We start from the raw sequence: 455089 nt of genomic DNA, 5'->3' as shown, positions 1-455089 counted from the left end.
CGAAACGGATGGAATGCGGCTCGGTCTGGATCAACAGCCATGGCATGATCCAACCCAACGCGCCCTTCGGGGGCGTCAAGAAGTCAGGCTTCGGCGTCGAGTTCGGCGAAGAAGGGCTGAAAGAATACACCGACATTCAGGTAATTTTCGCCTGACGCTGGGAGGCGAGGGCGATCATTCGGTGTCCGCTATGGCGGGCACCTTCAAGAAAAACATGAAGGGAGACAGCATGTTACGTAAAACTCTACTCGGCGGGGCCGCGGCCTTTGCCCTGACCAGTGGGGCGTCATTCGCGCACCCGCTTGATGGTTTTTCCGGTGAGGAATACCAAAAGATCAATGAAATCCTGCGCGCAGGCGATCTGGCCGGGGATGACACGCTCTATCCGCTGATCGAGTTGATCGAGCCGCCCAAGGCTGATGTGCTGGCATGGAGCGAGGGCGACACGCTCGACCGCCGCGCGATGGTGCATATGTCCAACGCCGACAACAGCGGTTTTGTTGAAACCATCGTAAACCTGACCACTGGAGAGATCGAAAGCAGCGCCCCCACCGAAGGCCAGCCGATGATCCTTTTCAACGAGTTCGCCAATGCTATGACCGCCGCACTAGAGCATCCCGACATGATCGCGGGGCTGGAGAAACGCGGGCTGACGCCGGATCAGGTGTTCTGCCTGCCGCTCACTGCGGGCAACTTCTTCTCTGACGAAGACGACGGCACGCGCTTGATGAAAGTGCCTTGCTATGTTTCGCCCGAAGGGTCGAATTTCTATGCCAAGCCGATTGAGAACATCTATGCTGTGGTCGATCTGCAAAGCGGCAAGGCGCTGCGTGTGATCGACGAAGGCAACGTAGCGATCCCCGAGGACGGCTGGGGCTACACCGGCGAGGAGATTGAGGCCCGGACCCCACAACGCGCCGCGACCAATCCCGCCGTGCTGACCCAAGAGGGCGGGCCGAACTTCACCTATGCCAATGGCGCGCTGGAATGGGATATGTGGCGCATGCGCCTGCGGGTCGACAAACGCCCCGGTCCGGTGCTGTCGAACATCGACGTGAAGGATGGCGAGGAGTGGCGCACGCTGCTCTATCAAGCGCATCTGTCCGAAGTTTTTGTGCCCTATATGGACCCAAGCGCTGGGCTCTATTGGCGGACCTATATGGACAGTGGGGAGTACGGCTTTGGCCTGTTCCTGACCCCGCTGGTGGCCGGGATCGACTGCCCCTCTTACGCGACCTTCCTGCCAGCAATGATCGCGGGCGACGATGGCCAGCCGCTGGAGATCCCCGACGCGGTCTGCATATTTGAGCGCAACATCGGTGATCCGGCTTGGCGACACTTTGAGGTCTTTGCCCAAGGCCCCGACCAATACACCCCCGCCGAAGGTCGGCCCGAGACGGAACTGGTCGTGCGTACGGCGTCAGAGGTTGGCAATTACGACTATCTGATCGACTACCGTTTCAAGCAGAACGGCCAGATGGAGATCAAGATCGGTGCCACGGGTCTCGATGGTGTGAAAGGTGCCGATGCGACGTCGATGGATGATCCTTCGGCAGCGCGAGAAACGGAGTATGGCACGCTGATCGCGCCCAATCTGGTGGCGGCGAACCATGACCACTACTTTAACTTCCGGCTCGACTTCGACATCGACCAACCCAGCAACCGCTTCATGACGATGGACATCGTCCCCGCCGAAGTGGCCGAGGACAGCCCGCGCAGGTCCTTGTGGAAGGTTGAGCACAACATGCCCAGATCCGAGGCCGAGGCGACCTATCAGGTGTCTTCGTTCAAACCGCGCTACTTCATGCTGCAAAACCCCGACCGCAAAGGCCCGTTGGGGCACAAGCCGGGCTACATGATCCACCACGGCAGCGTCGCCTATGGGCCTTTCGACTTTGAGAACGACCCCCCGATGATCCGCAACGCCTATATCGAGAATTCGGTTTGGAACACGGTGCATGATCCTGAGGAACGATATGCGGGCGGTAAGTTTGCTTTGCAAAGCGACGGCTCAGACACGCTGGCGCAATGGGTCAAAGAAGACGCGCCATTACAGGATCAGGACATCGTGACGTGGTTCACGGCAGGCTTCCACCATGTGCCCCGCACCGAGGATTGGCCTGTGATGTCGACCGAATGGAAGACCGTGCATATCATGCCGCATAACTTCTTCCCGATGAACCCGGCGATCACGATCCGCGATCCTGAATAAGGACGCTTGAGAAAAGAGGGAGGCGAGAGGCACAAGGTCGCTCGCCTTTCTCAGCCGCAAGGTGAAGTTATTCCCTGCGCAGAAACAGCTCTACTAGAGCGCTGGCATCCAAGTCATGGCCAATACGGCGGGCAGCGCCGAAGAGCCGCCACTAGACCCTACCGCGCAAAACCCAACGTGGTATATCAACCTACCCTCGCATCGGGCACGGGGGTCAGCAGGGTCAGTCGATCTGGGTTCATTTCGGCGATCACGATGGTGCCATCGTCCTGCACAGCCAATCCGTGACCATAGGTTGAAAAAGTACGGCAGCGGCCAATCAGCTCACCATTCGGGGCATATGCCGACAGGCGCGGGGTTTGGTCAGTGACCAGCAAGACGCCTTGGGATGTCAACGCCAGCGCCATTGGTTTGTGCAGGCCTTTGATCTGACCCAGCCAGATGCCTTCGGGGTCAAATAACTGAACGCGGTTGTTTTCGCGGTCCACCACGCAGAGCCTGCCTTGGCTGTCGAACAACAGGCAGTGCGGGGTCGAAAACGCGCCCGCTTCGGTCCCGGGATGTCCAAAGGTTTTGAGGTGGCGCAGCGCCGGGTCAAAGATATGAACGGCGCTGTTGCCATATCCGTCAGCGACATAATAGCGTCCGTCCGGACCTTGGGTGCAATCGCAGGGATGATTGAAGGGCCGCCCCAAGCCGGGATGCTCTGCGCAGTCCATACGGGCGGTTTCTTGTAAGGTGTCATCAAGCAGCACGACCTTGTGGCCATCCATGTCCGTGGCGGCGACTTGGCTGGCGGAGGTCGCGCGCAGGCCATGGCCGCAAACGAACTGCGGCAGATCAGCGGTTTCGCCCAACATTGTGCCGTCCAGCCCGAGCATGACCAATTCAGGCGCTTGCCGTCTGAGGACCACGATCCTGTCGCCTATGACCGCGACATCGGAAATACCCGATAGCATGGGATCGCTGACATGGGTCACACGGTAGCGCTGGGCGCCCAAGGCCACATAGGCAGAGGGGCGCTTGGCCGTTTCGCTCAAAGCGCGCCCTGCAATGTTTCGGCCATATTGATCAACATCGCATCCCGTCCCGCAGACGCGGTCAGCATCAGCCCCGCGCCGGGGTGGCTGGTGATCGGCATGCTGACCGAACAGCCGTCTATTACATTCGCAAAGCTGGTGTTGCGCAGCGCCAGCAGATTGATGCGGTCATAGGTGGCATCCTCGCGCAGATCATCCAGCTTTGGCGGCATGATGGCCACGCTCGGCAGGGCGACCGGCGTGTCGCCAAACAGATGCGCCGCCCGTGCGATCAATGCTTCCCGCGCGGCTATCGTGCGGGCAAACTCGATCCCGGTGACACCATCCGCCCGCGCCATACGTGATGCCACACGCGGATCAAGCTCTGCGCGGGCGTCGTCGAAATGCGCCCCGTGATGGGCGCGGGATTCCACTGCCGAGAACTGCCAGACGGGCAGGGCGCGGTAGTCATCGAAGAAGTCGAGCGTTTGTCGACGTAGGCTCACGCCAGATGCCTGAAGCGCTTCGAGGGCGGCTTCGAAGGCTTGGGCAACCTCGGGGTCCAATTCGTCCATGCCGAAATTTTCCGGCACGATGACGGCACGCGGCGCGGCAGACGCGGCGAGCGGTTGGTCGCGTAGCACGTTCAAAACCGGGCGCAGCAGGCCGACTTCTCGGGTCAGCGCGCCGACACTATCAAGCGAATGGGAAAGCGGCACCGCCCCCGCGCGGGAGATCGTCTGTGCCGTGGCCTTGAACCCGAAGAGCCCGCAAAAGGCCGCCGGGATACGCGCAGAGCCGCCAGTGTCTGTCCCAAGCGCGATGTCTGCCACGCCGCGCGCCACGGCAGAGGCACCGCCCGAGGTCGAGCCGCCGGCGATACAGCCTTCTCTCAAGGGGGTGAGGGGGGTGCCGTAATGTGGGTTCAGGCCGAGGCCGGAATAGGCAAACTCGGTCATATTGGCGTGGCCGATCAGCCCGGCGCCTGCGCTGCGCAGCCGCGCGACCGCCGCGGCATCCTTGGTGGCGGGCGACGTGCCTTTGCGGACCAGCGACCCCGCGTGGGTGACTTGGCCCCGCACGTCGAACAGGTCTTTGACCGCCACGTTCAGCCCCGACAGTGGCCCTTCGCCTTCGACCGGATCATCGAAGGTCCGGGTGAAATCGGGCGCGGCAGCGCGGGCGCGGGCCGCGTCGAGGAGGGATTGAGAGGTGTGTGTCATCAAATCAGCCTTTAAATCGTTTGTTCCACAAGCCACGTCGCGATGCCGGGGAATGCCGTCAGCAGGATCACGGCCAGCACCAAGATCATGAAATAGGGGATGATCATGCGGGTAATCTCAAAGATCGATTTACCAGTCAGGCTCTGGATCACAAACAGATTGAACCCCAGCGGCGGCGTGATCTGCGCCATTTCGACGACGATGATCAGATAGATCCCAAACCACACCGGATCGATCCCCACGGCAGCCACGGCGGGCATCACAACCGAAGTCGTCAGCACAACGATGGAGATCCCGTCGAGGAAACAACCAAGGAGCACGAAGAACACGGTCAGCACGGCGATCAAACCCGCAGCGCTCAGCCCGCTGGCGGAAATGAGTTCGGCCAGTTGCCCGGGCAAGCCAGAGAAGCTCATCGCGGAGGTGAGAAAGGCCGCGCCAAGCAGGATCAGCCCGATCATCGCAGAGGTGCGGGTGGCCCCCAGAAGCGAGGCGACGAAGGTCTCGGCGTTCAGCGACCGGCCAAAAGCCGCGATGATCAGCGCCCCGGCCACACCGATGGCGGCGGCCTCGGTTGCGGTGGCCACACCGGCATAGATCGAGCCGATGACCCCGATGATCAAGCCCACCACCGGCAGCAACATGCGCAGGCGGCGCAGGCGCTCACCCAAGGGCATGCGGGGTTCGGGGTCTGGCACGCCATCGGGGTTCATCTTTGCCCAGATCGCGATATAGCCCGAAAACAGCGCCATGAGCATCAGCCCCGGCACCACGCCCGCTATGAACAAGCGGTTCACGGACACTTGGGCCGCGACGCCATAGACGATCATCACGATCGACGGCGGGATCAACAGGCCAAGCGTGCCCGATCCAGCCAAGGAACCGATGGCAAGCCGGTCGGCATAGCCGCGCGATTTCAGCTCTGGCAGGGAAATGCGGCCAACGGTTGCGGTGGTGGCAGCCGAAGACCCCGAGACCGCCGCAAAGATACCGCAGCCCACGACGTTGACATGCGCCAAGCCGCCGGGCAGCCGCCCGACCCATGGGGCCAGACCAGAAAACAGGTCTTCGGCCAGACGTGTGCGGTAAAGAATTTCGCCCATCCAGATGAACAGTGGCAGCGCCGTCAAAGTCCAGCTGGCGGAATGGGCCCACATGGTGGTGCCGAGGATCGCATCGACCGGCGTAGAGGTGAACATCAAGAAAATCACGACGCCCGAGGCCATCAGCGCCACGCCAACCCAGATGCCCAAGCCCAAAAGCACAAGCAAGGTCACGACCAGAACGGCCGATTGCAGAAAAATATCCATGATTATTCGCCCCGACCTTGTTCGTTTGTATCGTCGCTCTCGACTGGCAGCCCGAGGATCAGGCGCAGGGTGCGCTCGGCAAAGGCCAGTGCAAACAGCACCGACCCCAGCACCATCGCGGATTGCGGCCACCACAGCGGAACGGCCACCACGCCTTGGCTGACTTCATTGTAGGTCCAGCTTTCGTGGACATAGCCAAAGATCGCCCAAGCGACCCAACCCATCATCACGGCGGCAAAGGCCGCCGCCAGAATATCAGCGATATGACCCAGACGTTCCGGCATCAACTGCCGCAACGATGTGACGCGAATATGATCGCCCCGTATCAGCGTGGCCGGCAGGGCGAGGAAGATCGACGCACTCAGCCCCCATGCCGCGAAATCATCGGCTGACGGGATTTGGCTTCCCATCAGGCGCAGGCCAATCTGCGACAGGATCAAGACCGCGATCCCCAGCAAGGACAGCGCGGCCAAGGCTCCGCAAAAGTTGAAGAGATGGCGGGTCAGCATCATGGCGGAGGGCTCCGAATAAGGGGGCGGGGAGGGGGCGAATTCCCCGGTCTAGTAGAAAATGCCCGGGCAAACGACTGCCCGGGCCTGCTGAGATCAGTTCATCGCGTCGACGATTTTCTGACCTTCTTCGCCAGCCTGTTCCAGCCATTCCGCGCGCATCGTCGCGGCGATGGTTTCAAAGTCGCTGGCCAGCCCTTCGGGGGTCGGCAGGACGTTCATGCCATTGTCGGCCATTGTGTTGGTTGCTTCGCCAGTGGCTTCCTCGGCCATCTCAAAGCCACGGGTTTCCGCCAGTTCAGCCGCTTCTTGCAGCGCGGTTTTCACCTCGTCAGACAGGCCGTCGTAGGCGCCTTTGTTCACGATTACCATGTTCTTGGGCAGGAAGGCCTGAACGTCATAGTAATGCGACACGAAGTCCCATGCTTGGCTGTCGACACCTGTCGAGGGCGAGGTGATCATGCCGTTGATGACCCCGGTCGAGAAGGCTTGGCTGATCTCGGAAGTGGCGATGGTGGCGGGAACGGCGCCCAAAAGCTCGGCCAGACGCGCGGTCGAGGGGTTGTAGGCGCGGAACTTGACACCCTCGAAGGAGGCGGCGTCGGTGACTTCCTGGTTCATGTAAACGCCCTGCGGCGGCCAGGGGGCGGCAAACAACAGCACCAGACCATCTTCGGCCAGCTTTTCCTCGTAGATCGGGCGGGAAGCTTCCCAAAGAGCGCGGGCCTCGTCAAATGTCGTCGCCAAAAGCGGCACGGCATCGGCAGAGTAAACCGCGTCTTCGTTGCCAAGCGCCGAGATAAGGACTTCGCCGATGGGAACGATGCCGCGCTGCACGCCGCGCTTCAGTTCGGGGCGCTTGAGCAGAACCGAGTTCGACACAACGTCGATTTCCAGCGCGCCATCCGATAGGCGGGCCACGTCATCGGCGAAGGCGCGGATGTTCTGGGTCAGATAGTTGCCGTCGGGCGCGTCGGCCGACATTTTCCACGTTTCGGCATGGGCAAGACCGGCTGTCAGGGCTGCGATCGCGGTTCCGATAAGAAGGTGTTTCATGTGTGGTATCTCCTGTTGGGGTGGTTTGTTGTTCTTGCCCTGCCGTTTTGGCAGGACAGGGTGGTTCACTCAGTCTTCCAATGCGGGCAGGTCTTGCGCGTCCAATGACCACATCAGGCGGAAGGTTTCGGCCTCGCGCACCGCGCCGCCCAGCTTTTCGGTCAGTTGGCGCAGGGTCGCTTCGGCGATCGGCTCTGACGTCACATCCACCGCGATGCAAGGCGCCAGAACGCGCCCTTCGGTGTTTTCAGACGGCAGCGGGGTCGAAAGGGTTGCGTCGGGGATCATGTGATGCACGCGCAGCACACCCTCTTCGGCCATCAATTTACCAAGCACGTCGGCGACGGCGTCGCGATCCATGGCATCTGGCACCAGTTCGATCAGCACCAGCGCGCCGCCCCAGCCAAAGCCGCCCTCTTGCGCGACCTGCATCACCCGACGGCGGGTGTTGGACATGCGCCCGAAGTTGGTGATCGACCATTGGGTCTGTTTGGTAAAGGCTTTGCGGTAGGCTTCAGAGGTGAAATCGGCAAGGTTGCTGGCGCGGTAGAGCGCGAGGTAGCGCCGTGCCGAGCCCGATACCGCCCGATAGCGCCGCGCGCCGGTGAAGCCCGGAATGCGAACGCGCTCTTCCATATGTTCCCGGTCATACCACTGGTTAAAGTCAGCCTCATGATCGGGGTCGATATCGCTCCAGACGAAAAGCTGTGCCTGATCGGTTGTACGGATATTGCTCATTCTGCATCCTGATCCTTGGACAAAGCTTTCCCGTCACGTGGCGGGGCACGGCCCGTCTCCGTCGAGGTGCGGTCAAGCTCTGTCGATTGTTGTTGGGGCACACTTGCCGAGATGGGGTCCAACGACAAACGGGATTATTCAGGGGGGGGTGATAGGGTTTTCCGATCAGGCCAATTCAGGCCGTGTCAGGTCTGCCGCTGATGACGCTCCGCACAGGCCCGCGCAAGATCGGCAATTGCCTTGTAGGTGGCTACGTCGGAACTGCGCCGCCAGATGCAATAGAGGGGGAGCGGCGGCAGTTGCGCATCGACATCAAGCTCATAGATTCCCGGCCCGGCCAAATCGCAGGCCAGCGGCAGGGTCGCGATGCCCAGCCCGCGCTGCGTCAACCGAGCAATCGCAGCCATCGAGGTGATGCAATGCACGATCGAAGGCCGCAGGCCGCGATCGCTGAAAAGCGCAAGAACATTGGCGTGCGGGCGTGAATTGCGGGTGAAGGTGATCAGCGGGCTGGTAACGACATCGGCGAGGGACAGTTTCTCGTCGCGCATCCCCTCGGGGCCGAACCATCCCATGGCCAGCGGCGGCAAGTCCGCGCAAACGCAGGTTTGGTCGTGGCGGTCATCTGTCGTCAGCAACATATCCAGCGCGCCGCGTTCAAAGGCCGCGGCGATGTTCGGCGTGGGCTCGACCGTCAGTTCAAGCTCCAGCCGGGGGTAGCAGCGCGCCACTTCTTCGATCAGGTCACAAAGCCAAGTATGAACGACCGAAGACACCAACCCCAAACGCACCCGCCCCGCGGCAGTGGTGGGATCGGAGAGCGTGTTGCGCAAATTGCGCTCCGTCGTGAGCATCTCTTGCGCCTTGTCGAGGATCATCGCCCCGGCCACCGTGATCCGGGTGGCGTGGAATTCACGGTCAAACAGGTCCACCTGAAGGTCCGTCTCAAGTGAGGAAATCCGACTGGACACCGTCGCTTGGCTGACATTCAACTGCTCGGCTGCCGCCCGGAAGCTTCCCAAGTTGGCGACCGTGACGAAGGTTTCTAAAAAGCGCGTGTTCACCAAGAACCTCTCTTTCTCTGTTTCGGTCGCGAAGAACGAGAGTAGGTTAAGCTGGCGGTAAAGTCACCTGTTCTCAATGGGCTTTTGGCCCGGGAAAGCGGCAGCGGAGCGCCTGTAGCGAGCGCTGCGTTCGAACGGTCCGGCATGGTTGGCAGCGCAGCTACATTGTGTTTCGTCTGGATGGCCCCACTGAAGCCCATTAAGTTCGTCCGGGGAAAGGGGCACTTCGGACACTATCTGATTTGCCCAACGGAGCCGGGGTTGGCCCGCGCTGGTTGGCCCTCTCTAACCGCAGGTGGATGACACGACTATGGGGAAAGAAGTCCAGACCGTCGCGGTCAAGCCGGACAAGGCGGTTGCAAGATTTACCTTGCGGTAGAAATCCGTGGTCGGACCAAAAGACCATTTCCCCACTGTCAGCAATAGAAGCAGTTGCAACACAATCGCGGCAAGCCAGGCTATCAGCAGCGCCCAGCGAAAAAGTGACAAGCCGAGCCAGGCGACCTCCGGCCAGCCAAGGGCGCAGCCGAGGCCGTGCAGCCCGTAGATCGCGCTGAAACTGGCCAGCCAGACCAGCAACGGCAGGAGAATGCGCAGCAACTCTCTCACGCGATCATCCCCGGCAGATGCGCCGCAAGCAGGATCAGCACCGTGATCGCTGCCAGATAGTCGGACCAGAGCGCCACAATGGCGAAACCCGCCCGACGCTGAGGCGACGTGAAACCACGCCGGACCTGCAGGATCAGAAAGCCCTGCATCAGCCCGACGAGCAGTGCATGGGCCAGCCCATAGGCGCCGAGGATCAGGAGCGTTGCGGCATAGGCATGGCCGTCCGGGGGCGGCAGGCGCAGCAGCAGGGCCCCGAACACCACCGCCGTGGCAACCGTCGCCAGCAACGCCGGAGCAAGGGCGACCATAGGGGCGGTGCCCGCGCGGTTGCGGCGGGCGCTCAGGTGCTGGGCCAAGGCGGCGGCGAGCGCTGCACCGATGCCGAAGGCAAGCTCGACCCAAGAGGGGGCGAGCCATTGGGCTGGGGGCCAGCCGGGCGCGACGGTCCAGAGGAAAGCATAGCCGAAAAGGAGGGAGCCGAAGAAGGTCGCATTGGCCACCAGCAGGAAGGTCGAGCCCCACCAGCCCGGCGATCTGTCACCCTCACTTGCCAACGGCAATGTCGTGCCGCGTCCAACCTTTTGCGGACCTTGATCGCCGCGCGCGCTCAATTGCCAGACCCAGACCAGCGCCAAGGCCGCCACGCCGGCCAGTGCCAGCGGGGTGAGCCAAAAGAGCTTGAGCAGGATCGACAGGAAGAACCCGCCCGTCACCGCCGCCATTAGGATCGGCAGCCGTGTGTTGCCGGGATAGATGACCAGCGCTTCGGGGCGACCGCTGGCGGCATCGACCATCAAGGTCTCGCGTCGGGCCACCTCGGGCGCGCCGAGGTAACCTTCGCCCTTGGCCAACCGGTTGGCCAGATCTGGCGTGTCGTAAAGCGGGGCACGCGCGCCCACCATCGGCAGGCTGGCGAAGTTATAGGAGGCGGGTGGCGACATGCCGGCCCATTCCAAGGTACCGGCCCGCCACGGGTTGCGCGGGCCACGCACCGCGACGAAGCTGTGGATGATGATGTCGACCAGCACCATCGCAAGGCCGATCGCCATGACGAAACTGCTGACCGAAGAGATGAAGTTAATGACCCCCCAGCCAGTCTCGGCGTCATAGGTCTCGATCCGGCGGCGCTGGCCCAGCAGGCCGACCCAATGCATCGCCAGAAAGGTGCCGTGAAAGCCTAGGAAGATCAGCGCGAACGCCAGTTCGCCAAGCCGGAACAGCCGCTTGCGTCCGCTCACCAGCGGCAGCCAGTAGTAGATCCCCGCCAGCATCGGAAAGACGAAACCGCCGAACAGCACATAGTGCAGATGCGCAGTGATGAAGGCCGTGTCGTGGGCCTGCCAGTCAAAAGGCACCACGGCCACCATCACGCCGGTCAGCCCGCCGATGATGAAGGTGACAAAGAACCCGAGGATGTGCAGCATCGGCATGTGCAACTCGGGCCGCCCCTTCCACATGGTGCCGATCCAGGCAAAGACCTGCACCCCCGTCGGCACCGCCACCAGCGTCGAGGCGGCCGAGAAGAACGCCAGTCCCATATGCGGAATGCCGGTGGTGAACATATGGTGCACCCAAAGCCCGAAGCTGAGGAAAGCCAGCGCCAAAGCGCTCGCGACGATCCAGCCGTAGCCCAGCAGCGTCGTGCGCGCCATCACGGGGATCACGGTCGAGATCACCCCGGCGGCGGGCAGGAAAATGATATAGACCTCCGGGTGGCCGAACAGCCAGAACAGGTGCTGCCAAAGCAGGCTGTCGCCGCCCAGATCGGCTTGGAAGAACGGCAGGCCGAAGGCGCGCTCAACCTCAAGCAGCACCGAGCCGAGGATCAGCGGCGGAAATCCGGTAAGGATCATCAGCGAAGTGACCAGCGCGTACCAGGCAAATATCGGCATCTTGTCGAGCGACATGCCGGGCGCGCGGTATTTCAGGATCGAGACTGTGAATTCGACGGCGGCGCAGATCGCGGAGATCTCGACGAAAGTGATGCCGATCAGCCAGAAATCTGTGTTGATGCCGGGCGAATGCAACGGCCCCGTCAGCGGCGGATACATGAACCAGCCGCCATCGGGCGCGATGCCGAAGAACAGCGCCACCAGCAGCATCGCGCCGCCGAAGGCATAGCACCAGTAACCGTAAGCGGTGAGCCGCGGGAAGGCGAGGTCGCGGGTGCCCAGCATCTTGGGCAGCAGATAGATCGCCAGCCCCTCGAAGGCGGGAATGGCGAATAGGAACATCATGATCGTGCCATGCATGGTAAAGAACTGCGCAAAGGCACCGGCATCCACGAAAGCGGAATCGGGTGTCGCCAGTTGCGCGCGGATCAACATCGCCAACACACCACCGACGAGGAAGAAGAAGAAGGCAGTGACAAGAAACATCCGCCCGAGGTCGGAATGGTTCACGCTGCTGGTCCAGCCTTTCCAGCCCGGCTCCGAGGCCCAGATCGCCTCCAGCTTGCGGTGACGGCGCAGCGCGTTCATGGCGTCTCCTTCGCGGTAAAGGCGGCCCAGCCCGCCGGGTCATGGGCCTCAACCGAGAAGGTATGGCGGCTGTAGCCCTCGCCGTTGTACTCGGCGGTCAGGCCCTTGTAGGTGCCGGGGGCATCGGCCTCGATCCGCAGCACGTTGACATGACCGGGAATGGCGTCCAGCTTTCCAGCCAGACGCGGCACCCAAAAGCTGTGCACCACATCCCGGCTGGTGATCGCCACATCGACGGGCCGCCCGGCGGGGATGTGCAGCAGGTTCTCGGTGACATGGCCGGGGCGGTCGTCATAGGAAAAGCGCCAGGCCCATTGCCGGGCCTCGGCCTCGACCCGCACCACATCCGCCGCGGCGCGGGGCATCAGCCGCTCGCCGGTGACCAGACCATAGGCCAGCAGGGCCGCGAGGACCGCGATGGAGAAACATAGGCCCAAACCGATGATCCAGACCTTTTCATCCCGCGTGGCATTCTCCGCCTGCCGGGGTGTCCTGAAAGCGCCGATCACCAGTGCCGCCACCAGCGCGAGGATCAGCCCCGCGCCGATGAACATCACCCACCAGAGCGTCGCGATGGCGCGCGCCGCCGGGCCCGCCGGATCGACCACCGACAGATCGCCGCTGCAACCAATCAGCACACCGCACGTTGTCCCTGCAATCACCCCCCGAAGGAGCCTGCCCCGATGAGCGAGCAAAGCAATGAGACGGGCGAGGACCGGTTGATCGACCCGATCGCCTCTCAGCCCGGCTATGAAGAGACCGAGACCCGCATCGCGCTTGAGGGCCACCCGATCCACGCCATGAGCGTGGCCTTTCCCATCGCGCTGTCCTTCTGCTTGCTGGGGGCCGATCTGCTCTATTGGTGGACCGGCGATGCCTTTTGGGCGCGGGCGGCCCTCTGGGCGGCGGGGACGGCGTTCTTCTTTGGCGTGCTGGCGGGATTTTCCGGCGCTGCTGAACTCTTGCTGGTGAGCGGCATCCGCTCCCGCGCTGCCGCTTGGACCCATGCGATCATCGCCGTGACCTTGCTGTCGGTCTTGGGCGCAAATTGGGGCCACCGGCTCTATGGCTATGAGGCGGCGGTGCTGCCTTACGGCATCCTCCTGTCGGGGCTGGGCGCGGTGATGGTGGGGTTCACGGGTTGGCATGGGGGCAAATTGGTCTTTGATTATCGTTTGGGCACGTCGAAGGGCAATTGACCGCCCCGCGGTTCAAGCAGCCAGCCGGGCAGGGGGAAGTCCCAGAGGTCGGGCTTGCCTAAAACCAGCATGAGGATCGCGATGACGGGGAGGCCGACGGCAGTGATCGGCAGATAGGATCGGGGCAGGCGGTGTTTCTCTGGCTTCTCGGCCACCTGCACCACCAGATGCCCAATCCAAGCATGGGCGGCGGCAAGCGCCGCGACAAACAGCAGCTTGGCATAGAGCCAAGGGACGAAAGCCTCGCGAAAGAAGATCAGCCATGTGCCTGCCACCACCGCCACGACGGCAGCGGGGGTGACGAGGATGGCATAGGTCGTATGAGTGGCGCGGCGGATGCGACTGTATTCTGCCGCCGTGCCAGCGGGATCATGGCGCGACAGCATCAAGGGCAGGGCGAGCAGCCCGGCGCACCACAGGATGAGCGCGGCGATATGCACGCCTTTGAAGAGCGTGATGAGAACCGGGAACCAGCCGCTCACGCGCTGCCCGCCCGCAGGGTCGCCCATCCGCGCCGTGCCACGGCCCCGGCGACGACCGCATAGGGCAGTCCCGCGGGCACCCACATCAGGATGCCGCCAAGCTGCTGGTCGGCCAGCGGCGAGAAGCCCCAGTCCATGGGGGCAACGGCATGGGCGGCATAAAGAGCCTCGGGCGCGAAGGTCAGGATCGCCCCCAAAAGACCCATCTGGGCAAAACCGGCGATGAGCAGGGTCAGCGCCTCGACAGGTGTGCAGCCGGGGGAAAAGACAGCGCGCCAGAACCATAAGGCAGCGCCGAGCAGGCTAATCTGCATCAGCCAGTACACCCCGACATGCGAGAGCGCGAGGTCATAGGCCACCGGCAGATGCCAGCCCCAAAGCACCACGGTCGAGACCGCAAAGGCCGCCATCGCACCACCCGCCCGCCGCGAGGGCCATGCGCGGGCCAGCAGCGGCGCAGCCACGGCGACGAGCAGCACGTGATGCACCACCCGCGCCGAAAACAGAGCCGAGGAAAGCGCACAGAGGGGCGAGACGAAGGCCAGCACCAGAACGCCCACGGCAGCCAATCCGTGGCAGCTGCGCGCGCGCAGGACAACGAAGAAGAGCAGGGACAGAGCGGCGAGAAGGAGCGGATCGAAGTTCCAGCGAAACCAAAAATCCTCCGGCCCCGGTGCCGGTCCACAATAGGTTCGGATCCAAGCATCGCTGAGCAAGGTCTATTTTCCCTTCGGTCGTTCCTTAAGAGGAACGCTGCGCGCGGGCACATCGTTCCAAACGAATTGAGGCGCGGTTGGGTTTCCCCTCAGCCCGATCAATTTTCCTTGACCCGCGGTAAAAGCGATCCAGCTTCTACCACAGGGCGCATTACGCCCCGAGGCTACATGCATCACTTGGAGGGGTCACTTGTCTTTTCCGACGCGCCGCAAAATTCTGAAATCCCTGCTGTTCGGCGGCACCGCCATCGCCGCCCCTTCGGCTGTCTTCGGCGCGATCTATGGCCGGGGCGAGGGGATGCCTTGGGAGCCCCTGAAGGGCCAGCCGCCGTATTACGGCACCCAAGAGGATCGGTTCTTTACCCCCGATGAACGCGAGGCCGTCGCCGCGATCTGCGCGCGGCTGATCCCCTCGGATGGGGACGGGCCGGGGGCGGTTGAGGCTGATGTGATCACCTTCCTCGACCGGCAGATGGCGGGGTTCTATGGCCGTGGGCAGCATTGGTACATGAAGGGCCCCTTCCTCGAAGGCACGGCGACCCAAGGCTATCAAAGCGAGCACCCCCCGGCAGAGCTCTACCGCCACGCGCTTGCCGAACTTGACGCCTATTGCCGCGCACAGCAGGAAGCGGGTTTTGCCGCGCTGAGCGCGGCGCAACAGGACGAGATCCTCAAAGGTATGGACGACGAGGAAATCACCTTCGACCCGGTCTCGGCCAAGGCGTTCTTTGACCTGATCCTGAAAAACACCATCGAAGGCTATTTCGCCGATCCGATCTACGGCGGCAACCGGGACATGGTGGCGTGGCACTACGTCGGCTTCCCCGGCACCCGCTATGATTACCGCGATTTCGTGGGCCACAACGGCGCGCGCATTGATCTGCCGCCGGTCAGCCTAATGGGCCGTCCCGGCTGGAACAGCTCTGAATAAGACACGAGGTGACACGATGACGAAGCAGCTTCCAAAGGTCGACGTGGTTCTGGTCGGTTTCGGCTGGACCGGGGCGATCTACGCCGAGAAGCTGACCGCCGCCGGGATGGAGGTGCTGGCGCTGGAACGCGGCCCGTGGCGCGACACGCCCACGGATTTCGCCACCACCTTCGCGCAGGACGAACTGCGCTATTACTGGCGCCACGGCATGTTCCAGGAAGCCTCGCAATCCACCGTCACTTTCCGCAACAACGGCGCACAGACGGCGCTGCCGATGCGGCACTGGGGGTCCTTCCTGCCGGGCAACGGAGTGGGCGGCTCGGGCGTGCATTGGAACGGCCAGACTTACCGTTTCCTGCCATCGGATTTCGTCGCGAAAAGCCATAACGAGGAACGCTATGGCCCGCTGCCCGAGGGGATGACGGTGCAGGACTACGGCGTCACCTATGACGAGTTGGAGCCGCATTTCGACTATTTCGAGAAGATCTGCGGCATCTCCGGCACGGCGGGCAACCTGCGGGGTGACATCCGTGAGGGCGGCAACCCTTTCGAGGGGCCGCGCAGCGATGACTACCCCAATCCGCCGATGCAGATGACCTTTTCGCAGGACCGGTTCGAGGCTTCGGCGCGGGATATGGGGTTGAACCCTTTCCCCGTGCCCTCGGCCAATATGTCGCGCGCCTATGTCAATCCGCTGGGGATGCAGCTGGCCCCCTGCACCTATTGTGGCTTTTGCGAGAAACACGGCTGCGGCAACTATTCCAAATCCTCGCCGCAGACCACGATTATCCCGGTTTTGATGAAGCGGGAGAATTTCACCCTACGCACGGATTCCGAAGTGCTCTCGGTCGAGAAATCCCCCGATGACACCCGCACCACTGGCGTCACATACGTCGACACCAGCGGCGAGGAATTCTTCCAGCCCGCCGAGGTCGTGGTGCTCTGTGCTTACCCGCTTGAGAACGCCCGGCTGATGCTCTTGTCCGATATCGGCACGCCCTATGATCCGCAGACCGGTGAAGGCGTGGTGGGCAAGAACTACTGCTATCAGGTGATGTCCGGCGCGACGGTCTTTTACGATGAGGAATATACCAACGGCTTTGTCGGCGCGGGCGCGCTCGGCATGGCGGTGGATGAATACAATGGCGACAATTTCGACCATTCCGGGCTGGGCTTTATCGGGGGCGGCTATATCGCCTGCTATACCACCAACGCGCGGCCCATCGAAAGCCATCCGGTGCCTGAGGGCGTGCCGGGCTGGGGCAGTGAATGGAAACAGTCGGTCCGGGCCAATTTCCTCAAGACCACCAACGTGGGCGTGCACGGCGCCTCGATGGCGCATCGCAGCAATTACCTCGATCTTGATCCCACCTATACCGACCGACATGGCAGGCCGCTCTTGCGCATGACCTATGATTTCACGCTGAACGACCGCCGGCTGACTGCCCATCTCACCCCGGTGGCCGAAGAGATTGCCCGAGGCATGGGCGGCCGTGAAGTCAACGTGGCCGAGCGCAAGGGATCCTACGACTCGATGCCCTATCAAACCACGCATAACACCGGCGGCACGATCATGGGGACCGACCCGCAGATGAGCGTCTGCAACCGCTATTGTCAGAGTTGGGACCTGCACAACCTCTTCGTCGCCGGGGCAGGGCTGTTTCCCCAAAACGCGGGCTACAACCCGACCGGCACCGTGGCGGCGCTGGCCTATTGGTCGGTCGCGGCGATCATCGATCAATATATGGCCGATCCCGGCCCGCTGGTGCAGGCATGAAGCGGCTGGCCCTGATCACCGCCCTCTGCGGCGCGAGCCTTGTCCCGGCTGAGGCGCAGGAGCTTGCCTCCTCCGAAGTGGAGCGGGGCCGCTACCTGACGCAGGCGGGCGACTGCAAAGCCTGCCACACGGATATCGACAACGACGGCATTCCCTTTGCCGGGGGCAGGGCGCTGAAGACGCCCTTCGGCACGATCTATTCCGCCAACCTCACCCCGGATGACGAGACCGGGCTGGGCCGCTGGTCGCGCGAGGATTTCTACAATGCGTTGAACGAGGGGATCGACGACGAGGGGCGGCACCTCTACCCCGCGATGCCCTATCCCTATTTCACCCTGATGACCCGGCAGCAGACCGATGCGATCTTTGCCTATCTGCAATCGCTCGAACCGGTGCATGTGGAGGAAGAGGAAAACGATCTGCCGTTTCCGCTTAACATCCGCATGTCGGTGAGCGGCTGGAAGCTGTTGTTCTTCGAGGACGAGGAATTTGTGACCGACCCGGATCGCTCCGAGGCATGGAACCGTGGCCGTTTCCTCGTTGACGGGCCGCTGCACTGTGGCGGCTGTCACACCGGCAAGAACATCCTCGGTGCCAGCAAAGATGATGAATACCTGCGCGGCGGTACGCTGGAGAATTGGTTCGCCCCGAACATCCGCGGCGGTGAGAATGGCGGCATTGCGCATTGGAGCGAGGACGACATCTTCGAGTTCCTGAAATACGGACGCGCCAAACACACCGCCCCGATGCAGCGCATGGGGGAGGTTGTTTCGATCTCGACCCAGTTTCTGGAAGGGAAAGACCTGCGGTCCGTCGCCACCTATCTCAAAACCCTCGACGACACGGCGCGCGCGTCGGAAGAGGCCCCCGAGACGGCGCGAATGGAGGCCGGGGAAGGGCTTTACTTCGACAATTGCGCCGCCTGCCACGTGGCCGATGCCTCGGGCGTGCCCTATTTCTTCGCCCCGCTCAGCACGTCGAACAAACTACACGCCAAGGATCCTTCGACAGCGATCCGTGTCATCCTCGGCGGCGCCCGCGCCCAGCCGACCGAAACGATCCCCAGCATGCTGGCCATGCCACCCTTCGCGTGGAAACTCACCGACGCGCAGATCGCCGACTTGCTGACCTACCTGCGCAATACCGGGGACCGTCAGAGCGGCGCGGTCTCTGCTGAGGCCGTGGCCGAGATGCGCGAATATCTAGCTGAGGAATATTGAGGGTGACCCGATGAGAAATGCCGAGCCGTCGCTTGTCGCGACATTGAGCCTTGCGCTGTGCTTCTCGCGCGCGGCGATGGCGGAACCGCTCTATCTTGGCGAAGTGGAATACAATACCGATGACCGCGCTGTCATGGTTGCGATCGTAGAGCATTGTGCTGGCCTGCAGGCAGAGGTTGAGGCAGCAAAAATCGCCGGGCTTTCAAGAGATGATGAGGAGGGCAATAAGGAAGCTGGTGCAGGACAGCCAAAGCCTTTCGCCAGCTCCCCCGGCATTGCAGTAGACCGCCTTGCTTCAGGTAACGGGACGGGCGAACTGCCGGACCTCTCTCACGTAGCTGCGAGGGACTGTGTCGCGGCCGGCATCACATATTAGGGGAAAGACGCCATTTTTTTGGGGGGCTCGCCTGCAGACGTTAAGGGCCGCTTTCGGCTAACTCAGCGTCCCCAAAGGGGCAAAAACAACCGGGTATACATAAAAATAAAATGGAGGCGAGTACCGGAATCGAACCGGTGTACACGGATTTGCAATCCGCTGCGTAACCACTCCGCCAACTCGCCGACCGGTGGTTGGCGCACTGCTAACGGATCACGAGGAAGGCCGCAAGACCCATATGCGTGTGAAAATGCGGTCAGGGCGTTGCCGCTGGCCCGGCAATGTGGCACATCACTCTTCAGACACCCTGAACGAATGAGTTTAGCTGATGAGTGATTTCGCCGCCCGCCGCGTAACCATGGTAGATACGCAGGTCCGCCCTTCGGATGTGACCAAGTTTCCAATCATCGACGCGATGTTGACCGTGCAGCGCGAAGACTTCGTGCCTGCCGCGCAGCGCGAGGCCGCCTATCTGGGTGAGAATCTCGATCTCGGTCAGGACCGGGTGCTGCTTGATCCGCGGACATTGGCCAAGATGCTTGATCACCTCGACATCACGAACGACGAACTGGTGCTCGATATCGGCTGCGCCATGGGCTACTCCAGCGCCGTCATCGCCCATATGGCCGAGGCCGTCGTCGCCGTCGAAGAAGATGAGGCGATGGCCGCCGAGGCGCAGGAGGCGCTTGCGCAGGCCGGAGCGGACAATGTGATCGTGCATGTCGCCCCGCTGACCGAAGGCGCGCCGCAGCATGGTCCCTATGACGTTGTGATCATTCAAGGGGCGGTGGGCGACGTGCCCGAAGCCTTGTTGGAGCAGGTGAAAGAGGGCGGGCGTATTGCTTGTCTCTTTATGGATCGGGGTCTGGGCGAAGTACGCGTGGGCTATAAACGCGGGGGTCAGGTGTCCTGGCGGCCCGAATTTAACGCCGGTGCGCCGGTGCTGCGTGGCTTTGAACGTCAGGTAGAATTCCAGCTGTAAGCGGGATGATGGCGCGCTGATCCGGATCGCGCGCCGCATCGCTTTCAGGGTAGGGGCACCCGTCCCGATCGGCCCATGGGCCGGTCTAAAAGGTCTAAAAAAGCCATTCAGGGGCATTGAGCCATGAGCGCGAATAGTTTCACGAAAACCCTTAAACGTTTTGCCATCGCAGTGCCGGTGAGCCTTGTTTTGGCGAGCGGCGCTGCCCTGCCGCGGCTGGCCTCGGCGGAAACATTGGCCGACGCGCTGGTGGGGGCCTATGAGCATTCAGGTCTGCTTAACCAGAACCGCGCGCTGCTGCGCGCCGCCGATGAGGATGTGGCCACGGCGAAGTCGGCGCTGAAACCTGTGCTACAGTGGGCGGCGGGGCTTACACAAAGCTTCGGCACCGCGCGCAGCTCTTCGCTGCTGCCGGCCCAGTCGACGGAAAGCCTCCAGGCGTCGATCAGCCTGATTGGTGAGCTGTTGCTCTATGATTTCGGCGCAAGTGCCTATCGGATCGAAGGCGCGAAAGAGACCGTGCTGGCCACCCGTCAGGCCTTGGTGAACCTAGAGCAGCAGGTGCTTTTGCGCGCGGTAGCGGCCTATATGGGCGTGATCGAAGCCTCGGAAACGGTTGAGCTGCGCAACAACAACTTGCGGCTGCTGACCCAAGAACTGCGCGCCGCGCGGGATCGTTTCGACGTGGGCGAGGTTACCCGCACCGATGTGGCCTTGGCCGAAGCGCAGCTTGCCGATGCCCGCAGCGGGCTGGCCGGGGCCGAAGGCACCCTGCTGCGCGCGGTCGAGGAATATCGCAACGCGGTGGGCCATGCGCCCGGCAACCTCAGCCAACCGCCGAGCCTGCCGAATATCGGGGGTGATCTCGCTTCGGCCAAGGCCTTGGCTGTGCGCACCCATCCGTCGATCATCGCCGCACAGCATCAGGTGGCGGCTGCCGATCTTGGCGTCGAAGCCAATGAGGCGGCCATGGCCCCTCGGATCACGTTGAACGGTCAATATGGCCTGAACGAGACCTTCGACAGTGAGGCCTATACCCGCAGCGGCAGCGTCGGGGTGCAGGTTGGGCAGACCATCTATCAGGGCGGGGCGTTGTCCTCGGCCGTGCGCAGTTCGATGGCGCAGCGTGACGCGCAGCGCGCGAACCTGCATGTGGTGCGCCAAGACGTCGAGCAGGAAGTGGGCAATGCCTATGCCACGCTGGCCTCGGCGCGCGCGCAGTTGGAGGCCTCTGACAGGCAGATTCGTGCGGCGCGTATCGCTTTCCGCGGCATCCGCGAAGAAGCCACCCTCGGCGCGCGCACCACATTGGATGTGCTGGATGCCGAACAATCGCTGCTGGATGCGGAATCGACCCGCGTGTCGGCCCGCGCCAACCTTTATGTGGCGGCCTATTCCGTGTTGGCGGCCACGGGGCGGCTGACCGCGCAGGACCTGAAGCTGCCGGTGCAGATCTATGACGCGGGGGCCTATTACAACCTTGTTAAGGACGCCCCTGCTAAATACTCCAAAGAGGGCCAAGCGCTGGATCGCGTGCTGCGCGCGTTGCAAAAAGACTGACATTCCGCACGGTCGTTTGGCATTTTGCACCGCCCCATTGTGAGAATCCTCCCGCGCGGTTAAGCTATCCGCGAGGCAAGAGTGGTAGAGAAATATGTCCGAACCCGTCACAAACGCGGAGGTGGAAGACGTGCTGTCGTCGATTCGCCGATTGGTGTCTGAAGACAAACGTCCCCTGCAAACGTCCAACCCTACGCCGGTGCCCAGCCCCGTTGAGGCGCCCGGTCCTGTAACTGACGCCGAGGCTCAGGCTGCTGCCCCCCAGCAGCAGGACGAGGGGGCAGAGTTCAAAAGCATGCGCTCGACGGCGGCGGATAAGATTACGTCGGAGGACTTCACCCCGCATCTGTCGCTGCGCGCCACCACTGCCAGCCCAGCACGCCCTGATTCCGATGATGAGACCAGCGAGCTGCCCAAGACCACGCCGCAGCCGCTGAGCCTTACCCAAGCCATGCAGACCGAAGAGGATGACAGTGCCGAGGAGGCAGAGCGTCCCTTCGTCTCTGCCCGCCATCCCGCCACCCCGCCAGCCGACAAACCGCTAAGCGCGTCTAGCGACCGTTTGGTGCTGACCCCGGCGCTCAGGGTGGCCACCTCGGACGGCAAAGGCCGCCCGCAGCCCGCCGCCGTTGACCCCGCCAAGGTCTCGCCTTTGGACTATGACATGCTGCATGACGATCCCAGTGATCTGCATGCCGAAGACTACGGCACCCCCGCTTCTGAACCCGTGTCAGACGCCGCGGCGGAGGTTGAGGCCAAGGCCCGGACCGTCTCCGAGGCGGTGGCCAAGGCCACGGGCGCCAGCCGCAGCGACAAGCTGGCCGCGTTGGAGACAGCCATCGGCAAGATCTCTGACGATTGGGACCCCGACGCCCCCGGCGACAACGACTATTCCGGTACAGAGCCCCCGGCGATGGAGTGGAAAGACGATGCGGAGCTAGAGGCGCCAGAGGCACCGATCGCCGACACGGCAACGGTAGAGGCCGAAAAACCGGCCCCGCGCCGCCCGCAGCCCTCGACACCGCAGGTCGAAGAACAGGTGCGCCGTTTTGCCGACAGCGGCCCGCGTGTCGCCGATCCGGCGGCGACCGCACCGGAATTCGGCTATACCGTCTCTGCGCAAGACGAAGGCGTGGCGGGCGATGACCAGTTCCTTGACGAAGAGGCGCTGCGCGATCTGGTGACAGAGATCGTCCGCGCCGAGTTGCAAGGCGCTTTGGGCGAACGGATCACCCGCAATGTGCGCAAACTGGTGCGCCGCGAGATCCACCGCGCCCTCACGGCACAAGACCTCGAATAGGCCAAGGGGCGGCACCTGCTGGCCATCCCCTGACAAGATGACGCTGCGCGACCCGCCGCGCGCGGCCTTGCGCGATATGCGCCGCCGTTTACATTAAGGCCAACAGGGCGGAAGGATCACCGATGGAATTGACGGTTAACGGCACGGTCCACGAAGTGGACGTGGAAGACGACATGCCGCTCCTGTGGGTCTTGCGCGACGAGTTGGGAATCACCGGGCCGAAATACGGCTGCGGCATCGCGCAATGCGGTGCTTGCACCGTGCACGTCGATGGGCTGGCCGTGCGGTCTTGCCAATTGCGGGCGGCGGATGTGAATGGCAATGTCACCACCATCGAAGGCTTGGGCACGCCCGAAGCGCTGCATGTGGTGCAGGCGGCATGGGTGGAGCATCAGGTCGCGCAATGTGGCTACTGCCAATCCGGACAGATCATGCAAGCAGCCTCGTTTCTTGAGTTGAACCCCGAGCCGACAGACGATCAGATCGACGCCGCGATGAGCGGCAACCTCTGCCGCTGCGGCACCTATCCGCGCATCCGCGCTGCGGTCCACAGCGCCGCCGCGCGTTTGCGGGGGGCCTGAATATGTCGCGCCTGCGCACCATCACCCGCCGTAGTTTTATCGTCGGCTCTGCGGCCATTGCCGGGGGTGTCGCCTTTGGCACCTATCTTTATAAACGTGACCTGAAGAACCCGCTGCTTGAGGGGCTGGCCCCCGGCGCGGCGGCGATCACACCCTACGTCAAAATCGACGCAAGCGGTGTCACCTTGATCACCCCGCGCGCCGATGTGGGGCAGGGGGCATATTCTATCCAAGCTCATATGATTGCTGAGGAATTGGACGTCGATCTTAATGCGGTTCAGATCACGCCCGGCCCTCCTTCGCCGGTCTATTACAATGGCGTGGTCGGGGTTGAAGCGATGCCGATCGCCGCGACCTCAGAGACGCTGCTCGCGCGGACCGGGCGCGGGGCGTCGGATGTGGCGGGGAAACTGCTGGGCCTGCAACTGACCGGCGGCAGTTCTACCGTGCCGGATATGTATGACCGCTTGCGCATGGCCGGGGCTGTGGCACGTGAAACGCTCTTGGCCGCCGCCGTGGCGCAGACAGGTCTAGAGCGGAGCCAGCTTAAGACCGAAGCGGGCGCCGTGGTGCTGCCCGATGGGATGCGCTTGGCCTATCAGGACCTAGCCGCCGCAGCAGCAGAGATTGATCCGGTGACCGACGTCGCGCTGCGCGATCCCAGCGACTGGCGGCATTTGGGCAAGGCGCAAATGCGCACCGATATCGTGCCGAAATCCACCGGCACCCAGACCTATGGCATCGACATGGCGATGGAAGGGATGCTCCATGCTACGACCCGCACCAACCCGGCGCAGGGCGGAAAGATCATGGGATTTGATGCGGGCCACGCCGAAAAGATGCGCGGTGTGAAGGCGGTGTTGCCGATCACCGGCGGCGTCGCGGTGGTTGCCGACAATACTTGGCGGGCCTTTCAAGCCGCGCAGGCGGTGGAATGCGATTGGGGGCCGTCGCCCTATACCGGCGATACGGCAGAGCAGTTCAAAGCGGTCGCGGCCTCCTTTACCGAAGACCGCCAAGACAGCCGGTTCCGCGATGACGGCGACGTGCCCGCCGCCCTTGCCGACGGCGATGTGCTGGAGGCCGAGTACCGCATTCCCTACCTCGCCCACGCCCCGCTAGAGCCGATGAGCGTCGTGGTGAAGCTTGAGAAAAGCCGCGTCGACATTTGGACCGGCACGCAGATTCCGCGTTTCATGCAGGCCAATGTCGCCGCGCTAACCGGGATCGACGCCGAGAACGTGCATATCCATGTGCTGATGTCAGGCGGCAGTTTCGGACGGCGGTTGGAGGATGACTATACCCTGCGCGCCGCCGAAGTGGCGATGCAAATGCCCGGCACGCCGATCAAGATGGTCTGGTCGCGCGAAGAGGATTTCACCCATGACTTCCCCCGCCCGCTGGCTATGGCTCGGGCGCGTGGCAAGGTCTCGGATGGGCAGATCGCGGCCTATGATCTGGCCATCGCGGCACCTTCGACGGCGGAATCGCAAATGGCGCGGTTGAACCAGCCGGTTTTTGGCCCCGACATCGCCATCGTGGCGGGCGCGTGGGATCAGCCCTTCGCGATCCCCGATTACCGCGTCACCGGCCACCGGGTGCCGGCGATGGTGCCGGTCAGTTCGTGGCGGTCGGTCGGGGCGTCGGGCAATGGGTTTCTGCACGAAAGCTTCATGGATGAGATGTGCCATGCCGCAGGCGTCGATCCGTTGGAGGAACGGTTGCGGCTTTGCACCCATGCGCCCTCCCGCGGGGTGTTGGAGGCCGTGGGCGAGATGTCGGATTGGGGCGCGGACCTTGGGCCGGGGCGGGGCCGGGGGCTGGCGTTTTGCCTGTCCTTCGGCGTGCCGGTGGCCGAGGTGGTTGAGGTCAGCCAGACCGAAGCGGGCCTCAAGATCGACCGCGTTTTCGTGGCCGCCGAAGTGGGCCGCGTGTTGGACCCGGTGAACTTTGAGGCGCAGCTTTCCGGGGCGGTGATTTGGGGCTTGGGCCATGCGATGAACTGCGAGCTTACCTATCGCGACGGGGTGCCGCAGCAGGATAACTATCACCTCTACGAAGGGCTGCGGCTGTATCAGACGCCCAAGATCGAGGTGCGCGGGCTAGAGAATGGCGGCAAACTGCGCGGCATCGGTGAGCCGGGTGTGCCACCTGCCGCGCCTGCGCTGGCCAATGCGATCTTTGCCGCCACGGGTCAGCGTATTCGTGAACTCCCCCTCTCCAAATCCGTGGATTTCGCATGAAGTACCTCCTGACCTGTGCCGCGCTGATGCTGGCCGCCCCCGCAGTAGCGCAGGATGCGCCAGACCGGGCGGAGGGGCTGGCCGCGTGGGACCGGATTTTTACCGTTACCGCGCATCCGCGCTGCACCAACTGCCATGTGGGCGAAGAGGGGCAGCCGATGTGGCAGGCATTGGGCTATGGGCCAGAGGCGGTGCATGGCATGAACGTGCGCGCGGGCGAGAGCCGGATCGGGGCCGAGAGCATTCCTTGCAACGCCTGCCACGTCACCTCTGCCGCCGCCAATACCGTGCCCCACGCCCCGCCGCATATCGACGATGCATGGCGGCTGCCTCCGGTGGAATTGGCGTGGCTCGGCAAGACCTCGGCAGAGGTCTGCACCCAGTTGCGCGACCCTGAAACCAACGACGGGCATGACATCGCCTCATTGGTCGATCACCTGCAAAACTCGGCTTTCGTGAACTGGGGTTTCGCCCCCGGTGCGGGACGGTCGGTGCCCAAAGGGTCGCTTGATGCGCTGGTGCATGATGTGACGGTCTGGGGCGCTGCGGGCACGCCCTGCGAAGGGGATTGAGGGTTAATCGCTCATCGCGCGGGCCAGTCTGCGAATGCGCAGCGCGCGGTTCAACTCGCCGCCAAAGATCAGCACCAGTGCGGCGAGATACATGAAATAAAGCGCCGCGATGATCCCCGCCATGCCCGCGTAATAGCTGGCATAGGTGCCAAAGCTGCGCAGGTAGGACGAAAAGAGCATCGCCAGCAGGGTCCATGCAACGGCGGTGGCCACCACCCCGGGCCAGATGTTGTTAAACTTGGTGCGCCGGGCGGGCAGGATCACATGGGCGGCAAAAAGCGCGACCAACAGGATCGTGGCCGAGGCCGGAAAGCGGACAAGGCCGACAGTCACCGACCCCGGATCAAACCCCGGCATCAGCATATGCAGCCAAGACCCGGCACGCGGGGCCAGCACCAAAAGGTATCCCACGATCACAAGGATCAGGCTTGCCAGCAGCACCATGGCCACCTGCACCGCATAGATCGTGAAGACCGAGCGCGTCTCGCGCAGCCCATAGGCGCGGTTCAGGCCGATGCGGACCCCATCGACCCCGCCCACAGCAAACCAGACGGTCAGCAAGATACCCACGCTCAGCAGATCGCCGCGCGGCACGGTCATGACCTTTTCCACCTCTGACACGATGGGTTCGATCAGGGCAGGGGGGACAATGGCGATCAGGAAGTGGATCAAGTCATCGGCCATCGACCGATCGCCGACAAAGGCGGTGAGCGAACTGGTGAAAATCAGGAACGGAAAAATCGCCAGCAACGCGCGAAAGGCCACGTTTCCGGCCATACCAAAGGCGTCATCGCTCCACAGGCGCAGCACCGCTTCGTGCAGAACTGCGCGCGCGACCCGCAGCCCGGTGCCGTGAAACAGGTCCTCGGGGTTCTCGCTAAGAACACCGTGGGTCAACACGACTTCGCGCTTTTGGTCCTGAGCCGATCTGGCGTCCATGCCAATGCCTCGTTTTCATCCCATGAGGCTAAGCTAGTGCCCGATGGCCCGGGCTGCCACCTTGATGACGGGCCACTGGCAAGAGCAGGCTCATGCGATTGATCTTGCCAAAGGGTGATGGCTCCACTTGACGCTCGCAGAGCGATAAAATAGGAGGGAGGCCGTAGCGCGGGCGTTGTGTAATGGTAAGACCTCAGCCTTCCAAGCTGATGATGCGGGTTCGATTCCCGCCGCCCGCTCCACTCTTTCCCCAGACCTGTTTTGACCGCCGCCACCGCGCGGGATAGTTGCGCCTGCTGCGCTCATCAGGGGCGGCAGATTGTCCTTATGACGGCGGTCCTGCTTGACCCTGCCCAGCCCCCGCGCCATGACCGATGTGGAAAGACAAAGGAAAGCCCATGGCCCGCACCCCAGCCCCCGCACAGTCCGCCAAAGATGAACGCGAAAAGTCGCGGCGGATCGGCGCTCTGGCGGCGTTGATGCCTTTCATGGCCCCTTACCGCGTGCTCATGGCCGCCGCCGGGGCAGCGCTGGTGCTGACCGCGATGATCTCACTGACGCTGCCCTTGGCCGTGCGCCGGGTGATCGACAATTTCGGCACCGGGGAGAGCGAATTGCTCGACCTTTATTTCGTTGCCGCCCTGCTGATCGCGGCGCTGCTCGCCGTGGGCACCGGGCTGCGCTATGCGCTGGTGACCCGGTTGGGCGAACGGGTGGTGGCCGATATCCGGCGCGCGGTTTTTGACCGCGTGGTGGGCATGAGCCCATCGTTTTATGAGCGCATCATGACCGGCGAAGTGCTGAGCCGGATCACCACCGACACGACGCTGATCCTGTCGGTGATCGGGTCTTCGGTCTCGATCGCGCTGCGCAACCTGTTGATTTTCGTGGGCGGCTTGGGGCTGATGCTGCTGACTTCGGCCAAGCTCACTGGGCTTGTGCTGCTGATCGTGCCTGCGGTGGTGATCCCGATCCTGACGCTGGGCCGCCGCCTGCGGGTGCTGAGCCGAGAGAACCAAGACTGGATCGCGGCGAGTTCGGGCAATGCCTCAGAAACGCTGGGCGCGGTGCAAACGGTGCAGGCTTTCACCCATGAGGCCGCAAGCCGGGGCCAATTCGCGCAGATGACCGAAGCCTCTTTCGATGCCGCGCAGCGCCGGATCAAGACCCGCGCCGCGATGACGATGATCGTGATTTTTCTGGTCTTCGCGGGCGTGGTGGGCGTGCTGTGGATCGGCGCGCGGGATGTGCGCGCCGATGTGATGAGCGCGGGCGCGCTGGTGCAATTCGTGATCTATGCGGTCATGGTCGCGGGCGCGGTCGCCGCCCTGTCCGAGATCTGGGGCGAGTTGCAGCGCGCAGCGGGTGCCACGGAGCGGCTGGTTGATCTGCTCCAGACCGAGGACACGGTGCAAGACCCGTCGCCCGAGGGGCAGACCACCCTGCCGCAGCCCGTGGCGGGCAAAATCGCCTTTGAGAACGTGCAATTCACCTATCCCGCCCGGCCCGATGTGGCGGCGTTGGATGGCATCGATCTCGAGATCAATCCGGGTGAGACGGTGGCCTTTGTCGGCCCCTCGGGCGCGGGGAAGACGACAATCATTCAGATGATCTTGCGCTTTTATGACCCGCAGTCGGGGCGGATCACGCTGGATGGTGTGGACCTGCGCGATGTGGCGCGGGATCACTTCCGCCGTGCTATTGCGCTGGTGCCGCAAGACCCGGTGATCTTTGCCGCCACGGCGGCCGAGAATATCCGCTTTGGACGGCCCGATGCCAGTGACGCAGAGGTTGAGGAGGCCGCCCGCGCCGCGGCGGCGCATGATTTCATCACCGCATTGCCCGAGGGCTATGACAGCTATCTGGGCGAGCGTGGCGTGATGCTGTCTGGCGGGCAGAAACAGCGCATCGCCATCGCCCGCGCCATCCTGCGCGACGCGCCGGTTCTGTTGCTGGATGAGGCGACCTCTGCGCTGGATTCGGAAAGCGAAGGGCTTGTGCAGGCTGCTGTGGACCGTCTGAGTGCCGACCGCACCACGTTGATCGTGGCGCACCGTCTGGCCACTGTGAAAAAGGCAGACCGCATCGTGGTGATGGAGGCGGGGCGCATCGCCGCCATCGGCACCCATGACGAACTGGTGGCCAGCGACGGGCTATATGCGCGTCTGGCGCGGCTGCAATTCACCGATGGGGCCGTCGCCGCAGCCTAAGGCAAGCTTGAACCACGCAACCCCGGCGTTACGTCACCCTAGTGTGACGTTGCGTTTGTTGCCGCCGATTGCTTGCGAAACGGCGCGTTTCACCGCAATCTGGCGCGAGGAGAATAAGCCGGAACACCGGCATAGGGGAGGAGACACCATGACATTCGCCGGGATCGAAGACCGCAATGCCATCGCGGCGGAAATGCCGTGGGAAGACCGCGACGTGGCCAAGACGCTCTACGGAATGCTGAGCAATACGACCGCGAAATTCCCCAACCACAACGCCGTCAGCTATCAGATATTCTCAGGCCCCAAAGACAAGGCCGAAACGCTGAGCTGGAAAGAGTTGCATGGCCGTGTGACGCAGGCCGCGAACCTGTTCCGCAGCCTCGGCGTGGGCGAGAAAGACGTGGTGGCCTATGTGCTGCCGAACTGTAACGAGACGACGATCACCCTGCTGGGCGGCGCCGTGGCCGGGATCGTCAGCCCGATCAACCCGCTGCTGGATGCCGAACAAATCGGCGCGATCCTGCGCGAGGTCGGCGCATCGGTCGTCGTTACCCTGCGGCCTTTCCCCAAAACGGATGTGGCCCAAAAGACCGCCGAGGCGGTGCGCCTTGCGCCCAAGGTGCATACGGTGCTCGAAGTTGATCTGGTCCGCTATTTGACCCCACCGAAAAGCTGGATTGTCCCGCTGGTGCGGCCCAAGGGGATGGTGAACAATCAGGCGAAATACCTCAACTTCAACGCCGAAATCGCCAAACAGAACACTTCGCTCAACTTTGAGGATGTGCAAGAAGACCGCGTTGCCTGCTATTTCCACACCGGCGGCACCACCGGCATGCCCAAAGTCGCGCAGCACAAGTATTCCGGGCTGATCTACAACGGTTGGCTGGGCCATCGCCTGCTGTTCAGCGAGCAGGACAATATCATGTGTCCGCTGCCGCTGTTCCACGTCTTTGCCTGCCACGTCATCCTGATGGCCGCCGTGTCTTCGGGCGCGCATGTGGTCTTTCCGACGCCGCAGGGTTATCGCGGGGACGGGGTCTTTGACAACTTCTGGAAGCTGGTCGAGCGGTGGAAGATCACCTTTATCATCACCGTGCCCACGGCGATTTCGGCCAAGATGCAGCGCCCGATCGATGCGGATGTCAGCACCGTAAAGACCGCCTTCTCCGGCTCGGCCCCGCTGCCGCTTGAACTCTTCCGCCGCTTTGAAAAGGCCACAGGCGTCACGCTGGTCGAAGGCTACGGCCTGACCGAGGCCACCTGCCTTGTGTCCTGTAACCCGACGGATGGCCCCAAAAAGGTCGGCTCCATCGGCATCGCATTCCCCTATTCGGATGTGCGCATCATCAAGGGCACGGCAGACGGGCCGATTGACGCAGAAACGGATGAGATCGGCGAGATCTGCGTGTCGAACCCCGGTGTCTTTGCGGGCCATACCTATGTCGAGGAAGACAAGAACAAAGACCTCTTCTACCACGGCAAATACCTGCGCACTGGCGATCTGGGCCGGATTGACGCGGATGGCTATATTTGGATCACGGGCCGCGCCAAAGACCTGATCATCCGCGGCGGTCACAACATCGACCCCGCCGAGATCGAAGAGGCGCTGCTGGGCCATGAGGCCGTCGCTTTTGCCGGTGCCATCGGCCAGCCCGACCCCCATGCAGGCGAGGTGCCCTGTGCCTTCGTCGAACTGGTGGAGGGCGCCAAGGTCACCGAAGAGGAACTGCTCGCCTTTGCGCGCGAGCATGTCGCCGAACGTGCTGCCCAGCCAAAGCACCTCAAGATCATGGATGAGTTGCCCAAGACCGCCGTGGGCAAGATCTTTAAGCCCGACCTGCGCAAGGATGCGATCACGCGGGTCTATAATGGCAGCCTTGAGAAGGCGGGCTGTGCTGCGCGGGTGACCGACGTGATAGACGACAAAAAGCGCGGGTTGGTGGCTCAGGTCACCATGCATGACGCCACGCATGACGACGTGTCGAAAGTGCTCAGCGTCTATACGCGTCCTTGGGAACCTGTGAGCTAAACGACTCAGACGGGTAGGGCGGCCTAGATCGCCACCATTCCCCAAATTCCCCGATTGCAGCCCCGCTGCGTTGCGCCGATGCACATTTCCTGTGTATCGGCGCAAAAATTTTAGGCTGTTTACTTGTAGTTAGCCCCCGGCCTTTCGCGACAGGCATAGCGCCTATGCAAATTCTGCGGGTTCAAAATAGGGTCAGAGCGTACTACTTCTGCATTGCAGCATTGATAATGCACTTGCAGCATTCTGAAAGGAGTTGCGCTTATGACGATGGCAATCTCACGTGGCACCACCCTGAGCTCCGCGCTCGATGGGCTTCATCACACCTTTGACGGCATGCGCCGTCGTGTGGCCCAGATCAAGGCCCGGCGCGCAGCTTACAACCGAACTTTCACAGAACTTAACGTACTGAGTGATCGCGAACTGTCGGACATCGGCATCGCGCGGTACGACATCCGGCGTGTTGCGTCGGAAGAACTTTCGAAGGAACAGACCTATGAAGTATGACAACACCCTATCCGCCCCTCACGGTTTCTCCCTGCGTGACGCGACCGCTCCGGTATTCGGTGCGCTTGGCACCGCTGCTGGCAAAGTCGGCACCCTGCTGGCGCGTGGCGTCACCCAAATGCAGATTTCGCGTATGCAATCCGTCCTCAACAGCATGAGCGACGCACAGCTTGAGCGCGCGGGCATCGACCGCAACCAGATCCCGCAGCACGCCCAAGCGCTGGTGACAGAAGAATACGACGGTCTGTAAGCCGCAGCGCTTATGACCTTCAGCAATCAATGTCGCGCCCTGCGCGCTGCATTGTCAGGTGCCGGACCCCGCTCCTCCTTCCCGGGTTGATCTGACACCGCATATTAACGGTCCTCCTCCTCCCGGACCCGTTATACCGACCGGCAAGCTTACCTCCTCCCAAGCTTGCCGGTCCATGCTTTCTACCCCAATATCAAGGCGCTGCGCTGTCGAGCCAGAGGGTCACCGGCCCGTCATTGACCAGCGCCACCGACATGTCGGCGCCGAACCGTCCCATCTGAACTGGAATGTCCAGAGCGGCGAGGCTGCGGGCGAAATGCGCGTAAAGCGCCTCGGCCATGTCCGGCTTTGCCGCGCCGGAAAAGCCGGGGCGATTACCGCGCGAGGTATCGGCGGCGAGGGTGAATTGGCTCACCACCAAGTCCGCGCCGCCGGTTTGCGCAAGGCTCAGGTTCATCTTGCCGCCTTCATCCTTGAAAAGCCGGAGTTTAGAGATTTTCAGGGCGAGTTTCTCGGCGGTTTCTTCGGTGTCTTCGGGCATGGCACAAACAAGGATCAGCAGGCCGGGGCCGATCTCTCCGATGATGTCACCCTCGACCGTGACCGACGCCTCGGTCACCCGTTGCAGCAATGCGCGCATGTCAGTCTTTCCAATCGATAATCTCTGAGGGGGCCGCCCGTTCGGTGCGAAAGCCATTGGCCGGATGCTTGGCATCGGCATAGCCGAATGAGATCGCGCAGAGCACCAGCCGATCCTCGGGCAGATCAAGCACCTCACGCACCAAAGGCGCATAGGCGGCGATGGCGGCCTGCGGGATGCTGGCCACGCCAAGCGCCGTCGCGGCGAGGGTGAAGGCCGTGACGAAGCCGCCGCAGTCCATCGCACCATAGGGGCCAAGCTCGCTCGGGGCGGTCACGATGGCCACATGCGGCGCGTCAAAAAGCGCGTAGTTGCGCAGCATCTGTGCCTTGCGCGCGTCGCGGTCGGATTTCGCGATGCCCACCGCGTCGTAGAGTTGGAAGCCACAAGTGCGGCGACGCTCGGCATAGGCGCCCGAATAGCCTGTAGGCCACGGCAGGTCCGGCTCCACCGGGGTATTTGCGCTTGCGGCCTCAAGCAGTGCGGCGCGAAAGGCGTCGGTGCCCGCGCCGCGCGTTACGGTCACCTGCCATGGCTGCGCATTGCACCATGAGGGCACGTGACGCGCGGCGCTGACGATCTGGGTGATGGTCTCCTCAGGCAGTGGGTCAGAGAGAAAGGCGCGACAGGAGTAGCGGGCCTGCAAGAGGTCGGTGAATTGGTCATAGGTCTGGGTCATTGCTGGGCCATGAAATAGCCGACGATGGCGGCGGCGATCAGCCCCAGCACCACGGCGAAAGTGATCTTGATCGCGGAATAGGGCCGTTCGCCCTGCACCTTGCCGGAGTGGCCATTCACCACAAAGCGATAGGTCTTGCCGCGGTATTTATACGCGGCCAGCCAGACCGGCAGCAGGATATGTTTGAAGGTCACATCGCTGATCTGCGTGTTGATGTCATGCACCCGCTGGCGGTCCCCGCCGATGTCGAATTTCACGTCCCGTTCAATCACCCGGTCCATATGGGCGCGGGCCTGAACAAAGCCTTCCTCCAGCGTGATGCCGTAAGCCTCGGCCCGGAAACCGGCGAGGTATTCCGGCGCATAGGGCTCCAGCGCCGAGAGGTCCCAAGGGTGCAGCGCATCGGTGTGTTTCTTGGGCAAAGAGCGCGAGGCAAGCACCAGCACATCGTCAAAGAACCGCGCAACCCGGCCCGACGCCGCCCGCCAGCGGATTTTCGGCACCTGTTGCTGCACCCGTTTTCCATCGCGCATAACGGTGCGCGTGACGTAATAGACCGTGCCCCGCTCCCCGCGATAGCTGGAGGCGGTCTGCGCGTCATAGGTCCAGAACGGCACGTAAATGCCCTGCATCCGGCGGCCCTTGCGGGCATATTGCTGCAGGCCATTGGGCGCGAACCAAAGACCGCCGAGCCAGTCTTTCATGGCATCGCGGGCGCTTTCTTCGGGCAGGGCAAAGGGCAGCACGGCGCGGGGTTTGATATGTCGGTTGGTGCCGGTGTCGATCACCACGGGCGTGGCGCAAAAGGGGCATTCGGCGGCGTGTTTGCCGGGCTCGAATTCCACCTGCGCCGCACAATTGGGGCAGGTGGTGACGCGGGTCTCTTCCATCTCGGCGTCGGGCAAGGCGGCCTCTAGCCCCGCGCGGAAATCTTGCTCGGCGATGGCATGGGCGTGGCGGCCCGTGCCGTCGATAGGCTCCACATTGCCGCAGTGATCGCAGATCAGCAGCGACTGCGCCGGATCAAAGCGCATGTCAGAGCCGCAGGTGTCACAGGGGAAACGGTGCTCTTCTAGCGGGGCGGCGGGGGGCAGATCGGTGGCGGACATAAGGGGTGCTTTGCAAGGTCAATCGCGGCGGTGCGGATGGGGGGGCCGCAGCCCTAGAGGGGGCCACGGGGGGCAGGCCGTCTGCGCGCAAAGGTGTTATCCCTCGCGCCAGCGGATCAGGCCGGGGGTGGCGGCGGTGGCATCACGGTAAAGAGCTGCGCCAGCTCGGCCACATCCTCGGCCCGCTGCCAACCATCTTGGCCCGGCGTCCAGACCAGAGCATCGCGCCCGAGGCTGCCTTCGGTCACTTTGCGGCCCATCGCGGCCTTGGAAAAGGGCCCGGAGGTCGCGCCATCTTTGGCGATATGCCAGACCTTTTCGACCGGCGGCGGGGGCGGCGGCACGGGGGCCGCAGCGGTGGGGGCAGGGCGCGCGCCCCAAGGGCCGGCCTGTGCGCTGGCCGCCTGCGCCATGCTCATGCCCAGACCCGCGCCGAGGCCGGTTTGCATCGCCGCCCCGCCCGCGCCATCGCGGCCAAGCGCCTCAGCCGCTTGGAACTGCATGTATTCGTTTAGATTTCCGACCACGCCCATGGAGGTGCGTTTGTCCATCACCGCCTCTACCGCGGGCGGGAGGGAAATGTTCTCGATGTAGAGCTCGGGCATCGCCAGCCCGTATTCGGCGATCTGCGCGGCAATATCCTTGCCGACCAATTGGCCCAGCTCGCGCGTGTTGGCGGCCATGTCGAGCACCGGGATACCAGAGGAGGCTAGCGTGCGGGAAAAGGCCTGCACGATGATGTTGCGGATTTGGTAAGAGATTTCATCCATGGTGAATTCACCATCGGTGCCGACAATCTCGGTCAGGAACTTCGCTGGGTCGCTCACGCGGACGGAGTAGGTGCCATAGGCGCGCAGGCGCACGGGGCCGAACTCAGGATCGCGGGCGATGATCGGGTTCTTGGTGCCCCATTTCAGATCATTGAACCGGGTGGTGTTGACGAAATAGATCTCGGACTTGAACGGGCTTTTGAAGCCATGGTCCCAATGCTGAAGCGAGGTCATGATCGGCATGTTGTTGGTCTCAAGCATATAGAGACCGGGGGTGAAGACATCCGCCAACTGCCCCTCATGCACAAAGACCGCCGCTTGCCCCTCGCGCACCGTCAGCTTGGCGCCGTATTTGATCTCATGGCCCTCACGCTCGAACCGCCAAACCATGGTGTCGCGGGTGTCGTCGGTCCAGTGAATGACGTCGATGAACTGGCCGGAGAGGAAATCGAAAATGCCCATGGGGATGGTCCTTATTCTTTCGTCGTAAAGCTGCGTTACACCGGCCCGTCCGTCAACTCGCGTGCGATGATCCGGGTGATCGGGTTGACCTGCTCTGCCGTCATGCCGGGGCGCAGACGCTTGTCATAGAGCATCTTGAGCAGGAGTTCGTCGTGTTTGGTCAGCAAGGCGAATTCGTCGTCATCGTTAAAGATCGACGGGCGCGCGGCGGGGCTGTCATTGGCCAGACCCAAGCCTTGGGCCAGTTCTTCGTGGATGCACGACAGCCGCAGCAACCCGGGGTTTTCCGAGCGGATCACCGCCACGGCGGCGGTATAGACATTCGGGTTGTCGCCTGCGGCATAGGCGGCCACGGCGCAATAGGTGTCGCGGCGCATGTTGCGCATCGCACGGAGCGACGATGGGCTAACGCCCGCGACCTTTTCCGCAGCATGGGTCAAAGCATCGACCCGGTCATCTTCAGAAGCCACAACCACTATGAAATTAGGCGTACCTGTCGTTGAGATCGGATGCCCCGTAACCCGGGCAAGGCGTCGCGCGAAAGCCTTGATGTTGGTGGTGTCAGAGCGGCGTTGCGACGGGGGGATGCTATCACCAAAGATGATCTGCATGTGCACAGGCCCTTCCCAGCGGCGCAGGGGGCTGGCCCCACCGTGGCCGGAAAAATTGCCGTCATATTCGTTATAAAGGGCGATCTGCTCAAAGTTGCGGACCAGCATTTCGCTGGTAAAGGGCGTGTCATCACCGCCGCCGTCTTGGCGCAGCAAATCCTGGCTCAACTGAGCCTTCTCGACCTGATGCAAATAGCTGCGCAGCATGGCGCTTTTTTGCGAAGTGGGTTTGGCCACCACAGCCGGAGAGGGGGGCTTGGCCGCAGGGCGGGCCTGCGGCTTGGCGACCTGTTGCAAGACGGGCGCGGGTTCGGCGCAGGCCAGCAATAGCATGCTGAGCGCCAGCGCCCCCCCGGCGCGCAGTTTTCTGCGCAGACGTTCTTGCATTACCTGTTCCCTCACGTCGGTCTTAGCTTGGCACCGCGTTGCCTGTGGTGTCGCCCAAGCCCGTTTCGCGGGCCTTGGCGGCGGCCAGTGTGTCGCGCAGACGGCCTTCCATTTCCTGCAACTCCTTCTCGGCATTGGCGCGTTTTGCCTTGCCTTCATCGGCGATCTGCAGGGATTCTTCGATGGTGCCGATCAGGTCTTCGTTGGCCTGTTTCACCGCTTCGATGTCGAAGACGCCGCGCTCCATTTCCTGACGGATCACCTTGTTGCTGTCACGCAGGTTCTTGGCGTTGGAGGTGAGCAATTCGTTGGTCAGGTCATTCGCCTCGCGCACCGCATTGGCCGCGTCACCGCTGCGCTGGATGGTGACGGCTTGGGCCAGTTGCGTTTCCCACAGCGGTACGGTGTTCACCAAGGTCGAGTTGATCTTGGTCACGAGGCTTTTGTCGTTCTCCTGCACCAGACGGATCGAAGGCAGGGATTGCATGGTGACCTGACGTGTCAGTTTCAGATCATGCACCCGACGCTCCAGATCATCGCGGGCGGCACGCAGATCACGGAGTTCCTGCGCCCGCATCACCTGATCGTCTTCGTTCGCCTTATCCAGCGCGGTCTGTTTGGCGGGGATGGTCTTGTGATCCAACTCTTCGATCTTGGCCTCACCGGCCGAGATATAAAGCGCCAGTTCGTCGTAGAATTGCAGCGTCTTTTCATAAAGCAGGTCGAGCGATTTGATGTCTTTCAACAGCGTATGCTCATGCGCCAGCAGGTTGTCGGTGATCCGGTCGATCTGGCCTTGTACCTCTTCGAAACGCGCGGTGAATTTGGCGAATGGGGTGGCGCGGCCCAGCAGTTTTTCCCACCAGCTTTGTTTGCGCCGCACGTCCAACTCAGAGACCGAGAAGCCGCGGATCGCGCTGACCATGGTGCGCAGGCTATCGCCCGCGGGGCCGACATCCTTGTTGCGCACATCGGCCAGCATGGATTGGCTGATTTCTTGCAACTCGGCCTGCGCGGCAGAGCCGAAACTGACGATGGACTGCGTATCGGTCACGTCGATCTCGGCCATACGCTTTTGGATTTCCGCGCTCTGTGCTGCATCGGCTTTGGCCAATGGCACGATGGCATTGGCATCCGCCGGTTCGGGCAAAACGGTTGCGTTCACTTCTTCCACCAACCCTTGCGATTGGGCAGCTTTTTCACGGAGGGCATCGGTCATCACTGATCTTCCTTGGTATTTGCAGGGGCGGGCTGTTCCAGTCGGACCCCCTCGCGGGAGAGGCGTTCACGCAGCACGTCGATTTCCACGTTCAGATCGCTGCGGTCGTCCAGCAGGGACTTCGCTGTGCGGGCGGCAAAGTTCTGATCCAGATCGTCGAGCAAAGCGAGGTAGTCGTCGCGGGCTTGCGCGTCTTGGTTGCGGGCATAGAGGTCGGCGAATTTCACCGTCGCATCATGCGCGCCGCGCAGATAGACGACAAGGTATTTGCGGGCGGCGGTCAGGTCGCGGGGGTCTTCTTCGACGGTGCGGATCAAATGGCGGGCGGTTTCTTGGAACTCGGCCAGCCGTGCTTCGGCGCGCCGGTCGCCTGCACGCAAGATCGCTTGGCTCATGCCCGAGAGCAGCTTTTCGGCCTCATCTACCACGCGGGCGACGCGGTCTTGCTGGAAGGTGTCGATCCCCTCCATGCCTTTGTTCTGCAAGGGATCAATGCCAAATGCCGCAAGGTGCAGGGCCGTGGCCGCGAGGCCGTAGAGCAGGGCTGCGATAAGGCTCGGGTCATTGCTGTATGCAGCAAGGGCCGCGCCAGCACCCGCCAATACTGCGGCCAGAATTTTGCGCGGCAGGACCGGGCGGCGGGCAACTTTGCGTTCGTGGTATTCCGCCTCGGCCAGCAGTCCGTCGCGCAGTAGCCAGACGCCCGAGGCCAACAAAAACGCCCCGCAAAGGCCAAGGACCAGCGTGCCCGCGCCACCGATAAGCGAGGTTCCAGCCAGCAGGACCGGGGGCAAGAACATCAGGTTCACCCGCCCGCCCACAGGATCGACCCGCAGGCGGCGGGTCTTGCGCGGTGTGCTGCCGGGGGTGGCGTCCGTGTCGGGGCTATATTTGCCGCCAAAGCGCTGCGCCATGGATCAAAGCCCCCCGAGAAAACCGCTGGTCAGCCCAAGCAGCAAAACCAGCAACGCCCCAAAGGCGATTTTCTGAAAGGTCGTTGGCGCCATCATGTTCCCCCTCTCGCCGCCCCAGATCGGGCGCAGCGCCGTGCCGGCACTGTCAGCCGCGCGCCCCAAGAGCGAGGCCGCGCCGAGGATGATAACCACGAGCGCGGCCAAGGCCACCAAAAACATCACTATTCGCAACATATTGCCCTTTTCTGCCAGCGGTTTCGCGCTGATCTTGCCCTGCCGTTCTCTATTCAACGCACGCAGGTCGGCAGCGTTCCGGAAACGCGCAGGGCAACTTGGGGCAGCGCCGGTCAGCGGCGGGGTTTTGGCCCCCGGCCACCGGGCTTTGGCCCCGGTTTGCCGTCCGGCTTCGCACTGGGGCGCCCTGCGGGACGCGCCCCCGGTTTGCCGCTGGGTTTACCACTGGATTTACCACTGGGCCTGCCTTGGGCTGCCTTGCCACGCGGTGCATTCTTCGCCTTGCCGCCACCACGGCGGGGCGGCGGTTCGTCATCTTCGCCGGGTTGTACGGGCAGACCGGGCTGGCCCGCGCCCCCGAAGCCGCCGGGTTTGCGGCGTGGCGGGCGGCGTAGACCCGTGGGCTTTTTCACAGCGGTGCCGCTGGGGTCTTCCAACTCAAGGCCCAGTTGATCGCGCACGACCTTGCGACGCAGTTCTTCCACCTCGCCGATCTTCAGCTCGCCCAATTGGAACGGGCCGTAAGAGATGCGGATCAGTCGGTTCACAGTCAGTCCCACGGCCTCCATCGCGCGGCGAATCTCGCGGTTGCGGCCTTCGCGCAGGCCGATGGTCAGCCAGGCGTTCGCGCCTTGCTGGCGGTCCAATGTCACGTCCATCGGCTGGAAATTTTCGCCCTCCACGGTGATGCCGCGGCGCAGAGGCTCCAGCATTTCATCCGTGGGGCGGCCATTCACCCGCGCGCGGTAGCGGCGCAGCCAGCCGGTGCTGGGCAGTTCCAGTTTGCGTTTCACGCCGCCATCGTTGGTCAGCAGCAAAAGCCCTTCGGAATTGAGGTCAAGCCGGCCTACGGTCATCACGCGGGGCATGTCCTCGGGCAGGGCATCAAAGATCGTTTCGCGGCCCTTCTCGTCAGAGTTTGTCGTCACCAGCCCGGTGGGCTTGTGATAAAGCCAGATGCGCGGCGGCTCGGGCGCGCCGACGGGGGTGTTGTCGACGGTGATCTTATCCTCAGGTGTGACGTTCAGCGCGGGCGAGGTGATCTGCTCTCCGTTCACGCGCACGCGGCCCGCTTCGATCATGCGCTCGGCCTCGCGGCGCGAGGCAATACCGGCGCGCGACAGCACCTTGGCGATGCGGTCGCCCTTGGATGTGCTGGCGTCAGCATCGGTGTCGGTGTTTTGCGGGCCGGAGCCGGAGGGGGGCGTTTTTGCGTTCATACACTGCGCTTACCCTGTTTCACGGGCTTGCGAAAGGGTGGCGTTTGCGGCCATGTGACGGAATGGAGTTTCGCTCATATATGGGTCAGGCGCTGGCCGAGGCCCGCGCCGCTGCCGCGCGTGGCGAGGTGCCGGTGGGGGCGGTTGTCGTCTCACCCGAAGGGCAGATCGTCGCGACGGCAGGCAACGAAACCCGCGCGCGCAACGATCCCACCGCCCATGCCGAGATGCTGGCCCTGCGTGCGGCCTGTGCGGCTGTTGGCTCAGAACGGCTGATCGGTCACGCGCTCTACGTCACGTTGGAGCCCTGCGCGATGTGCGCCGGGGCCATTGCTGCCGCGCGGCTGGAGCGCTTGTTTTATGGTGCGGCAGACCCCAAATCAGGCGGCGTAGCGCAGGGCGCGCGGGTGTTCTCGCATCCCCAGTGCCATCACGCACCGCAGGTCTTTGACGGCATCGCCGCGCGGGACTCAGAGCAGCTTTTAACTGCATTTTTCCAAGCCAAAAGAGGGGGGTAACCCATGGCAGGCAATAGGGATTTGGCGCAATTCGTGCGGGATGCGCTCAGCGCAGGCAAAAGCCGCGTTGAGATCGCCGCAGTGTTGGGCCAAGCGGGCTGGTCAGCGCAAGAGGTCAGCGACGCATTGGAAGGCTGGGCGGATGTGCCCTTTGCCCCGCCGGTGCCACGTCCGCGACCCGTGGTCACGGCGCGGGATTTTTTTGTCTATGCGCTGATGTTCGGGGCGCTGCTTTTTGGCGCGGGGTATCTGGTGGGCCTGCTGCATGCTTTGATCGATCACTTCCTCTCGTCGGAGGGCAGCGGGGCGACCTATCGCATCCGCTGGGCCATGGCGGTGCTGATCGTGACGTTGCCGCTGTACCTGTGGCTGGCCACGCGCGAAAACAGGCGGTTGGCCGCTGATCCGGCGCTGGCGCGCTCGGCCATTCGCAGTTGGATGACCTACGTGACCCTGCTTTTCGCCGCTGCAGTCCTGTTGGGCGATCTGGTGGCGGTGATCTATGCCTTCCTCAGTGGTGATCTGACAGTGCAATTCGCGCTGAAGGCGCTGGTGGTGGCAGGAATCGCCGGGGGCATCTTTGGCTATTACCGCCGCGATGGGCGGCAGGGGGTGCCCGGGTGAACCGGCTGTTCTTTGGCGGTGCCGTGGCTGTGGTCTTGGCCGCGCTGCTGGCCGGTTTCGCCGTGGTCGGCGGGCCGGGTCATGCGCGCGCCGAAAGCCGTGACCTGACCCGTCTGGCAGACCTGCGGCACCTCGCCGATGCGCTTATTTGCGAGACTGCAGAGCAGGCGGCGTTCTCTCGCGCCTGTCGCAGCACAGAGCAGAGCCTCCACGATCCGCTGACCGGCGCCGCCTATGAGGTGGCGCGAGGGGCTGAGAGCCTCGCTGTCTGCGCGACTTTTGAGGTGCCTCAAGAGAAAACGGTCGCCTCTGGGCGGGAGCGGCTGCATTTCGACGGGGCGGTGGGGTGCCTGCGCTATCGGCGCGTCCCATCTTCGCGACAATGGGTGGTGCAGGCGCCCTGAGCGGGAAAGGGGTGCGATTGACGGCCTGCCGCTGCCCGGCGGCTTAGGTCGGTTAAAGCTGCGCTAAGCTCGCCTTACCCGGCTCCACAACGCAAAAGGCCACGCGCAAACCGCGTGGCCTTTTGAAACCGTTCAAAGCAGGCGATCTTACTTGATCTTGCCTTCTTTGTATTCGACGTGCTTGCGCGCAACGGGGTCGTACTTTTTGATGACCATCTTCTCGGTCATGGTGCGTGCGTTCTTCTTGGTCACGTAGAAATGGCCTGTGCCCGCGGACGAGTTCAGGCGGATCTTGATCGTGGTTGGCTTCGCCATGTGTCTTCTCCTGCTGCACGGCCGCGCAGGCGTGCGTGAATTCTGAATTTCGGGTTCTAGTCAGACCCGCGCCCGAGTCAACCGCTATTTGCCCGTCCGATGCCGAAAGACGCCGGTTTCGTCGAAAAACCTGCCTTTCGGACCTGAAAGGGCAGGAATATGCGCGGAAGGCCTATAAGCCGGATTTTGTACCTGTCCGAAAACAGGCGATGACCATTCCTCTGACTGCACCGTTGCCGATGCAGCTATAGCTGCCAACCCGGACCTGCTGGGGCAGAAGAGCCCCGCCTTTGACCCGAAGATCAACGGCGCGCGGTCCCTATTTGGCATTGCTCCCGGTGGGGCTTGCCGTGCCAGAGCTGTTGCCAGCCCCGCGGTGGGCTCTTACCCCACCGTTTCACCCTTACCCCTTGGGGTTCCGGCAAGCCGGACCAAGGGGCGGTTTCATTTCTGTGGCGCTTTCCGTCGGGTTGCCCCGCCCGGGCGTTACCCGGCACCGTTTCTTCTTGGAGTCCGGACTTTCCTCTACGTCGCTTTTGCCCCGCAAAAGCGACGCCACGGATGTCACACATGCGTGTGACGGGAGTGGTCGTCGGTCATGCGACGCGAGTCGACGCAGCGGCCATCCAGCCTTCCGCGCATCCCCGCCCTAGACGCCGCCGCGTGGCGCGTCAATGGGGGCGGGCAGGGCGGCAAGGTCTGCGGGGGTGAGAGGGCCGCGCCCGTGGGGACGGAAACGCATCCGCACGGTCTCTAGCAGCGTGGCATCATCGCAGGGCGCGGTGAAGCCTGCAGCTTGCGCGGCGTCGCGGAAGGTGTCGGCTGTGGCGGTCTTTGGCGCAACGCCGTCGCCCGCAGACAAGGCCAGCCCCCGCCGCGCCAGCCGTGCCCAATCGAATCGGGGGCCGGGGTCGACCTTTCGGCCCGGTGCCATGCAGGAGTGGCCGATTATCCCGTCGGGCGGGATGCCGTGACGCTCCATGATGCCGGGCAGGAGGGCTTCGAGCGCGCGCATCTGTGGTTCTGAGAAGGGGTGATCGCCGCGGTTGTCCAACTCGATCCCGATGGAGCGGGAGTTGATGTCGTCCTGACCCGCCCATTCGCCGACGCCCGCGTGCCAAGCGCGCTGGTCTTCTTTAACCAATTGCAGGATGCGCCCGTTGCCACAGATCAGATAATGCGCAGAGACAGCCGCAGAGGGGTCGCAGAGGCGATCCAGCGCGGCTTGGGCGCTGGTCATGGCCGTGTGGTGGAGGACGATAAGCCGGGGCCGCAGCCCGCCGCGTCGCGGGCCGCAATTAGGCGAGGGATGCGCCGTCACGTCAGGCGCGACAGGCATCTATCAGCCCTGCGCAGCCCGGCGGAAGGGAGTGGGATCCCAGTTGCAGGCGAAGCCATCGCCATCGGGGTCCATGCCCTCGCGGTCCTTTTCGGGGCCACCGGCCTCAAGGAAAGCAATCTGCGCTTGGTCGGCGTGGCTGTACTGCGCGCAGGCACGTTCAAACTTGCGGGCCTTGTTAAAGCCGATACGGCTATAGACCTGCTGACCGACCGATTGGTTGGATTGCAGCGCATAGGCGACGATGTTCGGGCCGACGTTCCGACGCTCGGGCAGTGCTTCGGGCTGAACCACCTGATATTGGGCGCGGTTGGCGGCCACGCGGGCCGCGTCGTCTTGAATGCTGCGCTGGCCCGACACCGCGTCAAAGTTGTTCTCGTTCGAGATGCCAACGGCGTTGACCGCGGCGGGGGGCGGGTTCGACGGGCTGGCGTTCACCGGGGAAACGCCCGAGTTGGTCGCGGCGTCATTGCCCAGACCGTTGCTTGCCCCGCCCGGACGGGTCGCCGCCAGAACGCGGGCGGTTTCCGCCGCCGTCGCTTCGGGGGAGCCGTCATCTAACGGCTGGGCGGTAACGTCAGAGGTGAAGCTGCCGTCGCCCGCCAGCGCCGCATCGCGTGCGCGCTGCTCGGCTTCGAAATTGCTGTCGCCAAAGCCGACGCCGCGCCCGCTGTTGATGTTCCCGGAATCGGGGATCGCCGGTTGGCAGGCTGCCAAAAGACCGCCTGCTGTCATCGCTAGAAGTGTCCGTGTGATCATCTGACCCGCTCTCGCCTCTTATTCACCGCGCTGCGGCTTACCACCATTTCTCGGGCTTGGCCACAAAACCGGCCGCCTTCTCCAGCGCATAGGCGGAGGACAGCAACTCGGCCTCTTCCCACGGGCGCCCGATCAGTTGCAGACCCAACGGCAAGCCTGTGGCGCTTTGCCCCGTCGGCAGCGCGACACCGGGCAGACCGGCAAGGTTCACCGTTACGGTGAACACGTCGTTGAGATACATCGCCACCGGATCGGCATCCTTCATCTCGCCCAGACCAAAGGCGGCCGAAGGCGTGGCTGGGGTCAGGATGCTGTCGATGCCTTGGGCAAAGACGTCTTCGAAGTCTTTCTTGATCAGGGTGCGGACCTTGCGGGCGCGGTTGTAATAGGCGTCGTAGAAGCCTGCGGAGAGCACATAGGTGCCAACCATGACGCGGCGCTGCACCTCGTGGCCGAAGCCCTCGGCGCGGGTTTTCTCGTACATCTCGGTGATGCCGTCGCCGTGGTCGAGCTTGGCGCGGTGGCCAAAGCGCACCCCGTCATAGCGCGCGAGGTTCGAGGAGGCTTCGGCAGGCGCGATGACATAATAAGCGGGCAGGGCGTATTTCGTGTGCGGCAGCGAAATGTCGACGATCTCGGCGCCTGCGTCCTTCATCATGGCGATGCCGTCTTGCCAGAGCTTGTCGATCTCTTCGGGCATGCCATCCATGCGGTATTCGCGCGGGATGCCGATTTTCTTGCCACGGATGTCGCCAGTCAGGGCCGCCTCAAAGTCCGGCACGGCCAGATCGGCGCTGGTGCTGTCCTTGGCGTCATGGCCGCACATGGCTTCCAGCATGATCGCGGCGTCGCGCACGGTTTTGGTCATCGGCCCGGCTTGGTCGAGGCTTGAGGCGAATGCGACGATGCCCCAACGCGAGCAGCGGCCATAGGTCGGCTTGATGCCCACGGTGCCGGTAAAGGCCGCAGGCTGGCGGATCGAGCCGCCGGTGTCGGTGCCGGTCGCGGCGAGGCACAGATCAGCCGCCACGGCGGCGGCAGAGCCACCCGAGGAGCCGCCCGGTGTCAGGTCCGCCGTGTCACCCGCGCGGCGCCACGGATTCACCGCGTTGCCATAGACGGAAGTCTCGTTCGACGAGCCCATGGCGAATTCGTCCATGTTGAGCTTGCCTAGCATGACCGCGCCGCTGTCTTTCAGCTTTTGGCTGACGGTGCTTTCATATTCGGGCAGGAACCCTTCGAGGATGCGGCTGCCCGCTTGGCTTGGCACGCCTTTGGTGCAGAAGAGGTCTTTGATGCCGATGGGCAGGCCGCACATGGCAGGCGCGTCGCCCTGTTTGATGCGCGCGTCAGCCTCGGCGGCTTGTTCCATCGCGATCTCGGGGGTGCGGTGCACAAAGGCGTTCAGCGCGCCTGCGCCGTCGATGGCTTTGAGGCAGGCTTCGGTCAGGTCTTTCGAGGTGGTCTCACCCTTGCGCAGCGCGTCGCGGGCTTCGGCAAGGCTCAGTTTGTTCAGATCGGTCATTATTCCACCACCTTCGGCACGGCGAAGAACCCTTCACGGGCATCGGGGGCATTGGCCAGCACGCGGTCCTGCTGGTCGCCATCGGTGACCACATCCTCGCGCCGCTTCAGGCGTTGCGGGGTCACGGAGGTCATCGGCTCGACGCCGTCGACATCCACCTCGGACAGCTGCTCGATAAAGCCGAGGATGTTGTTGAACTCTTCCGCCAGCGCCGGAAGCGCCTCGGGTTCAACCTTGATCCGGGCCAGTTTCGCCACGCGTGCGGCGGTGTTTTCGTCGATCGACATGAACATCTCCATCTCTTTGAGGCTCCTCTACCGTTTGGGGGCGGGCCTCGCAAGGGTTTGAGAGGGGCGAAGCGGAGCCGGGCAGCGCCAGACCGGGGGATGGCGCCTGCTTCGAAGCAGTTGGGCAATTTATGTTTGCTGCGGTATTGCGCGATGGCGGGATGGCGTCCGGCTTGCAGAAGCGCCAGCCCGTTGGGCCGGTCTGGCGCTGCCCGGCGGGCATGCGCCCTTGATTCCGGGTTGGTGGCATGCGGAGGCGTTTACTTGATTCCGCGCTTCGGAGGGTCAAATCTGACGTAAAACCCACATCACTCAGGAGACCCCCATGAACATCATCTGGCTCGGCCACGGCTCATTCCGCATCGAGATCGAAGATCAAGTGCTGCTGATCGACCCTTGGCTCAAAGACAACCCGATGCTGGACGAACAGCATTATGCCGAAGCGATCAATGGCGCGACTCAAATCCTCGTCACCCACGGCCATTTCGACCACACGGCTGACATCGCCGACATCGCCAGCCGGACCAATGCACCGGTGGCGGGGATGGTCGAACTGATGGGCTGGCTGGAAAGCAAAGGCGTCGCACAAACCACCGGCTTTAACAAAGGCGGGACGATCCGCGCGGGCGAGGTGGCGATCACCATGGTTCCGGCCTCGCATTCCTCATCCGTGGAAGGCGACAACGGGCCGATCTACACCGGGATGGAGACGGGGTTCATGATCTCGGGCGAGGGGCATACGATCTATCATTCCGGCGACACGGCGATCATGGCGGATATGGATTGGATGGGCGACTACCACAAACCCGACATCGGCATTCTATCCGCGGGCGGGCATTTCACGATGGACATGGCGCAGGCCGCCTATGCCGCGAAACGCTATTTTAATTTCAAGACGGTTATCCCCTGCCACTACCGCACCTTCGACGCGCTGGAGCAATCGGCGCAGGTGTTGACCGATGGTCTGCCCGGCGTCGATGTGGTGGAGCCGCAGGTGATGCAGCCGATCACCGTCTGACCAACTGCCCCGACCGCCTTGCGCGCCAAGGCGGAACGGGGGATACCTGAATGAACTACCGGGGAAATGCCATGTTTGCCAAAACGACTGCCGTGATCTTGTTGCTGACGCTGGGGGCCTGCGCCCCGCTGGACCGGGCCGAGCCTACCGGCAGTGTCGGCTTTACCGGCGTGGGTGGTGACCGGCCAGTCATCTTCCCGGCGCATCTTTTGGTGTACCAGCCGCAATAGACGTAAGGCGGCTGAGATGCCCAAAGAAGGTCACTTCATCAACCGCAGCAATTGGCTGCGCGCTGCCGTTTTGGGGGCCAACGACGGTATCGTCTCTTCTGCCAGCCTGCTGGTGGGGGTGAGCGCGGCAGGTATGGCGCAGGGCAATGTCCTGCTGACCGGGCTTGCGGGGCTCACCGCCGGGGCGCTGTCAATGGCGGCAGGGGAGTATGTCTCGGTCTCGGCACAGGCGGATGTTGAGAAGGCCGATTTGGAGCGCGAGCGCGTGGCCCTGATCGAAGACCCGGATTACGAGCTGAGCGAACTTGCCGAAGGGCTGGAGAACCGGGGCGTGGAAAGTGACCTCGCCTTGGAAGTCGCAGCACAGATGACCGACCATGACGCCTTGGGCGCCCACGCGCGCGAAGAGTTGGGCATGTTCGGCCTTGCCGGTCAGGCCGATCCGCTGCAGGCGGCGGGCGCCTCGGCGCTGGCCTTTGCCTTGGGCGGCGGGCTGCCCTTGTTGGCGGCTGTTCTGGCCCCTGCGGGGGCGCGTGGCCTGACGATCGCTTTGGTTGCGTTGCTGGCGCTGGTGCTGCTTGGCGCGGGCGGGGCACAATTGGGCGGTGCGCCGAAACGGCCCGCCATCAGGCGTGTCGTTTTCTGGGGTGGTTTGGCCATGGCCGTGACCGCGGGGGTCGGCCATCTTTTCGGAGCGATTGGCTGACCGCTTTGACTTTAAATGCCGCCAAAGAAAAAGGCCGACCCCTTTCAGGGCCGGCCTTTCGCATCAGATGGTCCAGCGATTACTCGCGGTTGCCGAAGAGCGACAGCAACATCATGAACATGTTGATGAAGTCCAGATAGAGGCTCAGCGCGCCCATGATCGCGGCCTTGCCCAACCACTCAGTGTCGCCGTGATGCGCGTGGGCCAGATACTCGGTCTTGATCTTCTGGGTGTCATAGGCGGTCAGACCCGCAAAGATCAGAACACCGATGGCCGAAATCGCGAACATCAGCGCCGAAGAGGCGAGGAAGATATTAACGATCGACGCGACGACCAGACCGATCACGCCCATGATCAAGAAGCTGCCCCAGCCGGAGATGTCCTTCTTGGTGGTGTAGCCCCAGAGCGACAGACCGGCGAAGGCGATCGATGTGATCAAAAAGACCTGCGCGATGGAATAGCCGGTGAAGACCAGAAAGATCGAGCTGATCGAGATGCCCATGACGGCAGCGAAGGCGTAGAACACGACCTGCGCCGTGGCCGCCGACATTTTGTTGATCATCGCGCTAAAGCCAAAGACAAAAGCGAGCGGCGCGAACATTACGACCCATTTCAGCGGCGAGGCATAGAGCGCATAGCCCAACTGCGTCAGGTACTTATCTTGGCTAAGCTGCGCCACGGCGGCGGAAGGGTCGGAGGTAACCGACAGCCCAGAGATGGCCCAAGCCGCGGCGAAGGTGATGAGCATGCCGATCGACATGGTGCCATACACCTTGTTCATATGAGCGCGCAGACCCTCGTCGATCGCGGCGACGCGCGACCCGGCAGCAGAGCGAATTGAATTGACGTCAGCCATTTAGTGACTCCCATTGGCAAAGTTGCGTGTCGAAACCCGGCCGACACGTTCTTGGCTTTGAATATCGGGCCTGAAGGGGCGAATTTCAAGTGTCTTGCAGCCTGATATCACGGCAATAATCGCGGGTTTCGCCCCGGATTTGTCAGGGGCGCGCGCTGAGGGTCGGTAAGACCTCTGTTTCGGGCGGGCGGGTCGCCCAAGGTGCGGTGATCGGCGGAAAAGCACCGATGCTTCGGCGGCGCGGCGGGGCGCGGGTAACGGTGACGTGAACCACCCGAGAGCCAGAAAAACGGCATTTGAACTATTCCGGGGGGAACCGATTGATATTCTTCGCGTTCATCCAATGGTTGCCGAGCGGAAAACCACTACAGCCAAGGAAACTTGGAGATTCAACGCCCGCCGGTCAAAGAGAGAGAGGGGCAGTGCACCGCCTGAGGTTGCGGTCGAAACGGAACGGATTTTTACCATCACGTGAAATTTCTTTGCCGAATTCAACGCAACCGCTATGATAGGAGGTAGGACTTTCGCGCAACCCCTGCGGTATTGCGTGAAGCAACGGCACACTTCGTCCTTGTTTGGAACAGAGATTGGCACGGTCGCATGTGCCCTATAAGGATTAAAGAATATGGTGCATGTGGTAGATGTACATGTGGGTAAACGTATCAGGCAGCGGCGCTGGCTGACGGGGATGACCCAACAGAAACTGGCGGAACTCGTCGGAATCAAATTCCAACAGATACAAAAATACGAAACCGGCGCCAACCGCGTCAGCGCTTCGCGGCTTTGGGATATCGCGGATGCGCTTGGCGTGCCTGTGTCTTTCTTCTTTGAAGGATTGAAAGACGAAGAGGTCGCAGATGGCCCAGCGGTGGACGGGCTGCCAGCCGATCTGATGGCCGACAAAGAGGCGATGGAGCTGGTCCGTTCTTACTATGCCATCCCCGAGAACCAGCGCCGCCGGTTGTTCGAACTGGCCCGCGTGTTGAGCGATGTGGCCTGATCCCATCCGGGTCGTCTTTCTTGGCCTAGCTTTTGAAGGGCCAGCTTTCTAGGGTCCGACTTTCTAAAGCATTGGCAGGCTTGCGCAAACCCGCGCAAACTGTCAGGTCTTCGTCATGATGAACGCCACTGATTTTGATCCTGATATTCGCCGCGTCGCCCATCTGATGGCGGATGCGGCGCGTCAGGTGATCCTGCCCTATTTCCGCAGCCTTGATTTGCAGGCCGACAACAAGCTCGGTACCGGTTTTGACCCCGTGACCGAGGCGGATCGCGCCGCCGAACGGGCGATGCGCGATATCTTGGCGGCGGAACGGCCCGCCGATGGCATCTTGGGCGAGGAATATGGCGCGCAGCCCGGCACGTCGGGGCTGACATGGGTGCTTGACCCGATTGACGGCACACGCGGGTTTCTCAGCGGCACGCCGACTTGGGGCGTGCTGATCGCGGTTAGCGATGCGTCGGGGCCATTCTACGGCATCATTGACCAGCCCTATATCGGCGAGCGGTTCGAGGGCGCACCGGATGGCGCGCTGATGACCGGGCCGCATGGAAGCCGCCCCCTGCAGGCCCGCGCGGCGCGGGACCTGCGACAGGCCATCGTTTTCACCACATTCCCCGAGGTCGGCAGCCCCGATGAGGCCAGTGCCTTTCGGGCCGTGGCCTCGCAGGCGCTGCTGACCCGCTATGGCATGGATTGCTACGCCTATGCTTTGGTCGCGGCCGGGCAGGTCGATCTGGTGATCGAGGCAGGATTGAACGCCTATGACATTCAAGCGCCCATCGCGGTGATCCAAGCGGCGGGGGGTATCGTCACCGATTGGCAGGGCAACCCGGTGCATGAGGGGGGCAGGGCGCTTGCGGCGGCCAACCGCGAAATCCACGCGCAGGCGCTTGCGGTCCTTTCCGCATATTGATCCAATGTCGAAACCCGCGGATTGACCGGCCCCGGCGGGATGCGATAAATGCCGTAAAGGCCGGTTCTCTCGCCCGTTTTCCATCGGCCACACACACTTTGCATGAGACGGGCATAGCGAAAAGTGTGACCTATGGCAGAGACCCTCATCCGCGGCGCGGATTACCTCATCACGATGGACGATACCGGGCGCGAGCTTGCCGGTGCAGACCTGTTGCTGCGCGACGGGGTGATTGCCGAGATCGGGCAGGGCCTTCGGACGGAGGGCGAGATTGTCGAGGCGAAGGGTTGCGTCGTCACGCCGGGTCTCGTGAACACGCATCACCACCTTTACCAAAGCATGACCCGCGCCGTGCCGGGCGCACAGGATGCGCTGCTCTTTGGCTGGTTGCAGCGGCTCTATCCGATCTGGGCGCGTATGGGGCCGGAGCATATGTTCGTCTCGGCTCAGATTGGGTTGGCGGAACTGGCGCTGTCGGGCTGTAGCCTGAGTTCGGACCACCTTTATCTCTACCCAAACGGCGTGCGGCTGGAGGATACGATCCACGCCGCCGCCGAACTGGGCCTGCGGTTTCACCCCACGCGCGGGTCGATGAGCATCGGTGAAAGCGATGGTGGCCTGCCGCCCGATGCGCTGGTGGAGCGGGAAGCGGCGATCTTGGAAGATTGCATCCGCGTGGTCGACGCCTTCCATGATCCTGCCGAAGGGTCGATGTGTCGTGTCGGATTGGCACCTTGTTCACCTTTCTCGGTCAGTCGCGAGTTGATGCGCGACACGGCGCTTCTGGCACGCGACAAGGGCGTGATGCTGCACACCCATCTGGCCGAGAATGCCGAGGATGTGGCCTATTCGCTTGAGAAATTCGGTTGCCGCCCCGGAGAATATGCCGAAAGCCTTGGTTGGCTGGGCGATGACGTCTGGCATGCCCATTGTGTGCAGTTGGACGCGTCTGAGATTGACCTCTTTGCCCGGACCCGCACCGGGGTCGCGCATTGCCCCTGTTCCAATTGCCGCCTTGGGTCAGGCATCGCGCCGGTACGGGCGATGCTGGATGCAGGCGTGCCGCTGGGGCTGGGGGTCGATGGATCGGCCAGCAACGACAGCGGCAATCTGGCAGCCGAGGCGCGGCAGGCGATGTTGTTGCAGCGCGTGGCGCGCGGCGCTGATGCGATGAGCCCCCGCGCCGCCTTGGAACTGGCCACACGCGGCGGGGCGGATGTGCTGGGGCGCCCTGATTGCGGGCGGCTGATGGTCGGCAAACGCGCCGATGTGGCAATTTGGGACGTTTCCGGCGTGCATAGTGCGGGCAGTTGGGATCCGGCTGCGCTGCTTCTTGCCGGTCCGACGGCGGTGCGCGACCTTTTCGTTGAAGGCCGACAAGTGGTGCGCGATGGTCGCGTCACCACGATTGACTTGGCCGCGCAGGTGGCGCGGCAAAACGAATTGGCGAAAGGCTTGGCTGAATGAGGCCATTTTTTCTATCGATCCTGATGCTGGCAGGCATGCCGGCATTGGCCGACCCCATGGGGTTGGAGCGCGTAAATGCGTTGCGGGATGTGCAGGGGCTCAAACCCCTCGTCTATGATGGCCGTTTGGCGCAGGCGGCGCAAACCCATGCCAGCGATATGGCCGAGCACGACTATTTCAGCCACAAGGGCCGCGATGGCACGGATGTGGGCCGTCGTGCCGCGATGGCGGGCTATCAATGGTGTTTTGTGGCCGAGAATATCGCCAAGGGGCAGCAGTCATTGGATGAGGTCATGACCGGCTGGACCAACTCGCCGGGGCATTACCGCAATATGGTCGACAGCCGTGCCGAAGAGATGGGGCTGGTGCAGGCCGATAGTGAAGTTTGGGTGATGGTGCTGGGTGCGCCCTGCTGAGGCGACCCACTCACGGTTGGCGCGTTACGCCGTGCCACCCCGACGCGCACCCGCAACCCAAACATCTGCAATCGCCCGATCATCGCCCATCATGATGGTGGCGAAGAGGCTTTCCCAGATATCCTTGGCTGCCGCGTGACGCTGCGCGATGGCGGGGGTGGAGTTGAGCGATAGCACGGTAATATCCGCTTCCATCCCTTCGGCCAGACTGCCGACGTGATCCTGCAGATGCAGACTGCGGGCCGAGCCTGCGGTGGCGAGCCAGATCAGCTGCGCCGCGTGTAGCGGGGTGCCGCGCAGCTGGCCGACTTCATATGCCGCCGCCATGGTGCGGAGCATCGAAAAGGACGAGCCGCCCCCGGTATCCGTCGCCAGCGCCAGCGGAATGCTCCGCGCGGCAAGCCCGGTCATGTCAAACAGCCCCGAACCGATAAACGTATTGGAGGTGGGGCAATGCACCAGCGCCCCGCCTGTCTCTGCCAGCCGGTCAATCTCACGCGGCTCTAGGTGGATCGCATGGCCGTAGAGCCCGCGTTCGCCTAGCAGCCCATGGGCCTCATAGGTATCAAGGTAATCGCGCGCCTCTGGGAACAGGCCGCGCACCCATTCGATCTCATCCGTTTGTTCGCTGAGGTGGGTCTGCATCAGGCAGGTCGGATGCTCTGCCCAAAGCGCGCCTAGGGCCGAGAGTTGTTCGGGCGTTGAGGTCGGAGAGAAACGCGGCGTGATCGCATAGCTCGCGCGGCCCTTGCCGTGCCAACGCTCGATCAGCGCTTTGCTGTCGTCATAGGCCGATTGCACCGTGTCGCGCAGCCCCTCGGGGGCGTTGCGGTCCATGCAGGTCTTGCCCGCTACGATCCGTTGGCCGCGATCCTCTGCCGCCTGAAACAGCGCGTCGGCGCTGTGGGGGTGGATCGTGCAGTAAGACGCAACAGTGGTGGTCCCTTGGGCCAGCGTCAGGTCCAAATAGCGCGCGGCGATGTCGCCCGCATAGGCCGGATCCGAAAGGCGCATCTCTTCGGGGAAGGTGTAGGTGTTCAGCCAGTCGATCAGCCGCTTGCCCCATGACGCGATGATCGCGGTCTGCGGATAATGCACGTGAGCATCGACAAAGCCCGGACAAATCAACGCATCGCCATAGCGCGTCACCTCGGCCTGCGGATGGTCGGCACGCAGGCGTTCGCCATTGCCCACGGCGACAATGCGACTGTCTTCGATCAAGACACCGCCTTCGGTGTCGATCTTCACGGCATCCTCCCACGCGCTTTGCATCGGGTTGCCGGAATAGCTGAGCGTCGCGCCCAAAAGGAGTCGTTGATTTGTCATGCCAGTGGTTTAGGTGAGGGCGAGACGGGGAACAATACCGAAGCGTCGCGGGCGGCATTGTGCCCGTGCGGGCGCTTGCATATTGTCGGCCCAAAGCGCAGCACAGGCACGGAGAACGCGGATGGCAGAGCAGATCGAAGAGCTGGATCCGGCGGTAGCCTCTGAGGAGAATGCCGAAGCCTATATGCTGGACCGCAAGGCCGTTGCCGCGATCCTTGAGACCGTAGAGGCCAACGATCAAGCCCATCTGACCCAGCTGATGGAACCGCTGCACGCGGCGGATATCGCTGACCTTTTGGAACAGATCGACGAGGATGACCGCGCAGCGCTGATCCGGCTTTACGGGCAAGAATTCGACGGCGAGATTCTGTCGGAACTCGACGAGTCGATCCGCGAAGAAGTCATCTCCATCCTGACGCCGCAGGTTCTGACCCAAGCGGTGCGTGAGTTGGACAGCGATGATGTCGTCGACCTGATCGAAGATCTGGAAGACGCGCAGCAGGAAACCATCCTCGACGCGCTGGAGGAAACCGACCGGGTCGCCGTTGAACAGGCGCTGAACTGGCCAGAATACTCCGCCGGTCGTCTGATGCAGCGCGAGGTTGTGATGGCGCCCGAGCATTGGACGGTGGGCCAGACCATCGACCATCTGCGCGCCACCAAGGAAGAAGACCTGCCAGATCAGTTCTATCACATCGTCATGGTCGACCCGCGCCTGCACCCGGTGGGCAACGTGACACTGGGCAAGCTGATGCGCTCGCGCCGCGAGACGCGGCTGGCGGATATCCTGGAGGAAACCTTCCAGATCATCCCCGCCATGCGCGATGAGGGCGATGTGGCCTATGCGTTTAACCAGTACCACCTGATCTCGGCCCCGGTGGTTGATGAAGAGGGGCGGTTGATCGGCGTCATCACCATCGACGACGCCATGGCGGTGCTCGACGAAGAACACGAAGAAGACATCCTGCGACTGGCGGGTGTGGGCGAGGGCTCACTTTCCGACCGTGTGGCGGAAACGACCAAACAGCGTCTGCCATGGCTTGCGGTGAACCTTGTAACGGCGATTGCCGCGTCGATGGTGATTTCGCAGTTCGAGGCCGCGATTGCGCAGATCGTGGCGCTGGCGGTGCTGATGCCGATCGTCGCCTCCATGGGCGGCAACGCGGGCACGCAGAGCCTGACCGTCGCGGTGCGTGCGATTGCGACGAAAGACCTTACCGGCTCGAACGTCTGGCGGGTGATCCGGCGGGAGGTTCTGGTGGGGCTGGTGAACGGTCTGATCTTTGCGGTGATCATGGGGATTGTCGGGGTGATCTGGTTCGGCTCTCCGGCGCTTGGTTATGTGATCGCGACCGCGATGGTGATCAACCTTGTGGTGGCAGGGCTGGCTGGCACCGGTATTCCGATCTTGCTGGAGCGGTTCGGGATTGACCCGGCGCTCGCCTCGGGGGCCTTTGTGACCACGGTGACGGATGTTGTCGGCTTCTTTGCCTTCCTCGGTCTCGCGGCGCTGGTGCTTTTGTGAGCGAGGCTGCAGCGCGTAAGGCCGCGGCGCGCAAGGCCGCCTTTGCCCGCCGCAAGCCGTTGTTTGAACAGGCGAATGCCGCGCAGGCTGGGTATCTGTCTGAAGTTTTGGCAGGCTATCGCGGCGTGCCGCTTTCGGGCTTCATGCCCATTCGCACCGAAATCGACCCCCGCCCGGCCATGGCCGAGGCCTGCGCCCACGGCCCGGTCGGCGTGCCGGTGATCATGTGGCCCGACCACCCGTTGTCGTTCTCGCGCTGGACACCCGAGACGCCGATGGTGGCGGGCACTTTCGGCGCGATGATCCCCGAACATAACGATTTTTTCGAACCCGAGATCGTGATCGTTCCGCTGCTGGCCTTTAACCGCGCAGGCGCGCGGCTGGGCTATGGCGGCGGATTTTATGATCGGACACTGGCGATGCTGCGCGCGCGCCGGGCCACCATGGCAATCGGTTTCGCCTTTGCCGGGCAGGAGAGCGACGACGTTCCGTTGGAAGACACCGATGAGCCGCTGGATCTGATCGTGACAGAGGCCGGGGTGATTGAGGTGGCGTGACGTTAACCCGCCCACGTGGAATAAGGCCCCGCGCGGAGTAAGGCCCCAAATGGAACGAGGCCCCACGCGGAATAAGGGTTGCCGCCAAGCCGCGCGCGTCCTAGTCCATAAGTTATGAAGATTTTGTTTCTTGGCGATGTGATGGGCCGGGCCGGACGGCGGGCGATCACCGAAAATCTGGCGCGGCTGCGGCGCGACTGGAAGCTCGATTTCATTGTGGTCAATGGCGAGAATGCGACCGGCGGCATGGGGCTTTCGGGCGCACATGCCAAGACGTTGCTAGAGGCCGGGGCCGATTGCCTGACCCTTGGCGATCATGCTTTTGACCAGAAAGACATGCTCAGCTTTATAGAGCAGGAGCCGCGCGTGATCCGCCCGCTGAACTTTTCTAAGAATGCACCGGGCAAGGGGGCCAAGCTGTTCACAGCGCAGAATGGCAAGAAGGTCTTGGTGACCCAAGCGCTCGGCCAAGTCTTTATGAAACGCCCTTTTGATGATCCCTTTTCGGCGCTGGAGCCGGTGCTGAAAACGCACCCTCTGGGCGGAATGGCGCAGGCGATCATCGTCGATATGCACTGCGAAGCTACGAGCGAAAAGATGGCCATGGGCCACTGGTGCGACGGGCGGGCGAGCCTTGTTGTCGGCACCCATACCCATGTGCCCACCGCCGATGCGATGATCCTGCCGGGCGGGACGGCCTACCTCAGCGATGCGGGGATGTGCGGTGATTATCATTCGGTGATCGGCATGGATAAAGCCGAGCCGCTGCGCCGTTTCATCACCGGCATGCCGCGCGAACGTTTCACCCCTGCCAATGGCGAGGCGACACTCTCAGGCGTTTATATCGAAACGGATGACCGCACGGGCCGGGCCACGCGGATCGTGCCGGTGCGCGAGGGCGGTGCCTTGCAGGCCAGCGCACCTTAAGTTCAGCACGGCGCGGCGACGCGTCGCGCTTGCACCGAAGGCCGCAATCGGCGTAACTGGACAACGGCCTTTTGCCCGAATGACAGGTTCTTGATGGAATTTTTCAGCTTCTCTCCGATGGAGACGGCGGTGCTCACCCTCGTGGTCGTCGGCATGATGTTCGTGCTTTTCCTGCGCGAAGCTTTCCCCACCGAAGTGGTCGCCATCGCCGGTGCCGCGCTTTTGCTGGCCATCGGCGTCTTGCCCTATGACGATGCGCTGGCGGTGCTGTCGAACCCCGCGCCTTGGACCATTGCAGCCATGTTCATCATCATGGGGGCCTTGGTGCGGACCGGGGCGTTGGATGTGCTAACCCGGCTGGCCGAACGCTCGGCCAAGACCCACCCCAAGACGGCGGTGGCGGGGGTGATCCTGTCGGTCATGGCGGCGAGTGCGATCATGAACAACACGCCCGTCGTCGTGGTGATGATCCCGGTGGTCGTGCAACTCACCCGTACGCTCAATACCAAAGCCTCTAAGCTGCTGATCCCGCTCAGCTATGCCGCGATCATGGGCGGCTCTCTCACGCTGATCGGCACCTCGACCAACCTGTTGGTGGATGGTGTGGCGCGGTCGCAGGGGATGGCGCCTTTCGGGATCTTCGAGATCCTTCCCGTGGGTCTTGTCGTCTGCACATGGGGTTTGATTTACATGCTGTTTTTCGCCGACAAACTGCTGCCCGCGCGCGACAGCATGGCGAATATGCTCTCGGATCGCTCCAAGATGAAGTTCTTTACCGAGGCGGTGATCCCCCCTGAAAGCAACTTGATTGGCCGCGAAGTGCTGGACGTGCAGCTGTTCAAACGCGAGGGCGTGCGGTTGATCGACGTGGTGCGAGGCGACGATTCATTGCGCCGCAACCTCAAAGGCGTTGAGCTTCAGGTCGGGGACCGCGTGGTGCTGCGGACCCAGATGACCGAGCTGTTGAGCCTGCAAAACAACAAGGAACTGCGCCGGGTCGACCAGCTTTCGGCAGTGGAAACCACGACCGTCGAAGTGCTGATCACCCCCGGTTGCCGGATGGTGGGGCGCAGTTTGGGCTCCATGCGGCTGCGGCGGCGCTATGGCGTCTATCCGCTGGCGGTGCATCGGCGGAACCAGAATATCGGCCAACAGCTTGACCAACTGATCGTCAAAGTGGGGGACACGCTGCTGCTGGAAGGCGCTGCAGAGGATATTCAGCGTCTGGCCAGCGAGATGAACCTCGTTGACGTGACCCAACCCTCGGCCCGTGCGTTTCGGCGGGGCCATGCGCCGATCGCCATCGCGGCGCTGGTGGGCATCGTCACACTGGCGGCCTTCAACGTCGCGCCGATCTTGGCTTTGGCCGTGATCGCCGTGGCCGTGGTGCTGGTGACCGGCTGTATCGACGCAGAGGAGGCATTCTCTTTCGTCGAAGGGCGCTTGTTGGCGCTGATCTTTGCCATGCTGGCCGTTGGCGCTGCCCTGCAGAACTCAGGGGCGATTGCGCTGATCGTCGACAATATCGCGCCGGGATTGGCACAGTTGCCGCCGTTTTTCATCATCTGGGCGGTGTTCCTGCTGACCACGACCCTTACCGAGATCGTCAGCAACAATGCTGTGGCAGTCATCATGACGCCGATCGCCATCAGCCTCAGCGCCGCCCTTGGCATGGACCCGCGCCCGCTGGTTGTGGCGGTGATGATCGCGGCCTCCTGCGCCTTTGCCACGCCCATCGGCTATCAGACCAATACGTTGGTTTACGGGCCGGGGGGGTATAAATTCACCGATTTCATGCGCATCGGGATCCCGCTGAACCTGAGCATGTCGCTGTTGGTAAGCGCGGTGATCCCGCTGTTTTGGTAACTCAGGCGCTGCGCTGCTTTTCGGTCTGGGCGACGATCGCTTCAAATCCCGCCTGCGCCTCAAGGAAGTTGCGTGTCAGCGGCGCGGTGAGTTCGGATTGGTCCGAGAAATAGGCCCCAACCCGGCAGATATGCGCCGCGAATTCGGGGTGCACGCCTGCATCATCATAGCGCCGGATGCGGTCTTTGCTCAGCCAGCCACGTTTCTTGGCTTCCTTGCTGATCAGTTTAAGCCGCTGCACGGCATGGAAGGTCAGGTAAACCGAAAGGTAGTCAAGGTAGTCGGGCAGGGGGATGCCGCAGGTGGGATCGAAGGCGTCGATTACCACGTCGACCATGTCCTGCGGGGCGACGGGCCACGCCTCATCCCCGATCAGCCAAGCGATGTCTTCGGCGCCATGGCGCAGCCCGGCATATTCAAAGTCGAACCAGCGCAATTTGTCATCCCGGCCAATCGCGGCATTGCCCGACCGGCAGTCCCACTTCACGAATTGCCGCGCCGGGGCGTTGATACGTTCATAGGCGGCGGTGCGGTCGAACTGGTCTGAAATGCCGCCCCCGAGGTCTTTTAGAAAGTCCACCGCATCAACGAAGTTCAGCACCCAATCGCGGTTATTGCCCAGATGCGGCATGATGGCGTTCAACTCGGTCTGGCGCGCGGCGCCATGGATGCGAAAAATGGCCGATACGGCCTCTCCCGCAAGATCAAGCTGTACCGCTGGCGCGACCTGCGCGACCTCAACATTGAGGCGGCGTTTGCCGACATCGGATTGGAACATGATCTCACCCACCACACCCAGACATTCGGGCAGGTCGCTGCAATGGCGGCCAAGTTCGGTCAGCACATGGGCTTCCAAATGGGTGCGGCGAAAGTTCGGGCGCAGGGTTGCGATGACGGTACTATCGGTCAGGTGCAGCCGGAAACTTGACCGGTTCTCACCACCGGGGGCCGATACCCGTGCCACGTCTTGGCCAAAATGCTTGCGCGCCGCTGCGACGATCTGCGCCTGAGCGCTTTGTTCCTTGGGTCGTGCCATGGGGCCTCCGCTGGTGTTTCCGTCTGTCTAGGCGTTTTGACGGTCGAGGGTACGGCGGGTTTTGGGCAAAACAAAGGCAATTTCAGCCTATCCGGCCGGAGTGATTCGCCGCCATTCGGTATGTTTGGCCTATACCAAAGGACAATGCGTCTGCGCGGCGCGTTACTGTTTCGCGATTATGTCGACATCTGGCCTCATTCATCGAAAAAATGGAAAGAATTTGCCGAAAGAGAATTGCGCCTGTTAGTTTCGCAAGTCTGTGGGGGACGTGGCGCTGCAAAGCGGTCGCGACTGCAAAAGTATATGAGGGATTGGTGTCATGGGTTACAGATTCTCTAAAGGTTGGAACAGTAAAGACGATAGCTGGTCCACCGATGGTGCGGCGGGCAGCGGTTGCGACGCCAGCGGAACGAAGTCCTATCACAACGGCGGGGTAGAGGGATCCTCCTTCGCGAAATGGTATGACGAAAACCTGGCCGGGAAGTTCGACGGGAGCGATGACGGCAAGGGTTCTGGTTCTGGCGGCACCAAGGGTTCTGGTTCGGGTGGCACCAAGGGTTCCGGCTCTGGTGGTACCAAAGGCACCGGCTCTGGCGGCACGAAGGGCTCCGGTTCTGGCGGCACGAAGGGTTCCGGTTCTGGCGGCACGAAGGGTTCCGGCTCTGGCGGCACGAAGGGCTCCGGCTCTGGCGGCACGAAGGGCTCCGGCTCTGGTGGCACGAAGGGCTCCGGTTCTGGCGGTACGAAGGGTTCCGGTTCTGGTGGCACGAAGGGCTCCGGTTCTGGCGGTACGAAGGGCTCCGGCTCTGGCGGCACGAAGGGCTCCGGTTCTGGCGGTACGAAGGGTTCCGGCTCTGGCGGCACGAAGGGTTCCGGTTCTGGTGGCACGAAAGGTTCTGGTTCGGGCGGTACGAAGGGCTCCGGCTCTGGCGGTACGAAGGGTTCCGGTTCTGGCGGTACGAAGGGTCCCGGCTCGGGCGGCACGAAGGGCTCCGGTTCTGGTGGTACGAAGGGTTCCGGCTCTGGCGGCACCAAGGGCTCCGGCACTTGCGGAACGAAGGGCTCCGGCTCTGGCGGTACGCAAGGTAGTGATACCGGTGGCGACGATAAAACCGTTCTGAAATTCCTGATGGGGGAGAATGGAGAGACCACAGTCGCCGTCACTGAGATGCCTAATGGCGAGTTGCACTTCAACCTATCACCCACAAACCCTGAAGCTGAGTCCCACGCAGATATCAACGGACTTTTCTTCAATGTGACTGACGGGAGTGCGATCGAAGAACTGAACTTCTTCCCTGATGTGAACGCCGAGGGGTATCACCTAACGGACGTGAAGGCTGTTGATGACGGAGTTGACGGTTTCACCGACGGTCCCCAAGCGGGGGGCAATTTTGATGTCGGTCTGCAGTTCGGCACGACCGCTGATAGTTCGGAAGGGGAGGTCAGCAGTACCAACTTTACCCTGTGGACCTTTCCCGGCTCACTGTCGTTCGAGGATATCGATCTGAGCGGGATGCGCCTCGTCGTCGACTCGGACGAGACTGGCGGGGAAGTTCTTGAGGTGACGGGTATGGTCGATCCCGACATGGCCGACCCCGACGCCGCCGACACATCCGACGGCGCGACCGCTCTTATGGACGCGCTCAGCCTTGCCTCCATGCCTTCGGAGGAAGACGAAGAGCCCGACCTCTGTGAGGACGACGCTTTCGACATGGCCTGATGGCCCGTCCCTTAAACAAGAAAGGCGCGTCCCTCGGGGCGCGCCTTTTGTTTGTGCGGCCCCCCACTCTCAGCGCTTGCGAAACCAAAGCACAAAGGGCAGGGCCACCAGATACATGGTAATCCCATAGACCGCCGAGGGCAGGGCGTAGGCGCTGAACCCCGAGGCTTGGCCCGATATCAAAGCGGCGAGGGTGATGCCCAGCGTGGCGTTCTGAATGCCGACCTCAATCGAAATCGTCTTGCGCGTCCGCCACGCCAGCCCCGCGGCCCCGGCGATGCCCAGCCCCAGCAGCATTAAAACGACGTTAAAGCTGATGAGCGCAGGCCCGAGGCTGGCGAGGTTCTCAGCAAAAAGGCTCCAGTTCCCGGCCAAAGCGGCCAGCACGATCAGCACAAAAAGCAGCGCGGCGAGGGCCGAGAGACCCGGCTCGATCCGCAGGGCCAAGGCAGGCGCGCCGTGGCGCAGCAGCAGCCCAAGCGCGACGGGCAGGGTGGTGATCAGAAACATCGCCATGGCAAGTGTTGCGACCGACACATCCGGGGCCGCATCGCCCATGAAATGCCGCACGGCGATGGCGGTGAAGATCGGCACGGTCAGAATGCTCAGGAGCGAGACGACCGCCGTCAAAGTCACCGACAGCGCCACATCGCCCCGCGCGAATTTGCTGACCATGTTCGAGGTCACCCCGCCGGGGCAGAAGGACAGGATCATCAGCCCCACCGCCAGCTCTCCGCTGAGGCCAAAGGCCGTGGCGACGGCCCAAGCGGCGGCGGGCACCAGCACCACTTGGCACAGCGCGCCCAACCCGAAAGCGCGCGGGTATTTTGCAACGCGGGTGAAGTCTTGGACCGTAAGGCCGACCCCCAGCGACAGCATGATGATCGCCAAAGACAGCGGCAGTACGACGTTGATTAGAATATCCATTTGTCCCCCCTAAAGCTGAAATCAGCCTAGGGGCGACAAATGCGATCTGGCAAGCCTGACGCGCGCCGGGGGCGCGACGTCAAAGTGGCCAAAAGACGAGGATCGCGGGGATCGACACCGCGACGACGATGATCTCTAGCGGCAGCCCCATGCGCCAATAGTCGCCAAAGGAATAGCCGCCGGGGCCAAGGATCAGGGTGTTGTTCTTATGTCCAATCGGCGTGAGGAACGCCGAAGAGGCCGCCACCGCCACCGCCATCAGGAAGGGGTCGGGCGACACCCCGAGCGTCTGCGCCATCTGGATGCCCACCGGGGCGGCGACGATTGTCGTCGCCGTGTTGTTCAGCACATCCGACAGCGACATGGTCACCACCATGAGCACCGTCAGCACGACCCATGCGGGCAGCCCCTCGGTCAGCCCCACCAGCGCGCCCGCGATCAACTCGGTCCCGCCCGAGGTTTCCAGCGCCGCGCCCAGCGGGATCATGGAGCCCAAAAGCACGATCACCGGCCATTCGATATGAGTATAGAGCTCCGACAGCGGCACGATCTTGGCCAGCACATAGCCCACGACCACCAGCCCAAGCGCAATGGGCAGATAGATCAACCCAAAGGAGGCCGCCGCCACCGCACCTGCGAACATGCCGATGGCAAGCCACGTCTTGCTGTCTTGGGTCACGGCAAGGCCACGGTCGGCCAAGGGCAGTACGCCCAGCCAGTCGGTGACATGGGCCACCGTGTCACGCGGCACCAGCAGCAAGAGGATGTCACCGGGTTTCAGCTCGGTTGTGCGCAGCTGCGAGGTGATCTTGCGGCCTTGCCGAGACAGACCCAGAAGCACCGTGCGCTGGCGCCACGAAAGGCCCACCGCCTGCGCCGTGCGACCATTGAGGCGGGACCCTTCGGTCACCACGACCTCGACAATCTCGACCCCGTCGCCATCGGCCAGCAGCAGGTCTTCGCGGTCACTGTCCGCCAGCGCGAGGTTCAGGGTGCTGCGAAATTCGTCCAGCGCGTCGGGCGTGGCTTCCAGCACGATCGCGTCTCCGGCCTGCAGCACCACGTTGCGCGCGGTGCCATAGCGCCGTTTGCCGTCCCGCATCAGCCCAAGGATCGCCACATCGGCCTTATGTGCTTCTTCCTGTAGCTCTGCCAGACGCTTGCCGATCTGCTTATTGCCCTCGGGCACGGTCAACTCGGCGATATATTCCGCGATATCATCAGCTTCGATCATCGCGTCTTCGCGGGCGGGGATCAAACGCCAGCCGATCAAGGCCACGAAGATCAGCCCGGCAATGGCGGCCAAACCGCCCACCGGGGCAAAGTCGAACATCTTGAAAGGCGCCCCCAGCGATTCCTGCCGGATCGACGCGATGATAATATTGGGCGGCGTGCCAATCAGCGTGGCCATGCCGCCAAGGATGGTGGCAAAACTCAGCGGCATCAGGCTTAGCCCCGGCGCGCGGCCCGCTTTGCGCGCGGTCTGAATGTCGACCGGCATCAAAAGCGCCAAGGCCGCCACGTTGTTCATAAAGGCCGAGAGCACCCCGCCGACGGCCCCCATGATCGAGATATGCGCGCCCAAGCTGCGCGAACTGTCCACCAGCGTGCGGGTGATCAACATCACCGCGCCCGAACGCACCAGCCCGGCGGAAACCACCAGCACCAGCGCCACGATCAGCGTCGCCGGATGGCCAAAGCCGTCAAAGGCGTTTTCCGTGGGCACCACCCCCAGCACCACCCCGGCCATCAGTGCGCCAAATGCCACGATGTCATAGCGAAAGCGGCCCCACAGCAGCAGGCCAAAGACCGCGCCAAAGAGGGTAAAGAGAATGATCTGATCTGTGGTCATATATCCGGTCTAACGTGGTTGCCCCAAAGGAGGAAAGCTAAGCACAGGCCGGGTGGCTTGTTCCAGCGGTGATGCTGGCATATAGAGTGGCGCAAACGCATTGCCAGAACGAGGTATTCATGGCCGGTCACTCCAAATGGGCAAACATCCAGCATCGCAAGGGCCGTCAGGACAAGCTGCGCGCCAAGGTGTTTTCCAAACTTTCCAAGGAAATCACCATCGCGGCCAAGATGGGCGACCCCGACCCGGAAAAGAACCCGCGTCTGCGCATGGCCGTGAAAGAGGCCAAAGGCCAGTCCATGCCCAAGGACAACATCGAACGCGCCATCAAGAAGGCCGTGGGCGGTGAGGGCGAGGATTACGAAGAAATCCGCTATGAGGGCTATGGCCCGAACGGCGTGGCGGTGATCGTGGAAGCGATGACCGACAACCGGAACCGCACCGCTTCGACCGTGCGCTCGACCTTCACCAAGAACGGTGGCAATCTGGGCGAGACAGGCTCGGTCGGTTTTATGTTCGAGCGCAAGGGCGAGGTGATCTATCCCGCGTCCGTGGGCGACGCGGACACCGTGATGTTGGCGGCGATTGAGGCCGGAGCCGAAGATGTCGAAAGCTCCGAAGACGGTCACGTCATCTATTGCGCCGACACCGATCTCAATGATGTGTCGACAGCGCTCGAGGCGGAACTGGGCGAGTCGGAATCGACTAAACTGATCTGGCGTCCGACCACCACCACCGAGATGGACCTTGAGGCCATGGAAAAGCTAATGAAGCTGGTCGATGCGCTTGAGGAAGACGACGACGTGCAGCGCGTCACCACCAATTTCGAAGCCTCTGATGAGGTTATGGCGCAGCTTTAACGCGCCCCTTGCACCAGCGCCTCGCGCGCCGCAGCCCTTATGGCGGCGGTGAGCGGGGCAAGCGCGGGGGCCATGATCCGCGCGACCTGCCAGTAAAGCGGCACATCCAATGGCAATGCGTCGTCGAGCGAGACGAGGCGGCCTTTCTCCATATCCTCAGCCACCAGAGGGGCAGGGTTCATGCCCCAGCCCAAGCCTTCGCGCGCCGCCGCCACGAAGCCGTGACTTGAGGGCAGGTGGTGGCTGGGCGGGGTCAATCGCTGCCTGGTTTTTTGCATCAGCCAGCGCCCCTGCAGTTGATCCTTGCGGTTAAAGGTCAGCATCGGCGCTTGGCCCAGTGTCTCGGTGGTGACGCCGTGGGCAAACCATTTCTTCATATAGGCGGGGCTTGCCGTCGCGTGATAGCGCAGCGCACCCAAAGCCAGCATATCGCAGCCCGGTGCGGCGCGGGCTTGTCCGGTCACAGCCGCGCTGACCTCTCCACGCCGCAGCCAATCGGCGGAGGTGTCTTGATCGTCGATCACCAGATCAAACAGCATCTCCGGTATCTGCGCCAAGGCCGGGATGAGCCATGTCGCCAGTACATCCGCAGGCACCGCCAGCCGCAGCCGGGGCGGGGACGTGTTGCCGCTGACGCCCAATGCCTGCGCTTCGAGCAGGGCCACGTCTTCGGCATGTTTCGCCAGCCGCTGGCCCGTCGGCGTGCCGGTACAGGGTTGGCCGCGCAAGACCAGCGTGGTGCCGACTCGATCCTCAAGCGCCTTCACCCGCTGCGAGATGGCGGAGGGGGTGACCCCGAGCGCCGCCGCCGCCGCGTCAAAGCTGCCAAGTCGCAGGATGCTCGCCAAAGCGGTCAGTTGGGCGCTGTCTAGCTGCATAAGTTTTTCTAATCCAAGCGAAGACTATTGAATTTGAGTAATCTGTACTGCCGCGGTAGGCAAAAGCAACCCAAGACAGGACGCCCCAATGCTGACCTCATTCCTCCCCGGCTTCGCTCTCAGCCTCACTCTCATCATGGCCATCGGCGCGCAGAACGCCTTTGTCCTGCGCCAAGGGCTGCGGCGTGAGCATGTGCTGGTGGTGGTGTTGGTCTGCGCCACTTCGGATGCGATCTTGATCACTGCCGGTGTGGCCGGTTTTGGCGCGCTGGCCGAAGCGGCACCGTGGTTCGGGCCACTGATGCGCTACGGCGGCGCGGCCTTCCTGCTGTGGTACGGTTGGCGCAACGCCGTGTCGGCATGGCGCGGCGGTGAGGGGTTGGAGGCCGAAGGGCAGGCCACCCGCAGCTTGGGCAAGGCGGTCCTAACCCTGCTGGCCCTGACCTGGCTGAACCCGCATGTTTATCTCGACACATTGGTGCTGCTTGGTTCAATCTCGGCGCAGTATCCCGACCGCCTGAGCTTTGGGATCGGCGCAGCGTTGGCGAGTTTCGTGTTCTTCTTTGCCCTCGGCTATGGCGCGCGGCTGCTTGCGCCGCTTTTCGCCAAGCCGCGCAGTTGGCAGATTTTGGACGCCGTCATCGCCGTGACCATGTGGGGGATTGCGATCAAATTGCTTGCGATGTGAATAAAAGTGCCGCGCCCATCTTGCCCTTGGCAGCACTTTGGGAAAGGGTCGCGACATGACACAAAACCCCGCGACCACCCCCGACATCCCCGTTCCCGCCAATCGCCCGCTTGTCGGGGTCTTTTGGATGCTGGTGACCGGGGCATGTTTCATCGGCGTGACCGCGCTGGTCAAATACATGGGGCCGCGCCTGCCCTCGGCAGAGGCCGCATTCCTGCGCTACGCCATGGGGCTGGTCTTTGTTCTGCCGATCCTGCGGTCGCTTTTGTCGACCCCCGTTAGCAAGCGCCAGTGGGGGCTTTTCGGTCTGCGCGGGTTCTTTCATGCGGGCGGGGTGATCTTGTGGTTCTACGCCATGACCCGCCTGCCGATTGCCGAAGTCACGGCGATGAACTACCTCGCGCCGATCTATGTCACTGTCGGCGCTGCGATTTTTCTGGGCGAAAAGCTCGCGGCACGGCGCATCGTGGCGGTCTGTCTGGGGCTGGCGGGCGCGGCGATCATCCTGCGACCGGGTTTCCGCGAAGTTTCGACCGGGCATCTGGCGATGCTGCTGGCGGCGGTGGTGTTTGCGGGGTCTTACCTCTTGGCCAAGGTGCTGGCGGATGAAGCGCGGCCTGTGATGATCGTCACCATGCTGTCGATCTTCGTGACCATCGGCCTTGCGCCCTTCGCCTTCACCGTTTGGATCACGCCCACCGCGCAGGAGTTGCTGATCCTCGCCGGCGTCGCCTTTTTCGCCACGGCGGGGCATTTCACCATGACGCTGGCATTCGCCGCCGCCCCCGTGACGGTGACGCAGCCGGTGACATTCCTGCAACTGGTCTGGGCCACGATCCTTGGTGTGGTGGTCTTTGCCGAACCGGTGGACATCTGGGTGGTGCTGGGCGGAGCCGTGATTTTGGGCTCGGTCACCTTTATCACATGGCGCGAAGCAATGCTGAAACGGCAGGTCACGCCGCCCTCCCACGCCACGAAATTCTGACGTACCACCCCGCCGGGCGGTACTTGATTGACGAGTCAATAAAGATTCCCCTATCCTGAGGCGGTCAACACTGCCCCAAGGACCCGAATCCAATGCCCAAAGTCGGAATGGAACCCATTCGCCGCTCTGCGCTGGTCAAAGCCACCATCGCCGAGATTGGCGAAGCTCAGTCGCTGGATGTGACGGTGAGTCAGATCGCCAAGCGGGCAGGCATGTCGAGCGCGTTGGCGCATCACTATTTCGGCGGCAAGAATCAGATCTTCCTCGCCGCGATGCGCCATATTCTGTCGGAATACGCCGCCGGGGTGCGCGAACGGCTCGCCACGGCACGCACGCCCCACGACCGGGCGGCGGCGATCATTGTCGCCAGTTTCGACGACACCGGCTTTCATCCTGGCACGATCAGCGCGTGGATGACGCTTTATGCCCATGCCCGCACCAATCCCGAAACGCGGCGGCTGCTGACGGCTTATCAAAGCCGTCTGCGCTCGAACCTCACCCATGCGCTGCGCCCGATCAGCCCCCAACCCGAAGGCGACGCCGACACATTAGCGGCGCTGATTGATGGGCTCTATCTGCGCGCCGCGCTGTCGGACGATGTCAGCGCTGCCGAAGCCATGACCCGCGCGCTCTATACCCTCGACCTGCTGCTGAAAGCGGGCCGCTGAACACTGCGGAGAAGGGCGGCATTGCCGCGCTCCGCCTCCTCGAACACTCCGCCCCTCAGGCAAGAAAGTATCTTTGATGTCCTATGATCCCCAGCCCACAGCCAGCCATTTCATCGACGGCGCCTATGTCGAAGACACGGAGGGCACGCCGATCCCGGTAATCTATCCCGCCACGGGCGAGACGATCGCCACGCTCTATGCCGCCACGCCTGCGATCGTTGAACAAGCCATCACCTCGGCCCGCAAGGCGCAGGCCGCATGGGCCGCGATGACAGGCACCGAGCGGGGCCGCATCCTGCGCCGCGCCGCCGACATGATCCGCGAGCGCAACCACGACCTGTCGGTGCTGGAGACCTATGACACCGGCAAACCCTATCAGGAGACCTCTGTCGCCGATGCCACCAGCGGGGCCGACGCATTGGAGTATTTCGGCGGGCTGGCGGGCAGCCTGACGGGCGAGCATATCCAACTGGGCGAAGACTGGGTCTATACCCGTCGTGAGGCGCTTGGCCTGTGCGTGGGCATCGGCGCGTGGAACTACCCCACGCAGATCGCCTGCTGGAAAGCCGCGCCGGCGCTGGCCTGCGGTAATGCGATGATCTTCAAACCGTCCGAGACAACGCCGCTCTGTGCGCTGAAAGTGGCTGAGATACTCGTTGAGGCCGGGCTGCCTGCGGGCCTGTTCAACGTGGTGCAGGGCATGGGCGAAGTGGGGCAATCGCTGGTCACCGACAGCCGCGTCGACAAGGTGTCGCTGACCGGATCCGTCCCAACGGGCCGCAAGGTCTATGCCGCCGCCGCCGAGGGCATCAAACATGTCACGATGGAGTTGGGCGGCAAATCCCCCATGATCGTCTTTGAAGATGCCGATATCGACAATGCCGTGAGCGGCGCGATCTTGGGCAACTTCTATAGCTCCGGCCAGATTTGTTCGAACGGCACGCGGGTCTTTGTGCACCGCGACATCAAGGAGGCGTTTCTTGCGCGGCTGTCTGAGCGGTTGGAAAACGCCGTGATCGGTGACCCGATGGACCCCGACACCAGCTTTGGCCCCATGGTAAGCGACCGCCAGATGCAGATCGCGCTGGACTATGTGGCGAAGGGTGAGGCCGAGGGCGCGCGGCTGGTCTATGGCGGCAAACGGATTGAGCGCGACGGTTTCTACATGCAGCCGACCGTCTTTGCCGATGTTAAAGACGACATGGTCATCGCCCGCGAAGAGATTTTCGGCCCGGTCATGGCCGTGCTCGATTTTGAGGATGAGGCCGAGGTCATGGCCCGTGCCAATGCCACGGAATTCGGCCTCGCCGCTGGTGTCTTTACCCAAAACCTGACCCGCGCACATCGCGTGGCCGCAGGGTTCGAGGCGGGGACCTGCTACATCAATACCTATAATGACGCGCCGGTCGAAGCGCCCTTTGGGGGCATGAAGAACTCCGGCGTGGGCCGCGAAAACTCTAAGGCCGCGATCAACCATTATAGCCAGTTGAAGTCAGTCTACGTCCGCATGGGCGATGTCGAAGCGCCGTTCTAAGCAACGGAAAATTAGGCCGCAGCGCATAAAGCCGACACCGTCGGGCGCTGCCCCGCACCCGTGCGGATTTGCGGAAGGTAAGTGGAATGGAAGCTGAATTTGTAATCGTCGGGGCGGGGTCTGCGGGCTGCGCCATGGCCTACCGTCTGGCCGAGGCGGGGCGGAAGGTGATCGTCATTGAACATGGCGGCAGCGACGCGGGGCCGTTTATTCAGATGCCCGCGGCACTCAGCTATCCGATGAACATGCCGCGCTATGACTGGGGCTATAAATCCGAACCCGAGCCGCATCTGAACGGGCGCGAGTTGGTCTGCCCGCGCGGCAAGGTGATCGGCGGGTCATCCTCGATCAATGGAATGGTCTATGTGCGCGGCCATGCCAAGGATTTCGACCATTGGGAAGAAAGCGGCGCGCAGGGCTGGGGCTATGCCGACGTGCTGCCCTATTACAAACGCATGGAGACCTGGCACGAAAACGGCCATGGCGGCGATGCGGCGTGGCGCGGCACAGACGGCCCGCTGCACGTCAGCCGCGGCCCGCGCGAGAACCCGCTGTTTGACGCTTTCGTACAGGCGGGCTCGCAGGCCGGTTATCAGATGACCGAAGATTACAACGGCGAGAAGCAAGAGGGCTTTGGCCCGATGGAGCAGACGGTCTGGAACGGGCGGCGCTGGTCGGCGGCCAATGCCTACCTGCGGCCTGCACAGAAAACCGGGAATGTGACGCTGATCCGCGCGCTGGCGCAGCGCGTGGTGATCGAAGAGGGCCGCGCCGTGGGGGTCGAGGTCAAGCGCGGCCACCGCACAGAGGTCATCCGTGCGCAGCGCGAGGTGGTGCTGGCCGCGTCATCGATCAACTCGCCGAAACTGCTGATGCTGTCGGGGATCGGTCCGGCGGGTCATCTGGCGCAGCACGGCATCAATGTTGTCGCAGACCGTCCCGGCGTGGGGCAGAACCTACAAGACCATTTGGAGCTCTACATCCAGATGGCCTCCAGCCAGCCGATCACCCTTTATAAGCATTGGAACTTGCTGTCGAAGGCTGTCATCGGCGCGCAGTGGCTCTTTACCAAGACCGGTATGGGCGCCTCTAATCAGTTCGAATCCGCGGCCTTCATCCGCTCGAAGCCCGGCGTGGAATACCCTGATATTCAATACCATTTCCTGCCCATCGCCGTGCGTTACGACGGGCAGGCGGCAGCGGAGGGGCACGGGTTTCAAGCCCATACAGGGCCAATGCGCTCTAAGTCGCGGGGCGACATCACCCTGCGGTCAGCCGACCCGGCAGATGCACCGAAAATCCGCTTTAACTACATGTCGCATCCCGACGATTGGGAGGAGTTCCGCACCTGCATCCGCCTCACACGTGAGATTTTCGCGCAGGAGGCTTTCAAGCCTTTCGTCAAACATGAGATCCAACCCGGCGACGCGCTGCAATCGGATGCGGAGCTTGACAGTTTCATCGCCGAACATGCGGAAAGCGCCTATCATCCCTGTGGCACCTGCCGCATGGGCGCGGCCGACGATCCGAACGCCGTGGTCGACCCGCAGGCGCGGGTGATTGGGGTTGAAGGGCTGCGGGTGGCCGACAGTTCGATCTTTCCGCGCATCACCAATGGCAACCTTAACGCGCCCTCGATCATGGTGGGGGAAAAGGTCTCGGACCTGCTTTTGGGCCGCGATCCACTGCCTCGGGCGAATGACGAACCTTGGCTGCATCCCAATTGGCAGGTTGCGCAGCGCTGATCATTAACCTGTCTTAATCTCCTCCCTTGAAGCTGGCGGGGCAGGGCGTCATACCTGCCCCATGTTAAAGATTTGTTCACTTTTCGCCCTCAGTCTCACGCTGAGTTTCGCAGCAGTATCGGCTGGGGCGCAGACCGTGTCGGGTGTGGTGCGCGTGATCGATGGGGATACCTTCGATCTTGGCGGCACGCGCATCCGCTTGCACGGAATCGACGCGCTTGAGGCAAGCCAGACCTGCGAAACCGATGGCGGGCAGGCTTGGGCCTGCGGTGATTGGACAACGAGAGAGGTGCGCGACAGATACCAAGGGGCCGAAGCGCGCTGTGAAGCGCTGGACCGTGACCGATATGATCGCATCGTCGCCCGCTGCCATGTCGGCGGTGTCGACGTAGGGCAGGCGCTTGTGCAAGAGGGGCTGGCCTTTGCCTATCGCAAATATTCGATGGACTATGATCTGGAGGAAAAGGCAGCCTTTGTCGCAGGGCGTGGCATTCATGGGTTCAAGACCATCTCTCCGGCCCGCTACCGCGTGACGCGCCGCAGCAGTTCAGAACCGGCCCGGCCTGAGGGGAGCTGCCAGATCAAGGGCAATATCAGCGCCAAAGGGACCAAGATTTACCATATGCCGGGGCAGGATTTCTATAGCCGCACCCGCATCAGTACCCGCAAGGGAGAGCGTTGGTTCTGTTCCGAAGCAGAAGCCCGCGGTGCTGGCTGGCGGCGGGCGCGGCGCTGATCACTCCACCCGGTAGGGCAGGGTATCGCGCAGATGCGGGTCGACGACCAACTGCCGTTCCAGCGGCGGGACGGAGCGCTGGTGGCAATCCCGGCGCTCACAAATGCGGCAGGAAATGCCAATCGGTTCAAAGGCATCGCTGCGGGTGACATCCATCCCATCGGCATAGACGAGTGCCGCCGCATGGCGCACCTCGCACCCCAGTGAGATCGCATAACGCCGCACCGGCGCGCCAAACCGCCCCGCCGGCTTCGAGATGTCCCGCGCCAGACTGATATAGCGCACCCCGTCCGGCGTTTCGGCCAATTGGCGCAAGAACCTTCCCGGCGTTTCAAACGCGCGGTGGACATTCCAAAGCGGACAGGCCCCGCCAAAACGCGCGAATTGCAACCGGGTGGCAGAATGGCGCTTCGTGATCGTGCCCGCCTGATCGACCCGCACAAAGAAAAAGGGCACCCCCTTTGCGCCGGGCCGCTGGAGCGTCGAAAGCCTGTGCGCCACCTGCTCAATCGAGGCGCCGAAATGCCCAGCCAGCACCTCCAGATCATGGCGGCAGTCCTGCGCCTTTTGCAGGAATCGCCCATAAGGCAGTAGCGCCGCCCCAGCAAAGTAATTGGCCAACCCGATCTTGGCGATATCCCGGGCGGCGGCGCTGTGGAACCGGGCAAGATCAAGCGTTGCCTCCAGCAGCGCGTCCTGCTGGGTCAGCGCCACTTGGAGCAACATTTGAAAGGTCTGCGTCTCAGGGGCTGCACGGGCCGACAGATGCAGCGTTTTGCGCGCGGGATCATAGGCGCGCAGGCGGTCGTCATCCTCAAAGATCACGGTCACGCCAGCGCGTTCAAGCGCGGTTGCCGCGGTCGCCCGCGTATCGTTACCGCTGCCCGCGCGGGTGGCGAAATGCTCTGCCGCGCGGTCGACGGCATCAATGTAATTGTCGCAATAGTGAAAGAAATCCCGCACCTCCTCCCAAGGGGAGGGCATCGCCCGAGCGTCCTCGCGGCCCAAGGCTTCGTCCAGTGAGGCCAGTCGTTCATGCACCTGCCGGTAGCTTTGGTGCAGGGCGAGAAACGCATGGGCCAGACCCGGCGCGTTGGAGGCGGTGAGGCGCAGATCGGCCACCGGGGGTGTCTTTCCGGCGAAGATCGGATCGGCCAGCGCCTCGCGCAGATCGCTCACCAATCGCTCTCCATCTCCGCTGGAAAGCTCGGTCACGTCGAGCCTGAACTCCGACGCCAGTGCCAGTACCACATTGGTACTGACGGGCCGGTTGTTGTTTTCCATTTGGTTGAGATAGGGCAAGGAGACGCCAAGCCGGGCGGCGAAGTCTTTCTGCGTCAGCCCCGCACGGGTGCGGGTCTCTCGCAGTTTTACACCGGCATAGAGTTTCTGGATCGCCATCCGCGCACCTTTGCAAATTTGCATTTCGCGGCAGCGTAGCTTTGCAAACCCCCGCTCGCAAGCCCGAGGCGGGGGTACTGCTAGGTTAAAGCCCCAAGGCTTTCTCGCGCCGGATCACCACCCAGATGGAGGCGACCGAGGCGATGGCGGTCAGCAGCATCAACCACAATAGCGGATAGGCCCCGGTCTCTGGTGTGAGCAGGGCCCCGGCCAGCGCGCTCAGCGCCGCGCCACCGACGATCATAATCGCCCCGCCAAGCCCAGAGGCCGTCCCCGCCAGATGCGGGCGCACCGACAGCATCCCGGCCGTGGCGTTGGGAATGCACAGGCCATTGCCCAGCCCCACCAGCGTCATCAGCCCGAAAAAGCTGAGCGGGGAGCCGTATCCCGCAAGGAATATCAGCAGCGACACCGTGCCGCCCACAGCATTTGAGATGCAGCCCCAGAGCACCAGCGTATTGACGCCGAAACGGGTCGCGGTGCGCGCGGTGATGAAGTTGCCGATGAAATAACCGATCGCGGGCGCGCCGAAATAAAGGCCCAGCACCGCAGGCTCCATCCCGAAAACCACGGTGCCGACGAAAGGCGCACCGCCGAGATAGGCAAAGAAAGCGCCCGAACAGAAACCTGTCGCAAGCGCATAGCCCCAGAAGCGTGGGGAGCGCAGCAGCTCGGGGTATTCTCCGAATTGCTGGCTCAATGATTTGCCGCTGGCGCGGGCGGTTTCGCCCAAATCCGCCCAAGCCACCCAGAACACCAGCCCGCCGAGGATCAGCATCGCCCAAAAGGAGGCCTGCCAGCCAAACCCCTGCTCCAACAAGCCGCCCAAGGCCGGGCTGATCATCGGCACCAGCGCCATGCCCATGGTGACATAGCCGATCATGGAGGCCGATTCGTCTTGGGTATAAAGGTCGCGGATCACCGCACGGCTCAGCACCATGCCCGTGGCGATGACGGCCTGCGCCATACGAAAGACGAGGAACACGGCGATGTTCGGAGCGAGCAAGCAACCAACCGTGGCCAGGGAAAAGATGCCCAGCCCCCAAAGCATCACGCGCCGCCGCCCGAGGTTGTCGGATATCGGCCCAATGAAGATTTGCAGTATGCCACTGAAGAACAGGTAAAGCGGCACCGAAAGCTGAATCACCGCGTAATCCGTGCCAAAATGCTCTGCCATCTTCGGCAGGCTGGGCAGAAAGATGTTCATCACCATGGCCGAAAGCCCGGCCAGCAGGATCAGCGTTGAAATATGGGGCGGGGTCGTCCGGTCTAGATACCGGACTTTGGGGATATCGCTCATGCAAATGCAAGTAGTCGCGGGCATGGGAAATGTCCATGTTAACTAGATTGTTTTGCAACTTTTCATTTTGCTTGGGTGCGCCTGCATTGATTTTGCAAATTTGCAAAATTGCTCTTTGGTCGGTTGCGCTCCTCCGATAGACTGGCCGAAATCACAATAGGGGTGCGTCATGAAAGACATTCTCGAACAACTGGAGCGGCGCCGCGAAGATGCGCGTTTGGGCGGCGGACAGGCGCGGATCGATGCGCAGCACGGTCGCGGCAAGCTCACCGCACGGGAGCGTGTCGATCTGCTGCTCGACGAAGGCTCGTTCGAAGAATTCGACATGTTCGTCACCCACCGCTGCACCGATTTTGGCATGCAGGATCAAAAGCCCGCAGGCGATGGCGTGGTCACCGGTTGGGGCACGATCAACGGCCGCCTCGTCTATGTCTTCAGTCAGGATTTCACCGTCTTCGGCGGCTCCCTTTCGGAAACCCACGCTCAGAAAATCTGCAAGATCATGGACATGGCGGTGCAGAACGGCGCGCCCGTGATCGGCATTAACGATTCCGGCGGCGCACGTATCCAAGAAGGCGTGGCAAGCCTCGCGGGCTATGCCGAGGTTTTCCAGCGCAACATCGAAGCCTCCGGCGTGATCCCGCAGATCAGCGTCATCATGGGCCCCTGCGCGGGCGGCGCGGTCTATTCGCCCGCGATGACCGACTTCATCTTCATGGTCAAAGACAGTTCTTACATGTTCGTCACCGGCCCCGACGTGGTGAAAACCGTCACCAACGAAGTCGTCACCGCCGAGGAATTGGGCGGCGCCTCGACCCACACGCGCAAATCCTCTGTCGCCGATGCGGCGTTCGAAAATGACGTAGAGGCGCTGGCCGAAGTACGCCGCCTCGTCGATCTGCTGCCCGCCAACAACCGCGAGAAACCCCCGGTCCGCCCCTTCTTCGACGATCCCAACCGGATCGAACCCTCGCTCGACACGCTGGTGCCGTCGAATGCCAACACCCCCTATGACATGAAGGAACTGATCCTCAAACTGGCGGATGAGGGCGACTTTTACGAAATCCAAGAGGAATTCGCCAAGAACATCATCACCGGTTTCATCCGTCTCGAAGGCCGTACCGTCGGCGTGGTCGCCAACCAGCCGATGGTGCTGGCGGGCTGCCTCGACATTGATAGCTCGCGCAAAGCGGCCCGTTTCGTGCGGTTCTGCGATGCTTTCGAAATCCCGATTCTGACCCTCGTGGACGTGCCCGGCTTCCTGCCCGGCACCGGTCAGGAATTCGGCGGCGTCATCAAACACGGCGCGAAACTGCTCTTCGCCTATGGCGAGGCGACCGTGCCGATGGTCACCGTCATCACGCGCAAAGCCTATGGCGGCGCCTATGACGTGATGGCTTCCAAACACCTGCGTTCGGATTTCAACTACGCATGGCCCACCGCCGAAGTCGCCGTAATGGGGGCCAAAGGCGCTACAGAGATCATCCACCGCAAGGATCTGAAGGATCCCGAAAAGATCGCCAAACACACGAAGGATTACGAAGACCGTTTCGCCAACCCCTTCGTCGCCGCCGAACGCGGTTTCATCGACGAGGTGATCCAGCCCCGCAGCACCCGCAAACGGGTCGCCCGCGCCTTCGCGTCATTGCGCAACAAAAAAGTGCAGACCCCGTGGAAGAAACACGACAACATCCCGCTCTGAGCACCATCATGCAGCTTCATCCTTTCTTAAATACCGATCCCACCGAGGCCGCGCGCGGAACCCTCGGCGGGCTGGGTGGTTTTCCTTGCAAAGGAGGGCCGGATCATGCCGAATTCATCAATCAAGGACGAAGAGACCTACAAGTCCCTGCGCGAGGATGGGGCGAGCAAGGAGAAAGCCGCCCGCATCGCCAATGCGCAGGCCAACGACAGCCAGCATCCCGGCAAGAAGGGGGGCAAACAGCCGCCCTACGAGGATTGGACCAAGGACGACCTCTACGACCGGGCGCAGGAACTCGGGATCGAGGGGCGTTCGGATATGGACAAGGACGCGCTGATCGACGCTTTGCGCAATCACTAGGCGCTCTGCTGCGCCGAGCTTGCCTGCCAGCTTTGCTGGCGGGGGGGCTCGCGTCTCCGGCACGGGCGATTGACGTTCCCTCGGGGCAAGTTATTGACTTGCAAGAGGTTCTTGTCGAGGAATTGGGCGGTGAGACTTGGCTTCGCTTTCGGTTCATTGCGCCGCAGATCGCCAAAGGGCCGGAGGCCATCGCCTATGACCTCGCCGCTCCAGACATGGAGCATCTCTGCGCGGTGGTCGCCCTCCCTTACATGACCGAACATGCGCTTGCGGGGCAGGTGATCGTCGTCTCCCTTGCTGACCGCCCGGTGGAATTCGGCGCGGCCGACCCCGAAGCGACCCAATATTTCGAAGCTTTCCGTGCCCAAGATGACGCTTGCATCTGGGAGGGTTTGTGATGCGCAGGCAAGATCTTGCAAGAATCCGCCGATCCTCCAATTGGAATGATGCTTTGGAGTCACAACGCGACCGATTGCGCTTGCAACCATATCCATTGCTATGTGAATCGCATATGATGCGGTCAAGGAATACCCACGTATCCCTTACCTCAGAACCCGGGCTTGGCCGGCATGTTGTCGCGTCAGGTTCATTTAACATTAATAGGAGATATACATGTCCAAGAGCATCAAGTTGCTGGCAGCTATCGGTTTCGTCGCAGCTGTTTCGGCCTGCGCACAGCAAGAAGAAGAGTTCGTCGTGGTTGAGCCCGAGCCCATCTCGGTCGAGCCCGTCTACACCGGCAAGTACAAATAATGCCGTTGCAGGGCAGGCGTTTGCGCCTGCCCTGATCCCAGCCACCCCTGCAACCGGGAGGGGTGTCTGATGCCCGCCTATATGCTAAAACACCGCGGGTTCCCCGGGCGACTGCCCGGCACCGATTTCCAATTCACAATTCGCCGTCCGAACCCCAAGGGGGTCACGCCCATCACCCGGCGTGAGCGTCGCCCTGACCGCCGCGCGCCTGACCGCCGCGCCGATGCCGCCTTTGTCAAAGCCCTGTGGGAAGCCTTTGGCGAGCATCCTTTCGAGCGTGGCAATCTGGATGCGGGCCGTCTGTCGTGGCTCTTTGGCCGCGAGGTGCTGCCGGCTACCGATCCCTTTGATCCCGCCGATTACGAAGCTTTGCTCGTGCTCGACGTGGCCGCAGCCCGTGCCGCCTTCCCCGAAGCTTTCGAGGGTTGATCGGCATGATGTCGCCCCGCCTCTACGCAGATCAGCACAGCCTTGCCGAAGTCCGGCCGCCTCAAAGGGCGTGCTTGGCGCTGGCGCAGGCTTGGGGCAGGTTTTGCGTGGCTGGCGGCGCGTCTTTTGCTCTTCGTGCCGTCGGACATGAAGACCATACCCCTTCCCCTAACGGGCAGCCGCTGCGCAACCGCGCCGCGCTGCCCGACTTTTCGGCGGGGTGGTTTTCGCGCCACAGGGCAACGGGCCGGAAAATTGACCGGGAACTTGTCAAACGGCAGGGCGTTGGTCGGACAGTAGATAGCAGTGAAGGAACAGGCACATGTCAATTCGTAACATCATTCTCGCGCTTGGCGCGACAGCCGGTCTTGCCGCATGTGGCAACACCATCGGCGAACAGGGTTTGGGCGGCGCAGCCGTGGGCGCAGGTGCGGCAGCCGTCACAGGTGGGTCGCTGGCGCAGGGCGCAGCCATCGGCGCCGCAGCCAACGTCGGTTATTGCCAGCTTAACCCCGGCAAATGTAACTGATCTCGCCCCATTAACCGCTCTGCCTGCCATCGGCGCGGGCAGGGCGGTTTCCCCCTCCATCTTTATCTCTACAGGCACCCGCGCAGCTATGGCTGACGCGGCATTTTGCGTGGCCTGTTACCGTCAAAGGAACTGCTGATGTTTGACAAGATCCTCATTGCCAACCGGGGCGAAATCGCCTGCCGCGTGATCAAGACCGCTAAGAAGATGGGTCTGACCACCGTGGCGATCTATTCCGATGCGGATGCGCAGGCGCTGCATGTGGAAATGGCGGATGAGGCCATTCACATCGGCCCGCCCCCCGCGAACCAGTCCTATATCGTCATCGACAAGGTGATGGAGGCCGTGAAACAATCCGGCGCGCAGGCGGTCCATCCGGGCTATGGTTTTCTCAGCGAAAACAGCAAGTTTGCCGAGGCGCTTGACGCTGTTGGCGTGGCTTTCGTCGGCCCGCCCGTTGGCGCCATTGAAAAGATGGGCGATAAGATCACCTCCAAAAAGATTGCTCAGGAGGCGGGTGTCTCGACCGTGCCGGGCTATATGGGTCTGATCGAAGACGCCGACGAGGCCGTGAAAATTTCGAACGAGATCGGCTACCCGGTGATGCTCAAAGCCTCGGCTGGCGGCGGCGGCAAGGGCATGCGGATCGCTTGGAATGATGAAGAGGCCCGCGAAGGTTTCCAATCGTCCAAGAACGAAGCGGCAAACTCCTTTGGGGATGATCGGATTTTCATCGAGAAATTCGTCACCCAGCCCCGCCACATTGAAATTCAGGTGCTCTGCGACGCGCATGGCAATGGTATCTATCTGGGCGAGCGGGAGTGTTCGATCCAGCGCCGCAACCAAAAGGTCGTCGAAGAGGCACCGAGCCCCTTCCTTGATGAAGAGACCCGCAAAGCCATGGGCGAGCAGGCCGTCGCACTGGCGCAGGCCGTGGGCTACACCAGCGCGGGCACGGTGGAATTCATCGTCGATGGCGACAAGAATTTCTACTTCCTTGAGATGAACACCCGCCTTCAGGTGGAGCACCCGGTCACCGAACTGATCACCGGTGTTGATCTGGTCGAGCAGATGATCCGCGTCGCCAATGGCGAGAAACTGTCGATCACCCAAGATGACGTGACCCTGACCGGTTGGGCCATCGAAAACCGGCTCTACGCCGAAGACCCTTACCGTGGTTTCCTGCCGTCCATTGGCCGTCTGACCCGCTACCGCCCGCCGCAGGAAGTAGCCGCAGGGCCGCTGCTGGAGCAAGGCACATGGCAGGGCGATGCACCCAGCGGCGAGATGGCCGTACGCAACGATACCGGCGTCTTTGAGGGCGGCGAAATCTCGATGTATTACGACCCGATGATCGCCAAGCTTTGCACATGGGCCCCGACCCGCGAAGAGGCGATTGAGAAGATGCGCGTGGCGCTCGACAGTTTCGAGGTTGAGGGCATCGGGCATAACCTGCCGTTTCTCTCTGCCGTGATGGATCACCCGAAATTCGTCTCGGGCGAGATGACCACCGCCTTCATCGCCGAGGAATATCCCGAAGGTTTCGAGGGTGTGACCCTGCCTGAGGGCGAGCTGCGCCGCATCGCTGCGGCCTGCGCTGCGATGCACCGCGTAGGCGAAATTCGCCGCGCGCGTGTCTCGGGCCGGATGGACAACCACGAGCGCAAGGTCGGCAGCGATTGGAACGTAAAGCTGCAGGGCGAGAGTTTCGACGTGGTCACCAAGGCCGATCCCGAAGGGGCGACGGTGGCCTTTGGCGATGGCAGCGAAATGCGCGTCAGCGGCGATTGGACACCGGGTGACCAACTGGCCGAAATGACCGTCGATGGCGCGCCTCTGGTGCTGAAGGTTGGCAAAATCTCTGGCGGCTTCCGTATCCGCACCCGCGGAGCGGATCTGAAAGTCCATGTCCGCACCCCGCGTCAGGCGGAACTGGCGGCCCTCATGCCCGAGAAACTGCCGCCCGACACCTCCAAGATGCTGCTCTGCCCGATGCCGGGTCTGGTGGTGAAACTCGACGTGGAAGTGGGCGATGAGGTCCAAGAGGGCCAAGCGCTCTGCACCATCGAGGCGATGAAAATGGAGAACATCCTGCGCGCCGAGAAGAAGGGCGTGGTGAGCAAGGTCAACGCTGGCGCGGGCGACAGCCTTGCGGTGGACGATGTCATCATGGAGTTCGAATAGGGTGCGATGCGCTGGCGATCAGGGCGGGCAGGGCGCGGGGCATCAACGGATGACGTCGCGCTCCTTTGCCTCTCTGATTTCACGCTGGCGCAGCGGCATCTTGTCGATGCTGCGGGTGATCTCGCGCACGTCCCATGGAAAGGGTTTGCGCAGCTCGATTTGGCCTTCCTTGTCGACCAGCACCAGCATGAAGCCCCGCGGGCGCATCCGCAGCCTCAGAGCACTGCGCGCGGCAGGGTCGGTATCGGTCAGCACGATGACATCACGCAACCGCAACTCTTCCTCGCGGTCGCGGAGGTATTCCATCTGCGCGACATATGCCGGATCGTTCTCGGAATTGGCAAAGACCAGAACGGGCCGCTTTTTCCATTGGAAGGCGCTGAGATCGGCCATATCGGCGGGCAGGAACAGCGGATCCTCCATCGGGGTATCGGCCCCTTGGGCAATCGCTGTGCTGGCGATCAATCCTGCAAAAACTAGTGAGATCAAACGTTTCATCAAGGCTCCTGTCCCTTCAGATATAGGGGGCCTGTACCATTTTGCGAAGGGCAAAGCGCCGCAGGGGGCATTTATCCCCGTGAGGGCGCGCCCCGTGACAATTCAGCCGCCGGTGATGCGCAGGCCCATGCCTGCCGCCCGGCGTTAAGGGAGAAGGACAAGCATATGACATCCGACCAAAAGGACGCCAAGACACGCTGGCAGGAACTGGCCACGGGCGAATTGCGCGGACGCAGCCTTGATGATCTGACATGGAAGACGTTGGAGGGGATCGACGTACAACCGCTCTATACCGCCGACGACGTGAACGGGCTGGAGCATCTCGGCAGCATTCCCGGCGAAGCGCCATTTACGCGCGGCGTAAAGGCAACGATGTATGCGGGCCGTCCTTGGACGATCCGGCAATATGCGGGTTTTTCGACGGCTGAGGAATCCAACGCCTTTTACCGCCGCGCGCTGGCCGCCGGGCAGCAGGGTGTTTCGGTGGCCTTTGATCTGGCAACGCACCGGGGCTATGACAGCGATCACCCGCGCGTTGAGGGCGATGTCGGCAAGGCCGGTGTGGCCATCGATTCGGTTGAGGATATGAAAATCCTCTTCGACGGCATTCCGCTGGATCAGGTCTCGGTCTCCATGACGATGAACGGCGCAGTGATCCCGATCCTCGCCAATTTCATCGTCGCGGGCGAAGAGCAGGGCCATGACCGTGCCAAGCTCTCGGGGACGATCCAGAATGACATCCTCAAGGAATTCATGGTGCGCAACACCTATGTCTATCCGCCGGAACCGTCGATGCGGATCATCGGGGACATCATCGAATATACCTCGGATCATATGCCGAAGTTCAACTCGATCTCGATCTCGGGCTACCACATGCAAGAGGCGGGCGCGAACCTCGTGCAGGAACTGGCCTTCACCATCGCGGACGGGCGCGAATATGTGCGCACGGCGATTGCGGCGGGCATGGATGTGGACCGTTTTGCACCGCGCCTGAGCTTCTTCTTCGCCATCGGCATGAACTTCTTCATGGAGGCCGCCAAACTGCGCGCCGCGCGTCTACTTTGGTCGCGGGTGATGGAGGAATTCGAGCCGAAAAACCCCAAGTCGTCGATGTTGCGAACTCATTGCCAAACCTCCGGCGTGAGCCTTGCCGAGCAGGACCCCTACAACAACGTCGTGCGCACGGCTTACGAGGCGCTTTCGGCGGTGCTGGGCGGCACCCAGTCGCTGCACACCAACTCACTGGACGAGGCCATTGGCCTGCCCACGGAACACTCCGCCCGTATCGCCCGCAACACCCAGCTGATCTTGCAGGAAGAGACTGGCATCACCAATGTCGTCGACCCGCTGGCAGGCAGCTACTACGTCGAGAAACTGACCGCCGATCTGGCCGAGGCCGCGTGGAAGCTGATCGAAGAAGTCGAGGAGATGGGCGGCATGACCAAGGCCGTGGCCTCTGGCATGCCGAAGCTCAGGATCGAGGAAGCCGCGGCGCAGCGTCAGGCGGGCATCGACCGCGGCACCGAGGTGATCGTCGGCGTGAACAAATACCGCCGCGACAAGGAAGAGCCGATCGACATTTTGGATGTCGACAACGTCAAGGTCCGCGCTGGTCAGGTGGCGCGGCTGGAGCGTATCCGGGCCGAGCGGGACGAGGACGCCTGCACCGCCGCATTGGCAGAACTGACACGGCGGTCCGCCGAGGGCGGCAACCTGCTCGACGCGGCGGTCGAAGCCGCCCGCGCGCGCGCCACAGTGGGAGAGATCAGCATGGCGATGGAGAAAGAATTCGGGCGGCACCGGGCCGAGGTCAAAACCCTCTCAGGCGTCTATGGCGCGGCCTATGAGGGCGACGCGGGCTTTGCCGATATCCAGAAATCGGTCGATGAGTTCGCCGAGGCCGAGGGCCGCCGCCCGCGCATGCTGGTGGTCAAAATGGGCCAAGACGGGCACGATCGCGGGGCCAAGGTGATCGCCACCGCCTTCGCCGATATCGGCTTTGACGTGGATGTCGGCCCGCTTTTCCAGACCCCAGCCGAAGCGGCGCAGGATGCGGTGGACAACGACGTTCATGTTGTCGGCATCTCTAGCCAAGCGGCGGGGCACAAGACATTGGCACCGCAGCTTATTCAGGCGCTTAAAGATGCGGGGGCCGAGGATATTCTGGTGATCTGTGGCGGGGTCATTCCGCAGCAGGATTACAAGTTTTTGGAGGACGCGGGCGTCAAGGCGATCTTTGGCCCGGGGACGAATATCCCGACGGCTGCGCAGGATATCCTCAAGCTGATCCGCGAGACCCGGAAGTGATGCAGGCTGAAACGGGCGCGGTCCAAACGGGCCGCGCGATCCGCCTCGCAGAGCGGCGCGATGCCGCTGCCGTGGCGGGCCTATGGAACGGCATGATCCGCGACAGCCTCTCGACCTTTACCACCGACGAAAAGATGCCAGAGGATATCACCGCCCTGATCGCCACCCGCGCCGACGCCTTTTGGGTGGCCGAAGACTCAGGGCAAGTCATGGGTTTTGTCACCTACGGCAGCTTTCGCGGCGGTCCGGGCTACGGCGCGACGGTCGAACATAGCATCGTGCTGGCGGACGCGGCACAGGGGCAGGGGCTGGGCCGCGGCCTGATGACGCGGGCGGTCGAGGCGGCAGCGGCGCAGGGCCATCACGTCATGGTTGCCGCGATCAGCAGCGCCAATCCGGGTGCTGTGACTTTCCATGAAAAACTGGGCTTTGCGCAGGTGGGCCGGATGCCCGAAGTCGGGCGCAAACACGGGCAATGGCTTGATCTGATCTTGATGCAAAAAACCCTGTCAGCATCCTGACTTCCCCGGTGCCAGCGGTTAAGCTGGGGGCCGAATACCAAAGGGTCAGCCCATGTCGATCTGGACGCGCATCTCCGAAGCTTTGTCAGCCCTCACCGCGGGCGAGGGGCTGTCGGCTGTCTTTGACCGTCTGCGCAGCCCGCCTGAACGCTCGGTCGCCTTTACCATCGCAGTCATCGCCTTGGGCGCGAAGATGGCCAAGGCCGATGGGCTGGTGACCCGCGACGAGGTGACGGCCTTTCGCGAGGTCTTCCAAATTGCCGAAGGGGATCAGGACGGAGCGGCGCGGGTCTTTAACCTTGCGCGGCAGGATGTCACCGGGTTTGAGGAATACGCCAAACGCATCGCCAGCATGTTCAACGACCAGCCCGAGATGCTGCATGATCTGATGGAGGGGTTGTTTCACATAGCCATGGCCGATGGCGTCTATCACCCGAATGAAAACGCCTTTCTCGAAGATGTGGCTGCGATCTTTGGCATGGGAGAGGAGGCTTTTGCCTCGCTCAAAGCGCGGTTCGTGCCCGACAGCTCGCCCCTGCCGCGCACGGTTCTGGGCATCGGCCCCCATGCCACGCTCGAAGAAGCCCGCAAGGCGTGGCGGCGGCTGGTACGCGAAAACCATCCTGATGCCTTGGTGGCGCGCGGCTTGCCACAGGAGGCCATCAAGATGGCCGAGAAACGCATGATCGACATCAACCGCGCGTGGGAAACGATCTCGGGCAAACACGCTTGATGCGCATCGCGACCTACAATGTTGAGTGGTTCGCGAGCCTTTTTGACGATGACAATCAGCTCTACGACGACGGTGAATGGTCTTCGCGCTATCAGGTGACCCGTGCGCAGCAGACGGCTGCTTTGGGGCTGGTTTTCGGCGCGCTGGATGCCGATGCGGTGATGGTGATTGAGGCGCCGAACCACGGGCGGCGGCAGTCCACCGTGGCAGCGTTAAAGCATTTCGCCGCGCAGTTTTCCCTCCGCGCGCGGGAGGCCGTCATGGGGTTTTCCAACGATACAGAGCAAGAGATTGCACTGCTTTATGACCCCGATAAGCTCACCGCCCGCCACACGCCGCAGTCGGCAGCAGGTGCTCCGCGCTTTGACCAGACGTTGCGGATTGATCTTGACGTAGACGCGACTGAGGATGCCGTGGTCTTCTCCAAACCGCCGCTTGAGTTGGAGGTGACCACGAAGACCGGCTTTGCCTTTCAGGTGATCGGCGCGCATCTCAAATCCAAAGCGCCCCATGGGGCCAAGTCGGAGGCCGATGTGCTGCGCATCGCCATCGCCAATAGGCGCAAGCAATTGGCTCAGGCGATCTGGCTCAGGCGGCGGATCGATGCGCATCTGGCGGCAGATCGGCCCGTGATGGTGATGGGTGATTTGAACGACGGGCCGGGGCTGGATGAGTTCGAGAGCCTGTTTGGGCGGTCTTCGGTCGAGATTGTGCTGGGGGAGGGGGCGGCAGCGCTCTTTGACCCGCATGCCAAACAGGCGCTTAGCCGACGGTTGGGGGCCGCGCCTACCAGCGCGCGGTTTTGGATCGCACCAGAGGAACGTTACCTTCAGGCGCTGTTGGATTACATCATGGTCAGCCCGCAACTCTGTGCTCGCGATGCCCGCTGGCGGATTTGGCACCCGATGGATGACCCCGCTTGCTGGCAAAATGTGGCCCTGCGCGATGCGCTTCTTGCGGCGTCGGATCACTTTCCGGTCACGCTGGATGTCGACCTTTAGGCGGGCTTGTGCCCGTGCATCGGCAGAAGACTAGAAATCCCGAACGCGCCGCCTACATCAATTGCATGACACGTTTCATGCCCCTTATCGCCCTTTGCACGATGCTACCGCTTGCGGCCCACGCACAAGAGGACACCGAAGAACGCGGCCTCGGCTTGATGGAGCGCGGCGCGCAGATGTTCATGGACGGGATCATGGATGAAATGGGCCCGGTCATGGAGGGTTTCGAAGGCTTTAGCGAAGCCATGCGCCCCGCCCTGCGCGATTTTGCGCGCGAGATGGGGCCGAAGCTGACGGAACTGCTGGATGAGGTCGAGGACTGGAGCGCATACCAAGCGCCCGAGATGCAGCCCAACGGCGATATCATCATTCGCCGCAAGCCGGATCATCCGATGGTGCCACCAGACACGCCGACAGAGCCTGCCCCCCAGATCGACCTGTAACCCGGGCTATTTCGGAGGGCGTTTGCCGGTGCGCACATGGACTTCGGCGTCAAGCGATTTGGCGAGCGAGTTCAGTCGGGCCTCTGCGACCTCACCGAAGAGCGGCACCATGTCGGGGGTGAGCCACAGTTCCAACTGCTTTTTCTTGGGGAACCAGCGCAATTCGCCGCGCTGTTCGCCCTTGTCCATCCAGAGCATCGCACCAAAGCGCATGGCCTTGCCAAGGATCTCGGCCTCCAGACGGGTCTTTTCGTCGACCATCTCATAAAGGTCTTCGAACCGGGTATTTTCGCGTTTGTTGGAATAACGGTGCAGCAGCGCCAGCCCCAGATAAATCCGCTCCGCGTGTTTGAGCCCGCCAAGGTTGGCGCGGGTGGCGTTGTCAAAACAGGTCTCGGCCCGGTAGTCGGGATGCGCGCGCCAGCTGACGTCATGCAGGAGGCAGGCCGCTTTGACCAACCGCCTGCGCGCATGCGGGGCAGAGCGGTAGAGCGGCAGGATGAAGTTATAGAGCACCTTACCAAAGCCGGGCATCCGCGCGTCTTTGGCTTCGGCGAAATAGCAGGCCTCGATCAGCGGATCACGGTCGCGCAGGCGTTGCGGCATTTGCTCATAGAGCATGCCTTCGCGGATGCCGTAGCTGGAAATGGCGATGTCTTTGGGGCGGAAGGTTTTGACCAGACGGCTCAGCACCTCAGCGGCGTAGGGCACCAATGACATCCGGCTCGACGACACGCCGCAGGCGCTGCGCAACTCTTCCAAATCAGAGGCTTGGATGAACTTCACTGTCTCCCGGACCGAGGTCACGGTCATGCGGTATTCATGCAGAACATGCAGCGGATAGCCGCGGCGGTACATGTCGATCCGCGCGATGGCGCGCCACGAGCCGCCCACAAGGAACAGCCGGTCGCGCTGGTTGCCCATCTTTTCCTGAAGGCCGGTGATGACCTCTTTGATATGGGCGTGCCGCCCCTTGGCACCGCCCTTGAGATCGCGCAATTTCAGCGGCCCGAGTTGCGAGGTCACCCGCCGCCCGACACGCCCACCAGAGATTTCTGCCAGTTCCATCGACGAGCCGCCGATGTCGCAGACAAGGCCGTATGCGCCAGGCCAGCCCAGCAGCACCCCTTGGGCCGAAAGCCGGGCCTCTTCCTCGCCGTCGATCACCCAGATGCGCAGGCCGGTTTCGCGCAGCACATCGGCGCAGAACTCGCGCCCATCGCTGGCATCGCGCACCGCTGCGGTGGCAACGACCGTGAGTTCCGACAGGCCCATGCCATCGGCCAGCTTGCTGAACCGGCGCAGCGCCGAGAGGGCACGGGCGCGGCCTTCGGGCGACAAGTGGCCCGTCTCAGACATGCCAGCACCCAAGGCGCACATGATCTTTTCGTTATAGAAATAGGCCGGAGAGCGCGCCGCGCCGTCGAACACCACAAGGCGGACAGAGTTCGAGCCCACATCCACCACGCCCACCCGCGCCAGCGCGCGCGCACCCGGATCCTGAAACAACGGTTTCGCGAAAAGGCCCAGTTCCGCCACGCCGGTCTCAGGGACGGGGGCGGCTCGGGAAGGGTCGGTCTGGTCTGCCATCAATGCTCCTGCGGGCCATCCGTTTGAAGGGATAATTGGCGCAGGGGCGCGGTGAGGTCAATTGCTAACGGACCTCTCCATAGGTCAATCCTCGGTATGGGTCAGCTTGGGCACATCCGACGCCCCCGCGCTGCCGCGCCCCGAGAGCGAGGGGTTTTCCATAAAGAAGCGGTGGCAGTTAAACGCGAACGTCCCCTCCGGCACGGCGGGCCGGGTGAATTTGCCATCCGGCCCCATGACCCAGCTTTGCGCCACGTCAGCCAGATTGGCCGCCATGATCTGGCTGGTGATCTGTGCCTTGACGGTCGGGTTCTCGATCTCAACCAAAGTCTCGACCCGGCGGTTGAGGTTGCGGCCCATCCAGTCAGCGGAAGACATGAAAACCCGCGCTTTTTTATGCGGCAGCCCGTGGCCGTTGCCGACACAGACAATGCGGCTGTGTTCCAGAAAACGGCCAATGATGGATTTGACGCGAATGTTGTCCGACAGCCCCTTAACGCCGGGGCGCAGCCCGCAGATGCCGCGAATGACAAGGCTGATCTCCACCCCCGCTTGGCTGGCATCATAAAGCGCGTCGATCACCTCGGCGTCGATCAGGGCGTTCATCTTGGCCCAGATCACGGCAGGCCGCCCGGCGCGGGCATGGTCAGCCTCGGTGGCGATCATCTCAAGCAAGCGAGGCTTGAGCGTGGTGGGGGAAATGGCGAGGTTTTCCAACTGCTCAGGCGGGGCATAGCCCGACAGGAAGTTGAAGACTTTCGTGGCATCGCGCCCAAGGCTCGAGTCGCAGGTGAAAAGCGACAGATCCGTATAGATCCGCGCGGTGATCGGGTGGTAGTTGCCGGTGCCGTAGTGGGTATAGGTCACCAGTTGATCGCCTTCGCGGCGTACCACGGTCGAGATCTTGGCGTGGGTCTTGAGGTCGAGAAAGCCATAGACCACATGCGCGCCCGCGCGTTCCAAGCGGCGTGACTGGCGGATATTGGCGGCCTCATCAAAGCGGGCTTTCAGTTCAACCAAGGCGGTGACGGATTTACCATCCTCGGCAGCCTCGCAGAGCGCGCTGACAATCGGGCTGTCGCGCGAGGTGCGGTAGAGCGTCTGTTTGATCGCCACCACGTCGGGATCCCGCGCCGCTTGGGCAAGGAAGCGCACCACCATATCAAAGGTCTCATAGGGGTGGTGCAGCAGCATGTCCTTTTGCCGGATCGCGGCGAACATATCGCCATCGTGGTCGCTGACGCGCTCGGGCACGCGCGGGGTGAACTGCGGCCACAGAAGGTCGGGCCGGGCGTCGGTCACCAGTTTCGACAGATCGGCGATGCCGAGCATGCCTTCGATTTCGATCACGTCTTGGGGCCGCACGCAAAGTTCGCGCATGACGACGGATTTCAGCTTTTCCGGGGCGCCCGCGGAATGGGTCAGCCGCACGACTTCACCGCGGCGGCGGCGTTTCAGGGCGACTTCGAACTCGCGCACGAGGTCTTCGGCCTCGTCTTCGACCTCAAGATCGCTATCGCGCAGCACGCGGAATTCGAAATGCGCCTTGAGTTTGTAGCCCGGAAAGAGGTTGGGGATGTTGATGATCAGCAGGTCTTCGAGCGGCAGGTAGCGCAGGCAGCCGTCGGGCGCGGGCAGGGGTACGAAGCGGTCGATCTGGCCGGGGATCGGCAGCAGTGCTTGCAGGGGGCGTTTGTCGCGGCTGCGTTCCAGTTGCAGCGCCAGCGCATAGCCGGTGTTGGGGATGAAGGGGAAGGGATGTGCCGGATCAATCGCCAGCGGCGACAGCACGGCGAAGACTTGGTTAAGAAAGACCCCTTCGAGATGTTTGTGGTCCGCCTCGGTCAGGTCGGCGGCACGTTCCAGCATGATGTTCTGCGCGTCCATCTCGGTCATGAGGTCAACCAGCACACGCTGTTGGGACATCATCAGGTTGCGGGCGTCTTCGTTGATCAGCACCAGTTGCTCACCGGGGCTCAGCCCATCGGCGGCGGCGGTGGTATTGCCCGCTTGGGCCAGTTCGCGCAGCCCCGCGACCCGCACGGTATAGAACTCATCCAGATTGGTGGCTGAAATCGACAGAAAACGCAGCCGTTCCAGCAGCGGCACGCGCGGGTTCTCGGCCTCTTCCAGCACCCGCCAGTTGAAGTCGAGCCAGCTTAGCTCACGGTTAAAGAAACGGCCCGGCCCGGCGGTATCAAGCTCGGGCAGATCGGTGGCGGGCGGAAAGGGCGCTTGCAGGAAATCAGCTTGGGTCATGCGGACCTCATGACATTGGAATGTAACGGGTTTGCGAAGGCTTGCGTTAATTATTCCAGTATCACGCGCGGGGCGGGGCGATGTCCAGCACCTGCGCGGCCAGTGCGCGGGTCAACGGGCGCTTCTGCGCAAGGCTGGCGGCATCCAGCCGGTCGACCAGCGCGATGGCAGCGGCAAAGGAACGATCCATCCGGGTCATCAGGTAGTTGATCAGTTCCGGTTTCGGCGTCAACTGCCGGTCGGCCAGCAGCTTGACCAGCAGGGCCGAGAGCAGCGCGTCATCGGGTGCTTCCATTTCGACCATCGTGGCGCCGCGCATCCGGCTGACCAGATCGGGCAGCGTCAGCCCCCAATGGGCCACCGGCCCCGTGCCGGTGAGCAAGAGCGCCTGACCCTCGGCCAGTACGAGGTTGTGCAGGTGAAACAGGGCCGTTTGCGCTTCTGCGTTCCCGGCGATCAGATGGACATCTTCGACGGCGAGGGGGCCGCGGGCGAGGGCGGGAATGTCGGCCTCCAGCAGGTCGGCGGCACTGATGATCCGCGCGCCCGACAGGTCCGCCCAAACATGCGTCAGATGCGTCTTGCCCGAGCCTTGTGGCCCGGTCAGCGCCAGCTTGCCGCCCGCCCAACCGCGCCAGCCGTCGATCATCGCCATCGCCATGGCGTTGGAGGGGGCGACAAAGAATGCGTCGCGGCCCAGAGCCGTCCGGCTGGGCAGGTTCAACCCGAGTTGGTGGGCCATGTCAGCGAATGCCCTCGTCGACGGTCGTTTCAGGCTCGCGGCCTTTGTAGAGCACGCTTTCACGGTAGCGCGCCGTGGCGAAACGCGCGATCACCCCGATGGCGGCGGCCACGGGCACCGCGACCAGCAGGCCGACGAAGCCGAAAAGCGTGCCGAAGACCGACAGCGCCAGCAGCAGCCAGACAGGGTGCAGCCCGACTGAGTTGCCGACGAGTTTTGGTGTCAGCAGATTGCCCTCGACGATCTGGCCCAGCACAAAGATGCCCGCCACCAGCCCGATCGACACCCAATCGCCCCAGAATTGGAACAGCGCCAGCCCGATCGCCAGCGCCCCACCGATCAATGCGCCAAGGTAAGGGATGAAAGTGACCAAACCGGCCACGAAACCGACGACGAGGCCGAACTGTAGCCCCACCAGCATCAGCGCCACGGCGTAATAGGTGCCAAGGATCAGGCAGACCGTGCCCATGCCACGCACGAAAGAGGCGAGCGTCGCGTCGATCTCCCGCGCCAATTGCCGGATCGTCGGCGCATGGTCGCGCGGCAGCAGCCGGTCAATGGCGGCAACCATGCGGTCCCAATCGAGCAGCAGGTAGACGGCGACCACGGGGACGATGACGAACAAGAGCAGGATGTTGATCAGCGAGGCAAAGGAGGCCAGTGCGGTTTGAAACAGCTCACCACCGCGTTCTTGAATCGTCGTGCCCAAGGTGGTCAGCGAGGTGCGCAGCGTCGAATCGTCGTCCAACAGCGAGGGGAAACGGTCGGTGATGAAATCGGTGAAATTGCGAGTGACCTTGGGCGCGGTCTCGATCAAGTTGACGGTTTGGTTCACTAGCGTCGGGATGACCAAAAGCGCCATCAGCACGAAGATCAAAAGAGCCGCCACGGTGATCAGCGCGGTGGCCATTACACGGCTCAGCCCCAGACGCTCCAGCCGGTCGGCCACCGGATCAAGGAAATAGGCAATCGCCCCGCCGAGCAGGAAGGGCAGCAGCACGTCGCCCATGAACCACAATGCCACCATGAACACCGCCGCAGCGATGCCCCAGTATTTCAATTGGTCTCGGATTGGCAGGGCCATGATGCTCTCCGGCAGGGAATGTTCTCACATCGCCCATGTGGCGTTTCGTTTCAAGTCTTGGCTGCTTAACTTGGGGGAGATCGGGCGACCATCGCAGCAGCACGCTGTCCGTTGTGCACAGGCCGCTTGAGAGATGGGCGCGGTGCGCCGCGGGCGGCCAAGCTCTCGCGCTGCCGTGCGATGTGATTGTCTCGCCTCCTGACATGCACTAGTCAGGGGGCAATTCGCTCAATGAGGAAACACCATGCGTCTGTCCCAATATTTTCTGCCCGTGCTGAAGGAAAACCCTGCCGAGGCGCAGATCGTCAGCCACCGGTTGATGCTGCGGGCGGGGATGATCAAGCAATCCAGCGCGGGGATCTATTCTTGGCTGCCGTTGGGCTACAAGGTGCTGCGCAAGGTCGAAGAGATCGTGCACCAAGAGCAGCAGCGCGTGGGCCATATCCCGATGCTGATGCCGACGCTGCAATCGGCGGATCTGTGGAAGGAATCGGGCCGCTATGACGCCTACGGCCCCGAGATGCTGCGCATCCGCGACCGCCAAGACCGCGACATGCTCTATGGTCCCACCAATGAGGAGATGATCACCGACATCTTCCGCAGTCATGTTGGGTCGTACAAAGACCTGCCGCTGACCCTTTACCACATCCAGTGGAAATTCCGCGACGAGATCCGTCCGCGTTTCGGCGTGATGCGGGGCCGTGAATTCCTGATGAAGGATGGCTACAACTTCGACCTCACGAAAGAGGACGCGCTGCACGCTTACAACCGCCATCTGGTCAGCTACCTGCGCACTTATGAGCGGATGGGCCTTCAGGCGATCCCGATGCGGGCGGATTCCGGCCCGATTGGCGGCGATGACACCCATGAATTCCTTGTGCTGGCCGAAACGGGTGAATCCGAGGTCTTCTATGACAGCGAAATCACCGATCTGACATTCGGCAACCGCGAGATTGATCCCAGCGATCATGACGCATGCCGCGCTGTGCTGGACGAGTTCACCTCGCGCTACGCCCGCACGGACGAAACCCACGACCCCGAACTTTTTGCCAAAGTGCCAGAAGAGCGCCAGCGCACGGCGCGCGGCATTGAAGTGGGGCAAATCTTCTACTTCGGCACCAAATATTCCGACGCGATGAACGCCAAGGTCCAAGGCCCGGACGGCAAGCAAGTGCCGGTGCATATGGGCAGCCACGGCATCGGCGTCAGCCGCCTGCTGGGCGCGATCATTGAGGCCAGCCACGACGACAAGGGCATCATCTGGCCTGAGGGCGTGACGCCCTTCCACGCCGGGATCGTGAACCTCAAGCAAGGCGATGATGAGGCCGATGCAGCCTGCGACGCGCTTTATAAGAGCCTCAAAGCGCTGGGTCTCGATCCGCTTTACGACGACCGCAAGGGCGGGGCGGGTATGAAATTTGCGACGATGGATCTGATCGGTCTGCCGTGGCGCATCACCGTTGGGCCACGCGGGCTGAAGAATGGTGTGGTTGAGTTGACCAGCCGCCGTACGGGTGAAAGCGAAGAGCTGCCGCCAGAGCAGGCGGTCGAAAAGCTGGCGAAAATCTACGCCGGTATTGCCTGAGGTCGCCGATGATCCTGCGGGCGCTGACATTGGCCGGTGGGATCATAGGGGCAGGAATTGCGGCGCAAGGCCCGGGGTTTTCCCGGGCCTATGTGTTTGAGCTAGAAGCCGCAGAACGCAGGCTTTCGCAAGTGGTGGCGGATTTCGACCGTGCGGCCGAAATTGTCGGGCTAGACAGAAAGGCCGCTCTGGCGCGGCTGCGTGGCTCGGCCCTTTTGGAGCGTCGCCGCATTGACCTGATCCGCAATATTGAGCGTCACGCGACACTGGAGGCGGAATTGCCGCCCCTTAGCGCAGCAGGCCCGTTCTTGCGCAGCTATTATCTGCTGCATGCGCCGGATGCTGACGCCCTGCGCGAAACCGTGCGTGCCTTTTCGCCCTCCGCCCCGCGCAGCCGTGCGGAATTTATCTTTGCCGTTTTGGGGTTCATCGGAGGGGCCGTTTTTAGCCGGTTCCTTTTGTGGCTGCCCACATGGCCCGCGCGCTTCCGCCGCCGCCGGGCATTGCGTTCTTGACCCTTCTGAGGCAAAGGCTCACGTTGCGCGCACCTCAGACCGGAGCCCTCCCCGATGGCCAGTAAGCCCACCCGAACCGCCCCATTCGCGGCCTTTGAATGGATGATCGCTTGGCGCTACCTCCGCGCCCGCCGCGCCGAGGGCGGGGTGAGCGTGATGACGTGGATCAGCCTGATCGGCATCACGCTCGCGGTCTTCGCGCTGATTGCCACGCTGTCGGTCCGCTCGGGTTTTCGGGCAGAATTCGTCGACACGATCCTTGGCGCCAACGCGCATGTCACGGTCTACACGATGGGCGAGGTGCAAGAGACCGGCCAGATCGACCGCACCATCGCCAACTACACCGAGATGGCTGCCGAGGTCGCAAAAGTGCCCGGCGTGACCCGCGTGGCCCCCTTGGTGCGCCAGCAGGTCATGGCGAACCGGCGGCAATCCAACGCAGGCGTTGAGGTCTTTGGCATCGCGTCTGATGATCTGATGACCATCCCCGGCATCCAGCCTTCCGAGCGCTCTTTCGGTGACATCGGCCGGTTTGAAGAGGGCATCGCCATCGGCAGCGGCGTGGCGCAGTCTTTGGGCGTGCAGGTGGGCGATACGATCAAGCTAATCTCGCCCAATGGGGTGAAAACCGCCTTTGGCACCAGCCCGCGGGTGAACGGCTATGAAGTCGTCTATATCTTCTCTGCCGGGCGCTATGATATTGATAAGACACGTGTCTATCTGCCGATCGCCGAGGCGCAGAGCTTTTTCAACCGCGAGGGCGTCGCGGATGAGTTGGAGGTTATGGTTGAAGACCCCGAGAGCGTTGACGCCATGGCGCCGGCGCTGATGCAGGCGGCGGGCGACCGGGCGCAGGTCTGGACATGGCGCGATGCGTCCGGCTCGTTCCTTTCGGCGCTGGATATCGAGGACCGGGTGATGTTCGTAATCCTCTCGGTGCTGGTGTTGATCGCCGCGATGAACATCGTCTCGGGGCTGATCATGCTGGTCAAGAATAAGGGCCGCGACATTGGCATTCTGCGCACCATGGGGCTGTCTGAGGGGTCGGTGCTGCGGGTGTTCTTTATCTGCGGCGCGTTCACGGGGATCATCGGCACCGCCGCGGGCGTGGTGCTGGGCGTGCTCTTTGCGATCTACGTCGACCAGATTTTCGCCTTCGTGAACTACCTCAGCGGCGGCAATGCTTGGGATGCGTCGATCCGCGGCATCTATTTCCTGCCCGCGAAACTGCAACTGGGCGATGTGCTCTCCGCCGTGGGGCTGTCGCTTGGCCTTAGCTTTGTCGTGACGATTTTCCCCGCCCGCCGTGCGGCGCGGATGAACCCTGTGGAGGCCCTGCGCTATGAATGATCCCGTCCTGCGCCTGAGCGGCATTTCAAAGGCCTACAACCCCGGCAAGCCCAACGAGGTGCAGGTGCTACGCGGCATAGACCTGACGGTCGCCCCCGGTGAAGTCGTGGCACTGGTCGCCCCTTCGGGTGCGGGCAAGTCGACGCTGCTGCACATCGCGGGGCTGCTGGACGCGGCTGACAGCGGCACGGTTGAGATCGCGGGCGATGACCTCACGGGGCAGAGCGACCGCAAGCGCACCGGGGTGCGCCGGGCGGATGTGGGATTTATCTATCAATTCCACCACCTACTGCCCGAATTCACCGCGCTGGAAAACATCGTGCTGCCGCAGCTTGCCAATGGCGTGGCCCGCAAGGTGGCCGAGGCGCGGGCGCGTGATCTTTTGGCGCAGGTCGGCATCGCCGAGCGGGCCGACCACCGCCCTGCTGCCATGTCGGGCGGTGAGCAGCAGCGGGTGGCCTTTTGCCGGGCGCTGGCCAATGCGCCGCGTCTGCTGCTGGCGGACGAGCCCACGGGCAACCTCGACCCGTCGACCTCGGATCAGGTGTTTGCGGCGCTGATGGCGCTGGTGCGCGGCACCGGGCTTTCGGCGGTGATTGCTACGCATAACCTCGAACTGGCCGCGCGGATGGACCGACAGATCCGCCTTGAGGCTGGGCAATTGGTGCCGGTCTGAGCCGGACCTGAACTAGCCGCAGATATTGTCCAGCTCGACCCCGTCCCACGGCAGGCGCACATCATAGGCGCGGCTTTGGGGCAGGGGGGCGACGGGCATGACCTCGGACAGCATGTCGTGCAACCGCTTGGTGCGCGGCGCCTGCGGGTCGAGCGCGCGACAGCAGACGAATTCCTCAACGATTGATCCCTGCTGCTCATAGCCGAAATCAAGGAAGCGCGGCTGCGTGTCGACCTCGAAAAGATAGGGATCGGGGCTGGTGAACTGCTCTGAGGCCGCGCGCAGTGGTGAGTAACCGGTGAGCTTACGGTTCTGCCATTGCCAGACATGGGTGATCTCATGCGCGAGCAGCATCGCGGCGATCAGCCCGATGCGGTCAGGGTGATCGGGGAGGTAGTCTTCGAGGTACCAATCCTTGTCGAAAAGCAGGTTGTTCCACAGGGCCACGGCGGCGGGTTTGGAGGTCACGGTGTCACCTTCCTGCGGCGGCAGGATGCGCTCGCGGCAGGTGGTGCGCGGGCGCGGCTTGCGGGTGAAGGTGACGGCGCGGGTCGGGGCCCCGTCGTGCAGACGCACGCGGTCGTAGTCGACGGATGTGCCGTGAATGGTGGAGAGATAGGCGCGTTCGTTCTCCGTCAGCGGACGACCGCAGGCGGTGAGGAGGAGGAGAAGGAGGAGGGCGCGGATCATGGGGGGAGTTAGGACCGGTGGGGGCGGCGGATCAAGGGGAAAGATTTGGGGTGGGCGCTGATGTTGCGGGTAACTGCTGGTGCGGTCCCGACCTGTTTTTGTGTGGAAGCCCCTCCCCCCTTTTGGGGGGAAGGGGGCTATGCGCCAAAGGCACATGAGATACGGAACGGCTGTGGCTAGACGTCGTCGCTCCCCACACCGACGGTCAAATATCAAAATCGAAGACCGATAAGATAACATCACTCAAAATACAAAGGTAGAAGACGACGAGGAAGACAACTAAGCCATTCAAAATAGCTAAATGAACATCCACCTGAGGTAGAATTGGTTTGATAAAAACAAGCGCCATAGTAATAGCGAAAATTATCAACAGTGTCCGGGCGGTGCTTCGAAGCTCTGACCTAATGGAGGAAATCGCATCCCTTCCAAGCCTATCAGTCAACTTTTCTACAGATAAGAACAATTGTGCTAGTAAGCCTATAGAAAGCGTCAAGACTACGCCAAGGAATGATAGAAGATCAGAATCCACGAATTCTCGTAAGAATTTATTGTCATCAGATAGAAAAGAGGGGCGGCCCATCACGCAAGCCAAAATCAATACACCCGTTAAACATAGAACGAATATATAGCCCTCATTCTTCATTTGAAAAATTTCTGAATCAGTTGCTGTCTTCCGCCTGAGGTTTCGAAGGTGAGGCTATCATCAGTCTCAACATCTTTCGCTTTCTCATTGTCTTGAGAGTCGAAGACAGTTTCCCGCCCAACTTTCAATTTTGCTGATCCCCCCCCTTCAGAAGTGTATTCGACAGCATCGACTACTTCTTGTGAATCCAAGTGTAGGTTTCCTTTTGGTTCGTAAAGAGTCACACCAACTTGTTGCGCATTTTCTTTCTCGCGGTACTCTTTTAGTCGCTTGTTCAGTTCAGAGCGAATGCCGAGTACATTTGGGGTGACATACGTAAACTCAGCCCGGGTTATTTGTCCCTTGTACTTCTCAGCAGCTTCCCAAAAGGATTGTTTTTCGACGATTGGATTGACTGTAACGAGCCAACCCGAATCGGGATTGGCAGTGTTAATGTGTTGTAGAAGGGAGTTAATCACTGAAAGGGGTTTGCCGACGTCACCCCTCTCCTGCATTGCGAGTTTCTGTCCGTCGGGATCAGATGACGTGTTAAGCAATAGGTTCGACGCACGCCAGCCGACATGTTCTGTTTTCTCAAACTTTTCATCAGGGCCGGAATTTTCCTGTGAGACGACCTGTTTACCGATGCGACCAAATGTGAAGACCTGATCGTCGCCTTCATCACGCCTGATCGGAACATAAATCATGTCAGTGCCACGGTGGACAAATGTCCAGCTACGATTAAAAACGTCGGTCAGGTAATCTTGTCTTTCCATTCTTAACGAAACGTCACCAGTTCGCACCAAAATTTGTGGTTGCTCAACTTTGCTTAAAAATAGTCTCAAATATACGTAGCGCATTCAATATTCCTTCTCATTCAAACATCCAACTCCTCCACAAACTGCGCATTCTGCTGAATATAAGCAAACCGCATCTCCGGCTTCTTCCCCATCAGCCGCTCCACCAGATCCCCGGTCTCACCGGGCACGTCCTCATCCACGGTCACGCGGATCAGCTTGCGGGTTGCAGGGGCCATCGTGGTCTCTTTGAGGTCTTTCGCGTCCATCTCGCCCAGACCCTTAAAGCGGCTGACGTCAATCTTGCCTTTGCCGCCCAAGCCCTTCTCCAGCCACATGTTTTTCTCGTCTTCATCCAAACAATAAACACGCTTGGCCCCTTGGGTCAGACGGAACAGGGGCGGGCAGGCCAGGTACAAATGCCCTGAATCAATCAGCGGGCGCATCTGGGTAAAGAAGAACGTCATCAGCAGCGCCGCGATATGTGCGCCATCCACGTCCGCGTCGGTCATGATGATGATCTTGTCATAGCGCAGATCGTCGAGGTTGAATTTCGTGCCCATGCCAACGCCAAGCGCCTCGCAAAGGTCGTTGATCTCGGCGTTGGTCGTGAGCTTGCTTGAGGCCGCGCCCAGCACGTTCAGGATCTTACCCTTGAGCGGCAGCAGCGCCTGCGTATTGCGGTTGCGCGCGCCCTTGCCAGAGCCACCCGCCGAGTCGCCCTCGACGATGAACAACTCGGTGCCTTCGCGGGTCTTGCTGGTGCAATCGGTGAGCTTGCCGGGCAGGCGCAACTTTTTGGTGGCGGATTTACGGGCGGTTTCCTTCTCTTGCTTGCGGCGCATCCGTTCCTCGGCGCGCAGGACGAGGAAATCGAGGATGGCACCGGCGGATTTCGTGTCCGCCGCCAGCCAGTTATCAAAGTGGTCGCGCACGGCGTTCTCAACCAGACGCGCGGCTTCGGTTGTGGCCAGACGGTCCTTGGTCTGGCCGACGAATTCTGGCTCGCGGATAAAGCAAGACACCAGCGCGCAGCCCCCGGTGATCAGGTCGTCGCGGGTGATGTCCTTGGCCTTGCGGTTGTTCGCCAATTCGCCATAAGCGCGGATGCCTTTGAGGATCGCAGCCCAGAAGCCGCCTTCGTGAGTGCCGCCCTCGGGCGTGGGCACGGTGTTACAGTAGGACTGGATGAAGCCGTCACGCGCGGGCGTCCAGTTGATCGCCCATTCGACCTTGCCCGGCACGCCAAAGCGTTCTTGGAACTCGACCGTTCCGGCAAAGGGGTTTTCGGCATAGGTGGTTGATTTGCCAAGTGTTTCGCGCAGGTAATCAGCGAGACCGCCGGGGAAGTGAAAAGTCGCCTCCATCGGCGTGTCGCCGTCTTCAATCTCAGATTTCCAGCGGATTTCGACGCCGGAGAACAGATAGGCTTTGGACCGGACCATCTTGAGCAGGCGGGCGGGTTTGAAACGGTGGGCGCCGAAAATCTGCTCATCCGCGTGGAAATTCACTGTGGTGCCGCGCCGGTTGGGCGCCGCGCCGATCTTCTCCACCGGGCCTTGCGGGATCCCGCGGGAGAAGCGTTGTTCGAACAGTTCGCGGTTCCGCGCGACCTGCACCACCATCGAATCCGACAGCGCGTTGACTACGGATGCACCAACCCCGTGCAGACCGCCCGAGGTCTGATAGGCTTTGCCCGAGAACTTGCCGCCCGCGTGCAGCGTGCAGAGGATTACTTCAAGCGCGGATTTGTCGGGAAACTTCGGGTGCGGGTCGATCGGGATGCCGCGGCCGTTGTCGCGAATGGTGACCGAATAATCGGCGTTCAGCTCCACCTCGATCCGGTTGGCATGGCCCGCCACCGCTTCGTCCATCGAGTTGTCGAGCACCTCGGCCACGAGGTGGTGCAGAGCGCGTTCATCTGTGCCGCCGATATACATGCCGGGGCGCTTGCGGACAGGCTCCAGCCCCTCCAGCACTTCGATGGAGGAGGCATCGTATTCGGTGGGTTCCTGGCCGGAAAGAAGATCGGTCATGCGGGCCTGCTCTTTGTTTGTGGGTAGGGGCCATTTTGACAGCCCCGCGCGCCGGGGGCAATCGCGGGTTTGTCTTGTCGGGCGGATTTAACCCGGTCAGCTGGCTTTGGCGCGCAGCCAATCAGCAAGGGTCTCTTCGTCGATGCGGCCTTGGGCCACTTCGCGGATCAGGTCGCCTGCCTCGATGGTGTCGTGGTCAAGTTGCACCCCATTGAGATCAAGACAGATATCGAGAACGAGATGCGCGGTTCGCTTGTTCGCGTCGTTGAAGACATGCCCCGTGGCAACCGCCACGCAATAAGCCGCAGCGAGGTCAAAGACATCTTCGAACATGCCGTAGACCAGTCGGTTGTCGACCCGTGCCAGCGCTCCTTCGAGTGATTTGTCCAAGGTCATGCCGGCTAGCTCGCCGGGGTTTAACGCAGAATCGTGGATCCTGACGACGAGGTCAGGTGAAAGCAGCACATAGGTCATTTATCTTTGAGATAGTCCAGAACCGGCTGGTTGATGTGCTTTCTGCGGGCAATGCTCTCCATCACCTCATCCAGCGTGGCCACGCGCGGCTCCTCCTGCAGGGTCGCCTCGGCCGGTACGAAATACCCCACACAGCGTGAGTTCTTCATCACCGCTACGGGTTTGCCACCGGAGCGTTCCAATACCTTATGCGGTTCGCGCATTTCGGTCATGGTGGCGATGTGGTTGGTATGGATGCGGGTCATGGCGTGGCTCCTGAATGCATATCTCAATATACATTTGGTTGCGCATTTTACAAGGGCCGCGCCCCGCACCAATCAAGGATCGCGTTTGCCACAACTGGTGGCTTTTGGTGGTGCAACCAGTGGTCCGCGCCTTCTATCTCAATACGGGTAAGGTCTGGCGCGAAGGTTTCCAGCCCCGCGGTGGCTTCGGGCAAAAGGGCGGTATCCTCGGCCCCCCAGATCAGCAGATGCGGGCAGTTCACGCGCAAACGTTCAACCGGGAATTCTGGCAGGTCGCGCAGGGGCTTGCCGGGCGCCGCAACCTGCAGGGGGGAGGCGCGATACCAGTTGATCATCGCCCTCAGCCGCCCCGGACGCCCCCATTCCGCGCGGTAATCCTCAAGCCGCTCTGCCGTCAGCCAACTCAGGTCCATATGCGCCGAAAAGAGCTTTAGCAGCCCGGCGAAGTCATCTTTGGCTAGCCTCACCGCGCTGCCTTCGGCGCGCAGCGCGTTGATATATTGCGAGGCGCTCGACTGCGCACCGCCTGCGGCCATGGCACGCTGAAAAGGCACGGGATGCACGCCGTTGAGAATGATCAGCCGGGCCACCAACTCGGGTCGAAACATCGCCAATGCGTATCCCACCGAAGCGCCCCAATCATGCGCCAAAACCGTCACCGGCCTGTCCCCGATCAACGCGGCCATATCGGCCATAAGATGCGCCATCGCGTAGGGCTCGATCCCTTCGGGCGCGCTGCTTTGGCCATAGCCGCGCTGGTCGGGGGCGATGCAATGGAAGTGCTGGCAAAGCAGCGGGGCCAGATCGCGCCATGCGCCGCCATATTCGGGAAAGCCATGGAGCATGAGAAGCGGCGGCAGGTTCTCATCGCCCCAATGGCGTATGAAAATCTCCTGACCGTTCACGCGGCGGGTTTCGGTCCGTGTTGCTTCCATCGCGAGCCCTCCTGCCATCAGCTTTGCCGCTCAGGGCCGCAGACGCAAGGAATTCATGGCAAAATCAGGGCAACAAAGCCCCGCAACCCTATGACAGAGCGCAAAAACCGGACTTTCCCTTTGCAGCGGCCCGGCGTAAGGCTGGCCCATGACCAAAGTAATGACCAACCGCAATCACGTCCGGGCGATCCTGACGCTTGGCCTGCCGCTGATCGGCGGACATCTGGCACAGATGGCCATCGGGGTGACCGATACGGTCATGCTGGGCTGGTATTCGGTCGAGGCGCTGGCGGCGGTTGTTCTGGGCAGTACCTATTTCTTCGTGCTGTTCATCTTTGGCTCGGGCTTTGCCATGGCGGTGATGCCGCTGGTGGCCGCCTATGACGCCGAGGGTGACGAGATTGGCCTGCGCCGCGCCACGCGCATGGGGCTGTGGCTGTCGGTGGGTTTTGCGATGATCGCGCTGCCCGCGATGATATGGTCGCCTGCGGTGCTGGACCTGCTGGGACAGGGGCCCAACCTTGCCGATACGGCGGGTGATTACCTCAAAGTCGCAGGCTGGGGCATCGTGCCTGCGCTGCTGGTGATGGTGCTGAAATCCTACCTTGCTGCCTTGGAGCGGACTCAGGTCGTGCTATGGATCACCCTGCTGGCTGCCGTGATCAATGCGATGGCGAACTACGCGCTGATCTTTGGTAACTGGGGCGCGCCGGAGCTTGGTGTGATGGGCGCTGCCGTGGCCTCGGTCACGACGCAATGCGTTTCGCTTATCGGGGTGGTGATCTATGTGCTGATCGCCCTGCCGCAACACAGTCTGTTCGTGCGGCTCTGGCGGGTCGATACCCAGATGCTGGTGCGGGTCTTTACGTTGGGGCTACCGATTGGCCTGACCACGCTGAGCGAAGTTGGCCTGTTTGCGGCCTCTTCGTTGATGATGGGCTGGCTGGGGACGATCCCGCTGGCGGCGCATGGGATTGCGATCCAGCTCGCCTCTCTGACCTTCATGGTGCATCTGGGGCTGAGCAACGTCGCCACGATCCGTGCGGGCAATGCCTATGGCCGCCGCGACGTGCCGCATATGAAGCGCGGCGCGGTGATTGTCACGGTCCTGTCGCTGGTCTTTGCCCTGATCACCATGGTCGGTTTTGTGGGCTGGCCCGAGCCGTTGATCTCGGTTTTCATGCAAGAGGACGAGCCTGCGCGGGTCGAAATCCTTGCCATTGGCACCGGCCTTTTGGTCATGGCCGCGCTGTTTCAACTGGTCGACGGGGCGCAGGTGGTGGCGCTTGGCCTGCTGCGCGGGGTGCAGGATACCAAGATCCCGATGGTGATGGCCGCGATCAGCTATTGGGTGGTCGGCATGCCCTGCTCCTATTTCCTTGGCTTTACGCTGGGGTTTGGGGCCATGGGGATTTGGGCCGGTCTGGTGGCCGGGCTGGGCGTCGCGGGGCTGCTGCTCAACGCGCGGTTCTGGGGCGTCACGGTTAAGTCACTGGTCGGGTAACCCTCAGCCCCGATCCATCCGATCCGCCTTTTTGCGCACCAGCGTGCTGCGCAGGTCGTGCATTGCCAACAACAAGTCATCCGTCACCGCATCAAGCTCGGCGTCCGTGGCGCGCGATTGCACCCATTGCGTGGTGAGGTTCAGATGATCCACCGCGCGGCGGATGTCGTCAATCTCCCGCGCGGCAAGGGTTTCGCGGCGCGCCTTTGTCCAGCGGGCGATCTCGGACTTATCGGCTTCGGTCAGATGGTGCTGCCCATGGGGCTTTACCTCACCGTTGCGGATGTTGACGACGGCGATCTGCTCCATCTCGATCCGGCGCTGGCGGTTTGCGGCATCCAGCCGAAACACCGCCGCGCCATTCTCGCGGACCCTGAAGTAATAGTCGGGAAGATCGCCTGCCATGGTTCGCCTTTACGTCAGCCCGGCACAGAAGGTTTGGATGCGGGTGCATGCCTCTTTCAACGCCTCGTCAGAAGTAGCGTAGCTGACGCGGAAATTCGGCGAAAGACCGAAGGCCGCGCCAAAGACGACCGCCACGCCGGTTTCCTCAAGCAGCGCGGTGGCAAAGGTCTCATCATCCGAGATCTTGGTGCCCGCCGCCGAGGTCTTACCGATCAGCCCCGCGATGGAAGGGTAGACGTAGAACGCCCCCTCGGGCGTCGGGCAGGTGATGCCCTCAATGGCCGAGAGCATCTCGACCACCAGATTGCGGCGGCGCACGAACATCTCGTTGTTCTCAGCGATGTAATCCTGTGTGCCGTTCAGTGCCTCAACCGCAGCCCACTGGCTGACCGAGCAGGGGTTCGACGTGCTTTGGGACTGGATTTTGCGCATTGCGCCGATCAGCTTTTCCGGGCCTGCGGCATAGCCGATGCGCCAGCCGGTCATGGCATAGGCTTTGGACACGCCGTTGACCGTCAGCGTGCGGTCGTAAAGCGCGGGTTCCACCTCAGCCGGGGTGCAGAACGCGAAACCGTCATAGGCGAGGTGCTCGTACATATCGTCGGTCATCACCCAGACATGCGGGTGGCGCATCAGCACATCGGTCAGCGCCTTCAACTCGTCGCGGCTATAGCCCGCCCCGGTAGGGTTCGAGGGCGAGTTGAAGATGAACCATTTGGTTTTGGGCGTGATCGCCTCTTCCAGCGCTTCCGGCGTCAGCTTGAAGTTATTCTCAAGCGTGGCGGGCGCGATCACCGGGGTGCCGCCTGCGAGCAGCACCATATCGGGATAGCTGACCCAATAGGGCGCGGGGATCACGACTTCTTCGCCGGGGTTCATCGTTGCCATCAGCGCGTTATAAAGGATCTGTTTGCCGCCCGTCCCGACGCTGACCTGCGCGGGGGTATAGTCCAGCCCGTTGTCGCGCTTGAACTTGGCGCAGATCGCCTGTTTCAACTCAGGGATGCCATCCACGGGGGTGTATTTCGTCTTGCCTGCGTTGATCGCGGCGACGGCGGCGTCCTTGATATTCTGCGGCGTGTCAAAGTCCGGCTCGCCCGCGCCAAGTGCGATAATATCGCGCCCCGCGGCCTTGAGTTCTGCCGCCTTGGTGGTGACGGCGATTGTGGGCGACGGTTTGACCCGATCAAGGGTCGCGGACAGCAGTTCCATTTCAGCCTCGGGTTGCTTATGAATATCCCCACGTTCATAGGGGGCGGCCCCGCACCCGGCAAGGGTGTCTGGCAGGAGATAAAGCATGACCGACGAGATTGACTGGTACGGCCCCGAGGCCGCCACCTTTGGCGACCGGGTCGCGGCGGCCCGCGAACAGACCGGCATGACACAGGCGATGCTGGCCAAACGGCTGGGCGTGCGTCTGTCCACCCTGCGCGGCTGGGAAGACGATCTGTCTGAGCCGCGCGCCAACCGGCTTTCGATGCTGGCGGGGCTTTTGAATGTCTCGATGATGTGGTTGATCAATGGCGAAGGCGAGGGGGTCGATGCCCCCGAAGCGGGCGAAACCGCGCGCCGCGTCGATCTGGAAGAAGTGTTGGCCGACATGCGCGCCCTGCGCACCGACCTGCTGAAAAAGGCCGAGACTGTCGGCAAAATGGAAAAGCGCATTCGGCGCCTTATGACGGAGCCCGCAGATGCCTGAGGTCCATGAACACCGGTTGAAACGCCTGCAAATGCGCTCCATGCGCCGGGGCATCAAAGAGATGGACCTGATCCTATCGGCCTATGCCGAGGCGCGGCTGCCGCAGATGGATGACGCGGGGCTCACGCTCTATGACCAGATGCTCAATGAGAATGACCACGACCTTTATCTTTGGGTCAGCGGACAGGCCGACGCCCCCGCCGAATATGCGGCATTGGTCACAGATATCCGCGGGCAATTGGCCGAGGCGCGCGGCTGATTCAAAAAACCCGAAAGGGTTTAACGAATTATTCTGATTTTTCAGCGAGTTTCCGGTTCGAACAAGGTGAACCGGAGATTTCGCATGAGCATTCAAGACCCCGCTGCGCAGCCGATGGCCATAAAGGGTTTTATGGCAGGCTATCTTGAGTCCCTGTCCTTGGTCGAGCGGTTGCACCGCTTGCTGCTGGACGTGATCAAGGACGAATTCGAACGTGTCGGCGTGTTAGAGATCAACGCCGTGCAGGCGCTGCTTTTGTTCAATATCGGCGATAACGAGGTGACCGCGGGCGAGCTGAAAAGCCGCGGCTACTATCAGGGCAGCAACGTCAGCTACAACCTCAAGAAGCTGGTCGAAATGGGCTATATGCACCACCAGCGCTGCGAGATTGACCGCCGGTCCGTCCGCGTTCGGCTGACCGAAAAGGGGCGTTATATCCGCGATGTGGTGGCCGAGCTTTTCTCGCGCCATGCCGATGGGATGGAAAACAAGGGCGTGCTGGGCGATGCAGGGATCGAAGATATCACCCGCTCTCTCAAACGGATGGAGCGGTATTGGACGGATCAGATCCGCTATATCTACTGATCACGGGCAGGGGGGGTGAGGTGGGAGTAGACCCTCCCCTCCACTTCCCGCAAGAGCTTCTGGGTCATGGCGCGGGCGTAGTCCTCAAACCCCTCAGCGGTCTCAACGAATGCGCCGGGGCCGAGCATGACTTCGGCCCGGTAGTATGACGCCAGCGCGCCGATCTCGGCCTGCCGACTGTCGCCAAGCGCCGGGTCTTCCGCGCCGATCACCAAACCGTTGATGGTCAGCTCCTGTGGCTCGAGGGGCTGGGCTTGCAACCTGTCGCGTATATCCCGGGGCCGCGGCCCGAAGTTCGAGATGCCGTCGCCCGAGATATCCAGCGTGTGTTTCTGGCAGGCGGCGCGCGTCGCCAACTGGCCCGCGCCAAACTGCATCGCATCCCCCAATGCCGTGCCGGGAGAAGCCTCACGCCGCTCGGTGCTGCGCAAAAGTGCGATGGCCCCATCAAGCGCCGCCGCGTCGCTCAACGGGGTCCAAGGCAAGATCACCGTCTGATCACTGGATCCGCTCCATTCATAGATCATCAGGTCGACGCCATGCTCCGGCAGCGCCAGCAGGGCGTCCCGCACACGCGGATCGTTCAGCGCGTCGGCCAAACCACCGATCTGTAACCGAAACTCTCGCGCATCGACCGAGCCAGAGACATCCAGCCCCAAGGCAAGCGCCTGCCGACAAGCGGCCTCGGCCGATTGGATGGCATTGATCGTGAGAAAAAGGGCGAGGGCCGCGCGGATCATCCCAGCGATCCGCTCAGCCGCGGCGGCCCCTCCTTGGGGGCGACCGAAGAGGGCACATCACGCACCGGACGCCGCGCGAGACGACAAAGGGCCGCCCGCGCTGCGCCTATGGGCGCGAGCATCAGCGCCAGCAGGACATTGATGCAGAGCCTTACCAATGACCGGTGTTTTCCATGCTGGCCCAAGGTTCCTGCGCGGGCAGGGCGTCACCCTCTTGTAGCAATTCGACCGAGATATTGTCCGGCGAGCGGACAAAGGCCATCCGCCCGTCCCGCGGCGGGCGGTTGATGGTCACGCCGTTGTCTTGCAGGTGCTGGCAGGTCTCATAGATATTCTCGACCGTATAGGCGAGGTGACCAAAATGGCGGCTGTCACTGGGCAGCGCGTCATCGCCGTCCCAGTTATAGGTCAGCTCCACATCCGCATGGCCATCGTCCATGCCCGGCGGGCAGAGGAAAACCAGCGTGAACCGGCCCCCATCGTTGTCGATCCGGCGCCGTTCCACAAGGCCCAGAAGTTTGTAAAATGCGATAGAGGCGTCCAGATCCTTCACGCGCACCATTGTATGCAAGTATTTGATGGGCATCGGTTTTCCTTCAGTTGGGCCGCTTGGGGAGGGATGAAACACCCTGTTCGGGCCGAAAATTCGTCGTCAAAAGTCGTCACAAAACGGGAAGCGGCAAAATATGCCCGCCGCGCTTTGATAGAGAGTTTAGGCGCGAAACCACCGGTGTCAAAGGCGGCAACGGCATTGTCAGGCGATTGCCCCCGCAAAGCCCGCCTTGAGGCGCGCGGCGCGGAAGGGTATGCAAAGACAAATGCCACGGATAACGGGAGGGGGCTGCGTGAAACAGTACCATGATGCGCTGCGCGAAGTGCTGGAGCAGGGGGTGACCTCGACCGACCGCACGGGAACGGGGACGATCTCTCATTTCGGGATGCAACAGCGCTACCGGATGGCCGATGGCTTCCCGCTGGTGACGACGAAGAAGCTGCATCTGAAATCCATCCTGCATGAGCTTTTGTGGTTCCTCTCGGGCGACACGAACATCGGCTACCTCAAGGAAAATGGCGTCCGCATCTGGGACGAATGGGCCGATGAGAACGGTGACCTCGGCCCGGTTTATGGCCATCAATGGCGGCGTTTTCCGATGGTGGGTGAGCCGATGCCGCAGCCCGATGGGACGGTGCTGCATCAGGCCGGTCAAGTCGATCAAATCGCCAAGCTGGTCGAGGCGATCCGCAAGACCCCCGACAGCCGCCGGCTGATCGTTTCGGCGTGGAACCCCGGCGAGGTAGATCAGATGGCGCTGCCGCCCTGCCATACGCTATGGCAGGTACGCATCGCGGGCGGCAAGCTGCATTTGCAGCTTTATCAGCGCTCGGCGGATATGTTCCTTGGCGTGCCGTTCAACATCGCCTCCTACGCGCTGCTGCTGGAAATGTTGGCCCATGTCACTGGCTACGCACCGGGCGATTTCGTGCATTCGATGGGCGACGCGCATATCTATTCCAACCATCTGGAACAGGTGCAGACCCAACTTGCGCGCACCCCCAAGCCGCTGCCAAAGCTGCGGATCAACCGCGAGGTGAGCTCGATCTTTGATTTCCGCTATGAGGATTTCACCTTCGAAGGCTATGACCCCGACCCAGCTATCAAAGCGCCGGTGGCCGTCTGATGCTGAGCCTGATCGTCGCCCGCGCCCGCAATGGTGCCATTGGCAAAGACGGGGATATCCCTTGGTCGCTGCCCGAAGACCTGAAATTCTTTCGGCGCGAAACCACCGGCGGTGCCATCATCATGGGGCGCCGCACATGGGAAAGCCTGCCGTTCAAGCCTTTGAAGAACCGTCTGAATTGCGTGGTCTCCAGTACTGATATTGAGGGCGTCCATGCGGCGCGCGACCCGCAGACGGCCTTGGGCCATTGCGCGGCTGAGGGGTATCGCCGGGTCTACGGCATCGGTGGCGAAGGCATCTACCGCGCGCTTTTGCCCTTGGCGGATCGGCTCTTGGTGACCGAAGTCGACGTGGAAATCGACGCGGCAGACGCATTTTTCCCCGAGTTTGACCCCGAAGAATGGATTGAGCTTGGCAATCTTTGCCTGCGCGCGACGGGCCCCCGCGCCATCGCACGTGAATGGCTGCGCCGCCGCTGACAGCCATTGACATAGGCCGCGCGCCGCGCATCACTGCGGCCTATGTTTGATCTGTCCGCACCGCCTGAGGGGTTTGTCGAAAACCCATTCCCCCATTACGACCGCCTGCTGCGCGAGACCCCGGTGCTGCGCCAGCCCGATGGCTCTGTGCTGATCTGCCGCCACGCGGACCTGAACGCGATTTACCGCGACACCACGCTTTATATCTCGGACAAAAAGCTGGCCTTCGCGCCGAAATTCGGCCCTGGCAGCCCTCTGTTTGAGCATCACACCACAAGCCTCGTGTTCAATGACCCACCGTTGCACACCCGCGTGCGGCGGATCATGACATCGGCCCTGACGCCCAAGGCGCTGGCACGGATGGAGCCGGGGCTGATCGACACGGTTGACCGTCTGCTGGAAGGGCTGGGCCCCACGCCGGACCTGATTGAGGACTATGCCAGTTGCATTCCGGTGCAGATCATCGGCAACCTGCTGGACGTGCCGATGGAAGAACGCGGCCCCCTTCGGGACTGGTCGCTGGCAATTCTCGGCGCGCTGGAGCCTACCTTGAGCGAAGCGGAGTTGGAGGCGGGCCATACTGCGGTGCGCGCGTTCAAAGCCTATCTGCAAGACCTCATCGCCCGGCGCCGGGCTGATCCGGGGGATCCTGAAACCGACGTGCTGACGCGGCTCATTGCCGGAGATGACGGCGGCCAGTTGACCGAGATCGAGTTGATTCAAAACTGCATTTTTATTCTCAACGCTGGCCATGAGACGACCACCAACCTGATCGGCAGTGCCCTCGCGCTGCTCCATGACCACCCGGATCAAAAGGCGCGATTGCTGGCGGAACCCGCGTTGATCGGCCCCTGTATCGAAGAGGTGCTGCGCTTCCGCTCGCCCAACCAGTTCGGCAACCGCGAGACCACGGCCCCCGTCACGATCGGCGGGGTGGAGATTGCCGCAGGGACCAACCTGCATCTTTGCATCGGAGCGGCCAACCGCGACCCGGAAGTCTTTGAGGATCCGACGAAATTCGATATCGGGCGCAAACCCAATCGGCATCTGGCCTTTGCCGGCGGTCCGCATGTCTGCGTAGGGCTGACCTTGGCACGGATGGAGGGGAAAATCGCCCTCCAACGCTTTCTGAACCGTTACCCGGACTATGAAATCAGCGCGGCGCGTCAGGGCGGCGGGCGCATCCGTTTTCACGGCTATGCGACGCTTCCGGCGCGGTTGAGTTAAAGGCGCACTGCCATAAAAGACTGGACTTGATGAAAGCGCCCCGGCAATCTTCGTTCATATTGTATATAATTGCGAGGATTATCATGCGTCTAACGACAGCTATTGCAGCGGCGATAGGGCTGCTTTCTGCGGGCTTGGCCGGTCAGGTCTCGGCCGAGCCAAAGCTCTATGCCTATCCTAGCAGCGCGAATTATTGCCCGGCTGGATTGCAGCCGGTGACGCTTGGCGGCGCGATTGGCTGCGGGACACCGAACCAGCCCATGACCTATGCAGAGGTCAAAGCGCATCCGGTTGTCCACCGCCATCGCCACCCGCACCGCGCAGTGACACTGCGCCGTTCAGCCCGCGTGCCTTGCCCCGCCGGGGCAAAGGGCTGTTCGTATCAGTGAGCTCTCAAGCAACGCCCGGCGCGGGACGCCGGGTGTTCTTTTGCGATGTCGTGGCTAGAGCAGGGCGAGATCGGTGGCCATCTGCCGACCGTCGCGGCCTTCGGTCAGCTCGTAGCTGACCTTTTGATCATCCGCCAAGCCGGTCAGGCCAGAGCGTTCGACCGCTGAAATATGAACAAATACATCGTTACCGCCGCTCTCGGGGGCGATGAACCCGTAGCCTTTGGTGGTGTTAAACCATTTCACGGTGCCAGTTGGCATAATCTCCGCGCCTCCTTTGTCTTTGCGTCTCTGCGTCGAGCAGAATGGCGAAAGCGATTGAATTGCGACCCGCCATAATAGAAAGATCGCGCGGACTTGGAAAAAATCAAGCGATCAGGTGCGAAACCTGCAATTGGGGGCGCGATCGCGTGGCTGAGGGAGACGGATGTGCTAATTTATGGGCTGAAAAACTGTGACAGCTGTCGCAAGGCGAAAAAGGCGCTGCCAGAGGCGCAGTTGGTCGATGTTCGGGAGGCGGGCGTGCCAAGGGCGGTTTTGACGCAGGCCCATGAGCAATTTGGTGCGGCCTTGCTCAACACCCGCTCCACCACCTGGCGGGGGCTGGATGAAGAGACGCGCAAGCAGGCCCCGCTCGCCCTGATAGAAGCTCATCCAGCGCTAATGAAACGCCCTCTGATCGCGGTGGGTGACAAGCTATTTCTCGGCTGGAACAAAGAGATAGAAGCCGACGTTCATGCGATGCTTTAACTTCGGCCTGCAATTAGCCGGTCCAGTGACAATGGGCCGGCACCTTTGATGACGAGTACCAAAAGCAAGAACACCCAGAGCGCCCGCTGGTCAAGGATATGGGCATCGGGAAAGCGGTCGAACCACGCGCCAAGCGCGCTGCCATGGCCGTAAAGATCGGTGAGGGATTGCACCACGACAAAGCCCACCATCGCCAGTGCCGCCAGTCGGGTCAGCAGGCCAATAACGATGAGCAGCGGCAAGATAAATTCCGCCACCGTTCCGGCGACGACGACGAGCCAATGGAACACCCCAAGCGCGTCACTGTCATAGCCCACGGCCTCAAACACGCGGGGGAAGATTTGCGCATAGGCTCCGGTGGATGGGGTAAAGATGCCCAAGGGGCCGGGCCCGAGTTTGGTCAGCCCGGCATTCAGGAAATAGACCAGCAACACTGCGGCAAAGAGGAACCGGGCGAGGGTCGGAAGCAGCCAGTCGGCCCGCTCCAGACGGTCGGCGGCGTTGCGGTATAGGGTGAGAAGCTGGGTCATTTACTGCCCTCCAAGGAAATTGCGCTGAAGACACCGTGGCTCAGGGCGAGGGTCAAGGCGGCGGCGAGGTCAAACGCGGGCTGGGCGCCCGCCGTGGCGTCATGGGCCGCCCCGAAGGGCAAGCCGTCGGCAAGGTGGGATAGCCATAGCGCCGCACCGGGCGGCAGCAGATCCGGCGCGGGATCAAAGGCGGGGCGGGTGACTATCACATCCTGCGCTGCGCTGCGGGGCTTGGGCGCATCCTCGGTGAAACTATAGCGCCAGATGTCGAAAAGCGGCCAGTCTGACCGCAAGAGGCGGGTTGCGGGCGCGATGGTGAACCTTGCCCCCATCAATGCATCGGGGCCAAGCGTTTCGAAGACCTTCGGATCAAGCGGAGCCGCGTCAGCTGCGTGGTAAGAGGCACGCAGCGCGATGTCGAGCCGTGCCGCATCGGCGAGGTAGCCAATCTTGGCCAAAGGGGCGAAAGCCGCGATAAAGGCGGGGAAATCCGTGCCGTAATGCATCATCATCGGAGATGTCGGCGGATGCGCCCGGACGTAGAGGGGGGCCAGTTCGGCAAAGTTGCGGGCGCCGATCAGCTTGCGCACAAGGGGAAAGGCCACTTCGAGCGCGGCGATCAGGGAATGCGTGACGTTGTTGCGATAGACGCCATAGCGCGCGCCCGCCGGTTGCCCCCGGCCATCGCGCAGCCCATCGGGTGCAGACCGTGACGGATCAAGCAGGGCCGCGCGAAAGCTGTGTTGGTCGGTCACACCAGCACCTCAGCGGCGCGGGTGGCTTCGGCCCGTAGGACGGACCAGTCGGGCACGTCATTGTCCCACTCGACCAGCACCGGCTTTGGCCCGGTTTGGGCCAGCGTGTAGCTTAACAGGTCCCAAACAGGATCGACGACCGGTTTGCCATGGCTGTCGATCAAAAGCGGCGCGCCGTGATCGTCGGTGTCGTCATCATGGCCGCCCACATGAACCTCGCCCACATGGTCTGTCGGGAAGGCGTCGATGTAACCCTGTGGCGACAGCCCGAGATTGGTGGCCGAAATGAAGACATTGTTGACATCCAGCAAGAGACCGCAAGAGGTGCGCGCTATAATCTCTGCCAAAAAGTCCGTTTCAGACAAGTCGGATTCCGCGAATGCAAGGTAGCTGGAGGGGTTTTCCAGCAGCATTTGCCGACCCAAGACATCTTGGACTTGGTTGATATGTGACGCCACACGGGTCAGCGTTTCCTCGGTGTAGGGCAGCGGAAGGAGATCGTTGAGATACTCCATCCCATGGGTCGACCACGCCAAATGTTCGGAGAAGGACGCGGGCTGCGTTCGGTCACAGAGGGTTTTGAGCCGTGCCAGATGGGCCGCGTCCAGCGGCCCTTCGCCACCGATCGACAGGCCGACACCATGGACCGACAGGGCGAAACGGTCTTGCAAGGCGCGTAGTTGCGCATGGGGGCGGCCACCGTCGCCCATGTAGTTTTCGGCATGCACCTCGATCCAGCGGACCGGGCCAGGATCGGCCATCAAGCCATCGAAATGTCGAGATTTAAATCCGACGCCGGGGGCATTGGGCAGTGTTGTGACAGGGGGGGTATCGTCGCGCATAACGGCCTCCGGCATGTTGCGGGGCGGGGTTCCGGGCGGGGATGCCGCCCGGAACGCTATAGATTAAGCGGGCAGGTCGCGGTCGAGCGCTTCCAAAGAGCCGGTCCGCTCGGTCCCGTCTGCCATCTCGGGCAGGTCGATCTCGGCGCAGGTGCCTTCGTCAACGAGGGTCCATGCGTTGCCTTGGTAATCGGTCACAGAGGTGCCCGCGCAGGTGGTGCCGGGGCCCGCTGCGCAGTCGTTCTCACCGGCCAGCGAAACGCCAAAGCATTTCTCTTGCGAAGCGGCGGTAGCGGTGGTGGCGTGGCTGCTCAGCGCGGCGGCGACGGCCCCTGCGATGGCGGCGGTTTTGAGTGTGGTGGACATTGTCGTTTCCTTCCTGATGGTTTGAACAGGTTTACTAGAGCAGCCTGCTTCCTCACAAGCCAGTCACGAGGGAGTGCGTCACGGTCCCGTCAGAAATCACGCGGAAAACTAGCGAAAATTGTAACCTTCCCGCGCAGGAAGGGAATGATTGTTACAAAAACGCTCCGGCGGGCAGGGGGCAAGCTGCCCGCAAGACCGCCGGAGCGCAGATTTGTTACAAGCCGTTAGCGCAGGTCAGGCGGGGTCGCGTCCTGCGCCAGTTCGGCGGTGAGTGCATCCAGCGGCTGCACCGAAGTCTGCTTTTGCCCCAGACGGCGCACGGAAACGGTACGCTCTTCAACCTCACGCGCCCCGACGGCGAGGATCACCGGCACTTTGCCGACCGAATGCTCACGGACTTTGTAGTTGATCTTCTCATTACGCATGTCGGCTTCCGCACGCACACCAGCGGCTTTCAGGGTCTCGACGACCTCGGCCACATAGTCATCCGCTTCAGATGTGATGGAGGCCACGACCACCTGACGCGGGGCCAGCCAGAAGGGCAGCTTGCCAGCGTGCTCTTCGATCAGAATGCCGATGAAACGCTCGAAGCTGCCCAAGGTGGCGCGGTGCAGCATCACAGGGCGGTGCTTGTTGCCGTCCTGCCCGATGTAGCTGGCCTCCAGCCGCTCGGGCAGGTTGGCATCGACCTGTAGGGTGCCGCATTGCCAGTTGCGCCCGATGGCGTCGGTCAGAGTGAACTCCAGCTTCGGCCCGTAGAATGCGCCTTCGCCCTCCAGCACCTCAAAGTCATAGCCGGCAGCCTTGCAGGCATCGCCAAGCGCCTGCTCCATGTTGTCCCATGTCTCATCGGAACCAATCCGCTTTTCGGGGCGGGTGGAGAGCTTGATGGTCCAGTTCTCAAACCCGAGGTCGGCATAGACCTTCGACAGAAAGGCGATGAACTTGGCGGTTTCCGAGGTGATCTGATCCTCGGCGCAGAAGATATGCCCATCGTCTTGGGTAAAGCCGCGCACCCGCATGATGCCATGCAGCGCCCCCGAAGGCTCATAGCGCGCGCAAGATCCGAACTCGGCCATCCTGAGCGGCAGGTCGCGATAGGATTTCAAGCCTTGGTTGAAGACCTGCACGTGGCAGGGGCAGTTCATCGGCTTGAGCGCGTTCACCGCCTTTTCGCGGGCATGTTCCTCGTCGACCTCAACGATGAACATGTTCTCTTGGTATTTGTCCCAGTGGCCGGATTTCTCCCACAGTTTGCGGTCGACGACCTGCGGGGTGTTCACCTCAACATAGCCGTCGCGGTCCTGCATGCGGCGCATGTAGTCCTGCAAGGTGGTGTAGATGCGCCAGCCGTTGGGGTGCCAGAAGACTTGGCCCGGTGCCTCTTCCTGCATGTGGAACAGGCCCATCTCTTTGCCAAGCTTGCGGTGGTCGCGCTTGGCGGCTTCTTCGAGCATGTTGAGATGCGCGCGCAGCTTTTCCTTGCCGGTGAAGGCCACGCCGTAGATGCGTTGCAGCATCGCGCGGTCACTGTCGCCGCGCCAATAGGCACCGGCGATGGACATCAGCTTGAAGGCATCGCCCGGCACTTGGCCGGTGTGTTGCAGGTGCGGGCCACGGCAGAGGTCTTGCCAATCGCCGTGCCAATACATCCGCAAAGGCTCATCGCCGGGGATCGCGTTGATCAGCTCGACTTTATAGGGCTCGTTCAAGTCCTCGTAATGTTTGATCGCGCGGGCGCGGTCCCAAACCTCGGTCCGGACGGGATCGCGTTTGTTAATGATCTCTTTCATCTTCTTTTCGATTGCGCCGAGGTCTTCTGGAGTGAAGGGCTCTTTGCGGTCAAAGTCGTAGTACCAGCCGTCTTTGATCACCGGGCCGATGGTGACCTTGGTGTCGGGCCAGATTTCCTGCACGGCGCGGGCCATGATGTGCGCGAGGTCGTGGCGGACCAGTTCATTTGCCTGCGCTTCGTCGGCCATGGTGTGGATCGCGATGTCGGCATCTGCTTCAATCGGCCAAGCCAGATCGAAATGCGCGCCATTGACGGTGGCGCTGATGGCCTTTTTGCCCAAGGATTTTGAGATGTCGGCAGCCACTTCGCCAGCGGTGATACCGGCGTCATATTGGCGGCTATTGCCATCGGGAAGGGTGAGGGAGATTTGGGCCATCTTGGGCGCTCCTCGTCGGTTTGGCGCCTACGAGACGCCCGGTTGCGGGTTATGTGTTGCGCCTATGTGGCGGGACGGGGGCGTTTTGTCAATGCGAGCGGGACCTTGGGCAGGCAAGTTGCGGCCCTGCGGCGGCGCGCTATGTCAGGCGGGCAACAACGAGGATGGGTCACATGCAAGACGACACGGCGCAGCGCGCTTTCGAGACGATTTCGGGGGCGGATGACCCGGCACCGGGGTTGGACGACAAGGCGCAGCGGGCCGAGGCACGCAATGGGCTGCGCCATATCCTGTCGTTGTCGATGACCAAAGTGGCCGATGGGCTGATTGATCCCAAGCTGGTGTTGGCGTGGCTGCTGAGTGCCCTCGGCGCGCCTGCGGTCTTTGCGGGGGCCTTAGTGCCGATCCGCGAGGCCGGATCGCTTTTGCCGCAGATCGCGCTGGCGGGCGTGGTGCAGCGCATGGCGCGGCGCAAATGGGCTTGGGTGTGGGGCTCGGTCGGGCAGGGCATGGCGGCGGCGCTGATCGCCCTCGCCGCGCTGAGCCTTGAGGGGGCCACGGCGGGCTATGCCATCTGCGCGGCCCTCGCGCTGTTGGCCGTTTGCCGCGCCGCCTGTTCGGTGTCGTTCAAGGAAATTCTGGGCAAGACCGTGGGCAAAACCCGGCGTGGATCGGTGACCGGTTTGGCGGGGTCCGTGTCCTCGGTCGGGGTGGTGATCTTTGCCGGGCTCTTGATGTCGGGCCTGTTTCAAAGCCGCGGTGTCGTCGTGGTGGCGATTGCGCTGGCGGCGGGGCTTTGGGTCGCGGCGGCGCTGCTCTTCTCAACGATCAAAGAAACGCCGAGCGAGACCGAAAAGGCCGATGGCGTGGATTTCAAACTGCTGCGCGGCAATCGCGACCTGTGGCTGTTCATTCTGGTGCGCGGCCTGTTGGTATCGACCGCCCTTGCGCCGCCCTATCTGGTGGTGCTGGCCGGATCGTCGGAGGGCGGGCAGTTGGGGCAGTTGGGCGCCTTGGTGCTGGCCTCGGCATTGGCGTCCTTGGTCAGTTCCTATGTCTGGGGGCGGCTGTCAGATATGTCGAGCCGCCGGGTGCTGATGCTGACAGGCATCGTCGGCGCACTGGCGATGGCGTTGGCGGTGGGGCTGTGGTTCCTTGGCATGGCGCAGGCGGTCTGGGCGATGCCCGGCGTGCTGTTTATCCTGATGATCGCCTATCACGGCGTACGGCAGGGGCGCTCGACCTATCTGGTCGACATGGCCCCGAAAGACCACCGCGCCGCCTATGCCGCCGTGAGCAATACGGTGATCGGGTTGCTTTTGCTGCTGGCCGGGGTGCTGGGCGGTAGTGCTGCGCTGATCGGGGCGCAGGCGACGCTGATGCTCTTTGCCGTGATGGCGGTCGCCGCCGCGGTTCTGGCCCATTGGTTGCCCGAGGTTGAGCATCTTTCCGAGGACTGACTTGCCCTCATCCGCGGCGATGCCCATGATTGGGCCAAAGACGGAGGCAGCATGTCAGACAGCAAATTCATCGACTCCCCAGAGGGGCGGCGCATCGCCTATCACAAGACCGAAGGGGCGGGGCCCTGCGTGGTTTTCCTCGGCGGGCTGAAGTCCGACATGATGGGGACCAAGGCGGTCTATCTCGAAGACTGGGCGCGGGCCGAGGGGCGGGCGTTTCTGCGGTTCGACTACTCCGGTCACGGGGAATCCTCGGGCAGCTTCACCGAAGGCTGCATCGGCGATTGGCACGAAGATACGCTGGCCGCAGTCGCAGCACTGACCGAGGGACCGCTGATCGTCGTAGGGTCGTCTATGGGCGGCTGGCAGGCGCTGCTTTTGGCCCGGCACCTGCCAGAGCGCATTGCCGGGCTGGTCGGCATCGCCGCCGCACCTGATTTTACCGAAGACGGTTATTGGGCGAATTTCACCGAGGCGCAGAAACAGACGCTGGCAGAGGTCGGGCAGGTCGAACTGCCGTCGGACTATATGGAGCCCTATGTCATCACCCGCCGCATGATCGAGGATGGGCGCAAGCGGCTGGTGCTGCGGGAGGCGCTCGACTTGCCGTTCTCCGTGCGCTTGCTGCAGGGCACAGCCGATACGGCCGTCAGCACGGCCACGGCGGAGCGGCTACTGGAGCACGCGCAGAGCCCTGATATGCAACTGACGCTGGTCAAAGACGCCGATCACCGCTTCTCAGATGCGCGCTGTCTGGCGATGATCGTCGCGGCGATCAACGAGGTTTCCGGCAAAGAGGGCTGACCCAAGGCGCGGGCATGGAACCGCCGATAAGGTCGCGCCCCCGATGCCACCCCAAACCACCCATGCTAAGAGACCGCCAAACCCAAGGGGGACGGCATGAAACCACGTCATTTCAACCGCATACCGCAGCGGATCCTGCGCAATGGCTGAGCCGCTTGTTCTGCTGCCCGGCATGATGTGCGATGCCCGTGTCTTTACGCCACAGGTCCGAGCACTTTCCCCGCGCAGCACGGTGGTGCTGGCTCCGATCACCCAAGGGGAACGGATCGAAGAGATCGCCTCGGGCCTTTTGGATCAACTGCCACCGCGTTTCGCGTTGGTGGGGCAGGGCATGGGCGGTGTGGTGGCGCTGGAGCTTTTGCGTCGCGCCCCCGACCGGATCAGCCGCATTGCCTTGCTGGCGACGCAGGTGCTGGCCGAACTGCCCGCCATCGCCGCGGACCGGGAGCCGCAGATCATCATGGCGCAATCCGGCAAGCTGGGGGAGGCGATGCAGGCGCGGATGGCCTCGGGCTTTCTCGCCCCCGGCAAGGGACGGGGCGAGGTGCTGACCCGCGCGATGGAAATGGCCGAGACACTGGGCGGCGATACCTTTGTGCGCCAGTCCCGTGCCCTGCAACGGCGGCGGGACCAGCAAGCGGTGCTGCGCAAATGCAAGGTGCCGGCACTGGTGCTTTGTGGGGAGCATGACATGCTCTGCCCCGTCAAACGCCACGCCTTCATGGCCGAGATGATCCCCTACGCCAAGCTGACGGTGCTGGAGGATGCAGGCCATTGGCCCAGCCTAGAGGCACCAGAGGCCACAACCGCCGCGCTGCGCGACTGGCTGCATCAACCTCTGGTGCTGCAATAGGGCGGCGGCTCAGGCCGCTGCCGGTTTGTCGGTCTTCTTGGGCGCAGATTTCTGAGACACGGGTTTCTGAGACTCGGATTTCTGAGGCTCGGGCGTTTTCGGCTCGGGCTGGCCATTGTTGGCATCGATAAAGTCCAGCACCAAGGGCCGAATATTGTTGCGCCAGCTTTTGCCTGCAAAAATCCCGTAGTGGCCCGCCCCATCTTCAAGATGGCTGGCCTTTTTGGAATCAGGCAGACCGGTCAGCAGATCAAGCGCCGCGATGCATTGGCCGGGAGCAGAGATGTCATCCTTGCTGCCCTCAACCGTTTTAACCGCCACCGTGGTAATCTTGCCGATATCGACCTGACGGCCCGCCACGGTAAAGACGTTCCGCGCGATCTCACGTTCCTTAAACACGCGCTGCACGGTCGAGAGATAGAACTCTGCCGGCATGTCCATCACGGCGAGGTATTCGTCGTAGAACTTGTTGTGCTTGTCGTGCTCATGCGCCGCTTTTTGCGCTACGCGGGTGATCTGATTGGTAAAGGCATCGCGGTGGGTGTCGTTGTTCATCGAAATGAACGACGCCAGTTGCAACAGACCGGGATAGACCTTGCGGCCCACGCCCGCGTATTTAAAGCCGACCCGCTGGATCATCATCTGCTCAAGCTGGCCCATGGTCACGCTATGGCCAAAGTCAGTCACATCCGTCGGCGTGGCATCAGGATCGATCGGCCCGCCGATCAGCGTCAGTGTGCGCGGCTGCGCTTCGGGCGCTTCTTCGGCCAGATAGGCGGTGGCCGCCAAGGTCAGCGGGGCGGGCTGACAGACCGCGATCACATGGGTGTCGGGGCCAAGGTGGTGCATGAAATCAACGAGGTAGAGCGTATAATCCTCGATGTCGAATTTGCCTGCGCTAACTGGAATATCACGCGCATTGTGCCAGTCTGTCACATAGACGTCGCAATCAGGCAGCAGGGAGATCACGGTGGACCGAAGGAGCGTGGCATAATGACCGGACATTGGCGCAACCAGCAGAACCTTGCGGCCCGTCTCTTTGCGGCCTTGGACCGAGAATTTCAGCAGATCGCCAAAGGGGCGTTCCATCACCGGCTCGATGCTGACCAGACAATCTTGGCCCGTGGGGCCGACCACTGGGGGAATGTCCCAGTCGGGTTTCACGACCATGCGGGCGAAACTACGCTCCGTCACTTCGCCCCATGCCGCCAACCATTCCATCGCAGGGTTTGGAAACAGAGAAAAAGCCGGGTAGGATGCCATAGCAAGCGCCGAAGCGCCGAGCCATTGATTGGTATTCCGGATGGACTCCATCATGTCGTAGGTGGCCATATAGCGCATGTGGGGGCTCCTTTATGCTGCACCTGCAAAGATAGGAGGTAAGGGTTAAGATGACAACAGAATCCGAAAATCCCGAGATCACTGAGCCTCAAGCCCTGTCTCGAATGGCGCAAAACCTGAAAAAGGTTGAAGAATTAAGTAAGCGCCTGACCCGCGTGATGTCGCAGCGCGAGGGCCATCAGCCCGCGTTGGACGGGCCGAACCAACAACTTTTCGCGAAAGCAGCACAGTCTTACTGGGCCGAGGCGATGACAAATCCGGCCCGTTTGATGGAGCATCAGATGGGCTATTGGACCAAATCGGTCGCCCATTTCGTCGAGGCGCAGCAGGCGCTGGCCAAGGGCGGGCTGGCCCCGGTCGAGGGGGAGGCGCCCACCGACAAACGTTTTGCCAATCCGCTGTGGCAAACCCATCCCTATTTCAACTTCATCAAACAGCAGTATCTGATCAACGCCGAAGCGCTGCGCCAAGCGGTCGAAGACGCCCAAGACATGGACCCGGCCGAGAAGAAGCGGCTGGTCTATTTCAGCCAGCAGATCATCGCGATGATGTCGCCGACCAATTTCCTTGCCACCAACCCCGATGTTTTGGAGCGCGCGGTAGAGACAGAAGGCGAGAGTCTTGTGAAGGGGCTGGAAAACCTGATCGCTGATTTGGAGGCCAACAACGGCGAGTTGGTCGTCAAACTGGCGGATGACAGCGCCTTTGAGTTGGGCCGTAACATCGCCACCACGCCCGGCAAGGTGGTGTTTCGCAACCGCATGTTCGAGCTGATCCAATACACGCCCAGCACCGAAGAGGTGCACAAGACCCCGTTGCTGATCTTCCCCCCATGGATCAACAAGTTCTACATCCTCGACCTCAAGGCGCAGAACAGCCTTGTCAAATGGCTTGTCGATCAGGGGCACACGCTGTTCGTCGTCTCATGGGTGAACCCCGATGTCAGCTATGCCCAGATCGGCATGGAGGATTACGTCGAAGAAGGCTACCTCGCAGCGATTGAAGAGGTGAAGGCGATCACGGATGAAAAGCGCGTGAATGTCGTCGGCTATTGTATTGCAGGCACCACGCTGGCGCTGACGCTCTCGCTGTTGAAAAAACGCAGCGACACGTCGATCAAATCCGCGACCTTCTTCACCGCGCTCACCGATTTCTCGGATCAGGGCGAATTCCAGCCCTTCCTCACCAATGACTTCATCGACGGGATCGAGGCCGAGACGGCGGACAAGGGCATCCTGCCCTCCGTGGTCATGGCGCGGACATTCTCTTTTCTGCGCTCCAACGATCTGGTCTATGGCCCCGCCGTGCGCAGCTATATGATGGGAGAGACCCCACCGGCCTTTGATCTGCTCTATTGGAACGGGGACGGGGCCAATCTGCCGGGGCAAATGGCGATGCAATATCTGCGCGGCCTGTGCCAGCGGAATGAATTGGCCGAGGGCGGGTATAAACTGCTGGGCGAGCGGCTGACCCTCGACGATATCGAGGTGCCGCTCTGCGCTGTGGCCTGCGAGACCGACCATATCGCGCCGTGGAAAGACTGCTACCGTGGCGTGCAGCAGATGGGTTCAAAGGACAAGACCTTCATCATGGCGCAATCAGGCCATATCGCGGGCATCGTGAACCCGCCCAGCCGCAATAAATACGGCCACTATGTGAACGGTGATCTTAGTCAAGATTACGCAGCCTGGCGCGAGGCCGCAACTTATCACGAGGGGTCATGGTGGCCGCGGTGGGGCAAGTGGCTGGTCAAACGTGCAGGCGCTATGATTCCCGCGCGCTTTCCCGGCGATGATGGCCGCGAGGTTCTCGGCGACGCGCCGGGCGCCTATGTGGCCCGCAAGGCAAATGACTGATTACCTTACGTAATCTTAGCGCGCTAAGCAGCTTATGCTGCAATGCAGAAAAAACCTTGAAATGCTGCACTGCGGCATCTATATTGTGGTCAGACGCGAAACGGACGGGTCTTCCCGCTCCCTTGCCACAGTAGCAGTAAAAGGATTGAGACATGACCAAGACACCTGACATGACCGCGATGTTCAAAGACATTATGGGCGCTTTCCCCGTGGATAACGCCGCCATGCAAGACGCATTCAAAAACACCGCCTCCCTGAACGAGAAACTCTCGGGCGTTGCTTTTGACGCGGCTGAAAAATCGGCTGATATCTCCACCGCCTGGACCAAAGAAACTCTGTCCCGCCTGACCGAGATGACCAAAGTCAAAGCCGAGCCTACAGACTACGCCAAAGCGATGACCGATTTCGCTTCCGCCTCCGCTGAATCCGCGGCCGAGCATATGGCCGCCTTCGCCGAGATCGCGAAAAAGGTGCAGATGGACACTGTTGAGCTGATGATGTCGGCTGGCAAAGAGTTCCAGAGCGACGCGACTGCCGCAGCGACCAAGACAGCCGAGAACGCTCAGGCTGCTGCTAAGAAATCCACCGTGAAGTAAACCGCCCGTCGGTTTTATCTTCTCGGCATGATGCCTAGAAAAAGGGCAGGTCCAATCGGACCTGCCCTTTTGTCATGCGCTCTTTCTATTTGCCGATCCCTGTCCTAAGCTGCGATGCAGCACCACTGGTCGGGAGTAACATCATGGCGGACAAACCGAAGCCCTTGCTGATAAAACGCTATGCCAGCCGCAGGCTCTACAATACCGAGACAAGCGATTACGTCACCTTGGAGGATATCGCCGGTTTCATCCGCGATGGCCGTGAGGTTCAGATCGTCGACCTGAAGTCTGGCGATGACCTGACACGGCAATATCTGTTGCAAATCATCGCCGAACACGAAAGTCGGGGCGAAGCCGTCTTGCCGGTCGATGTGCTGACCGATCTGGTCCGCAGCTATATGTCGGGCAATGTTTCGGTGGTGCCGCAGTTCTTGCAGGCCTCTTTCGACATGCTCCGCGATGGGCAGAGCAAAGTGGTCGAAAACATGAGCGCGATGAACCCGATGGCCAAAATGCCCGGCATGGAAGCGATGCAGGCGCAGCAAGAAGCCTTCATGAAAGCGATGACAGGGGGCTGGGCCAAATCGACCGCGCCGGAACCACCCAAGCAGCAGGCCGAGCAGGGCGACGATCTGGATGCGATCAAAAAGCAGTTGGCCGAATTGCAAGACAAACTGTCAAAGCTGAACTGACCCACCACCGGTGAGGGAGCCCTGCGCTCCCTCCTTTCGGTGCACCCTATGCAGCCTGCGCATCAACCACATCGGCCAGCGCCGCCAAGATCACATCCGCCACAGCGTCGATCTCATCCAGCGTCAACTGAACCGGCAGGCGCACGTCACAGGCCCGCATCAACATGGCGCGGGTACGCGGCAGGTCAGGCAGGTCTTCGATGAATTGCCAGTTCCAAAAAGCCCGGGCGTTATCGCTGCTCTGGCCAAAGACCTGCACCTTCACACCCGTCGCTTCAGCCGCCGCGGCGAAGGCGCGGATCGTGGCATCGGGCAGGCCCACCAGATTGAACTGGATCGAATCCGGCGCGCGGGTCTCTCCGGGCAGGGGGCTTGGCACATCGATCAACGGTGAGGCCGCCAGCCGCGCGGCCATGTGATCATGATTGCGCAGCCCATCCGCCACCCGGCGCGGCAGATGCGACAGTTGCGGGCGGATGATCGCCGCCGACAGGTTCGACATGCGCAGATTGTAAAGCGGCAGTCGGTTCTGCCACGTGGCAAAGCTGTCTTGCAGGGCTGCGTGTTTCTTCCAATTATGCTCATAGGCGCCCGACATGATGATGGCACGGGCCACCAAATCGGCATCATCGGTGATCAGGATGCCCCCTTCGCCGGCGTTGATCATCTTGTAGGACTGAAAAGAGAAACAGCCGATTTTGCCAATCGTGCCAATCTTTCGCCCCTGCCAAAGCGTACCCAGCGAATGGGCGGCGTCTTCGATCACCGGCACATCGGCGGCTTCGCAAAGCGCCATGATCGCATCCATATCCGAAGTGTGCCCGCGCATATGGCTGATGATCACAGCCTGAACACCGGGCAATTTGGCGGCGAAATCCTCAAGATCGACGCGGTAATTCTCGCCCACCTCGCAAAGCACCGGCTTGCAGCCTGCGTGGATCACCGCAGAGGGCACGGCGGCGAAAGTAAACCCGGGGATCAGCACCGACGCCTCTTTCGACAGGTCCAAGGCGAGCAAGGACAGAAACAGCGCGGCAGAGCATGAAGAAACGGCCAGCGCATATTCGCTGCCCATCATCTGTGCAAATTCGACCTCCAGCAAGGAAACGGGCGCGTCCTTTGCCGCAGTGTAGCGAAAAAGATCGCCGCTTTGCAAAAGCGCCGCAATGGCAGCCTCGGCTTCAGCGGGGATATGTTCGGCGCGGTGCATGTCGGGCAAAGCCATATTTCAAAATCCTGAATAATGATTTCCAGAATTGTAAAACAACGCGCCGCTCAGGCCAAGAGAAGACCAGCTCAACCCGCACCCCAGTTCTTCCTTCATTCTTTCTCAAATACCCGCGGGGGAATCGCGCCCCCGGCGCGATGGGGGCAGCGCCCCCGCTTTTCAAAGGCCCGCCCAAAACGAGCCCCCCGCCATTGCCGCTCACGCTGGAGAAGTCAAAGACCCAGCCGATCCCGCGTCGCATACCAAAGCATGGCCAGCACCAGCAGCGGGCTGCGCAGAGAGGCGCCACCCGGAAATGCCTGCGTCGGGATCGCGGCCATCGTGTCGAACCCAGCAGCATCGCCCTCGATCGCCTTGGCCATCAGATAGCCCGCATGGGTCGCGGTGCCGACCCCGTGGCCAGAATAGCCGGAAGCCGATAAGATGTTCGGCGCCAGCCGCGCGACATAGGGCAGGCGCTTCATCGTGATGCCCAAGGTGCCGCCCCAAGCATAGTCGATCTTCACATCCTTCAACTGCGGAAAGACCTGCGACATCGGTTTGCGCACCTTAGCGGCGATGTCCTGCGGGAACCGGTAGCCATAGCTTTCGCCCCCCCCGAAAAGCAGGCGCCCGTCGTGCGACAGCCGGAAGTAATTCACCACGAACCGGCTGTCAGCCACCGCCACGTCGCGGGGCAGCACATCGTTTACGCGGTCGCCCAAGGGTTCGGTCGCGGCAATGAAGTTGTTGATCGGCATGACCCGCGCGGCCACGTCGCCGTTCAACTTGCCCAGATAGCCGTTGCAGGCCAGCACCACATGGTCGGCAGAAACGCTGCCGGTGGCGGTCTGCACCAGTGCCTTGCTGCCTTCGACGATATTCTCGGCGGGGCTTGTCTCATGAATGCGCACCCCCGCGGCGGCGGCGGCGCGGGCAAGGCCGAGCGCATAGTTCAGCGGATGCAGATGCGCCGCACCCATATCCAGCACACCGCCTTTGTAGTCGGGCGAGGGGCAAACCGATTGCAGCGCGGCGTGATCCAGCACCTCGATCTCATCATAGCCGTAGTGCTTTTGCAGATGCTCTGCATACTCGTGCAAGTGCCGCACGTCCGAGGCGGTCGATCCTGTCCATGCCACGCCGGGTTTCAGATGGCAGTCAATCTCATGCTTTTCGATCAACGATTTGACCAGCGCCTTGGCCTCTTGCCCCATCTCCCAAAGCTTGCTGGCGTGCTCTTGACCCAGCATCTTCTCCAGACCGTCCTGTTCAACCCGCTGGCCCGACCCCAACTGCCCGCCGTTGCGGCCCGACGCACCGAAGCCCACGCGCTGCGCGTCCAAAAGCACCACGTCATAGCCCGCCTCGGCCAGATGCAGTGCTGCCGAAAGGCCGGTATAGCCCCCGCCAACCACACATACGTCGGCTTTTGCGTCCCCCTGAAGCGGCGGGTAGGCCGTGTGCTTCGTGGCGGTGGCGGCATACCAGCTGGTGGGGTACTGGCCGGGCGTGTCGTTGGCGTAAAGCAGGTTCATCGGGCCTCCGGGCGTTAGACGTTCATCAGCAGATGTTCACGTTCCCAGGGCGAGATGACCTGAAGGAACTCTTCGTATTCGGCCCGCTTGACGATGGAGTAAACGCGGGCGAAATCGGGCCCCAAAGCCTCATGCAGCTCCGTGGCTTCTTCAAACAGATCAAGCGCTTGGCCCAGAACTTGGGGGATGTCCCCTTCGCCGACATAGGCGTCGCCCTTGAATTCGGGCAGCGGGTCTTTTTGCTGGATCAATCCCAGATAGCCGCAGGCGAGGCTGGCGGCGATGCCGAGGTAGGGGTTGCAATCCATCCCCGCAAGGCGGTTCTCAACCCGGCGCGATTTTGGCCCCGAGAGCGGCACGCGGATGCCTGTGGTCCGGTTGTCGCGGCCCCACTCAAGGTTGATCGGCGCGGCGTGATCCTTGACGTAGCGGCGGTAGGAGTTGACGTAGGGCGCGATCACGGCCAGCGCCGAGGGCATGTGGTTTTGCAGCCCGGCGATGAAGTGCTTGAAGGGCGCAGTCTCTTCCCCATCCGCATCGACAAAGATGTTTTCGCCGGTTTTCACGTCCAGCACCGAGTGGTGGATGTGCATCGCGCTGCCCGGCTCATCGGCGATGGGTTTGGCCATGAAGGTGGCATAGCACTCGTGCCGCATCGCCGCTTCTCGGATCAGCCGTTTGAAGTAGAAGACCTCATCGGCCAGACGCACCGGATCGCCGTGCTGCAGGTTGATCTCAAGCTGGCCAGCACCGCCTTCTTGGGTGATGCCGTCAATCTCAAAACCCTGTGCCTCGGCAAAGTCATAGATGTCGTCGATGACGGGGCCGAACTCATCCACGGCGGTCATCGAATAGGCCTGCCGCGCCGCTGCGGGGCGGCCCGAGCGGCCCATCATCGGCTGAATTTCCTTGGCCGGGTCGATGTTGCGGGCCACAAGGAAAAATTCCATCTCAGGGGCCACCACAGGCTCCCATCCCTTGTCGCGGTACAGTTGCACCACCCGTTTAAGCACATTGCGCGGCGAATAGGGCACTGGCTCATTGTTGCGGTCGAAAGCGTCGTGGATCACCTGAAGTGTCCAGTCGCCGGTCCATGGGGCGGCGGTGGCCGTGTCCATATCCGGGCGCAGGATCATGTCTTTTTCAATGAACCCATCGTCGCCTGCCGCTTCGCCCCATTCACCGGTGATGGTCTGGTAAAAGATGCTGTCGGGCAGGTGAAAGTAATCCTGCCGCGCGAATTTCGACGCCGGGACAGCCTTGCCGCGGGCGATGCCGGGCAGGTCGGGGATGATACATTCCACTTCGTCCAGACGCCGGCCCTCAAGATAGGCGCGCGCCGCTTCGGGTAGTGCTTCTGTCCAATCCTCGGCCATCAGGCCCTCTCTTTCCTGTTGTCTTTGAAGAATGCGGCCATTTGGTCCGCGATTTTTTGGTTATCAATGGGGCCACCAAGCGCGGCGGTCGCCTGTTCAAGCTGGTGGTCCGGCACCACGCCTTTGCCACGGGTTTTGATCAAGCCGTCGATGAAATCATGACCGAACTCGGGGTGAGGCTGAACCGTCCAGATGCGGTTGTCATAGGCCAGCGCCGCATAGGGGCAGAAATCAGATGAGGCGACGACCTTGGCACCTTCGGGCAGTTCGACAACCTGATCCTGATGCCATGCGTTGAGGGCCAGCTTGTCTCCGTCCATGTCGTATTCAGTGCGGCCGATCGACCAGCCGCCGGTGAACTTTTCGACCTTGCCGCCAAGCGCTTGGGCGATGACCTGATGGCCAAAACAGACGCCAATCATCGGGCGGCCATCGGCATAGGTTTCGCGGATGAAGTCTTCCAGCGGCGGGATCCAGTCGTGATCCTCGTAAGCGCCGTGTTTGGACCCGGTGATGAGCCAGCCATCGGCTTCATCCACCCCTTCGGGCAAGATCCCATCGACGACCGACCAGATTTGAAAGTCAAAGTCATGACCGTCCAGCAGCTTGGTGAACATTTCGCCATAGTCGCCCAGCTGTTCGCGGAAGTCGTCGGGAGAATGGCCGGTTTGAAGAATGCCGATTTTCATGTGTCACCTGTTACACAGTGTCGAGATAGATCTCGACCTGTTCCTCTGGGGTCAATTCCTGCATGTAATGCAATTCTTGGCGTTTCGTCAGCACGAAGTTGCGGACCATCTCGGGGGCAAAGATCCGTGCGACATGGGGGCAGCTTTCAAACAAGTCGATAGCGGTTTTCCAATCGCTGGGCATGCGCGGCAGATCGGCGGCATAGGCGTTGCCGGTGATCGGGGCAGGCGGCTCTGCTCCATCTTCGATCCCGTTAAGCGCCGCGCCCAGAACGGCGGCCAGCATCAGATAGGGGTTCACGTCGCCGCCAGAGACCCGATGTTCGATCCGCCGCGCCTTGTGGCTGCCCGAAGGGATGCGGATCGCGGCGGTGCGGTTTTCATAGGCCCAGCATACCCCGGTGGGCGCATGGGATTCCGGCACCATCCGGTCAAAGCTGTTGGCGTGCGGACAGAACACCAGCGCCGAGCCCCGCATCGCGTTCATGCAGCCCGCCACGGCGTGGCGCAGCGTGGCGGTCCCCTTGGGCCCGCCATCGTCAAAGATGTTGTCGCCATTTTCATCCAGCACCGAAAAATGCGTGTGCAGGCCAGAGCCGGAGTAATCCTCATAGGGTTTCGCCATAAAGCTTGCGGCAAAGCCGTGCCGCCGCGCCAGCCCTTTGACCAGCATCTTGAACAGCCATGCGTCGTCGGCGGCGCGCAGCGCATCGTCGCAATGCATCAAGTTGATTTCGAACTGGCCCAGACCCGCCTCGGAAATGGCGGTATCGGCGGGGATGTCCATCTCTTCGCAGGCGTCATAGAGATCGGTGAAGAACAGATCGAACTGGTCGAGCGCGCGGATCGACATGGTCTCGGCCGCCTTGCGTCGTTTGCCCGAGCGGGGCGAGATCGGCACCTGAAGGTTGCGGCCCGAATCGTCGATCAGGAAGAATTCCAGTTCCACCGCGCAGACGGGCGTGAGGCCGCGCGCTTTGTAGCGGTCAAGCACGGCACGCAGCGCGTGGCGCGGATCGCCGGGGTAGGGGCGGCCATCTTCGCGGAACATCCAAATCGGCAGCAGGGCCGAGGGCGCGTCGAGCCATGGCATCGGCATGAAGCCCCGCTCGGTCGGTTTCAGCACGCCGTCCGCATCGCCGCTCTCAAACACCAGCGGGCTGTCGTCGATATCCTCGCCCCAGATGTCGAGGTTCAGCACCGAGACCGGAAAGCGGGTGCCTTCGGTGGTTACCTTATCGGCAAAACGCGACGGAATGCGCTTGCCGCGGGCTTGGCCATTGAGGTCGGCGGCGGCCACACGAATGGTGCGGACCTGAGGGTTTTTGCGAAGCCAGTTGTTCATACGTCACCTGCAAAGGCGGTGGGCATGTCACAGAGCGGTTCACCCGGGGGGCAAAAGCAGTTGGCGCCCACGCGCCGCGTAATTTGATCAAATAATGGATACTACCGGATCAAATTAGGACGCAAGCGAATTTTACGGCGTTGGGCCTGTGGCAGGTGCCGGTTTAGGCGGGAATTGATCAAACCGAAGACGCCAATGATGCAGAGCGTCAGAAGGATGAAATAACCGGCAAGAATGGGATAGGGCACGAAGGGATTGAAGGTTTTGTCGGCAAAATAGCTGGCGTAATAGAGCGCATCTCCGCGCTGTTGCCAGGCCGGGAAACCGCTGAAAAACACCAGTGTCGTGGCGTGAAACAGAAAAATCGCCTCGTTCGTATAGGCGGGCCAGGCAAGGCGCAGCGAGGTGGGCCAGATCACCCGGCGAAAGCGCGACCAGCCCGACAGACCATAGGCATCTGCGGCCTCGACATCGCCCTTGGGGATGGACTGCAGCGCGCCGTAAAAAATTTCGCCCGAATATGCGGCAGTGTTGAGAAAGAGCACGATCAGCGCCCCCAACCATGCCGCGGTGAAGGGAGCGAAAAAGGCGTATTCGGACTTTAGCGACAGAAACAGGAAGTAGCCAAAGAAGAATTGGATGAAGAGCGGCGAGCCACGGAAGATGAAGATGAACCATTCCGCCGGTTTGCGGAACCAAGGGTTCGGACTGGCCTTTCCAACGCCAAGCGCCGTGGCAAAGAAGAACCCTGTCAGCAGGGCGATGACGCCGAAGTAGATGTTCCACAGCATCCCTGAGCCGATCAGCGTGAACTGTTCGCAGAGCGTGAAACCCTCGCGCGGCAGCAGGCGTTCACCATAGCCAAGAGAGCGCAGACCGTAGTCCTGAATCGTTTGCAGACAGCTCATGCGCCGGCCCTCCGCTGGGCTTCGCCGCCGGTGGTGGCTTGGCCGCGTGTCAGTCGTTTCATCAGGCGGTCCAACGAAATCTCGGAAATCCGGGTAAAGAGCAGGTAGAATACCAGCAGCCCGAGGAAGTACCACATGCGCCAATCGGGGTGCGGATAGTCGGTGAAGCGTGGCGTCTTGGTGCCGCCCAGTTCGCGCGCCCAATAGACGATATCCTCGACGCCCAGGAGAAACAGCAGCGGCGTGGCCTTGATCAGCACCATCCACAGGTTGCTGAGACCGGGCAGGGCATAGACCCACATCTGCGGCACCAGTACCCGCCAGAAGGTCTGGCGGTGGTTCATGCCGTAAGCCTCGGCGGTTTCAAGCTGCGCCCGGGGCACGGCGCGCATGGCACCGAACAGGACGTTGGCCGCAAAAGCGCCGAAGACGATGGCAAAGGTAAAGACCGCAAGGCCGAAACCATAGGTCTCATGCACCCATTGCGCGGCATTGCCCAAAGGCATTTTGGCGGCCTGACAGACCACGAAATCACTGCCTTGGCGGACCGGCATGTCCCAATCGGAACAGAGCGCCTTGTGACGCAGGTATTCGATGCCCTGATCCAAGGCGATGACGAAAAACAGAAAGAAGGCGATATCCGGCACACCGCGCACCAGTGCGATATAGCCTTTGCCGACCCAACTCAGCGGCGCGAAACGCGCACGCGCCATCATGGCCCCGCCAAAGCCGAAGGCCAGCGCCACAGGCGCGGTCACGGCAAGCAGCATCAAGACCTTGAGGAAGGACATGTAGAACGACATATGAACGCCGGTTGTCAGGTAACAGGCGGTCCAGAACCAGTCGTTCAGGATCGATGGGTCAGAGCAGAAAGAAAACATGGGCCCCCATGGGCTAATCCGCGCGAGGGTGCCGCGCAGGGAAGGTCAGGCGCGCCGCGAGGGGCGCGCCTGAGGTTGGATCACTCGTAGGTATTGGTGTCTTCGCCGAACCACTTTTTAAGCATCTCGTTCAGCGAGCCGTCTTCTTTCATCTCGGTGATGACAGCGTCGAATGTGTCACGCAGTTCGGTGTCGGACTGGCGCAGACCCATGCCGATGCCATCGCCAAGCGGGACATCGTCGCCCACGAACATCAGCTCACCGCCGGATTCCTCGACGATCGGAACGAGGTAATCTTTGTCAGCGAATACCGCGTCGGCTTCGCCGTTGCGCACGGCCGCGACGGTTTCTTCGGGGGTCGCGAATTCGATCAGCGTGGCACCGCTTTCGGCAACGTGACCAGCTTGGATGGTCGCTGTCTGACCTGCAACAACACCGCCTTCGATGTCCGCATCCTCAGAGGCCGCAACATAAGCGGAAGCGGTCGGCGGATAGTAGTTCTGCGTGAAGGAGATGACTTCCTTCCGCTCGTCGGTGATGCTCATCCCGGCCATGATGTTGTCGTAGTTGCCCGACACGAGGTTGGGGATGATGCTGTCCCAGTCGTTTTTGACCCATTCGCAGGTCAGCTCGGCGCGTTTGCACAGCTCGTCGCCCAGCTCACGCTCGAAACCGTCGACTTCGCCGGCGTCGTTGATGAAGTTGTAGGGGGGGTAGGCGCCCTCGGTGCCCATGCGGATGGTTTTGCCATGAGCTTCGGCCATCGCGAAACCAGCAGTCATGCTGAGCGCGGCGCTTGCCAGTAGAATCTTTTTCATTTGGTAACTCCCTTTGGTTTTTGTTTACGCAGGCTGGGTTGCCGAAAGGAACCCACGCAGACGTTCCGATTTGGGCGCGCCGAAGACTTCTTCCGGCGTCCCTTGTTCTTCGATCAGACCTTTGTGCAAAAAGACGACATGATCGCTGACGTCAGCCGCCAGTTTCATATCGTGGGTCACGATCACCATCGTGCGCCCCTCTGCGGCCAGATCCTTGATAACTTTGACGACTTCCTGCTCCAGCTCGGGGTCGAGCGCGCTGGTCGGCTCATCAAACAGCAGCGCCTCGGGCTCCATGCAGAGTGCACGGGCAATGGCGGCGCGCTGTTGCTGGCCGCCGGACAGTTGGGCGGGGTAGACATCGCATTTGTCACCGATCCCGACCTTTTCAAGATAGCCGCGCGCGGCGCGCTCTACCTCTGCCCGGTCGCGGCCCAGCACGGTCAGCGGCGCTTCCATGACGTTTTGCAGGATCGACATATGCGCCCAGAGGTTGAACTGCTGGAAGACCATCGACAGGTTGGTGCGGATGCGCAGCACCTGTTTGGCATCCGCCGGGCAGCGGTGGTGGCCGTTGCCTTTCCACCGCACCGGTTCGCCTTTGAAAATCACCTCGCCCTGTTGGCTGTCTTCCAACAGGTTGCAGCAGCGCAGCAAGGTCGATTTACCAGAGCCTGAAGAGCCGATCAGCGAGATCACATGGCCACGCGGGGCGGTCAGATCGACCCCTTTGAGAACCTCCAGCGAGCCATAGGCTTTGTGAAGGTTCTTGATCTGGAGAACCGGGGTATCTGTCGTCACGGAAACTGTCGCCAATCTGTCATTTCAGTGCGCTATAAAGCGACGAATCGACGGAAATTGCAACGCAGAGTTTGGCCCGCGTTGCATCGCAGTACCGGTGCTGACGCTAGGTCAGCTTTCCTTGGCGACACGCTGGCGCGCCATGGCGCTGTCGGTATCGGTGACGCCCAATAGGTTCGACACCAACCGCAGCAGCGCGTCTTCTTCGTCAGAGCGGCTGCCATCGGCCAAAACCACCTGCCAAAGCGCTTCGATCACCTCCAGCCGACGCTCATAGGGCACCGCGTCTTTGATCGCGCGGGTAAAGCGCACGGTGTCGGGGGCTTGCGCCTCAAGCGCCTCGGCTTCTTCGCGCAGGGCGGTGGCGTCAGCCTCATTCAGCCCGTAGCGTTCAGCCGCGATCCGGTCGATCAAGCGCCGTTCGCTCATCGCGTAGTCATTGTCGGACCTGGCGATGCGGACCAAGAGCGCGGTCAGCGCGAGGCGGGCATCGTTGTCGGCCAATGGGTCGGGTTCGGGCTGGGTCAGCCGTTTGAGAAAGTCACCAAACATAAGTGCGTTATCATCCTGCTGCGGGGAAAGGGAATGTCAGAGCGTATTTAGAGCGTTGGCGCGGGCTGCGGCCATATCCTCATCCGATAGGCCAAGCGCGGTTTCGATGGCGACAAGCTGGATTTCCTCGTCATCATTGCGCGCCCCGTCCGAGAGGGCCACCTGCCACATCGCCTCGCCCAGTGCTTTGCGGTCGGCATAGTCGACCTCTTCGCGCAGGATGCGGGTGAACTCAGGCGTGCCGGGGGCGTCACGTTCCAGCGCCTCGCACGTGGCGCGCAGCTTGGCGGCCTCGATCGGTTTCAATCCAAAGGTCCGCGCCAGAATCTGGTCGATCTGGCCGATCTCGGAGGCGCGGTAGGTACGATCCGCAAAGGCCACACGGACCAAAAGCGCGCCCAGTGCCAGTTGGGCATTGGGCTGCGGCAAAGGTTTCGGCTGTGCCTTACGGCGGGGGAACAGTCGGTTCAGCATGGGGCTCACTTATCGCAGGAAACAGGGTCGCCATAGAGGAAACTGCGCGTGGGGCGCGCTGGTTCCTGCAATGGTCCGCATGGATTTAGCTGTCATAGCCTTCTACGATCACCAAAGACCCATCGGCCACGTTCAGGCGGATGTCTTTGGCACGCTGGTAGCCGGGGCTTTCGTAGCAGGCGACCGCGTCGGCATAACTGTCGAATTCCAAGACAACAGTGCGGGCGCGCATCTGGCCTTCGCGGACTTGTTGGGTGCCGCCGCGCACGAGGAAACGCGCGCCGTAATCCGCGAATGGTTTGGCATTGGCGGCGCGGTATTTATCATAAATCGCGGTGTCGTGGATATCCATGGTGGCGATCCAATAGCCCTTTGGCATCTGTTATCTCTCCTGTTGGGTCAAAGTGGCGAAACGGGCGGTGAGGTTCTGCGCCTCAGTTGCCAGCCCGTAGGGGGGATTGATCACGAACATGCCCGAGCCGACCATGCCATGACCGGGGCGCGCTGGCGGGAAGCGCACTTCGTGGCGCAGCGCATCGGGGTGGTTGGCGGTGAGCGTGTCGAGCATGGGTACATGTGCGCGGTTGGTCAGGATCGGATACCACAGGGCTATGATCCCGACGTTCCACGCGCGGCTAAGCTTGGCGATCTGGCGCGGGATGGTCTCGTAATCTGTCTTGATCTCATAGGAGGGATCAATCAGCAGCATCCCCCGGCGCGGCGTAGGCGGAGTGAGGGCAAAGGCCATCTTGAACCCATCGCTGAGGTGGCATTTCGCCGGGTAGGGCGACATTGCCAGATCAAGGGCGCTGTGCTCTTGGGGGTGCAACTCGGCCAGATGGATGCGGTCATCGGGGCGCAGCAGTTTCGCAGCCAGCAGAGGAGAGCCGGGATAGGCGCGGGGGCCGTGGGTCTCGCGCAACGCTTGCAAGACTTGGGAATAGGGGTGATCGGGGGCGAACCAATGGGCCACCTTGTCGATGCCCTGCCGCGCCTCGCCGGTCTTTTCGGCCGCCGCGTCCGACAGGTCATAGAGCGCCCGGCCTGCGTGGGTTTCCAGATAGGTGAGCGGTTTGTCCTTGCGGGTGAGATACGACAGCATCCACGCCAAAAGTGCGTGTTTCTGCACGTCTGCAAGGTTTCCGGCGTGGTAGATGTGTTGATAGCTCAGCATGGCCTAGCTGTAGCGGAGTGGTTGGCGGGTGCAACGCGAAAGAGCGGAGAGGGCCATAGCCTACCCGTCGCACCGCAGGTGCGGCGAATGAATGATGGCACGCCTGCGGCGTGGCGGGCGGGCAGGCGATGGCCCGGCGCCTGCGGCTTGATTCCGGGCCTGTTGATGGCTGCCAGACAGAAAAAAGGCCCGGCGTTTAACGCTCGGGCCTTCGATCTTATACCAACCGCGACACATCCTTCGCGGCGCGCACGAAATCCTTGAAAAGGGGATGCGGATCAAACGGCTTTGACTTCAGCTCAGGGTGGAACTGCACGCCGATGAACCACGGGTGATCCGACCATTCCACGATCTCTGGCAGCTTGCCATCCGGCGACATGCCCGAGAATTTCAGCCCAGCCTTCTCAAGCTGTTCCTTATAGGCGATGTCGACCTCATAACGGTGACGGTGACGTTCATCGATCGTAGTGGTGCCATAGGCTTCGGCCACGCGCGAGCCTTCGGCCAGCGTCGCGTCATAGGCGCCCAAACGCATGGTGCCGCCTTTGTCGTCATCGACCTTCCGCGCCACCTTGTGGTTGCCCTGCACCCATTCTTTCAGGTGGTAAACCACCGGCTCGAAACGCTTTTTGCCTGCCTCATGGTCAAACTCTTCTGACCCCGCAGATTTCAGTCCGGCCACGTTTCGCGCGGCTTCGATCACCGCCATCTGCATGCCAAGGCAGATACCGAGGTAGGGGACCTTGTGCTCGCGGGCATATTGCGCGGCCTTGATCTTGCCTTCGGTGCCACGCTCGCCAAAGCCGCCGGGGACGAGGATCGCGTGGAAACCTTCAAGATGCGGCGCGGGGTCTTCACTGTCGAAAATCTCGGCGTCGACCCATTCCACGTTAACCTTGACCCGGTTGGCCATGCCGCCATGGGTCAGCGCCTCGGCGATGGATTTATAGGCGTCTTCAAGCTGGGTGTATTTGCCGACAATGGCGACTTTGACTTCGCCTTCGGGGTTGTAGATGCGGTCGGCCACGTCTTCCCAACGGCGCAGGTTCGGCTTGGGGGCAGGGGTGATCTGGAAGGCATCCAGAACCGCCTGATCCAGCCCCTCGCGGTGGTAGGCCAAGGGCGCTTCGTAGATCGATTTAAGGTCTTGCGCAGCGATCACCGAATCCGGGCGCACGTTGCAAAAGAGCGCCAGCTTCTCGCGTTCTTTCGCGGGGATCGGCCCCTCGGAACGGCAGACCAGAATGTCGGGCGCGATGCCGATGGAGCGCAGCTCTTTGACCGAGTGCTGCGTCGGCTTGGTCTTCAATTCGCCGCTGGCTTTGACGTAGGGCAGCAGCGTGAGGTGCATGAAAATACACTGCCCGCGCGGCTTGTCTTGGCTGAACTGGCGGATCGCTTCAAAGAAGGGCAGACCTTCGATATCGCCCACGGTGCCGCCGATTTCGCAGAGCATGAAATCGACCTCATCATCGCCGATATCGATGAAGTCTTTGATTTCATTGGTGACGTGGGGGATAACCTGAATGGTCTTTCCCAGATAGTCGCCGCGGCGTTCTTTCTCCAGCACGGTGGAATAGACCCGGCCCGAACTGATGCTGTCGGTCTTGCGCGCGGCCACGCCGGTGAAGCGCTCATAGTGCCCAAGATCAAGATCGGTTTCCGCGCCATCATCGGTGACGAAGACTTCGCCATGCTCAAATGGCGACATCGTGCCGGGGTCGACGTTCAGGTAGGGGTCCAGCTTGCGCAGACGAACCGAAAAACCGCGTGCCTGAAGCAAGGCGCCCAAGGCCGCCGAGGCCAGACCCTTGCCCAGCGACGAGACCACACCGCCTGTGATGAAGATATAGCGTGCCATGTGATCGGAGACCCCCGTGAAATCAAAGTTTGTTGCAGGCAAAAACCAGCCAAACGCGCTGCGGAAAACCGCAGCACCACGGGATTTAAGCCTTACAGGATTCGTGCGTGTGAGGCAAGGCCTGCCGCAACATGCAGTTGCGGAACAAGGCCGTGCCTCAAGGTTTTGTGTTCGTTAGCTTAATCGGCCGCAGGGACCAGCGGTGAGTTGCCATCCGCGGAAGGCGGCAGCAGATCGTCGCCCGCAGGCAGGGCAGGGCTGCCATCTTGGTTCTGGGCGGGCGGTGTCGCGCTCAGCCGGTCGATGACCGACGAGCCTGCGGATTTTTCCGCCGCGATGATGGTCAGCGTGATCGAGGTGGCGATGAAACCAGCGGCAAGGATCCATGTCACCTTACCCAGTGCCGTCGCGGCAGAGCGGCCCGAAACGGCACCGCCGCCGCCACCACCCATGCCAAGGCCACCGCCCTCAGACCGTTGCAGCAGTACCACGGCGATCAGGCCGAGGGCCAGAATCAGGTGAATGATCAGAACGACATTTTCCATGGGTACGACAGCTTTCGGTTTTGGTTGGCGGGTATCTATTCGTCTTTGCCCATGGGGGCAAGGGTGGATTGCCGCCGAGCAGCGATCGGACTGGGGTGAAAAGCGGGGAGGGGGCACCAGACGGATGAAAGGCACGAGCAAAGACCGCCGCATGGGGGCGACGGTCTTTTGAAGCAGTACTCAACCACAATATGTAAGAGGGTTATCCTGGAATTAAGGTGGTGCAGACTCGCTTCGTAGGAATACTATAGCATGAAATGCGGGCAAATTCGCCCATTTTCTTTGCAGAGAAATGAAGGAATTGGCCTTGATCGGCGATGGACAGCCGATCCCCTCTGGGGCAGTCTGCCGCCATGCCTCATGATCATCCAGACCACGACCACCCCCATGCCCTGCTGCCGCCCGAGCCTGCGCTCAGGGTCAAGGCGCTGGAAACGCTGTTGACGGCCAAGGGGCTGATTGACCCCGCCGCATTGGATGAGATCATCGACACCTATGAGAACCGCATCGGCCCGCGCAACGGGGCCGAGGTCGTCGCCCGCGCGTGGAGCGATCCTGATTTTCGCGCGGCGCTGCTCAAGGATGCGACCGCCGTGGTGGCCGAGATGGGTTTCTTCGGGCGGCAAGGCGAGCATATGGTCGCGGTCGAGAATACGGATGAGGTGCATAACATCGTCGTCTGCACGCTGTGCTCCTGCTACCCTTGGCCGCTTCTGGGCATTCCGCCGGGTTGGTATAAATCCGACGCCTACCGCGCCCGCGTGGTGCGCGAACCGCGCAAGGTGCTGGCGGAATTCGGGGTGGACCTGCCCGCAGACACCGCCGTACGGGTCTGGGATTCAACAGCCGAGGTGCGCTATCTGGTGATCCCGCAGCGCCCGGCGGGAAGCGAGGGCTTGGATGTCGCGGCGCTGGCCGACCTTGTCACCCGCGACAGTATGATCGGCACCGGATTGGCCAAAGCGCCATGACCCGCGTGCATGATATGGGCGGGCGTTTCGGCGATGGCCCGGTCACGCCCGAGGCCGAAGACGTGATCTTTCACGCCGAGTGGCACCGCCGCGCGCTGGCGCTGACCTTGGCCACCGGCACCTTAGGCAAATGGAACATCGACGTGTCGCGCCATGCCCGCGAATGTCTCGCCCCCACTGATTACATGCGGTTCAGCTATTACGAAAAGTGGCTCGCCGGGGTGGCTGATATGTTGGTCGCCCGCGGGGTGGTCAGCCGTGAGGAACTGGCAGGCAAGGCCGATCCTGCGCCCAGCCCGCTGGCGGAAAAGGCGATGAAAGCGCCGCAGGTGGCTGGGGTGCTGGCCCGTGGCGGCCCGGCGGATCGCCCTTCGGACATCGCAGCGATCTTTGCGCCCGGCGATGCGGTCGTCACCCGCAAGCAGCCTGAAAACACAATTGTTCCGGGCGGCCACACCCGGCTGCCCGCCTATGCCGCGGGCGCGAAGGGCCGGGTGCTGCGGCTGCATGGCACGCATGTCTTGCCCGACAGCAACGCCCATGATCTGGGCGAAGCCCCTGAGCCGCTTTATGCCGTAGCCTTTCCGGCCTCTGAGCTTTGGGCGCATCCCGAACACCCCCGCGATGAGGTCGTGCTCGACCTGTGGCAAAGCTATCTGGAGGCCCCATGAGCGCCCCGGAACCCGTCTTTGAGGCGCCATGGCACGCGCATCTCTTCGCGCTGACGGTGCATCTGAACGAGAGTGGTCTTTTCGATTGGCCCTTTTGGGCCGACCGCTTTGGCGCGACTTTGGCACGGCATGGGCTGAGGCGAGAGTTGAACGGCGGAGAGGACTACTTCAACGCTTGGCTGGAAACCCTCGAAACCCTGCTGATCGACGCAGGCCATGCCCGCCCCGGTGATCTGCGCAGCCTGCGCGACGGGTGGGAGGCCGCCTATCTCAGCACGCCACATGGCGATCCGGTGCGTTTGAGCGCGGCAGGAAACGTCTAAACCCCCTCGCTGGCGCTCAGCGCGTTTTTCGAGTTTCACACGCCTGCCACTGTCGCTATACGGGCGCGGGACATCGCAAAGGAATATATCATGGCCAATGTCGTCGTTGTCGGCGCCCAATGGGGTGACGAGGGAAAAGGCAAGATCGTTGACTGGCTCAGCGAACGTGCCGATGTGATCGCACGCTTTCAAGGCGGGCATAACGCGGGCCACACTCTGGTCATCGACGGCAAGGTTTACAAGCTGCATGCGCTGCCTTCGGGCGTGGTGCGCGGCGGTAAGCTGTCGGTCATCGGCAATGGCGTGGTGCTGGACCCGTGGCACCTGCTGAAAGAGATCGAGACGATCGAAGGTCAGGGCGTCGAGATTAGCCCCGAGAACCTGATGATCGCGGAAAACACGCCGCTGATCCTGCCGTTCCACGGCGAATTGGACCGCGCCCGCGAAGAAGCGGCCAGCAAGGGCACCAAGATCGGCACCACCGGTCGTGGCATCGGCCCCTGTTACGAAGACAAAGTTGGCCGCCGCGCCATCCGCGTTGCCGATCTGGCCGACCCCGCGACCTTGGAAGCCCGCGTCGATCGTGCCCTGCAGCATCACGATCCGCTGCGCAAAGGTTTGGGCGTTGAGGCCATCGACCGCGACGCGCTGATCGCGCAACTGCAAGAGATTGCGCCGAAAATCCTGCCCTTCGCCGCGCCGGTTTGGAAAGTGTTGGCCGAGAAGCGCAAGGCTGGCAAACGCATCCTGTTCGAAGGGGCGCAGGGCGCTCTGCTGGACATCGACTTCGGCACCTATCCTTTTGTCACGTCTTCCAATGTGATTGCAGGGCAGGCGGCGACTGGCGTGGGCCTTGGCCCCACCGCCATCGATTATGTGCTGGGCATCGTCAAAGCCTATACCACACGCGTCGGTGAAGGCCCGTTCCCGACCGAATTGGAAGACGCCGACGGCCAGCGTTTGGGTGAGCGGGGCCATGAATTTGGCACCACCACCGGGCGCAAGCGCCGCTGCGGTTGGTTTGACGCGGCCCTGCTGCGCCAGACCTGTGCCACCTCTGGCATAACCGGCATATGCCTGACCAAGCTCGACGTGCTCGACGGGTTTGAGACGCTGAAGGTCTGCGTGGGCTATGAGCTGGATGGCGAACGACTCGACTATCTGCCGACCGCTGCCGAACAGCAGGCGCGCTGCGTGCCAATCTATGAAGAACTGCCGGGCTGGTCCGAATCGACCGAAGGCGCGCGCAGCTGGGCCGACCTGCCTGCCAATGCGATCAAATATGTGCGCCGGGTCGAAGAATTGATTCAATGCCCGGTCGCGCTGGTCTCAACCTCGCCAGAGCGGGAGGACACCATTCTGGTGACCGACCCTTTCGCGGACTGATCTGATGGCGCTGAGCTATAAGGCACGCCGCCGTTGGGCGCTGGTCATCCTACTGATCGGACTGCCGAGCTATATTGCCGTGGCGGTCTGGACGGTGGCCCAGTTCGACCGCCCGCCGGTGCTGCTTGAGCTTGGCATCTATGTCGCCCTTGGCATCGTCTGGGCGCTTCCGTTCAAATTTGTCTTTAAGGGCATCGGACAGGCAGACCCGGATGCGGGCGACGATCAGTAACAGCTAATAAAAAAGCGCCCCTCGGGGCGCTTTTTCGTATCCGCACTTTTGTCGGGGGTTTAACCCACGGCGCGGTGATCGGGGCGGTAGCCAATCTCATCGGAGACGGTGAACCGCCCGCCTTTGATTTTCTCGATCTTGCCTGCGCGCAGCAGTTGACCGAAGGAGCGCAGCCCGTCTTCGCGGGTGAAGTCCGGCAGCCCGATCGAGCGGACCTTGCCCATCAACTGCGGGCGAGAGAACTGGTCGCGCCCCTCGACAAAGGACATGTAAGACGCCGCCGCCTCAAGCAGTTCGGGCAGCTTGGTAGCGCCCATGTCGGCGGCGAAATCGGCAAAGCTTTCGGCATCGGGGTTGGTTTTGACCGGCTCGACCACGGCCGCCACACGGCGCGGACGCACGGGGCCAGCGCTGCGCAGCTTGTCGACGTCGATGCGCTGCTCGGCTACCAGTTTCAGCGGAGCAGAACGGGCGTCGGCCTTTGGCCGCTCGGTCCGGGCCGAACGGCTCACGGGGCGGCGCGGACGGACCACATCGGCCAAGTCTTCACGGTAGGCGTCATCCGAGGTCGCGGTGGTGGCGCGGCCACCCATCGCCTCATCGGCTTTCTTCGCGGCGACGGCGGCGCGAAGATGGGCAAAGGCATCGCGGCGCGTGGTGCTTTCGGCCTCGTCCATCTTGCTGTCGGTTTCCGCCATCAGACGCGACATGTCGGGGCCGGTCTCATCGTCGATGGTGGGCAGGCTGTGACGGGCCGCTTGCGCAGGCTCGGCTTGCTCTTCGATCTGTTCCGCTGCGGCTTCAACCTCTGCTGGTTCCTGCTCTGCGGCTTTAACCTCTTCGGGCTCTTCGCCTGCGGGTTCGTCTTCAACAGGCGCGGCTTCCGGCTCGGTCATCTCGACCGCGGGGGCGGGCGTTTCCTCGGCCTCTGCCGGGGTGGACGCGCCAAGTTCGGCCTCCAACGCGGCCAATTCGCGGGCCAGTTCGTCTTCATCCTCGGGCGACAGCGAAGAGCTGCGCGCTTTCTCGGCTTGCGCGGCGGGTGCCTCTTGCGGTGCCGGGTCAGAGACTTCTTCCAGATCGCCCCGGGCCACGGCGGCTTCGAGATCTGCGCGTTTGACCTTGATCACGCGCCCTTTGCGGGGCAGGTCGGCGGCGTCGATCTCCGGTGCGGCTTCGGCTTTAGGTTCCTCTTCGTCCTCTGCGTCGAACAGGCTCTCATCCGTCTCGGCGACTTCTGCTTCGTCTTCTTCTTCGGCCTCAAGACGGTTGAGGATGTCAGCGAGATCGTCGTCGTCCTCTTCCGCTTCGTCTTGCGCCATCTCTGTGGCTTCATCGGCGTCCAGCGCATCTTCGATGTCGCGACGTGCGGCGTCGATGGCGGCTTGGCTCTCTTCGGATTCGACCTGCGTTTCGGCGGTGGCACGGGCCACTTGGGGCGCGGCTGCTTCTTCCTCGTCGTAGCTTGCGGCCTCATCCTCGTCCTGCTGGGCGACCACGGCGCGGATGCGCTGCAGTTTGGCGGCGATGCTGTCGGCGGGGGCGGCGCTTGCGGCGGGCGTCTCTTCGACGCTGGCGGCCTGCGCTTCATCCTCGTAGTGGGACTGCGGCTGCGGGCTGGCGGCAAAGAACGCCTCGGCGTCGCTGGTGTCTTCTTCCTCTGCTTCGGCTGCCGGTGCAGGCTCGGCGGCAGGGGCGGGCTCCGCCTTTTCGACGGCTTCAGCGATCTGAGGTTCGGCTGCTGCTGGGGCTTCCACGGCGGCGGTGTCGGCGATCTCAGCCTTAAGGGGGGCTGGCGCTTCTTCTTGGACGGGCGCAGGCTCTGCCGCGGCGGGTGCTTGCGGCGCTGCGGTTTCGGCCTGAGCCGGAGCGGCTGCGGCAGGTGCTGCTGCCGGGGGCGCTTGGGCCGGAGCCTCGGCGCTTTGGTTCTCCAGCGCGCTCAGCACGATCTTGCCTTCCTGCTCACGGGCTTGCACCCGGCGGGAGACTTCGCGCTGCGCGATCCGGGTGAGCATCTCAGCATCCGGTTGTGGCGGCTCGGCACCGAAGTAACGGTCATCCGAGGCCAGATCGCGGAAATACTCGGCAATGGCCTTCATGGTGCCGAAGGAATCGTCGAAGCCTTCCAGCGTACACGAAAAAGTGCCATAGGAGACCGTCAAGATTTTGTTGCTGTTCATCATCGGATGCTCGTCCTCTGCGGTGTTGCAGGTATCGTTTACCACGATGTCCAAGACCAAAGCGGCTCGAATCTGTGCCATTCAACGTATGATTTCAAGGCAAGATTAAGGCAGATTTCCGAAAGGGGCACTAATTGACCACTTCAGACCAAATCGTGCGGGACCACAAACCAGTCACGCTGCTCGGCGGCGGAGAGGTCTTTGAGGGAGACATCGGCGCGGCACTGGCGCTGGCACCCACCTGCGTTGCGGCCGACAGTGGCGCCGCGCTGGCTCTGGCGGCAGGGGTGGAATTGGCGGCGGTCATCGGCGATTTCGATTCCGCCCCGGCAGAGGTGTTGGCACGGATCCCATCAGAGCGGTGTCACCGGGTCGCCGAGCAAGAGAGCACGGATTTCGACAAGGCGCTGACCCGGATCGACGCGCCGCTGGTGCTGGGGGTTGGTTTTACCGGGGCGCGGCTGGACCATCAGCTTGCGGCCTTTAATACGCTCGCCACCTATCCGGATCGGCCCTGCATCTTGTTGGGCGCGCATGAGATCGTGCTGCTCGCGCAGCCGCGCATCACCCTACCGACGGAGGCGGGGGATGTGGTCTCTCTCATGCCATTGGCGCCGGTGACGGGGCGCAGTCGTAGATTGGAATGGCCGATTGACGGGCTGGATTTTGCGCCTGGTGGCCGAGTTGGCACGTCGAACCGCGCTTTGGGGCCCGTCGCGCTTGAGATGGACGGCCCCGATATGCTGCTGATCCTGCCGCGTCGTCTTATGGCGCCACTGGCGGCACAACTGCTGCGGCCAGATCACGCGCAGTGGCCCGCTCGCGCATGATCACGTAGAGACCCGCGCTGACGCTGATCAGAATGCCCAAACCTGCGAGTGGATTGGGCAGGTCGGAGAAGATGAGCAAACCAAGCAGCGTGGCGAAGGGGATTTCAAGGTATTGCATCGGCGCCAATGTGGCCGATGGGGCAAAGCGCAAGGACCATGTCATCAGCAGATGCGCGATCGTACCGAGAACCCCGATGCCGAGCAGCAGGGTCCAGTCGAAGGCATCGGGTTGTATGATCTGCAAAGGCGCGAACTCCGTGATGGCGCCGAGCGCCAGCAACGGCAGGATCATCACGACAGCCATCACCCCGCTCACGGCCTGCAGGCTGATCGGGTCCGTCTCCTTGGCGACCTGGCGGGTGACCAGCATGAAGAATGAAAAGACGACCGCCACGACGATCGGCAGCAGTGCGGGCCAGCCGACGTCCACGAAACTCGGCTGCACGATGAGAAGCGTACCGAGAAACCCAACGATGCTCGCGCCCAAACGTCTTGGGCCGACCTCTTCCTTTAAGATGAGTTTGCCGAGCAGCAACATGAAAAAAGGCATGACGAAAGCAATGGCAACGGCATCGGCGAGGGGCAGGTATTTCAACGCGGTGAACATGGCGGCAATGCCCGCCATATGCAGCAGGGTGCGCAGAAGGGTCAGCCGAAACACCCGCCCGCGCATGTGCCAGACGCGGCCAGAGTACCACACGATTGGAAACAGGATCAGCGCCTGAAGGGCGAAGCGGAGCAGCACCACCTGTCCCAAGGGGACCGAAGCGCCCAGTAGCTTGGCCACCGCATCGCCCACGGGCGCTACGATGCAGAAGCCCATCATCAGGGCTATTCCGATAAGGGGCCGATCCTGTTGCATTGCGTTACGCTAAGGAAGGTTTGTGCTTAATGCAATCTTTGGTTGAGGCTGGCTCATTTGTATCGCGTCCTTTTCGCAGAGGCAGAGGCAGAGGCAGAGGCAGAGGCAGAGGCAGAGGCAGAGGCAGAGGCAGAGGCAGGATGCGGGTGGAAAGGCTGACAAAAGGACTGGCATCGAAGGGGACGTTGATTGCGATTGCCTGCTTACGAAGACCCGGCGGTGGACAGTGGACTATGCAAACCTAGTACCCCCAAAAGGACTTTCGTCTTGTCCTAAACGCAACCAGCGCCGCGAATGCGACTGACACTTGCCCGACAGAAGGGCGTCCGGCGCCTGTGGTCCCGGTTTCGTTCCGGGCCTCAGGTTCAAGCCGCGGGGCGGCTCAGGTTCACCCGGTTTCGACCGTGGGTTTTCGCAGCGTAGAGGGCCTGATCCGCCTGAGCCATCAACGCTTCCGAGGATAGCGGGCGGCCCTCTTCCTCCATCGGGCCGACGGAGAGACCGATGCTGATGGTCACATGTATCGGTAGGGGAGTGCCGGGAACGACGAAGCCGCGATTGCCGATATCGGCACAGATCGCCGCCGCCGTTTTTTCGGCATCCGCAAGGTTGGTCCCCGGCATGACGATAAGGAATTCCTCCCCGCCAATCCGCGCGACAAGGTCCATGCCGCGCAGATTGTTGCGCAGCCGTTCCGCCGTTTGCACCAGCACCGAATCCCCCGCGGCATGGCCATAGCGGTCATTGATGCCTTTGAAATGATCCAGATCGGCGACCATCACCGAAAAAGGGCGGGCGGTTTCAAGTGCATGTTCCGCGATGTGATCCAGATGGGGCAGGGCATAGCGGCGATTGTGCAGCCCCGTCAGAGGGTCGAAAACGGCAGCCTTCAGTCCTGTGCGTACCGTATCGCGAAGTTGGTCCGTCATCCGTTTGCGCCGCAAGATCGCATGAAGACGCAGGGCCATTTCCGCGGGGTTGAAGCCTTCGGTCATCAGATCGTCTGCCCCCAGATCTAGGGCAGTGGCAGCAAGCGCCGCATCCGGGGCCAGTTGCACCACCAGCAGCCCGGTATGGCGGGTTTGCGCATTGGCGCGTAGGGTCGAGATTAGGCGCAGAGCCGCCGTGGCAGGCACGGGATCTTGAGGCAGGACCAATACAAAGGCGTCTGGCGGCCCGTTTGCGGCGGCGGCGCGAATGGCCTCCTCCGGGTTGGCGAGGGTGAGGCGCGCGCGCAGTTGGGGGCGGAGGTGTTTGGCCCAATTCACGCTCATCGCGCTGTCGGAATGGATGATCACACAGTGGCTGCGGGCTGTGAATTCCGCCGTAAATTGAGCCGCGGGTTCCGCCAACCCAAGCGCGCGTGACGTGTCATCGCGCATCTCCCATTCGTCAGCCGCATTGCGGGCACGGATGAGACTGCGCGCCCGGCCTAGCAATAGCGTGCAATCAAGCGGTTTGAGCAACACGTCGTTTGCCCCCGCTTCGAGCGCGGCAAACCTATCCACCGCCTGATCGCCGTTGCCGATGGCCAGCACCGGAAGCTGCGCGCTATCGCCAGAGGCTTTGAGCGCGCGGCATAGGTCCGCCGCCCCGCCACCCGGCAGGGTCAGGGCGCAGATCACCAGATCCGGCGGGTTGGCCCGCACGCAGGTCAAAGCCTCTTCCATATTCTCTGCCTGCACGACGTGATAGTATGCCGCACAGAGCTTGACCTTGAGGGCGATCCGATTGGTTGCAATCGCATCTGCAATAAGGATGGTCCCTTGCACGACAGCTCCTTCACCGTACAAATCAGTTTGATGAGACTGTCTTTGCCCCTTAATGGTTAACAAAGGGTTTCCAACCTTCAGCAAAAGACGGTTTTCAATGTCCTATACCCAAGATTCCGCCGAAACTTTGGCACTTCAGGCGCTGGGCTGGCTCGCGGCGAATGATGATCTATTGCCGGTGTTTCTGGGCAGTACGGGCGCGTCCGAAGCGGACCTAACGAAACAGGCCAGCGACCCTATTTTTCTGGGCGCTGTGCTGGATTTTCTGATGATGGACGACGCCTGGGTCATCGGGTTTTGCGACCATCTGGCGATACCCTATGAACGGATCATGCAAGCCCGCGCGGCGCTGCCCGGTGGGGAGCAGGTGCATTGGACTTAAGAAACGTTAAGGGTCTGCTCTTTGACAAGGACGGCACCCTTTTTGACTTTGCCGCGACTTGGGAACCTTGGGCCGAAGCCTTCTTGCTGCGGGTCTGTGATGGGGAGCGTGAAATGGCCGCGCGGGTCGGCGCAGACATTGGCTTTGACCTTGCCACCCGCCGCTTTGCCCCAGACAGTATCGCCATCGCTGGCACACCGCAGCAGGTGGTCGATGCCTTGGCCCCGCATTTCCCTGAACGGCCGCCTTCGGACCTTCTAGAATTAATCAATGCCGAGGCGGCCCGTGCGCCGCAGCGCGAGGCGGTGCCGCTCAGACCGTTTTTGCAGGGACTGCGCGACCGGGGGCTGCGCCTCGGCGTGGCGACCAATGATGCGGAACACCCCGCGCGCGCGCACCTGCTGGCGGCGGGGGTGGTTGATATGTTCGACTTTATCGCAGGGTTCGACAGTGGGCATGGGGGCAAGCCATCTCCGGGGCAGTTGCACGCCTTTGCGACGCATGTGGGCCTGCCGGCCTCCTCCATCGCGATGGTCGGCGACAGCATTCATGATCTAGCAGCCGCGCGCGTGGCGGGCATGGGGCGGATCGCGGTGTTGACCGGACCGGCCACAGCGGAAGATCTCGCCCCGCACGCCGATCTGGTCTTGCCGGATATCGGCCATTTGCCGGGGCGGTTGATTTAAGGCCGGCTTAATCCTTGATCACCCGCGCGCCTTCAAGAATTCCCTCTTCGAGGGTATCCCCACGCAGGACCGAGATATCGCCCGTCGTCTCCAACACAACGGCACGCACCTCCGAAAAGCGCAGCGCATTGGCCTCCCGCAACTTGGCAATCAGGTCGGCGCGCGCGACGCGGGTTTCGCTTAGGGCGGCGTCGAATATCTCACCATCCCGCATCAGGATCACGGGCTCGTTCTGCACGACTTTTTCGAATTGGTCAGAGGCTTGCCGTATCCGCGCGATGACGAATTGCGCACCAAGCAGGGCGGAAATGGCTAAGGTCGGCTGCGCAAACTCTGGCCAAGTGGTGGCCTGACAGGCCCCGGCAAGCAGCGAGCCTGTGGCGACCGTGGCGACGAAGTCAAAGGCGGTCATCTTTGAAAAAGTGCGCAGCCCGATCACGCGGACCACAAAGATCACCCAAGTCAGCGGAATGGCGGAAAGCAAGAGCGCCCGGGCGAGGATATCGAGCGGAACGTGGTCGAAAAACATCACCCGTGCCCCCCGTTCAATGCCTTGCCCCGCTGGATAAAGAACCGCCCCAAAAGCACCACCATCGCCATGGCAATCAGCCCCAGATAGCGCTCATAGATGCCGTCGATCCCGGTGGGCAGGAAGAAGAACGGCGGGGCGGAGACCAGCCACAGAAGCGAGATCACCTTGAGCGCCTTGGCAAGGAACGCAGAGATATCAGCGAAACCTTTCGACAGCAGCCAAGGCACGGTGAGCATAATCAGCCCAAGCGCGTAGACCAGATAGACATGGATCACCACGCCATCGGAATCGCGGTCCCCGTATTCGTTTCTTGCGCCGACCAGAAAAACGATGAGCCCCAGAAGGGCAAGGCCAATGGTGGCGATGCTCCACCACCGATCGCCGAAATGCACATGGGCACAAAGCAGGGCGCAGGCAATCAGCGCGGCGGAGAAGGCATAGATGCCGATGTCGACGATGAATTCATACCGCCCCGCACCTAAATCGCTGATCGTGTCGGCGATCCAGTCATGATTCGGCACCACAAAATCCGCGATCAGGATCGAGACGGCGAATATCACACAGCCAAGGATGGCGACCCAGCCCAGACAAATCATAAACCCCGGCGCGCTGTGCTGCCGGGGGGCTGTGACGTCATTGCTCATATTTAGACACCCTTTTTTACTTGAGGTCTGACACCAAGGTCAGACCCAGACCCTCAGTCCGATAGCCGCGAGCGTTCTTCGGCGTTGGGGCTTCCTGCGGGGGCTTCGTCCAATGTGGCCTCGGGGCGGTGCAGGTCTTTTTGAGGTTTCTTGGGCGGTGTCTTGTCTTCGTCTTTCGGGTGTTTGGGATCATCGCTCATGGATATGCTCCTCACTGGCTGGGGAGAGGCGGGGCGTCGCCTCTTCTCTCCAATACCGAACGCGCGGAATGTGGCGGCGGTTCCGGGTGCGATTCCGGGCTTGGCGTGGCCGGACGGGCAACGCAATTTCCTGACAACTGTATTCATCAGGCCAATCTTAACCACTGCAACGGCAATCTGCTCTCGGGAAAAATGGGAATGAGGCAGTCATGCACGGGCTTATCAACCGCAGCATTCAGAACTACTTTTGTGCCAACTACGGGCAGAGACTTTGGGCCGAGGTGGCCTCTCGGGCCGGGTTGGACTTTACCGAATTCGAGGCGATGCTGACCTATTCGGATCATGTCACCCCGGCTGTCCTTGAGGCGGTCTGCGACGTGCTGGACCGACCCCGGGCCGAGGTGATGGAAGACGTCGGCACCTTTCTTGTGGCGCAACCGGGCTATGAGGCTGTGCGGCGTTTGCTGCGCTTTGGCGGGGTGAGCTTCAGTGACTTTTTGCAATCGCTCGACGATTTGCCGGACCGGACGCGCCTTGCCCTATCCGAACTGCATTTGCCTTGGGTCGAACTGCGCGAAGACCCCGATGGCCAGTATTCCTTGATCTGCGAAGCCCCGCTCGTTGGCTATGGCTACCTTATGATGGGGGTCTTGCGGGCCATGGCCGATGACTATGGCGCGCTGGTGCTGTTGGAACACTGTGGGCGATCGGATGGCATCGAGGTGCTGAAGATCATTTTGGTCGAGGCCGAATTCTCGGAAGGGCGCCGGTTTGAGCTTGGGGCGCGGGCATGAGCGTAGGGTGCCATGATCCGGCGGTTCTGGACAAACTATGTCCGATGCATCTGCTGTTGTCTGCCAATGGCGAGATCCGCCACGCCGGGCCGACGATCCAAAAGCTGCGCCCGCAGTCCCCGTTGGCGGGGCGGCATTTTCTGGAAACCGTCACCGTTAAGCGGCCCCGCGGGATTGACGGGATGAAAGACCTGCACCGGGCCACGGGGGTAAAGCTGCACCTCGCCTTTCGCGATTCCCCCCGGACCGAGCTTAAGGGGCTGCTGGTGCCCTTGGGGGATCGGCGGCTGATCGTGAACCTCTCTTTCGGGATTTCGATTTTCGACGGGGTGCAGGACTATGCATTGACCAATGCGGATTTCGCCGCCACCGATCTGGCGATCGAGATGCTCTATCTGATGGAGGCGAAATCAGCCGCGATGGAGGCCTCCCGCCGCCTGAACCTGCGCCTGCAAGAGGCGCGAATCACTGCAGAGGAACAGGCCTTTACCGATACGCTGACGGGGCTGAAAAACCGCCGCGCGCTGAACGCGGTGCTGGAGCGGTTGATCACCGCCGGAGAGGGGTTCGCGGTGATGCATGTCGATCTCGATTACTTCAAGGCGGTGAATGACAGTCTGGGCCATGCCGCGGGCGATCATGTGCTGCAAGTTGTCGCCCGGATCATGCAACAAGAAACCCGAAGCTCTGACATGGTGGTGCGGTTGGGCGGAGATGAGTTCACCGTGGTTCTGCCCGATGTGCGCGGCGAGGGCATATTGAGGCGGATTGGCCAGCGGATCATCGACCGGCTGGAAGAGCCAATCCGCTACAAGGGGGAAGTTTGCAAGGTTTCCGCCAGCATCGGCACGGTCTGGATCCAGCGCGGCGATCGGCGACCGCGTGAGGTGGTTCTGGCCAATGCAGATGCCGCGCTCTATGCCTCGAAACACGCTGGCCGTGCGCGCCACACGTTCTTTGACCCCGCCCTGCGGGCCGTGGCCGGGCCTGCTGCCGCGCCCGGTCAAAACGGTGGCAGCTAATCGCTCGGGGCACAGTCACGCGGATCAGAAAGCCATGGCGGCAGTGGACCGCGCAGATTGCCTGTCGTATCACAACGGCATGAAATCGCCCCTGCATCTGCTCCGCCGCCTGCGCCAACGCCTGCACGACGCCCGCCGCCGGGCGCGCTTTGCCGCTTCCTTGCAGCATCTGCACGGGCCGAGCAAACTGGACGTGGCCCTGGGGGAGGTGGTGCTGATCGCCTTGGTGCGCGACGGCAGCTATTACCTCGACGCCTTTTTTCGCCATTACCGCGCGATGGGCGTGCAACATTTCGTTTTCATCGACAACGGCTCGCGCGATGACACCATCGCCCGGATCAAAGCGCAGAAAGGCACTGTGATCGACCGCTGCACCCTGCCGCTGGCCGAGTACGAAGACCTGATCCGCCAGTATCCCGCGCAGACCTATGGCAGAAATCGCTGGTGTCTCTATGTCGATATGGACGAGATTTTCGATTTCGAAGGGCGCAGCCAGATTGGCATCAAGGGGCTGACCGCCTATCTCGAACAGCAGGGCTATACCGCCTTAATGGCGCAGATGCTTGAGATGTTCCCCAAAACCAGCCTCGCTGCCGCGGCGGGGGTGCCCTATAAACAAGCGCTGCAATCCTTTCTCTATTATGACATCAGCGCGGTGCGCAAAACCGACTACCACAGTCCGGAAATTCCGTTCTCCGCGCTGCTGGCCGATAATGATCTTTCCAACGATGCGGTGAAGTTCGCCTTTGGCGGCGTGCGCGGCAAGGTCTTTGGAGAGAACTGTTGCCTGACGAAACATCCGCTGATCTTCAACGGGCCAGAGGTCACACCGGCGCCGCATCCGCATCTGTCCTGCGGGCTGCGCGTGGCGGATATGACGGCAGTGATCAAACACTACAAGTTCGCCAATGACGCCGCCGCGCGGGATGCCGAGACGCTGGGCGCGGGCAATCTGGCGCATGGCGAAGACGCACGCCGCATGGCGGTGATCGGGCAAAACCCCGATGTCTCGCTCTTCTCGCTGGACGCGCGGCGTTGGAACCGGGTCGAACTTCTGTACCGCGCGGGCTTTCTGGTACCCTCCGACAGCTACAGCGCCCATGTCGCCGCTTGGCGTGATGAGCATGCCGCATGAGCATCGGCGCCGTTGTCATCGGACGCAATGAAGGCGCCCGGCTGGAGCGGTCCTTGCAGGCTTTGGCGGGGCAGGTGGCGCAGATTGTCTATGTCGACAGCGGCTCAACCGATGGGTCCGTCGCTGCGGCGCGGGGGCTGGGCGCGGAAGTGGTCGAACTGGACATGCAGCAGCCCTTCACCGCCGCGCGGGCCCGCAATGCGGGCGTGGCGGCATTGGGCGAAGGGATTACGCTGGTGCAATTCCTTGATGGCGATTGCATCCTGCGGGACGGTTGGCTGGCGGCGGCTGAGGCCCATCTGAACGCGCATCCTCAACTCGCCGTGGTCTGCGGCAGACGTCGCGAGGAACATCCCCAAACCTCGATTTACAACAGTCTGATCGACGCAGAATGGGACACGCCGCCGGGCGAGGCGCGCGCCTGTGGTGGCGATGCGCTGATACGGCTTGAGGCGCTCCGCGCCGTGGGTGGCTACCGGGCAGAGATGATCGCCGGAGAAGAACCAGAACTGTGCCAGCGGCTGCGCCGGGCGGGTTGGCAGATATGGCGGCTCGACGCCGAGATGACATGGCATGACGCGCAGATCACCCGGTTCAGCCAGTGGTGGCGGCGCAGCCTGCGTGCTGGTCACGCCTTTGCCGAAGGGGCGGCGCTGCATGGCGCTGGTCCCGATCGCCATTGGGTGGCCGAGACGCGCCGCGCCGTGCTTTGGGGCGCGCTTTTGCCTGCGGTGATTTTGCTGCTGGCGCTGTTGACGCCGTGGGCCGCAGTCGGGCTGATGCTGCTCTACCCACTGCAACTCTTGCGGTTGATCTGGCGCGGGGGGGCGGCTTGGGGCTTTTTCACCCTGCTGGGCAAATTCCCCGAAGCCTTGGGCGTGCTGAAGTATCACATGCGCCGCGATGGGCGGATCATCGAATACCGCTGACGCCTAGCGCGTCCGCCAAGCCTCAAGCGTCAGGCGCGGGAGGATCGCGAAACAGCGCGCATAGCGCGGCACCATCCGCGCCGGGCTCTGCAGGGCACGCCAAAACCATTCCAAAGCCAGCATCCGCATCCATTTCGGCGCACGGCGCTGCCGCCCGGCCAAAAAATCCAATCCTGCCCCGACAGAGGCGAACCCCACCCCCGGCGCAACCTCACGCCCGCGCGCGGCGAGCATCTCTTGTTTGGGCGCACCTAGTGCCAGAAAACACAGACGCGCCCCGCTGTTGGCGATGTTGCGCAGGGCGGTATCCGCTTCGGCGCTTTCGGGGTCAAAGCCCATCGGCGGGGCGGCGATGTGGCAAATCTCCAGCCCCGGCACACGGGCCCGCAGGGCTGCTGCGGCCCCGTGAAGGGCTTCCTCATCACTGCCGAAGAACGCGATGGGCAACGATTGCTCGGCGGCCAATTCGCAAAGCGGGATGATCAGATCAGAGCCGGGCATCAAGGCAACCGGCTGCTTGGCCAGTTGCGACAGCCAGACAACGGGGCGGCCATCGGCCACGATCAGATCCTGCGCATGATAGGCAGCGGCAAAACCCGCATTGCGGGGCAGTTTGGTCAGATGGTCGAGGTTGAGCGTGGCAAGCGCGAATCCTTGGCCCTTGGCAAAGCGCGCGCGCAGGGCCTGAAACAATGCGGCCCTTGTCGCCACATTAACCACCACCGCGGCATCGCCCTTGCCATACTTCATACCGCGCGCCCCGCCTCTGGGCTGCCACAGGCAGGCGCAAGGGGGGAAGGCGCACGCTTTATGTAATTGATTTCACATGCCATCTATCAACCACGCCCGTGCCAGATTGAACCTGCCGCAAAACTAGCGGGATGACAGGGCTGGGGCCAGATGGTATTTTCGCCCCGCCCCATCCTGCCGCGCATTCGTCCGGCTTTCGTGAAGGACATCATGCCAAATCCCGTCGCCTATCTGATGCTGCTGATCTGGCCCTTCGTCTGTCTGGGGCTGTTTCGCAACCTGCCGCTGCAGCGGGCGCTGATCTGGTCGATCTTGGGGGGCTATCTTTTCCTGCCGCCGCTGGCCGAATTTAACCTGCCGCTGGTGCCGGGCCTCGACAAAGTGTCGATCCCGAACCTGAGCGTTTTGTTGATCATCTGGCTGGGCACGCAAGAGAAACTGCAGCTTTGGCCCGCCTCTCGTTTGGCGGGGTTCTTGGTGGTGGGGCTGGTCTTTTCCGCTGTGCCCACGGTGCTGACCAATGGCGATCCGATCCTGTTTCAGGCAATCCGAGGGTTCGAGCCGATCCTCTTTCCCGTGGACGCCCTGCCGGGGCTGTCGATCCGCGACATCGGGTCGGTCTTGATCGGCCAGATGCTGATGCTGGTGCCCTTCTTGTTGGCGCGGCAGTTCCTTGCGGACGAAGAGGGCCTGCGCGAGCTTTTGCTGGCCTTCATGATCGGCGGGCTTATCTATTCCGTGCCCTCGCTCTTCGAAATTCGTTTCTCTCCGCAGCTAAACACCTGGATCTACGGATTCTTTCAGCACTCCTTTGAGCAGATGATGCGCAATGGTGGCTTCCGGCCCATCGTGTTTCTGCCGCACGCGCTGTGGCTGGCGATTTTCATGTGTATCGCGCTGTTGTCGGCGGTTGCGCTGGCGCGGCAGACCCCGGTGATCGACCGTTGGAAAATGCTGCTGTTGGCGGCCTTTTTGGGCGTGGTCCTGCTGCTGTGCAAAAGCCTTGCCTCCATCGCCTATGCGCTGCTTTTGGTGCCGATGGTGCTGCTGGTCCCGGCGCGCTGGCAGATCCGTCTGGCGGTGGTCTTTGCGGCGGTGGCGGTGATCTATCCGATGCTGCGCAACGCGGGGTTGATCCCGCTTGATGCCATCCTCGCGCAGGCCGAGGCGATCAGCGCGGACCGGGCGCAATCGCTTGGCTATCGTTTCATGAACGAAGAACGGCTGCTGGCAAGAGCCGCCGAAAAACCATGGTTCGGCTGGGGCGGATGGGGGCGCAACCTGATCCGGGATGCGACCAACGGCAATATCCTTTCCGTCCCGGACGGACGTTGGATCATCGTTTTCGGCACCTTCGGCTGGGTCGGGTATCTTTGCGAGATGGGTCTTTTGGCGCTGCCGATCTTTCTTATGGGGCTACACCTCTACCGGCAGGGGGATGCGGGCCTATCCCCTTGGGTCGCGCCGCTGCTTTTGATCCTTGGCATTACCATGATGGACATGTTGCTTAATGCCACGCTGACGCCGCTTACTTGGCTTACGGCCGGGGCGATCCTCGGTCATGCCGAGGGTCTGGCGGCGGCGCGCAGGGGGCAGACCGCACTTGATGCCAGCGCAAATCCTGCGCTGCAGGCAAAGCGGACGGTTTTCTGAACTGGCATCTGCTCACCGTTCCGTGAAGCGATTTTGTCCAGAATAGACCCAAGGGCACGCTCTTGGCTCATTTTTGACAGATTTGCCTGTTGTATGCTGCACCCGAAGCTTAAATTGAACCTTGAAGGCTCATCACTGTAGTCGAACGGGCGATGGGACATGTGTCGCAATGAATAGCACAGACAAAACTCTTGCACGCGATGATATCGCGATTGTCGGCATATCGGTGAACGTGCCGGGGGCCGAAGGAGTCGACGCCTATTGGGCGAACCTGCGCGATGGCGTGAGCGCGCTCAAGCGGCGCGACGCGGCCGAGCTGCGCGCCGCCGGAGAGAGCGCCGAACGTATGGCCCGGCCAAACTACGTGCCCGTCACCGCCGAGATGCCCGGTTTCGACATGTTCGACGCCGAGTTCTTCGGCTTTTCCCCAAAAGACGCCGCCATCCTCGACCCGCAGCACCGCAAATTTCTTGAGGTCGCTTGGGAGGCGATGGAGCAGGCGGGGCATATGCCCGAAAGCCTTTCCGGCCCCGTCGGTGTCTATGCGGGCTGTGGCATGGGCAGCTATTTCTATTTCAACATCTGCTCGAACCCCGATCTGGTTGATGACGTGGGCATGTTTCTGCTGCGGCATACCGGCAATGACAAAGATTTCCTCTCGACCCGGGTCAGCCATGTGTTTGACCTCAAAGGCCCGTCGATCAACCTGCAAACCGCCTGTTCGACCTCGCTGGTGGCGATCCACTATGCGGCGCAGGCGCTGCGCGCGGGTGAGATCAACATGGCACTGGCGGGTGGGGTGACGATCGAGCTGCCTCAGGGCCGGGGCTATGAATTTAAAGAGAATGAAATCCTCTCTCCCGACGGCGAATGCCACGCTTTCGACCACCGCGCACAGGGCACCGTCTTTGGCTCTGGCGCGGGGGCGGTGGCGCTGCGGCGGTTGGAAGATGCCATTGCGGATGGCGATCCTATTTGGGCGGTCATCAAAGGCTCGGCGGTCAACAACGACGGCGCGGCCAAGGCGGGCTATCTGGCCCCTTCGGTTGATGGGCAGACGGCGGCCATTGCCCGCGCGCTCGACAATGCAGGCGTGGCGGCGCAGAGCATCGGCATGGTCGAATGCCACGGCACCGGCACCTATCTAGGCGATCCGATTGAGGTCGCCGCCCTGACCCAAGCCTACCGGGCCGAGACGCAGGCCGAAGATTTCTGCCGCATCGGGTCGGTCAAAACCAACATCGGCCATCTCGACACTGCGGCGGGTGTGGCGGGGCTGGCCAAGGCGGCGCTGGCGTTGCACCACCAGCAAATCCCCCCCTCGCTGGGCTATGAAGCGCCGAACCCGGCGATCCCCTTCGAAGGCTCGCCTTTCCGCGTGAACGACCGGCTTTATGACTGGCCCGCCCAAGCCGCACCCCGGCGTGCCGCGGTCAATGCGCTTGGCGTTGGCGGGACCAACGCGCATATGATCTTGGAAGAGGCGCCCGCCCGCGCGGCGTCGGAAGAAAGCGATTTCCCGTTCCATGTGCTCTGCCTCTCGGGCCGGAACAAAGCGGCGTTGGACGCCAACAGCGCCGCCCTCGCGGCGCATTTGCGCGCGCATCCCGAACAGCCCTTAGCCGATGTCTCCTTCACCCTGAAAGAGGGCCGTCGGGGTTTCGACAAACGCCGCATCTTGGTCGCCGAAACCCATGAAGAAGCCGCAGCCCTTTTGGAAGGCGGCGACAGCCGCCGTGTCTTTACCCATGACCACCTTGGCCCCGAGGCTGAGGTCGTTTTCATGTTCCCCGGCGGCGGCGCGCAATATGCCGATATGGCCCGCGACCTTTATGAAACCGAGCCGGTCTTTGCCGAATGGATGGACCGGGGGCTCGACCATCTCGCGCCGCAGCTTGAGTATGACATCCGCGCGATCTGGCTGCCGGAACCCGAAGACCGCGCGGCGGCAGAAGCCAAGCTGAAACGGCCTTCGGTGCAATTGCCGCTGATCATGATCGTCGAATACGCGCTGGCGCAGCTTTGGCTCTCTTGGGGGGTGAAACCCGCGGCGATGGTGGGGCATTCCATGGGCGAAAATGTCGCCGCCTGCCTTGCCGGGGTGATGCGCTTTGAGGAATGCATCGACCTTGTCCTGCTGCGCGGGCGGCTCTTTGATGAGGTGCCAGCAGGCGGGATGATCAGCATCTCCGCTCCGCTGGATCAGATCACGCCACTTCTGGGCGAAGGGCTTGATATCGCCAGCGTCAACGGCCCGGAACTGATCGCGGTCTCTGGCCCGGACGACGCGCTAAAGGCGCTGCAAGCACGGTTGGATGCAGCCGTTCTCGACCACCAGCGCATCGCCATCGACATCGCCGCCCACTCGCGGATGCTGGACCCGATCCTTGACCGATACCGCGCTTTCCTTGCCACGCTTGACCTGCGCGCGCCGCAGATGCCCTTTTTGTCCAACCGAACAGGCAAGATGATCACGGCGCAGATGGCGGCGGACCCCGACTATTGGGTCGAACAGCTGCGCAACACGGTGAATTTCGCCGATTGTATCAGCACGTTGAGCGCTGACGCGCGGCGGGTCTTCCTAGAGGTCGGACCGGGCAAGGCGCTTTCCGCCTTGGCGCAGATGAACGCGGATGTGGCACCGGGGCAGGTGATGTCTTCGTTGCGCCACCCCGAGCAAGAAATTGCGGATGATGTCTATTTCCTCAGCGTGATCGGGCGGCTTTGGGCCTCGGGGGTCGAAGCTGACTGGGCGCAGATCTGGGGCGAGGCACGGCGCAACCGCGTGGTGCTGCCGACCTATCAATTCCAACGTGCGCGTTATTTCATCGAACCGGGAGAGGCCGCGACCCGCCCCGCAGAGCAACCGCTGCAACGGCTGGATGACATCAGCGATTGGGGCGCGCTGCCGCATTGGCAACCGCGCTACGCCGAAGGGGATATGGCGCTCTCCGGCCCGGTGAACTGGCTTATCTTCGCCGATACGGCGGGGCCGGGGGCCGAGGCCGCCGCGCGGTTGCGTGCCAAAGGGTATCGCGTGGTGCAGGTCACGGCGGGGGATGCCTTTGCCCGCGTCACCACAGATCATTTCACGCTGGCCCCAGAACAGGGACGGTCGGGCTATGACCAGTTGATCGCGACGCTTCAGGCCGAAAGGCAAATGCCCGACCGGATCGCGCATTTCTGGCTGACCGATGATCAGGTCGCCCCGCGCCCCGGTTCCAGCAGGTTTGACCGCAATATTGAACAGGGGTTCTGGAGCCTGACGTGGCTCGCGCAGTCCTTGGCCGAGGCCGAGATTGACGCGCCGCTGCACCTTGACGTCTTCACCACCGGTGGGGCGCAGATCGCGGAAGAGGGGCTGGCCTATCCCGAAAAGGCGCTGATCTCTGGCCCCGTCGGCGTCATGGCACGAGAGGTGCCGGGGCTGACGGCGAGCCAGATTGACCTGCCCGTCGCAGCACCCGTGGCACCGGCAAGATGGTTCGCGAAGCCAGTCGACCCCGCGCCGGTGATTGATCCCGGTGACCTGATCGAAGAGCTTTTGGCCAGCCCGGCCAACCTTCAGGTCGCCCATCGTGCTGGCCGCCGCTATGAATTGGGCTACCGCGCAGCCAGCCTACCGCCAAGCGATTTGCCGGGGTGGAAGCCGGAGGGACATTACCTCATCACCGGCGGTTTCGGGGGCATCGGGCTGACCCTTGCGGCAGACATTCTTGAGACGCCGGGCACCCGTGTCATCCTGCTGAGCCGCGCTGCGCTTCCGATGCGCCACGAATGGGACAGCTACCTTGCCAGTCACGGCCCCGCCGACGCCACGGCCCGCCGCTTGCGTGCCGTTCTGCGACTTGAAGCGCAGGCGGCGCAGTCGGGCGGGGCGGTCGAAGTTGCCCGCGCGGATGTCACCAACCTTGCGCAGATGCGCCGGGTGATCGACGATCTGACCGCCCGCCATGGGGGGCTGACAGGGGTGATCCATGCCGCCGGGGTGCTGGACGATGCGCCGCTCTTGGCCAAATCCGACGCGGGCATTGACGCGGTGCTGGCCCCCAAGGTGCAGGGGCTGCGGGTCTTGGACCAACTGTTGCCCGATGGCGCGCTTGACCTGATGGTGCTCTTTTCCTCGACCTCTACCGCCAGTCGCGCGGCGGGGCAGGTGGACTATGTGGCGGCGAACGCCTGGCTCAATGCCTTTGCGCAATCGCGGCGCGGCGCGAAGACCCGCGTGGTCGCGGTGAACTGGGGCGTTTGGGCCGATGTGGGCATGGCCGCTGACACGCTTGCGGGGGGCGGTGCCGTGGCGCTGCCTGCCCGCGTGATCAATGCGGCGCTGCTTGAAACCGCAGGGTCAGGCGACAGCGGCGTACCGGAATTCACCACCGAGATCGCCACCTCACATTGGCTGCTCGACCAGCACCGCACCTTGGATGGCCGCGCCATCATGCCGGGGACAGGCTATATTGAGCTTTTGGCCGAGGCCGCGCAGGCTCAAGGGCTGCAGGGGTTCACGCTGCAAGACCTCTATTTTCTGCGTCCCCTGCCGCTGGCCGATGGGGCGCGGCGCAAGATCAAGATCACCCTGACCCCCGAGGGCGCAGGTTTCGCCGCCGAGTTGCGCAGCGCCTGTGTGGTCAATGGCAGGCCCGCGTGGCAGTTGCATGTTCAAGCGCGTTTGACCCCCACGGGGCGCACAGCCACCCCTCTCGATCTTGCTGCCCTCGCGGCCCGTTGCGAGGACGTGGCCGAAGCCGCGCCCGGGGGCCGTCTGCCCGCCGTTCAAGAGGCGCATCTGAAATTCGGCCCGCGCTGGCATGTGCTGCAACGCACCGCCATGGGACAGGGAGAGGGGCTCGCCGCGCTACGGCTGCCCGAGGCCGCGCAGGGTGATCTGGCCGATGGCTATGTGCTGCACCCCGGTCTGATGGACATCGCCACCGGTTGGGCCATGGCGCTGATCCCCGGCTATGCCGCGCGTCACCTTTGGGTGCCGCTGTCTTATGGTGAGATCACGCTTCACGCGGCGCTGCCTGCCGAGGTCCGCTCGCACGTCCGGCTTGCCGAAGGATCGGCGGCGGAGGGCTTGGCCCGGTTCAATGTGACGATCACCGATGCGCAGGGAGCGGTCCTTGTCGATGTGCGCGATTTCGCGATGAAACGGCTCGAAGGGCCCTTTGCCGAAGTGCCGCCGCCCGACGCCCGCGAAGTGGTCTTTGAGGATGCCCAAAGCGCCGACAGCCTCAGCCCCGCCGAAGAGCGTTTGGCCCGTCTGGTGCGCCAAGGTATCCGCGCGCAGGAAGGGCCAGAGGCCCTGCGCCGTGCGCTGGCGCTGGATGCGCCACAGGTCATGGTGTCCTCACTGCCCTTGCAGACATTGATTGCCCAAGCCGACGCGCCGCTGACCGATGCCTCCGCCCAAGGGCAAAGCTTTGAGCGGCCCGATCTGGACGGTTCTTTCGTCGCCCCCCGCAACGGGATCGAAGAAAAGCTGGCCGAGATTTGGTCGAACCTTTTGGGCGTTAGCCCGGTGGGGGTCGAGGATAGTTTCTTTGACCTCGGCGGGCATTCCCTGATCGCTGTCCGCCTGTTTGCGGCGGTCAAGCGCGAGTTCAAGGTGGAATTCCCGATCTCCGTTCTGTTCGAGGCTCCCACGATCGCCAAATGCGCAGCGCTCATCGCGGCGGAGCGCGGAGATTTGGCGCAGACGGAAGTGGCTGATACGGCAGCGGCGGCCCCGCAGCAGCGCTTTGACCACCTTGTACCGCTCAATCAATCGCCGCAGGATGCGACGCCGCTTTTCGTGGTGGCGGGGATGTTCGGCAATGTGCTGAACCTGCGCCACCTTGCCTTGCCCTTTAGCGGCGAACGCGCGGTCTATGGTGTGCAGGCCCGTGGGTTGATCGGCGACGCTGCCCCCCACGAAGAGGTGCAGGCCGCTGCGGCTGACTACATCGCAGAGATCCGTGCGCTGCAGCCCCAAGGGCCCTATCTGTTGGCCGGATACTCCGGCGGCGGGATCACGGCCTATGAGATGGCGCAGCAGTTGCAGGCGGCAGGGCAAGAGGTGGCCGTTCTAGCGATGCTCGACACGCCGCTGCCCGTCCGCCCGACGCTCAGCAAGATCGACAAGGCGCATATCAAATTGGCAGAGCTGCGGCGTAAGGGTCCGGCCTATCTGCTTGAATGGGCGCGCAACCGCTGGGCGTGGGAGCGCGCGCGCCGCCGGGGGCCTCAGGAGGCGGTCGGCGATGGTGAGGGGGGGGCTTCCTTCAACAGTCTGCGCATTCAGGCGGCCTTCCTGCGCGCGATGGAGCGCTATGAAACGCCCCAGTGGGACGGGCCGATGACACTCTTCCGACCACCGCTGGATCGGCATTGGGCTGTTTCTGCCGGGCAATATGTCACCGCGGAAAAAGAATATGTCTATGAGGACAACCAGTGGCGGCAATATGCGCCGCGCTTGCAGGTGATCGAAGTGCCGGGCGACCATGTGAGCATGGTGCTGGCGCCCAATGTGACTGTCTTGGCGCAAGAGCTGGCCGAGGTGATCGCGGCGGCCCTGCCAATAGACGCCAGCCACGACCAGCCCGCTGATCAGCCTCAGGCCACGGCGGCGGAATGATGCAACAATCACCCCGCCTTTTGGTCATTATTCTCAACTACCGCACCGCAGAGATGACCCTGCGCGCGGCTGAGGCCGCTTTGGCCGATATGCCCCAGACCCATGCCGAACTGGTGATCGTTGACAACGACAGCGGCGACGGTTCTGCCGCGCTCTTGGCGCAGGAGATTGCCGCGCGGGGCTGGGGTGCGGGCAATCGGGTGCGGCTGATCACATCGCCCCGCAACGGTGGCTTCGGGGCGGGCAACAACATTGCCATGCGGGCGGGGATGTCCGACGGGGCAGCGCCGGATTTCGTGCATGTGGTGAACTCGGATGCCTTCCTTGATCGGGGCTGTATCGGGACGCTGTTGGATCATCTACAGAACCACCCCCGCGCCGGGTTGGCCGGAAGCCATGTGCGCGGCGAGGATGATCTGCCCCATGCCACGGCCTTCCGGTTCCCCTCTGCCGCGGGCGAGTTGGAAGCTGCCGCGCGGTTGGGCCCACTGACGCGACTGCTGTCCTCTGCCGTGGTGGCCCCGCCCTTGCCGGAAGAGGCCGCAGAGGTCGATTGGGTGGCCGGTGCCAGTGTCATGATGCGGTGGGATATGCTGGCTGATGTCGGTCTCTTCGACGAAGCGTATTTCCTTTATTATGAGGAAACTGATTTTTGCCTGCGTGCCGCGCGGGCTGGGTGGGACTGCTGGTATGTGCCTCAGGCGCGCTGCGTTCACGTTGGCTCGGTCTCGACCGGGATGAAGGAATGGCGCCGGATGCCGCGCTATTGGTTCGACAGTCGCCACCGCTATTTCGCCAAGAACCATGGCCGCGCCTATGCCGCTTTGGCCACCTGTGCTCGGCTTGCCGGGGGCGGATTGCACCGCCTGCGCTGCCTGCTGACCGGACGCCAGCCAGAAGACGCCCCCGGTTTTTACCGTGACCTCGCGGCCCATGCGCTCACCGCGAGGCGCGCGGCCCCCGCCGTCCAAGACCCAAGCCGTAGCCCCGCCACGGAGGACCGTTGATGACCGCCAGCTTCAAGACAGAACCGTTTTCCGCGCTCTTGATGGGCGACGAATCTCTGACCATTGCCTGCGGCGACATGCTGCTGGCGGGCGGCCATCGGATCGCCGCCGTAATCACCCGAGATGACGCGGTGCGCGCTTGGGCCGAAGGGCAGGGGCTGGTCCTTCGCCGCGATGCGGAAGATCTGCTGCCCATGGGTCTGGCCGCCGACTGGCTTTTGAGCATCGCCAACCTGCGGCTGATCCCTCAGACGGTTTTGGCCCTGCCCACACGTGGCGCGGTCAATTTCCACGATGGGCCCCTGCCGCGCTATGCTGGGCTGAACACGCCCGCTTGGGCAATCATCAACGGCGAGGCGCAGCATGGGGTCAGTTGGCATCTGATTGAAGCGGGCGTTGATACCGGTGACCTGCTGGCGCAGCGGGAGGTAGAGATCGCGCCCGATGAGACGGCCTTTAGCCTCAACTCTAAATGCTACGCCGCCGGGATGGAAAGCTTTGGCGCAGTGCTGGCCCAGTTGGAAAGCGGCAAGCTGCAAGGCACCGCCCAAGACCTGCGTCAGCGCAGCTATTTCGCGAAGGACAAACGGCCCGAGAACTGCGGGCTGATCGACTTTACCAAGACCGCAGGAGAGATCAGCGCGCTGGTCCGTGGCTTGGATTTCGGGGCCTATTGGAACCCTTTGACCACGGCAAAACTCGCAGGCGCGGCAGGCGCGGCAGGCGCGGCAGGCGCGGTGCTGGCCGTTTCCCGCGTCGAGGTGCTGGCGGGCCAAGGCGGCACCCCCGGCGAGGTTGTCGAGGTCGACAGCACGCGGGTGGTCGTGGCGGCGCGCGATGCCCATATCGCCCTCTATGATCTGCGCGATATGGCGGGTGAGAGTATTGCTCCGGCCCAGTTTTTTGCCCCCGGTGATAAAGTGCCACACACGGCGGGCAGCGCTCCGGCTTCGGCTGAGGAGGCACATTGGCGGCGCGCTTTGACCGGGTTTGAGGCGCTGCCGGTCCCCTTGGCCACCGCAGTTGAAACGACAACGACATGGGCAGAGCGAGAGATCGCGCTGCCGCAGGGGAGTGACCTTTCGCAGCAGGCCGCAGCCGCAGCCCTCGTCGCGCTGCGCAGCGCCGGGGCAACAGAAGGCGGCATCGCCCTCAGCCGCAAAGGGGAATCCGCGCCGCTGATCGCCGATTGGTTGCCGGTCACCATCGCGGCAGAGGCGGGCTTGCCCGTGGCGGAACTGATCGCACAGGTAGAACCACAACTTGCCCGCGCGAAGGACGCGGCAGGTTTCGCGCGTGATCTGCCGCTGCGCGACCCGGCGATTGAAGCGCTTGGCACTCCGGATTTTGCGTTGTCCTTTGACAGTGAACCGCTCGCGGGTGCGGCGCTGACCCTCTGCCTCGGGGCGGGGGGCGCGCGCCTCTTTGCGGATAGCACGCGACTGACCGATGCCGCGATCAACCTCCTCGCCGCGCGGTTTGCGGCGGCTTTCGCCAACATCTCCGAGGCTGCAGATTGCGGCACCCTCTGGGCCCTTCCAGAGACCGAGATGCAGCTCCTGACCCGCGTTAACGCGACGACGCGCGACTATGAACACCTCACCATCCATGCCGCTTTTGAGGCGCAGGTGGCGCGCACACCCGAGGCCCCCGCGCTGGTGTTCGAGGGGGAGACGCTTAGCTATGCCGCGCTGAACGCCTGCGCCAATCAATTGGCGCATGTGCTGGGTGACATGGGGGCCGGGCCGGGGATGCCGGTGGCGCTTTGCGTTGCACGGGGGGTGGACCTGCTGGTGGGCACGCTTGGCATCCTGAAAGCTGGCGCCGCCTATGTGCCGCTTGATCCGGCCTATCCGGCGGACCGTCTGGCACATTACCTTTCAGACAGTGGCGCTGCGGTCGTGGTCACGCAATCGGTCCTTTCCGCCAGCCTGCCCGCGCAAGGCGCGCAGGTGTTGGAGCTGGACCGCGACCCGCGCCTCGCCACGGCTTCGGACGTGAACCCTGCCGCCAGCGCGGGGCCGGATGACCTTGCCTATCTGATCTATACCTCCGGCTCGACCGGGACGCCCAAGGGCGTGATGGTCAGCCACGGCAATGTGGCGAATTTCTTTGCCGGGATGGACGACCGGATCGATCATGAGGCGGGCGCTGTCTGGCTCGCTGTCACCAGCCTCAGTTTCGATATCTCGGTGCTGGAACTGTTCTGGACCCTCGCACGGGGGGGCAAACTGGTGCTGGCCGGCGACGATAGCCGGGCGCTGATGTCGAACGGGCCGATTGCCACCAGCGACCGCAAGATCGACTTCAACCTGTTTTACTGGGGCAATGACGACGGGGTCGGCCCCAAGAAATACGAGCTGCTGCTGGAAGGTGCGCGATTCGCCGATGCCAATGGCTTCAACGCGGTCTGGACGCCCGAGCGGCATTTCCATGCCTTCGGCGGCCCCTATCCGAACCCCTCTGTCACAGGCGCTGCCGTGGCCGCGGTGACGCAGAACCTTGATGTGCGGGCCGGGTCTTGCGTCGCCCCGCTGCATCACCCCGCGCGGATCGCCGAGGAATGGGCGGTGATCGACAACCTGACAAACGGGCGCGTGGGACTGGCCATCGCCAGCGGATGGCAGCCCGATGACTTCGTGCTGCGCCCGGAGAACACGCCGCCGCAGAACAAGCCCGCGATGTATGACGCCATCGACCAGTTGCGCAAACTCTGGGCCGGGGAGCCGGTGGAATTCCCCCGTGCCGATGGCACGCCCCACGCGGTGGTAACGCAGCCGCGCCCCGTCTCGAACAGGCTGCCGATCTGGGTCACCACGGCGGGCAATCCACAAACGTGGAAAGAAGCAGGAGAGATCGGGGCCAATGTGCTGACCCACCTGCTCGGCCAATCGGTGGAAGAGGTGGCGGACAAGATCAAGATCTACCACGACGCCCTGCGCGGTGCGGGCCATGACCCGGCGGTTCACCGGGTCACCGTCATGTTGCACAGCTATCTCGCCGAGACCCGCGCCGAGGCCGAGGAAATCGCCCGCGCGCCCATGAAGGACTACCTGCGCTCGGCGGCGGGGCTGATCAAACAATACGCTTGGGCCTTTCCGGCCTTCAAGAAACCGGCCGGCACGACAAACCCGTTTGAGATCGACCTCGAAGGGCTCTCGGCCGAAGAAATGGATGCGATCCTAGAGTTCGCCTTTCAACGCTATTTCAACGACAGTGGCATGTTTGGCACCGTGGCAGATGGGCTGGCGCGGGCCGAGCAACTCAAGCGGATCGGTGTCGATGAGATCGCCTGCCTGATCGACTATGGCATTCCCACCGACAAGGTGATGGCGGGGCTGAAGCCGCTGGCCGATGTGCTGCGCCGCGCCAATGCGGGTGGGCAACCGGCAGAGGACGACCACTCAATCGCCGCGCAGATCGTGCGCCATGGCGTGACCCATCTGCAATGCACGCCCTCGATGGCGCAGATGATGGTGATGAACGATGAGGCACGTGGCGCTTTGGCGCGGGTAAAGGCGCTGATGGTCGGGGGGGAGGCGTTGCCCGGCACGTTGTCACGCGCTTTGCGTGCGGCGACGCAGGCGCAGATCCAGAACATGTACGGCCCGACCGAGACGACGATCTGGTCGACCACCCATGTGCTACAAGACACCCACAGCACCACGGCCCCCATCGGCACACCGATTGCCAACACGCAGGTTCATGTCCTTGACGCCGCGCGGCAGGTGCTGCCGATCGGTGCGGCGGGTGAACTTTGGATCGGGGGCGCTGGCGTGACACAGGGCTATTGGCAACGGGCCGAGATGACCGCCGCGCGTTTCATCGACGATCCCTTCGCGGGCCACGGGCGTCTCTATGGCACGGGCGATCTGGTGCGCATGAACGCCGAAGGCGTGCTGCATTTCGAAGGCCGCGCCGATGCGCAGGTCAAGATACGCGGCCACCGGATTGAGCTTGGGGAAGTCGAAGCACGGCTGGCCGATCTGCCGGGGGTGGGTCAGGCCGTGGCCCTGCTGCGCGATGATGCGGGGCCGGGGGGTGCGCAACTGGTCGGCTATGTGGTCGCCGATGCGGCGGTCGACAGCGACGCGGCGCGGCGGCAACTGGCCGCCCATCTGCCCGATATCATGGTGCCACAGGCCATCGTAACGTTGCCCGCCATGCCCTTGACGCCCAACAAGAAAATTGACCGCAAGGCCTTGCCCGCCCCGGTCAAACGCAGTGCTGCACCTGCCGCCGCGCCACAGACGGCCACGCAAGACGGCAACAGCCAAGCCGCCATCGCGCAGGTCTGGGGCGCGCTTTTGGGCATCGGGGACATTCGCGGCGGCGATAACTTCTTTGCTCTTGGGGGGCATTCGCTGCTGGCGGTGCAGGCGCATCGCGATATCAAGGCGGCCTTGGGCGCCAGCGCGCTGTCGATCACCGATATCTTCCGTTTCCCGACCCTTGCGGGATTGGCGGCGCATATTGATGGATTGGACGGCCAGAAAGCCGAACCGCCCAAGGCGCCCCCAGCCGCCGAAACGCCTGCCCGGACCGAAACCATGTCGAAACGTCGCCTCATGCGTGCCGAGCGCGCCCGCGGGCGGGGTTGAGGTGACGGCAGAGGCCGAGATCAAGACCGCAGTCCGCAGTCTGTTCGATCTGCCAGTCGCCGTTGCTGTAACCCAGATCGACAGGCCCCATCCGCCATTGCTGGGGGACGAAGCCGCCGTCATCGCACGTGCACGGCCCAAGCGGGTCGCCGAATTCACCGCCGGACGCCACGCCGCACGCGAAGCGATGCAGGCCCTTGGCCACCCGCCTGCGCCGGTGCTGGCCAGCACCGACCGCGCGCCGATTTGGCCGCAGGGCCTGACCGGTTCGATCAGCCATTCCGATGTGTGGTGCATCGCCGTGCTGGCGCGGTGCTCTGATGTGGTGGCACTGGGCGTCGACATCGAAGAAGACAGCCCGCTGCCCGACGACCTGATTGCAGAAATCTGTCTTCCGTCCGAGATTACCCGCCTCGGTGGGGCTGATCTCGCCGCCGCCAAACGCATCTTCTGCGCCAAGGAGGCGGCCTATAAGGCGCAATATCCGCTCACCAAAACGCTCTTTGGCTTTGATCGGTTGGACGTAACCCTATCCGCCGAAAACCCCGCTTTTGACGCGCAATTTACCCAAGACACTGAACGCTTTAAGCGCGGCGAGAAGCTGCCGGGGCGGATCGTTTCGGTGGCGGGCCACCTTGTCAGCGGGGTGGCGATTGGGCAGATTGATCGCAAAGGAGCTTGATCTCATGGTCGCACTCTCTCGCCGTGCCTTTCTGGGGGGCGCCGCTCTTGCCAGCCTCGGCGGCGGGACTTGGGTCTTTCGCCGGGCGCAGGTGCAGGACCGCGCGGAACAACTCTATGCCACGCCGCTGACCCCGCCGACGGGGCCGATGCAGGTCTACCATCTGGGGCATTCACTGGTGGGCCGAGACATGCCCGCGATGCTGGCGCAGATGGCGGGGGCCGGGCACAGCTATCACAGTCAAACCGGCTGGGGCAGTTCGCTGCGCGACCATTGGGAGCCGAATGTGCCGGTGAATGGGTTTGAGCGCTCTAATGACCATGCGCAGCACCGGCCCGCCCGGGCGGCGATCGGTTCGGGCGATTACGACGCCCTGGTTTTGACCGAGATGGTCGAGCTTGCCGACGCCATCCGCTACCACGACAGCCCCGACTACCTTGCCCGCTGGGCCGATCTGGCGCAGGCGGCCCGGCCCGACACGCGCGTCTATCTTTATGAGACATGGCATCACACCGACGATGGCAAGGGGTGGCTGAACCGCATCGACCGTGACCTCGATCAATACTGGCGGCAGCAGGTGATCTACCCCGCTTTGCAGCAATCGGACCGGCCCATTCATCTGATCCCCGCCGGGCAGGTCATGGCGGCCTTTGCCCGCGCAGTCGATGCGGCCGGAGGGGTGGGCGGCATCATCAGCCTGCAGAACCTCTTTTCGCGCGATGAGCAAGGCCGCCGCGATACGATTCACTTCAACGATCAGGGGGCCTATCTTGTGGCGCTGACCCATTACGCAACGCTCTATCACCGCGACCCGGCGGGGCTGCCGCATCAGTTGACCCGCGCGGATGGCACCCCGGCTGACACACCAAGTGCAGAGGCCGCAGCACTGATGCAGCGCGTGGTCTGGGACGTGGTCCGCGCCCATCCCGACAGCGGGGTCGCGGCATGAGCGGTCTGGGCGGGCTGTTCTCGGTCTTGATGGTGGGCCACAGCCTTTTTGGGGCGGACGGGCCGGATATGTTGCAAGAGGCGCTGCGCGCCGGGGTGGGGCAGGGCGAGGTGCGCGCGCAGATCATCAACGGCGCGCCCCTGCGTTATAATTGGGACGAATCTGACCGGGCCGAGGGCGTGGATGCCCGCACTGTCTTGCCCGAAGGGCAGACCACCCATCTGATCCTGACCGAGGCGATCCCGCTGGCCAATCACACCCGTTGGTCGGATACCGAAGTCTATGCGCAGGCTTTCTTTGGCCTTGCTGCGGCGGCCAATGCGACGGTGAAGGTCTATCTGCAAGAGACATGGCATTCGCTGAAAAGCGGCAGCGGAGAGGCAGTGGCCTATGACGACCACGCCCATATCCCTTGGCGCGAACGGTTGCAAAATGATCTGCCCGCATGGGAGGGGATCGCGGCGGCGGTGAGCGATGGGCGCAGCTCTGACACTGCGACGATTGAGGTGATCCCCGCCGGGCAAGCGATGGCGCGGCTTTACGATGAAATCGCCGCCGAACGTGTGCCGGGGCTGAATGAGATCGACGCGCTTTTTGCCGATGACATCCACCTGAACGATCTGGGCCACTACTTTGTCGCCATGGTGCAATATGCCACGCTGACGGGCAAAGATCCCTTGGGCCTGCCGACGGATTTCAATGACCGTTGGGGCAAAGCGTTTGACACGCCCACCCCCGACCTCGCGCGGGAGCTTCAGCGTGTGGCGTGGGATTCGGTGCGAGAGTATCAGGGCAGTGCTGTGGTGCCGGTGCCGCCTGCCACGCGCCCTGCCGCCGCAAACAATGCACAGACCGCCCCGATTTCGCCCACTGGCCCGCCCGCGGTGCCTGAGCCTACGGCTGCCCGCGATGAGCCTACGCCTGCCCGCGATGAGCCAGCGCCCGCCCCAGATGAACCTGCGTCCGCTCCTGATGAGCCAGCGCCGGCCCCAGATGAGCCCGAAGTACCTGTCACGCCGATTGCGAACGCCCCGTTCAAGATCACACCGCCGCAGGACGCCGTCGCAGGCACCCGCGACATGGGCATCGGCCTTGCCGCCATCGCCGACTGGAGCGTGCAGGCTCCCTTCCTCGACCTGATGAAAACCGCGCGCCCGTGGCTTGGCCATCTGGCCGGGCGCTTTGGCGGGATGGAATATGCGCAATTGGTTGAGGGTGGCTACCTCGATTCCGAAGGCTGGCCGGTGAAGATGCCCCGCGCCTTGGGCAGCATCGGCACATTGATCCTGACCGACATGCCGCCGCAGGCGACCACGCTCAAGGGCCGCTATCTGCTTCGCTTTGAGGGGCAGGGCGTGATCGAGGTCACGGGCCGGGCCGAGAATGTCCGCTATGGCAAGAACGAGGTGCGGTTCGACTATGCGCCGGGGCCGGGCAGTGTCGACATTCGCATTCAGCGCATGCACCGCAGCGATCCGCCGCGCGATATCACCGTCGTGCGCGAAGACCGCGCTGCCGATTTCGACGCTGGCGCGCGGTTCAACCCCGATTGGACGCAGCATCTGACCGGGATGAAGGTGCTACGCTTCATGGATTGGATGGGCACCAACGACAGCCCCATCGCCGCATGGGAGGACCGCCCGCGCCCCGAGGATGTGACCTATGCCCTGCGCGGTGTCCCGGTAGAAGTCATGGTCGCCTTGGCCAATGAACTCAAGATCGACCCGTGGTTCAACATGCCACATCTGGCGGATGATGGCTATGTGACCGCGTTCGCGACCTACGTCGAGGAGACGTTGAGCGAGGACCGAAAAGCCTATGTGGAATTCTCCAACGAGGTTTGGAATTGGCAATTCGCCCAGACCCAATGGGCGGATGAGATGGCGCAGGCCCGCTGGAATGAGGCCGAGAAGGGGATGCAGTTCTATGGCCTGCGCGCCGCCGAAGTGGCGCGCATCTGGACGGATGTCTTCGGCGGTGAGGCTGAAGCGCGGTTGCGCAATGTGATCGCGAGCCAGACCGGCTGGCTGGGGCTTGAGCGTGAGGCTTTGGAAGCCCCGCTTTACCAAGCTGAAAAAGCAGGAAACCGCGCGCCCGCCACCGCCTTTGATGCATATGCGATCACCGGCTATTTCGGCGGGGTGCTGGGGCTGGAAGATAATGTGGAATTGGTCAAGGACTGGCTGTCGGAAAGCCTCGAATTGGCCCGCGCCGAGGGGGAAGCGGAAGGGTTGAGCGGCAGTGCTCTGGACGATTATATTCAGACCCACCGCTTTGACGCGGCCACCGCCCGTGCGGCGAAAGACCTGCGCAACGGTGGCATCAGCGGGCTTGAAAACGACACGCTTGCCGACCTTATTGGCCGTGTCTGGCCTTATCATGCCGCCGTGGCGCGGGCGCATGACCTAGATCTGGTGATGTACGAAGGCGGCAGCCATGTGGTTGGCCTTGGGGCACAGGTGAATGACGAAAGTCTGACCGCCTTCTTTCACCATCTCAATTACGCGCCTCAAATGGGTGCGCTCTATAACGATCTGATGGCAGGGTGGCTGGCTGTCGGCGGGCAATTGTTCACTCATTATTCGGATGTCTATGCCCCGACGAAATGGGGGTCTTGGGGCGCGCTGCGCTATCTGGTGGATGAAAACCCACGTTGGGACGCTTTGAACGCATGGAAGTAGCAACAGGCGCGTTCCAAGGGGTGAGCGTGTTGATCCCCGCCCATAATGAGGCCGACTGGCTGCCCGCCTGCCTCGACGCGCTCTGCGCCGCTGACCCGGTGGCGGGGCCGGTGGAGGTGATCGTCGTGGCCAATGGCTGCACGGACGACACCGCAGAACTGGCCCGCAGAAAGGCCCCCGCGTTCGAGGCGCGAGGCTGGGCGCTGCGGGTGCTGGAACTGGCTCAAGGCAGCAAACTCGGTGCGTTGAATGCGGGCGAGGCTGCGGCGCGGGGTGCGGTCTTGGTCTATCTCGACGCCGATGTGCTGGTCTCACCGCCCCTGCTGGCGCAACTGGCCGGGGCACTGGCCGAGGACGCGCCGCGCTATGCTAGCGGGATGCCGCAGGTGACGACCTCAGGCGATTGCGTGACGCGCCATTACACGCGGTTTTGGCAGACCACCGGCTTCATGACCCATGGCGTGCCGGGGTTTGGTGTCTTTGCCATGAACCGCACCGGGCGGGCGCGTTGGGGGGATTGGCCGGACATCATCTCGGACGACACTTTCGCGCGGCTGAATTTCCGCCCCGAGGAACGCATCGCGGTGCCTGCCCCCTATGCTTGGCCCATGATCGAAGGCTTTGCGCCGCTGGTGCGGGTGCGGCGGCGGCAAGACATTGGCGTGGCCGAGGTCGAGCAGCTTTTCCCCGACCTGATGCGCAATGATGACGCGCATGATCAGATGCGCCCCTTTTGGCGGCGCGCGCTGGCGGACCCTTTGGGGGCGCTGGTCTTTGTCGCCGTGCGGCTGACGATTTACGCACCGGTCTTTCGCAGTGCAAACCGCTGGGTGCGGGGGCGCTAGCGGGCGGCGTCTTGCATGTGGTCCGCGAGCTTTGCCGCCTCGCGGGACACATCATGGCGCGCGAAGACCCGCGCGTGGGCGTTCCTTCCCATCTCTTCCAGCGTCGAGAGCGGCGCGTCATGCAGGGCGGTCATCGCCTCGGCCAAGGCCGCCACATCGCCTGCGGGCACCAGCCAGCCGGTCTGGCCGGGCTGCACCAGTTCCGGCGTGCCTGCGATATAGGTGGCGATTACCGGGCGGGCGGCGGCCATGGCCTCCATCACCACCATGGGCAGACCTTCGGCGAAACTGGGCATGACGAGCGCATGGGCAGCGCTGAGTTCGGAGGTAACTCGCGCCTCATCGACCCAGCCGGTCAGGGTGATGCGATCATGCAGGGTGTGGCGGGCGATTTCCGTTTCAATCGCGCGGCGCAAAGGGCCGTCGCCAATCAGCGTCAGATGCAGATCGGGTTGGCTGTCGCGCAGCTGGGCCATGGCGTCGATCAGGGCAAGCTGGCCCTTCTGCTCCACAAAACGCCCGATGGAGACGAGGCGCCGCGGGCCATCCGGCAGGGCGGCGGGGGCAGGGAATTTAGCGGGCTCAATGCCGCAATGCACAGCTTTGATGCGCGGCCAATCGGCTGGGTCAGCCCATCGGCACAGTTGACTGCGCCCGAACTGGCTGATCGCCACGGCAAATGCCGAATGATGGATTTTCGCGCCGAGTGACAACGCGCGGGGGCTGTCGAATTCCTCAGGCCCATGGGTGGTGAAACTATAGCGCGGCCCGCCAAGCAGGTGGCAAAGCATCGCGACCATCGTGGCGTTGGTGCCGAAATGAGCGTGCAGGTGCTCTGTGCCGCTGCCGTCCAGCTGCGCCTGCAGATAGCATGCCTCGGCCAGATAGATCAGATGGCGGGCCATCCCCGTCTCGGCCCGACGTGCGGCGTGCCAGACTTCGCGCAGCGCTTTGCCGAACCGGCGGGGCGAACGCAGGACACTGCGCAGGCTTGCATGGGCGAGGGCGGCCCCGCCAGCGGCCAGAACATAGTGGCTGCGCGCCTCTTCGGCCTTGTCCTGCCCATCGACCAGCGGCACATCGGGGCCGCGCATGGCAAAGCGCAGCACCTCATGGCCCGCCGCCTCTAGCGCCGCGATCTCGCGGCGGATGAAGGAATGCGAGGGCTGCGGGTAGGTGTTGAGGATATAGGCGATCTTCACGGGGGGCGCGGCCTTGGCTTATGGCTGATAAACCTTGTTACCCGCCCGCTTGCCACTGGCACAAGGGCGGGCAAGCCTTTAGTCTCTCTCAAAGAATTGGCAAAGGCGCAGCAACGGGTGTTTTCACAGGTTTCCCAAGCGGTGACGGGCAATCGCCTGATGGCACGGGCGCTGCGCTCAACCTCATGGATCGTCTTGGGCTATGGCGGGTCGCAGGCGATCCGGCTGGCCTCGAACCTGATCCTGACGCGGCTGCTTTTCCCCGAAGCCTTTGGCCTGATGGCGCTGATACAGGTGGTGATCGTCGGGCTGACGCTGTTTTCGGACGTAGGCATCGCGCCCTCCATCGCACAGAGCAAACGCGGAGACGATCGCGACTTTCTGGACACCGCGTGGACGATTCAAGCGATCCGGGGGCTGTGCCTCTGGCTGGCGGCCTGTGCGCTGACGTGGCCAGTGGCGGCGTTTTACGATGAGCCTTCGCTGCTGACCTATCTGCCCATCGCGGCGCTGAGCCTTGTGGTCGCCGGGTTCAATCCCACGCGGATCGAGACGGCGCACCGGCATCTGCAAATGGGGCGGCTGACACTGCTGGATCTGGCGTCACAGGTGATTGGCATCGTGGTGATGATCGTGGGCGCGGTGCTTTATCAATCCGTGGCGGCGCTGGTGGTCGGTGGCGTGGTGGGGGCGCTGGCAAAACTGGCGCTGACCCATGCGTTCCTGCCGGGGCCGGGCAACCGCTTTCGCTGTGAACGGCCTGCGGTGCAGGAGTTGGTGCATTTCGGCAAATGGATTTTCCTGTCGACCATGTTTTGGTTCTTTGCCAGCCAAGGGGACAAGGCGATCTTGGGCAAGTTCCTCTCACTCGAAGGCTTGGGGATCTACAATATCGGTTATTTCCTCGCCAGTTTTCCGCTGCTTTTGGGGCAGAACGTCACCGGGCGGGTGATGATCCCGATCTACCGCGAGGCCGGGGGCGGCGATCATCCCAAGCTGCGGCGGATGCGCTATGGGCTGAGCGGGGGGCTGCTGATGCTATTGGCCGCAATGACGCTGGCAGGGCCGTGGCTGGTCTCAGTACTCTATGACCCGCGCTATCTGCAAAGCGGCGCGATTCTGGTGATGCTGGCGCTGGCGCTGATGCCGCAGGTGATCGGGATGACCTATGACCAAGCGGCGCTTGCGGCCGGGGATTCGCGGCGGTTTTTTATCTCCTCGGCCTCGCGGGCCAGCTTGCAGATTGGGTTGCTGTTGGCGGGGGTGATCGCCGCCGGGCTGCCCGGTGCGTTGATTGGCCTAGGCGCGGCGATGGCGCTGTCGCATCTGGTGCTGATCTGGCTTGCGCGGGCGCATGGCGTCTGGGACGCGCGCCACGATCTGATCTTCGCCCTGCTGGGGATCGTGCTCGGCGCGCTGGCGCTTTGGTTGCATTGGGACCGGGTACTGGGGCTCAGCGCTACGGTCTGAGCGGATCAGCTCTTTTGCTTGCGTGCCATACGTGCGGCGCGGCCCTCTTTACCTGCCTTTAAGCGTTCTTGCCATACTTTGCCCAAGGTGCGGCGCTTTTCGCGGAGGCTGAGGTCGGGGATCGACACGACGGGGATGAGCCCCGTCTCGCGCGTCATCTGCCGGGAAGAGCGGATCACCGGGCGGCGCAGTTCCAGCAAAAAGGCCACGATCAGGGCAAGCGCGAAGCTGCCCAAGCCACCTATCGCCGCCCGCTTTTTGCGGCTGAGAGAGACGGGGTAATCCGGCAGTTCGGCCTGCTCCAGCGTGATCAGTTTCTCACCCCGTTGATCGGATTCGAGTGAGAACCCCACCTCCGCCTCGTTGCGGCGGGCTGTGATCACCTCCAACTGGTCCTGCAGCTGGGTTAGGCGACGATCAAACCGGGCCAGTTCACGCTCAACCTCAGGCGAGGTTTGCAGGCTGGCGGTCAGCGTTTCGCGCTGCTCTTGCAGCAAATCGCGCTGCGTGGTGAGGCTTTCCAACGTGGCGTCCAGTTCGGCCTGTTCGCGGGCGATGGTGGCGGCGCGGGCGTCGGGGTTGACCCGGTCGCGGGCCAGCCGGGTGGCGATGATCTCGCGGTCAAGCTCAAGAAGGGCGTCGTTCAGGCTGCTGATTTCACCGCGGCGAAACTCAAGGCTGCCTTCGAGGGACAGATCATTTTCGGCCCGGTAATCGGCCAGTTCCGCCTCAAGCTCAGAGATGTCGCGGATCAGGTTCTGCTCTTGGCGCTGAAAGAACTCCAAGGTCTCTTGGGTCTGGCTTTGGCGTTGGGCCGCCGACATCTGGCGGGTGCGGTCGGCAAATTCGCGCGCCACGGCCTGCGCATCGGCGGGGTTGTCCATCTCGGCGGTGAAGGTCATGACAGAGATGGTGCCGTCATCGGCAAAGCCCTCGCGCGCGGCGGCCACACCGGTGATGGTAACCGAACGGCGCAGCAGATCAACCTTTTCCGACATCCGCAGCGCGGTAAGATCATCATAAAGATCAAAGTGTTGGATGATGTCCACGAGGGTGCCGCGGGCCATCAACTGCTGTTCGATCAACTGCAGACGACGCGCCGATGACCCCTCTACGGTGGAGGGGGCCAGATCATTGGCGATCTTGGGCTGCTCGATCTGAATGACTTCGGAAGATTGGTAAATATGCGGCGTCGACAGCGCCCAGTAGACCGAGGCGATGCAGCCCAGAAGCGTAATCAGAATGATCACGCCCGCCCGACGGCGGAGCATGTCGATGATGTCATCGAATGTATAGATCGGTCCCATGTGCCTCTTTCCAACCTGCCTAAAGCCCCCTACCGTTGCCCGGCGGAGTTTCCCTGCCTAGACCAGAAGACTTGGGCGATAATAGGGCGCTAGAGGGGGCAGCGACAGGGGGTGTCAGGCATATTTCGGCAGGCTGGACGCGCGCGCCCGGTTCAGCACGATGCCCAAGAGCGGCACCTGACCTTCGAGCATGCGTTCGCATTCGCGCAGATGACGCGCCATGGTTTGCGTCCCGTCCGAGATCAGCAACACACCATCAAGTTGCGGCAGGAATGCCGACAGATCGTCATGCTCCAACATGGGTGGCATGTCGTAGAGAACGATTTCTGGCTGCAGTGAGGCGCGCAGGCGCAATAGTGTTTCGGCGGTGGCGCTGTCTTGGAGGATTTCGGCGGCGTTCACCTCTGGCTGGTCATTCAGGCCGAGGGCCAGCGTGTCACTGACCCGAAGCATCCCTTTGCCAAGATCGGCCCGCCCGCTGAGCAGGTCGCTCATTGCGCCGGGGGCTTGCATGTCAAAAGCGCGGGCCAGACCGGGGTTGCGCATGTTCATGTCCATCAACACGGTGCGCGATCCCGGCACACGCGACAGGCTCAGCGCGAGATTGGTCGCCGAAAAGCTGTTGCCGCAGCCCGAGGTGGGGGCGGTGACAGCGATATTGACCCAGCGATGCTCTAACGTGGTTTGACGCAGGCGCGTGCGCAGCAGGTCAAAAGCCCGCGCAGCGGCGCTGTTGCGGTGATCGTCGACCAACGGCATGTCCCCCCCGGGGCCGGGGGTGGCGATGGGCAGGTCTTGCCAACGCGGCGCGCGGTCGTCGCCGATATAGCGCGATACGGCCGGAGCGGCGGTGGGCAGCGCCTCTTCAGACGCAAGATCGCCGTCGAACTCCTCCTCATGGTCGATCACGGTGCGGCGCGGGCGGATGCTGTGCCGCATCCCCGGGCCGCCAAACTGCGCCGACACATCGCTGTTGTCCGCGCCAAGGGCGTCGGATGCATAGAGATCTTTCATCGTCTTCCCTTTCGATTTTCTGAACATGAGGCGCTAATTTTCTCGTTGTTGCCGGGCGCGGCAAGCATCGCTCAGCACCCGGTCCGGCGCAAGACGACGCCAACGGTTTTGAGCAGAATCGTCAGGTCCATCGGCAGCGACAGATTGCGGCGATAGGCGGCGTCGACCTCATTGCGGTATGTAAAGCGGCTGTTGTTGCGCGCCGAGACCTGCCACAACCCGGTGATGCCGGGGCGCAGGGCGAAATAAGCTTTCGCTTCGCCGTACATCTCAAGCTGGTCGGGCATCATCGGACGCGGGCCAATCAGGCTCATGTCGCCTTTAAGCACGTTCCAAAGCTGCGGCAGCTCATCCAACGAGGTTGCCCGCAGGAAGGCGCCAACCCGTGTGATGCGCGGATCATCCTTCAGCTTTTGCATCTCGTCCCATTCGGCCCGCATCGCCGGGTTCGCGGCAAGGTAGCTTTCCAACACGGCATCGGCATCGCGGACCATGGTGCGCAGTTTCAGGATAGAGAAGCGTTTGCCCCCCCGCCCAAGACGCTGCTGGGTATAGAAGGGCTGCCCGCTTTCAATCCAAAGCGCCAGCGCGCAAAGGGCGATGATCGGCAGCGCGATGGGCAGGGAGGCGAGGATCAGCAGCCGGTCGATAATCGGTTTCGCATAGCGCCCATAAAGGCCGGTAGGACGCAAACGAAAGGCCGCCAAAGCGCGCGGCGCGGGCAGCGCGGCGGCACCCGCAGCAGCAGGCTGCGTGCGGCCCAACATCGGGCCGGCGAGGGCTTCCATTGAGCCATAGGTATGGCTGTGGGCGTCAAAGTACTTCATTCCAAACCCCCCAGGGTTCATTCGCATTCAATCGGACCTGTCCGGCCCACGGCGCCTTCGCCCCGCTTTGTCTCAACGGCCTAGGCGGCCTATACGTTCAGGTAGGATATGTATCATTTGTTACCACCTTTTCGCCTTATTCGATCCATTTTCTCAGAAACAGACTGTTTCGCAGGAGAGGGGGGTGGCAGAAATTAGCGAGGGAACTGTAGGGGTTAGGCCGGGGGCGCGCGGGCATGGACCGTGCTGGCGTGCCGCGAGGAGAGGGGCGCGGATGGGCGGGAGAGGGTGTCTCAAGTCTTTGATATTGTAAGGGAATATCTTTTATTTCAGGGCTGTGCCGCGATGCGCTCCGTGTATCGGCTGCTTGCATCTCCTACACTAAGGCACTTGTGGAGGGATGAGATATCGGCACGCCTGCGGTCACCTCTCGCGGAGCTCTCACAAAAATGTCAGGGCGATAAATGGGCGACAGTTGGGCGCAGGTAGTGGATGTGTGAAAGCAAATTCGTCCTGCATGGCAGCAAGATTTCAGAGGATTCTTCGGTTGGTTGTGAGGCTTGGCTTGGTGCGGACCAAGGCAAATACTGAAGACCCAAAAATTACTGTGTTCAAACGAGAGGAAAGGACACCCTGGGTCAAGATGAGCGTGCCCCGCCACCCACCAGTACAGCAGCCCCTCATTACCCCCGACGATTTGTCGCTGGTTGCGTCACACAACCCAGCCGAGGTCTATTCTCCGTTTCAGCTATTGCCGTTCACGACATGTTTTTTGCCGGAACGCTGCACGTCCTCGGCCAAGGGCGTCGGTAGGTCGAAGTCGTCGAAGGTGCCTGCATGGCCGTTCCCGCCCATCCGGCCGAGCGCGTCGAGTGTTTCTGCCGCGCCGGTATGTCGGGCTTCGCCATAGGCTGGCGGATCTGACGGATACTGTGCTGGTCGATGGCCTAGTAGCCTCCGCGATCTTTGCCGCTGCGTTGACCTGTTGCTGAATGCACGTGAACTGTAGACCTGCACTGTCGGCGTCAATTTTTGGCTTAGGGTTGCGCGTGGGCGTTAACGGCGTCGCCTAAGGGAAAAGCAGTGCTACCGTTCTAGCTCGGCGCGGGTCAGAGAGGTTTTCGGCCCAAAACCTTAAGTGTTACCGCCCGACCAAAACGCATCACCGGGTAGACCGCCTTCGCAACGCGTTCCGAGCTTAAAACCCCTCGCCGCCGCGACAGACGCGAGAGCAGGGCGACAGCTTTTGCGCCATGGAAAACCTCACCGTCAAGATCGACGATCATCCCATCGTTGAGATCCAGACCATAACTATTGGCCCTGGTTCGATCGGTGCGCGCATTGATCAGTTCAACGGCATGGCCTTCCCGAAGTCGAAAGAGCGCGACATAGTTTGCGCAAAAAGGACATTCACCATCGTAGACGATCCGCAGCGGCGTCATGGCTCTTGTATTCTCTTGGTGAACTTTTGGACGGATTGCGGGTCCAACAACGCAAGGTATAGCAGCATCATCGTCGCAGAATAGGTGCTGACGGGGAGCAACAGGTAGAACGTGGAATGCATGCTTAACCCGATGAAAATGGCCGTTGCGCGATGGCGACGGGTAAGGATCGCATAGGCGAGAAAATATTCGACGACCAAGACGGCGCAGGACATCAACGCAAGGAGCATGGGAGAAGCGAGAAGTATCTCAAGCGTGCGACCCGAATAGCTCCAAACGAAAATCTGTTCGAGCCTTTGTCCTGAAATGAAGGCTTGGTCTGACTTGTCCACCGCAGTCCAGAAATAGAGTGCCGACATTTGCAGGGCGATCAGGCGCTGCCCCCACAAGATGCCGTGTTCAGGTAGAATCCGATTTCCGCTCTGGATGGCCGTCCATCGGTCAAAGGAATAAGACCGGCCGCAATCCGTAAACATGAGGAAAATACAAGAGATGCCAAGAAGATAGACATGGTGATGATTCCAACCCGCGGTACCAAGGCCCGCTTGTCTCATCCCGTATAGAAGAAATATTGTCAGCCCAAGCAGACCGATTGACAGTCTGGCGCGGACGCCCAGCAGGGCTGCGATTGCAAAGATAAAGAAGACCAATCCCAGCAGCAGTTCGCTGAATGTCTCCGCCGCGAAGGGTGCGACTTCGGCACCGAAGCGGACAATTGCCATGGTTGCCAGCCCAATTCGCAAAAGCGCAACTGCCCGCGTTGGACCAGTGGCGTCTGGGCCCCAAGCGACGAAGTCGCGCAACATCACCCCAGCGTTCATGGTTTCTCTCCTTCGCTGGAGGCGCAGATATTTTCGATCTTCAAGGCTTGCCAGCCCTGACGGGTTCCAACCGACCCTTCGAAACGAACCGAACTTGTTTCAGGTGCCGTTGCGCATAGGGGCGCGGCAAAATGGGCGAAATGCTCTGTCGCGAAAATGCGATTCTCGAAAAGGTAGTGCAAAATCAACGGATATTGCTCGATATCTGCCGCTTCCAATGGGGTGTGCATTGTCTCGGCACCATCCTCATGTCGCACGACAAAGCGGCCATTGGGAATGCCCACACCCACCCCAGAGAACATGACCCACTCGCGCAGCCATGGCGAATGGGAGCCAAAGATCTGTCCAGGAGCCGGGCCCAGATAGATCAATACCGCAAACAAGCCGAAAGCAATGTGGCGCGCTAACATCGAAAGATTTCCGCTCTGCGGGCGTGACACGGTTCCTGGTGTGGGTACATGGGTCATTGCTGCGGCCTCTTTCACTGCTTGCGCCAGTATCTAGGTTTCACACAACCATGTTAAGAAATCGGGACGAAAATTGGGCAAAATGTGAGCCATGGTTGGGAAACATAGAAATTGCACCGGGTTTGGGCAGTTAGATGCTTGATAGGTGACTGAAACCCCGCAGTTCACATTGCCCAACGGCAGGGGTGATTTTACGTCCCTCGCTCCTATCTGACCCGATCTTCGGCACCTGCAGGGAACAACTGAAATCTGCCCATTTTGAATAAAAACACTCATTAGCGAACGCAGAAATTGACGAACCGAGGAGGGTGCAAGCATCTTTCTGATTGGGCCTGCATGTTCAATCCGTTAATTTCGGGGCGCACTCGATTTTCTCGGTGCTACTGTCGTGGCGGCCACTCCTCCTTTGCGTTCGTCCAAAGTGTACCGCTCTGCGCCCGCTCTACGCCGTGTTGATAAAGAGCGTTCATATAGGTTGATGAAAACCGATCCGACGGATCATAGACGATCCCAGATTTCGGATCGATTGAAGTTACCGAAAAGCGTAGCCCCCGTTCGCGTGCGTAAAGCTGGGTCGCGTTGACCTGCAGCAATGCGTTGGCTCGGCCTGTTGTCGTGAGTGCCTGTTGCGAAATGCTTAGCGCGGATCTTCCTACTGTTTCAGGGGCCGGATTAAGCGTGTTGTTGATCAGGACGTAAATATGCCCGCCTTGCAGCCTGTGGTCAGGTGTCGTGAACGCGAAGCTGGGGACCGCCAGAAACTGCATGTGTACGCCCCCGTCGACATGCGTTTCCGCATAGGTTTTACCCCCCGCAGTGTATCGCAGATTTACCGGCGGAAAGAGCCCCGGCAGTGCGGCAGAGGCGCGCAAGATGCTGCGAAACAGCTCGTATTGCCCTGCGGCGGCGATGGCGCCCATGTCCCAGATCGAGGCCCGCGCACTATCAAGTTCCGAGGTGACAATGAGCAGGCTTTTTCCCGTTCTGTGCTTTTGCGCGATGGCACGAAGGAAGGAGGGTGGGGTGTGCTGGGTGATCAACGCAGCCAGCGGCGCGGTGTCATATAGCGCGTCGCTGAAGACCGCTTGAAATGGCCGCATCTGCATGATGTCACCTGCGTCACTTTCGGTGAAAACGCGGGTTAGAACATTATCGTAATTCGGTCCCATAAACGCAAACGGAGCGATGAGGGCGCCGGTCGAAATGCCGGTCACCAAGTCGAAATTGGGCCTGTCGCCGCGCTTTGACCAGCCCACAAGCGCGCCCGCCCCAAAAGCACCGTCCTCACCGCCGCCGGATAGGGCCAGCACGTTCGGCCCGGCAGAGGGGTCCGGTAAAGACGACGGGGGATGCAGGTGTTTGCGCCATTCATCCGGCCCATCATCCGCAAAGAGACGAAACCGCGACAGCGGGTCATTGTCCGTTTCGACGCGCGTCGCCAAAGGCGTCTGAACGGGGCTTGTGCAGGCTGAAAGAGCGGTGGCCCCAAGGCCCATGAGAAACGAACGGCGGCCCACAATGCCCTTGTTTGGTTTCGTGCAAATCATCTTAATTCCCTCAGGGGCACCGAGCGATTGGCCTTGCTCGGTAAGCTGTGATTCAGCCCGATGGTTTTCGTGGGCGGGCGCCGTGATCTGGTAGCGGGCGGATGCAGTGCCATCCTCAAGTGTAAAATCTACGGTCAAGGGACGCTCAGCGCCCGCCGTCGCGATCGGTTCGTCTATGTCGGAATGCACCAAAACCGCCCGAGCGAGACTAAGTGAGGCGCGCATAAGTAAGCCCGGGCAAAGGTGGGGCGGAGGTTCAATTCAGCCTATCCGTTTCTCGGCAAGACACGGAGAATACGGCAACCCCCTGAGGGTTGCCGCATCGCAATCTCGTGGCGAAGCGCGACCTAACCCTTCTTCGGCATATTGGCCGGGGCGCACGCCAGTGGCACATCTGCTTTGGGGGACATACAGGTGCCCCGAACGGTGCCGCCATCGCGGCCCGAGAACTCGCAGGCAAACTGTGGCTCGACATTCTCGCAAGCTTCAATAGCTTCGCGCGGCGGGCGGCCTGCGCGTTCGCCCTGACCAGAAGGCGCAGATTGCGCATAAACGGTACCTTGATCCGTTGCCGAAGCACTTTCAGCGCGCACGGCGGAAATGTTAAGCGCGCCCAGAACCACAGCAGCGAAGGTGATCGCGAGGATGATGCTTTGGTTGCCTTTGATGCGGGGTACTGTTGGCCGGTAAAGTGGGATCTTACGTTGGGCCGCAGCCTGTTCGCGTTGTGCTCTAAGTTTATCCATGAACATCGTAGGTTCTCCTGTTGTGGCGTTAAGTCGCCATTCACAGGGCCTTTTTCCATGTTCTTTGAGCAGTGAGTTTGCAGCAATTATGCAGCGAGAATGCAGATCGTAAAAAAATGCACTCTGTAGCTTTTCTGGCTCAATTCTCGAAAGGTTGGGGGAGGGGCGGCCCCTTTAGCCATCGTAGGCGTATCCCACCCCATAGACAGAGCGGATCGGGTCCCAAGTGCTGACCGATGCGATCTTGCGCCGGATGTTTCGAATGTGGCTATCGACGGTTCGGTCAAAAACCTCTGTGTCGCCGGGAAAGGCCAGTGCAAGCAGTTGGTCGCGCGAAAAAACGCGGCCTGGCCGGGAAGCAAGCGCCTGCAGCACCGAGAATTCCCGGCGTGTGAGGTCAAGGAGGCTGCCATCCAGTGTTGCCTGCCACCGGTCGCCGTCGATGATAAGGCGGTCGTTCGTGGCAGGGCTTTGTGCGGGCTGACCCATAGGGCGTCTGCGTAAAACCGCCCTGACCCGCGCGACAAGCTCACGCGGGGAGAAGGGTTTGCACAGGTAATCATCTGCCCCCAGTTCAAGACCCAGAAGACGGTCGATTTCTTCTACTTTCGCGGTGGTCATGATGATCGGCACATCGGATGTTTTGCGCAATTCACGACAGATCGTCAGGCCATCCACCTCGGGCAGCATCAGATCCAGAATGACCAGGTCATGCTGATTTGTCTGGGCAAGCGCGACGGCACCCGCGCCCGTACCCAACATTTCTACGCTCATACCGTCAGCAAGCAGGTAATCCCGCACGACTTCTGCAAGTGCTATTTCGTCTTCTACGATCAGGATGCGCGCCATGGTCACACTGCTTGTTTCGGCAATCGTATGACAATTTGTACCCCGCCCAACTCGGATCGGCCAGCAGAGATGGTGCCGCCATGCGCCTCTACGATGGCCCTACAGACGGAGAGCCCCAGCCCAGACCCCCCATGCGCGCGAGACCGCGATGCCTCCACGCGGTAGAAACGGTCAAACAGCTTGTCCCCATCGTCTTCGGGCGCGGCTGGCGGCGTGTCCTCTACAGTCAGCTGCGCGAAACCCTCGCCGTCTTGCAGATTAACGCGTATCTGGCCGGGCCCATCGGTATATCGAAAAGCGTTCTCAAGCAGGTTATCCATGACTTGGCCAATCTGCCCTCGGTCACAGGGAACCCACATCTGCATCGGCAGATTAAGCTCCAACTCTATCCCTTTAGCGCTGAGCTTTGAACGCATCGTTTCAGCCGCCTGCTTCACAAGGGACGGGAGGTCTTCTTGTTCAATTGACGATGTCAGCTCTGCTTCGCGGCCATAGGACAGTGTTTTGAGGTCCTGTACGAGACGCGACAGTCGCATGAGCGCTGCATGCATTTCGGTCAGCGTTTTGTCGTCGGGCTGGCGGATCCCGTCCTGTAGCGCCTCAATCTGGGCGCGTAGCACCGCAAGCGGCGTTTGCAGTTCGTGACTGGTGTTGGAAATCCATTCACGCTCGGCCTTGGCGGTTTGTTCAAGTGTCGCCGCCAAAGTGTTGTAGTGGCCGATCAACTGCCCCAATTCGTCACTTCTGTCTTGTTTGATCCGGGCCGTGTAATTGCCCGCCGCCATCGTTTTCGCGCCGGCCTCCAACCGCCGAACGGGCTCAAGCAACTGGCGCGCGATGATAAACGCAGCCGCAGCCGAGAGGGCGATGGCGATCAGCGCTGCAAGAGCAAGAGAGGCATACTGCCCGCGCAAAAAGAATGTGTCGCTCGCATCTCGTTGCTCCATCGGCGCGTTCAATCCGATATAGCCAAGAAGGTTTGCGCCCGCGCAGGTGTTGTTCGCGCATACGGGGCGCCGCTCAAATAGCGCCGAGCGTTCAATATGGCCCGCGATCTGATTGCCATCGCGGTCAAGCAGCACGATACGTTTTTCCAGCCTCATATTGTCATCGCCTAATGTAAACGGCGGTGGGTTGTCTGGCCTTGGTGGGGGTGGTGCTTCAGGTGGAAATCTCGGGGACCGGCTTGGGAGAGGGGCATGCGCATGTACAAATGCAGCCCACAGTTGCGGGTCTTCATCAAACTCGGCCCAACCGTTCTGTCCACGCTCAGCCAAGGATGTTGCGAGCTCGTCGAACCGTGCCAGTTCCCCCCTGAGCAGGTAGCGCGCAAAACCCTCGCGCATCCACAGGGCGACCATCAGCGCCATCACCAATACGATAAGAATGGAAATCGCTGCGACGGCTGTGAAAATCTTGGCGAACAATGACTTCCGGATTGGGTTCATATGTTAGGTCTACCACCAAAATGTGCAGTTAGTTTGCAGGGACACCGATGGTTCAACGCTCCAACAGTGGCCTGCCGATCACTACCAGACGGTATCAATCCTCAATACCCACAAGACAAAGAACGCTGCCGCAAGCCAAGGGCCAAAGGCCAGTTGGTCCGTTCGTCCACGCTGGTTGATAACCGCAAAGCCCAAGGCGCCGAGCGCCGCCAACAGCACGACCATCGGCAAGGCGCTAATACCCAGCCACGCGCCAGCGGCGGCCAGAAGCTTCGCATCGCCGAGCCCAAGCCCTTCTTGCCCTCGCAGTCTGAAAAACAAACTGCCGAGCGCCCAGAAGGTCACATAGCCGACAATCGCCCCCCAGATCTCGCCCCCCGGTAATGTGCCCCTAGCATAGGCAATTAGCGAAAGCCCCAGAACGATGAGCGGCAAGGTATACCGATCCGGCAGGCGCTTCTCGCGCAGGTCGATCCGTACCAGCAGACCCAGAAACACGGCCAAAATGGCCGTGCTCGCAAGGAATAGGGCAGGCGACATATCCGCGTTCAAAGGCATTCCGTTGGCCTACAAATCATCCCGTCCTTCGGCAACAAAACTTTTTTCAGAAAGGTTGAAACCTTTTCTTAACGAACCACGTGACTGCGTTAATGCGGGTACTGAGTTGCATTTTTTTCAGCGTTCGCAGGGAGAGTAGAACCAACAATTACATCAGAAAAATGCCAACTTGGGAGAGACAAATGACTATTTCTGTTCGTACCCTGCTACGAGGGAGCTGCGCCAGCGCATTGTGCCTGACGACGACCCTTGCATCAGCGTCGTCACACCGCGAAGCGCCCGGTATCACCGAGCAGCCAAAGATCGACGCCACCGATTTCTACATGTTCAAAAGCTATGAGGCAGGGCGCGGCGACTATGTGACCTTGATCGCCAACTACCAGCCTTTGCAGGCCCCTTATGGCGGTCCGAACTATTTCACCATGGATCCCGATGCGATCTATGAGATCCACGTCAGCAACGATGCCGACGCCGAGGAAGAGATCACCTTCCAGTTCAAATTCGACAACAACCTGACGGGCGGCACCGGTATCCAGCTTGATATCGGCGGTGAGACCGTGGGCATCCCGCTGCGCGCGGCTGGCCAGATCACCGCCAGCAACCCCACAGCCGCCTTGGGCGAGACCGAAAGCTACGGTGTCACCATGATCACCGGCGACCGCCGTAGCGGCGATCGCGCCGAACTGACCCACTCGGGCGGTGCAACCTTCACCAAGCCCCTCGACAACGTCGGCAACAAGACACTGCCCGACTACGAGGCCTATGCCGACGCCTATATCTACGACAATGTCGAGATTCCGGGCTGTGGCACCGGCCGTGTATTTGCCGGTCAGCGCGAAGAAGCCTTTGCCGTGAACCTCGGCGAGATCTTCGATCTGGTGAACCTTGTGCCCGTGCAAGGCCCTGATAACCCGATGTGGCCGCAGTACAATGACCCGGATTTCAATGCGAACGGCATCGTGCAGGACCGCGCCAATGACGATCTGATCGGCAAGGCCAATGTCACCACGCTGGCACTTGAAGTCCCGATTGACTGTCTGACCCAAGGCGATGAAGCTGTGATCGGAGCCTGGACCACCGCAAGCCTGCCGCAGGGTGAGCTTGAAGATCCGTCGCCGACCTATGAGCAGACTTCGCTCTTTGGCGGTGCTTGGGTGCAGCAGTCGCGTCTGTCGAACCCGCTGGTGAACGAAGTCGTCATCGGTCTGGCCGACAAGGACCTCTTCAACGCAGCCGAGCCGACCATCGACGAAGCCCTCGCGGTCTATGTTACCAACCCGACCCTGCCGGCCTTGCTGGACATCCTGTTCCGCGATGCGCTTGGTGCCTCGGGCGACATCGCACCGTCGAACTTCCCGCGCAATGACCTTGTGACGGCGTTCTTGTCGGGCTTTCCGGGTGTGAACCAGCCAGCTAACTTCGATGCGTCCACCGACCTGTCGGAAATGCTGCGTCTGAACACCACTTTCCCGGCGACACCACGTGACGATCAGCACACCTTTGGCCTGCTGGCCGAAGACCTGGGTGGTTTCCCGAACGGCCGTCGCCCCGGCGATGACACGGTCGACCTTGCCCTGCGTGTGATGATGGGCCGTCTGTGTCACAACGTGCCGCTGGGTCAGGAAGTCAGCGGCGATCCAAGTGCCGAAGACAGCATCAACCTTGGCCTTTGTGGCGATGGTGACCCTGATGACACAGCACCAGCGGGCGAAGTTCCCTTCACCGATGGTGCGCCGTTGCGGGCCACCGAACTGCGGGCGTCCTTCCCCTATCTGAATACGCCGATCGCCGGTTCGCCGAACAACTAAACCCAAAGGAATAGGAGAATTCCAATGTTAAAGAATATCTCGATTCTTGTGCTTCTGGGCGGTGTTTTGGTCGCTTGTGGCGGCGGGAACGGGCTGAATGGGATCGCCTCGCTGGGGTCGGACTTTGCCCGTGCCTTCGCGCAGGATCGCAACGATGAGCCGATTTCCCTCGCCGGGGCGTCGTTGCCCCAGTTCCCCACACGGGAGCCGTTTAACCCGTAAGGGGACGGCAAGCGCCTGATTGGCGTGAATGACCTGAAACGCGGCCTTCCCCCCGGGAGGCCGCGTTTTTCTTGGCGTCTGTGGTTTTTAGGGGCGAAAGGGCGGCGGGTCGGGCAGGGGGGCTGTATCTGCCCCTTGGGGCGAGAAACTGCGCGCAATGACGCGCACTTCCTTTTGACCTAGCACCGTGCGGCGCAGCAGCCGCGAACTCAGCGTGACCGTGAGACCGTCAACCTCGGCCCGGCTTTCGACGTCAAAGACCGCCGAGGTGAAGCCAATCCCGTCCAGCGTCACAATCCCCGCGTCGGTGAGGTCGCCCTTGGTAAGAAAGCCTGCCGCCGCGCGCCGTTTGACAAGCTGTCGCGCCGCACTGGGCGAGCCCAGCATCACGGCCATCACCGTCTCATTGGCCGTGTTCAAATTCACATTCCCGGACTGCGGCAGCAGGCTGACATGGGGTGCCAGCGCGGCGCGGGTCTGGGCGTCCAACGCTTGGATTTCCGCCAAGACCCGCACCGGGCCGCGCCGGATCAGGTGGTCATTTATATCGAGCGCCACACGGTCCGGCAGTTCCAGCGCAGTGATCAGTTGCGCCAATGTCTGCTGCTGCGCAAGCCGGCCCGCCGCCAAGGCGTTGAGGTCAAACCGCGCCTGCGCGTCATTCACGGTGATCGAGAAGCTGCCGGTTTCCAGTTGAACCTCCTCCTGCGCGGCCAGCGCCCAAGGCTCGGCCATATGGTCGGTCTCGGGGGCCACTTCCATGTCGCGGCGCAGGGCGGCGACCAGTGATGCCTCCGCGCCAAGCGCCAGCGCTTCGGCCTGCGTGGCCGCCGCAGCCCGGCGGGTGCCGTCCATCAGGTTTTCCTGCGAGGTGAACATCAACACGACAATGGCCGCGCCAAGCGCCAGTGCCACCAGCACGTTGATCAGGATCACCCCAGCCTCACGCGCCCTCATTTCGGCACCACTTGGCTTAATGGCACCAGCCGCCGCAGTGTGCCTGCTCCGGTGATCTCAAGGCGCAGGTCCACGGCAGACGCCGGAGTGTCGCTGGCGGGGTCAGGCCAGGTGTCATGCCAAATGCCCCCGTCGTCGAGCACCCGAAAAGTCAGGCTTTCGACCTCTGGCACCAGGGTCTGCGTCAGATCGGGGTCAGCGTTTTGCGTGCCCGACTGGCGGTGCAATTCCCCCTCGGCACGCAGGTAGCGGCGCAGGGTGCGCCCGTCTTGCAGCGGAGCCGAGAGTACGCCCGCCTCCAACGTGACCGCCTGCGGATCGGCTTCGATCAGATCGCGGCCAAAGATCATGAGCGCGCGGTCAAGCCGGGCCAGATGCTCCAGCCGCCCATCGGTCTGCGCGCGCACCCGCAGGATCGTGTCCAAGGTGGTAAAGGCGGCAAGACCGACCATGGCAAAAAGGCTCAGCGCCACCAGCATTTCGACCAATGTCACCCCGGCCATGCCGTCGCGCCGAGGGGTCATGCGCCGGTCGAGCCGATCAGGTTGTTGGCGCCATTGGTCACACTAAGGATCGCCAAGCCGCGGCTGCATTGCCCGTCTTTCTGGAACCGGTAGGGGCCGACAACACCGTCAAAGCCCGCCTCACGCAGCAGTCCTTTGCGGTCTTGCTGGGCAATCCGGCCAAGGATGCGGGCCATTTCCACGGCGTCGAATGCCAGCCCTGCCAGCACGCCGGGGTCGGCCTCGCTGACCTCGGCAAAGGCGGTGGCGAAGGCTTCGAAACCCACCGGGTCGGGGGCGGCGAACCACCCGTCTTGCAGCGCCGCGATCCGGTAGGGGGTGATCGAGGCCCATTGCTCGGAGCCCAGCAGTTGCACCCCGCTGGATTTGAGGGCAGTGGCCTGTTCCTCGAAGGGTCCGCCGACCACGGGCAGATAGACCGCATCGGGCAGCGCGCCGCCGTTGGCCGCGCGGATTTTGTCCACCAGCCCTGCGGCCGATGCCGCGACCACCGGGGCGGGCATCTTAATTCCGACGCTGGCCGCCACCGCCTGCGCGGCTGTTGCCGACAGGGCCCCGAAGGCACCGGGCGGGACGACGGTGGCCACGCTGCGCTTGCCACGCGAGGCCGCAAACCCAAGGATCGATTTGGCCGATTGCTGCGGGGTGATGCCAAAAACAAAGAGGTTCCCCCCAGCGATTGAGCTGTCGTTGGACAGCGACACCACCGGCACATCCACCGCCGCTGCCACGGCGCGGCTTTGCCCCGAGAACATGGGCCCCAAGATCATCCGCGCGCCGCCCGCCTGCGCCGCTTTGGCCGCCGCAACCGCCGAGGCGTCGCTATCGCCCGCGTCAACCACCGCCACCTCTGCGCCCGGTGCTGTGGAATTGCCGCCAAGGCTTGCAGCGGCCAGCATGATCTGACCTAATGACGCTCGCGGCCCGCTGAGAGGGGCCAGCAGAACCGCCTGACCCACCGCATTCGCTGGCGGCAGCTTGTCGCCCCCCGTCAGAGACAGCCCGCCACAGCCCGACAGACCAAAGAGCGCCGATGACCCACCAAGACCCAGCAACAGACGCCGCCGTGTCAGCGCCGCCCCAGCCCCGCAAATCGCGGCTTCGGGGGTTTGTTTCGCTCGTGCTTTTGGCATCTTTCGCGCTCCTTGTTTACCTGGCTGCATTGATCGTGACCCTCCCGGCCACCGCGCTGCACCGTGTGGCGGTTGTCCCTGCACAGATTACTGACCTGTATGGCAGCCTGTGGAAAGGCCGCGCGGTGCTTAGCGGTGGATATTCGCTGGACTGGGAGGTTCGGGGCCAGCCCTTGCTGCTGGCGCGCGGCGTGGTCGATTGGACGCTGCAGGGCCGCGACACCCAGCTGACCGGGGTCGCCCGTGCCACGCCTTGGGCGCTTGAGGCTGAAACGGTCGTGGGCCGCGCCGGGCCGGGGCTTATGGGGCTTATCCCGGGGCTGGCGTTGAAAAACTGCACCTCACGCGCGGTGGTCGATCTGCAGAGCCTGAGCTGGCGAGAGGGCCGTGCCGCGGCGGCGGGGGTTGTTTCGGTTGAGGCGGGCAACTGCGAAGATTTGCTGGGGCGCGCCGCGTCGGTGCCGCAGATGACGCTTGATCTGACCACGCAGGGCAATGATGCCCGCGGCCTGCTGCGCGACCGCGACAGCGTGCTCGCGGAACTCACCGTGACCGGCGACCGCCGGGTGATTGGGCGGGTCGAACCCGAAGGGGCGGTCTTGGTGCCCGGCATGCCGACCGGCGGCCCGATCATCATCGAATACCCTTTCTAAGTCACCAGATTGTTCAGGTTGACGATCGGCAGCAGGATCGACAGCACCAAAAGCATCACGATTCCGCCCATGATCAGCAGAACGGCCGGCTCGACCAGGGCTACCAGTGCTGCGACCAGCGCATTCAGGTCGCGTTCCTGATCATCGGCGGCGCGGGTCAGGGTCGCGCCCAGCACGCCGCCTGCTTCACCGCTGGCCACCATGGCGATCAGCATCGGCGGAAACACCTTGGCCTCCTCTAGCGCCTGCGACAGGGCCACCCCTTCGCGCACCCGCGCCGTGGCCTGAGTGACCTTCGCGCGGATATGCAGGTTCGGCACCGTCTGCGCCGCCGCAGCCAACGCATCGACCAAAGGCACGCGGCTGACCGTCAGGGTCGCGAGGGTGCCCGCGAACTGCACCGCATTGGTCTTGAGCGAGAACCCCCGCGTCAGCACCGAGCGCGACAGGAAACGGTGCCAGCGCAGCCGGACCGCGGGCTGCCGCAACAGGCTCACCGCCGCCAGTCCCGTCGCGGCCACCCCCCCAAGGACCACGAGCCCCCAAGCGTTGATAAAGTCGCTCACCGAGATCAGCGCCCGGGTCAGAAACGGCAGTTCCGCCCCGCGTGAGGTAAAGACGCGCACGATGTCGGGCACAACGAATGTCAGCAGCGCCACGATCACCGCCAGCGACACCACGGCAAGGATCGCCGGATACAGCAGCGCCAGTTGCACCGTCTGGCGGTTCTTGGCGCGGGTTTCCACAAAGCCTGAGAGATGCTCCATCACCTGACCCAATTGGCCCGAGGTCTCTCCCGCCGCCACCGAGGCGCGGTAGAAATCGCCAAAGACATTCGGGTAATCGCCAAGCGCCTGAGCAAAGCTGCGACCCTCTAGGACCGAGGCGCGCAGGTTGAGCAGCAGCGAGGTCACCGCCGGTTTTCCGCTTTGATCCGCCACGGTTTTCAGCGCCTGTTCGACCCCAATGCCCGACCCGACAAGCGTGGCCAATTGCCGTGTCAGCAGCGTCAGCGCCCGGCGCGGGATGCGAGGCTTGCCAAAACCCGATTGCTTGGCGGTCTTGCTCTGTTTTGTCGGCTCGACAGAGAGCGGCGCAAGGTTGCGCTGGCGCAGATTGCTGCGGGCGGCGGCGGCGCTGGCGGCCTCAATGATGCCCTTGGTTGATTTGCCCGCGGGGGTCAGGGCTTCATAGGCAAAGGCGGGCATCAGTCAGCCTCCGGTGCGGGTGTGGCATCGAGCGCTGGCGGGGGGAGAACCGCGCCTTCATGGATCGCGCGGGCGACCTCTTGCGCCGTGGTCATGCCTGCGCGCATCTTGGCGATGCCGTCTTCCAGAATGCCCGGACCCCGCGCCCGGGCTGCTGCGATCAGGCTGGCTTCGGATTGGCCTTCGTGCATCATCCGCTCAAGATCGCCATCGACCTCGATGATCTCGTACAGCGGCAGGCGCCCGCGATGCCCGCTGTTTTGGCAATTGTCGCAGCCCATGCCTTTCTGAACGGTCTCTCCGGGTTTGACCTTGCCCGCCAGAAGATCGCTTTCGGTCTGGGTGACGGTGTGATCGGCCAGACAGTCCGGGCAGTTGCGCCGCACAAGACGCTGGGCGATCAGCCCGCGCAGCATTGGTGCCAGCAGGAAGCGCTCTACCCCCATCTCCACCAGCCGTGAAACCGCGCCGATGGCCGTATTGGTGTGTAGGGTCGAAATCACCAAATGCCCGGTCATCGCCGATTCCACCGCAATCTGCGCGGTTTCGCGGTCGCGGATCTCGCCCACCATGATGACATCCGGGTCCTGCCGCAGGATTGCACGCAGCCCGCGGGCAAAGCTGAGGTCGGTCTTGGCATTGACCTGCATCTGGCCAACCCCGTCCATCGTGTATTCGATCGGGTCCTCGACCGTCATGATATTGCGCTGCCGGTCGTTGAGCATGTCGAGCCCGGCATAGAGCGTTGTGGTCTTGCCCGAGCCAGTGGGGCCGGTCACCAGCACCATACCGTCGGGCAGGGCGAGGATGCGTTTCAGCACAGTGTTATCGCGGGGCGACAAACCCAGATGGTCGATGCCGCGCAGGGTCTGGCCACGGTCCAAGAGACGCAGCACTACCCGTTCGCCGAATTGCGACGGAATGGTCGAGATCCGCACGTCGAGGTCATACCCCCCGACCCGTAGCGACACCCGACCGTCCTGCGGCAGGCGTTTTTCGGCGATGTCGAGCTTGCCCATGACCTTGATCCGGCTCACCAGCAAGGGCGCCAGCGCGCGTTTCGGGCTGATCACTTCGCGCAGGATACCGTCGACGCGGAAACGCACCAGCAGGCGGCGCTCTTCGGTCTCGATATGCACGTCCGAGGCGCCTTCCTTGACTGCTTCGAGCAGCAGCGCGTTGATCAGCCGCACCACCGGGGCATCGTCGTTCTGCGCCAGAAGATCGTCGATAGAGGCCGCCGTATCGGCAAGCGTGACCAGATCGTCATCGGCATCGGCGGCCACTTGCGCGGCCTCGGACGCGGAATCGCGATACAGCGTGCCAAGCGCGGCCTCGAATTCCGTGGTGCCGACTTCTTCGAAGGTCAATGTCGTGCCGCAGACCCGCTGCGCTTCGATCAGCGCCTCAAGCGGCGCATCGCTGCGATACTGGCATAGCGGACCCTCGGCGCCGGGCGTCACGATGACGCCATGGCTTTGGGCAAAGCCGTAGGCGAGGCGGGTCAGGAGGCTTGGTTCAGGCATCACAGGGCTCCCAGCAGCAGACGGGCCGAAATCACACCGGGCGCCGGGCGGCGGTCGACTTCGAGCGCCTCAAGGGTCACGTCATGCTGTTCTTCGAGATCGGCAAGCCAAAGCAGCAGGGTGGCAAAGGGCGTGTCGTCCAAGGTCACGCGAATGCCGTCGTTTTCGGGCTCGATCCGGCGCAGGGTCAGCTGCGCCGCGCTGGCGGAACTGGTGATCCGGGTGGCAAGCGGGGTGTCATTGATCGGCGCAGTCGGCGCGATCTCGGTCTGGGCGGCCAGTGCTGCGGTGTCCTGCACAAGGCGGTACGCCGCGATATCGGCCCGCGCCTGCGCTTCACCCGCTTGCAGCGGCATCCATGCAAAACGGTAAAGCGCCACCAAAAGGGCCAGCGGGATCACAAGAGCGATGAGCAGTTTTTCGCGTCTGCTGAGCCGATCAAAACCTGTCATCCGCCCGCCCCTTTGGTGATGCGCATTTCAACTTCCGCGCCGCCATTTCCAGCGGTGGCCGCCCCGCTGCGCACGGCAAAGCCTGCGGTTTCAAGTTCCTGCTCAATGCGTTGCAGGTCTTCCAGTCCGGGGCTTTGCATCAGCACCACCAGTGTATTGTCGCGCCGCCCCCAAGACAGGCGGCGGAACCCCACGCTGGCAGGGTCTGAGGCCAATGTGCCCGCGATCTCGTTCAGCAGCGGCAAGAAGGGGCCGCGCCCCTCGTCACTGGGGGCCGGGGTGAGCCGTGCGAGGATCGGCCCGACATCGCCGGTCAGCGGGACGCCGGGCAGTATGTTTGCAATGGCGGCTTCGGCTGCGAGGCGTTCCTGCTGCGCGATGCGTTTGAGGGCGGCGGTGTCAAAGGCCGTCAGGCCAAGATGGATCATCAGCGCCGCACCGGCGGCCACCGCGGCCCATCGCCATGCCGCAACCCCTTCGGCCCCTGTCGTGCGCTGGCGTGCAAAGCTGAAAGCAAGGTCGCGCGGGTCCGGTGGCGGCGGTGCGGCAGAGAGGTCTTCGGCTGGCAAAGCGTCACCCAGCGGTTCGGCGAGCGCGTAGAGCTTGGGGCTTCCCGAGCGGCTCCAGAACAGCGGTAGCATCTCGGTCCGCAGGGCAAATCCGGTGCCGTCCGAGCAACGTACCACCGCCCTGTCGCCCTCGCGCCAGACAGACCACGCCGGGCCGCCCCTGGCATCGGGGCGCGGGATCATCAGAAACTCCGGCAGATAGGGGGCCTCGGCGGCGGCGATCTCTGCCATGATCTCTTGCGACAGGACAAAGGCCAGCAATTGACCCGGATCGGCGTTCTCAAGCGGGCCTTGGATCACCTGCACCGACTGGATCGGAGCGGCGATACGGTCTTCGACGGCAAAGGTCAGCAGGGCGCGCCGTTGGCGGGCGGTGGCGCGGGGCACATCGACCAGAAAGCTGCCGACTTGCTCGGCGGCCACAAGCCTTGCGGACAGGCCATTTTCTTTCGGGCAATAGGCATCGGCGCGGGCCAGTAGACCGGCCGTGGCAGGAGACAGCAAGGGTTTCAAAGTATTTTCATCGCGCAGGTCTATGGGGCGCTCAGAGGCGTCCAGTTCTGACGTAATACTTTGATTACTCACGTAAAATTGCCTTTTCAATCATCCTGTTTTTACCATAGTATAGCCAAAGCCACGCGACAGATAGGGGAACAGTTTCATGGGCCATCGGAAAAACTTGCGTCAAGCGTGCCCGCGCACTCATCCAGCGCGCAAAGGCGCGCGTAACCCCGAGGCCGGGGTGACCCTGATCGAGATGATGGTGGTGCTGGTGATCATCGCGCTGGTGGCCGCGATCATCGTGCCCAACGTCATTGGCCGCCCCGATGAGGCGCGGGCCACGGTAGCGCAATCGGACATCCGCGCGGTCAGTTCGGCGCTGGAACTTTACCGCCTAGATAACCGCACCTATCCCACGACCACACAGGGGTTGGAGGCGCTGGCCGTGCGCCCGACCTCCCCGCCCGAGCCGCGCAACTGGGTGGCGGGAGGCTATCTGACCGCCGTGCCGATTGACCCTTGGGGCAATGATTACCTCTATGCCTCGCCGGGGCAGAATGGTGGCTTTGACTTGATGTCGTTGGGCGCGGATGGCGCGCCGGGGGGCGAGGGCGCCAATGCAGACATCGCACATGGGCAGTTGCAGGCTAACAGGTGACCCAAATCTCCGCCACATCCACATCCACATCCACATCGCCGGGCCGACACCGGCTGCCCGATGCTGGCGTGACACTGGTGGAGGTGCTTGTCGTTCTCGCTCTGATCGGCATTCTGGCCGGAGTGGTGGGGCTGAGTTTTGGCTCTGGTCCGCGCGGCGATGTGGCAGGGCAGGAGGCGGACCTGCTGGTGGCGCGGCTGAACCGAGCGGCGGATGAGGTGATCTTGACCGGGGTGCCCTTGGGGTTTGTCTGGGCGGCCGAAGGCTATCGTTTTGATTTATATGATGGCGACAGATGGCAGGCGCATGACCTGCCGATCCTCGCCGCGCCGCATCTATTTGACGGCGGCACCCGGATCGCCGATGCGGCGGGCAGCTTGGTGCTGTCGCGCGACATGGACCTCGGTGTGTCCGGGCCATTGACGCTGGAACTGTTGTCGGGCGCGGGCGCCGCGGAAGTGATCCGTTTTGACGGTCTCAACGCCGCCCGGTTGGAGGGGGCGCAATGAGGCGGCAGGCGGATGCAGGGTTTACCTTGATCGAAGCCTTGGTGGCGATGGCGGTGCTGGCGCTTGGAGCGGTGTCTTTGCTCTCGGCCAGCGAGGGTCATACCCGCCGCATCACTGACCTGTCGGACCGCGTCGCCGCCCGCTGGGCCGCCGAATACCGCCTGTCGGAACTGCGCGCCGGGCTGCCAGCGGCGACCTCAGCATTGGAAATCTATGGCATCGACTTTGACATCACCGTAACCCGCCGTCCCACCGAAGACCCGGCGGTCGAGGCCGTGACCCTGCGCAGCGCGATCGCGGGCAGCGACCAGCCGCTTTACGTGTTGGATGGGTATCTCGATATTGGAGCGCCGTCATGATCCCGATAGCACCCCTTGGCAGATGGCTGCGGCTTGCCGTGATCCTTGGCGCTCTGGGCAGCGTGGCGGTGGCCGGGGCGGATGTGACATGGCGGGTGATGGGCCATGACCGGGTGATGCCGTCCGTCGCCGTGCTGCGCGCGCCGGTCGAAGCGCAAACCGCCCCCACCGATCTCGGCCCCGCCTTGGCGCTGGCGCCTTTCGGTGCCGCCGAGGTGGCGGTGGCCGAGGTCGAAGCCGTCGAGGCGCCGCTCAATCTGGTCCTTCTGGGCGTGATCGTGCGCGATGATCCCAGCCGTTCGCTGGCCCTGCTGCGCTCGGACCAATCGGAGGGCAACTACCGCATTGACGAGGAGGTGGCACCGGGCACCACGCTCACCGCCATCGCGCAGGACCGCGTGACCCTCAGCAAGGATGGCGCTGAAATTGTGCTCTATTTTGCAGGTGCCGAGGCCACTCCGGATGCCGAGGCCGTGCCGACCGGCGCAGAGCGGCTGATGGCGCTGATCACTTCGGGGAAGGGCGGGTCGATCAGCGAACAGGTGGATGCCGCGTCCCGGGCAGAGCCTGTCACCACGCAGGACTATATCGACATGTGGCGTAAGCGCATCATCGCCAATCCGGCTCAGGTGCTCGACACGATTGGTTTGGTGCCGGGGGAAAAAGGCTATACCATCGCAGAAAAGCACGACGTGGGTGTAAACCGCGCTGGTTTGAGGGCAGGAGACATCGTGACAAGTGTGAACGGGCAGAGTGTCGGCAACGTGGATAAGGATCGCGCGCTTTATGACGTGATCGCCGAATCCGGCCTTGCCCGCATCGAAGTGGAAAGGGATGGCCGCACGATCGTGATGTCATTCCCGCTGCAGTGACCCGTCCGCTCACTCTCCTTGCCGCCCTGATGCTGGGGCTGCTGACCCTCTTGCCTGCCCCGTCGCGGGCACAAGAGACCTTTGTCATCAATCTGCGCGATGCGGATATCTCGCTCTTGGTCGAACAGATATCCGAGATCACCGGCCGGACCTTGGTGCTGGACCCGGGCCTTGTGGGTGAGGTCACGGTGGTCTCTGCCGAGGCGCTGGATGCCGAAGGCGTTTGGTCGCTGTTCCAGTCTATTCTGCGGGTGCGCGGCTTCGTCGCCGTTCAGGCCGGATCAATCTGGCAGGTGGTGCCTGAGGCCGAGGCCCGCACCGCGAGCGGTCCCAATCTGGGCGAGGCCGACGACGCAGGCAGTCAGGACTTCGTGACCGAGATGCTGCGTCTCAATCGCTTACCCTCGGCAGAGGCTGTCCGAGTGCTGCGCCCGCTGGTGGCTGAATCGGGCTATATCGAAGCGGTCGAAGACCCCAACGGCGTGGTCATCACCGACACCCGTGCCAATGTGGACCGGATCATGGCCATCGCGCGCAGCTTTGACGGCGACGCGCTGGTGCGCTCCGAAGTGCTGCGTTTTCGCAGCGCCGATGCGGCGACCGTGGGCAATGCCATTCTTGAGGTGCTGGGCCCGGCAGGCACCGGCGCACGACTCTCTGTCGATCCCGGATCGAACCTTTTGCTCGTGCGGGGCACGCCCGAAGACATCACCGAGATCCGCAACCTTGCCATCGCGATGGACGTGGCCCCACGCCGTGATCCACGCGAGGCCGTGGCCACCACGGTCTTCAACCTGCAGTACGGCGATGCTCAGGTGATTGCCGACATCATCAAGGGCACCGTGGGCGAAGCCACCGACATCACCAATGTCGTGGCCGCCGATGTCGGTGCTGCGGCTGAGGCCGAGCAGGGCGCGGAGGGTGCCTTTGTCCCCCTGAGCCGCGTTGTGGCCCCGGATGCCGTCAATATCACGGCCTCAGTCGCAACCAATTCCATCATCGTGCGTGGCACCGCCGCGCAGGTTCAAGAGATCGGCCAGCTGGTTCATGCGCTCGACGTGCGCCGCCCGCAGGTGATGATCGAAGCGGCCATCGTCGAGGTCTCGGGCGAGGTTGCCGAACGGCTTGGCGCGCAGCTGGGTTTGGGTCCGAACATTCCCACGGGTGCCATCGCCGCGACCAATTTTTCCAATGGCGGCGGGGTCTCGCTCGGCTCCGTTTTGTCGGCTGTCGGCGTGCCTGCCGGATCCGCGCTCTCGACCGGGCTGACACTGGGCGCAGGGGGCAACGATTTTGGCATCCTCGTGCAGGCGCTGTCGCAATCGACCAGCGCGCGGCTCTTGTCCACGCCTTCGGTCACCACGCTCGACAACGAGCCTGCGACCATCGTAGTCGCCCAGAACGTGCCATTCCGCACCGGCAGCTTTGCAACAGACGGTAATACCGCCACGCCTTTCACCACGATTGAGCGGCGTGACGTCGGCATCACCATGAACGTGGTGCCGCGGATCACCGCGGGCGGGGTGGTGCAACTGGTGATCGAACAAGAGGTTTCGAGCCTCACCAACGCCAATGTCGAGGGCGCAGCCGATCTCGTGACCAACCGACGGGCTATCAACACCACTGTCATGGCCGACAACCGCGGCACCGTGGTGCTGGGCGGGCTGATCACCGACGACCGGATCAACGGCAGCAGCAAGGTGCCGGGACTGGGTGATCTGCCGGTTGTCGGCGAGCTGTTCAAGACCCGCAACGGCCGCAACACACAACGCACGCTTTTCGTCTTCCTGCGCCCCACCATCCTGCGCAGCCGCGAAGATATCTCGGCCGCCTCGGCCAACCGCTACAACAAGCTGAGATCAGCAGACTCGACGCCCCAGCCGAAGACCGTGCTGAAACAGCAGCAGGTGAAGCAACTGCCACTGGAAATTCAGGGGCTGTATTGAGGTAGGGTCACGCGGGTGACGTCTACGGTCGGGTTATGGAACGATGACGTTGCGTTGATTGATCCGTAGGATTGGCGCTTAGAGCCGATACGTGCTGCATAGCCGCCTCTCCCCGAAGAACTGGCGTGGGGGATTAGCCTGATGCTACTCTTGCCGTCAGTAAGCTCTGTAGCCCATCTATGGGGCGTGCAGCGCGGTTTGACATGTGCTGTGAAAGTTATTGGGGAAAGCCGGGAAGCGCAAATCGAACTGAGCTTTCTGTTGCTACATGGCGTTCGCAAAGCGCGCCCCACCCGGTCTGGTGCCAACCTGTGCAAGATCGCTCCCCACCTGTTTCCCTCCGACTATAGGCGTCCGCTCAATATGTTCAGGAGCTTGATTGTGAGGGGCTTGCCGAGTCATGCTTGGACTGGCTCGAGAAGGCCCGTCTATCGCGGAGTGACCCGCAGCCAGAACCTCGTCGGACAACCAGTGCCCGGAGCGGTCATTGAAGCATTAATTCGTAGAAGATAAGTGGCAGCCCGTAGGGGGCTCCCATAAACCCGGTTCAGACCAAGAAAATAAGGGATAGGGTGGACCACGGGCACTTAGAATCTGGGTGATGGAAAACAATGGGTTAAATTCGAGGTGGACCACGGCTGAACGTCAGCTCGAAGATGGTTTTCAGGTTTCAGGAGCTCGGTTTCCGCTGCGACTGCGAAGACTCCGGTGATAAGGGCGGAGAGCCGCCGTTCGCCGCAAAACACGCGAACGGCAGCTATGCGAACAAAGCTGAGACAAGCACTTGTGCCATGCACGTTTGCTTCAGTTGACCATTTCCGCCCTGCGAACTCGTGCTAAGCGCAAGATGCTGCGCCCGATCTTCAGGTAAACATCTTGGCCAACATCACGGTGGCCATGCCCATCATCATCAGATTTTCGGACAGGCTCACAAATCCGAGAGGCACGTTCGAATTGCCGCCAACGCAGGCGCATTTTAACTCGCGCTTGTCGATGTAGACGGCCTTGAACACGCTTACTGCGCCAACCGTGGCTATGAAGAGTGCGGCTGGGGCGGCAATTGAGGTTAGCAACATCCCGGTCATCAAGACGCCCGCCCCGGTTTCAACCCATGGATAAACGTAGGCATATGGCACCCATTTGCGTGCCAGCAGGTCGTAGTTGAGGAACATCGTCGTAAAGCTTTCAATATCACGCAGCTTCTGCATCCCCAGTAGGATCATCGAGACCGAAATGAACCAACCGAGCGTCTGCCACGTGATCGCGCCGAGAAAGCCGATGGACAGAGCAAGTGCAGTCGCCGCAGCTACGGCAAAGAGATAGATCACCGGTTTGTAGGTGGTCGCCGCAGGGGCATAGTCGGTAAGTTCCTGGCGCAGGGCGTCATAGCCCCCGATGCGTCTCCCTTCGATCCAAACTTGTGGCGTTGTGGGAACATCGTATTGCGCCTTGAACGCGTCGACTTCGGACCGCGCGCGGAACAGGCGGTCATCGACCTCGTAGCCTTTGCGCTCCAAGAGCCATCGCGCCTTCTGCCCTGACGGGCACAGGTGGTTTGGCAGGGCCATGCGGTAGAGCACGGCGGTTTTCCCTGTCGCGGATGCGGCTGGGTTAGATGTTACGTCGGCCACATCGCGGGTGTCTCTGGGCATGATATGCTCCTTTATCTTAGGGTTTGGTGCGGGGCGTGCCAGGCGCTGCATCCCCGTTGGCTTCGATGTCTTCGATATAAAGCTTCATCTCTTCGATCTCGCTGCGCTGTGCCTTGATGATCGCGTCGGCCAACTCGCGCACGCGCGGATCGGACAGGTTTGCGCGTTCGCTGGTCAGGATCGCGATTGAATGGTGCGGGATCATGGCTTTCATCCACGCGGTGTCGCCTACCGTATCTTGCGACCGGACCAAGTAGACGCCAGCCGCAAAGGCGATGGCAGCCCCAGTGAAGATCGCAAAATTCGTCTTTCGATTGGAATACATGCCGAGCATGAAGGCGAGCATGATGATTGCCATTACCCCGCCCATATAAAGGGCCATCCACATCCGCGTTTGTGAGTAGAATACATGATCAAGCGCATAGGTGTTAAGATACATCAGACCGTACATCACGATCGTCGAAGTGCCGATCATCGCGAAGAACAGACCATAGCCGCTGCCTGTGCTATCGTCGTGCTTATTCTTAGAATCCATTGTGTTGTCCTCCCAAATTGCCAATGTGTGCCTTCGTTTTATACCCATATGGGGTAAATTTTCCGATTGGCGACAAATCTCAAATGGAGCGACGCCTCATGAAGGCTAACAAGGAAAAGACGCTGGACCGCCTATCACGGCTCGAAGGACAAGTGCGCGGCATCGCGAAAATGGTTGAGGCCAACCGCTACTGTATGGACATCTTAGCACAGACTGCGGCCATCCGATCCGCCGTTTTGGGCGTCGAAAAGCTTGTGCTGGAGAACCACGCCCAGCATTGCGTTGGCGATCTTTTTCTCCATCTGCTTCCTGCTGGACGCCATGGGACTGGAGCCTGATTTTCTGATTTGGCAAAGCCACGAGTATCAGCAAACGATCTTGGCCATCGGCCTGAACCTCGGCGTGGCCCTTGGCTGGATCGCCCTCAGGACCAGTCTGCAACGTGCGCGGCTGGCCGAAGAGAAGATGCGCAGATGCACCTCGGAGTTCTCGCTGGTGATGACGCAGCATTTCACGGATTGGGGGCTGACCCCCGCAGAGCGGGACGTCGCGGTCTTTTTGGTCAAAGGACTAAGCACCCGCGACATTGCGGAACTGCGCGGCACCTCAGAAGGGACAATCAAGGCGCAGACAAACGCGATCTATCGCAAGGCTTCGGTCACCGGACGCACGCAGTTGCTGAGCACGTTCATTGAGGATTTGATGGATGACGCATTGATGCCTGCAGAGGCCCTGCAAACTGTGGCTATGAAGGGTTCGGATATGGCTGCCGCCGCATGAGCACCAGCTTTCGCATAACCGCCCGGAAAAAATGGCCCTCATACAAGCCTGATCGAATTGCCAGGGAAAAGATATTGATAAGTCCGCGTATTGGAACGCGATCTTGGCGGATACCAGGGCAACCGTGTCGGGGGCGCTGAACGGCCTGCGGCTGCTGTTTTTCCGGCCGACTACCGCTGAGCGGTTGGCCGAACCTCGCCGCCGCCCTACAACCCATGCAACAGATGAAACGACAGCCTGAACCTTTGGAAGGATTTCACATGACCCTCACACGACGCAGCCTGCTGGCCTGTTCCGCCAGCTTTGCCGCCGCCGCACCCTTCGCCGCATGGGCCGAAGCAAAGCCCGCCATCCATGTGATGAAAGATCCCAACTGCGGCTGCTGTTCAGCGTGGATCGAGATTCTGGAGAACGAGGGTTTTGCCGTGACGACGGAACGCAGCTTGGGGACGCTCTTGATCAAATACAAGCAAGACAACGGCATCCCGCAAAATATGGCCTCCTGCCACACCGGAAAGATCGAGGGCTATATGATCGAAGGTCACGTCCCGCCCGCCGATATCCGCAAACTGCTGGCCGAGCGCCCGGATGCCATTGGCCTCGCTGTGCCGGGGATGCCCTATGGCTCACCGGGGATGGGACCGGAGAGCGAGCGCGATGCCTATGATGTCTATCTGATTGGCCGTGACGGCAGCAGCGAAGTCTTCACACACTACGAAGCTGCCTAAAACGCAGCGGTTCTGACCCCAAACCGGTAGGAAGCACAGATGGCACATGATCACGCCCATATTGACCCCGAAAGCGGGGATCGCAGAGTATCACTGGCCATCTGGGCGAATGCGCTTCTCACGGTGGCGCAGATCGTGGGCGGGATCTTTGCGGGGTCGCTCGCCCTAGTCGCGGACGCGCTGCACAATTTTTCGGACATGGCCTCATTGGTCATCGCTTTTGTCGCCCGCAAAATCGCCCGGCGTCCGGCAGATGCGCGGATGACCTTTGGCTATGGCCGGATCGAAATCGTTGCCGCTTTGATCAACTACACCACGCTCATTCTTGTCGGGGTCTATCTGATCTACGAGGGCGGAATGCGCATGATTGATCCGCCTCAGGTGGCAGGTTGGACGGTGGTCATTCTGGGTGCTGTCGCGCTGGTAGTCGATACGCTGACGGCGCTGCTGACCTATTCGATGCAGAAGGGTAGCGTGAACATCAGGGCGCTGTTCTTGCACAACCTGTCCGACGCGCTGGCCTCGGTCGCGGTGATTATTGGCGGCACACTCATCATCCTTTACGATCTGCGTTGGGTTGATCCGGCGATCACCATCGGTATCGCGCTTTATATCCTTTATCTGGCACTCACTGAGATCGGAGGTCCGATCCGTATGTTGATGCTGGGCAGCCCGCCCGACATGGATGCAGAGGCAGTGGTTGAGGCGATGACCAAGGTCGCCGGCGTCAGGGACGTGCACCATGTTCATCTTTGGCAGATGCAAGAGCATGAGGTGGCGCTTGATTGCCATGTGGTGTTGGAGGGGCAAGATTGGAGGGACCTTGATGCTGTGAAGCAAGCGGTCAAGAAAATGCTCGCGGATGACTTTGGCATCACCCATTCAAGCCTTGAGTTTGAAACCTCCGCAAATGCCCATCAGGATGCCGCGTTGTTTGGGCATGAGGGCGGCCCGACGCGCGCTGGCACAGATGCTGAGCACAACGATGGGACGTCGCACGACGACCGCTGAGGCGCATCGCAATACGCTGTGTCTTGCCGATCTGCGGGCCTGCGGCGTCTTGCTCAGCCTCACTTTCTGGTGAGGGGATCGACAGCACCGCATCGGGTTCCTATATCAGTGCCATGCGCATGCTGCTTCGCCTTGCCACATTCTGCCTCTCGCTCGTTCTTTTGACGGGCATATTGGCGCATGATTTGGCGGCGGCGAACATGTCCTTGCAGATGTCAGGTTTGACCGCATCCGCGACGATGGAGGAGGACGATAGCTGCACAGCTTGCTTGCAAGAAGATCAGGGTGAGGTGGTGTGCGACATTGATTGCACGGCATCTGTCTTTGTGATGTCGCAGTTGCTTCAGTCCCAACCCGAGAGCGTGCAGCGTTTCTTCGCGCCTGTGCCCGGGGATCTTGGCCTCGCCGGGATTGATCTCGGGTCTGACCCTTTCCCACCGCGAACCACCTCCCTAAGTTGACCGGCCGCATCGAAGGGTGACGGCCCGGTTTCGCGACGTTTGCTGCCACTGCGCAGCGACACGCTCGACCTTATCTGTCACTTTCGGGAACGACCTTTATGTCTATTCATCCACCGCGCGATATGTCGCGCAGGCGTGTGCTGTCCGGCGGGCTTGCCACAGTTGGGGCGACGCTGATCCTACCTCATGTCTCCCTCGCAACGACAACGGGGGAGTCGATCCGCGCCCTTCAGTATGACGGCGATGCACTTGTTGTGGCTTCAAAGCGCAAGCTTTGGCGCGTGCCCGCCCCAAGCGACATCCAGCATGTGTCGTTGGAGCGATCAATCACCGCGATCACCAGCCATCCAGAGACTCCGGGCACTTTGTTCGCGGCAGTTGATCCTGTCGGCCTTATGCGCAGCCGGGATGGGGGGCGCACATGGGCAGACGCCAGCGCGGGCCTGCCGGCAACCCGCGTCACCGCGCTCACCCAGGCCGCGCTTGAGCCAGATATGCTCTATGCCGCCCTTGCGGATGACGGGCTTTGGCGCAGCAAAGACGCGGGCGAAAGCTGGGAATTCGTCATGGACCGGCCTTATCTCGATGGGGCCGAACGCGAGGTGTTGACGCTCGTCTCTGTGGGCAATCCGACTGGCATGGGCGGCATCTGGCTCTATGCTGGGACCGACGCCGGGCTGACCCGCGTGCCGGATTGCTTTTGCCGGTGGCAGGATGTGACCGCGGGTGATGCGATGGATGCGCTGGCTGCGGGTAAAACGCCGCCGCCTGCCAAACCTCTGCCCGAAGGCCTGCCGATCACCCATTTGGCACTCTCCCCCAAAGCGCCTGAACGGCTTTACGCTGGCCTGGCGACTGGCCTTTGGACCTCGACAGACGCAGGCGTGAATTGGACGCGTGCCGCGCCGGGAAAGATCGACGCGCTGGCTGTCGATCCTGTCGACCCTCAGCATCTTGCCGCCGTTCGCGACGGCATTCTTTCGGTCAGCCGCGATGGTGGGCTGACCTTTGACCCCCTCAATACCCCTCACGGAGACCAGACATGAACAGTAAATTGACCCTCGGCGCGGCTGCGGCCCTGACCGCCGCCGGTATCATTGGTTTCGCCACCTTCGGCATGGCGGAAAACGACAAAACGGCGCCCGCCGACACTGTGGCAAGCACCGTCCCGGCGGACCGGCAAATGACCATCTGGCGCGACCCGTCCTGCGGCTGCTGCGACGCCTATGCCGACTATGCCGAAGAGAACGGCTATCACGTGACCCGCATCGACGACCGGGATTTCGACAAACGCTCGGTCGAGGTCGGCGTGCCGGAACAGGGGTTGGGGTGCCACCTTGCCGAGGTCGACGGCTACTACGTCAGCGGTTTGGTGCCTGTTGAGATCATCCAGCGTCTGACATCCGAGCGCCCCGAGGTCACCGGTATCACGCTGCCCGGTATGCCCCAGAACGCGCCCGGCATGGCAGGCAAGAGCGGCACGCTCAAAACCTACGCTTTCGGTGAGGACGGCGTGGCCGTGTATTCAAATGAATGAGGATAGAATGATAGACATGATGAACGGAACTATGATGAATGGGCCGATGTCGGTCGGAATGATGATCGCCTGTGGCGTGCTCTTCCTCTTGGTGCTGGCGGTGCTGGTGCTGGGCGCGCTGGCCTTGGTCAAATACCTACGGCAGCCCGCATGAACCGGATGGCTATGACAGCCGCTATTGGCATCGCGGGCGCGGCGGCGGTCGCTGTCTGGGCCGGGGGGAAGGAGGACAGCCCCCCGGCGCTCGCCGTGCTCGGCGTGCCCGTGGACGCACAGATGATCGAGCTTGGCGCGGGGCTTTATGCCGAAAGCTGCGCCTCTTGCCACGGCGCCGATCTCGAAGGCCAGCCGGACTGGCGCAGGCGGCTCGACACTGGCCGCATGCCCGCGCCGCCGCATGATGAAACGGGCCATACGTGGCACCATGCGGATCAGCAGCTTTTCGACATTACCAAGAACGGGCTGGCTTCGGTCGTGCCGGGTTATGAAAGCGACATGCCGGTGTTCGACGGCATCCTGCGCGATGCAGAGATCACGGCCATCCTTGGCTATATCAAAAGCACCTGGCCCGAGCGGGAGCGCGGCTTTCAGGCTGAAGTCACCGCCAAGGATGAGGGCGGGACATGAGCAAGGACAGCCAATCTGTCCACAAGCGCGGTGGTCGCTGTTCATCGCGGCACTGCCTGCGATGGTCTTTGGGGCCATCGCGGCGGCGTTCCTCTGGGGGCTGTTCAACAACAACGATAGCCTGCCCAGCACGATGATCGGCCGGGATATTCCTGAGTTTGATCTGCCGCCCATCGAAGGGCGCGGGAAGGGGCTATCGACGGCTGATCTGCGCGGTGAAGTGTCCCTTGTGAACGTCTGGGCATCGTGGTGCGTGCCTTGTCGGGTTGAGATGCCACTACTGGTGGAACTGGCCCAAACCGACAGCGTGCCGATCCACGGCATCAACCTCAAAGACAAGCCCGCCGCCGCCCGCAGGTTCCTTGCGGAACTCGGCGATCCTTATGACCGGATCGGTGCCGACAGCTCTGGCCGGACTGCGATTGACTGGGGCGTTTACGGCGTGCCGGAAACCTTTGTGATCGATGCCAAAGGGCGCATCGCTTACAAACATGTCGGCCCGTTCAATCGACGCGCGCTTGAGGAAGATATCCTTCCTGTGGTGAGGCGTTTGCAACAGGAGCCGAACGCATGAAACGGCGTGGTTTTCTGGGCGGCGCACTGGCGCTTGGGGCTTCGCCTGCCGCCGCGCGCACTGTCATGGCGGAACATCAAAAGCCCCTGCCAATGCTGTCGCCGCCCATCACGGATGGGGCAGGGCGGAGCCTGACTTTGGCGGACTTTAGTGGCCGGACGGTGTTGCTCAATATCTGGGCGACGTGGTGCCCTCCCTGCCGTCATGAAATGCCCACCCTTGATCGGCTTCAGGCGCGATTGGGTGGGGCGGAGTTTCACGTTCTCGCACTCTCAATCGACAAGGGCGGGTTCGACATTGTGCGCGATTTCTATGCCGAGATCGGCATCACGCATCTCGATCTTTATCTGGCGGACCAGTTACGGGCGATGATGGCTTTCGGCGTTGTCGGCCTGCCCACGACACTGCTGGTCAACCCCCAAGGCCACGAGGTCGCTCGCAAGGTCGGCCCCGCCGCTTGGGACAGCCCGGCGGCCATTTCCCAAATCCAAAGCGTCATTGCAAAAGGGTGAACCCAACAGTGACCCAACGTTCAAAAGCAAACCGGCCCTCATCCGCAATCTCCATGTCCTTTTGGCGTCAAACCCTCATGCTGACCGGCGCGGGTGCGCCGACAATTGCTCAGTGCGGTTTCTGGACTACGCAGCCCCCACTGACGAGAGGAGGCCTTGCGAACAACTTAGGAAAGATGAAACTCTGCCGGCCCTTGCGGTGTTCTTTGATTAACTAACGAGGGAGAACACATGAAATACGTCGTATCAACGCTGCTCACTCTGGCCACGCTGGCTCTTTTTCTGCTTAGCTTCGGCGCGTTGATCGAAACCAACCTCTGGTGGGTGCGGATGACGGATTTCCCCCGGCTACAGTATCTAATTGCGCTCATAGCAGTTCTTGCCCTGATCGCGATTTCTCGAACAGTTAGCCGCAAGCTTCGGATGGTTCTGGTTGCGCTTGGCGCGCTGGCGATCGGCTACAACACCTTGAAGCTTTTTCCCTACTTGCCCCAGAGCAATACCCCTCAATTTGCCTGCGAAGCCGACCAGAAGTTCGTGTTGATGGTCGCTAACGTCAAGAAGGGCAACAGGAACGCGAATGACCTTATCCGGCTCGTCGAAGAGCAAAGCCCCGATCTATTCCTCGCTTTAGAGACCGACGAATGGTGGGATGCGGAACTCGCGGCTTTGGATAGCCAAATGCCGCATAAGGCTCAGCGCATCACCGGTGGGTTCTTCGGCATGCACCTCTTCTCACGCCTGCCAATAAGCGAAACTGAGGTCATTTTTCCAGTCGAACAGGACGCCCCTGCTATCCTTACGAATGTCGAGATGCCGTCTGGAGACAGCGTTCACTTCATGGGGCTACATCCCCGCCCGCCGCACCCGGGGCAATCCTCTACGGGGAGGGACGCTCAGCTGATGTGGGCGGCGCTGAAGTCCCGCGACAGCGACCTTCCGGTGCTCGTTGCAGGTGACTTGAACGCAGTCCCATGGGAAACCTCCATTGAGCGGCTCCAGCGCGTTGGCGGCTTCATCGATCCGAGAGAGAAATTTGGCTATAAGCCCACTTACGACGCGCATTCTTGGTGGATGTCGTGGCCACTTGATCAAATTCTCCATCAACCGGAATTGGCTGTCGCCAACTTTGAAGTGTTGCCGGAATGGGGTTCGGATCATTATCCGATCAAGGTGGAAATGTGTAACACGGCCACGGATATGGAGCCGCCTCAACTGCGCAAAGATGACATCGCAGAGGCTGAGCAGGATATCCACCTCGCTATAAGATCCGCCGTAGACCAGCGGTGAAGTGTCCAAGCAAGGCAAAGCAAGGTCCGCCGCCAGTGGCGTAGACCGCGCATCAGGCAAAGGTGTATTACTCTTGCTCCCGTGCCTCATAAATTTTGACCAGTAGATTGCCGAGCGTGCCGATCAGCATGAGAAATGACCCCACAATGAAGATCCATACCCCCACTGTCTGCCATTCCATCCCAACTTCCTCCCATCTCTTAAAGGTCGGGAGAAATGCAATACTCCCGAGGAAGAACAACGTATTTCCTGCAAGCCCAATGCCGGTGTGAATCCAACCGTAGTCCTGCACCAAAGTGCGTATTGCGTTACTCATGTTGCATCTCCTGACTATGTTACCATTTGACAGGGCCAACGCGAGGAGTGAGCTTTGGGTCCAGCTTCTTTCTCTGCCGCTGGCCGCTTAGTGCCGGTGCTTCTCCGCTGAAAAACAAACCATTTAGGGCCACTGCCGGGGGCACTTCCGGGTCTCTCATCCCGTTGGTTCGATACCAACTAAATGCAAAGGAGAGAGAAATGGCAAACGAAGGTCAAGCCAAAGGTAAAGTGAAGGATATCGGCGGGAAGGTTAAAGAGGAAGTCGGCGACGCTGCTAACAAGGACGACCTAAAGAACGAAGGCCAGGCCGATCAGGCCGAGGGCAAGGTCCAGAAAGGCGTCGGGGACGCCAAAGAGAAACTGTCTGACTGATCCAATTGGTTCGCCACCACCTTCCTTTCCAGTGGTGGCGTTCCACCCTGTCGAGGCTCCACGTCCAATATCCAGGGCTCTCAATGATCACCTAAGGTCTGTGTCCCATCAACGGTCTCTTCTGCCCGCACGATGGATGCGACTTGCCCCTTATGAAAGCCTGCCCTTTGGGACCTGATGGGAGTGCTCGAATGGGCCGAAATCTGAAGGCATTGCTATGTGCCCCGACCCGCGACGTTGAGGTGAAACTGCGCCTTATGGCTGCATTTAATAGTAAAGCGAGGAACGACCGCAATGGTTGATACAAGGCTTTCAACGGTGAGTGAAAAGCCCGCATTTATGATCGCTCTGGGCTGGTATGCGAACCTTGTGTCAACGCCGTTTGAACTTTCCCCAAAAGTGCCGAAGTAAAATTCCCCACTTGCTTGATTCCGGTGATCAGCCGGCACAGTGATCAGCGGCTCCATTCCTTACTATTGGCGGCCGTCCGCGGCGCTTTGGCGGCGGTGGCGGAGCGATTGGAGCGTTGGCTCGGACACGCTCGGGGATAAGGTTGGCATGGCCACGCAGACGGTAGCTGGCGCCCTCGATCTTGATAACGACAGCGTGATGCAGGAGTTGGTCGAGCAGTGTGGTCGCGACGACTGGATCGCCGACGATTTCGCCCCATTCCGCGAACCTGCGGTTCGAAGTGAGGATCATGGCGCCCTTTTCGTAGCGAGCGTTGACGAGCTGGAAGAACAAGTTAGCGCCACCGATTGGACCTGTCGCGTATTTGTGCCGCTCCTTTGATAGCATTTACTGCAACAAAGGAGACTGACTATGGGATTGAAACGGACGGACGAATTTCGCCAAGATGCGGTGCGGATCGCGCTGACCAGCGGGCTAACGCGTAAGCAGGTGGCGGATGATCTTGGCGTCGGTATGTCGACGCTTAACAAATGGATCACCGCGCACAGAGACACAGACGTGGTGTCGAAAGAAGATTTGAGCCTTGCTCAAGAGAATGACCGGCTTCGGCGTGAGAACCGCATTCTCAAGGAGGAGCGGGACATCCTAAAAAAAGCAACGCAGTTCTTCGCGAGCCAAAAGCCGTGAGGTTTAGGTTCGTGGAAGAACACCGGGATGCGTTTCCGGCAGCGCGCCTGTGTCAGGTTATGGATGTCAGCATGCGCGGTTTGCGGGCTTTCCGCAGTCGGCCAGCCAGCCGCAGACAGCGGTCTGATCTGGTGACGCTGGCACATATCAAAGAACAGTCCCGTCTCAGCCTGGGCAGCTACGGCAGGCCGCGGATGACGGAAGAGCTTAAGGAGATCGGCTTGGATGTCGGGCACCGCCGTGTTGGCAGATTGATGCGTCAGAACGGCATATCTGTTGTGAGAACACGCAAACATAAGGTGACGACCGACAGCGATCACAAGTTCAACATTGCGCCCAACCTATTGGATCGGAACTTTACGGCGGATCAACCAAACCAGAAATGGGCCGGTGACATCAGCTATGTCTGGACGCGCGAGGGCTGGTTGTATCTGGCCGTGATCTTGGATCTGCATTCCCGACGCGTCATCGGCTGGGCTGTGAGTAACCGCATGAAGCGTGACCTCGCGATCCGGGCGTTGAAGATGGCCATCGCGTTCCGGCAACCACCCAAAGGCTGCATTCATCACACGGATCGTGGGTCGCAATATTGTTCACACGACTACCAGAAACTCCTGCGCCAGCACGGGTTCAAGGTATCGATGAGCGGCAAGGGCAATTGCTATGACAACGCGGCGGTCGAGACGTTCTTCAAGACCATCAAAGCAGAGCTGATCTGGCGGCATCCTTGGGAGACAAGGCGCAAGGCTGAGATGGCGATCTTTGAATACATAAACGGGTTCTACAATCCGCGCCGCCGCCACTCAGCATTGGGTTGGAAAAGCCCTGTCGCTTTCGAGCGAAAGGTGGCTTAAACGAGCACTCGGGGCGGCACAAATACGCGACAGGTCCAATCTGCTTAAGGACGCGATCGAGGCAATCTGACGCGCGGTGTCAAATTTGTGAGATACCCCCACGTTTGGACCATGATCCTTAGCGCAAAAGCACGAAATGCTTTGAGCTATTTTGCGGCAGGCTATTACGTTTTCGACAGCGGCGCCTTTCCACCCATGACTTGCAGCACGAAACTCCCTGACGCGGTAATCATCAGAAAGCCATGGAAAGCTTCAATGCCTGTTATGAAGCGCAGATGTCCTTCAGGGTTTAGGTCACCGCGTCCCAGGGTGGTGAAGTTGACCAGGGAGAAATAGAAGTAATCCATCAAAGAGAGGTCCTTAGACCCTGGGCCGGATGCTTCCAACGTACCGATTTGCACACCCTGCACCGCCCAAAGGAAGAAGAGCGTATAGATGAAAGCCTCAATTACATGAGCCGTCGTAATAGCGCCAACTGCCAGCCCCAAATTCTGACCATGCGCCTCTCGATTGCGCTGAGAAATGGTATCGGAAACCCATCTAAGGACGAAATAATGGACTGTCGTGCAAATACTCACGACCAGAACTGAAAGAAGCATTGCTTGGATCATAAGAAGGCAACCCGTATAGAGTTAATGTTGTTCCTTGCGCGGATGATTTACCGTAGGTTCTCGAATAATTCGATCAGGGTAAAAGCTGGCTGATTTGAAAGGCCGTTAATGTACTGCCTGCCAAGAGGGCTCCGCCGAGTAGGAGGACGCCCCCGATCAACACTGCCACCCCACTTGAGCGATCAAGTACAGCGATCTCCTCAGGCGGCGCGTTGAAATATGCGCGGCCCATTACCCGCGCATAGTAGAACAGCGACGCAACGGTATTGGCAGCTGCAACCACCGCGAGCCAAGTATAGCCTCCGTCTACCGTGGTCATGAACAGCGCCAGTTTACCCAGAAATCCGACTGTTGGCGGAATGCCCACCAAAGAGAGGAAGGAGACCACCAGTACCGTCGCCACGAGCGGGCGCCGCTTGGCCAAGCCGTCGTAGTCGGCGATAGCCGTGCGCCCGCGTAGGTATGCCACGACCGCAAAGGCTGCGAGATTGCCTATCGCATAGCTGGCTATGAAGGCCAGCAGGGCGCTCAGCGCATCTGGACTAAGCCCCAGAACGGTGACGGCCATCAATACGTAGCCTGCCTGTGCCACCGAGGACCAGCCGATTAGCCGACGGATATCATCCTGCCAAAACGCGGCCAGATTGCCCAAGGTCATTGTCGCTGCGGCTAAAATCGCGATCAGCGGGCGCAGGCCAAGAAATTCGGGGGGCACAAGCTGCACGAGGCGGGCCAATGCGATGGCCGCGCCGATCTTGGGCACGACCGTCAGGAATGCGGCTGATGGGACCGGTGCGCCTTCGGCCACATCGGGCAACCATGCATGCGCGGGTATTGCACCCAGTTTGAACGCGACACCGGTTAGGGTTAGCGCAAATCCGACGAAGAGCAGCGGGGAAAGCCCAGTACCGAGCCTTAATGAAGCGGCAATATCTGCGTATCCGGTGTTCCCCAAGAGTCCCAGCATTAAGGTGACCCCGGTAATCAGCAATGCGTTTGCCAGTGCTCCCATGAGGAAATATTTCATGCCAGCTTCGATGGACAGCGCCCAGTCGCGGTGCCACGCGGCCAGCGTGTAGCCGGTGACTGAAGACAGCAGCACCGCGATAGTGAGTTGCAACAGGTCTCCGGCACCGGCCATTGCCATAGCCCCAAGCGCACCAAGCAGGAGGATCGTGTAATATTCTCCATGGCGTGGATCGGTGCGGAACCAGCCCGGTGCCAGCAGAATACAAAAGGCCGTGCCCAGCAGGATCATCAGTCGCGCCCAAAGGCTCGCTCCGTCCAGCGCCCAAGTTCCTGAAAAGGTGAACCGGGTTTCCCCCAATTGCCCCAGAACCAAAACAATGGCGACGGCAATGCCTGCGAGGGCGATGAATGCCGATCCGGCCTGCATTCGTCGGGGCGCAAAGGCCGCAAACAGCAGCGCCAACACTGCCGCCATGATGATCGCGATCTCAGGGGATACGTCGCCGATTGGCACCGGTCAGCTCCCTATTATGGCAGAGGAGGCGCTGCCGATCAGATCAAGCAACCAGCGCGGATAGATGCCGATCAGAATGACCAGCGCCAAGATCGCTGCAAGAATGCTGCCTTCACGTAAGCTGACATCGGCAAACCCCTCGCGCGCTTTTGGCAGGTCACCAAAGAACACTTGTTGCAGCAACCGCAGAAAGAGTGCGGCAGTAATGAGAATGCCCAGCAGACCAATCGCAGCGATCACCGGAAAGACGGCAAAGGTGCCGACAAAGATCTGCACTTCCGCCACAAAACCGGCCAACCCCGGCAACCCGAGGCTGGCAAAAGCCGCAATCACGGCAGCGGTTGTCAGGCGAGGAGCCACTTTGGCCAGCCCGCCGTAAGCATCCATGTCATAGGTCCCACTGCGCGCCCAGAAGCCACCGGCAATCAAGAAGAGCGCGCCGGTGATTAACCCGTGCGCGACCATTTCGACCACCGCACCGGTCAAAGCCATTTCGCGCGCGCCTTCTGCGCCGTTCAACAAGGCTCCTGCAGCGGCGATGCCCAAGACGGTATAGCCCATATGATTGACCGACGTGTAGGCGATGCGCCGTTTTAGGTCGGTCTGCCCCAAGGCGACGATGGCTCCCCATAGGATAGAAGCGAGTGCCACAATCGCCAGTGGCAATGCATAGTCGGCGAAGGTTTCGCGCATCATCTGAAAGGGGATCCGGACGAGCCCATAGGTCCCCATCTTCAGCAAGACGCCAGCGAGGATGGCCGACACCGGCCCCGGTGCCATGACGTGCGCAGGTGGCAACCATGTGTGAACCGGAAACAGCGGGGCTTTGACGGCAAACCCCAGCACAAAGCCCAAAAGGATCAAACCACCCCGCAAATCCATCCCTGCCAATGGCTGCGCAGCAATCAAAGCGCGCATGTCAAACGTGATTGGGTCAACTGTCAGCACCAGCCCGATAATCGCCAGCAAAATCGCGAGGGACCCCGCCAACGTGTAGATAAAGAACTTGAGCGCCGCACCTTGGGCGTCACCATGGCCCCACCGTCCAATTAGGAAGAACATCCCGACGAGGCTGAGATCAAAGAAGACATAGAAGATCAGCAAATCGAGGACCATGAACAGGCCCAGCGACACCGACTCCAGAAACAGAAACCATGCATAGTAGGCGCGGGGACGTTCAGGGTTCTCCATCGGCCATGCGATGCAAGCGATAAAGAGGACGCCGCTCATCAACGAGAGCGCCAATGACATGCCATCCACGCCCACGCGCCAGAAGACACCGAGCGCGGGTATCCAAGGGGCCTCCGCATAGGCCTGAAAGGCAGGGGCCGCTGAGCTTGTGTCAAACTGGTACCAGACGATTAGAAGCAGCAAGAACGACAATGTCGAGGTTGCGACCGCGATGATGCGGGCAGCGGCGTGGCCGAGACTGGGCAGAACGGTCAGAGCCAGGGCGCCCAGCATCGGGATTAGGATGGTGAGTGTCAGCATGTCATGCTCCTGCAGCGAGAATGGCGATCACGGCGATGACGCCGCCAATAATGTAAGCGTAATAGTGGTACGATAGCCCGGTTTGCAGGCGGCGAATGTCGCGGCCTAACATACCGGTCAGGCGCGCACTGCCTTCGGGTATGCCATCAGAGATCGTCTCCCCGAAACGGTCGCTGACCTGAGCAAGCCAGTCGCCAAATGCAGCAGTGTTCCGAATACCCTGATCAACAACACGGTTGTCCACTTCCGCGATAAAAGCCGCCCCTTTGCGGCCCATGAAAGCGACCCCACGAGGCCCCGCGTCAATGAGAGTGTCGTCAATCCAAGCCGTTGTACGGGCAAGCGCATCTAAGGGTCGCACAACGGCGATGGTGATCAACTTGGGCAGCCCGAGCCAATCTGAGGCGGCAGCAGTGGCACCGCTTGTTCCGAGCGTAGGGTGCCGCCGCACCAGATAGACGCCGCCCAAGACACCGGCGGCGACAAAGGCCAGCGAAAGGCCAAGCATCAAAGGGCTGCCTTTGGGGAGCGTCATGTCCAATAGGGCGGCAAGTGCCTCAGCCAGGGGCGGATACCACAGAAGGCTTGTTGTTAGCGTTAATGCAGCGAGGATACCCAGTCCGATGGTTTCCATCATGCCAGGCACTTCGATTGACCGCTCGTCATCGCCGCGCCAGCTAAATGCCAACAACAAGAAGCGCGTCGTATAGGCCGCGCTCAGTGCGCCGCCGAGCATCACTGCGATTGGCAGCCAATACCCAGTATGTTCAACCGCTTTAATGATCTCTTCTTTACTCCAACCACCTCCCGCAGGCGGCATCCCGGCAAGTCCGACTGCTGCTATAGCTGTAAGCCCCCCGACGATTGGCAGCGATTGGCCCAGCATCATTTTATCCAGGCGGTAGCTCCCCGCAGCATCGCCTGCGAGGCCCGCCGAAAGGAAAAGCGGCGCTTTGAATGTGGCGTGGACAATCAAGTGCAGCACCGCGATCCCAGGATACCCCGCGCCGACTGCGACGAACATAAATCCGAGTTGGGCCGAAGTGGACGCTGCAAGCAGCCGTTTGGCGTGGTTCTGCAAAACCCCGGTGACGCCACCCGCCAGAGCAGTGATCACCCCTATCAAGATCGCCGCGACGCTAAACCCGGGAGCGATGGACAAGGATGGCTCAAGACGCGCGATGATATAGGCACCGGCTGCCACCAGCGTCGCCGCATGGAGAAGCGCCGAGACCGAACTGGGGCCAGCCATCGCCCGAAACAGCCAGGGCGAGAAGGGAACCTGTCCGGCTTTCGAGGCCGCCGAAAGAAGGATTCCAAAGGCTACGATCCACTGAAACGTGCCTTCGAGCGTTGCGATACCGGCATAATCGAAAGACCCCGTGGCGGAGTAGAGCGCCATCGCAGCAGCAAAAAGTCCAAGGTCACCGAACCGCGTCATCACGAAAGCATAAAGGCCCGAACGCGGATTTTCGATGTCGCGCCACTTGTGCGAGATCAGCGCCCAGGAACAGGCGCCAATTAGCTCCCAGCCGATAAGCAGCGTCAAAAGATCATCGGCGACGACAACCAATTCCATACCGCCTGTGAACAGGATCATGATGCCAATTAGCCGCCCCAGCCCACGCGCTTGTTCATGCTGTGTGGCGTGAAGGACAACAGCAAGTGCTATGGCGGGAACCATGAGAGCAACCGCCGCTGAGATCGGCGTGAGAGAGGCGGTAAGCCGGAGTGCATCCGACCAGATCAAGTACGCGGTCCAATCTTTTGTGACGGCAGCTAACGCCAAGACGAAAGTCCCGCCAAGCACGGCCACTGCCAACCCTCCAAGCCAGCCGCGCGACCGATCACCCATCACCGCGATTAACACGCCTGACAAAATCGGTAGAAGGGGGAGTAGCCAAAGCGTCATTCTTTCAGCGTCCCGAGCGCTTCAATCACATCCGCTTGGCGTTTGCGATAGACGGCAACAACCAAGGCAAAGCCGATTGCCAGTTCGACTGCCATCACCGCCATGATCAGGATCGCAAGCAATTGTCCCTCAGGCGCCCCTTCAAGGGTAAAGGCCCAAAACCCCACAGCCGCGAGTAGGGTGCCATTTAGCATCAGCTCCAAGCCCATCATCAGCATTACAAAGGATTTCTGTGATAACGCACCGAACAGACCGATGCCAAAGAGCGCCGACGCGACAATCAATATGGCCGTTAACGACATATCAATGCTCCTTCTTCGGCTTGGTGCCGTGGCCTTCATGCGGGTCCGGTGCTGGCTCTTGTTTGGGCTTCTTTGGATCGGCGCCTTCTGGGTTAGCGCCGGTTGTGTGTCCTCCGTGACCCGTATGCTCTGCTGACAACGCCGGGTCGTCGTCGGCCATCTCGTGACCCATATGGCCAGTGCCTTGGTCGCCGTCCTTCTTGTCAGTCATCTTGTCATGACCACCATGACCACCATGCCCTCCGTGGCCACCGTGCCCTCCGTGGCCACCGCCTTCCTCCACCTTGCGCCCCGCAGGTGTTCCGCCCGGATGAAGCCCTGGGGGGATAGCACCCTCGTCCGACACTCCAAACCGGCCACGGCGGCTCGATAAGATGACAGCGCCGAGCATGGTCGCCAATAGCGTCACCCCGGCGGTCTCGAATATCAGCATCGAGCTGCCCAGCAGGTTGATGCCCAGATCACGCATGGTATCCCGACCCGCAGGCAGGGGATTATGCGGTAGGTCAGTTGTGAGCACCGCGACTGTGAGGCCGATAAAAGCTACAATGCCCGCTCCTATCGACAGGCGGTATTGATGCACCATCTGCATCGGGTTCAGGCCTGCCGGGTTCATCATGAACATCACCATGAAAAGACCCATGACCATCATCTCGACCGCCATCATAAAGACCGTGGCGACGCCGATGTAATCGGCAGACATCAATAGCGCGATGGCACCGACACAGATGAACGAGACCATCAGCGCGAATGTTGCACGGATCATCGAGTCGACCCGAAAAACCCGCCAACCGCTCCAGATGGCGATCGCCGAGAGGAAATAGAAAGCAATATCCGTCATGCCAGCGCCACCAGTCCGGCCAGCAACAAGTCCAAGAAGGCAATTGGCAGCAGGACCTTCCAGATCAGCCCGAGCATCCGTGCTACGGGCATACGCGCCAGCAGATGAGACAGGGCGATAATGACAGCCATGATGGTTAGTGTTTTGAACGCGAGCCAGACAACTCCCGGAAGGACCGGGCCGAGATAGCCGCCCAGAAATGCCGAGGCGGCCACTGCAGAAAAGCCGACCAACATGGACAATCTTGCCACCTGCCAACCGGACCGATTAGCGCCTGAATCCTCAATCGACGTGCCGCCTGCAAGGTCAGCACTGTCGGCGTAGTCGAGTGGTCCGCGCAGCGTAAGTGACAATCCCAACAGTATGAAGAGGGGCAGCCCAAGCGGTTGGCGGATCACGTTCCATATGTCCTCTTGCGACGTCACGATAGCGCGTAGATCAAGCGACTCTGCAGGCAGTGCGGCGGCGATCAGGACAAACATGCTAAGCAGCATGATCGGCAGCCCAATAGCCACATAGCGATAGGCCCCGATCAGGGCGAGCGGGGAATTGGGTGCCCAGCCGTGCAAAAACACAAGCACAACCACGAGGGACTCGCACGCCCCCCACAGCACCACACTGGTTTCGAGGCCAATCACTACAGACTGTGGCCCGAGCGGTACGACAGCGAGACCAATCGCACCGAGCGTCAGAAAACCCGAGATGGACAGGAACCAGTTCATTCTGTCTGGCGCCTCGGTCGAAATGCGTTGCCGAGACACTTCCGCCGCAGCGGTATAGAGCGGCGTTAGCAAACTGCCCCCAGTTCGTCCGGCCAGCCATCGGTAGAAAAACGTGTCCAGAACCGCAGCGATAAGCATGCCGACGATCATGAATACGAGCATTATCATCAGGGTGAGGGCGACGCTCATGACATGTGCCCTGCATGGACGCCGTGATCCATTCCGCCCGCCATTGTATCGGGCTCGGGATCAGAGGTATTGGCGCAAATGGCGCGCAGCGATGCGTTGTCAAAGCTGTTCAAAACCAGCATGGCTTCGTGCCATTCCAGACCGATCAATAGATCATCAAGGCCTATTTGCTGGACGTGCAGGTTGAAAATGGGTTCTGAGGTGCCGGTCAGCAGGTCAAAGCGCGTGCGTACGTCCGATCCGTCATGAGTGCGGCCCAACCCTTCGGGGATTGCTGCCCGCGCGCCCGATAAGCGGATCAGCCGTTTGACGGTCGCATTGCCGATGTTGGTGGCGCGTAACATCCGTTCGGCCAGTGCGGGCAGTCCCAGAAGATTGAGTAGAACCCAACCGCGTTGTTCTTGGGTTTCGAACGGCGGATGCGCAACCGCAACGTTCTGTATCGTGTCGCCTTGGAGAGTGAGGGTCAGGACGAGCCCGGCCGGGAGCATGGGCAGAAAAGGACCGAAATCTGCGGTGTAGGCATCAAGCTCCAGCCCATCCCGCAGATCGGCGGCTGTCATCGCCATCGGCCTTCCATAAGGGGTGCCGCCCATCATGCCTTTGCCGCCTTGACCATGTGGCCCGATCCCGCGCCACTCGTTTGGCGGGGCATCTGACAAAAAGTCGGGCTCGGACTTGAGACTGCCAACCAGCAGATCTCTGTGAATTGCCCTCAACAAAACGCTGATGTTCGCTATTTCTTCTATTCTCGTCGCGCCTGGCAACTCATTGCGAGAATGCCAGAGAGCGCTGGCGCGGGGGTGCGGCAACTGGTCATGCAGGCGGTGCAGTTGAGGTAGAAGAGCCTCTGGAACCGTGCCTACAACGAACAAGATCGCTGCGGCTCGCGGCGTCTCAACAACGCGCAATCCGGGGGCTTTAGCCAGCACGCTCGCGGCATCTGCAGGGACACCCTCGCCAAAGGCTACAAACATCGGCACTTCGGCCAGCCCTGCCATTTTTGCAAGCCAGCTCATTCCCACCGAAAAATACCCTCCCGCCAGCCATAGACGATCCCGACCGATAGAATGACCAAGAACATACCCATCTCTGCCAGCGCCTTGGGGCCTTCCTCTACGAAAACTACGGCCCAAGGATACATGAACATCATTTCCATCTCGAACGCGACGAACAGCAGCGTCATAGTGTAGTACCGGATGTGGAAACGTTGCCATGCATGGGTCTCAGGATCACTGCCCCCGAGTATAGGGCGCTTCTGAGGATAGGTGCTTGGACCTGCAGCACCTGCGCGCAATGCTGCGGTGAACAGCATTGAGAATGCAAAGATCAAAATGATGGCGATCAATGTCGTCATGAATTTTGGTATCCCTTATGCCCAAGCAAGGTTACCTATCGGCGCGAACTTTGAAAGCCTTCCTCCTGCTGGAGCCTTGCACTTTTTCTGAGGCCTGCGCGTCAAGTGGCTGTGACATCATACAGTAGACCAGATCACAGGAAGGCTATCTTGCTGGCAAAATTCAGCCCTTTTCACCGTACCAGCTTTGGCGCAAGTCGATCATTTTGCCGATCTCTTGGGCCTGAGCATCGATAATGCTCCTCGAAAGCTTCTTGATGTCGCTGTTGGAACTCTGTTTCAGAGCGACCGCCGCCATTTCAATTGCAGAGGCATGGTGCGGCAGTTGTGAATCGATGAATGCTTTGTCGAAGGGTGCCTTTTTTGCGAGTTCTTCTGGGCTGTCCATCCCGAGCATGCTGCGCTCATGGGGATGGGTTTCCGTCGCGACTTCATCAGGGCCATCAAGGTCTTCGATTATGCCATCAAGCGTTTCGATTTCTTTCTTCTGATCTTCGATCATGGTCTTTGCGAACTGGACGAGTTCGTTGTGCTCGCCTTTTTCCACCGCAACCTCGGCCATTGATACCGCCATCGCATGATGGGCGGACATCATATTGACGAACCGTAGATCGGAATATTCTCCATTGTGAACCAAATTTGCGGTCGCTTGGCGCTGTGAAGTCATCATCGTTCTCCTTTGGTTAGTATTGGAAACGCGGAATAGCCGCTATGGTTCCGGTCGGATAAGTTGCGCCACGGGAAAAGGCCTACCTTTCCACGTCAGCTGTTCGCTGAAGCATGTGCTTCTTAACCAAAGGTCTGAAAGCTAAGCACGGCGCACTGAGCTTGGCTGGAACATTTATCAGACAGTTTGAGTTTTGGGTAAAAGACGCCTTTGATTCCAATTAGCCGTGGTGATTCCAATTAGCCGTGGGCTCAGCCCGCCATTAGAGAACGGAGCACCCGATGCCAAACGAACCAGACTACGCCAAAGAAAAGCGCCCGCCGCACCGCAAGCGGCATAATGCACAAGACGACCACGAGGGAGCCGCACACAGGCCCGAAGAGTTCGATTCAAAGAATCCCAAGAAAGTCTGAGCTACCCCCGAACATCGGACACTGACGTAAGCTGCGATTTGTAGTTTGCTGATCTTCAACACGAAGGAGATCAGGAATGTCGAAACGGAAGCAACATCACCCAGAATTCAAAGCCAAGGTGGCGTTGGAAGCGCTGAAAGGCGAAGAGACTGTCAGCGAGCTGGCCAGTCGGTTTGGAGTTCACCCGACGATGATCCATCAATGGAAACGTGCATTGCTTGAGGGCGCATCTGGTGTGTTCGAGCGAGGTAGCCGGAAGGCACCGGAAGTCGATGAAGAGCAGGTCAAAGGCCTGCATGCCAAGATTGGGGAGTTGGCCGTCGCCAACGATTTTTTGGCCAGAAAGCTCAAACCCTGGACCGGCAAGTGAGGTGCAAGATGATTGAGCCGAACATTCCGGGTCTGTCCGTCGGCAAGCAATGTTCCCTGCTGTCGATCTCGCGGTCGTCATTTTACTATGAACCCAAGGGTGAGAGCGAGATGAACCTCGATCTGATGCGCGTCATCGATAAGCAGTTCTTGGAAACCCCGTTTTACGGTGTGCGCCAAATGACGTGGCACCTGCGCAATGAACAGCATCTGGTGAACGAAAAGCGCATCCGACGCCTTATGCGGTTGATGGGTCTCATGCCGATCTACCAGAAACCCAACACGAGCAAGGCGGCGAAGGGTCACAAGATTTACCCCTACCTGCTGCGGGGGCTACGCGTGGATCGGCCAAATCAAGTTTGGTGCGCCGACATCACATATCTACCGATGCGGCGCGGCTTCCTTTATCTGGTGGCCATCATGGATTGGCACACGCGCAAGGTTCTGGCGTGGCGCATCTCGAACACGTTGGAGGCTGGCTTCTGCGTTGATGCGCTGAATGAGGCGATCCACAAGTTCGGCCCGCCAGACATAATGAACACGGACCAGGGCAGCCAGTTCACGTCTTTCGCTTGGACGAACAGGTTGCGGAGCGCAAACGTGCGCATCTCAATGGACGGCAAGGGCCGCTTCCTCCCCTCTCGGGACATCGCTGCGCGATACCCTGCCGGGCAAGGGATCAATATCTTTGTCGAACGGCTGTGGCGGTCACTGAAGTATGAATGCGTCTACCTGCATGCCTGGGAAACCGGGTCAGAGGCCCGAGATGGCGTCAGAAAATGGATCGAGTTCTACAACCACAAGCGCCCGCATTCTGCCCTTGGCGGCAAACCACCTGCTGTGGTCTATTGGCAGAGAATTGAAACAACCAACCACGATCAGCAAGTGCAAAGAGTAGCTTAAACTACGCCAGATCCTGTCCAACAAATGGGGAGTAGCTCACAGAGCTCAAGGTTTTTGGGCAGCGACTAAAAAGGTCACAAAAATTAGAGAGGTGTAGGGTCATGTCAGGCGATGAAGATGACTATGCAAAATTGATGAATGACCTTGATGCAGAAGCGAGTGACGCTGGGAGCGGTTACGGCGCTGAAACCGGCAACAGATCACGTAAGAGCCGTTCTCGGAGCAACAGAAAGAATAGAACCAAAGCAAAAGGCGCCGGTGAAAGCGACGGACCGTCAATTGTCTTAATGCTAATTGCTCTCGTGTTATTCGCCGCCGCGCTTCAAAACTGGTATTTCACCCTTCCCATAGGAATTTTCTGCGCCTACTTTTTTGGGTATCGCGCAGCTGTTGTGGGCGTAATTTTGGCCACGATCACAGTACTTCTTATTCAGGTCGAAACACGTGAGGCCCTTGAAGCCAGGAATGCCTTGCGAAAGGAGTGCGTAACTAAACTTGTGAGCGATACCGCCACAATCCAATACGGTAAACCTGTTGAGGAACTCAACATTATTGACCGGTTGCGGGTTAACCGTGCGATCAAGAAAGGTAGCTTGACCCTCATCAAAACATACGAAGAAGGGGGTATTCGAGCCGTGGAGGTTTTCATTACCGAGGAAGAGTTTGTTGCCGAGCACTCAATTCAGAAATTCATTGACCAGATGAAAGATTGCACGGGGGAAAATTGACACATTCCAACAAGCTTTTGTGACTTGGCGAACACTAGCTCTGCTTTAACCTCCAAGGGCCGGGCAGCTTCCGCATCTGGCATTTAAGCCAACAACGCGTTGGATTAAAAAAAAATTACAAGCGCGCATGACATAATAAATGGCCTCTGCCCACGTCGGGGGCCGGAGTATATATAGCCAGACCAGCTGCCAATTCTAAGTAATAAAGGATTACATAGTCATGTTCCTGGTTCCACCCTCCGCCGAATAGCAGCCCTTATCGTAGACCAAAAAGGTTGGCGGCGCGGAAAATCTGGTTCCCATTTATTTGGGGTCAATTTGGCTTAAAAAGGGAAGTCTCTTCTCGTCCGTACCAATCCATCGCTGGCTTGCAAAACTCCGTGGGTACGGCCATAATGGGCTAGGCTCTAAGGCGCACTTAATGTCATGGAAAGTAATAGAAATACCCCGGATGGGCGGCAGCTCGGGCGACCCCGGAAAATAGCTAATTCCGAGCTGCTCTTACAACAGTTCGTTGCCTATGCGCAGCATGTCGAAGAGAGCCCATTTTATATAGATAAGATATTTAGAACTAAGAACGGTTTTGTACGTACAAAACTACGAAAGTCTCGTCCGATGACGATCTCCGGCCTGTGCTTGTACCTCGGAATTTCAACACAGGCATGGCAACACTGGCGAAGAAATCGAAAAGACCTTCAAATTGCAGTCGAGTTCATCAGTGAAGCCATTTTTGTACATAAATACGAAGGCGCAGCAGCCGGAATCTTTAAAGCTAACATCATCAGTCGAGAGCTCGGTTCACAAGATCAGTTTTGAATGTCCCAGATTTCGGAATTTGAACATGTTTAGGCAGCCAGACACATAAAGGCTAGCGCGCTCAGGAAGCGATAACCTATACCATGTGGTTTCCATCGCCAAACTCGCAGGTGGAGCACCCCTGAAAATGATGCTTAGACCCTCCGCTGCGAAGGCATTTGCTTGCCTGTGCTTCCATAAGCTGCCGAGAAAATCTGTTTGAATCCGCTATGACGTCGGGGACCCACAATCTGTGAACTTGAACTTAAGAAGCTGATGAGTCATGTAATTATGATGTGAAGTATAATTTCTTCAAGGATTTAGACAAAATGCTGAAAAACGGCCCTCTAGAGCTTTTTGGAGCCTCTACGCTAACGCCCTGTGATGCGACGAAGGAACCTTGGCAAAGCTTGAGGGCGGAGACGGTATCTGCGCCCCACAAAAATATTGTGTGTCCTTTTAAACAGGGGTTAGCTGGTATGTACCAACATACTCCTACTGGCACAAACTGTGACAAAATACGGAAGGCCAAGCCAAATCCGTTAATAGGAAACTGCACTGTTCGCAAAACGAAGGCCGATGGGAGCGTCCAGAACTGGATGGTTTGTCCCAGCCGTTTCCTTCAAGATGCTGTGATCTTGGAAGACTGCAAGCGGTTTCTGACATCTGGTCACTCCTACCGAGCAGTAAGGGAGTTATCAATCACATCTGAAGGTTCGTTGGATTTCGGGCTTACTGCGCTGGACCAGAGCGGAGAGGTAATAGACTTTGTGGGTATCGAAGTTCAGGCCTGTGGAACGGGCGGAAGTGGGTCGATCTGGGATGCCAGAAATGATTACCTTAACGGTGCAATTAAAAGCAGCTACGCCTTCTCGCTTAATGAGAAAGACGCTTCAAAGAAGATTTTGGTGCAGCTCCTACATAAAGCCCGCCAGGTTGCTCGTTGGCGGAAAAATACGGTATTGATAGTCCAAGACCACTTTCTGGAGCATCTACGGAAATCTTATAATGTGGATGCTCATTTTCACCAGCAGGACCCTTCGGACTTCATTCATATTCACGCCTACAGGCACATTACCTCTGGTATGGGTTTTAAGATCGAGCTTGCCGAGGCTATTTCCACCGACATGGTGGGGCTCTCGATGGCGTTAATTAGTAACCCCGGCATAAAGCTGCATAATTATGACAAGCTATCTCAAGCGATCAGTGCGCGCTTCGCAGATGGAAAGTTTTCCAAAATTTGAGAATTACTATCGATTGCAGCAACGATCTTCTGTCCGACAGCTTTGGCGACTAGCGGGCTGACAGAGTTGCCGACCTGACGAAATCCATGCCATTTTGTAGAGTGGAATTCGAACCAATCGGGGAAACCCTGAAGCCTTGCACCCTCGCGCACTGAGATGCAGCGTAGCTCTTCGGGGTGTACTGGGCGCGGCGAGGAATACGATCCTCGGGATGATGGGGTTCCAGCTCGCAATGTGTTTGCCACATCATTCCAGTCCAATTTAAACAAGCGACTTACCGGCACTGTTTCGCCTGGCGAGGTTTCTCTAAATCTCTGTCTTAATACTTCGCCATGGACGATGCGTTTGCAGTTGGTGCAGGTGGTGGGGTCCCAATTCCGGTTCGGATTCCCAAAAAATGATCTATAGCTTCCTACCCCACGCATCATACGAGCGTAATCTGAGGTTGGGTGCTTATCGTAGGGAGTCTTATGGCCCTCAATGAGATAATCATGCTTTTCGATGTCCGGCAGGTCGGAAATTGCCTCCTGAACGGAAACGAATTTCTCCCTACCTTCTGGAATATTGATTAGCCCTTTCCGTTTCCGAGGCGACCAGTGGGTGGGCGTCGGGACATCCAGATGAGAGTAAATGTCTTTTCGCGTGCCTAGAAGGAACACCCGACGGCGCTCCTGTGGAACTCCAAATTCAGTCGCATTGAGTATTTTCGGATCCGCAATATTATACCCGTCAGCCTCCAGCTGGGAAATGAGTGTTTGCACCCACTTACCTTTTTCGGCTGAAAGCATTCCGGGAACATTTTCCATCACGAAGTATTTTGGCCGTAATATGTTTACATAGCGCCGAAATTCAAAAATTAGCTTACTTCGGTCATCGTCAGGATCACGTAGGCCAATTAGGCTAAAGCCTTGGCAAGGCGGGCCACCGGCGACGACATCCACACCATCCGGGGCTAAATGTTCGATCTCCGTGTCGGAAAAGTCAGCGACGCTTTTTTGGATAAACTGAACATCGGGGAAGTTGTTGGGAAATACTTCGGCGCAACTTTTTTCGATATCAATTGCGTGAGTTGTGTGAATGCCCGCTGCTTGGAAGCCGAGCGTGAGCCCCCCCACCCCAGCGAATAGGTCTATTGATGTCGGTTTCATAGTGAGCACTACCCGTGGTGATTTTTATCAGCATATAGTCTGCCCGCTAAATGGCAATGCCATCGGTAGACTTACCCAGACATTTTTGGCGTTTAAACTTAGATGGAATCTGGGATGGGGCAATGCCACCATTCATAGGAGTGGCCGCCCCGTGCTGCATTCGCTCGTCCGCAGCTCATTCTCGTCGGGCATTCAGCCTTAAGCTATCAATTGATAGTCGGGGCAAAAGGTCGTCGCCGCGTGCTACTGCAACAAGATCCACCAAAGGCAAATATTATGGCAGCTAGAACTTTCAGTCGAATAATAAATCGCGCTTATTCAGTAGTTTGCATGAAGAAGTGGCAGCCCGTAGGGGAATCGAACCCCTCTTTCCAGGTTGAAAACCTGGCGTCCTAACCGATAGACGAACGGGCCACTCTTTGTCAGGTCAGTGCAGCGTTTCGTGTGTTGCTGCTCTGTCTGTGAGCGGACGTTTAAGTAATCCGGCGGGGGGCTGCAAGCAGAAAAATGAACTTTTTCTAGAAAAAGTTTTCAGGCCTGCGCGGCGTCCTCCAAACGCAGTTGAACTGTGCGCCGACCGCGGAAATTATTGATGTCGAGACGCCCGGCAAGGTGGAAGCGCGCGCCGCCGTGGTTTTCAAGCGCGGGGCCGAGGGGGCCGTCGTAGGCGCCGAACGCAATCGCTTCGAGGTTCGCGCCCAGACCGTCGCCAAAGCTAACCTTGAGGTGGTTCTCGCCTACGCGTTTGGCAAAGCGGATTTGCATATCGGCGAAGGCATAGCGCGGGGCAGGGGCGCCCGCGCCGAAGGGGCCGGCCTGGTCGACCATCTCGGCCAGTTCTACCGTGGCCGCGCCGGGCATCATCATGCCGCAGAGGTTCAGATCAGCGGGGCCAGCCAGATGCGCGCCCTGTTTGGTGAGCAATTCGCCAAGCCGTTCCATTGCCGCGTCGATCTTGTCTTCGGCCACCGTCAGACCCGCCGCCATCTTGTGGCCGCCGCCCTTGATCAGCAGCCCTTCGGCAGCAAGGCGCTGGATCGGCGCGCCAAGGTCGATGCCACTGATCGAGCGGCCTGAGCCTTTGCCGATGCCGTCTTCGACGCCGATGACGATGGAGGGGCGGTTGGCGGCTTCTTTGAGGCGCGAGGCGACGATCCCCACCACGCCGGGGTGCCAGCCGGGGCCAGCGGCCCATGCCAGCGGCCCGTCAAAGCCGCGCTCTTCGGCCTGTGCCATGGCGCTGGCGCGCACGGCGGCTTCGACCTCGCGGCGGTCGGTGTTGAGCTGGTCCAGTCGCTCGGCCAAGGCCGCGGCCTCATGCGGGTCGGCGGTGGCCAAAAGCCGCGCGCCAAGGTCGGCCTGCCCGATGCGCCCGCCCGCGTTAATGCGGGGGCCAAGCAGAAAACCGAGGTGATAGGCCGTGGGGGCCGTGTCCATCCGCGCCACATCGGCAAGGGCGGCCAGACCGGGGCGCGCGCGGCGGGCCATGACTTTCAGACCCTGACGCACAAAGGCGCGGTTGACGCCGATCAGCGGGGCCACATCGGCCACGGTGGCCAGCCCAACGAGGTCTAGCATCCCCATGAGGTCCGGCCCCTTCTGGCCCGCTTCACGCAGCTGGCGGCCTGCTTCGACGAGCATCAGAAACACCACCGCAGCGGCGCAGAGATGCGCCAGCGTGCCGTCCTCGTCCTGTCTGTTGGGGTTCACCACAGCGAGCGCATCCGGCAGCGTCTCTCCGCCCAAGTGGTGATCGAGCACGATGACATCCGCGCCCTTGGCAGCGGCGATGGGGCCATGAGACAGCGTGCCGCAGTCGACGCAAACGATCAGGTCATGGTCGGCGGCGAGTGCCGACATGGCCTCGTCATTGGGGCCATAGCCTTCGTCGATACGGTCAGGGATATAGAGCGTCGCGCGGTGGCCCATGTCGCGCAGCCAGACGAGCAACAGCGCAGCGGAAGAGCCGCCATCCACGTCATAGTCAGCGAAAATCGCGATGCGTTCACGTTTTTGGAGGGCCGAGAGAAACCGCGTTGCCGCTGCCTCCATATCGCGCAAGCTGCGTGGGTCGGGCAGCAGGTCGCGCAGGGCGGGGGCGAGAAAGCCCGCCGCCTCGGTGTCGACCACGCCGCGCCGGGCCAGCACTTGGCACACCGGGTCGGGCAGGCCCGCGCGCTGCACCAGCAGTTCCGCCGCGCGGGTCAGTTCCACGTCAGGGCCGATCCAGCGCCGCCCGCTCAAAGATGTTTCGACACCGAGAAAGCTCATGCGGACCTCATTTGGCCGTTATGGAAGGGGGTGGTAAGGGCCGATCTGGCCCTCACTCTGCCGGGGTGCGGTAGTTGATCCGGCGGACCGACCCGGTGCGCGAGCGCATGATCAGCGTCTCGGTGGTCAGCCAGCCCGGCTCGCGTTTCACGCCCGGAAGGATGTTGCCGCCGGTGACGCCCGTGGCGGCAAAGATCACGTCTTGGGTGACCATCTCGTCGCGCGAATAGATGCGGTCAAATTCGGTGATCCCGGCCTTGGTGGCACGGCCTTTTTCGTCGTCGTTGCGGAACAGCAGGCGGCCATACATCTGCCCGCCCATGCATTTCAGTGCGGCAGCGGCCAGCACGCCTTCGGGCGCGCCACCTTGGCCCATATACATGTCGATGCCGGTCTCGGGGTCGGCGCAGTGCATCACACCCGCCACATCGCCGTCGGTGATGAGGCGGATGGCAGCACCGGTGGCGCGAACCTCGGCGATCATATCCGCATGGCGGGGGCGTTCGAGGATGCAAACGGTGATGTCCGAAGCCGCACAGCCTTTGGCGCGGGCCAGCGCTTCTACGCGCTCACCGGGGGTCATGTCGAGGGTGACGACATCGGTCTCGAAACCCGGACCGATGGCGAGTTTGTCCATATAGGTGTCGGGCGCGTGCAGCATGGAGCCGCGCGGGCCCATGGCGATCACGGTGAGCGCGTTGGGCATGTCTTTGGCGGTCAGCGTGGTGCCTTCCAGCGGGTCAAGCGCGATGTCCACGCCGGGGCCTTTGCCGGTGCCGACCTCTTCGCCGATATAAAGCATGGGGGCTTCGTCACGCTCGCCTTCGCCGATGACCACGACGCCCGCGATGTCGAGCATGTTGAGCTGTTCGCGCATGGCGTTGACGGCAGCTTGATCGGCGGCTTTCTCGTCACCCTTGCCGATCAGCTTGGCCGAGGCCAATGCGGCGGCTTCGGAAACACGGGCGAGGCCCAGTGAGAGCATGCGGTCTTGGAATTCGGCAGAAGCGGTCATGAGGTGTCCTTGGGTGCAATGTGTTTTCTGTCCTGTACCCTCGCGCGGGCCTCGGGGCAAGTTTTGGGTTGGGCGCAGGTAGCACTTGGCCGGGAATCAAGCCGCAGGCGCCGGGCCGTCACGCCAAAGGCGTGCCGTATTATAAGGGCGCACCTTTGGTGCGACCGGGTGGGCGATTTGATGAGGTTGGGTGCACCCTCGCGGAGCGCACATCACGGCTGCGCCATAAAGTGGCATGTCGCTGCCTTCAGTTTGCCGATCCGCTGGCAAACGCCGGAGCTTGGCTACAAATGCCACCTAAGCCCGGAATCAAGCCGCAGGCGCCGGGCCATCGCCTGCCCGCCCAGACGGGTAGGCGATTTGGTGGGGCTGGGTGCTACTTTGCGAAGGTACATCTTGGCTGCACCATAAAGTGGCAATATTCGCGGTCAGATCGCCGACCCGCGGGCAGGCGATGGCCCTCAACGCAAACCTTCAGACCTCTTCGATCCGCAACGCGACCGGCTCACCCGCCAGCACGCCGGTCTTGTCCATATTCGCCAGCGCCTCAACCAGCGCATTGCGGCTGGTCTTATGGGTCACAATCAGAACCGGTGCAGAAGTGTCGGAATGTTCATACTGGCGCATCCGGTAGATGCTCACGCCCGCTTCACCCAACACCGTGGCGATTTTCGCCAGTGCACCGGGTTTGTCGACCAGCGCCATGCGCAGATAGTAAGGGGCCGGGCGCTGGCTGCTGGCGGGGGTGGTTTGCTCTAACGTCTCGGCTGGCTGGCCAAAGACGGGCCCGCGCAACCCGCGCGCAATATCACAGACATCGGCCATCACCGCGCTCGCCGTCGGACCTTCGCCCGCGCCGGCACCGCGCAGCACGATCTGCCCCACCGCGTCGCCTTCGATCACCACCATGTTGGTGCCGCCGTCCAGCTGTCCCAAAGGCGAGGTCTGCGGCACGAGGCAGGGCATCATCCGCTGCTCCAGTCCGCGTCCGGTTTTCTGGGTCACGCCCAGCAGTTTGATCTTATAGCCCATGTCGGCGGCGGCGCGGATGTCTTCGATGGCGACCCGCTCGATCCCCTCAAGCTGTATGCCGTCAAAGTCGATTTTGGTGCCAAATGCGATCGATGACAGAATCGCCAGCTTATGCGCCGCGTCAATGCCGCCCACGTCCAGCTGCGGATCGGCTTCGAGATAGCCCAGCCCATCAGCCTCGGCGAAAATCTCTTGATAGGTTTTGCCAGAATCTTCCATCCGGGTGAGGATGTAATTGCACGAGCCGTTCATCACCCCCATGATCCGGGTGATCTCATTGCCAGCAAGCCCTTCCATCAGCGTCTTGATGACCGGGATGCCGCCCGCCACGGCGGCCTCATAGCGCAGCGCCACGCCTGCGCCTTCGGCCTGTTCGGCTAGCGCTTGGCCGTGCATCGCCAGCATCGCCTTGTTCGCGGTGACCACATGTTTGCCCGCCGCCAGTGCGGCTTCGGTCGCGGCCTTGGCAGGGCCGTCTGCGCCGCCCATCAGTTCGACGAAAACATCGACATCATCGCGGGTCGCCAGTTTGACGGGATCGTCTTCCCAGTCATAAGACGCAAGCGACAGCCCGCGATCCTTGTTGCGGGTGCGGGCCGAGACCGCAGAAACCGTCATCGCGCAGCCGGTGCGGGCCTCTAGCAGGGCGGCCTGCTGGCGCAGAATGCGCAGCACACCTACGCCCACGGTTCCCAATCCGGCAATCCCGAGGCGAAGCGGCTTAGACATGGCGGTGGTCCTTCTGGTCTGATCCGAAAGGCCCGGCGGATGGGGCCGGGCATAGCCGCGATGTAGCGGGTTCGGCGCCTGCGTGCAACGCGCATACGCATCTCGGACATGCCTGTTTATTCAGCTTCTGCACTGGTTTCGGCGGCCTGACGTGCGCGCCGCAACTCAGCGGCCTTTGCCCGCAGACGCGCCACCCGCGTCGCGGTCGTGGCATTGGTGCTTGTCGTCCCGATCCGTCTGGCGCGGGCTTCAAGCTGTGCGGCACGCCCCGAAAGTTCGGCTTCGGTCCGAACGGGGTCGATGCGCCCGGCGGTGGCCTTGGCCAAAAGCGGGTCAATCGGCACCAGATCGGGGTAGGGCGCTGCCTCAAGCTCTGGGGTAATCGTGCGGTCGAGTTCGGGAAACTGCGTGCAGCCCGCAATCAGCGAGACGCCCAGAAACAGGGCGGTGATCGAATGGGGGCGGGGCGTGCGCATGAGGGTCATGCCTCGTTCTGCCCCAGCCGTGATCTTCGCGCAAGCGGGGTTTGCTTTTGAACGCTTGTTCATTAAATTGCCGCCATGGCAAGAACCACAGGCTCTCATTCAGATATCACCGGCCCGCGCGTGCGCGCAGCTGCACTGCGGCTTTTTGCACGGGGCGGCTATGCAGCCGTGTCGATGCGCGCGATTGCTGCTGAGGTCGGCGTTCAGGCCGGGGCGCTTTATAACTACACGCCCGATAAACAAAGCCTTCTGTTCGACCTGATGCGGGCGCATATGACCGACCTGCTGGCCGAAACGCCCAACAATGCAGACCGCTCTGCACTGCAGCAGTTGCAGGACTTCGTGGCCTTCCACATCCGCTTTCACGCGGATCGGCCTGATGAGGTTTTCATCGCTTATATGGAACTGCGCAATCTGACGGAGGAGAATTTCGCCGTGATCGAGCGTTTGCGCCGCGACTACGAAGACCGCCTCGAAGCGATCCTGCGAGCCGGAGTTGCCAACGGCGATTTCGCCGTCGCCGACACCAAGATCGTGACGCTGGCGATCATCGCGATGCTGACGGGCGTGAATACTTGGTACCGCGCGGGCGGGCGGCTGTCGCTGGACGAGGTTGTCGCGCAATATTGGGATATGGTGCGCAAGGCCGTGACCGCCTAAGCGGCCACGGCCCTTCGGTTCAATGCGCGGGGCGGATGAAAGTCCCGTTGTTCAGATCGCGCATTGCCTGCTGCAACTCGGCGCGGGTATTCATCACAATCGGCCCATGCCACGCGACTGGCTCTTCAATCGGCGCGCCAGAGATGAGAAGAAAGCGCACACCTTCCTCGCCAGCCTGAACCGTCACCTCATCCCCGGAGCCGAAACGGATCAGCGTCCGGTCGCCCGATATGTCGCGGATGTTGACCTCCTCACCGGCGACCTCTTTCTCAAGCAACACGCCCGAGGGGGCAGAGGCATCGGCGAAAGCGCCCGCGCCTTGAAAGACATAGGCGAAGGCCCGGCGGTAGGTGTCGATCTTGAAGGTCTTCTTGACCCCTGCGGGCACGAAAACATCCAAATACTGCGGGTCAGCCGCGATGCCATCGACGGGGCCGCGTTTGCCCCAGAACTCGCCGGTGATGACTTTCACCCGCGTGCCGTCGTCGTCGGTCACCACTGGGATATCGCTGGACTTCATATCCTGATAACGCGGCGCAGTCATCTTCTGGGTTGACGGCAGGTTCCCCCAAAGCTGGAAGCCATGCATCTGCCCGGCGGCATTCCCGCGCGGCATTTCTTGGTGCAAGATGCCCGAACCGGCGGTCATCCACTGCACATCGCCCGCGTTCAGATCGCCGGTGTTGCCCAGCGAATCCGCGTGTTCCACGGTGCCTTCGAGCACATAGGTGATCGTCTCGATCCCGCGGTGGGGGTGCCAAGGGAAGCCCTTTTCAAAGTCTTCGGGCCGGTCGTTGCGGAAGTCGTCGAACAGCAGAAAGGGGTCCAGCTCCGACGGGTCGTGGAAGCCGAAGGCGCGGTGCAATTTGACGCCTGCGCCTTCCATTGTGGGCGTGGCGCGGCGGGTTTCCAATGTGGGTCTGAGGGACATGATGCTCTCCTTTGCGGTTGCTTAGAAGATAGCCGGTGGCAGTGCCCTCAACAATTGGCCCCGGCGAACGGGCCCTGTGCAAATTTGCGCAGCTTCAACAATTTGGCACATTGACAGCCAATCCGCCGAGCGAGGTTTCCTTGTATTTCTCGCTCATGTCCGCGCCGGTTTGGCGCATGGTTTCGATACAGGCGTCCAGCGGCACCAGATGCGTGCCGTCGCCGCGCAGCGCCAATGAGGCCGCCGATACCGCCTTGATCGCGCCCAGCCCGTTACGTTCAATACAAGGCACTTGAACCAGCCCTTTGACGGGGTCGCAGGTCATGCCGAGGTGATGCTCCAGCGCGATTTCGGCAGCGTTTTCAATTTGCGGCGGCGTGCCGCCCATCACGGCGCAGAGCCCGGCGGCGGACATGGCAGCGGCGCTGCCGACCTCGGCCTGACAGCCTGCCTCGGCGCCTGAGATTGAGGCGTTGTATTTGACCAGCCCGCCAATCGCGGCGGCGGTGAGCAGGAAGTCTTCGATATGCGCCTCAGACGCGCCGGGCACATGGTCGAGATAATAGCGTAATGTCGCGGGCATCACGCCTGCCGCGCCGTTCGTGGGCGCGGTGACGACCTGACCGCCCGCCGCGTTTTCCTCGTTCACCGCCATGGCATAGACGCTCATCCAGTCGTTGATCGTATGCGGCGCGGATTGGTTCTGCCCACGCTCGGCGATCAGCGCGTCATGGATGCCCTTGGCGCGGCGTTTCACCTGAAGGCCGCCGGGCAGGGTGCCATCGGTCGTCAGCCCCCGGTCGATACAATCGCGCATCACCTGCCAAAGCCGTTTGCTGCCCGCGCGCAGGTTCTCGGCCCCGCCACGCGCCTCTTCGTTGGCGCGTTTCATACCTGCGATAGTCTTGCCGGATTTCGTCGACATCTCAAGCATTTCGGCGGCGGACTTAAAGGGGAAGGGCACCGGCGCGCCTTCATCCGTGTCCTTGCCTGCGGCCAGTTCCTTTTCGGTCATCACGAAGCCGCCGCCGATGGAATAATAGGTTTCGCGCAAGGCAACGTCGCCTTGGGCGTCGGTGGCCATCAGCATCATGCCATTGGCGTGGCCTGCAAGCTTGGTGTCGTAGTCGAAGATCATGTCGTGCTCGGGGTCGAAGCGCAGTTCGGGCAGCCCCTCGACGCTGATGCGCCGGGTCTGCTTGATCTTGTCCAGCGTCTTCTCGGCGGCTTCGGCGTCATAGTCTTCGGGCGTGAACCCGGCGAGGCCGAGGATCGTGGCGCGGTCGGTGGCATGGCCCACCCCGGTAAAGGCCAGACTGCCGTGGAGCGACGCGCGCAGCCCGGCAAATTGGAAGGGCGAGGCGCGCATCTGGTCAAGGAAACGCCCCGCCGCCACCATCGGCCCCATGGTATGCGAAGACGAAGGGCCGATGCCCACTTTGAACATGTCGAAGACGGAAAGAAACATCAGGTGGCGGACCCTTTTATGGTTGCGGGTGTCGGGGCGCGGTGGAACGGGTATCGCCCAGACCTTTGGCGCATTGCAAGCGGTGTGGGCCGATCCAACCATTTCCTGCCGCCGCTTGGCGCGCTGAAAGCGACAGGGCGCGCGCTCTGGCCGTCCTGTCGCATTGCCGTGCGTCCAAAAACCGCCGACTTGCCCCTCGCACCCTATGCCAATTCGCCCTATAACGCGGCAAACGCCTGAGAGGGAGCACCCGATGTCCGGAGACCTATCACCGATCGACAAGGCCAAATTCGTGGCCGCGAAACGGGCCTGCGAGTTCGTGGAAGATGGGATGCGCGTGGGCCTTGGCACCGGATCGACGGCGGCGTGGCTGGTGCGCTGTCTGGGCGAGTTGGTGCGCGAAGATGGGCTGCGGATCAAAGGCGTGCCGACCTCCTCGCGCACGGCGCAACTGGCGCGGGAGGTGGGGATCGAGGTGATCTCGCTCGATGAGGCGAAATGGCTCGACCTGACGATTGACGGCGCGGATGAGTTCGACGCAGAGCTGAACCTCATCAAAGGCGGCGGCGGCGCGTTGCTGCAAGAAAAGATCGTAGCGACGGCCAGTGACCAGATGGTGGTGATCGCCGATATCGGCAAAGAGGTGCATCATCTGGGGGCATTCCCTCTGCCGATCGAGGTGATTCCCTTTGGCTGGCAAACCACGCAGGCGCTGGTCGAAGAGACGCTGATCTCGATGGATGTGCTTGGCCGCAACTCGACCCTGCGGATGAACGGCGAGGTGCCTTTCATCACCGACGAGGGGAACTATATTCTAGACCTGCGGCTGGGGCGCATCGGCAACGCGCGGCAACTAGCGCTGGTGCTGAACCAGATGCCCGGCGTGGTGGAAAACGGCCTGTTCATAGATATCTGTGACGCGGTTGTGATCGGCTACGGGGATGGCAGGGTTGAGGTGCGCGACATAAATGAAGGCACCGTGGCGACCGACCGGCTGGAATTCGTCGAGACCGACAACCTGTTTTCCGACCTCAGCGATTAACGCCCAAGAGCGATCCACGCGCGATCCCGCGCAAGACCAAAATATGCGCGATCCCGTGCAATACCAAAAACGACTAAGAGAGGCGCCAAATGGCCAAGAATGAATTCGACTACGACCTGTTTGTCATCGGTGGCGGCTCGGGCGGTGTGCGCGCGGCGCGTGTCGCGGCGGGCGAGCATGACGCCAAGGTCGGACTGGCCGAAGAAGACCGCTATGGCGGCACCTGTGTGATCCGGGGCTGTGTGCCCAAAAAGCTGATGGTCTTTGCCTCGGGCTATGCCGATGTGGTGGAAGAGGCGAAATGCTTTGGCTGGGATCTCAAGGCCGGGCCCTTCGATTGGCATGACTTCAAAAGCCGCCTGAACACAGAGTTGAACCGCCTTGAAGGCGTTTATCGCAAGCTCTTGAAGAACTCTGGCGTCGATACTTTCGACGCCCGCGCGCGGATCAAAGACGCCCATACCGTCGCCCTTTCCGACGGGACCGAGAAGACCGCCAAACATATCCTCATCGCCAGCGGCGGTCGCCCCGTGCGCCCCGAGATCGAGAATGCGGAACTGGGTCTGGTCTCCGACGATCTGTTCCACCTTGAGAAGCTGCCCAAGTCGATCCTGATTATCGGCGGCGGCTATATCGCCTGTGAATTCGCCTGTATCCTCAACGGATTGGGCGTCGAGGTGACGCAATACTACCGCGGTGCGCAGATCCTGCGCGGCTTTGACGACGAAGCCCGCGGCATGGTGGCCGAGATGATGCAGGAAAAGGGGATCGACCTGCATCTTGGCACCAACATTCTGGAAATGTCGCCCAGCCACGAAGACGGCAGCGGCCCGATGAAGGTCAAGCCGACCAACGGCACCGAAAAGATGTTCGACCAAGTGCTCTTTGCCACTGGCCGCCGCCCCAACAGCGACGACATGGGGCTGGAAGAACTGGGCGTGAAACTGGGCCGCAGCGGTGCGATCGAAGTGGATGAGTACAGCCAGACCGCCGTGCCCTCGGTCTATGCCATCGGCGACGTGACCAACCGGATCAACCTTACGCCGGTGGCGATCCGCGAAGGCATGGCCTTTGTCGAAACCGTCTTTGGCGGCAACCCGACGCAGGTCGATCATGATCTGGTGCCCTCGGCGATCTTCACGCAGCCCGAAATGGGCACCGTGGGGCTAAGCGAGGAAGACGCCCGCGACAAAGGACCGATTGAGGTCTATGCAACCTCTTTCAAACCGATGCAGGGGGCCTTTGCGGGCAAGGCCGACCGGGTGCTGATGAAGCTCATCGTCTGCGCCGATACGCGGGTCGTGCTGGGCTGTCATATCGTCGCACCAAATGCGGGCGAGTTGATCCAGATGGTCGGCATCGCGGTCAAGATGGGGGCCACGAAAGAGCAGTTTGACGCCACCTGCGCGGTACACCCAACCATGTCCGAAGAGCTGGTGACGATGCGTAATCCGACCCGCACGGCTTGAATATCGCGCGAAAGCGTACAATTTTTGGAACGATAGGCCGCATGGGCGGCCGAGAGGGGAACATATCAATGGCAGGAAATTCGCAAGGCCCCTGGGGGGGCGGCGGAGGCGGCAACCGGGGCAACGGCGGAGACCGGGGCACCAATGGTGACCGCGGCAACGAGGGACGCAACGACGGGCCGCAGGGTCCACGCGGGCAGGGCGGTGACCGCCCCCAGATGCCCGAGATCGACGATCTGGTGCGCAAGGGCCAAGAGCAGCTGCGTGTCCTGATGGGCGGCCGTGGTGGCGACCGGGGCAATGGCACCGGCGGCGGTGGCCGCGGCTCTGGCGGGCCGGGTGTGACCCGCTCGACAATTGGTATTGCCCTTTTGGCCGGCGTGGCGCTTTGGGGTTTTGCCAGCTTTTATACCGTGCGGCCCGAACAGCAGTCGATCGAACTGTTCTTGGGCGAATTTTCCGGCATTGGCACCGAGGGTCTGAACTTTGCCCCATGGCCGCTGGTCACGGCAGAGGTTTTTGACGTCACCACCAACCGCACCGAAGAACTTGGTGTGCGGCGCGGCACGGGCGGCAACGAAGGCCTGATGCTGACCACCGATGAAAACATCGTCGACATCGACTTTCAGGTGGTCTGGAACATCAAGAACGCGCGCGATTTCAAATTCTCGCTGCGCGATCCTGAAGCCTCCGTGCGTGCGATTTCCGAATCCGCGATGCGCGAAGTCATCGCCCAGTCCGAACTCGCGCCGATCCTCAACCGGGACCGTGGTGCCGTTGCAGATCGGGTGAAAGAGTTGATCCAAACCACGCTTGATAACCGCAAGACCGGCATCAACGTGCTGCGTGTCAACGTGAACAAGGTCGACCCGCCCAGCCAGACCGTGCAGGTCACCGATGCCAATGGCAACACGACCACACAATCGGTCGTCGACGCTTTCCGCGACGTGCAAGCGGCCGAGCAGGAGCGTGACCGGGTAGAGCGTCAGGCCGATGCCTATGCCAACCGCCGCACCGCCGAAGCCCGCGGTGAATCCGCGCAGCTTTTGGAAGCTTCCGAAGGGTATCGCGCCCGTGTGGTGAACGACGCTGTGGGTGAAGCCAGCCGTTTTGAGGCCGTCTTGGAAGAATACCGCAACGCGCCCGACGTGACGCGCAAGCGTCTGTACCTTGAGACCATGGAAAAGGTGCTGGGCGACGTGGATAAAATCATCCTCGAAAACGGCAGCGGCCAAGGCGGGCAGGGCGTCGTTCCCTATCTGCCACTCAATGAATTGCGGCGCGGCGGAGGGTCGAACTGATGCGGAAAACAAGTCTTATCATTCCCATCTTGGTGATCGCCATCGTGGGTGTCCTTTCGGCTGTCTTCGTCGTGGACGAGCGCGAAAAAGCGCTGGTGCTGCGTTTTGGCCAGATCAAACAGGTTCGCAATGAGCCGGGCATCGGCTTCAAAGTGCCCTTCTTGGATGAGGTCGTGCGCTACGAAGACCGCATTCTGTCGCTGGAAACCCCGGTGATCGAAGTTACCCCCGCCGATGACCGTCGTCTGGAAATCGATGCCTTCGTGCTCTACCGGATCGACGACATGGTCCAGTACCGCCAAGCTTTGGGTGCGGGCGGTGAACGTCAGGCCGAAAGCGAAATGGGCGGCATCATGGAAAGCCAGATCCGTGCCGTTTTGGGTTCGCAAGGCGTGACCTCCAACACGATCCTGTCGCCCGAGCGGTCGGACCTGATGGAGCAAATTCGTGTCCGCGCAGATGCCCGTGCACAGGCGCTTGGCCTCAAGGTCGTTGATGTGCGTCTGCGTCAGACCAACCTGCCAGAGCAGAACTTTGATGCGACCCTGCAGCGGATGATCGCCGAACGTGAGCGTGAAGCCACCGATGAACGCGCCCGTGGCCGCGAGGCCGCGCAGCGTGTGATCGCCCTTGCTGACCGGACCTATGAAGAGATCCTGTCGGAGGCGCGTCGGGACGCACGGATTATCGAAGGTGAGGCGGACGCTCAGCGAAACAAAATCTTCGCGCAGTCTTATGGTCAGGATCAGGAGTTCTTTGAATTCTACCGGTCGTTGACCGCCTATGAGCAGGCCCTGCGGGGCGAGAACTCGACCATGGTGATGTCGCCGGACAGCGAGTTCTTCAACTACCTGCGCTCGGACCGCAATCCTTCGACCACTGTCGATGCGAACGCACCGCCGCAGACAGCGGCCGAGGCACAGGTCCAGACGCCAGCCGAGGCACCGCAAACCGATGCGCCGGCGGCGGAACCTGCGCCAGCGGACGATAGCGCTGCTGCCGACGACACGCAGGAGGAGGCCGCCCCTGCGGCCCCCGCCACGCCTGAGCCTGTAGCGCCTGCACCTGTCGCGCCGGACGCGGAGGCCGACCAGCCAGCCGCGCTCGACGAATGAGCCTTGTTCTACTGGCTCTAGGGTCGGTTCTGATATTCGAGGGGCTGGTGTACGCACTGGCCCCTTCGTTTTTGGAGCAGATGCTGGAAATGCTCCGCCGCATCCCTGAGGCGGCGCTGCGCCAACTCGGCGCACTGGTGGTGGTCGCCGGATTGATACTTGTCTGGCTGGCGTTTCAATTGGGCGTCTAAAGGCCGGATCAGGGGCCGAAGGACGTTCGGTTTCGCCGCGCATTCTGCCAAGGCACAGAGGCCCGGGCCATAAATCATCAGCCGCGTGCCCGTTGAAATGCCCGTGATCGGCCCCATCTTTGCTGTTGCAGCGCGTCCTTTCGGAATGCACTCTGCCCACGTTGGTAACAACAGGAACAATCAGGAGACGATGAATGCAGGCCAAGGCGGTTTCCCTGTCCAAAACAGCACAACACACCCAATGGATGCGAGCGATGGCAATGGGGGTGATGGCGCTGACCCTCTTGATCCTGCAAGCCAGCATGGCGCTGGCCAAACCTGAAAGCCTCGCCCCGCTCGCGGAAAAGATCAGCCCCTCGGTGGTGAATATCACCACATCGACCACGGTTGAGGGCCGCACCGGGCCGCAGGGCATCGTTCCCGAAGGCTCGCCTTTCGAAGACTTTTTCCGCGAGTTTCAGGACCGCAACAACGACGGCGAGGGCAACCGCCCGCGCCGTTCCTCGGCGCTTGGCTCGGGCTTTGTGATTTCCGAAGATGGCTATGTGGTGACCAACAACCACGTGATCGAAAGTGCCGATGAGATCACGATCGAATTTTTCTCGGGCGAGGAACTGGTCGCCAAGGTGATCGGCACCGACCCCAAGACCGACATTGCGCTGCTGAAGGTCGAAGCCAGCCAGCCGTTGCCCTTCGTCTCTTTCGGCGACAGCAATGCCGCGCGTGTCGGGGACTGGGTGATCGCCATGGGCAACCCGCTGGGGCAGGGCTTTTCGGTCTCTGCGGGTATTGTCTCGGCCCGCAACCGGGCGCTCTCGGGCACCTATGACGACTACATTCAGACTGATGCTGCGATCAACCGGGGCAACTCGGGCGGGCCGCTGTTCAATATGGATGGCGAGGTGATCGGCGTGAACACCGCGATCCTGTCGCCCAATGGCGGCTCCATCGGGATCGGCTTTTCGATGGCCTCGAATGTGGTCACCCGCGTGATCGACCAGTTGCAGGAATTCGGTGAGACCCGCCGCGGCTGGCTGGGTGTGCGCATTCAGGACGTGACCGACGATGTAGCCGACGCCATGGGCCTCAAGAAAGCCGTTGGGGCCTTGATCACAGACGTGCCGGAAGGCCCGGCGAGGGAAGCAGGGCTCAAGACCGGTGACGTAATCAAGTCCTTTGATGGCGTCGAAGTCGTCGATACCCGCGGTCTGGTGCGTCAGGTGGGCAACAGCCCCGTGGGCGCGACGGTCCGCGTGACCGTGCTGCGCGATGGCAAGACCCAGACCATCAAAGTTGTGCTGGGCCGCCGCGAAGATGCGGATGGCGCGGTTCCTGCGGCAATGGACGAAAACGCCGATGACGGCACCGAGGCAGAGCCGCAGTCGACCATGCTGATGGGCCTGACCCTGATGCCGTTGACCGACGATCTGCGCGCCGAACTGGGGGCCGATGACGATATGAGCGGTCTTGCCGTGACGGATGTGGATCAAACGTCGGAGGCCTTTGAGAAGGGCCTGCGCATGGGTGACATCATCACCGAAGCGGGGCAGGAACAGGTGACGAGCATCGCTGATCTGGAAGCGCGGATCGCCGCCGCGAAAGAGGCTGGCCGCAAGTCTCTGCTGCTGCTGGTGCGCCGTGGCGGCGACCCGCGATTTGTCGCGCTGTCGCTGGCGGAGTGATCCGCTACCGTGGTTTGGAGAGGGCGCCTCCGGGCGCCCTTTTTCGTTGGGGGTTCAGCCGCCCTGTCGGGGCACCGCTACAAGCCCAAGCGCACGGGCGGTGGTGAGTGACAGCACCTCGCTGTTCGGGCCCTGTTTGGCCTGATAGCGCCGCACGGCGAGCCGTGTCGCCCTGTCCATCTCACCGGTGATCGGCCCAGCATACAGCCCGCGTGCCTGCAGCGCCCGTTGTAGGGTGCTGTTGAACTCTGGCGTTAGCACATCCGGGCAGGGGGTCTCGAACCAGTTGTCTATCCGTGCGCGCACGATCTCTTGGCGGGTCTCTGTCTTGTAGACGGGCGGTTTGGCGATGCTGCCATCGGCGTTCATTTTGGCCGGGATGACTTCGACCTGTTCGGTCACCGTCTCGATTACCGCGGGGCTGACCGTGCGGCCCCAGCAACTTCCCTCCGGCGCGCCTGCGGGGCCGTTGCGGGTGGCTTCCAGCACCCCCGGCTCAGGGCGCGGGGTGGCCGGTGCCGCCGTCTCGCAGCCCGCGATACCGGCGACGAGCAGCAGCAAGGCCGCGCGCTGCAATTTGGACCGGAGGGGAGGGGGCTGTGTCATGCCGGAATCGCGGGGCTCGCCTGTTGTTTGCGCGCAGACTAGCGGGATGCGCGGACCTTGCCCACCGCAATGTCATCGGCGGGGGCATGCGTGGGCGAACTCATGAAAAGGGGGCTGGAACCGGCTGCCATAGCCCGCTAAACAAGGCCGAACTTTTAGGACGAAAGGGCATCATCATGGCCAAAATCACCTATGTCGAACATTCCGGCACCGAACATGTGGTCGAGGTGGCCAATGGTCTCACGGTCATGGAAGGCGCGCGGGACAATAACATTCCCGGCATCGAAGCCGACTGTGGCGGGGCCTGCGCTTGTTCCACCTGCCACGTCTATGTCGATCCGGCGTGGACAGAGAAACTGACCCCGATGGACGACATGGAAGAAGACATGCTCGACTTCGCCTTCGAGCCTGACCCTGCGCGGTCGCGTCTGACCTGCCAGATCAAGGTCACCGACGCGCTGGACGGTCTGCGTGTGCAGATGCCGGAAAAGCAAATCTGATGCGGGCGGTCGGCGCGGCCTTGCTTGCGCTGATCGCAACCAGCGCGGCGGCGGAGACGATCACCGCCGCGCGCTATATCTCGCCCACCGGGCGCTACGCCCATGGCATTCTGGGCGACGCGCTGGAATGGGGCGGGCTACAGGTCTCTTTGGCAGACGGGAGCGCGCGGCGTTTCGTTCTGCCCCGCGACCATGTTTTCGAAGATATCGCCCCGCGGCTGGTCGATGTAACCGGCGATGGCGCGCCCGAAGTGCTGGTGATTGAGACCGACGTGAACCGCGGCGCGGCGCTGGCGATCTACAGCCCCGAGGGCAAGATTGCTGAGACCCCGCATATCGGCCAAAGCAACCGATGGCTTGCCCCCATAGGCGCCGCTGATCTCGACGGTGACGGCGCGGTTGAGATCGCCTATGTCGACCGCCCGCATCTGGCGCGGGTGCTGCGGGTCTGGCGTTTTGCGGATGGGGACCTGAGCGAGGTGGCTCAGATGCCGGGGCTGACCAACCATCGAATCGGAGAGTCCTTCATCTCGGGCGGTCTGCGCGATTGCGGTGCCGGGCCAGAGATGGTGCTGGCGGATGCCGATTGGCAGCGCGTGGTCGGGGTGACCCTGAAGGACGGGCAGCTTGCGCGTCGCGACATCGGCCCCTTCGCGGGGGCCGACAGCTTTGCCGCGGCACTTGCCTGTGAGTGAGGGTGCTGGGGCGGCCTAAGCCGCCGCCTGTTAGCTCAGCGCGCGCCAGCCGATGTCGCGGCGGCAGAAGCCTTCTGGCCAATTGATCCCGTCGACCATCGCATAGGCACGCTCTTGCGCCTCGGCCAGCGTGGTGCCCCGCGCGGTGACGTTCAGCACGCGGCCGCCGTTTGCCAAGATCGCCCCGTCTTGCGCCACGGTGCCCGCGTGGAACACCATATTGGCGCTGTCTTCGGGCAGGTCTTTCAGCCCCTTGATCTCACTGCCCTTTTCATAGGCGCCGGGATAGCCATTCGCCGCCATCACCACGGTCAGCGCGTGGTCTTCGGCCCAGTTGACCTGCATCTCGGCCAAAGACCCCTTGGCCGTGGCCTGCATCAGATCAAAGGCCTGCGCACCAAGGCGCATCATCAGCACTTGGCATTCAGGATCGCCAAAGCGCACGTTGTATTCCACCAGACGCGGCTGGCCGTCTTTGATCATCAACCCGGCATAAAGCACGCCTTGATAGGGCATCCCGCGTTTCGCCATCTCGGCCATGCAGGGGCGGATGATTTCATTTAGCGCGCGTTCGGCAATCGCATCGCTCAGCACCGGGGCGGGGGAATAGGCGCCCATGCCGCCGGTGTTGGGCCCGCTGTCGCCGTCGCCGACGCGCTTGTGGTCTTGGGCCGTTCCGATGGGCAGCACGGTCTCCCCATCACAAAGCACGAAGAAGGACGCCTCTTCGCCTTCCATGAACTCTTCGATCACGACTTCCGTGCCCGCGTCGCCAAAGGCACCGTCAAACATCTCATTTACGGCGGCGAGGGCTTCGGCATCCGTCATGGCAATGATGACACCCTTGCCCGCCGCCAGACCGTCGGCCTTGATGACGATCGGCGCGCCTTGCTTTTCCACATAGGCGCGGGCGCTGGCGGCGTCGGTGAAATGGCCATAAGCCGCTGTAGGCGCATTGCAGGCGTCGCAGATTTCCTTGGTAAAGGCTTTGGAGGCTTCTAGCGCCGCCGCCGCTTTGGAGGGACCGAACACGTCGAAACCCGCCGCGCGCAGGTCATCGCCCACACCCGCGGCCAAGGGCGCTTCGGGGCCGATGATGACGAAGTCGATGTTATTGCCCTCGCAGAAGGCCACCACTGCCGCGCCGTCCATGATGTCGAGCTTGGCGCATTGCGCGATGGCCTCGATGCCCGCATTGCCTGGTGCCACGATCAGCTTGTCGCATTTGGGGTTCTGCATCACCGCCCAAGCGAGTGAATGTTCGCGGCCTCCGCTGCCGAGGATCAGGATATTCATGCCGCGCACTCCCTTGGACTTCGTTGCTCCGCGTTCTAAGCTGGGGTGCCCACAGACACAAGGTGCCCAGATGGATCTGTTCGACGACCCCGCCCCCGGTGCAAACAGCCCCGAATTTACCGTCACCGAGCTTTCTGGTGCGATCAAGCGGGTGATTGAGGGTGAGTTTGCCCATGTCCGGATTCGGGGTGAGGTGGGCCGCGTGAGCCGCCCGCGTTCGGGGCATGTCTATCTTGACCTCAAGGACGACCGTTCGGTGATCTCCGGCGTGATCTGGAAAGGCGTCACCGCGCGGCTCGAGACCCAGCCCGAAGAGGGGATGGAGGTGATCGCCACCGGACGGATCACCACCTTTGGCGGCCAATCGAAATACCAGATCGTCATCGAGGATATCAAACCGGCGGGCATGGGCGCGCTGATGGCGCTCTTGGAGAAACGCAAAGCGGCGTTGGCGGCGGAGGGGCTTTTTGCCCCCGAACGCAAACGCCCGCTGCCCTATCTGCCCGAGATCATTGGCGTCGTGACCTCGCCCTCGGGGGCGGTGATCCGTGACATTCTGCACCGGCTGCGCGACCGTTTCCCGCGCAAGGTGCTGATCTGGCCGGTTGCCGTACAGGGCGCGAAATGCGCGCCCGAGGTGGTGCGCGCCATTGAAGGGTTCAACCGGCTGACCCCCGGTGGCGCATTGCCGCGGCCCGATTTGTTGATCGTGGCGCGGGGTGGTGGGTCTGTCGAAGACCTTTGGGGCTTTAACGAGGAAAGCGTCGCGCGTGCGGCGGCAGCATCGGAGATCCCGCTGATCTCTGCCGTGGGGCATGAGACAGACACGACGCTGATCGACTTCGTTTCTGACAAACGCGCGCCGACGCCGACCGCAGCGGCGGAGTTGGCGGTGCCCGTGCGGCATGAACTGGCAGCATGGCTCGAAGGGCAGGGCGCAAGGATGCGTCAGGCGCTGAGCCAAGGGCTGACCCGGCGCGGCCAGCGGATGCGGGATCTGGCGCGGGCCTTGCCGCGTGCCGAGACCTTGCTGGAAGGGCCGCGCCAAAGGCTCGACCGGGGTGGAGAGAAACTGGCCCCCGCGCTGATCGCAGGCGTCCAAGGCCGCCGCGTGAAACTGGCCGATATGTCCGGTGCCCTGCGTCCCGGCACCCTGCGCCGCCAGTTGGAGGCTGATCGTCAGCGGCTGGCCCAGCTATCGGCAAGGCTCGACCCCGCATGGCAACGCAACTTGGCAGGGCAGCGTGAACGGCTCGGGACAAGGATCGACCGGTTTCACCCCGAGGTGTTGCAGCGGCAGATCCTGCGTCGTCGTGAACGGCTGCTCGACCGTACGCAGACTTTCCGCCCAGAGGTGCTGCTCCGCGACCTTTCCCGCCAAGACCAGCGATTGAATGAGGTGGTCGCCCGGTTGGCGCGCGCAGGCCGCGCGGATCAAGACCGCCGTCGCCGCCAGATCGACGCTTTGGGCCGCACCCTTGGCACGCTTGGCTACCGCGAAACGCTCGCCCGCGGTTTCGCCGTGGTGCGTGGCGATGGCGATGTGGTGACCAGCGCCGAGGCCGCAAAGAACGCCGCCCGGTTGGAGATCGAATTTGCGGATGGTCGGCTGGCTGTCAAAGGCGAAAGCTAAGGCCGGTCAGACCCCGACTTCGGGCCCGAGACAGAGCAGAGGGTCATTCTGCTCCTGCGCCTCGTAAAGCTCGGTTTGGGTTGGGTCATTCTCGAACCGGGCGACCAGCCCGGATGGGCTTTCGGTGAAGCTCCAGCATTGCGGGGTGGGGTCGTCTTCGTAGACGAAACAGATCAGCCCCTCGGCCTCATACCAGCGCCCCTCCTTGCAGCGGCCATCAAGAAAGGACCACTGCACGCGGCGATCCTCGTGATAGACCTCGGCCCCATAGGGCGCGCCGGACTGGCCGTAGTAGAGCGTTTTGCCCTGCGTATAAGCCTCGAACTCCGCCGCTGACATCTCGGCCAAGGCGGGCAGGGGCAGGAGGGCGCAGATCAGGGCGAGGGTATGTCTCATCCCAACAGCCTGCCAGAAGCCCACGCCCCGCGCCAGTGGGATCAGCCGCGGCGCCACCGCGCCACGCGGCGGTCCATCACCCGACGCCAGAGCGGTGGCACAAGGGCGATCACCGCCATGATGGGCAGGGAATAGGGCAGTTTCGGCATCTCTTCGGTCACTTCCAGCGCCGGAAAGGCGCGTGCGGGGCGCATGTGGTGGTCCGAATGGCGCGGCGCGTTCAGCATCATGGCCGCGGAATACCATTTCGGGGCGTTCCAGCTGTGTTGCGGGCCGATCGGCTCGAACCGGCCATCGGGGCGTTGCTGCCGCCGCAAGCCATAGTGCTGCACATAGTCCGACAGCAGCAGTTGCATCTGTGCATAGGCGGCAAGGCCAAGATAGGCCAACAGCCCGGAAATGTCGCTCAAAAGTAGCGCGGTGAGCAGGGCCAGTGCTGCACCGCCGAGGTAGATTGCATAGGGGTGCAGCCCCTTCGCCCCCGTCTTGCGCGCCCGCTGCGCGTTGTCGGCCTGCCACCCGGCGCGAAACTCCCCCCAGCTTGCGCTGAGAAGAAACCGCCAGAACCCCATGCCCTTGGGCGCGGAATTGGGATCGGCGGGGGTGGCGGCGGCGGGATGATGCACCCGCAGATGGGCCGAGACGTGATGCCCGTGCAGCAAAGAGATATAGACCGCCGTGCCGATCCGTCGGGGCAGGCGGCGGGATGCGTGGATCAACTCATGCGCGTTGGAATTGCTGATCTGACCCAGAAACAGACCGAGGGCGGCAAAGAACAGCGCACGGTCCAGCCCCTCAAGATGCGGCGCGCCGCCAATCGCCCAAACCCCGAGCGGCAGCAGCAGGAAATGCGCGGCAGCCAATGTCAGTGTCAGCCCCCGACCGGACCTGTCGGAAAGGCTCAGCGCGCGGCCCAATCGGTCCATGAAGGCCACATGCACCGTGATCGACAACAGCGCCAGCACGGGCCAAACTCCGCCCCAAAGGGCGGCGGCGGCGATCAGCACCGCTGGCGTCAAACTGGCGATCACATACCACAGCACGTGTTTTCCCCTCCTCATGACCCGCCTTGCGGCGCATCCGGCCATTCTGCCCGCCGCGCGGCCCGCGCACAACGCAAACACCCGCGCGATTGTCGCTTTTTGATCGCCGGGCTGTGCCTTGATTTGCTACGACTGCTGAAAGCAAGGCGGGGGGAAGCGACATGGCGCTGGATGATCACGGTAAAGCGGCGGGGCAGGAACCGCAAAAGGGCGTCTGGAAATCCGGCAAGGGCAAGGGGCGGCATCACCCTAAGGGGCGGCAGGTGCAGGACGAGCCTTGGGAGGAAGTTCGCGCGCTGTTGGGCGACCGCCCGCGCGCCCGCGACCTGCTGATCGAGTTTCTGCATTTGATCCAAGACCGCTTTGGCCATCTCTCAGCCGCGCATCTGCGTGCCTTGGCAGAAGAAATGCGCCTATCGATGGCCGAGGTTTATGAGGTCGCAAGTTTCTACGCGCATTTCGACGTGGTGAAAGAGGGCGAAACCCCACCGCCCGCGTTGACCATCCGTGTCTGCGACTCGCTGTCTTGCGAACTCGCCGGGGCGCAGGCGTTGAAATCGGCGCTGGAGGAGGGGCTGGACCCTGCCGAGGTCCGCGTGCTGCGCGCGCCCTGCATGGGGCGCTGCGACACCGCGCCGGTGCTGGAACTGGGCCACAATCATATCGACCACGCAACGCCCGAAAAGGTTCAGGCGGCGATTGCAGCACAAAACACGCATGCCCAATTGCCGGACTATGAGCCTTATCAAAGCTACCAGAATACAGGTGGTTACGAGGCGCTGTTGAACCTGCGCGCGGGCGGTGATTGGGAAGCGGTTCAAGAACAACTGCTAGAAGCCGGACTGCGCGGGCTTGGCGGGGCTGGTTTCCCTTCGGGCAAGAAATGGGGATTCGTGCGGGCCAATCCGGGTCCGCGATATCTGGCGGTGAATGGTGACGAGGGCGAGCCGGGCACCTTTAAGGACCGCTGGTATCTTGAGCGTACACCACATCTTTTCCTCGAAGGTATGTTGATCGCCGCATGGGCGGTCGAGGCTGAAAAAGTCTTTCTCTACATGCGTGACGAATACCCGGCGGTGCTGGAAATTCTGCGGCGCGAGATTGCGGCGCTGGAGAATGCAGGCGTAATCGCCCCCGGTTTTGTGGATGTGCGTCGTGGCGCGGGCGCCTATATCTGTGGCGAAGAAAGCGCCATGATTGAGAGCATCGAAGGCAAACGCGGCCTGCCGCGCCACCGCCCGCCTTACGTGGCGCAGGTGGGGGTCTTTGACCGCCCGACATTGGTGCATAACGTGGAAACACTGCATTGGATCGCCCGCATCTGCCGCGAAGGGCCGCAGGTGCTGAACGCGACCGAAAAGAATGGTCGAAAGGGGCTGCGCAGCTACTCGGTCTCGGGGCGGGTGGCGGAGCCGGGGATGTATGTGCTGCCTGCGGGGTCGACCATCACCGATATCATCGCGGCGGCGGGGGGCATGGCCGAGGGGCATGTGCTGAAGGCGTACCAGCCGGGCGGGCCGTCCTCTGGCCTGTTGCCTGCTTCGATGGATGACGTGCCGCTCGATTTCGACACGCTGCAACCGCATGGGTCGTTTATTGGCTCGGCGGCGGTGGTTGTCCTCTCGGAACATGACAGCGCCCGCGCGGCCGCGCTCAACATGCTGCGGTTTTTCGAGGATGAAAGCTGTGGCCAATGCACGCCCTGCCGGGTGGGCTGCGAAAAGGCGGTCAAGCTGATGCAAGAAGACCGCTGGGATCAAGGGCTGCTGGAGGAGTTGTCGACCGCGATGGTTGATGCCTCAATCTGCGGGTTGGGGCAGGCGGCGCCGAACCCGATCCGGCTGGTGATGAAGCATTTTTCTGACGAAATCTAACCGCGGCCCCTCTCGGTTGCCTTGATCTGCCCTAGGCGCTCTTCCATCTGCGCGGGCAAGCCTATAGATCAAGACGAAACTGCATGGGAGACGCCGATGGCCTTCTTCACGAAGCTCAAGGACCGCTTGTTCAAATCCTCGTCCAAGATCGACGAGGGGCTAGAGGCGATAGTCAGCGATGGCGGCGAAACGGAGGCCGAAGCGGCCCCCGTGGATGCGGTGATGGACCAGCCCGGCGCGGCGTCGGATGTGATGCCCGATGGGCAGGACGACAGCGGCCCGATGTTGGCAGCTGAGCAGGAGGAGGAAACCCCCGAACCCGCTCCAATGCCAGAACCAACGCCCGAGCCGACGCCCGAGCCCGTCACCATTCCCGAGCCCACCCCTCAGCCCGCGCCAGCGGTGCCATCTGAGCCCGCAGACCCGGAGCCCACGCCCGAACCCGAGCAGGTGCCGCCAGCGGTCGATCCAGTCCCCGCTCCGGCCCCCGACGAAGTGCCGCCCGCCGTGGACCTGCGCCAAGCCATGACCCCGGTCGCGCCTGCGCTCGACGAAGCAGAGGCCGCCCCTGCGAAGCCGGGCCTTCTGGGTCGTCTGATGGGCCGCAGCGCAGCGCAGCCAGTTGTGCGCCGCGCGCTGGATGACGAGATGCTCGAACAGCTCGAAGAGTTGTTGATCAGCGCCGACATGGGCGTCGATACGGCCTTGCGGGTCACCGCCAACATGGCCGAAGGGCGCTTTGGCAAGAAACTGTCAGTGGCAGAGATCAAACAACTGCTCGCCAGCGAAGTCAGCCGCATCATGGAGCCTGTGGCGCGGCCCCTGCCGATCTACTCCAAGACCCCGCAGGTGGTGCTGGTGGTCGGCGTGAACGGCTCGGGCAAAACGACGACCATCGGCAAGTTGGCCTCGCAATTTCGTGCGGCGGGCAAGAAGGTCGTGATCGCCGCCGGTGACACTTTCCGCGCCGCCGCGGTGGAGCAATTGCAGGTCTGGGGTGAACGCGCAGGGGTGCCTGTGCTGACCGCAGCGCAGGGCAGCGACCCCGCCAGCCTTGCCTTCGACGCCATGGGCCGCGCGCAGGAGGAAGGCGCCGATTTGCTGCTGATCGACACCGCAGGCCGTTTGCAAAACCGGGGCGACCTGATGGAGGAATTGGCCAAGATCGTCCGCGTCATCCGCAAGAAGGATGAGACCGCGCCGCATAACACCCTATTGGTGCTGGACGCGACGACCGGGCAGAACGCACTGAACCAAGTGAAGGTTTTTCAAGAGATTTCCGACGTCAGCGGTCTGGTTATGACCAAACTCGACGGCACCGCAAAGGGGGGCGTTCTGGTGGCGCTGGCGGATCGTTTCGGTCTGCCGATCCATGCGGTGGGTGTGGGCGAGCAGATTGACGATCTGTCCCCGTTTGATCCCGATGAATTTGCCGCCGCATTGGTTGGTACGGATGCCTAGCGACGCCTTGGTCGCCCTGCGCGGCGGCTCTGATTACTCGTGGGTGCCGAGCTTTCGCTCGATCCAGCGCAATACCGTCAGAACGCTGACCACAATCCCTGCCGTAAGACAGGCGAGCAAAATCTGCCCCGCGCCGCAAGCAAGACCAATGGCACCGGCCAACCACATCGACGCGCCGGTGGTGATGTTGCGCACTTCGCCGTTGGAGGTGAAAATGATCCCCGCGGCAAGGAAGGCGACGCCCGCCGTGACCGCTTCGATCAAACGCAGCGGATCAAAGCGCATCTGGTCGCCCTCTCCGAACTCCAGACTGCCCAGTTCTTGCCCGATGATGATGAACAGGCAGGCCGCGATGGCCACCATGATATGTGTGCGCAGCCCCGCAGGCTTGTCCCGCCGCTCGCGCTCAAACCCCACAACGCCCGCCAGAAACGCGGCCATCAGCAGCCGCGCGGCAGCGACAGTGACGGGCACTTTGGAAAAACTGTTGGTCAGGTCGGCGAGCAGGCTTTCAAACATGGAATTTCCGTTGGTGATAAAGGTTTTGAGGAATAAACCTCTCGCCGCTGTGGTGGTTCCGCGATGACCGAATGGATCCTGTCGATCGAAGGCACGCCCGCGGGCCATACCGCGGCGCTTTGGTTGGCGCTTTCGGCGGCCTTTTTGCATGCGGTCTTTGGCGCGCTGCAAAAGGGGCGGCATGATCCGTGGCTCACGCGCGGGGCGATTGATGTCTCCTATGGTGTGATGGCCGCGCCCTTTGCGCTGTTCGTCGTGCCATGGCCCGAGCCGCATATGTGGCTGATCTTCCTCGGCGCCTTCGTGATCCATGTGATCTATAAACTGTTACAGGCTTGGGCCTATACCAAGGGTGCTTATACGGTGGTCTACCCGGTGGTGCGCGGCACGGGGCCGCTGTTTGCCGTGGTCGGCGCCTATCTGATCTTTGGCGAGCGCTTCAACGCGGTGCAGTGGCTGGGTGTGGCCGTGCTGCTGAGCGGTATCTTCGGGCTGGCGGTTTATAATCTGCGCAATCTGGTCGCGGCGCGCGATACGCTGCACGCGGCCTTGGGGCTTGCGGTGCTGACGGGCTTGTTCGTGGCGCTTTACACCACATATGACGCCTATGGCATTCGCGCCACGGCGGACCCGTTTACCTTTCTCGCGTGGTTTTTCATGATCGACGGGTTGGTGATGCCGGTGATTGCATGGCGGCGCTGGCACCGGATGGAGAACCCACCCGAGGTCGCGCCGCTGATGCTGCGCGGCGTGATCGGCGGGTTTATCGCTTTTGCGAGCTTTGGGTCGGTCATGCTGGCCACGCGGCTTGATAAGGTGGGCGAGGCGGCAGTGCTGCGCGAGACATCGACCGTCTTTGCCGCGCTGATCGGCGTGCTGGTGCTGAAAGAAACCGTCGGCCCGCGCCGCGTCGCGCTGATGGCGTTGATCGCGGCCGGGGCGGTGATTGTTGAAATGGGCGGCTGAAGGAACAGGCATGTCAGAACCAAGAGAGATCAACCCAATGCTGCGTGCAGGCTTGGAATATGGGCCGGTGTTGGCCTTCCTCGTCGCCTATCTGTGGCTGAAGGATAATACCTATACCTTCGGCGGCACGGAGTACGATGGCTTCATCGTCGTCACCGCGATGTTCGTGCCTTTGCTGGTGCTGTCGACCGGCGCGCTCTGGGCGCTGACGGGCAAGCTGAGCCGGATGCAGGTCGCCACCGTGGTGCTGGTAGTGATCTTTGGCGGGCTGTCGGTCTGGCTGAACGACGACCGCTTTTTCAAGATGAAACCGACGTTGATCTATGTGCTCTTTGGCGGCCTTTTGGCGGTTGGCCTGCTGCGCGGGCAGTCCTATCTGAAATACGTCATGGAAGAGATGATGCCCCTGCGCGATGAGGGCTGGATGCTGCTGACCAAGCGGCTGATGTTTTTCTTCTTTGGCCTCGCGTTGGCGAATGAGCTGATCTGGCGGTTCTTTTCGACCGACACATGGGTCTATTTCAAAACCTTCGGCCTGACGGCGGCGATTTTCGTTTTCTTCATGGCGCAGGGCAAGCTGTTCGAAGCCTACGGCGAGAAGAAAGATCAAAGCTGACCCGAATTTAAACCATGCCCGCGCGAAACTGTTGACCTGCAGCGTCGCGCGGCGTAATCCACCCCGCGTGGCGATTTGTTACCGGATTGTGGGCCACGTTAAACATGCCGCTAAAAGGTCAGGATGAAAGACCCCCTTTCGCTTGGCCGCGTCTGGGGTTTTTTTATGCCCGCAAGGTCGGGCCGGAAGGATGAGATACATGAGCAACGACCGTCACGCGCGCACCCAAGCGATCCACGCAGGCACCCGCCGCAGCCAATATGGCGAGGTGAGCGAGGCGATCTACCTCACCCAAGGGTTCGTCTATGACAGTGCCGAACAGGCCGAGGCCCGGTTCGAGGAAACTGGCCCGGATGAGTTCATCTATGCCCGCTACGGCAACCCGACGGTCGCGATGTTCGAAGACCGTATCGCCACGCTGGAAGGGGCCGAAGACGCATTCGCCACCGCCAGCGGCATGGCGGCGGTGTCGGGCGCGCTGATCTCGATGCTGAAGGCGGGCGATCATGTGGTGTCGGCCCGGGCGCTTTTCGGCTCCTGTATCTATGTGCTCGAAGAAATCCTTGGCCGCTATGGCGTTGAGGTCACCTTCGTCGACGGCAGCGATCTGGGCGCATGGGAGGCGGCGATCCGGGATGACACCCGCGCGGTGTTCTTTGAATCCGTTGCCAACCCCACGCTTGAGGTGATCGACATCGAATCCGTCGCTAAGCTGGCCCATGCTAAGGGCGCGCTGGTGGTGGTCGATAACGTGTTTGCCACGCCGGTATTCTCCCGCGCGATTTCGCAGGGGGCGGATGTGGTGGTCTATTCGGCGACCAAACATATCGACGGGCAGGGCCGCGCGCTTGGCGGTGTGGTGCTGGGCAGCCGCGATTTCATCCGTGGCACGCTTGAGCCTTATATGAAACACACCGGCGGCTCGATGAGCCCCTTCACCGCGTGGATCATGCTCAAGGGGTTGGAAACCATCGACCTGCGGGTGCGGGCACAGGCGGCCAGCGCACAGGAATTGGCAGAAGCGCTGGAGGGCCACGCCGAACTGGCGCGGGTGCTTTACCCCGGCCTCTCCGCGCATCCGCAAAACGCGCTTGCGATGAAGCAGATGGGGGCAGGGGGCACCGTGCTCTCGATTGACCTCAAGGGCGGCAAAGCGGCTGCTTTCGCGTTCCTGAATGCGCTGCAGGTGGGGGTGATTTCCAACAACCTTGGCGATGCGAAGACCATCGTGACCCACCCGGCCACCACGACGCACCAGCGTTTGCCGCAGGAAACCAAAGACCTTTTGGGCATTACGCCGGGCCTCGTGCGGGTCAGCGTGGGGCTAGAATATACCGGCGATCTCAAGGCCGATCTGTTGCAAGCCTTGGACGCGGCGGCGCAAGCCTGACCTGATGTGTCGCAGGCGCGGTGGCATTTTGGCCCCGCGCATCATACATTGAGGATGACAGACCGGAGGGCCGCGCAATGAACATCGTGACTGAGATGTCCGAAACACCGGATCGAAGCGCTGCGGAGGCTGCGCTCGCCACCCTGCGCGCTTGGGCCGAAACGGCCACCCCGGCAGAGATTGCAGCCCTTGACCCGGCGATGGCGCGGATGCTCGCGCCCGCCGACTACCCGGCGCTGAGCCGTGCCTACCCCGAAGACTTCACCGCGGGTGACAACTACCGCGCGAGCTTGCCTGATTTGCAAAACGGCCCCTCCAGCCTGATCCGGGGCGCGCAGCAGTTGATCCAGCATGTCGGCATCTCGAACTTTCGCCTGCCGATCCGCTATCGCAGCCGTGAGGGCGGGGATATGCGGCTGGAAACCTCTGTGACCGGTTCGGTGTCGCTTGATGCGGAAAAGAAGGGCATCAACATGTCCCGCATCATGCGAAGCTTTTACCGCCATGCGGAGGCGACCTTTAGCTTTGAGGTGATCGAAGCGGCGCTGGATGATTATAAGACCGATCTCGAAAGCTTGGACGCACGGATTCAGATGCGATTCTCTTTTCCGATGAAGATCGCCAGCCTGCGCTCGGGGCTGACGGGCTATCAGTATTACGACATCGCGCTGGAGTTGGTTGAGCAGGACGGAGAGCGCAAAAAGATCGTGCATCTCGATTACGTCTATTCCAGCACCTGCCCCTGTTCGCTGGAACTCAGCGAACATGCGCGGGAAACGCGGGGGCAATTGGCCACGCCGCATTCGCAGCGCTCCGTGGCGCGCATTTCGGTCGAGACGCAGGACGAGGGCGATTGCCTGTGGTTCGAAGACCTCATCGAGATTTGCCGCCGCGCCGTGCCGACCGAGACGCAGGTCATGGTCAAGCGCGAGGACGAACAGGCGTTCGCCGAACTCAACGCCGCGAATCCGATCTTTGTTGAGGATGCCGCGCGGCTGTTTTGTGAACAGCTTTTGGCCGATGGACGGGTGGGGGATTTCCGCATCGTCGCCAGCCATCAAGAAAGCTTGCACAGCCATGATGCGATCAGCGTGCTGACCCAAGGCGAGACCTTCGCGGCGCAGAGCATCGACCCCAAGCTTTTCAACACGCTCTTTCACGTGGGCTGACCCGGCGCTGCGCGGCAATCGCGCGATGGTTGTCCGCGTCCCGCGCCGCGCCCCTTTGCGGGGCATTCCGGGTGACTTAGCGCAGATATGGCGATTGTCGCCCCGTCAGCCCTGCAAGTCCCGACCAGCGGCTATGCGAAAACGTCGGTTCTGCTGCGGCGCAGCATTGCCTATCTAGCGGTCATCGAAATACTGGAAATTGCAAAGGCAATCAGATGACCTACCAGAGCACTGCTCATCCCGCCCACTCCGTCTCTCCCTTTGAAGGGCTGCGGCGCGCCGGCGCCGGTCTGCGTCGCTTTTTTGCGGGGATCGGCCATGGCATCATGGTGGGCTCCACCGCCCACCGCCGTTTTGAGCAGGTCCAAGGCCTGCAAGCGAAAAGCGACGAAGAACTGTCCGCCATGGGCATCAAGCGTGACGACATCGTTCACCACGTTTTCAAAGACCTCTACTACATCTAAGACGACACGGACCGGGGCCAAATCGCGCCCCGGTCCCGTCTCGGCTTGACAGCGACGAGCGGCCAAGCCAACGCTGCGCCCATGTTGGATATACGACCTGTCGGATATGTCGTGGGCCTTTTGGTGGCCGTGCTTGGCCTTGCCATGATCATCCCGATCTTGGTCGATCTGGCCGAGGGCCGGGGCCATTGGTGGGTCTTCGTCGAAAGCGCACTGATCACGACGTTGGGTGGCGGTATGATCGCCCTTGCCAGCGCCAATGGGGTCCGCGAAGGGCTTACCATCCAACAGACATTTATGCTCACCACCGGCGTCTGGCTGATGCTGCCGCTGTTCGGGGCCTTGCCCTTCGTGCTGGGCGCGACCGATGCCAGCGTCACCGACGCGATGTTCGAGGCGATGTCGGGGCTGACGACCACCGGGGCCACGGTGCTGACCGGGTTAGAAGACCTGCCCAAGGGGTTGCTGATCTGGCGCGGTATTCTGCAATGGCTGGGCGGCATCGGTATCGTCGTGGTCGCCATGGTGTTCCTGCCCGAGTTGCGGGTCGGTGGTATGCAGATTTTCAAATCTGAATCCTTTGACACCTTTGGAAAAATCCTGCCCCGCGCGGGGCAAATCGCGACTCAGATTTCGGTGATCTACCTTTGGCTGACGCTGGCTTGTATGCTGAGCTATCTTGCCCTCGGGATGAGCACCTTCGACGCGACGGTTCATGCGCTGACCACTGTGTCGACGGGGGGGTTCTCTAACTACGATGCCTCGTTCAGCACCTTCTCTGGCCCCGCCGAATATGTCGCGGCGATCTTTATGATCCTCGCAGCCCTGCCTTTCGTGCGCTATGTGCAGCTTATCAACGGCAACCCCGTGGCCCTGCACCGCGACCCGCAGGTGCGCGGCTTTTTCATGACCTTGACCTTTCTGGTGGTGATTGTCTTTTTCGTCCTGCGCAGCGGCACGACCTACGAGTCCGAGCGGATCTTGCGCGAGGCGGTCTTTAACATCACTTCAATCATCTCCGGCACCGGCTATGCCTCGGCAGATTATATGCAATGGGGCAGCTTTGCCGTGGCGCTGTTCTTTTTCATCGGCTTGATCGGCGGCTGCGCGGGCTCAACCACCTGTTCGATCAAGGTCTTCCGCTATCAACTGCTCTTTGCCTCGATCCGCGCGCAGTTGCGGCGGATCCGCTCGCCCCATGGCGTCTTTACCCCGCGCTATGATGGCCGCCCGGTGGGGGCGGACGTGCTGAGCTCGGTGATGTCGTTCTTCATGTTCTTCGTGGTGTCGCTGGGGCTGATCTCGGTCGCGCTGAGCCTGACGGGGTTGGATTTCGTCACCTCCGTCTCGGGCGCAGCGGCGGCACTGGCGAACATCGGCCCGGGACTGGGAGAGATCATCGGCCCTGCGGGGAATTTCAGCAGCCTCAACGACACGGCGAAATGGATTTTGATCATCGCCATGTGGATCGGGCGGCTGGAATTGCTGGCGGTCTACGTCATGTTCACCGCGAAATTCTGGCGCGCCTGAAACGCGAAAGGGCGGCGCCGATGGCACCGCCCTTTGTCTTTGTCGCTTGGGGCTGAGCCCCCGCGTTATTCCCAGCAGCTGACCAAGACCGTGATGCCCTGCGCACGCAGCGTCAGATCGCGCGGCGCGATCGGGCCCGTGGCCCCCTGCGCCTGCTTGCTGTCCAGCCCTGCGTCCTGTGCCGCCTTGAGGATCACACTACCATCAAGGGCAAAGCTCACGTCTTCGGGCAGTTTGCGGTCCGCCTCCGTCTGGGGGAGCAACATGCCCACCACATGACCATTCTCGTCAAAGACCGGCCCCCCGGCATCACCGGGCTGGGCGTTGACCGACAGGCGTTTGAGGTTTTCATCCCCGTTCAGCCCCTTGAGGTCCGACAGCGCGCCAAAGGTCAGGGTCGCAGCACTCAGCACCCCTTCGTAGGAGTAGCCTGCGACAGAGATTTCCGATTGCAGACGTGGCGCACCGTTGCTGAATTCGGCCACGGCCAGCGGGGCGAGGCGGCTTTCAGGCTTGAGCAGCGCAAGGCCGCGTGCCGCATCCGTGGCGACCACTGTGGCATCGGTATCCGCGTCCAGTGTTACACGGGAGCAAGAGGCGACCACTTCGCTGGTGGTGACAACCGCGCCGTTGTCGTCGATGAAAAAGCCGCTGCGGGCGATCTTGGGCTGGCGGATTTGCAGACCCGCGACCAGATCAATCGCCTGCGCGTCGCTGTTGCCTGCGGCGGCGTCCAACACGCCGGGCAGGCGGGTCAGGCTTTTGGACATCTCAGCCACCACGCGGCGGCGGCGGTCTTCGTCCCCGGCGGGCCAGATCAGGGTGAACCCTTTGATCTGACCGTTCTCCAGCGAGACCTGCGTCTGGCTGATGATGCTGCCGTTCTCCCCGATCAACTCAAAGGAGTTGCGCTTGCGTTCGCGGGGGCCATCCAAGGGGACGATCTCAAGCGTTTGCATGATGTCATAGAGACCGTAGAGCGTATCTTGGTTGCCGGGCTGGCTGATCAACAGCACCCGTGCGCCGATGTTGCCGCTGGTGTCGTAATGGGCGAAGGGCGGCTCGTAGCGGGCAAATTCGACCTCAGCCGTGGGCATCATAACCTCAATCCCGGCTTTCTCATCGCGCACCATTTGCAGGCCCAAACCATCAAGGACGGCATTATACTGTGCGATCAGCGCGGCACGCTGTCGGGTGGTCAGCACGCCAGTCTGGTCATATCCGTTCGCCGCCTGCCACGCCCCCATAGAGGCGCGGGTGCCCCGGCCAAAGGCACCATCAATCGCGGCGTCGTAAAAACCGGCCCATTGCAGCGCGATTTGCAGGTCTTTGCGCTCTTGCGCCGAGAGGGCGCGTTCCGAACGGCGCGCCTCTGCCGGGGTTTCATCCGGCTCTGGCGGGGTGGGGGCCGGAGCGGTTTCGGCCTCTGCCTCAGCGACTTCAATCTCGCCCTCAGTCTCGCCTTCAATCTCGCCTTCGGTCGTTGTCGCGTCGAGCGGGGTTGTGGTGACATCGGGGGTGGTGCTGCCCGCTGCGGCTTCCTCTGGCTCACCGCCATCCACACCCACGGGGGCATCGATCACGCCGGTTTCCAGAACGTTGTCGCCCACGGGCCAGAACTGCTGCTGGAAACGGCTGGACTGCTGGATGAAGCTGTCACGCGGCACCAGACCGTCGCGCACATAGCTGCGCAGCACCAGTTCCGCATCTTCGCGCCGGTAGGGGCCCACGGCGATGCCGTACCAACCGCCGCCAAGGGAAAAGCCATTCACGTCATCCAACAGGGTCTCATAGGCGCGCGCGCGATCGGTGGCTTCGGCCAATGAGGGCTGCGCCTCGATCTGGACCCAAACGATATCCTCCGCCGATTGCGCCCGCGCAAGGCTGGCCCAAGACAGGCTCAGGGCCAAGAAGATCGCCACCGGGGCACGTAGAATTCGCTTCATCGTCACTCAACTCTCGCAAAACCAAATCCGAGCCAGATTACGCCGGAAAGCAGCGCAAATGCCATGGCAAAGGGGGCGAATTTCTCACAAAGCTGCGATTGACCCCCATGGATTGCAGACGTAGGAAAGGCGCGCATCATAAAGGGGCAATCACCATGTCTGACGCGGCGCAGAAACCACGCTCTTTTCAAGAGATCATCCTTGCATTGCAGAGCTATTGGGCGCGGCAGGGCTGCGCGATCTTGCAACCCTATGACATGGAAGTGGGCGCGGGCACCTTTCACCCGGCCACCACGCTGCGCAGCCTCGGCACGCAGCCTTGGGCCGCGGCCTATGTTCAGCCCTCGCGCCGCCCCACCGATGGGCGCTATGGTGAGAACCCCAACCGCTTGCAGCATTATTACCAATACCAAGTGCTGATCAAACCCAGCCCGCCCAATCTGCAAGATCTGTACCTTGGTTCGCTCGAAGCCATTGGCATCGACATGGCGCTGCATGACATCCGTTTTGTCGAAGACGACTGGGAAAGCCCGACGCTGGGCGCTTGGGGTCTGGGCTGGGAGGTCTGGTGCGACGGAATGGAAGTGTCCCAGTTCACCTACTTCCAACAGGTTGGCGGCCATGACTGCCACCCCGTCTCGGGAGAGCTGACCTATGGGTTGGAGCGTTTGGCGATGTATGTGCTAGGTGTCGATCACGTAATGGACATGCCCTTTAACAGCCCCGAGGCACCAATTCCGTTGACCTATGGCGATGTGTTCAAGCAGACCGAAGAAGAATTCGCGCGCTGGAACTTTGACACCGCCAATACAGAGGTGCTGCTGGACCAGTTCAACGAGGCCGAAGCGCATTGCCAGTTCATCCTCGACCAGCCCGCCGAGGACCCCAAGACCGGGAAACGCATCGTCATGGCGCATCCGGCCTATGACCAATGCATCAAGGCGAGCCACATCTTCAACCTGCTCGACGCGCGCGGCGTGATCTCGGTGACCGAACGGCAGGCCTATATCGGGCGGGTGCGGGCCTTGGCAAAACAATGTGCCGATGCCTTCGTGCAGACCCGCGCGGGCGGCTGGACGCCTGAGGCGGATAGCGCGGCATGAGCGGCAAGATTGTCGGTATCGTGATCCTTGTATCCGCACTGATCGCCGGGGCTGCACTCTATTATTTGCAGATCTATGGGTTTTATCACGAGGTGCCTGAGGCCAAGGTCGAACTGGTATCGCTTACCTCGCAAGAGCCGGAAGAGATCGCGGCAGAGAACCTTCAGGCCATCGACGCCGACAGTTCTCCGATCCGGTTCCGTGCCTGCTTTGAGCATGACATCAGCCTCGCCATGGCGACCGAGACCTATGAGATGACCGACCCCACCGATCCGCGCAACGCGCCGGGCTGGTTCGATTGTTTCGACGCCCCCGCCATCGGGGCCGAGATTGAGGCCGGCACCGCGCTGACCTTCCTTGGCGGCAAGAACGTGCACTACGGCGTCGACCGGATCGTGGCGCTGACCGATGACGGGCGTGGCTACATCTGGCATGAGCTGAACGACTGCGGCGAGAAGTCCTATGACGGCACCGTGGTAGGAGAGGCTTGCCCCGAGCGTCCCGCCGACTGATCTTAAACGCAAGCGCCGCCTGTTTGCACGGAACCTTTTGGCGCTGCCGAACGCTTGTCCCCACATAGAACGGGGGCGAAAATGTCGGAAAAAACACATGAGGGGCTGAAATGGGTGATGCGCGCGGGCTACGGCGCGCGCGGGGTGATCTATACGATCATCGGGGGGCTGGCCCTATTGGCCGCCGTCAAAAGCACCCAAGCCTCGGGCACGAAAGACGCCCTCGCGGCGCTGCGGGATGAGCCATACGGTATTCCGGCACTCATCGCGATTGGCATCGGGTTGCTTGCCTATCTGGTCTGGCGCGTGGCTGCGGGCGTGAAGGATGTCGAAGATCACGGGACCGACGCCAAGGGGCTGATCGCGCGGTTGGGGCAAGTCACGACCGGGCTAATCCACGGCGGTATCGGCGTTTCCGTTCTGGCCTTGGCAATGAGCGGCAAGAATTCCGGCGGCAGTTCCGCGCAGGACTGGACGCAAAAGCTGATGTCGATGCCCGCCGGGCGCTATATCGTAGCCGCTGGCGCGCTGATCCTATTGGGCGCAGGCATCTACTATGCCTACAAAGGCTGGAGCGGGAAATATAAGGGCCATCTGGCGCGCACCCAGTTCACCGAAAGCATCGACCCTATCGTGAAGGTTGGCCTGATTATCTATGGCGGCATTCTGGGGCTGGTTGCCTTTTCACTGGGCTATGCGGCGCTGACCGCGAACCCCGCACAGGCGGGCGGTCTGGGCGAGGCGCTGCAAAGCCTGCGCGGCATGGCCTTTGGGCGTTTCCTTTTGGGCGGTGCCGGGCTGGGGTTGATTGGCTTTGCGGTCTATAACTTCGTCGAAGCGGGCTACCGGGTGGTGCCGAAATTCTCCGACCCCGATATCCGCACCTTGTTGGATTAAACGCAGGGCGGGGGGCTAGACCCTCCGCCTAGCACTCGTTATCCAAGCCCCCGATGAGACGCCGCCATCGCGGCAAGAATTGGGGGCCGCCCGTGCCAGATCTGCTGATTGAACTTTTCTCCGAAGAAATCCCTGCGCGGATGCAGAAACGCGCGGGCGAAGACCTGCAAAAGCTGGTGACCAACGGTCTGGTCGAAGCCGGTCTGACCTATGGCTCCGCCGCCGTTTTCACCACCCCGCGCCGTCTGACGCTGGCGCTTGGCGATATGCTTGCCGCCAGCCCGCGACAGGTGGAAGAGCGCAAAGGCCCGAAAGCCGACGCGCCTGAGAAAGCCATCGAAGGGTTTTTGCGCGGTGCTGGGTTGACCCGTGATCAATTGGAAGAACGCGACACGCCCAAGGGCAAAGTGTTCTTTGCCAAGATCGAAAAACCGGGCCGCCCTGCGGCTGAGATCGTGGCCGAGGTGCTGGAACGGACCATCCGCAATTTCCCATGGCCGAAGTCGATGCGGTGGGGCACGGGCAGCTTGAAATGGGTCCGCCCGCTTCATTCGATCCTTTGCGTCATCAGCGATGAAGCCGGGGCCGAGGTTGTGCCGCTGACCGTCGATGGCATCACCGCTGGCAACACCACGCGCGGACACCGGTTCCTTGCGCCCGATCAGATCGAAGTCGCGGGCTTCGAAGACTACCAGACCAAACTCGCCCGCGCCCATGTCGTGCTCGACCCCGCCGCGCGGGCCGATACGATCTGGCATGACGCCACCAACATGGCCTTCGCCGCTGGGCTTAAGGTTGTCGAAGACGCAGGGCTTTTGGCCGAGGTCGCCGGGCTGGTTGAATATCCCGTGGTGCTGATGGGCCGCATTGGCGACGATTTTCTCGGCTTGCCGCCCGAAGTGCTGCAAACCTCGATGAAAGAGCATCAGAAGTTCTTCTCGGTCCGCAATCCGAAGTCGGGTCAGATCGAGCGCTTCGTCACCGTCGCCAACCGCACCACCGCCGACGAGGGTGCCACGATCCTTGCGGGCAACGAAAAAGTGCTCGGCGCGCGGCTGTCGGATGCGAAATTCTTCTGGGACAATGACCTGCGCACCGTGACCTCGGGCGCGGGGATGGAGACTTGGGTCAAGGCGCTGGAAAATGTGACCTTCCATAACAAGCTCGGCACACAGGCCGAGTTGATCGACCGCATGGCGACCCTCTCGCGTGAGCTTGCCCCGCTGGTCGGCGCCGACGCCGATGAGGCCGAGCAGGCGGCGCGGGTAGCCAAGGCCGACCTCAGCTCCGAGATGGTCTATGAGTTCCCCGAATTGCAGGGCCTGATGGGCAGCTACTACGCGCGCAAGGCGGGGATGTCGGATGCCGTGGCCGATGCGGCCAAGGATCACTATGCGCCGCTGGGGCCGTCCGATGACGTGCCGACTGAGCCGGTGTCGATTGCCGTGGCGCTGGCCGAGAAGATCGACAAGCTGACTGGGTTCTGGGCGATTGATGAGAAACCCACCGGGAGCAAAGACCCGTTTGCGCTGCGGCGTGCGGCTTTGGGCGTTATTCGGATTTTGGTTGAGAATGACACACATCTTTCCTTGGCGGAAACTCTGCAGACACACCGCGCCACTATCGAAGCTGATACTGTCGCAACGGTTCAAGAAGACGGTCGTGTTATCGCAACAGGACGGACCAAGGACATTCGAGGTGAGTTCGATCTAGAAGAACTCGCCGAAGTGGGACGAACTCGAGTTACGATCCATGAGTGGCATTTTAACGGCGACCTACAGAGCGACCTCCTCTCCTTCATCCACGACCGCCTCAAAGTCTACCTCCGCGATCAAGGCATCCGCCACGACATTATCGACGCCTGCATCGCCATGGACGGCAGCGACGATCTGACCCTGCTGGTCAAACGCGCCCGCGCCCTGTCGGAGACGCTCAAAACCGACGACGGCGAGAGCCTGATCCAAGGCTTCAAACGCGCCAACAACATCCTCAGCCAAGCCGAAGAGGCCGATGGCGTGGAATACTCCTTCGGCGCTGATCCGAAGTTTGCCGAAACGCAGGCCGAGAAAGACCTCTTCGCAGCGCTCGACAAGGCCGAGGCCAAGATCACCCCGGCGATGGCGGCGCAGGATTTCTCGACCGCGATGGCCGCCATGGCGGAACTGCGCGGGCCGATTGATGCATTTTTCGAGGCGGTTCAGGTCAATGCCGACAACCCCACCGTGCGGCGCAATCGGCTCAATCTGCTCAGCCGCATTCGCACGATCTGTAGCGCCGTGGCGGACTTGACCAAACTGGATGGCTGACCGCTGAGGGGGCAAGATCCCTTGCCCCTTCTGCCTCAACCCCTATGCTGCACCGGAACGACTAAGGTGCCGCAGTGCAGAACGATCCCCATACCACGCTGGTGACCCCCACCGCGCCAATTGCTAATGACACCCACGGCGGGCGGGCGAAATGCTTGCAGCGCCTCGTGCGCCTTGAGTTGCCGGTGCCCTCTACCGTGGCGGTTTCTTTCAATGCGGTGCAACAGATCGCGCGCGGGCAGTTGCCTGATATCCAAGCGGTGGTCGATCAATTTCCCAAAGGCGCGCTGCTTTGTGTGCGCCCCTCTAGCCAAGACCCTGATTGGGGTGGGCCGGGGGCGGTGCTGAACATCGGCATCAACGACGCGCTGTTTGAACATTACGCCACGACCATCGGCGAAGGCCCGGCGGCGGCGCTTTATTCGCGCTTCGTGCAGTCCTATGCGGTCAATGTTGCCCGCCTTGACCCCGATATGTTCGACGATGTGAACGGCGATGGCCGTGCGGCGCTGATGGAATCACTACGCGCCTATGAGGCCGAGACCGAAGAGCGTTTTCCCCAAGACCCGGCAACGCAATTGGCTGCGGTGTTGCGGTCAATGGCGCGGGCGTGGAACGGCACTTCGGCGCGATTGTTGCGGCAAGCCAAGGGGGCACCTGCGGATGCGGGGTTGGGGTTGATCGTGCAGGAAATGGCCTTTGGCGTGGGGCAGGGGCAGTGCGGTTCGGGCGTGTTGCAACTGGTCGATAGCGATACTGGCCTACCGCAAATCACCGGGCGTTATCTCAGCCAAAGCCAAGGCCGCGATGCGCTCGAAGGCGATGCGGCGGCGATGTATCTCACCCGCGATCCGCGCGGGCCGTCGTTGGAAGAGCTGGTGCCCGATGCCTTTGCCGAGTTGAAAGACCACGCGGCGCTGATGCGCAAACGGCTCCGGGCCGAGATGCAGGTCGAGTTCGTGATCGATCAAGGCAAGCTGCATATTCTGGATGGTGTGAAGGTCGCACGGTCCTCCCGTGCGGCGGTGCGGATCGCCGTGGCGCTGGCTGACGAAGGGATCATCAGCCGCGAGGAAGCGCTCATGCGGGTGCAGCCCCGCACGCTGTCGGAACTGCTGCACCGTCAGGTTGACCCAAGCGCCAAACGCGACGTGATCGGGCGCGGCATCGCCGCCAGCCCCGGGGCGGCCACCGGGCGGATCGTCTTTTCCGCCAGCGACGCACAGGCCAGCGCCGCGCGGGGGGAGCCTTGCATCCTCGTCCGGCGCGAAACGTCACCAGAGGATATTCGCGGCATGCATGCCGCCGCTGCCGTTTTGACCGAACGCGGCGGCATCACCAGCCATGCGGCGGTGATCGGGCGCGGCATGGGGCTTCCTTGCGTTGTCGGTGCGTCGAACATGCGCTTTATCGTGACCCAGCGGCAGATCATCGCCCCCGATGGGCGGGTTTTTGTCGAAGGGGATCAGGTCACCGTTGATGGCTCAACCGGGCAGGTCTTGGCCGGGGCGGCCAAGATGCAAGAAGCCGCACTAGACGATACCTTCACCCGGCTGATGGGCTGGGCCGAGGATGTGGCCGACATTGGCATTCGCGCCAATGCCGACACGCCTGCCGATGCGCAGACCGCGCGCAATTTCAACGCCCATGGCATCGGGCTCTGCCGCACTGAACATATGTTTTTCGAGCCCGGTCGCCTCACCGTGATGCGCGAAATGATCTTTGCCGAAAGCGGCGAAGACCGCCGTGCCGTGCTGGAACGTCTGCTGCCCATGCAGCGCGAGGATTTTACCCAGTTATTCCGCATCATGCAGGGGCAGCCAGTGTGCATCCGCTTGTTTGATCCGCCGCTGCATGAATTCTTGCCCTCAGACAAAGCCGGGCAGCGCGAATTGGCCGAGGCGCTTGGCCTTCAGATGTCTGACGTGACGCGGCGCGTGGCGGCGATGACGGAGTATAACCCGATGCTGGGCCTGCGCGGCGTGCGGCTGGGGGTGACGGTGCCGGAAATCTACGAAATGCAGGCCCGCGCGATCTTTGAGGCCACAATCGAAGCCAGCCGCGATGGCGAGCCGGTGGTGCCCGAGATCATGATCCCGCTGGTCAGCGCCCGGCGCGAAGTGGAATTGGTCAAAGCCGGCGTCGATGCCGTGGCCGCCGCCGTGCGCAGCGAGCGCGACGCGAGCTTCACCTACCGTCTCGGCGTGATGGTAGAGACCCCGCGCGCCTGTCTGCGTGCTGATGATATCGCGCCGCATTGTGCCTTTCTCAGTTTCGGGACCAACGATCTGACGCAGATGACCTATGGCCTCTCGCGCGACGACGCGGGGCGCTTCATGTCGAATTACGTCCAACAAGGGGTCTACCCAGAGGATCCCTTCCATGTGCTCGACACCGATGGGGTCGGCGAATTGCTGCAACTTGGGGCGGAAAGGGGGCGCAAAGCCCAGCCCGGAATCACCCTTTCCATCTGTGGGGAGCATGGCGGGAACCCCGAATCCATCGCTTTTTGCCGCGAATCGGGCTTTGATTATGTTTCCTGTTCGCCGTTTCGCGTACCGGTTGCACGTTTGGCTGCGGCCCAGCTCGCCATTGCCCACAAGATCGGGTAGGGGCAGCGGGCTCCAGCCCAACTTATACCATAATTCGGCAAGTTTCTGCACATAATGTCCGGTTGGGTTTACCGCCCGGAACCTTTTGGCTATCCGCCCCGCAGCCCTAACAATGATGCGAGGCGCATGATGCGTTTTATCCGGTCGATCTCTTTTGCTCTTTCCATGGCTCTGTGCAGCAGCCCGCTGGCTGTTCAAGCAAGCTCCGAAAGCGCGAGCGATCTTGCGCAGATTGAAATTCAAGGTCTGAAATCCGCCGGTGCGGCGCGACTTCAGGAGATGGTCGCGCAGCCCGTGTCGGCCAGCGAGACAGATGTGAAATTCTCGACCGCTTGGGTCGACAGCCAGCCCAAAGCCGAAGGCAACGCCGAGTTGCAGTGCCTTGCCGAAGCGCTTTATTTCGAGGCGCGCGGTGAGACGGTCAAAGGCCAGTTTGCCGTGGCCGAAGTGATCATGAACCGTGTGAAATCGGCCCGCTTTCCCGGCACGCTTTGCGGCGTGATCAATCAGGGGACGGGGCGCAAGTATCAGTGCCAGTTTACCTATACCTGCGACGGCTACAAAGAAGTCATCAATGAGCCGCGCGCCTTTGCCCGTGTCTCTAAAGTGGCGCGTGCGATCATCGACGGCTCCGCGCCCAAGCTGACCAATGGCGCGACCCACTACCACACCACCGCCGTGAACCCCAACTGGGCGCGGGTCTATACCAAGACTGCGCGGATCGGTCAGCATCTCTTCTACCGCCACACGTGGAAAACCGCCTCGAACTAAGAGTTCGGGTTCGGATGTGCCTTCGGGTGCTGGCCTGCCGTCGGTGGGCCTGCTAAATGTGCATCGAAGCGCCCCCGACGGGGCCCGATACCCTGATCCGATAGGCGCTGCCGATGTCCGACGACGAAATTCGACTTGCCTTTGCCCACCCTTCTGAGCGGGCAGAGACGATGGCCGGCCCTGAGCCGCGCGACCGTATTTCCCTGCGCGATCATATCGTTGAGGTAGAGATCGGCGCCTTTCAGGCCGAGCGGGATGTCACGCAACGGGTCTGTTTCAACGTGGTGGTCGAGGTGGCGCCCCTGACGGGCGTGGTGGATGACGATGTGGATCGCATCCTGTCCTATGACCGCGTGACCGAGGCCATCGCCGCCGAGCTTGCCGCCGAGCGGCTCAACCTCTTGGAAACGCTGGCCGAACGGGTGGCGGACCGTATCTTGATCGAACCGCAGGCGATGCGGGTTTTCGTGCGGATCGAAAAGCTTGACCGTGGCCCCGGTGCGCTTGGGGTTGAGATCGTGCGGGCGCGGGAGGGCGCTGCCATAGTGCAGGACGCCGCCCAAGAGGCACCGCAGCCGCGCGTGATTTACCTGTCAAATGCCGCCATTGCCTCTGACCGCTTGACCGGATGGCTCGACCACTTGGAAGCCTCCGCCCAGCCCGTGATCCTTTGCGTTGGCCCCGCTGACATCGCGGCCCCACGGGCCGGAGATGAAAAAGCACAACGCCACATCGACCTTTTGGCGATCGAACAGAACGCTTGGGTGCTCTGGGCGCGCGATCCCCGCTGCGCGGTGGTTGGCAGCCGGACAGAGTTGGACTGGGCGATGAAAAACGGCCAGATCAGCATCTGGGCCCCTGCGCGGATCGTGCTCGATGCGGTGGACGGCCCCGCCGCCGCACCAAGCGCGGCACCGGCCTTGGCCGCGTGGTTTGCCGAAAGCTCATCCGCCAGCGAGTTGGTGCTGATCGGCGCAGACCGGCCCGAGGGCGCGGCGCTGCCGGTGCGGGTGCTCGATGTCGACAGTGCGGAGATTGCCTGATGACAGATTATCACCGCCCCTTGGTTCAGATTGGTCCCGCGCGGCCCGAAGGCGCGCTGACCCTTGCGGGCGGCTGGGGCTGGTTTACCCATGTTGAGGTATTGGCGCGGGGGCAGGCGCCGCATGTGATCACGGCAGACGCGCTCCCCCCTACGGCGCGGGCGGCGTTGACCGCGCCGCGCCCGGCCATCGCAGGGCTGACTTTCGACCGCCCCCGCGTGATGGGGATTCTCAATGCCACGCCCGACAGTTTCTCAGATGGCGGTCGCCATGCCGATCCGCAGATCGCGGTCGCTGCGGGGGCGGCAATGCGGGCGGCGGGGGTCGACATGCTGGATATCGGCGGCGAATCGACCCGTCCGGGGGCCGAAACGGTGCCTGAGGACGAAGAGATCGCGCGCGTTCGTCCCGTAATCGAAGGGCTGCGCGCTGCTGGACCCGGAGCGATCAGCATCGACACCCGCAAGGCCGCCGTGGCCGAAGCCGCGGTCGCGGCGGGGGCAGATTTGGTCAATGACGTGGCCGGGCTCACCTTTGACCCGGCGCTCGCGCCCTTTTGCGCGGCGCGGAACCTGCCGGTCTGCGTGATGCATGCCCAAGGCGACCCGGCCACGATGCAACGTGACCCGCAGTATGAAAACGTCCTGCTCGACGTCTATGACTATCTGGCCGGGCGGATCACCGCGTTGGAGGCCGAGGGCATCGGGCGGCACAACATTATCGCCGATCCGGGCATCGGCTTTGGCAAGACGCTTGAGCACAACCTCACGCTGCTTGCAAATCTCAGCCTGTTCCACAGCCTCGGCGTGCCGATCTTGCTGGGCGCATCGCGCAAGCGCTTCATCGGCACCATAGGCGGCGGCGCGGCTGGGGAAGATCGCGCACCGGGGTCCATCGCGGTCGCCCTGGCGGCGCTGAGCCACGGTGTCCAAGTCTTGCGCGTCCACGACGTGGCGCAAACCATCCAATCCATTTCACTTTACCGCGCGGCACTGACAGGAAAACAGCTATGACAAAACTCTTTGGTACTGATGGCGTGCGCGGCACCGCCAATATTCACCCCATGACCGCCGAAATGGCGCTGCGCATCGGTGCCGCCGTGGGGCGCTATTTCCGGCGTGAGAAAGACACCGTGCACCGCGTGGTCATCGGCAAGGACACGCGGCTGTCGGGCTATATGTTCGAAAACGCGCTGACGGCGGGCCTCACGAGCACGGGGATGAACGTCCTGCTCCTGGGGCCGGTGCCGACGCCTGCGGTCGGGCTTCTGACGCGGTCGATGCGCGCCGATCTGGGGGTCATGATCTCGGCCAGTCACAATCCGGCCAGCGACAATGGTATCAAATTCTTTGGCCCGGATGGCTTCAAACTCTCCGATCAGGTCGAACAGGAAATCGAAGCGCTGGTCGCGGAAGGGGTCGCGCCTTCGGAGCCGGATCAGATCGGCCGGGCCAAGCGGATCGACGACAGCCGCTATCGCTATATCGAACGGGTCAAATCCTCTTTCCCGCGGCAGATGCGTCTTGATGGGCTGAAAGTGGTGATCGATTGCGCCCATGGCGCGGCCTACCACGTGGCGCCCATGGCGCTGTGGGAATTGGGTGCGACGGTGATCCCCGTGGGCGTGGCCCCCAATGGGTTCAACATCAACGATGGCTGTGGTTCGACCCAGCCGCAATCCGCGGCAGAGGCCGTGGTGGCGAATGGCGCCGATGTAGGCATCTGCCTTGATGGCGATGCAGACCGGGTGATCTTGATCGATCAGAATGGCCGTATCGGGGACGGCGACCAGTTCATGGCGCTGATGGCCGCCCGTTGGGCCGAAGAAGAGCGGCTTGCGGGCAAGGCGCTTGTGGCCACGGTGATGAGCAACCTTGGGCTGGAGCGTTTCCTCGACGACCGCGGTCTGCGGTTGGAGCGCACGAGCGTGGGCGACCGCTATGTGGTGGAGCGGATGCGCGAAGGGGGGTTCAACCTCGGCGGGGAGCAGTCGGGTCATATCGTGATGACCGACCACGCGACCACGGGCGACGGACTTATGGCCGGGATGCAGTTTCTGGCTGAGATGGTCCGCTCGGGCAAACCTGCCTCGGAGCTGCTGTACCAATTCGACCCGGTGCCGCAACTGCTGAAAAACGTCCGGTTCTCCGCTGGGCAAACCCCGTTGGAAGAGGCGCAGGTCAAAGCCGCAATCGCGCAGGCCGAGGCCGATCTGGCGCAAGGCGGGCGGTTGTTGATCCGCAAATCGGGCACCGAGCCGCTGGTCCGTGTGATGGCCGAACATGAAGACGCGGCACTGATGGAACGTGCCGTGGACAGCGTGGTTGACGCGGTGAATGCGGCGGTGGGCGGCTAGGCTGTCCTATCCGCGCTGGAACAGCCGTTTCAGCGCGCCGTATTGGCTGAGCCCGACCCCCGCAAGGATCAGCGCCATCGCATAGAGCAGCGACATCGGCAGCGGCTCTGACAAGACCAGCGCCCCCAAGAGGACCGACCAGACCGGCACTTGGTAATTGACCAAGGACATAAAGACCGGCCCGGCAGTGCGCACCACATAGACCCGCAAAAAGGCCGCGCCTGCGGTGGGTATCAGACCCAGAAAGGCCAAGACGGCCACGATCTTTGGGCCGGGCAGGGGCGGCGGGCCTTCGCTGATAAAAGCGGCAGGCAACATGATGCCTGCGCCGATCAGCATAAGGATCGTGGCCAGGCCGATCGGGTCTACCGACGGCAAGCGGCGCATGAGGATCGAGCTGATGGCATAGCACGATGCCGCGCCGACGCAGGCGATACGGCCCGCAGTCTCCATCGCGGCACCCGTGCTTTCAAATGCCTGCCCGCCGATCAATACCACCACGCCGATAAAGCCAATGACAAAACCGCCAACCTTGCGCGGGGTCATACGCTCTCCCGGCAGTAGGAAATGCGCCAAGGGCAGAACGATCAGCGCGACCGAGGCCATGGTCACCCCGGCAAAGCCAGAGGTCACATATTGCTGCCCCCATGCCAGCAGTGAAAACGGCAGGGCCGAGCTGATAATGCCGATGGTGGTCAGTGTCGCGATCACGCCCCGCGTCGGGCGGTCGGCGAATAGCGCGAAACCGCGCCCGGCCCATAGCGCCAGCATCACCACCGACGCAAACCCGATCCGAGAGGCGGCGAGCCAAAAGGGCGTAATGCCCGTCAGCGCAATTTCGATGGCCAGAAAGGTGCCGCCCCAGACAAAGCCCAGAATGGCGATCAGCAGCCAGCTGGTGCGGGTGATCTGAGGCGTGGTGTTCATCGGGGCTCCGGCGTAAAGGCAAAGACCCCGGCGCAAGGCCGGGGTCGATGTCGTCTTATCTTGAGGGGGAGATGGCTCAGTTCTTGGCCTTGTCCACCATCTTGCCTGCGGAAATCCACGGCATCATCTCACGCAGTTTCGCGCCGACCTGTTCGATGCGGTGCTCGTCGTTGATGCGACGTGTGGCTTTGAACGAAGGCTGGCCGACTGCGTTTTCCTGCATGAAGTCACGCACGAACTTGCCGTTCTGGATGTCCGTCAGCACGTCTTTCATGCGCTTCTTAGTCTCGTCGTAGGGCAGGATGCGCGGGCCGGAGACATATTCGCCGTATTCCGCCGTGTTCGAGATCGAGTAGTTCATGTTGGCGATGCCGCCTTCATAGATCAGGTCGACGATCAGCTTCACTTCGTGCAGGCATTCGAAATAGGCCATCTCGGGGGCATAACCCGCTTCGACCAATGTCTCGAAACCCATGCGGATCAGTTCAACCAAGCCACCGCAAAGCACGGCCTGCTCACCGAAGAGGTCGGTTTCGCATTCTTCGCGGAAGTTGGTTTCGATGATGCCCGAACGGCCGCCACCGATGGCGGAGCAATAGGACAGACCGATTTCCAGCGCTTTGCCGGAAGCGTCGCGATCCACGGCCACAAGGCAAGGCACGCCGCCGCCTTTGGTGTATTCGCCGCGCACCGTGTGGCCCGGACCTTTGGGCGCCATCATGATCACGTCGATGCCTTCTTTGGGCTCGATCAGGCCGAAGTGGACATTCAGGCCGTGGGCGAATGCGATGGCGGCACCTTCGCGAATGTTGTCATGCACGTATTTTTTGTAGGTCTCGGCCTGAAGCTCATCGGGCATGGTGAACATGATCAGGTCGGCCCAAGCGGCGGCTTCGGCGATGCCCATGACCTTGAGACCTTCGCCTTCGGCCTTGGCGGCGGAGGCAGAGCCTTCGCGCAGGGCGACGACGAGGTTCTTGGCACCGGAGTCGCGCAGGTTCAGGGCGTGGGCGTGGCCTTGGGAACCGTAGCCGAGGATGGCTACTTTTTTGTCCTTGATGAGGTTCACGTCGCAATCGCGGTCGTAGTAAACGCGCATGATCTTGTCCTTTGGTTGATCTCTATCTGCGGTTCACCATAGCGATGTTGCGTCTAGTGGCCATTGTCATCGCAGAGGTATTTGTGAAAGAATGAAGATAGTTATTCGTGGTTTCACTGGAAAACGGAAAATTCATGCTTGATGATCTGGATCGCCGTATTCTGCGCTATTGGCAAGCGGAGCCGAGCCTCAGCCCCGGCGAGTTGGCGGAGCGCTGCAATATCACCTCTGGCAAGGCCGCGCGGCGGATTGCGCGTCTGCAGGATCAGGGGATCGTGCAGGGCAGCGGTGTGGTGATCGATTGGGCTGCACTGGGCTATGCGTTGGAGGTGTCCTTGCGGGTGACACTGGACAAGACGCAGGCCAATGCCTTCGACATCTTTATGGCAGAGGCGCGGCAGGTGCCTGAGGTGATCGAGCTTCAGACGTTTTTGGGCCGGGTCGATCTGCGGCTGTCGATTATTGCGCGGGATATGGGGCATTACCAGCAGATCTATCGCAGTCGTATCCTCACGCTACCGCATATCGCCGAGATCGAGGCGCTGATGCATGTGGCGCGGATCAAAACGCAGGAGGGGCTGCCGCTGTGATTGAGCTTGATGAGATTGACCGCGCCTTGCTGCGCGCTTTGGCGCGGGATGCCACACAGAGTGCGAGCGCATTGGGACGGCGGTTGGGCCTGTCGCAGCCTGCGACGTGGCGGCGGATCAGGCGGTTGGAAGAGGGCGGCGCGATTGCCGGGCGGCGGCTGCGGTTGAATCCCGAGGCATTGGGTTTTGGCGTGACCGTTTTTTTGGGTATCAAACTGGCCACGCGGGGGCGGGTGAGTTTGGAGGATTTCGAGCGGGCGGTGAGTGCCATTCCCGAAGTGCAGACGGTGGAGCACGTCTTGGGGCTTTTCGACTACCGGCTGCGGGTCGTGGCGCGGGATTTGCCCGATTTCGAGCGTGTGCTGAGGCGGCGGATCATGACGCTGCCCGGCGCGGGGGAGGTGGAGGCCAATGTGCTTTTGAGCGAGGAGCGTCTGCCGGGGCCGCTTTAGCCGTGAATTGCCTTTTGCGGCGGCGGGACATATGCCTTTGATCGAAAGATGGAGGAAGAACGATGGCATTGCTCGACACGGTAGACCCCACGGGGCTTGATGAATTCAGCGTGGTCTTTACCGACCGTTCGCTCAACCACATGTCAGCGGAATTTCAGCAGGTCATGCGCGACCTCTCGGGCTGGCTGGGCGAAGTGTACAACGCCGACGCTGTGGCGCTGGTGCCCGGCGGCGGTACCTATGCGATGGAGGCCGTGGCCCGACAATTCGCGCGCGGCCAAGACGTGTTGGTGGTACGCAACGGGTGGTTTTCCTACCGTTGGAGCCAGATCATTGAGAGCGCCGATCTTACCAAGAGTGCCGAGGTGATGAAGGCGCGGATGCAGGGCAACGCCAGCCCCGCGCCCTTTGCGCCCGCGCCGATTGAAGAGGTCACCGCAGCTATTCGCGACGGGAAACCGCAGGTCGTGTTTGCACCGCATGTGGAGACTAGCTCGGGCATGATCCTGCCGGATGACTACATCAAAGAAATGGCTGCGGCGGCGCATGAAGTGGGTGCGCTGATGGTGCTTGATTGCATCGCCTCGGGCTGTGTCTGGGTGGATATGAAGGCGCTTGGGGTCGATGTGTTGATCTCGGCCCCGCAGAAAGGGTGGAGCGCGTCGCCTTCCGCTGGGCTGATGATGATGTCCGCGCGGGCAGAAGCGCGGTTGAATGAGACCACATCGGACAGTTTCGCCATCGATCTGCGCAAGTGGCGCGACATCATGAAAGCCTATGAGGCGGGGGGGCATGCCTATCATGCGACCATGCCGACGGATGCGCTGCGGCTGTTCCGTGATACAGTGAAAGAGACCCGCGATTATGGGTTCGACCGGTTGAAAGAAGCGCAGTGGCGTTTGGGGGAAGCGGTGCGGCAGGCGCTGGCCGCACGGGGGGTGACTTCGGTTGCTGCTGACGGGTTTGCCGCGCCGGGCGTGGTGGTCGGCTACACCGCCGATCCGGATGTGCAAAACGGCAAGGCCTTTGCCGCTCATGGCATGCAGATTGCAGCGGGCGTGCCGTTGCAGGTGGGAGAGCCGGATGATTTCCGCACCTTCCGTCTGGGGCTGTTCGGGCTGGATAAGCTTTATGACGTTGACGCCACCGTGGCACGGTTGACGGCTGTGCTCGACGAGGTTTTGTAAGACAGGCTGCGCCGCGCGTTAGCGGCGCAGGCCCAGCCCCATTTGCATCAGCATCTTGCGCACTTGGGGCAGGGCGTAGAGCGCATTAAGCGCTGCCGCCCGCGCATCGCGGGCCAGTGGGCTGCTGGCTTGGCTAGCCCGGTTCAGCAGGTCAATGCCCCGGACGCGCAGGCTGATGTCTGTGTGGCGGGCCTTGTGGTAGGCTTCTAGCATCTCGGCATCGCCGAGCTTTTCAGGCGATTTGCGGGCCAGATCCAACAACGTCGCCAGATCGGTTAGCGACATGTTCAGCCCCTGCGCGCCGATGGGGGGCAGCACATGGGCGGCCTCAGCCACCAATGCCACCCGTTCGGCGGAGAGGCGCTTGGCCTCTTGGCTGATGATCGGCCAAAGCGCGCGGGGGCTGGCGAGGGTCAGCGGCCCGAAAAGATTGGCTGAGCGCGCCGTCGCTTCGGCCTCAAAGGCAGCGGTATCCAGCGTGGCGCGGGCTTGGGTCGCGGGACCGTCGTCCATCCAAACCACGGCGGAGCAGGGCATGCCGTCGCGGTCGGGCAGGGGGACGAGGGTGAAGGGGCCGCCGGAGCGGTGTACTTCGGTCGAAACATTCTCATGCGGGATGGGGTGTGTCACGCAAAAGGCCAGCGCCTTTTGGCCGTAGCGGCGGGTGGTGACTTCGATCCCGGCGGCATCGCGCATTGGGCTGTTCCGCCCATCGGCGGCGATCACCAGTCGCGTTTTGATGCGGCTGCCATCGCTGAGACCGACACGGGCCTCGGAGCTGCGGGTGAAGAGCGTGGTGGTGCCAGTGCCGGGGCGAAAATCGACATTGGGCAGCGCGTTCAGGCGGGCCAAAATCTCGCGGCGCAGCAGCCAATTTGGGAAGTTCCAGCCGAAGGGGGCATCTGAGATATCGGCGGCGTCGAACTCGCGGGTGACGCGGGGGCTCGGGTCATCGCCCCCCGCATCGACGATCCGCATGATCTGCAAAGGGGCGGCATGTGGGGCGAGGCGGTCCCATAGTCCGGCGTCTTCCAAGAGCAGACGGGATGGTTGCAGCAGCGCGGTGGAGCGCATGTCGGCGCCCTCGGCCGCGCCGTCGGTGACGGGCGGTGTGGGATCGACGCAGATCACGTCGAAACCCGCCGCGCCAAAAGCGGCGGCGGCGGTCAGTCCGGCGATGCCGCCACCGGAAATCAGAATATCGCAATCAAAGGTCATCAGCCCGCCACCCGTGTCAGAAAATCGCAGAGGTCTTGCGTATGGTAGTGGATGTGATCGCCTTCGCCACGTGTGGGCGCCACATGCACCGTGCGCATCCCCAAGGCATGGGGGGCGGCAAGGTTGCGTGGATCATCCTCAAACATCGCGGCGGCTGCGGTTTGGAAACCGTCGATGGCAAAGACTTTATCGTAGGCGGCGGCTTCGGGTTTGGGCAGGAAATCCGCATGTTCGACGCCGTAGACCGCATCGAATAGCCCCGAAAGGCCGCGCGCCTCAAGCACCCGTTCGGCGTAGGGAGCGCAGCCATTGGTGTAGACGATGCGGCGCCCCGGCAGAACGCGGATCGCTTGGGCGAGTAATGGGTCGGGGGTCAGCCGGTCCATCGGGATGTCATGCACATCCGTGAGGTAGGGGCCGGGATCGACGCCGTGTTCGCGCATCAGCCCCGCCAGCGTGGTGCCATAGGTCTGCCAATAGTGCTGGCGCAGGTGGTTGGCCTCGGCCCGGTCGACCTTGATGGCGCGCATTACCCAATCGACCATACGCGATTCGATCAGATCGAAAAGCCGCGCCTCGGGGGGGTAGAGCGTTTGATCAAGGTCGAAGACCCAAGTGGTGACATGAGAGAAAGCATCGCGCGGCATGGCGCAGAGGTAGGCCGAGATGGGCAGCCGCGCAAGCCCTCCCGGGTTGCGCATATGGTCGCGGTGAGTAAGGTGGCGCAACTTTCAAGGACAGATAGCTCATGCCCGACGCCAAAACCGGCCCGACCGACGCTTATTCGATGATTCTAGAGGCCATCGACATCGGCACCTATCGCCCCGGTGACCGGCTGGTAGAAAGCGAGTTGGCCGAGCGTTTCGGCGTGTCGCGCACCCCGATCCGTGAAGCTTTACAACGGCTTGAGACCCAATCGCTTTTGATGCGCGACGGGCGCAGCCTGATCGTGGCCTCGCTGGATCACAACCAGATGGCCGAGCTTTACGTCGTGCGGGGGGAGTTGGAAGGGCTGGCCGCGCGTCTGGCCGCGCGCCATGCCACGGCTGAGGAAGTGCGCGTGCTGCGCGAGATGGTGGATGCCGACAACGCGCTGGCGGGCAATCCCAATGCGCTGGCGCGGGCGAATAAGCGGTTTCACAAGCAGATCCATCTGGCGTCGCACAACCGCTATCTGGTGCAACAGCTTGACCTTGTGCACCGCTCCATGGCCTTGATGGCGACCTCTTCGCTTGCGGTGGAGGGGCGTGGTGAGATCGCGCAGGCCGAACATAACCGCATCGTGGAAATGATCGAAGCGCGCGATGAGGATGGCGCGGATGAGGCGCTGCGCACGCATATTTCTGTCGCCTTCATGACCCGATTGAAGCAGGAAGCGGCCCGGCGCGAGGAAGATTTTTAGGCGTCTTCTTCTGCGGCCTTACGTAGTGGGGCAATGTATGCCCATGGGCGGTTTTGTCCCAAAAGTGGGGGCTGCGATAGAGCTCATAAAGTGCCTTGGCAGCGGCTACGGCCCCCAGGGCAAAATAGAGCGGGAATGTAATAACCCAAGGCAGCAGGTGGCGCTGCCCGCGGTTTGAGACCGCGATTACAGAGGCGCAGAGGTTCAGCAGTTCGGACAGGATGAACAGCGCAAAAATCGCCGTCATGAGCGGTGGGGCAAGCCGATCAGTGACCGGGTGGTACAGCCCAAAGACGCTTAGCCAGAGCGACCAGAGCAGCGGGGCGAGGGCGAATTGCGAGACCGTCGCGAGAAAGATCGCCTGCACGCCGATGAACCGCCGCAGCCCGAGGTCTTGCAGCAGTGCGCGCGGCCTCTGCATATGGACGGCCCATGTGATAAGATAGCCCTTCAGCCACCGCGATCGTTGCCGCACCCAAGGCCAAGGGCGGCAGTTGGCCTCCTCAAAAGTGGTGGTGGGTATTAGTTCGGTCACATAACCGCGCCGCGCCAGTCGAAGACCCAGATCGGCATCCTCTGTCACGTTATGAGCGTCCCAAGCGCCGAGCCGTTCAAGGATATCGCGCCGAAAAAACAGGGTTGTCCCACCCAAAGGGACAACCAGCCCCAGTCGGGCCACACCGGGTAGGATCACCCGCCACCACGTCGCATATTCGATGGCGAAACAGCGGGCCATCCAATTGCTGCGGCTGTTGTAAAAATCCAGAACCCCCTGCAAACAGGCGACATTCTCAGGCGCGTTTTGAAAGCGGGTTACGATCTGTTCGATTTGGTCCGGCTCTGGCGCATCCTCGGCGTCCCACACGCCGATGATACTGCCCCGGCAGAAGTCGAGCGCGTAGTTCAGCGCGCGGGGCTTGGTCTTGAGCGCCCCGGCGTCGGGTACTTCGATCACGCTGATCCACGGCGGTAAAGGCGTGCGGGCGATGGTCTTTCGGGTGAGGCTGTCGCTTGCTTCGAGGACCAAGACCACCTCCAGCAGTGATTTGGGGTAGGTCAGCCAAGACAGCCGCGCGATAAGCGCCTGCGCGATCTCTTCCTCATGCAGCAACGGCACGAGGACCGAGACGCGGGGCAGGCGGAAGCCCTTCATATCACTGGCCTCCGGCGGTGCCCGCGGTGGGGCGGTCCGGATGAGAGACGCCCATAGCGCCGCCGCCTTGAGGCCACTGGTCAAAAGCAGCGTAAAGGCCCCCCAGAGAAGCGCCACGGCGAGGACTGCCGAGGGAAAGAATACCAGCAGGGCAACGAGGGACAGCAGAATGCCCTGCAACGCAAACCGCCGTTTTCGGTTGCGCACCGCCCAGTTTCGACAGCTTTCGGCGTCCGCCACACGGGTGACGGCATGATGCGCGAGCTCTGTCGCGTAAAGACGGCCGATCTGGGTCTGCACCTGCTGGGGGTCGGCGATGACCAGCACCAAGGACTCCCCCCTTTCGCCCAAGGCACTGCAAAGCTGGGAAAATTCGGCGGGACGGCTGCTGGCCACGAAAAGCCGGTCCCCCAGTTCAAGCCAAGGCACCGCGCCAAATTTCAGACAGAGGCGCGCGGGTATCCGAGCAGAGAGGCGCGGATCGGAGGGGCTGCGCGTAAGATCGACAGGCTGCGCACCGTACTGCCGGGCGAGCGCCCTGACGATGTCATCAGGCGCGACCAGCCCTTCGGTCGCAAGGACCTCGCCCAAGGGGGCGTCGATCCGGCGTTGTAGGTCGAGCCCGTGGAGAAGATCGCTTGGCCCGATGACCCCCGCCGCAATCAGATGCTGACCCAACCGCATCCGGCGGGCGGGCGCGGCGGCCATACGCGGCGCTGAGAGTTTCAGGCGAAGGTTGCTCATTCCGTGCCCCGTCGAGGTTCCGGAATGAGACTGGCAGGCGACCGTTAATTGAGAATTAACAGCCGCCTATGCAATCAATGCATGTGGAGAATTTTAGGCGTTACGCGCGGCCATGGCTTCGCTGAAACGCTCAAACAGGTAATAGCTGTCCTGCGGGCCAGGGCTGGCTTCGGGATGGTGCTGCACCGACCAAACCGGGCGGCCATCGACGCGGATGCCGCAGTTCGACCCGTCAAAAAGCGACACATGCGTCTCGCGCACGCCCTCGGGCAGGGATTGGCCATCGACTGCGAAACCGTGGTTCATCGAGGTGATCTCGACCTTGCCAGTGTCATAGTCCTTGACCGGGTGGTTCGCCCCGTGGTGGCCGTGGCTCATCTTGACCGTGGTCGCACCAAGCGCCAACGCTAGCATCTGGTGGCCAAGGCAGATGCCAAAGACGGGCAGATCGGTTTTATCCAGCACGTCGCGGATCATCGGCACGGCATAGGCGCCGGTCGCTGCCGGATCGCCCGGACCGTTCGAGAGGAACACGCCGTCCGGTTTATGCGCCATGATATCGTCATAGGTCGCGGTGGCGGGCAACACGGTCACGTCGCAGTCCGCAGAGGCGAGGCAGCGCAGGATGTTGCGTTTTGCGCCATAGTCCACGGCCACGACCTTGTGTTTGGCCTCGGTCTGGGGCGCGTAGCCGTTGGGCCATGCCCACCGCATCTCGTTCCAACGGTAAGTCTGGGCGCAGGTGACGTCCTTGGCCAGATCCATGCCTTCGAGACCGGCAAAACTGCGGGCGGTGGCGACCAGCGCTTCGATGTCAAAGTTGCCGTCCGGGTCATGGGCGAGGGCGGCGTGCGGCGCGCCCTGCTGGCGGATCGCGCGGGTCAGGCGGCGGGTGTCGATACCACCGATGGCGATGCGACCGCGCGCGGCTAGCCAATCCGACAGCGGCTGGATGTTGCGCCAGCTGCTGGGCGTGGTGGGCATCCATTTTACGACCATCCCGGCGGCGACCGGATCGCCGGTCTCGTCATCTTCGGGGTTGGTGCCGACATTGCCGATATGCGGGAAGGTAAAGGTCACGATCTGGCCCGCATAGGAGGGGTCGGTCATGATCTCTTGGTAGCCGGTCATCGCGGTGTTGAAGCACAACTCCGCCACGGTCTGGCCAGTGGCGCCAAACCCCATGCCGTAGAAAATCGATCCATCCGCGAGGGCAAGGCAGGCGGTTGGGCGTGGGCGAGCGGGCGCGGACATGGGGCAGTCTCCGGGCAGAAATGGGCGGGTAAACGGGTGGCAACCTAATCCCGCGCGGGCGCGGGGTCAATAGCCGGAGGTAAATGAGATATCGTTTTATAACAGTGGGTTACCTTCCGTCGCCCCCCATTGCTCCGCGCGGAGAGAGCAGGTAAGCTGCGACACTTGGATTTAGCGAAACACAGGAAACCACCATGTCATTGCGGATGCGCATCTCGGATGCTTTGAAACAGGCCATGAAAGACAAGGCGGCGGACCGGCTTTCGACGCTGCGGCTTATCAATGCCGCGATCAAGGACAAGGACATCGCCGCCCGGGCCAACGGCACGGATGAGGGCGTGTCGGATGCCGAGGTGCTGGGCATTCTCAGCAAGATGGCCAAGCAGCGTCAGGAATCGGCGCGCGCCTATGAAGAGGGCGGGCGTCTGGACCTTGCGGAGCGGGAGCGCGAAGAAGTCGAGGTGATCGAAGAGTTCCTGCCACGGCAGCTGAGCGTCACCGAAACCTCTGCCGCGGTGGATAAGGCCGTGGCCGATGTCGGCGCGACCTCAATCCGCGACATGGGCAAGGTCATGGGGCTGCTGAAAGAGCGCTATACTGGCCAGATGGATTTTGGCGCGGTGGGGCCGGTCATCAAAGACCGCCTGAGCTGAGCCGCGGTTAGGGTTTGAGATGAAGGGCTGGGCCGTCGGGTCCGGCCCTTTTTAGGTGTGCAGGTGACGTGACAGATCATCGTACAGCGCGATGCGCTCCTCTTCGCTGAGAAAGGCCCCGATCTCTACCTCGCGGCCCTCGCCGCGCAGGGTGACGTAATGTGGCACCGGGCCGTCATCGTCGTATTTCTTCACCCGGGTCCAATAACGGTTGCAGTTCCAATCCTTCACCTCGCCCTTGGCTGTGGTATGCACCAGCCGCGCCGTGGTGTCGTCGAGGGTCAGTACCTCTTCGATTTGCCGGGTGCGGTGATTGTGCTGCAAGGCCCAGTAAACCGCGCCCAAGGCCAAGAGTACGAAGGGCAGCAGGCCCCAGAGCAGGGCGGTGCCGAGCATGGCGAAAAGCGGGATCATCGCCAGCGTGAAAGTCGCCAGCATGAAAGCCGCAAAGCCGCGCGCGGGCAGGGATTGATGCGGCCAAAGGCGCATCTGCTGCGGATTTGCGCGGGGCGGGGTTGTCCATTCGTAGGGCATGGGATCGCTCAGGCTCACTCGACCGCCAAGATAGCTGCGCGGCGGGCGATGGCAATGCGGCGCGGGGACGCGGTCAGTCGCCCAGCAGATCCCAGCGGTTGCCGAAAGGATCGCGGAAGACGGCAACTTTGCCATAGGGCTCATGCCGTGGTTCTTCTTCAAATATGACGCCAGCAGCGGTCAGACGGTCGAATTCCGCCGTGAAATCATCTACTTTCAAGAACAGCCAAACGCGCCCCGCGCCCTGTTTGCCAATCGCGGCCTTTTGCTGGTCGTCATCGGCTCGGGCCAGAATGAACCCCGTCTGCGCGCCGGGCGGGGTGACCCGAACCCAGCGTTTGCGGCCCTGATCAACGTCTTCGGTCAGGTCGAACCCCATGACGCTACAGTAAAAATCGATTCCCGCGTCATAGTCAGGAACGATCAAGGTTATCGCAGAGAGATGCATCGTTTCGCTCCAGGTGGCGGGCGCGGAGAAGGCCGCGCCCGCAGGTGGTTTACTCTAGTTCGACAAGCAGGTCCTTGGCGTCGATCTGGCCGCCTGCTTGAACATGCACGGCCTTTACCACCGCATCACGCTCTGCATGCAGGCCCGTTTCCATCTTCATCGCCTCGATGGTCAAAATCAGGTCGCCCGCCTTGACCTGCTGCCCCTCCTTGACCCCGACCGAGGCCACGACCCCTGGCATCGGCGCACCGATGTGATTGGCGTTGCCGGCCTCGGCCTTGGGCCGCTGCACGGTGGCGTCCTTGACCAGACGGTTCGCCACACGGATCACCCGCGGCTGGCCGTTCAACTCAAAGAAGACCTTCACTTCGCCATCTTCACCGGCCTCGGATTCGGCCTGCAGGCGGATCTCCAACGTCTTGCCGGGGTCGATCTCGGCCGAGATCTCAGCGCCCGGCTCCATGCCATAGAAGAACGTATGCGTGGGCAGGGTGCGGACCGGACCATAGACGCGGTGGCGGCCCATGTAGTCGAGGAAAACCTTAGGATACATAAGGTAGCCGCAGAGATCCTCATCATCGATCTGCATGCCGTCCAATTGCTCGGACAGTTCCTTGCGCAGGGCCTCAAGATCGACGGGCTCCAGATGTTTGCCGGGGCGTTCGGTGTTCGGCGTCTCACCTTTCAGCACTTTCTGGACGATGCCTGCCGGAAAACCGTTGGGCGGCTGGCCCAGATTGCCGCGCATCATGTCGATCACGCTGTCGGGGAAGGACACATCGACGTTCGGATCTTCGACCTGCGCGCGGGTCAGCCCTTGGGAAACCATCATCAACGCCATGTCGCCCACAACCTTGGACGAGGGCGTGACTTTGACGATATCGCCGAACATCTGGTTCACATCCGCGTAGGTCCGCGCCACCTCGGGCCAGCGGTCCTCCAACCCCATGGAGGCGGCCTGCGCCTTGAGGTTGGTGAACTGACCGCCGGGCATCTCATGCAAATAGACCTCGGAGGAGGGCGCCTGCATGCCGGTTTCGAATGCCGCGTAATGACCGCGGACTTCTTCCCAGTAATCAGAGATTTCGCGCACGGCCTTCATGTCGATTCCGGTGTCGCGGTCTGTGTGTTGAAGAGCCGAAACCACGGTGCCGAGCGTCGCCTGCGAGGTGTTGCCAGAAAGCGCATCCATCGCGCAATCGACAGCGTCTACCCCCGCCTCAGAGGCCGCGAGGATCGTGGCGGTGGCGCTGCCTGCGGTGTCATGGGTGTGGAAGTGGATCGGCAGACCAACCTCGGATTTCAGCGCTTTGACCAACGCGCGGGCTTGGGCGGGTTTCAGCAGACCGGCCATGTCTTTCAGCCCCAGCACATGCGCGCCGGCGGCTTTCAAATCCTTGCCCATGTTGACGTAATACTGAAGGTCGTATTTCGCGCGATCCGGATCGAAAATGTCGCCGGTGTAGCAGATCGTGCCTTCGCAGACCTTGCCGGAGGAGACCACCGCATCCATCGCCACGCGCATGTTCTCAACCCAGTTCAGACTGTCGAAAACGCGGAAGACATCGACGCCGGTATTCGCCGCTGTCGCGACGAATTTCTGCACAACGTTGTCGGGGTAGTTGGTATAGCCCACGCCGTTGGAGGCGCGCAGCAGCATTTGGGTCATCACATTGGGCAGGGCCGCGCGCAGATCCCGCAGGCGCTGCCACGGGCATTCCTGCAAAAAGCGGTAGGCCACATCAAAGGTCGCGCCGCCCCAGCATTCGACAGAGAAAAGCTGGGGCAGATTGGCGGCATAGGTGGGGGCCACCTTGATCATGTCGAGGCTGCGCATCCGGGTCGCCAGAAGCGACTGATGCGCGTCACGCATGGTGGTGTCGGTGATCAGCAACTGACGTTGTTGCCCCATCCAATCGGCCACGGCCTGTGGGCCCTTTTGCTCCAACAGGTTGCGCGTGCCCATCTGCGGCTCGCCACGCAGCACGGGCGGTTTGGGATCGCGAACATGAGCAGCAGGCAGGGCGTGGCCCTTGGTCTCGGGATGGCCGTTGACGGTGATGTCGGCGATATAGGTCAGCACCTTGGTGGCGCGGTCGCGGCGCTGCTTGAAGTTAAAAAGCTCCGGCGTCTCGTCGATGAACTTGGTGGTGTATTCGTTGTTCAAAAACGTCGGGTGCTTCAGCAGGTTTTCGACAAAGGCGATGTTGGTCGACACGCCGCGCACGCGGAATTCGCGCAAGGCGCGGTCCATCCGCGCAATCGCCATCTCTGGCGTGGGCGCCTTGGCCGTGACCTTGGTCAGCAGACTGTCGTAGTAGCGCGTGATCACCCCGCCCGCATAGGCGGTGCCGCCATCCAGACGGATGCCCATGCCGGTGGCCGAACGGTAGGCGGTGATGCGGCCATAGTCGGGGATGAAGTTGTTCTGCGGGTCCTCAGTCGTGACGCGGGTCTGCAGCGCGTGACCGGTGAGAGAGATGTCTTCCTGGCGCGCCTTGCCGGTGGCTTCGGCCAGTGGTTTGCCCTCGGCGATGAGGATTTGCGCGCGGACGATGTCGATGCCGGTGACCTCTTCGGTGACGGTATGTTCGACCTGCACGCGCGGGTTCACTTCGATGAAGTAGAATTTACCGTCGTCCAGATCCATCAGGAATTCGACGGTGCCCGCGCATTCATAGTTCACATGGGCACAGATTTTGCGGCCAAGCTCGCAGATCTCGGCGCGTTGGTCCTCGGAAAGGTATGGCGCGGGGGCGCGCTCAACGACCTTTTGGTTGCGGCGCTGGACAGAGCAGTCGCGCTCATAGAGGTGGTAGATATCCCCCTGTTTGTCACCGAGAATTTGCACTTCGACATGGCGCGCGCGCAGGATCATCTTCTCCAGATAGCCCTCGCCATTGCCAAAGGCGGCTTCGGCCTCGCGACGGCCTTCGCGGACTTTTTCCTCGAGTTCCTTTTCCGACATGATCGGGCGCATGCCACGACCACCGCCGCCCCATGAGGCTTTGAGCATCAGCGGATAGCCGACTTCCTTCGCCTCGGCGCGGATTGCGTCCATGTCGTCACCCAGCACTTCGGTCGCAGGAATGACCGGCACGCCGGCTTCCATGGCAACGCGGCGGGCGGAGGCTTTGTCGCCCAAAGCGCGCATGGTTTCGGCGCGGGGGCCGATGAAGGTGATGCCGTTCTGCTCGCAGGCATCGACGAACTCGGGGTTCTCTGAAAGCAGACCGTAGCCGGGGTGGATCGCGTCAGCGCCGGCGGCCTTGGCCACGCGGATCATCTCGTCGATGCTAAGGTAGGCGGCGACGGGGCCGAGGCCCTCGCCAATGCGGTAGGCCTCATCCGCTTTGAACCGATGCAGCCCAAGTTTGTCTTCTTCGGCGTAGACCGCGACCGTTTTCTTGCCCATCTCATTGGCGGCGCGCATGATGCGGATTGCGATTTCACCGCGGTTGGCGATCAGGATCTTTTTGAAATCGGTCACTGGCTGGTCTCCCCTGCTGGTTTTGAAGGCAGCTTAGGGATGCTGCGGTGCAGCGCAAGAGGGCTGTGGCAGTCTTTGTCACATTTCTGCAAGCTTTCCGATCAGAGCGGCGAGAGATCGAAGGGGGCGGGCAGGTCGCGCAGGTTGCCTGCGCCCAACTGCCCCATATTGGCAGTAAGATCGCGCGCGAGCAGATCGATCAGGTGATCAACCCCGCGCGGTCCAAGCGCCGCGAGGGCAAAGTGGAAAGCCCGGCCAAGCATGACGAAATCCGCGCCGAGCGCGAAGGCGCGCAGAATGTCGAGACCCGATTCCACGCCGCTGTCGAAGATCACCGGCAATTTCGTGGCCGCGCGAATGGCGGGCAGCGCCTCGGCGCTGGCCGGGGCTGCGTCGAACTGACGGCCCGCGTGGTTCGAGACCCAGATCGCATCCGCGCCGGCTTTCTCTAGGGCGGTCGCATCTTCTGGGCGCAAGACACCTTTGATCACCAGCGGGCCATCCCAATGGGCGCGCAGCCAGTGCAGATAGTCCCAATCGGGCGCGGTGCGCAGCAGATAGCCGACATGGGCGGTTGGCGGCAGGTTCGCGCTGGCCGTACCTTCGGTATATTTGTCGAGCATCTTCATATGGGGCAGACCACGCCGCGCCATGCCCATGGCCCAAGCGGGCCGCATCGCCACCTGTGCCATCAGGCGGGGGGTAAGCTTGGGCGGGCTGGTCAAGCCAGATCGGGTCTGCCGCTCACGGCGCGAGGCAACCGGAACATCGACGGTAAGGACGAGTGTGGTAAAACCCGCGGCCTTGGCGCGGGCCAGCATGTCGGTGCGAATCTCGGGGTCCCGCGGGGGGTAGAGTTGGAACCAACCATGCGCGCCCAGATGGGGTGCAATATCTTCGGGGCTTGTGGCGGCAACGGTGGAAAGGCCAAAGGGAATGCCCGCCCGATCCGCCGCACGGGCAAGGTGAGCTTCGGCATCGGGCCAGATCAGGCCGGACATGCCCAAGGGGGACATGCCGAAGGGCAGGGGCAGCTTTTGGCCCATCAGCTCAACGCTGAGATCAGGTGTGAATTCACCGTGCAACACCGATGGCATAAGCCCGACACGGTCCAAGGCCGCGCGGTTGCGGTGTTTGGTGGCCTCCGTCCCGGTTGCGGAATCAAGGTATTCCCAAACGAATTTAGGCAGGCGCGATTGCGCGCGACTGCGAAGGTCCGAAAGGGCGGGATAGGTTGCATGTAGGTCCATGGCGGCATTTGCGCCAAAGGGTTACGGATTGTCCAGATAGAGAGGAAGCGCGGAGATCGAGCCGGCGCCCCGCCGTCGGCGTAAGGGCGCTCCGCGTGCAGCGCTGTTTTCCGCCCGCCGGGTTACTGGCGGAAAGTTGACCGGGCAAGCGGTGCTGCTTCGCTGATCTTACGGTTCGGCGCGGTGGGTAGGTTGTCGGCCATATCCACAAGTGCTGCGATGGCCGCTTCGATTTCGTCGCTGTCGCCGTTGGTCCCCCCATCCATATCGATCAAATGCACGGTCGGGGTCGCCTCGGCATCCAGACGTTCCTGCGCGATCGAGCGGAGCTCTTGCATTGTGCTGTCGATGGCGCGGCAAAGCCCGGCCAGCATCCCCGCCGATCCGGTGAGTTTCGCCGGGTCGATCAGCCCTTTTTCAGCGGCATCCAGCACCGTGGAAATTTGTTCGAGTTTGAACGAAGAGGTCGCCGCGAAATAGCGCACATCTTCAAAAGCGAGGGTGTCGCGGTTATCCCGTTGCACCCGTTCCACCACAATAGCGCTGCCCACAACCCGATCAAGACCGCGGTAGGACTGGACATGATGCAGCGTGGTGTCCCAGATCAGCGGCCCACGCGGCATATGCAGCATCTCACGGTAGCGGATTTGACCCGCGTTTGAGACGCAGCGCGCATAGCGTTCATTCACCGCCTCAGCCTCTTCATAGGGCATTAAACTGTGCAGGGGGCGGTTTATCACCTCATCCATCACCATGCCGCTGTGCGCCTCATGGGCGGTGTTGAGGGCAAGAAGTTCGAAGTGCCCGCTGTCGGCGTTCAATTCCGCAATGAACATCGGCAGCTTGAACCGGTCAATCTCTCGGCGCAGTACCGAAGTATCATCGTTTCTGAACATGAGCGGTTCCTCTCGTTTGTCGTTGTGCCATCACATTGCCGCCAAAGCATTATCAACGGGTAAAGATTTGCCCTGCATTTGAAATTCCCTGTCATTGCGCCCCCGCCCCATGGCGCCTAGTAGTCTTTCGAAAGAACATTTGTGGAACGTCTCTTTATCTCGTATCGCGGACGCGCTAGATTGTGGGCATGAGTGATTTTGACGAAATGGACGCCTTTGAGGGCGCTTCCCTGTCCGCCCGCGCCATGGCTGCGCGCCCGCAGCCTTATCTGGAGGGGTTGAACCCCGCCCAGCGTGCTGCGGTGGAGACATTGGATGGCCCTGTGTTGATGCTTGCCGGGGCGGGCACCGGTAAGACGCGGGCGCTGACGGCGCGAATCGTGCATCTGCTCAACACCGGGCGCGCGCGGCCGCATGAGGTGTTGGCGGTCACCTTCACCAACAAAGCCGCGCGGGAGATGAAGAACCGCGTGGGTCAGATGCTAGGCCAGCAAGTGGAGGGGATGCCGTGGCTGGGCACGTTCCACGCGATCTGCGTCAAGCTGCTGCGGCGCCATGCGGAATTGGTGGGGCTGAAAAGCAATTTCACGATCCTCGATACGGATGACCAGCTGCGCCTGCTCAAACAACTGGTCGCCGCAGAGGGGATCGACGACAAACGCTGGCCCGCGCGGATGCTGGCGGGGATCATCGACGGCTGGAAGAACCGCGCCCTGACCCCCGATAAGATCCCAAGCGCGGATGCCGGGGCCTATAACCACCGTGGGCCCGAAATATACGCGCAATATCAACGCCGTCTGGTTGAGCTGAACGCCACCGACTTCGGTGATCTGCTGCTGCATATGGTGACGATTTTTCAGGCACACCCGGATGTGCTGGCCCAGTATCAGCGCTGGTTCAAATACATCCTCGTCGACGAATATCAGGATACCAACGTGGCCCAATATCTTTGGCTGCGGCTGCTGGCGCAGGGGCACAAGAATATTTGTTGCGTCGGTGACGACGACCAGTCGATCTATGGCTGGCGCGGGGCCGAGGTGGGCAATATTCTGCGGTTCGAGACGGATTTCCCCGGCGCCCATGTGGTGAAGCTCGAGCAGAATTACCGCTCGACCCCGCATATTTTGGCCGCCGCGTCAGGCGTGATCGCGGGCAATGAGGGGCGGTTGGGCAAGACCCTCTGGACCGAAGAGACCGAAGGCGAGAAGGTACGTCTGATCGGCCATTGGGATGGTGAGGAAGAGGCGCGCTGGATCGGGGATGAGATCGAATCCGCGCAACGTGGCACACGAGGGCTCGACCCATTCTCGCTGGATGACATGGCGATTCTGGTTCGGGCAAGCCACCAGATGCGCGCCTTTGAAGACCGATTTCTGACCATCGGCCTGCCTTACAAGGTGATCGGTGGCCCCCGATTCTATGAGCGTTTGGAAATCCGCGATGCCATGGCCTATTTCCGCGTGGTCACCAGCCCCGACGATGATCTGGCCTTTGAGCGGATCGTGAACACGCCAAAACGCGGTTTGGGTGAAAAGGCGCAGCAGAAAATCCAGCGCACCGGGCGCGAACATGGGGTGAACCTTGTCGAAGGGGCGCGAATCCTCTTGGCACACGGGGGGATCAGCGGCAAAGGGGCAGCACAACTGCGGCTGTTGATCGACGGGATCGACCGTTGGGCGGCAATGCTGCGAGGCCCCCGGATCGAGATCAGCGAAGACGACGCGGTGCTTGATGATGGCGCGGCGCCGCTGCGGGTCGATTACGGCCCGCCCGAGGTCTCTCATGTTGAACTGGCTGAAATGATTCTCGACGAAAGCGGCTATACCGGCATGTGGCAGAATGACAAAACGCCCGAAGCGCCGGGGCGGTTGGAGAACCTCAAAGAGCTTGTGAAAGCGCTGGAAGGGTTCGAAAACCTGCAAGGCTTCCTCGAACATGTCAGCCTGATCATGGACAATGAACAGGAAGGCGACGGCGAGAAGGTCTCGATCATGACGCTTCATGCGGCCAAGGGGTTGGAATTCCCTATGGTTTTCCTGCCGGGTTGGGAGGACGGATTGTTCCCCTCGCAGCGTTCGATGGATGAAAGCGGGTTAAAAGGGCTCGAAGAAGAGCGACGGCTGGCCTATGTTGGCATCACCCGAGCCGAGCAGATTTGCACGATCTCTTTCGCTGCCAATCGCCGGGTCTTTGGTCAGTGGCAAAACGCGATGCCGTCCCGTTTTATTGATGAGCTGCCCGAAGAGCATGTGGATGTGCTGACCCCGCCGGGGCTTTACGGCGGTGGTTTCGGCGCCGCGATGCCGCAATCCGACCTGCATGACCGCGCGGCAAGCGCCAATGTCTATAACTCCCCGGGGTGGAAACGCCTGCAATCGCGCAGCGGGGCGCGGGGCACCAGCCAGCCGCGCGAAAGCCGCAATGTCACGATCGACATGCAGGCAGTCGCTGCCTTTGAAATGGGCGAGCGCGTTTTCCACGATAAATTCGGCTATGGCGAGGTAATCGGTATGGAGGGCGACAAGATGGAAGTCGCTTTTGAAAAGGCCGGGACCAAGAAGGTCGTGTCGCGTTTCCTGACCGGTGGTAACGACGTGCCGTTCTGACGCGCCATCGTACCGCTAAGGCGAGGCAGTCAAAAGCCCGCCTAAACAAGGCTTTAAAAACAAAAACGACGACACCTTGGGAGGAAGGTGCCGCCGTTTCTATGTCGGCCCGAAGCGTCGAGGGAGGGTCGGCTTCGGGTCTCCTTGCGGGGTCCGCCTCATTCAGGGAGGAGGAAGGTGACGCGCACCCCGACTTTCAGACGGCAGAACAGGGAGGGGTTCTGACGTCCGATCTCTATCTCTGCTTAGCCGCGGGAAGATTCCCATGCGACGCGGCGCAGTTCGGAACGGCTCAGGCCAAGGTCGGCCAGTTCGCGGTTGCTCAACGCGCTCAGACCGTCGAAAGTTTCACGGTACAGACGGTGCTGTTTGTAGCGGGTTGCCAGTGCTTCGAATGCGCCGCCGATACGGGCGAAGACGGAAGTTGTGTTTGCGGTTGTTGTGTTCATGTAAGCCATTTCGGCGCCTCTTTTTTCATCGGTTAATCATCTCGTTGCGTGCTATTTACGCTCTTTCTGCATTTGCACAACGGGCATAAAGTCAATGCCGCTATGCAGAAATCGCATAGGTTTGGATCTGCGCAACTTATTGATTAAAAACGGTTTTGATCCTGCGGCGAAACGGCGCAACGTCATAAAACTGTCATATGGGGGTGGAGTGGGAAAAGGGGGCGACGACATCTGGGAGGAGGTAGATGTCGCCGCCAATTACAGACACATCCGGGAGGAGGATGGAGGCGTCTGGTCTTTCCAAACTCAGCTGCATCCGGGAGGAGGAGGGATGCATCCAAGTCTTGGTCAAATCAGACACATTCGGGAGGAGGATGAATGTGTCTGGTCTTTCCGAAAGCGGGGCGCTTGGCCCTGCCTATGAACCTAAGTTAGCGCTAATTGCTGCGAGTGCACAATATTTCTTTTTGCAATGCTGCTATGCGGCGAAAACATGGTACCCCTGCGTAATCCTTGGGCATTCCGCCTCATCCCTATGCAAAAATGGCCGTCCCCTTGCGCTTGGCGCAGAACCTGCCATTTCAGAAGCCGTAATAGAGGAGAATTTGCGCATGTCTGTGACCAAAGCAGAAGTCGAAGCGGCGCTGGCGCGGGTGCAACTGCCCGACGGGAAAAGCCTGTTGTCCCATGATCTGGTCCGCGCGCTGGTCGTCGAAGGCGATAAAGTGCGATTCGTCATCGAAGCGCCCAACGCCGATGTCGCTCGGCAGATGGCCCCCCTGCGTGACGCCGCAGAGCAGGTGGTGCGCGATTTGCCCGGGGTAGGTGATGTATCGGTTGCCCTGACCGCCCATGGCCCCGCCCCGAAAGCGCCCAGTCTCAAGATTGGTGGGCACCCCAAACCGCAAGAGGGGCCGATGAAGCCCAGTGGCGTGAAGCGCATCCTTGCCATCGGCTCGGGCAAGGGTGGGGTCGGGAAATCAACCGTCAGTTCCAACCTCGCGGTGGCGCTGGCGCGGGCGGGGCGCAAGGTGGGTCTGCTTGACGCAGATATATACGGTCCCAGCCAGCCGCGCATGATGGGGGTGAATAAACGCCCTGCCAGCCCCGACGGCAAAACGATCATTCCGCTGCAGGCCCATGGCGTGACCATGATGTCGATTGGTTTCATGTTGGAAGAGGGCAAGGCCGTGGTCTGGCGCGGGCCGATGCTGATGGGCGCGTTGCAGCAGATGCTGGGGCAGGTGGAATGGGGCGAGCTTGACGTGCTGCTTGTCGATCTGCCGCCCGGTACGGGTGACGTGCAGCTGACGCTCTGCACCAAGTCCGAGTTGTCGGGCGCGATCGTGGTCAGCACACCGCAGGATGTGGCCCTGATCGACGCGCGCAAGGCGCTGGACATGTTCGCGACGCTGAAGACCCCCGTGCTGGGCCTGATCGAGAATATGTCGACATTCGTCTGCCCCGATTGCGGTTCTCAGCATAAGATCTTTGGCCATGGCGGTGTGGCGGCAGAGGCCGACAAGATGGGGGTGCCGCTGCTGGGCAGCCTGCCGATTGATCTCGACACCCGTCTGGCGGGGGATATCGGCACGCCGATCGCTGCAGGCGAAGGGCCGATGGCCGACGCCTATGCGCGTCTTGCGCGGGGTCTGATCGACGGCGGTATGGCCTGAAACTTGGGGCGCGGGCGGTTACCCCAGTTCGCGCCCTTCGACCAGATGACCATAGAGTGTCGTCAGCATCGAGACGAAAACCAGCCCCTCTATAAGGTAGATCGCTGAATCCAGCATCAGCCGCAGGCCGGGGTCGGCGGGCGGCAGCATGCTTGCGATCACGCCTAACAACGTGTTCACCACCGCCAGCAATACGGCCAGCGCCCAGAGCGTGCCTGCCAGCGGTTCCGTCGCGCGCCAGCTTTCGCGCACTGACATAACGTGCCCCAAGGCGGCGGCTGGCAATACCAGGCTGAGCCGCAGCGCCAGCCATAGGAAGGCCACGCCCGCCACAAGGCCGATCAAGAGCAGCGCCGCGGGGCTCGACCCGGTCAGCCCGCCCAAGAGCAACATGGCGAGGCCAATGGGAAGTGCCGCAAGAAACTGGACGAAGCCCAGAACGATGGCGCGCCAGACATAGGCCCCGAACAGACGCGCGCCGGGGCGCAGGTCGCCCCCACCATGGCCAAGCAATACGTAGCGGTGCCAGAGGATGGCCATCAGCGCATAGCCAAGGATGCCGGCCACACCGCAGGCGATCAGGATCAAGAGTTGATCCGTGGGCGGCGGTGTGGCGTTGTCGATCACCTGATCCATCGCCCCAAGCGCATCTCCGGCCAGCACACCCGCCACGGCGGCAGCGCCCATCACCCAAAGCACCGCGGGCAGGATCACCCGCAGCGTGGTGGACGGCGCGTGAAACAGCATGTTCAGGGCGTGGGTGAATAGAGCCGTGGCTTGGATCATGATGAACTCCCTCATTTTGCGGCATTACATGGCGTGGGTGGGCCGAAAGGGCAAGATGCAGTCAGTTAAGGGAGGCGTAGGGCTGGGAAAGCATGGGCGGCTGGGACGTCATGGGAAAAGTCGTGGGAATGCATGGGAAGTCTGGGAAATTATGGGCACGCCTTGCGCTATTGGCGGGTTCTGCCGATTCGCGGGCAGGGGAGTTGACCTGCATTCCGAAGCCTCCATACAGTTTCCGCAGAACAGGCAACGAACACGCCCTGTGGATAACTATGTGAGCAAATTTTAGTGGGAAACTGTGGGAATTTGTGCAGCCCGCAATTCGTTAACAAGATATTGTGTTTGAGGCCTAAGGAAGCTCAAGTTAAGCCATTTTTCGCTCAAAAAGTTATACTAGATGTTGTTCACACAGCCTGTGCAAAACAAAATATTGGGCATATTTCCAAAAAATATGTAGACGCCCATCAATTCCCATGGCATCCCTAGTGCATCGGATGAGAACGGGACACGGGGCAGCAAACGACCCCAAAAATAATCAAAACCTAGCAGGTTTCATACAGGCACCTCGCTTTCATCAGACCAAAGAGATCCGGCGCGTGAGCGAGCAGACATCCCCCCAGGTGGCGCGCGCAGTCGGACTTCCCCCGCCAAGCTGCGGGACGTGGGCGGCGGGTTGATCAGTGGCAGCAGATCAACCCGCCGTTTCCATTTCCGGAGCAGGGCAGAGAGACGAAAAAACGAATTAAGCGCAAAGGCGCAAGAGGCAGGGACAGAACGTGAGCCGCAGGTTCAGAGGCGAAAGCCACCACAAGGTCGATACGAAGGGGCGGGTGTCTATCCCAGCCTCTTTTCGGCGTGTGTTGGAGGCTGGCGACCCGAACTGGAAAAACGGCGACAATCCCGAATTGGTCATTGTTTATGGCGACCAGCGCCGCAACTACCTTGAATGCTATACAATGGAAGCCATCGAAGAGGTCGACGCCAAGATCGACCGCATGCCGCGTGGCTCCATGCAGCGTAAGGCGCTTCAGCGTCTGTTCCACGGCCAGTCTTTCCCGACCACGGTAGATGAGACAGGCCGCTTGGTGCTGCCCGCCAAGCTGCGCAACAAGATCGAACTCAACGGCGAGGCGTTTTTTATCGCTGCCGGTGACACCTTCCAGATTTGGAAGCCCGAAACCTACGAGACCGAGGAAGAATCCTGGCAACAAGAGCTGCCCGACGATGTCGACCCGCTCTCGTTCCTTGATGGTGACATGGAGGTCTGACGGAATGGTTGCTGCCTCTGACCCTTCCGCCCCTCACACCCCCGTTCTGCTGCGTCCTATTCTAAACGCCGTGGCGCCCGTGGAAGGGGTCTGGCTTGACGGTACCTTTGGCGCGGGCGGCTACACCCGTGGCTTTCTAGAGGCCGGGGCCGCGCGTGTGATCGCGGTGGACCGTGACCCTCTGGCGTTCGAGATGGCAGCGGAATGGGCGGGCGACTATGGCGACCGCATCACCATGCAGCAGGGCGTCTTCTCGCGCATGGATGAATATGCCCAAGATCTTGATGGGGTGGTGCTGGATCTCGGCGTTTCTTCGATGCAGCTTGATCAGGCCGAGCGTGGGTTCTCCTTTATGAAGGATGGCCCGCTCGACATGCGGATGAGCCAAGACGGCCCCTCGGCGGCTGATCTGGTGAATGAGGCCGAAGAAGAGATCATCGCCAACATCCTGTTTCAATATGGTGAAGAACGCGCCTCCCGCCGGATCGCCAAGGCGATTGTCCGCGCCCGAGAAGACGCGCCGATCACCACCACATTGGAATTGGCCAAACTGGTCGAAGGCTGCCTGCCACGTTCCAAGCCCGGCCAGAGCCATCCCGCCACGCGCAGCTTCCAAGCGCTGCGCATCGCGGTGAACAATGAATATGGCGAGCTGTTCCAAGGGCTTATGGCCGCAGAGCGCGCGCTAAAGCCCGGCGGGAAACTGGCTGTGGTGACCTTTCATTCGGTCGAGGACCGCATGGTCAAACGCTTCCTCACCGCGCGGGCAGGGGCCGGGGGCAATGCTAACCGTTTTGCCCCGGCGCTTGAACAGGCGCCGCCGCAGTTTACACTCAAATCCCGCAAGGCAATCGGGCCTGATGCGCAGGAATTGGACGAAAACCCGCGCAGCCGTTCGGCCAAACTGCGGGTTGCCACGCGCACCGATGCGCCCAGTGGTGAGATTGATGCGAAATCCATCGGCATGCCGATGGTCAGGGGGATCTGAGAGATGCGCACGGTGATGTATATCCTCACCACCATTGCCGTGGTTGGGCTGGCCTTCTGGGCTTACCGCGAGAATTACGCGACCCAGCAGGCCCTGAGCGATGCCGACAGGCTACATGCCAATATCCGCGCCGCCCATGCCCGTCTGGCGGTGCTGCGCGCCGAATGGGCGTTCCAAAACCGCCCTGACCGGCTGCGCGATCTGGCCGATCTGAACTTTGACCGCCTCGGCCTGTTGCCACTGCATCCCGGCCAATTCGGTCAGGTCGATCAGGTGGCCTATCCGCAGCCGCCGTCCGAACTGCTGCCGATCACCGATCCTGTGGATGTCTCGACCATGAATTACGACGCGCTTACCGGCGCGGATGAGTCCGAGGAGGACTTTGAATGATCCGCACCCCGCTTCGCCCATTGGCCCGCATCCTCGACGCCCGCGAAAAGGGCGAAAACCCCGACGCGATCGAGCGTGAGAACAAGCGCATCCGCCATGAGCAGATGCGCGACAAGGCCCGGATGCGTGCTGAGGGACGGCTTTTGGTGCTGGGCGTCTGTTTCCTTTGTGCTTTCACCGTGATCGGCGGGCGCATGGGTCTGCTGGCGATGTCAGAGCCGTCAGAACCACGCGGCCATGCGCCGGGGGCCGTGATCTCGGCCTCGCGCGCGGATATCACCGACCGTAACGGCAACCTGCTGGCCACCAATTTCGAGACCCATGCGCTCTATGCGCAGCCGCGTCACATGATCGACCCTGAGATGGCCGCGAAGCAGCTGGTCAAAATCTTTCCCGACCTGAAAGAAGAGCGTCTGATCAAGGACTTCACAGGCAAGCGTAAGTTCCTGTGGATCAAAAAGAAAATCAGCCCAGAGCAGATGCAGGCCGTGCATGATATCGGCGATCCGGGGCTGCTGTTCGCACCCCGCGACATGCGCCTTTATCCAAACGGTTCGCTGGCCGCACATGTGCTCGGCGGGGCGAGTTACGGCAAAGAAGGCGTCCACGCCGCCGAGGTAATCGGCGTCGCGGGGGCCGAGAAATATTTCGACGACTACCTGCGCGATCCGGCCAATGGCGCGAAACCGTTGGAGCTGTCGCTCGACCTGACCGTGCAGGCGGCATCTGAGCGGGTGCTCTATGGCGGCATGAAGCTGATGAACGCCAAGGGTGCCACGAGCATTCTAATGGATGTGCACACTGGCGAGGTGATCTCGGTCGCGTCGCTGCCTGATTTCGACCCCAACAACCGCCCGCGTCCGCTGACCCAAGGGGATGCGTCTGACAGCCCGCTGTTCAACCGGTCGGTGCAGGGGGTTTACGAGCTCGGCTCGACCTTCAAAATCTTTGCGGCAGCTCAGGCGGTGGAGTTGGGCCTGTTCAACGCGGACACGATCATCGACACCTCTGGCCCGATGAAGGTTGGCGGTTTCCGCATCGGTGAATTCCGCAACAAGAACTACGGCAAGCTGAGCGTCGCCGACATCATCGTGCATTCCTCGAACCGGGGCACAGGCCGGATGGCGCTGGAAATCGGCATCGAGCGGCAGCAAGAGTTCCTCAAAAGCCTTGGTTTCTTTGAACCAACCCCCTTTGAGATCGTCGAAGCCTCGGGCGGGAAGCCGCTGTTGCCGAGCCGCTGGACCGAATTGTCGAGCGTCACGATCTCCTATGGTCACGGCCTGTCGAGCACGCCGATGCACCTTGCCGCGGGCTATGCAGCCATCGCCAATGGCGGGCGCGTGGTGAAGCCCACGCTGCTGAAGCAATCCGCCCCCCAACTCGGCCCCCGCGTCATGTCGGAAGAGACTGCAGCACAGGCCCGCAATATGCTGCGCAAGGTCGTCACCGATGGCACGGCGAGCTTTGCCGAGGTGCCCGGCTATCAGATCGCGGGCAAAACCGGCACGGCGGACAAACCAAAGCCCACCGGGGGCTATTACGATGACAAGGTGATCAACACATTCGCCAGCATCTTCCCGATTGATAATCCCAAATATGTGCTGATCGTCACGTTGGACGAACCGGTGGAAACCTCTGGGCCGAAACCACGCCGCACGGCGGGTTGGACAGCCGTGCCCGTGGCCGCCGAGATGGTCCGCCGCATCGCGCCTTTGCTGGGCCTGCGCCCCGCTGTTGAACCGGTGAACAACGCTGTGCTAACGCTGACCAGCAGCAACTGAAAAGACATCTCTATGACCGACCGGGCCGTACCCCTTTCCTCCCTCGGGCTGACAGCGCGGGCGGGGGCCAACCCCATGATCACCGGGATCGCCGTGGACAGCCGTGAGGTCCGCGAAGGCACGCTCTTCGCCGCCATGCCGGGCAGCCGCATGCATGGGGCAGAGTTCATTCAATACGCCCTGCGGATGGGCGCGGCGGCGGTGCTGACCGACGCGGCAGGGGCGAAACTCGCCGCCGAGGAACTGGCGGGCTCTGACGCGGCGCTGGTGGTCTCCGACTCCCCGCGCGAAGCGCTGGCGCGGACGGCGGCTCTGTGGTTCGGCGGCCAGCCCGCCACGATGATTGCCGTGACCGGCACCAACGGGAAAACCTCGGTCTCGACCTTCGTGCGCCAGATTTGGGTTGAGATGGGATTGCCTGCCGTGAACCTTGGCACCACCGGGGTCGAGGGCGCATGGGCCGCACCGCTGGCGCATACCACGCCCGAGCCGATCACCCTGCACCGCACGCTGGCCGAGGCCGCACAGAACGGCATCACCCATGCGGCGATGGAGGCATCAAGCCACGGGCTTGACCAGCGCCGTTTGGACGGGGTGACGCTCAAGGCGGCGGGGTTCACCAACTTCACCCAAGACCACCTTGATTATCACGAAACATTCGAGGCCTATTTCGCCGCAAAGGCCGCGCTTTTCGCCCGCGTCTTGCCCGAAGACGGCACCGCAGTGGTCAATATTGACGACGAAAAAGGCGTCGACATCGCCGCCATCGCCCGCGCGCGCGGCTGTGAGGTCATCACCGTGGGCCGGGACGGGGGCGATCTGCATTTGCAGGGCCAGCGTTTCGACGCAACCGGGCAAGACTTGCGCTTTAGCTGGCGCGGCAAGACCTATCAAAAGCGGCTTAATCTGATCGGCGGTTTTCAGGGCGATAACGTGTTGCTGGCCGCCGGGCTGGTCATCGCCTGCGGGGCCGACCCGCAAGAGGTTTTTGACACACTGCCGCATCTCACCACCGTGCGGGGCCGGATGCAGCTTGCCGCCACCCGCGACAATGGCGCGGCGGTGTTTGTGGACTACGCCCATACGCCCGATGCCGTGGCCACCGCACTCGCCGCCATGCGCCCGCATGTCATGGGACGGCTCGTTGCCATCGTGGGCGCGGGCGGGGACCGAGACCGGGCCAAGCGCCCCTTGATGGGGCAGGCAGCGGCCGAGAATGCGGATATGGTGATTGTCACCGACGACAACCCGCGCAGCGAAGACCCGGCCAGCATCCGCGCCGCCGTGCTGGGCGGCGCGCCCGACGCGATGGAGGTCGGCGACCGCGCCGAAGCAATCCTGCGTGGCGTCGATGCTTTGGAGCCGGGCGACGCGCTGCTGATCGCGGGCAAGGGCCATGAAACCGGGCAGACCGTTGGCGATGACGTGCTGCCCTTTGACGATGTGGAACAGGCCAGCGTGGCCGTGGCGGCACTGGACGGGAGATTGGCATGAGCCTTTGGACAGCGACAGAAGCGGCGGAAGCGACGGGGGGCCGCGCGCAGGGCGATTGGGCCTGCAACGGTGTGTCGATTGACACGCGGACCTTGCAGCCCGGCGATCTCTTCGTGGCCCTCAAGGCCGCGCGGGACGGGCATGAGTTCGTGGCGCAAGCGCTTGATAATGGCGCGGCAGCGGCTTTGGTGACCCATATTCCCGAAGGCGTGGCGCAAGATGCGCCGCTTTTGATCGTCGATGATGTGCAAACAGCGCTCGAAGCGCTTGGCCGGGCAGGGCGCGCCCGGCTTGGTCCGCAGGCCAAGGTGGCGGCGGTGACCGGCAGCGTTGGCAAAACCTCGACCAAGGAAATGCTGCTGGCGATCTTTGGCGATCAGGGTCGCGCCCATGCCAGCGTCGACAGCTACAACAACCATTGGGGCGTACCGCTGACACTCGCGCGGATGCCACGCGATACCGATTATGCGGTGATTGAGATCGGCATGAACCATCCCGGAGAGATCGCACCGCTCGCCAAACAGGCGCGGCCCGACGGGGCGATGGTGACCAATGTTGCCGCCGTGCACCTCGAAGCCTTTAAGGATGTCGCTGCCATCGCGGTGGAAAAGGCCAGCATATTTGACGGCATGGAGCCGGGCGGCGTGGCGGTGATCAACGCCGACCACGCGCACAGCGATATCGTGCTCGACAAAGCGCTGGAACGCGGGCTGCGCGAGACGACTTTCGGGCGCAAGGGCCACCACTATACGCTGACCGATGTGAAGGTGCAGGGCGATGCCACCGTGGCCCAAGCCGAGGTCGAAGGCGCACCGCTGATCTTCAAGATCGCCACGCCGGGGCGGCATTTTGCCATGAACGCGCTCGGCGCACTGGCGGTGGCAGAGGCGCTCGGCGCGGACCGGGCGCTGGCGATGCAATCATTGGGCCGCTGGTCGCCCTATGCAGGGCGCGGCGTGCGTGAGCAAATCCTGCTCGACCCGGTGGACAACCATCTGACGCTTGAACTGATCGACGATAGCTATAACGCCAACCCGACCTCGATGGCCGCAGCACTTGAAGTGCTGGCGGCCTCGGACGTGACCCATGATATCGGTCGTGTCAGCAAGGGCCGGCGGATCGCCTTTGTCGGTGACATGAAAGAACTTGGCCCCGAGACCGTGGCGCTGCACGCAAGCTTGGCCGATCTGGAGGCCACCCGCGCGCTGGACGTGGTGCATTGTGTTGGCCCGCTGATGAAGGCCTTTTACGATAATCTGCCCGAACACCAGCGCGGCGACTGGACCGAGACCGCCGAAGAGATGTTGCAAGGACTCCGCGCACGTCTCGATTCCGGCGATGTCGTGCTGATCAAAGGGTCGCTTTCGATGAAGCTGGGCAGTATTGTTGACGCCATCCGCAAAATGGGCCATCCGGTTCCGACCGCCTGATCGGCGAATAACCCCAACATGATGAGTTAGGACGCGATATATGCTCTATTGGTTGACGCTGCTGTCGGATGGCGGCGATTTTTTTAACCTGTTTCGCTATATCACTTTCCGCGCGGGCGGGGCGTTTCTAACGGCATTGGTATTTGGCTTTATCTTTGGCAAACCGCTGATCGAAGTGCTGCGCAAACGGCAGGGCAAGGGTCAACCGATCCGCGATGACGGCCCCGAGGGGCACTTCGCCAAGGCGGGCACTCCCACCATGGGCGGGCTGCTGATCGTGGGGGCCTTGTTGACCTCGACCCTGCTTTGGGCGCGGCTCGACAATCCTTTCGTCTGGCTCGTGCTTTTCGTCACGATGAGCTTTGCCGCCATCGGCTATGCCGACGACCACGCCAAGGTCAGCAAGCAAAACACCGATGGGGTACCGGGTAAGGTGCGGCTTTTGCTGGGCTTTCTTATTGCGGGCATCGCCGGCTACTGGGCCGCGCAATACCATCCGACAGAGTTGCAGTACCAACTTGCCCTGCCGGTCTTCAAAGACACGCTGATCAACCTCGGCGTGCTGTTTGTGCCCTTCGCGATCATCGTCATCGTCGGCTCGGCCAATGCGGTGAACCTTACCGACGGGCTGGATGGCTTGGCCATCATGCCGGTGATGATTGCCGCAGGCGCGCTTGGCGTCATTGCCTATGCCGTGGGCCGGGTCGATTTTACCGATTATCTCGATGTGCACTATGTACCGGGCACGGGGGAAATCCTGATCTTCACCGCCGGTCTCTTTGGGGGTGGCCTCGGGTTCCTGTGGTACAACGCGCCGCCCGCCGCCGTCTTCATGGGCGACACCGGCTCCTTGGCACTCGGCGGCGCTTTGGGCGCGATTGCCGTGGCCACGAAACACGAGCTGGTGCTGGCGATTGTCGGCGGGCTTTTCGTGGTCGAGGCGCTTTCGGTCATCGTGCAGGTGCTCTATTTCAAACGCACCGGCAAACGGGTCTTCCTGATGGCACCGATCCACCACCACTATGAGAAAAAGGGCTGGGCCGAGCCGCAGATCGTGATCCGCTTCTGGATCATCTCGCTGATCCTCGCTCTGCTGGGGCTGGCGACGCTCAAGGTGCGCTAAGCGCTTAGAAGATCGACCAATCCATGTGACGCGCCAAAAGGGCCAGTGCTTCGGTGCCCTTTTGGCTGTTGCCATAACGGTTCAACCCCGGTGACCAGACCGCGATGCTGGCCCGCCCCGGGACGATGGCCAGAATGCCGCCGCCCACGCCGGATTTGCCCGGCAGACCCACGCGGTAGGCAAAATCGCCCGACCCATCGTAATGTCCACAGGTCAGCATCAGCGCGTTCAGCCGCCGGATGCGGCTTGGCGCGACCAAGCGCGGCACGTCCGGCGCTTCGATCAGGAAGCGCCCCGCCATTGCAAGCTGCTGTACCGTCATCTCCATCGCGCAGTGGTGGAAATAGGTGCCAAGCGTCCGCTCCGGCGCGTTGATGAGGTTGCCGTAGGATTTTAGAAAATGCGCCAGCGCGAAATTGCGGTGGCCGAAATCGGTCTCTGATGCGGCGACGGTGTCGTTGATGTGGATGTCATCTGTGCCCGCAGCTTCCCGCACGAAGCGCATGATCTCGGCCAGTGCTTCGCGCGGCTCGCGGTTGCCCAGAACCTCGTCAGTGGTAACAATCGCGCCCGCGTTGATGAACGGATTGCGCGGGCGGCCCTGTTCCTGCTCAAGCTGTACGATGGAGTTGAACGCCCGCCCCGAAGGCTCGCGCCCCACACGGTGCCACAGTTGGTCGCCCGACCGGCCAAGGGCGATGGCGAGCGTGAAGACCTTGGTGATCGACTGCACCGAAAAGGGCACCTGCGTATCGCCCGCCACATGGCACTGGCCATCCGCCGTCACCACCGCGATGCCGAACTGTGCCGGGTCCACCGTAGCCAGTTGCGGAATATAGGCCGCCACGTCGCCCCAATGGTCGTCTTCGCGCATCATGTCATTGAGGCGCGGCAACACATCGTTAAGGTCGGGTTTCGCGGGGCTGGACATCTTTGGCGACCTCTGGCTTGTGATGAGCGCATCATGCCCCCATTCTGGGGTCAACGGGTATCAGGGGATTGCAGATGATTCCAGTACAGGGCTTGGAAGGCGCACGCGTGGCGGTGCTGGGATTGGGCCGCTCGGGCCTGAGTGCGGCACGCGCGTTGCAGGCGGGCGGGGCCAAGGTCAGCTGTTGGGACGATGACCCGGCAGCACGCGCACGGGCCGAGCGGGAGGGGTTCGCCTGTGTCGACCTCAACACCCCCGGCGCGCTTGATAAAATCACCCGGCTGATCGTCAGCCCCGGCATTCCGCACCTCTACCCCGCGCCGAACCCGGTGGTCGCCGCTGCCCTCGACGCAGGCGTGCCGGTGGACAATGACATCGGCCTGTTTTTCCAAAGTTTTGCGACACTGGCATGGGATCACTACGATGTCGCACCGCGCGTCGTGGCGGTGACCGGCTCGAACGGCAAATCCACCACTTCGGCGTTGATCCATCATATTCTTGAGCATGTCGGGCGGCCCTGCCAATTGGCGGGAAATATCGGGCGCGGGGTCTTGGACCTCGACCCTGCCGTGGATGGCGAGGTCGTGGTGTTGGAACTCAGCAGCTATCAGACCGAACTTGCCCGCGCGCTAACGCCTGATGTGGCGGTCTTTACCAATCTCAGCCCAGACCATTTGGACCGTCACGCGGGCATGGGCGGCTACTACGCCGCGAAACGTCGGCTGTTCTCCGAAGGCGGGCCAGACCGCGCGGTGATCGGTGTGGACGAGGCCGAGGGCCGTTTCCTCGCCGGGCAAATGAGCGAGGGACCAAGCGATGACCGGGTGATCCGCATCAGTGCGGAGACCAAACTCTCTGGCCCCGGCTGGCAGGTCTTTGCCAAAAAGGGGTTCTTGAGCGAATACCGCCGTGGCAAACAGGTCGGCTCGATCGATCTGCGCAGCATTCAGGGGCTGCCGGGTTCGCATAACCATCAAAACGCCTGTGCGGCCTATGCCGCCTGTCGCGCGCTTGGCCTCGCCCCGCGCGTGATCGAAGCGGCGTTCCACAGTTTCGGCGGCTTGCCCCATCGCAGCCAGACCGTGGCCGAGGCGAATGGCGTGCGCTACGTCAACGACAGCAAAGCCACCAACGTCGACAGCGCAGCCAAGGCGCTGGCCGCTTTCCGCAACATCCGCTGGATCTGCGGCGGGTTGGAGAAAGAGGGCGGGCTGAAAGGGTTGGCAGAGGCCCAAGGCGCGGTACGCAAGGCCTATGTCATTGGCCGCGAGGCCGCGCATTTCGCCATGCAGTTGACGACCGAAGCTGAAGTCTGCGGCACGATGGAGAAAGCCGTGGCGCGGGCTGCGGCAGAGGCGGAGGAAGGCGATGTTGTCCTGCTCGCCCCGGCTGCGGCGAGTTTCGATCAATATGACAATTTCGAACGGCGTGGTGAGGATTTCGTGGCGCAGGTGCAAAAGGCACTCTCGGAGTAATCCGCGCGCCTAGCCGCTAATCGCCCGCGCCGCGGCCATGCCCGAGGACCAGGCCCACTGGAAGTTATACCCGCCGAGCCAGCCGGTCACGTCCACCGCTTCGCCGATGAAATAGAGACCGGGCACGTCCTTCGCCGCCATGGTTTTGGACGAGAGCGCATCGGTATCCACACCGCCCAAAGTGACCTCAGCCGTGCGATAGCCTTCGGTGCCGCCGGGGTGCAATTGCCAGTTCTGCAACGCCTCCACAAAGGCGATGAGCCGCGCGTCGGACCAATCCGCCAAGTTGCCTGAGAGGTCAAACTCTTGGCCTAAATAGTCCACCAACCGCGAGGGCAGGTGCTGCGCGAGGATGGTGGTAAAGTTCCGCCGCCCCGCAAGCTGCCTTTGATCGCGCAGGGCGTCCAACAGAGTGCCCTCGGGGGCAAGGTTCACCGTGATCGGCGCGCCCTCTTGCCAGTAAGACGACGCCTGCAAAACCGCGGGGCCAGAGAGGCCACGGTGGGTGAAGAGCAGCGCCTCGTCAAAGCCAGTGGCCCCGGCAGTGATGCGCGCAGGGGTCGCCACACCGGCCAGCGGCGCAAAGCGGCCTTCGGCAAAGGTGAAAGGCACCAGACCGGCGCGCGTATCGGTCACCTTCAGGCCGAACTGGCGCGCGATGTCATAGGCGATGCCGGTCGCGCCCATCTTGGGGATCGACTTGCCGCCGGTGGCGATTACAAGGCTGCGCGCGGTAACTTTCACTGTCTTATCAGGTGTTTGCAAATCAAAGGTGAAGTGGCCATCGACCTTCTCAAAATTGCTGGCGCTGCTTTGCAATTGCAGATCGACCCCGGCCTTTTGCATCAACCCGCGCAGCATGGCGATGATCTCTTTCGCGCTGGTATCGCAGAAGAGTTGGCCCAGCGTTTTCTCATGCCACGCGATGCCGTGGCGATCGACCAGTTCGATGAAATCCCACTGGGTATAGCGCGCCAGTGCGGATTTGGCGAAATGCGGGTTCTGGCTGAGAAACGCCTGCGGCTCGCAATACATATTGGTGAAATTGCACCGCCCGCCGCCCGAGATGCGAATTTTCTCGCCCGGCGCTTTGGCATGGTCCACCACCAACACGCGCCCGCCCGTGTGGGCCGCGCACATCATGCCAGCGGCTCCGGCTCCAATGATGGCTGTATCAACTTGCATGGGCGCGCTCTGCCCGAATGCGAAGGCCCGGTCAAGAAGACGTGAGAGTGGTTGTCCGTTCACGCTGACGGCATAGCTGGAGGCAAGACGCAATTTGAACAGGAGCAGAGAATGACCAAATTGACCGCAGAACAGGATTTCCCGAAGATCGATGTGGCCAAACTCGGCGGCGGCACGCTGACCTTGGGCCAACCGCAAGAGGGGCGCGACTGGCAGTTGGTGGTGGTCTACCGCGGGCTGCACTGCCCGATCTGCAAAAAGTACCTCGCCCAGTTGGAAAAGCTGCAAAGCCAGTTTCATGAGATCGGTGTGGATGTGATCGCCGTTTCGGGCGACCCCGAGGAAAAGGCCAAATCCATGGCCGAAGAAGACAGCCTGACCCTGCCCATCGGCTATGATCTGAGCCTCGAACAGATGGCCGACCTTGGCCTCTACATCTCTGACCCGCGCAGCCCGCAGGAGACCGACCGGCCCTTCGCCGAACCAGCCACCTTTGTCATCAACGACGAAGGCAAGCTGCAGATCGTCGACATCTCTAACGCGCCCTTCGCGCGGCCCGAGTTGGAGGGGCTGTTGAACGGCCTCAAGTTCGTTCGCGACAAAGGCTACCCGGTGCGCGGCACCCACAAGGCCGCCTGATAGGGCGACCACAGGCGACGACCTGAAAGGGCGGCCAGACTGCCCGGCGGCGGGGCCTTGCACGGCCCCGCCTGCCTTTGCGGGGTGAAATGCACTAGCTTCATTTAACAATTCGGGCTATTCTTCCCGGATGAGACCCCGCAAAGGGGCCGTTGAGGCAGTTAAGGCAGTTAAGGCAGATACCCATGACAGAGATGGTCTATGGCGCGGTCCCGGTACGGGATGGTGAACCGATCCTTCCAAAATGGTGGCGTACGGTCGACCGCTGGGCTTTGTCCTGCGTGTTGATCCTGTTTGCTGTCGGCATGCTTTTGGGGCTCGCCGCCTCACCGCCCTTGGCGGCGAAAAATGGCTTTGATGCCTTTCACTATGTGCAGCGGCAGGCGTTCTTTGGCGGATTGGCGCTGGTGGCGATGCTGCTGACCTCAATGATGTCGCCGACGCTGGTGCGGCGCTTGGCGGTGCTGGGGTTTGTTCTTTCATTCGTGGCGCTGGCGCTGCTGCCCTTTTTCGGCACCGACTTTGGCAAGGGGGCGACTCGCTGGTATTCGCTGGGGTTCGCCTCGTTCCAGCCGTCTGAATTTCTGAAACCCGGTTTCATGGTGGCCGCCGCATGGATGATGGCCGCCGCCACCGAGATCAACGGCCCTCCGGGTAAGTCTTGGTCTTTTGCGCTGTGTATCTCCATCGTGCTCATGCTGGCGATGCAGCCCGACTTTGGGCAGGCCTGTCTTGTGCTCTTTGGCTGGGGCGTGATGTATTTCGTGGCCGGCGCGCCTATGGTGCTGCTGGTCGGCATGGCGGGGCTCGTCGTTCTGGCGGGCACCTTTGCCTACTCCAACTCCGAACACTTCGCGCGGCGTATCGACGGCTTTCTCAGCGTTGATGTCGATCCGACAACCCAGCTTGGCTATGCAACCAACGCCATCCGCGAGGGCGGGCTTTTTGGCGTGGGCGTTGGCGAGGGCGAGGTGAAATGGTCGCTGCCCGATGCGCATACCGACTTTATCATTGCTGTCGCCGCCGAAGAATATGGCCTTATCATGGTCGTCTGCATTATCGCCCTATATACTGTTGTGGTCGTCCGTTCGCTGCTGCGGTTGGTGCGCGAGCGTGACCCCTTCATCCGGCTGGCCGGAACCGGGCTGGCCTGCACATTCGGAGTACAGGCGATGATCAACATGGGTGTGGCAGTGCGGCTTTTGCCCGCCAAGGGCATGACCTTGCCCTTCGTGAGCTATGGTGGCTCTTCGGTGATCGCCAGCGGCATTGCCGTGGGCATGCTCCTCGCCTTTACCCGCTCGCGCCCACAGGGTGAGATCAGCGACATTCTGGGCCGGGGCCGCCGCTGATGGCCGCGCCATTGCTGATCATCGCCGCCGGGGGGACCGGTGGGCATATGTTTCCCGCGCAGGCTTTGGCCGAGGTAATGCTGAAACGCGGCTGGCGGGTGAAGCTCAGCACCGATGCTCGCGGCGCGCGCTATACCGGCGGCTTTCCCGAAGCGGTTGAGATCAGCCAGATCAGCAGCGCCACTTTCGCCCGGGGCGGCGTGGTGGCCAAGGCGCTGGTGCCGTTCCGCATCGCGGCTGGTGTGGTCCGCTCGGGGTTGAATATGCTGCGCGACCGGCCTTCGGTCGTGGTGGGCTTTGGTGGCTATCCGTCGATCCCCGCGCTTGGCGCTGCATGGGCGCTGCGGATGCCGCGAATGATCCATGAGCAAAATGGCATTCTGGGCCGGGTGAACGAAATCTTTGCCAAGCGGGTGCACGCCGTGGCCTGCGGCATCTGGCCCACGAAATTGCCCGAGGGCGTGCAGGGCTGGCATGTGGGCAATCCCGTGCGTGCGGCTGTGCTTGACCGCGCAGGGGCCGCCTATATCCCGCCGGGGGATTATCCGATGGAAGTTTTGGTGATGGGCGGCAGCCAAGGCGCGCGCATCCTGTCCGACGTGGTGCCGCCCGCGCTGGCCGCGCTGCCGATGAACATGATCCGCAACATCCGCGTCAGCCATCAGGCCCGCGACGAAGACGGCCAGCGGGTGGCAGACTACTATGCCGAGTCTGGCATCAGCGCCGATGTGCGCCCCTTCTTTGACGATGTGCCCCGCCGCATGTCCGAAGCGCAACTGGTGATCAGCCGCTCGGGTGCCTCCAGCGTGGCAGATCTGTCGGTGATCGGGCGTCCGTCGATCCTGATCCCCTTTGCCGCTGCGGCAGGTGACCACCAAAGCGCCAATGCCCGCGGTCTGGTTGATGCCGGGGCCGCGATCATGGTGCCCGAACGCAAGGCAAACCCCGAAATCATGACCGACCAAATCCTCGCGGTGCTCGAGATGCCCGATGGGGCGTTGCAGATGGCGCGGGCCGCGCTGTCGGTCGGCAAACCCGACGCGGCCGAGACATTGGCAGATATGGTCGAACAGCTTGCCGCCCAAGGCACGCTGGCCCCCGCAGAAGAGGAAAACCCCCAATGAACGCCGCCGCCACCAAACTGCCGACCGATGTCGGCCCGATCCATTTCGTCGGCATCGGCGGCATCGGCATGTCGGGCATCGCCGAAGTTCTGCTGAACCACGGCTACAAGGTGCAGGGATCGGACCTGAAGACCACTAAGATCACCGTGCGGCTGGCCGAGCTAGGCGGGCGCATCTTCGAGGGGCAAGCGGCTGAGAATGTCGAAGGGGCGGCAGTGGTCGTGATCTCTTCGGCGATCAAACCGGGCAATGCAGAATTGGACGAGGCCCGCCGCCGTGGCCTGCCTGTCGTGCGCCGGGCCGAGATGCTGGCCGAGCTTATGCGGCTTAAGTCCAACATCGCCGTGGCGGGAACGCATGGCAAAACGACGACCACCACGCTGGTGGCCGAACTGCTGGTTGCGGGGGGCATTGACCCCACTGTGGTAAACGGCGGCATCATCCACGCCTATGGCTCCAACGCGCGGATGGGGCAGGGCGAATGGATGGTGGTCGAGGCGGATGAGAGCGACGGCACCTTCAACCGGCTGCCCGCAACCATCGCCATCGTCACCAACATCGACCCCGAGCATATGGAGCATTGGGGCGACTTCGACACGCTGCGGCAGGGGTTTTTGAACTTCGTCTCCAACATCCCCTTCTATGGGCTGGCGGTCTGTTGCACCGATCACCCTGAAGTGCAGTCGCTGGTGGGCAAGCTGACCGACCGCCGCGTCATGACCTATGGGTTCAACGCGCAGGCCGATGTGCGCGCGGTGGGGCTGCATTACAAAGACGGCGTGGCGCATTTCGATGTGCATCTACAATCCGAAGGCATGGTCATCGAAGACTGCGCCCTGCCAATGCCGGGCGATCACAACGTCTCGAACGCGCTGGCGGCGGTGACTGTGGCGCGGCACCTTGGGATGAAGCTGGAAGAGATCCGCGCAGCTTTGGGCAGCTTTGGCGGGGTGAACCGCCGCTTTACCCGCGTGGGCGAAGTGGACGGGGTCACCATCATCGACGACTATGGCCACCACCCGGTTGAGATTACCGCCGTCCTCAAAGCCGCGCGGCAGGCCAGCGAGGGCCGCGTGATCGCCGTGCACCAGCCGCACCGTTACTCCCGCCTGTCGCATCACTTCGACGAATTCTGCGCCTGTTTCAACGATGCCGATGTGGTGGGCATCGCCGATGTCTATGCCGCGGGCGAAGAGCCGATCCCCGGTGCCGACCGCGACGGGCTGGTCGCCGGGCTGATCCAGCACGGGCATCGCCACGCCTATGCGGTCGAGGATGCCGAGGCGCTGACGCAATTGGTCCGGCGCGAGGCGCGACCGGGCGATATGGTAGTCTGCCTTGGGGCGGGTACGATCAGCGGCTGGGCCAATGACCTGCCCGAAGCGCTGCGCGCGGCCAAGGAGGCCGCCGCGTGACCCTCGTGTGGCTGTCGATCCTTTGGGTCTTCGCCGCCGTGACAGTGGCCATGCTGCCGCTGCGCTCTCAATACCTGCCGGGGGTGATCTTGCTGATCGCCGCACCGGTGCTGATCGTCGCCATCGGTGTGACGCATTCATGGGCCTTTGCGCTCTTGGCCCTGCTGGCTTTCCTGTCGATGTTCCGCAATCCGCTGCGTTATCTCTGGGCGCGGCTGCGGGGCCAAAAACCGGAGCTGCCGAAATGAGCCTGTCTCTCATCCTCGCCTGTTTCTGGTTTGTGATCGCCAATATCCTCGCCATGACCCCCAGCAAAGATTTCCACTGGCGCAGCGCCTATCTGCTGATCGCCGTGGGCATCCCCATCGTTGGTTTCGTCACCGCGCAGCACGGCCCATGGCTGGGCATGCTGGTGTTGGCGGGGGGCTGTTCGGTGCTGCGCTGGCCGGTGGTCTATTTCGTCCGTTGGCTGCGCCGAGGGGCAGGGCGGATCAAGGGCCCGGCGGAATGACCCTGACACCGACCCTTGCCGCGCTGCTGACCGTCTTTGCAATCTGGATGATCGCCTGTATCTGGACCGGCTTTCGTGCGCGTGTGCTGTGGTTCTTCATCGTGCTGGCGACTGGTCTTGCGCTCAATGCCACATGGATGGTGTTCTGGCTGGATGCACGGGTGTTTGAACCCCATGCGCTGTTGGCGCAGCTTTCGGTGCTGTTCTATGCGGTGGGCGGTTTCGGTCTGGGCTGGCTGGCCGGGCGGGTGGCGAAACGCTGGCGTGAGAGCCGCGTCGATCCGCCGTCTTCTTGATGGTTTGCCCCGCCTGTTAAATGCGCTAAGTCCGGCGCCATGATGACGCTGAATATCCCCGACCTGCGCGGCAGGCTGACCCCAAATCGCGCCTTGAGCGACCTGACATGGCTCCGCGTTGGCGGCCCTGCGGATTATCTGTTCCAACCCGCCGATGTGGAGGACCTGTGCCTTTTCATGCGCCGCTTGCCGCAGGGCATCACGGTTTTCCCCATGGGCGTGGGCAGCAACCTGATCGTGCGCGACGGAGGCTTGCGGGCGGTGGTGATCCGGCTGGGTCGTGGTTTCAACGGGATTGAGATCGACGGGGATCAGGTGACTGCGGGCGCGGCGGCGCTGGATGCTCATGTGGCGCGCAAGGCAGCGGATGCGGGGCTGGATCTGACCTTTCTGCGCACCATTCCCGGCAGCATCGGCGGGGCTTTGCGCATGAACGCGGGCTGTTATGGCAGCTACACGGCGGATCATTTCGTCTCGGCCAAGGCCGTGACCCGCGCGGGCGAGGTGGTGACCCTGACCGCCGATGATCTCAACTTCCGCTACCGGCAGAGCGATCTGTCGCCCGGTGCGGTGCTGATCGGGGCAACCTTTGCGCCGCCCAAAGGCGCGGCTGAGGAGCTTCATGCCCGGATGGAACAGCAGCTAGCCAAACGCGACGAGAGCCAGCCCACTAAGGACTGCAGCGCCGGGTCGACCTTTCGCAATCCGGCGGGGTTTTCCTCAACCGGGAAGGCGGACGATGTGCACGACCTGAAGGCGTGGAAGGTGATCGACGACGCCGGGATGCGTGGGGCCACCGTGGGGGGCGCACAGATGAGCCCGAAACACTCCAATTTCCTCATCAACACCGGCGGTGCGACGGCCCATGATCTAGAGTCATTGGGCGAAGAGGTGCGAAAAAAGGTTTACGCTTCAAGCGGTATAAGGCTAGAATGGGAAATTAAGCGCGTCGGTGAAAAATTGGGTGATCCGGTGTCGCAAAGCTAAGCCGTCGGGCATCAGCTAAGTCACGGCAAAGCAAAGAAAACAATGATAGGGGCCGCAAACGGTCCGAGGCGAAGAGGCACTTTGGTGGGTAAGTCGAGCGGACAAACCCCGACAGTGGCGGTATTGATGGGTGGCCCCTCGGCCGAGCGTGAGGTGTCCCTGTCCAGTGGGCGTGCATGCGCCGCTGCCTTGCGGGAACATGGCGGATATAACGTGATCGAGGTCGAAGCCGACCACGATCTTGCAGCTGTCCTGACTGATCTTCAGCCCCATGCCGTATTGAATTGCCTGCATGGCCGTTGGGGCGAAGATGGCTGTGTGCAGGGTCTGCTTGAGTGGCTCAAACTGCCTTATACGCATTCCGGCGTGCTCGCCTCGGCCCTCGCGATGGACAAGCAGCGCTCCAAGGATGTGTTCCGCCATGCGGGGCTGCCGGTCGTCGAAAGCGTTATCGCCCCCAAGGCCGATGTGATGGCAGCCCATGTGATGGCGCCGCCCTATGTGGTCAAACCCAACAACGAAGGCTCCTCGGTTGGGGTCTACCTCGTGGCCGAGGAAAATAACGGCCCGCCGCAGCTGTCCGAAGACATGCCCGCCGAGGTGATGGTCGAGACCTTTGCCCCGGGGCGTGAGCTGACCACCACCGTGATGGGCGACCGGGCGTTGGCCGTGACGGATATCATCACCACCGGCTGGTATGATTACGACGCGAAATACAAGCCCGGCGGCTCGCGCCACGTGGTGCCCGCCGATCTGCCGCAAGAGATTACCGATCTGTGTTTCGACTATGCCCGCCGCGCCCATGTGGCGCTTGGCTGCAAAGGCATCAGCCGCACCGATTTCCGCTGGGACGAGGCGCGGGGGCCTGCGGGGCTGATCCTGCTTGAGACCAACACCCAGCCCGGCATGACCGCCACCTCGCTGACGCCCGAACAGGCCGCGGCCTGCGGCATCTCGTTCCCTGAGCTTTGCGCTTGGATGGTGGAGGATGCCTCATGCGATCGCTGATCCGCCGCCGCCCGGAGGCTGGCAAAGCCGATCCCGCCCCCTCGCGGTGGTCGTGGCGCATGCAGCGGCTGATGCTGACGCCCGGCTTTCGCTTTGCCCTGCGCGTCGGGTTGCCTTTTACGTTAAGCCTGCTGGCAGGCACGATCTATATGGCCGACGAAGAGCGCCGCGGCACCGTGGTGCAGGCAATCGCCGATGTCCGCGCCAGCATTGAAGAGCGGCCGGAGTTCATGGTCAAGCTCATGGCCATCGACGGCGCAAGCGACCTGCTGTCGTCTGAAATTCGCACCGCGCTGCCGCTGGAATTCCCGCTGTCCTCCTTCGACCTCGACCTGCCGCAGATCCGCGAAAAGATCACCGATATCGATGGGGTCAGACAGGCCAATGTCCGCATCCGCCCTGGTGGCGTGCTGCAAATCGACGTCACCCCGCGCGTGCCTGTGGCCGTCTGGCGCAGTGAGACCGGGCTGGCGCTGGTGGACAACACTGGCGCGCATGTGGCACGGATCGGGGCACGGCGCGATCATGCGGATTTGCCCCTGATCGCCGGGGCAGGGGCCGCCAATGCGGTGCCAGAAGCGCTCAAACTGATTGGGGCCGCCAATGTTTTGGGTGACCGGCTGCGCGGCTTGGTCCGTGTCGGTGGGCGCCGCTGGGACGTGGTGTTGGACCGCAATCAGACGATCATGTTGCCTGAAGAAAACGCGCTGCAAGCGCTGGAACGGGTGATCGCGCTGGAAGGCGCACAAGAAGTCCTCACGCGGGATGTGGCGCGTGTGGATATGCGGTTGGCGGCAAGACCAACCCTCAGAATGAACGAAGATGCCACCCGCGAATGGTGGCACATCAGGCAGCTTTCCGGCCAGTAAGATGGCCATTGGAATCGGGACAGTAACGAAATGATGGACCTATACGACAGTCAGCGTTCGATGCGGCACATGCGCAAATTGGCGATCCAGCGCGGGGTGGTGGCCATTTTGGACGTGGGCAGTTCCAAGATCGCCTGTCTGGTGCTGCGTTTTGACGGCATTACCCATGACGGAGAGAATGGCGACATCGGCTCGCTGGCCGGGCAGTCGGGGTTCCGGGTCATCGGGGCGGCGACCACCCGCTCGCGCGGTGTGCGCTTTGGTGAGATTTGCGCCATGGGCGAGACCGAGCGCGCGATCCGCACCGCACTTCAGGCCGCGCAGAAGATGGCTGGCATCCGGGTTGACCACGTTATCGCCTGTTTCTCGGGCGGGGAGCCGCGCAGCTATGGCCTCGACGCTTCGGTGGAGCTGGAGGGGCAGTCGGTCTCGGAGCAAGACGTGGCGCGCGTGCTGGCGGGCTGTGACGTGCCGGAATACGGCGAGGGCCGCGAAGTGCTGCACGCCCAGCCGGTGAACTTTGCGCTGGATCACCGCAGCGGTCTGGCCGATCCGCGCGGGCAGTTGGGCAACAGCCTGTCGGTGGATATGCACATGCTCACCGTCGATGCCGATACGGTCCAACACCTCGCGCATTGCATCAAACGCTGTGATCTGGAACTGGCCGGGATCGCGTCGTCCTCCTATGCCTCGGGCATCTCGGCGCTGGTTGAGGACGAACAGGAACTCGGCGCGGCCTGTATCGACTTTGGCGGTGGTACCACTGGCGTGTCGATCTTCATCAAGAAACACATGATCTATGCCGATACCGTGCGTATGGGCGGAGATCACGTCACCTCGGACATCTCCATGGGCCTACAAGTGCCGATGGCCAACGCCGAGCGGATCAAGACCTTCTACGGCGGCGTGCATGCTACCGGCATGGACGACCGCGACATGATCGAGATCGGTGGCGAGACGGGCGATTATGAGCACGACCGCCGCACCGCGAGCCGGGCCGAATTGATCGGCATCATGCGTCCGCGCGTCGAAGAGATCCTCGAAGAGGTCCGCGTTCGGCTGGATGCTGCCGGTTTTGACCACCTGCCAAGCCAACAGATTGTACTTACTGGCGCAGGCAGCCAGATACCGGGGCTTGATGGGCTGGCCAGCAAGATACTCGGCCAGCAGGTCCGTCTGGGCCGTCCGCTGCGCGTGCATGGGCTGCCGCAGGCCGCAACAGGGCCGGGCTTTGCCAGCTCGGTGGGCCTCGCGCTCTTTGCGGCGCATCCGCAAGACGAATGGTGGGATTTCGACATCCCCGCCGACCGCTATCCGTCCCGCTCTCTCAAACGCGCCGTCAAATGGTTTAGAGACAACTGGTGACCGCAATATCGGGTGAGACACCCGAGATAAGGCGGAAACTGGCAAGTTTCTGCCCATATTTAGCGTCAAATCGATGTTTTTTAGGTGACGATCCGGCCCTAGCCCGGTAGGGTCGGGCAAATTTGGTCGAAAAACTCCCGCAGAACGCGGATAACTGGACAGGCGGACAGCACATGACACTCAACCTTTCAATGCCAGGACAAGATGATCTGAAACCCCGTATCACCGTCTTTGGTGTTGGTGGGGCAGGCGGCAACGCGGTCAACAACATGATCGAGAAGCAGCTTGATGGTGTTGATTTCGTCGTGGCGAACACCGACGCTCAGGCGCTGCAGCAGGCACAGGCCGAAAACCGCGTCCAGCTGGGCATCAAGGTTACCGAAGGTCTGGGCGCGGGCGCCCGTGCCAGCGTTGGCGCCGCCGCTGCCGAAGAAAGCATTGAGCAGATCGTCGACCACCTTGCTGGCGCGCATATGTGTTTCATCACCGCAGGCATGGGCGGCGGCACCGGTACGGGTGCGGCACCGATCATCGCGCAGGCCGCGCGTGAGCTGGGCGTGCTGACCGTTGGCGTCGTGACCAAGCCCTTCCAGTTTGAGGGTGCCAAGCGCATGCGTCAGGCCGAAGACGGCGTTGAGACGCTGCAAAAGGTCGTCGACACGCTGATCATCATTCCCAACCAGAACCTGTTCCGTCTGGCCAACGAAAAAACCACCTTCACCGAAGCCTTCTCGCTTGCCGATGACGTGCTGTACCAAGGTGTCAAGGGCGTGACTGACCTGATGGTTCGTCCGGGCTTGATCAACCTCGACTTTGCCGACGTGCGCGCCGTGATGGACGAGATGGGCAAAGCGATGATGGGCACAGGCGAGGCCGAGGGCGAAGATCGCGCCATCCAAGCCGCCGAGAAAGCCATCGCCAACCCGCTGCTGGACGAAATCAGCTTGCGCGGTGCCAAGGGCGTTCTCATCAACATCACCGGCGGTCACGACCTCACGCTGTTCGAACTCGACGAAGCGGCGAACCGCATCCGCGAAGAAGTTGACCCCGAAGCAAACATCATCGTCGGCTCCACGCTGGACGAAAGCCTTGGTGGCCTGATGCGCGTCAGCGTTGTCGCCACCGGCATCGACGCCACCGATGTGAACACCGAAATGCCGGTCCCGCGCCGCTCCATGAGCCAGCCGCTGCGCCAGAACGTGTCGGTTGACGATGTCGCCCCGGTCTCTGCCGCGCAAGCGCCTGCCGCTGCGCCGGTTGCTGCCGAAATGAAGCAGGAAGTTGAGCAAGCCGCCCTGTTCCAAGACCTTCAGCCGGTCCAGGATCAGTATGAAGAAGAGAACGTTGTCGAAGATGACGACGGTCTGCCCGCTCCGGCCTATCAGCCCGAGGTGGCCGCATTCGAGCCGCGTCAGGAAGAAGCCATTGAGGCCGAGCCCGAAGCCTTCGTTGCACCGCGCGCCCCGACACCCGGCACGCCGTCCCCCGAAGCACTGGCCCGCCTGCGCGCCGCCGCCCAAAAAGCAGCGCCCGAACAGCACCGTCAGGCCCAGCAGCAGCAGGGTGAGCAGGGCGACAAAGGTCGCTTTGGCATCAACTCTCTAATCAACCGGATGACCGGCCACGCCGAAGGCGAAGCACAGGCCCGCCCTGCGCGCCAGCAACCTCCGGTTCAGACTCGCGCTTCTGCAGCTGCTCCGCAGCCGCAAGAAAACAACGATCCCGATCAAGAGCGCATTGAAATCCCCGCGTTCCTGCGCCGTCAGGCCAACTGATCCGATCACGATAGATGACGAAAGGGTCGCCTTAGGGCGGCCCTTTTTCGTTTTATAACAAGGTTTTGTAATAAGGTCGGCACGCTAGCGCCCAAATGTTACGGGCATGTTTCAGACCGTTGCAAAGATTGAGTTGAGCAAAACGAACCAGCGCCTTAATTCAGAGTTCAACACACAAGAAGATGTTCGAAGCTTGAGGATGACCCGGTGCAGACAACGATCAAATCAGCAGTAAGTTTTTCTGGCACAGGCCTGCACTCCGGTCAGCCTGCGACGGTGACTCTGCGCCCGGCCTCCGCCCACCATGGCATCTGGTTCTCGCGCAGCGATGTGGCCGTGGGCGACCGACTGGTCCCCGCCCGCTGGGACGCGGTGAACCGCTCGCCGCTCTGCACCAAGTTGGAAAACCCCACTGGCCTGTCGATCTCTACCGTTGAGCATCTGATGGCGGCCATTTCTGGCTGTGGCATCCATAACCTTTTGATTGAGATCGACGGCCCCGAAGTGCCGATCCTCGATGGCTCCTCCCTGCCTTTCGTGCGCGGCATCATGCAGCGCGGCTTGCGTCAGCTTGCGGCCCCTGTGATGGCGTTTGAAGTGCTCAAAACCGTGAGCGTGCAAGACGGTGATGCGACGGCTACGATCTCTCCGGCGGACACGCTGCAGATCGACTTTGAGATTGATTTTGCCGATGCGGCCATCGGTCAACAGCACAAGTCGCTGATCATGAACAACGGCTCTTTTGCACGCGAACTTTGCGACAGCCGCACCTTCTGCCGTCAGGCCGATGTCGAAACGATGCAGGCCAATGGTCTGGCGCTCGGCGGTGAAGCGGGCGAGAACGCGGTGGTTTTCGACGGCGATGCGGTCGTCAGCCCCGGTGGTCTGCGCCACGCGGATGAGCCTGTGCGCCACAAGATGCTTGATGCGCTTGGCGATCTGGCGCTGGCAGGCGCGCCGCTTTTGGGCCACTACGAGGGCAAACGTGCGGGCCATTCGCTGACCAACACACTGCTGCGCGCGCTCTTTGCCACACCGGATGCCGTGCGTCTGGTGGCCTGTGACGCGGCGCAAACCGCACGGTTGCCGGGCTCCGGGTTGATCTGGGGCGAAATCCCGCAGGTTGCTTGATCTGGCAGCAGGTCAGAAACACCGTAAACCGCAGGGCGCTTAGGCGGCGAAGTGCCATTGAACGCCCTGCCAATGCCTTGTATTCACTAAGCCGAAGTGACATGCCTGACCCAGCGATGCGCCACCGCGTACCCGGCTGCGGGCGGGGGTGGAATGGGCGTTTTGCAACGCAGATTATTGTGCTAGTCACATGCGCAAGAGGGTCAAAGACCATGGGTTGGACGATGCAAGGGGTGCGGGCATGACGGTAGCAGGATCGCGCAAGCGGACGATCAGTGCGGTGCTTCTGGTCGCGACATTGGCAGCCTGCGGCGGTGGTGACGGACGATCGGACGGCAGCTTTTTCAACCCGCAGGAAATCCCGCTTGAGACCTATTCAGCCGAGCAAATCTTTGAGCGCGGCGAATATGAGCTGACCAACAACAATCCGGGTGAGGCGGCGTTTTATTTCGCCGAGATCGAGCGCCTTTATCCCTATTCCGAATGGGCCAAACGCGCCCTGATCATGCAGGCTTTCGCCTATCACAAGGATCAGGACTACCCCAACAGCCGCTCCGCCGCGCAGCGGTTCATTGATTTCTATCCGGCCGAAGATGATGCCGCCTATGCGCAGTATCTCTTGGCGCTGAGCTATTATGACCAGATCGATGAAGTGGGCCGCGATCAAGGACTGACCTTCCAAGCGCTGCAATCCCTGCGCGCCGTGATCGAAGGCTACCCCGACAGCGAATATGCCCGCTCTGCGATCCTGAAATTCGACCTCGCCTTTGACCATCTGGCGGGCAAGGAAATGGAGATTGGACGCTACTATCTGCGCCGCGATCACCATACTGCTGCGATCAATCGCTTCCGCGTGGTGGTCGAGGATTTCCAGACCACGACCCATACCGCCGAAGCCCTCCACCGTTTGGTCGAAGCCTATCTGTCGCTGGGTCTGAACCATGAGGCGCAGACGGCGGGGGCCATCCTTGGCCACAACTACCGTGGCTCTGAGTGGTATGAGGACAGCTACAAACTGCTGACCGGGCGTGGCCTTGCGCCGGCCTTCTACAAGGACAACTGGCTGGGTGCAGCCTATCGCCAGACCATCAAGGGCGAGTGGCTTTAAGGGGGGTGGGGTTGCCCATCCGACGGTTCTAGATGCTGCGCGGACTTGATATTTCAGACATGCTGATCATCGACCGGCTGGAGCTTGGCTTCCAGCCGGGGTTGAACGTGCTCACCGGTGAAACCGGCGCGGGCAAGTCTATCTTGTTGGATTCACTTGGGTTTGTTCTGGGCTGGCGCGGTCGCGCCGATCTGGTGCGCCAAGGGGCAGCACAGGGGGAAGTGACCGCTTGGTTCGATCTGCCGCCCGGCCACCCGGCCCATGCGGTGCTCGAAGACGCGGGTCTGCCTGCCGGGGACGAATTGATCCTGCGCCGCATCAACACCTCCGAAGGGCGCAAGACCGCTTGGGTAAATGACCGCCGCTGCTCGGGCGAGGTACTGCGGCGCCTGTCTGAAACATTGGTGGAACTGCACGGCCAGCACGACGATCGCGGCTTGCTGAACCCGCGCGGCCACCGCGCCATCCTTGACGATTACGCCGGGAATGACCGCGCGATTGCAGCGGTGCGGGAGGCTTGGACGGCCCTTGGTGCGGCGCGCAAAGCGGCCGCCGCTGCTGCCGCCGAACGCGAGGCCATCGCCGCCGAAGAAGAGTTCCTGCGCCATGCGGTGGCGGAACTGGACAAGCTCGCCCCCGAAGCGGGCGAGGAAGCCACCCTCGACACCCGCCGCCGCCAGATGCAGGGCGCCGAAAAAATCCGCCGCGATGTGGTCAACGCCTATGAGTTGTTGGGCCAAGGCGGGGCAGAAACCGCCATGGGCGACGCGCTGCGCTGGCTTGATGGCGTCGCCGACAAGGCCGAAGGCGCGTTGGAAGGTCCGCTTGCCGCGCTGAACCGCGCTATGGTGGAACTGGACGAAGCAATGTCCGGCGTGGCCGATGCGATCGACGGCATGTCGTTCGACCCCTATGAGTTGGAAGCCTGCGAAGAGCGGCTCTTTGCGATCCGCGGCTTGGCGCGCAAACATGACGTGCAGCCCGATGAATTGGCCGGTTTCGCCGACACGCTGCGCGCCAAACTCGATGCGCTTGATGCGGGTGAGGCCGCGCAGGAAAGGTTGGAGAAAGCCGTTCGCGACGCACAGGCGCTTTACGATGAGCGCGCCGAAGCACTGACGACGAAACGCCGCAAGGCCGCGGTCAAACTCGACAAGGCGGTGGCGGCGGAGCTTGCCCCGCTCAAGATGGAGCGCGCGGTGTTCCAGACCCAATTGACCGACGAGCCCGCAGGCCCCGAGGGGCGCGATGCAGTGTCCTTCACCGTGGCGACCAACCCCGGCGCGCCTGCCGGGCCTTTGGGCAAGATCGCCTCGGGCGGGGAACTTAGCCGGTTCCTCTTGGCGCTGAAAGTCTGCCTGACACAAAGCCAATCGGGCCTGACCCTGATCTTTGATGAGATCGACCGCGGGGTAGGGGGCGCCACCGCAGACGCCGTCGGCCGCCGCCTGAAGGCGCTGGCGGCTGAGGGGCAAGTGCTGGTCGTCACCCACTCGCCGCAGGTCGCGGCATTGGGCGCGCATCACTGGCGCGTGGCCAAATCGGTTGCCAAGGGCATGACCACCTCAACGGTCACGGCACTCGCCCCCGAAGAACGGGTGGACGAAGTCGCGCGGATGCTCGCGGGCGATACCATCACCGATGCCGCCCGCGCGGCAGCCGAGGCATTGCTTAACGGGCAACAGGGCGCGACGACTTCTTAAATGGCGGTTTTACCCAAGGTCAGCTTGCCCTAGACAGAAAGGGTCCAACTGGTCCAAGTCCCATGCCTCCGCAAGATAACGCATTCTTTTCCCAACAATTGCATCAGGCGCTCTGCGGCTGCAAGCAGGGCTGGACGGTGCTGCGCACCCGGGGGCCGGGCAAGATCACCTTTTGGTTCATCGCGTTGTTGGTGGGCATTGCGGCGGGCTTCGCGGCCTTGTTCTTTCGCAAAGGGATCAACTGGTTACAGGCCACGCTTTACGGCACGGACGACGTGCAATTTCTGCACAGCTTTCTCGCCGGGTTGCCATGGTATTGGGTGGTGCTGATCCCCACGTTGGGCGGGCTACTTGTTGGGCTGATCCTGCACCGCTTTACCCGCGACGGGCGTGCCCGCAGCGTGGGCGATGTGATCCTCGGGGCCGCCCTGCACGACGGTCGGGTCGAAACTCGCGCCGGGGTGGCCTCGGCATTGGCCTCGCTTATCACTCTCTCGACGGGCGGCTCATCAGGCCGCGAAGGGCCGGTGGTGCATCTGGCCGCCGTGATCTCGACCAAGGTCAGCCGCTTTATCAAGGCCGATGGGATCACCGGGCGTGACCTTCTGGGCTGCGCGGTGGCGGCGGCGGTTTCCGCGAGCTTCAACGCCCCCATCGCGGGCGCGCTTTTCGCGCTCGAAGTCGTGCTGCGGCATTTCGCGGTCCATGCTTTCGCCCCTATCGTCATCGCTTCGGCTGCGGGCACGGTGATCAACCGGCTGGAGTTCGGCGGCTTGACCGAGTTCGTCTTGCCCAGCCTTGGGGATGTGCAATTTTACGTCGAACTGCCCGCCTTCCTGTTGCTGGGGCTGACCTGCGGTCTGGTCTCTGTCGTGCTGATGCGGTCAATCTTTTGGGCCGAGGATTTTGGCAACTACCTGCAAGCCCGGACCGGGCTGGCGCGTTGGCTGCGCCCGGCGGTGGCGGGGGCGATCCTTGGCATCATCGCTCTCTGGTTCCCGCATATCATCGGTGTCGGCTATGAGACGACCTCCCGCGCGCTGGTCGGCGAGCTGGTACTGCATGAGGTGATCATCTTCGCGGTTCTCAAAGTTGCCGCCGTGGCGATCACTTTGGGGGGGCGGATGGGCGGCGGTGTCTTTTCGCCCTCGCTGATGGTGGGCGCGCTCACAGGGCTGGCCTTTGGTTTGATCGCCACCGGCGTGTTCCCTGAGATCTCCGGCTCTTCCTCGCTCTATGCGCTGGCGGGGATGGGCGCGGTGGCCGCCGCCGTGCTGGGCGCGCCGATCTCCACCACGCTGATCGTTTTCGAGATGACGGGCGACTGGCAAACCGGTCTGGCGGTGATGGTTGCCGTCAGCATGTCGACGGCGCTGGCCTCCCGTTTGGTCGACCGGTCGTTCTTCCTCACCCAGATGGAGCGGCGCGGCATTCATCTGGCCGCAGGCCCGCAGGCCTATCTGCTATCGATGTTCATGGTGGGCCGGATCATGCGCCGCCCCGATGACGAAGACGCGGCCTCGGAGGAGGCCTGTTGGGATTTGATCGACAAGGGCACCTATATCGACGGCAGCGCCACGCTAGAGGCCGCCTTGCCGTTGTTCGACCAGACCCATTCCAACTTCATCCCGGTGGTCACCCTCAGCGCCGATGCGCCGCCCGAACTGCTGGGCGCGCTGTTCCACGTCGATGCGCTGAAGGCCTATAATCGCGCCCTCGCCGCCACCGCGGCAGAGGAGCATTCCTGAGCCGCGCTCAGATACGTTCGATGGCGATTTCGTCCATCGGCGTGAAAGCCAGATACCCTTTGATCTCGGCTACATCCGCTTTCGGGTCTTCATAGGACCAGACGGCATCTTGCAAGGTACGGCTCTTGGTCACGACCGAGAAATAGCTGGCGTCGCCCTTGTAGGGGCAATGGCTGGTCTTGTCTGAGCCATCAAGGAAGGCCATCGCGATGTCGCCGCGCGGGAAATAGATGACCGGCGCGTGGTCCCCTTCGCGCAGCTCCAGCGCGTCTGTGGTCTCGCCCAGCACGGCCCCGCCAGCGCGAACAACCCATGTGCCTTGGGCCGGAGTAATCGTAATATGGTCGGACATGCCGTACCCCCCTAGTTTACTGAAATCGGACGCTCATAGGGGCGCCGTTGCCGCATCCAACCACAGTTTTGTAACAGGTGATACCCGCGGCCCGATCTTTTCCGCAACGTCGCGGTGATAGGCGTTCAGCCAATCGCGCGCCGCGGGGCCAAGCGCCTCCACATCAATCAACCGCCGGTCAATCGGCACGAGCGTCAGGGTGCGCCAATCCAGCATCTTGCGATGCACGTCACCGCCGGGCAAGGCGGGGGCCTCCTGCACCACCAAAAGGTTCTCGATCCGAATGCCAAACGCCCCTTCGCGGTAATAACCCGGCTCATTGCTCAGGATCATACCCGGTTGCAACGGCACATGGCTCATCCGGCTCAGCCGCTGCGGCCCCTCATGCACCGACAAGTAAGCGCCAACGCCATGCCCCAGACCATGATCGAAATCCTGCCCCGCCATCCAAAGCGGCAGACGCCCGAGCATCTCGATATCCCGCCCGGCCAGCCCGCGCGGCCACCGCAGACGGCTCATGGCGATCATGCCCGACAGCACCCGCGTAAAGGCGCTGCGCGCATCCTGATCGGGGCTGCCGATGGCAATGGTGCGGGTGATATCCGTGGTCCCGTCAAGGTACTGACCGCCACTGTCGAGCACCAAGAGATGTCCCTCCTGCAGCAGGCTGTCGGTCTCCTCATTCACCCGGTAATGAATGATCGCCCCATTCGCTCCGCTGCCCGAGATCGTCTCGAAACTGATGTCGCGCAAGGACGGATCCCGGCGCCGCAGACCTTCCAACTGCCCCACCACCTGTGTTTCTGTGATCGTGCCGGGAGGCTGCGCATCCAGCCAGGCGAGCAGCTCCGCCATCGCCGCGCCATCGCGCAGGTGCGCCTCCGCCGCGCCTGCAATCTCAGCGTCATTCTTGCAGGCCTTGGGCAGGGCGCAGGGGTCTTCCCCCGCCTGCGCGCGGTCCCCCAGCAGGTCCGCGAACAACACCGGCGCCGACTGCCGATCAAGCCGCACCGGCCCTTCCAACGCGCGCAGGGTATCAGGCAGGCCAGCGGGGTCATGCTGCACCACCTCCGGCCCCAAATGGTCCGCCACATCCGCCAATTTCTCGGCCGCCATAAACAGATCAACCCGCGCGTCGTCATGCAAAACGGCAAAGCCATGAGCCACGGGATTGCGCGGAATGTCCTGCCCGCGAATGTTCAACAACCAGTTGTGGCTGTCGGGAAGGGTGATCAACGCCGCCTTCTGCCCCGCCGCGCGCAGGTCTGCCGCCAAACGTTGCCGTTTGGCGGCATGCCTTTCCCCGGCAAAGCGCTCAGGGTGGGCCGCCACTTTGCCCATCGGTGCCGCAGGTTGGTTCTCCCAAACCCGGTCCACCATATTCTCGCTGCGTCGCAGCTCAATGCCAGAGCCCGCCAGCGCTTCCACCAAAAGGTCCATCTGTCCCGGCGTATGCAACATCGGGTCAAAACCAACCACACCGCCCTCAGGCAATTGGTCCTTCAACCAATCGGCCAAAGACAGCTCGGGCCAAGGCACAGGCGTAAAAACCTCCGCCACCTGCGCCTTGACCTGCGTGCGGTAACGCCCGTCGATAAAGACCCCCGCCACATCCCGCAGTGCCGCACAAAAGCCTGCCGATCCGGTAAATCCCGTCAGCCACGCCAAACGATCATCGCGCGGGGCGACATATTCCCCCTGATGCGCATCGGCGCGCGGCACCAAGAACCCATCCAAGCCTGCCCGCGCCAACTCCCTGCGCAGCGCTTCCAGCCGTGGCGGCCCCTGCTCAGGACGCGCGGTGACCTCGAAACTCTGGAACACACGCCCCTCCTTCATCCTTTTTCAAATACCGATCCCGCAGCTTCAGCCCACGCGACGCATGCCCATGACACGCGCCCGTTTCCGCGGGTCGCTGTCAAAGAGCGCGGCAAGCTGTTCGGTCATCGCCCCGGCCAACTGATCCACATCCGTAATCGTCACGGCGCGGTCGTAATAGCGCGTCACATCATGGCCGATGCCGATCGCCAAAAGCTCCACCGCGCGGCGCTTTTCAACCATCGCAATCACGTCGCGCAGATGTTTCTCAAGGTAATTGGCCGGGTTCACCGAAAGCGTGCTGTCATCCACCGGTGCCCCATCGGAAATCACCATAAGGATCTTGCGCGCCTCATGCCGTGCCAACATGCGCCGGTGCGCCCATTCTAGCGCTTCCCCGTCGATGTTCTCTTTCAACAGGCCTTCTTTCATCATCAAACCCAAGTGGTCGCGGGTCCGCCGCCATGGGGCATCAGCGGATTTGTAGATGATGTGGCGCAGGTCATTCAGGCGTCCCGGCTGGGCAGGGCGCCCGTCATTCAGCCATGCTTCGCGCGCCTGACCGCCCTTCCATGCGCGGGTGGTAAAGCCGAGGATCTCGACCTTGACGTTGCAGCGCTCCAGCGTGCGGGCCAGAACATCGGCGCAGATCGCGGCGATGGAGATGGGCCGCCCGCGCATAGAGCCGGAGTTGTCCAGCAGCAGCGTCACCACAGTGTCGCGGAACTCGGTGTCCTTCTCAACCTTGAAGCTGAGCGGCGTGGTGGGGTTGGCCACGACCCGCGCCAGACGGCCCGCGTCCAGCGTGCCTTCTTCTAGGTCGAACTCCCACGAACGGTTCTGCTGCGCTTGCAGTCGGCGTTGTAACTTGTTGGCCAAACGGCCCACAGCGCCTTTCAGCGGCTCAAGCTGCTGATCCAAATAGGCGCGCAGACGTTCCAGTTCGATCGGTTCGGCCAATTCCTCGGCCCCGATCACCTCGTCATGCTCGCCGAGATAGACGCGGTACTCAGGATCGGCATCAGAGACAGGGGGCGGGGGCGGCGGGTCCATGGGCGCGTCGCCCTCGGGCATATCCGCCTCATCGCCCAACTCTTCATCTGCTTCGTCATCCATCGAGACCTGCGCCTGACTTTCGTCCTGCTGCTGCTCTTGAGAGTTTTCGGGCGTGCCTTCGGCCTCTTCCTCGTCCTGATCGTCTTGACCGGTGCTGTCGGGGTCTTGCTCCTCTTCGGAGCCCTCTTCGGCCTGATCCTCTTGCTCGTCGTCTTGGCTGTCGGGGTCGTCACCCAATTGGTCACCATAGCCAAGATCCGAGATCATCTTGCGCGCCAACCGCGCGAAACCGGCTTGATCGGCAAGGCTGCCGTCGATCCCCTCTAGGGTGCCGCCCGCCTGATCTTCGATAAAGCCGCGCCAGAGTTCCATGGCGTTCTCGGCCCCTGCGGGCAGGGGGCGACCCGTCGCCATATGACGCACCATATAGCCCGCCGCGACAGAGAGCGGCACGTCGCTGGCCTGTTTCGCCTGATCGTAGCCGCGGCGCAGGGCCTCGTGCTTGATCTTGACGTCGATATTGCCCGCGGTGCCGGGCATGTCGCGCGCGCCCATGGCCTCGCAACGGGCGGTTTCCATCGCCTCATAGAGTTCGCGCGCCATGTCGCCTTGCGGGGCATAGCGGGCGTGGGTGGCGGCATCATGATAGCGGCGGTTCAACGCCAGCGCATCGGCGGTGCCACGGGCCAGCAGAACCTCTTCTCGGGTCATCCGGCGGCTGACCTGCGGCAGGCGCATCGCGTCACCGGAAAGCCCTGACGGATCAACGGAGTAGCTGACGTTCAGCTCGGCGTCATCGGCCATCACTTTGGTGGCCTCTGCGAGGGCCTTTTTGAATGCGTCAGCGGGGTTGTCGGATTTCTTCATGAGCCCATGCCTCTGTCAGCTTCGACATGAGGTTTGGCAGGTTTTCGCGGAAGGGTCAAAGGGGCAGGGGCGCGCGGATCAATACGCCAGTTTCCGCCCATAGCACCCGCTGAGCGGGAACCCCCACCCGCAGATCGGCATTTCCCCAGCAGTCGACGCACCAGTGCCTCTCTGAACCCTGGCAGCAACGCGTCTCAGCAAGTAGGAGTAAGGAAATGACCAATTTTATGCAACATGCGAGCCGTCTGGCTATGATCGCAGTTTTGGGGGCCGCGCCTTTGGCCGCCACCGCACAGGATGCGACAAAACCCGCATCAGACGAAGCCACTGCCGAAGCGCCTCAGACCGATGAGGCGACACAGAGCAGCGAGGCCACGGCCAGCGATGATGCGGTAGAGTCCGAAACCGAAACCGACACTGCCGAAGCGCCCGAAGGCGAAGCGGAATTGGAGGCCGACACGGCTGAAGCACCTGAAGCTGACGCCGATAAGGAGGCCGATACCGCAGGGGCACCTGACACGGACGCCGCGACTGACAGTGCCGAAGCACCGGCCACGACTGAGCCGATGACCGAAGACACGGCAGAGGCCCCGGCAACGGAGCCCTTGGGCGACACCGTCGCCCCCGCTGACAAAACCGCCGAGGCGCCGGCAGAAGAGCCTGCAAAGCCGGTTGAAGGTCAGATCACCATGCAAAGCGAGAACACGATCCTCGCCGACGACCTGATTGGCAGCAATGTCTATTCCGACGCAGGTGAAAAGATCGGCGATGTAGATGACCTGATCGTCAATCTTGATGGCACCGTCGAAGGTGTCGTGATCGGTGTCGGTGGTTTCCTCGGCATGGGTGAAAAATGGGTTGCCGTGAAAATGGACAGCCTGTCGACCATGACTGACGAAAGCGGCACGCTGCGTCTGGTATCCTCGGCCACGAAGACCGACCTTGAAGCCGCAGAGGCCTTTAAAACCGCGCAGGATATGGAAGCCGAGCAGCAAGCGCTTGAAAACGCTGCCCCGCAAGACCCCAACGCGGTCACCACTGAGCCCGCACCTGTCAACTAAGTACGGGGCCACAGCCTGAACGATAAAGGGGCGCTGATATCAGCGCCCCTTTATTCTTGGTTGGTGGTGTAAACGGCTTAGCCCAAGCTGAGGCTGGCCGCGCTTTCGGGCAGTTCCTCGTCAAACAGACGCTGGTAGAACTCGGCCACGGTCTGGCGCTCCAACTCATCGCATTTGTTGAGGAAGGACAGCCGGAAAGCATAGCCGACATTGCGGAAAATTTCAGCGTTCTGGGCCCATGCGATCACGGTACGGGGCGACATCACGGTGGACAGTTCGCCGTTCATGAAGGCGGTCCGCGTGAGGTCCGCCACAGTCACCATCTGCTTGAGGGTCTTGCGGCCCTTCTCGGTATTGTAATGCGGGTTTTTGGCCAGCACGATGGCGGTCTCGGCGTCGATGCTGAGGTAGTTCAGCGTGGCCACGAGCGACCAACGGTCCATCTGCGCTTGGTTGATCTGCTGGGTGCCGTGATAAAGCCCGGTGGTATCGCCCAATCCCACGGTGTTGGCCGTGGCAAAGAGGCGGAAATAGGGGTGCGGAGTGATGATCTCGTTCTGGTCCATCAGCGTCAGCTTGCCGTCATGCTCAAGCACGCGCTGGATCACGAACATCACATCGGCGCGGCCCGCGTCATATTCGTCAAAGACGATGGCGGTCGGGTTGCGCAGCGCCCAAGGCAGGATGCCCTCGTGAAATTCGGTGACCTGCTTGCCGTCGCGCAGTTTGATCGCGTCCTTGCCGATCAGGTCGATCCGGCTGATGTGACTGTCGAGGTTGACGCGCACGGTGGGCCAGTTCAGCAGCGCGGCGACCTGTTCGATATGGGTCGATTTGCCAGTGCCGTGGTAGCCTTGGATCATGACGCGGCGGTTGTGTGTGAACCCTGCGAGGATCGCCAACGTGGTGTCAGGATCAAACTTATAGGTGCTGTCGATGTCCGGCACGCGGCTGGTGCGCTGCGGGAAGCCTTTGACGACCATATCGGTGTCGATGCCAAAGACATCGCGCACCGAGAGTTCTTCGGTGGGTTTCATGTCGTGTTCCAGTGCACCGTCGGCCATCGCTCGTCATCCTTTTCCTTAGGCGCGCGGTCGGGGCCGCGCGCGTATCTGGTGCAACATATCGTGCATATCCGCAAGGGGAAGGGGCAACTGGCATTATCCGCAACCGGCCGCTGGTCCGGTTGTGGGATCAGTCCTTGAAGTTGCGGCTGCCCTTGATTTGATCCCATGCCCAGACGACCAGCTGCAACTGCTCTTCCTGACTGCGGTCGCCGCCGTTCATATCGGGGTGCAGTACTTTGATCAGCGCTTTGTAGGCTTTGCGGACCTCGGGTTTGGTCCATGTGTCCTTGGCTTCGAGAATCTCGATCGCGCGGCGCTCGGTCGGGGGCAGGCGGCGGCCCGCTTGCTGGCCCTTGCCGGGGTTCTGGGTCGCGTTCTTGCCCAAAACCTGATGCGGGTCTTCGATGCCGAGGCGGGCCCATGCACGCTGCTCGGGGTCGCCGAGCGGCTTGGTGGCGCGTTCCCAGACCTTGTCCTTGGACATCTGAGCGTTCAACTCGGCTTCGGTGGTGCCGTCAAAGAAGCTCCACTTCGCGTTGTATTCGCGGACGTGTTGCTGGCAGAACCAGAAGTAATCATCGAGCACATCGGGGGCCTTGGGCGCGCGGAACTTGCCCGGCTCGTCGCAGCCCTCATGGTCGCAAATCCGGGTCGAGGTTTCCGACGCGCCGGACATGCCGCGGCGGCCGCGGGGGTTTTTCTTTTTGGAGGACGACACGGACATGTCGAATCCGAAGGGATCAGCTTTTGGCATGTGGATAGACCTTTCCGACTCAGGCCGGTCACCATATACCCTGCGTCGCAGGATTGAAGGGGGCCGAGGTAAAAAATATGTCGACAACACAAGAGATTTCAGACCGGCTGGAAGCCGCTTTTGCGCCGCGAGAATTGGATGTGGTAGATGACAGCGAAAGCCATCGCGGTCACGCCGGGTTTCAAGAAGGGGGCGAAAGCCACTTCAACGTGCGCATCCGCTCAGAGCGTTTCAAGGGTCAGAACCGGCTGGCGCGGCACCGCGCGGTGCACAGTGCCTTGGGGCCGGATCTGATGGGGCGCATTCATGCGCTGGCGCTTGATCTGGACGAATAAGGCCCGCGTTTAGGGCTTTGACTTATCGTCGGTTTCGTCGGGTTTTTCCGGCGAAGAAACGTCCGGCGCTTGCTCTGTCGCGGTGCCGGAGAGGAACGCAGGTGGCGTTGCCAGCTTGGCGGGTTCCTCTTTGGCGGGCTCCACCTTTGTAGGGGCGTCGTCGTCGGGCGTGATAGAGGCAGGCGCATCGGCCTGAAGCGCCGTCTCGTCGCCCTCAATCGTGGCGGACAATGCAGGCGTTGCAGCGGCGGGGGGCAGCAGATCGCCGTCCTCTGGCTGGCTGCTCGCGCTGGCCAAGCGGCGGAACACCAGCACATTGCGCCACTCGGTGGTGGTCGAGGTCAGGCCAGAGCGTTCTTGCGAGGGCAATGTCTCGGCCCGCTGGTACTCCCAGCCCTCGGCGGCCTGTTCGTTCAGGCACTCTTCCAACGTATTGGCAAAGCGCGCTTCGGGGGCTTTCAGACCTTTGGCTTTCTGCCCTTTGGTGGGGGCGGGAAGGATCTTGTATTCGTAGCGCATAGGGGCCTCGGCTGGGTTGGCGACATGAGCCGCGTCAGGTGAGTTTCAGGCGGATTTGCGGCGGATGCCGATGCGGCGACCGGCCCGCGCCGGTGTGGGCAATTTGGCATGGCTGCGGCGCATCGCGTCAAGACGTGTCAGGATATGCTGCGGCATCGGGGCGACACGCGGGCCGGATTGGTCCACATGCAGCGTTAACCCTTCGGCGGTGGCGGCGAGCCAACCGTCGACGTGCCACAGCTCTTGAAAGCTGTGAAACCGTTTCTCGTCATGGTCGAGCAATTGGAAGGTGGTGTAGACGCGGTCACCCTCATGCAATTCGCGCAGGTAGCAGACGTGGAATTCGGCCACATAGGTGGTGCAGCCCGTGCGTTGATACTCCGGCCCCAGCCCAATGTCGCCATAGGCTTGGTCAACGCCCTGATCGAACAGGACGTTGTAATAGGCCATGTTCAAATGACCATTGAAATCAATCCATTCGGGGAGAACCTTCATCTCGCTCGAACGGAAGGGGGCCGGGGTCTCGCTCATTGCTGGGCGAGCTTGCGCGACACGATTTCGTTGACGGCCTTGGGGTTGGCCTTGCCGCCCGTGGCTTTCATCACCTGACCAACGAACCAACCCGCAAGTTTCGGGTTCTGCTGCGCCTTGGCGACTTGATCGGGGTTGGCGGCGATGATTTCATCTACAGCGGTTTCAATCGCCCCGGTGTCTGTGACCTGCTTGAGGCCCTCAGTCTCCACGATCTCTGCCGGGTCGCGGCCAGTTGTGTAGGTGATTTCAAAGACTTCCTTGGCGATCTTGCCGGAAATCGCATCTGACGCGATTAGATCGACGATGCTGCCAAGCTGCGCCGGGGTGACCGGGCTTTCGGTGATGCCCTTGTCGTCTTTCTTGAGACGCCCGAAGAGTTCGTTGATCACCCAGTTCGCCGCCATCTTGCCATCGCGCCCCTGCGCCACGGCCTCAAAGTAGCCCGCGCTGTCGAGATCGGCGGTCAGCACGGAAGCGTCATAGTCGCTCAGGCCAAAGTCACCGATGAAACGCGCTTTCTTTTGGTCCGGCAGTTCCGGCAGGTTTGCGGCAATCTCGTCCACCCATGCCTGCTCAATCTCAAGCGGCAGCAGATCGGGGTCGGGGAAATAGCGGTAGTCATGCGCCTCTTCTTTGGAGCGCATGGAGCGGGTTTCTTGCTTGTCTGGGTCGAAAAGGCGCGTTTCCTGCACCACTTCGCCACCGGCTTCGACAATCGCGATCTGGCGTTTGGCTTCGACTTCGATGGCCTGCTGGATAAAGCGCATGGAGTTCATGTTCTTGATCTCGCAGCGGGTGCCCAGATGGCTGAAATCCTGTGTCTCTTGGTACTTCTCGTACTGGCCCACGCGGCAGATCGACACGTTCACGTCAGCACGCATCGCGCCGGACTGCATGTCGCCGTTGCAGGTGCCCAGATAGCGCAGGATTTGGCGCAGTTTGCCAAGGTAGGCGGCGGCCTCTTCGGGGCCGCGAATGTCGGGGCGCGAGACGATCTCCATCAGGCAGACGCCGGTACGGTTGAGATCGACGAAAGACATATTCGGGTCCATATCGTGGATCGACTTGCCCGCGTCCTGTTCCATGTGGATGCGCTCGATCCGCACGAGCCGCGCGGTGCCGTCGCCAATCTCGACCAGCACTTCGCCTTCGCCCACGATGGGCTCATAAAGCTGGCTGATCTGATATCCCTGCGGCAAGTCGGGGTAGAAGTAGTTCTTGCGGTCGAAGGCGGACTTCAGGTTGATCTCGGCCTTGAGGCCCAGCCCGGTGCGCACGGCCTGTTCGACGCAATATTCGTTGATCACCGGCAGCATGCCGGGCATCGCGGCATCGACGAAGGCCACATTGCTGTTGGGCTCCGCGCCGAATTTGGTCGAGGCGCCGGAGAAGAGTTTCGCGTTCGACGCGACCTGCGCGTGCACCTCCATCCCGATGACCAGTTCCCAGTCATGTTTGGCACCGGCAATCACGCGCGGTTTCGGGGTGTCGTAACTCAGATCAAGCATCGCGGCCGCCTTCGGTCAATTGGAACTTGGCCGGTCATACTGGAGCGCACCACGCGCTTCAAGAGGCAGGCTAGCCCGGCATGGCAATCTGGCGGCGGCCTTCGGTGAAAATGACCCGTTTGCCCGCTTCGATCTCGCCTTGGAACAGGCCGGTGATGATGCGCATCGCCTCATCCCGGCCCGAGGCGGCAAAGCGCCGGGCGGAGCGGACGCGCAGGTTGTTGTCGAAGCCGCGTGCAGCATGGGCCCATAGCAGCGGGTGCAGTTCCGTCATATGGTCCCGCACGATCCAACGCGCGCAATCGGCGATCTCGGCGCGCACGGCCCCTGCGGCATCTTCGGACGGGGTGGCCTGACCGATGGCGCTGGCACAATAGGCGGCCAATAGGTTGGCGGTGTGCGGATCGGGGCGACGCGCGAGGATATCGCGCAGCCCTTCGATGAAAAACGGTACATCAAGATTGGCACAGGCCCGCGCATCGCAGCTGATCGCATCGAATTGCACCCATGTATAACCGCCCGCGCCCCATGTCTCTTCGGTCCGCGCGGCAGTGCGACGGGCCTCGAGTTCCAATTGGTCATATGAGCCATGCCACCGCGGCAGAAGGTGGTTGCCCATGGCCCGCATGGGGCGCGGGTTTTCGGGGTTCAGGTCGATGAGCCGGGCGTAGCGGTCGGCCACGGCGCGGGCGTCACCGCCGGTTCCCCCCAGTAGGGCACAGTGCGTCGCCGCGAGCAGGGGCGAGGCGGCTGTGTCCTTGTCGAATGGCGCGAGGATTTGCTCCGCGCGTTCAAAATGCGCCGCAAAGGCCGCGTGGTTGCGGGCGGGCACGTCGCTGTCCCAGCCCGTCCCGCGCCAAGCCCAGCCGATGTCCATATGCGCTTGGGCCACGATGGCCGCAATCACGGGGCTTTCGGCATGGTCGGCGAGCACATGTTCCAAGGCTTCGATCCCGGCCATCAGCGGCGCGTCGCTGGCCGGTTTGCCGTCATAGAGCGCATGTTCGGCAGCAAGAATCACATCCGCCCGCGCGCCAAAGGCCATCAGTTCGGCCACCGGCATGGCACCTGGTGTCATTTCGCGGCGCATATCGGCGTCATGCAGCAGGGTTGCCATCTCATCCCAGCGTTCTTGGCGCACCAGCCATTGCGCGCGGTATTGGTGGCGGTCGCGCTGCATCTCTTCGGCGGTGGGGTCGGGGCAGGAAATGCGCAGCAAGGCGTCGCGCGGCGCACGGCGGCGCAGCAGCGGCATTTCCAGCGGTTCAAGCTCGGGCGCTTGGGGCGCGGGTTTGCCAAAGAACCCCTGCAAGGCGGACGGGATCATATGCGAGAGTTTCTTCATCTGGGGCCGGTCCTGCCTGCTATTTATCGATGATTTAGGTTTGACCGGGCAATGGGGCGGAACCGTGTCCGGGGTGCGGAGCTTTCGGGAAAATTCTGCAGCGGGGGCGGGCATGAAAGCGTAACCACAGGCCACAATCTGGCATCTGGGCGGCGCGCTGTTTCCCGATCAGAGGAAATCTGCCGATCCTGCGGGGCCGTCATGCTTGCCAACCGCGCTTTGGGGCGGTCTTATGCGCGCCATGAGACCTGCCATGATTGCCCTGCTGCTCTGCACAAGCCCCACATTGCTTTGGGCCGAGCTTCCCAAACAGCCCGCCCCTGTGGTGGAGGTGGATAACGTGGTGCAGACCGCCGCGACCTCTTTGTCTTTCCCCGATGCGGTGGAGGCTGACGAGGAACCGCCCGCGCTTGAAACCGCGCCGTTCACCACAACGCTGCGCCCGCCTGCGCGCCCGGGCAATCTGCCGCGCACGCGCTGGCAACATATGCGGGGGCATTCGCTTTGGACGCGGGCCGCTATTTCGGCGCTCAAGTCGCATGGCAAGCCTTTGGTCGATATGGTGCCTGCCGATATCGAAAGCTGGTGCCCGGCCTATCCGAACGCATCCGAGAGCCAGCGGCGCGCCTTTTGGGTCGGCTTTATGTCGACGCTGGCGAAACATGAAAGCACCTATCGGTCTTGGGCCGTGGGTGGGGGCGGTCGGTGGTATGGGCTGTTGCAAATCCTGCCTGGCACGGCGCGCGGCTATAAGTGTAACGTCGGCAGCGGTGATGCGCTCAAGAACGGGGCGGCGAATCTCAGCTGTGCCGTGCGGATCATGGCGACGACGGTGCCGCGGGACGGGGTGATTGCCGGAAACGGCAAGCGCGGTGTCGGGGCCGATTGGGGGCCGATGCGCAGTGCGTCCAAACGGGCGGATATGTCTCGCTGGCTTCGGCAGCAGTCCTATTGCAAACCGTTGAACGCGACACGGCCCCGCAGCCGTCCGTAAATCATTGGATCAGCGTGAAGTGGTGCCGCTCTGTGGTGATGCCGCGCGCATGTAGCGCGGTTTCCAGTGCGCGGTGCGGTGGGGTGGCCTCGAAGGGCAGTTTGATCTTGCGGCCCGTCTTTAGAATGACTGTGGCGCGGACCGACATATCAAGCCGAGTATCAAGCCGCACGCGGTCGATCTGCGCCAGTGCTATTTTCGCGTCACGCTTGCCGGTGACCCATGACAGATTGTCGGTGTCTAGCGTCAAGCCGCTGCTCGGATTGGTAAAAAGCTCCCAAAGCGCAGGCAGGGTGAAGAGCCCCAGCAGCCCCACAAGCCAGCCCGAAGCATCAAGCCAGAGCCACCCCGCGCCGAGGGCCGCCCAGATCGCGGGCAACACCAGCAGGGCCGTCCGGCTGCGGGCATGGCGGCGGTAGGTATAGGCCGCCATGCTTTCTGTCTGGGGTGCCGCGTCAGGCACCGCGAATGCGGCTAAGCATCTCTGACGTGTCCCGGCTGAGGTCGGGGCTGGCGAGGATGCGGTCCAGTTGCGTCTCGATCATCCCTTGCCGCGTCGCGTCGTAGCGCCGCCATGTCTGAAAGGCCGAACACATCCGCGCCGTGGTCTGCGGGTTCACCGGGTCGAGTTTGATCAACCAGTCGGCCAGCAGCGCGTAGCCTTTGCCGCTTTCGTGGTGGAACCCGGCATGATGCATTGCAAGGCTGCCAAAGACCGCGCGGAAGCGGTTGGGGTTCTTCCAATTGAAATCCGCGTGCTGGGTGAGTTTGCGCGCCACCTCGGCGGCCTCTTCCGGCGCGGCTTGGCTGACTTGCAGCCCGAACCATTTGTCCATCACCAAACGGTCATCGCGCCATTGGACTTCGAAATCCTCCAACGCTTTGACGCCATGGCCTGCGCGCAGCAATGCGGCCAGCGCACTGAGTTGCTGGGTCATGTTGTTGGCCTGATCGTACTGCGCCTGCGCGCGCTCTGGCCCCTGCACGCGGGTCAGCAAGGCAAGGGCGGTATTTGTCAGAGCACGTTTGCCCGATTGCGCGGCATTGGGTTGGTAGGGGGCGTCGACCTTATGCCGATCGTAAAGCTCGCTCAGCAGCGGGGCAAAACGCTCGGCCATGGCATCGCGCGTGGCTTCCACCGCCTGATGGATCGCCGCCGGATCCGGGGTCTTGCCCGCGTCATGAAGGGTGCTGGCCAAATCGGCATGGCTGGGCAGGCCCAGCATCAGCGCGCGGTAGGCAGGCTCCAGCGCCTCATCCTCCAGCACCGCCCGCAATGCTGCGAGCCATTCGTCATCCGGCGCGCTGTCTTCGGTGATCGTGACCAGCAAGGACTGCCGCGCCAAGGTGCGCCCGGCCTCCCACCGGTTGAACGGATCGCTGTCATGGGCAAGCAGCAGCAGGCGCTCTTCTTTCGAGAGGTCTTGATCCAGCACCACCGGAGCGGAGAAGCCCCGCAGCACCGAGGCCACCGGGCGCGCATCCAGCCCGTCGAAGGCAAAGCTCTGCTCCGCTTCGGTCATTTCCAGCACGCGAGAGGGGGCCACTTCGGCCCCGTCCGCGCCGATCAAACCCACGGTGATGGGCAGAACCTGCGGCTTGGGCTCAGGCGTGGCGGCGCTGGGCGGGGTGTGCTGATTGAAGGTCAGCGTGAAGATGCCTTTGCCCGCGTCCCATGCCTCTGTCACCGACAGATGCGGCGTGCCCGCCTGCGCATACCAGCGTTTGAACTGGGTAAGGTCACGGCCCGTGGTGTCTTCGAACACCTTTAGCCAATCTTCGATCGTTGCCGCATCGCCGTCGTGACGCTCGAAATAGAGGTTCAGCGCTTTGGCATAGGCGTCATCGCCCACCAATGTCTTGAGCATGCCGATCACCTCGGCGCCTTTCTCATAAACGGTGGCGGTGTAGAAGTTGTTAATTTCCTGAAAGCTTTCGGGCCGTACCGGATGGGCCAGCGGGCCTTGATCTTCGGCGAACTGGCGCCCGCGTAGGTCGATCACATCGCTGATGCGTTTCACCGCTGGGGACCGCATGTCGGAGGTGAACTGGCTGTCACGGTAGACGGTCAGCCCTTCCTTCAGACAAAGCTGGAACCAATCGCGGCAGGTGATGCGGTTGCCGGTCCAATTGTGGAAATACTCATGGGCGATGATCGCCTCGATCCGCTCGAAATTGTCATCCGTAGAGGTCTCGGGCGAGGCGAGCACGGCGGCGGAGTTGAAAATGTTCAGCCCCTTGTTCTCCATCGCGCCCATGTTGAAGTCATCCACCGCGACGATGTTGAAAATATCGAGGTCATATTCGCGGCCATAGACATCTTCGTCCCATTTCATCGACGCCTTCAGCGCCTCCATCCCAAAGGCACATTTGCCCTCATCCCCGGGACGGACATAGAGGTTCAGATCGACTTCGCGGCCCGACATGGTGGTGAAGCGATCGGAATGGGCGACCAAATCGCCCGCCACCAGCGCGAAAAGATAGGCAGGCTTAGGCCATGGGTCGTGCCATTCGGCGTGGTTCTGCCCCTGCGCTACCGGGTTGCCGTTGGACAGCAAGACAGGATGCGGCCCGTTGATGGTGACGGTAAAGACACTCATCACATCGGGGCGGTCGGGATAATAGGTGATCTTGCGAAAGCCTTCGGCCTCGCATTGGGTGCAATACATGCCGCCCGACATATAAAGCCCTTCAAGGGCGGTGTTGCCCTTGGGATCAATCTCAACCTCGGCTTCCCAGATAAAGGGGCCGTCTGGCACATCGCAGGTCAAACCCCGCTCCGTCACCTTCGGGGAGGCGGGCTTGCCGTCAATCTGCGCGGAAATCAGCGAGAGTTCTTTTCCGTGAAGGAAGAATTCCGCCGTCTGCGCCGCAGGATTTGGGCGAAAGGCGATGCGGCTTTTGACCCGCGTCTTGTGGGGATCAAGCTCAAAGGTCAGTGCCACCTCATCCACAAGGAAGCCGAACGGCTGATAGTCGCTGAGATAGATCGTTTGGGGGGTGGCGTCGCGCATTGGGCCTCCAGTCGGGGGAACGTAATTGGTCTGGGAAAGGTTATGTCTCTAGAAGGCGGCCTGCAAGCCGAGCCGCCCCAACTTCGAGCAATGAGGTGTATCCATGTCCGCCCCCGACAACGATACCGAAACGCAGAAGAAACGTCATCGCCCCGCTTTGATCGGTATCAAAACCGCTATCATCGCGGGCGCGCTATTGATGATTGCTGGCATCGTTTACGCGGTGTTGCAGGCCACGGACCCTTCCCCAGAAGGAGAGGTGCAGCCCGTGGACGGCCCGGCGGACGCCGAGCCTGTGATCGCCACCCCAGAACCGACGGTAAAATAACGCCGTGCCTCGCCGTCCTTCACGCGCTTGCGCCGCTTTGCCTTTCTGCTAGACATTTCGCAAAGGTATTCAGTGCGGGAGAGGGCAGAGAATGACGGGTAGAATTGACAAAAACGGTTTGCAGGTAGACCCCGAACTGGTTGAGTTCATTGATGGATCGGCCCTGCCGGGCACCGATGTAGAAGCGGATGTTTTTTGGGCGGGCCTGTCGGACCTCGTGCATGATCTGGGGCCGAAGAACCGCGCGCTGCTCGAGAAACGTGCCGAGCTTCAGGCCAAAATCGACGACTGGCACCGCACCCGCGCGGGTCAGCCGCACGACGCGGAAAGCTATACCGCATTCCTGCGCGAGATTGGTTACCTCTTGCCCGAAGGGCCAGATTTTCAGATTGAAACGCAGAACGTCGACCCCGAGATCGCGCAGGTGCCCGGGCCGCAGCTTGTGGTGCCAATCACCAATGCTCGTTTCGCGCTCAACGCCGCCAATGCGCGCTGGGGGAGCCTTTATGATGCGTTCTACGGCACCGATGCGCTGGGTGATCTGCCGATGGGCAAGGGGTATGACGTCGACCGTGGTGCGCGGGTGGTGTCGCGGGCAAAAGCTTTCTTGGATGACGCGGTGCCGCTCTCTGCGGGCAGACACGCAGATTTGGCGGGCTACCGCGTTGTGGACGGGCATCTCGAAGGTGTGATGTCTCAGGATGCGGCCCCCTGCGGTTTGGCCGATCCGGCGCAGTTTGCAGGCTACCGGGGCGCGGCAGAAGCGCCAGATGCGATGCTCTTGCGCAACAACGGGCTGCATATTGAGATCAAGATCGACCCGGACCATGCGATTGGCAAAGACGATCCCGCCAGCGTCGCCGATGTGGTCATCGAATCCGCGCTGTCGACCATCATGGACTGCGAAGACAGCGTCGCGGCGGTGGACGCCGAGGACAAGGTGCTGGCCTATGGCAACTGGCTGGGGCTGATGAAGGGCGATCTTGCAGAAACCTTTGAAAAGGGTGGCCAGACCGTCACCCGCCGCATGGCCGATGATCGGAGCTATACCGCGCCGGATGGCGGTGAAGTGACGCTGAAGGGCCGCTCTTTGATGCTGGTTCGCAATGTCGGACATCTGATGACCAATCCCGCCGTGCTCGACCGCGCGGGGCATGAGATCGGCGAAGGGCTGATGGATGCCATGATCACCACATTGATCGCGATCCACGACCTTAAGCGCGAAGGCGGCAATTCGGTCACCGGCAGCGTCTATGTGGTGAAACCCAAGATGCATGGACCCGAGGAAGTGGCCTTTGCCGATGAGATTTTCACCCATGTGGAAAAGACGCTCGGCCTGCCGCAATATACCGTGAAGCTGGGCATCATGGACGAAGAGCGCCGCACTAGCGCGAACCTCGCGGAATGTATCCGGGCCGCGAAACATCGTGTGGCCTTTATCAACACCGGTTTTCTTGACCGCACAGGGGACGAAATCCACACCAGCATGGAAGCCGGGCCGATGGTGCCCAAGGGCGAGATGAAGAACAGCGCTTGGATCGCTGCCTACGAAGATCGCAACGTCGACATAGGCCTTGCCTGCGGATTGCAGGGGCGGGCGCAGATCGGCAAGGGCATGTGGGCCATGCCCGACCGCATGGCCGAGATGCTGGAGGCCAAGATCGGCCACCCCCAATCCGGGGCCAACTGCGCATGGGTGCCATCGCCCACGGCGGCCACGCTACATGCCACACATTACCACAAGGTTGACGTGTTGGCGCGGCAAGAAGAAATCAAAGAGGGCGGCGCGCGCGGCACGCTCGACGCGCTGTTGACCATCCCGGTGCTGGAAGGCCGCAACCTCAGCACCGAAGAAATCACCCGCGAGATTGAGAACAATGCGCAGGGTATTTTGGGGTATGTCGTCCGCTGGATTGATCAAGGGGTCGGCTGCTCCAAAGTGCCCGACATCAACGACGTGGGCCTGATGGAAGACCGCGCCACCTGCCGCATCTCGGCCCAAGCGCTGGCGAATTGGCTGCATCACGGCGTCATCAGCCGCGAAGAAGCCGAGGCTGCGCTTAAAAAAATGGCAGCCGTGGTGGACCGTCAAAACGAGGGCGATCCCAGCTATCGTCCCATGGCGCCCGGCTTTGACGGGGTGGCCTTTCAGGCCGCTTGCGATCTGGTGCTGAAGGGGCGCGAACAGCCCTCGGGCTATACCGAACCGGTGCTGCACGCGCGGCGTTTGGAGTTGAAGGCGCAGAGCCGAGGTTGAGGCCGCGGCGCGAAGCGCCTATGTTCGGGCCATGGTGAAAAAGAGGTAACTCATGGCCCGACCCGTCGTTGGTATCATTGGCAATTCCTACCTGCTGAACGATCAATACCCCGTCCACGCGGGCGGGCAGATGAACACCGAAGCGATTGCCGAGGTGTCGGGCTGCCTGCCGCTGATCGTGCCGAGCGATCCGCGCTTTGTCTCGGTCGAGGAATTGCTGGAGGTCTGCGACGGCTTTTTGCTGACCGGCGGGCGCCCCAATGTGCATCCCGAAGAATACGGTGAACCCGAGACAGAGGCCCATGGTGCTTTTGACCGCGCCCGCGATGCCGTGGCGCTGGCGCTGGTGCGCGCCTGTGTGGCGCGCGGCCAACCGTTCCTCGGGCTGTGCCGCGGCTTTCAAGAGGTGAACGTGGCGATGGGCGGGTCGCTCTACCCTGAGATTCGCGAGCTGCCCGGGCGGATGAACCACCGGATGCCCCCCGATGGCACCATGGAAGAGAAATTCGAGCTGCGCCATGACGTGAGCTTTACCGAAGGCGGTGTTTTCCATCACGTGATGGGGGCATCGAAGGTGCTGACCAACACGCTGCACGGGCAGGGGATCAAGGAACCCGGCCCGCGCGTGGTGATCGACGGCCACGCGGATGACGGCACGCCCGAGGCGATCTACATCAAAGACGCGCCGGGCTTTACCCTCGCGGTGCAATGGCATCCTGAGTGGAACGCGGCCAGTGACCCGGTCTCGCGCCCGTTGTTTGAACATTTCGGTGCCGCGGTGCGGGCTTGGGCCGCGGATGGCTCGGCCCTGCCGGTGATGACTGCCGCGCAATAGAACTGGGCGGCTGACCGCGCGGGTCTCACGGGGCGCGCGCGGCCCTCACTGAATGAGCGCGGGCCGCGCATATTGCGGGCGCTGTCGGGTTGATACCTCTCTTGCGGGGATGCCGCGCGCAGTGCCGCATGACGAGACGACCGCAACCCCCTGTCGAAAACGGGCCATGAAAGATGGGGCCACGATACCGGCTGCCACTGTGATCTGCCGCCAAGCAAGTCAACTGTGCAGGCGGTTCGGGGGCGCGGGTGTCATCATGTGACTGAGCGGCGTTACATCATCGTCCAAGACCGCCTCCTCCGCCGGATGGTCCGCCCTCCGATCCTGCGGCGGGACCTCACGAGAAAAGGCGCGGGAATAGGAACTGTAGGGCCACCCCTCTGGTCGCTGACAATATCCTGCATGCACCGGGCTGAGGTGCACCAGATCGCAGTGCCGCTCGAAATCCGCGTGATCGCGTATCCGATGCTCCCAAAAACGCCGCTGCCATATCCCCTTCTCCCTCCGTTTGATCTGCTGCAGGCTGCGATGTGGGGCTGGGGGGAGGTGTCTGGAAAAGCGCCCCTTCCACATGCCGATGCGGTTGCCGTAGTCATTATCATTCGGGGGCAGGGTCCAAACCGTGTGGATCACATCCGGTAGGACCGCGATGGCATCAATCCGGAACGGCCTGCGCGCCAAAGTCTCGCGCATCGCTTGGCGCAGGGCCGTGATATGCCGCAACAGCGCGTCATCGTCCCGCTTTGCAAGGCGCAGGGTAAAGAAATAGCTGTTCGGGCCATGGGATGAAATGCGGTCTCTCATGGCCCCATGTTTGGCGCAGCTTGGTTAAACTCCCCTTAACGCTGCTACATCTGCCCGCCCGCAATCTCGATCGACTGGCCGTTGACGCTTTCCGAGCCTTCGCCAACCAGCCAAGCCGCTGCCGCCGCCACTTCAGACGGGGCGATCAGGCGTTTGTGGCGGTTGGCGTTGACCATGACATCACGGGCCTTTTCCTCGGACAGCCCGGCGCGTTTGGAGATCGCTTGAGTATTGCGCGCGATGATTTCGGTATCGACATAGCCGGGGCAGAGGGCGTTGAAGGTAAAGGGCTGGCCCATGTAATCCTCACTGAGCGAGCGGATCAGCCCGATCATCCCGTGTTTCGAGGCCGAGTAGCAGGCCGCCCCCGGCAGCCCGCGCAGCCCCGCCATGGAGGACACCGCGATCACCCGGCCCCAATCGGTCTGGCGCATGGATTTCAGGCTCTCGCGGATGGTGAGAAAGGCGCCATCGAGATTGGTCGCCATCATGTCGCGCCAGAAATCGAGGTCGGTTTTATGCAGCGATCGCCCCTCGGCCACGCCTGCGTTTGCCACGCAGATTTGCACCGGCCCGTTGGCCTCTACCGCGCGGGCGATCGTGTCGATGACCTGCGCCTCGTCGCGGACATCCATCGCCATGCCGGTGATGCCATTGCCCGACACTGCGTCAAGCACCTCCTGCCGCCGCCCGGTGATGGTGACCCGCGCCCCCTTGGCCGCCAGATCCTGCGCGATGGCGAGCCCGATGCCGGTGCCACCGCCGGTGATGAATGCGTGTTTGTCTTGCAATGTCATAATGCCTCCCCTTTGCGGGCAGGGTGGCGCGCTGGCGGCGGCAGGACAAGAGGCAGCTTCGGATGACGGGGCGTTATTTGAGGGGCAGCACAGGCGAGGGGCGCAGGGTAGTGGCGGCGCAGACACAATTATCTGGGGCGGGCACAGCCACCCTTGCAGCCGCGCGAACATTCCCTCACAGGTTGCAGCAGGTAACCTGATCACAGGGCCTTGTTTTGTATTGGAGCAGTATCATGAATTTTTCGCAAATTTCCTCACTGGCGCTGGCCGCGTCCTTTGCATTGGGCGCGACAACGGCAGGCGCCGTCGAAGTCACCGGCGGGTCGGTCGGGCTGTCTTATTCGGCCTTCGCCGAAGACACCGATTTTAACCACTGGGGTCTCGAAGGCGCGATGGAACTGGGGTTCAACCGCGATTTCAGCCTGCAAATCGATGCCGCCTATCATGATTTTGGCTTTACCGATATCGACAGCACGCTGCTGGGTCTGCACGGCATCTATCACCTGAACGACGCGACCTCTTTCGGCGCTTTCTACACCTTTGAAGACGTCGAAGGCGATGAGGCCGATATCTTTGGGATCGAGGCTGGCTATGAAGTCCGCGAATGGGAGTTCGAGGGCTATATCGCCAATGTCGACGCGGATCTGGGCGATGCCACGCTTGGCGGTATCAAAGCCCGCTATGAGATGCAGGAGGGCTTTGGCCTGACAGGCTCTTATGACATGGCCGACGATGACACCGGCGATCTGTCCCGGTTCGCAATCCGTCTTGACCGCGACGTATCGGTTAACACCAACCTGTTCCTTGAGGTCGGCTCGGCCAAGGCCGAAGCGGGCGGCGTGAACGTCTCTGAACCCTTCGTCGGTTTGGGCGGCGAGATCGCCTTTGGCGCAGATCGTGGGACCACCTTTGACCAGCGCGGGTTGGCCCGGCTGATCCCGGGTCTCTGATACCCACGCATTGGGTCGGCGATTTGGTATGGCCTTCGGGCCATGCCATTGTCGCGGTGTAGAACGGCTGTTCTATCTCCGCTCCGAAAACAGCAAACCGTTCTCTCGGTGTCGCAGCGCAGCAATTTTGCTCCGTTTCACGTAGCGGTTTGCTTGTACTATTGCTGCGCGCGCGCTATCGCTCTGACTAACAAAGTTGCGCCAAAGCGGCGTGACGGGCCAGCAAAGGGGGACTCTTGGTTTGAAGATCGGGACACCAAAGGAAATATTTGAGGGCGAGAACCGGGTCGCAATGACGCCGGACAGCGCGCTGCAACTGCAAAAGCTTGGGCATACATGCGTCATCGAAACCGGCGCCGGTGCGGCTGCGGGCTTTGACGATGCCGCATATGAGGGCGCAGGCGTCGAGGTGGTGAACACCGCCGCTGCTCTCTACAAGGCCGCCGATGTGGTTGCCAAGGTGCGCCCTCCGTCTGACGCCGAGGTCAAGCGCCTGCGCGCGGGCCAGACGCTCATTTCCATGTTCAACCCTGCGGGCAACAAAGAGCTGATGGAGGCCGCCGCCGCCAAAGGCGCGACCGTCATGGCGATGGACATGGTGCCGCGCATCAGCCGCGCCCAGAAGATGGACGCGCTGTCCTCCATGGCCAATATCGCGGGCTACCGTGCGGTCATTGAGGCGGGCAACAACTTTGGCCGTTTCTTCACCGGGCAGATCACGGCGGCGGGCAAGGTGCCCCCGGCCAAGGTGCTGGTCGTCGGCGCGGGTGTTGCGGGTCTTGCCGCCATCGGCACATCGACCTCGCTGGGTGCCATCACGCTCGCGTTCGACGTGCGCCCCGAAGTGGCCGAACAGGTCGAATCGATGGGCGCTGAGTTTGTCTATCTCGACTTTGAAGAAGAACAGGCCGATGGGTCGGCTTCGGGCGGTTATGCCTCTGTTTCCTCGCCCGAATTCCGCGAAGCGCAATTGGCCAAGTTCCGCGAATTGGCGCCTGATGTGGACATCGTCATCACCACGGCGCTGATCCCCAACCGCGAAGCACCCGAGCTTTGGACCGAGGACATGGTGCAGGCGATGAAGCCCGGCTCCGTGATCGTCGATCTCGCGGCAGAGAAGGGCGGCAACTGCAAGCTCACCAAGATGGACGAGAAGATCGTCACCGACAACGGTGTCACGATCATCGGTTATACCGATTTCCCCTCGCGCATGGCGACGCAGGCTTCGACACTTTACGCCACCAACATCCGCCACCTGATGACGGATCTGACGCCCGAGAAAGACGGTGTCATCAACCACGATATGGAAGATGACGTGATCCGGGGCGCGACCATCACCCACGAAAAAGAAGTGACCTTCCCACCGCCACCGCCCAAGGTCGCAGCCATCGCGGCCGCGCCGAAGAAGGAAAAGGTTAAAGAAAAGACCCCGGAAGAGAAACGGGCTGACGAATTGGCTGCTTTCAAAGCGCAGACCAAGAACCAAGTCACGCTCTTGGCCGTAGGCGCGGCGCTGCTGCTCGGTGTCGGCCTCGTCGCACCCGCCAGCTTCATGCAGCACTTCATCGTCTTCGTTCTGGCGGTCTTTGTCGGTTTCCAAGTCATCTGGGGCGTGGCGCACAGCCTGCACACGCCACTGATGGCGGTGACCAACGCGATCTCCTCGATCATCATTCTGGGCGCGCTGATGCAGATCGGCTCTGGCTCGTGGCTGGTGATCCTTCTTGCTGCCTTGTCGGTCTTCATGTGTGGGATCAACATTTTCGGCGGCTTCCTCGTGACACGGCGCATGCTCGCCATGTTCCAGAAATCCTGAAGGAGCGAGCATCATGGAATACGGATTTACGACAGCGGCCTATGTGGTCGCAGCGGTTCTCTTCATCCTGTCGCTCGGCGGTCTGTCGGGGCAGGAAAGCGCGAAACGCGCGGTATGGTACGGTATCGCCGGCATGGCGCTGGCGGTTGTCGCCACGCTGATCGGGCCGGGGGCGGGGTTCTGGCTCCTCTCGCTGATCCTGATCGCCGCCGGTGGCGCGATCGGCTACCAATTGGCCACCCGCGTGCAGATGACGCAGATGCCGGAACTGGTCGCGGCGATGCACAGCCTTGTTGGTCTGGCGGCGGTCTTCGTGGGCTATAACGCCCATATCGAACTGGGCAACGTAATGGCGATGGACGAGGTGGCGCGCGCCTCCACCGAAGGTTTCGCGGCGCTGCTGGCCAAGAAGGACAGTGTCGAGATCGCGATCCTGCGGGTCGAACTGGTGCTCGGCATCTTCATTGGTGCCGTGACCTTTACCGGTTCTGTCATCGCCTATGGCAAACTGGCGGGCCGCGTCAGCTCGGCAGCGACGAAACTGCCGGGTGGTCACATGCTCAACGCCGGTGCGGCAGCGCTCTCGCTGATCTGCCTGATCTGGTACTTCAACACCGGGGGCTTCTTGCCGCTGTTCATCATGACGCTGGCGGCGCTCTTTATCGGGTATCACCTGATCATGGGCATCGGTGGTGCTGACATGCCGGTGGTTGTGTCGATGCTGAACAGCTACTCCGGCTGGGCCGCGGCGGCGATTGGCTTCTCGCTTGGCAACGATCTGTTGATCGTGGTTGGCGCCTTGGTCGGTTCTTCGGGTGCGATCCTGAGCTACATCATGTGTAAAGCGATGAACCGTTCGTTCGTCAGCGTGATATTGGGCGGCTTTGGCGGGACATCTGGGCCGGCGATGGAGGTCGAAGGCGAGCAGGTGGCGATTGAGGCCGACGGTGTCGCACAGGCGCTCAACGAGGCCGACAGCGTCATCATCATCCCCGGCTACGGCATGGCGGTGGCTCAAGCTCAAGGCGCGGTCAGCGATCTGGTCAAGAAGCTGCGCGCCCGTGGCAAGAACGTCCGCTTTGCCATCCACCCGGTGGCGGGCCGTCTGCCCGGTCACATGAACGTGCTGCTGGCCGAGGCCAAAGTGCCCTATGACATTGTGATGGAGATGGATGAGATCAACGACGATTTCCCCGAGACCGACGTCGCGATCGTCATTGGCTCCAACGACATCGTAAACCCCGCGGCGCAAGACGACCCCAACAGCCCCATCGCTGGCATGCCGGTGCTGGAATGCTGGAAGGCGAAAACCGTCTTCGTCTCCAAGCGCGGGCAGGGCACCGGGTATTCGGGCATCGAGAACCCGCTGTTCTTCAAAGAGAACACGCGCATGTTCTACGGTGACGCGAAGGCCAGCCTCGACAAGCTGCTGCCGCTGATCGACTAATCGTTTTCTTTAAAAGAAAACGACCGGGAATTTTTAAAAAATTCCCGACCTATACATCTTAAACGCCCCGCCGGAAACGGTGGGGCGTTTGCCGTTTCTAGGGGCGGTATACGTCGGTATGCAGTAAGTATCTGAAAAGGCGTATTCTTCTTCTGTTCATCGGCGGCGATAGCGCTATTCTTGGAGGAAGAAACTCTCTCCAGCAGCGGAACCCCTCATGGCCCCGATCAAAGACCACCCGCAGCGCCTTGCCCTCACCGGCGAAATGCACGCACGCCCGTTTCCGCAGCTCGCCGCGCCCTCGCGGGTCGCCTTTCTTGCGGTGAAACCGTCGCCGGATGCCGCACCGCAGGCTGAGTTGAACGCGCTGCTGGCCCATTACGGCGCGCCGCGCGCCGATGCTTCGGCCACGCACTACTATGGGGAAATGGGCCGCTTCACGCTGAAATGGGAGCAGCATACCGAATTCGTTACCTATACGGTGATCGCCCCCACTGGCCGAAGCCTGCCTTTCGCCGCTGCGGATTTCGCCGCCTTTCCCGATGATTGGCTGGCCGACATAGAAGGGGAGCGGATCACCTCGGCCTTGCTTGCGGTCCTGCCGAAGCCAGAGGAGGACGAAGAGATCGCGGGTCACCTGCAAGACTGGTTCGTGCCCGAGAGCCTCGCCGTGGCAGAGGTGCTCGACGGGGCAGCGGTGGTTGCCAGCGATTTTCGGATTGATCCCGCTGGCCATCTGCGGCTGGCACTCTTTACCGACGCGGCGACCGGGCAGCGGCGGATTGGGCGGATCGTGCAGCGGCTGTGCGAGATTGAGACCTATAAGGCGATGTCGATGCTGGGCTTCATGCAGGCGCGCGACATGGCGGCGGCCTTGAATGATCTGGATGGTCAGTTGTCGACCCTCATGGGGGCGATGCGCAGCGGGGCGGGCACGGCGGCAGAAGAGACGCTGCATGCGCTGCTGGATGTCTCGGTCGCGCTAGAGGCGCTGACGGCGGAGACCGCCTATCGCTTCGCCGCCACGGGCGCTTATGAGGCCATCGTCTATGAACGTATATCGGCCCTGCGCGAGGCGCGTTTCATGGGGCGGCAGGGGTTTGGGGAATTCATGATGCGCCGCTATGCGCCCGCCATGCGCACGGTCAAATCTACCGAGACGCGGCTGCAGACCATCGCAGCCCGCGCGCTGAGGGCCGCGGATCTTTTGCGCACGCGGGTGGATGTGGAACGCTCGGCCCAGAACCAAGCGATCCTTGCCAGCATGGACCGCCGCGCCGACCTGCAATTGCGGCTACAGCATACGGTCGAGGGGCTGTCTGTGGTGGCGATCAGCTACTACGCGGTTTCACTGGTCAGCTATCTGCTCTACCCGCTGGCAGAGCCGCTGGCGGTCAGCAAGGGGCTGCTGACCGCCGTGGTCACCGTGCCGGTTGTGCTTGGCGTGTGGTGGACGCTGCGCCACCTGCGGCGGAAGATCGGCTGAGCAACGCCTGCATGGCAAGCGCGCCCAGTGCGATCATCACGATGGCCTCGATGGCCGCGACGGAAAGCGTGGGGACACCCGAAAGGCCCGCGCCCAAGGTGCAGCCCCCGGCCAGCACACCGCCCACGCCCATCATGGCCGCCCCGGTCAGGTAGCGTCCGGTTTGGCGCGGGGCGTCAAAGCTCTGCCACTGAAACTCTCGTGCGATCAGGCTGGCGACCAGCGCGCCGACAAACACGCCGCCCAAAAGCCCGGTGCCAAAGCCCGCGGGGATCGAACTGCTGGCGATGGTCCAGAACAGAGTATCGGCAGAGGGGGAGGTGAAGCTAAGGCTCTCCATCGCGATCGGGTCAAATTCATCCAGCAGGATATACCCGGTGCCGACCCATGCGGCAGGCACCAAAAGCCCGATCAAACCGGCCATTACCAGTTGCCCCGGACGGTTGCCCGAGCGCAGCGCATAGGCCAGCGCCGCCACGGCGATCAGACCGCCCCAAACCAGCGCACCGCCGGGCAGGGCAGCAAGGCTCACGCTGTCGCCCATGTCGACGGTCACGGACCCAAGCGCCACGCGCAGCGGGGCCAGAACCCCTTTGAGTGTGGCATGGGCCACCACGGCAAAGACCAGCACCACCAGCGCCCCGCGCAGGTTGCCGCCGCCTGTCAGCACCGTGAGGCGCGAGATGCAGCCGCGTGTGAGCACCATGCCCGCGCCGAACAGCAGCCCGCCGATGCCAATCGCCAGAAACGGCACGTCACTGGTCATAAAGCGATGCGCGTCGAAACTGATCCAACCCGCGGCCACGGCGGCCTGCGTGCCGATCACCGCCAGCGCCAACGCGGTGAGCCAGACCCCGAGCGCTTGACGCCGGTCTTCGCCCACGAGGCTGCGGCGAAAGCAAAAGCGCGTGCGCTGTGCCAAGACGCCAAACGCCAGCCCGATGAGCGCCGCCAGCAGAACGGACGCCTCTTTTGCTGTCGTCTCTTCAAAGCCGAAAGACTCAAACATCGCGAAAACCCTCGAAAACGGAATTATTTCCCATTTGGAGGGGCTGGGGGTCACAATCAAGCGAAAGCTGACGTGGGGGCCTCCGGCGTCAGCGAAATTATTTCTGTTTTGATGGAGAAATGGGCGACGCTGTTCACCCTGCGTCAGGGGCCGCGAAACAACCGGCCCCCGTCGCGATGGGCGGGGGCCGGTCGGTCCTTATTTGGCTCAGCGTCCGCGAATGCGCGGATCAAGCGCGTCGCGCAGACCATCGCCAAGGTAGTTCACCGCCAGCACGGTCAGCGAGATGGCGATGCCGGGCAGCATCACGCGCTCGGGAAACTCCTGCATGCGGTCCACTGCGTCGGCCAGTTGCTTGCCCCATGTGGGGAAGTCCGACGGAAAGCCGACGCCCAGAAAGCTCAGCGCGCTTTCGGTGATGATCGCCGTGGCAAGGCCAAGGGTGGCCGAGACCATGATGGGCGAGATCACGTTAGGCAGCAGGTGACGGCGGATGATCTTGCCCGGCGTGGTGCCGATAGAGCGGGCGGCAAGGATGAACTCACGTTCCTTCAGCGCCAGAATATCGCCCCGCACGATCCGCGCCGTCTGCATCCAAGAGGTCAGGCTGATGACCGAGACGATGAGGATGAACATGCCCCCCTCAGGCCCAAATTGCGAGCGCAGCGGTTGCCCGAAGAGTGTCACCGCCAAAAGCACCAGCGGCAGGATCGGCAGGCTGAGGATCAGATCGGTGAAACGCATGAGCCAGAAGTCCATCCGCTTGAAAAAGCCCGAAAGCACGCCGACGGCCGTGCCGATGATCAGCGCCAGCGCCATGGCCATCCAGCCCACGGCCATCGACACGCGCCCGCCAAAAAGCATCTGCGCAAGGATGTCGCGGCCCAACTGATCGGTGCCGAAGGGATGGCTCCACCCCGCCTTGGCATCGCCGTCCCACAGCAGCGTATAGATCGGCCGCCAATTCTTGTTGCGAATGTCGAGCTTCTTGGCGTCGATGTCCCACAGATAGGGGCCAAAGATCACCGCGAGCGTGATGAAGATCAGGAAACCGCCGCCGAAAAGCGCGCCCTTGTGCTTGCGGAACTGGTCCCAGACATCGCGCCATTGGCTGCGCGGGGGCTTCTGCGGGCCCTTGTCTTGCAGGGCTTTCATGAATTCGAGGTCGGCTTCGACCGGGCTGGCGGGAATGGGTTGCTCAGTCATAACGGATCCTTGGGTCAAGCAGGCCGTAGAGGATATCTGCGATCAGGTTGAACAGCACGATCAACACCGCAAAGATAAAGGTCAGGGTCATCACCATGGGCAAATCGTTGGCGCGCAGCGCGGTCAACAGAAGCTGGCCGATGCCATTCACCTTAAAGACGTTCTCGGTGATGATGGCGCCGCCAAAAATGGCAGGCATGCCAAGCGCGATGATGGTGACCACCGGGATCATCGAGTTGCGCAGCACATGCACCATGACGACGACGCTTTCCTTCAGCCCTTTCGCGCGGGCGGTGCGCACGTAGTCTTGGTTGAGGTTGTCGAGCATCGCACCGCGCATGTAGCGGCTGATCTGCGCCGTGGTTTGCAGCGCCAGCACCATGACGGGCATGATCATCTGCATGAATTGCACTTTGAAGCTGGCCCAGTCATTCACCACATGGGTGGTGTCATAGATTGACGGCAGCCATCCCAGATAGACCGAGAAAATCACGATTAGCAGCGGCCCAGTAAAGAACGGCGGGATCGAAAAGCCGATCATGGTGATGAAGGTACCCGCTTGATCAAAGACCGAATAATGGCGGTAGGCCGAGTAGATGCCGATGGGAATGGCGATGACGATCCCCACGATATAGGCCAGACCCACGACCCAAAGGGTCTGCGGCATGCGCTGGATCACGATGTCCATCACAGGCGAACGGGTCTGCCAAGAGATCACGCGCAGCTTGCCGTCCGACAGGTTGGTGTCGGGCAGCCAGCTAAACAGGGCGGAGCGGTTGGTCAGGTAGTCGATGAAGACCTGCGGCTCGATCCAAAAGACCTGCACCAGCCATTTCCAATATTGGATATAGATCGGTTGCCCAAGGCCAAGCGCCTCGCGCATTTTTTCTTTCACTTCAGGCGGGACCGTCAGCGGCACTTGGGCCATGGGGTCGCCGGGGGCGAGTTGTAGCAGCAGGAAAATCACCAGGCTGATAAACAAAAGCGTCGGGATCGACAAAAGAAGTCGTCGGATGGAGAAGGTCAACATGGGCGTCGCCTTTGTAGGTCAGTCTGTGAGGGGGTGGGGGCGAGAGGGGGGCGTGCGGATGGCGCACACCCCCCAAAGGTCGGTGAAGGGAGGCGCAGCATGCCGCGCCTCCGTCCTAGATCACTCTTCCATGCGGTACCAATCGGCGGCATTCCACAGCTCGGAGTCCCATGTGTTCAGAACAACGCCACCAAGGGTGTTGGCTGCAGCAGAAACGCGACCACGGTCAACCAGCGGCAGGATCGAGTAGCTGTCTTTGGTTAGCATGTCGTTCAGCTTTTTGGCCAGTTCGCCACGCTTTTCCATTTCGCCGGTACGGCCCAGTTCGGCCACCATCGCGTCATACTCTTCTTCGCAGAAACGGTTGATGTTCTCACCCTGCCACTGCGATTCCGGGCTTGGGAATTTGGCGCAGGTCCGCTGAGCGAGGTAGCTTTGCGGATCGGTGCCATCGAAGTTGTTGGCATACATTTCCACGTCTGCATAGAAACGCTGGAATGTGTCGGTCGAACCGGGATCACCCCCAAAGAAGACCGAAGCGTCGATGTTGCGCAATTCGGTTTCAACACCGATCTGGCTCCACCAATCCTTGATCAGCGCTTGGAAGTCCTGACGCACGGCGTTGGTCGAGGTCTGGTAAAGGATTTCCAGCTTCACGCCGTCTTTTTCGCGGATGCCGTCGCCATCGCTGTCAACCCAGCCCGCTTCGTCCAAGAGCGCCTTGGCGCCTTCGATGTCTTGGGTCAGGCAGTCGGTGTTGTCGGAGGCGTAAAGCTCTGGCGCGGGCACCATGTTGCAGGTGGCGCGGCCCGCTTGGCCGTAGCCGACTTCGACCAGCAGTTCGCGGTCAATCGCCATCGACAGTGCCCGGCGGACGCTCTCATCGGTGAGGAACGGATGCGGGTGCTTGGCTGTGGCCCGCTCACCTTCCGGCAGGTCCGGGGAGGGGTCTGTCATGTTCAGTTCCAGACGCTCAACCAGCGTGCCGAAAGCCGACATCGGCTTGCCCTTGCCGCCTTCGGCCATCTTGGCGATGACATCGGGGGCCAGTTGCAGGTTCCAGGCGTAGTCGAATTCGCCGGTTTCCATCACGGCACGGCCCGCAGCTGTCGCGTCGCCGCCACCTTTGAAGGTCAGCGAGGCAAAGGCGGGCTTGCTCGGGTCGCGGTAGTTTTCGTTCGCGGCCATGGTGATCACGTCGTTCGGGCGGAACTCAGTGACGGTGAAGGGGCCGGTGCCGATGGGGTTAAAGTTCGCTTCGGTACACTCGGGCGCCTTGGCGCCAGTACAATCGGCAAACTGCGCTGCCTGAATGATCGGGGACTGGCCGCCCATGAAGGGGCCGTAGGGGTTCGGCATCGGCTCGGAGAAGGTAACCTTGACCGTCTGGTCGTCGACCACATCGACCGAAGAGACACCTTCGAATTTGGCCAACTGTGCGCAGCCGCCTTCGGGGTTCATGCAGTAATCGGCGGTGAATTTGACGTCATTGGCGGTGACGGGGGTGCCGTCGGACCACATCAGCCCATCTTTCAGCTTCCATGTGATGGTCTTGAGGTCTTCGCTCACGCCGCCGTTTTCCAGCGTCGGAATTTCGTTCGCCAGATAGGGGACCAGCGCGCCGGTTTCGTCATAGCGACCAAGGGGTTCGAGGATCAGCGAGGACGCTTCGACGTCCTTCGTGCCGCTCGACAGATAGGGGTTCAGGATCGAAGGCGCCTGCCAATAAATGATTTTGACTTCGCCGTCGCGGCCACGCTCGCCCTCATGGGCTTCTGCAAAGGCCATAGGGGCAAACGCAGTCGATGCGACAGCCCCCATCAATAGGGTCTTCAATTTCATATCTTACTCCATGTTGGACACGTGGGCGTGCCGCTTTTTGTCGACGGGATTGCCCCCGCCTTGTTGTTGTCGCCCCAGAAAGAACATGAGCTTCACCTGCTAAACATAACAAAAAAAGCAATATTCAACCTGTGATCGAAGCGTTCTTTCCAAACCGCATGGGCCATATCGAAACAGGTTTCCCAAAAATTGCAAGGGCGGACATGACGCAAATATGACAAAGCGCGAACTGCCCGCGTCAGGTTTGACAGTCTCATGACATTCGCCGTAGCGTCGGGCAAAATCTGCGCCAATAAAAACAACAGGGAAACAGATGCTGGATCACGCAAACGGGGCGCCAATCGCCCAAATTCAGGGCCTGCGCGTCGAATTTCAAACCAAAGATGGCCCCGTTGTCGGCGTCGAAGATGTCAGTTTCGACATCAACCCCGGTGAGACGGTTTGCGTTGTCGGGGAATCGGGATCGGGCAAATCGGTGTCTTCGCTGTCGCTGATGCGGCTGGTCGAATACGGCGGCGGTGAAATTGCAGGCGGGCGCCTTCTTTTTGAGCGTGGTGAAAAGGGGCAGGTCGATCTGGCGGCCAGCAGCGGCAGCCTCATGCGCAAGATTCGCGGCAATGAAATCGGCATGATCTTCCAAGAGCCGATGACCGCGCTGAACCCCGTATTTACCATCGGCAAGCAGATGACCGAGGGCCTGCGCCTGCATCTGAACATGTCCCGGCAAGAGGCCGAGGAACGTGCGTTGGAATTGATGCAGCAGGTCCGCATCCCTGAGCCTGAGCGCCGGTTGAAGCAGTACCCGCATGAGCTTTCGGGCGGTATGCGCCAGCGCGTGGTGATCGCCATGGCGCTGGCCTGCGAGCCGCGCCTGCTGATCGCGGATGAGCCCACCACCGCGCTCGACGTGACGATTCAGGCCGAAATCCTCGCCCTGATGGACCGGCTCAAGCGCGAAACGGGCACGGCGGTGATGTTCATCACCCATGACATGGCCGTGGTGGCGCAGATGGCTGACCGGGTCGTCGTCATGTTCCGCGGCAAGAAGGTCGAGGAAGGCACCGTCGAGGAGATCTTTGAGAACCCGCAGCACCCCTATACCAAAGCGCTCTTGGCCGCCGTGCCGAAACTGGGCGAGATGACGGGCAAGCCATACCCCGAGCCGATGAAGCTTTTGGGCAGTGAGGACAAGGAAATCGTTCCGATCAAGGGCCGCGAAGAGGTGCTCTTGTCGGTCAGGAACCTGACCACGCGCTTCCCAGTGCAGGGCGGTTTCCTGCGCCGCACTGTGGCCAATGTGCATGCGGTCGAAGACCTGTCCTTTACGCTCAACAAAGGTCAGACGCTGAGCCTCGTTGGCGAATCGGGCTGTGGCAAATCCACCGCCGGACGGTCGATCCTGCGGCTGGTGGAGCCGATGTCGGGAGAGGTGAACCTTGACGGTGTCGATATCATGTCGCTCGACCAATCAGCTTTGCGCACCGCGCGGCTCGACATGCAGATGATCTTTCAGGATCCCTTCGCCTCGCTCAACCCGCAGATGCAACTCGCGGATCAGGTGGCCGAGCCGATCCACAATTTTGCGACCCTCAAGGGGGCCGAAATTACCAAGCGGATCGAGATGCTCTTCGACCGGGTGGAACTGCCGCGCAGCTTCATGCGCCGCTTCCCGCATGAGCTGTCAGGCGGCCAGCGCCAACGGGTCGCCATCGCCCGCGCGCTTGCGCTGAACCCCAAGCTGATCATCGCGGATGAAGCGGTCTCGGCCCTTGATGTGTCTGTGCAGGCGCAGGTGCTCAACCTGATGATGGAGCTTCAGGCCGAGATGGAGCTGTCGTTCCTCTTCATCAGCCACGACATGGCGGTGGTGGAGCGGGTAAGCCACTACGTCGGCGTCATGTATCTGGGGCGCATCGTCGAGATGGGCTCGCGCCAGCGGGTGTTTGAGAACCCGCAGCACCCCTATACCCAAGCGCTGATGAAGGCCGTGCCAATCGCCGATCCGCGCCGGCGCAAGTCCGAGAAGGACCTGAACTTCAAACCGATTCCCTCGCCGATCCACCCTGTCAGCTATCGGGCCGAGCCTTCGGTCTACCGCGAGGTGGAGCCGGGGCACCATGTGCTGACCACCGACAGTGGCTATTGAAAGAATACCAATGAACGAACGCCTGACCCCGCTCGAGTTGATGACCAAACTCATTAGCTTTCCCACCGTGTCGCGGGACACCAACATCCCGCTGATCGACTGGGTGGCCGAGTACCTCGCCTCCCACGGGATCGAGAGCCACCGCTACGTCGATCCTGATCAGCCCAAACATGCGCTTTTCGCCCATGCGGGCCCGTGGGAGGAGGGGGCCGTGGTGCTTTCGGGCCATACCGATGTGGTGCCGGTCGACGGGCAGGCATGGGACACCGACCCTTTCACCGTGACCGAGAAAGACGGCCGCTATTACGGACGCGGCACCTGCGACATGAAGGGCTTTGACGCGCTGGCGCTCTGGGCTTTGGTCGAGGCGCATTATGCAGACGTCAAACGCCCCCTACAGATCGCGCTCAGCTTTGACGAAGAGATCGGCTGCACCGGTGCCCCGCCGATGATCCAAGCGATGCAGGGCGTGGTGCCCAAGGGCTCGGCGGTGATCGTGGGCGAGCCTTCGACCATGCAGGCGGTGACTGGCCACAAGGGCGGCATTGGCTTTAACACGCACCTCGTGGGCTTTGAGGTGCATTCCTCGCTGCTGCACACCGGGGTCAACGCGATCATGGCGGGCGCCAAGCTCATCGAATGGGCCAATGACGTGAACAGCGACAACATGGCCGCCAAACCGACCGAGACGGCGGCGATGTTCGACCCGCCCTTCACCACCGCCCATGTCGGTGTGATCGAAGGCGGCACGGCCCACAACATCACCGCCAAGGACTGCAAATTCGCCATGGATTTCCGCGTGGTGCCGGGTGAAGACAAAGACAAATGGGGCACCGCCTACCTCAAGAAGGTCCGTGAGGTCGAAAAGCAGATGCAGGACGTGGTGCCCGAAACCTACATCGAGACCTCGACCCGTTTCGACGTGCCCGCGCTGCAGCCCGAAAAGGACGGCGAGGCCGAGCAGATCGTGCGCCAGATCACCGGCGACAATGCCAGCCACAAAGTGAGCTACGGCACCGAAGCCGGGCAGTTCCAAGAGGCAGGGTATTCCGCCGTGATCTGTGGGCCGGGCGACATCGCGCAGGCGCACCAGCCCAATGAATTCATCGACGTGGCGCAATTCGAGGCCGGTCACGACTTCATGCGCCGGCTGCTGACCCGCTTGCAGGGCTGAGCCATCCCTGACAGACCTAGGGCAGGCCCCCCGCAGGGGCCTGTCCTTTCCACGGCCGCCCGGTGCAGCCGCGCGGTCCCAGCCTCCGGGGTTCGCATGTCCGTTTTTCCTATCACCCTTGCCACCCCTGCCAGCTACCCCCGCACCCCGCCGCGTGACAGCGAGGTGGTGGTCATCGGCGGTGGCGTGATCGGTGTCTGCACCGCCCTGTTTCTGGCGCGGGCGGGCAAACAGGTGACGCTGCTGGAAAAGGGCCGCATTGCCGCCGAACAATCCAGCCGCAACTGGGGCTGGATCCGCCAACAAGGGCGCGACCCGGATGAGTTGCCGATCATGGTCGAAGCCGCGCGGCTTTGGCGCGAACTGGCCCCAGAGCTCGACCGCGACATCGGGCTGAAACAGACCGGCGTGACCTATCTGGCAAGGTCGGACGCCAAGATGCAAAGCTACGCAGACTGGCTGCCCCACGCCAAGGCGAATGGGATCGACAGCCGGTTGATGGACGCAGGCGAGGTGGCGGCGGCTTTTCCGGGGCTGAGCAAAGGCTACACCGGGGCGTTGATCACCCCCTCCGACATGCGGGCCGAACCTTGGGTCGCGGTGCCAGCGCTGGCCGCCTTGGCCGTCAAAGAGGGCGTGCGCATCATCGAGAACTGCGCGGTGCGCAAGCTTGACCTCGCCGCGGGCCGCGTGGCGGGGGTGAGCACCGAAGCGGGGGCGATCCGCACGACATCGGTGGTGCTGGCGGGCGGGGCATGGTCGGCGCTTTTCCTGCGCGCGCATGGCGTCACCCTGCCGCAGCTATCCGTACGCGAAAGCGTGGTGGCGACCAACGTGCTGCCCGAGGTGCACGCCGGTGCCGTGGCCGAGGCGGGGCTGGCCTTTCGCCGCCGCGCTGATGGGGGGTATACGCTGGCTCCGGGGGCGGCGCCCGACCTCTATGTCGGGCCAGATGCCTTCCGCGCCCTGCGTCACTACCTCCCACAGTTGCGCGCCACCCCCTTTGGCCAGCGGCTGCGGATGTCTGCACCTAAGGGCTTTCCTGATGCATGGCGCACCCCGCGCCAATGGGCCGCGGACAGTTTCAGCCCCTTCGAGGCGATGCGCATCCTTGATCCCGCCCCCGATCACCGCCGGTTGCGCCGCACAATCAAGCAGTTCGCCGCGCTTTATCCCGAACTACCACCGATCACGGCGCGCAATTCATGGGCGGGCATGATCGACACAATGCCCGATATCGTACCCGTGGCGGACAGTTGCGCCCAAATTCCGGGCCTCGTCATTGGCACCGGCATGTCGGGCCACGGTTTTGGCATCGGGCCGGGCATGGGGCGGGTGCTGGCCGCACTGGTCATGGGCGATGCACCGGGGCATGATCTGAGCAGATTTCGCGCCGACCGGTTCAGTGATGGCACGCCCATCCGCCCCGGTCCGGCGCTTTAACCTCATTGTTTCAAAGGACATAGCCCATGCCGATCAAGAACCGTTTCGCCGAGACCCACGCCGAGACCACCGCATGGCGCCGCCACCTGCATCAGCACCCTGAACTGATGTTCGACCTGCCCGAAACCTCGAAATTCGTCGAAGACAAGCTGCGCAGCTTTGGCATCACCGACATCACCACCGGCATCGCGCAGACCGGCGTGGTCGCGGTGATCGAGGGGCAGAGCAATCGCTCAAACCGCACCATCGGGCTGCGCGCCGATATGGATGCGCTGCCGATCATGGAAGCGACGGGGCTGCCCTATGCCTCCAAGACTCCCGGCAAAATGCATGCCTGCGGCCATGATGGGCATACGGCGATGCTCTTGGGTGCTGCACAATACCTTGCGGAGACGCGCAATTTCGATGGCCGCGTCGTGCTGATCTTCCAACCCGCCGAGGAAGGCGGCGGCGGTGGCAATGTCATGGTGCAAGAGGGGCTGATGGACCGTTGGGATATCGATGAGGTTTACGGCATGCACAATATGCCCGGCCACCCCACCGGGCATTTCGCAATCCGCGAGGGCGCGCTGCTGGCTGCGGCGGATGAGTTCAACATCACGCTGACCGGGCAGGGCGGCCATGCCGCGGCCCCGCATGAGGCCATCGACACCAACCTCGCTGCCGCCCATGTGTTGATCGCGCTGCAATCCATCGCCAGCCGCAACACCGATCCGCTGAAACAGGTCGTCGTCTCGGTCTGCACCCTGCGCAGCGATACCGACAGCCACAACGTCCTGCCGCATCAGGTGCTTCTGCGCGGCACGGTGCGCACTTTGGACCCCGTGGTGCAGGATTTGGCCGAGCAGCGCTTGCACGACCTCACCCGCCTGACTGCCGAAGCGCATCAGTGCAAGGCAGAGATCGACTATCAGCGCGGCTATCCCGTCACGCGCAACCACAGCGACCACACCCTCTATGCCGCCGAGGCAGCCGACAAGATCACCCCCGGCACCGACCGCGACACCCCGCCCATCATGGCAGGCGAAGATTTTTCCTATATGCTCAACGCGCGACCGGGTGCCTATATTATGATCGGCAACGGCGATGGGGCGACGGTGCACCACCCGGCATATGACTTTGACGATGCCGCAATCCCGGCGGGTTGCTCATGGTTCGCGCAGGTGGTTGAGGACCGGCTGGCAAGGGCGTAAGCATGTGGCAGATAAATGCGACTGCATGAAAATCAGCGCCAACCCAACTCCGGAGGATACTTCCCAAATGGCCGTTAAGAACCGATTTGCCGAGCTGCATGACGACATCACCGCATGGCGCCGCGATCTGCATGAAAACCCCGAAATCCTCTTTGAGACGCACCGCACCTCGGCCACCGTGGCCGAGAAACTGCGCAGCTTCGGCTGCGACGAGGTCGTCGAGGGCATTGGCCGCACCGGCGTCGTCGGCGTGATCAAGGGCAAGGAAACCGGATCGGGCAAGGTCATCGGGCTGCGCGCCGACATGGACGCGCTGCCGATCCACGAACAGACCGGGCTTGAGTATGCCTCTAAGACCGACGGCGCGATGCATGCCTGCGGTCATGACGGCCACACCGCGATGCTGCTGGGGGCGGCGCAATATCTAGCCGAGACCCGCAATTTCGACGGTACCGTCGTGGTGATCTTCCAGCCCGCCGAAGAGGGCGGCGGCGGTGGCCGTGAGATGTGCGAGGACGGTATGATGGACCGTTTTGGCATCCAAGAAGTCTATGGGATGCACAACTGGCCGGGCATGCCCACGGGCTCTTTCGGCATCCGCCCGGGGTCTTTCTTTGCTGCGACGGATCAGTTCGACATCACCTTTGAGGGCCGCGGCGGCCATGCCGCCAAGCCGCATGAGACCGTCGACACAACCGTGATGGCCGCGCAGGCCGTGCTGGCGCTGCAAACCATTACATCGCGCAATGCCGACCCGGTGGAGCAGATCGTCGTCTCGGTCACCGCCTTTGAGACATCTTCCAAAGCCTTCAACGTGATCCCGCAGCGGGTGCAGATGAAAGGCACCGTGCGCACGATGTCGGCGGATATGCGCAGCCTTGCCGAAAAGCGGATCAACGAGATTTGCAACGGCATCGCGGGCACCTTTGGCGGCACAGCGGATGTGACCTACCACCGCGGCTATCCGGTCATGGTGAACCACGAAGAGCAGACCGAGTTTGCCGCCGATGTGGCACGCTCAATCTCGGGCGATTGCGTCGAGGCGCCGCTGGTCATGGGGGGGGAAGACTTCGCTTTCATGCTCGAAGAACGCCCCGGTGCCTATATTTTGGTCGGCAACGGCGACACGGCGGCGGTGCACCATCCGGAGTATAACTTCAACGATGAGGCGATCCCGGCAGGCTGTAGCTGGTGGGCGGGTATCGTCGAGCAGCGGATGCCAGCCGCCTGATCCCGCAATCAGAAACGATCCTAGCGCGCCTCCTTCGGGGGCGCGTTTTTCTTTGGCGGGCCTAGCCGCGTTCCCACAGCGCGTTATAGACGGCTTCGATCCCATCGGCCTCGGTCCGCGCGCTAAAGCGGTGTTCGGCCCAGTGGCGCGCAGCTTCTGAAAAAGCGGCTTGGTCCTCTCGCTCAAGCAGGGACAGCGCGGCTTGGGCCGCAGCCTCCGCCGCGCCAAGCGGGACCACCTTGCCCACACGGCCACCATTCGAAAAAGCGCCGTAATACCCTGCATCGCTGCCCACGAAGGGCACGCCCGAGGCCAGCGCTTCGAGCGGGACCATGCCATAGCCCTCGTAGCGCGGCAGTTGCACCACCAGCGACAGCGCGCGCATCAGTTTGGGCAGGTCGGCGGCAGGGTATTCGCCCACGAAAAGCAGCCGCTCCGCGAGGCCCGCCGCCTCGACCTGCGCCTTGAGCTTGGTCAGAAACGCCTCATGTTTGCCGCCCGCGCGGCCAATCACCAGCGCCACCGCGCCGGGGCGTTCGGGCAGCAAGCGCAGCATCGCCTCCACGAAAAGGTCGGTGCCTTTCTCGGGCCGAATGCGCCCCACGGTGGCGATGCCATGGGTGCCACCAAAGCCCAATTGCTCCCAAGCGGCGCCCCGGTTGGTGGCGGGAGAGAAGACATCGGTATCCACCCCATGCGGCACCACGGCGCGGACATGGGGCACGAACTCCGCCGCGCGTTCGGTCGTGGCGATGACCGCGTCCATTTGCCGGATCAGCCAGCGTGGATAGGCTGAATGCAGGCGCTGCGCGGCAGAGGTGAAGACGATCCGGATATTCGCCCCGCGTACATCGCGCAGCCAAAGCGCGCTGCGCATCTCGGGGTTGCGGCGGACGTGCCAGATGGCGAAGGGGCGGTCTTGGGGGGGATGTTTTCGGGTGATCCGCCCCGCGGCGGCACGGGTCAGCGGCACCGGGCAGCCGGGGAGGGGTTGGCCCACTAACACCAACTCGTGCCGATTGACCTGTTGGCGCACCACATTGGCCGCCGTGGCCGAGACGCCGGTGAAATTGCGGTTGTAGTTGGTGACGAAAAGCTCAGGCATCGGCGCTGTCCTCTCGCAGGCGCAGGGCCGTGATCAGCCGCTCGGCAATACTGTCGAGTTTGTCGATTTGCCCCGCGGCATAAGTTTTCGACGCGGCCACACCGCTGGCGCGGGCAATATCGTTGCGCAAAAGATCCGCCACACGGTCCGCCAAATCCTGCGTGCCCGCCACCAGACGCGCGGCACCTGCGGCCTCCATCCCGGCAAAGGTCTCGGCGAAATTGGCGACATGGGTGCCCGAAAGCACCATCGCCCCGGCCTGCGCAACCTCATAGGGGTTATGCCCCCCAATTGGGTGTAGCGATCCGCCCAGAAAGACGATGTCGGACAGCGCGTACCAGGTGCCCAGCTCGCCCAATGTGTCGGCCAGATAGACCTGCTCGCGCGGCATGTCGCCCCGCGTCCGGCGGCCATGGGTCAGTCCGACGCTGGCGATGAGGCCGGCCACCTCGTCCCCGCGTTCCGGGTGGCGGGGGACAAGGATTAGACACAGGTCGGGGACCTGTTCGAGCAGTTGCCGATGCGCTTCTAATACCGCTTTCTCCTCGCCCGGATGGGTGGAGGAGGCGATCCAGACGGGGCGGTCGCCAAAGGCCGCACGGGCCTGCGCGATGGTGTCATCGTCCTGCGGCAGGGGGCCTGCCATAGACTTGAGGTTGATCCCCGGAGCGACCCGATCGGCGGGGGCGTTGATGGTGGTCATGGCCCGCGCCATCGCGTCATTCTGCGTCAGGATCAGGTCAAACACACCAAAGAGAAACCCCGCCAGCGCGGGCTGTTTCTGCCAGCGTTCGATAGAGCGTTGCGACAGGCGCGCGTTGATCAGCGCCATTGGCGTGCCACGCGCATGGGTCCGCCGCAGCATCTGCGGCCAAAGCTCGCTCTCGACGAAAAGCGCCGCGTCGGGCCGCCAATGGTTGAGGAACCGCTTTAGCGGGCCGGGGGCGTCGAGCGGGGCGAATTGGTGCCGGCTGCGCGGCGGCAGGCGTCGGTCCACCAGCCGGGCCGAGGTCGCGGTGCCGGAGGTGATGAGGAAATGCGCCTGCGGCAGCGCGCGGCCCATCCGATCAATCAGCGCCAAAACCGACAGGCTTTCCCCGACAGAGGCGGCGTGAAACCAGATCAGCGGCCCCTCGGGGCGCGGCTGGCTGGCGTGGCCAAGCTTTTCGCGCGCGCGTTTCGGCTCAACTTCGGCCCGGCGCAGCTTGGCCATGGACTGCCGTCCTGCGATGGGCAGCATCACAGTGCTTGCCGCGACCCATGCCCGGTAGAGGAACGGCGTGGTCATCGGGCTCAGCCGCCCGTGTGGCTCATGTGGCGCGGCATCTGCCCGTCGACACGCTGGCGTGAATAGTCGAAATCATGCCCCTTGGGCTTGCGGTCGATCGCCGCGCGGATCGCCTCTTGCAGCGGGACATCCGTATCGGGGTGATCGCGCAGTGGGACGCGCAGATCGGCCACGTCTTCTTGGCCCAGACACATGAAAATCTCACCGGTGCAGGTGACCCGCACGCGGTTGCAGCTTTCGCAGAAATTATGGCTCAGCGGGGTGATGAAGCCGATCTTCTGACCCGTCTCTTCGAGCCGCACATAGCGGGCGGGGCCGCCGGTCCGCTCGGCCAGATCGGTAACGGTATAATGTTCGGCATAGCGCGCGCGCACGTCCTTCAGGGACCAGAACTGACCAAATCGGTCTTCGTTGCCCAGATCGCCCATCGGCATGACTTCGATCCATGTCAGGTCAATCCCACGCTCGGCGCACCATTCGGTGATGCGCGGCAGTTCGGGTTCGTTAAAACCTTTGAGCGCCACGGCGTTGATCTTGATTTTCAGGCCCGCGCGCTGCGCCGCGTCGATCCCGCGTAGCACCTGCGGCAGGCGGCCCCAGCGGGTGATGTCCGCGAATTTCTGCTCGTCCAGCGTGTCGAGAGAGACGTTCACCCGCCGCACGCCCGCGGCATAGAGATCATCGGCAAAGCGTTCAAGCTGGCTGCCATTGGTGGTCAGCGTCAGCTCCTTCAGCTTGCCACTGTCGAGATGGCGCTTCATGCCGTCGAAGAATGTCATGATGCCGCGCCGGACCAGTGGCTCGCCACCGGTGATGCGCAGCTTTTCGACGCCGAGGTTGATGAAGTTGCTGCACAGGCGGTCCAACTCCTCCAGCGTCAGCAATTCCTTCTTGGGCAGGAAGGTCATGTTTTCCGACATGCAATAGACGCAGCGAAAATCGCAGCGGTCAGTGACGGAGACGCGCAGGTAGGTGATTGCGCGCATGAAGGGGTCTATGAGGGGTGCTGTCATGTCTCATAGGTAATGCCCCGCCCACTGCGGGGCAAGCGGCATTTGGACGATTGATAAGGGGGCAGGGCGCGGATAGGCTGCGCGGATGACACGTATTATCTTACCGCTTTTCATCGTCGCCGCCACGGCAGGCTGCAGCACCCTGTCGGACCGTTTCGGCATGGATGCCTCCCAGTCCGAGCCTGCGGCCGCATCCGCCCCGACCGAAGCCCCGGCAGAGGCCGCGACCGCGCCGGCCGCTGCGACGCCGCCTGCCGCCTCTCCGATCGCGACCGGGGGCAGCAGTGCCGAGGCGCTTGATACAACCACCGCCGCAGAGCGCGAAGCAGCCAGCCGCGCGCCTGCCAGCACCGGTGCCGCCTTGGGGACGACAGTGGTCAGTCTGGGCAGCGCGACAGAGCCGGGCCTGTGGTTGAAAACACCTCTGGTCGACGCCGAACAGCCGGGCCGGGTGACCAACCCCGCAACGGGCAAATCGGCCGCCGTGACCCTGATCCCGCTGGAGGGGCCTGCAACCGCAGGCAGCCGCATGTCGCTGCCCGCTTTGCGTTTGATCGGCGCCTCCCTGACTGACCTCACCACGGTCGAAGTCTCGACCGAAGGGTAAGGCGCGGGGTCAGCCTGCGCCGTCTGACTTTTTCAGCAGGCGCAGCGCTTCTTTCACCGCGAAAGGTTTCATCGCCTCCCCATGGGTGGCGACAAAGGTGCGGGTGCGTTCGGGATCGTGTTTCGACAGGTCGCGCAACCACCAACCGATCGCCTTTTGGATGAACCAACGGTGATCCGGCACCATCGTCGCGGCCCAGCCAAGGATGCGGTCCCGCGCGGCAAGCTCTTCTGGTTTAGGGTTGTTCTGCTTGGTCCACGGCAGGGTCGAGACCAAAGCCGCCCGCCGCGTCCAGAGGTGATCAGAGGCGACCCAGCCTTCCACTTCGTCCAGACGTGCCGGATCGGCCACCAGACGTTTCTGCGCGGCCATGCTGGCATGGTCGGCAATCGCCCAACTGTCGAAATCCGCGGTCCAGCTTGCGATCAACGCCCATGCGGCTTGATCGTCGGGGCGCAGTCGCGCTTGGGTCAGCAGCTTTGCTGCCGCGACGCGCGCCTCGAAAATATCCGACTGCCACAGGGTGTCGGCAAGGGCGACTCGGCCCTCAACATCGAGCGCATCGCGCCAAGTCTGGGCAAGCTCCGCGATCTGCGGATTGGTGAGGCCAAGGTAGCGCCGGTCGGCTTTGTGATAGGCGCGCATCTCTTCGGCGCGGGCCGGGTTGGCCTGCGCTTCGAGGTCCTCAAGGGCGGTTTCCAAATTCATTCCACCGTCACCGATTTCGCCAGATTGCGCGGCTGGTCCACATCCGTGCCTTTCGCCACGGCGGTGTGATAGGCCAGCAACTGCGCCGGAACCGCATAGAGGATCGGGGCCAGTGCATCCGGGACGGGGGGCATTTCGATGCTGAACCAGACGCCTTCATTGGCTTCGGCCTGCCCTTTGGAGTCGGAGATCAGGATCACCTTGCCCTTGCGCGCCATGACCTCTTGCATGTTGCTGACGGTCTTGTCGAACAGCGCGTCGCGCGGCGCCATAACGACCACCGGCACATGCTCATCCACCAGTGCGATGGGGCCGTGCTTCAGTTCACCTGATGCATAAGCTTCGGCGTGTATGTAGCTGATTTCCTTGAGTTTCAAGGCGCCTTCGAGAGCGAGGGGATACATCTGACCTCGGCCAAGGAACAGCACGTCACGGGCATGTGAGAGCTTCAGCGCGGCCTCTTGCATTGTGTCGTTCTGTTCAAGCGCCGTGCTGATGATCGCGGGCAGCCCCCGCAGGCTTGAGATGTGATCGGCGAATGTCTCGGCGCTGATCGCGTCGCGGTCCCGTGCGGCCTTGAGAACCAGCGCAAAGAGCACGACCAATTGGCAGGTGAAGGCTTTGGTTGAGGCGACGCCAACCTCGACACCGGCATGGATCGGCAAGGCCAGATCGCTTTCGCGGGCGATGGAGCTTTCGGGCACGTTGACGACCGAAAGGATGCGCGCGGCCTTGCCCTCGCAATAGCGCAGGGCGGCCAGCGTATCTGCGGTTTCCCCTGATTGGCTGACGAAAACCGCCAGCGTGCGCGGCGGGATCGGCGGCTCACGGTAGCGGAATTCCGAGGCGACATCGATCTCGACCGGCAGGCGCGCGATCTGCTCGAACCAGTATTTGGCGGTGAAACAGGCATAGGACGCAGTGCCGCAAGCGACCATGACGATCCGGTCAAACTGCGTAAAATCAATATCTTGCGTACTGATGTTGATTTCGCCTTCGGGGGTCAGATAATGCCCGATGGCCGCACCGATCACGCCGGGTTGCTCGGCGATTTCCTTGGCCATGAAGTGTTTGTGCCCCGCCTTGTCGATGCGGGTGCTGTCAATCTGCACGGATTTGATCGCGCGGTTGGCCAGCGCCCCGTTGCGGTCGGTGATCTCCACCGACGTCCGGGTGAGGACGGCGCAATCCCCCTCTTCGAGATAGGCAATTCGGTTGGTCAGCGGGGCCAGCGCGATGGCATCGCTGCCCACATACATCTCACCCTCACCATAGCCGATGGCCAAGGGCGAACCCTTGCGTGCAGCAATCATCAGGTCTTCGTGCCCGTCGAACAGGAATGCCAGGGCAAAGGCGCCTTCGAGGCGGGCGAGGGTCTGTTTGGCGGCCTCCACCGGGCCTGCGCCCTGCGCCATATGATGCTGGGTCAGCAGGGCGACGGTTTCGGTATCGGTCTCGGTGACGAAATGCGCGCCATGTTCGGCCAGCTCAGCCCGCAGTTCGCGGAAGTTTTCGATGATCCCGTTGTGCACCACGGCCACCGGCCCGGCCTGATGCGGGTGGGCGTTGGTCACGCTCGGCGCGCCATGGGTGGCCCAGCGGGTGTGCCCGATGCCGGACTTGCCCGCCAGCGGCTCATGCACCAGCGCGTCGGAGAGGTTGACCAGTTTGCCCAAGGCGCGACGACGGTCGAGTTTGCCGTTGTTCAGCGTGGCAATGCCAGCGCTGTCATAGCCGCGATATTCCAGCCGTTTTAACGACTCTACAAGAATGGGAGCGACTTCATGGGTGCCAAGCACCCCTACAATTCCACACATGTTTAGCTGCCCCTCTGCATTTTTGCCTTCTTGGCCTTTAGAATTTCGAACATTTTGCGGGCCATGCCCGGTTTTTCGATTTGCGGCGCGCGCGATAGGGCCAGCGCCTCTGGCTCCACGTCCGAAGTGATGACCGAACCCGAGCCGGTCATCGCGCCCTCGCCGATTGTCACCGGGGCCACCAGCATGGTGTTCGACCCGATGAAAGCGCCCGCGCCGATGGTGGTGTGATGTTTCATCACGCCGTCATAATTGCAGGTGATCGTGCCCGCCCCGATGTTGCTCCGCGCGCCTATGGTGGCATCGCCGATGTAGCTCAGGTGGTTGACCTTGGCCCCTTCGGCGATCTGCGCATTCTTCACCTCAACAAAATTGCCGATGCGCACATCTTCGGCCAATTCCGCGCCGGGACGCAGGCGGGCATAGGGGCCGACCACGCCGCCGCGTGAGACATGGCACCCTTCAAGATGCGAGAAGGCGCGGATGGTGCTGCCGGATTCCACGGTCACATTCGGGCCGAAGACGACGTTGGGTTCCACCACCGTGTCGCGGCCAATATAGGTGTCGCGGGATAGAAAGACCGTTTCGGGGGCGACCAAGGTCACGCCGTCTTCCATCAACAGCGCGCGGGCGCGGGATTGGAACGCGGCCTCGGCCCGGGCGAGGTCGCCGCGGGAGTTCACGCCCATCGTCTCGGCCTCGGTACAGGTGACCACGGTGGCGCTGCGCCCTTCGGCGCGGGCAAGGCCGATGATGTCGGTGAGGTAGTATTCTTCGGAAGCGTTGTCGTTGCCCACTTTGTCGATCAGATCGAACAGAAGCTCGGATTTGCAAGCCACCACGCCGGAATTGCATAGGGTAATGGTGCGTTCCTCGGGCGAGGCGTCTTTGAACTCAACGATACGCTTCAACGTGTCGCCCTGCATCACCAGACGGCCATAACGGGCGGGGTCGGCGGCTTCGAACCCCAGCACCACCACATCATGGGTGGCCAAAGCTTCTTGCATCTTTTCCAATGTCTCGGGCTGCACGAAGGGCGTGTCGCCGTAAAGCACCAGCGCCATACCGTCGAAACCTTCCAACGCCGGGCGGGCCTGTGCCACCGCATGGGCCGTGCCCAGCTGTTCGGTCTGTTCGACCACCTGTGCATCCTCGTCAAAGAGGGTTGCGGCCGCGCGTACCTGATCCGCCCCATGGCCCGCCACCACAACCGTATGGCGGGGGCCAAGCATGGCGCCTGCGGCCATGGCGTGTTCGAGCATGGGAGCGGAGGCGACGCGGTGCAGCACCTTTGGCAGGTCCGAGTTCATCCGTGTCCCCTTGCCCGCGGCAAGGATGATCAGTGCAGTTTCCATGTAAATCTCTTTGTCCTTCAGCTTGCATTCTCTTTACGCGCTTCGCACAAAGGCGCAAGGTTGTGGCCCATCAAACTAGATTGCGGTCTGCAACACGATGCCATTTTGCAAGGCGGGGTTCCGCCCAAGGAGTACCCAGTGAAGACAGTGGTTTTCGATCTCGACGGCACTTTGGCCGATACTTCGGGCGATTTGATCGCGGCCGCCAACGCCTGTTTCCGTGATATGGGCGAGGGGGATGTGCTGGTCCATGCCGAGGATGCGGGCACCGCGCTGCGCGGCGGGCGGGCGATGCTGACGTTGGGGATGCAAAAGCTGGGCCGGGCCGATGACGCGGCAACGATCGACCGTTATTATCCGATGCTGCTCGAGGCCTATGGCCGCGACATCGACACCCATACCATCATCTATCCCGGCGCGATGGACGCGGTGGCCGCGCTCAAGGCCGCAGGTTACCGCGTGGCGATCTGCACCAACAAGCCCGAGGCTTTGGCAGAGTTGCTGCTGACCCGTCTTGGCGTGCGGGATGCATTCGGCGCGATGCTGGGGGCTGATAGTCTGGACGTGCGTAAACCCGACCCCGAGCATCTGTTCGAAACCGCCCGGCGTGCTGGCGGCGATCCGGCGCAATGCGTGTTGATCGGGGACAGCGACACCGACCGCAAAACCGCCAAAGCCGCCGGGGTGCCCTGTGTGCTGGTAACTTTTGGCCCCTCGGGAGAGGACATGGCAGCGCTGGAGCCCGAAGCCCTGTTGGACGATTTTGCCGACCTGCCGGAGGTCATCGAGCGGTTGATCGGCAAGGCCGCCTGACAGAAGAACGTTTCACCGGCAGTCGCAGCGCGAACCGATCCCTGAAGGCGCGATGAAGGCGTCGGCGGTGAAACGGCACGGGCGGTTGCACCGGTACAGGACGACCCCCGCCGAGGTGGCCTTACTGGAACAGGAATTCGCCACGTCAATGGGAGCGAATTCCTGCCTCACCGTGGACTCGGGTGGCTAGGTTTAGAAGCGGATCATGCCGTGTTTGCCCATATCGGGTTTCTCGCCGGTCAGTTGGGCTTTGCCGATCTCATAGAGAAATTTGAACCCGCCATCGGTGGCCCAGACCTCGGCTTCGGTCAGGTCGAAGCGGATCAGTTGCACATCGGGGTCTTGTTTGCCGTCCTCGAACCACGCGCCCGCAATGGCGTTCCAGATCTTGTCCAACTCAGTCGGGTTGGTCACGGCAGAGACATGACCGTCGATCCGTGCCCAAAGAGATTCGTCCTTGCTGGCGATCAGATATTCCGCAGCGGCACGGCCCTCGGCAGACTTCGCCAAATCGGTGCCTTTGGCGGTGATAAACCAGAGCACGGCGGAACGGTCGTCTTCGTCGATGTAGTGGGTCATCGGGATCGCACGGGCGGTCTTGGTTGCCAGCATCCCGGCGCGGGTGTCGTCCAGACGGTCCCAGAACTCTTTTTTCAGATCATCGCTCATTTGCATCTCGCTTTGTTGTAGTGTTCGCTTGGTCGCAGGGCCAACCCGCCGCGGCGCAGCGCGGTTCCACATCGCGCCGCTTGACGCAAAGCGGGCGGGGCGGTAGGTAATGAACAAGTGTTCAATAAATCGGGGGGAGAAGCCGTGTTCAACGCAAGTATGCAGTTTGATCTGGGAGAAGACGTCGCGGCCATGCGTGAGATGGTGCACCGCTGGGCGCAAGAGCGCGTGAAGCCGATGGCGGCCGAGATCGACACGAAGAACGAATTCCCGCCCGAACTTTGGACCGAGATGGGCGAACTGGGCCTCTTGGGCATGACCGTCGAAGAAGAGTTCGGCGGCTCTGGTCTTGGCTACGTCGCCCACACCGTCGCGGTCGAAGAGATCGCCCGCGCCTCGGCCTCGGTCTCGCTTTCCTATGGGGCGCATTCGAATCTCTGCGTGAACCAGATCAAGCTGAACGGCACGCCAGAGCAAAAGGCGCAGTTCTTGCCGAAACTCTGCTCGGGCGAGCATGTCGGTGCGTTGGCCATGTCCGAAGTGGGCGCGGGCAGTGACGTGGTGAGCATGAAGCTGAATGCCGAAAAGCGGAACGACCACTTCCGGCTGAATGGTAACAAGTACTGGATCACCAACGGTCCCGATGCGGAGACGCTGGTTGTCTATGCCAAGACTGACCCCGAAGCCGGCTCTAAAGGCATCACCGCCTTCCTGATCGAGAAGTCGATGAAGGGCTTTTCGACCTCGAACCATTTCGACAAGCTCGGCATGCGCGGCTCAAACACCGCGGAGTTGATCTTCGAGGATTGCGAAGTGCCCTTCGAGAACATCCTCGGCGAAGAGGGCAAGGGTGTGCGCGTGCTGATGTCGGGCCTTGATTACGAGCGCGTCGTGCTGGCAGGCATCGGCCTTGGCATCATGGCCGCCTGTCTGGATGAGATCATGCCCTATATGGCCGAGCGCAAGCAATTCGGTCAGCGCATCGGGGATTTCCAACTGATGCAGGGCAAGATGGCGGATATGTACACCGCGATGAACTCGGCCCGTGCCTATGTCTATAGTGTCGCGCAGGCCTGTGACCGGGGCGACGTGACCCGTCAGGACGCGGCGGCTTGCTGCCTCTATGCCTCGGAACAAGCGATGGTGCAGGCGCATCAGGCGGTGCAGGCGATGGGCGGCGCGGGCTATCTCAGCGACAACCCCGTGGGCCGTATCTTCCGCGATGCCAAGCTGATGGAGATCGGCGCGGGCACCTCGGAAATCCGCCGCATGTTGGTGGGCCGTGAGATGATGGGGGCCATGTGATGCGCGCCGCGCTGCTGGCCTGTGCGCTTCTTGCGGGGCCAGTGGCCGCGCAAGAGATCACCTATTCCGACGCCGCCACCGCAGAATGTCTGGCCGGGGCGCAAGAGTTCACCGACCAGCGCGCCTGTATCGGGCTGTCATCAAACCTCTGCATGGAAGCGCCGGGCGGTTATTCGACCTATGGCATGGGCGGCTGTCTGGACGCGGAGCTGACCTTCTGGGACGGCTTGCTGAACGAGAACTACCGCGCGCGGATGGTGCAGTCCAAATCTGCCGATGAGGATGCCGCGCTCTACCAGCCGGAATTGCCCTCTCAGGCCGAGGCCCTGCGTGACATGCAGCGCGCGTGGATTACCTTTCGCGATGCCGCCTGCGATTATGAACGCAGCCAATGGGGCGGTGGCACGGGCGGCGGGCCTGCAACCTTGGCCTGCCTGATGCAGATGACGGCCGAACAGGCTCTGCGTCTGGGGGCGGCCTATTAACCGCGTCACGAAGTGTCGGCCTGACAGGACGGAGGGATCAGGATGGAGAACCTGATAAAACTGGAGACAGAAGGCGGTGTGATGCACGATTTTCTGCCGTGGCTGATTGAGGGGTTCGAGATCCTCGCGGCGGTCATCGACATCGCGGCCATCATTCTGCTGCTGATCGGCGCGGCGCGTTTCCTGACCGGGGTGACGATTGCCGAGATCGCCAAAAAGGGCGCGGAGCGGGTGCGCCGCACCAACCGCGAGCGCATCGAACTGGGGCGCTACATCCTCGCGGGGTTGGAGCTTTTTATCGTGTCGGACGTGATCCACACCGCGATCAGCCTGCGGTTTGCGGACCTGCTCTTCCTGCTGATGCTGGTCATCATCCGCTCCATCACCTCTTTCTTCCTCGACCGGGAGTTGGAGCAACTGAAAAAGGAACTTGGCGATGACTGACTTTTCCGACCTCAAAGCGCTCTATGTGAACTGCTCGCTCAAAAAGACACCGGGCGACAGCCATACCCAACTTCTGATGAACGCCAGCGCGGGCATCATGGAGGCGCAGGGGGTGAGCGTCGAACACCTCTATCTGCTCGACCACCAAGTGCCGCCGGGCGTCTATCCGGACATGACCGAGCACGGCTGGGACCGGGACGATTGGCCCGCGCTCTGGGAGAAAGTGCTGGCCGCCGACATCCTGATCATCGGCACGCCGCTTTGGCTGGGTGAGGAAAGCAGCACCTGCCGGGTGCTGATCGAACGGCTCTACGCCATGAGCGGCAAGTTGAACGACAAGGGCCAATCGGTCTTTTACGGTAAGGTCGGCGGCACGGTGGTTACGGGCAACGAAGACGGCATCAAACATGTCGCCATGACCACCGGATTTGCGATGAACCACCTTGGCTATAGCATTCCGCCACAGGCCGATTGCGGCTGGATTGGCGAAGCGGGGCCGGGGCCGTCTTATGGCGATGATGTGGATGGCAAGCGCGCAGGGTTCGACAACGAATTCACGCAGCGCAACACCACGATCATGACTTGGAACACAATGCATTTGGCGCGCATGCTGAAAGCAGCAGGCGGCTTTCCCCAAAAAGGCAATGACCGCAACGCTTGGGACGCAGGCGCGCGGTTTGATTTCGAAAACCCGGAGTATCGAAGCTGATATGACACAGGACGATTGGCCGATCTGGCAGGGCAATATGGCGGCGCAATGTTTGGCGCAGCCCGATGACGCCTTGGCGATCATTGATCTGACCGGCGCGGCCCGCCGCGACGTGAGCTATGGCGCGCTGCATGAGATGGTCGATGGGCTGGCCCGGGCGCTGAAGGCCGAAGTGGCCCCCGGTGACCGCGTGGGTGTCTTGCTTAGTCAATCGCCATGGTGCGCGGCGGCGCATCTGGCGATCTGGAAGATCGGCGCGATCTCTGTGCCGCTGTTCAAGCTTTTCAAACGTGACGCGCTGGCCAGCCGGATCGGCGATGCGGGCTGTGCGATTGTGCTGACCGATGCCGAGGGGGCCGACCTGCTGGGCGATCTGGCCACCCCGTGGTTGGCGGCTGATGTGGGCACGACAGGCGACCCGGTCGACTATGCCAATGTCGGCCCCGAAGACCCCGCCGTGCTGATCTACACCTCCGGCACCACCGGCACGCCCAAGGGCGCGCTGCACGGGCATCGGGTGCTCTCGGGCCATTTGCCGGGCGTTTCGGTCAGTCATGATCATCTGGGGAAAGACGGCGATTGCCTTTGGACGCCCGCGGATTGGGCATGGATCGGCGGGCTATTCGATGTGGCGATGCCGGCGCTGGCACTTGGCGTGCCGGTGGTGGCCGCACGGATGCCCAAGTTCACCGTCGAAGGCTGCGCCGATGTGATTTCACGCGGTGAGGTGCGCAACGTCTTTTTCCCGCCCACGGCGCTTCGCATGTTGAAAGCCGCGGATGTATCCTTGCCCGGCCTGCGTTCGGTCGCCAGTGGCGGCGAGCCTCTGGGCGCCGAGATGCTGGCATGGGGCCGCAAAGCCTTCGGGCTGGAGATCAATGAGTTCTACGGCCAGACCGAATGCAACATGGTGGCCTCAAGCTGCGGGGGTGACTTTCCGGCCCAGCCCGGTTGCATCGGCAAGCCGGTGCCGGGGTTCGAGATCGCCGTGCTGGATGAGGGCGGCCACCCCACAGATGCCGAGGGCGATGTGGCCGTGCGCCGCGGCGCCCCCTCGATGATGCTGCGCTACTGGAACCGGCCCGAGGAGACGGCGGCCAAATTCCACGGCGACTGGCTGCTGACCGGCGACCGGGGCATCTGGGAGGGCGAATACCTGCGCTTTGTGGGCCGCGAGGATGACGTGATCACCTCCGCCGGTTACCGCATCGGCCCGGCGGAGATTGAGGATTGCTTGCTCACCCATAGCGCTGTCGCGACCTGCGGCGTGGTCGGCAAGCCCGATGCGCTCAGGACCGAGATCGTTAAGGCCTATGTGGTGCTGAAACCCGGCGCTGAGGTGGACGCGAAAGAGTTGCAAGATTGGGTCAAGGACCGGCTCGCAAGCTATTCCTACCCGCGCGAGATCGCATTCGTGGAGGACCTGCCGATGACCGTCACCGGCAAGGTAATCCGCAAAGAACTAAAGCGTCTGGCGGCGCGAGAGAATGAGGACGTAACATGAAACTGACATCCCAAGCCCTGCCATCCTCGGATGCCTATAAGGCCAATGAGATGGCGCATCTGAAGGCGCTGAGCGAAGTGCGCGACGCGGCGGAGGCTGCAGCCCTCGGCGGTGGCGAGAAATCCCGTGCACGGCACGAGAGCCGGGGCAAGATGCTCCCCAGAGAGCGGGTGGCGAACCTGCTCGACCCCGGCAGCCCGTTTCTGGAAATCGGTGCCACGGCAGCGCATGGGCTTTACGATGGCGCGGCCCCTGCCGCCGGTGTGATCGCGGGCATCGGTCGGGTGCAGGGCCATGAGGTCATGGTGGTCTGCAACGATGCCACCGTGAAGGGCGGCACCTATTACCCGATGACGGTGAAAAAACACCTCCGCGCGCAGGAGATTGCCGAGGCAAACCATCTGCCCTGCATCTATCTGGTGGACTCTGGCGGCGCCAACCTGCCGAACCAGGATGAAGTCTTTCCCGACCGCGACCATTTCGGCGCGATTTTCTACAATCAGGCGCGGATGAGCGCCAAGGGGATCGCCCAGATCGCCGTGGTGATGGGCTCTTGCACCGCTGGCGGCGCCTACGTGCCCGCGATGTCGGATGTGACCATCATCGTCAAGGAACAGGGCACGATCTTCCTCGCTGGTCCGCCGCTGGTGAAGGCGGCGACGGGCGAGGTGGTCAGCGCCGAAGACCTCGGTGGTGGCGACGTGCACACGCGGTTGTCGGGCGTGGCAGACTATCTGGCCGAAGACGACGCGCATGCTTTGGCGCTGGCCCGCCGCGCGGTGGGCCAGCTTAACAAGACCAAGCCGACCACTGTCGACTGGGCCAGCCCCGAAGAGCCTGCCTACGACCCCGCCGAGATGCTGGGCGTCGTGCCAGCCGACCTGCGCACGCCCTATGACATCCGCGAGGTGATCATGCGGCTGGTCGACGGCAGCCGCTTTGACGAGTTCAAGTCCCGCTTTGGCGAGACGCTGGTCTGCGGCTTTGCCCATGTCAAAGGCTGCCCCATCGGCATCATCGCCAACAACGGCGTGCTGTTTTCCGAAGCCGCCCAGAAGGGCGCGCATTTCGTGGAGCTTTGCAGCCAGCGTAACATCCCGCTGGTGTTCCTGCAGAACATCACCGGCTTCATGGTCGGCCGCAAATACGAAAACGAGGGCATCGCGCGCCACGGCGCTAAGATGGTGACGGCGGTGGCCACCACCAATGTGCCAAAGATCACTATGCTGGTCGGCGGCTCTTTTGGGGCGGGCAACTACGGCATGTCGGGCCGGGCGTACCGCCCGCGGTTCCTGTGGTCTTGGCCCAACAGCCGCATCTCGGTCATGGGGGGCGCTCAGGCGGCGGGCGTGTTGGCCACCGTTAAACGCGACGCGATTGAGCGGGCGGGCGACACCTGGACCGAGGAAGAAGAGACCGCCTTCAAACAGCCAACGATTGATATGTTCGAGAAGCAGAGCCATCCGCTCTATGCCTCTGCAAGGCTGTGGGACGACGGGATCATCGATCCGCGCAAGAGCCGCGAAGTGCTTTATCTGAGCCTTTCGGCCAGCCTAAATGCGCCGATTGAGCCGACGAAATTTGGTTTGTTCCGGATGTGATTGTGGCGCGAAGCGGGGGGGGCACCCCTCCGCGATCCCACAACATATTCGGAGCCAGAAAGAGATGAAAAGGGTAGGGCATGTTTGACACGATCCTGATTGCGAACCGGGGTGAGATTGCTTGCCGGGTGATGGAAACCGCACAAGCCATGGGGGTGCGCTGCGTGGCGGTGTACTCGGACGCCGATGCGGGCGCGAAACACGTGGCGATGGCGGATGCCGCCGTGCATATTGGCGGCTCGGCCCCGGCTGAGAGTTATCTGAAGGGCGATGTGATCATTCAAGCCGCGCTGGATACCGGCGCGCAGGCGATCCATCCGGGCTACGGGTTTCTGAGCGAGAACCCCGATTTCGTGGAGGCGGTCGCGGCCGCGGGGCTCACCTTCATCGGCCCCTCGGCCAAGGCGATCCGGGCCATGGGCCTCAAAGACGCCGCCAAGGCGCTGATGGTCGAGGCGGGCGTGCCCGTCGTGCCGGGCTACCACGGGGCGGATCAGGACGATGCGCTTTTGGCTGAGGAAGCCGAGAAGATCGGCTATCCGGTGTTGATCAAGGCCGTCGCGGGCGGCGGTGGCAAAGGCATGCGACTGGTCGAGGAGCCCAAGGGCTTTCAGGCGGCGCTCGACTCGGCACGCTCGGAGGCCAAGACCGCCTTTGGCAACCCAGATGTGTTGGTCGAGAAGTTCGTCACCAAGCCGCGCCATATCGAGGTGCAGGTCTTTGGCGACGGCACCCATGCGGTGCATCTGTTCGAACGGGACTGTTCGCTGCAGCGTCGCCACCAAAAGGTGATCGAGGAGGCGCCCGCGCCGGGCATGACAGAAGATATGCGCGCGGCCATGGGCCAAGCGGCGGTGCGCGCAGCCGAAGCGATCGGCTATGCCGGGGCAGGGACGGTGGAATTCATCGTCGACGGGTCAGACGGCCTGTCGACCGACGGGTTCTTCTTTATGGAAATGAACACCCGCCTGCAGGTGGAACATCCCGTTACCGAACTGGTGACCGGCGCCGATCTGGTGGAATGGCAGCTGCGGGTGGCGGCCGGAGAGGCGCTGCCGAAGGCGCAGGAAGACCTCAACATCGACGGCCATGCCTTCGAGGCGCGGCTCTATGCCGAGGATGTGCCGAAGGGGTTTCTGCCCGCCACCGGCACGCTGACGCATCTGTCCTTCACGCCCCAGACCCGCGCGGACAGCGGCGTGCGGGCGGGCGACACGATCAGCCCCTTCTACGATCCGATGATCGCCAAGGTCATCGTGCATGGGCCTACACGCGACGTGGCGCTGTCGCGCCTGCGCGCGGCGCTCAAGGGCTGCGAGGTGGGCGGCACGGTCACCAACCTTGCTTTCCTCGGCGCACTGGCGGGGCATGAGGGCTTTGCCAAAGGCGATGTCGATACCGGGCTGATTGCGCGGGATATCGACGCGCTGACCGCGCAGCCAGAGGTGCCGGGGCGGCATTTCGCGCTGGCGGGGATGGCGGCGCTTGGGTTGGATCAGCCGCAGGCAGAGGCCGGGTTCAACCTCTGGCGACCCCTGCGGCGGCAGGTGATGCTGGGCCATGATGGCGAAGAGCATTTGCTGAAGGTGCGTGTGCTGTCCGAGGACATGCAGCTTTGGACCGTGGCCGATCACGAGCTGCGCGCCGAGCGCATTGGCGGACGCTGGAAGATCGACGGCTATGTCGCGCCGGCGGTCTCGGTTGCTGGCGACGTGGTCACGGTTTTTGACGCCTATGGTATCGCCTTTGATGTGATCGATCCGCTGGCGCGGGCCGCCGCAGCCCATGGCGATGGCAACATCGTTGAGGCCCCGATGCCCGGTCTGGTCCGTGCCATCGACGCCGAGGTTGGCCAAAGCGTTGCCAAAGGCGACCGTCTGGCGGTGCTAGAGGCGATGAAGATGGAGCATTCGTTGCTCGCCGCACGCGACGGCGTGGTGGCCGAGGTGCTGGCACAGCCCGGTGATCAGGTCGAAGCCGGTGCCGCGTTGGTGCGGCTGGAAGCCGAGGAAGACGCATGATTACGCTGCATCACTGCCCGCAGACCCGCTCGATGCGCACACTCTGGCTGCTGCACGAACTCGACGACGTGGAGTTTCAGGTCAAGGTTCATGCCTTCGACCGCAGTTTGCGCGACCCGGAATATCTAATCCTCTCGCCCGCGGGGCGGGTTCCGGCGCTGGAAATCGACGGCGAGCGCATGTTCGAGACTGGCGCGATCACGCAGTACCTCTGCGAACGCTACAGCCCCGACCGCATGGGCCGTTCTGTCGGCAGCCCTGACCGGATGGCTTGGCTGGTCTGGGTGCATTTTGCGGAAACCGTCAGCCAGCACACTGCGGCGCTAACCCAGCAGCACATCGCCCTGCGCGACGATTCCATGCGCAGCCCCATCGTGATGAAGCTCGAAGCCGCGCGGATCGGGAAATGCTATGATGCGCTGGAGGCGCGGCTCTCGACACCGCTGGAGAACCGCGACTACTTGTTGACCTCTGGCTTTTCGGCCGCCGATATCTCGGTGGGCCAAGCGGTCTATATGGCGCGGCATTTCGTGAAATTGGATGACCACCCCTCGGTCGCGGCGTGGTATGAACGGATCACGGAACGTGACAGCTTCGCACAGGCCTTGCCCGATGGGGCAAAGCTTTACGAGGAGGATTTCTACGCGCCATGGCCGGTTGAGTGACCGTGGCCCATTCAGGGAAGGAGAGCGGCCAATGAGCCTTGGACCATGTGAAATTTTCGAGGTCGGCCCGCGGGACGGTCTGCAGAACGAAAAACGCGAGATTCCCGTGGCCGAAAAGGTCGCGCTGGTGGACAAGCTGAGCGCCGCAGGCTTTGCCCGCATCGAATGCGCCAGTTTCGTCAGCCCGAAATGGGTGCCGCAAATGGCCGGGTCGGGCGAGGTACTGGCGGGAATCACACGGGCCGAGGGCGTGCGCTATGCCGCACTGACGCCGAACATGCGCGGCTATGAGGATGCGCTGGCCGCAAAGGCGGATGAGATCGCCATCTTCGCTTCGGCCTCGGAAGGCTTCAGCCAGAAGAACATCAACGCCAGCATCGAAGAGGCGTTTGAGCGGTTTGCCCCGATCCTTGAAGAGGCGCGGCATGTGGACATGCCGGTGCGGGGCTATGTCTCCTGCGTGGTGGAATGCCCCTATGACGGTAAGGTCGACCCCGGCGCGGTGGCGCGGGTGGCCGACAGGCTCTTTGCGATGGGCTGTTACGAGATTTCCTTGGGCGACACCATCGGCGCGGGCACGCCCGACAGCATCGCGCGGATGCTGCTTTCGGTGCGGGACGTGGTGCCGGCAGGGCGGCTGGCGGGGCACTACCATGACACGCACGGGCGGGCGATGGCCAATATCGACGCCTCGCTGTCGATGGGGCTGCGGGTCTTTGACGCGGCGGTGGGCGGCTTGGGCGGTTGCCCCTATGCGCCCGGCGCGGCGGGCAATGTCGCCACCGAGGCGGTGAACGAACATCTGACGGCGCTTGGCTATGACACCGGCGTCGATCAGGCGGTGGTGCTGGAAGCCGCCGAAATGGCGCGGGCAATGCGAGGCTGACATGTACGAGACTTTGACGATCGAAACCGACGCGCGCGGGGTGGCGACGCTGACCCTGAACCGTCCTGAAAAGCACAATGCGATGTCTGCGCAGATGCTGGCGGACCTGACGGATGCGGCGGGCAAACTGGCCGCCGACGATGCGGTGCGTGTGGTGGTGCTGACCGGGGCGGGCAAATCCTTTTGCGCGGGCGGCGATCTCGGCTGGATGCGCGATCAGGCGGATATGGATGCCGAGACACGCTCGGCCGAGGCGGGCAAACTGGCGACGATGCTGGGCGCGCTCAATGCGCTGCCGAAGCCGGTGATCGGCAAAGTGCAGGGCAATGCCTTTGGCGGCGGGGTCGGCATGGCTTCGGTTTGTGACGTGGCCGTGGGGGTCGATACGCTCAAGATGGGGTTCACCGAGGCCCGGCTGGGCATCATCCCGGCGACGATCGGGCCATACGTTTTGGCGCGGATGGGCGAGGGGCGCGCGCGCCGCGTCTTCATGTCGGCGCGGCTTTTTGGCGCGGCGGAAGCGGTCGATCTGGGGCTGCTGGCCCGTGCCGTTTCGGCGGACGAACTCGACGCGGCGATTGAGGCCGAAGTCGTGCCCTATCTCTCCTGCGCGCCGGGTGCCGTTGCGGCGGCAAAGAAGCTGGCGCAGGACTTGGGTGGAATCGCCACACCAGAAGCGGTGAAAATGTCGATCGACGCGCTCGCGGCACGCTGGGAAACCGATGAGGCCGCCGAGGGAATCGCTGCCTTCTTCGACAAGCGCAAAGCCCCTTGGGTGGTCTAGCTCAAGGCTTTGGCGAAATGGCTCTATTGGGGGCCCGTGGGCGGCATTAACCGGGCTTGGCCCGTTGACCCTACCCACGGGCAGAGTTAAACCCGTTCCAAGTTTGTCTGCGCGGGCTTTTGGCCTTTGCCTCATGCCGCGCACCGCGAAAGGAGCATCCCCTTGGACGACATGCTGCGGGAATACCTGCCCATCCTCGTTTTTCTGGCCGTGGCGATTGGCCTTGGCCTTGTGCTGATCCTCGCCGCTGTGGTCGTGGCCGTGCGCAATCCTGACCCGGAAAAGGTCTCGGCCTATGAATGTGGGTTCAACGCTTTTGATGACGCGCGGATGAAGTTTGACGTGCGTTTCTATCTGGTGTCGATCCTCTTCATCATCTTCGATCTCGAAATCGCCTTTCTCTTCCCTTGGGCCGTGGCCTTTAAAGAGGTGAGCATGGTGGGCTTTTGGTCGATGATGGTGTTCTTGGGCGTGCTGACGGCTGGCTTCGCCTATGAATGGAAGAAGGGAGCGCTGGAATGGCAGTAAATGATGACGCGCTGGTCACCCCGGTGATGGGCGATGGCCACCAAAGCCCGCGGGTGAAATCCGGTGCTTCTGCGCCAGCAGCCTACGGTCAATACGGTGCGGGGCCTGATCCTGAATTCGCGACCCAGAGCCTGAATGCCGAGTTGCAGGACAAGGGTTTCCTGCTGACCTCTACCGAAGACATCATCAACTGGGCGCGCACCGGTTCACTGCACTGGATGACCTTTGGCCTGGCCTGCTGCGCGGTTGAGATGATGCACAGCTCAATGCCACGCTATGACCTTGAGCGTTTCGGGACCGCGCCGCGTGCCTCTCCGCGCCAGTCGGACCTCATGATCGTCGCGGGCACGCTGACCAACAAGATGGCCCCGGCGCTGCGCAAGGTCTACGACCAGATGCCAGAGCCGCGCTATGTGATCTCAATGGGGTCCTGCGCCAATGGCGGCGGGTACTACCACTACAGCTACTCGGTCGTGCGCGGCTGTGACCGGATCGTACCGGTTGATGTCTATGTGCCCGGCTGCCCGCCGACGGCGGAAGCACTGCTTTATGGTATCCTCCAGTTGCAGCGTAAAATTCGCCGCACCGGGACGATTGTGCGCTAAGACAAGGGCCTGCGCCGGATCGGGGCAGGCAGAAGGACAACGCGCCAAAGGCGTGGGACAGTGAGATGGCGTTGATCGGCGCGTGGAAGGAAGATTTGCGATGAGCGAACAACTGCAGGAACTTGGGGCCTATATCGAAGCCAAGCGGCCCGATTGTGTGCTGGGATGGGATGTCACCAAGGGTGAGTTGAACATGGACGTGGCGCTGGCGAATATCGCGGGCCTTGTTGAGTTCCTCAAGGGCGACCCGACCTGCCGTTTCTCGACCTTGGTCGACATCACGGCGGTGGATTATCCGGGCCGTGCGAAACGGTTCGACGTGGTGTATCACTTCCTGTCGATGTACCAAAACCACCGCATCCGCCTGCGCGCTACCGCGCGGGAAAAGGATATGGTGCCGTCAATCACAGGCGTACACCCCAGTGCCGATTGGTTTGAGCGTGAAGTCTTCGACATGTTCGGCATCCTGTTTTCCGGTCACCCGGACCTGCGCCGCATCCTGACCGATTATGGTTTCCGCGGCCACCCGCTGCGCAAGGATTTCCCGACGACGGGCTATACCGAAGTGCGCTATGACGAAGCCGCCAAGCGCGTGGTCTATGAACCGGTGAGCCTTGTGCAGGAATACCGCCAGTTCGATTTCATGTCGCCTTGGGAAGGGGCCGATTACATTCTGCCCGGCGATGACAAATCCGCGCCCGATGGCAATGTGAGCAAGGACGCGAAGTAATGGGCGGGCTGGGCTGGCTGATCCTCTCGGCGCTGACGGCCATTCCAATGGTCAAGCTGCTGCCGTTCTTTGGCATTAATAAATACTGGGCGGCGGCCTGTCTGATCCCGCTGGGCACGATCGCCTTGCTGTGGTGGATGGGCATGAAGCTGCAAGAACTGGAGAAACGGTAATGGACGGCGACATTCGCACAAAAGCCTTTGACGACGGGTCGACCGACTTTGAGTCCGGCGAGCAGAAGATCCGCAACTTCAACATCAACTTCGGCCCGCAACACCCTGCCGCACACGGTGTTCTGCGTCTGGTGCTTGAGCTTGACGGCGAGGTGGTAGAGCGGTGCGATCCGCATATCGGCCTGCTGCACCGTGGCACCGAAAAGCTGATGGAAAGCCGCACCTACCTGCAAAACCTGCCGTATTTCGACCGGCTTGATTACGTGGCACCGATGAACCAAGAGCACGCTTGGTGTCTGGCCATCGAAAAGCTGACCGGCACCGTTGTGCCGCGCCGTGCCTCGCTGATCCGGGTGCTGTTCTGCGAGATTGGCCGCATCCTGAACCACCTTCTCAACATCACCACGCAGGCGCTTGACGTGGGCGCGCTGACCCCGCCGCTTTGGGGTTTTGAAGAGCGCGAAAGCCTGATGATCTTTTACGAGCGGGCCTGTGGCGCGCGTTTGCACGCGGCCTACTTCCGTCCCGGTGGTGTCCACCAAGACCTGCCGCCAGCGCTGCTGGACGATATCGAAACATGGTGCGCGCAATTCCTAACCAAATTCATGGTCGATATCGACGAGCTGCTGACCGAGAACCGGATCTTTAAACAGCGGAACGTCGACATCGGCATCGTCTCCGAGCAGGAAATCCTCGACTACGGCTTCAGCGGCGTCATGGTGCGCGGCTCGGGGCTGGCGTGGGATCTGCGGCGTTCGCAACCCTATGAATGCTATGACGAATTCGACTTCCAAATCCCCGTGGGCAAGAACGGCGACTGCTTTGACCGTTATCTCTGCCGCATGGAAGAGATGCGCCAGTCGACCCACATCATCCAGCAGGCGATCGAAAAACTGCGCGCCCCCGAAGGGCAGGGCGATATCCTCGCCCGTGGCAAGATCACCCCGCCATCGCGCACCGCGATGAAGACCGACATGGAAAGCCTGATCCACCACTTCAAGCTTTACACCGAAGGTTTCCACGTGCCCGAGGGCGAAGTGTATTGTGCGGTCGAAGCGCCAAAAGGCGAGTTTGGTGTCTATCTCGTGGCCGATGGCTCCAACAAACCCTACCGCTCTAAGATCCGCGCGCCGGGCTTCTTGCACTTGCAGGCGATGGACCATGTGGCCAGCGGCCATCAGCTGGCCGATGTGGCCGCGATCATCGGCACCATGGACGTCGTCTTTGGAGAGATCGACCGGTGATGCAGGCCGCATCGCTCCATTTTGAAGAAATTTACGCCGGAGGCGCTTTTGGCCTCCGCCTGACCATAGGTTCGAACTAATGCTCCGCCGTCTACACCCTGACCAGCCCGACAGTTTTGCCTTCACGCCCGCCAACCAAGAATGGGCCGAAGCGCAGATCACCAAATACCCCGAGGGCCGTCAGGCCAGCGCGATTATTCCACTGCTGTGGCGCGCGCAGGAGCAAGAGGGTTGGCTGACCCGTGCGGCGATTGAACATGTCTCGGAAATGCTGGGCATGGCCTATATCCGCGGGCTGGAAGTGGCGACATTCTACTTCATGTTTCAGCTGCAACCTGTTGGTTCCGTGGCACATATCCAAGTTTGCGGCACCACATCCTGCATGATCTGCGGGGCCGAGGATTTGGTCGCCGTCTGCAAAGAACGCATTGCCGCCAAACCGCATGAGTTGTCGGCGGATGGGCGTTTTTCGTGGGAAGAAGTCGAATGCCTTGGCGCGTGCTCCAACGCGCCGATGGCCCAGATTGGCAAAGACTATTACGAAGACCTGACCACCGCGCGGCTCAATGAAATCCTTGATGAGCTGAGCGATGGGCGCGTGCCGGTACCCGGCCCGCAGAACGGGCGCTATGCGTCAGAGCCTTTGGGCGGGTTGACCAGCCTCACGGACCACGAAAGCGGGCGCACGCAATACAACGCCAGCGTGCAGGCTGCGGTGGACATCGGCGATACCGTCAAACGCATCGACGGCACCGAAGTGCCGCTGCTGACCCCGTGGCAAAACCAGCCCGAGGCGCCGCAGCCTGAAACGGTGGAAGAGGTCGAAGCCGAAGAGCCGCGTCCCGCCGAGGGCGAGGCCACCGACAAAACCGGCGTCACCGAACAAGAAGCCGAAGCCACGTCAAAGAGCAAACCACGCTCCAAACGCGACCCCAAGGGCGAGAGTGCCGATGCGGCAAAGGCCGAAACCAGCGCCCCCGCGACGCCTGGCCAAAAGCCCGCCCAGTTGGACGCCCCCCGTGAGGGCGGTGCGGACGACCTGAAAAAGATCAAAGGCGTCGGCCCGAAGCTGGAGCAGATGCTGAACGGCATGGGCTTTTACCACTTTGACCAGATCGCCCAGTGGGGCCCAGAAGAGGTCGCTTGGGTTGATCAGAACCTCGAAGGGTTCAAAGGTCGCGTCAGCCGCGACAATTGGGCAGAGCAGGCCGCGCGCCTCGCCAAAGACTAAAGACGGAGATTTCACAACGGGCCAAGGACGGCACCATTACCACCCCGCAAAGCCATAAGCCGCATCGCCCGCATTAAGGGAGAGAAGGACAGTCATGACGGATATTTCGGAACGAGAGGCCTGCACCAAGCGCTGTTGGTGGCTGGGTTCCGGTGCCGGTTTGCTGGTGGCATTCCTATTGCTGGCCTTTGGCATCTGGGGGCTGTTGATGTCGATCGTGGCCGGTGTGCTGGTGGCGGTGATCGTGGGCTATCTGGCGCTGACCCTGCTGTGCAAAGACGTGCCCGCCGCTGCCCCCCAAGACAGCACGCGCAGCGCGGCGGCTGCATCGGTCGCAGGGGCTTCGACGGCATCGGGAAGCGTTTCTTCTGCTGTGGGTTCAGTCCCCGCGGGGGACGCCGGGATCGGGGCGGCGCGCAAGGCAAGCGCGCCGGTTGAACCCGCTGAAGAAACACCGCCACAGGAGCCGACAGCGCCCGTGGCCGATACTGCTGCCGTTGAGGCGGCACCGGAACAGGTCGCCAAGGCGGAAGAAGCAGTTGCTGTAGTGACGCCCCCGAAGGAGGCCGTCGAAACCCCTTCCGCGCCTTCTAAGGAAACACCGCTTCAGGAGCCGACAGCGCCCGTGGCCGATACCGCTGCCGTTGAAGCCGCACCAGAACAGGTCATCGAGGCCGAAGAAGCGCCCGCTGTTGTGAAGACCCCGCAAGAGGTCGTCGAGGCGCCCGCCGAACCTGCGAAGGCCGAGCCTGCACCAGTGCCCGCGACCGATAGCCATTCTACCGATGGCAAACCCGCGTTGCTCGACGCGCCGCGTGCGGGCGGGGCAGATGACCTTAAGCGGATTGGCGGCATCGGGCCGAAGTTGGAACAGACCCTGAATGAACTGGGCATCTTCCATTTCGATCAGATCGCAGCCCTTCAGGGGGATGAGATCGACTGGGTCGACTCCCGTCTGCGGTTCAAGGGCCGCATCCGACGCGATGATTGGATCGGTCAAGCCAAAGCCTTTGCCAATGACGGCAAGGCGAAAGGTTGACGGGGTAAGAGAGAGACATGAGCGAAGCCGAAGACAGAGCGCTTGCCCGTAAGGGCCGCACCGCAGGGCTGGTCATTGCCGTGACCATGTGTTTGTGGCTGGCCATACAATGGGCGGGCCCGGCGCTTGGCCTGCCGGGGCGCTATGCGCTGCTCTTCGATTTTGCTGCACTGGCCGCGCTTTTCTGGGCGATGGTCGTGATATATCAAATGTGGCAGGCCCGCCGGGCCAGCCGTGAGAACCAAAGGTAGGCATCATGCTTCAGGACAAAGACCGCATTTTTACCAATATCTACGGCATGCATGACCGCACCCTAAAAGGCGCGCAGTCGCGCGGCCATTGGGATGGCACTGCCGGAATCATCCAGAAAGGCCGCGATTGGATCGTGGACCAGATGAAAGCCTCTGGCCTGCGGGGCCGGGGCGGGGCGGGCTTCCCAACGGGGCTGAAATGGTCCTTCATGCCCAAGGAAAGCGATGGCCGCCCGTCCTATCTGGTGGTCAATGCCGACGAATCCGAGCCGGGCACCTGCAAAGACCGCGAGATCATGCGGCACGACCCGCATACGCTGATCGAAGGCTGCCTGATCGCCTCTTTCGCGATGAATGCCCACGCCTGCTATATCTACCTGCGCGGCGAATATATCCGCGAGCGAGAAGCGTTGCAGACTGCGATTGATGAAGCCTATGAGGCTGGTCTGGTGGGCAAGAACGCCTCCAAATCCGGCTGGGACTTCGATATCTATCTGCACCACGGTGCGGGTGCCTATATCTGCGGCGAAGAAACAGCTCTTCTGGAAAGCCTCGAAGGCAAGAAGGGCATGCCGCGCATGAAGCCGCCGTTCCCGGCGGGCGCGGGGCTTTACGGCTGCCCGACCACCGTGAACAACGTCGAATCCATCGCTGTGGTGCCGACCATCCTGCGCCGTGGGCCGGAGTGGTTCGCGGGCTTTGGCCGAGCCAACAACGCGGGCACCAAGCTCTTTGCAATCTCGGGCCACGTCAATAACCCTTGCGTTGTTGAAGAGGCGATGAGCATCGGTTTTGAAGAGCTGATCGAAAAACATTGCGGTGGCATTCGCGGCGGTTGGGACAACCTCAAGGCCGTTATCCCCGGCGGCTCTTCGGTGCCGCTGATCCCCGGCAAAGACATGCGCGACGCGATCATGGATTTTGACTATCTGCGCGAACAACGCTCCGGCCTCGGCACGGCGGCGGTGATCGTGATGGACAACTCGACCGACGTGATCAAAGCGATCTGGCGTTTGTCGAAGTTCTACAAACACGAAAGCTGCGGCCAGTGCACGCCCTGCCGCGAAGGCACCGGCTGGATGATGCGCGTGATGGACCGTCTGGTTTCCGGCGATGCGGAACCCGAAGAGATCGACATGCTGCTCGACGTGACCAAACAGGTCGAAGGCCACACGATCTGCGCGCTTGGCGATGCGGCGGCTTGGCCGATCCAAGGTCTGATCCGCCACTTCCGGGATGAGATCGAAGATCGGATCAAACACAAGCGCACGGGCCGTGTCAGCGCGGTCGCGGCAGAGTGAAACCCTGCGCGGCGGCAGGCCCGATGGCTTGACGCTTGGCGCAGGAGCGGCGATAGCGGGCGCGTGTCAGGCGCGCCCGTCCACAATAGGCGCGGGGGCGGTCGGCAAAGCCGGGCCCATGGCGCAGCGGAGTAGGTCTATGAAATATGCTTTGACGGTTTTGACGGTCAGCGCCCTGCTGGCAGGCTGTGCCAATGATGGCGAGCGTGTTGCCTTTGACGGGCAGTATTTCAGCACTAAGCTGCGCAAGGTGGATGGCCAGCGCGACGTATTTCAGGTGACGGTCAAGGATGCAGGAAAATCCATCGACGGCGCCCGCGCAGCGGCGCGCTATGAGGCGGTGAAATACTGCGTCGGCAACTACGGCAGTTCAGACATCGACTGGACCATAGGCCCCGATGCGCCGACGGGCACGCTGCGGCTTGATGGCGGCGCGCTGACGTTTCAGGGGCGCTGCCCCCAGTGATCGCATCGGCGACATATCGCGGGGCTGCGGCCCAAAGGGGCGGTGATATTGAATATCATAGCCCCCAATCTCCATCTGTCAGACGGGCCGTTCCGGCCCGCTGCATGAAGGAGAATTGATATGCGCACCCTGATGATCGCCGTGATGGGCCTGAGCCTGACCGCCGCCACCGTGACACCGGCAGCCGCCAAACCGCCGCTGCGCGAAGTGGCCGCGATTGACGACGCGCTTTTGGACATGGGCGTGGCCGACATCATCCGGAAAAACTGCCCCGACATCAGCGCGCGGATGCTGCGCGCGGTCAAGATGGCATGGGACTTGAAGGGCAAGGCAGGCGATCTGGGCTACTCCGACGCCGAGATCGACGCCTATATTGATAGTGACGCTGAAAAAGCGCGCATGAGAGCGCGGGGCGCCGCGTTTTTCAAGGCCAAGGGGGTCGATACTTCGGACCCGCAAAGCTATTGTGCGCTTGGACGCGAAGAGATTCAAAAATCGAGCCGGATCGGTTCGTTACTGAAGGCAAAGTGAGCTTATGAGCGATATCCGCAAGATCATCATCGACGGTAAGGAAGTCGAAGTCGAAGGGGCGATGACGCTCATTCAGGCCTGCGAGCAGGTTGGCATCGAGGTGCCGCGCTTCTGTTACCACGAGCGTCTGTCGATCGCCGGTAACTGCCGGATGTGTCTTGTGGAAGTCGTCGGCGGGCCGCCCAAGCCCGCCGCCTCCTGCGCCATGCAGGTGCGCGACCTGCGCCCCGGTCCCGAGGGCCAGCCGCCGGTCGTGAAAACCAACTCGCCCATGGTCAAAAAGGCCCGCGAAGGGGTGATGGAGTTCCTTCTCATCAACCACCCGCTGGATTGCCCGATCTGCGATCAGGGCGGCGAATGCGATCTTCAGGATCAGGCGATGGCCTACGGCGTCGATTTCTCGCGCTACCGCGAGCCGAAGCGGGCGACCGAAGACCTCGATCTCGGCCCGCTGGTCGAGACCCATATGACCCGCTGCATCTCCTGCACCCGCTGCGTGCGCTTCACCACCGAAGTCGCAGGCCAGCACGTCATGGGCCAGACGGGCCGGGGCGAGGATGCAGAGATCACGACCTATCTCGGCTCGTTGATCGACAGCAACCTGTCTGGCAATATCATCGATCTTTGCCCCGTCGGCGCGCTGGTAAGCAAGCCCTACGCCTTTACTGCCCGCCCGTGGGAATTGAGCAAGACCGAGAGCATCGATGTGATGGATGCGCTTGGCTCCAACATCCGCGTGGATACCAAGGGCCGCGAAGTCATGCGCTTTTTGCCGCGCAACCATGACGGTGTGAACGAAGAGTGGATTTCCGACAAGACGCGCTTTGTTTGGGACGGCCTGCGCCGTCAGCGTTTGGACACACCTTACATCCGCGAGAATGGCAAGCTGCGCAAAGCCAGTTGGCCCGAGGCGCTGAATGCCGCAGCCGCTGCGATGAAAGGCAAGAAGCTTGCCGGTCTCGTCGGTGATCTGTCATCGGTCGAAGCCGCCTTTGCGCTGAAAGAACTGATCGAAGGGCAGGGCGGTGTCGTCGAATGCCGCACCGATGGGGCGAAGCTGCCTGCGGACAACCGTTTCGGCTATGTCGGCAACGCGCGGATCGAAGACCTTGATAGCGCCAAGATGATCCAACTGATCGGCTGTAACCCAGCGGTTGAAGCGCCGGTGCTGAACGCGCGCATCCGCAAAGCGTGGAGCAATGGGGCAGAGGTTGGCCTGATCGGAGAAGCCGCTGATCTGACCTACCCGCATCACCATCTGGGCAATGACCGCGCGACCCTCGACAAGCTGATGGGCAGTGATTTCGACGAAGTGCTAGAGCAGCCTTCGGTGATCGTTGTCGGCCAAGGCGCGCTGCGCGAAGCCGATGGCGAAGCCGTGCTGGCGAAGGCGATGGAACTGGCCGAAAAGACCAAGAGCAAGCTGATGATCCTGCACACCGCCGCCGCGCGTGTGGGTGCGATGGATATTGGTGCCACAGCCGAAAACGGCATGGACGACGTGAACGCGGCAGAGGTGATCTATAACCTCGGCGCGGATGAAGTTGAAATCGGTGCTGGGCCCTTCGTGATCTATCAAGGCAGCCATGGCGATCGCGGCGCACACCGCGCCGACATCATCCTGCCGGGTGCGGCCTATACCGAAGAGCCGGGTCTGTTCGTCAACACCGAAGGCCGTCCGCAACTGGCACAGCGCGCCGGGTTCGCGCCCGGTCAGGCCAAGGAAAACTGGGCGATTCTCCGGGCGCTGTCGGCTGAGCTGGGCGCGCAGTTGGGCTATGATTCCATCGCGCAGCTGCGCCGCAAGCTGACAAAGGCCGTACCACATCTGGCTGATGTCGATGTGGTGCCGGAAAACGAGTGGAACGCACTGCCCGCAGGCAAATTGGGCGATGCGTCCTTTGCGCCGACGGTGCGCGACTTCTATCTCTCCAATCCGATCGCACGGGCCAGCCAGTTGATGGCGGAACTTTCGGCTCTGGCCGCCGCGCGCCGGGCCGAGCCGATGGCGGCGGAGTGAGAGCCATGATGCTGGCCCCCTTGATGCTGCTGGCCGCCTGCGAACCGCAGGTGCCGGTGGCCGAGGATTTCATCCCCGACTACAAGGGGGTGGAGACCCAGCTTTTGGATGGTGATTTGGTGCAGTTCAACGTGGCGATGACCAAGGCGTTATCGAACCAAGACGTGTCGGATTACGCCGAATGTGCTGCAGCGCAGTACACGTTGATCCGGGGCTACGGTTTTGCACGTCATGTGCGGACAAATGTCACCGAAGAGGGTGGCATATGGCGGGCAGATGCTGTTTACACAATCTCGCCGAGCCTGCCGAAAGGCTTGAAGACAATTGATGCCGAAGTGACCGCGTTTCAATGCGCGGAACGCGGCATTCCGACGGTGTGAGGACTTATGGCTGATTTCTTTTACAACACCGGGCTGGGCATTGCCCTGCTGACGGTTGGGCAGGTTTTGCTGCTGGTTGTACCGCTTTTGCTGGCGCTGGCCTTCCTCATGTATGCCGACCGCAAGATCTGGGCCGCCGTGATGATGCGCCGCGGCCCCAACGTCGTGGGCGTCTTCGGCCTGCTGCAGAGTTTTGCCGACTTTCTTAAATATATCGTTAAAGAAGTGGTGGTCCCGGCGGGCGCTGACAAGGGGGTCTTCTTCCTTGCGCCGATGATTTCCTTTGTCATGGCGATGATCGCTTGGGCGGTGATCCCCTTTAACGAAGGCTGGATCCTGTCGGACATCAACGTGGCCATCCTCTATGTCTTCGCCGTCTCCTCGCTTGAGGTTTACGGCGTGATCATGGGCGGTTGGGCGTCGAACTCGAAATACCCCTTCCTTGGTTCGCTGCGCTCTGCCGCGCAGATGATTTCCTACGAAGTGTCGATCGGCCTGATCATCATCGGCGTGATCCTCTCGACCGGTTCGATGAACTTCACGTCCATCGTGGCGGCGCAGGATGGCGACTGGGGTCTGTTCAACTGGTACTTCCTGCCGCACTTCCCGATGTTGATCTTGTTCTTCATCTCGGCGCTGGCGGAAACCAACCGCCCACCGTTCGACCTGCCGGAAGCGGAATCGGAACTGGTGGCGGGCTATCAGGTGGAATATTCCTCCACGCCCTTCCTGCTCTTCATGATCGGCGAATTGGTGGCCGTGGTGCTGATGTGCGCGCTGGTGTCGCTGATGTTCTTCGGCGGCTGGCTGTCGCCGGTGCCGTTCCTGCCCGATGGCTTCTTCTGGATGTTCATCAAGATGCTGATGGTCTTCTTCATGTTCTCCATGGTCAAGGCAATCACGCCGCGCTACCGCTATGACCAGCTGATGCGGCTGGGTTGGAAAGTCTTCCTGCCGTTCTCGCTGTTCTGGGTGGTCTTCGTGGCATTCGCTGCAAAATTCGATTGGTTCTGGGGCATCTACGCCCGCTGGACCGTAGGGGGCTGATATGGCGACGACTGACTACACCCGCGCCGCGAAGTATTTCCTGCTGGCAGACTACGCCAAGGCGTTCATGCTGGGGATGCGCTATTTCTTTGCGCCGAAAACGACGCTGAACTACCCGCATGAAAAGGGGCCTCTGTCGCCCCGTTTCCGCGGCGAACACGCGCTGCGCCGTTATCCCAATGGCGAAGAGCGTTGCATCGCGTGCAAACTCTGCGAGGCGATCTGCCCCGCGCAGGCGATCACCATCGACGCCGAAGCACGCGAGGACGGCAGCCGCCGCACCACGCGCTATGACATCGACATGACCAAATGCATCTACTGCGGTTTCTGCCAAGAAGCCTGCCCAGTGGACGCCATTGTCGAAGGCCCGAACTTCGAATTCTCGACCGAGACCCGCGAAGAGCTGTATTACGACAAGGCCAAGCTTTTGGACAACGGCGAACGCTGGGAAGCCGAGATTGCCCGCAACCTTGAGATGGACGCACCTTACCGATGAGTGATCCCAAGAACCCTTTTGATGCGATGATGAAGCAGGCGCAGGAAATGGCGAAAGCCTTTCCAGCGATGGATGCTTTTTCGCCCAAAGGGTTCGAGGCGATGATGGGCACGATGCCGAAGGACATGATGGACTTCTGGTTCGGCGACACCGTGAACAAGGGCGGGCTGGACGCGCGGACGCGGCTGCTGCTTACCCTCGCGGGGCTGACCATGCAGGGCGCGCAGAATGATATGGCCCTCCGCCAGACCGTGCGCCACGCACGTGAGGCGGGAGCCACCAAACAACATATCGTCGAGACGATTAGCCAGATGTCGGTCTTTGCCGGGCTGCCGGCGATGACACGGGCGCTGGAACTGGCGCAGTCGGTTCTTGACGAAGAAAAAGATACCAAGAAGGAAGACGGCGCATGACGGTCTTTTCATTTTACCTCTTCGCGATCAGCGTCATCACCGGCGGACTGTTCACGGTGATCAGCCGCAATCCGGTGCATTCGGTGCTCTGGCTGATCCTGTCCTTCCTCTCGGCGGCGGGGCTTTTCGTGCTGCTGGGGGCGGAGTTCGTGGCGATGCTGCTGGTCATCGTTTACGTCGGCGCGGTGGCGGTGCTGTTCCTCTTCGTCGTGATGATGCTCGACGTGGACTTCGCCGAGCTAAAGGCCGAAATGGCGCGCTATATGCCGCTGGCGCTGCTGATCGCTTTGGTGATCTTGATGCAATTTGTCATGGCCTTTGGTGCATGGGAGCAGAGTGCGGCTGCGGAGAGCCTGCGGGCCAATGCGATCGATCCGGCGCGGTTCAATACCGAAGCGCTTGGGCTGCTGCTCTATGATCGTTACTTCCTGCTGTTCCAACTGGCGGGCCTGATCCTGCTGGTGGCGATGATCGGGGCAATTGTGCTGACTCTGCGGCACCGCAAGGACGTGAAACGCCAAGACGTGGTGGCGCAGATGATGCGCGACCCGGCCAAGGCGATGGAACTGCGCGACGTGAAGTCTGGGCAGGGCCTGTAAACACCGGAATTTTTTAAAAATTCCGTAGCCGTTTTCTTTGAATGAAAACGACTGAACCAAAGAGAAAAGGGACGTCGAAATGTCGAGAGCAACAATCGTGGTACTGGTCGTGGTGTTGATCGTCGTGTTTTTCGGTGGCCGCAGCTTTATCGGCTAAAGCCTCGGCAATCCCGGTGGCAGCCGGGGCAAAGTGATACTAAAAGCCCCATCAAATGGGGCGCGACCAAAGCCCATCAAAGGGCGGGAACGTAAGGGACGACATGATCGGACTTGAGCATTACCTGACAGTGGCGGCGACGCTGTTTGTCATCGGCATCTTCGGGCTATTCCTGAACCGCAAGAACGTGATCATCCTGCTGATGAGCATCGAATTGATGCTGCTCGCGGTGAACATCAACCTCGTTGCCTTCTCCAGTTTCCTTGGTGATTTGACGGGGCAGGTGTTCACACTCTTCGTGCTCACCGTCGCTGCGGCGGAGGCTGCCATCGGCCTCGCCATTCTGGTCTGTTTCTTCCGCAACCGTGGCTCGATCGCGGTGGAAGATGTCAACGTGATGAAGGGCTGAGGCAATGGAAACCACGATCCTATTCGCCCCGCTTGTGGGTGCCATCCTCTGCGGTTTCGGCTGGAAGATCATCGGTGAGAAGGCCGCCCAGTGGACCGCCACGGGGCTGCTGTTCCTTGCCGCCTTCCTCTCTTGGGTGGTGTTCCTGACGCTGGACGGTCCGACCGAGCAAATCCAGATCCTGCGCTTTATCGAGAGCGGCACGCTGAGCACCGATTGGGCGATCCGCATGGACCGTTTGACCGCGCTGATGCTGATCGTCATCACCACGGTATCGAGCCTCGTTCACCTCTACTCCTTCGGCTACATGGCCCACGATGAGAACTTCCGCGATAACGAGAGCTATCGCCCCCGGTTCTTCGCCTATCTGTCGTTCTTTACCTTCGCGATGTTGATGCTGGTCACAGCCGACAACCTCGTGCAGATGTTCTTTGGTTGGGAGGGCGTCGGTGTCGCCTCCTACCTGCTGATCGGTTTCTACTTCCGCAAGCCGTCGGCCAATGCCGCGGCGATGAAAGCCTTTGTCGTCAACCGGGTGGGGGACTTTGCTTTCCTGCTGGGCATCTTCGGCCTCTATATGCTGACGGACTCGATCCGCTTTGACGATATCTTTGCCGCAGCGCCCGACTTGGCTGAGCAGACGGTGACTTTCCTATGGAACGATTGGAACGCGGCGAACCTGATCGCCTTCCTGCTCTTCCTCGGCGCGATGGGTAAATCGGCGCAATTGTTCCTGCACACATGGCTTCCCGACGCGATGGAAGGCCCGACCCCGGTGTCGGCGCTGATCCACGCGGCGACCATGGTGACCGCGGGTGTTTTCCTTGTCTGCCGCATGTCGCCGGTGATGGAATTCGCACCCGAAGCGATGGCCTTTGTCACGGTGATCGGCGCGACGACCGCCTTTGTCGCGGCGACCATCGGCCTTGTGCAAACCGACATCAAACGTGTGATTGCCTATTCGACCATGTCACAGCTTGGTTATATGTTCGTGGCGGCTGGCGTCGGCATGTACTCGGCGGCGATGTTCCACCTGTTCACCCACGCCTTCTTTAAGGCGATGCTGTTCTTGGGCGCGGGCTCGGTCATTCACGCGATGCACCATGAGCAAGACATGACCAACTACGGCGGTCTGCGTAAGAAAATCCCCTATACTTTCTGGGCGATGATGATCGGCACATTGGCGATCACCGGTGTTGGCATCCCGCTGACGCATATCGGTTTCGCGGGCTTCCTGTCGAAAGACGCGATCATCGAAAGCGCTTGGGGCGGTGGGTCAATGTATGGCTTCTGGATGTTGGTGATCGCTGCGGCGATGACGAGCTTCTACAGCTGGCGCCTGATTTTCCTCACGTTCTTCGGAAAACCGCGTGGCAACAAGCACACGCATGAGCACGCCCACGAGAGCCCGATGGTCATGCTGATCCCGCTTGGCGTTCTGGCGCTCGGCTCGGTCTTTGCTGGGATGGTTTGGTACGGCAGCTTCTTTGGCCATGCAGATCAGGTTGGCAAATTCTACGGCATCCCGATGGCTGAAATGGCCGAAGGCGGCGACGCCCATGTCGAAGGGGCCGAGGATGACCACGGTGCCACTGGCCCGGCCGACGGTGATCATGGAGCCGACGCTTTGGTCGAAGGCCAGCAGGACGCGGGCGCGCATCACGAAGCCTTTGGCGGTGCACCGGGTGAGGGGGCGCTTTACTTTGCGCCCGACAACCACGTGCTGGATGACGCGCACGCCGCCCCGACTTGGGTTAAGGTCTCGCCCTTTATCGCGATGCTGGCCGGTCTGGTCATGGCCCTGTGGTTCTATATCTGGAGCCCGACCGTCCCGGGACGTTTGGCGGCAAACCAACGCCCGCTTTACCTGTTCCTGAAAAACAAATGGTACTTTGATGAGGTTTACGACGTGATTTTCGTGCGTCCCGCCAAAACGATCGGCCGGTTCCTGTGGAAACGCGGCGATGGCACTGTGATCGATGGCACGCTCAATGGCGTCGCCATGGGGATCATCCCCTTCTTCACCCGCCTCGCGGGTAAGGCACAGACGGGCTATATCTTCACCTATGCCTTCGCCATGGTGATCGGCATCGCCGTTCTGGTGACATGGATGACGATGAGCGGAGGAGCGAACTGATGGATACGCATCTGCTTTCAATCATCACATTCATTCCGGCCTTCGCTGCACTGATCCTCGCGGTCTTCTTGCGGGGCGACGATGCCGCTGCCGGGCGCAACGCGAAATGGTTGGCCTTCATCACCACGACGGTCACCTTCCTGATCTCGCTTTTTGTGCTCTTTGATTTTGACCCGTCCAACACCGACTTCCAATTCGTGGATGAGGCCGATTGGCTGCTCGGTCTGAAGTATCGCCTTGGCGTTGACGGCATCTCGATCCTCTTCGTGATGCTGACCACCTTCATGATGCCGCTGGTCATTGCAGCAAGCTGGAATGTCGAGCACCGTGTCAAAGAATACATGATCGCTTTCCTGCTCTTGGAAACGCTGATGCTTGGCGTGTTCATGGCGCTGGACTTGGTGCTGTTCTACCTGTTCTTCGAGGCCGGTCTGATCCCGATGTTCCTGATCATCGGCATCTGGGGCGGCAAAGAGCGTATCTACGCGAGCTTCAAGTTCTTCCTCTATACCTTCCTCGGCTCGGTGCTGATGCTGGTTGCGATGGTAGCGATGTTTACCGAAGCGGGCACAACCTGCATCGGCGGCTGTGAAATCAGCCTGCTCACGCATAACTTCGGGTCCGAGAACTTTGAGCTTCTGGGCATCCAAGTCGTTGGCGGCATGCAGACACTGATGTTCCTCGCCTTCTTTGCCAGCTTCGCGGTCAAGATGCCGATGTGGCCAGTGCACACATGGCTGCCCGACGCACACGTTCAGGCCCCGACGGCGGGTTCTGTGGTGCTGGCGGCGATCCTGCTGAAAATGGGCGGCTACGGCTTCCTGCGCTTCAGCTTGCCGATGTTCCCCGTCGGGTCCGAGGTGATGACGCCGCTGATCCTGTGGATGTCGGCCATTGCCATCGTCTATACCTCGCTAGTGGCGCTGGTGCAGCAGGACATGAAAAAGCTGATCGCCTATTCCTCGGTCGCACACATGGGTTTCGTGACCATGGGCATCTTTGCGGCGAACCAGCAGGGGATTGATGGCGCGATTTTCCAGATGATCAGCCACGGCTTCATCTCTGGCGCGCTCTTCCTCAGCGTTGGCGTGATCTATGACCGGATGCACACCCGTGACATTGACGCCTATGGCGGTCTGGTGAACCGGATGCCCGCCTATGCACTGGTCTTTATGTTCTTCACCATGGCGAACGTGGGCCTGCCGGGCACATCCGGTTTCGTGGGGGAATTCCTGACGCTGATGGCGACCTTCCAAGTGAACACTTGGGTGGCGGCAGTGGCGACCACGGGCGTGATCTTTTCGGCGGCCTACGCGCTGTGGCTCTATCGCCGCGTGGTGATGGGCGACCTGATCAAAGAAAGCCTCAAGGCGATCACCGACATGACCGCACGTGAGAAATGGATCATTGCGCCGCTGGTAGCGATGACCCTGATCCTGGGCGTCTATCCGGCGCTGGTGCTGGATATGATCGGGCCGTCGGTGGCTGCTCTCGTTGACAATTACGACATGGCGCTGGAGGCGGCTGATACCGCTGTGCAGACCGCCGATGCCTCGCATTAAGAAGGACTTGGCGCATGATATCCGCTGATCTGAACATCATTCTGCCCGAGATCGTCCTTGCGGGGTTTGCCCTGCTTGGCCTTCTTGGCGCGGTCTATACGTCGAAAGACAAGGCCGCCGGGGTGCTCGTCTGGGTGACCGCGGTGGTGATGGTGCTGCTGGCTGCTTGGGTGGCCATGTCCGGCGACGGCACCACCAACATCGCCTTCCACGGCATGTTCATCGACGACAGCTTTGCGCGCTTTGCGAAAGTGGCGATCCTGCTCTCGGCGGCGGCTGTCTTGGTCATGTCCGAAAGCTATATGAAACTGCGCGGTTTGCTGCGGTTTGAATATCCGATGCTGGTTTCGCTCGCCGTGGTCGGCATGATGATGATGGTCAGTGCAGGCGACCTGATGGCGCTCTACATGGGGTTGGAGCTGCAATCGCTAGCGCTCTATGTCGTGGCATCGCTGCGCCGCGACTCGGTCAAATCCACAGAGGCGGGCCTCAAGTATTTCGTGCTCGGCGCGCTTAGCTCGGGCCTGCTGCTCTATGGTGCGTCGCTCGTTTATGGCTACGCCGGGACCACGCTTTTCGCGGGCATCATCACCACGGCGCAAACCGGCGGCACCTCGCTCGGGCTGCTCTTTGGTCTGGTCTTCCTGATTTCGGGCCTTGCCTTCAAAGTTTCGGCCGTGCCGTTCCACATGTGGACACCGGACGTATACGAAGGTGCGCCCACCCCGATCGCGGCTTTCTTTGCCACAGCGCCAAAAGTCGCCGCCATGGGCCTGTTCGCACGGGTCATGCATGACGCCTTTGGCCAGATCGTCAGCGATTGGAGCCAGATCGTGGCGCTTCTGTCGGTGCTGTCGATGTTCTTCGGCTCTGTCGCCGCGATTGGTCAGACCAACATCAAGCGTCTGATGGCCTTTTCGTCGATTGCCCACATGGGCTATGCGCTGATGGGCTTGGCTGCGGGCACCGCCTTTGGCGTGCAGGCGATGCTGGTCTATATGGCGATCTATGTCACCATGAACCTCGGCACCTTTGCCTTCATCCTGCTGATGCAGAAAGACGGCGCGCCGGTGACCGATATCACCCTGCTCAATATGTATGCCAAGACCAATCCGGGCCGGGCGCTGGCGATGCTGGTGCTGCTGTTCAGCCTGGCGGGCGTGCCGCCGATGCTGGGTTTCTTCGGCAAGTTCTATGTGCTGCGCGCGGCGTATGAGGCCAATATGGCATGGCTCGCTGTGGCGGGCGTAATCGCCAGTGTGATCGGCGCTTATTATTACCTGCGGATCGTCTTTTACATGTACTTCGGCGAAGAGCGCTCTGACACGCTGGATCATCAGAACGGCGGCGTGCTGACCGTGGTGTTGATGGCCTCAGCTGTAATCATGATCGTCGGCATCGCGAATATGTTCGGTGTCGAGGGCATGGCCGCCTCGGCTGCGGCGTCGCTGGTGAACTGAGCGGTGCGGCGGACGATCGCCCGGACCAGCGCATGAGCCACTGGCCGGAAGGCTATGGCCGGCGCGTCTATGACACGCTCGATTCCACCCTCTCAGAGGCGGCGCGGTTACAGCATGAGCTGACCGCGCCGACTTGGATTCTCGCACTGGAGCAAACCGCCGCCCGGGGCCGCCGGGGCCGCAGTTGGACCACGCCGCGCGGCAATTTCGCGGCCACACTGATGATGCCGCGCAAAGAGCCGCCCGGCGTCGCCGCGCTGCGGTCCTTCGTGACCTCGCTGGCACTTTACCGCTCTTTCGTCGGGGTTACCGGGCGCGAGGATGCCTTTGCCCTAAAATGGCCGAACGATGTGCTCCTGCGAGGCGGCAAGGTGGCGGGTATCCTGCTCGAAAGTGTGGGCGACCATCTGGCCATCGGCATCGGCGTGAACCTTGCTCATGGGCCCGAGGCCAGCACGCTGGAAGCCCGCGCCCTGCCAGCGGTGACACTGCGTGAGGCGGGGGGCAATGTGAGCGCCGAGGATTTTCTCGACGTGCTTGCGCGGGAATATGCCGGTCTCGAAGAGCAGTTCACGACCTATGGTTTCAGCACAATCCGCAGCGCATGGCTCGCCCATGCCGCGCGGCTCGGAGAGGTCATCACCGCCCGCACCATGCGCGATGAGATCACCGGGGTTTTCGAAGATGTAGACGGCGCAGGCAATCTGATCCTGCGCACCCGCGACGGCGCGGTGCCCATCACCGCAGCGGATGTGTTTTTCTAAAATCTGGGGGAGGGGAGGCACCATGCTTCTGGCAATCGACTGCGGCAATACCAATACCGTGTTCTCTATCTGGGACGGGGAAGAGTTTATCGCCACTTGGCGCACCTCGACCGAATGGAAACGCACGGCGGATCAATATTACGTCTGGCTTAACACGCTGATGCGGCTGCAAAATATCGACGCCGACATCACCGATATGATCATCAGCTCAACCGTGCCACGGGTGGTGTTCAACCTGCGCGTTCTTGCGGATCGCTACTTTCACACGCGCCCTTTCGTGGTGGGCAAACCCGGTTGCGCGCTGCCCATCGACGTGCGCGTGGACGCGGGCACGCAGGTCGGGCCCGACCGTTTGGTGAACACCGTGGCAGGCTATGACCTTTATGGCGGTGACCTGATCGTGGTGGACTTCGGCACTGCCACGACCTTTGACGTGGTGGCCGATGATGGGGCTTATATCGGCGGCGTGATCGCGCCGGGGGTGAACCTCAGCCTAGAGGCGCTGCATAGCGCCGCCGCGGCCTTGCCGCATGTCGATATTTCCAAACCGCCGCATGTCATCGGCACCAATACGGTGGCCTGCATGCAGTCTGGTGTCTTTTGGGGTTATGTCGGACTGGTTCGTGAGATATGTGAGCGCATAAGGGCGGAACGTGCAAGACCCATGCGCGTTATCGCCACGGGGGGTCTGGCACCGCTGTTTCAGCAGGCAGTCGACCTGTTCGATGATTATCAAGATGAACTCACGATGCACGGCCTGACCGTGATCCACGATTATAATAAGGACAAAGCTGAATAATATGAGCAGCGAACGATTTATCTATCTGCCCCTCGGTGGGGCGGGTGAAATTGGCATGAACGCCTATGTCTACGGTTACGGCAAGCCCGGTAAAGAACGGCTGATCGTCGTCGACATCGGTGTGGCCTTTCCGGACATGGACAGCACGCCGGGCGTGGACCTGATCCTGCCCGACATCTCTTGGCTGAAGAAGCGTCGCGATCAGATCGAAGCGATCTTTATCACCCACGCCCACGAAGACCACATTGGCGCCATCGCGCATTCCTATGAGGTGCTGAAAGCGCCGATCTATGCGCGCGCCTTTACCGCCAATATCGCCCGTCGGAAGATGTCTGAACACGGCCACCCCGAAGATGCGGTCACCACGGTAAGCGCATGGCCAGAGCAGATCACCGCAGGCCCGTTCAAAGTGGGCTTCCTGCCGATCTCGCATTCGATTCCTGAATCCTCGGCCATGGTCATCGACACGCCCGAGGGGCGCACGATCCACTCCGGCGACTTCAAGATCGACCGCACGCCCGGCGTCGGCGAAGCCTTCGACGACGCACTCTGGGCAGAGGTCTGCAAGGATGGCGTCAATGCGCTGATCTGCGACAGCACCAATGTCTTCTCCGCTCATCCCGGCCGCTCGGAAGCGACCGTTGGGCCAGAGATCGAAAAGCTGGTGAGCAGTGCCGAGGGCATGGTCGTCGCCACGACCTTTGCCTCCAACGTCGCGCGGGTCAAAACGCTGGCAGAGGCGGGTGCACGGGCAGGGCGGTCGATCGTTCTGCTGGGGCGTGCGATGAACCGCATGGTCGAAGCCTCGATCCAGACCGGTGTGATGACAGACTTTCCGCCTGTCATCTCTCCCGAAAATGCCCGGGCGATTCCGCGCGAGAACCTGATGCTGCTGGTCACCGGCAGCCAAGGTGAACGCCGCGCGGCCTCTGCGCAACTGGCACGGGGGAAGTATCAGGGCATCGAGTTGAAAGAGGGCGATCTGTTCCTCTTTTCGTCGAAGACCATCCCGGGCAATGAGCGCGGCGTGATCGGCATCATCAACCAGTTCTCTGAAAAGGGTGTGGATGTGGTGGATGATTCCTCGGGTCTCTACCACGTGTCGGGCCACGCGAACCGCCCTGACCTTGAGACGCTGCATGCGATCGTCAAACCGCAGGTTCTGATCCCGATGCACGGCGAGCACCGTCACCTGCGCGAGCATGTGAAGATTGCCAATGCCAAGGGCATCACCGGCGTGTTGGCCGTGAACGGTATGATGATCGACCTGTCGGGCAACAAGCCCAAGGTGGTTGAACATGTCGACACGGGCCGCATGTATCTGGACGGGTCGGTTCAAGTCGGCGCGCTGGATGGTGTGATCCGCGACCGTATCCGCATGGCGCTGAACGGCCATGCCACCGTGACCATGATTTTGGATGCGGATGATGAGCCCTTGGGCGAGCCTTGGGTTGATCTGATGGGTCTGCCGGAGACAGGCCGGTCCAATGCACCGCTTGTGGATGTGCTGGAACAAGACCTCAGCCAGTGGCTGAACCGTCAGAAAGCCGCCACCCTGCGGGATGACGACAAGCTGAACGACGGTCTGAAAAAGGTCGCACGTCAGTCGTCTTATGACGAAATCGGCAAGAAACCCGAAGTCACCGTGGTGGTCAGCCGTCTGAGCTGACCTCCTCCCCACCGCTGCACATATAGACCGCGCCGCCCACTGCGACCACGCTTACCCCCGTGGCCGCAAGGGCGGCGGGGGTCGATAGCGCGGTGGCCAGCGTCGTGCCTGTAGTCGCCAGATTGGCGCTCAGTGCAGATGCCCCTCCCGTCAAAATGAAGGCCCCGGATTTATGCGCCACGGCGCGTAGGTTGTCCGGCTGGCTGATGGTGTCGACCGCGGATCGTGCGATGTTCTTGCTGATCTCGACGGTCTCTTCCTTGGTGGTGTTCACCCGTTCGCAAAAGGTCTTTTTGCAATAGCCGCGATAGTTCCGCGCGCCGGGGATCAGGAAATGCCCATCCTCGGGCGTGGCGGTCAGGCAGTAGCCGTCGATCTGGTCGAGCGGCACAGTGGTGGCAAGGTAGTCGAACAGCACCCCGCTGTCACAGGCGGGTGGGGCGCCCCAAAGGCTGCTCCATTTCCGCGCGGGCCAATTTATCAGCCGTTCGCGGGCGCCGACTTCCTCGGCGAAATTGGCGAAATTCTCGGCCTCTACGACAACTTCGGCGCCGTTGACCTCGGCCCGGCAGCGCTCGGCGCTGGCGGGGGCAGAGATAAGGGCGGTCAGGGCAAGGGTGAGGGCGAAGAGAGCAGGGCGCAGCATGATGGTCCTATCTGAGAGGTTTCCCCTCACATAGCACAGATGAAAAAGCCGCCAATCCCGGCAGGGATCAGCGGCGAATTCATGCCCGCGTGGGGCTGGTTTCAGATGCGCTCACGGAAGCTTAGGCCGATAAAGTCAGGCGTGTGATCGCCCAGCCCGACGACGCGGTTGTCGTTGCCACCGCGTTTGTCATTCCGGCCCCGACCACGCGAAGGTTTGTCATTGTTGCCGCCGCGCTGAGATTTGCGCCCGCCCTGCGCGCTTTCGGCTTCGCGCTCTGGGGCCACATCGGCTTTGGCATCTTTCGGTGCCTCGGCCTGCGGTTGCTTGGCCTCATTGGAGGTCTCAACGGGTTTGTCCGTCTGAGGCTTATCCGTCTGGGGCTTATCCGTTGGGCGCCTATCCGTTGGGCGCCTATCCGTTTGGCGCTCGTCGGCCTGCGGTTGCTCAGCCTGTGGCTTGTCTGCCTGTGGTTTGTCCGACTTACGGCTGCGCGACCGGGTGCGCTTGGGCTTGTCATCGGTCTTGGCCGGGGCGTCAGACGCTTCTTCTGCTGGTTTGGCGTTGCCAAGCGGGTTCTCGATGCGCGGAATTTCCTTTTGCACCAGACGCTCGACGTCTTCAAAGTTCTTGTCGTCGCGGGGTTGGCAGATCATGATCGCCTTGCCGTTGCGGCCCGCACGGCCGGTGCGGCCAATACGGTGAACGTAGTCCTCGGCGTGGCTGGGCACATCGAAGTTGAAGACATGGCTCACGCTCGGCACATCAAGGCCACGCGCGGCAACGTCTGAGGCCACGAGGAAACGCAGCTCGCCATTGCGGAAACCTTCGAGCGTCTTGGTCCGCTGGCTTTGGTCAAGATCGCCGTGGATCGGGGCGGCGTCATAGCCGTATTTCTTCAACGACTTAGCAACGGTATCCACGTCCATCTTGCGGTTGCAGAAGATGATCGCATTGGTGCATTTCTCGCCTTCGGCGTCGATCAGCAGACGCAGCAGCTTGCGCTTCTCGGTGGCTTCACGGTCCTTGCGCGAGGCTTTGAACATGACAACGCCCTGTTCGATGGTCTCGCTCGTGGTGGCCTGACGTGCCACTTCGATCCGCTCAGGATTGCTGAGGAAAGTGTTGGTGATCCGCTCAATCTCTGGCGCCATGGTGGCCGAGAAGAACAGCGTCTGACGGGTGAAGGGCGTGAGGCCGAAGATCCTTTCGATATCGGGGATGAACCCCATGTCGAGCATCCGGTCGGCTTCGTCCACGACCATGACTTTCACGTCCGAGAGGATCAGCTTGCCCCGCTCGAAATGATCCAGCAGGCGGCCCGGTGTGGCGATCAGCACGTCGACGCCTTTGTCGATCAGCTTGTCTTGCTCTTTAAAGCTCACGCCGCCGATCAGCAGCGCTTTGGTGAGCTTGAGGTGCTTGGAATAGGTGTCAAAGTTCTCGGCCACCTGTGCGGCCAATTCCCGCGTGGGGCAGAGCACGAGGCTGCGCGGCATCCGCGCACGAGCGCGGCCCCGAGCCAGAAGCGACAGCATCGGCAGCGTGAAGCTAGCGGTCTTGCCGGTGCCGGTCTGGGCGATGCCCAAGACGTCGCGGCCTTCGAGAGCGGGGGGAATAGCGCCCGCCTGAATAGGTGTGGGCGATTCGTAGCCAGCCTCTACAACAGCTTTGAGGACCTTGGCATTCAGGTTTAGATCGGTAAATTTTGTCATGTGCGTCCGGGTTGAGCGGACACTGACTTGGCCCGCGGCAGCAATACAAGCCGGCCCGAATGGCCCAAGGGGCGGCATATGCCGCGGCATGTTGCGAAAGCGCATAGCAAGTTGCGGCCCAGCCGTCAAACACTTGACCTCTCAGGCGCTTAACTTGCGAAATGGCGCGACACCTTTGCATCAAGGTCGAGATCAGCAAGGCGCAGCAAACCCTTCGCCTTTAGGGTCGCGCGCAACTCGGGGGTGTCGGCGCAGACCTCATTGAAAAAGGCGCGTAATCCCGCCTCACCCCCTTCGGCTTCGATCATGGAAAAAAGCTCATGCATCGACAGCCCGCCGCGATCACGGGGTCGGTTGGGGGCGAGATCGGAACGGTAAGAGCCTTTTTCCAGCCGGTAGCGATAGGCGGCCAGCCAGTCGGGCCAGCTTTTTGCGTGCAGATGTGCCAGATCAATGCCGGGCTGCTGCTCTGGCCCCTCAATCATCGCGTCATTCTGAAAAGCGTTGTGTATTTGAAGGCGAACGTCGGCCATCCCGGTGCGGACAAAGACCTTTCCGGCCAAATGGCTCAAGAATCCCCCTTTGACGTATTCGCCATAGGTTGGATAAAGCTCCGACACGATCTGCGCCCTCTGCGGGCCGTTTGGAATGAAGGATTTGAAGGCTGTCGCATCGCCTGCCAAAGCCTCCATCGGGCGGATGCGGGCGATCTTTTGCGCCGCGGGCAGGGCGGCGAGCACCTCGCCCACAGGGCGCTCGGCAACAAGGAATTCGTCCACATCCATATGGATCAGCCAATCCACATCATCCGCGCGGTTATAGGCGCGGGTGGCGTTCTGGCTTTGGCGGACCTGATGCTTTTGCGGGCGTTTGCCACAGAGCTTTTGCCAATAGGCATCATCGCAGGTGACGACGCGGATCTTGGGGTGGGCTTTCAAACTGTCGAAAGCCTCTGGGTTCTCAGCGTCGAGAAATAGATAGAGCCGATGCGCACCTGCCTCAAGATGGTAGGCGGCAAAGCGTCTAATCTCGTCAGCGGGGGCCAAAATTGTGGCAACCAGCCCCCATTTCGTCGTCGTCGTCATCGCGTCTCCCCGGTTGGGTCCAGAATGCCATGATTGCGCGCGAAATCAAGGCTTACGACCCATAGCGGAGAGGCTAATTCAGACCATCATTTCCTTGGTCGCGGTAAGTTTCACGTCCGGGTAATCGCGCTCAACCCGGTCGATGTCCCATTGCAGGCGGGTTAGGTATACGATGTCGCCGTCGTGGTCATGGGCGATGTGCTGTTTGTTGTTTTCGGTAAACTTATCAACGGCTTGTTTCGTGCCATTCACCCAGCGAGCCGAGGTGAATTGCGACGGCTCGAACCGCACCGGCAGGCCGTATTCCAACTCGATCCGGCTGGCGAGCACTTCGAACTGCAATTGTCCAACAACGCCCACAACAAAACCCGAGCCGATGGAGGGTTTGAACACTTTCGCGGCACCTTCTTCGGCAAATTGCATCAGCGCTTTCTCAAGGTGTTTCGCTTTCAGCGGATCGCCCGCGCGGACCGATTGCAGCAATTCGGGCGCGAAGGAGGGGATACCGCTGACGCGCAGCGCTTCGCCTTGGGTCAGCGTGTCGCCGATGCGCAGCTGCCCGTGGTTGGGGATGCCGATGATGTCACCGGCCCAAGCCTCTTCGGCCAATTCGCGGTCTGAGGCCAAAAACATTACCGGGTTGGAAATCGTCATCGGCTTCTTGGTGCGGACATGGGTCATTTTCATGCCCCGCTCGAAATGCCCCGAGGCAAGGCGCACAAAGGCGACCCGGTCGCGGTGTTTGGGGTCCATGTTGGCCTGCACCTTAAAGACAAAGCCCGCGACCTTGGTTTCTTCGGGCAAAATCTGACGTGGCGTGGCGGCTTGGATTTGCGGCTCTGGCCCGTATTTGGCGATGCCTTCCATGAGTTCACGCACCCCGAAAGAGTTGATCGCAGAGCCGAACCAGATCGGCGTCAGCGTGCCTTCGTGCATCGCTTTGAGGTCCAAGGGCGGCAGCAATTCGCGCGCCATCTCAAGGTCTTCGCGCAGCTTTTCCAGCAGGGTGGCGGGGACGTGTTCGGCCAGCTTGGGGTCGTCCAACCCTTCGATCTTGATGCTGTCGGCCACGCGGTTCCGGTCGGCGCGGTCCATCAGTTCCAGACGGTCGCGCAGCATGTCATAGCAGCCCACGAAATCGCGGCCCACACCGATGGGCCAGCTTGCGGGCGTCACGTCGATGGCAAGGTTTTCCTGGATTTCGTCAATGATCTCAAAGGTGTCGCGGCTTTCGCGGTCCATTTTGTTACAGAAGGTCAGGATTGGCAGGTCGCGCATCCGGCAGACTTCGAAAAGCTTCTGCGTCTGGCTTTCCACACCCTTGGCCCCATCGATCACCATCACGGCGGCATCCACCGCCGTCAGCGTACGGTAGGTATCCTCCGAAAAGTCCGAGTGGCCCGGCGTGTCGACGAGGTTGAAGCGGTAGTTGGTGTCACCGCTGTGGAAATCGAACGACATGGCCGAGGCCGAGACCGAAATGCCCCGGTCCTTTTCCATCGCCATGAAGTCCGACCGCGTGCGCCGCGCTTCGCCCTTGGCGCGCACTTGGCCAGCCATCTGAATGGCCCCACCGAACAGCAGGAACTTTTCAGTCAGCGTGGTCTTGCCCGCGTCAGGGTGGCTGATGATCGCAAAGGTGCGACGACGCGCGATCTCGGCGGGCAGGGCGGGGCGGTTTTGCGGCGTGTCCAACATCCGCCCCATATAGGCTGCGCCGCGACCGGGCGCAATCTGGCCATTGCTGCGAATCGGCTCTCGGCCTAACATGAGAACATAAGTGGTACATGGAGGAATTTGCGATGGAACTGAAAGAGATTGCACAAGAGTTGGTTAACGGCTGCCGTGCCGGTGCGGCCAAAGTGCGCGAGAACCTTGATAAGCTATATGCCGAAGATGCCGTATCCGTAGAGGCCGCCGATATGGGCGGGCAGGGGCGTGAGACGCATGGGATCAAGGCCATCCACGGCAAACACGACTGGTGGGAAAACGCGATGGAAGAGCACGCGAGTGAAGTCTCTGGCCCGTTTTATTTCGGCGATGAGCAGTTCAGCGCGGTCTTCAAGGTCGACGCCACCGACAAGCAAAGCGGCGACCGCTTTCAGATGGAAGAGATCGGCGTTTACCACGTGAAAGACGGCAAAATCGTCCGGGAAGAGTTTCACTATGCCGTTGAGGCACCTTAACGGGTAGAGGCTTTGCGCAGCAGCGCCGCCGCATCAGGACGGTTGAGCAGCGCCTCGGCCAGATCAAGCCCGGCATGGGGCAGATCGGAGTGGCCTGGGATCACCTCGCCCAAGGCCGCGGCCATTTCCGGCGGCAGCACCGACCGGGTGCGGCTGTCGACCAGCATGGATTCGGCGGCAATCCCTTCGGCGTAGATGATCTGATGACTGTCAAAGAGCAGTTGGAAGTAATCGACAAAGCCGCCGTCCTGCACCGTCACGCTGTCACCGTTCACCAGATGCCGCGCCTTCACCAGCAATTCGGACCGGCCCGCACCCATCTCATCGCTGCGTTGATAGATGAAAAGCCGGTGGTCGGGGCTGACGATCAGGTCATGTTCGTTGTTCAGCGTGCCTGCCTGAATGCGGATCGGGGCGAATTCGCCCACCGCGCGCAGGGTGCTTTGACCGATCCAGCGTAGGGTTTGAACGCCGTCGTCGCGGGTTAGGATACGGTCACCGACGCGAAGGTCTTCGATGGGGCGCAACTCTCCGGTGCTGAGCGAGATATGGGTGCCGCGTGTGAAGGACACGCAGGCGAGTTGGCCGAATTTCTGACGTGCGGTCTGGGTGTCGATGCCCACAATACGGTAGCCCGTTTGCGGTGTCAGCGGGCCTAGCGGCAAAAGGTACACCTCAGCCGCGTGGCCCTTGCCATCAACCTCGACCAGCAGCAGCGCCTCTTGGGTTTGCCCGTCGGGCGACATCAGCGTGAGCAGGCTGTCGAGATGCAACTCAGCACCGGGGCTGCCCACGCCGGTATCCTCGGCAAGCTGCAATTGATCCCCCGGCAGGGTCAGCAGGGACAGGCGCAAAGGCTCTGCCGCACGGTCCAGCTCATAGACGTCATCCAGCACCAATTCAGCGGCAAAACCCAGCGTATCGCCCATATTCGCCCCGTCGCTCGCGCAAAATTGCCCGGCGCGGTAGACGGCGATGTTCTGTGCGGGGGCGGTGCGGGTGCGGGACATGACGGGCCTTTGGCTTTAGGGCTTTCGCCAGCGGGATAAGGTAGAATTGTGGCCCGGATGGGTCAAGGCTCGGGTGATTTGCTGGCATTGGCCGCAGGGCGTGGTAGGCATATGCAAATGCATAGGAGGAATCGCAAAATGGATTTGGGAATCAAGGGGAAGAAGGCGCTGGTCTGTGCCTCATCCAAAGGGCTTGGCCTTGGCTGCGCCGAAGCTCTTGCGGCGGCAGGGGTCAACCTTGTGATGAACGCACGCGGCGCCGAGGCGCTTGAGGCGTCGGCAGAACGTATCCGTCAGGACTATGGCGTCGAAGTCGTCACCGTGGCGGCGGATGTGGCCACCGAAGAGGGTCAGGCGCTGGTCATCAAGGCCGCCGAGGGCTGTGACATTCTCGTCAACAACGCGGGTGGCCCGCCTCCGGGGATGTGGCATGACTGGGACCGCGAAGATTTCATCAAGGCGCTCGATGCCAATATGCTGGCCCCCATTGCGCTGATCAAAGCGCTGGTGCCCGGCATGATGGAGCGCGGCTGGGGCCGGGTCGTGAACATCACCAGCCAGTCGGTGCGCGCGCCGATTGCTGTCTTGGGGCTGAGTAACTCGGCACGGACCGGGCTTACGGGCTATGTCGCGGGCACCGCGCGTCAGGTCGCGGGCAAGGGGGTCACGATCAACAACCTGCTGCCGGGCATCCATGCCACCGACCGCGCGGATTCGCTGGATGCGGGTGTGGTCAAGGCCAAGGGTATCACGCTGGACGAGGCCCGCGCCGAGCGGCAGGCGGGCATTCCCGCAGGCCGCTACGGCACCCGTGATGAATTCGGCGCGACCTGTGCGTTCCTTTGCTCGCAGCACGCGGGCTTCATCGTGGGCCAGAACCTGCTGCTGGATGGCGGCGGCACCAATCTCACCATGTAAGCAGAGCTTGGCCGGGGCGCGCGTCCCGGCCATTGCGCTTCGCATCGGATCACATTCCTGACAGCAGCGGTTTCAGCGCTGGCGGGGATTGAGGGCGGCGGCTAACCCTTGAGGGTCAGCTTTTCGCAAAAGGTCCGTCCGCATGCAAACCACCGTTCTTGTCCTTCTTTTCGCGGCCATAATCCTTGCCAGCCTGCTGGTGGCCCCGCGTCGCGCAACGGTCGAAGGGTTCTTCGGCGGCGCCAATGCGGCGGGCCGTGCGCCGGGGCTTTGGGTGCTGGTGCTAAGCCAAGTCACCACATGGATCTTTGCCCGCAGCCTGATGAACGCCGCGATCTTGGGCTATTTCTACGGCATCGCGGGCACGCTGGCCTATGCGGCCTATTATGGCTCATTCCTGACGGGCGGCTTTATCGTGGGGCATCTGCGCCGGGGCGGCGCGCGGTCGGTGCAGGACTGGCTGGGTGGGCATTTCGGGCGTTCGGGCACGGCGGCCTATAACCTCGTGATCGGGCTGCGGCTGCTGTCCGAGGTCTTTGCCAATCTGCTGGTCGTTGCGCTGATTTTCGAGGCTGTCTGGCCGGGGTCCGGCACGCTGGCGGTGCTGATCGTCGCTGCGCTCGGCTTTGGCTATTCGGCATGGGGCGGGCTTTCCGCCGCGCTGCGCACGGATGTGGTGCAGATGCTGGTCTTTCTTGTTGTTTTCGGCCTCGCGCTCGGTGCGCTGCTGCTGAGCCCGGGGTTCGAGCTTGGCGCGGTGCTGAGTGCGCCGGGCGTCTCGGGGCCCTATAACGGTTGGGTGCTTTTGGCGGTCGCCCTGTTGCAGGTCTTCTCCTACCCCGCCCATGATCCGGTGATGATGGACCGCGGCTTTCTGGCGGATGAGGCAACCACGCGGGCCTCTTTCCTGCACGCCTTTTGGATTTCGACACTCTGCATCATCGGCTTTGGCTTTTTCGGCATCCAAGCCAGCCTGACCGGTGCGGCCTATGAAGGCGAATTGATCGGCACATGGGGGCAGATGTTTCCGGGCTGGATTTTCGTGGCGCTGATGCTGTCGCTGCTCGTCTCGGCGCTGTCGACGCTCGATTCCGCATTGGCCTCGGCCGCGCGGCTGATGGTCGAAGAATGGCGCATCGCGCCGCGCAGCCTGAGGGGCGGGCGGCTGGTGATGGCGGGGTTCATGGCGCTTGGTGCGCTGTTGACGCTTTGGGGCAATGCCACGCTTTTCGATGCCGTGGCGGTCAGTGGCACCGCGTCGATGTTCCTTACCCCGGTGCTGCTGGTGGGGCTGGTGGCGGGGCGCCGCATCGCGGTCTGGAGTTACCTCGCCGCCTTTGCCGCCGCGATGCTCGGGGCTGCGGCCTATTTCGCGCGCGGCTGGGCGCCGGTGGCGGCCCTTCTGCCCGAGGGGCATAAATACGAGCAATTGTTGGTAATTTGCGTGATCGTGCTACTGGCCGGGTTCGCAGCGGTGCTTGCGGGGGCGCGGCGAGGCTGATAGCTGGGTTTCCGAGTGATTTGATCGGATACCGCAGTTTCCATGAGTGACCCCACCCCCCGACTGGAAATCCGCAATCTGCGCCGCGCCTATGGCGGGCGGCAGGTTGTCGATGACGTGTCTTTGCAGATCATGCCGGGGCAGGTGACCTGTCTGCTCGGCCCCTCGGGCTGCGGCAAATCCACCACGCTGCGCATGATCGCGGGCGTTGAGATGCAAGACAGCGGCACGATCCATGTCGATGGCAAGCTGATCTGCGACACCATGTTTCGCGTCCCGCCAGAGCGGCGCGAGATTGGGCTGATGTTTCAGGACTTCGCCCTGTTCCCGCATCTGAGCGTCGCCGATAACGTGGGCTTTGGCCTCAAGAAAGGCACCAAGGCCGAGAAGCGCAAGCGGATTGAGGAATTGCTCGAACGGGTGGACCTGCTGCGCTATATCGACGGCTATCCGCACCAGCTTTCGGGCGGGGAGCAGCAGCGCGTGGCGCTGGCCCGTGCGCTGGCGCCGCAGCCGCGCATCATGCTGATGGACGAGCCCTTTTCCGGCCTCGACAACCGTCTGCGCGACGGCATCCGCGATGAGACCCTGAGCATCCTGAAAGAAGAGGACACTGCCGTTCTGCTGGTCACTCATGAGCCGGATGAGGCGATGCGCATGGCCGATGAGATTGCGCTGATGCGCGACGGCAAGATCGTCCAGCAGGGCGCGCCCTATAACGTCTATACGCGGCCCGTCGATCGCGCCTCTGTCGCATTTTTCAGCGATGCCAATGTGCTTGAGGCCACGGTGACCGGGGCGCTGGCCGATACCGTCTTTGGCCAATTCCTTGCCCCGGGGGTGCCCGATGGCACGCCGGTAAATATTGTCTTTCGCCCGCAACACCTGCGCATCGACTTTGACCGTGCAGGCAAAGGCCCACGCCCCACGGCGACCGATGGCACACCGGCCCGCGCCGTGGTGGAACGCGCGCGCTTTATGGGGAACGAAAGCCTTGTTGAATTTGTGTTGGAAGAGGACGGATCGCGGCTCAAGGCCACGGTGCCGAATGTCTTTTTGCCGCAACCCGGCGCCGTCATGTGGCTGACCGTGCGCCGCGACCGCTGCTTTGTTTTTCCGGTGACGGCATGAAGCCCCTGATGGTAGAATTCGGCATGGGGTCGTCCCTGCGCCGCGCCGATTATACGCAGGCCGCGACACGCGCGGTGCAGGATGCGCTGTGGCATAACTCGATCAATCTGGCAGAGCTTTTTGGTTTCGATAGGTCCGCCATGCGGATCATCCTCGACGTGGGCGTGCAACGGCCCGATCTGGTCGATGCCGAAGCGCTGCGCGCGGTCTTTCCCTATGGTGAGGTGACGGTGAACCTGCATCACGGCGGGTTGGATGTGCCGCGCCCCGAAGGAGAGGGGAACCCGACCGTCATGGCGAATGTGGCCCTTTCCGTCGGTTTCGACATAGAGCCTGCCGATGACTGAGCAGCGGATCATCATCGAAATGGGCATGGGCAACGATCTGCACGGGATGGACTATACCAAAGCCGCCGCCCGCGCGATCGAGGATGCCCTGCGCCATTCCTCTCTGCCGCTTTTCGGCGCGCTTGACGTGACACCGGACCAGATGCGTGTGCAGGTCACCGTGGCGGTGCAAGAGCCAGAAAAGGTGGATGTTGACGCGCTGGTGGCCAATCTGCCGCGTGGCCGGGCCGAGGTACGTGCCGTGAAGGGCGGGCTGAACGTGCCGACGGGGCAGGATACCATCGTGATCGCGCAGGCGAGTGTCGAGGCGTTCTTGCCGCTGCAGACCGGTTGGCAACTGAAGGGCTGAGCCGGGGGGCAGACCGTCCGGGCGGTCTGGGCCAGCCAAGCGGACCTGCGCCCGTGATTCAGGGCTAGGGGTGGTAGTCAGCCAGCGTTTTGCCCGGCTCGTCGACGAACAGCTCTGGCAAGGCCTCGGCGCTCTCGATCTGATCGATCGCGTAGGTAGCAAATCCCTTTTCATCTTGGCACCAGGCGGTCAGCATCCAAAACCGCCCCCAATTCTCAACCTTCAGTGGCCGTAGCACTCGGGTCTCTTCCCCCGCGACCCCGATCCGCAGCTTCTGACGCGCCAGCACCGCGGCGCGCAGCACCGGCAGATGGGCAAAAACCCGTGTGGCCTTGCCCTGCGCCGTCAGCGCCTGCGACCAAGCGGCCCCCTCGGCGATGGTCTCGGTCGGCAAGACCGCGTCGAACTTGGCGGCCAATGTCTCTGCCGCGCCCTGCAAGGCGGGGTCTCCAACCTCTGCCGCGACAGCAAGGCCGAGGTTCAGCGCCTCCAATTCAGACGGGGTTAGTGTCAGCGGGGGCAGGGTGATCGCCGGGGTGATCCGATAGCCTTCGCCCCGCGTTCCGACGATGGACAGGCCCGCCGCGCTGAGCTTGCCCATATCGCGGTAGATCGTGCGGGGGGAGACGCCAAACAGCCGGGCCAAATCCTCGGCCCGGTGCAGCCGCCCATCCCGCAGCCTGTCGATCAACCGCACGAGCCGATCTTCGGTTTTCACTGACACCATGACGCCTCCTGACGCTCCTGACAAAAACATGTCATAAGAGGAATTGCACGCCCGAAAATTGGCAGTCCTTTGCCCGCAGCACCGCCCATCCGCCGCTTTGCCCCTTCATGGTCCTGCCGCCGCCCGCTATCACAGGCAGGACGGCGCTGCATGATTTGCGCCAAACATGATGGGAGAACAGACATGTTGAACAATATCGGACTGCCGGGCCTGCTGCTGATCGCGGTTGTCGTGCTGGTGCTTTTCGGCCGCGGCAAGATTTCCTCGCTTATGGGTGAAGTTGGCAAAGGCATCACTAGCTTCAAAAAGGGCATCAGCGAAGGCGAAGAAGAGACCAAGCGCAGCGACGACATCAAACATGTTGACGAAGTGCACCATGCCGACCTGCCCGAGCATGCCGATCAGGGCACGCATCCCAAGACCGACCTGAAGGCCGACAAGGACCGGGTGTAACCCGATGTTCGATCTGGGTTGGACGGAACTTTTAGTCATCGGCGTGGTGGCCCTGATCGTGGTCGGCCCCAAGGACCTGCCCGTGCTGTTTCGGCGCGTTGGGCAATTCGTGGGCAAGGCCAAGGGCATGGCGCGTGAATTCAGTCAGGCCATGAACGACGCCGCCGACGAAAGCGGCATGCGCGAGATGTCGTCGTCGCTGAACAAGTCGCTAAAAACCGCGACCAACCCGCTGGGCAGCGCCATGGATGAGGTGAAGGACGCGACCCGCTCGCTGACCAACTTCGACCCCGAGAGCGAGACCGGCAAATTGGCGGCGCAAAAGGCCGAGGATGTGAAGAAGATCCAAGCCAGCACCGCCCGCGCCGCAGCCGAGCGCAAGCAGCGCGAAGCGGCAGAAGCCATGTCTCAGGCCGAGGCGGCAGAGGCGAAGTTGTCTGACGCGACCCCGGCCCGGGACGAAGCTGCGAAAGCTGCACCGGCACGGCCCGTGATCGAGAAAGACGCGGCACCAGCCAAGGCGGCGCCTGCTAAAGCGGCCTCACCCAAAGCGGCGCCGGTCAAAGCAGCGGCCAAAGCAGCGCCGGCCAAAGCAGCGCCGAAAAAGCCTGCTGCCAAGAAACCCGCTGCGAAAAAGCCTGCTGCCAAAAAGCCAGCGGCAGCCAAACCCGCTGCGAAAAAAGAGTAAGTTAAATGAGCGCCTCCGACGACTATGAGATCGACGACAGCTCGGCCCCGTTGATCGAACATCTGGCCGAACTGCGCACGCGGCTCATCCATTCGGTCATCGCCTTTATCATCGGCATGGTGATCTGCTTTACCGTCTGGAACCCGATCTTCAACTTCCTGACCGAACCGCTGTGTTCGGCCATGGCGGAACGGGGCCAAGAGGATTGCGGGCTGATCCTGATCAAACTGCAAGAAGGTTTCTTCGTTGCGATTTCGATCTCGCTTTTGGGTGGTTTGGTGCTGGGCTTTCCCTTCATCAGCTACCAGCTTTGGCGCTTCGTGGCACCGGGGCTCTACAAGAACGAAAAGGGCGCTTTTCTGCCCTTTTTGATCTCCTCGCCGGTGATGTTTTTCCTTGGTGCGGCCTTTGCCTTTTACGTCGTCACGCCGCTGGCCTTCGATTTCTTCCTTGGGTTCCAGCAGGCGGGTACGCTCGTCGGTGAGGGGCCAGAGGGTGAGAACGGCATCGCGGCCATCGCATTCCAAGGCTCGGCGCAGGAATACCTCTCGCTTACGATCAAGTTCATCGTGGCCTTTGGCCTGTGCTTCCAGCTTCCCGTGCTGCTGACCCTGATGGGCAAGGCCGGGCTGGTCAGTTCCGAAGGTCTGGGCAATGTGCGCAAATATGCCGTGGTGGCGATCCTTGTGTTGGCTGCCCTTGTCACGCCGCCAGATGTGATCACGCAGGTGATCTTGTTTGTTGTTGTCTACGGCCTTTACGAAATCTCGATCTTCCTCGTGCGTCGGGTCGAGAAAAAGCGCGACGAGAAGCTGCGCGAAGAGGGCTACTTTGACGACGAAGACGAGGAAGACGAGGAAGACCTGCTGTGATCGACGATCCGATGGACCGTATCGCAGCGGCGCTGGAGCGTATGTCTCCGGCGCCGCTGTCCGCCCCGGACTTTGACGCCGCGACCGCATTCGTCTGGCACACCGACCCCGACCGTCTGGTACCGGTGCCGCAGGTCGCGCGAATCGACCTGCCGCTGTTGATTGGCGTCGACCGGGCGCGGGATACCCTTCTGGCCAACACCCGCCAATTCGCGGCGGGTCTGCCTGCGAACAACGCGCTGCTCTGGGGTGCGCGTGGCATGGGGAAATCCAGTCTTGTCAAAGCGATACACGCAGATGTTCAGGCATCACATGAAGCGTTGCGCATCGTCGAATTGCAGCGCGAAGACCTGCCCTCGGTCGGGCGGCTTCTGACACTGCTGCGCGGGGCGTCGCAGCGGTTTATCCTGTTTTGCGATGACCTTAGCTTTGGCCATGATGACGCGCATTACAAGTCGCTGAAGGCGGTGCTGGATGGCGGCATCGAAGGGCGGCCCGAGAATGTGGTGCTCTACGCCACCTCGAACCGCCGTCATCTGATGCCGCGCGACATGATCGAAAATGAGCGGGGCAGTGCGATCAACCCTTCGGAGGCGGTCGAGGAAAAGGTCTCTCTCTCCGATCGTTTCGGGCTTTGGCTTGGGTTCCATCCCTGCGATCAAGACCAGTATTTGGCGATGATCCGCGGCTATTGCGATGCCTTCGGCGTAGAAATCGACGACGACACCCTGCGCGCAGAGGCTGTCGAATGGCAGGCCACACGCGGGGCGCGGTCGGGCCGGGTGGCATGGCAGTATTTCGTGGATTTGGCTGGCAGAAAGGGCGTTCCCGTCTCAGGAGGGTGACCGCGCCTGTCTGGTGCTTCAGCAAAGAGGCCCGCAAGTTCTGCGGGCCTTTTTTTGTTTGATTACTGGATGTAGGGCGTCGGATCGACGCTCTCAAAGCCCTTGCGGACCTCGAAATGCACATGCGATTCCGATCCGCCGCGCAGTTTGGCGATCTGCTGGCCCCGGCTGACGGTATCGCCCTTGGCGACATTCACGCCGTCCACATTGGCATAGACCGTGAGCAGGTTGTCCGGGTGGCGCACCACGACAATCGGAATGCCCTCGGCGCTTTTGGTGATCGCGGCCACGGTGCCCCCTTCGGCGGCCTTCACCGGCCCGCCGGGGTTGCCCTTGATGTTGATGCCCTCGTTCTTGCCCTTGGAATAGGCGCGGATGATGGAGCCTTGGACCGGCGGTGTCATCTTCGTCGTTTTTGCAGGGGCGGTGGGTTTGCCGACATCGGCCACAGGCTCTTTCGGCTCGACTTTGGGTGGCAATGGTTTCGCCGTCTCATCCTGCGGCAGCGGTTTGGCCGCCGAAGGAGGCGTCGGCGTGGGGCTGCCCGCGCCGGGTGCGCTGGTGACAGGTTGCACGGGGCGCGAGGCGGCGGCACTGGATGCGGTGTTGGTCGCCTGACGCGGGGGCGCTTGTTTCTCTACCGGGATCAGCAGGAATTGCCCCTCGCGGATCGCGAAATCGGGGCCGAGGCCGTTCCACTCCGCCAGCGCTTTGACCGGCACGTTATAGAGGCGCGCAACGGTATAGGCGGTCTCGCCACGCTCGACCCGGTGGCGCACCGGCTCTTTCGCCGATTGCGGCGCGGTAGGCTGAGGCGCTGTGGGCTGCGGCGCGGTGGTGCCGGTGCTTGCAGGGGGCAGGCTTTGCGTTTGCACGCTCGGCGTCGCCGGGGCGCGGTCGATGGCGCTGCCCGCAAGGGTGGTGATATCGACGGCGCCATTGGTGCCGGGGGCAGGTTCGGCGACCCGCCGGGGCAGGGCGATGATCTCTCCTTGGCGAAGCGGGACGCCCGGATCAATGCCATTGTAGCGTGCGAGTTCGCCGCTGTCGGCCCCGACACGCGCGGCCACGTCTTTCAGCGTATCGCCACGGCGGGCGACGGCGACTTGATAATTGGGGTAGGCGATCACGCCCCGGGCGTCGGGCTTGGGGCGGTCCGCCAAGGGGCCGCGTGCCGCTTCGGCGGTGGAAAACCCATCGCCAAAGGTGCTGCGCATATCGTAATCCAGTGGCTGATTTTCGCAACCTGCCAGCAGTATCGCACTGGTCCCGGCCATTAGGGTCAGCCGCATGGGGCGGCGCAAGCGTGTTTGGCGCATCTGCAAGTCCTCATCTTCGCCCCAGACGGTAAGGGGCGTTGTCCGTGTCTCTCTAACCTATTAGCCGTCCTTGCCCAAGCCTTCCAGCAGGGGGACAAAGCGCACGGCGCGCAATTCGTCGTATTCCAGCCCATCAGCGGTCTTTCGCACGCGGATGAGGTGTTGGACGGTGTCGGATTGGCCGACGGGCAGCACCATGATGCCGCCTTCTTTGAGCTGGGCCAGCAGGGGGCCGGGCGGGTCTTCGGCGGCGGCGGTCACGATGATCCTGTCAAAGGGTGCCTGTTCGGCTAGGCCAAAGCTGCCATCGGCGGTGATCGCGGTGATGTTGTTAAGATCCATCGCCTCGAACACGCCGCGCGCCTCTTGCACCAAGCGCCGGTGCCGGTCGATCGTATAGACCCGCCGCGCGAGCTTGCTGAGGATCGCGGCCTGATAGCCCGAGCCGGTGCCGATTTCGAGCACCTTATCGCGCGACGACACCTGCAAGGCTTGGCTCATCAAACCCACGACAGAGGGCTGGCTGATGGTCTGACCGCAGGCGATGGGCAGGGGCATATCCTCATAGGCGCGGCTGGCGAAGAGGCCGCGGATAAAGGGGCCGCGGTCGATCGCTTCCATCGCTGTCAGCACGCGCGCATCGGTCACGCCCTTGGAGCGCAGCGCATAGAGGAACTGCATCTTGCGCTCCGCCTCAGAGATCGGCTCTTCGTTCATCCGTTGATGCCCGACAATGTTTCAAGCGCCGCGTGGTCGGTCAGGTCACAGCGCATTGGGGTGACCGAGATATAGCCATCAAGGTTCACGCAGGCGTCACTGCCGGGCGCTGTCTGCACGCGCTGGTCGCCGCCTTTGATCCACAAAAAGCGGCGGCCCGAGGGCGACAGATGCGCCTCGGTGGAGAACCCGGTGGCGGGGCGGCGGCCTTGAGGGGCGAGCCGGATGCCGCGCACATCGGCGCCCGCGACGGGGGGGAAGTTCACGTTATAGAAAAGGCCATAGGCCGCTTCTTCGCTGGGGCTATGCTCCAAAATGCGGCGACAGGTCTCGACGCCATGCTGGGCTGCGGCCTCAAACGGATCAGCCAGATCGCGGTTGGCGGGGCCGTAGTATTGCGACAGGGCGATGGCGGGCAGACCCTGCAAGGCCGCCTCGATCGCGCCGCCGAGCGTGCCGGAGTAAAGCGCGTTTTCAGCCGCGTTGTTGCCCCGGTTCACGCCCGAAAGCACCAGATCGGGGGGCGCGGCGGTCATCGTGTCGTGGATCGCGGCAAGGACGCAGTCAGCGGGAGAGCCTTCGGTGGCAAAGACGCGGTCGTCCAATTGCGAAATCATCATCGGTTTGGTGTAGCTGATGCAATGGCCGACGCCGGATTGCTCAAACGCGGGTGCGACGGTCCAGACCTCGCCCTTGGGCCCGGCCAATTCCTCGGCAATGGCGCGCAGCACGGCCAGACCGGGCGCGTTGATGCCGTCATCGTTTGTAATCAAAATACGCATGAAAGGCCCCTTTTTGCCTTGATAGGCGAGGGGCGGACCGGCGGCAAGCGCAGCGCGCCGGTGCCGCGCGGTTCACAAGGCGGAGTTTTCCGACAGTTGCGCCAATACCGCAGCGGCCTGCGTGGCGGTGTCACTGAGCGCTGCGCGGTCTTCACCGGGAAAGAAACGCGCGCGGGTGGCAGTGGGCATCGGGTCGGGGGTGAGGATATGCACGCGCGGGCCGATCTGCGCGGTTTCAACCTGCCAAGAGGTCGCCAGCGCGATCTGCGCGGCCTTGGTCGACCCGTAGCTGCCGAAGAATTTCGTGCCAGCACGCGGATCATCAAAGAAGACCGCCGTGCCCTCTGCCCCCAAAAGCGGGGAGACAAAGGTGATCAGCCGCGCCGTGGCGGTGACATTGCCCGCGATGGATTTCTCCATATCCTTGGCGTCAATGTGATCGGTGGGCGTTAGTGGGGCTGCGTGCACGGCGCAGTGCAGCCAGAGGTCAAGCCCGCCCCAACGGTCGTGGATGCCCCGGCAAAGCACCGCCATCGCATCGGCGTTGGTGATGTCCATCGGGGCCAGTGTGGCGCTGCCACCCTCGGCTTGGATACGGTCATCCAGTTCTTCCAACGCGCCGGTCGTGCGACCGACGGCGATGATGTGATGGGTGGGGGCCAAAGCCTCTGCCAGAGCGGCCCCAAGGCCGCGCGACGCGCCGGTGATCAATGCTGTCTTGCTCATGCCCGCGATGTGCACTGCCCCGGGCGGCAGGTCAAGAGGCGCGGTGTCGCGCCTCCTTGAGCCGCTCAGCCCTGCGGCAGGCGCAGCACTTTGTTGCCGCGGCGGCTGGAAAGCACCAATGTGCCTTGCCCAATGGCCGCAACAACGCCGCCAGCGACTTGGTCGCCCACTTCAACGCGGGAGATTTTGCCGCCGCCTTCGCGGATCAGCGCGCCGGGCGTAGCGTCGCTGCCGAAAATACCAATCAGCGCTGTGCTGGACAGATCGGCCTTTTCAGTTGCCAGATCGGAGACTTTCTTTGGGGTCGGGGTCCCAGTGCTCGTCATGATGTGCCTTTCGCCTGTGGTTGCGTTTTGCGCGGCAGTCCCCCGCGCTCGCAAGGCGTCAGCTAACCCCTGCCGCAGTGCAGCGGAAGGGGGCGTTTTTGGGATGCGCAGGGTTCTGCCAGAGCGTCGGCAAAGCAGCGCCGACGACTCACTTGTAACGCTGCGACCTTTCGTAAGGCTTAACCTGGGTTAGCCCACAAAGGCCTTTTCCACGACGAAATGCTGGGGGTCGGAATTGGCGCCCTCGGTGAGGCCAAAGCCTTCGAGGATCTCCATGATATCCTTGTTGAAGCCCAAGCTGCCGCAGACCATGGCGCGGTCGTGGGCGGCATTGATCTGGGGCACGCCGAGATCTTTGAACACCGTGCCATCCTGCAAAAGGTTCGTGATCCGGCCCATCTTGGGGCTCTCTTCGCGGGTGGTGGTCGGGTAATAGCGGATCTTGGCGAGGTTTTCGGGGCCGATCAGCTCTTGCATCAGTTCGTCGGCCTTCAGCCCTTCGATCAACTGGCGGCCATATTCCAGTTCCGCCACATCGCGGCAGGTGTGGGTGACGATGACCTCATCGAATTTCTCATAGGTCTCAGGCTCGCGCAGCAGGCTGGCAAAGGGGGCAAAGCCCGTACCGGTGGCGAACATCCACAACCGGTCGCCCGGCAGCAGCGCGTCATGCACCAGCGTGCCCACGGGCTTGGGCCGCAGGATGATCTGGTCGCCGGGCTGGATGTGCTGCAGTTTCGAGGTCAGCGGGCCATCCTGCACCTTGATCGAGTAGAACTCCAGCTCATCGTCCCACGCGGGGGAGGCGATGGAATAGGCGCGCAGCAGGGGTTTTTGTTTGCCCGTCTCGGGGTGCGGATCGCCCATCAGGCCGATCATGACAAACTCGCCCGAGCGGAAGCGCAAGGACGCGGGCCGCGATACCCGGAACGAGAAAAGCTGATCCGTCCAGTGGGTGACAGAGGTTACGGTCTGGGCGTCGGGCAACGTCGGGACGGGCTTGGCGGCGGTTTGGTTCACTGTGCTCTGCTCGGTCATCATGGTTTCCGCAAATCGGTTTGCGGCCTCTACTTATGGCAAGGAATGGGGGAGGGCAATGAAGCGGCCTATTTGGCCGCCGCTGCCTGTGGGGAGGCTCCGCGAAGGCGGGACTGATAGTCATGGGCCTGCCAATCGGCGCGGGCCAGCCATTGGTCCTCAGGTTGACGCGCGGCCAGATCATCGTCGATCTCAACCTCATCAAAACCCGCGCGGCGGGCCATGGCGTATTGGTCGGCCAGCACATGCCCGCGGGCGCGCAAACGGCCCGTGTAGCCCCGCAGGCGCAGGACACGTGCGATGGTAAAGCCGCGCCCATCCGCGAAAGAGGGGAAATCGACGCGGATCATCTCCAGCGCCGGGGCGAGGGAGAGGGCATGGGCATCGGCGTCAGAGGCCAGATCGACGGCGCGGCAATCATTCGCCGCACCATCCTCGCAATAGCCATGGGTCCAGTCGTCGGCGGTGAAACCTGTGTCGGTTACGAGTACGCTCATGATTTGTCTCCTGTTCGGACCACTTTGCCGTTCACAAAGTGGATGCCGCATTCTTCTTTGTTCTGATCGCGCCAGCGCCCGGCACGCGGGTCTTCGCCGGGTGCCACGGGCGAGGTGCAGGGTGCGCAGCCGATCGAGGGATAGCCCTTGGCCACCAGCGGATGCCGGGGCAGGCGGTTCTCGGTGATGTAATCGGCCACATCCGAGGTTGCCCAATAGGCCAGCGGGTTCACCTTGATGCGCGGGGCAGCGCCATCGTCGGGGATCTCGACTTCAAAGAACTCCAAGGCCGCGCGGCTGCCGGATTGAAAGCGTTTGCGGCCGGTGATCCAGCCGTCATACCCCGCCAGCGCGTTCTGCAAGGGCCGCGTTTTGCGCAATGCGCAGCAGGCGTCGGTGTCATACTGGTGCAGCGTGCCATCGGGATCCTGTGCTGCGATCTCTTCGCTGCGCAGGGTGGTGACCTTGCGCAGGCCCAGCCGCTCGCTCAGCTCCTGCTGGTAGACGAGCGTTTCGGCAAAGAGCATCTCGGTGTCGATAAAGAGCACCGGGATATCCCGCGACACCATTGAGGCAAGGTGCAAGAGCGCCACCGATTCCGCGCCAAAGCTTGAGACGAGGGTGAGGTTTTCGATCTCGGCATAGGCGCGGCGGATGACATCCGTCGCCCCGTGGTGGCGCAGGTCCGCGTTGAGCCGTGCGACTTTTTCCTCGACCGCGCGCAGCCCCTCGGGGGGCGGCGCATCGGTATTTGAGAAAGGATGAAGTTCAGGGGTGTCAAGCGGCATTGGCCCGGTCCTTATTGGCCGTCTCGGGGTAGAGCACCGCTTTGAAAGGCGCGAGGCCGAGGCGGCGGTAGGCTTGCAAGAAGGTCTCTGCAGGATCGTTGCGCAGGTCGAGGTAGCCCAAAACAAGGCGTTCGATGGCCGGAATGATCTCCTCGGCCGAGAAGCCGGGGCCGGTGCGGGTGCCAAGACTCGCATCCTCGGTGCCATCGCCGCCAAGGGTGATCTGGTAGTTCTCCACGCCCGCGCGGTCGAGGCCGAGGATCCCGATGTGGCCCACATGGTGGTGGCCGCAGGCGTTGATGCAGCCCGAGATCTTGATCTTGAGCGGGCCCACGTCATGCTCCAGCTTCAGCTCGTCAAAGCGGGTGGCGATTTCTTGGGCGATGGGGATCGAGCGGGCGGTGGCCAGCGCGCAATAGTCCATGCCGGGGCAAGCGATGATGTCCGAGATCAGGCCGATGTTGGCAGTAGCCAGCTTGGCCTCTTTCAGCGCGGCATGCAGTTCGGGCAGGTCGCTGCGGTGCACGTGGGGCAGGATCACGTTCTGCTCGTGGCTGATGCGCAGCTCGTCATGGCCAAAGCGGCGCGCGAGGTCGGCCATCACGCGCATCTGGTCGGCTGTGGCATCACCCGGTGTGGCGCCGTGGGCCTTGAGGCTGATCGACACGATGGCATAGCCCGGCGCGCGGTGTTCGGCGAGGTTGGTATCGGCCCATGCGCGGAAGACCGGATCGTTGGTATAAGCAGACTCGTAGGCCGCGAGGGAGGCGGTTTTGAACTCGGGTGCTGCGAAATCGGATTCAATGCGCGACAGCACTTGTTGATCCACGCCGGTGAATTGGCTGCGGATCAGGGCGTATTGCGCGTCAACGCGGGCGCGGATGTCTTCGATGCCGTTTTCGTGCACGGTGATCTTGATCCGCGCTTTGTATTTGTTATCGCGGCGGCCCAGCACGTTGTAGACGCTGACGATGGCTTCGAGCGTGGGCAGCAGGTCGTCGGCACTGACGAAATCATAGAGCACCTTGCCGATCATCGGGGTGCGGCCAAGGCCGCCACCGACGATGACTTCGAAGCCCTGTTCGCCATCGCGTTCGACGATGCGCAGCCCGATGTCATGGGCTTTGATCACCGCACGGTCGGCGGCGGCACCGGTGACGGCGACCTTGAACTTGCGCGGCAGGAACTGGAACTCGGGGTGGTCGGTGGACCATTGGCGGATCAACTCGGCCACGGGGCGGGGATCGGCGACCTCATCGGCGGCGGCACCGGCGAAATGGTCGGCGGTCACGTTGCGGATCGTGTTGCCGGAGGTTTGGATGGCGTGCAGGTTCACCTCGGCCAGCGCGTCGAGCATGTCGGGCACGTCGCGCAGCTCGGGCCAGTTGTACTGGATGTTCTGGCGCGTGGTGAAGTGGCCGTAGCCCTTGTCCCATTTCTCGGCGATGAAGGCGAGCTTGTCCATTTGCGCGCTGCTCAGCGTGCCATAGGGGATCGCCACACGCAGCATATAGGCGTGCAGTTGCAGGTAGAGCCCGTTCATCAGGCGCAGGGGTTTGAACTCATCCTCAGTGAGCGAGCCGTCGATGCGGCGCTCGACTTGGGCGCGGAACTGGGCGTTGCGCTCGGCGAGGAATTTGTCGTCGAATTCGGTATAGCTATACATCACAGGGTCTCCTGTTTGCCGTGGGCGTAGTTCGACGGGCCTTTGGCGCGGAACTCTTCGCGAAAGTGTGTGGGCTTGGGGCCGCTGGCCTCGGGGGCCACATCAGCGAGGTAGACGCCGACGACCAGATCCTGCTGACTGAGCGCGTCGATCAGGCGCAGATCGGCGTCGGCCTCATCGGTCAGCACTTCGGCCTCGGAAAGGCTGCGGGTCCAGCCGGTGGCGGTTTGGTAGACAACGTCGCCTTCGAGCAGCGCATTGGCGGTGATGACCTTGGGGGTGAAAGGCTTGGGCATATCAGGCCAGCTCCTCTAGCGGGGTTTGGGTGGCAGCTTGGACGGCGGCGCGCGGGGCGAGGCCGTAGAAGGTGAGCGCGGGGCCGGTCATTTCGGCATCGGCCAGATCGCGCGGCAGATCGTTGAGCGTGGTGGACAGCACCCGCTGATCGGCGCGCGAGGCGTTTTCGATCACAGTCACGGGCGTGGCGCGGTCGGCGCCGTGCATCAGCAGGCGGCCTTGGACAAAGCGGGCGGATTTCTTGCCCATGTAGATCGCGGCGACTTCATTCGGGCGCGCAAGGGCGGCCCAGTCGTGATCGGCGAAACCTTTCATGTCGTGCCCGGTCAGGAAACGGACCGAGGCATTGCGGCCGCGTTTGGTCAGGCTTTGACCGATGCCCGCCACAGCGGCAGAGGCGGCGGTGATGCCGGGCACGATGTGCCAGCCGATGTCATGGGCGTCGACCGCGTCGATCTCTTCGTCAAGGCGGCCAAAGACGGTGGCATCGCCGGATTTCAGCCGTACCACCTGTGCGCCGCTCTGGGCGTGTTCGACCAGCAGGGCGTTGATGTGATCTTGGGCAGTGGAGGGGCCAAAGCCCTCTTTGCCCACGTCGATCATCAGCGCTTCGCGGCGGGCGAGTTCGAGGATTTCGGGGCTGATCAGACGGTCGTAGATCACCACATCAGCTTCGTCCAGCGCGCGGCGAGCTTTGAGGGTCAGCAGTTCCGGATCGCCGGGGCCGCCGCCAACGAAAGCCACATGGCCGTCGCGGGCTTCGCGGGCGAGGTGGGTCTGCAACAGGTCTTTCAACGCCGGGCGCACGGTGTCCTTGCCTTCGGCCATGGCGCGGGGGCCAGTGGAGAAGTAATACTCACGCCAGAAGTCGCGACGCGCGCGGCCCATGGGCAGGGCGTCGGCCAGCTTGCGAAAGCCTTTGCCGATCCGCGCGAGCGGGCCAAGGGTGACGGGCAGACGCTCTTCCAAGTCGGCTTTGATGGCGCGGGCCAGCACCGGGGCGGCGCCTTCGGTGCCGATGGCCACGGTCACCGGGTCACGGTCGACGATGGCGGGGGTGATGAACTGGCTATCATGCAGATTGTCGACGATGTTGACCAGCACGCCAGCGGCACGGGCAAGGGCCGCGTTTTCGGCATCCAGCGCGTCATCTTCATCGGCTGCGTAGAACAATAGTGCACCGGGCAGGTCGGTGGCAGTGAGGGCGCGGCGGTGCAGGGTCAGCTTGCCCGCCGCCTGCCATTCGACAAGCTCTGGCGCGGGGTCGGGCGCAAAGATATGCAGCGCAGCTTTGGTCTTCATCAGCAGGCGCAACTTGGCCAGCGCCGCTTCGCCGCCGCCGGAAAGGAGGATCTTTTGCTCGCTCGTGGCGAGGAAGATGGGAAAGTGATCCATGATGCGCCCTGTATTCTGTTTGACGTGACCTCTTATATAGGAAATATTCCCGATAATTGGCTAGTTGCTGGCGCAGATAAGAACATGTGTTCGCTATGGCCGTAGGTTGAGTATGAACGTCCTGCCGGGACGAGAGAGAAGAGAATGACTGTCCGAATTGATGAGACCGACCGGAAGATTTTGGCGCAGCTGCAACGGGATGCGAGCCAATCGCTGGACGATATCGCTCGCGAAGTAGGCTCTTCGAAGACGCCTGTGTGGAATCGGATCCGCAAATTGCGCGAGGCCGGGGTGATTGGCCAGCAGACGGTTGTGCTTGATTCAGAGGCACTTGGGTTCGAGGCGTGTTTTTTCGTTCTGATCCGCACGTCAGAGCATGAGGCGGCGTGGCAGGCGGCGTTTTTGCAGGCATTGAAAGACCGGCCCGAGGTGCAGGAAGCGCACCGTTTGGCAGGGGATATCGACTATATTTTGAAGGTGCGGGTCAAGAACGCGCGGGCCTATGACGTGTTCTATCAGGCGCTGATCTCAGAGGTGAAGGTGCACAACGTTACGGCGCTTTTGTCGATGGAAGAGATCAAGTCGACGACGATGCTACCGCTTTAAGAACGCGGGGCGGGGCACCACTGCCCGCCCCGGTTGTTTTAGGACTGCGCGAGCGCTGCCACGATGGGCGCGAAGTCTTCGGCCTTGAGGCTGGCCCCACCCACAAGCGCGCCGTCGACGTTTTCCACCGCGAAAATCTCGACAGCATTAGCGGCCTTGACCGAGCCGCCGTAGAGCAGGGGAAGCGCATCGCCGATCTCTGCACCGAAACGATCGATCAAGCGCGTGCGGATGAAGTCATGTACTTCTTTGATCTGTGCGATGCTGGGCACTTTACCGGTGCCGATGGCCCAGATCGGCTCATAGGCGATCACGGTATTTTCCGCATCAACCGCATCGGGGAGGGAGCCGTCGAGTTGCCCGCCGATGACGTCGAGCGTTTGATCAGCGTCCCGCTCGGCCTCGCTCTCGCCAATGCAGACGATGGCGGTGAGACCAGCGGCCCAGGCGGCACAGGTCTTGGCCTGCACGTCGGCGTCGGTTTCCCGGTGGGCGTCGCGGCGCTCAGAATGGCCGAGGATCACATGGGTGGCGCCGCTGTCGGCGACCATCGTGGCGGAGATGTCACCGGTATAGGCACCTGCACCTTCGGTATGGCAATCCTGCGCGCCGATTTGAATCGGGCTGCCATGGGTCGCATCGGTGGCGCGGAACAACAATGTGCTGGGTGGGCAGATCACGACCTGCGGCGGGTTTTCGGGCAGGCCGGTGGCAAGGCTGTGAAGCTCTGCCAAAGAGGCGGCGGTGCCGTTCATCTTCCAGTTGCCGGCGGCGATTTTGGGGCGCATCGTATCCGTCCTGATCTGTTGATATTGCTAGATCAGTTCGCAGGCCCGCAGCCTTTCGTCAAGGCCGTGGGCCTGACGGGCGCGCTTACTTCGCGCCCAAGCTCTCGTCGAACTTGATGGATTCGCCGCAGCCGCAGGCTTCGGTCACATTGGGATTGCGGAACTTGAAACCGGACTCGAGCAGCGTTGTCTCATAGTCGATTTCGGTGCCAAAGAGGAACATCTGCGCCATCGGGGCGATCATCACCCGCGCGCCGTCCTGTTCGACGACCTCATCGTTGGGGTCAGTCGCTTCGACGTAATCCATGGTGTATTCCATGCCCGCACAGCCGCCTTTCTTGACGCCAATGCGCAGCCCTGCGTGGCCCGCCGATTGCATCAGTTTTGCAATCTGGCCAGCGGCTTTGGGGGTCATGGTGACGGCTTGCTTGCCGGGAATGCCAAACATGTCAAATTCTCCTATGCGGCCAAGATAGGGATGCGGGGCGGTGATCTCAAGCCGTCAAAGGGAATTCATTGCCGCCAGCGTAGCAAAGGCCACGATGAGCGCCCAACCGAAAGAGGCCAGCGTCCCGATGATGACGTATTCGCTTATTTTCTGGTTCTTTTTCACCGTGTCAAAGCGCAGGATCGACTTTGCCGCGATGAGAAATCCGATGCCCGTAGGCTCGTCGATCATGACCATCAGAAAGATAAGCGCGCGTTCCAGCAGACCAATGACCCTGCCTGCGTTCTCCAAGCCGTCGGGCTGAGCTTGCGCTTTGTGGGGCAACATCAAGCCGCCCACCGCAGGCCCGCCTGCAAGGGTGGCGGTGATCAGCCCCGCAAGGAAGAAGGCAGGCGGAATGAGCGTTGTGCTGTGAGCAGCCCAGAGACCAATGGCAAAAGCCTCTGGAGTATAAAGGGTGAAGACCGCGATGGTCGCAAGATGGGCCGCTTGATCGGTGAGGTAGGGCCAGAGCCGCTCGCGGTGCTGCTCTGGAACGGCGTAGGTTTTGATCGCATCAATCCCGACATGGGCGAGGGCGAGAAGGCCAACTGGGAGGAGGCTGCCCCCGAGGGCCAGCGCAGTCGCGGCAAAGACGATGACACCGTGCAGCAGAAGTATGTGGGGTTTGCGTTTGGCGGCGACCATCGCGTTGGTCTGAAACACGAAATCCGCCAACAGATGGGCGAGCAGGCAAGCGAGGGCGGTGGCGATGGCCTGTTCGGTCATAAGGGGTCCGGCTGTTGGGGGTGGTTGTTATTTGAAAAGCCGCAGCGGGCTGTGGCAAGGCTCTTTCTCAAGAGGGTGTACAGGCATATTTGGCTGTAATAGTTGATAACAGCTTTATTGGGTTGTTTTTTGTTCCTCTACCACGTCGCAAACCTCTCGCAATTCATCTATCCCCGCCGCGTCTACGTGGCCCTGAACACTCTGCTGCGTCAGGCCAAACCGCTGCGCGAGCTCCGCTTGCACGGGCGGCTCAGGGGCCAGCATGTAATAGGCGACATCGGCTTGGCGCTTGGTCCAACCGGTTGCGATCCGGTCGGCGAGGGGGAGGGCTGCACGCAACGCGAGGGTGGCATCCGGGGCATGCATGCGCCGCGCGCGGGGCATGGCGTCGAGGGCGTGACCGGAACGAACCAGCGCCGCCCCATCGGCACGAGCGAGGTCGTCGCCTGCGAAATGCGCCTCGCCTATTCCGATGCCAAAACGGGTGTCTGCGGTCTTGCCGCAGCGGCGCACGGCGGCGCGTAGAACGAGGGCCGCGCGGAGGGTGAACTTTGGCGCTACAGCCATTTGCCAGCCGTCACCGCGAAAGCGGGTCATGCGGCTGGACTGGCCTTGCCATGTCGTCAGGGCCTCGGCGGCGTCTTCGAGACGTGCGAAAACAGCATCCAACTCCGCCCGGCCCATCGCGGAGGATTTCACGATATCTCCGGTAAAAATTGCCCAAGTTTCCATGGCTTGCCCCTTGTTTCCCGCAATGTCGCAGGAAGGCGAAATCCATGCAAGCCCGGCCAACGAAAAGGGCCGCCCGAGATGGGGCGGCCCTGAGGGTGATCCAACGCGCGGCGCGGATCAGAGGCCCATGCAGTTCGCGTAATAGGTCACGGTTGCGGGCCAATCGGAGAAGACACCGGCCACGCCCACGTCTTGGGCCAGCACATCCAGCGCCACCAGATAGTCGCTGTCGTCTTTCACAACATCGTTGACCGACTGGAAATACCAACCGCCACCGGAGGCCAGCGGGCCGGAACGCTCCAGCGTCCAAGCGATCAGGGTCAGGCCTGCTTCTTTCGCGGCCATGGCGTAATCTGAGCCAGCAATTTCGCCCTCTTTGTTGGTCAGCATCATGTTGAGCGATGGGGCGAGGTTGTTGACGCCCTTGGCTTTCAGATCGGCGAAATCCTCGGCCCATGTCTCGGCGTTTTGCTCATCGAAACCGTCGGACCATTGTACCAGATAAACTGCCTGTTTGCCGAATTCGGGCGTGTTCTCAACCCAGTAGAGTACATCGTCAAGGTTGAAGGACTGCGGCCAAACGTCAGAGGCCGGGATGCCCGCAGCGACATATTCATCAACCAGTTTCTGCGCATAGTCTTCCTGAGAGAAACCGTCATGGGGCATCTCGACAGAGGGGGATTTCAGCTCGGGCGTGAATTTGGCGCCCAAGGATTTGAACAGGTCGATCGATTCCGCATGGGTCATCAGATCGGCTTTGTCGCTGTAAAGTTCGGTGCGGAAGTTCGCGACGCCGCCCTGATAGTCTTCGGCGGTGGTGGCGGTCTTGTCGGCACTGTCCATCTTGGGCGTCAGGGTGCGGAACTCTGCCAGCGTGATGTCAGAGGTGCGGCATTCGGCGCTGGCTGGCGTGTCGCCCGACGCGGCGGTGAAGCCGGTGGTGCATTTCTCGGCCAGATCAGAGACGAGGATGTTCGTAGTGGTGTGCAGATCGTTCTGCGCGTGGCGGCAGACCAATTCATGATCGGCGGTAAAGGTCACGTCGCATTCCAGAATGCCCGCGCCCATCCGCGCGGCGGCGACATTGGATTGCACGGTGTGTTCGGGAAACATCAGCGGCGCGCCCCGGTGCCCGATGGAGAAATCGGACTTGGCGGCGTCTTGACCCATGCAAGAGGCCAGCTTGTCCTTCAGGTCGCCCTCGGGCAGCTTATCCACCAGATAGGCGGGGCGGGGGCCGTATTCGACCGGTGTCGCTGCAGAATGAGCTTCGGCCAACGCCATGCCGGGCGCGAGGGCCAGAGCGGCGAGAGAAACAAGGGTTCGCATAATGTTATCCGTTCGTGAATGAAGTTCTTGGCGCTTCTATGGGGGGGCTGTGTAACGGTTTCACGACCGGATCATGTCAGTCGAATGAACAATCCGGCGCGCCCCCATTCGGCACGACGCGGCCAAAGAAAAACGCCGCCGATGACCTGCATCGACGGCGTTTATTGTTCGCTCTGCGAAACTGGGCTTACATGAAGCCCAGTTCAAGCCGGGCTTCATCAGACATCATGTCCATGCCCCAAGGCGGTTCCCAAACCAGTGCCACTTCGACCTGCTTGACGCCAGCGAGCGGTTCGACAGCATCCGCAACCCAGCCCGGCATCTCACCTGCGACGGGGCAGCCCGGAGCGGTCAGTGACATCTTGATGTCGACTTCATTTTCATCATTGATGTCGATGGTATAGATCAACCCCAGTTCGTAGATATTGACCGGGATTTCAGGATCATAGACCGTGCGACAAGCCTCGACGACCTGCTCATAAAGCGGGTGATCGGTGGAAGAGGGCGCAATCAGCGGTGTCCCTTCGAGCGGTTGGGTCTGTTCGGTCATCTCTTGCCTCGCATCATTCTCGACGTTTTATATAGGGATTGCGGGGCGGGGCGTAAAGTGGCCCGACGCCCTGAGGGCGAGGGGCCGCCCCGGTCAGCCCCCTTTGCGACGCCGCGCAGGTTGCGGCTTCACACGGGCTTCGATCTCATCATAGACCTTACCGACGATGTCTTTCTTGGTGGCGTTTTCGATCCCTTCGAACCCGGGGGAGGAGTTGACCTCAAGCACCTTTGGGCCGCTTTCCGAACGCAGCAGGTCGACCCCGGCGATGCCAAGGCCAAAGGCCCGCGCGGCGCGCACGGCAGTGTCGCGTTCCTCTTTCGAGATCCGTACCACCTTGGCCGAACCGCCCCGGTGCAGGTTCGAGCGGAAGTCGCCCTCCGCCCCGGTACGTTTCATGGAGGCGACAACCTTGCCCGCCACCACGAGGCAGCGGATATCTTCGCCGGCGGCTTCCTTGACGAAATCCTGCACGAGAAAGTTGGCGCGCAGACCCCGGAAGGCGTCGATCACACTCTCGGCAGCCTTTTTGGTTTCGGCCAGTACGACGCCCTTGCCTTGGGTCGATTCCAGCAGCTTTACGATCAGCGGTGCGGTGCCCACCAAAGCCATCAGGTTTGAAGTGTCCTTGGGCGATGCAGCAAAAGCGGTGGTCGGCATGCCGATCTTTTTCGCCGCCAAAACCTGATGCGCGTGCAGTTTGTCGCGGCTGGCGGTGATCCCGGCAGAGCCGTTGACGCAATAGGTGCCAATCGTCTCAAACTGACGGATCACGGCGGTGCCATAGGGGGTGATTGACGCGCCGATGCGCGGGATCACGGCGTCATAGCGGGGCAGGCGCTTGCCGTCGTAATGCACCTCGGGGGCCAGCTGGTTGATCGCCATATAGCAGCGCGTGGTATCGATCACCTCAACCACATGGCCACGGGCTTCGCCGACCTCGACCAAACGGCGGGTCGAGTAATTGTCTTCGCGGCTGAGCACCGCGATGCGCAGGGCACGCTGTGGTGCTGTATGGCGCAGGCTGGCTGTGTGGTAAACGTCATAGTTCAGGTCCGGCTGCAAACGCCGCTCTGTCGCCGAGATGTTGATGTGCTCGGTTAGCGCCTGACGGCCCAGCAACATGCGGCTGGTCATGCTTGCCCGGTTGGTCAGGGTCACGTCGATGGGCCAGCTTTGGCCGTTCACTTCAATCGTGGTCGCGATCACGAAACGATGCTCGGATTCGCCGTTGGAGGAGGTGACCTCGCGCCGGTCAATGAGCGGCGCAGAGCAGGTGATGGAAATATCATCGCGCCCCGAGATCGGATGCACGTTAAAACGGACCTTGGGCTTGGAGGCGGGGCCGAAAACCTCAATATCGTGGGCATGCAGCGCTGAGGTGCGCGCGCCGGTGTCAACCTTGGCCTTGATCGCGGGAAGGCCAAGATCGGGCAGGGCCACCCATTCTTCCCAGCCGAATGTCAGTTTATCCATTGCCTGCTCCTTGGGTGATTGGTCTGCCTGCCTAACCTGCGGCAGGGATCGCTTCAAGCGATGCTGTGTTACGGTTTGCCCATATCCGCGGGGGCGGGGGGCAACATGCGGACGTCGTCTTCTTTCTCCATCCGCGCCGCGGCGGCGAGGAGTTCTTCGCGCACCCGGCATTCGATGTCCCAAAAGGTCGCCGCATTGTCGGTGGGCAGTTCAAAGCGAACTTTGATGCCGAATGCGTCTTGCTCAAGCACATGGACCTTGGCCTTGTCCATCGGTTTGACGTCATTGGGGTCTTCTTGGGCCAAAAGATTAAAGAACACCCGGCGCAGCGCCGCCACATCGGCATTCTGTGACAGGGTCAGGATGATGGGGCGTACCATGGCGTGGTCCTCGATCGACCAATTCTCAAACGCATCAGAGACGAAATAGCTGACCGGAACGATCAGACGGGTACCGTTCCAGTTCAAAAGTTGCACGTAGGTGAAGTGGATCCGCTCTACCGTGCAAAAATGCCCCTCAAAGATCAGCTGGTCGCCAATCCGGGCGGAACGGTTCAGCGCGATCTGGATGGAGGCAAGGATATTGCCCAGAACTTCACGCGCAGCGAAACCCAGTACGATGGTCACCGCACCGGCAGAGGCCAGCAGCGACAGGCCAAGAGTGTTGTCCGCATTGCTTGAGACCAAGATCACGCCAGAGGCCACCAGCACCGCGATCACGATCACCCCTTTGCGGGCAGCGGCGATTGTGGTGGCAATGGACCGCATATGCGTGTTCATCGGGTCGGCAAGCTCATAGGCGTTGTTGGGGCTGATCCGGTCGAAAATCTCGTCAAAGGTAAAGACGATGGCGAGGGTGCCTGCGGTCACATAGGCGATCAGCAAGATCGGACTGAGCACCGCGTCGATGAAGCCGGATACCACCAGCACGCGGCTGGTGGCCGTGCCGATGATCGTGGCGCAAAGCACGATGGCGGCAGGCCAGCGGAAAGACCGCAACATAAAGCGCATCCAGCGCCGTTTGGCCACTTCGCCCAGACGGCGCATGATGCCAAAGGCGAACCAGCCAGCCATCAGCGCCCCCACCAAGAGCAGGGGCAAAAACAGCACTTCCCAAAGATACATGCCCCAAAAGGCGCGGATGCGCAGCCAGTCGGGCAGCATCGTCTCAAGCTCCGTCGGCCCGTATTGCGCGTGAAGATGGGGAATGTTGTCGATGCTCTGGCGCGAGAAGACCCAGACGGGCTCGGCGTCCTCTCCGGGTTTGATCCGGTTGAGCCGCAAAGGCACATCATGGCCGCCCAGCTCTAACCGGTCGATCAGCAGCGAGCGGCGCACGCGCCCGGTGTCGTTATCCTCGGCCGAGCCAGAGAGCCAACCGTCGGGCCGGTCCGCCAGTTTGCGCCATGGCACGACGACCTTGCGCTCCATCAAGACCGAAAGCTGAAAGGCGCGTTCAGTCCCGATGACGGCCTGATCGGCTTGGGGCAGGTCCGACAAGTCAAGGATATGCGCCGCGTCGGAGTAGTGGCCATTGTCCGTCAGGTAAATAAAGCTTTCCAGCGCGGCCATCGGCGTGCCCCGGTCCAGTGTCTCGGGCGGGGGCGGCAGGCCGGGGTTCAGCTCGGTCGTTTCAAACCATGCCTCTTGCGCCTGTCCGGAGGCGGCGGCACCGAGCATTGCCAGCGCCAGCACAAAGGCCCCCAGAAAACGAGGAATTACAGACGCGAAAGCGCGTGGGAGTAGGGCAAGCCGCTGCATGGATAGGGCAATGTAGCGGGGGTTCGGGCAATTCAAGGCTGCGCCACGCTTGTTCATGCCATTTGCGGGCGTTTAGTTTTCGTTGATGTCACGGGTGACGATCCGCGCGCCGCTGGACTGCCGTTTGAAAACCGCCCGCAGAACCAGCCAAGCGATGAGCGACAGAACCGCAAAGATCGCCAGCATCAAGGCCACATTGGCCGGTGCCCAAAACGCAACCACCACTGCCATGCCAAGCGCGCCGAGCGCGAAGCCAAGGAAGATCGAACCGGGCAGCAAAAGCTCAATCACCCCAAGTGCCAAGGCCACGCAGACCCAGACCCACCAGAGTGCCAGCCAAGCCGCCATCAGCCTTTCCCTCTGAGCAGTTTGAAAGCATCGCCAAAGGCCTCTAACGCCTGCGCGGGGACAAGGATGGTCTGACTGCCCGCGCCCTTGCCCATGGCATTCAGCGCATCGACCTGTTTCAGCGCGATTTGGTAGTGCGCGGCGTCGAGCCCGTTTTCGTTGATCGCCGCGGCGACGACTTGGGTGGCATAGGCTTCGGCATCGGCCAGAATGCGCCGCGCCTTGGCGGTCTGCTCAGAAGCATAAAGCTCGGCCTCGGCGGCCAGTTCCACGGCGCGTTTCTTGCCCTCGGCCTCTGTCACTTGTGCGCGGCGGGCGCGTTCGGCGTTGAGCTGTTGCATCATGGCGGCGCGGGTGGCGGCATCTAGGTTCACGTCCAGAATTTCGGCTCGGGTCACTTCGATGCCCCAACTGTCCACGGCATCTTCGACGCTGGCTTTTATCGTGGTGATCAACTGGCTGCGGTTGGCTTGCACCTCGTCGAGGTCCATCTTGCCGATCTCGGCGCGGACGATCCCCGCCACGGTGGTTGAGATTGCGCTGTCCACGTTGCGGATGCGGTAAACGGTCTTTTCCGGCTCGGTGATGCGGTAAAACACCGAGGTATCGACCTGCACCAGCACGTTGTCGCGGGTGATGGCGTCTTGGCTGGCGGTAGGCAACTGCCGCTCTAGGATCGAGATTTTATGCGCCACATGATCGATAAACGGCACGATCATGTTGATCCCCGGGCCCAAGACCGCGCGCAGACGGCCAAAGCGTTCAATCACATGCTGTTCGGATTGCGGGACGATCTTGACCGATTTCAGGATCAGGATCACGACCAACAAGGCCAGCAAAAGCCAAGCGAGGTTATTCTCCAAAAGGCCGATCAGGATGTCTTCGAGGGGCAAGGCCGTAATCCTTTGAATGATATCATTTTTACGCAATCCTCGCTATTTTACCTTTATTGCATGTTTCTCGCCACTGGTTTATCGCGCCAGTCGCAGCCAGAGAGGGCCAGAGTATGACCAGCACCGGATTCACCAAACATGCGCAGGACGGCAAGGCACGCAGCGGCGTGATTCAGACCCCGCGCGGCGACATCCGCACGCCCGCCTTCATGCCCGTGGGCACGGCGGCGACGGTCAAGGCAATGATGCCCGAAAGCGTGGCATCGACGGGCGCTGATATCCTGCTGGGCAACACCTACCATCTGATGCTGCGCCCCACGGCGGAACGTGTGGCCGCCTTGGGCGGGCTGCATAAATTCATGAACTGGGACAGGCCGATCCTGACGGACAGTGGCGGCTTTCAAGTGATGAGCCTTGCCGGGCTGCGCAAGCTGACCGAGCGTGGCGTGACCTTCAAAAGCCATATCGACGGCTCAAAACATGAAATCACGCCGGAACGTTCAATGGAGATTCAGGAACTGCTTGGCTCCGACATCGTCATGTGTTTCGACGAATGCCCCGCGCTGCCCGCCGACCGCGACCGCATTGCCGAAAGCATGCGCCTGTCGATGCGCTGGGCCAAGCGCAGCCGGGAGGCTTTTGGAGATCGGCCCGGTCACATGCTTTTCGGCATCCAGCAGGGCGGGCTTGAGCAAGACTTTCGCCAAGAGAGCGCCGAGGCGCTGCGCGAGATCGGTTTTGACGGCTATGCCGTCGGCGGTCTGGCCGTGGGCGAGGGGCAGCAGGCGATGTTCTCTACTCTTGATTTCGCCACCGACATGCTGCCCGAAGACAAACCGCGTTACCTGATGGGCGTGGGCAAGCCTGACGATATCGTGGGCGCCGTGGCGCGGGGCATTGATATGATGGACTGCGTGTTGCCCAGCCGGTCGGGCCGGACGGGGCAGGTGTTCACCCGGATGGGCGTGCTCAACATCAAGAACGCGCGGCACATGGACGATCCGCGCCCTCTCGATGAAAATTGCAGCTGTCCGGCCTGCCAAAACTACTCACGCGCCTATCTGCACCATGTTTTCCGCAGCCAAGAGATCATCTCGTCGATGCTGCTGACATGGCACAACCTGCAATACTACCAAGACATCATGGCGGGCATGCGCGAGGCCATCGCGGCGGGCCGCTTTACCCAGTGGCAGGCCGACTTCCACGCAGGGCGCGAGCAGGGCGATATCGACCCGCTCTAAGGGCAGGGCGGCGGCGTATTCTCACGCGAAATTGTGCTGACGGTCCTTGCTGCATTGCGGCAGGGTCTTAGGTGCCCTTGCACAGTCTATTGCAAGGAAAGGCCCGAATATGACCGAGAAGCTATTTACCCCCTTCACCGCCGGTGAGATTGTGGCCGACAACCGTCTGGTGATGGCCCCGCTGACCCGCAACCGTGCAGATAACGAGACTGGCGAAGTCTCGGACATGCATGTCGAGTATTACCGCCAGCGCGCGGGAGCGGGCATCATCATCACCGAAGCCACCCAGATCAGCCCCGAGGGCAAAGGGTACTTCCAAACCCCCGGCATCCATACCGAAGGCCAAGTCGCCGCATGGCGCAAAGTGACCGATGCGGTGCATTCCGAAGGTGGGCGCATCGTGATCCAACTGTGGCACGTGGGCCGGATCAGCCATACCTCCCTGCAGCCTGAGGGCGGCAAGCCTGTCGCACCCTCGGCCATCGCGGCGGGGGTAAAAACCTTTACCGCCAACGGGTTTGAGGATACTTCAGAGCCGCGCGCGCTGGATATGGATGAGATGCCGCGTCTGGTCGCGGACTACGCCCATGCCGCCGAAATGGCCAAAAAAGCCGGTTTCGACGGGGTCGAAGTGCATGGGGCCAATGGCTATCTGCTGGATCAATTCCTGAAAACCGGCAGCAACAAACGCGATGACGCCTATGGCGGCAGTGTGGAAAACCGCGCGCGGTTGCTGTTCGAAGTGCTGGATGCTGTGACAAAGGTCTGGGGTGGTGAGCGTGTGGGGCTGCGGCTCTCGCCCTTCTCGCCCGCCAATGGGATCGAAGACGCCAACCCGCAAGAAACGTTTGAATATGTCGTCAAAGGCCTGAACCGTTACAACCTCTCTTATCTGCACCTCGTCGAAGGCGCGACGGGCGGCTCGCGTGAGCTGGACGAAGGCGAAAGCATCGCCGCCCTGCGCGCGCTCTTTGAGGGGCCCTATATGGCCAACAACGGCTATGACCGTGAGATGGCGATTGAGGCCGTGGGCAATGACAAGGCCGATCTGATCGCCGTGGGCCGCCCCTTCATCGCCAATCCCGATCTGCCGCGTCGTTGGCAGATGAACGGGCCGCTGAACGAGGGCGATACCGATACCTACTACGGGGGCGGGCGCGAAGGCTTTACCGATTATCCGACACTGGAACAGGCCGACGCCTGATCATTTACGGGATCAATTACGGGGCGCCCATGCGGTGCCCCGTGACGCCGCGCGTGGAATTGGGGCGAAATCACCCCAACGCGCGCTTGCCTCCACCCCGCCGAAGCGCGATGATGGCGGCCTAATACCCCGCTAGGGATTGAAACAGGCGGATGGGATGCACACATGTCCTGTCCAGAAAAGGGGATGTCAGAGGCCGCCTATAACAGGGGCCCGGATGTCTTGCTAAGATAAGGAATTGAGCATGTTAGAGCCACTGAACGCATCCTATCCGGTGCTTCCGCTGCGCGACATCGTCGTGTTTCCCCACATGATCGTGCCGCTTTTCGTTGGCCGCGAAAAATCCGTCCGCGCCCTTGAAGAGGTGATGGCAGACGACAAACAGATCCTGCTGTCGAGCCAGATCGACCCCGCCGAGGATGATCCCGACACCGCTGGCATCTACAAGGCCGGCGTGTTGGCCAATGTGCTGCAATTGCTGAAACTGCCCGATGGCACCGTCAAAGTGCTGGTCGAAGGTCAGGCGCGGGTGCGCATCACCGAATACCTTGAAAACGACAACTTCTTTGAGGCCCGCGCCGAGTATCTCACAGAGATGCCGGGCGACGCGGCCACCACACAGGCGCTGCTGCGCACTGTGGCGGATGAGTTTGAGCGTTACGCCAAGGTCAAGAAAAACGTGCCTGAAGAAGCGCTCGCCGCCGTTGGTGAAAGCGCCGAACCTGCACGTCTGGCCGACCTCGTGGCCGGTCACCTCGGTATCGAAGTCGAGCAAAAGCAAGACCTGCTGGAAACGCTGAGCATTTCTGAGCGGCTTGAGAAAGTTTACGGGCTGATGCAGGGCGAAATGTCCGTGCTGCAGGTCGAGAAAAAGATCAAGACCCGCGTCAAATCCCAGATGGAGCGCACGCAGCGCGAGTACTATCTGAATGAGCAGATGAAGGCCATTCAGCAGGAACTCGGCGATGGCGAAGACGGCAAGAACGAAGTGGCCGAACTCGAAGCCCGCGTGGCCGAGACCAAGCTGAGCAAGGAAGCCCGCGAAAAGGCCGATGCCGAGATCAAAAAGCTCAAGAACATGAGCCCGATGTCTGCCGAAGCCACCGTTGTGCGCAACTACCTTGATTGGATGCTGTCGATCCCATGGGGCGTGAAATCGCGCGTCAAGAAAGACCTCAGCCGTGCGCAAAAGGTGCTGGATGACGATCACTATGGCCTGGATAAGGTCAAGGAACGCATCGTCGAATACCTTGCCGTGCAGCAGCGTTCGTCCAAGATGAAAGGCCCGATCATGTGCCTCGTCGGCCCTCCGGGCGTCGGCAAGACATCTTTGGGTAAGTCGGTCGCCAAGGCCACGGGGCGCGAATTCATTCGCATCTCGCTGGGTGGTGTGCGTGACGAGTCCGAGATCCGCGGCCACCGTCGGACCTACATCGGCTCCATGCCCGGCAAGATCATTCAGGCGCTGAAAAAAGCGAAAACCACGAACCCGCTCATCCTGCTCGATGAAATCGACAAGATGGGGCAGGACTTCCGTGGCGATCCGGCTTCCGCGATGCTCGAAGTGCTTGATCCGGAACAGAACGGCACCTTCGTAGACCACTACTTGGAGGTGGAATACGATCTGTCGAATGTGATGTTCCTGACCACATCGAACAGCTACAACATGCCCGGGCCGCTTCTGGACCGGATGGAGATCATCCCGCTCTCGGGCTACACCGAGGACGAAAAGCGCGAGATCGCCAAGCAGCATCTGGTGGCCAAACAGGTCAAGAACCACGGTCTGAAGAAGAAGGAGTTCGAAATTGAGGATTCCGCTCTGACCGGCATGATCCGCTACTACACCCGCGAGGCTGGCGTGCGGAACCTTGAGCGCGAGATCGCCAAGGTGGCACGTAAGTCATTGACCAAGATCGTGAAAAAGGAAGCTGAGAACGTCACCGTGACCGGCGACAACCTCGAAGACTTCCTTGGCGTGCGCAAGCATCGCTTCGGTCTGGCCGAAGAGAAAGACCAGATCGGCGTCGTCACCGGGCTGGCCTATACTTCCGTGGGCGGTGAGTTGTTGCAGATCGAAGCTCTGCGTTTGCCGGGCAAGGGCCGGATGAAGACCACCGGCAAGCTTGGTGATGTGATGAAGGAAAGCATCGACGCGGCAAGCTCTTACGTCCGTTCGATCTCTCCGCAGATCGGGATCAAGCCGCCGAAGTTCGACACGCTGGATATCCACGTGCACGTCCCCGACGGTGCCACGCCCAAAGACGGCCCCTCGGCCGGTCTGGCGATGGTGACTTCGATCGTGTCGGTGCTGACGCAGATCCCCGTGCGGCGCGACATCGCCATGACGGGCGAGGTTTCGCTGCGCGGTAACGCCATGCCGATCGGTGGTTTGAAGGAGAAACTTCTCGCGGCCCTGCGCGGCGGTATCACCACGGTGCTGATCCCGCAGGAGAATGAGAAAGACCTGCCGGACATCCCGGATAACGTCAAAGAAGGGCTGACCATCATCCCGGTAAACCACGTCTCTGAGGTGCTGGAGCATGCGCTGGTGAGCAAGCCAAAGGCGATCGACTGGGACGAAGCCGCCCAAGAGGCCGCCGAGGCTGCCGCGATCAAAGCCCGTGCCGCTGGCGTGGACGCGACCACCACGCATTAAGCCGGTTGGCCTATCAAAACGCCCCCAAACGCGCGCCTTTTGAGGCGCGCGTTTTTCGTTTTAGCAGGAGATAGGCCGTACCGCATTCCGCTACAGTTTTTGCGCCAAACCCTCTTGCAAGCATCGCCGCAATTGGCTACTTCGCCCCGCAAGGGTGATTAGCTCAGTGGTAGAGCGCTTCGTTCACATCGAAGATGTCAGGAGTTCAAATCTCTTATCACCCACCATTTTCCTACGTTTTGAATAAATTCAATCGGCAGTCCCGCGTGACGGCACTCTGGCTCATCTGCGCATGATCCCAGCCACCGGGCAGGCTTGCCTTCCCCGTCCTGCGGTGGTCCTTATCCAATCAATGGCCATACCACGGACAACACGGCGGAGAGAGCATGTCGGCACATCCCAAAATCTGGTTCCTGCGACACGGGCAGACCGAGTGGAACCGCGCGTTCCGATTGCAGGGCCATCTCGATTCACCGCTGACCGATCAGGGCATCGCCGAGGCCGCCCAGCAGGCGCAGGTGATGCCGGCGGTCCTTGCGCAAAAGCCCGATATTCTCGTCTCTCCGCTTGGCCGTGCGCAGCAGACTGCGCGGATTGCACTGGATGGGGCGTCTTTTCAAACGGATGCGCGTCTGGTGGAGATCCATGCAGGCGCGTGGCAGGGGCTCACCCGTGATGAGATTCTTGCCGCCAATCCCGATCTCGCCGCGCGCCATCCAGCGCCGCTGGACATCTACGCCGCCGCGCCGGGCGGGGAGGGGCTGCCGGCGTTTCGCGGGCGGATCCGCGCGCTGCTTGATAGCCTGATCGCGCCCACCGTGCTGGTTGCCCATGGGCTCTGGGGGCAGGTGCTCCGGGCGGAGGTGCGCGGCCTTGATCTGGCCGCAGCGGGGGGGCTGAGCAACAGGCAGGGCTGCGTCTATCTGCTGGAGAACGGGACAGAAAGCGTTCTGGAATGCCCTGCATGAGCCGCCACCCGACGCTCTATATCCTGCGTCATGGTGAGACGGAATGGAACCTCGCCAACCGACTGCAAGGGCATTTCGATTCTCCGCTGACCGACACGGGCCGTGCGCAGGCCGCCGCACAGAATGCGATTCTCAAGCGCTGCGATATGGCAGGATTCTCTGCGCTCAGCAGTCCGCAGGGGCGGGCTGTGGCCACGGCGGAACTTGCGCTAGCGGGGCTGGGAATGACGGTCGCGACGGACCCGCGACTGGGTGAGATCGGCATCGGCGCATGGGCAGGCAAGTCGCGCGATACATTGTTGCGGCAAACCCCAGACGCGCGTGATTCCTATGATCTTTACGAACATGCCCCCGATGGCGAGGGATTCGCGGCGCTTTATGAGCGCTGTCGCAGCTTTCTCGACAGTTTGACCGGGCCTCATGTGCTGGTGACACATGGCATCACATCGCGCATGCTACGCCTTATTTTACTGGACCGCGCGCCAAGCGCGCTGCGGGACATGCAAGGCGGGCAGGGGGTGGTGTTCCGACTTGAGAAAGGTGAGCAAAAAAGGCTGACATTATAGGCTTGAAGCCCGCCCCCACCTTGCGCTATGAGGTCCAAGTCGGGTCGTTAGCTCAGTTGGTAGAGCGCTTCGTTTACACCGAAGATGTCGGGAGTTCGAGCCTCTCACGACCCACCACCTCCCCCACGTATTTGTTTGTTGTGATCGACTGCCGCAGTGGTAGGCCCGACCGACGCCCGTCCGCTCCGCGGTCAGTCTGGGTCGGGAGTTCGAGGCTTTTACGGCCCAACACTCCCCTCCCGTTAAGAGATGTCCTATCGGCCACTAAGAAGAACTGCCTGTGCAGCTTGTGCAGCGTCTTGGTGCAGCCCCCATGCACCATTCTTGTGGGTGTAATGTGGCTGGCTAAGAAAGCTATGCCATTCCGCTGCCCGACCCTCTGAACAGCAGCGACCAATCCGATCAAAGCGCCCCGAACCCTCGGCGAACATCGCGGGATCTGAAGCCGCGAAGCCGGCCCCCAAACGCCCCAAGAACAACTTGCGAAATTTTCATATTTTCGCACAAACCGCGCTTGACGGCAGAGCGCCCTCACCATAGAACACCCAAACGCTCCGGGGCGACCTGGAGAGTGCAGCGGGCGGTTGTAGCTCAGTTGGTTAGAGTACCGGCCTGTCACGCCGGGGGTCGCGGGTTCGAGCCCCGTCAACCGCGCCACCGCTGCCTGAAAAGGGGACCTCTTCGAGGTCCCTTTTTTCGTTTCCAGCCCCCACAAAATACCGCGCGAAACTTCTTTTCCCAAAGCGCATTTTCTCGGGCGAATGCGCTTGACGGCCCGCGCCCCTTGGCCTATTCCGCCCACATCGCGCGGTTGTAGCTCAGTTGGTTAGAGTACCGGCCTGTCACGCCGGGGGTCGCGGGTTCGAGCCCCGTCAACCGCGCCACTTTCTCCCCTTCGTTATAGTAGACATACACTGCGACCAAAGCGGTCGCACTGGTGGCGCGCGCCGTAGGTTTGCATCGCCCAAGGCGGCATATTGGCGACCGGACAGGCCCGATCGCAAGTGGGGTGCAATTGGCGACCGGGCAGGCCCGATCGCCGGTGGGATCAGGTCAGCGCATCAAGGATGCGGGCCCAAGACCGGATGCCTTTGTGAAAGCTCTCCATGTCGTATTTCTCGTTCGGGGAGTGGATCTGGTCATCGTCCTTGCCGAAACCGATCAACATCGGCTCAGTGCCCAGAATCTTCTGAAAATGCCCCGCAATCGGGATCGAGCCGCCACAGCCGATATAGGCCGCAGGCACCTGCCACTCGTCGCTGAGCGCTTGCCGGGCGGGTTCGAACATCGGATGGCCGATTTCCACGCCCGAGGCCTGGCTCGCGCCATGGCCTGAGAATGCCACCGTGCAATCCTCTGGCAGCATCTCGGCCACCATCTTGCGGAAGTTCTCGCGAATGGCGAGCGGGTCTTGCGTGCCGACAAGACGGAAGCTGATCTTGGCGTGCGCCTCGGACGGTAGGACCGTTTTGAATCCATCGCCAGTATAGCCGCCCCAGATGCCATTAACCTCACAAGTCGGGCGCGACCAGATCATCTCAAGCGGGGTGCGGTCCTGTTCGCCTGCGGGTTTGCTGAGACCCACGTCGCCGAGGAAGGCGGCATGGTCAAAGGCCAGCCCCTGCCACTGCGCTTCCAGATCCTCGGGCAGGTCCGGCACGCCGTCATAGAAGCCGGGGATGGTGATGCGGCCTTCGTCGTCATGCAGCGACGCGATCACTTTGCTGAGCGCACGGATCGGGTTCATCGAAATGCCGCCGTACATGCCCGAATGCAGGTCTTTGGAGGGGGCGGTGACGGTCAGCTCTTCGCCCAGAAGCCCGCGCAGCATGGTGACGATGGCGGGGGTCTTGCTCTCAAACAGCCCGGTGTCGCAGATCATCGCCACATCGGCTTTCAACTCCTCGGCGTTTTCCTCCATGAAGGGGACAAGCGACGGCGAGCCGGATTCCTCTTCGCCTTCGAGGAAGAAGGTGATGCGACACGGCCAGTCGCCTTTCACTTCTTTCCATGCGCGCAAGGCCTCGATGATGGTCATCAACTGGCCCTTGTCGTCAGCGGCCCCACGGCCCCGGATCACGCGACCCTTGTCGGTGTCCTCTACCGCCGGATCGAAGGGGTCGCGGTCCCAAAGGTTCAGCGGGTCGACCGGCTGCACATCATAGTGGCCGTAGAACAGCAGATGCGGCTTGCCTTCGCCCACATGCCCCACAACCATCGGATGCCCCGGCGTGGCGCGTTTTTCGGCCTCTACCCCCATTGATTTAAGGTCCGCGACCAGCCAATCGGCGGCGCGGTTGCAATCGGCCTTATAGGCCGGATCGGTTGAGATCGACGGGATGCGCAGCAGTTCTAGCAGACGGTCAGTGGCGGCGGGCAGATCGTCGTCGATCCGGGCGAGAACATCGTCGAGGGACATGGCTTAAATTCCTTGCGCTTGTGAGTTTGGCGCGAAGGTATCAGGCGGGCAGGGCGTGTCCAGTGGCCGCGGGGCCAGTGTTCAGAACGTGAGCGAGAGGCGGCTGCCCTCGGGCGTGAGACGGTGATCCACCTGCGCATTCAACTGCGAGGCCGCCGCCGCCATCAAGGTTTGCCCGATGCTGTCGGCCCGCCGCTTGCCTTCGTTTTCCGCGCCGATGCCGTCATCTTTGCAAGACAGAATAAAACGCCCGTCGCGCAGGCTCAGGTCAATCTCGATGTGGCCGGGCGTGGCGTCGGGGAAAGCGTGTTTGATCGAATTGGCTGCGAACTCGCTTATAATCAGCGCCATAGAAGACGCCGCAGTCGAGCGCAGGACGACGGGGTCTGATCTGTAGTTGATCTTCACATGCCCCGGTGCGGTTTCGCGCAAAAGCCCAACCACCTTGTCGAGGTATTTCTGTGCATCGACCTCATCGCGGCCGCGCACGGATTGCAGTTCACCGTGCAGCGTTGCCATGGCGTTGACGCGGCGTTGGATACCGTCAAGCACATCGACCGTGGTCTCGTCGTCCAAGTGGCGGCTGTGCAGCCGGACCATTGCCGATAGCGTCTGGAGCGAGTTTTTCACCCGGTGATCGGCCTCGCTCATCAGCACTTCTTGCTGGCGCAGGGCAATACGAAGATCTAGCTGTTTCATCACCTGACGGGACAGCACGGACATGGCCTTGCGTTGCAGCGCGGTCAGCTGTCGCGGTTTGTTGTCAAGGATGCACAGCGTGCCAAGCGGCATCCCGTCCGACGCCACCAGCAGGGCGCCCGCGTAAAAGCGCAGCCCGTCACCCGCGGTGCACAGCGGGTTGTCCGCCATCCGCGGGTCTTTGAGCGTGTCGGGAATCTCAACGAAAGGGTCTTCCAGAATCGCATGAGAGCACAGTGAGGTCTCAAGCGGCGTCTCGCGCGCGTTCAGCCCAACCTCGGCTTTGAACCACTGGCGGTCCTTGTCGATCAGGTTGATCACCGAAATGGGCGCCTCACAGATCTCGGCTGCCAGCTCGACGATTTCGTCGAACTCCGCCTCGCGCGGGGTGTCGAGGATCTCATAATTATAGAGTGTCCGCAGGCGTTGGTCCTGCTGGGGGTGAGGATCGGCGCGCAAATTAAGGCCCCTTTCTGGGTTTCCTGTTGAAGACAGGAAAGCGCCCGAAAACACAAGCAGACAATCGAAACTGTGCCTAAATCCGCGCTCCTACCTGCGACAGTTCGTCCCGCAGCGGGTTCTGGATAAGAGATTGAAGCTTCGGCCTTGGATCTGTAATCATTCTAAAAGCTGAATATGGAAGGGGCCCTTCCTGTTCGCGCCAAAAGATGGAGACGCGCAATGGACTATAACGAGAAGCTCGACGCGGCGATTGCGCGCCTGCATGACGAAGGCCGCTACCGGACCTTCATCGACATCGAACGTCGCAACGGCCAGTTCCCCCATGCGGTCTGGACCAAGCCCGACGGATCGCAGCAAGATATCACCGTTTGGTGCGGCAACGACTACCTTGGCATGGGGCAAAACCCCGTTGTGATCGAAGCAATGGAAGAGGCCCTGCGCGCGACCGGGGCGGGCTCTGGCGGCACGCGCAATATTTCTGGCACAACGGTTTACCACAAACAGCTTGAGGCCGAACTGGCCGATCTGCATGGCAAGGAAGCGGCGCTGCTGTTCACCTCGGCCTATATCGCCAACGATGCCACGCTTTCCACGCTGCCCAAGCTGTTTCCGGGGCTGATCATCTATTCCGACGCGCTGAACCATGCCTCCATGATCGAAGGGGTGCGCCGCAATGGCGGGGCCAAGCGCATCTTCCGCCATAACGATCTGGACCATCTGCGCGAGTTGATGGAGGCCGATGACCCCGCCGCGCCCAAGCTTATTGCATTTGAATCGATCTATTCCATGGACGGTGATTTCGGCCCCATCGAAGAGATTTGTGATCTGGCTGATGAATTCGGCGCGCTGACCTATATCGACGAAGTGCACGCCGTGGGCATGTACGGCCCGCGCGGGGCAGGGGTGGCAGAGCGTGACCGCCTGATGCACCGGCTCGACATCATCAACGGTACGCTGGCCAAGGCTTACGGCGTCATGGGCGGCTATATCGCGGCCTCTGCCAAGATGTGCGACGCGATCCGCTCCTATGCGCCGGGCTTCATCTTTACCACTTCGCTGCCGCCCGCCGTGGCGGCGGGGGCGGCGGCTTCGGTTGCCTATCTCAAACGCGCGCCGGAACTGCGCGAAAAGCACCAGCAGCAGGCCAAGGCGCTGAAACTGCGGCTCAAGGGGTTGGGATTGCCGATCATCGACCACGGCAGCCATATCGTGCCCGTCATGGTGGGCAACCCGGTCCATACCAAGCTGCTGTCGGACATGCTGCTCGAAGATCACGGCATCTATGTCCAGCCCATCAACTTCCCCACCGTGCCACGCGGTACAGAGCGGCTGCGCTTCACGCCGTCGCCGGTGCATGGGCCCAAGGAAATGGACGCGCTTGTTCGCGGGATGGACACGCTCTGGTCTCATTGTGCGCTGAATCGTGCCGAAGCTGCGGGCTAACGCAGCGCTATTCGTGTTTTGCGTTGTCTTGTGGTAGCCTTTTGTCAAGAAAAGGCTACATCCGAATCGTTGGGGCGTGTTTGGATCAAAGCTACAGGCTAACAGGGACAGGGCATATTGATGATCGGGCGATGGGCCTCCAGAACCGCTGAGGACGAAACAGTCGAACCCAAAGGGTTCGATGCATTCGAATTGCGGTTGGGGGATGTCATGCGCGGTGAACGCGCCACGCTCGGTAAATCCCTGCTCGACGTGCAGCGCGAATTGCGCATCAAAGCCTCCTATATCGCGGCGATTGAGAATTGCGACCCGGGTGCATTCGACACGCCCGGTTTCATCGCGGGCTACGTGCGCTCCTACGCACGCTACCTCAACATGGACCCCGATCAGGCCTTTGCCGCATTCTGCAAGGAATCCGGTTTCGCTGTGGCACATGGCATGTCCGCCGAAGCCTCGGTGGTTAAAAAGCCCAGTTTCGAAGAACGACGTAAGACCCCGAAAGAAGACGATCTTTTCGCCCGCCCCAATACGCCTTTCGTGCCCACGGGCGATGGGCTGCTCAGCCGGATTGAGCCCGGTGCGGTCGGCTCTTCGCTGGTGCTGATCGCGCTGATCTCTGCTATCGGCTTTGGCGGCTGGACCGTCCTGAAAGAGGTGCAGCGCGTGCAGGTGGCGCCGGTGGATCAGACCCCGATTGTGCTGTCCGACCTTGATCCGCTGGACGGGGCACTGGCCCGCGCACCAGACGCGGAAGACGATTCCGCTGCGCCCCAAAGCGTGGAAAGCCCGCGCGCTGATGCGCTCGACCGGCTTTATCGCCCGCAGGCTTTGGATGTGCCGGTGTTGGTGGCGCGTGATGCGCCCATTGCCTCCATCGATCCGCGCTCCGTCAGCAATTTCCCGACCCCCGACCGCCCCGCCACGGCAGAGCCAAGCACCGCCGTGGCCGAGAATGGCACGATCGACGCTGCCATCGACGAAGCCCTGATGCTTGCCAATGCCGAGACCGATCTGCCCAAACCGCAGGTGGTTGAGCCTTTGGGAGACAAGGTGCGCATGGTCGCGGCCTATCCCTCATGGGTGCGGGTGCGCGCCGCCGATGGCACGGTGATTTTCGAAGGCGTGATGAATAAGGGCGACACATGGGATGTCCCCGTCACCGAAGAGCCGCCCTCCCTGCGGACGGGCGAATCCGGTGCGCTTTATTTCGCGATGGCAGACGGATGTTTCGGCCCTGTCGGGCCGCGTGGTGCTGTCACTTCGAATGTGCCGCTCCACGCGCAGGCGCTGGCCGAACTTTATCAGCCAGTTGACCCAAAGGCAGAGCAATCGCTGAGCCGGATGTTCGCCGATCTGGAAGGCTCGCTTGACCCTTCCGCGCTGGCGGCGATGCCCTGTCAGGGCAGCTAAGCGCGCGGGCCGTCGCTTCCCATTGCACATGATGCCCCGGCTGAATAGGTAGGGGCCATAGCCCCTGATCCCGCGAAAGGTGTCTTCATGTCGCTTCATTCCATTCGCCCTTGGCGCGATATTCCGCGTCGCAAGTCCCGGCAGATCATGGTGGGCAATGTGCCAGTGGGCGGTGATGCGCCGATCACCGTGCAGACCATGACGAATACGCTGACCACTGATGTGGCCGCCACCATCCAACAGGTGCAGACCGCCGCCGATGCGGGCGCGGATATCGTACGGGTTTCGGTCCCGGATGAGGCGTCTTCCAAAGCCCTGCGTGAGATCGTGCGCGAGGTGTCTGTGCCCATCGTGGCGGACATTCATTTCCATTACAAACGCGGGATCGAGGCCGCCGAGGCCGGTGCCGCCTGCCTGCGCATCAACCCCGGCAACATCGGCGACGAAAAGCGCGTGCGCGAAGTCATCAAGGCCGCGCGGGACCATAATTGCTCCATTCGGATCGGCGTGAATGCAGGCTCGCTGGAGCGGCATTTGCTGGAGAAATACGGCGAACCTTGCCCCGATGCGATGGTCGAAAGCGGTCTGGATCACATCAAGATCCTGCAAGATAACGATTTCCACGAGTTCAAGATTTCCTGCAAAGCGTCCGACGTCTTCATGGCCGCCGCCGCCTACCAACAGCTTGCCGATGCCACTGACGCGCCCATCCACCTTGGTATTACCGAGGCAGGCGGACTGATGTCGGGCACGATTAAGTCGGCCATCGGTTTGGGCAATCTGCTGTGGAGCGGGATTGGTGACACGATCCGTGTTTCTCTGTCGGCCGATCCGGTCGAAGAGGTGAAAGTTGGCTATGAGATCCTCAAATCTCTGGGCCTGCGGCATCGCGGTGTGAACATCATCTCTTGCCCCTCCTGCGCGCGGCAAGGATTTGACGTGATCAAGACTGTCGAGGCCTTGGAAAAACGGCTGGAGCATATCAAGACGCCCATGAGCCTCAGCATCATCGGCTGTGTGGTGAACGGCCCCGGTGAGGCGCTGATGACCGATGTGGGTTTCACCGGCGGTGGGGCCGGGTCTGGCATGGTCTATCTCGCGGGGAAACAGAGCCATAAGCTTGGGAATGAGGGCATGATCGAGCATATCGTCGAGCAGGTCGAAGAACGCGCGGCGCAGATTGAGGCTGAAGCGGTGAAAGCGGCGGAATAGGGTAGTGGCTGGGCCGCTGGCCGGGTGGCGGCGGACAGGGTGCGCTGCGGTATTTTTAAAAGGATGAAGATGATGGGGGGCGCGTGAACCGGGAGGGTCGCGTGCTTTTTGGCTGTTTGGAAGCTGTTCTTAATCAGCGGGTTGGTGGTGAAGGTTAATGTGGTTGGGGGTGAGGTATTTCTCTAGGACCACGGGCGGCATGTGGCCGTTGAGCACCATCTCAGGCAGTACGTAGAAGGGGGCGGCGTCGAACCCTAGGGCGGCGGCCCAGCGGGCGGCTTGGGGCGTGGGCAGTTCGTGTTGGATGAATGTTAGCCCGTAGCGCTTTGTAATTTCATTTAGTTCTTTGACGGCGGTATTGCAGGTATCGCAGTCTGGCGCGGTGAAGAGCGCCACGGCGTTGCCTGCTAGAAGTTCGGGGGCGAGGCGTTCGAGCAGGGTTAGGTCGTCTTGGATATATTGCCGCATTTCGGATTGCGCGGGCTGTGGCGCTGCCAAGGCTTTGGCGATGACATCGCCATTTGCCAAAATCGCCGCGCGCAATTCAATGTCAAAGGCGGCACGCGCGGTGGGGTCAAGCGTTCGAAGATCACCGGCCCCGACAGGCAGGGCCAGCGCGAGAGCTGCCATGGCTGCCGGGGCGCGCATTTTTAGCCGCGTTTTTCGTCCACCAGTGCCATCATCTGATCGTAGGGCAGGTAGCCGCGCAGCATCTCATCCTGCATGACGAAGGTAGGGGTGCCGGTGATCTGCAGCTTTTGCGCCAGCGCGCGGGTCTGGGTAATTTCCTGTATGACTTCATCGCTGTCCATCTTGGCTTCGATCGCCGGGACATCCAGATCAAAGCTTTCGCCTAAACGGCGCAGCGCGGGCAGGGAGACCTCACCGTTGAAGGCCATCAGGGCATCGTTCAACTGCTTGTAGGCATCGCCGCCCGCGACCTGTTTGGTCGCCACGGCAAAGCGCGACGCCAGCATGGATTGATCGCCAAGGATCGGGAATTCTTTGACGATCAATTTGATATTACCGTCCGTTTCCAGCAGCTTGGCCACTTCGCCATGGGCGCGTTTGCAATAGCCGCAGCGGTAGTCGAGGAATTCGACCAGCGTGATGTCGCCATCCGGGTTGCCACCGACCCAGGAATAACCGTCGTCAA

441 protein-coding genes, 7 tRNA genes, 1 other RNA gene and 1 riboswitch (2 of these 450 only partly in view) are annotated in these 455089 nt (G+C 62.0%); of the genes, 250 read left to right on the top strand and 199 right to left on the bottom strand.

Annotation, left to right across the window (positions count from 1 at the left end; genetic code table 11):
- Positions 1 to 155: the 3' portion of an aldehyde dehydrogenase family protein gene (locus B5M07_RS12830; protein ID WP_254693928.1), read on the top strand. 1264 nt of this gene lie to the left of the window's left edge; only the last 155 of its 1419 coding nucleotides appear in the window; the start codon falls outside the window, past its left edge; its stop codon occupies positions 153 to 155.
- Positions 156 to 229: 74 nt separating this feature from the next.
- Positions 230 to 2212: a copper amine oxidase gene (locus B5M07_RS12825; RefSeq protein ID WP_162931867.1), complete on the top strand. Its 1983-nt coding sequence runs from the start codon at positions 230 to 232 to the stop codon at positions 2210 to 2212.
- 185 nt (positions 2213 to 2397) lie between these two features.
- Here B5M07_RS12825 and B5M07_RS12820 read toward each other — a convergent pair whose 3' ends face one another.
- The 10 genes from B5M07_RS12820 to B5M07_RS12775 form a co-directional block, all read right to left on the bottom strand.
- Positions 2398 to 3252 carry a peptidylglycine monooxygenase gene (locus B5M07_RS12820; protein WP_120351602.1) on the bottom strand — a complete coding sequence of 285 codons (855 nt, stop codon included), beginning with the start codon at positions 3250 to 3252 and terminating at the stop codon, positions 2398 to 2400.
- Entirely contained in the window at positions 3249 to 4454 is a 1206-nt protein-coding gene (locus B5M07_RS12815) for an amidase family protein (RefSeq protein WP_120351601.1), read from the bottom strand. Before B5M07_RS12815 ends, B5M07_RS12820 begins: the two co-directional genes overlap by 4 nt.
- Positions 4455 to 4465: 11 nt before the next feature.
- Entirely contained in the window at positions 4466 to 5764 is a 1299-nt protein-coding gene (locus B5M07_RS12810) for a TRAP transporter large permease (RefSeq protein ID WP_120351600.1), read from the bottom strand.
- Positions 5765 to 5766: 2 nt separating this feature from the next.
- Positions 5767 to 6276, bottom strand: coding sequence for a TRAP transporter small permease (locus tag B5M07_RS12805; protein ID WP_067627084.1), 510 nt, complete (start codon positions 6274 to 6276; stop codon positions 5767 to 5769).
- 93 nt (positions 6277 to 6369) lie between these two features.
- A complete protein-coding gene (locus tag B5M07_RS12800; RefSeq protein WP_120351599.1) occupies positions 6370 to 7329 on the bottom strand; it encodes a TRAP transporter substrate-binding protein in 960 nt (319 codons plus the stop codon).
- A gap of 69 nt (positions 7330 to 7398) precedes the next feature.
- Entirely contained in the window at positions 7399 to 8067 is a 669-nt protein-coding gene (locus B5M07_RS12795; protein ID WP_120351598.1) for a DUF4286 family protein, read from the bottom strand.
- 185 nt (positions 8068 to 8252) lie between these two features.
- Complete coding sequence (locus tag B5M07_RS12790; RefSeq protein ID WP_162931866.1) at positions 8253 to 9131, bottom strand: LysR family transcriptional regulator; 879 nt, start codon at positions 9129 to 9131, stop codon at positions 8253 to 8255.
- Between the two features lie 285 nt (positions 9132 to 9416).
- Complete coding sequence (locus B5M07_RS12785; RefSeq protein WP_067941179.1) at positions 9417 to 9740, bottom strand: hypothetical protein; 324 nt, start codon at positions 9738 to 9740, stop codon at positions 9417 to 9419.
- Positions 9737 to 12220 carry a cytochrome c oxidase subunit I gene (gene ctaD, locus B5M07_RS12780; RefSeq protein ID WP_120351595.1) on the bottom strand — a complete coding sequence of 828 codons (2484 nt, stop codon included), beginning with the start codon at positions 12218 to 12220 and terminating at the stop codon, positions 9737 to 9739. The genes B5M07_RS12785 and ctaD overlap by 4 nt, the downstream gene beginning before the upstream one ends.
- Entirely contained in the window at positions 12217 to 12858 is a 642-nt protein-coding gene (locus B5M07_RS12775) for a cytochrome c oxidase subunit II (protein ID WP_254693927.1), read from the bottom strand. Before B5M07_RS12775 ends, ctaD begins: the two co-directional genes overlap by 4 nt.
- Before the next feature lie 45 nt (positions 12859 to 12903).
- Between B5M07_RS12775 and B5M07_RS12770 the strand changes: the two genes are divergently transcribed.
- Positions 12904 to 13419: a DUF2231 domain-containing protein gene (locus tag B5M07_RS12770; protein ID WP_120351594.1), complete on the top strand. Its 516-nt coding sequence runs from the start codon at positions 12904 to 12906 to the stop codon at positions 13417 to 13419.
- On the opposite strand, the gene B5M07_RS12765 is transcribed toward B5M07_RS12770, so the two are convergent.
- Both B5M07_RS12765 and B5M07_RS12760 read right to left on the bottom strand, forming a co-directional pair.
- Entirely contained in the window at positions 13389 to 13901 is a 513-nt protein-coding gene (locus tag B5M07_RS12765; RefSeq protein WP_254693926.1) for a CopD family protein, read from the bottom strand. The two genes, B5M07_RS12770 and B5M07_RS12765, sit on opposite strands and share 31 nt — an antisense overlap.
- Positions 13898 to 14617, bottom strand: a complete 720-nt coding sequence (locus B5M07_RS12760) for a cytochrome c oxidase assembly protein (RefSeq protein WP_254693925.1) — start codon at positions 14615 to 14617, stop codon at positions 13898 to 13900. The genes B5M07_RS12765 and B5M07_RS12760 overlap by 4 nt, the downstream gene beginning before the upstream one ends.
- Positions 14618 to 14807: 190 nt before the next feature.
- Here B5M07_RS12760 and B5M07_RS12755 point away from each other — a divergent pair, with 190 nt between their 5' ends.
- Genes B5M07_RS12755 through B5M07_RS12740 form a run of 4 tightly spaced genes read left to right on the top strand, consistent with a single transcriptional unit; the run spans position 14808 to position 18921 of the window.
- Positions 14808 to 15548 carry a gluconate 2-dehydrogenase subunit 3 family protein gene (locus B5M07_RS12755; protein ID WP_120351592.1) on the top strand — a complete coding sequence of 247 codons (741 nt, stop codon included), beginning with the start codon at positions 14808 to 14810 and terminating at the stop codon, positions 15546 to 15548.
- A gap of 16 nt (positions 15549 to 15564) precedes the next feature.
- Positions 15565 to 17325, top strand: coding sequence for a GMC family oxidoreductase (locus B5M07_RS12750; RefSeq protein ID WP_120351591.1), 1761 nt, complete (start codon positions 15565 to 15567; stop codon positions 17323 to 17325).
- Complete coding sequence (locus B5M07_RS12745; protein WP_120351590.1) at positions 17322 to 18545, top strand: c-type cytochrome; 1224 nt, start codon at positions 17322 to 17324, stop codon at positions 18543 to 18545. The genes B5M07_RS12750 and B5M07_RS12745 overlap by 4 nt, the downstream gene beginning before the upstream one ends.
- 10 nt (positions 18546 to 18555) lie before the next feature.
- Positions 18556 to 18921, top strand: coding sequence for a hypothetical protein (locus tag B5M07_RS12740; RefSeq protein ID WP_120351589.1), 366 nt, complete (start codon positions 18556 to 18558; stop codon positions 18919 to 18921).
- A gap of 111 nt (positions 18922 to 19032) precedes the next feature.
- Here the strand turns inward: B5M07_RS12740 and B5M07_RS12735 are convergent.
- A tRNA-Cys gene (locus tag B5M07_RS12735) sits at positions 19033 to 19106 on the bottom strand.
- A 143-nt stretch (positions 19107 to 19249) separates the two neighbouring features.
- Between B5M07_RS12735 and B5M07_RS12730 the strand changes: the two genes are divergently transcribed.
- From B5M07_RS12730 to B5M07_RS12705, 6 genes are all read left to right on the top strand, one after another.
- Positions 19250 to 19903: a protein-L-isoaspartate O-methyltransferase family protein gene (locus B5M07_RS12730; protein WP_120351588.1), complete on the top strand. Its 654-nt coding sequence runs from the start codon at positions 19250 to 19252 to the stop codon at positions 19901 to 19903.
- Positions 19904 to 20026: 123 nt separating this feature from the next.
- Complete coding sequence (locus tag B5M07_RS12725; RefSeq protein WP_120351587.1) at positions 20027 to 21463, top strand: TolC family outer membrane protein; 1437 nt, start codon at positions 20027 to 20029, stop codon at positions 21461 to 21463.
- 94 nt (positions 21464 to 21557) lie between these two features.
- Entirely contained in the window at positions 21558 to 22763 is a 1206-nt protein-coding gene (locus B5M07_RS12720) for a hypothetical protein (RefSeq protein ID WP_120351586.1), read from the top strand.
- A 122-nt stretch (positions 22764 to 22885) separates the two neighbouring features.
- Positions 22886 to 23344, top strand: coding sequence for a (2Fe-2S)-binding protein (locus tag B5M07_RS12715; protein WP_067935422.1), 459 nt, complete (start codon positions 22886 to 22888; stop codon positions 23342 to 23344).
- 2 nt (positions 23345 to 23346) lie between these two features.
- Complete coding sequence (locus tag B5M07_RS12710; protein ID WP_120351585.1) at positions 23347 to 25587, top strand: xanthine dehydrogenase family protein molybdopterin-binding subunit; 2241 nt, start codon at positions 23347 to 23349, stop codon at positions 25585 to 25587.
- The gene (locus B5M07_RS12705; RefSeq protein WP_120351584.1) at positions 25584 to 26159 is read left to right on the top strand and encodes a hypothetical protein; all 576 of its coding nucleotides are present in this window, start codon (positions 25584 to 25586) and stop codon (positions 26157 to 26159) included. The genes B5M07_RS12710 and B5M07_RS12705 overlap by 4 nt, the downstream gene beginning before the upstream one ends.
- A gap of 3 nt (positions 26160 to 26162) precedes the next feature.
- Here the strand turns inward: B5M07_RS12705 and B5M07_RS12700 are convergent, their stop codons facing one another.
- A complete protein-coding gene (locus B5M07_RS12700) occupies positions 26163 to 27098 on the bottom strand; it encodes a YihY/virulence factor BrkB family protein (protein WP_120351583.1) in 936 nt (311 codons plus the stop codon).
- Between the two features lie 168 nt (positions 27099 to 27266).
- Here B5M07_RS12700 and B5M07_RS12695 point away from each other — a divergent pair.
- The 5 genes from B5M07_RS12695 (at position 27267) to B5M07_RS12675 (ending at position 32091) form a co-directional block, all read left to right on the top strand.
- A tRNA-Gly gene (locus tag B5M07_RS12695) sits at positions 27267 to 27340 on the top strand.
- 156 nt (positions 27341 to 27496) lie between these two features.
- Positions 27497 to 29308 carry an ABC transporter transmembrane domain-containing protein gene (locus B5M07_RS12690; RefSeq protein WP_120351582.1) on the top strand — a complete coding sequence of 604 codons (1812 nt, stop codon included), beginning with the start codon at positions 27497 to 27499 and terminating at the stop codon, positions 29306 to 29308.
- 148 nt (positions 29309 to 29456) lie between these two features.
- Positions 29457 to 31337 carry an acyl-CoA synthetase gene (locus B5M07_RS12685; RefSeq protein WP_120351581.1) on the top strand — a complete coding sequence of 627 codons (1881 nt, stop codon included), beginning with the start codon at positions 29457 to 29459 and terminating at the stop codon, positions 31335 to 31337.
- 261 nt (positions 31338 to 31598) lie between these two features.
- Positions 31599 to 31841 carry a DUF1127 domain-containing protein gene (locus tag B5M07_RS12680; protein ID WP_240791579.1) on the top strand — a complete coding sequence of 81 codons (243 nt, stop codon included), beginning with the start codon at positions 31599 to 31601 and terminating at the stop codon, positions 31839 to 31841.
- A complete protein-coding gene (locus B5M07_RS12675; protein ID WP_120351580.1) occupies positions 31831 to 32091 on the top strand; it encodes a hypothetical protein in 261 nt (86 codons plus the stop codon). Before B5M07_RS12680 ends, B5M07_RS12675 begins: the two co-directional genes overlap by 11 nt.
- A gap of 193 nt (positions 32092 to 32284) precedes the next feature.
- On the opposite strand, the gene dtd is transcribed toward B5M07_RS12675, so the two are convergent.
- The 9 genes from dtd to B5M07_RS12630 all read right to left on the bottom strand — a co-directional run bounded on the left by dtd (position 32285) and on the right by B5M07_RS12630 (position 40336).
- Positions 32285 to 32731 carry a D-aminoacyl-tRNA deacylase gene (dtd, locus tag B5M07_RS12670; protein ID WP_120351579.1) on the bottom strand — a complete coding sequence of 149 codons (447 nt, stop codon included), beginning with the start codon at positions 32729 to 32731 and terminating at the stop codon, positions 32285 to 32287.
- Between the two features lies 1 nt (position 32732).
- On the bottom strand, positions 32733 to 33410 hold the full coding sequence (locus B5M07_RS12665; RefSeq protein ID WP_067935444.1) for a nitroreductase: 678 nt from the start codon (positions 33408 to 33410) through the stop codon (positions 32733 to 32735).
- Positions 33407 to 34519 (bottom strand): TFIIB-type zinc finger domain-containing protein, encoded by a 1113-nt coding sequence (locus B5M07_RS12660; protein ID WP_120351578.1) that lies wholly within the window; start codon positions 34517 to 34519, stop codon positions 33407 to 33409. Before B5M07_RS12660 ends, B5M07_RS12665 begins: the two co-directional genes overlap by 4 nt.
- A 116-nt stretch (positions 34520 to 34635) precedes the next feature.
- Positions 34636 to 35751 (bottom strand): SPFH domain-containing protein, encoded by a 1116-nt coding sequence (locus B5M07_RS12655; RefSeq protein WP_120351577.1) that lies wholly within the window; start codon positions 35749 to 35751, stop codon positions 34636 to 34638.
- Positions 35752 to 35786: 35 nt separating this feature from the next.
- On the bottom strand, positions 35787 to 36749 hold the full coding sequence (locus B5M07_RS12650) for a DUF2927 domain-containing protein (protein WP_120351576.1): 963 nt from the start codon (positions 36747 to 36749) through the stop codon (positions 35787 to 35789).
- A gap of 22 nt (positions 36750 to 36771) precedes the next feature.
- A complete protein-coding gene (locus B5M07_RS12645) occupies positions 36772 to 37968 on the bottom strand; it encodes a toxic anion resistance protein (protein WP_120351575.1) in 1197 nt (398 codons plus the stop codon).
- The gene (locus tag B5M07_RS12640; protein WP_120351574.1) at positions 37968 to 38882 is read right to left on the bottom strand and encodes a 5-bromo-4-chloroindolyl phosphate hydrolysis family protein; all 915 of its coding nucleotides are present in this window, start codon (positions 38880 to 38882) and stop codon (positions 37968 to 37970) included. Before B5M07_RS12640 ends, B5M07_RS12645 begins: the two co-directional genes overlap by 1 nt.
- Before the next feature lie 3 nt (positions 38883 to 38885).
- A complete protein-coding gene (locus B5M07_RS12635) occupies positions 38886 to 39116 on the bottom strand; it encodes a hypothetical protein (RefSeq protein ID WP_067627501.1) in 231 nt (76 codons plus the stop codon).
- Positions 39117 to 39229: 113 nt separating this feature from the next.
- Entirely contained in the window at positions 39230 to 40336 is a 1107-nt protein-coding gene (locus tag B5M07_RS12630) for a pseudouridine synthase (protein ID WP_120351573.1), read from the bottom strand.
- A gap of 62 nt (positions 40337 to 40398) precedes the next feature.
- Between B5M07_RS12630 and B5M07_RS12625 the strand changes: the two genes are divergently transcribed.
- From B5M07_RS12625 to B5M07_RS12615, 3 genes are read left to right on the top strand one after another with little or no spacing between them, the layout of a single operon-like run.
- A complete protein-coding gene (locus B5M07_RS12625; protein WP_120351572.1) occupies positions 40399 to 40854 on the top strand; it encodes a nucleoside deaminase in 456 nt (151 codons plus the stop codon).
- A gap of 3 nt (positions 40855 to 40857) precedes the next feature.
- On the top strand, positions 40858 to 41478 hold the full coding sequence (locus B5M07_RS12620; protein ID WP_120351571.1) for a DUF5671 domain-containing protein: 621 nt from the start codon (positions 40858 to 40860) through the stop codon (positions 41476 to 41478).
- Positions 41475 to 41882, top strand: a complete 408-nt coding sequence (locus B5M07_RS12615; RefSeq protein WP_120351570.1) for a hypothetical protein — start codon at positions 41475 to 41477, stop codon at positions 41880 to 41882. The genes B5M07_RS12620 and B5M07_RS12615 overlap by 4 nt, the downstream gene beginning before the upstream one ends.
- A gap of 147 nt (positions 41883 to 42029) precedes the next feature.
- Here B5M07_RS12615 and rpmG read toward each other — a convergent pair whose 3' ends face one another.
- From rpmG to gatC, 6 genes are all read right to left on the bottom strand, one after another.
- The gene (gene rpmG / locus B5M07_RS12610; protein WP_007119221.1) at positions 42030 to 42197 is read right to left on the bottom strand and encodes a 50S ribosomal protein L33; all 168 of its coding nucleotides are present in this window, start codon (positions 42195 to 42197) and stop codon (positions 42030 to 42032) included.
- A 158-nt stretch (positions 42198 to 42355) separates the two neighbouring features.
- An RNA gene (gene rnpB / locus B5M07_RS12605) (RNase P RNA component class A) lies at positions 42356 to 42774 on the bottom strand.
- A gap of 72 nt (positions 42775 to 42846) precedes the next feature.
- Positions 42847 to 43536 carry an N-acetylmuramoyl-L-alanine amidase gene (locus tag B5M07_RS12600; RefSeq protein ID WP_120351569.1) on the bottom strand — a complete coding sequence of 230 codons (690 nt, stop codon included), beginning with the start codon at positions 43534 to 43536 and terminating at the stop codon, positions 42847 to 42849.
- 3 nt (positions 43537 to 43539) lie between these two features.
- Positions 43540 to 44295 carry a hypothetical protein gene (locus B5M07_RS12595; RefSeq protein WP_120351568.1) on the bottom strand — a complete coding sequence of 252 codons (756 nt, stop codon included), beginning with the start codon at positions 44293 to 44295 and terminating at the stop codon, positions 43540 to 43542.
- A 37-nt stretch (positions 44296 to 44332) separates the two neighbouring features.
- Positions 44333 to 45820, bottom strand: coding sequence for an Asp-tRNA(Asn)/Glu-tRNA(Gln) amidotransferase subunit GatA (gene gatA / locus B5M07_RS12590; RefSeq protein ID WP_120351567.1), 1488 nt, complete (start codon positions 45818 to 45820; stop codon positions 44333 to 44335).
- The gene (gene gatC / locus B5M07_RS12585) at positions 45820 to 46107 is read right to left on the bottom strand and encodes an Asp-tRNA(Asn)/Glu-tRNA(Gln) amidotransferase subunit GatC (RefSeq protein ID WP_067627510.1); all 288 of its coding nucleotides are present in this window, start codon (positions 46105 to 46107) and stop codon (positions 45820 to 45822) included. The genes gatA and gatC overlap by 1 nt, the downstream gene beginning before the upstream one ends.
- Before the next feature lie 325 nt (positions 46108 to 46432).
- On the opposite strand from gatC, the gene B5M07_RS12580 reads away from it, so the two are divergent.
- From B5M07_RS12580 to B5M07_RS12575, 3 genes are read left to right on the top strand one after another with little or no spacing between them, the layout of a single operon-like run.
- The gene (locus tag B5M07_RS12580; RefSeq protein WP_120351566.1) at positions 46433 to 47125 is read left to right on the top strand and encodes a metal-dependent hydrolase; all 693 of its coding nucleotides are present in this window, start codon (positions 46433 to 46435) and stop codon (positions 47123 to 47125) included.
- A 50-nt stretch (positions 47126 to 47175) separates the two neighbouring features.
- Positions 47176 to 47355 (top strand): hypothetical protein, encoded by a 180-nt coding sequence (locus tag B5M07_RS19475; protein WP_162931865.1) that lies wholly within the window; start codon positions 47176 to 47178, stop codon positions 47353 to 47355.
- Positions 47356 to 47371: 16 nt separating this feature from the next.
- The gene (locus B5M07_RS12575; RefSeq protein ID WP_067942101.1) at positions 47372 to 48061 is read left to right on the top strand and encodes a VIT1/CCC1 transporter family protein; all 690 of its coding nucleotides are present in this window, start codon (positions 47372 to 47374) and stop codon (positions 48059 to 48061) included.
- Positions 48062 to 48140: 79 nt separating this feature from the next.
- On the opposite strand, the gene B5M07_RS12570 is transcribed toward B5M07_RS12575, so the two are convergent.
- Entirely contained in the window at positions 48141 to 48917 is a 777-nt protein-coding gene (locus B5M07_RS12570) for a Bax inhibitor-1/YccA family protein (RefSeq protein ID WP_067627480.1), read from the bottom strand.
- Between the two features lie 625 nt (positions 48918 to 49542).
- Between B5M07_RS12570 and B5M07_RS12565 the strand changes: the two genes are divergently transcribed.
- The 4 genes from B5M07_RS12565 (at position 49543) to B5M07_RS12550 (ending at position 52716) form a co-directional block, all read left to right on the top strand.
- Positions 49543 to 49917 carry a helix-turn-helix domain-containing protein gene (locus B5M07_RS12565; RefSeq protein ID WP_120351565.1) on the top strand — a complete coding sequence of 125 codons (375 nt, stop codon included), beginning with the start codon at positions 49543 to 49545 and terminating at the stop codon, positions 49915 to 49917.
- Positions 49918 to 50032: 115 nt separating this feature from the next.
- On the top strand, positions 50033 to 50833 hold the full coding sequence (gene hisN / locus B5M07_RS12560) for a histidinol-phosphatase (RefSeq protein WP_120351564.1): 801 nt from the start codon (positions 50033 to 50035) through the stop codon (positions 50831 to 50833).
- A gap of 132 nt (positions 50834 to 50965) precedes the next feature.
- Positions 50966 to 52300 (top strand): 8-oxoguanine deaminase, encoded by a 1335-nt coding sequence (locus B5M07_RS12555; RefSeq protein WP_120351563.1) that lies wholly within the window; start codon positions 50966 to 50968, stop codon positions 52298 to 52300.
- A complete protein-coding gene (locus B5M07_RS12550; protein WP_120351562.1) occupies positions 52297 to 52716 on the top strand; it encodes a CAP domain-containing protein in 420 nt (139 codons plus the stop codon). Before B5M07_RS12555 ends, B5M07_RS12550 begins: the two co-directional genes overlap by 4 nt.
- A gap of 24 nt (positions 52717 to 52740) precedes the next feature.
- Here the strand turns inward: B5M07_RS12550 and guaD are convergent, their stop codons facing one another.
- Entirely contained in the window at positions 52741 to 54042 is a 1302-nt protein-coding gene (gene guaD, locus B5M07_RS12545; RefSeq protein WP_120351561.1) for a guanine deaminase, read from the bottom strand.
- Positions 54043 to 54163: 121 nt separating this feature from the next.
- Between guaD and mgtE the strand changes: the two genes are divergently transcribed.
- The 4 genes from mgtE to B5M07_RS12525 all read left to right on the top strand — a co-directional run bounded on the left by mgtE (position 54164) and on the right by B5M07_RS12525 (position 58917).
- The gene (gene mgtE, locus B5M07_RS12540; RefSeq protein WP_120351560.1) at positions 54164 to 55567 is read left to right on the top strand and encodes a magnesium transporter; all 1404 of its coding nucleotides are present in this window, start codon (positions 54164 to 54166) and stop codon (positions 55565 to 55567) included.
- On the top strand, positions 55564 to 56124 hold the full coding sequence (locus tag B5M07_RS12535) for a 5-formyltetrahydrofolate cyclo-ligase (RefSeq protein WP_120351559.1): 561 nt from the start codon (positions 55564 to 55566) through the stop codon (positions 56122 to 56124). Before mgtE ends, B5M07_RS12535 begins: the two co-directional genes overlap by 4 nt.
- 114 nt (positions 56125 to 56238) lie before the next feature.
- Complete coding sequence (locus B5M07_RS12530; protein ID WP_120351558.1) at positions 56239 to 57051, top strand: TIGR00282 family metallophosphoesterase; 813 nt, start codon at positions 56239 to 56241, stop codon at positions 57049 to 57051.
- A 93-nt stretch (positions 57052 to 57144) separates the two neighbouring features.
- A complete protein-coding gene (locus B5M07_RS12525) occupies positions 57145 to 58917 on the top strand; it encodes an SLC13 family permease (RefSeq protein WP_120351557.1) in 1773 nt (590 codons plus the stop codon).
- Between the two features lies 1 nt (position 58918).
- Here B5M07_RS12525 and B5M07_RS12520 read toward each other — a convergent pair whose 3' ends face one another.
- Positions 58919 to 59953, bottom strand: a complete 1035-nt coding sequence (locus B5M07_RS12520) for a hypothetical protein (RefSeq protein ID WP_120351556.1) — start codon at positions 59951 to 59953, stop codon at positions 58919 to 58921.
- Positions 59954 to 60272: 319 nt separating this feature from the next.
- Between B5M07_RS12520 and B5M07_RS19470 the strand changes: the two genes are divergently transcribed.
- The gene (locus tag B5M07_RS19470) at positions 60273 to 61673 is read left to right on the top strand and encodes a hypothetical protein (RefSeq protein ID WP_162931864.1); all 1401 of its coding nucleotides are present in this window, start codon (positions 60273 to 60275) and stop codon (positions 61671 to 61673) included.
- A gap of 69 nt (positions 61674 to 61742) precedes the next feature.
- Here B5M07_RS19470 and B5M07_RS12510 read toward each other — a convergent pair whose 3' ends face one another.
- Both B5M07_RS12510 and B5M07_RS12505 read right to left on the bottom strand, forming a co-directional pair.
- Entirely contained in the window at positions 61743 to 62600 is an 858-nt protein-coding gene (locus B5M07_RS12510; protein ID WP_120351554.1) for a bile acid:sodium symporter family protein, read from the bottom strand.
- 79 nt (positions 62601 to 62679) lie between these two features.
- A complete protein-coding gene (locus tag B5M07_RS12505) occupies positions 62680 to 64452 on the bottom strand; it encodes an SLC13 family permease (RefSeq protein WP_120351553.1) in 1773 nt (590 codons plus the stop codon).
- Between the two features lie 119 nt (positions 64453 to 64571).
- Here B5M07_RS12505 and B5M07_RS12500 point away from each other — a divergent pair, with 119 nt between their 5' ends.
- Positions 64572 to 65312, top strand: a complete 741-nt coding sequence (locus tag B5M07_RS12500; protein ID WP_120352256.1) for a YebC/PmpR family DNA-binding transcriptional regulator — start codon at positions 64572 to 64574, stop codon at positions 65310 to 65312.
- Here B5M07_RS12500 and B5M07_RS12495 read toward each other — a convergent pair.
- Positions 65309 to 66190, bottom strand: coding sequence for a LysR family transcriptional regulator ArgP (locus B5M07_RS12495; RefSeq protein ID WP_120351552.1), 882 nt, complete (start codon positions 66188 to 66190; stop codon positions 65309 to 65311). The genes B5M07_RS12500 and B5M07_RS12495 overlap by 4 nt on opposite strands.
- 88 nt (positions 66191 to 66278) lie before the next feature.
- Here B5M07_RS12495 and B5M07_RS12490 point away from each other — a divergent pair, with 88 nt between their 5' ends.
- The 6 genes from B5M07_RS12490 to B5M07_RS12465 all read left to right on the top strand — a co-directional run bounded on the left by B5M07_RS12490 (position 66279) and on the right by B5M07_RS12465 (position 72546).
- Entirely contained in the window at positions 66279 to 66878 is a 600-nt protein-coding gene (locus tag B5M07_RS12490; protein WP_067936692.1) for a LysE/ArgO family amino acid transporter, read from the top strand.
- 55 nt (positions 66879 to 66933) lie between these two features.
- Positions 66934 to 67863 carry a DMT family transporter gene (locus B5M07_RS12485; protein ID WP_120351551.1) on the top strand — a complete coding sequence of 310 codons (930 nt, stop codon included), beginning with the start codon at positions 66934 to 66936 and terminating at the stop codon, positions 67861 to 67863.
- A 92-nt stretch (positions 67864 to 67955) separates the two neighbouring features.
- Positions 67956 to 68531, top strand: a complete 576-nt coding sequence (betI, locus tag B5M07_RS12480) for a choline-binding transcriptional repressor BetI (RefSeq protein ID WP_120351550.1) — start codon at positions 67956 to 67958, stop codon at positions 68529 to 68531.
- 76 nt (positions 68532 to 68607) lie between these two features.
- Complete coding sequence (betB, locus tag B5M07_RS12475) at positions 68608 to 70065, top strand: betaine-aldehyde dehydrogenase (RefSeq protein ID WP_120351549.1); 1458 nt, start codon at positions 68608 to 68610, stop codon at positions 70063 to 70065.
- A gap of 86 nt (positions 70066 to 70151) precedes the next feature.
- On the top strand, positions 70152 to 71810 hold the full coding sequence (gene betA, locus B5M07_RS12470; RefSeq protein WP_120351548.1) for a choline dehydrogenase: 1659 nt from the start codon (positions 70152 to 70154) through the stop codon (positions 71808 to 71810).
- Between the two features lie 61 nt (positions 71811 to 71871).
- Complete coding sequence (locus B5M07_RS12465) at positions 71872 to 72546, top strand: thermonuclease family protein (protein WP_120351547.1); 675 nt, start codon at positions 71872 to 71874, stop codon at positions 72544 to 72546.
- Here B5M07_RS12465 and B5M07_RS12460 read toward each other — a convergent pair whose 3' ends face one another.
- Both B5M07_RS12460 and B5M07_RS12455 read right to left on the bottom strand, forming a co-directional pair.
- Positions 72547 to 73947 carry a helix-turn-helix domain-containing protein gene (locus B5M07_RS12460; RefSeq protein WP_120351546.1) on the bottom strand — a complete coding sequence of 467 codons (1401 nt, stop codon included), beginning with the start codon at positions 73945 to 73947 and terminating at the stop codon, positions 72547 to 72549.
- Positions 73948 to 74032: 85 nt separating this feature from the next.
- Positions 74033 to 75247, bottom strand: coding sequence for a multidrug effflux MFS transporter (locus B5M07_RS12455; RefSeq protein WP_120351545.1), 1215 nt, complete (start codon positions 75245 to 75247; stop codon positions 74033 to 74035).
- A 169-nt stretch (positions 75248 to 75416) separates the two neighbouring features.
- Between B5M07_RS12455 and B5M07_RS12450 the strand changes: the two genes are divergently transcribed.
- The 7 genes from B5M07_RS12450 to B5M07_RS12425 all read left to right on the top strand — a co-directional run bounded on the left by B5M07_RS12450 (position 75417) and on the right by B5M07_RS12425 (position 81204).
- Complete coding sequence (locus tag B5M07_RS12450; protein ID WP_120351544.1) at positions 75417 to 76949, top strand: acyl-CoA carboxylase subunit beta; 1533 nt, start codon at positions 75417 to 75419, stop codon at positions 76947 to 76949.
- A gap of 105 nt (positions 76950 to 77054) precedes the next feature.
- Positions 77055 to 77309 (top strand): DUF7218 family protein, encoded by a 255-nt coding sequence (locus B5M07_RS12445; RefSeq protein WP_067630224.1) that lies wholly within the window; start codon positions 77055 to 77057, stop codon positions 77307 to 77309.
- A gap of 32 nt (positions 77310 to 77341) precedes the next feature.
- Entirely contained in the window at positions 77342 to 77707 is a 366-nt protein-coding gene (locus B5M07_RS12440) for a DUF6497 family protein (protein ID WP_120351543.1), read from the top strand.
- Positions 77708 to 77921: 214 nt separating this feature from the next.
- Entirely contained in the window at positions 77922 to 78062 is a 141-nt protein-coding gene (locus B5M07_RS19465; protein WP_162931863.1) for a hypothetical protein, read from the top strand.
- Between the two features lie 81 nt (positions 78063 to 78143).
- Entirely contained in the window at positions 78144 to 78491 is a 348-nt protein-coding gene (locus B5M07_RS12435; protein WP_067941107.1) for a hypothetical protein, read from the top strand.
- Positions 78492 to 78813: 322 nt separating this feature from the next.
- Positions 78814 to 79020 carry a hypothetical protein gene (locus B5M07_RS12430; protein WP_067630227.1) on the top strand — a complete coding sequence of 69 codons (207 nt, stop codon included), beginning with the start codon at positions 78814 to 78816 and terminating at the stop codon, positions 79018 to 79020.
- A gap of 138 nt (positions 79021 to 79158) precedes the next feature.
- Positions 79159 to 81204, top strand: coding sequence for an acetyl-CoA carboxylase biotin carboxylase subunit (locus tag B5M07_RS12425; RefSeq protein WP_120351542.1), 2046 nt, complete (start codon positions 79159 to 79161; stop codon positions 81202 to 81204).
- 42 nt (positions 81205 to 81246) lie between these two features.
- Here B5M07_RS12425 and B5M07_RS12420 read toward each other — a convergent pair whose 3' ends face one another.
- Positions 81247 to 81702 carry a DUF4174 domain-containing protein gene (locus B5M07_RS12420; protein ID WP_120351541.1) on the bottom strand — a complete coding sequence of 152 codons (456 nt, stop codon included), beginning with the start codon at positions 81700 to 81702 and terminating at the stop codon, positions 81247 to 81249.
- Positions 81703 to 81867: 165 nt separating this feature from the next.
- On the opposite strand from B5M07_RS12420, the gene scpA reads away from it, so the two are divergent.
- From scpA to B5M07_RS12395, 5 genes are all read left to right on the top strand, one after another.
- Positions 81868 to 84009 (top strand): methylmalonyl-CoA mutase, encoded by a 2142-nt coding sequence (gene scpA, locus B5M07_RS12415; protein WP_120351540.1) that lies wholly within the window; start codon positions 81868 to 81870, stop codon positions 84007 to 84009.
- Positions 84009 to 84530 carry a GNAT family N-acetyltransferase gene (locus B5M07_RS12410; protein ID WP_120351539.1) on the top strand — a complete coding sequence of 174 codons (522 nt, stop codon included), beginning with the start codon at positions 84009 to 84011 and terminating at the stop codon, positions 84528 to 84530. Before scpA ends, B5M07_RS12410 begins: the two co-directional genes overlap by 1 nt.
- Positions 84531 to 84582: 52 nt before the next feature.
- Positions 84583 to 85263: a molecular chaperone DjiA gene (locus B5M07_RS12405; RefSeq protein WP_120351538.1), complete on the top strand. Its 681-nt coding sequence runs from the start codon at positions 84583 to 84585 to the stop codon at positions 85261 to 85263.
- Positions 85263 to 86264 carry an endonuclease/exonuclease/phosphatase family protein gene (locus B5M07_RS12400; protein ID WP_120351537.1) on the top strand — a complete coding sequence of 334 codons (1002 nt, stop codon included), beginning with the start codon at positions 85263 to 85265 and terminating at the stop codon, positions 86262 to 86264. Before B5M07_RS12405 ends, B5M07_RS12400 begins: the two co-directional genes overlap by 1 nt.
- Before the next feature lie 77 nt (positions 86265 to 86341).
- The gene (locus tag B5M07_RS12395; protein WP_236627351.1) at positions 86342 to 86707 is read left to right on the top strand and encodes a hypothetical protein; all 366 of its coding nucleotides are present in this window, start codon (positions 86342 to 86344) and stop codon (positions 86705 to 86707) included.
- Positions 86708 to 86713: 6 nt separating this feature from the next.
- Here B5M07_RS12395 and B5M07_RS12390 read toward each other — a convergent pair whose 3' ends face one another.
- From B5M07_RS12390 to B5M07_RS12375, 4 genes are all read right to left on the bottom strand, one after another.
- The gene (locus B5M07_RS12390) at positions 86714 to 88297 is read right to left on the bottom strand and encodes a Ppx/GppA family phosphatase (protein WP_067626893.1); all 1584 of its coding nucleotides are present in this window, start codon (positions 88295 to 88297) and stop codon (positions 86714 to 86716) included.
- An 84-nt stretch (positions 88298 to 88381) separates the two neighbouring features.
- Positions 88382 to 90556 (bottom strand): RNA degradosome polyphosphate kinase, encoded by a 2175-nt coding sequence (locus B5M07_RS12385; RefSeq protein ID WP_067626891.1) that lies wholly within the window; start codon positions 90554 to 90556, stop codon positions 88382 to 88384.
- A gap of 61 nt (positions 90557 to 90617) precedes the next feature.
- Positions 90618 to 91298 carry an HdaA/DnaA family protein gene (locus B5M07_RS12380; RefSeq protein ID WP_120351536.1) on the bottom strand — a complete coding sequence of 227 codons (681 nt, stop codon included), beginning with the start codon at positions 91296 to 91298 and terminating at the stop codon, positions 90618 to 90620.
- A 1-nt stretch (position 91299) separates the two neighbouring features.
- Positions 91300 to 92382: an AI-2E family transporter gene (locus B5M07_RS12375; protein ID WP_120351535.1), complete on the bottom strand. Its 1083-nt coding sequence runs from the start codon at positions 92380 to 92382 to the stop codon at positions 91300 to 91302.
- A 244-nt stretch (positions 92383 to 92626) separates the two neighbouring features.
- On the opposite strand from B5M07_RS12375, the gene proS reads away from it, so the two are divergent.
- The 4 genes from proS to B5M07_RS12355 are packed head-to-tail and all read left to right on the top strand — an operon-like array spanning position 92627 to position 96508.
- Positions 92627 to 93967, top strand: a complete 1341-nt coding sequence (gene proS / locus B5M07_RS12370; RefSeq protein ID WP_120351534.1) for a proline--tRNA ligase — start codon at positions 92627 to 92629, stop codon at positions 93965 to 93967.
- Positions 93968 to 93975: 8 nt separating this feature from the next.
- Positions 93976 to 94482 (top strand): DUF2937 family protein, encoded by a 507-nt coding sequence (locus B5M07_RS12365; protein WP_120351533.1) that lies wholly within the window; start codon positions 93976 to 93978, stop codon positions 94480 to 94482.
- A gap of 54 nt (positions 94483 to 94536) precedes the next feature.
- Entirely contained in the window at positions 94537 to 95832 is a 1296-nt protein-coding gene (locus tag B5M07_RS12360; RefSeq protein WP_205570864.1) for a lipoprotein-releasing ABC transporter permease subunit, read from the top strand.
- Complete coding sequence (locus B5M07_RS12355) at positions 95825 to 96508, top strand: ABC transporter ATP-binding protein (RefSeq protein ID WP_120351532.1); 684 nt, start codon at positions 95825 to 95827, stop codon at positions 96506 to 96508. Before B5M07_RS12360 ends, B5M07_RS12355 begins: the two co-directional genes overlap by 8 nt.
- A 12-nt stretch (positions 96509 to 96520) precedes the next feature.
- On the opposite strand, the gene B5M07_RS12350 is transcribed toward B5M07_RS12355, so the two are convergent.
- From B5M07_RS12350 to B5M07_RS12320, 7 genes are all read right to left on the bottom strand, one after another.
- Positions 96521 to 97198 (bottom strand): hypothetical protein, encoded by a 678-nt coding sequence (locus B5M07_RS12350; RefSeq protein WP_120351531.1) that lies wholly within the window; start codon positions 97196 to 97198, stop codon positions 96521 to 96523.
- A gap of 205 nt (positions 97199 to 97403) precedes the next feature.
- Positions 97404 to 97841, bottom strand: a complete 438-nt coding sequence (locus B5M07_RS12345; RefSeq protein ID WP_120351530.1) for a hypothetical protein — start codon at positions 97839 to 97841, stop codon at positions 97404 to 97406.
- On the bottom strand, positions 97838 to 98680 hold the full coding sequence (locus tag B5M07_RS12340; protein ID WP_120351529.1) for a hypothetical protein: 843 nt from the start codon (positions 98678 to 98680) through the stop codon (positions 97838 to 97840). The genes B5M07_RS12345 and B5M07_RS12340 overlap by 4 nt, the downstream gene beginning before the upstream one ends.
- Positions 98681 to 98697: 17 nt before the next feature.
- Positions 98698 to 100653: a DNA topoisomerase IV subunit B gene (gene parE, locus B5M07_RS12335; RefSeq protein WP_120351528.1), complete on the bottom strand. Its 1956-nt coding sequence runs from the start codon at positions 100651 to 100653 to the stop codon at positions 98698 to 98700.
- Positions 100654 to 100749: 96 nt separating this feature from the next.
- Complete coding sequence (locus tag B5M07_RS12330) at positions 100750 to 101127, bottom strand: type II toxin-antitoxin system death-on-curing family toxin (protein ID WP_120351527.1); 378 nt, start codon at positions 101125 to 101127, stop codon at positions 100750 to 100752.
- Positions 101124 to 101372: a hypothetical protein gene (locus B5M07_RS12325; RefSeq protein ID WP_093926785.1), complete on the bottom strand. Its 249-nt coding sequence runs from the start codon at positions 101370 to 101372 to the stop codon at positions 101124 to 101126. Before B5M07_RS12325 ends, B5M07_RS12330 begins: the two co-directional genes overlap by 4 nt.
- Positions 101373 to 101419: 47 nt before the next feature.
- Complete coding sequence (locus B5M07_RS12320; protein ID WP_120351526.1) at positions 101420 to 102307, bottom strand: alpha/beta fold hydrolase; 888 nt, start codon at positions 102305 to 102307, stop codon at positions 101420 to 101422.
- A 148-nt stretch (positions 102308 to 102455) separates the two neighbouring features.
- Between B5M07_RS12320 and B5M07_RS12315 the strand changes: the two genes are divergently transcribed.
- Positions 102456 to 103811 (top strand): MATE family efflux transporter, encoded by a 1356-nt coding sequence (locus tag B5M07_RS12315; protein ID WP_120351525.1) that lies wholly within the window; start codon positions 102456 to 102458, stop codon positions 103809 to 103811.
- Between the two features lie 3 nt (positions 103812 to 103814).
- On the opposite strand, the gene B5M07_RS12310 is transcribed toward B5M07_RS12315, so the two are convergent.
- Positions 103815 to 104216, bottom strand: a complete 402-nt coding sequence (locus tag B5M07_RS12310) for a hypothetical protein (RefSeq protein ID WP_120351524.1) — start codon at positions 104214 to 104216, stop codon at positions 103815 to 103817.
- A 9-nt stretch (positions 104217 to 104225) separates the two neighbouring features.
- Positions 104226 to 105428 carry a pyridoxal phosphate-dependent aminotransferase gene (locus B5M07_RS12305; RefSeq protein WP_120352254.1) on the bottom strand — a complete coding sequence of 401 codons (1203 nt, stop codon included), beginning with the start codon at positions 105426 to 105428 and terminating at the stop codon, positions 104226 to 104228.
- Positions 105429 to 105513: 85 nt separating this feature from the next.
- On the opposite strand from B5M07_RS12305, the gene B5M07_RS12300 reads away from it, so the two are divergent.
- The 3 genes from B5M07_RS12300 (at position 105514) to B5M07_RS12290 (ending at position 106759) form a co-directional block, all read left to right on the top strand.
- Positions 105514 to 105915 carry a helix-turn-helix domain-containing protein gene (locus tag B5M07_RS12300; RefSeq protein ID WP_120351523.1) on the top strand — a complete coding sequence of 134 codons (402 nt, stop codon included), beginning with the start codon at positions 105514 to 105516 and terminating at the stop codon, positions 105913 to 105915.
- Complete coding sequence (locus B5M07_RS12295) at positions 105908 to 106174, top strand: succinate dehydrogenase assembly factor 2 (protein ID WP_120351522.1); 267 nt, start codon at positions 105908 to 105910, stop codon at positions 106172 to 106174. The genes B5M07_RS12300 and B5M07_RS12295 overlap by 8 nt, the downstream gene beginning before the upstream one ends.
- Before the next feature lie 84 nt (positions 106175 to 106258).
- Positions 106259 to 106759: a MarR family winged helix-turn-helix transcriptional regulator gene (locus B5M07_RS12290; RefSeq protein WP_067942516.1), complete on the top strand. Its 501-nt coding sequence runs from the start codon at positions 106259 to 106261 to the stop codon at positions 106757 to 106759.
- Here B5M07_RS12290 and B5M07_RS12285 read toward each other — a convergent pair.
- Positions 106753 to 107499, bottom strand: a complete 747-nt coding sequence (locus B5M07_RS12285) for a DUF1194 domain-containing protein (protein WP_120351521.1) — start codon at positions 107497 to 107499, stop codon at positions 106753 to 106755. The two genes, B5M07_RS12290 and B5M07_RS12285, sit on opposite strands and share 7 nt — an antisense overlap.
- A 151-nt stretch (positions 107500 to 107650) precedes the next feature.
- The gene (locus tag B5M07_RS12280; RefSeq protein ID WP_067942520.1) at positions 107651 to 108085 is read right to left on the bottom strand and encodes a VOC family protein; all 435 of its coding nucleotides are present in this window, start codon (positions 108083 to 108085) and stop codon (positions 107651 to 107653) included.
- A gap of 259 nt (positions 108086 to 108344) precedes the next feature.
- On the opposite strand from B5M07_RS12280, the gene B5M07_RS12275 reads away from it, so the two are divergent.
- The 4 genes from B5M07_RS12275 to B5M07_RS12260 all read left to right on the top strand — a co-directional run bounded on the left by B5M07_RS12275 (position 108345) and on the right by B5M07_RS12260 (position 111273).
- On the top strand, positions 108345 to 109178 hold the full coding sequence (locus tag B5M07_RS12275; RefSeq protein WP_120351520.1) for a thymidylate synthase: 834 nt from the start codon (positions 108345 to 108347) through the stop codon (positions 109176 to 109178).
- On the top strand, positions 109178 to 109657 hold the full coding sequence (locus tag B5M07_RS12270; RefSeq protein ID WP_120351519.1) for a dihydrofolate reductase: 480 nt from the start codon (positions 109178 to 109180) through the stop codon (positions 109655 to 109657). Before B5M07_RS12275 ends, B5M07_RS12270 begins: the two co-directional genes overlap by 1 nt.
- A gap of 42 nt (positions 109658 to 109699) precedes the next feature.
- Positions 109700 to 110884 (top strand): cytochrome P450, encoded by a 1185-nt coding sequence (locus B5M07_RS12265; protein WP_120351518.1) that lies wholly within the window; start codon positions 109700 to 109702, stop codon positions 110882 to 110884.
- 83 nt (positions 110885 to 110967) lie between these two features.
- Entirely contained in the window at positions 110968 to 111273 is a 306-nt protein-coding gene (locus B5M07_RS12260) for a hypothetical protein (protein WP_162931862.1), read from the top strand.
- A gap of 54 nt (positions 111274 to 111327) precedes the next feature.
- On the opposite strand, the gene B5M07_RS12255 is transcribed toward B5M07_RS12260, so the two are convergent.
- The gene (locus B5M07_RS12255; RefSeq protein WP_067262111.1) at positions 111328 to 111534 is read right to left on the bottom strand and encodes a cold-shock protein; all 207 of its coding nucleotides are present in this window, start codon (positions 111532 to 111534) and stop codon (positions 111328 to 111330) included.
- Positions 111535 to 111702: 168 nt separating this feature from the next.
- On the opposite strand from B5M07_RS12255, the gene B5M07_RS12250 reads away from it, so the two are divergent.
- Positions 111703 to 112023 (top strand): ArsC/Spx/MgsR family protein, encoded by a 321-nt coding sequence (locus B5M07_RS12250; protein ID WP_120352252.1) that lies wholly within the window; start codon positions 111703 to 111705, stop codon positions 112021 to 112023.
- On the opposite strand, the gene B5M07_RS12245 is transcribed toward B5M07_RS12250, so the two are convergent.
- The 5 genes from B5M07_RS12245 to thrS form a co-directional block, all read right to left on the bottom strand.
- Entirely contained in the window at positions 112020 to 112553 is a 534-nt protein-coding gene (locus B5M07_RS12245; protein ID WP_120351517.1) for a DoxX family protein, read from the bottom strand. The genes B5M07_RS12250 and B5M07_RS12245 overlap by 4 nt on opposite strands.
- The gene (locus B5M07_RS12240) at positions 112550 to 113308 is read right to left on the bottom strand and encodes an HvfC/BufC N-terminal domain-containing protein (RefSeq protein WP_120351516.1); all 759 of its coding nucleotides are present in this window, start codon (positions 113306 to 113308) and stop codon (positions 112550 to 112552) included. Before B5M07_RS12240 ends, B5M07_RS12245 begins: the two co-directional genes overlap by 4 nt.
- Positions 113305 to 114150 (bottom strand): MNIO family bufferin maturase, encoded by an 846-nt coding sequence (gene bufB / locus B5M07_RS12235; protein ID WP_120351515.1) that lies wholly within the window; start codon positions 114148 to 114150, stop codon positions 113305 to 113307. Before bufB ends, B5M07_RS12240 begins: the two co-directional genes overlap by 4 nt.
- A 63-nt stretch (positions 114151 to 114213) precedes the next feature.
- Entirely contained in the window at positions 114214 to 114516 is a 303-nt protein-coding gene (locus B5M07_RS12230) for a BufA1 family periplasmic bufferin-type metallophore (RefSeq protein ID WP_067622878.1), read from the bottom strand.
- Positions 114517 to 114740: 224 nt separating this feature from the next.
- Positions 114741 to 116687, bottom strand: coding sequence for a threonine--tRNA ligase (thrS, locus tag B5M07_RS12225; protein WP_120351514.1), 1947 nt, complete (start codon positions 116685 to 116687; stop codon positions 114741 to 114743).
- A gap of 173 nt (positions 116688 to 116860) precedes the next feature.
- On the opposite strand from thrS, the gene B5M07_RS12220 reads away from it, so the two are divergent.
- The 3 genes from B5M07_RS12220 (at position 116861) to B5M07_RS12210 (ending at position 119804) form a co-directional block, all read left to right on the top strand.
- Positions 116861 to 118147, top strand: a complete 1287-nt coding sequence (locus tag B5M07_RS12220) for an MFS transporter (RefSeq protein ID WP_120351513.1) — start codon at positions 116861 to 116863, stop codon at positions 118145 to 118147.
- 51 nt (positions 118148 to 118198) lie between these two features.
- Positions 118199 to 118951: an alpha/beta hydrolase gene (locus B5M07_RS12215; RefSeq protein WP_120351512.1), complete on the top strand. Its 753-nt coding sequence runs from the start codon at positions 118199 to 118201 to the stop codon at positions 118949 to 118951.
- A 142-nt stretch (positions 118952 to 119093) separates the two neighbouring features.
- On the top strand, positions 119094 to 119804 hold the full coding sequence (locus B5M07_RS12210) for an alpha/beta fold hydrolase (protein ID WP_067622867.1): 711 nt from the start codon (positions 119094 to 119096) through the stop codon (positions 119802 to 119804).
- Positions 119805 to 119813: 9 nt separating this feature from the next.
- On the opposite strand, the gene phaZ is transcribed toward B5M07_RS12210, so the two are convergent.
- Positions 119814 to 121145, bottom strand: coding sequence for a polyhydroxyalkanoate depolymerase (gene phaZ, locus B5M07_RS12205; RefSeq protein WP_120351511.1), 1332 nt, complete (start codon positions 121143 to 121145; stop codon positions 119814 to 119816).
- Between the two features lie 50 nt (positions 121146 to 121195).
- Here phaZ and B5M07_RS12200 point away from each other — a divergent pair, with 50 nt between their 5' ends.
- The 3 genes from B5M07_RS12200 (at position 121196) to phaR (ending at position 124289) form a co-directional block, all read left to right on the top strand.
- On the top strand, positions 121196 to 123001 hold the full coding sequence (locus B5M07_RS12200) for a PHA/PHB synthase family protein (RefSeq protein WP_120351510.1): 1806 nt from the start codon (positions 121196 to 121198) through the stop codon (positions 122999 to 123001).
- Positions 123002 to 123153: 152 nt separating this feature from the next.
- The gene (locus B5M07_RS12195) at positions 123154 to 123597 is read left to right on the top strand and encodes a phasin family protein (protein WP_067622858.1); all 444 of its coding nucleotides are present in this window, start codon (positions 123154 to 123156) and stop codon (positions 123595 to 123597) included.
- Between the two features lie 143 nt (positions 123598 to 123740).
- The gene (phaR, locus tag B5M07_RS12190; protein WP_067622929.1) at positions 123741 to 124289 is read left to right on the top strand and encodes a polyhydroxyalkanoate synthesis repressor PhaR; all 549 of its coding nucleotides are present in this window, start codon (positions 123741 to 123743) and stop codon (positions 124287 to 124289) included.
- Between the two features lie 46 nt (positions 124290 to 124335).
- Here phaR and B5M07_RS12185 read toward each other — a convergent pair whose 3' ends face one another.
- The 15 genes from B5M07_RS12185 to secG all read right to left on the bottom strand — a co-directional run bounded on the left by B5M07_RS12185 (position 124336) and on the right by secG (position 138458).
- Positions 124336 to 125514 carry a DegT/DnrJ/EryC1/StrS family aminotransferase gene (locus tag B5M07_RS12185; protein WP_120351509.1) on the bottom strand — a complete coding sequence of 393 codons (1179 nt, stop codon included), beginning with the start codon at positions 125512 to 125514 and terminating at the stop codon, positions 124336 to 124338.
- Positions 125515 to 125729: 215 nt separating this feature from the next.
- Positions 125730 to 127034: an NAD(P)/FAD-dependent oxidoreductase gene (locus B5M07_RS12180; RefSeq protein ID WP_120351508.1), complete on the bottom strand. Its 1305-nt coding sequence runs from the start codon at positions 127032 to 127034 to the stop codon at positions 125730 to 125732.
- A gap of 14 nt (positions 127035 to 127048) precedes the next feature.
- The gene (locus B5M07_RS12175) at positions 127049 to 128410 is read right to left on the bottom strand and encodes a glutamine synthetase family protein (protein ID WP_120351507.1); all 1362 of its coding nucleotides are present in this window, start codon (positions 128408 to 128410) and stop codon (positions 127049 to 127051) included.
- Positions 128410 to 129099 (bottom strand): type 1 glutamine amidotransferase, encoded by a 690-nt coding sequence (locus tag B5M07_RS12170; protein WP_120351506.1) that lies wholly within the window; start codon positions 129097 to 129099, stop codon positions 128410 to 128412. The genes B5M07_RS12175 and B5M07_RS12170 overlap by 1 nt, the downstream gene beginning before the upstream one ends.
- Before the next feature lie 10 nt (positions 129100 to 129109).
- Positions 129110 to 130444 (bottom strand): glutamine synthetase family protein, encoded by a 1335-nt coding sequence (locus B5M07_RS12165; protein WP_120351505.1) that lies wholly within the window; start codon positions 130442 to 130444, stop codon positions 129110 to 129112.
- Between the two features lie 101 nt (positions 130445 to 130545).
- Positions 130546 to 131352, bottom strand: coding sequence for an ABC transporter permease (locus B5M07_RS12160; protein WP_120351504.1), 807 nt, complete (start codon positions 131350 to 131352; stop codon positions 130546 to 130548).
- Positions 131349 to 132233: an ABC transporter permease gene (locus tag B5M07_RS12155; RefSeq protein WP_067627062.1), complete on the bottom strand. Its 885-nt coding sequence runs from the start codon at positions 132231 to 132233 to the stop codon at positions 131349 to 131351. Before B5M07_RS12155 ends, B5M07_RS12160 begins: the two co-directional genes overlap by 4 nt.
- A gap of 80 nt (positions 132234 to 132313) precedes the next feature.
- Positions 132314 to 133051 carry a transporter substrate-binding domain-containing protein gene (locus B5M07_RS12150; RefSeq protein WP_120351503.1) on the bottom strand — a complete coding sequence of 246 codons (738 nt, stop codon included), beginning with the start codon at positions 133049 to 133051 and terminating at the stop codon, positions 132314 to 132316.
- A gap of 24 nt (positions 133052 to 133075) precedes the next feature.
- Positions 133076 to 133852, bottom strand: coding sequence for an ABC transporter ATP-binding protein (locus B5M07_RS12145; protein WP_120351502.1), 777 nt, complete (start codon positions 133850 to 133852; stop codon positions 133076 to 133078).
- 111 nt (positions 133853 to 133963) lie between these two features.
- Positions 133964 to 134404 carry a TerB family tellurite resistance protein gene (locus B5M07_RS12140; protein ID WP_067938626.1) on the bottom strand — a complete coding sequence of 147 codons (441 nt, stop codon included), beginning with the start codon at positions 134402 to 134404 and terminating at the stop codon, positions 133964 to 133966.
- 36 nt (positions 134405 to 134440) lie between these two features.
- Complete coding sequence (locus tag B5M07_RS12135; RefSeq protein WP_120351501.1) at positions 134441 to 134878, bottom strand: TerB family tellurite resistance protein; 438 nt, start codon at positions 134876 to 134878, stop codon at positions 134441 to 134443.
- An 85-nt stretch (positions 134879 to 134963) separates the two neighbouring features.
- Positions 134964 to 135257 (bottom strand): DUF1330 domain-containing protein, encoded by a 294-nt coding sequence (locus tag B5M07_RS12130; protein WP_067627071.1) that lies wholly within the window; start codon positions 135255 to 135257, stop codon positions 134964 to 134966.
- Between the two features lie 3 nt (positions 135258 to 135260).
- Positions 135261 to 136052: a 23S rRNA (adenine(2030)-N(6))-methyltransferase RlmJ gene (locus tag B5M07_RS12125; RefSeq protein WP_120351500.1), complete on the bottom strand. Its 792-nt coding sequence runs from the start codon at positions 136050 to 136052 to the stop codon at positions 135261 to 135263.
- A 217-nt stretch (positions 136053 to 136269) separates the two neighbouring features.
- Positions 136270 to 137913 (bottom strand): CTP synthase, encoded by a 1644-nt coding sequence (locus B5M07_RS12120; RefSeq protein ID WP_067627074.1) that lies wholly within the window; start codon positions 137911 to 137913, stop codon positions 136270 to 136272.
- Positions 137914 to 138092: 179 nt separating this feature from the next.
- Positions 138093 to 138458 (bottom strand): preprotein translocase subunit SecG, encoded by a 366-nt coding sequence (secG, locus tag B5M07_RS12115; protein ID WP_067627076.1) that lies wholly within the window; start codon positions 138456 to 138458, stop codon positions 138093 to 138095.
- 353 nt (positions 138459 to 138811) lie between these two features.
- On the opposite strand from secG, the gene nthA reads away from it, so the two are divergent.
- From nthA to B5M07_RS12090, 5 genes are all read left to right on the top strand, one after another.
- Positions 138812 to 139429, top strand: coding sequence for a nitrile hydratase subunit alpha (nthA, locus tag B5M07_RS12110; protein WP_120352251.1), 618 nt, complete (start codon positions 138812 to 138814; stop codon positions 139427 to 139429).
- Entirely contained in the window at positions 139426 to 140100 is a 675-nt protein-coding gene (gene nthB, locus B5M07_RS12105) for a nitrile hydratase subunit beta (RefSeq protein ID WP_067938633.1), read from the top strand. The genes nthA and nthB overlap by 4 nt, the downstream gene beginning before the upstream one ends.
- Positions 140097 to 140423, top strand: a complete 327-nt coding sequence (locus B5M07_RS12100) for a nitrile hydratase accessory protein (RefSeq protein WP_120351499.1) — start codon at positions 140097 to 140099, stop codon at positions 140421 to 140423. Before nthB ends, B5M07_RS12100 begins: the two co-directional genes overlap by 4 nt.
- Before the next feature lie 90 nt (positions 140424 to 140513).
- The gene (locus tag B5M07_RS12095) at positions 140514 to 141809 is read left to right on the top strand and encodes an adenylosuccinate synthase (protein ID WP_120351498.1); all 1296 of its coding nucleotides are present in this window, start codon (positions 140514 to 140516) and stop codon (positions 141807 to 141809) included.
- 4 nt (positions 141810 to 141813) lie between these two features.
- The gene (locus B5M07_RS12090; RefSeq protein ID WP_007119326.1) at positions 141814 to 142041 is read left to right on the top strand and encodes a DUF2842 domain-containing protein; all 228 of its coding nucleotides are present in this window, start codon (positions 141814 to 141816) and stop codon (positions 142039 to 142041) included.
- Between the two features lie 59 nt (positions 142042 to 142100).
- Here the strand turns inward: B5M07_RS12090 and B5M07_RS12085 are convergent, their stop codons facing one another.
- Positions 142101 to 144302 carry a hypothetical protein gene (locus tag B5M07_RS12085; protein WP_254693923.1) on the bottom strand — a complete coding sequence of 734 codons (2202 nt, stop codon included), beginning with the start codon at positions 144300 to 144302 and terminating at the stop codon, positions 142101 to 142103.
- Between the two features lie 53 nt (positions 144303 to 144355).
- On the opposite strand from B5M07_RS12085, the gene B5M07_RS12080 reads away from it, so the two are divergent.
- Entirely contained in the window at positions 144356 to 145051 is a 696-nt protein-coding gene (locus tag B5M07_RS12080) for a thiamine diphosphokinase (protein WP_205570862.1), read from the top strand.
- On the opposite strand, the gene B5M07_RS12075 is transcribed toward B5M07_RS12080, so the two are convergent.
- Positions 144987 to 145913 (bottom strand): DMT family transporter, encoded by a 927-nt coding sequence (locus tag B5M07_RS12075; protein ID WP_120351497.1) that lies wholly within the window; start codon positions 145911 to 145913, stop codon positions 144987 to 144989. The genes B5M07_RS12080 and B5M07_RS12075 overlap by 65 nt on opposite strands.
- A 365-nt stretch (positions 145914 to 146278) precedes the next feature.
- Entirely contained in the window at positions 146279 to 147685 is a 1407-nt protein-coding gene (locus tag B5M07_RS12070; RefSeq protein ID WP_120351496.1) for a diguanylate cyclase, read from the bottom strand.
- 97 nt (positions 147686 to 147782) lie between these two features.
- Here B5M07_RS12070 and B5M07_RS12065 point away from each other — a divergent pair, with 97 nt between their 5' ends.
- On the top strand, positions 147783 to 148067 hold the full coding sequence (locus tag B5M07_RS12065; RefSeq protein WP_120351495.1) for a DUF3572 domain-containing protein: 285 nt from the start codon (positions 147783 to 147785) through the stop codon (positions 148065 to 148067).
- The gene (locus B5M07_RS12060; protein ID WP_120351494.1) at positions 148058 to 148753 is read left to right on the top strand and encodes an HAD family hydrolase; all 696 of its coding nucleotides are present in this window, start codon (positions 148058 to 148060) and stop codon (positions 148751 to 148753) included. The genes B5M07_RS12065 and B5M07_RS12060 overlap by 10 nt, the downstream gene beginning before the upstream one ends.
- A 7-nt stretch (positions 148754 to 148760) precedes the next feature.
- On the opposite strand, the gene B5M07_RS12055 is transcribed toward B5M07_RS12060, so the two are convergent.
- The 3 genes from B5M07_RS12055 to B5M07_RS19460 are packed head-to-tail and all read right to left on the bottom strand — an operon-like array spanning position 148761 to position 150129.
- A complete protein-coding gene (locus B5M07_RS12055; RefSeq protein ID WP_120351493.1) occupies positions 148761 to 149282 on the bottom strand; it encodes a DUF421 domain-containing protein in 522 nt (173 codons plus the stop codon).
- Positions 149282 to 149929 (bottom strand): DUF998 domain-containing protein, encoded by a 648-nt coding sequence (locus B5M07_RS12050; protein ID WP_162931861.1) that lies wholly within the window; start codon positions 149927 to 149929, stop codon positions 149282 to 149284. Before B5M07_RS12050 ends, B5M07_RS12055 begins: the two co-directional genes overlap by 1 nt.
- Before the next feature lie 53 nt (positions 149930 to 149982).
- Positions 149983 to 150129: a hypothetical protein gene (locus B5M07_RS19460; RefSeq protein WP_161487393.1), complete on the bottom strand. Its 147-nt coding sequence runs from the start codon at positions 150127 to 150129 to the stop codon at positions 149983 to 149985.
- A gap of 209 nt (positions 150130 to 150338) precedes the next feature.
- Between B5M07_RS19460 and B5M07_RS12045 the strand changes: the two genes are divergently transcribed.
- From B5M07_RS12045 to B5M07_RS12030, 4 genes are read left to right on the top strand one after another with little or no spacing between them, the layout of a single operon-like run.
- Positions 150339 to 150923, top strand: coding sequence for a heme NO-binding domain-containing protein (locus B5M07_RS12045; RefSeq protein WP_120351492.1), 585 nt, complete (start codon positions 150339 to 150341; stop codon positions 150921 to 150923).
- Positions 150920 to 151945, top strand: coding sequence for a GGDEF domain-containing protein (locus B5M07_RS12040; RefSeq protein ID WP_120351491.1), 1026 nt, complete (start codon positions 150920 to 150922; stop codon positions 151943 to 151945). Before B5M07_RS12045 ends, B5M07_RS12040 begins: the two co-directional genes overlap by 4 nt.
- Positions 151935 to 153080 (top strand): glycosyltransferase family 2 protein, encoded by a 1146-nt coding sequence (locus B5M07_RS12035; protein WP_254693922.1) that lies wholly within the window; start codon positions 151935 to 151937, stop codon positions 153078 to 153080. The genes B5M07_RS12040 and B5M07_RS12035 overlap by 11 nt, the downstream gene beginning before the upstream one ends.
- Positions 153077 to 154009, top strand: coding sequence for a glycosyltransferase family 2 protein (locus B5M07_RS12030; protein WP_120351490.1), 933 nt, complete (start codon positions 153077 to 153079; stop codon positions 154007 to 154009). The genes B5M07_RS12035 and B5M07_RS12030 overlap by 4 nt, the downstream gene beginning before the upstream one ends.
- 3 nt (positions 154010 to 154012) lie before the next feature.
- On the opposite strand, the gene B5M07_RS12025 is transcribed toward B5M07_RS12030, so the two are convergent.
- Entirely contained in the window at positions 154013 to 154759 is a 747-nt protein-coding gene (locus tag B5M07_RS12025) for a WecB/TagA/CpsF family glycosyltransferase (RefSeq protein WP_120351489.1), read from the bottom strand.
- Between the two features lie 150 nt (positions 154760 to 154909).
- Between B5M07_RS12025 and B5M07_RS12020 the strand changes: the two genes are divergently transcribed.
- The 8 genes from B5M07_RS12020 (at position 154910) to B5M07_RS11985 (ending at position 173796) form a co-directional block, all read left to right on the top strand.
- On the top strand, positions 154910 to 156412 hold the full coding sequence (locus tag B5M07_RS12020) for a hypothetical protein (RefSeq protein WP_254693921.1): 1503 nt from the start codon (positions 154910 to 154912) through the stop codon (positions 156410 to 156412).
- Between the two features lie 169 nt (positions 156413 to 156581).
- Positions 156582 to 163031, top strand: a complete 6450-nt coding sequence (locus tag B5M07_RS12015) for a type I polyketide synthase (RefSeq protein WP_120351488.1) — start codon at positions 156582 to 156584, stop codon at positions 163029 to 163031.
- The gene (locus B5M07_RS12010) at positions 163028 to 164038 is read left to right on the top strand and encodes a glycosyltransferase family 2 protein (protein WP_254693920.1); all 1011 of its coding nucleotides are present in this window, start codon (positions 163028 to 163030) and stop codon (positions 164036 to 164038) included. The genes B5M07_RS12015 and B5M07_RS12010 overlap by 4 nt, the downstream gene beginning before the upstream one ends.
- Positions 164038 to 168639: a MupA/Atu3671 family FMN-dependent luciferase-like monooxygenase gene (locus tag B5M07_RS12005; protein ID WP_120351487.1), complete on the top strand. Its 4602-nt coding sequence runs from the start codon at positions 164038 to 164040 to the stop codon at positions 168637 to 168639. The genes B5M07_RS12010 and B5M07_RS12005 overlap by 1 nt, the downstream gene beginning before the upstream one ends.
- Positions 168611 to 169321 (top strand): 4'-phosphopantetheinyl transferase family protein, encoded by a 711-nt coding sequence (locus B5M07_RS12000; RefSeq protein ID WP_120351486.1) that lies wholly within the window; start codon positions 168611 to 168613, stop codon positions 169319 to 169321. Before B5M07_RS12005 ends, B5M07_RS12000 begins: the two co-directional genes overlap by 29 nt.
- A 4-nt stretch (positions 169322 to 169325) precedes the next feature.
- Positions 169326 to 170270, top strand: coding sequence for a hypothetical protein (locus tag B5M07_RS11995; RefSeq protein ID WP_120351485.1), 945 nt, complete (start codon positions 169326 to 169328; stop codon positions 170268 to 170270).
- Positions 170267 to 172951 (top strand): hypothetical protein, encoded by a 2685-nt coding sequence (locus B5M07_RS11990; protein WP_120351484.1) that lies wholly within the window; start codon positions 170267 to 170269, stop codon positions 172949 to 172951. Before B5M07_RS11995 ends, B5M07_RS11990 begins: the two co-directional genes overlap by 4 nt.
- Positions 172942 to 173796, top strand: coding sequence for a glycosyltransferase (locus B5M07_RS11985; protein WP_120351483.1), 855 nt, complete (start codon positions 172942 to 172944; stop codon positions 173794 to 173796). Before B5M07_RS11990 ends, B5M07_RS11985 begins: the two co-directional genes overlap by 10 nt.
- On the opposite strand, the gene B5M07_RS11980 is transcribed toward B5M07_RS11985, so the two are convergent.
- A complete protein-coding gene (locus tag B5M07_RS11980; protein ID WP_120351482.1) occupies positions 173793 to 174998 on the bottom strand; it encodes a glycosyltransferase family 4 protein in 1206 nt (401 codons plus the stop codon). The genes B5M07_RS11985 and B5M07_RS11980 overlap by 4 nt on opposite strands.
- A 159-nt stretch (positions 174999 to 175157) precedes the next feature.
- Between B5M07_RS11980 and B5M07_RS11975 the strand changes: the two genes are divergently transcribed.
- On the top strand, positions 175158 to 176468 hold the full coding sequence (locus tag B5M07_RS11975; protein WP_120352244.1) for an oligosaccharide flippase family protein: 1311 nt from the start codon (positions 175158 to 175160) through the stop codon (positions 176466 to 176468).
- A gap of 5 nt (positions 176469 to 176473) precedes the next feature.
- Here the strand turns inward: B5M07_RS11975 and B5M07_RS11970 are convergent, their stop codons facing one another.
- The 11 genes from B5M07_RS11970 to B5M07_RS11920 all read right to left on the bottom strand — a co-directional run bounded on the left by B5M07_RS11970 (position 176474) and on the right by B5M07_RS11920 (position 187434).
- Complete coding sequence (locus tag B5M07_RS11970; RefSeq protein ID WP_120351481.1) at positions 176474 to 177775, bottom strand: GumC family protein; 1302 nt, start codon at positions 177773 to 177775, stop codon at positions 176474 to 176476.
- 114 nt (positions 177776 to 177889) lie between these two features.
- On the bottom strand, positions 177890 to 178789 hold the full coding sequence (locus B5M07_RS11965) for a CpsD/CapB family tyrosine-protein kinase (RefSeq protein ID WP_120351480.1): 900 nt from the start codon (positions 178787 to 178789) through the stop codon (positions 177890 to 177892).
- Between the two features lie 71 nt (positions 178790 to 178860).
- Positions 178861 to 179577: a sugar transferase gene (locus B5M07_RS11960; protein ID WP_120352243.1), complete on the bottom strand. Its 717-nt coding sequence runs from the start codon at positions 179575 to 179577 to the stop codon at positions 178861 to 178863.
- Between the two features lie 1148 nt (positions 179578 to 180725).
- Positions 180726 to 181058: a DCC1-like thiol-disulfide oxidoreductase family protein gene (locus B5M07_RS11955; RefSeq protein WP_120351479.1), complete on the bottom strand. Its 333-nt coding sequence runs from the start codon at positions 181056 to 181058 to the stop codon at positions 180726 to 180728.
- Positions 181055 to 181879 carry an HTTM domain-containing protein gene (locus B5M07_RS11950; protein WP_120351478.1) on the bottom strand — a complete coding sequence of 275 codons (825 nt, stop codon included), beginning with the start codon at positions 181877 to 181879 and terminating at the stop codon, positions 181055 to 181057. Before B5M07_RS11950 ends, B5M07_RS11955 begins: the two co-directional genes overlap by 4 nt.
- A complete protein-coding gene (locus B5M07_RS11945; protein ID WP_162931860.1) occupies positions 181876 to 182346 on the bottom strand; it encodes a hypothetical protein in 471 nt (156 codons plus the stop codon). The genes B5M07_RS11950 and B5M07_RS11945 overlap by 4 nt, the downstream gene beginning before the upstream one ends.
- Before the next feature lie 380 nt (positions 182347 to 182726).
- A complete protein-coding gene (locus B5M07_RS11940) occupies positions 182727 to 184082 on the bottom strand; it encodes a patatin-like phospholipase family protein (protein WP_254693999.1) in 1356 nt (451 codons plus the stop codon).
- Between the two features lie 158 nt (positions 184083 to 184240).
- Positions 184241 to 184639, bottom strand: coding sequence for a hypothetical protein (locus tag B5M07_RS11935; RefSeq protein WP_162931858.1), 399 nt, complete (start codon positions 184637 to 184639; stop codon positions 184241 to 184243).
- Positions 184640 to 184813: 174 nt separating this feature from the next.
- A complete protein-coding gene (locus B5M07_RS11930) occupies positions 184814 to 185488 on the bottom strand; it encodes a response regulator (protein ID WP_120351474.1) in 675 nt (224 codons plus the stop codon).
- Between the two features lie 2 nt (positions 185489 to 185490).
- Positions 185491 to 186858 (bottom strand): ATP-binding protein, encoded by a 1368-nt coding sequence (locus B5M07_RS11925; protein WP_254693998.1) that lies wholly within the window; start codon positions 186856 to 186858, stop codon positions 185491 to 185493.
- A 159-nt stretch (positions 186859 to 187017) separates the two neighbouring features.
- Positions 187018 to 187434 (bottom strand): prepilin peptidase, encoded by a 417-nt coding sequence (locus tag B5M07_RS11920; protein ID WP_254693997.1) that lies wholly within the window; start codon positions 187432 to 187434, stop codon positions 187018 to 187020.
- Between the two features lie 242 nt (positions 187435 to 187676).
- On the opposite strand from B5M07_RS11920, the gene B5M07_RS11915 reads away from it, so the two are divergent.
- Positions 187677 to 189302 (top strand): DUF4331 domain-containing protein, encoded by a 1626-nt coding sequence (locus B5M07_RS11915; RefSeq protein ID WP_120351471.1) that lies wholly within the window; start codon positions 187677 to 187679, stop codon positions 189300 to 189302.
- 24 nt (positions 189303 to 189326) lie between these two features.
- A complete protein-coding gene (locus B5M07_RS11910) occupies positions 189327 to 189524 on the top strand; it encodes a hypothetical protein (RefSeq protein WP_120351470.1) in 198 nt (65 codons plus the stop codon).
- A gap of 87 nt (positions 189525 to 189611) precedes the next feature.
- Here the strand turns inward: B5M07_RS11910 and B5M07_RS11905 are convergent, their stop codons facing one another.
- The 3 genes from B5M07_RS11905 to B5M07_RS11895 are packed head-to-tail and all read right to left on the bottom strand — an operon-like array spanning position 189612 to position 192138.
- A complete protein-coding gene (locus tag B5M07_RS11905) occupies positions 189612 to 190481 on the bottom strand; it encodes a general secretion pathway protein GspK (protein ID WP_120351469.1) in 870 nt (289 codons plus the stop codon).
- Positions 190478 to 191005, bottom strand: a complete 528-nt coding sequence (locus B5M07_RS11900; protein ID WP_120352242.1) for a type II secretion system protein GspJ — start codon at positions 191003 to 191005, stop codon at positions 190478 to 190480. Before B5M07_RS11900 ends, B5M07_RS11905 begins: the two co-directional genes overlap by 4 nt.
- Positions 191002 to 192138, bottom strand: coding sequence for an ABC transporter substrate-binding protein (locus B5M07_RS11895; RefSeq protein WP_162931855.1), 1137 nt, complete (start codon positions 192136 to 192138; stop codon positions 191002 to 191004). The genes B5M07_RS11900 and B5M07_RS11895 overlap by 4 nt, the downstream gene beginning before the upstream one ends.
- 35 nt (positions 192139 to 192173) lie before the next feature.
- Between B5M07_RS11895 and B5M07_RS11890 the strand changes: the two genes are divergently transcribed.
- Complete coding sequence (locus B5M07_RS11890; RefSeq protein ID WP_162931854.1) at positions 192174 to 192791, top strand: type II secretion system protein N; 618 nt, start codon at positions 192174 to 192176, stop codon at positions 192789 to 192791.
- Here B5M07_RS11890 and gspF read toward each other — a convergent pair.
- From gspF to gspL, 4 genes are read right to left on the bottom strand one after another with little or no spacing between them, the layout of a single operon-like run.
- Positions 192788 to 193999, bottom strand: coding sequence for a type II secretion system inner membrane protein GspF (gene gspF / locus B5M07_RS11885; RefSeq protein ID WP_120351466.1), 1212 nt, complete (start codon positions 193997 to 193999; stop codon positions 192788 to 192790). The genes B5M07_RS11890 and gspF overlap by 4 nt on opposite strands.
- On the bottom strand, positions 193999 to 195525 hold the full coding sequence (locus tag B5M07_RS11880; protein WP_120351465.1) for a GspE/PulE family protein: 1527 nt from the start codon (positions 195523 to 195525) through the stop codon (positions 193999 to 194001). Before B5M07_RS11880 ends, gspF begins: the two co-directional genes overlap by 1 nt.
- Positions 195525 to 195977, bottom strand: a complete 453-nt coding sequence (gene gspM / locus B5M07_RS11875; protein WP_120351464.1) for a type II secretion system protein GspM — start codon at positions 195975 to 195977, stop codon at positions 195525 to 195527. Before gspM ends, B5M07_RS11880 begins: the two co-directional genes overlap by 1 nt.
- Entirely contained in the window at positions 195974 to 197131 is a 1158-nt protein-coding gene (gene gspL, locus B5M07_RS11870; RefSeq protein ID WP_162931853.1) for a type II secretion system protein GspL, read from the bottom strand. Before gspL ends, gspM begins: the two co-directional genes overlap by 4 nt.
- 76 nt (positions 197132 to 197207) lie before the next feature.
- Between gspL and gspG the strand changes: the two genes are divergently transcribed.
- From gspG to gspD, 5 genes are read left to right on the top strand one after another with little or no spacing between them, the layout of a single operon-like run.
- Entirely contained in the window at positions 197208 to 197705 is a 498-nt protein-coding gene (gene gspG, locus B5M07_RS11865) for a type II secretion system major pseudopilin GspG (RefSeq protein ID WP_120351462.1), read from the top strand.
- A complete protein-coding gene (locus B5M07_RS11860) occupies positions 197702 to 198214 on the top strand; it encodes a prepilin-type N-terminal cleavage/methylation domain-containing protein (protein WP_120351461.1) in 513 nt (170 codons plus the stop codon). The genes gspG and B5M07_RS11860 overlap by 4 nt, the downstream gene beginning before the upstream one ends.
- Positions 198211 to 198573: a type II secretion system minor pseudopilin GspI gene (gene gspI / locus B5M07_RS11855; protein WP_120351460.1), complete on the top strand. Its 363-nt coding sequence runs from the start codon at positions 198211 to 198213 to the stop codon at positions 198571 to 198573. The genes B5M07_RS11860 and gspI overlap by 4 nt, the downstream gene beginning before the upstream one ends.
- Complete coding sequence (locus B5M07_RS11850; RefSeq protein ID WP_120351459.1) at positions 198570 to 199445, top strand: type II secretion system protein N; 876 nt, start codon at positions 198570 to 198572, stop codon at positions 199443 to 199445. Before gspI ends, B5M07_RS11850 begins: the two co-directional genes overlap by 4 nt.
- The gene (gspD, locus tag B5M07_RS11845) at positions 199442 to 201391 is read left to right on the top strand and encodes a type II secretion system secretin GspD (protein WP_254693919.1); all 1950 of its coding nucleotides are present in this window, start codon (positions 199442 to 199444) and stop codon (positions 201389 to 201391) included. Before B5M07_RS11850 ends, gspD begins: the two co-directional genes overlap by 4 nt.
- A gap of 863 nt (positions 201392 to 202254) precedes the next feature.
- On the opposite strand, the gene B5M07_RS11840 is transcribed toward gspD, so the two are convergent.
- Both B5M07_RS11840 and B5M07_RS11835 read right to left on the bottom strand, forming a co-directional pair.
- Positions 202255 to 203043, bottom strand: coding sequence for a MauE/DoxX family redox-associated membrane protein (locus tag B5M07_RS11840; protein WP_120351458.1), 789 nt, complete (start codon positions 203041 to 203043; stop codon positions 202255 to 202257).
- Positions 203044 to 203059: 16 nt separating this feature from the next.
- Positions 203060 to 203578, bottom strand: a complete 519-nt coding sequence (locus B5M07_RS11835; RefSeq protein ID WP_120351457.1) for a DUF305 domain-containing protein — start codon at positions 203576 to 203578, stop codon at positions 203060 to 203062.
- A 98-nt stretch (positions 203579 to 203676) separates the two neighbouring features.
- Here B5M07_RS11835 and B5M07_RS11830 point away from each other — a divergent pair, with 98 nt between their 5' ends.
- The 11 genes from B5M07_RS11830 (at position 203677) to B5M07_RS11780 (ending at position 211098) form a co-directional block, all read left to right on the top strand.
- Positions 203677 to 203916 (top strand): metal-sensitive transcriptional regulator, encoded by a 240-nt coding sequence (locus B5M07_RS11830; protein ID WP_162931852.1) that lies wholly within the window; start codon positions 203677 to 203679, stop codon positions 203914 to 203916.
- Complete coding sequence (locus B5M07_RS11825; protein ID WP_120351455.1) at positions 203900 to 204358, top strand: helix-turn-helix transcriptional regulator; 459 nt, start codon at positions 203900 to 203902, stop codon at positions 204356 to 204358. Before B5M07_RS11830 ends, B5M07_RS11825 begins: the two co-directional genes overlap by 17 nt.
- 260 nt (positions 204359 to 204618) lie before the next feature.
- Positions 204619 to 205086 carry a DUF411 domain-containing protein gene (locus B5M07_RS11820; RefSeq protein ID WP_120351454.1) on the top strand — a complete coding sequence of 156 codons (468 nt, stop codon included), beginning with the start codon at positions 204619 to 204621 and terminating at the stop codon, positions 205084 to 205086.
- A gap of 39 nt (positions 205087 to 205125) precedes the next feature.
- The gene (locus tag B5M07_RS11815; RefSeq protein WP_120351453.1) at positions 205126 to 206097 is read left to right on the top strand and encodes a cation diffusion facilitator family transporter; all 972 of its coding nucleotides are present in this window, start codon (positions 205126 to 205128) and stop codon (positions 206095 to 206097) included.
- A gap of 559 nt (positions 206098 to 206656) precedes the next feature.
- Positions 206657 to 207604, top strand: coding sequence for a WD40/YVTN/BNR-like repeat-containing protein (locus B5M07_RS11805; protein WP_254693918.1), 948 nt, complete (start codon positions 206657 to 206659; stop codon positions 207602 to 207604).
- Positions 207601 to 208095 (top strand): DUF411 domain-containing protein, encoded by a 495-nt coding sequence (locus B5M07_RS11800; RefSeq protein WP_120351451.1) that lies wholly within the window; start codon positions 207601 to 207603, stop codon positions 208093 to 208095. The genes B5M07_RS11805 and B5M07_RS11800 overlap by 4 nt, the downstream gene beginning before the upstream one ends.
- A gap of 7 nt (positions 208096 to 208102) precedes the next feature.
- Positions 208103 to 208249: a hypothetical protein gene (locus B5M07_RS19455; RefSeq protein ID WP_162931851.1), complete on the top strand. Its 147-nt coding sequence runs from the start codon at positions 208103 to 208105 to the stop codon at positions 208247 to 208249.
- Positions 208246 to 208722, top strand: coding sequence for a c-type cytochrome (locus B5M07_RS11795; RefSeq protein ID WP_120351450.1), 477 nt, complete (start codon positions 208246 to 208248; stop codon positions 208720 to 208722). The genes B5M07_RS19455 and B5M07_RS11795 overlap by 4 nt, the downstream gene beginning before the upstream one ends.
- Positions 208706 to 209296 carry a DsbE family thiol:disulfide interchange protein gene (locus tag B5M07_RS11790; RefSeq protein WP_120351449.1) on the top strand — a complete coding sequence of 197 codons (591 nt, stop codon included), beginning with the start codon at positions 208706 to 208708 and terminating at the stop codon, positions 209294 to 209296. The genes B5M07_RS11795 and B5M07_RS11790 overlap by 17 nt, the downstream gene beginning before the upstream one ends.
- Positions 209293 to 209808 carry a TlpA family protein disulfide reductase gene (locus B5M07_RS11785; RefSeq protein WP_120351448.1) on the top strand — a complete coding sequence of 172 codons (516 nt, stop codon included), beginning with the start codon at positions 209293 to 209295 and terminating at the stop codon, positions 209806 to 209808. Before B5M07_RS11790 ends, B5M07_RS11785 begins: the two co-directional genes overlap by 4 nt.
- Positions 209809 to 210039: 231 nt before the next feature.
- Entirely contained in the window at positions 210040 to 211098 is a 1059-nt protein-coding gene (locus B5M07_RS11780; protein WP_120351447.1) for an endonuclease/exonuclease/phosphatase family protein, read from the top strand.
- A gap of 67 nt (positions 211099 to 211165) precedes the next feature.
- On the opposite strand, the gene B5M07_RS11775 is transcribed toward B5M07_RS11780, so the two are convergent.
- A complete protein-coding gene (locus B5M07_RS11775) occupies positions 211166 to 211414 on the bottom strand; it encodes a YrhK family protein (RefSeq protein ID WP_120351446.1) in 249 nt (82 codons plus the stop codon).
- A 200-nt stretch (positions 211415 to 211614) separates the two neighbouring features.
- Here B5M07_RS11775 and B5M07_RS11770 point away from each other — a divergent pair, with 200 nt between their 5' ends.
- Positions 211615 to 211788, top strand: coding sequence for a CsbD family protein (locus B5M07_RS11770; protein WP_120351445.1), 174 nt, complete (start codon positions 211615 to 211617; stop codon positions 211786 to 211788).
- Between the two features lie 438 nt (positions 211789 to 212226).
- Here the strand turns inward: B5M07_RS11770 and B5M07_RS11765 are convergent, their stop codons facing one another.
- Positions 212227 to 212490 carry an ATP-binding protein gene (locus tag B5M07_RS11765; RefSeq protein ID WP_302649201.1) on the bottom strand — a complete coding sequence of 88 codons (264 nt, stop codon included), beginning with the start codon at positions 212488 to 212490 and terminating at the stop codon, positions 212227 to 212229.
- Between the two features lie 120 nt (positions 212491 to 212610).
- Here B5M07_RS11765 and B5M07_RS11760 point away from each other — a divergent pair.
- Positions 212611 to 213740, top strand: a protein-coding gene (locus B5M07_RS11760; protein ID WP_120351444.1) for an IS3 family transposase whose coding sequence is annotated in 2 segments (ribosomal slippage) — positions 212611 to 212845 and positions 212845 to 213740 — 1131 coding nt in all. Because the reading frame shifts where the segments join, the coding sequence is not laid out codon by codon here.
- Between the two features lie 164 nt (positions 213741 to 213904).
- On the opposite strand, the gene B5M07_RS11755 is transcribed toward B5M07_RS11760, so the two are convergent.
- The 10 genes from B5M07_RS11755 to B5M07_RS11710 form a co-directional block, all read right to left on the bottom strand.
- Positions 213905 to 214351: an ion channel gene (locus B5M07_RS11755; RefSeq protein ID WP_120351443.1), complete on the bottom strand. Its 447-nt coding sequence runs from the start codon at positions 214349 to 214351 to the stop codon at positions 213905 to 213907.
- A gap of 73 nt (positions 214352 to 214424) precedes the next feature.
- Entirely contained in the window at positions 214425 to 215834 is a 1410-nt protein-coding gene (locus tag B5M07_RS11750) for an NADH-quinone oxidoreductase subunit N (protein ID WP_120351442.1), read from the bottom strand.
- A gap of 3 nt (positions 215835 to 215837) precedes the next feature.
- On the bottom strand, positions 215838 to 217325 hold the full coding sequence (locus B5M07_RS11745) for a complex I subunit 4 family protein (protein ID WP_120351441.1): 1488 nt from the start codon (positions 217323 to 217325) through the stop codon (positions 215838 to 215840).
- A 1-nt stretch (position 217326) separates the two neighbouring features.
- The gene (locus tag B5M07_RS11740) at positions 217327 to 219237 is read right to left on the bottom strand and encodes an NADH-quinone oxidoreductase subunit 5 family protein (RefSeq protein ID WP_254693917.1); all 1911 of its coding nucleotides are present in this window, start codon (positions 219235 to 219237) and stop codon (positions 217327 to 217329) included.
- The gene (gene nuoK / locus B5M07_RS11735) at positions 219234 to 219539 is read right to left on the bottom strand and encodes an NADH-quinone oxidoreductase subunit NuoK (RefSeq protein ID WP_120351440.1); all 306 of its coding nucleotides are present in this window, start codon (positions 219537 to 219539) and stop codon (positions 219234 to 219236) included. The genes B5M07_RS11740 and nuoK (B5M07_RS11735) overlap by 4 nt, the downstream gene beginning before the upstream one ends.
- A 1-nt stretch (position 219540) precedes the next feature.
- Complete coding sequence (locus B5M07_RS11730) at positions 219541 to 220380, bottom strand: NADH-quinone oxidoreductase subunit J family protein (protein ID WP_120351439.1); 840 nt, start codon at positions 220378 to 220380, stop codon at positions 219541 to 219543.
- A complete protein-coding gene (locus tag B5M07_RS11725; protein ID WP_120351438.1) occupies positions 220377 to 221291 on the bottom strand; it encodes an NADH-quinone oxidoreductase subunit H in 915 nt (304 codons plus the stop codon). Before B5M07_RS11725 ends, B5M07_RS11730 begins: the two co-directional genes overlap by 4 nt.
- Positions 221288 to 222310 (bottom strand): hypothetical protein, encoded by a 1023-nt coding sequence (locus B5M07_RS11720; protein WP_162931850.1) that lies wholly within the window; start codon positions 222308 to 222310, stop codon positions 221288 to 221290. The genes B5M07_RS11725 and B5M07_RS11720 overlap by 4 nt, the downstream gene beginning before the upstream one ends.
- Positions 222307 to 222648 carry an NADH-quinone oxidoreductase subunit A gene (locus tag B5M07_RS11715; protein WP_120351436.1) on the bottom strand — a complete coding sequence of 114 codons (342 nt, stop codon included), beginning with the start codon at positions 222646 to 222648 and terminating at the stop codon, positions 222307 to 222309. Before B5M07_RS11715 ends, B5M07_RS11720 begins: the two co-directional genes overlap by 4 nt.
- Positions 222649 to 222811: 163 nt before the next feature.
- The gene (locus tag B5M07_RS11710) at positions 222812 to 223318 is read right to left on the bottom strand and encodes a DUF305 domain-containing protein (protein WP_120351435.1); all 507 of its coding nucleotides are present in this window, start codon (positions 223316 to 223318) and stop codon (positions 222812 to 222814) included.
- A 486-nt stretch (positions 223319 to 223804) separates the two neighbouring features.
- Between B5M07_RS11710 and B5M07_RS11705 the strand changes: the two genes are divergently transcribed.
- From B5M07_RS11705 to B5M07_RS11690, 4 genes are all read left to right on the top strand, one after another.
- Positions 223805 to 225000 (top strand): IS3 family transposase gene (locus B5M07_RS11705; RefSeq protein ID WP_441351389.1). Its coding sequence is split into 2 segments (ribosomal slippage): positions 223805 to 224057 and positions 224057 to 225000, totalling 1197 coding nucleotides; the frame shifts between segments, so codons are not numbered across the junction.
- 101 nt (positions 225001 to 225101) lie between these two features.
- Complete coding sequence (locus B5M07_RS11700; protein ID WP_162931849.1) at positions 225102 to 225728, top strand: hypothetical protein; 627 nt, start codon at positions 225102 to 225104, stop codon at positions 225726 to 225728.
- Between the two features lie 426 nt (positions 225729 to 226154).
- Positions 226155 to 226544 carry a terminase small subunit gene (locus B5M07_RS11695; protein WP_120351433.1) on the top strand — a complete coding sequence of 130 codons (390 nt, stop codon included), beginning with the start codon at positions 226155 to 226157 and terminating at the stop codon, positions 226542 to 226544.
- A 308-nt stretch (positions 226545 to 226852) separates the two neighbouring features.
- Positions 226853 to 227767, top strand: a complete 915-nt coding sequence (locus B5M07_RS11690) for a NotI family restriction endonuclease (RefSeq protein WP_120351432.1) — start codon at positions 226853 to 226855, stop codon at positions 227765 to 227767.
- On the opposite strand, the gene B5M07_RS11685 is transcribed toward B5M07_RS11690, so the two are convergent.
- The 6 genes from B5M07_RS11685 to B5M07_RS11660 all read right to left on the bottom strand — a co-directional run bounded on the left by B5M07_RS11685 (position 227719) and on the right by B5M07_RS11660 (position 234447).
- Positions 227719 to 228915, bottom strand: a complete 1197-nt coding sequence (locus tag B5M07_RS11685; RefSeq protein WP_162931848.1) for a DNA cytosine methyltransferase — start codon at positions 228913 to 228915, stop codon at positions 227719 to 227721. The two genes, B5M07_RS11690 and B5M07_RS11685, sit on opposite strands and share 49 nt — an antisense overlap.
- Positions 228916 to 229254: 339 nt before the next feature.
- Positions 229255 to 229329 (bottom strand) — tRNA-Glu (locus tag B5M07_RS11680).
- A gap of 117 nt (positions 229330 to 229446) precedes the next feature.
- A complete protein-coding gene (gene recJ / locus B5M07_RS11675; protein WP_120351430.1) occupies positions 229447 to 231186 on the bottom strand; it encodes a single-stranded-DNA-specific exonuclease RecJ in 1740 nt (579 codons plus the stop codon).
- A 52-nt stretch (positions 231187 to 231238) separates the two neighbouring features.
- Positions 231239 to 232201 carry a class II fructose-bisphosphatase gene (glpX, locus tag B5M07_RS11670; RefSeq protein ID WP_120351429.1) on the bottom strand — a complete coding sequence of 321 codons (963 nt, stop codon included), beginning with the start codon at positions 232199 to 232201 and terminating at the stop codon, positions 231239 to 231241.
- Between the two features lie 474 nt (positions 232202 to 232675).
- Positions 232676 to 233962, bottom strand: coding sequence for a homoserine dehydrogenase (locus B5M07_RS11665; protein WP_120351428.1), 1287 nt, complete (start codon positions 233960 to 233962; stop codon positions 232676 to 232678).
- A gap of 116 nt (positions 233963 to 234078) precedes the next feature.
- Complete coding sequence (locus B5M07_RS11660) at positions 234079 to 234447, bottom strand: hypothetical protein (protein ID WP_205570861.1); 369 nt, start codon at positions 234445 to 234447, stop codon at positions 234079 to 234081.
- 75 nt (positions 234448 to 234522) lie between these two features.
- Here B5M07_RS11660 and B5M07_RS11655 point away from each other — a divergent pair, with 75 nt between their 5' ends.
- The gene (locus B5M07_RS11655; RefSeq protein ID WP_120351427.1) at positions 234523 to 235107 is read left to right on the top strand and encodes a TetR/AcrR family transcriptional regulator; all 585 of its coding nucleotides are present in this window, start codon (positions 234523 to 234525) and stop codon (positions 235105 to 235107) included.
- A gap of 19 nt (positions 235108 to 235126) precedes the next feature.
- Here B5M07_RS11655 and B5M07_RS11650 read toward each other — a convergent pair whose 3' ends face one another.
- Positions 235127 to 236038, bottom strand: a complete 912-nt coding sequence (locus B5M07_RS11650) for a pirin family protein (protein ID WP_120351426.1) — start codon at positions 236036 to 236038, stop codon at positions 235127 to 235129.
- Between the two features lie 94 nt (positions 236039 to 236132).
- Positions 236133 to 237506 (bottom strand): L-serine ammonia-lyase, encoded by a 1374-nt coding sequence (locus B5M07_RS11645; protein WP_120351425.1) that lies wholly within the window; start codon positions 237504 to 237506, stop codon positions 236133 to 236135.
- Between the two features lie 3 nt (positions 237507 to 237509).
- Here B5M07_RS11645 and B5M07_RS11640 point away from each other — a divergent pair, with 3 nt between their 5' ends.
- The 7 genes from B5M07_RS11640 to B5M07_RS11610 all read left to right on the top strand — a co-directional run bounded on the left by B5M07_RS11640 (position 237510) and on the right by B5M07_RS11610 (position 244306).
- Positions 237510 to 237746, top strand: a complete 237-nt coding sequence (locus B5M07_RS11640; protein ID WP_120351424.1) for a hypothetical protein — start codon at positions 237510 to 237512, stop codon at positions 237744 to 237746.
- 13 nt (positions 237747 to 237759) lie between these two features.
- A complete protein-coding gene (gene rpiA, locus B5M07_RS11635; RefSeq protein ID WP_120351423.1) occupies positions 237760 to 238548 on the top strand; it encodes a ribose-5-phosphate isomerase RpiA in 789 nt (262 codons plus the stop codon).
- Between the two features lie 89 nt (positions 238549 to 238637).
- Complete coding sequence (gor, locus tag B5M07_RS11630) at positions 238638 to 240017, top strand: glutathione-disulfide reductase (protein WP_120351422.1); 1380 nt, start codon at positions 238638 to 238640, stop codon at positions 240015 to 240017.
- A gap of 68 nt (positions 240018 to 240085) precedes the next feature.
- Entirely contained in the window at positions 240086 to 241318 is a 1233-nt protein-coding gene (gene hflK, locus B5M07_RS11625) for an FtsH protease activity modulator HflK (protein ID WP_201722068.1), read from the top strand.
- Positions 241318 to 242433, top strand: coding sequence for a protease modulator HflC (gene hflC / locus B5M07_RS11620; protein ID WP_067916329.1), 1116 nt, complete (start codon positions 241318 to 241320; stop codon positions 242431 to 242433). The genes hflK and hflC overlap by 1 nt, the downstream gene beginning before the upstream one ends.
- A complete protein-coding gene (locus tag B5M07_RS11615) occupies positions 242430 to 242624 on the top strand; it encodes a DUF2065 domain-containing protein (protein ID WP_120351421.1) in 195 nt (64 codons plus the stop codon). The genes hflC and B5M07_RS11615 overlap by 4 nt, the downstream gene beginning before the upstream one ends.
- Before the next feature lie 254 nt (positions 242625 to 242878).
- Positions 242879 to 244306: a DegQ family serine endoprotease gene (locus B5M07_RS11610; protein ID WP_441351412.1), complete on the top strand. Its 1428-nt coding sequence runs from the start codon at positions 242879 to 242881 to the stop codon at positions 244304 to 244306.
- A 54-nt stretch (positions 244307 to 244360) separates the two neighbouring features.
- Here B5M07_RS11610 and B5M07_RS11605 read toward each other — a convergent pair whose 3' ends face one another.
- Positions 244361 to 244912 (bottom strand): peptidoglycan-binding domain-containing protein, encoded by a 552-nt coding sequence (locus tag B5M07_RS11605; RefSeq protein WP_120351419.1) that lies wholly within the window; start codon positions 244910 to 244912, stop codon positions 244361 to 244363.
- Between the two features lie 176 nt (positions 244913 to 245088).
- Between B5M07_RS11605 and B5M07_RS11600 the strand changes: the two genes are divergently transcribed.
- The gene (locus B5M07_RS11600) at positions 245089 to 245412 is read left to right on the top strand and encodes a 2Fe-2S iron-sulfur cluster-binding protein (protein WP_067625538.1); all 324 of its coding nucleotides are present in this window, start codon (positions 245089 to 245091) and stop codon (positions 245410 to 245412) included.
- The gene (locus tag B5M07_RS11595) at positions 245412 to 246107 is read left to right on the top strand and encodes an FG-GAP repeat domain-containing protein (RefSeq protein WP_120351418.1); all 696 of its coding nucleotides are present in this window, start codon (positions 245412 to 245414) and stop codon (positions 246105 to 246107) included. Before B5M07_RS11600 ends, B5M07_RS11595 begins: the two co-directional genes overlap by 1 nt.
- A 30-nt stretch (positions 246108 to 246137) precedes the next feature.
- Here the strand turns inward: B5M07_RS11595 and purD are convergent, their stop codons facing one another.
- Positions 246138 to 247403, bottom strand: coding sequence for a phosphoribosylamine--glycine ligase (gene purD, locus B5M07_RS11590; protein WP_120351417.1), 1266 nt, complete (start codon positions 247401 to 247403; stop codon positions 246138 to 246140).
- Positions 247404 to 247473: 70 nt separating this feature from the next.
- On the opposite strand from purD, the gene xseA reads away from it, so the two are divergent.
- Positions 247474 to 249036: an exodeoxyribonuclease VII large subunit gene (gene xseA, locus B5M07_RS11585; protein WP_120351416.1), complete on the top strand. Its 1563-nt coding sequence runs from the start codon at positions 247474 to 247476 to the stop codon at positions 249034 to 249036.
- A gap of 6 nt (positions 249037 to 249042) precedes the next feature.
- On the opposite strand, the gene B5M07_RS11580 is transcribed toward xseA, so the two are convergent.
- Together B5M07_RS11580 and B5M07_RS11575 are read right to left on the bottom strand one after the other, a co-directional pair.
- On the bottom strand, positions 249043 to 249432 hold the full coding sequence (locus B5M07_RS11580; protein ID WP_067625553.1) for a hypothetical protein: 390 nt from the start codon (positions 249430 to 249432) through the stop codon (positions 249043 to 249045).
- 41 nt (positions 249433 to 249473) lie between these two features.
- The gene (locus tag B5M07_RS11575; RefSeq protein WP_120351415.1) at positions 249474 to 250475 is read right to left on the bottom strand and encodes an alkane 1-monooxygenase; all 1002 of its coding nucleotides are present in this window, start codon (positions 250473 to 250475) and stop codon (positions 249474 to 249476) included.
- Positions 250476 to 250636: 161 nt separating this feature from the next.
- Between B5M07_RS11575 and B5M07_RS11570 the strand changes: the two genes are divergently transcribed.
- Positions 250637 to 252349 (top strand): NAD(P)H-dependent oxidoreductase subunit E, encoded by a 1713-nt coding sequence (locus B5M07_RS11570; protein WP_120351414.1) that lies wholly within the window; start codon positions 250637 to 250639, stop codon positions 252347 to 252349.
- 96 nt (positions 252350 to 252445) lie between these two features.
- Entirely contained in the window at positions 252446 to 253810 is a 1365-nt protein-coding gene (gene ftsY, locus B5M07_RS11565) for a signal recognition particle-docking protein FtsY (protein WP_120351413.1), read from the top strand.
- 33 nt (positions 253811 to 253843) lie between these two features.
- Here the strand turns inward: ftsY and B5M07_RS11560 are convergent, their stop codons facing one another.
- Positions 253844 to 254329, bottom strand: coding sequence for an MgtC/SapB family protein (locus B5M07_RS11560; protein WP_067626987.1), 486 nt, complete (start codon positions 254327 to 254329; stop codon positions 253844 to 253846).
- A gap of 63 nt (positions 254330 to 254392) precedes the next feature.
- On the opposite strand from B5M07_RS11560, the gene B5M07_RS11555 reads away from it, so the two are divergent.
- From B5M07_RS11555 to B5M07_RS11530, 6 genes are all read left to right on the top strand, one after another.
- Entirely contained in the window at positions 254393 to 255295 is a 903-nt protein-coding gene (locus B5M07_RS11555) for a DMT family transporter (protein ID WP_120351412.1), read from the top strand.
- 10 nt (positions 255296 to 255305) lie between these two features.
- The gene (locus B5M07_RS11550) at positions 255306 to 255911 is read left to right on the top strand and encodes an inner membrane-spanning protein YciB (RefSeq protein ID WP_120351411.1); all 606 of its coding nucleotides are present in this window, start codon (positions 255306 to 255308) and stop codon (positions 255909 to 255911) included.
- A gap of 57 nt (positions 255912 to 255968) precedes the next feature.
- Positions 255969 to 256045: riboswitch (SAM riboswitch) on the top strand.
- A gap of 65 nt (positions 256046 to 256110) precedes the next feature.
- Entirely contained in the window at positions 256111 to 257301 is a 1191-nt protein-coding gene (gene metZ / locus B5M07_RS11545) for an O-succinylhomoserine sulfhydrylase (protein WP_120351410.1), read from the top strand.
- Positions 257302 to 257378: 77 nt separating this feature from the next.
- Positions 257379 to 258470 (top strand): GTP cyclohydrolase FolE2, encoded by a 1092-nt coding sequence (gene folE2, locus B5M07_RS11540; RefSeq protein WP_120351409.1) that lies wholly within the window; start codon positions 257379 to 257381, stop codon positions 258468 to 258470.
- Between the two features lie 215 nt (positions 258471 to 258685).
- Positions 258686 to 258934 (top strand): hypothetical protein, encoded by a 249-nt coding sequence (locus B5M07_RS11535; protein WP_120351408.1) that lies wholly within the window; start codon positions 258686 to 258688, stop codon positions 258932 to 258934.
- Between the two features lie 81 nt (positions 258935 to 259015).
- Positions 259016 to 260464 (top strand): TrkH family potassium uptake protein, encoded by a 1449-nt coding sequence (locus B5M07_RS11530; protein WP_120351407.1) that lies wholly within the window; start codon positions 259016 to 259018, stop codon positions 260462 to 260464.
- A 65-nt stretch (positions 260465 to 260529) separates the two neighbouring features.
- Here the strand turns inward: B5M07_RS11530 and B5M07_RS11525 are convergent, their stop codons facing one another.
- Positions 260530 to 262410: a serine protease gene (locus tag B5M07_RS11525; RefSeq protein WP_120351406.1), complete on the bottom strand. Its 1881-nt coding sequence runs from the start codon at positions 262408 to 262410 to the stop codon at positions 260530 to 260532.
- A gap of 155 nt (positions 262411 to 262565) precedes the next feature.
- On the opposite strand from B5M07_RS11525, the gene B5M07_RS11520 reads away from it, so the two are divergent.
- The 9 genes from B5M07_RS11520 to glmM all read left to right on the top strand — a co-directional run bounded on the left by B5M07_RS11520 (position 262566) and on the right by glmM (position 274010).
- Positions 262566 to 263513, top strand: a complete 948-nt coding sequence (locus B5M07_RS11520) for a glycine--tRNA ligase subunit alpha (protein ID WP_120351405.1) — start codon at positions 262566 to 262568, stop codon at positions 263511 to 263513.
- A complete protein-coding gene (locus B5M07_RS11515; RefSeq protein ID WP_067627003.1) occupies positions 263510 to 264025 on the top strand; it encodes a DUF6446 family protein in 516 nt (171 codons plus the stop codon). Before B5M07_RS11520 ends, B5M07_RS11515 begins: the two co-directional genes overlap by 4 nt.
- Before the next feature lie 81 nt (positions 264026 to 264106).
- Complete coding sequence (locus tag B5M07_RS11510; protein ID WP_240791583.1) at positions 264107 to 264922, top strand: DUF1206 domain-containing protein; 816 nt, start codon at positions 264107 to 264109, stop codon at positions 264920 to 264922.
- Positions 264923 to 265014: 92 nt separating this feature from the next.
- Positions 265015 to 267228 (top strand): glycine--tRNA ligase subunit beta, encoded by a 2214-nt coding sequence (gene glyS, locus B5M07_RS11505; RefSeq protein WP_120352237.1) that lies wholly within the window; start codon positions 265015 to 265017, stop codon positions 267226 to 267228.
- A 74-nt stretch (positions 267229 to 267302) separates the two neighbouring features.
- Positions 267303 to 269840, top strand: a complete 2538-nt coding sequence (locus B5M07_RS11500) for a putative PEP-binding protein (protein ID WP_120351404.1) — start codon at positions 267303 to 267305, stop codon at positions 269838 to 269840.
- A 126-nt stretch (positions 269841 to 269966) separates the two neighbouring features.
- A complete protein-coding gene (locus B5M07_RS11495; RefSeq protein WP_205570860.1) occupies positions 269967 to 270611 on the top strand; it encodes a cell wall hydrolase in 645 nt (214 codons plus the stop codon).
- A gap of 113 nt (positions 270612 to 270724) precedes the next feature.
- On the top strand, positions 270725 to 271654 hold the full coding sequence (locus tag B5M07_RS11490) for a dihydroneopterin aldolase (protein ID WP_120351403.1): 930 nt from the start codon (positions 270725 to 270727) through the stop codon (positions 271652 to 271654).
- Positions 271654 to 272667 (top strand): dihydropteroate synthase, encoded by a 1014-nt coding sequence (folP, locus tag B5M07_RS11485; RefSeq protein WP_120351402.1) that lies wholly within the window; start codon positions 271654 to 271656, stop codon positions 272665 to 272667. Before B5M07_RS11490 ends, folP begins: the two co-directional genes overlap by 1 nt.
- Positions 272664 to 274010, top strand: coding sequence for a phosphoglucosamine mutase (gene glmM / locus B5M07_RS11480; RefSeq protein WP_067916323.1), 1347 nt, complete (start codon positions 272664 to 272666; stop codon positions 274008 to 274010). Before folP ends, glmM begins: the two co-directional genes overlap by 4 nt.
- 6 nt (positions 274011 to 274016) lie before the next feature.
- On the opposite strand, the gene B5M07_RS11475 is transcribed toward glmM, so the two are convergent.
- Positions 274017 to 274937, bottom strand: coding sequence for a DMT family transporter (locus B5M07_RS11475; protein ID WP_120351401.1), 921 nt, complete (start codon positions 274935 to 274937; stop codon positions 274017 to 274019).
- A gap of 76 nt (positions 274938 to 275013) precedes the next feature.
- Entirely contained in the window at positions 275014 to 276036 is a 1023-nt protein-coding gene (ilvC, locus tag B5M07_RS11470) for a ketol-acid reductoisomerase (RefSeq protein WP_007119394.1), read from the bottom strand.
- Positions 276037 to 276170: 134 nt separating this feature from the next.
- Between ilvC and B5M07_RS11465 the strand changes: the two genes are divergently transcribed.
- From B5M07_RS11465 to B5M07_RS11455, 3 genes are all read left to right on the top strand, one after another.
- Positions 276171 to 276626 (top strand): Lrp/AsnC family transcriptional regulator, encoded by a 456-nt coding sequence (locus tag B5M07_RS11465; RefSeq protein WP_067935636.1) that lies wholly within the window; start codon positions 276171 to 276173, stop codon positions 276624 to 276626.
- Positions 276623 to 277078, top strand: coding sequence for an Lrp/AsnC family transcriptional regulator (locus tag B5M07_RS11460; protein ID WP_120351400.1), 456 nt, complete (start codon positions 276623 to 276625; stop codon positions 277076 to 277078). Before B5M07_RS11465 ends, B5M07_RS11460 begins: the two co-directional genes overlap by 4 nt.
- A 62-nt stretch (positions 277079 to 277140) precedes the next feature.
- The gene (locus B5M07_RS11455; RefSeq protein ID WP_120351399.1) at positions 277141 to 278265 is read left to right on the top strand and encodes an aminotransferase class V-fold PLP-dependent enzyme; all 1125 of its coding nucleotides are present in this window, start codon (positions 277141 to 277143) and stop codon (positions 278263 to 278265) included.
- Positions 278266 to 278283: 18 nt separating this feature from the next.
- On the opposite strand, the gene B5M07_RS11450 is transcribed toward B5M07_RS11455, so the two are convergent.
- Together B5M07_RS11450 and B5M07_RS11445 are read right to left on the bottom strand one after the other, a co-directional pair.
- Positions 278284 to 279483: a UbiH/UbiF family hydroxylase gene (locus B5M07_RS11450; RefSeq protein WP_120351398.1), complete on the bottom strand. Its 1200-nt coding sequence runs from the start codon at positions 279481 to 279483 to the stop codon at positions 278284 to 278286.
- A complete protein-coding gene (locus B5M07_RS11445; protein WP_120352235.1) occupies positions 279483 to 280130 on the bottom strand; it encodes a pyrimidine 5'-nucleotidase in 648 nt (215 codons plus the stop codon). Before B5M07_RS11445 ends, B5M07_RS11450 begins: the two co-directional genes overlap by 1 nt.
- Positions 280131 to 280231: 101 nt before the next feature.
- On the opposite strand from B5M07_RS11445, the gene B5M07_RS11440 reads away from it, so the two are divergent.
- Positions 280232 to 280885 (top strand): GntR family transcriptional regulator, encoded by a 654-nt coding sequence (locus B5M07_RS11440; protein ID WP_067622715.1) that lies wholly within the window; start codon positions 280232 to 280234, stop codon positions 280883 to 280885.
- Here B5M07_RS11440 and B5M07_RS11435 read toward each other — a convergent pair.
- Together B5M07_RS11435 and carA are read right to left on the bottom strand one after the other, a co-directional pair.
- Positions 280836 to 282782 (bottom strand): glycosyltransferase family 2 protein, encoded by a 1947-nt coding sequence (locus B5M07_RS11435; protein ID WP_120351397.1) that lies wholly within the window; start codon positions 282780 to 282782, stop codon positions 280836 to 280838. The two genes, B5M07_RS11440 and B5M07_RS11435, sit on opposite strands and share 50 nt — an antisense overlap.
- 93 nt (positions 282783 to 282875) lie before the next feature.
- Positions 282876 to 284036, bottom strand: a complete 1161-nt coding sequence (gene carA, locus B5M07_RS11430) for a glutamine-hydrolyzing carbamoyl-phosphate synthase small subunit (protein ID WP_120351396.1) — start codon at positions 284034 to 284036, stop codon at positions 282876 to 282878.
- A 194-nt stretch (positions 284037 to 284230) separates the two neighbouring features.
- Here carA and B5M07_RS11425 point away from each other — a divergent pair, with 194 nt between their 5' ends.
- Positions 284231 to 284689: a GatB/YqeY domain-containing protein gene (locus B5M07_RS11425; protein ID WP_067622724.1), complete on the top strand. Its 459-nt coding sequence runs from the start codon at positions 284231 to 284233 to the stop codon at positions 284687 to 284689.
- 51 nt (positions 284690 to 284740) lie between these two features.
- On the opposite strand, the gene B5M07_RS11420 is transcribed toward B5M07_RS11425, so the two are convergent.
- From B5M07_RS11420 to B5M07_RS11400, 5 genes are all read right to left on the bottom strand, one after another.
- The gene (locus B5M07_RS11420) at positions 284741 to 285223 is read right to left on the bottom strand and encodes a DUF2244 domain-containing protein (protein WP_120351395.1); all 483 of its coding nucleotides are present in this window, start codon (positions 285221 to 285223) and stop codon (positions 284741 to 284743) included.
- Positions 285224 to 285296: 73 nt separating this feature from the next.
- On the bottom strand, positions 285297 to 285671 hold the full coding sequence (locus B5M07_RS11415) for a VOC family protein (protein ID WP_120351394.1): 375 nt from the start codon (positions 285669 to 285671) through the stop codon (positions 285297 to 285299).
- A gap of 49 nt (positions 285672 to 285720) precedes the next feature.
- Entirely contained in the window at positions 285721 to 289161 is a 3441-nt protein-coding gene (locus B5M07_RS11410) for a pyruvate carboxylase (protein ID WP_120351393.1), read from the bottom strand.
- A 101-nt stretch (positions 289162 to 289262) separates the two neighbouring features.
- On the bottom strand, positions 289263 to 290411 hold the full coding sequence (locus B5M07_RS11405; protein ID WP_120351392.1) for an alpha-hydroxy acid oxidase: 1149 nt from the start codon (positions 290409 to 290411) through the stop codon (positions 289263 to 289265).
- Positions 290412 to 290533: 122 nt separating this feature from the next.
- Entirely contained in the window at positions 290534 to 291307 is a 774-nt protein-coding gene (locus B5M07_RS11400) for a hypothetical protein (RefSeq protein ID WP_120351391.1), read from the bottom strand.
- Positions 291308 to 291495: 188 nt separating this feature from the next.
- On the opposite strand from B5M07_RS11400, the gene B5M07_RS11395 reads away from it, so the two are divergent.
- Entirely contained in the window at positions 291496 to 293913 is a 2418-nt protein-coding gene (locus tag B5M07_RS11395; RefSeq protein WP_120351390.1) for an ATP-dependent helicase, read from the top strand.
- Between the two features lie 245 nt (positions 293914 to 294158).
- Here B5M07_RS11395 and B5M07_RS11390 read toward each other — a convergent pair whose 3' ends face one another.
- Complete coding sequence (locus B5M07_RS11390; protein ID WP_067262642.1) at positions 294159 to 294371, bottom strand: DUF1127 domain-containing protein; 213 nt, start codon at positions 294369 to 294371, stop codon at positions 294159 to 294161.
- 602 nt (positions 294372 to 294973) lie between these two features.
- Here B5M07_RS11390 and B5M07_RS11385 point away from each other — a divergent pair.
- Positions 294974 to 296038 (top strand): Mrp/NBP35 family ATP-binding protein, encoded by a 1065-nt coding sequence (locus B5M07_RS11385; protein ID WP_120351389.1) that lies wholly within the window; start codon positions 294974 to 294976, stop codon positions 296036 to 296038.
- Positions 296039 to 296056: 18 nt separating this feature from the next.
- Here B5M07_RS11385 and B5M07_RS11380 read toward each other — a convergent pair whose 3' ends face one another.
- Positions 296057 to 296824 carry a hypothetical protein gene (locus B5M07_RS11380; protein WP_120351388.1) on the bottom strand — a complete coding sequence of 256 codons (768 nt, stop codon included), beginning with the start codon at positions 296822 to 296824 and terminating at the stop codon, positions 296057 to 296059.
- Positions 296825 to 297600: 776 nt separating this feature from the next.
- On the opposite strand from B5M07_RS11380, the gene mraZ reads away from it, so the two are divergent.
- From mraZ to mraY, 7 genes are read left to right on the top strand one after another with little or no spacing between them, the layout of a single operon-like run.
- Entirely contained in the window at positions 297601 to 298092 is a 492-nt protein-coding gene (mraZ, locus tag B5M07_RS11375; protein ID WP_120351387.1) for a division/cell wall cluster transcriptional repressor MraZ, read from the top strand.
- 4 nt (positions 298093 to 298096) lie between these two features.
- Entirely contained in the window at positions 298097 to 299080 is a 984-nt protein-coding gene (gene rsmH / locus B5M07_RS11370) for a 16S rRNA (cytosine(1402)-N(4))-methyltransferase RsmH (RefSeq protein WP_120351386.1), read from the top strand.
- Between the two features lie 3 nt (positions 299081 to 299083).
- Positions 299084 to 299470 carry a cell division protein FtsL gene (ftsL, locus tag B5M07_RS11365; RefSeq protein ID WP_067935365.1) on the top strand — a complete coding sequence of 129 codons (387 nt, stop codon included), beginning with the start codon at positions 299084 to 299086 and terminating at the stop codon, positions 299468 to 299470.
- Positions 299467 to 301254: a peptidoglycan D,D-transpeptidase FtsI family protein gene (locus B5M07_RS11360; protein ID WP_120351385.1), complete on the top strand. Its 1788-nt coding sequence runs from the start codon at positions 299467 to 299469 to the stop codon at positions 301252 to 301254. The genes ftsL and B5M07_RS11360 overlap by 4 nt, the downstream gene beginning before the upstream one ends.
- Positions 301255 to 301266: 12 nt before the next feature.
- On the top strand, positions 301267 to 302748 hold the full coding sequence (locus B5M07_RS11355; RefSeq protein WP_120351384.1) for a UDP-N-acetylmuramoyl-L-alanyl-D-glutamate--2,6-diaminopimelate ligase: 1482 nt from the start codon (positions 301267 to 301269) through the stop codon (positions 302746 to 302748).
- On the top strand, positions 302745 to 304178 hold the full coding sequence (locus tag B5M07_RS11350) for a UDP-N-acetylmuramoyl-tripeptide--D-alanyl-D-alanine ligase (protein ID WP_120351383.1): 1434 nt from the start codon (positions 302745 to 302747) through the stop codon (positions 304176 to 304178). Before B5M07_RS11355 ends, B5M07_RS11350 begins: the two co-directional genes overlap by 4 nt.
- Before the next feature lie 40 nt (positions 304179 to 304218).
- Positions 304219 to 305301 (top strand): phospho-N-acetylmuramoyl-pentapeptide-transferase, encoded by a 1083-nt coding sequence (gene mraY, locus B5M07_RS11345; RefSeq protein WP_120351382.1) that lies wholly within the window; start codon positions 304219 to 304221, stop codon positions 305299 to 305301.
- Between the two features lie 4 nt (positions 305302 to 305305).
- Here mraY and B5M07_RS11340 read toward each other — a convergent pair whose 3' ends face one another.
- Entirely contained in the window at positions 305306 to 306232 is a 927-nt protein-coding gene (locus tag B5M07_RS11340; protein ID WP_120351381.1) for a glutaminase, read from the bottom strand.
- A 74-nt stretch (positions 306233 to 306306) separates the two neighbouring features.
- On the opposite strand from B5M07_RS11340, the gene murD reads away from it, so the two are divergent.
- Positions 306307 to 307707, top strand: coding sequence for a UDP-N-acetylmuramoyl-L-alanine--D-glutamate ligase (gene murD, locus B5M07_RS11335; RefSeq protein WP_120351380.1), 1401 nt, complete (start codon positions 306307 to 306309; stop codon positions 307705 to 307707).
- 9 nt (positions 307708 to 307716) lie between these two features.
- Here murD and B5M07_RS11330 read toward each other — a convergent pair whose 3' ends face one another.
- Positions 307717 to 308892, bottom strand: a complete 1176-nt coding sequence (locus B5M07_RS11330; protein ID WP_120351379.1) for an NAD(P)/FAD-dependent oxidoreductase — start codon at positions 308890 to 308892, stop codon at positions 307717 to 307719.
- Positions 308893 to 309003: 111 nt separating this feature from the next.
- On the opposite strand from B5M07_RS11330, the gene B5M07_RS11325 reads away from it, so the two are divergent.
- The 16 genes from B5M07_RS11325 (at position 309004) to B5M07_RS11250 (ending at position 325923) form a co-directional block, all read left to right on the top strand.
- Entirely contained in the window at positions 309004 to 309531 is a 528-nt protein-coding gene (locus B5M07_RS11325) for a peroxiredoxin-like family protein (RefSeq protein ID WP_120351378.1), read from the top strand.
- A 185-nt stretch (positions 309532 to 309716) separates the two neighbouring features.
- Positions 309717 to 310883, top strand: a complete 1167-nt coding sequence (ftsW, locus tag B5M07_RS11320) for a putative lipid II flippase FtsW (protein ID WP_067626783.1) — start codon at positions 309717 to 309719, stop codon at positions 310881 to 310883.
- Entirely contained in the window at positions 310883 to 312007 is a 1125-nt protein-coding gene (locus tag B5M07_RS11315; protein ID WP_120351377.1) for a UDP-N-acetylglucosamine--N-acetylmuramyl-(pentapeptide) pyrophosphoryl-undecaprenol N-acetylglucosamine transferase, read from the top strand. Before ftsW ends, B5M07_RS11315 begins: the two co-directional genes overlap by 1 nt.
- The gene (murC, locus tag B5M07_RS11310) at positions 312004 to 313422 is read left to right on the top strand and encodes a UDP-N-acetylmuramate--L-alanine ligase (protein WP_120351376.1); all 1419 of its coding nucleotides are present in this window, start codon (positions 312004 to 312006) and stop codon (positions 313420 to 313422) included. The genes B5M07_RS11315 and murC overlap by 4 nt, the downstream gene beginning before the upstream one ends.
- A complete protein-coding gene (locus B5M07_RS11305; RefSeq protein ID WP_120351375.1) occupies positions 313419 to 313670 on the top strand; it encodes a DUF2484 family protein in 252 nt (83 codons plus the stop codon). The genes murC and B5M07_RS11305 overlap by 4 nt, the downstream gene beginning before the upstream one ends.
- A complete protein-coding gene (locus tag B5M07_RS11300) occupies positions 313667 to 313933 on the top strand; it encodes a DUF2484 family protein (protein WP_120351374.1) in 267 nt (88 codons plus the stop codon). Before B5M07_RS11305 ends, B5M07_RS11300 begins: the two co-directional genes overlap by 4 nt.
- Complete coding sequence (locus tag B5M07_RS11295; RefSeq protein ID WP_120351373.1) at positions 313930 to 314229, top strand: hypothetical protein; 300 nt, start codon at positions 313930 to 313932, stop codon at positions 314227 to 314229. The genes B5M07_RS11300 and B5M07_RS11295 overlap by 4 nt, the downstream gene beginning before the upstream one ends.
- Positions 314230 to 314268: 39 nt before the next feature.
- Entirely contained in the window at positions 314269 to 315216 is a 948-nt protein-coding gene (murB, locus tag B5M07_RS11290) for a UDP-N-acetylmuramate dehydrogenase (protein WP_441351391.1), read from the top strand.
- Between the two features lie 84 nt (positions 315217 to 315300).
- Complete coding sequence (locus B5M07_RS11285) at positions 315301 to 316224, top strand: D-alanine--D-alanine ligase (protein ID WP_120352233.1); 924 nt, start codon at positions 315301 to 315303, stop codon at positions 316222 to 316224.
- Positions 316212 to 317093 carry a cell division protein FtsQ/DivIB gene (locus tag B5M07_RS11280; RefSeq protein ID WP_120351372.1) on the top strand — a complete coding sequence of 294 codons (882 nt, stop codon included), beginning with the start codon at positions 316212 to 316214 and terminating at the stop codon, positions 317091 to 317093. The genes B5M07_RS11285 and B5M07_RS11280 overlap by 13 nt, the downstream gene beginning before the upstream one ends.
- Before the next feature lie 30 nt (positions 317094 to 317123).
- Positions 317124 to 318458, top strand: coding sequence for a cell division protein FtsA (gene ftsA / locus B5M07_RS11275; RefSeq protein WP_067626767.1), 1335 nt, complete (start codon positions 317124 to 317126; stop codon positions 318456 to 318458).
- Between the two features lie 173 nt (positions 318459 to 318631).
- Positions 318632 to 320233 carry a cell division protein FtsZ gene (ftsZ, locus tag B5M07_RS11270; RefSeq protein ID WP_120351371.1) on the top strand — a complete coding sequence of 534 codons (1602 nt, stop codon included), beginning with the start codon at positions 318632 to 318634 and terminating at the stop codon, positions 320231 to 320233.
- 207 nt (positions 320234 to 320440) lie between these two features.
- Positions 320441 to 321364 (top strand): UDP-3-O-acyl-N-acetylglucosamine deacetylase, encoded by a 924-nt coding sequence (lpxC, locus tag B5M07_RS11265; protein WP_120351370.1) that lies wholly within the window; start codon positions 320441 to 320443, stop codon positions 321362 to 321364.
- Between the two features lie 241 nt (positions 321365 to 321605).
- Positions 321606 to 322472 carry an outer membrane protein assembly factor BamD gene (locus B5M07_RS11260; RefSeq protein WP_120351369.1) on the top strand — a complete coding sequence of 289 codons (867 nt, stop codon included), beginning with the start codon at positions 321606 to 321608 and terminating at the stop codon, positions 322470 to 322472.
- A 32-nt stretch (positions 322473 to 322504) separates the two neighbouring features.
- Complete coding sequence (gene recN, locus B5M07_RS11255) at positions 322505 to 324175, top strand: DNA repair protein RecN (RefSeq protein WP_120351368.1); 1671 nt, start codon at positions 322505 to 322507, stop codon at positions 324173 to 324175.
- A gap of 62 nt (positions 324176 to 324237) precedes the next feature.
- Positions 324238 to 325923, top strand: coding sequence for a chloride channel protein (locus B5M07_RS11250; RefSeq protein WP_067941358.1), 1686 nt, complete (start codon positions 324238 to 324240; stop codon positions 325921 to 325923).
- A 7-nt stretch (positions 325924 to 325930) separates the two neighbouring features.
- Here the strand turns inward: B5M07_RS11250 and B5M07_RS11245 are convergent, their stop codons facing one another.
- From B5M07_RS11245 to cobT, 3 genes are read right to left on the bottom strand one after another with little or no spacing between them, the layout of a single operon-like run.
- Entirely contained in the window at positions 325931 to 326275 is a 345-nt protein-coding gene (locus tag B5M07_RS11245) for a DUF427 domain-containing protein (RefSeq protein WP_120351367.1), read from the bottom strand.
- Positions 326276 to 326308: 33 nt separating this feature from the next.
- Positions 326309 to 328099, bottom strand: coding sequence for an aminopeptidase P family protein (locus tag B5M07_RS11240; RefSeq protein ID WP_120351366.1), 1791 nt, complete (start codon positions 328097 to 328099; stop codon positions 326309 to 326311).
- A 42-nt stretch (positions 328100 to 328141) separates the two neighbouring features.
- On the bottom strand, positions 328142 to 330016 hold the full coding sequence (cobT, locus tag B5M07_RS11235; RefSeq protein ID WP_120351365.1) for a cobaltochelatase subunit CobT: 1875 nt from the start codon (positions 330014 to 330016) through the stop codon (positions 328142 to 328144).
- Between the two features lie 215 nt (positions 330017 to 330231).
- On the opposite strand from cobT, the gene B5M07_RS11230 reads away from it, so the two are divergent.
- On the top strand, positions 330232 to 331077 hold the full coding sequence (locus B5M07_RS11230; protein ID WP_120351364.1) for a PRC-barrel domain-containing protein: 846 nt from the start codon (positions 330232 to 330234) through the stop codon (positions 331075 to 331077).
- A gap of 77 nt (positions 331078 to 331154) precedes the next feature.
- Here B5M07_RS11230 and cobS read toward each other — a convergent pair whose 3' ends face one another.
- Together cobS and B5M07_RS11220 are read right to left on the bottom strand one after the other, a co-directional pair.
- A complete protein-coding gene (cobS, locus tag B5M07_RS11225) occupies positions 331155 to 332141 on the bottom strand; it encodes a cobaltochelatase subunit CobS (RefSeq protein ID WP_067625494.1) in 987 nt (328 codons plus the stop codon).
- A 130-nt stretch (positions 332142 to 332271) separates the two neighbouring features.
- Entirely contained in the window at positions 332272 to 332898 is a 627-nt protein-coding gene (locus B5M07_RS11220) for a J domain-containing protein (RefSeq protein ID WP_067625492.1), read from the bottom strand.
- Between the two features lie 77 nt (positions 332899 to 332975).
- Here B5M07_RS11220 and B5M07_RS11215 point away from each other — a divergent pair, with 77 nt between their 5' ends.
- On the top strand, positions 332976 to 333233 hold the full coding sequence (locus tag B5M07_RS11215) for a BolA family protein (protein WP_067625489.1): 258 nt from the start codon (positions 332976 to 332978) through the stop codon (positions 333231 to 333233).
- A 9-nt stretch (positions 333234 to 333242) separates the two neighbouring features.
- Here B5M07_RS11215 and B5M07_RS11210 read toward each other — a convergent pair whose 3' ends face one another.
- From B5M07_RS11210 to B5M07_RS11195, 4 genes are all read right to left on the bottom strand, one after another.
- Positions 333243 to 333752, bottom strand: a complete 510-nt coding sequence (locus B5M07_RS11210; RefSeq protein WP_120351363.1) for a DUF4177 domain-containing protein — start codon at positions 333750 to 333752, stop codon at positions 333243 to 333245.
- Between the two features lie 45 nt (positions 333753 to 333797).
- Complete coding sequence (locus B5M07_RS11205; protein WP_120351362.1) at positions 333798 to 334283, bottom strand: thioesterase family protein; 486 nt, start codon at positions 334281 to 334283, stop codon at positions 333798 to 333800.
- On the bottom strand, positions 334280 to 335794 hold the full coding sequence (gene gatB, locus B5M07_RS11200; RefSeq protein WP_120351361.1) for an Asp-tRNA(Asn)/Glu-tRNA(Gln) amidotransferase subunit GatB: 1515 nt from the start codon (positions 335792 to 335794) through the stop codon (positions 334280 to 334282). The genes B5M07_RS11205 and gatB overlap by 4 nt, the downstream gene beginning before the upstream one ends.
- A gap of 70 nt (positions 335795 to 335864) precedes the next feature.
- Positions 335865 to 337139 carry a hypothetical protein gene (locus B5M07_RS11195; RefSeq protein ID WP_240791585.1) on the bottom strand — a complete coding sequence of 425 codons (1275 nt, stop codon included), beginning with the start codon at positions 337137 to 337139 and terminating at the stop codon, positions 335865 to 335867.
- A gap of 253 nt (positions 337140 to 337392) precedes the next feature.
- Here B5M07_RS11195 and B5M07_RS11190 point away from each other — a divergent pair, with 253 nt between their 5' ends.
- Positions 337393 to 338133 carry a transglycosylase SLT domain-containing protein gene (locus tag B5M07_RS11190; RefSeq protein ID WP_240791586.1) on the top strand — a complete coding sequence of 247 codons (741 nt, stop codon included), beginning with the start codon at positions 337393 to 337395 and terminating at the stop codon, positions 338131 to 338133.
- Between the two features lies 1 nt (position 338134).
- Here B5M07_RS11190 and B5M07_RS11185 read toward each other — a convergent pair whose 3' ends face one another.
- Together B5M07_RS11185 and pepN are read right to left on the bottom strand one after the other, a co-directional pair.
- Positions 338135 to 338566, bottom strand: coding sequence for a hypothetical protein (locus B5M07_RS11185; RefSeq protein ID WP_240791587.1), 432 nt, complete (start codon positions 338564 to 338566; stop codon positions 338135 to 338137).
- Positions 338567 to 338588: 22 nt separating this feature from the next.
- Complete coding sequence (pepN, locus tag B5M07_RS11180) at positions 338589 to 341147, bottom strand: aminopeptidase N (protein ID WP_120351358.1); 2559 nt, start codon at positions 341145 to 341147, stop codon at positions 338589 to 338591.
- A gap of 103 nt (positions 341148 to 341250) precedes the next feature.
- Between pepN and B5M07_RS11175 the strand changes: the two genes are divergently transcribed.
- The 3 genes from B5M07_RS11175 to B5M07_RS11165 all read left to right on the top strand — a co-directional run bounded on the left by B5M07_RS11175 (position 341251) and on the right by B5M07_RS11165 (position 344567).
- The gene (locus tag B5M07_RS11175) at positions 341251 to 341475 is read left to right on the top strand and encodes a hypothetical protein (RefSeq protein WP_067938439.1); all 225 of its coding nucleotides are present in this window, start codon (positions 341251 to 341253) and stop codon (positions 341473 to 341475) included.
- A 91-nt stretch (positions 341476 to 341566) separates the two neighbouring features.
- Entirely contained in the window at positions 341567 to 343732 is a 2166-nt protein-coding gene (locus B5M07_RS11170) for a malate synthase G (protein WP_120351357.1), read from the top strand.
- Positions 343733 to 343784: 52 nt separating this feature from the next.
- Positions 343785 to 344567, top strand: coding sequence for a gamma-glutamyl-gamma-aminobutyrate hydrolase family protein (locus tag B5M07_RS11165; RefSeq protein ID WP_120351356.1), 783 nt, complete (start codon positions 343785 to 343787; stop codon positions 344565 to 344567).
- A 219-nt stretch (positions 344568 to 344786) separates the two neighbouring features.
- Here the strand turns inward: B5M07_RS11165 and B5M07_RS11160 are convergent, their stop codons facing one another.
- Both B5M07_RS11160 and B5M07_RS11155 read right to left on the bottom strand, forming a co-directional pair.
- Positions 344787 to 345371, bottom strand: a complete 585-nt coding sequence (locus B5M07_RS11160) for an REP-associated tyrosine transposase (protein ID WP_205570859.1) — start codon at positions 345369 to 345371, stop codon at positions 344787 to 344789.
- 44 nt (positions 345372 to 345415) lie between these two features.
- The gene (locus tag B5M07_RS11155; protein ID WP_120351355.1) at positions 345416 to 346168 is read right to left on the bottom strand and encodes an SDR family NAD(P)-dependent oxidoreductase; all 753 of its coding nucleotides are present in this window, start codon (positions 346166 to 346168) and stop codon (positions 345416 to 345418) included.
- A gap of 233 nt (positions 346169 to 346401) precedes the next feature.
- Here B5M07_RS11155 and B5M07_RS11150 point away from each other — a divergent pair, with 233 nt between their 5' ends.
- From B5M07_RS11150 to B5M07_RS11135, 4 genes are all read left to right on the top strand, one after another.
- Positions 346402 to 347118 (top strand): porin, encoded by a 717-nt coding sequence (locus B5M07_RS11150; protein WP_120351354.1) that lies wholly within the window; start codon positions 346402 to 346404, stop codon positions 347116 to 347118.
- 241 nt (positions 347119 to 347359) lie between these two features.
- Positions 347360 to 348934 carry a Re/Si-specific NAD(P)(+) transhydrogenase subunit alpha gene (locus B5M07_RS11145; RefSeq protein WP_067630280.1) on the top strand — a complete coding sequence of 525 codons (1575 nt, stop codon included), beginning with the start codon at positions 347360 to 347362 and terminating at the stop codon, positions 348932 to 348934.
- Positions 348935 to 348947: 13 nt separating this feature from the next.
- The gene (locus tag B5M07_RS11140) at positions 348948 to 350381 is read left to right on the top strand and encodes an NAD(P)(+) transhydrogenase (Re/Si-specific) subunit beta (protein ID WP_120351353.1); all 1434 of its coding nucleotides are present in this window, start codon (positions 348948 to 348950) and stop codon (positions 350379 to 350381) included.
- 217 nt (positions 350382 to 350598) lie between these two features.
- Positions 350599 to 351867 (top strand): DUF3422 family protein, encoded by a 1269-nt coding sequence (locus tag B5M07_RS11135; protein WP_120351352.1) that lies wholly within the window; start codon positions 350599 to 350601, stop codon positions 351865 to 351867.
- Here the strand turns inward: B5M07_RS11135 and B5M07_RS11130 are convergent.
- The 4 genes from B5M07_RS11130 to B5M07_RS11115 all read right to left on the bottom strand — a co-directional run bounded on the left by B5M07_RS11130 (position 351803) and on the right by B5M07_RS11115 (position 356954).
- Positions 351803 to 352876 carry a YeeE/YedE family protein gene (locus B5M07_RS11130; RefSeq protein ID WP_120351351.1) on the bottom strand — a complete coding sequence of 358 codons (1074 nt, stop codon included), beginning with the start codon at positions 352874 to 352876 and terminating at the stop codon, positions 351803 to 351805. The genes B5M07_RS11135 and B5M07_RS11130 overlap by 65 nt on opposite strands.
- A gap of 207 nt (positions 352877 to 353083) precedes the next feature.
- A complete protein-coding gene (locus B5M07_RS11125) occupies positions 353084 to 354082 on the bottom strand; it encodes an ABC transporter permease (RefSeq protein WP_067936889.1) in 999 nt (332 codons plus the stop codon).
- A complete protein-coding gene (locus B5M07_RS11120) occupies positions 354075 to 355112 on the bottom strand; it encodes an ABC transporter permease (protein WP_120351350.1) in 1038 nt (345 codons plus the stop codon). Before B5M07_RS11120 ends, B5M07_RS11125 begins: the two co-directional genes overlap by 8 nt.
- A 120-nt stretch (positions 355113 to 355232) precedes the next feature.
- Complete coding sequence (locus B5M07_RS11115) at positions 355233 to 356954, bottom strand: peptide ABC transporter substrate-binding protein (RefSeq protein WP_120351349.1); 1722 nt, start codon at positions 356952 to 356954, stop codon at positions 355233 to 355235.
- 313 nt (positions 356955 to 357267) lie between these two features.
- On the opposite strand from B5M07_RS11115, the gene B5M07_RS11110 reads away from it, so the two are divergent.
- The 5 genes from B5M07_RS11110 (at position 357268) to B5M07_RS11090 (ending at position 364141) form a co-directional block, all read left to right on the top strand.
- Positions 357268 to 359100, top strand: a complete 1833-nt coding sequence (locus tag B5M07_RS11110) for an ABC transporter ATP-binding protein (protein WP_120351348.1) — start codon at positions 357268 to 357270, stop codon at positions 359098 to 359100.
- Between the two features lie 10 nt (positions 359101 to 359110).
- On the top strand, positions 359111 to 360274 hold the full coding sequence (argE, locus tag B5M07_RS11105) for an acetylornithine deacetylase (RefSeq protein ID WP_120351347.1): 1164 nt from the start codon (positions 359111 to 359113) through the stop codon (positions 360272 to 360274).
- A gap of 96 nt (positions 360275 to 360370) precedes the next feature.
- On the top strand, positions 360371 to 361717 hold the full coding sequence (locus B5M07_RS11100; protein ID WP_120351346.1) for an NAD(P)/FAD-dependent oxidoreductase: 1347 nt from the start codon (positions 360371 to 360373) through the stop codon (positions 361715 to 361717).
- Positions 361718 to 361743: 26 nt separating this feature from the next.
- Positions 361744 to 362910 (top strand): M20 aminoacylase family protein, encoded by a 1167-nt coding sequence (locus B5M07_RS11095; protein ID WP_120351345.1) that lies wholly within the window; start codon positions 361744 to 361746, stop codon positions 362908 to 362910.
- A 67-nt stretch (positions 362911 to 362977) separates the two neighbouring features.
- Complete coding sequence (locus tag B5M07_RS11090) at positions 362978 to 364141, top strand: M20 aminoacylase family protein (protein ID WP_120351344.1); 1164 nt, start codon at positions 362978 to 362980, stop codon at positions 364139 to 364141.
- Between the two features lie 61 nt (positions 364142 to 364202).
- Here the strand turns inward: B5M07_RS11090 and B5M07_RS11085 are convergent, their stop codons facing one another.
- From B5M07_RS11085 to moaA, 3 genes are read right to left on the bottom strand one after another with little or no spacing between them, the layout of a single operon-like run.
- Positions 364203 to 365246, bottom strand: coding sequence for a glycosyltransferase family 4 protein (locus B5M07_RS11085; RefSeq protein WP_120351343.1), 1044 nt, complete (start codon positions 365244 to 365246; stop codon positions 364203 to 364205).
- Complete coding sequence (locus B5M07_RS11080) at positions 365239 to 366534, bottom strand: 3-deoxy-D-manno-octulosonic acid transferase (RefSeq protein WP_120351342.1); 1296 nt, start codon at positions 366532 to 366534, stop codon at positions 365239 to 365241. Before B5M07_RS11080 ends, B5M07_RS11085 begins: the two co-directional genes overlap by 8 nt.
- A 5-nt stretch (positions 366535 to 366539) precedes the next feature.
- Positions 366540 to 367547 (bottom strand): GTP 3',8-cyclase MoaA, encoded by a 1008-nt coding sequence (gene moaA, locus B5M07_RS11075; RefSeq protein ID WP_120351341.1) that lies wholly within the window; start codon positions 367545 to 367547, stop codon positions 366540 to 366542.
- 85 nt (positions 367548 to 367632) lie between these two features.
- Between moaA and B5M07_RS11070 the strand changes: the two genes are divergently transcribed.
- Positions 367633 to 368154, top strand: a complete 522-nt coding sequence (locus B5M07_RS11070) for a hypothetical protein (protein WP_120351340.1) — start codon at positions 367633 to 367635, stop codon at positions 368152 to 368154.
- A gap of 9 nt (positions 368155 to 368163) precedes the next feature.
- Here the strand turns inward: B5M07_RS11070 and B5M07_RS11065 are convergent, their stop codons facing one another.
- The 3 genes from B5M07_RS11065 to glmU are packed head-to-tail and all read right to left on the bottom strand — an operon-like array spanning position 368164 to position 372034.
- Positions 368164 to 368862 carry a DNA alkylation repair protein gene (locus tag B5M07_RS11065; protein WP_120351339.1) on the bottom strand — a complete coding sequence of 233 codons (699 nt, stop codon included), beginning with the start codon at positions 368860 to 368862 and terminating at the stop codon, positions 368164 to 368166.
- Positions 368859 to 370679, bottom strand: coding sequence for a glutamine--fructose-6-phosphate transaminase (isomerizing) (gene glmS / locus B5M07_RS11060; protein WP_120351338.1), 1821 nt, complete (start codon positions 370677 to 370679; stop codon positions 368859 to 368861). Before glmS ends, B5M07_RS11065 begins: the two co-directional genes overlap by 4 nt.
- A 2-nt stretch (positions 370680 to 370681) precedes the next feature.
- On the bottom strand, positions 370682 to 372034 hold the full coding sequence (gene glmU, locus B5M07_RS11055) for a bifunctional UDP-N-acetylglucosamine diphosphorylase/glucosamine-1-phosphate N-acetyltransferase GlmU (protein WP_120351337.1): 1353 nt from the start codon (positions 372032 to 372034) through the stop codon (positions 370682 to 370684).
- 138 nt (positions 372035 to 372172) lie between these two features.
- Between glmU and B5M07_RS11050 the strand changes: the two genes are divergently transcribed.
- Positions 372173 to 372847 (top strand): HAD-IIIA family hydrolase, encoded by a 675-nt coding sequence (locus B5M07_RS11050; RefSeq protein ID WP_120351336.1) that lies wholly within the window; start codon positions 372173 to 372175, stop codon positions 372845 to 372847.
- A 192-nt stretch (positions 372848 to 373039) separates the two neighbouring features.
- Here B5M07_RS11050 and B5M07_RS11045 read toward each other — a convergent pair whose 3' ends face one another.
- Positions 373040 to 373516 (bottom strand): pyridoxamine 5'-phosphate oxidase family protein, encoded by a 477-nt coding sequence (locus tag B5M07_RS11045; RefSeq protein ID WP_120351335.1) that lies wholly within the window; start codon positions 373514 to 373516, stop codon positions 373040 to 373042.
- Positions 373517 to 373660: 144 nt separating this feature from the next.
- Between B5M07_RS11045 and B5M07_RS11040 the strand changes: the two genes are divergently transcribed.
- From B5M07_RS11040 to B5M07_RS10880, 34 genes are all read left to right on the top strand, one after another.
- Positions 373661 to 374821: an isovaleryl-CoA dehydrogenase gene (locus B5M07_RS11040; protein WP_120352231.1), complete on the top strand. Its 1161-nt coding sequence runs from the start codon at positions 373661 to 373663 to the stop codon at positions 374819 to 374821.
- Entirely contained in the window at positions 374821 to 375306 is a 486-nt protein-coding gene (locus B5M07_RS11035; protein ID WP_067625694.1) for a lysozyme inhibitor LprI family protein, read from the top strand. The genes B5M07_RS11040 and B5M07_RS11035 overlap by 1 nt, the downstream gene beginning before the upstream one ends.
- Positions 375307 to 375348: 42 nt before the next feature.
- Positions 375349 to 375750, top strand: a complete 402-nt coding sequence (locus B5M07_RS11030) for a DUF1622 domain-containing protein (protein ID WP_120351334.1) — start codon at positions 375349 to 375351, stop codon at positions 375748 to 375750.
- Complete coding sequence (locus tag B5M07_RS11025; protein WP_120351333.1) at positions 375743 to 376459, top strand: flavodoxin family protein; 717 nt, start codon at positions 375743 to 375745, stop codon at positions 376457 to 376459. The genes B5M07_RS11030 and B5M07_RS11025 overlap by 8 nt, the downstream gene beginning before the upstream one ends.
- A 1-nt stretch (position 376460) precedes the next feature.
- A complete protein-coding gene (locus B5M07_RS11020; RefSeq protein WP_120351332.1) occupies positions 376461 to 377963 on the top strand; it encodes an AMP-binding protein in 1503 nt (500 codons plus the stop codon).
- On the top strand, positions 377960 to 379564 hold the full coding sequence (locus B5M07_RS11015) for a carboxyl transferase domain-containing protein (RefSeq protein WP_120351331.1): 1605 nt from the start codon (positions 377960 to 377962) through the stop codon (positions 379562 to 379564). Before B5M07_RS11020 ends, B5M07_RS11015 begins: the two co-directional genes overlap by 4 nt.
- Positions 379565 to 379644: 80 nt before the next feature.
- On the top strand, positions 379645 to 381585 hold the full coding sequence (locus tag B5M07_RS11010; RefSeq protein ID WP_120351330.1) for an acetyl/propionyl/methylcrotonyl-CoA carboxylase subunit alpha: 1941 nt from the start codon (positions 379645 to 379647) through the stop codon (positions 381583 to 381585).
- Positions 381582 to 382250 (top strand): glutathione S-transferase family protein, encoded by a 669-nt coding sequence (locus B5M07_RS11005; RefSeq protein ID WP_067625719.1) that lies wholly within the window; start codon positions 381582 to 381584, stop codon positions 382248 to 382250. The genes B5M07_RS11010 and B5M07_RS11005 overlap by 4 nt, the downstream gene beginning before the upstream one ends.
- A 31-nt stretch (positions 382251 to 382281) precedes the next feature.
- Positions 382282 to 383136 carry a hydroxymethylglutaryl-CoA lyase gene (locus tag B5M07_RS11000; protein WP_120351329.1) on the top strand — a complete coding sequence of 285 codons (855 nt, stop codon included), beginning with the start codon at positions 382282 to 382284 and terminating at the stop codon, positions 383134 to 383136.
- Position 383137: 1 nt separating this feature from the next.
- Positions 383138 to 383920: a crotonase/enoyl-CoA hydratase family protein gene (locus tag B5M07_RS10995; protein ID WP_120351328.1), complete on the top strand. Its 783-nt coding sequence runs from the start codon at positions 383138 to 383140 to the stop codon at positions 383918 to 383920.
- Between the two features lie 162 nt (positions 383921 to 384082).
- Positions 384083 to 384448 (top strand): NADH-quinone oxidoreductase subunit A, encoded by a 366-nt coding sequence (locus tag B5M07_RS10990; protein WP_067263411.1) that lies wholly within the window; start codon positions 384083 to 384085, stop codon positions 384446 to 384448.
- Positions 384439 to 385053, top strand: a complete 615-nt coding sequence (locus B5M07_RS10985) for a NuoB/complex I 20 kDa subunit family protein (RefSeq protein WP_236627345.1) — start codon at positions 384439 to 384441, stop codon at positions 385051 to 385053. The genes B5M07_RS10990 and B5M07_RS10985 overlap by 10 nt, the downstream gene beginning before the upstream one ends.
- A 100-nt stretch (positions 385054 to 385153) precedes the next feature.
- The gene (locus tag B5M07_RS10980) at positions 385154 to 385783 is read left to right on the top strand and encodes an NADH-quinone oxidoreductase subunit C (protein ID WP_120351327.1); all 630 of its coding nucleotides are present in this window, start codon (positions 385154 to 385156) and stop codon (positions 385781 to 385783) included.
- Entirely contained in the window at positions 385783 to 385956 is a 174-nt protein-coding gene (locus tag B5M07_RS19450) for a hypothetical protein (RefSeq protein WP_162931847.1), read from the top strand. The genes B5M07_RS10980 and B5M07_RS19450 overlap by 1 nt, the downstream gene beginning before the upstream one ends.
- Positions 385956 to 387200 carry an NADH-quinone oxidoreductase subunit D gene (locus B5M07_RS10975; protein WP_067625730.1) on the top strand — a complete coding sequence of 415 codons (1245 nt, stop codon included), beginning with the start codon at positions 385956 to 385958 and terminating at the stop codon, positions 387198 to 387200. Before B5M07_RS19450 ends, B5M07_RS10975 begins: the two co-directional genes overlap by 1 nt.
- Positions 387201 to 387279: 79 nt before the next feature.
- A complete protein-coding gene (locus tag B5M07_RS10970) occupies positions 387280 to 388431 on the top strand; it encodes an NADH-quinone oxidoreductase subunit E (protein WP_120351326.1) in 1152 nt (383 codons plus the stop codon).
- Positions 388432 to 388525: 94 nt separating this feature from the next.
- Positions 388526 to 389470, top strand: coding sequence for a hypothetical protein (locus B5M07_RS10965; protein WP_120351325.1), 945 nt, complete (start codon positions 388526 to 388528; stop codon positions 389468 to 389470).
- Between the two features lie 17 nt (positions 389471 to 389487).
- Positions 389488 to 389721, top strand: coding sequence for a DUF5337 domain-containing protein (locus tag B5M07_RS10960; protein WP_120351324.1), 234 nt, complete (start codon positions 389488 to 389490; stop codon positions 389719 to 389721).
- Positions 389722 to 389726: 5 nt separating this feature from the next.
- Positions 389727 to 391022 carry an NADH-quinone oxidoreductase subunit NuoF gene (gene nuoF, locus B5M07_RS10955; protein WP_067630653.1) on the top strand — a complete coding sequence of 432 codons (1296 nt, stop codon included), beginning with the start codon at positions 389727 to 389729 and terminating at the stop codon, positions 391020 to 391022.
- Between the two features lie 139 nt (positions 391023 to 391161).
- Positions 391162 to 391488: a hypothetical protein gene (locus B5M07_RS10950; protein ID WP_120351323.1), complete on the top strand. Its 327-nt coding sequence runs from the start codon at positions 391162 to 391164 to the stop codon at positions 391486 to 391488.
- 120 nt (positions 391489 to 391608) lie between these two features.
- Positions 391609 to 392019 (top strand): DUF5333 domain-containing protein, encoded by a 411-nt coding sequence (locus B5M07_RS10945; protein WP_067630648.1) that lies wholly within the window; start codon positions 391609 to 391611, stop codon positions 392017 to 392019.
- 4 nt (positions 392020 to 392023) lie between these two features.
- On the top strand, positions 392024 to 394039 hold the full coding sequence (gene nuoG / locus B5M07_RS10940) for an NADH-quinone oxidoreductase subunit NuoG (RefSeq protein WP_120351322.1): 2016 nt from the start codon (positions 392024 to 392026) through the stop codon (positions 394037 to 394039).
- Between the two features lie 8 nt (positions 394040 to 394047).
- Positions 394048 to 394419 (top strand): hypothetical protein, encoded by a 372-nt coding sequence (locus B5M07_RS10935; protein ID WP_007119502.1) that lies wholly within the window; start codon positions 394048 to 394050, stop codon positions 394417 to 394419.
- A 6-nt stretch (positions 394420 to 394425) separates the two neighbouring features.
- Positions 394426 to 395466 carry an NADH-quinone oxidoreductase subunit NuoH gene (nuoH, locus tag B5M07_RS10930; protein WP_120351321.1) on the top strand — a complete coding sequence of 347 codons (1041 nt, stop codon included), beginning with the start codon at positions 394426 to 394428 and terminating at the stop codon, positions 395464 to 395466.
- Position 395467: 1 nt separating this feature from the next.
- Entirely contained in the window at positions 395468 to 395962 is a 495-nt protein-coding gene (gene nuoI, locus B5M07_RS10925) for an NADH-quinone oxidoreductase subunit NuoI (RefSeq protein WP_067630640.1), read from the top strand.
- Entirely contained in the window at positions 395959 to 396375 is a 417-nt protein-coding gene (locus tag B5M07_RS10920; RefSeq protein ID WP_067630637.1) for a carboxymuconolactone decarboxylase family protein, read from the top strand. The genes nuoI and B5M07_RS10920 overlap by 4 nt, the downstream gene beginning before the upstream one ends.
- The gene (locus B5M07_RS10915; RefSeq protein ID WP_067630634.1) at positions 396372 to 396974 is read left to right on the top strand and encodes an NADH-quinone oxidoreductase subunit J; all 603 of its coding nucleotides are present in this window, start codon (positions 396372 to 396374) and stop codon (positions 396972 to 396974) included. The genes B5M07_RS10920 and B5M07_RS10915 overlap by 4 nt, the downstream gene beginning before the upstream one ends.
- 260 nt (positions 396975 to 397234) lie before the next feature.
- Entirely contained in the window at positions 397235 to 397540 is a 306-nt protein-coding gene (gene nuoK / locus B5M07_RS10910) for an NADH-quinone oxidoreductase subunit NuoK (RefSeq protein WP_007119508.1), read from the top strand.
- 4 nt (positions 397541 to 397544) lie between these two features.
- Positions 397545 to 399677: an NADH-quinone oxidoreductase subunit L gene (gene nuoL, locus B5M07_RS10905; protein ID WP_120351320.1), complete on the top strand. Its 2133-nt coding sequence runs from the start codon at positions 397545 to 397547 to the stop codon at positions 399675 to 399677.
- On the top strand, positions 399677 to 401239 hold the full coding sequence (locus B5M07_RS10900; RefSeq protein WP_120351319.1) for an NADH-quinone oxidoreductase subunit M: 1563 nt from the start codon (positions 399677 to 399679) through the stop codon (positions 401237 to 401239). The genes nuoL and B5M07_RS10900 overlap by 1 nt, the downstream gene beginning before the upstream one ends.
- A gap of 14 nt (positions 401240 to 401253) precedes the next feature.
- Positions 401254 to 402699 (top strand): NADH-quinone oxidoreductase subunit NuoN, encoded by a 1446-nt coding sequence (nuoN, locus tag B5M07_RS10895; protein ID WP_120351318.1) that lies wholly within the window; start codon positions 401254 to 401256, stop codon positions 402697 to 402699.
- Between the two features lie 32 nt (positions 402700 to 402731).
- On the top strand, positions 402732 to 403463 hold the full coding sequence (locus B5M07_RS10890; protein WP_120351317.1) for a biotin--[acetyl-CoA-carboxylase] ligase: 732 nt from the start codon (positions 402732 to 402734) through the stop codon (positions 403461 to 403463).
- Positions 403464 to 403485: 22 nt separating this feature from the next.
- A complete protein-coding gene (locus tag B5M07_RS10885) occupies positions 403486 to 404262 on the top strand; it encodes a type III pantothenate kinase (RefSeq protein ID WP_120351316.1) in 777 nt (258 codons plus the stop codon).
- Position 404263: 1 nt separating this feature from the next.
- Entirely contained in the window at positions 404264 to 405931 is a 1668-nt protein-coding gene (locus B5M07_RS10880; protein ID WP_067626618.1) for a ribonuclease J, read from the top strand.
- On the opposite strand, the gene B5M07_RS10875 is transcribed toward B5M07_RS10880, so the two are convergent.
- The 4 genes from B5M07_RS10875 to B5M07_RS10860 all read right to left on the bottom strand — a co-directional run bounded on the left by B5M07_RS10875 (position 405915) and on the right by B5M07_RS10860 (position 411075).
- The gene (locus B5M07_RS10875; protein ID WP_120351315.1) at positions 405915 to 406577 is read right to left on the bottom strand and encodes a hypothetical protein; all 663 of its coding nucleotides are present in this window, start codon (positions 406575 to 406577) and stop codon (positions 405915 to 405917) included. The two genes, B5M07_RS10880 and B5M07_RS10875, sit on opposite strands and share 17 nt — an antisense overlap.
- Before the next feature lie 101 nt (positions 406578 to 406678).
- Entirely contained in the window at positions 406679 to 408292 is a 1614-nt protein-coding gene (locus tag B5M07_RS10870) for a DEAD/DEAH box helicase (RefSeq protein ID WP_120351314.1), read from the bottom strand.
- A gap of 149 nt (positions 408293 to 408441) precedes the next feature.
- A complete protein-coding gene (locus B5M07_RS10865) occupies positions 408442 to 409377 on the bottom strand; it encodes a glycosyltransferase family 2 protein (protein ID WP_120351313.1) in 936 nt (311 codons plus the stop codon).
- 78 nt (positions 409378 to 409455) lie between these two features.
- Positions 409456 to 411075 (bottom strand): peptide chain release factor 3, encoded by a 1620-nt coding sequence (locus B5M07_RS10860; protein ID WP_120352230.1) that lies wholly within the window; start codon positions 411073 to 411075, stop codon positions 409456 to 409458.
- Between the two features lie 104 nt (positions 411076 to 411179).
- On the opposite strand from B5M07_RS10860, the gene B5M07_RS10855 reads away from it, so the two are divergent.
- Positions 411180 to 411563: a nuclear transport factor 2 family protein gene (locus tag B5M07_RS10855; protein WP_120352229.1), complete on the top strand. Its 384-nt coding sequence runs from the start codon at positions 411180 to 411182 to the stop codon at positions 411561 to 411563.
- Here B5M07_RS10855 and B5M07_RS10850 read toward each other — a convergent pair.
- A complete protein-coding gene (locus B5M07_RS10850; RefSeq protein ID WP_120351312.1) occupies positions 411560 to 412573 on the bottom strand; it encodes a Hint domain-containing protein in 1014 nt (337 codons plus the stop codon). The two genes, B5M07_RS10855 and B5M07_RS10850, sit on opposite strands and share 4 nt — an antisense overlap.
- Before the next feature lie 138 nt (positions 412574 to 412711).
- On the opposite strand from B5M07_RS10850, the gene B5M07_RS10845 reads away from it, so the two are divergent.
- From B5M07_RS10845 to B5M07_RS10825, 5 genes are all read left to right on the top strand, one after another.
- A complete protein-coding gene (locus tag B5M07_RS10845) occupies positions 412712 to 413491 on the top strand; it encodes an SDR family oxidoreductase (RefSeq protein WP_067941767.1) in 780 nt (259 codons plus the stop codon).
- Positions 413492 to 413633: 142 nt separating this feature from the next.
- Positions 413634 to 414992, top strand: coding sequence for a sodium:proline symporter (locus tag B5M07_RS10840; protein WP_120351311.1), 1359 nt, complete (start codon positions 413634 to 413636; stop codon positions 414990 to 414992).
- A gap of 42 nt (positions 414993 to 415034) precedes the next feature.
- Positions 415035 to 416123 carry an ABC transporter ATP-binding protein gene (locus tag B5M07_RS10835; protein WP_067626603.1) on the top strand — a complete coding sequence of 363 codons (1089 nt, stop codon included), beginning with the start codon at positions 415035 to 415037 and terminating at the stop codon, positions 416121 to 416123.
- Complete coding sequence (locus B5M07_RS10830; protein ID WP_120351310.1) at positions 416120 to 416470, top strand: Lin0512 family protein; 351 nt, start codon at positions 416120 to 416122, stop codon at positions 416468 to 416470. The genes B5M07_RS10835 and B5M07_RS10830 overlap by 4 nt, the downstream gene beginning before the upstream one ends.
- Complete coding sequence (locus B5M07_RS10825; RefSeq protein WP_120351309.1) at positions 416463 to 416819, top strand: Lin0512 family protein; 357 nt, start codon at positions 416463 to 416465, stop codon at positions 416817 to 416819. Before B5M07_RS10830 ends, B5M07_RS10825 begins: the two co-directional genes overlap by 8 nt.
- Before the next feature lie 64 nt (positions 416820 to 416883).
- Here the strand turns inward: B5M07_RS10825 and B5M07_RS10820 are convergent, their stop codons facing one another.
- A complete protein-coding gene (locus B5M07_RS10820; RefSeq protein WP_205570858.1) occupies positions 416884 to 417546 on the bottom strand; it encodes a helix-turn-helix transcriptional regulator in 663 nt (220 codons plus the stop codon).
- A gap of 183 nt (positions 417547 to 417729) precedes the next feature.
- Between B5M07_RS10820 and B5M07_RS10815 the strand changes: the two genes are divergently transcribed.
- From B5M07_RS10815 to B5M07_RS10800, 4 genes are read left to right on the top strand one after another with little or no spacing between them, the layout of a single operon-like run.
- On the top strand, positions 417730 to 417999 hold the full coding sequence (locus B5M07_RS10815) for a twin-arginine translocase TatA/TatE family subunit (RefSeq protein WP_067940504.1): 270 nt from the start codon (positions 417730 to 417732) through the stop codon (positions 417997 to 417999).
- Positions 418000 to 418003: 4 nt separating this feature from the next.
- A complete protein-coding gene (gene tatB, locus B5M07_RS10810; protein ID WP_120351308.1) occupies positions 418004 to 418687 on the top strand; it encodes a Sec-independent protein translocase protein TatB in 684 nt (227 codons plus the stop codon).
- A 5-nt stretch (positions 418688 to 418692) separates the two neighbouring features.
- Positions 418693 to 419559 carry a twin-arginine translocase subunit TatC gene (gene tatC, locus B5M07_RS10805; protein ID WP_120351307.1) on the top strand — a complete coding sequence of 289 codons (867 nt, stop codon included), beginning with the start codon at positions 418693 to 418695 and terminating at the stop codon, positions 419557 to 419559.
- Positions 419556 to 420404 (top strand): ATP-binding protein, encoded by an 849-nt coding sequence (locus B5M07_RS10800; RefSeq protein WP_120351306.1) that lies wholly within the window; start codon positions 419556 to 419558, stop codon positions 420402 to 420404. Before tatC ends, B5M07_RS10800 begins: the two co-directional genes overlap by 4 nt.
- Before the next feature lie 62 nt (positions 420405 to 420466).
- Here B5M07_RS10800 and B5M07_RS10795 read toward each other — a convergent pair whose 3' ends face one another.
- From B5M07_RS10795 to cysG, 11 genes are all read right to left on the bottom strand, one after another.
- Positions 420467 to 421723 (bottom strand): M23 family metallopeptidase, encoded by a 1257-nt coding sequence (locus B5M07_RS10795; protein WP_162931846.1) that lies wholly within the window; start codon positions 421721 to 421723, stop codon positions 420467 to 420469.
- Positions 421724 to 421783: 60 nt separating this feature from the next.
- Positions 421784 to 422440: a protein-L-isoaspartate(D-aspartate) O-methyltransferase gene (locus B5M07_RS10790; protein WP_007120302.1), complete on the bottom strand. Its 657-nt coding sequence runs from the start codon at positions 422438 to 422440 to the stop codon at positions 421784 to 421786.
- Complete coding sequence (surE, locus tag B5M07_RS10785; RefSeq protein ID WP_120351304.1) at positions 422437 to 423222, bottom strand: 5'/3'-nucleotidase SurE; 786 nt, start codon at positions 423220 to 423222, stop codon at positions 422437 to 422439. Before surE ends, B5M07_RS10790 begins: the two co-directional genes overlap by 4 nt.
- A gap of 72 nt (positions 423223 to 423294) precedes the next feature.
- On the bottom strand, positions 423295 to 423948 hold the full coding sequence (locus B5M07_RS10780) for an SDR family NAD(P)-dependent oxidoreductase (protein ID WP_120351303.1): 654 nt from the start codon (positions 423946 to 423948) through the stop codon (positions 423295 to 423297).
- A gap of 65 nt (positions 423949 to 424013) precedes the next feature.
- Complete coding sequence (locus B5M07_RS10775) at positions 424014 to 424274, bottom strand: pilus assembly protein PilZ (protein ID WP_067626161.1); 261 nt, start codon at positions 424272 to 424274, stop codon at positions 424014 to 424016.
- A 189-nt stretch (positions 424275 to 424463) separates the two neighbouring features.
- Positions 424464 to 425312 (bottom strand): ferredoxin--NADP reductase, encoded by an 849-nt coding sequence (locus tag B5M07_RS10770; RefSeq protein WP_067626163.1) that lies wholly within the window; start codon positions 425310 to 425312, stop codon positions 424464 to 424466.
- A gap of 68 nt (positions 425313 to 425380) precedes the next feature.
- On the bottom strand, positions 425381 to 425809 hold the full coding sequence (locus tag B5M07_RS10765) for a DUF934 domain-containing protein (protein WP_120351302.1): 429 nt from the start codon (positions 425807 to 425809) through the stop codon (positions 425381 to 425383).
- Entirely contained in the window at positions 425806 to 426597 is a 792-nt protein-coding gene (locus tag B5M07_RS10760) for a phosphoadenylyl-sulfate reductase (RefSeq protein ID WP_067942012.1), read from the bottom strand. The genes B5M07_RS10765 and B5M07_RS10760 overlap by 4 nt, the downstream gene beginning before the upstream one ends.
- Positions 426587 to 428263, bottom strand: coding sequence for a nitrite/sulfite reductase (locus B5M07_RS10755; protein ID WP_120351301.1), 1677 nt, complete (start codon positions 428261 to 428263; stop codon positions 426587 to 426589). Before B5M07_RS10755 ends, B5M07_RS10760 begins: the two co-directional genes overlap by 11 nt.
- Complete coding sequence (locus B5M07_RS10750) at positions 428263 to 428559, bottom strand: DUF2849 domain-containing protein (RefSeq protein ID WP_120351300.1); 297 nt, start codon at positions 428557 to 428559, stop codon at positions 428263 to 428265. The genes B5M07_RS10755 and B5M07_RS10750 overlap by 1 nt, the downstream gene beginning before the upstream one ends.
- A 1-nt stretch (position 428560) precedes the next feature.
- Positions 428561 to 429955 (bottom strand): siroheme synthase CysG, encoded by a 1395-nt coding sequence (gene cysG, locus B5M07_RS10745; protein WP_120351299.1) that lies wholly within the window; start codon positions 429953 to 429955, stop codon positions 428561 to 428563.
- A 144-nt stretch (positions 429956 to 430099) separates the two neighbouring features.
- Here cysG and B5M07_RS10740 point away from each other — a divergent pair, with 144 nt between their 5' ends.
- Positions 430100 to 430561 carry an Lrp/AsnC family transcriptional regulator gene (locus B5M07_RS10740; protein ID WP_067265010.1) on the top strand — a complete coding sequence of 154 codons (462 nt, stop codon included), beginning with the start codon at positions 430100 to 430102 and terminating at the stop codon, positions 430559 to 430561.
- Between the two features lie 38 nt (positions 430562 to 430599).
- On the opposite strand, the gene tpiA is transcribed toward B5M07_RS10740, so the two are convergent.
- The 10 genes from tpiA to B5M07_RS10690 form a co-directional block, all read right to left on the bottom strand.
- The gene (tpiA, locus tag B5M07_RS10735) at positions 430600 to 431349 is read right to left on the bottom strand and encodes a triose-phosphate isomerase (RefSeq protein ID WP_120351298.1); all 750 of its coding nucleotides are present in this window, start codon (positions 431347 to 431349) and stop codon (positions 430600 to 430602) included.
- A gap of 85 nt (positions 431350 to 431434) precedes the next feature.
- On the bottom strand, positions 431435 to 431797 hold the full coding sequence (locus tag B5M07_RS10730; RefSeq protein WP_120351297.1) for a HesB/IscA family protein: 363 nt from the start codon (positions 431795 to 431797) through the stop codon (positions 431435 to 431437).
- Positions 431798 to 431851: 54 nt separating this feature from the next.
- Positions 431852 to 432565 (bottom strand): DUF3307 domain-containing protein, encoded by a 714-nt coding sequence (locus B5M07_RS10725; protein ID WP_120351296.1) that lies wholly within the window; start codon positions 432563 to 432565, stop codon positions 431852 to 431854.
- A 114-nt stretch (positions 432566 to 432679) separates the two neighbouring features.
- Positions 432680 to 433297: a hypothetical protein gene (locus B5M07_RS10720; RefSeq protein ID WP_120351295.1), complete on the bottom strand. Its 618-nt coding sequence runs from the start codon at positions 433295 to 433297 to the stop codon at positions 432680 to 432682.
- 117 nt (positions 433298 to 433414) lie between these two features.
- A complete protein-coding gene (locus tag B5M07_RS10715) occupies positions 433415 to 434626 on the bottom strand; it encodes a glycerophosphodiester phosphodiesterase family protein (RefSeq protein ID WP_120351294.1) in 1212 nt (403 codons plus the stop codon).
- Positions 434627 to 434813: 187 nt separating this feature from the next.
- Entirely contained in the window at positions 434814 to 435176 is a 363-nt protein-coding gene (locus B5M07_RS10710) for an SUF system Fe-S cluster assembly protein (RefSeq protein WP_120351293.1), read from the bottom strand.
- Positions 435177 to 435269: 93 nt separating this feature from the next.
- A complete protein-coding gene (gene rimK / locus B5M07_RS10705; protein ID WP_067626183.1) occupies positions 435270 to 436652 on the bottom strand; it encodes a 30S ribosomal protein S6--L-glutamate ligase in 1383 nt (460 codons plus the stop codon).
- A 68-nt stretch (positions 436653 to 436720) separates the two neighbouring features.
- Positions 436721 to 438412, bottom strand: a complete 1692-nt coding sequence (locus tag B5M07_RS10700) for a mechanosensitive ion channel family protein (RefSeq protein ID WP_162931845.1) — start codon at positions 438410 to 438412, stop codon at positions 436721 to 436723.
- A gap of 72 nt (positions 438413 to 438484) precedes the next feature.
- Positions 438485 to 438760 (bottom strand): NfeD family protein, encoded by a 276-nt coding sequence (locus tag B5M07_RS10695; protein WP_120351291.1) that lies wholly within the window; start codon positions 438758 to 438760, stop codon positions 438485 to 438487.
- On the bottom strand, positions 438760 to 439653 hold the full coding sequence (locus B5M07_RS10690; RefSeq protein WP_120351290.1) for an SPFH domain-containing protein: 894 nt from the start codon (positions 439651 to 439653) through the stop codon (positions 438760 to 438762). The genes B5M07_RS10695 and B5M07_RS10690 overlap by 1 nt, the downstream gene beginning before the upstream one ends.
- A 113-nt stretch (positions 439654 to 439766) precedes the next feature.
- Between B5M07_RS10690 and tgt the strand changes: the two genes are divergently transcribed.
- The 9 genes from tgt (at position 439767) to B5M07_RS10645 (ending at position 447172) form a co-directional block, all read left to right on the top strand.
- On the top strand, positions 439767 to 440894 hold the full coding sequence (tgt, locus tag B5M07_RS10685) for a tRNA guanosine(34) transglycosylase Tgt (RefSeq protein ID WP_120351289.1): 1128 nt from the start codon (positions 439767 to 439769) through the stop codon (positions 440892 to 440894).
- Positions 440895 to 441003: 109 nt separating this feature from the next.
- Positions 441004 to 442098: an alkene reductase gene (locus B5M07_RS10680; protein WP_120351288.1), complete on the top strand. Its 1095-nt coding sequence runs from the start codon at positions 441004 to 441006 to the stop codon at positions 442096 to 442098.
- Positions 442099 to 442342: 244 nt separating this feature from the next.
- On the top strand, positions 442343 to 444754 hold the full coding sequence (gene lon / locus B5M07_RS10675) for an endopeptidase La (RefSeq protein WP_120351287.1): 2412 nt from the start codon (positions 442343 to 442345) through the stop codon (positions 444752 to 444754).
- 152 nt (positions 444755 to 444906) lie between these two features.
- Positions 444907 to 444981 (top strand) — tRNA-Val (locus B5M07_RS10670).
- 159 nt (positions 444982 to 445140) lie between these two features.
- Positions 445141 to 445722, top strand: coding sequence for a histidine phosphatase family protein (locus tag B5M07_RS10665; RefSeq protein WP_120351286.1), 582 nt, complete (start codon positions 445141 to 445143; stop codon positions 445720 to 445722).
- Positions 445719 to 446288: a histidine phosphatase family protein gene (locus B5M07_RS10660; protein WP_120352226.1), complete on the top strand. Its 570-nt coding sequence runs from the start codon at positions 445719 to 445721 to the stop codon at positions 446286 to 446288. The genes B5M07_RS10665 and B5M07_RS10660 overlap by 4 nt, the downstream gene beginning before the upstream one ends.
- Positions 446289 to 446329: 41 nt before the next feature.
- A tRNA-Val gene (locus B5M07_RS10655) sits at positions 446330 to 446405 on the top strand.
- Between the two features lie 463 nt (positions 446406 to 446868).
- Positions 446869 to 446945, top strand: a tRNA-Asp gene (locus B5M07_RS10650).
- A gap of 150 nt (positions 446946 to 447095) precedes the next feature.
- A tRNA-Asp gene (locus tag B5M07_RS10645) sits at positions 447096 to 447172 on the top strand.
- A 164-nt stretch (positions 447173 to 447336) separates the two neighbouring features.
- On the opposite strand, the gene B5M07_RS10640 is transcribed toward B5M07_RS10645, so the two are convergent.
- Together B5M07_RS10640 and B5M07_RS10635 are read right to left on the bottom strand one after the other, a co-directional pair.
- The gene (locus tag B5M07_RS10640) at positions 447337 to 448707 is read right to left on the bottom strand and encodes a M20/M25/M40 family metallo-hydrolase (protein WP_120351285.1); all 1371 of its coding nucleotides are present in this window, start codon (positions 448705 to 448707) and stop codon (positions 447337 to 447339) included.
- 81 nt (positions 448708 to 448788) lie between these two features.
- Entirely contained in the window at positions 448789 to 449865 is a 1077-nt protein-coding gene (locus B5M07_RS10635) for a sensor histidine kinase (RefSeq protein ID WP_162931844.1), read from the bottom strand.
- A gap of 222 nt (positions 449866 to 450087) precedes the next feature.
- On the opposite strand from B5M07_RS10635, the gene hemA reads away from it, so the two are divergent.
- From hemA to ispG, 3 genes are all read left to right on the top strand, one after another.
- Positions 450088 to 451311 carry a 5-aminolevulinate synthase gene (gene hemA, locus B5M07_RS10630; protein ID WP_120351283.1) on the top strand — a complete coding sequence of 408 codons (1224 nt, stop codon included), beginning with the start codon at positions 450088 to 450090 and terminating at the stop codon, positions 451309 to 451311.
- A gap of 120 nt (positions 451312 to 451431) precedes the next feature.
- Entirely contained in the window at positions 451432 to 452721 is a 1290-nt protein-coding gene (locus B5M07_RS10625; protein ID WP_067626198.1) for a helix-turn-helix domain-containing protein, read from the top strand.
- A gap of 87 nt (positions 452722 to 452808) precedes the next feature.
- A complete protein-coding gene (gene ispG, locus B5M07_RS10620; protein ID WP_067626200.1) occupies positions 452809 to 453933 on the top strand; it encodes a flavodoxin-dependent (E)-4-hydroxy-3-methylbut-2-enyl-diphosphate synthase in 1125 nt (374 codons plus the stop codon).
- A 129-nt stretch (positions 453934 to 454062) separates the two neighbouring features.
- Here the strand turns inward: ispG and B5M07_RS10615 are convergent, their stop codons facing one another.
- Together B5M07_RS10615 and B5M07_RS10610 are read right to left on the bottom strand one after the other, a co-directional pair.
- Positions 454063 to 454581, bottom strand: a complete 519-nt coding sequence (locus B5M07_RS10615; protein WP_120351282.1) for a disulfide bond formation protein DsbA — start codon at positions 454579 to 454581, stop codon at positions 454063 to 454065.
- A 2-nt stretch (positions 454582 to 454583) separates the two neighbouring features.
- Positions 454584 to 455089 carry the 3' portion of a DsbA family protein gene (locus B5M07_RS10610; RefSeq protein ID WP_120351281.1) on the bottom strand. The gene runs 244 nt beyond the window's last position, so only the last 506 of its 750 coding nucleotides appear in the window; its start codon lies off the right edge, out of view; its stop codon occupies positions 454584 to 454586.

Source organism: Sulfitobacter sp. D7 (assembly GCF_003611275.1).
Classification (GTDB): Bacteria; Pseudomonadota; Alphaproteobacteria; order Rhodobacterales; family Rhodobacteraceae; genus Sulfitobacter; species Sulfitobacter profundi.
The sequence above is the reverse complement of the archived record's forward strand: the minus strand, read 5'-3'. Positions and strand labels throughout refer to the sequence as shown.

Coding starts and splice junctions, on each gene's coding strand:
- B5M07_RS12825 (WP_162931867.1), top strand. CDS start 230: ATGTTACGTAAAACTCTACTCGGCGGGGCCGCGGCCTTTGCCCTGACC.
- B5M07_RS12815 (WP_120351601.1), bottom strand. CDS start 4,454: ATGACACACACCTCTCAATCCCTCCTCGACGCGGCCCGCGCCCGCGCT.
- B5M07_RS12810 (WP_120351600.1), bottom strand. CDS start 5,764: ATGGATATTTTTCTGCAATCGGCCGTTCTGGTCGTGACCTTGCTTGTG.
- B5M07_RS12805 (WP_067627084.1), bottom strand. CDS start 6,276: ATGATGCTGACCCGCCATCTCTTCAACTTTTGCGGAGCCTTGGCCGCG.
- B5M07_RS12800 (WP_120351599.1), bottom strand. CDS start 7,329: ATGAAACACCTTCTTATCGGAACCGCGATCGCAGCCCTGACAGCCGGT.
- B5M07_RS12795 (WP_120351598.1), bottom strand. CDS start 8,067: ATGAGCAATATCCGTACAACCGATCAGGCACAGCTTTTCGTCTGGAGC.
- ctaD (WP_120351595.1), bottom strand. CDS start 12,220: ATGAACGCGCTGCGCCGTCACCGCAAGCTGGAGGCGATCTGGGCCTCG.
- B5M07_RS12770 (WP_120351594.1), top strand. CDS start 12,904: ATGAGCGAGCAAAGCAATGAGACGGGCGAGGACCGGTTGATCGACCCG.
- B5M07_RS12750 (WP_120351591.1), top strand. CDS start 15,565: ATGACGAAGCAGCTTCCAAAGGTCGACGTGGTTCTGGTCGGTTTCGGC.
- B5M07_RS12745 (WP_120351590.1), top strand. CDS start 17,322: ATGAAGCGGCTGGCCCTGATCACCGCCCTCTGCGGCGCGAGCCTTGTC.
- B5M07_RS12740 (WP_120351589.1), top strand. CDS start 18,556: ATGAGAAATGCCGAGCCGTCGCTTGTCGCGACATTGAGCCTTGCGCTG.
- B5M07_RS12730 (WP_120351588.1), top strand. CDS start 19,250: ATGAGTGATTTCGCCGCCCGCCGCGTAACCATGGTAGATACGCAGGTC.
- B5M07_RS12725 (WP_120351587.1), top strand. CDS start 20,027: ATGAGCGCGAATAGTTTCACGAAAACCCTTAAACGTTTTGCCATCGCA.
- B5M07_RS12720 (WP_120351586.1), top strand. CDS start 21,558: ATGTCCGAACCCGTCACAAACGCGGAGGTGGAAGACGTGCTGTCGTCG.
- B5M07_RS12715 (WP_067935422.1), top strand. CDS start 22,886: ATGGAATTGACGGTTAACGGCACGGTCCACGAAGTGGACGTGGAAGAC.
- B5M07_RS12710 (WP_120351585.1), top strand. CDS start 23,347: ATGTCGCGCCTGCGCACCATCACCCGCCGTAGTTTTATCGTCGGCTCT.
- B5M07_RS12705 (WP_120351584.1), top strand. CDS start 25,584: ATGAAGTACCTCCTGACCTGTGCCGCGCTGATGCTGGCCGCCCCCGCA.
- B5M07_RS12700 (WP_120351583.1), bottom strand. CDS start 27,098: ATGGACGCCAGATCGGCTCAGGACCAAAAGCGCGAAGTCGTGTTGACC.
- B5M07_RS12690 (WP_120351582.1), top strand. CDS start 27,497: ATGGCCCGCACCCCAGCCCCCGCACAGTCCGCCAAAGATGAACGCGAA.
- B5M07_RS12685 (WP_120351581.1), top strand. CDS start 29,457: ATGACATTCGCCGGGATCGAAGACCGCAATGCCATCGCGGCGGAAATG.
- B5M07_RS12680 (WP_240791579.1), top strand. CDS start 31,599: ATGACGATGGCAATCTCACGTGGCACCACCCTGAGCTCCGCGCTCGAT.
- B5M07_RS12675 (WP_120351580.1), top strand. CDS start 31,831: ATGAAGTATGACAACACCCTATCCGCCCCTCACGGTTTCTCCCTGCGT.
- dtd (WP_120351579.1), bottom strand. CDS start 32,731: ATGCGCGCATTGCTGCAACGGGTGACCGAGGCGTCGGTCACGGTCGAG.
- B5M07_RS12665 (WP_067935444.1), bottom strand. CDS start 33,410: ATGACCCAGACCTATGACCAATTCACCGACCTCTTGCAGGCCCGCTAC.
- B5M07_RS12660 (WP_120351578.1), bottom strand. CDS start 34,519: ATGTCCGCCACCGATCTGCCCCCCGCCGCCCCGCTAGAAGAGCACCGT.
- B5M07_RS12655 (WP_120351577.1), bottom strand. CDS start 35,751: ATGGGCATTTTCGATTTCCTCTCCGGCCAGTTCATCGACGTCATTCAC.
- B5M07_RS12650 (WP_120351576.1), bottom strand. CDS start 36,749: ATGCAAGAACGTCTGCGCAGAAAACTGCGCGCCGGGGGGGCGCTGGCG.
- B5M07_RS12645 (WP_120351575.1), bottom strand. CDS start 37,968: ATGACCGATGCCCTCCGTGAAAAAGCTGCCCAATCGCAAGGGTTGGTG.
- B5M07_RS12640 (WP_120351574.1), bottom strand. CDS start 38,882: ATGGCGCAGCGCTTTGGCGGCAAATATAGCCCCGACACGGACGCCACC.
- B5M07_RS12635 (WP_067627501.1), bottom strand. CDS start 39,116: ATGTTGCGAATAGTGATGTTTTTGGTGGCCTTGGCCGCGCTCGTGGTT.
- B5M07_RS12630 (WP_120351573.1), bottom strand. CDS start 40,336: ATGAACGCAAAAACGCCCCCCTCCGGCTCCGGCCCGCAAAACACCGAC.
- B5M07_RS12625 (WP_120351572.1), top strand. CDS start 40,399: ATGGAGTTTCGCTCATATATGGGTCAGGCGCTGGCCGAGGCCCGCGCC.
- B5M07_RS12620 (WP_120351571.1), top strand. CDS start 40,858: ATGGCAGGCAATAGGGATTTGGCGCAATTCGTGCGGGATGCGCTCAGC.
- rpmG (WP_007119221.1), bottom strand. CDS start 42,197: ATGGCGAAGCCAACCACGATCAAGATCCGCCTGAACTCGTCCGCGGGC.
- B5M07_RS12600 (WP_120351569.1), bottom strand. CDS start 43,536: ATGCCTGTCGCGCCTGACGTGACGGCGCATCCCTCGCCTAATTGCGGC.
- B5M07_RS12595 (WP_120351568.1), bottom strand. CDS start 44,295: ATGATCACACGGACACTTCTAGCGATGACAGCAGGCGGTCTTTTGGCA.
- gatA (WP_120351567.1), bottom strand. CDS start 45,820: ATGACCGATCTGAACAAACTGAGCCTTGCCGAAGCCCGCGACGCGCTG.
- gatC (WP_067627510.1), bottom strand. CDS start 46,107: ATGTCGATCGACGAAAACACCGCCGCACGCGTGGCGAAACTGGCCCGG.
- B5M07_RS12580 (WP_120351566.1), top strand. CDS start 46,433: ATGAACATCATCTGGCTCGGCCACGGCTCATTCCGCATCGAGATCGAA.
- B5M07_RS19475 (WP_162931865.1), top strand. CDS start 47,176: ATGAACTACCGGGGAAATGCCATGTTTGCCAAAACGACTGCCGTGATC.
- B5M07_RS12575 (WP_067942101.1), top strand. CDS start 47,372: ATGCCCAAAGAAGGTCACTTCATCAACCGCAGCAATTGGCTGCGCGCT.
- B5M07_RS12570 (WP_067627480.1), bottom strand. CDS start 48,917: ATGGCTGACGTCAATTCAATTCGCTCTGCTGCCGGGTCGCGCGTCGCC.
- B5M07_RS12565 (WP_120351565.1), top strand. CDS start 49,543: ATGGTGCATGTGGTAGATGTACATGTGGGTAAACGTATCAGGCAGCGG.
- hisN (WP_120351564.1), top strand. CDS start 50,033: ATGATGAACGCCACTGATTTTGATCCTGATATTCGCCGCGTCGCCCAT.
- B5M07_RS12555 (WP_120351563.1), top strand. CDS start 50,966: ATGGCAGAGACCCTCATCCGCGGCGCGGATTACCTCATCACGATGGAC.
- B5M07_RS12550 (WP_120351562.1), top strand. CDS start 52,297: ATGAGGCCATTTTTTCTATCGATCCTGATGCTGGCAGGCATGCCGGCA.
- guaD (WP_120351561.1), bottom strand. CDS start 54,042: ATGACAAATCAACGACTCCTTTTGGGCGCGACGCTCAGCTATTCCGGC.
- mgtE (WP_120351560.1), top strand. CDS start 54,164: ATGGCAGAGCAGATCGAAGAGCTGGATCCGGCGGTAGCCTCTGAGGAG.
- B5M07_RS12530 (WP_120351558.1), top strand. CDS start 56,239: ATGAAGATTTTGTTTCTTGGCGATGTGATGGGCCGGGCCGGACGGCGG.
- B5M07_RS12525 (WP_120351557.1), top strand. CDS start 57,145: ATGGAATTTTTCAGCTTCTCTCCGATGGAGACGGCGGTGCTCACCCTC.
- B5M07_RS12520 (WP_120351556.1), bottom strand. CDS start 59,953: ATGGCACGACCCAAGGAACAAAGCGCTCAGGCGCAGATCGTCGCAGCG.
- B5M07_RS19470 (WP_162931864.1), top strand. CDS start 60,273: ATGGGTTACAGATTCTCTAAAGGTTGGAACAGTAAAGACGATAGCTGG.
- B5M07_RS12510 (WP_120351554.1), bottom strand. CDS start 62,600: ATGGATATTCTAATCAACGTCGTACTGCCGCTGTCTTTGGCGATCATC.
- B5M07_RS12505 (WP_120351553.1), bottom strand. CDS start 64,452: ATGACCACAGATCAGATCATTCTCTTTACCCTCTTTGGCGCGGTCTTT.
- B5M07_RS12500 (WP_120352256.1), top strand. CDS start 64,572: ATGGCCGGTCACTCCAAATGGGCAAACATCCAGCATCGCAAGGGCCGT.
- B5M07_RS12495 (WP_120351552.1), bottom strand. CDS start 66,190: ATGCAGCTAGACAGCGCCCAACTGACCGCTTTGGCGAGCATCCTGCGA.
- B5M07_RS12490 (WP_067936692.1), top strand. CDS start 66,279: ATGCTGACCTCATTCCTCCCCGGCTTCGCTCTCAGCCTCACTCTCATC.
- B5M07_RS12485 (WP_120351551.1), top strand. CDS start 66,934: ATGACACAAAACCCCGCGACCACCCCCGACATCCCCGTTCCCGCCAAT.
- betI (WP_120351550.1), top strand. CDS start 67,956: ATGCCCAAAGTCGGAATGGAACCCATTCGCCGCTCTGCGCTGGTCAAA.
- betB (WP_120351549.1), top strand. CDS start 68,608: ATGTCCTATGATCCCCAGCCCACAGCCAGCCATTTCATCGACGGCGCC.
- betA (WP_120351548.1), top strand. CDS start 70,152: ATGGAAGCTGAATTTGTAATCGTCGGGGCGGGGTCTGCGGGCTGCGCC.
- B5M07_RS12465 (WP_120351547.1), top strand. CDS start 71,872: ATGTTAAAGATTTGTTCACTTTTCGCCCTCAGTCTCACGCTGAGTTTC.
- B5M07_RS12460 (WP_120351546.1), bottom strand. CDS start 73,947: ATGGCGATCCAGAAACTCTATGCCGGTGTAAAACTGCGAGAGACCCGC.
- B5M07_RS12455 (WP_120351545.1), bottom strand. CDS start 75,247: ATGAGCGATATCCCCAAAGTCCGGTATCTAGACCGGACGACCCCGCCC.
- B5M07_RS12450 (WP_120351544.1), top strand. CDS start 75,417: ATGAAAGACATTCTCGAACAACTGGAGCGGCGCCGCGAAGATGCGCGT.
- B5M07_RS12445 (WP_067630224.1), top strand. CDS start 77,055: ATGCCGAATTCATCAATCAAGGACGAAGAGACCTACAAGTCCCTGCGC.
- B5M07_RS19465 (WP_162931863.1), top strand. CDS start 77,922: ATGTCCAAGAGCATCAAGTTGCTGGCAGCTATCGGTTTCGTCGCAGCT.
- B5M07_RS12435 (WP_067941107.1), top strand. CDS start 78,144: ATGCTAAAACACCGCGGGTTCCCCGGGCGACTGCCCGGCACCGATTTC.
- B5M07_RS12430 (WP_067630227.1), top strand. CDS start 78,814: ATGTCAATTCGTAACATCATTCTCGCGCTTGGCGCGACAGCCGGTCTT.
- B5M07_RS12425 (WP_120351542.1), top strand. CDS start 79,159: ATGTTTGACAAGATCCTCATTGCCAACCGGGGCGAAATCGCCTGCCGC.
- B5M07_RS12420 (WP_120351541.1), bottom strand. CDS start 81,702: ATGAAACGTTTGATCTCACTAGTTTTTGCAGGATTGATCGCCAGCACA.
- scpA (WP_120351540.1), top strand. CDS start 81,868: ATGACATCCGACCAAAAGGACGCCAAGACACGCTGGCAGGAACTGGCC.
- B5M07_RS12410 (WP_120351539.1), top strand. CDS start 84,009: ATGCAGGCTGAAACGGGCGCGGTCCAAACGGGCCGCGCGATCCGCCTC.
- B5M07_RS12405 (WP_120351538.1), top strand. CDS start 84,583: ATGTCGATCTGGACGCGCATCTCCGAAGCTTTGTCAGCCCTCACCGCG.
- B5M07_RS12400 (WP_120351537.1), top strand. CDS start 85,263: ATGCGCATCGCGACCTACAATGTTGAGTGGTTCGCGAGCCTTTTTGAC.
- B5M07_RS12395 (WP_236627351.1), top strand. CDS start 86,342: ATGCCCCTTATCGCCCTTTGCACGATGCTACCGCTTGCGGCCCACGCA.
- B5M07_RS12390 (WP_067626893.1), bottom strand. CDS start 88,297: ATGGCAGACCAGACCGACCCTTCCCGAGCCGCCCCCGTCCCTGAGACC.
- B5M07_RS12385 (WP_067626891.1), bottom strand. CDS start 90,556: ATGACCCAAGCTGATTTCCTGCAAGCGCCCTTTCCGCCCGCCACCGAT.
- B5M07_RS12380 (WP_120351536.1), bottom strand. CDS start 91,298: ATGGCCCACCAACTCGGGTTGAACCTGCCCAGCCGGACGGCTCTGGGC.
- B5M07_RS12375 (WP_120351535.1), bottom strand. CDS start 92,382: ATGGCCCTGCCAATCCGAGACCAATTGAAATACTGGGGCATCGCTGCG.
- proS (WP_120351534.1), top strand. CDS start 92,627: ATGCGTCTGTCCCAATATTTTCTGCCCGTGCTGAAGGAAAACCCTGCC.
- B5M07_RS12365 (WP_120351533.1), top strand. CDS start 93,976: ATGATCCTGCGGGCGCTGACATTGGCCGGTGGGATCATAGGGGCAGGA.
- B5M07_RS12360 (WP_205570864.1), top strand. CDS start 94,537: ATGGCCAGTAAGCCCACCCGAACCGCCCCATTCGCGGCCTTTGAATGG.
- B5M07_RS12355 (WP_120351532.1), top strand. CDS start 95,825: ATGAATGATCCCGTCCTGCGCCTGAGCGGCATTTCAAAGGCCTACAAC.
- B5M07_RS12350 (WP_120351531.1), bottom strand. CDS start 97,198: ATGATCCGCGCCCTCCTCCTTCTCCTCCTCCTCACCGCCTGCGGTCGT.
- B5M07_RS12345 (WP_120351530.1), bottom strand. CDS start 97,841: ATGAAGAATGAGGGCTATATATTCGTTCTATGTTTAACGGGTGTATTG.
- B5M07_RS12340 (WP_120351529.1), bottom strand. CDS start 98,680: ATGCGCTACGTATATTTGAGACTATTTTTAAGCAAAGTTGAGCAACCA.
- parE (WP_120351528.1), bottom strand. CDS start 100,653: ATGACCGATCTTCTTTCCGGCCAGGAACCCACCGAATACGATGCCTCC.
- B5M07_RS12330 (WP_120351527.1), bottom strand. CDS start 101,127: ATGACCTATGTGCTGCTTTCACCTGACCTCGTCGTCAGGATCCACGAT.
- B5M07_RS12325 (WP_093926785.1), bottom strand. CDS start 101,372: ATGACCCGCATCCATACCAACCACATCGCCACCATGACCGAAATGCGC.
- B5M07_RS12320 (WP_120351526.1), bottom strand. CDS start 102,307: ATGGAAGCAACACGGACCGAAACCCGCCGCGTGAACGGTCAGGAGATT.
- B5M07_RS12315 (WP_120351525.1), top strand. CDS start 102,456: ATGACCAAAGTAATGACCAACCGCAATCACGTCCGGGCGATCCTGACG.
- B5M07_RS12310 (WP_120351524.1), bottom strand. CDS start 104,216: ATGGCAGGCGATCTTCCCGACTATTACTTCAGGGTCCGCGAGAATGGC.
- B5M07_RS12305 (WP_120352254.1), bottom strand. CDS start 105,428: ATGGAACTGCTGTCCGCGACCCTTGATCGGGTCAAACCGTCGCCCACA.
- B5M07_RS12300 (WP_120351523.1), top strand. CDS start 105,514: ATGACCGACGAGATTGACTGGTACGGCCCCGAGGCCGCCACCTTTGGC.
- B5M07_RS12295 (WP_120351522.1), top strand. CDS start 105,908: ATGCCTGAGGTCCATGAACACCGGTTGAAACGCCTGCAAATGCGCTCC.
- B5M07_RS12290 (WP_067942516.1), top strand. CDS start 106,259: ATGAGCATTCAAGACCCCGCTGCGCAGCCGATGGCCATAAAGGGTTTT.
- B5M07_RS12285 (WP_120351521.1), bottom strand. CDS start 107,499: ATGATCCGCGCGGCCCTCGCCCTTTTTCTCACGATCAATGCCATCCAA.
- B5M07_RS12280 (WP_067942520.1), bottom strand. CDS start 108,085: ATGCCCATCAAATACTTGCATACAATGGTGCGCGTGAAGGATCTGGAC.
- B5M07_RS12270 (WP_120351519.1), top strand. CDS start 109,178: ATGCTGAGCCTGATCGTCGCCCGCGCCCGCAATGGTGCCATTGGCAAA.
- B5M07_RS12265 (WP_120351518.1), top strand. CDS start 109,700: ATGTTTGATCTGTCCGCACCGCCTGAGGGGTTTGTCGAAAACCCATTC.
- B5M07_RS12260 (WP_162931862.1), top strand. CDS start 110,968: ATGCGTCTAACGACAGCTATTGCAGCGGCGATAGGGCTGCTTTCTGCG.
- B5M07_RS12255 (WP_067262111.1), bottom strand. CDS start 111,534: ATGCCAACTGGCACCGTGAAATGGTTTAACACCACCAAAGGCTACGGG.
- B5M07_RS12245 (WP_120351517.1), bottom strand. CDS start 112,553: ATGACCCAGCTTCTCACCCTATACCGCAACGCCGCCGACCGTCTGGAG.
- bufB (WP_120351515.1), bottom strand. CDS start 114,150: ATGCGCGACGATACCCCCCCTGTCACAACACTGCCCAATGCCCCCGGC.
- B5M07_RS12230 (WP_067622878.1), bottom strand. CDS start 114,516: ATGTCCACCACACTCAAAACCGCCGCCATCGCAGGGGCCGTCGCCGCC.
- thrS (WP_120351514.1), bottom strand. CDS start 116,687: ATGGCCCAAATCTCCCTCACCCTTCCCGATGGCAATAGCCGCCAATAT.
- B5M07_RS12220 (WP_120351513.1), top strand. CDS start 116,861: ATGCAAGACGACACGGCGCAGCGCGCTTTCGAGACGATTTCGGGGGCG.
- B5M07_RS12215 (WP_120351512.1), top strand. CDS start 118,199: ATGTCAGACAGCAAATTCATCGACTCCCCAGAGGGGCGGCGCATCGCC.
- B5M07_RS12210 (WP_067622867.1), top strand. CDS start 119,094: ATGGCTGAGCCGCTTGTTCTGCTGCCCGGCATGATGTGCGATGCCCGT.
- phaZ (WP_120351511.1), bottom strand. CDS start 121,145: ATGCGCTATATGGCCACCTACGACATGATGGAGTCCATCCGGAATACC.
- B5M07_RS12200 (WP_120351510.1), top strand. CDS start 121,196: ATGACAACAGAATCCGAAAATCCCGAGATCACTGAGCCTCAAGCCCTG.
- B5M07_RS12195 (WP_067622858.1), top strand. CDS start 123,154: ATGACCAAGACACCTGACATGACCGCGATGTTCAAAGACATTATGGGC.
- phaR (WP_067622929.1), top strand. CDS start 123,741: ATGGCGGACAAACCGAAGCCCTTGCTGATAAAACGCTATGCCAGCCGC.
- B5M07_RS12185 (WP_120351509.1), bottom strand. CDS start 125,514: ATGGCTTTGCCCGACATGCACCGCGCCGAACATATCCCCGCTGAAGCC.
- B5M07_RS12180 (WP_120351508.1), bottom strand. CDS start 127,034: ATGAACCTGCTTTACGCCAACGACACGCCCGGCCAGTACCCCACCAGC.
- B5M07_RS12175 (WP_120351507.1), bottom strand. CDS start 128,410: ATGGCCGAGGATTGGACAGAAGCACTACCCGAAGCGGCGCGCGCCTAT.
- B5M07_RS12170 (WP_120351506.1), bottom strand. CDS start 129,099: ATGAAAATCGGCATTCTTCAAACCGGCCATTCTCCCGACGACTTCCGC.
- B5M07_RS12165 (WP_120351505.1), bottom strand. CDS start 130,444: ATGAACAACTGGCTTCGCAAAAACCCTCAGGTCCGCACCATTCGTGTG.
- B5M07_RS12160 (WP_120351504.1), bottom strand. CDS start 131,352: ATGAGCTGTCTGCAAACGATTCAGGACTACGGTCTGCGCTCTCTTGGC.
- B5M07_RS12155 (WP_067627062.1), bottom strand. CDS start 132,233: ATGTTTTCTTTCTGCTCTGACCCATCGATCCTGAACGACTGGTTCTGG.
- B5M07_RS12150 (WP_120351503.1), bottom strand. CDS start 133,051: ATGAAAAAGATTCTACTGGCAAGCGCCGCGCTCAGCATGACTGCTGGT.
- B5M07_RS12140 (WP_067938626.1), bottom strand. CDS start 134,404: ATGTTTGGTGACTTTCTCAAACGGCTGACCCAGCCCGAACCCGACCCA.
- B5M07_RS12135 (WP_120351501.1), bottom strand. CDS start 134,878: ATGCTGAACCGACTGTTCCCCCGCCGTAAGGCACAGCCGAAACCTTTG.
- B5M07_RS12130 (WP_067627071.1), bottom strand. CDS start 135,257: ATGCCAAAGGGCTATTGGATCGCCACCATGGATATCCACGACACCGCG.
- B5M07_RS12125 (WP_120351500.1), bottom strand. CDS start 136,052: ATGCTGAGCTATCAACACATCTACCACGCCGGAAACCTTGCAGACGTG.
- B5M07_RS12120 (WP_067627074.1), bottom strand. CDS start 137,913: ATGGCACGCTATATCTTCATCACAGGCGGTGTGGTCTCGTCGCTGGGC.
- secG (WP_067627076.1), bottom strand. CDS start 138,458: ATGGAAAATGTCGTTCTGATCATTCACCTGATTCTGGCCCTCGGCCTG.
- nthA (WP_120352251.1), top strand. CDS start 138,812: ATGCCTCATGATCATCCAGACCACGACCACCCCCATGCCCTGCTGCCG.
- nthB (WP_067938633.1), top strand. CDS start 139,426: ATGACCCGCGTGCATGATATGGGCGGGCGTTTCGGCGATGGCCCGGTC.
- B5M07_RS12100 (WP_120351499.1), top strand. CDS start 140,097: ATGAGCGCCCCGGAACCCGTCTTTGAGGCGCCATGGCACGCGCATCTC.
- B5M07_RS12095 (WP_120351498.1), top strand. CDS start 140,514: ATGGCCAATGTCGTCGTTGTCGGCGCCCAATGGGGTGACGAGGGAAAA.
- B5M07_RS12090 (WP_007119326.1), top strand. CDS start 141,814: ATGGCGCTGAGCTATAAGGCACGCCGCCGTTGGGCGCTGGTCATCCTA.
- B5M07_RS12085 (WP_254693923.1), bottom strand. CDS start 144,302: ATGGCACAGATTCGAGCCGCTTTGGTCTTGGACATCGTGGTAAACGAT.
- B5M07_RS12075 (WP_120351497.1), bottom strand. CDS start 145,913: ATGCAACAGGATCGGCCCCTTATCGGAATAGCCCTGATGATGGGCTTC.
- B5M07_RS12065 (WP_120351495.1), top strand. CDS start 147,783: ATGTCCTATACCCAAGATTCCGCCGAAACTTTGGCACTTCAGGCGCTG.
- B5M07_RS12055 (WP_120351493.1), bottom strand. CDS start 149,282: ATGTTTTTCGACCACGTTCCGCTCGATATCCTCGCCCGGGCGCTCTTG.
- B5M07_RS12050 (WP_162931861.1), bottom strand. CDS start 149,929: ATGAGCAATGACGTCACAGCCCCCCGGCAGCACAGCGCGCCGGGGTTT.
- B5M07_RS19460 (WP_161487393.1), bottom strand. CDS start 150,129: ATGAGCGATGATCCCAAACACCCGAAAGACGAAGACAAGACACCGCCC.
- B5M07_RS12045 (WP_120351492.1), top strand. CDS start 150,339: ATGCACGGGCTTATCAACCGCAGCATTCAGAACTACTTTTGTGCCAAC.
- B5M07_RS12040 (WP_120351491.1), top strand. CDS start 150,920: ATGAGCGTAGGGTGCCATGATCCGGCGGTTCTGGACAAACTATGTCCG.
- B5M07_RS12030 (WP_120351490.1), top strand. CDS start 153,077: ATGAGCATCGGCGCCGTTGTCATCGGACGCAATGAAGGCGCCCGGCTG.
- B5M07_RS12025 (WP_120351489.1), bottom strand. CDS start 154,759: ATGAAGTATGGCAAGGGCGATGCCGCGGTGGTGGTTAATGTGGCGACA.
- B5M07_RS12020 (WP_254693921.1), top strand. CDS start 154,910: ATGGTATTTTCGCCCCGCCCCATCCTGCCGCGCATTCGTCCGGCTTTC.
- B5M07_RS12015 (WP_120351488.1), top strand. CDS start 156,582: ATGAATAGCACAGACAAAACTCTTGCACGCGATGATATCGCGATTGTC.
- B5M07_RS12010 (WP_254693920.1), top strand. CDS start 163,028: ATGATGCAACAATCACCCCGCCTTTTGGTCATTATTCTCAACTACCGC.
- B5M07_RS12005 (WP_120351487.1), top strand. CDS start 164,038: ATGACCGCCAGCTTCAAGACAGAACCGTTTTCCGCGCTCTTGATGGGC.
- B5M07_RS11995 (WP_120351485.1), top strand. CDS start 169,326: ATGGTCGCACTCTCTCGCCGTGCCTTTCTGGGGGGCGCCGCTCTTGCC.
- B5M07_RS11990 (WP_120351484.1), top strand. CDS start 170,267: ATGAGCGGTCTGGGCGGGCTGTTCTCGGTCTTGATGGTGGGCCACAGC.
- B5M07_RS11985 (WP_120351483.1), top strand. CDS start 172,942: ATGGAAGTAGCAACAGGCGCGTTCCAAGGGGTGAGCGTGTTGATCCCC.
- B5M07_RS11975 (WP_120352244.1), top strand. CDS start 175,158: ATGGCACGGGCGCTGCGCTCAACCTCATGGATCGTCTTGGGCTATGGC.
- B5M07_RS11970 (WP_120351481.1), bottom strand. CDS start 177,775: ATGGGACCGATCTATACATTCGATGACATCATCGACATGCTCCGCCGT.
- B5M07_RS11965 (WP_120351480.1), bottom strand. CDS start 178,789: ATGAAAGATCTCTATGCATCCGACGCCCTTGGCGCGGACAACAGCGAT.
- B5M07_RS11960 (WP_120352243.1), bottom strand. CDS start 179,577: ATGGAAGCCCTCGCCGGCCCGATGTTGGGCCGCACGCAGCCTGCTGCT.
- B5M07_RS11955 (WP_120351479.1), bottom strand. CDS start 181,058: ATGACGCCGCTGCGGATCGTCTACGATGGTGAATGTCCTTTTTGCGCA.
- B5M07_RS11950 (WP_120351478.1), bottom strand. CDS start 181,879: ATGAACGCTGGGGTGATGTTGCGCGACTTCGTCGCTTGGGGCCCAGAC.
- B5M07_RS11945 (WP_162931860.1), bottom strand. CDS start 182,346: ATGACCCATGTACCCACACCAGGAACCGTGTCACGCCCGCAGAGCGGA.
- B5M07_RS11935 (WP_162931858.1), bottom strand. CDS start 184,639: ATGGATAAACTTAGAGCACAACGCGAACAGGCTGCGGCCCAACGTAAG.
- B5M07_RS11930 (WP_120351474.1), bottom strand. CDS start 185,488: ATGGCGCGCATCCTGATCGTAGAAGACGAAATAGCACTTGCAGAAGTC.
- B5M07_RS11925 (WP_254693998.1), bottom strand. CDS start 186,858: ATGGCGCTGATGGTCGCCCTGTGGATGCGCGAGGGTTTTGCGCGCTAC.
- B5M07_RS11915 (WP_120351471.1), top strand. CDS start 187,677: ATGACTATTTCTGTTCGTACCCTGCTACGAGGGAGCTGCGCCAGCGCA.
- B5M07_RS11910 (WP_120351470.1), top strand. CDS start 189,327: ATGTTAAAGAATATCTCGATTCTTGTGCTTCTGGGCGGTGTTTTGGTC.
- B5M07_RS11905 (WP_120351469.1), bottom strand. CDS start 190,481: ATGAGGGCGCGTGAGGCTGGGGTGATCCTGATCAACGTGCTGGTGGCA.
- B5M07_RS11900 (WP_120352242.1), bottom strand. CDS start 191,005: ATGACCCCTCGGCGCGACGGCATGGCCGGGGTGACATTGGTCGAAATG.
- B5M07_RS11895 (WP_162931855.1), bottom strand. CDS start 192,138: ATGCCAAAAGCACGAGCGAAACAAACCCCCGAAGCCGCGATTTGCGGG.
- gspF (WP_120351466.1), bottom strand. CDS start 193,999: ATGCCCGCCTTTGCCTATGAAGCCCTGACCCCCGCGGGCAAATCAACC.
- B5M07_RS11880 (WP_120351465.1), bottom strand. CDS start 195,525: ATGCCTGAACCAAGCCTCCTGACCCGCCTCGCCTACGGCTTTGCCCAA.
- gspM (WP_120351464.1), bottom strand. CDS start 195,977: ATGACAGGTTTTGATCGGCTCAGCAGACGCGAAAAACTGCTCATCGCT.
- gspG (WP_120351462.1), top strand. CDS start 197,208: ATGGGCCATCGGAAAAACTTGCGTCAAGCGTGCCCGCGCACTCATCCA.
- gspI (WP_120351460.1), top strand. CDS start 198,211: ATGAGGCGGCAGGCGGATGCAGGGTTTACCTTGATCGAAGCCTTGGTG.
- B5M07_RS11850 (WP_120351459.1), top strand. CDS start 198,570: ATGATCCCGATAGCACCCCTTGGCAGATGGCTGCGGCTTGCCGTGATC.
- B5M07_RS11840 (WP_120351458.1), bottom strand. CDS start 203,043: ATGCCCAGAGACACCCGCGATGTGGCCGACGTAACATCTAACCCAGCC.
- B5M07_RS11835 (WP_120351457.1), bottom strand. CDS start 203,578: ATGGATTCTAAGAATAAGCACGACGATAGCACAGGCAGCGGCTATGGT.
- B5M07_RS11830 (WP_162931852.1), top strand. CDS start 203,677: ATGAAGGCTAACAAGGAAAAGACGCTGGACCGCCTATCACGGCTCGAA.
- B5M07_RS11825 (WP_120351455.1), top strand. CDS start 203,900: ATGGGACTGGAGCCTGATTTTCTGATTTGGCAAAGCCACGAGTATCAG.
- B5M07_RS11820 (WP_120351454.1), top strand. CDS start 204,619: ATGACCCTCACACGACGCAGCCTGCTGGCCTGTTCCGCCAGCTTTGCC.
- B5M07_RS11815 (WP_120351453.1), top strand. CDS start 205,126: ATGGCACATGATCACGCCCATATTGACCCCGAAAGCGGGGATCGCAGA.
- B5M07_RS11805 (WP_254693918.1), top strand. CDS start 206,657: ATGTCTATTCATCCACCGCGCGATATGTCGCGCAGGCGTGTGCTGTCC.
- B5M07_RS11800 (WP_120351451.1), top strand. CDS start 207,601: ATGAACAGTAAATTGACCCTCGGCGCGGCTGCGGCCCTGACCGCCGCC.
- B5M07_RS19455 (WP_162931851.1), top strand. CDS start 208,103: ATGATAGACATGATGAACGGAACTATGATGAATGGGCCGATGTCGGTC.
- B5M07_RS11795 (WP_120351450.1), top strand. CDS start 208,246: ATGAACCGGATGGCTATGACAGCCGCTATTGGCATCGCGGGCGCGGCG.
- B5M07_RS11790 (WP_120351449.1), top strand. CDS start 208,706: ATGAGGGCGGGACATGAGCAAGGACAGCCAATCTGTCCACAAGCGCGG.
- B5M07_RS11785 (WP_120351448.1), top strand. CDS start 209,293: ATGAAACGGCGTGGTTTTCTGGGCGGCGCACTGGCGCTTGGGGCTTCG.
- B5M07_RS11780 (WP_120351447.1), top strand. CDS start 210,040: ATGAAATACGTCGTATCAACGCTGCTCACTCTGGCCACGCTGGCTCTT.
- B5M07_RS11775 (WP_120351446.1), bottom strand. CDS start 211,414: ATGAGTAACGCAATACGCACTTTGGTGCAGGACTACGGTTGGATTCAC.
- B5M07_RS11770 (WP_120351445.1), top strand. CDS start 211,615: ATGGCAAACGAAGGTCAAGCCAAAGGTAAAGTGAAGGATATCGGCGGG.
- B5M07_RS11765 (WP_302649201.1), bottom strand. CDS start 212,490: ATGATCCTCACTTCGAACCGCAGGTTCGCGGAATGGGGCGAAATCGTC.
- B5M07_RS11755 (WP_120351443.1), bottom strand. CDS start 214,351: ATGATCCAAGCAATGCTTCTTTCAGTTCTGGTCGTGAGTATTTGCACG.
- B5M07_RS11745 (WP_120351441.1), bottom strand. CDS start 217,325: ATGCTGACACTCACCATCCTAATCCCGATGCTGGGCGCCCTGGCTCTG.
- B5M07_RS11740 (WP_254693917.1), bottom strand. CDS start 219,237: ATGACGCTTTGGCTACTCCCCCTTCTACCGATTTTGTCAGGCGTGTTA.
- nuoK (WP_120351440.1), bottom strand. CDS start 219,539: ATGTCGTTAACGGCCATATTGATTGTCGCGTCGGCGCTCTTTGGCATC.
- B5M07_RS11730 (WP_120351439.1), bottom strand. CDS start 220,380: ATGACGGATATTGCTTTCTATTTCCTCTCGGCGATCGCCATCTGGAGC.
- B5M07_RS11725 (WP_120351438.1), bottom strand. CDS start 221,291: ATGAGCGTCGCCCTCACCCTGATGATAATGCTCGTATTCATGATCGTC.
- B5M07_RS11720 (WP_162931850.1), bottom strand. CDS start 222,310: ATGAGCTGGCTTGCAAAAATGGCAGGGCTGGCCGAAGTGCCGATGTTT.
- B5M07_RS11715 (WP_120351436.1), bottom strand. CDS start 222,648: ATGACGACATTGATCGCCATCATTTTGATCTTTGCATTCTCAATGCTG.
- B5M07_RS11710 (WP_120351435.1), bottom strand. CDS start 223,318: ATGATGACTTCACAGCGCCAAGCGACCGCAAATTTGGTTCACAATGGA.
- B5M07_RS11700 (WP_162931849.1), top strand. CDS start 225,102: ATGTCAGGCGATGAAGATGACTATGCAAAATTGATGAATGACCTTGAT.
- B5M07_RS11695 (WP_120351433.1), top strand. CDS start 226,155: ATGGAAAGTAATAGAAATACCCCGGATGGGCGGCAGCTCGGGCGACCC.
- B5M07_RS11690 (WP_120351432.1), top strand. CDS start 226,853: ATGCTGAAAAACGGCCCTCTAGAGCTTTTTGGAGCCTCTACGCTAACG.
- B5M07_RS11685 (WP_162931848.1), bottom strand. CDS start 228,915: ATGAAACCGACATCAATAGACCTATTCGCTGGGGTGGGGGGGCTCACG.
- recJ (WP_120351430.1), bottom strand. CDS start 231,186: ATGAGCTTTCTCGGTGTCGAAACATCTTTGAGCGGGCGGCGCTGGATC.
- glpX (WP_120351429.1), bottom strand. CDS start 232,201: ATGACCGCTTCTGCCGAATTCCAAGACCGCATGCTCTCACTGGGCCTC.
- B5M07_RS11665 (WP_120351428.1), bottom strand. CDS start 233,962: ATGTCTAAGCCGCTTCGCCTCGGGATTGCCGGATTGGGAACCGTGGGC.
- B5M07_RS11660 (WP_205570861.1), bottom strand. CDS start 234,447: ATGACCCTCATGCGCACGCCCCGCCCCCATTCGATCACCGCCCTGTTT.
- B5M07_RS11655 (WP_120351427.1), top strand. CDS start 234,523: ATGGCAAGAACCACAGGCTCTCATTCAGATATCACCGGCCCGCGCGTG.
- B5M07_RS11650 (WP_120351426.1), bottom strand. CDS start 236,038: ATGTCCCTCAGACCCACATTGGAAACCCGCCGCGCCACGCCCACAATG.
- B5M07_RS11645 (WP_120351425.1), bottom strand. CDS start 237,506: ATGTTTCTTTCCGTCTTCGACATGTTCAAAGTGGGCATCGGCCCTTCG.
- rpiA (WP_120351423.1), top strand. CDS start 237,760: ATGTCCGGAGACCTATCACCGATCGACAAGGCCAAATTCGTGGCCGCG.
- gor (WP_120351422.1), top strand. CDS start 238,638: ATGGCCAAGAATGAATTCGACTACGACCTGTTTGTCATCGGTGGCGGC.
- hflK (WP_201722068.1), top strand. CDS start 240,086: ATGGCAGGAAATTCGCAAGGCCCCTGGGGGGGCGGCGGAGGCGGCAAC.
- hflC (WP_067916329.1), top strand. CDS start 241,318: ATGCGGAAAACAAGTCTTATCATTCCCATCTTGGTGATCGCCATCGTG.
- B5M07_RS11615 (WP_120351421.1), top strand. CDS start 242,430: ATGAGCCTTGTTCTACTGGCTCTAGGGTCGGTTCTGATATTCGAGGGG.
- B5M07_RS11610 (WP_441351412.1), top strand. CDS start 242,879: ATGGCAATGGGGGTGATGGCGCTGACCCTCTTGATCCTGCAAGCCAGC.
- B5M07_RS11605 (WP_120351419.1), bottom strand. CDS start 244,912: ATGACACAGCCCCCTCCCCTCCGGTCCAAATTGCAGCGCGCGGCCTTG.
- B5M07_RS11600 (WP_067625538.1), top strand. CDS start 245,089: ATGGCCAAAATCACCTATGTCGAACATTCCGGCACCGAACATGTGGTC.
- B5M07_RS11595 (WP_120351418.1), top strand. CDS start 245,412: ATGCGGGCGGTCGGCGCGGCCTTGCTTGCGCTGATCGCAACCAGCGCG.
- purD (WP_120351417.1), bottom strand. CDS start 247,403: ATGAATATCCTGATCCTCGGCAGCGGAGGCCGCGAACATTCACTCGCT.
- xseA (WP_120351416.1), top strand. CDS start 247,474: ATGGATCTGTTCGACGACCCCGCCCCCGGTGCAAACAGCCCCGAATTT.
- B5M07_RS11580 (WP_067625553.1), bottom strand. CDS start 249,432: ATGAGACATACCCTCGCCCTGATCTGCGCCCTCCTGCCCCTGCCCGCC.
- B5M07_RS11570 (WP_120351414.1), top strand. CDS start 250,637: ATGGCGCTGGATGATCACGGTAAAGCGGCGGGGCAGGAACCGCAAAAG.
- ftsY (WP_120351413.1), top strand. CDS start 252,446: ATGGCCTTCTTCACGAAGCTCAAGGACCGCTTGTTCAAATCCTCGTCC.
- B5M07_RS11560 (WP_067626987.1), bottom strand. CDS start 254,329: ATGTTTGAAAGCCTGCTCGCCGACCTGACCAACAGTTTTTCCAAAGTG.
- B5M07_RS11555 (WP_120351412.1), top strand. CDS start 254,393: ATGACCGAATGGATCCTGTCGATCGAAGGCACGCCCGCGGGCCATACC.
- B5M07_RS11550 (WP_120351411.1), top strand. CDS start 255,306: ATGTCAGAACCAAGAGAGATCAACCCAATGCTGCGTGCAGGCTTGGAA.
- metZ (WP_120351410.1), top strand. CDS start 256,111: ATGAGCAACGACCGTCACGCGCGCACCCAAGCGATCCACGCAGGCACC.
- folE2 (WP_120351409.1), top strand. CDS start 257,379: ATGAACATCGTGACTGAGATGTCCGAAACACCGGATCGAAGCGCTGCG.
- B5M07_RS11535 (WP_120351408.1), top strand. CDS start 258,686: ATGACCTACCAGAGCACTGCTCATCCCGCCCACTCCGTCTCTCCCTTT.
- B5M07_RS11530 (WP_120351407.1), top strand. CDS start 259,016: ATGTTGGATATACGACCTGTCGGATATGTCGTGGGCCTTTTGGTGGCC.
- B5M07_RS11525 (WP_120351406.1), bottom strand. CDS start 262,410: ATGAAGCGAATTCTACGTGCCCCGGTGGCGATCTTCTTGGCCCTGAGC.
- B5M07_RS11520 (WP_120351405.1), top strand. CDS start 262,566: ATGTCTGACGCGGCGCAGAAACCACGCTCTTTTCAAGAGATCATCCTT.
- B5M07_RS11515 (WP_067627003.1), top strand. CDS start 263,510: ATGAGCGGCAAGATTGTCGGTATCGTGATCCTTGTATCCGCACTGATC.
- B5M07_RS11510 (WP_240791583.1), top strand. CDS start 264,107: ATGTCGGAAAAAACACATGAGGGGCTGAAATGGGTGATGCGCGCGGGC.
- B5M07_RS11495 (WP_205570860.1), top strand. CDS start 269,967: ATGATGCGTTTTATCCGGTCGATCTCTTTTGCTCTTTCCATGGCTCTG.
- B5M07_RS11490 (WP_120351403.1), top strand. CDS start 270,725: ATGTCCGACGACGAAATTCGACTTGCCTTTGCCCACCCTTCTGAGCGG.
- folP (WP_120351402.1), top strand. CDS start 271,654: ATGACAGATTATCACCGCCCCTTGGTTCAGATTGGTCCCGCGCGGCCC.
- glmM (WP_067916323.1), top strand. CDS start 272,664: ATGACAAAACTCTTTGGTACTGATGGCGTGCGCGGCACCGCCAATATT.
- B5M07_RS11475 (WP_120351401.1), bottom strand. CDS start 274,937: ATGAACACCACGCCTCAGATCACCCGCACCAGCTGGCTGCTGATCGCC.
- ilvC (WP_007119394.1), bottom strand. CDS start 276,036: ATGCGCGTTTACTACGACCGCGATTGCGACGTGAACCTCATCAAGGAC.
- B5M07_RS11465 (WP_067935636.1), top strand. CDS start 276,171: ATGCTTGATGATCTGGATCGCCGTATTCTGCGCTATTGGCAAGCGGAG.
- B5M07_RS11455 (WP_120351399.1), top strand. CDS start 277,141: ATGGCATTGCTCGACACGGTAGACCCCACGGGGCTTGATGAATTCAGC.
- B5M07_RS11450 (WP_120351398.1), bottom strand. CDS start 279,483: ATGACCTTTGATTGCGATATTCTGATTTCCGGTGGCGGCATCGCCGGA.
- B5M07_RS11445 (WP_120352235.1), bottom strand. CDS start 280,130: ATGCCGCGCGATGCTTTCTCTCATGTCACCACTTGGGTCTTCGACCTT.
- B5M07_RS11440 (WP_067622715.1), top strand. CDS start 280,232: ATGCCCGACGCCAAAACCGGCCCGACCGACGCTTATTCGATGATTCTA.
- B5M07_RS11435 (WP_120351397.1), bottom strand. CDS start 282,782: ATGAGCAACCTTCGCCTGAAACTCTCAGCGCCGCGTATGGCCGCCGCG.
- carA (WP_120351396.1), bottom strand. CDS start 284,036: ATGTCCGCGCCCGCTCGCCCACGCCCAACCGCCTGCCTTGCCCTCGCG.
- B5M07_RS11425 (WP_067622724.1), top strand. CDS start 284,231: ATGTCATTGCGGATGCGCATCTCGGATGCTTTGAAACAGGCCATGAAA.
- B5M07_RS11420 (WP_120351395.1), bottom strand. CDS start 285,223: ATGCCCTACGAATGGACAACCCCGCCCCGCGCAAATCCGCAGCAGATG.
- B5M07_RS11415 (WP_120351394.1), bottom strand. CDS start 285,671: ATGCATCTCTCTGCGATAACCTTGATCGTTCCTGACTATGACGCGGGA.
- B5M07_RS11405 (WP_120351392.1), bottom strand. CDS start 290,411: ATGGACCTACATGCAACCTATCCCGCCCTTTCGGACCTTCGCAGTCGC.
- B5M07_RS11400 (WP_120351391.1), bottom strand. CDS start 291,307: ATGTTCAGAAACGATGATACTTCGGTACTGCGCCGAGAGATTGACCGG.
- B5M07_RS11395 (WP_120351390.1), top strand. CDS start 291,496: ATGAGTGATTTTGACGAAATGGACGCCTTTGAGGGCGCTTCCCTGTCC.
- B5M07_RS11390 (WP_067262642.1), bottom strand. CDS start 294,371: ATGGCTTACATGAACACAACAACCGCAAACACAACTTCCGTCTTCGCC.
- B5M07_RS11385 (WP_120351389.1), top strand. CDS start 294,974: ATGTCTGTGACCAAAGCAGAAGTCGAAGCGGCGCTGGCGCGGGTGCAA.
- B5M07_RS11380 (WP_120351388.1), bottom strand. CDS start 296,824: ATGATCCAAGCCACGGCTCTATTCACCCACGCCCTGAACATGCTGTTT.
- rsmH (WP_120351386.1), top strand. CDS start 298,097: ATGGTTGCTGCCTCTGACCCTTCCGCCCCTCACACCCCCGTTCTGCTG.
- ftsL (WP_067935365.1), top strand. CDS start 299,084: ATGCGCACGGTGATGTATATCCTCACCACCATTGCCGTGGTTGGGCTG.
- B5M07_RS11360 (WP_120351385.1), top strand. CDS start 299,467: ATGATCCGCACCCCGCTTCGCCCATTGGCCCGCATCCTCGACGCCCGC.
- B5M07_RS11355 (WP_120351384.1), top strand. CDS start 301,267: ATGACCGACCGGGCCGTACCCCTTTCCTCCCTCGGGCTGACAGCGCGG.
- B5M07_RS11350 (WP_120351383.1), top strand. CDS start 302,745: ATGAGCCTTTGGACAGCGACAGAAGCGGCGGAAGCGACGGGGGGCCGC.
- mraY (WP_120351382.1), top strand. CDS start 304,219: ATGCTCTATTGGTTGACGCTGCTGTCGGATGGCGGCGATTTTTTTAAC.
- B5M07_RS11340 (WP_120351381.1), bottom strand. CDS start 306,232: ATGTCCAGCCCCGCGAAACCCGACCTTAACGATGTGTTGCCGCGCCTC.
- murD (WP_120351380.1), top strand. CDS start 306,307: ATGATTCCAGTACAGGGCTTGGAAGGCGCACGCGTGGCGGTGCTGGGA.
- B5M07_RS11330 (WP_120351379.1), bottom strand. CDS start 308,892: ATGCAAGTTGATACAGCCATCATTGGAGCCGGAGCCGCTGGCATGATG.
- B5M07_RS11325 (WP_120351378.1), top strand. CDS start 309,004: ATGACCAAATTGACCGCAGAACAGGATTTCCCGAAGATCGATGTGGCC.
- ftsW (WP_067626783.1), top strand. CDS start 309,717: ATGACAGAGATGGTCTATGGCGCGGTCCCGGTACGGGATGGTGAACCG.
- B5M07_RS11315 (WP_120351377.1), top strand. CDS start 310,883: ATGGCCGCGCCATTGCTGATCATCGCCGCCGGGGGGACCGGTGGGCAT.
- murC (WP_120351376.1), top strand. CDS start 312,004: ATGAACGCCGCCGCCACCAAACTGCCGACCGATGTCGGCCCGATCCAT.
- B5M07_RS11300 (WP_120351374.1), top strand. CDS start 313,667: ATGAGCCTGTCTCTCATCCTCGCCTGTTTCTGGTTTGTGATCGCCAAT.
- B5M07_RS11295 (WP_120351373.1), top strand. CDS start 313,930: ATGACCCTGACACCGACCCTTGCCGCGCTGCTGACCGTCTTTGCAATC.
- murB (WP_441351391.1), top strand. CDS start 314,269: ATGATGACGCTGAATATCCCCGACCTGCGCGGCAGGCTGACCCCAAAT.
- B5M07_RS11280 (WP_120351372.1), top strand. CDS start 316,212: ATGCGATCGCTGATCCGCCGCCGCCCGGAGGCTGGCAAAGCCGATCCC.
- ftsA (WP_067626767.1), top strand. CDS start 317,124: ATGATGGACCTATACGACAGTCAGCGTTCGATGCGGCACATGCGCAAA.
- ftsZ (WP_120351371.1), top strand. CDS start 318,632: ATGACACTCAACCTTTCAATGCCAGGACAAGATGATCTGAAACCCCGT.
- B5M07_RS11260 (WP_120351369.1), top strand. CDS start 321,606: ATGACGGTAGCAGGATCGCGCAAGCGGACGATCAGTGCGGTGCTTCTG.
- recN (WP_120351368.1), top strand. CDS start 322,505: ATGCTGCGCGGACTTGATATTTCAGACATGCTGATCATCGACCGGCTG.
- B5M07_RS11250 (WP_067941358.1), top strand. CDS start 324,238: ATGCCTCCGCAAGATAACGCATTCTTTTCCCAACAATTGCATCAGGCG.
- B5M07_RS11245 (WP_120351367.1), bottom strand. CDS start 326,275: ATGTCCGACCATATTACGATTACTCCGGCCCAAGGCACATGGGTTGTT.
- cobT (WP_120351365.1), bottom strand. CDS start 330,016: ATGAAGAAATCCGACAACCCCGCTGACGCATTCAAAAAGGCCCTCGCA.
- B5M07_RS11230 (WP_120351364.1), top strand. CDS start 330,232: ATGACCAATTTTATGCAACATGCGAGCCGTCTGGCTATGATCGCAGTT.
- cobS (WP_067625494.1), bottom strand. CDS start 332,141: ATGGCCGACGGTGCACTGGAACACGACATGAAACCCACCGAAGAACTC.
- B5M07_RS11220 (WP_067625492.1), bottom strand. CDS start 332,898: ATGCCAAAAGCTGATCCCTTCGGATTCGACATGTCCGTGTCGTCCTCC.
- B5M07_RS11215 (WP_067625489.1), top strand. CDS start 332,976: ATGTCGACAACACAAGAGATTTCAGACCGGCTGGAAGCCGCTTTTGCG.
- B5M07_RS11210 (WP_120351363.1), bottom strand. CDS start 333,752: ATGCGCTACGAATACAAGATCCTTCCCGCCCCCACCAAAGGGCAGAAA.
- B5M07_RS11205 (WP_120351362.1), bottom strand. CDS start 334,283: ATGAGCGAGACCCCGGCCCCCTTCCGTTCGAGCGAGATGAAGGTTCTC.
- gatB (WP_120351361.1), bottom strand. CDS start 335,794: ATGCTTGATCTGAGTTACGACACCCCGAAACCGCGCGTGATTGCCGGT.
- B5M07_RS11195 (WP_240791585.1), bottom strand. CDS start 337,139: ATGAAGAAACTCTCGCATATGATCCCGTCCGCCTTGCAGGGGTTCTTT.
- B5M07_RS11190 (WP_240791586.1), top strand. CDS start 337,393: ATGATTGCCCTGCTGCTCTGCACAAGCCCCACATTGCTTTGGGCCGAG.
- B5M07_RS11185 (WP_240791587.1), bottom strand. CDS start 338,566: ATGGCGGCCTATACCTACCGCCGCCATGCCCGCAGCCGGACGGCCCTG.
- pepN (WP_120351358.1), bottom strand. CDS start 341,147: ATGCGCGACGCCACCCCCCAAACGATCTATCTCAGCGACTATCAGCCG.
- B5M07_RS11175 (WP_067938439.1), top strand. CDS start 341,251: ATGTCCGCCCCCGACAACGATACCGAAACGCAGAAGAAACGTCATCGC.
- B5M07_RS11170 (WP_120351357.1), top strand. CDS start 341,567: ATGACGGGTAGAATTGACAAAAACGGTTTGCAGGTAGACCCCGAACTG.
- B5M07_RS11165 (WP_120351356.1), top strand. CDS start 343,785: ATGGCCCGACCCGTCGTTGGTATCATTGGCAATTCCTACCTGCTGAAC.
- B5M07_RS11160 (WP_205570859.1), bottom strand. CDS start 345,371: ATGAGAGACCGCATTTCATCCCATGGCCCGAACAGCTATTTCTTTACC.
- B5M07_RS11155 (WP_120351355.1), bottom strand. CDS start 346,168: ATGACATTGCAAGACAAACACGCATTCATCACCGGCGGTGGCACCGGC.
- B5M07_RS11150 (WP_120351354.1), top strand. CDS start 346,402: ATGAATTTTTCGCAAATTTCCTCACTGGCGCTGGCCGCGTCCTTTGCA.
- B5M07_RS11140 (WP_120351353.1), top strand. CDS start 348,948: ATGGAATACGGATTTACGACAGCGGCCTATGTGGTCGCAGCGGTTCTC.
- B5M07_RS11135 (WP_120351352.1), top strand. CDS start 350,599: ATGGCCCCGATCAAAGACCACCCGCAGCGCCTTGCCCTCACCGGCGAA.
- B5M07_RS11130 (WP_120351351.1), bottom strand. CDS start 352,876: ATGTTTGAGTCTTTCGGCTTTGAAGAGACGACAGCAAAAGAGGCGTCC.
- B5M07_RS11125 (WP_067936889.1), bottom strand. CDS start 354,082: ATGACTGAGCAACCCATTCCCGCCAGCCCGGTCGAAGCCGACCTCGAA.
- B5M07_RS11120 (WP_120351350.1), bottom strand. CDS start 355,112: ATGTTGACCTTCTCCATCCGACGACTTCTTTTGTCGATCCCGACGCTT.
- B5M07_RS11115 (WP_120351349.1), bottom strand. CDS start 356,954: ATGAAATTGAAGACCCTATTGATGGGGGCTGTCGCATCGACTGCGTTT.
- B5M07_RS11110 (WP_120351348.1), top strand. CDS start 357,268: ATGCTGGATCACGCAAACGGGGCGCCAATCGCCCAAATTCAGGGCCTG.
- argE (WP_120351347.1), top strand. CDS start 359,111: ATGAACGAACGCCTGACCCCGCTCGAGTTGATGACCAAACTCATTAGC.
- B5M07_RS11100 (WP_120351346.1), top strand. CDS start 360,371: ATGTCCGTTTTTCCTATCACCCTTGCCACCCCTGCCAGCTACCCCCGC.
- B5M07_RS11095 (WP_120351345.1), top strand. CDS start 361,744: ATGCCGATCAAGAACCGTTTCGCCGAGACCCACGCCGAGACCACCGCA.
- B5M07_RS11090 (WP_120351344.1), top strand. CDS start 362,978: ATGGCCGTTAAGAACCGATTTGCCGAGCTGCATGACGACATCACCGCA.
- B5M07_RS11085 (WP_120351343.1), bottom strand. CDS start 365,246: ATGCCTGAGCTTTTCGTCACCAACTACAACCGCAATTTCACCGGCGTC.
- B5M07_RS11080 (WP_120351342.1), bottom strand. CDS start 366,534: ATGACCACGCCGTTCCTCTACCGGGCATGGGTCGCGGCAAGCACTGTG.
- moaA (WP_120351341.1), bottom strand. CDS start 367,547: ATGACAGCACCCCTCATAGACCCCTTCATGCGCGCAATCACCTACCTG.
- B5M07_RS11070 (WP_120351340.1), top strand. CDS start 367,633: ATGACACGTATTATCTTACCGCTTTTCATCGTCGCCGCCACGGCAGGC.
- B5M07_RS11065 (WP_120351339.1), bottom strand. CDS start 368,862: ATGAATTTGGAAACCGCCCTTGAGGACCTCGAAGCGCAGGCCAACCCG.
- glmS (WP_120351338.1), bottom strand. CDS start 370,679: ATGTGTGGAATTGTAGGGGTGCTTGGCACCCATGAAGTCGCTCCCATT.
- glmU (WP_120351337.1), bottom strand. CDS start 372,034: ATGGAAACTGCACTGATCATCCTTGCCGCGGGCAAGGGGACACGGATG.
- B5M07_RS11045 (WP_120351335.1), bottom strand. CDS start 373,516: ATGAGCGATGATCTGAAAAAAGAGTTCTGGGACCGTCTGGACGACACC.
- B5M07_RS11035 (WP_067625694.1), top strand. CDS start 374,821: ATGCGCGCCGCGCTGCTGGCCTGTGCGCTTCTTGCGGGGCCAGTGGCC.
- B5M07_RS11030 (WP_120351334.1), top strand. CDS start 375,349: ATGGAGAACCTGATAAAACTGGAGACAGAAGGCGGTGTGATGCACGAT.
- B5M07_RS11025 (WP_120351333.1), top strand. CDS start 375,743: ATGACTGACTTTTCCGACCTCAAAGCGCTCTATGTGAACTGCTCGCTC.
- B5M07_RS11020 (WP_120351332.1), top strand. CDS start 376,461: ATGACACAGGACGATTGGCCGATCTGGCAGGGCAATATGGCGGCGCAA.
- B5M07_RS11015 (WP_120351331.1), top strand. CDS start 377,960: ATGAAACTGACATCCCAAGCCCTGCCATCCTCGGATGCCTATAAGGCC.
- B5M07_RS11010 (WP_120351330.1), top strand. CDS start 379,645: ATGTTTGACACGATCCTGATTGCGAACCGGGGTGAGATTGCTTGCCGG.
- B5M07_RS11005 (WP_067625719.1), top strand. CDS start 381,582: ATGATTACGCTGCATCACTGCCCGCAGACCCGCTCGATGCGCACACTC.
- B5M07_RS11000 (WP_120351329.1), top strand. CDS start 382,282: ATGAGCCTTGGACCATGTGAAATTTTCGAGGTCGGCCCGCGGGACGGT.
- B5M07_RS10995 (WP_120351328.1), top strand. CDS start 383,138: ATGTACGAGACTTTGACGATCGAAACCGACGCGCGCGGGGTGGCGACG.
- B5M07_RS10985 (WP_236627345.1), top strand. CDS start 384,439: ATGGCAGTAAATGATGACGCGCTGGTCACCCCGGTGATGGGCGATGGC.
- B5M07_RS10980 (WP_120351327.1), top strand. CDS start 385,154: ATGAGCGAACAACTGCAGGAACTTGGGGCCTATATCGAAGCCAAGCGG.
- B5M07_RS19450 (WP_162931847.1), top strand. CDS start 385,783: ATGGGCGGGCTGGGCTGGCTGATCCTCTCGGCGCTGACGGCCATTCCA.
- B5M07_RS10975 (WP_067625730.1), top strand. CDS start 385,956: ATGGACGGCGACATTCGCACAAAAGCCTTTGACGACGGGTCGACCGAC.
- B5M07_RS10970 (WP_120351326.1), top strand. CDS start 387,280: ATGCTCCGCCGTCTACACCCTGACCAGCCCGACAGTTTTGCCTTCACG.
- B5M07_RS10965 (WP_120351325.1), top strand. CDS start 388,526: ATGACGGATATTTCGGAACGAGAGGCCTGCACCAAGCGCTGTTGGTGG.
- B5M07_RS10960 (WP_120351324.1), top strand. CDS start 389,488: ATGAGCGAAGCCGAAGACAGAGCGCTTGCCCGTAAGGGCCGCACCGCA.
- nuoF (WP_067630653.1), top strand. CDS start 389,727: ATGCTTCAGGACAAAGACCGCATTTTTACCAATATCTACGGCATGCAT.
- B5M07_RS10950 (WP_120351323.1), top strand. CDS start 391,162: ATGAAATATGCTTTGACGGTTTTGACGGTCAGCGCCCTGCTGGCAGGC.
- B5M07_RS10945 (WP_067630648.1), top strand. CDS start 391,609: ATGCGCACCCTGATGATCGCCGTGATGGGCCTGAGCCTGACCGCCGCC.
- nuoG (WP_120351322.1), top strand. CDS start 392,024: ATGAGCGATATCCGCAAGATCATCATCGACGGTAAGGAAGTCGAAGTC.
- B5M07_RS10935 (WP_007119502.1), top strand. CDS start 394,048: ATGCTGGCCCCCTTGATGCTGCTGGCCGCCTGCGAACCGCAGGTGCCG.
- nuoH (WP_120351321.1), top strand. CDS start 394,426: ATGGCTGATTTCTTTTACAACACCGGGCTGGGCATTGCCCTGCTGACG.
- nuoI (WP_067630640.1), top strand. CDS start 395,468: ATGGCGACGACTGACTACACCCGCGCCGCGAAGTATTTCCTGCTGGCA.
- B5M07_RS10920 (WP_067630637.1), top strand. CDS start 395,959: ATGAGTGATCCCAAGAACCCTTTTGATGCGATGATGAAGCAGGCGCAG.
- B5M07_RS10915 (WP_067630634.1), top strand. CDS start 396,372: ATGACGGTCTTTTCATTTTACCTCTTCGCGATCAGCGTCATCACCGGC.
- nuoK (WP_007119508.1), top strand. CDS start 397,235: ATGATCGGACTTGAGCATTACCTGACAGTGGCGGCGACGCTGTTTGTC.
- nuoL (WP_120351320.1), top strand. CDS start 397,545: ATGGAAACCACGATCCTATTCGCCCCGCTTGTGGGTGCCATCCTCTGC.
- B5M07_RS10900 (WP_120351319.1), top strand. CDS start 399,677: ATGGATACGCATCTGCTTTCAATCATCACATTCATTCCGGCCTTCGCT.
- nuoN (WP_120351318.1), top strand. CDS start 401,254: ATGATATCCGCTGATCTGAACATCATTCTGCCCGAGATCGTCCTTGCG.
- B5M07_RS10890 (WP_120351317.1), top strand. CDS start 402,732: ATGAGCCACTGGCCGGAAGGCTATGGCCGGCGCGTCTATGACACGCTC.
- B5M07_RS10885 (WP_120351316.1), top strand. CDS start 403,486: ATGCTTCTGGCAATCGACTGCGGCAATACCAATACCGTGTTCTCTATC.
- B5M07_RS10880 (WP_067626618.1), top strand. CDS start 404,264: ATGAGCAGCGAACGATTTATCTATCTGCCCCTCGGTGGGGCGGGTGAA.
- B5M07_RS10875 (WP_120351315.1), bottom strand. CDS start 406,577: ATGCTGCGCCCTGCTCTCTTCGCCCTCACCCTTGCCCTGACCGCCCTT.
- B5M07_RS10870 (WP_120351314.1), bottom strand. CDS start 408,292: ATGACAAAATTTACCGATCTAAACCTGAATGCCAAGGTCCTCAAAGCT.
- B5M07_RS10865 (WP_120351313.1), bottom strand. CDS start 409,377: ATGACGACGACGACGAAATGGGGGCTGGTTGCCACAATTTTGGCCCCC.
- B5M07_RS10860 (WP_120352230.1), bottom strand. CDS start 411,075: ATGTTGGACACGCCGCAAAACCGCCCCGCCCTGCCCGCCGAGATCGCG.
- B5M07_RS10855 (WP_120352229.1), top strand. CDS start 411,180: ATGGAACTGAAAGAGATTGCACAAGAGTTGGTTAACGGCTGCCGTGCC.
- B5M07_RS10850 (WP_120351312.1), bottom strand. CDS start 412,573: ATGTCCCGCACCCGCACCGCCCCCGCACAGAACATCGCCGTCTACCGC.
- B5M07_RS10845 (WP_067941767.1), top strand. CDS start 412,712: ATGGATTTGGGAATCAAGGGGAAGAAGGCGCTGGTCTGTGCCTCATCC.
- B5M07_RS10840 (WP_120351311.1), top strand. CDS start 413,634: ATGCAAACCACCGTTCTTGTCCTTCTTTTCGCGGCCATAATCCTTGCC.
- B5M07_RS10835 (WP_067626603.1), top strand. CDS start 415,035: ATGAGTGACCCCACCCCCCGACTGGAAATCCGCAATCTGCGCCGCGCC.
- B5M07_RS10830 (WP_120351310.1), top strand. CDS start 416,120: ATGAAGCCCCTGATGGTAGAATTCGGCATGGGGTCGTCCCTGCGCCGC.
- B5M07_RS10825 (WP_120351309.1), top strand. CDS start 416,463: ATGACTGAGCAGCGGATCATCATCGAAATGGGCATGGGCAACGATCTG.
- B5M07_RS10820 (WP_205570858.1), bottom strand. CDS start 417,546: ATGGTGTCAGTGAAAACCGAAGATCGGCTCGTGCGGTTGATCGACAGG.
- B5M07_RS10815 (WP_067940504.1), top strand. CDS start 417,730: ATGTTGAACAATATCGGACTGCCGGGCCTGCTGCTGATCGCGGTTGTC.
- tatB (WP_120351308.1), top strand. CDS start 418,004: ATGTTCGATCTGGGTTGGACGGAACTTTTAGTCATCGGCGTGGTGGCC.
- tatC (WP_120351307.1), top strand. CDS start 418,693: ATGAGCGCCTCCGACGACTATGAGATCGACGACAGCTCGGCCCCGTTG.
- B5M07_RS10795 (WP_162931846.1), bottom strand. CDS start 421,723: ATGCGCCAAACACGCTTGCGCCGCCCCATGCGGCTGACCCTAATGGCC.
- B5M07_RS10790 (WP_007120302.1), bottom strand. CDS start 422,440: ATGAACGAAGAGCCGATCTCTGAGGCGGAGCGCAAGATGCAGTTCCTC.
- surE (WP_120351304.1), bottom strand. CDS start 423,222: ATGCGTATTTTGATTACAAACGATGACGGCATCAACGCGCCCGGTCTG.
- B5M07_RS10780 (WP_120351303.1), bottom strand. CDS start 423,948: ATGAGCAAGACAGCATTGATCACCGGCGCGTCGCGCGGCCTTGGGGCC.
- B5M07_RS10775 (WP_067626161.1), bottom strand. CDS start 424,274: ATGACGAGCACTGGGACCCCGACCCCAAAGAAAGTCTCCGATCTGGCA.
- B5M07_RS10770 (WP_067626163.1), bottom strand. CDS start 425,312: ATGACCGAGCAGAGCACAGTGAACCAAACCGCCGCCAAGCCCGTCCCG.
- B5M07_RS10765 (WP_120351302.1), bottom strand. CDS start 425,809: ATGAGCGTACTCGTAACCGACACAGGTTTCACCGCCGACGACTGGACC.
- B5M07_RS10760 (WP_067942012.1), bottom strand. CDS start 426,597: ATGCCGCTTGACACCCCTGAACTTCATCCTTTCTCAAATACCGATGCG.
- B5M07_RS10755 (WP_120351301.1), bottom strand. CDS start 428,263: ATGTATAGCTATACCGAATTCGACGACAAATTCCTCGCCGAGCGCAAC.
- B5M07_RS10750 (WP_120351300.1), bottom strand. CDS start 428,559: ATGCCCAAGCCTTTCACCCCCAAGGTCATCACCGCCAATGCGCTGCTC.
- cysG (WP_120351299.1), bottom strand. CDS start 429,955: ATGGATCACTTTCCCATCTTCCTCGCCACGAGCGAGCAAAAGATCCTC.
- B5M07_RS10740 (WP_067265010.1), top strand. CDS start 430,100: ATGACTGTCCGAATTGATGAGACCGACCGGAAGATTTTGGCGCAGCTG.
- tpiA (WP_120351298.1), bottom strand. CDS start 431,349: ATGCGCCCCAAAATCGCCGCCGGCAACTGGAAGATGAACGGCACCGCC.
- B5M07_RS10730 (WP_120351297.1), bottom strand. CDS start 431,797: ATGTTTGGCATTCCCGGCAAGCAAGCCGTCACCATGACCCCCAAAGCC.
- B5M07_RS10725 (WP_120351296.1), bottom strand. CDS start 432,565: ATGACCGAACAGGCCATCGCCACCGCCCTCGCTTGCCTGCTCGCCCAT.
- B5M07_RS10720 (WP_120351295.1), bottom strand. CDS start 433,297: ATGGAAACTTGGGCAATTTTTACCGGAGATATCGTGAAATCCTCCGCG.
- B5M07_RS10715 (WP_120351294.1), bottom strand. CDS start 434,626: ATGCGAACCCTTGTTTCTCTCGCCGCTCTGGCCCTCGCGCCCGGCATG.
- B5M07_RS10710 (WP_120351293.1), bottom strand. CDS start 435,176: ATGACCGAACAGACCCAACCGCTCGAAGGGACACCGCTGATTGCGCCC.
- rimK (WP_067626183.1), bottom strand. CDS start 436,652: ATGGATAAACTGACATTCGGCTGGGAAGAATGGGTGGCCCTGCCCGAT.
- B5M07_RS10700 (WP_162931845.1), bottom strand. CDS start 438,412: ATGCAGCGGCTTGCCCTACTCCCACGCGCTTTCGCGTCTGTAATTCCT.
- B5M07_RS10695 (WP_120351291.1), bottom strand. CDS start 438,760: ATGGCGGCTTGGCTGGCACTCTGGTGGGTCTGGGTCTGCGTGGCCTTG.
- tgt (WP_120351289.1), top strand. CDS start 439,767: ATGACCAGCACCGGATTCACCAAACATGCGCAGGACGGCAAGGCACGC.
- B5M07_RS10680 (WP_120351288.1), top strand. CDS start 441,004: ATGACCGAGAAGCTATTTACCCCCTTCACCGCCGGTGAGATTGTGGCC.
- lon (WP_120351287.1), top strand. CDS start 442,343: ATGTTAGAGCCACTGAACGCATCCTATCCGGTGCTTCCGCTGCGCGAC.
- B5M07_RS10665 (WP_120351286.1), top strand. CDS start 445,141: ATGTCGGCACATCCCAAAATCTGGTTCCTGCGACACGGGCAGACCGAG.
- B5M07_RS10660 (WP_120352226.1), top strand. CDS start 445,719: ATGAGCCGCCACCCGACGCTCTATATCCTGCGTCATGGTGAGACGGAA.
- B5M07_RS10640 (WP_120351285.1), bottom strand. CDS start 448,707: ATGTCCCTCGACGATGTTCTCGCCCGGATCGACGACGATCTGCCCGCC.
- hemA (WP_120351283.1), top strand. CDS start 450,088: ATGGACTATAACGAGAAGCTCGACGCGGCGATTGCGCGCCTGCATGAC.
- B5M07_RS10625 (WP_067626198.1), top strand. CDS start 451,432: ATGATCGGGCGATGGGCCTCCAGAACCGCTGAGGACGAAACAGTCGAA.
- ispG (WP_067626200.1), top strand. CDS start 452,809: ATGTCGCTTCATTCCATTCGCCCTTGGCGCGATATTCCGCGTCGCAAG.
- B5M07_RS10615 (WP_120351282.1), bottom strand. CDS start 454,581: ATGCGCGCCCCGGCAGCCATGGCAGCTCTCGCGCTGGCCCTGCCTGTC.